The 461,373-nt window shown below is 66.4% G+C and carries 382 protein-coding genes, 5 tRNA genes and 4 pseudogenes (1 of these 391 cut by a window edge); 229 read left to right on the top strand and 162 right to left on the bottom strand.

Translation table 11 applies throughout. From position 1 onward, the window contains the following. Positions 1-102, top strand: partial view of a monofunctional biosynthetic peptidoglycan transglycosylase gene (mtgA, locus tag Q8T13_15915; protein ID MDP3719248.1) — the 3' portion only. It extends 732 nt beyond the left edge of the window; the window shows 102 of its 834 coding nt (coding positions 733-834); its start codon lies beyond the left edge, outside the window; the stop codon is at positions 100-102. Here the strand turns inward: mtgA and Q8T13_15910 are convergent. Continuing rightward, on the bottom strand, positions 95-691 hold the full coding sequence (locus Q8T13_15910; protein ID MDP3719247.1) for a C40 family peptidase: 597 nt from the start codon (positions 689-691) through the stop codon (positions 95-97). The two genes, mtgA and Q8T13_15910, sit on opposite strands and share 8 nt — an antisense overlap. Positions 692-757: 66 nt before the next feature. Between Q8T13_15910 and Q8T13_15905 the strand changes: the two genes are divergently transcribed. The 5 genes from Q8T13_15905 to Q8T13_15885 are packed head-to-tail and all read left to right on the top strand — an operon-like array spanning position 758 to position 3,336. Continuing rightward, entirely contained in the window at positions 758-1,291 is a 534-nt protein-coding gene (locus Q8T13_15905; GenBank protein ID MDP3719246.1) for an HNH endonuclease, read from the top strand. Continuing rightward, positions 1,292-2,344, top strand: coding sequence for a gluconolaconase (locus tag Q8T13_15900; GenBank protein ID MDP3719245.1), 1,053 nt, complete (start codon positions 1,292-1,294; stop codon positions 2,342-2,344). Then, positions 2,341-2,715, top strand: coding sequence for a hypothetical protein (locus tag Q8T13_15895; GenBank protein MDP3719244.1), 375 nt, complete (start codon positions 2,341-2,343; stop codon positions 2,713-2,715). Before Q8T13_15900 ends, Q8T13_15895 begins: the two co-directional genes overlap by 4 nt. A gap of 19 nt (positions 2,716-2,734) precedes the next feature. Continuing rightward, positions 2,735-2,974: a CopG family transcriptional regulator gene (locus tag Q8T13_15890; protein ID MDP3719243.1), complete on the top strand. Its 240-nt coding sequence runs from the start codon at positions 2,735-2,737 to the stop codon at positions 2,972-2,974. Further along, entirely contained in the window at positions 2,971-3,336 is a 366-nt protein-coding gene (locus Q8T13_15885) for a type II toxin-antitoxin system VapC family toxin (GenBank protein ID MDP3719242.1), read from the top strand. The genes Q8T13_15890 and Q8T13_15885 overlap by 4 nt, the downstream gene beginning before the upstream one ends. 1 nt (position 3,337) lies before the next feature. Here Q8T13_15885 and Q8T13_15880 read toward each other — a convergent pair whose 3' ends face one another. Together Q8T13_15880 and nhaC are read right to left on the bottom strand one after the other, a co-directional pair. Then, complete coding sequence (locus Q8T13_15880) at positions 3,338-4,963, bottom strand: M28 family peptidase (GenBank protein ID MDP3719241.1); 1,626 nt, start codon at positions 4,961-4,963, stop codon at positions 3,338-3,340. Between the two features lie 8 nt (positions 4,964-4,971). After that, complete coding sequence (nhaC, locus tag Q8T13_15875; GenBank protein MDP3719240.1) at positions 4,972-6,429, bottom strand: Na+/H+ antiporter NhaC; 1,458 nt, start codon at positions 6,427-6,429, stop codon at positions 4,972-4,974. A 76-nt stretch (positions 6,430-6,505) separates the two neighbouring features. Between nhaC and uvrA the strand changes: the two genes are divergently transcribed. From uvrA to Q8T13_15855, 4 genes are all read left to right on the top strand, one after another. Beyond that, positions 6,506-9,364, top strand: coding sequence for an excinuclease ABC subunit UvrA (gene uvrA / locus Q8T13_15870; protein ID MDP3719239.1), 2,859 nt, complete (start codon positions 6,506-6,508; stop codon positions 9,362-9,364). Positions 9,365-9,589: 225 nt separating this feature from the next. Next, a complete protein-coding gene (gene lpxC / locus Q8T13_15865; protein MDP3719238.1) occupies positions 9,590-10,495 on the top strand; it encodes a UDP-3-O-acyl-N-acetylglucosamine deacetylase in 906 nt (301 codons plus the stop codon). A gap of 125 nt (positions 10,496-10,620) precedes the next feature. Next, a complete protein-coding gene (locus Q8T13_15860; protein ID MDP3719237.1) occupies positions 10,621-12,210 on the top strand; it encodes a D-aminoacylase in 1,590 nt (529 codons plus the stop codon). Further along, on the top strand, positions 12,207-13,694 hold the full coding sequence (locus Q8T13_15855) for a D-aminoacylase (protein MDP3719236.1): 1,488 nt from the start codon (positions 12,207-12,209) through the stop codon (positions 13,692-13,694). The genes Q8T13_15860 and Q8T13_15855 overlap by 4 nt, the downstream gene beginning before the upstream one ends. A gap of 116 nt (positions 13,695-13,810) precedes the next feature. Here Q8T13_15855 and Q8T13_15850 read toward each other — a convergent pair whose 3' ends face one another. Then, on the bottom strand, positions 13,811-17,617 hold the full coding sequence (locus tag Q8T13_15850) for a TonB-dependent receptor (protein MDP3719235.1): 3,807 nt from the start codon (positions 17,615-17,617) through the stop codon (positions 13,811-13,813). Positions 17,618-17,754: 137 nt separating this feature from the next. Here Q8T13_15850 and Q8T13_15845 point away from each other — a divergent pair, with 137 nt between their 5' ends. Continuing rightward, positions 17,755-19,680: a VWA domain-containing protein gene (locus Q8T13_15845; GenBank protein MDP3719234.1), complete on the top strand. Its 1,926-nt coding sequence runs from the start codon at positions 17,755-17,757 to the stop codon at positions 19,678-19,680. 59 nt (positions 19,681-19,739) lie between these two features. On the opposite strand, the gene Q8T13_15840 is transcribed toward Q8T13_15845, so the two are convergent. After that, positions 19,740-21,113 (bottom strand): S8 family peptidase, encoded by a 1,374-nt coding sequence (locus Q8T13_15840; GenBank protein ID MDP3719233.1) that lies wholly within the window; start codon positions 21,111-21,113, stop codon positions 19,740-19,742. Between the two features lie 141 nt (positions 21,114-21,254). Between Q8T13_15840 and Q8T13_15835 the strand changes: the two genes are divergently transcribed. The 4 genes from Q8T13_15835 to Q8T13_15820 all read left to right on the top strand — a co-directional run bounded on the left by Q8T13_15835 (position 21,255) and on the right by Q8T13_15820 (position 23,587). After that, the gene (locus Q8T13_15835; GenBank protein MDP3719232.1) at positions 21,255-22,247 is read left to right on the top strand and encodes an aminotransferase class IV; all 993 of its coding nucleotides are present in this window, start codon (positions 21,255-21,257) and stop codon (positions 22,245-22,247) included. A gap of 8 nt (positions 22,248-22,255) precedes the next feature. After that, positions 22,256-22,729, top strand: a complete 474-nt coding sequence (locus tag Q8T13_15830) for an AraC family transcriptional regulator (protein MDP3719231.1) — start codon at positions 22,256-22,258, stop codon at positions 22,727-22,729. A 26-nt stretch (positions 22,730-22,755) separates the two neighbouring features. Beyond that, a complete protein-coding gene (locus Q8T13_15825; GenBank protein ID MDP3719230.1) occupies positions 22,756-23,142 on the top strand; it encodes a VOC family protein in 387 nt (128 codons plus the stop codon). Between the two features lie 109 nt (positions 23,143-23,251). Beyond that, a complete protein-coding gene (locus tag Q8T13_15820) occupies positions 23,252-23,587 on the top strand; it encodes an STAS domain-containing protein (GenBank protein ID MDP3719229.1) in 336 nt (111 codons plus the stop codon). Here the strand turns inward: Q8T13_15820 and Q8T13_15815 are convergent. The 3 genes from Q8T13_15815 to Q8T13_15805 form a co-directional block, all read right to left on the bottom strand. Next, complete coding sequence (locus tag Q8T13_15815) at positions 23,584-25,047, bottom strand: DUF4139 domain-containing protein (GenBank protein ID MDP3719228.1); 1,464 nt, start codon at positions 25,045-25,047, stop codon at positions 23,584-23,586. The two genes, Q8T13_15820 and Q8T13_15815, sit on opposite strands and share 4 nt — an antisense overlap. Before the next feature lie 316 nt (positions 25,048-25,363). Continuing rightward, positions 25,364-26,191 (bottom strand): hypothetical protein, encoded by an 828-nt coding sequence (locus Q8T13_15810; GenBank protein ID MDP3719227.1) that lies wholly within the window; start codon positions 26,189-26,191, stop codon positions 25,364-25,366. Then, positions 26,188-27,078 (bottom strand): sigma-70 family RNA polymerase sigma factor, encoded by an 891-nt coding sequence (locus tag Q8T13_15805; GenBank protein MDP3719226.1) that lies wholly within the window; start codon positions 27,076-27,078, stop codon positions 26,188-26,190. The genes Q8T13_15810 and Q8T13_15805 overlap by 4 nt, the downstream gene beginning before the upstream one ends. Positions 27,079-27,139: 61 nt before the next feature. Here Q8T13_15805 and Q8T13_15800 point away from each other — a divergent pair, with 61 nt between their 5' ends. Genes Q8T13_15800 through Q8T13_15775 form a run of 6 tightly spaced genes read left to right on the top strand, consistent with a single transcriptional unit; the run spans position 27,140 to position 33,568 of the window. Next, a complete protein-coding gene (locus Q8T13_15800; GenBank protein ID MDP3719225.1) occupies positions 27,140-28,456 on the top strand; it encodes a dipeptidase in 1,317 nt (438 codons plus the stop codon). Continuing rightward, complete coding sequence (locus tag Q8T13_15795; protein MDP3719224.1) at positions 28,457-29,497, top strand: MoxR family ATPase; 1,041 nt, start codon at positions 28,457-28,459, stop codon at positions 29,495-29,497. Next, positions 29,494-30,699: a hypothetical protein gene (locus Q8T13_15790; GenBank protein ID MDP3719223.1), complete on the top strand. Its 1,206-nt coding sequence runs from the start codon at positions 29,494-29,496 to the stop codon at positions 30,697-30,699. Before Q8T13_15795 ends, Q8T13_15790 begins: the two co-directional genes overlap by 4 nt. Beyond that, positions 30,684-31,781: a vWA domain-containing protein gene (locus Q8T13_15785; protein ID MDP3719222.1), complete on the top strand. Its 1,098-nt coding sequence runs from the start codon at positions 30,684-30,686 to the stop codon at positions 31,779-31,781. Before Q8T13_15790 ends, Q8T13_15785 begins: the two co-directional genes overlap by 16 nt. Further along, on the top strand, positions 31,778-32,482 hold the full coding sequence (locus tag Q8T13_15780) for a hypothetical protein (protein ID MDP3719221.1): 705 nt from the start codon (positions 31,778-31,780) through the stop codon (positions 32,480-32,482). The genes Q8T13_15785 and Q8T13_15780 overlap by 4 nt, the downstream gene beginning before the upstream one ends. Further along, the gene (locus Q8T13_15775) at positions 32,483-33,568 is read left to right on the top strand and encodes a VWA domain-containing protein (protein MDP3719220.1); all 1,086 of its coding nucleotides are present in this window, start codon (positions 32,483-32,485) and stop codon (positions 33,566-33,568) included. It abuts the gene before it with no gap. A 40-nt stretch (positions 33,569-33,608) separates the two neighbouring features. Here the strand turns inward: Q8T13_15775 and Q8T13_15770 are convergent, their stop codons facing one another. Further along, positions 33,609-33,959, bottom strand: coding sequence for a gamma-glutamylcyclotransferase family protein (locus Q8T13_15770; protein ID MDP3719219.1), 351 nt, complete (start codon positions 33,957-33,959; stop codon positions 33,609-33,611). Between the two features lie 80 nt (positions 33,960-34,039). Between Q8T13_15770 and Q8T13_15765 the strand changes: the two genes are divergently transcribed. From Q8T13_15765 to Q8T13_15715, 11 genes and pseudogenes are all read left to right on the top strand, one after another. Further along, complete coding sequence (locus Q8T13_15765; GenBank protein ID MDP3719218.1) at positions 34,040-34,483, top strand: CHRD domain-containing protein; 444 nt, start codon at positions 34,040-34,042, stop codon at positions 34,481-34,483. After that, entirely contained in the window at positions 34,480-36,618 is a 2,139-nt protein-coding gene (locus tag Q8T13_15760) for a PQQ-binding-like beta-propeller repeat protein (protein MDP3719217.1), read from the top strand. The genes Q8T13_15765 and Q8T13_15760 overlap by 4 nt, the downstream gene beginning before the upstream one ends. A 146-nt stretch (positions 36,619-36,764) precedes the next feature. After that, a pseudogene (locus Q8T13_15755) lies at positions 36,765-37,070 on the top strand (type I restriction endonuclease subunit M). After that, on the top strand, positions 37,061-38,302 hold the full coding sequence (locus tag Q8T13_15750) for a restriction endonuclease subunit S (protein MDP3719216.1): 1,242 nt from the start codon (positions 37,061-37,063) through the stop codon (positions 38,300-38,302). Before Q8T13_15755 ends, Q8T13_15750 begins: the two are co-directional and overlap by 10 nt. Then, entirely contained in the window at positions 38,302-38,736 is a 435-nt protein-coding gene (locus Q8T13_15745) for a GxxExxY protein (GenBank protein MDP3719215.1), read from the top strand. Before Q8T13_15750 ends, Q8T13_15745 begins: the two co-directional genes overlap by 1 nt. After that, a complete protein-coding gene (locus tag Q8T13_15740) occupies positions 38,729-39,775 on the top strand; it encodes a virulence RhuM family protein (GenBank protein ID MDP3719214.1) in 1,047 nt (348 codons plus the stop codon). Before Q8T13_15745 ends, Q8T13_15740 begins: the two co-directional genes overlap by 8 nt. Further along, a pseudogene (locus Q8T13_15735) lies at positions 39,772-40,279 on the top strand (type I restriction endonuclease). The gene Q8T13_15740 and the pseudogene Q8T13_15735 overlap by 4 nt, the downstream one beginning before the upstream one ends. After that, a pseudogene (locus tag Q8T13_15730) lies at positions 40,269-40,763 on the top strand (SprT-like domain-containing protein). The pseudogenes Q8T13_15735 and Q8T13_15730 overlap by 11 nt, the downstream one beginning before the upstream one ends. A gap of 3 nt (positions 40,764-40,766) precedes the next feature. Beyond that, complete coding sequence (locus tag Q8T13_15725; protein ID MDP3719213.1) at positions 40,767-41,189, top strand: DUF1801 domain-containing protein; 423 nt, start codon at positions 40,767-40,769, stop codon at positions 41,187-41,189. Continuing rightward, a complete protein-coding gene (locus Q8T13_15720) occupies positions 41,186-42,130 on the top strand; it encodes a cytochrome C (protein MDP3719212.1) in 945 nt (314 codons plus the stop codon). The genes Q8T13_15725 and Q8T13_15720 overlap by 4 nt, the downstream gene beginning before the upstream one ends. Next, complete coding sequence (locus Q8T13_15715; GenBank protein MDP3719211.1) at positions 42,130-42,756, top strand: hypothetical protein; 627 nt, start codon at positions 42,130-42,132, stop codon at positions 42,754-42,756. Before Q8T13_15720 ends, Q8T13_15715 begins: the two co-directional genes overlap by 1 nt. Positions 42,757-42,809: 53 nt before the next feature. Here Q8T13_15715 and Q8T13_15710 read toward each other — a convergent pair whose 3' ends face one another. Genes Q8T13_15710 through Q8T13_15690 form a run of 5 tightly spaced genes read right to left on the bottom strand, consistent with a single transcriptional unit; the run spans position 42,810 to position 46,567 of the window. Next, a complete protein-coding gene (locus Q8T13_15710; protein MDP3719210.1) occupies positions 42,810-43,931 on the bottom strand; it encodes a DUF1028 domain-containing protein in 1,122 nt (373 codons plus the stop codon). A gap of 29 nt (positions 43,932-43,960) precedes the next feature. Then, positions 43,961-45,322, bottom strand: coding sequence for a radical SAM protein (locus tag Q8T13_15705; GenBank protein ID MDP3719209.1), 1,362 nt, complete (start codon positions 45,320-45,322; stop codon positions 43,961-43,963). Between the two features lie 38 nt (positions 45,323-45,360). Continuing rightward, positions 45,361-45,627, bottom strand: a complete 267-nt coding sequence (locus Q8T13_15700; GenBank protein ID MDP3719208.1) for a hypothetical protein — start codon at positions 45,625-45,627, stop codon at positions 45,361-45,363. Between the two features lie 2 nt (positions 45,628-45,629). After that, positions 45,630-45,971 carry an STAS domain-containing protein gene (locus tag Q8T13_15695; protein MDP3719207.1) on the bottom strand — a complete coding sequence of 114 codons (342 nt, stop codon included), beginning with the start codon at positions 45,969-45,971 and terminating at the stop codon, positions 45,630-45,632. Next, complete coding sequence (locus tag Q8T13_15690) at positions 45,968-46,567, bottom strand: RNA polymerase sigma factor (protein ID MDP3719206.1); 600 nt, start codon at positions 46,565-46,567, stop codon at positions 45,968-45,970. The genes Q8T13_15695 and Q8T13_15690 overlap by 4 nt, the downstream gene beginning before the upstream one ends. Before the next feature lie 93 nt (positions 46,568-46,660). Between Q8T13_15690 and lysA the strand changes: the two genes are divergently transcribed. After that, entirely contained in the window at positions 46,661-47,902 is a 1,242-nt protein-coding gene (gene lysA, locus Q8T13_15685) for a diaminopimelate decarboxylase (protein ID MDP3719205.1), read from the top strand. Positions 47,903-47,946: 44 nt separating this feature from the next. Next, positions 47,947-48,531: a dTMP kinase gene (gene tmk, locus Q8T13_15680; protein ID MDP3719204.1), complete on the top strand. Its 585-nt coding sequence runs from the start codon at positions 47,947-47,949 to the stop codon at positions 48,529-48,531. Here tmk and Q8T13_15675 read toward each other — a convergent pair. The 8 genes from Q8T13_15675 to Q8T13_15640 all read right to left on the bottom strand — a co-directional run bounded on the left by Q8T13_15675 (position 48,497) and on the right by Q8T13_15640 (position 53,416). Then, positions 48,497-49,168 (bottom strand): ComF family protein, encoded by a 672-nt coding sequence (locus Q8T13_15675; protein MDP3719203.1) that lies wholly within the window; start codon positions 49,166-49,168, stop codon positions 48,497-48,499. The genes tmk and Q8T13_15675 overlap by 35 nt on opposite strands. A 54-nt stretch (positions 49,169-49,222) precedes the next feature. Beyond that, positions 49,223-49,684: a ribosome silencing factor gene (gene rsfS / locus Q8T13_15670; protein MDP3719202.1), complete on the bottom strand. Its 462-nt coding sequence runs from the start codon at positions 49,682-49,684 to the stop codon at positions 49,223-49,225. After that, complete coding sequence (gene nadD, locus Q8T13_15665) at positions 49,677-50,336, bottom strand: nicotinate-nucleotide adenylyltransferase (protein ID MDP3719201.1); 660 nt, start codon at positions 50,334-50,336, stop codon at positions 49,677-49,679. Before nadD ends, rsfS begins: the two co-directional genes overlap by 8 nt. After that, a complete protein-coding gene (gene obgE, locus Q8T13_15660) occupies positions 50,333-51,463 on the bottom strand; it encodes a GTPase ObgE (GenBank protein MDP3719200.1) in 1,131 nt (376 codons plus the stop codon). Before obgE ends, nadD begins: the two co-directional genes overlap by 4 nt. An 8-nt stretch (positions 51,464-51,471) precedes the next feature. Continuing rightward, a complete protein-coding gene (gene rpmA, locus Q8T13_15655; GenBank protein MDP3719199.1) occupies positions 51,472-51,729 on the bottom strand; it encodes a 50S ribosomal protein L27 in 258 nt (85 codons plus the stop codon). Between the two features lie 15 nt (positions 51,730-51,744). Further along, on the bottom strand, positions 51,745-52,062 hold the full coding sequence (gene rplU / locus Q8T13_15650; GenBank protein ID MDP3719198.1) for a 50S ribosomal protein L21: 318 nt from the start codon (positions 52,060-52,062) through the stop codon (positions 51,745-51,747). Between the two features lie 150 nt (positions 52,063-52,212). Then, positions 52,213-52,986, bottom strand: a complete 774-nt coding sequence (locus tag Q8T13_15645; protein MDP3719197.1) for a hypothetical protein — start codon at positions 52,984-52,986, stop codon at positions 52,213-52,215. Between the two features lie 67 nt (positions 52,987-53,053). Further along, positions 53,054-53,416 carry a tetratricopeptide repeat protein gene (locus Q8T13_15640; GenBank protein MDP3719196.1) on the bottom strand — a complete coding sequence of 121 codons (363 nt, stop codon included), beginning with the start codon at positions 53,414-53,416 and terminating at the stop codon, positions 53,054-53,056. Between the two features lie 157 nt (positions 53,417-53,573). Between Q8T13_15640 and dprA the strand changes: the two genes are divergently transcribed. Together dprA and topA are read left to right on the top strand one after the other, a co-directional pair. Beyond that, entirely contained in the window at positions 53,574-54,395 is an 822-nt protein-coding gene (gene dprA / locus Q8T13_15635; GenBank protein ID MDP3719195.1) for a DNA-processing protein DprA, read from the top strand. Positions 54,396-54,404: 9 nt separating this feature from the next. Continuing rightward, positions 54,405-57,116 carry a type I DNA topoisomerase gene (gene topA, locus Q8T13_15630; GenBank protein MDP3719194.1) on the top strand — a complete coding sequence of 904 codons (2,712 nt, stop codon included), beginning with the start codon at positions 54,405-54,407 and terminating at the stop codon, positions 57,114-57,116. A 34-nt stretch (positions 57,117-57,150) separates the two neighbouring features. Here the strand turns inward: topA and Q8T13_15625 are convergent, their stop codons facing one another. From Q8T13_15625 to Q8T13_15590, 8 genes are all read right to left on the bottom strand, one after another. Next, positions 57,151-57,747, bottom strand: coding sequence for a Uma2 family endonuclease (locus Q8T13_15625; GenBank protein ID MDP3719193.1), 597 nt, complete (start codon positions 57,745-57,747; stop codon positions 57,151-57,153). A 188-nt stretch (positions 57,748-57,935) separates the two neighbouring features. Next, a complete protein-coding gene (locus Q8T13_15620) occupies positions 57,936-63,680 on the bottom strand; it encodes a PAS domain-containing protein (protein ID MDP3719192.1) in 5,745 nt (1,914 codons plus the stop codon). 4 nt (positions 63,681-63,684) lie between these two features. Beyond that, positions 63,685-65,193 (bottom strand): circadian clock protein KaiC, encoded by a 1,509-nt coding sequence (gene kaiC / locus Q8T13_15615; protein ID MDP3719191.1) that lies wholly within the window; start codon positions 65,191-65,193, stop codon positions 63,685-63,687. Positions 65,194-65,220: 27 nt separating this feature from the next. Then, the gene (locus Q8T13_15610; protein ID MDP3719190.1) at positions 65,221-65,502 is read right to left on the bottom strand and encodes a circadian clock KaiB family protein; all 282 of its coding nucleotides are present in this window, start codon (positions 65,500-65,502) and stop codon (positions 65,221-65,223) included. 235 nt (positions 65,503-65,737) lie between these two features. Further along, positions 65,738-66,361, bottom strand: a complete 624-nt coding sequence (locus Q8T13_15605) for a response regulator transcription factor (GenBank protein MDP3719189.1) — start codon at positions 66,359-66,361, stop codon at positions 65,738-65,740. Positions 66,362-66,468: 107 nt separating this feature from the next. Next, the gene (locus Q8T13_15600; GenBank protein MDP3719188.1) at positions 66,469-67,686 is read right to left on the bottom strand and encodes a HAMP domain-containing sensor histidine kinase; all 1,218 of its coding nucleotides are present in this window, start codon (positions 67,684-67,686) and stop codon (positions 66,469-66,471) included. Next, positions 67,683-68,750 carry a cobalamin-dependent protein gene (locus Q8T13_15595; protein ID MDP3719187.1) on the bottom strand — a complete coding sequence of 356 codons (1,068 nt, stop codon included), beginning with the start codon at positions 68,748-68,750 and terminating at the stop codon, positions 67,683-67,685. Before Q8T13_15595 ends, Q8T13_15600 begins: the two co-directional genes overlap by 4 nt. Before the next feature lie 11 nt (positions 68,751-68,761). Then, complete coding sequence (locus Q8T13_15590; protein ID MDP3719186.1) at positions 68,762-69,100, bottom strand: antibiotic biosynthesis monooxygenase; 339 nt, start codon at positions 69,098-69,100, stop codon at positions 68,762-68,764. A 155-nt stretch (positions 69,101-69,255) separates the two neighbouring features. Between Q8T13_15590 and Q8T13_15585 the strand changes: the two genes are divergently transcribed. The 12 genes from Q8T13_15585 (at position 69,256) to Q8T13_15530 (ending at position 87,336) form a co-directional block, all read left to right on the top strand. Then, positions 69,256-70,602 carry a sodium:alanine symporter family protein gene (locus tag Q8T13_15585; protein ID MDP3719185.1) on the top strand — a complete coding sequence of 449 codons (1,347 nt, stop codon included), beginning with the start codon at positions 69,256-69,258 and terminating at the stop codon, positions 70,600-70,602. 68 nt (positions 70,603-70,670) lie between these two features. Beyond that, positions 70,671-72,056 (top strand): MATE family efflux transporter, encoded by a 1,386-nt coding sequence (locus Q8T13_15580; GenBank protein ID MDP3719184.1) that lies wholly within the window; start codon positions 70,671-70,673, stop codon positions 72,054-72,056. 160 nt (positions 72,057-72,216) lie between these two features. Continuing rightward, entirely contained in the window at positions 72,217-73,578 is a 1,362-nt protein-coding gene (gene trmFO / locus Q8T13_15575; GenBank protein MDP3719183.1) for a methylenetetrahydrofolate--tRNA-(uracil(54)-C(5))-methyltransferase (FADH(2)-oxidizing) TrmFO, read from the top strand. 99 nt (positions 73,579-73,677) lie between these two features. Next, on the top strand, positions 73,678-74,703 hold the full coding sequence (locus Q8T13_15570; GenBank protein MDP3719182.1) for a tyrosine recombinase XerC: 1,026 nt from the start codon (positions 73,678-73,680) through the stop codon (positions 74,701-74,703). Positions 74,704-74,714: 11 nt separating this feature from the next. Next, complete coding sequence (locus Q8T13_15565; protein MDP3719181.1) at positions 74,715-76,112, top strand: hypothetical protein; 1,398 nt, start codon at positions 74,715-74,717, stop codon at positions 76,110-76,112. 114 nt (positions 76,113-76,226) lie between these two features. After that, the gene (locus tag Q8T13_15560; GenBank protein ID MDP3719180.1) at positions 76,227-77,699 is read left to right on the top strand and encodes a hypothetical protein; all 1,473 of its coding nucleotides are present in this window, start codon (positions 76,227-76,229) and stop codon (positions 77,697-77,699) included. After that, on the top strand, positions 77,696-80,569 hold the full coding sequence (locus tag Q8T13_15555; protein ID MDP3719179.1) for a hypothetical protein: 2,874 nt from the start codon (positions 77,696-77,698) through the stop codon (positions 80,567-80,569). Before Q8T13_15560 ends, Q8T13_15555 begins: the two co-directional genes overlap by 4 nt. Positions 80,570-80,585: 16 nt before the next feature. Continuing rightward, on the top strand, positions 80,586-81,281 hold the full coding sequence (locus Q8T13_15550) for an SGNH/GDSL hydrolase family protein (GenBank protein ID MDP3719178.1): 696 nt from the start codon (positions 80,586-80,588) through the stop codon (positions 81,279-81,281). 84 nt (positions 81,282-81,365) lie between these two features. Next, complete coding sequence (locus Q8T13_15545; protein MDP3719177.1) at positions 81,366-83,513, top strand: response regulator; 2,148 nt, start codon at positions 81,366-81,368, stop codon at positions 83,511-83,513. A 27-nt stretch (positions 83,514-83,540) separates the two neighbouring features. After that, positions 83,541-84,188 (top strand): peptidylprolyl isomerase, encoded by a 648-nt coding sequence (locus Q8T13_15540; protein MDP3719176.1) that lies wholly within the window; start codon positions 83,541-83,543, stop codon positions 84,186-84,188. Position 84,189: 1 nt separating this feature from the next. Next, a complete protein-coding gene (locus Q8T13_15535; GenBank protein ID MDP3719175.1) occupies positions 84,190-86,055 on the top strand; it encodes a gamma-glutamyltransferase family protein in 1,866 nt (621 codons plus the stop codon). Positions 86,056-86,058: 3 nt separating this feature from the next. Continuing rightward, complete coding sequence (locus Q8T13_15530; GenBank protein MDP3719174.1) at positions 86,059-87,336, top strand: glycosyltransferase family 39 protein; 1,278 nt, start codon at positions 86,059-86,061, stop codon at positions 87,334-87,336. Between the two features lie 57 nt (positions 87,337-87,393). On the opposite strand, the gene Q8T13_15525 is transcribed toward Q8T13_15530, so the two are convergent. From Q8T13_15525 to Q8T13_15510, 4 genes are all read right to left on the bottom strand, one after another. Continuing rightward, a complete protein-coding gene (locus Q8T13_15525) occupies positions 87,394-88,788 on the bottom strand; it encodes a sigma-54 dependent transcriptional regulator (GenBank protein MDP3719173.1) in 1,395 nt (464 codons plus the stop codon). A 23-nt stretch (positions 88,789-88,811) separates the two neighbouring features. Beyond that, a complete protein-coding gene (locus Q8T13_15520; protein ID MDP3719172.1) occupies positions 88,812-89,942 on the bottom strand; it encodes an ATP-binding protein in 1,131 nt (376 codons plus the stop codon). A gap of 136 nt (positions 89,943-90,078) precedes the next feature. Further along, on the bottom strand, positions 90,079-92,202 hold the full coding sequence (locus Q8T13_15515; GenBank protein MDP3719171.1) for an ABC-F family ATP-binding cassette domain-containing protein: 2,124 nt from the start codon (positions 92,200-92,202) through the stop codon (positions 90,079-90,081). 60 nt (positions 92,203-92,262) lie between these two features. Beyond that, positions 92,263-92,859, bottom strand: a complete 597-nt coding sequence (locus Q8T13_15510) for a response regulator (GenBank protein ID MDP3719170.1) — start codon at positions 92,857-92,859, stop codon at positions 92,263-92,265. 114 nt (positions 92,860-92,973) lie between these two features. On the opposite strand from Q8T13_15510, the gene Q8T13_15505 reads away from it, so the two are divergent. The 14 genes from Q8T13_15505 to Q8T13_15440 all read left to right on the top strand — a co-directional run bounded on the left by Q8T13_15505 (position 92,974) and on the right by Q8T13_15440 (position 111,381). Continuing rightward, positions 92,974-93,564 carry a sigma-70 family RNA polymerase sigma factor gene (locus tag Q8T13_15505; GenBank protein MDP3719169.1) on the top strand — a complete coding sequence of 197 codons (591 nt, stop codon included), beginning with the start codon at positions 92,974-92,976 and terminating at the stop codon, positions 93,562-93,564. Continuing rightward, positions 93,561-94,346, top strand: coding sequence for a zf-HC2 domain-containing protein (locus tag Q8T13_15500; protein ID MDP3719168.1), 786 nt, complete (start codon positions 93,561-93,563; stop codon positions 94,344-94,346). Before Q8T13_15505 ends, Q8T13_15500 begins: the two co-directional genes overlap by 4 nt. 52 nt (positions 94,347-94,398) lie before the next feature. Then, positions 94,399-95,262 carry a hypothetical protein gene (locus tag Q8T13_15495; protein ID MDP3719167.1) on the top strand — a complete coding sequence of 288 codons (864 nt, stop codon included), beginning with the start codon at positions 94,399-94,401 and terminating at the stop codon, positions 95,260-95,262. A gap of 76 nt (positions 95,263-95,338) precedes the next feature. After that, positions 95,339-95,875, top strand: a complete 537-nt coding sequence (locus Q8T13_15490; protein MDP3719166.1) for a hypothetical protein — start codon at positions 95,339-95,341, stop codon at positions 95,873-95,875. 29 nt (positions 95,876-95,904) lie between these two features. Continuing rightward, positions 95,905-97,293 (top strand): amino acid permease, encoded by a 1,389-nt coding sequence (locus tag Q8T13_15485; GenBank protein MDP3719165.1) that lies wholly within the window; start codon positions 95,905-95,907, stop codon positions 97,291-97,293. A 267-nt stretch (positions 97,294-97,560) separates the two neighbouring features. Continuing rightward, positions 97,561-98,097, top strand: a complete 537-nt coding sequence (hslV, locus tag Q8T13_15480; protein MDP3719164.1) for an ATP-dependent protease subunit HslV — start codon at positions 97,561-97,563, stop codon at positions 98,095-98,097. Next, positions 98,098-99,474, top strand: coding sequence for an ATP-dependent protease ATPase subunit HslU (gene hslU, locus Q8T13_15475; protein ID MDP3719163.1), 1,377 nt, complete (start codon positions 98,098-98,100; stop codon positions 99,472-99,474). It begins immediately after the preceding gene. Positions 99,475-99,563: 89 nt separating this feature from the next. After that, positions 99,564-100,844: a hypothetical protein gene (locus Q8T13_15470; GenBank protein ID MDP3719162.1), complete on the top strand. Its 1,281-nt coding sequence runs from the start codon at positions 99,564-99,566 to the stop codon at positions 100,842-100,844. A gap of 38 nt (positions 100,845-100,882) precedes the next feature. Beyond that, on the top strand, positions 100,883-101,650 hold the full coding sequence (locus tag Q8T13_15465) for a fumarylacetoacetate hydrolase family protein (GenBank protein MDP3719161.1): 768 nt from the start codon (positions 100,883-100,885) through the stop codon (positions 101,648-101,650). 14 nt (positions 101,651-101,664) lie between these two features. Continuing rightward, the gene (locus Q8T13_15460) at positions 101,665-103,206 is read left to right on the top strand and encodes an acyl-CoA carboxylase subunit beta (protein MDP3719160.1); all 1,542 of its coding nucleotides are present in this window, start codon (positions 101,665-101,667) and stop codon (positions 103,204-103,206) included. Between the two features lie 337 nt (positions 103,207-103,543). After that, positions 103,544-108,262: an Ig-like domain-containing protein gene (locus tag Q8T13_15455; protein ID MDP3719159.1), complete on the top strand. Its 4,719-nt coding sequence runs from the start codon at positions 103,544-103,546 to the stop codon at positions 108,260-108,262. Between the two features lie 87 nt (positions 108,263-108,349). Beyond that, positions 108,350-109,318: a glycosyltransferase gene (locus tag Q8T13_15450; GenBank protein ID MDP3719158.1), complete on the top strand. Its 969-nt coding sequence runs from the start codon at positions 108,350-108,352 to the stop codon at positions 109,316-109,318. 3 nt (positions 109,319-109,321) lie between these two features. Further along, positions 109,322-110,290: an NAD-dependent epimerase/dehydratase family protein gene (locus Q8T13_15445; protein ID MDP3719157.1), complete on the top strand. Its 969-nt coding sequence runs from the start codon at positions 109,322-109,324 to the stop codon at positions 110,288-110,290. Continuing rightward, positions 110,287-111,381: a DegT/DnrJ/EryC1/StrS family aminotransferase gene (locus Q8T13_15440; GenBank protein ID MDP3719156.1), complete on the top strand. Its 1,095-nt coding sequence runs from the start codon at positions 110,287-110,289 to the stop codon at positions 111,379-111,381. The genes Q8T13_15445 and Q8T13_15440 overlap by 4 nt, the downstream gene beginning before the upstream one ends. 1 nt (position 111,382) lies before the next feature. Here the strand turns inward: Q8T13_15440 and Q8T13_15435 are convergent, their stop codons facing one another. The 3 genes from Q8T13_15435 to Q8T13_15425 are packed head-to-tail and all read right to left on the bottom strand — an operon-like array spanning position 111,383 to position 114,257. Further along, positions 111,383-112,480 (bottom strand): hypothetical protein, encoded by a 1,098-nt coding sequence (locus Q8T13_15435; GenBank protein ID MDP3719155.1) that lies wholly within the window; start codon positions 112,478-112,480, stop codon positions 111,383-111,385. Then, the gene (locus tag Q8T13_15430) at positions 112,477-113,397 is read right to left on the bottom strand and encodes a nodulation protein NodZ (protein MDP3719154.1); all 921 of its coding nucleotides are present in this window, start codon (positions 113,395-113,397) and stop codon (positions 112,477-112,479) included. The genes Q8T13_15435 and Q8T13_15430 overlap by 4 nt, the downstream gene beginning before the upstream one ends. Then, positions 113,394-114,257: a nodulation protein NodZ gene (locus Q8T13_15425; GenBank protein ID MDP3719153.1), complete on the bottom strand. Its 864-nt coding sequence runs from the start codon at positions 114,255-114,257 to the stop codon at positions 113,394-113,396. Before Q8T13_15425 ends, Q8T13_15430 begins: the two co-directional genes overlap by 4 nt. A gap of 116 nt (positions 114,258-114,373) precedes the next feature. Here Q8T13_15425 and Q8T13_15420 point away from each other — a divergent pair, with 116 nt between their 5' ends. Next, entirely contained in the window at positions 114,374-115,366 is a 993-nt protein-coding gene (locus Q8T13_15420; GenBank protein MDP3719152.1) for a glycosyltransferase, read from the top strand. Then, entirely contained in the window at positions 115,339-116,265 is a 927-nt protein-coding gene (locus tag Q8T13_15415) for a hypothetical protein (protein ID MDP3719151.1), read from the top strand. Before Q8T13_15420 ends, Q8T13_15415 begins: the two co-directional genes overlap by 28 nt. Positions 116,266-116,310: 45 nt before the next feature. Here Q8T13_15415 and Q8T13_15410 read toward each other — a convergent pair whose 3' ends face one another. After that, complete coding sequence (locus tag Q8T13_15410; protein ID MDP3719150.1) at positions 116,311-117,327, bottom strand: inosamine-phosphate amidinotransferase 1; 1,017 nt, start codon at positions 117,325-117,327, stop codon at positions 116,311-116,313. An 18-nt stretch (positions 117,328-117,345) separates the two neighbouring features. Between Q8T13_15410 and Q8T13_15405 the strand changes: the two genes are divergently transcribed. From Q8T13_15405 to Q8T13_15385, 5 genes are all read left to right on the top strand, one after another. Further along, positions 117,346-118,014 carry an HAD family phosphatase gene (locus tag Q8T13_15405; protein MDP3719149.1) on the top strand — a complete coding sequence of 223 codons (669 nt, stop codon included), beginning with the start codon at positions 117,346-117,348 and terminating at the stop codon, positions 118,012-118,014. Between the two features lie 131 nt (positions 118,015-118,145). Beyond that, a complete protein-coding gene (locus Q8T13_15400) occupies positions 118,146-118,628 on the top strand; it encodes a hypothetical protein (GenBank protein ID MDP3719148.1) in 483 nt (160 codons plus the stop codon). Between the two features lie 218 nt (positions 118,629-118,846). Next, a complete protein-coding gene (locus Q8T13_15395) occupies positions 118,847-119,575 on the top strand; it encodes a hypothetical protein (protein ID MDP3719147.1) in 729 nt (242 codons plus the stop codon). A 54-nt stretch (positions 119,576-119,629) separates the two neighbouring features. Further along, positions 119,630-120,574 carry a VWA domain-containing protein gene (locus tag Q8T13_15390; GenBank protein MDP3719146.1) on the top strand — a complete coding sequence of 315 codons (945 nt, stop codon included), beginning with the start codon at positions 119,630-119,632 and terminating at the stop codon, positions 120,572-120,574. Then, positions 120,571-121,158, top strand: a complete 588-nt coding sequence (locus Q8T13_15385; GenBank protein MDP3719145.1) for a class D sortase — start codon at positions 120,571-120,573, stop codon at positions 121,156-121,158. The genes Q8T13_15390 and Q8T13_15385 overlap by 4 nt, the downstream gene beginning before the upstream one ends. Here the strand turns inward: Q8T13_15385 and Q8T13_15380 are convergent. Together Q8T13_15380 and Q8T13_15375 are read right to left on the bottom strand one after the other, a co-directional pair. Beyond that, positions 121,155-121,937 carry an ABC transporter ATP-binding protein gene (locus Q8T13_15380; GenBank protein ID MDP3719144.1) on the bottom strand — a complete coding sequence of 261 codons (783 nt, stop codon included), beginning with the start codon at positions 121,935-121,937 and terminating at the stop codon, positions 121,155-121,157. The genes Q8T13_15385 and Q8T13_15380 overlap by 4 nt on opposite strands. Further along, positions 121,934-123,448, bottom strand: coding sequence for a hypothetical protein (locus Q8T13_15375; protein MDP3719143.1), 1,515 nt, complete (start codon positions 123,446-123,448; stop codon positions 121,934-121,936). Before Q8T13_15375 ends, Q8T13_15380 begins: the two co-directional genes overlap by 4 nt. Positions 123,449-123,503: 55 nt before the next feature. Here Q8T13_15375 and Q8T13_15370 point away from each other — a divergent pair, with 55 nt between their 5' ends. The 5 genes from Q8T13_15370 to Q8T13_15350 all read left to right on the top strand — a co-directional run bounded on the left by Q8T13_15370 (position 123,504) and on the right by Q8T13_15350 (position 133,311). Then, entirely contained in the window at positions 123,504-125,012 is a 1,509-nt protein-coding gene (locus Q8T13_15370) for an acetyl-CoA carboxylase biotin carboxylase subunit (protein MDP3719142.1), read from the top strand. Further along, positions 125,009-125,536: a biotin/lipoyl-containing protein gene (locus Q8T13_15365; protein MDP3719141.1), complete on the top strand. Its 528-nt coding sequence runs from the start codon at positions 125,009-125,011 to the stop codon at positions 125,534-125,536. Before Q8T13_15370 ends, Q8T13_15365 begins: the two co-directional genes overlap by 4 nt. 18 nt (positions 125,537-125,554) lie before the next feature. Next, positions 125,555-129,652 carry a translocation/assembly module TamB domain-containing protein gene (locus Q8T13_15360; GenBank protein ID MDP3719140.1) on the top strand — a complete coding sequence of 1,366 codons (4,098 nt, stop codon included), beginning with the start codon at positions 125,555-125,557 and terminating at the stop codon, positions 129,650-129,652. Next, positions 129,652-132,588, top strand: a complete 2,937-nt coding sequence (locus Q8T13_15355) for a POTRA domain-containing protein (GenBank protein MDP3719139.1) — start codon at positions 129,652-129,654, stop codon at positions 132,586-132,588. The genes Q8T13_15360 and Q8T13_15355 overlap by 1 nt, the downstream gene beginning before the upstream one ends. Before the next feature lie 105 nt (positions 132,589-132,693). Beyond that, on the top strand, positions 132,694-133,311 hold the full coding sequence (locus tag Q8T13_15350) for a hypothetical protein (GenBank protein ID MDP3719138.1): 618 nt from the start codon (positions 132,694-132,696) through the stop codon (positions 133,309-133,311). Between the two features lie 229 nt (positions 133,312-133,540). Here the strand turns inward: Q8T13_15350 and Q8T13_15345 are convergent, their stop codons facing one another. Next, a complete protein-coding gene (locus Q8T13_15345; protein ID MDP3719137.1) occupies positions 133,541-134,284 on the bottom strand; it encodes a CPBP family intramembrane metalloprotease in 744 nt (247 codons plus the stop codon). A 38-nt stretch (positions 134,285-134,322) separates the two neighbouring features. On the opposite strand from Q8T13_15345, the gene Q8T13_15340 reads away from it, so the two are divergent. From Q8T13_15340 to Q8T13_15300, 9 genes are all read left to right on the top strand, one after another. Beyond that, on the top strand, positions 134,323-135,714 hold the full coding sequence (locus tag Q8T13_15340) for a sigma-54 dependent transcriptional regulator (GenBank protein MDP3719136.1): 1,392 nt from the start codon (positions 134,323-134,325) through the stop codon (positions 135,712-135,714). A 33-nt stretch (positions 135,715-135,747) separates the two neighbouring features. Next, positions 135,748-137,238 carry an ATP-binding protein gene (locus Q8T13_15335; GenBank protein ID MDP3719135.1) on the top strand — a complete coding sequence of 497 codons (1,491 nt, stop codon included), beginning with the start codon at positions 135,748-135,750 and terminating at the stop codon, positions 137,236-137,238. Between the two features lie 7 nt (positions 137,239-137,245). Beyond that, positions 137,246-137,788, top strand: a complete 543-nt coding sequence (locus Q8T13_15330; GenBank protein MDP3719134.1) for a hypothetical protein — start codon at positions 137,246-137,248, stop codon at positions 137,786-137,788. A gap of 410 nt (positions 137,789-138,198) precedes the next feature. After that, complete coding sequence (locus tag Q8T13_15325) at positions 138,199-141,093, top strand: vitamin B12-dependent ribonucleotide reductase (GenBank protein MDP3719133.1); 2,895 nt, start codon at positions 138,199-138,201, stop codon at positions 141,091-141,093. 169 nt (positions 141,094-141,262) lie between these two features. Then, positions 141,263-143,068: a DNA helicase RecQ gene (gene recQ / locus Q8T13_15320; GenBank protein MDP3719132.1), complete on the top strand. Its 1,806-nt coding sequence runs from the start codon at positions 141,263-141,265 to the stop codon at positions 143,066-143,068. A gap of 42 nt (positions 143,069-143,110) precedes the next feature. Beyond that, entirely contained in the window at positions 143,111-143,806 is a 696-nt protein-coding gene (locus tag Q8T13_15315) for an RraA family protein (GenBank protein ID MDP3719131.1), read from the top strand. Between the two features lie 90 nt (positions 143,807-143,896). Further along, complete coding sequence (locus Q8T13_15310; GenBank protein ID MDP3719130.1) at positions 143,897-144,712, top strand: alpha/beta fold hydrolase; 816 nt, start codon at positions 143,897-143,899, stop codon at positions 144,710-144,712. Positions 144,713-144,726: 14 nt separating this feature from the next. Then, positions 144,727-145,551, top strand: coding sequence for a DUF547 domain-containing protein (locus Q8T13_15305; GenBank protein MDP3719129.1), 825 nt, complete (start codon positions 144,727-144,729; stop codon positions 145,549-145,551). A 50-nt stretch (positions 145,552-145,601) separates the two neighbouring features. After that, on the top strand, positions 145,602-146,375 hold the full coding sequence (locus Q8T13_15300) for an SDR family oxidoreductase (GenBank protein ID MDP3719128.1): 774 nt from the start codon (positions 145,602-145,604) through the stop codon (positions 146,373-146,375). A gap of 115 nt (positions 146,376-146,490) precedes the next feature. Here Q8T13_15300 and Q8T13_15295 read toward each other — a convergent pair whose 3' ends face one another. Beyond that, positions 146,491-147,819: an amino acid permease gene (locus Q8T13_15295; GenBank protein ID MDP3719127.1), complete on the bottom strand. Its 1,329-nt coding sequence runs from the start codon at positions 147,817-147,819 to the stop codon at positions 146,491-146,493. A gap of 23 nt (positions 147,820-147,842) precedes the next feature. Between Q8T13_15295 and Q8T13_15290 the strand changes: the two genes are divergently transcribed. From Q8T13_15290 to Q8T13_15280, 3 genes are all read left to right on the top strand, one after another. Beyond that, complete coding sequence (locus Q8T13_15290; GenBank protein ID MDP3719126.1) at positions 147,843-148,682, top strand: OmpA family protein; 840 nt, start codon at positions 147,843-147,845, stop codon at positions 148,680-148,682. Between the two features lie 83 nt (positions 148,683-148,765). Beyond that, positions 148,766-151,294, top strand: coding sequence for a DEAD/DEAH box helicase (locus Q8T13_15285; GenBank protein MDP3719125.1), 2,529 nt, complete (start codon positions 148,766-148,768; stop codon positions 151,292-151,294). A 2-nt stretch (positions 151,295-151,296) separates the two neighbouring features. After that, positions 151,297-152,730: a ribonuclease H-like domain-containing protein gene (locus tag Q8T13_15280; protein MDP3719124.1), complete on the top strand. Its 1,434-nt coding sequence runs from the start codon at positions 151,297-151,299 to the stop codon at positions 152,728-152,730. Between the two features lie 34 nt (positions 152,731-152,764). Here the strand turns inward: Q8T13_15280 and rpmE are convergent, their stop codons facing one another. The 11 genes from rpmE to Q8T13_15225 form a co-directional block, all read right to left on the bottom strand. Next, complete coding sequence (gene rpmE, locus Q8T13_15275; GenBank protein ID MDP3719123.1) at positions 152,765-153,040, bottom strand: 50S ribosomal protein L31; 276 nt, start codon at positions 153,038-153,040, stop codon at positions 152,765-152,767. Between the two features lie 133 nt (positions 153,041-153,173). Then, positions 153,174-154,286 (bottom strand): agmatine deiminase family protein, encoded by a 1,113-nt coding sequence (locus Q8T13_15270; protein MDP3719122.1) that lies wholly within the window; start codon positions 154,284-154,286, stop codon positions 153,174-153,176. Positions 154,287-154,291: 5 nt separating this feature from the next. Then, positions 154,292-155,200: a carbon-nitrogen hydrolase gene (locus Q8T13_15265; GenBank protein ID MDP3719121.1), complete on the bottom strand. Its 909-nt coding sequence runs from the start codon at positions 155,198-155,200 to the stop codon at positions 154,292-154,294. A 71-nt stretch (positions 155,201-155,271) separates the two neighbouring features. Next, positions 155,272-156,519 carry a transcription termination factor Rho gene (rho, locus tag Q8T13_15260; protein ID MDP3719120.1) on the bottom strand — a complete coding sequence of 416 codons (1,248 nt, stop codon included), beginning with the start codon at positions 156,517-156,519 and terminating at the stop codon, positions 155,272-155,274. A 41-nt stretch (positions 156,520-156,560) separates the two neighbouring features. Next, a complete protein-coding gene (yihA, locus tag Q8T13_15255) occupies positions 156,561-157,184 on the bottom strand; it encodes a ribosome biogenesis GTP-binding protein YihA/YsxC (protein ID MDP3719119.1) in 624 nt (207 codons plus the stop codon). Positions 157,185-157,187: 3 nt separating this feature from the next. After that, positions 157,188-159,569 (bottom strand): endopeptidase La, encoded by a 2,382-nt coding sequence (lon, locus tag Q8T13_15250; GenBank protein MDP3719118.1) that lies wholly within the window; start codon positions 159,567-159,569, stop codon positions 157,188-157,190. Positions 159,570-159,678: 109 nt separating this feature from the next. Continuing rightward, entirely contained in the window at positions 159,679-160,929 is a 1,251-nt protein-coding gene (gene clpX / locus Q8T13_15245) for an ATP-dependent Clp protease ATP-binding subunit ClpX (protein MDP3719117.1), read from the bottom strand. 15 nt (positions 160,930-160,944) lie between these two features. Further along, positions 160,945-161,547 carry an ATP-dependent Clp endopeptidase proteolytic subunit ClpP gene (gene clpP, locus Q8T13_15240; GenBank protein ID MDP3719116.1) on the bottom strand — a complete coding sequence of 201 codons (603 nt, stop codon included), beginning with the start codon at positions 161,545-161,547 and terminating at the stop codon, positions 160,945-160,947. A 61-nt stretch (positions 161,548-161,608) separates the two neighbouring features. Further along, a complete protein-coding gene (gene tig, locus Q8T13_15235) occupies positions 161,609-162,898 on the bottom strand; it encodes a trigger factor (GenBank protein MDP3719115.1) in 1,290 nt (429 codons plus the stop codon). Positions 162,899-163,004: 106 nt separating this feature from the next. Next, positions 163,005-163,091 (bottom strand) — tRNA-Leu (locus Q8T13_15230). Positions 163,092-163,112: 21 nt separating this feature from the next. Continuing rightward, complete coding sequence (locus Q8T13_15225; protein ID MDP3719114.1) at positions 163,113-164,039, bottom strand: Dam family site-specific DNA-(adenine-N6)-methyltransferase; 927 nt, start codon at positions 164,037-164,039, stop codon at positions 163,113-163,115. A 289-nt stretch (positions 164,040-164,328) separates the two neighbouring features. Here Q8T13_15225 and Q8T13_15220 point away from each other — a divergent pair, with 289 nt between their 5' ends. From Q8T13_15220 to Q8T13_15045, 36 genes are all read left to right on the top strand, one after another. After that, on the top strand, positions 164,329-164,991 hold the full coding sequence (locus Q8T13_15220; GenBank protein ID MDP3719113.1) for a hypothetical protein: 663 nt from the start codon (positions 164,329-164,331) through the stop codon (positions 164,989-164,991). A gap of 47 nt (positions 164,992-165,038) precedes the next feature. Further along, entirely contained in the window at positions 165,039-166,232 is a 1,194-nt protein-coding gene (locus Q8T13_15215; protein ID MDP3719112.1) for an outer membrane beta-barrel protein, read from the top strand. Positions 166,233-166,234: 2 nt separating this feature from the next. Continuing rightward, the gene (locus Q8T13_15210) at positions 166,235-167,095 is read left to right on the top strand and encodes a polysaccharide biosynthesis/export family protein (protein MDP3719111.1); all 861 of its coding nucleotides are present in this window, start codon (positions 166,235-166,237) and stop codon (positions 167,093-167,095) included. Positions 167,096-167,135: 40 nt separating this feature from the next. Continuing rightward, positions 167,136-167,948, top strand: coding sequence for an ABC transporter permease (locus Q8T13_15205; protein ID MDP3719110.1), 813 nt, complete (start codon positions 167,136-167,138; stop codon positions 167,946-167,948). A 10-nt stretch (positions 167,949-167,958) separates the two neighbouring features. Next, the gene (locus Q8T13_15200; protein MDP3719109.1) at positions 167,959-169,239 is read left to right on the top strand and encodes an ABC transporter ATP-binding protein; all 1,281 of its coding nucleotides are present in this window, start codon (positions 167,959-167,961) and stop codon (positions 169,237-169,239) included. A 158-nt stretch (positions 169,240-169,397) separates the two neighbouring features. Further along, positions 169,398-170,198: a class I SAM-dependent methyltransferase gene (locus Q8T13_15195; protein ID MDP3719108.1), complete on the top strand. Its 801-nt coding sequence runs from the start codon at positions 169,398-169,400 to the stop codon at positions 170,196-170,198. Further along, positions 170,195-171,259, top strand: a complete 1,065-nt coding sequence (locus tag Q8T13_15190; protein ID MDP3719107.1) for an NAD-dependent epimerase/dehydratase family protein — start codon at positions 170,195-170,197, stop codon at positions 171,257-171,259. Before Q8T13_15195 ends, Q8T13_15190 begins: the two co-directional genes overlap by 4 nt. Next, positions 171,256-172,029 carry a glucose-1-phosphate cytidylyltransferase gene (rfbF, locus tag Q8T13_15185; GenBank protein ID MDP3719106.1) on the top strand — a complete coding sequence of 258 codons (774 nt, stop codon included), beginning with the start codon at positions 171,256-171,258 and terminating at the stop codon, positions 172,027-172,029. The genes Q8T13_15190 and rfbF overlap by 4 nt, the downstream gene beginning before the upstream one ends. Beyond that, the gene (locus Q8T13_15180) at positions 172,023-173,255 is read left to right on the top strand and encodes a class I SAM-dependent methyltransferase (protein ID MDP3719105.1); all 1,233 of its coding nucleotides are present in this window, start codon (positions 172,023-172,025) and stop codon (positions 173,253-173,255) included. Before rfbF ends, Q8T13_15180 begins: the two co-directional genes overlap by 7 nt. A 5-nt stretch (positions 173,256-173,260) precedes the next feature. Then, positions 173,261-173,803, top strand: coding sequence for a dTDP-4-dehydrorhamnose 3,5-epimerase (rfbC, locus tag Q8T13_15175; GenBank protein MDP3719104.1), 543 nt, complete (start codon positions 173,261-173,263; stop codon positions 173,801-173,803). Then, on the top strand, positions 173,800-174,489 hold the full coding sequence (locus Q8T13_15170; GenBank protein ID MDP3719103.1) for a transferase: 690 nt from the start codon (positions 173,800-173,802) through the stop codon (positions 174,487-174,489). Before rfbC ends, Q8T13_15170 begins: the two co-directional genes overlap by 4 nt. Beyond that, positions 174,489-175,244 carry a cephalosporin hydroxylase family protein gene (locus tag Q8T13_15165; GenBank protein MDP3719102.1) on the top strand — a complete coding sequence of 252 codons (756 nt, stop codon included), beginning with the start codon at positions 174,489-174,491 and terminating at the stop codon, positions 175,242-175,244. Before Q8T13_15170 ends, Q8T13_15165 begins: the two co-directional genes overlap by 1 nt. 40 nt (positions 175,245-175,284) lie before the next feature. After that, on the top strand, positions 175,285-176,337 hold the full coding sequence (locus tag Q8T13_15160; GenBank protein ID MDP3719101.1) for an SDR family oxidoreductase: 1,053 nt from the start codon (positions 175,285-175,287) through the stop codon (positions 176,335-176,337). 1 nt (position 176,338) lies between these two features. Then, on the top strand, positions 176,339-177,469 hold the full coding sequence (locus Q8T13_15155; protein MDP3719100.1) for a DegT/DnrJ/EryC1/StrS family aminotransferase: 1,131 nt from the start codon (positions 176,339-176,341) through the stop codon (positions 177,467-177,469). 16 nt (positions 177,470-177,485) lie between these two features. Further along, positions 177,486-178,625, top strand: a complete 1,140-nt coding sequence (locus Q8T13_15150) for a glycosyltransferase (protein MDP3719099.1) — start codon at positions 177,486-177,488, stop codon at positions 178,623-178,625. A gap of 56 nt (positions 178,626-178,681) precedes the next feature. Continuing rightward, positions 178,682-179,851, top strand: a complete 1,170-nt coding sequence (locus Q8T13_15145; protein MDP3719098.1) for a hypothetical protein — start codon at positions 178,682-178,684, stop codon at positions 179,849-179,851. A 12-nt stretch (positions 179,852-179,863) separates the two neighbouring features. Further along, positions 179,864-180,643 (top strand): FkbM family methyltransferase, encoded by a 780-nt coding sequence (locus tag Q8T13_15140; GenBank protein MDP3719097.1) that lies wholly within the window; start codon positions 179,864-179,866, stop codon positions 180,641-180,643. Between the two features lie 15 nt (positions 180,644-180,658). Next, a complete protein-coding gene (locus tag Q8T13_15135) occupies positions 180,659-181,459 on the top strand; it encodes an FkbM family methyltransferase (protein MDP3719096.1) in 801 nt (266 codons plus the stop codon). A 3-nt stretch (positions 181,460-181,462) separates the two neighbouring features. Further along, positions 181,463-182,674 carry a glycosyltransferase gene (locus Q8T13_15130; GenBank protein ID MDP3719095.1) on the top strand — a complete coding sequence of 404 codons (1,212 nt, stop codon included), beginning with the start codon at positions 181,463-181,465 and terminating at the stop codon, positions 182,672-182,674. Positions 182,675-182,678: 4 nt separating this feature from the next. After that, complete coding sequence (locus Q8T13_15125; GenBank protein ID MDP3719094.1) at positions 182,679-183,611, top strand: glycosyltransferase family 2 protein; 933 nt, start codon at positions 182,679-182,681, stop codon at positions 183,609-183,611. Next, positions 183,608-185,449 carry a carbamoyltransferase gene (locus Q8T13_15120; GenBank protein ID MDP3719093.1) on the top strand — a complete coding sequence of 614 codons (1,842 nt, stop codon included), beginning with the start codon at positions 183,608-183,610 and terminating at the stop codon, positions 185,447-185,449. The genes Q8T13_15125 and Q8T13_15120 overlap by 4 nt, the downstream gene beginning before the upstream one ends. Positions 185,450-185,458: 9 nt before the next feature. Beyond that, positions 185,459-185,794, top strand: coding sequence for a hypothetical protein (locus Q8T13_15115; protein MDP3719092.1), 336 nt, complete (start codon positions 185,459-185,461; stop codon positions 185,792-185,794). Between the two features lie 4 nt (positions 185,795-185,798). Continuing rightward, positions 185,799-186,833 (top strand): hypothetical protein, encoded by a 1,035-nt coding sequence (locus tag Q8T13_15110; protein MDP3719091.1) that lies wholly within the window; start codon positions 185,799-185,801, stop codon positions 186,831-186,833. Next, positions 186,830-187,729 carry a glycosyltransferase family A protein gene (locus Q8T13_15105; protein ID MDP3719090.1) on the top strand — a complete coding sequence of 300 codons (900 nt, stop codon included), beginning with the start codon at positions 186,830-186,832 and terminating at the stop codon, positions 187,727-187,729. The genes Q8T13_15110 and Q8T13_15105 overlap by 4 nt, the downstream gene beginning before the upstream one ends. Further along, complete coding sequence (locus Q8T13_15100) at positions 187,726-188,958, top strand: glycosyltransferase family 4 protein (protein MDP3719089.1); 1,233 nt, start codon at positions 187,726-187,728, stop codon at positions 188,956-188,958. Before Q8T13_15105 ends, Q8T13_15100 begins: the two co-directional genes overlap by 4 nt. Then, on the top strand, positions 188,955-190,016 hold the full coding sequence (locus Q8T13_15095; protein ID MDP3719088.1) for a methyltransferase domain-containing protein: 1,062 nt from the start codon (positions 188,955-188,957) through the stop codon (positions 190,014-190,016). Before Q8T13_15100 ends, Q8T13_15095 begins: the two co-directional genes overlap by 4 nt. Beyond that, positions 190,013-191,164, top strand: coding sequence for a sugar-transfer associated ATP-grasp domain-containing protein (locus Q8T13_15090; GenBank protein MDP3719087.1), 1,152 nt, complete (start codon positions 190,013-190,015; stop codon positions 191,162-191,164). The genes Q8T13_15095 and Q8T13_15090 overlap by 4 nt, the downstream gene beginning before the upstream one ends. A 58-nt stretch (positions 191,165-191,222) precedes the next feature. Further along, on the top strand, positions 191,223-192,542 hold the full coding sequence (locus tag Q8T13_15085) for a DUF362 domain-containing protein (GenBank protein ID MDP3719086.1): 1,320 nt from the start codon (positions 191,223-191,225) through the stop codon (positions 192,540-192,542). Continuing rightward, positions 192,539-193,627 (top strand): glycosyltransferase family 4 protein, encoded by a 1,089-nt coding sequence (locus tag Q8T13_15080; protein MDP3719085.1) that lies wholly within the window; start codon positions 192,539-192,541, stop codon positions 193,625-193,627. The genes Q8T13_15085 and Q8T13_15080 overlap by 4 nt, the downstream gene beginning before the upstream one ends. Continuing rightward, positions 193,620-194,972, top strand: coding sequence for a DUF362 domain-containing protein (locus Q8T13_15075; GenBank protein MDP3719084.1), 1,353 nt, complete (start codon positions 193,620-193,622; stop codon positions 194,970-194,972). Before Q8T13_15080 ends, Q8T13_15075 begins: the two co-directional genes overlap by 8 nt. 14 nt (positions 194,973-194,986) lie before the next feature. Further along, a complete protein-coding gene (locus Q8T13_15070; protein MDP3719083.1) occupies positions 194,987-196,336 on the top strand; it encodes a hypothetical protein in 1,350 nt (449 codons plus the stop codon). Continuing rightward, a complete protein-coding gene (asnB, locus tag Q8T13_15065; GenBank protein ID MDP3719082.1) occupies positions 196,312-198,162 on the top strand; it encodes an asparagine synthase (glutamine-hydrolyzing) in 1,851 nt (616 codons plus the stop codon). The genes Q8T13_15070 and asnB (Q8T13_15065) overlap by 25 nt, the downstream gene beginning before the upstream one ends. After that, on the top strand, positions 198,155-199,522 hold the full coding sequence (locus Q8T13_15060; protein ID MDP3719081.1) for an oligosaccharide repeat unit polymerase: 1,368 nt from the start codon (positions 198,155-198,157) through the stop codon (positions 199,520-199,522). Before asnB (Q8T13_15065) ends, Q8T13_15060 begins: the two co-directional genes overlap by 8 nt. Further along, positions 199,519-200,676, top strand: a complete 1,158-nt coding sequence (locus tag Q8T13_15055; protein ID MDP3719080.1) for a glycosyltransferase — start codon at positions 199,519-199,521, stop codon at positions 200,674-200,676. Before Q8T13_15060 ends, Q8T13_15055 begins: the two co-directional genes overlap by 4 nt. Further along, entirely contained in the window at positions 200,673-201,341 is a 669-nt protein-coding gene (locus tag Q8T13_15050) for a class I SAM-dependent methyltransferase (GenBank protein MDP3719079.1), read from the top strand. The genes Q8T13_15055 and Q8T13_15050 overlap by 4 nt, the downstream gene beginning before the upstream one ends. Further along, entirely contained in the window at positions 201,342-202,136 is a 795-nt protein-coding gene (locus tag Q8T13_15045; GenBank protein MDP3719078.1) for a glycosyltransferase family 2 protein, read from the top strand. Here the strand turns inward: Q8T13_15045 and Q8T13_15040 are convergent. From Q8T13_15040 to Q8T13_15010, 7 genes are read right to left on the bottom strand one after another with little or no spacing between them, the layout of a single operon-like run. Continuing rightward, positions 202,133-203,299: an NAD(P)/FAD-dependent oxidoreductase gene (locus Q8T13_15040; GenBank protein ID MDP3719077.1), complete on the bottom strand. Its 1,167-nt coding sequence runs from the start codon at positions 203,297-203,299 to the stop codon at positions 202,133-202,135. The genes Q8T13_15045 and Q8T13_15040 overlap by 4 nt on opposite strands. A 40-nt stretch (positions 203,300-203,339) precedes the next feature. Then, complete coding sequence (locus Q8T13_15035) at positions 203,340-203,945, bottom strand: sugar transferase (protein ID MDP3719076.1); 606 nt, start codon at positions 203,943-203,945, stop codon at positions 203,340-203,342. Then, positions 203,942-205,180, bottom strand: coding sequence for a glycosyltransferase family 4 protein (locus Q8T13_15030; protein ID MDP3719075.1), 1,239 nt, complete (start codon positions 205,178-205,180; stop codon positions 203,942-203,944). Before Q8T13_15030 ends, Q8T13_15035 begins: the two co-directional genes overlap by 4 nt. Beyond that, positions 205,180-206,931, bottom strand: coding sequence for a carbamoyltransferase C-terminal domain-containing protein (locus Q8T13_15025; GenBank protein ID MDP3719074.1), 1,752 nt, complete (start codon positions 206,929-206,931; stop codon positions 205,180-205,182). The genes Q8T13_15030 and Q8T13_15025 overlap by 1 nt, the downstream gene beginning before the upstream one ends. Next, positions 206,928-208,352 carry an O-antigen ligase family protein gene (locus tag Q8T13_15020; GenBank protein MDP3719073.1) on the bottom strand — a complete coding sequence of 475 codons (1,425 nt, stop codon included), beginning with the start codon at positions 208,350-208,352 and terminating at the stop codon, positions 206,928-206,930. Before Q8T13_15020 ends, Q8T13_15025 begins: the two co-directional genes overlap by 4 nt. A 3-nt stretch (positions 208,353-208,355) precedes the next feature. Continuing rightward, a complete protein-coding gene (locus Q8T13_15015; GenBank protein ID MDP3719072.1) occupies positions 208,356-210,593 on the bottom strand; it encodes a polysaccharide biosynthesis tyrosine autokinase in 2,238 nt (745 codons plus the stop codon). A gap of 14 nt (positions 210,594-210,607) precedes the next feature. Beyond that, positions 210,608-211,174 carry a carboxypeptidase-like regulatory domain-containing protein gene (locus tag Q8T13_15010; GenBank protein MDP3719071.1) on the bottom strand — a complete coding sequence of 189 codons (567 nt, stop codon included), beginning with the start codon at positions 211,172-211,174 and terminating at the stop codon, positions 210,608-210,610. 275 nt (positions 211,175-211,449) lie between these two features. Here Q8T13_15010 and Q8T13_15005 point away from each other — a divergent pair, with 275 nt between their 5' ends. From Q8T13_15005 to Q8T13_14995, 3 genes are read left to right on the top strand one after another with little or no spacing between them, the layout of a single operon-like run. Continuing rightward, positions 211,450-213,693 (top strand): PQQ-binding-like beta-propeller repeat protein, encoded by a 2,244-nt coding sequence (locus tag Q8T13_15005; protein MDP3719070.1) that lies wholly within the window; start codon positions 211,450-211,452, stop codon positions 213,691-213,693. Continuing rightward, the gene (locus tag Q8T13_15000) at positions 213,690-215,114 is read left to right on the top strand and encodes a PQQ-binding-like beta-propeller repeat protein (GenBank protein MDP3719069.1); all 1,425 of its coding nucleotides are present in this window, start codon (positions 213,690-213,692) and stop codon (positions 215,112-215,114) included. Before Q8T13_15005 ends, Q8T13_15000 begins: the two co-directional genes overlap by 4 nt. A 24-nt stretch (positions 215,115-215,138) precedes the next feature. Next, positions 215,139-216,269, top strand: coding sequence for a PQQ-binding-like beta-propeller repeat protein (locus Q8T13_14995; protein ID MDP3719068.1), 1,131 nt, complete (start codon positions 215,139-215,141; stop codon positions 216,267-216,269). Positions 216,270-216,317: 48 nt separating this feature from the next. On the opposite strand, the gene Q8T13_14990 is transcribed toward Q8T13_14995, so the two are convergent. Next, a complete protein-coding gene (locus Q8T13_14990) occupies positions 216,318-217,124 on the bottom strand; it encodes a hypothetical protein (protein MDP3719067.1) in 807 nt (268 codons plus the stop codon). A gap of 137 nt (positions 217,125-217,261) precedes the next feature. On the opposite strand from Q8T13_14990, the gene Q8T13_14985 reads away from it, so the two are divergent. From Q8T13_14985 to Q8T13_14930, 12 genes are all read left to right on the top strand, one after another. Next, positions 217,262-218,068 carry an SDR family oxidoreductase gene (locus tag Q8T13_14985; protein ID MDP3719066.1) on the top strand — a complete coding sequence of 269 codons (807 nt, stop codon included), beginning with the start codon at positions 217,262-217,264 and terminating at the stop codon, positions 218,066-218,068. Positions 218,069-218,144: 76 nt separating this feature from the next. Further along, positions 218,145-220,631: an ABC transporter permease gene (locus Q8T13_14980; GenBank protein ID MDP3719065.1), complete on the top strand. Its 2,487-nt coding sequence runs from the start codon at positions 218,145-218,147 to the stop codon at positions 220,629-220,631. A gap of 90 nt (positions 220,632-220,721) precedes the next feature. Then, positions 220,722-222,323: an amidohydrolase family protein gene (locus Q8T13_14975; protein MDP3719064.1), complete on the top strand. Its 1,602-nt coding sequence runs from the start codon at positions 220,722-220,724 to the stop codon at positions 222,321-222,323. Positions 222,324-222,421: 98 nt separating this feature from the next. Next, positions 222,422-223,384 (top strand): c-type cytochrome, encoded by a 963-nt coding sequence (locus tag Q8T13_14970; GenBank protein MDP3719063.1) that lies wholly within the window; start codon positions 222,422-222,424, stop codon positions 223,382-223,384. Between the two features lie 11 nt (positions 223,385-223,395). Then, a complete protein-coding gene (locus tag Q8T13_14965) occupies positions 223,396-224,301 on the top strand; it encodes a dihydrodipicolinate synthase family protein (GenBank protein MDP3719062.1) in 906 nt (301 codons plus the stop codon). A gap of 74 nt (positions 224,302-224,375) precedes the next feature. Beyond that, positions 224,376-225,164 (top strand): SDR family oxidoreductase, encoded by a 789-nt coding sequence (locus Q8T13_14960; GenBank protein ID MDP3719061.1) that lies wholly within the window; start codon positions 224,376-224,378, stop codon positions 225,162-225,164. A gap of 55 nt (positions 225,165-225,219) precedes the next feature. Then, positions 225,220-226,221, top strand: coding sequence for a lytic murein transglycosylase (locus Q8T13_14955; protein ID MDP3719060.1), 1,002 nt, complete (start codon positions 225,220-225,222; stop codon positions 226,219-226,221). 28 nt (positions 226,222-226,249) lie between these two features. Beyond that, positions 226,250-226,426 (top strand): hypothetical protein, encoded by a 177-nt coding sequence (locus Q8T13_14950; protein ID MDP3719059.1) that lies wholly within the window; start codon positions 226,250-226,252, stop codon positions 226,424-226,426. Positions 226,427-226,431: 5 nt separating this feature from the next. After that, complete coding sequence (locus tag Q8T13_14945; protein ID MDP3719058.1) at positions 226,432-226,845, top strand: hypothetical protein; 414 nt, start codon at positions 226,432-226,434, stop codon at positions 226,843-226,845. Positions 226,846-226,914: 69 nt separating this feature from the next. Beyond that, on the top strand, positions 226,915-227,436 hold the full coding sequence (locus tag Q8T13_14940) for a ferritin (protein ID MDP3719057.1): 522 nt from the start codon (positions 226,915-226,917) through the stop codon (positions 227,434-227,436). A 2-nt stretch (positions 227,437-227,438) separates the two neighbouring features. Then, complete coding sequence (locus Q8T13_14935; GenBank protein MDP3719056.1) at positions 227,439-227,744, top strand: cupin domain-containing protein; 306 nt, start codon at positions 227,439-227,441, stop codon at positions 227,742-227,744. Continuing rightward, positions 227,741-228,718 (top strand): 2-dehydropantoate 2-reductase, encoded by a 978-nt coding sequence (locus Q8T13_14930; GenBank protein ID MDP3719055.1) that lies wholly within the window; start codon positions 227,741-227,743, stop codon positions 228,716-228,718. Before Q8T13_14935 ends, Q8T13_14930 begins: the two co-directional genes overlap by 4 nt. Here the strand turns inward: Q8T13_14930 and Q8T13_14925 are convergent. Together Q8T13_14925 and Q8T13_14920 are read right to left on the bottom strand one after the other, a co-directional pair. Beyond that, positions 228,660-229,760 carry a HupE/UreJ family protein gene (locus Q8T13_14925; protein MDP3719054.1) on the bottom strand — a complete coding sequence of 367 codons (1,101 nt, stop codon included), beginning with the start codon at positions 229,758-229,760 and terminating at the stop codon, positions 228,660-228,662. The two genes, Q8T13_14930 and Q8T13_14925, sit on opposite strands and share 59 nt — an antisense overlap. Next, positions 229,757-230,365: a phosphatase PAP2 family protein gene (locus Q8T13_14920; GenBank protein MDP3719053.1), complete on the bottom strand. Its 609-nt coding sequence runs from the start codon at positions 230,363-230,365 to the stop codon at positions 229,757-229,759. Before Q8T13_14920 ends, Q8T13_14925 begins: the two co-directional genes overlap by 4 nt. A gap of 41 nt (positions 230,366-230,406) precedes the next feature. Here Q8T13_14920 and Q8T13_14915 point away from each other — a divergent pair, with 41 nt between their 5' ends. The 3 genes from Q8T13_14915 to Q8T13_14905 all read left to right on the top strand — a co-directional run bounded on the left by Q8T13_14915 (position 230,407) and on the right by Q8T13_14905 (position 234,768). Continuing rightward, positions 230,407-230,952 (top strand): hypothetical protein, encoded by a 546-nt coding sequence (locus Q8T13_14915; protein ID MDP3719052.1) that lies wholly within the window; start codon positions 230,407-230,409, stop codon positions 230,950-230,952. Between the two features lie 114 nt (positions 230,953-231,066). Continuing rightward, on the top strand, positions 231,067-232,299 hold the full coding sequence (locus tag Q8T13_14910) for an MFS transporter (GenBank protein ID MDP3719051.1): 1,233 nt from the start codon (positions 231,067-231,069) through the stop codon (positions 232,297-232,299). A gap of 45 nt (positions 232,300-232,344) precedes the next feature. After that, entirely contained in the window at positions 232,345-234,768 is a 2,424-nt protein-coding gene (locus Q8T13_14905) for an ABC transporter permease (GenBank protein ID MDP3719050.1), read from the top strand. Positions 234,769-234,815: 47 nt separating this feature from the next. On the opposite strand, the gene Q8T13_14900 is transcribed toward Q8T13_14905, so the two are convergent. Then, the gene (locus Q8T13_14900; GenBank protein ID MDP3719049.1) at positions 234,816-236,189 is read right to left on the bottom strand and encodes a pyridoxal-phosphate dependent enzyme; all 1,374 of its coding nucleotides are present in this window, start codon (positions 236,187-236,189) and stop codon (positions 234,816-234,818) included. A 146-nt stretch (positions 236,190-236,335) separates the two neighbouring features. On the opposite strand from Q8T13_14900, the gene Q8T13_14895 reads away from it, so the two are divergent. From Q8T13_14895 to Q8T13_14860, 8 genes are read left to right on the top strand one after another with little or no spacing between them, the layout of a single operon-like run. Further along, positions 236,336-236,473, top strand: coding sequence for a hypothetical protein (locus Q8T13_14895; protein MDP3719048.1), 138 nt, complete (start codon positions 236,336-236,338; stop codon positions 236,471-236,473). A gap of 9 nt (positions 236,474-236,482) precedes the next feature. After that, entirely contained in the window at positions 236,483-236,959 is a 477-nt protein-coding gene (locus Q8T13_14890; GenBank protein MDP3719047.1) for a cupredoxin domain-containing protein, read from the top strand. Next, entirely contained in the window at positions 236,956-238,575 is a 1,620-nt protein-coding gene (locus Q8T13_14885; protein ID MDP3719046.1) for a cbb3-type cytochrome c oxidase subunit I, read from the top strand. The genes Q8T13_14890 and Q8T13_14885 overlap by 4 nt, the downstream gene beginning before the upstream one ends. Before the next feature lie 8 nt (positions 238,576-238,583). Beyond that, the gene (locus tag Q8T13_14880; protein ID MDP3719045.1) at positions 238,584-239,207 is read left to right on the top strand and encodes a Rieske 2Fe-2S domain-containing protein; all 624 of its coding nucleotides are present in this window, start codon (positions 238,584-238,586) and stop codon (positions 239,205-239,207) included. Further along, positions 239,204-240,253 (top strand): cytochrome bc complex cytochrome b subunit, encoded by a 1,050-nt coding sequence (locus Q8T13_14875; protein MDP3719044.1) that lies wholly within the window; start codon positions 239,204-239,206, stop codon positions 240,251-240,253. The genes Q8T13_14880 and Q8T13_14875 overlap by 4 nt, the downstream gene beginning before the upstream one ends. 9 nt (positions 240,254-240,262) lie before the next feature. Further along, entirely contained in the window at positions 240,263-241,912 is a 1,650-nt protein-coding gene (locus Q8T13_14870; GenBank protein MDP3719043.1) for a multiheme c-type cytochrome, read from the top strand. A 31-nt stretch (positions 241,913-241,943) separates the two neighbouring features. Further along, entirely contained in the window at positions 241,944-244,301 is a 2,358-nt protein-coding gene (locus Q8T13_14865; protein MDP3719042.1) for a molybdopterin-dependent oxidoreductase, read from the top strand. Continuing rightward, on the top strand, positions 244,274-244,792 hold the full coding sequence (locus tag Q8T13_14860) for a hypothetical protein (protein ID MDP3719041.1): 519 nt from the start codon (positions 244,274-244,276) through the stop codon (positions 244,790-244,792). The genes Q8T13_14865 and Q8T13_14860 overlap by 28 nt, the downstream gene beginning before the upstream one ends. Before the next feature lie 358 nt (positions 244,793-245,150). Here Q8T13_14860 and Q8T13_14855 read toward each other — a convergent pair whose 3' ends face one another. Together Q8T13_14855 and Q8T13_14850 are read right to left on the bottom strand one after the other, a co-directional pair. Beyond that, entirely contained in the window at positions 245,151-248,381 is a 3,231-nt protein-coding gene (locus tag Q8T13_14855) for a hypothetical protein (protein MDP3719040.1), read from the bottom strand. A gap of 306 nt (positions 248,382-248,687) precedes the next feature. After that, on the bottom strand, positions 248,688-249,266 hold the full coding sequence (locus Q8T13_14850) for a UbiX family flavin prenyltransferase (protein MDP3719039.1): 579 nt from the start codon (positions 249,264-249,266) through the stop codon (positions 248,688-248,690). A 73-nt stretch (positions 249,267-249,339) separates the two neighbouring features. Between Q8T13_14850 and Q8T13_14845 the strand changes: the two genes are divergently transcribed. Then, a complete protein-coding gene (locus Q8T13_14845; protein ID MDP3719038.1) occupies positions 249,340-250,458 on the top strand; it encodes a hypothetical protein in 1,119 nt (372 codons plus the stop codon). On the opposite strand, the gene Q8T13_14840 is transcribed toward Q8T13_14845, so the two are convergent. Beyond that, complete coding sequence (locus tag Q8T13_14840) at positions 250,455-251,699, bottom strand: cytosine permease (protein ID MDP3719037.1); 1,245 nt, start codon at positions 251,697-251,699, stop codon at positions 250,455-250,457. The genes Q8T13_14845 and Q8T13_14840 overlap by 4 nt on opposite strands. A 97-nt stretch (positions 251,700-251,796) precedes the next feature. Next, the gene (locus tag Q8T13_14835; protein ID MDP3719036.1) at positions 251,797-253,509 is read right to left on the bottom strand and encodes a M14 family zinc carboxypeptidase; all 1,713 of its coding nucleotides are present in this window, start codon (positions 253,507-253,509) and stop codon (positions 251,797-251,799) included. Positions 253,510-253,605: 96 nt separating this feature from the next. Between Q8T13_14835 and Q8T13_14830 the strand changes: the two genes are divergently transcribed. The 3 genes from Q8T13_14830 to Q8T13_14820 are packed head-to-tail and all read left to right on the top strand — an operon-like array spanning position 253,606 to position 256,624. After that, on the top strand, positions 253,606-254,511 hold the full coding sequence (locus tag Q8T13_14830; protein ID MDP3719035.1) for a DUF1028 domain-containing protein: 906 nt from the start codon (positions 253,606-253,608) through the stop codon (positions 254,509-254,511). Positions 254,512-254,513: 2 nt separating this feature from the next. Then, entirely contained in the window at positions 254,514-255,782 is a 1,269-nt protein-coding gene (locus Q8T13_14825) for an amidohydrolase family protein (protein MDP3719034.1), read from the top strand. After that, positions 255,779-256,624: a cyanophycinase gene (locus tag Q8T13_14820; GenBank protein ID MDP3719033.1), complete on the top strand. Its 846-nt coding sequence runs from the start codon at positions 255,779-255,781 to the stop codon at positions 256,622-256,624. The genes Q8T13_14825 and Q8T13_14820 overlap by 4 nt, the downstream gene beginning before the upstream one ends. A 9-nt stretch (positions 256,625-256,633) precedes the next feature. Here the strand turns inward: Q8T13_14820 and Q8T13_14815 are convergent, their stop codons facing one another. The 7 genes from Q8T13_14815 to Q8T13_14785 all read right to left on the bottom strand — a co-directional run bounded on the left by Q8T13_14815 (position 256,634) and on the right by Q8T13_14785 (position 265,038). Continuing rightward, entirely contained in the window at positions 256,634-256,885 is a 252-nt protein-coding gene (locus Q8T13_14815) for a hypothetical protein (protein ID MDP3719032.1), read from the bottom strand. Between the two features lie 161 nt (positions 256,886-257,046). Beyond that, complete coding sequence (locus tag Q8T13_14810) at positions 257,047-258,228, bottom strand: FAD-binding oxidoreductase (protein ID MDP3719031.1); 1,182 nt, start codon at positions 258,226-258,228, stop codon at positions 257,047-257,049. Positions 258,229-258,273: 45 nt separating this feature from the next. Continuing rightward, positions 258,274-260,445, bottom strand: a complete 2,172-nt coding sequence (katG, locus tag Q8T13_14805) for a catalase/peroxidase HPI (protein ID MDP3719030.1) — start codon at positions 260,443-260,445, stop codon at positions 258,274-258,276. A 272-nt stretch (positions 260,446-260,717) separates the two neighbouring features. After that, positions 260,718-260,987: a hypothetical protein gene (locus Q8T13_14800; protein MDP3719029.1), complete on the bottom strand. Its 270-nt coding sequence runs from the start codon at positions 260,985-260,987 to the stop codon at positions 260,718-260,720. A 127-nt stretch (positions 260,988-261,114) separates the two neighbouring features. Continuing rightward, positions 261,115-262,323 (bottom strand): amidohydrolase family protein, encoded by a 1,209-nt coding sequence (locus Q8T13_14795; GenBank protein MDP3719028.1) that lies wholly within the window; start codon positions 262,321-262,323, stop codon positions 261,115-261,117. Between the two features lie 27 nt (positions 262,324-262,350). Beyond that, the gene (locus Q8T13_14790; protein MDP3719027.1) at positions 262,351-263,544 is read right to left on the bottom strand and encodes an amidohydrolase family protein; all 1,194 of its coding nucleotides are present in this window, start codon (positions 263,542-263,544) and stop codon (positions 262,351-262,353) included. Positions 263,545-263,622: 78 nt separating this feature from the next. Next, positions 263,623-265,038 (bottom strand): amidohydrolase family protein, encoded by a 1,416-nt coding sequence (locus tag Q8T13_14785; GenBank protein ID MDP3719026.1) that lies wholly within the window; start codon positions 265,036-265,038, stop codon positions 263,623-263,625. Positions 265,039-265,256: 218 nt separating this feature from the next. Between Q8T13_14785 and Q8T13_14780 the strand changes: the two genes are divergently transcribed. Then, positions 265,257-266,783 (top strand): amidase, encoded by a 1,527-nt coding sequence (locus tag Q8T13_14780; GenBank protein ID MDP3719025.1) that lies wholly within the window; start codon positions 265,257-265,259, stop codon positions 266,781-266,783. Between the two features lie 37 nt (positions 266,784-266,820). Here the strand turns inward: Q8T13_14780 and Q8T13_14775 are convergent, their stop codons facing one another. After that, complete coding sequence (locus tag Q8T13_14775) at positions 266,821-269,388, bottom strand: M1 family aminopeptidase (GenBank protein MDP3719024.1); 2,568 nt, start codon at positions 269,386-269,388, stop codon at positions 266,821-266,823. A 133-nt stretch (positions 269,389-269,521) separates the two neighbouring features. Between Q8T13_14775 and Q8T13_14770 the strand changes: the two genes are divergently transcribed. The 3 genes from Q8T13_14770 to Q8T13_14760 are packed head-to-tail and all read left to right on the top strand — an operon-like array spanning position 269,522 to position 271,257. Then, positions 269,522-269,956: a hypothetical protein gene (locus tag Q8T13_14770; GenBank protein ID MDP3719023.1), complete on the top strand. Its 435-nt coding sequence runs from the start codon at positions 269,522-269,524 to the stop codon at positions 269,954-269,956. 15 nt (positions 269,957-269,971) lie between these two features. Further along, positions 269,972-270,892, top strand: coding sequence for a PEP-CTERM sorting domain-containing protein (locus Q8T13_14765; GenBank protein ID MDP3719022.1), 921 nt, complete (start codon positions 269,972-269,974; stop codon positions 270,890-270,892). Then, a complete protein-coding gene (locus tag Q8T13_14760) occupies positions 270,892-271,257 on the top strand; it encodes a 2Fe-2S iron-sulfur cluster-binding protein (GenBank protein ID MDP3719021.1) in 366 nt (121 codons plus the stop codon). Before Q8T13_14765 ends, Q8T13_14760 begins: the two co-directional genes overlap by 1 nt. Before the next feature lie 13 nt (positions 271,258-271,270). Here Q8T13_14760 and Q8T13_14755 read toward each other — a convergent pair whose 3' ends face one another. Next, positions 271,271-272,542: a pyridoxal phosphate-dependent aminotransferase gene (locus Q8T13_14755; GenBank protein ID MDP3719020.1), complete on the bottom strand. Its 1,272-nt coding sequence runs from the start codon at positions 272,540-272,542 to the stop codon at positions 271,271-271,273. A gap of 279 nt (positions 272,543-272,821) precedes the next feature. Here Q8T13_14755 and Q8T13_14750 point away from each other — a divergent pair, with 279 nt between their 5' ends. From Q8T13_14750 to Q8T13_14735, 4 genes are all read left to right on the top strand, one after another. After that, on the top strand, positions 272,822-273,436 hold the full coding sequence (locus tag Q8T13_14750; GenBank protein MDP3719019.1) for a hypothetical protein: 615 nt from the start codon (positions 272,822-272,824) through the stop codon (positions 273,434-273,436). A gap of 196 nt (positions 273,437-273,632) precedes the next feature. Next, positions 273,633-276,074: an ABC transporter permease gene (locus tag Q8T13_14745; protein MDP3719018.1), complete on the top strand. Its 2,442-nt coding sequence runs from the start codon at positions 273,633-273,635 to the stop codon at positions 276,072-276,074. Continuing rightward, positions 276,071-276,547 carry a Cys-tRNA(Pro) deacylase gene (ybaK, locus tag Q8T13_14740; protein ID MDP3719017.1) on the top strand — a complete coding sequence of 159 codons (477 nt, stop codon included), beginning with the start codon at positions 276,071-276,073 and terminating at the stop codon, positions 276,545-276,547. The genes Q8T13_14745 and ybaK overlap by 4 nt, the downstream gene beginning before the upstream one ends. Before the next feature lie 411 nt (positions 276,548-276,958). Beyond that, positions 276,959-277,291 (top strand): hypothetical protein, encoded by a 333-nt coding sequence (locus Q8T13_14735; GenBank protein MDP3719016.1) that lies wholly within the window; start codon positions 276,959-276,961, stop codon positions 277,289-277,291. Here the strand turns inward: Q8T13_14735 and Q8T13_14730 are convergent. The 5 genes from Q8T13_14730 to Q8T13_14710 form a co-directional block, all read right to left on the bottom strand. Beyond that, complete coding sequence (locus tag Q8T13_14730) at positions 277,288-278,994, bottom strand: glutamine--tRNA ligase/YqeY domain fusion protein (GenBank protein MDP3719015.1); 1,707 nt, start codon at positions 278,992-278,994, stop codon at positions 277,288-277,290. The two genes, Q8T13_14735 and Q8T13_14730, sit on opposite strands and share 4 nt — an antisense overlap. A 184-nt stretch (positions 278,995-279,178) precedes the next feature. Further along, entirely contained in the window at positions 279,179-279,970 is a 792-nt protein-coding gene (locus Q8T13_14725; GenBank protein ID MDP3719014.1) for a carboxypeptidase regulatory-like domain-containing protein, read from the bottom strand. A gap of 57 nt (positions 279,971-280,027) precedes the next feature. Beyond that, a complete protein-coding gene (locus tag Q8T13_14720; protein ID MDP3719013.1) occupies positions 280,028-280,519 on the bottom strand; it encodes a hypothetical protein in 492 nt (163 codons plus the stop codon). Between the two features lie 97 nt (positions 280,520-280,616). Then, on the bottom strand, positions 280,617-281,084 hold the full coding sequence (locus Q8T13_14715; protein ID MDP3719012.1) for a cupin domain-containing protein: 468 nt from the start codon (positions 281,082-281,084) through the stop codon (positions 280,617-280,619). After that, positions 281,077-281,640 carry a sigma-70 family RNA polymerase sigma factor gene (locus Q8T13_14710; protein MDP3719011.1) on the bottom strand — a complete coding sequence of 188 codons (564 nt, stop codon included), beginning with the start codon at positions 281,638-281,640 and terminating at the stop codon, positions 281,077-281,079. The genes Q8T13_14715 and Q8T13_14710 overlap by 8 nt, the downstream gene beginning before the upstream one ends. Positions 281,641-281,829: 189 nt before the next feature. Between Q8T13_14710 and Q8T13_14705 the strand changes: the two genes are divergently transcribed. The 4 genes from Q8T13_14705 (at position 281,830) to Q8T13_14690 (ending at position 285,498) form a co-directional block, all read left to right on the top strand. Then, complete coding sequence (locus Q8T13_14705; protein MDP3719010.1) at positions 281,830-283,182, top strand: DUF4331 domain-containing protein; 1,353 nt, start codon at positions 281,830-281,832, stop codon at positions 283,180-283,182. 8 nt (positions 283,183-283,190) lie between these two features. Next, on the top strand, positions 283,191-284,498 hold the full coding sequence (locus Q8T13_14700; GenBank protein MDP3719009.1) for a tetratricopeptide repeat protein: 1,308 nt from the start codon (positions 283,191-283,193) through the stop codon (positions 284,496-284,498). 162 nt (positions 284,499-284,660) lie between these two features. Continuing rightward, positions 284,661-285,185: a pyridoxamine 5'-phosphate oxidase family protein gene (locus tag Q8T13_14695; protein MDP3719008.1), complete on the top strand. Its 525-nt coding sequence runs from the start codon at positions 284,661-284,663 to the stop codon at positions 285,183-285,185. Between the two features lie 4 nt (positions 285,186-285,189). Then, on the top strand, positions 285,190-285,498 hold the full coding sequence (locus Q8T13_14690; protein MDP3719007.1) for a hypothetical protein: 309 nt from the start codon (positions 285,190-285,192) through the stop codon (positions 285,496-285,498). Positions 285,499-285,660: 162 nt separating this feature from the next. Here Q8T13_14690 and Q8T13_14685 read toward each other — a convergent pair whose 3' ends face one another. The 3 genes from Q8T13_14685 to Q8T13_14675 form a co-directional block, all read right to left on the bottom strand. Then, positions 285,661-285,951: a hypothetical protein gene (locus Q8T13_14685; GenBank protein MDP3719006.1), complete on the bottom strand. Its 291-nt coding sequence runs from the start codon at positions 285,949-285,951 to the stop codon at positions 285,661-285,663. A 300-nt stretch (positions 285,952-286,251) separates the two neighbouring features. Beyond that, on the bottom strand, positions 286,252-287,148 hold the full coding sequence (locus Q8T13_14680; protein MDP3719005.1) for a prenyltransferase/squalene oxidase repeat-containing protein: 897 nt from the start codon (positions 287,146-287,148) through the stop codon (positions 286,252-286,254). Continuing rightward, on the bottom strand, positions 287,145-288,569 hold the full coding sequence (locus Q8T13_14675; protein ID MDP3719004.1) for an amidohydrolase family protein: 1,425 nt from the start codon (positions 288,567-288,569) through the stop codon (positions 287,145-287,147). Before Q8T13_14675 ends, Q8T13_14680 begins: the two co-directional genes overlap by 4 nt. 121 nt (positions 288,570-288,690) lie before the next feature. On the opposite strand from Q8T13_14675, the gene Q8T13_14670 reads away from it, so the two are divergent. Beyond that, on the top strand, positions 288,691-289,821 hold the full coding sequence (locus Q8T13_14670; GenBank protein ID MDP3719003.1) for a hypothetical protein: 1,131 nt from the start codon (positions 288,691-288,693) through the stop codon (positions 289,819-289,821). A gap of 38 nt (positions 289,822-289,859) precedes the next feature. On the opposite strand, the gene Q8T13_14665 is transcribed toward Q8T13_14670, so the two are convergent. From Q8T13_14665 to Q8T13_14645, 5 genes are all read right to left on the bottom strand, one after another. Further along, entirely contained in the window at positions 289,860-292,130 is a 2,271-nt protein-coding gene (locus tag Q8T13_14665) for a DUF5916 domain-containing protein (GenBank protein MDP3719002.1), read from the bottom strand. A 47-nt stretch (positions 292,131-292,177) separates the two neighbouring features. Then, the gene (locus tag Q8T13_14660; GenBank protein MDP3719001.1) at positions 292,178-293,650 is read right to left on the bottom strand and encodes a serine hydrolase domain-containing protein; all 1,473 of its coding nucleotides are present in this window, start codon (positions 293,648-293,650) and stop codon (positions 292,178-292,180) included. 86 nt (positions 293,651-293,736) lie between these two features. Next, positions 293,737-295,428 (bottom strand): amidase, encoded by a 1,692-nt coding sequence (locus Q8T13_14655; GenBank protein MDP3719000.1) that lies wholly within the window; start codon positions 295,426-295,428, stop codon positions 293,737-293,739. A 75-nt stretch (positions 295,429-295,503) separates the two neighbouring features. After that, positions 295,504-296,829, bottom strand: a complete 1,326-nt coding sequence (locus Q8T13_14650; GenBank protein ID MDP3718999.1) for a PQQ-binding-like beta-propeller repeat protein — start codon at positions 296,827-296,829, stop codon at positions 295,504-295,506. A 10-nt stretch (positions 296,830-296,839) separates the two neighbouring features. Next, positions 296,840-298,171 (bottom strand): MFS transporter, encoded by a 1,332-nt coding sequence (locus Q8T13_14645; protein ID MDP3718998.1) that lies wholly within the window; start codon positions 298,169-298,171, stop codon positions 296,840-296,842. Between the two features lie 196 nt (positions 298,172-298,367). Between Q8T13_14645 and Q8T13_14640 the strand changes: the two genes are divergently transcribed. The 3 genes from Q8T13_14640 (at position 298,368) to Q8T13_14630 (ending at position 303,627) form a co-directional block, all read left to right on the top strand. Continuing rightward, positions 298,368-301,463 carry a TonB-dependent receptor gene (locus tag Q8T13_14640; protein ID MDP3718997.1) on the top strand — a complete coding sequence of 1,032 codons (3,096 nt, stop codon included), beginning with the start codon at positions 298,368-298,370 and terminating at the stop codon, positions 301,461-301,463. A gap of 106 nt (positions 301,464-301,569) precedes the next feature. Beyond that, on the top strand, positions 301,570-302,016 hold the full coding sequence (locus Q8T13_14635; GenBank protein MDP3718996.1) for a hypothetical protein: 447 nt from the start codon (positions 301,570-301,572) through the stop codon (positions 302,014-302,016). Between the two features lie 201 nt (positions 302,017-302,217). Further along, positions 302,218-303,627 (top strand): PQQ-binding-like beta-propeller repeat protein, encoded by a 1,410-nt coding sequence (locus Q8T13_14630; protein ID MDP3718995.1) that lies wholly within the window; start codon positions 302,218-302,220, stop codon positions 303,625-303,627. Between the two features lie 30 nt (positions 303,628-303,657). Here Q8T13_14630 and Q8T13_14625 read toward each other — a convergent pair whose 3' ends face one another. The 7 genes from Q8T13_14625 to Q8T13_14595 all read right to left on the bottom strand — a co-directional run bounded on the left by Q8T13_14625 (position 303,658) and on the right by Q8T13_14595 (position 313,517). Continuing rightward, positions 303,658-304,845, bottom strand: coding sequence for a PQQ-like beta-propeller repeat protein (locus Q8T13_14625; GenBank protein ID MDP3718994.1), 1,188 nt, complete (start codon positions 304,843-304,845; stop codon positions 303,658-303,660). A gap of 97 nt (positions 304,846-304,942) precedes the next feature. Further along, positions 304,943-308,347 (bottom strand): ABC transporter permease, encoded by a 3,405-nt coding sequence (locus Q8T13_14620; protein MDP3718993.1) that lies wholly within the window; start codon positions 308,345-308,347, stop codon positions 304,943-304,945. Between the two features lie 2 nt (positions 308,348-308,349). After that, a complete protein-coding gene (locus tag Q8T13_14615) occupies positions 308,350-309,012 on the bottom strand; it encodes an ABC transporter ATP-binding protein (GenBank protein MDP3718992.1) in 663 nt (220 codons plus the stop codon). Between the two features lie 38 nt (positions 309,013-309,050). Further along, positions 309,051-310,358: a glycosyltransferase family 4 protein gene (locus tag Q8T13_14610; protein ID MDP3718991.1), complete on the bottom strand. Its 1,308-nt coding sequence runs from the start codon at positions 310,356-310,358 to the stop codon at positions 309,051-309,053. Positions 310,359-310,398: 40 nt separating this feature from the next. Beyond that, positions 310,399-311,814: an aldehyde dehydrogenase family protein gene (locus Q8T13_14605; GenBank protein MDP3718990.1), complete on the bottom strand. Its 1,416-nt coding sequence runs from the start codon at positions 311,812-311,814 to the stop codon at positions 310,399-310,401. Between the two features lie 60 nt (positions 311,815-311,874). After that, positions 311,875-312,951: a hypothetical protein gene (locus Q8T13_14600; protein ID MDP3718989.1), complete on the bottom strand. Its 1,077-nt coding sequence runs from the start codon at positions 312,949-312,951 to the stop codon at positions 311,875-311,877. 131 nt (positions 312,952-313,082) lie between these two features. Then, a complete protein-coding gene (locus tag Q8T13_14595) occupies positions 313,083-313,517 on the bottom strand; it encodes a fasciclin domain-containing protein (protein MDP3718988.1) in 435 nt (144 codons plus the stop codon). A 220-nt stretch (positions 313,518-313,737) separates the two neighbouring features. On the opposite strand from Q8T13_14595, the gene Q8T13_14590 reads away from it, so the two are divergent. Continuing rightward, positions 313,738-314,322 carry an XRE family transcriptional regulator gene (locus Q8T13_14590; protein MDP3718987.1) on the top strand — a complete coding sequence of 195 codons (585 nt, stop codon included), beginning with the start codon at positions 313,738-313,740 and terminating at the stop codon, positions 314,320-314,322. Between the two features lie 210 nt (positions 314,323-314,532). Continuing rightward, positions 314,533-315,927, top strand: a complete 1,395-nt coding sequence (locus Q8T13_14585) for an FAD-dependent oxidoreductase (GenBank protein MDP3718986.1) — start codon at positions 314,533-314,535, stop codon at positions 315,925-315,927. Positions 315,928-316,439: 512 nt separating this feature from the next. Here Q8T13_14585 and Q8T13_14580 read toward each other — a convergent pair. The 7 genes from Q8T13_14580 to Q8T13_14550 all read right to left on the bottom strand — a co-directional run bounded on the left by Q8T13_14580 (position 316,440) and on the right by Q8T13_14550 (position 325,165). Then, on the bottom strand, positions 316,440-318,764 hold the full coding sequence (locus tag Q8T13_14580; GenBank protein MDP3718985.1) for a fused MFS/spermidine synthase: 2,325 nt from the start codon (positions 318,762-318,764) through the stop codon (positions 316,440-316,442). Positions 318,765-318,812: 48 nt separating this feature from the next. Then, positions 318,813-319,574 carry a DUF1295 domain-containing protein gene (locus tag Q8T13_14575; protein MDP3718984.1) on the bottom strand — a complete coding sequence of 254 codons (762 nt, stop codon included), beginning with the start codon at positions 319,572-319,574 and terminating at the stop codon, positions 318,813-318,815. A gap of 7 nt (positions 319,575-319,581) precedes the next feature. Beyond that, a complete protein-coding gene (locus Q8T13_14570) occupies positions 319,582-320,043 on the bottom strand; it encodes a hypothetical protein (GenBank protein ID MDP3718983.1) in 462 nt (153 codons plus the stop codon). Next, positions 320,040-321,200 carry a sulfite oxidase gene (locus tag Q8T13_14565; protein MDP3718982.1) on the bottom strand — a complete coding sequence of 387 codons (1,161 nt, stop codon included), beginning with the start codon at positions 321,198-321,200 and terminating at the stop codon, positions 320,040-320,042. The genes Q8T13_14570 and Q8T13_14565 overlap by 4 nt, the downstream gene beginning before the upstream one ends. A 103-nt stretch (positions 321,201-321,303) precedes the next feature. Then, positions 321,304-322,041 carry a response regulator gene (locus tag Q8T13_14560; protein MDP3718981.1) on the bottom strand — a complete coding sequence of 246 codons (738 nt, stop codon included), beginning with the start codon at positions 322,039-322,041 and terminating at the stop codon, positions 321,304-321,306. Further along, positions 322,038-323,237 (bottom strand): SpoIIE family protein phosphatase, encoded by a 1,200-nt coding sequence (locus Q8T13_14555; protein ID MDP3718980.1) that lies wholly within the window; start codon positions 323,235-323,237, stop codon positions 322,038-322,040. Before Q8T13_14555 ends, Q8T13_14560 begins: the two co-directional genes overlap by 4 nt. After that, positions 323,234-325,165, bottom strand: a complete 1,932-nt coding sequence (locus tag Q8T13_14550) for a histidine kinase (GenBank protein MDP3718979.1) — start codon at positions 325,163-325,165, stop codon at positions 323,234-323,236. The genes Q8T13_14555 and Q8T13_14550 overlap by 4 nt, the downstream gene beginning before the upstream one ends. Before the next feature lie 106 nt (positions 325,166-325,271). Between Q8T13_14550 and Q8T13_14545 the strand changes: the two genes are divergently transcribed. Next, positions 325,272-326,078, top strand: a complete 807-nt coding sequence (locus Q8T13_14545) for a glutamate--tRNA ligase family protein (GenBank protein MDP3718978.1) — start codon at positions 325,272-325,274, stop codon at positions 326,076-326,078. After that, positions 326,075-326,395 carry a hypothetical protein gene (locus Q8T13_14540; GenBank protein MDP3718977.1) on the top strand — a complete coding sequence of 107 codons (321 nt, stop codon included), beginning with the start codon at positions 326,075-326,077 and terminating at the stop codon, positions 326,393-326,395. Before Q8T13_14545 ends, Q8T13_14540 begins: the two co-directional genes overlap by 4 nt. A gap of 22 nt (positions 326,396-326,417) precedes the next feature. On the opposite strand, the gene Q8T13_14535 is transcribed toward Q8T13_14540, so the two are convergent. The 7 genes from Q8T13_14535 to Q8T13_14505 form a co-directional block, all read right to left on the bottom strand. After that, positions 326,418-328,487 carry a CHASE3 domain-containing protein gene (locus tag Q8T13_14535; protein ID MDP3718976.1) on the bottom strand — a complete coding sequence of 690 codons (2,070 nt, stop codon included), beginning with the start codon at positions 328,485-328,487 and terminating at the stop codon, positions 326,418-326,420. Between the two features lie 228 nt (positions 328,488-328,715). Beyond that, complete coding sequence (locus Q8T13_14530) at positions 328,716-329,147, bottom strand: PIN domain-containing protein (GenBank protein ID MDP3718975.1); 432 nt, start codon at positions 329,145-329,147, stop codon at positions 328,716-328,718. Further along, positions 329,144-329,389, bottom strand: coding sequence for a DUF2191 domain-containing protein (locus tag Q8T13_14525; protein ID MDP3718974.1), 246 nt, complete (start codon positions 329,387-329,389; stop codon positions 329,144-329,146). Before Q8T13_14525 ends, Q8T13_14530 begins: the two co-directional genes overlap by 4 nt. Before the next feature lie 112 nt (positions 329,390-329,501). Next, positions 329,502-331,073 carry a D-aminoacylase gene (locus Q8T13_14520; protein MDP3718973.1) on the bottom strand — a complete coding sequence of 524 codons (1,572 nt, stop codon included), beginning with the start codon at positions 331,071-331,073 and terminating at the stop codon, positions 329,502-329,504. 265 nt (positions 331,074-331,338) lie between these two features. Next, the gene (locus Q8T13_14515; protein ID MDP3718972.1) at positions 331,339-332,463 is read right to left on the bottom strand and encodes an MBL fold metallo-hydrolase; all 1,125 of its coding nucleotides are present in this window, start codon (positions 332,461-332,463) and stop codon (positions 331,339-331,341) included. Between the two features lie 47 nt (positions 332,464-332,510). Further along, entirely contained in the window at positions 332,511-333,641 is a 1,131-nt protein-coding gene (locus Q8T13_14510) for a hypothetical protein (GenBank protein ID MDP3718971.1), read from the bottom strand. A 163-nt stretch (positions 333,642-333,804) separates the two neighbouring features. Then, on the bottom strand, positions 333,805-334,146 hold the full coding sequence (locus Q8T13_14505; protein ID MDP3718970.1) for a DUF6370 family protein: 342 nt from the start codon (positions 334,144-334,146) through the stop codon (positions 333,805-333,807). A gap of 52 nt (positions 334,147-334,198) precedes the next feature. Between Q8T13_14505 and Q8T13_14500 the strand changes: the two genes are divergently transcribed. Both Q8T13_14500 and Q8T13_14495 read left to right on the top strand, forming a co-directional pair. Beyond that, positions 334,199-334,750, top strand: coding sequence for an FMN-binding protein (locus Q8T13_14500; protein MDP3718969.1), 552 nt, complete (start codon positions 334,199-334,201; stop codon positions 334,748-334,750). Then, complete coding sequence (locus Q8T13_14495) at positions 334,750-335,634, top strand: 4Fe-4S binding protein (GenBank protein MDP3718968.1); 885 nt, start codon at positions 334,750-334,752, stop codon at positions 335,632-335,634. The genes Q8T13_14500 and Q8T13_14495 overlap by 1 nt, the downstream gene beginning before the upstream one ends. A 79-nt stretch (positions 335,635-335,713) precedes the next feature. On the opposite strand, the gene Q8T13_14490 is transcribed toward Q8T13_14495, so the two are convergent. Together Q8T13_14490 and Q8T13_14485 are read right to left on the bottom strand one after the other, a co-directional pair. Then, positions 335,714-337,030, bottom strand: coding sequence for a dicarboxylate/amino acid:cation symporter (locus Q8T13_14490; protein MDP3718967.1), 1,317 nt, complete (start codon positions 337,028-337,030; stop codon positions 335,714-335,716). Positions 337,031-337,105: 75 nt separating this feature from the next. After that, entirely contained in the window at positions 337,106-338,125 is a 1,020-nt protein-coding gene (locus Q8T13_14485; protein MDP3718966.1) for an FAD:protein FMN transferase, read from the bottom strand. A 24-nt stretch (positions 338,126-338,149) separates the two neighbouring features. On the opposite strand from Q8T13_14485, the gene Q8T13_14480 reads away from it, so the two are divergent. From Q8T13_14480 to Q8T13_14470, 3 genes are all read left to right on the top strand, one after another. Beyond that, on the top strand, positions 338,150-338,470 hold the full coding sequence (locus Q8T13_14480; protein MDP3718965.1) for a hypothetical protein: 321 nt from the start codon (positions 338,150-338,152) through the stop codon (positions 338,468-338,470). Between the two features lie 96 nt (positions 338,471-338,566). Next, complete coding sequence (locus tag Q8T13_14475; GenBank protein ID MDP3718964.1) at positions 338,567-339,946, top strand: cytochrome c; 1,380 nt, start codon at positions 338,567-338,569, stop codon at positions 339,944-339,946. A gap of 6 nt (positions 339,947-339,952) precedes the next feature. Further along, a complete protein-coding gene (locus Q8T13_14470) occupies positions 339,953-340,966 on the top strand; it encodes a hypothetical protein (protein MDP3718963.1) in 1,014 nt (337 codons plus the stop codon). A 90-nt stretch (positions 340,967-341,056) separates the two neighbouring features. On the opposite strand, the gene Q8T13_14465 is transcribed toward Q8T13_14470, so the two are convergent. Genes Q8T13_14465 through Q8T13_14450 form a run of 4 tightly spaced genes read right to left on the bottom strand, consistent with a single transcriptional unit; the run spans position 341,057 to position 345,477 of the window. Then, the gene (locus Q8T13_14465) at positions 341,057-342,241 is read right to left on the bottom strand and encodes an ABC transporter permease (protein ID MDP3718962.1); all 1,185 of its coding nucleotides are present in this window, start codon (positions 342,239-342,241) and stop codon (positions 341,057-341,059) included. Further along, positions 342,238-343,011 carry an ATP-binding cassette domain-containing protein gene (locus Q8T13_14460; GenBank protein MDP3718961.1) on the bottom strand — a complete coding sequence of 258 codons (774 nt, stop codon included), beginning with the start codon at positions 343,009-343,011 and terminating at the stop codon, positions 342,238-342,240. The genes Q8T13_14465 and Q8T13_14460 overlap by 4 nt, the downstream gene beginning before the upstream one ends. Then, positions 343,008-344,513, bottom strand: a complete 1,506-nt coding sequence (locus Q8T13_14455; GenBank protein MDP3718960.1) for an alpha/beta fold hydrolase — start codon at positions 344,511-344,513, stop codon at positions 343,008-343,010. The genes Q8T13_14460 and Q8T13_14455 overlap by 4 nt, the downstream gene beginning before the upstream one ends. A 16-nt stretch (positions 344,514-344,529) precedes the next feature. After that, positions 344,530-345,477, bottom strand: a complete 948-nt coding sequence (locus Q8T13_14450) for a DPP IV N-terminal domain-containing protein (GenBank protein MDP3718959.1) — start codon at positions 345,475-345,477, stop codon at positions 344,530-344,532. Between the two features lie 216 nt (positions 345,478-345,693). Between Q8T13_14450 and Q8T13_14445 the strand changes: the two genes are divergently transcribed. Next, the gene (locus Q8T13_14445) at positions 345,694-346,905 is read left to right on the top strand and encodes an NADP-dependent isocitrate dehydrogenase (GenBank protein ID MDP3718958.1); all 1,212 of its coding nucleotides are present in this window, start codon (positions 345,694-345,696) and stop codon (positions 346,903-346,905) included. Positions 346,906-346,970: 65 nt separating this feature from the next. On the opposite strand, the gene Q8T13_14440 is transcribed toward Q8T13_14445, so the two are convergent. Continuing rightward, entirely contained in the window at positions 346,971-347,492 is a 522-nt protein-coding gene (locus Q8T13_14440; protein MDP3718957.1) for an ORF6N domain-containing protein, read from the bottom strand. A 230-nt stretch (positions 347,493-347,722) separates the two neighbouring features. Here Q8T13_14440 and Q8T13_14435 point away from each other — a divergent pair, with 230 nt between their 5' ends. Next, positions 347,723-349,984: a DPP IV N-terminal domain-containing protein gene (locus Q8T13_14435; protein MDP3718956.1), complete on the top strand. Its 2,262-nt coding sequence runs from the start codon at positions 347,723-347,725 to the stop codon at positions 349,982-349,984. A 125-nt stretch (positions 349,985-350,109) separates the two neighbouring features. On the opposite strand, the gene Q8T13_14430 is transcribed toward Q8T13_14435, so the two are convergent. Further along, positions 350,110-351,627 (bottom strand): alkaline phosphatase family protein, encoded by a 1,518-nt coding sequence (locus tag Q8T13_14430; GenBank protein ID MDP3718955.1) that lies wholly within the window; start codon positions 351,625-351,627, stop codon positions 350,110-350,112. Positions 351,628-351,723: 96 nt separating this feature from the next. Here Q8T13_14430 and Q8T13_14425 point away from each other — a divergent pair, with 96 nt between their 5' ends. From Q8T13_14425 to Q8T13_14410, 4 genes and pseudogenes are all read left to right on the top strand, one after another. Further along, positions 351,724-353,445, top strand: coding sequence for a creatininase family protein (locus Q8T13_14425; protein MDP3718954.1), 1,722 nt, complete (start codon positions 351,724-351,726; stop codon positions 353,443-353,445). 339 nt (positions 353,446-353,784) lie between these two features. Further along, a complete protein-coding gene (locus tag Q8T13_14420) occupies positions 353,785-355,695 on the top strand; it encodes a TonB-dependent receptor (GenBank protein ID MDP3718953.1) in 1,911 nt (636 codons plus the stop codon). A 20-nt stretch (positions 355,696-355,715) separates the two neighbouring features. After that, positions 355,716-356,258: a YfiR family protein gene (locus tag Q8T13_14415; GenBank protein ID MDP3718952.1), complete on the top strand. Its 543-nt coding sequence runs from the start codon at positions 355,716-355,718 to the stop codon at positions 356,256-356,258. A 72-nt stretch (positions 356,259-356,330) separates the two neighbouring features. Continuing rightward, positions 356,331-356,561, top strand: a pseudogene (locus Q8T13_14410) (response regulator). Positions 356,562-356,662: 101 nt separating this feature from the next. On the opposite strand, the gene Q8T13_14405 reads toward Q8T13_14410, so the two are convergent. Further along, complete coding sequence (locus Q8T13_14405) at positions 356,663-358,609, bottom strand: ATP-binding protein (GenBank protein MDP3718951.1); 1,947 nt, start codon at positions 358,607-358,609, stop codon at positions 356,663-356,665. 135 nt (positions 358,610-358,744) lie between these two features. Between Q8T13_14405 and Q8T13_14400 the strand changes: the two genes are divergently transcribed. Next, positions 358,745-360,703 (top strand): thiamine pyrophosphate-binding protein, encoded by a 1,959-nt coding sequence (locus Q8T13_14400; GenBank protein ID MDP3718950.1) that lies wholly within the window; start codon positions 358,745-358,747, stop codon positions 360,701-360,703. Positions 360,704-360,713: 10 nt separating this feature from the next. Then, positions 360,714-361,172 (top strand): hypothetical protein, encoded by a 459-nt coding sequence (locus tag Q8T13_14395; GenBank protein ID MDP3718949.1) that lies wholly within the window; start codon positions 360,714-360,716, stop codon positions 361,170-361,172. Positions 361,173-361,212: 40 nt separating this feature from the next. Here the strand turns inward: Q8T13_14395 and Q8T13_14390 are convergent, their stop codons facing one another. Continuing rightward, positions 361,213-361,524: a BON domain-containing protein gene (locus tag Q8T13_14390; protein ID MDP3718948.1), complete on the bottom strand. Its 312-nt coding sequence runs from the start codon at positions 361,522-361,524 to the stop codon at positions 361,213-361,215. 130 nt (positions 361,525-361,654) lie between these two features. Between Q8T13_14390 and Q8T13_14385 the strand changes: the two genes are divergently transcribed. Continuing rightward, positions 361,655-361,837, top strand: coding sequence for a hypothetical protein (locus Q8T13_14385; GenBank protein ID MDP3718947.1), 183 nt, complete (start codon positions 361,655-361,657; stop codon positions 361,835-361,837). 208 nt (positions 361,838-362,045) lie between these two features. Here the strand turns inward: Q8T13_14385 and Q8T13_14380 are convergent, their stop codons facing one another. From Q8T13_14380 to Q8T13_14365, 4 genes are all read right to left on the bottom strand, one after another. Beyond that, complete coding sequence (locus Q8T13_14380; GenBank protein MDP3718946.1) at positions 362,046-362,339, bottom strand: type II toxin-antitoxin system RelE/ParE family toxin; 294 nt, start codon at positions 362,337-362,339, stop codon at positions 362,046-362,048. Further along, positions 362,324-362,593, bottom strand: a complete 270-nt coding sequence (locus Q8T13_14375) for a hypothetical protein (GenBank protein MDP3718945.1) — start codon at positions 362,591-362,593, stop codon at positions 362,324-362,326. Before Q8T13_14375 ends, Q8T13_14380 begins: the two co-directional genes overlap by 16 nt. 123 nt (positions 362,594-362,716) lie before the next feature. Then, positions 362,717-362,792 (bottom strand) — tRNA-Lys (locus Q8T13_14370). A 99-nt stretch (positions 362,793-362,891) separates the two neighbouring features. Further along, entirely contained in the window at positions 362,892-363,152 is a 261-nt protein-coding gene (locus tag Q8T13_14365) for a hypothetical protein (GenBank protein MDP3718944.1), read from the bottom strand. A gap of 195 nt (positions 363,153-363,347) precedes the next feature. Here Q8T13_14365 and Q8T13_14360 point away from each other — a divergent pair, with 195 nt between their 5' ends. After that, positions 363,348-364,523 (top strand): S8 family serine peptidase, encoded by a 1,176-nt coding sequence (locus Q8T13_14360; protein ID MDP3718943.1) that lies wholly within the window; start codon positions 363,348-363,350, stop codon positions 364,521-364,523. Between the two features lie 64 nt (positions 364,524-364,587). On the opposite strand, the gene Q8T13_14355 is transcribed toward Q8T13_14360, so the two are convergent. Further along, on the bottom strand, positions 364,588-365,190 hold the full coding sequence (locus Q8T13_14355) for an outer membrane beta-barrel protein (GenBank protein MDP3718942.1): 603 nt from the start codon (positions 365,188-365,190) through the stop codon (positions 364,588-364,590). 126 nt (positions 365,191-365,316) lie between these two features. On the opposite strand from Q8T13_14355, the gene Q8T13_14350 reads away from it, so the two are divergent. Further along, entirely contained in the window at positions 365,317-366,216 is a 900-nt protein-coding gene (locus Q8T13_14350) for a S1/P1 nuclease (GenBank protein ID MDP3718941.1), read from the top strand. A gap of 107 nt (positions 366,217-366,323) precedes the next feature. On the opposite strand, the gene Q8T13_14345 is transcribed toward Q8T13_14350, so the two are convergent. The 5 genes from Q8T13_14345 to Q8T13_14325 all read right to left on the bottom strand — a co-directional run bounded on the left by Q8T13_14345 (position 366,324) and on the right by Q8T13_14325 (position 372,835). Continuing rightward, the gene (locus Q8T13_14345) at positions 366,324-367,613 is read right to left on the bottom strand and encodes a DUF4143 domain-containing protein (protein ID MDP3718940.1); all 1,290 of its coding nucleotides are present in this window, start codon (positions 367,611-367,613) and stop codon (positions 366,324-366,326) included. A 116-nt stretch (positions 367,614-367,729) separates the two neighbouring features. Next, on the bottom strand, positions 367,730-369,673 hold the full coding sequence (locus Q8T13_14340; GenBank protein MDP3718939.1) for a hypothetical protein: 1,944 nt from the start codon (positions 369,671-369,673) through the stop codon (positions 367,730-367,732). A 108-nt stretch (positions 369,674-369,781) separates the two neighbouring features. Further along, positions 369,782-371,731: a hypothetical protein gene (locus tag Q8T13_14335; protein MDP3718938.1), complete on the bottom strand. Its 1,950-nt coding sequence runs from the start codon at positions 371,729-371,731 to the stop codon at positions 369,782-369,784. Beyond that, a complete protein-coding gene (locus Q8T13_14330) occupies positions 371,728-372,354 on the bottom strand; it encodes a DUF305 domain-containing protein (protein ID MDP3718937.1) in 627 nt (208 codons plus the stop codon). Before Q8T13_14330 ends, Q8T13_14335 begins: the two co-directional genes overlap by 4 nt. Positions 372,355-372,436: 82 nt before the next feature. After that, entirely contained in the window at positions 372,437-372,835 is a 399-nt protein-coding gene (locus Q8T13_14325; GenBank protein ID MDP3718936.1) for a hypothetical protein, read from the bottom strand. A 249-nt stretch (positions 372,836-373,084) separates the two neighbouring features. On the opposite strand from Q8T13_14325, the gene Q8T13_14320 reads away from it, so the two are divergent. Further along, on the top strand, positions 373,085-373,276 hold the full coding sequence (locus Q8T13_14320; GenBank protein MDP3718935.1) for a hypothetical protein: 192 nt from the start codon (positions 373,085-373,087) through the stop codon (positions 373,274-373,276). Positions 373,277-373,373: 97 nt separating this feature from the next. Here the strand turns inward: Q8T13_14320 and Q8T13_14315 are convergent, their stop codons facing one another. Continuing rightward, the gene (locus Q8T13_14315) at positions 373,374-375,671 is read right to left on the bottom strand and encodes a DPP IV N-terminal domain-containing protein (protein ID MDP3718934.1); all 2,298 of its coding nucleotides are present in this window, start codon (positions 375,669-375,671) and stop codon (positions 373,374-373,376) included. A gap of 54 nt (positions 375,672-375,725) precedes the next feature. Here Q8T13_14315 and Q8T13_14310 point away from each other — a divergent pair, with 54 nt between their 5' ends. Next, positions 375,726-376,760 carry a serine hydrolase gene (locus Q8T13_14310; protein ID MDP3718933.1) on the top strand — a complete coding sequence of 345 codons (1,035 nt, stop codon included), beginning with the start codon at positions 375,726-375,728 and terminating at the stop codon, positions 376,758-376,760. Between the two features lie 67 nt (positions 376,761-376,827). After that, positions 376,828-377,496, top strand: a complete 669-nt coding sequence (locus tag Q8T13_14305; GenBank protein MDP3718932.1) for a Crp/Fnr family transcriptional regulator — start codon at positions 376,828-376,830, stop codon at positions 377,494-377,496. Between the two features lie 65 nt (positions 377,497-377,561). Here Q8T13_14305 and Q8T13_14300 read toward each other — a convergent pair. Continuing rightward, positions 377,562-377,638: transfer RNA gene (locus Q8T13_14300), tRNA-Arg, on the bottom strand. A gap of 16 nt (positions 377,639-377,654) precedes the next feature. Continuing rightward, positions 377,655-378,740, bottom strand: a complete 1,086-nt coding sequence (locus Q8T13_14295; protein MDP3718931.1) for an ATP-binding protein — start codon at positions 378,738-378,740, stop codon at positions 377,655-377,657. 283 nt (positions 378,741-379,023) lie between these two features. On the opposite strand from Q8T13_14295, the gene Q8T13_14290 reads away from it, so the two are divergent. From Q8T13_14290 to Q8T13_14225, 14 genes are all read left to right on the top strand, one after another. Continuing rightward, positions 379,024-379,371 (top strand): PilZ domain-containing protein, encoded by a 348-nt coding sequence (locus Q8T13_14290; GenBank protein MDP3718930.1) that lies wholly within the window; start codon positions 379,024-379,026, stop codon positions 379,369-379,371. A 172-nt stretch (positions 379,372-379,543) separates the two neighbouring features. Continuing rightward, positions 379,544-379,873, top strand: coding sequence for a PilZ domain-containing protein (locus Q8T13_14285; GenBank protein ID MDP3718929.1), 330 nt, complete (start codon positions 379,544-379,546; stop codon positions 379,871-379,873). A gap of 8 nt (positions 379,874-379,881) precedes the next feature. Then, positions 379,882-381,000, top strand: coding sequence for a sigma 54-interacting transcriptional regulator (locus tag Q8T13_14280; protein MDP3718928.1), 1,119 nt, complete (start codon positions 379,882-379,884; stop codon positions 380,998-381,000). Between the two features lie 55 nt (positions 381,001-381,055). Continuing rightward, a complete protein-coding gene (locus Q8T13_14275; GenBank protein ID MDP3718927.1) occupies positions 381,056-381,664 on the top strand; it encodes a polysaccharide biosynthesis/export family protein in 609 nt (202 codons plus the stop codon). Continuing rightward, on the top strand, positions 381,664-382,965 hold the full coding sequence (locus Q8T13_14270; protein ID MDP3718926.1) for a hypothetical protein: 1,302 nt from the start codon (positions 381,664-381,666) through the stop codon (positions 382,963-382,965). The genes Q8T13_14275 and Q8T13_14270 overlap by 1 nt, the downstream gene beginning before the upstream one ends. Then, positions 382,952-384,505 (top strand): hypothetical protein, encoded by a 1,554-nt coding sequence (locus Q8T13_14265; protein ID MDP3718925.1) that lies wholly within the window; start codon positions 382,952-382,954, stop codon positions 384,503-384,505. Before Q8T13_14270 ends, Q8T13_14265 begins: the two co-directional genes overlap by 14 nt. 2 nt (positions 384,506-384,507) lie before the next feature. Next, on the top strand, positions 384,508-385,443 hold the full coding sequence (locus Q8T13_14260; protein ID MDP3718924.1) for an AAA family ATPase: 936 nt from the start codon (positions 384,508-384,510) through the stop codon (positions 385,441-385,443). An 11-nt stretch (positions 385,444-385,454) separates the two neighbouring features. Continuing rightward, positions 385,455-386,429 carry a CpsD/CapB family tyrosine-protein kinase gene (locus Q8T13_14255; protein ID MDP3718923.1) on the top strand — a complete coding sequence of 325 codons (975 nt, stop codon included), beginning with the start codon at positions 385,455-385,457 and terminating at the stop codon, positions 386,427-386,429. Continuing rightward, positions 386,419-387,807 carry a TIGR03013 family PEP-CTERM/XrtA system glycosyltransferase gene (locus Q8T13_14250; protein ID MDP3718922.1) on the top strand — a complete coding sequence of 463 codons (1,389 nt, stop codon included), beginning with the start codon at positions 386,419-386,421 and terminating at the stop codon, positions 387,805-387,807. The genes Q8T13_14255 and Q8T13_14250 overlap by 11 nt, the downstream gene beginning before the upstream one ends. A gap of 71 nt (positions 387,808-387,878) precedes the next feature. Continuing rightward, complete coding sequence (locus tag Q8T13_14245) at positions 387,879-388,742, top strand: DUF3473 domain-containing protein (protein MDP3718921.1); 864 nt, start codon at positions 387,879-387,881, stop codon at positions 388,740-388,742. Next, positions 388,732-389,763 carry a FemAB family PEP-CTERM system-associated protein gene (locus tag Q8T13_14240; GenBank protein ID MDP3718920.1) on the top strand — a complete coding sequence of 344 codons (1,032 nt, stop codon included), beginning with the start codon at positions 388,732-388,734 and terminating at the stop codon, positions 389,761-389,763. The genes Q8T13_14245 and Q8T13_14240 overlap by 11 nt, the downstream gene beginning before the upstream one ends. 3 nt (positions 389,764-389,766) lie before the next feature. Next, on the top strand, positions 389,767-392,358 hold the full coding sequence (locus Q8T13_14235) for a hypothetical protein (GenBank protein ID MDP3718919.1): 2,592 nt from the start codon (positions 389,767-389,769) through the stop codon (positions 392,356-392,358). Further along, complete coding sequence (locus Q8T13_14230; protein ID MDP3718918.1) at positions 392,355-393,329, top strand: glycosyltransferase family 2 protein; 975 nt, start codon at positions 392,355-392,357, stop codon at positions 393,327-393,329. Before Q8T13_14235 ends, Q8T13_14230 begins: the two co-directional genes overlap by 4 nt. Beyond that, positions 393,277-394,995: a hypothetical protein gene (locus Q8T13_14225; protein ID MDP3718917.1), complete on the top strand. Its 1,719-nt coding sequence runs from the start codon at positions 393,277-393,279 to the stop codon at positions 394,993-394,995. The genes Q8T13_14230 and Q8T13_14225 overlap by 53 nt, the downstream gene beginning before the upstream one ends. Here the strand turns inward: Q8T13_14225 and Q8T13_14220 are convergent. Beyond that, entirely contained in the window at positions 394,896-397,436 is a 2,541-nt protein-coding gene (locus Q8T13_14220; GenBank protein MDP3718916.1) for a hypothetical protein, read from the bottom strand. The genes Q8T13_14225 and Q8T13_14220 overlap by 100 nt on opposite strands. A gap of 343 nt (positions 397,437-397,779) precedes the next feature. Beyond that, positions 397,780-400,221, bottom strand: a complete 2,442-nt coding sequence (locus Q8T13_14215) for a hypothetical protein (protein MDP3718915.1) — start codon at positions 400,219-400,221, stop codon at positions 397,780-397,782. 86 nt (positions 400,222-400,307) lie between these two features. Between Q8T13_14215 and Q8T13_14210 the strand changes: the two genes are divergently transcribed. Next, positions 400,308-400,640, top strand: coding sequence for a hypothetical protein (locus Q8T13_14210; protein MDP3718914.1), 333 nt, complete (start codon positions 400,308-400,310; stop codon positions 400,638-400,640). On the opposite strand, the gene Q8T13_14205 is transcribed toward Q8T13_14210, so the two are convergent. The 4 genes from Q8T13_14205 to Q8T13_14190 are packed head-to-tail and all read right to left on the bottom strand — an operon-like array spanning position 400,593 to position 404,589. Then, complete coding sequence (locus tag Q8T13_14205) at positions 400,593-401,864, bottom strand: TIGR03087 family PEP-CTERM/XrtA system glycosyltransferase (protein ID MDP3718913.1); 1,272 nt, start codon at positions 401,862-401,864, stop codon at positions 400,593-400,595. The two genes, Q8T13_14210 and Q8T13_14205, sit on opposite strands and share 48 nt — an antisense overlap. 1 nt (position 401,865) lies before the next feature. Next, positions 401,866-402,471, bottom strand: a complete 606-nt coding sequence (locus Q8T13_14200; protein MDP3718912.1) for an acyltransferase — start codon at positions 402,469-402,471, stop codon at positions 401,866-401,868. Continuing rightward, a complete protein-coding gene (locus Q8T13_14195) occupies positions 402,464-403,606 on the bottom strand; it encodes a glycosyltransferase (protein ID MDP3718911.1) in 1,143 nt (380 codons plus the stop codon). Before Q8T13_14195 ends, Q8T13_14200 begins: the two co-directional genes overlap by 8 nt. Before the next feature lie 2 nt (positions 403,607-403,608). Next, on the bottom strand, positions 403,609-404,589 hold the full coding sequence (locus tag Q8T13_14190; GenBank protein ID MDP3718910.1) for a glycosyltransferase: 981 nt from the start codon (positions 404,587-404,589) through the stop codon (positions 403,609-403,611). Between the two features lie 261 nt (positions 404,590-404,850). Between Q8T13_14190 and Q8T13_14185 the strand changes: the two genes are divergently transcribed. Together Q8T13_14185 and Q8T13_14180 are read left to right on the top strand one after the other, a co-directional pair. Next, the gene (locus tag Q8T13_14185; protein ID MDP3718909.1) at positions 404,851-406,071 is read left to right on the top strand and encodes a hypothetical protein; all 1,221 of its coding nucleotides are present in this window, start codon (positions 404,851-404,853) and stop codon (positions 406,069-406,071) included. Further along, entirely contained in the window at positions 406,068-407,303 is a 1,236-nt protein-coding gene (locus Q8T13_14180; protein MDP3718908.1) for an ABC transporter ATP-binding protein, read from the top strand. The genes Q8T13_14185 and Q8T13_14180 overlap by 4 nt, the downstream gene beginning before the upstream one ends. Here Q8T13_14180 and Q8T13_14175 read toward each other — a convergent pair. Genes Q8T13_14175 through asnB (Q8T13_14155) form a run of 5 tightly spaced genes read right to left on the bottom strand, consistent with a single transcriptional unit; the run spans position 407,243 to position 413,842 of the window. Then, complete coding sequence (locus tag Q8T13_14175; protein MDP3718907.1) at positions 407,243-408,580, bottom strand: glycosyltransferase; 1,338 nt, start codon at positions 408,578-408,580, stop codon at positions 407,243-407,245. The two genes, Q8T13_14180 and Q8T13_14175, sit on opposite strands and share 61 nt — an antisense overlap. Continuing rightward, a complete protein-coding gene (locus tag Q8T13_14170) occupies positions 408,577-409,737 on the bottom strand; it encodes a glycosyltransferase family 1 protein (protein ID MDP3718906.1) in 1,161 nt (386 codons plus the stop codon). The genes Q8T13_14175 and Q8T13_14170 overlap by 4 nt, the downstream gene beginning before the upstream one ends. Continuing rightward, positions 409,730-410,596 (bottom strand): glycosyltransferase family A protein, encoded by an 867-nt coding sequence (locus Q8T13_14165; GenBank protein ID MDP3718905.1) that lies wholly within the window; start codon positions 410,594-410,596, stop codon positions 409,730-409,732. The genes Q8T13_14170 and Q8T13_14165 overlap by 8 nt, the downstream gene beginning before the upstream one ends. Before the next feature lie 7 nt (positions 410,597-410,603). Continuing rightward, positions 410,604-411,977 (bottom strand): putative O-glycosylation ligase, exosortase A system-associated, encoded by a 1,374-nt coding sequence (locus tag Q8T13_14160; GenBank protein ID MDP3718904.1) that lies wholly within the window; start codon positions 411,975-411,977, stop codon positions 410,604-410,606. Further along, positions 411,938-413,842 carry an asparagine synthase (glutamine-hydrolyzing) gene (gene asnB / locus Q8T13_14155; protein MDP3718903.1) on the bottom strand — a complete coding sequence of 635 codons (1,905 nt, stop codon included), beginning with the start codon at positions 413,840-413,842 and terminating at the stop codon, positions 411,938-411,940. Before asnB (Q8T13_14155) ends, Q8T13_14160 begins: the two co-directional genes overlap by 40 nt. 182 nt (positions 413,843-414,024) lie before the next feature. Here asnB (Q8T13_14155) and Q8T13_14150 point away from each other — a divergent pair, with 182 nt between their 5' ends. Next, the gene (locus Q8T13_14150; protein ID MDP3718902.1) at positions 414,025-415,218 is read left to right on the top strand and encodes a glycosyltransferase; all 1,194 of its coding nucleotides are present in this window, start codon (positions 414,025-414,027) and stop codon (positions 415,216-415,218) included. 23 nt (positions 415,219-415,241) lie between these two features. Here the strand turns inward: Q8T13_14150 and Q8T13_14145 are convergent, their stop codons facing one another. The 5 genes from Q8T13_14145 to Q8T13_14125 form a co-directional block, all read right to left on the bottom strand. Then, the gene (locus Q8T13_14145) at positions 415,242-416,060 is read right to left on the bottom strand and encodes an ABC transporter permease (protein MDP3718901.1); all 819 of its coding nucleotides are present in this window, start codon (positions 416,058-416,060) and stop codon (positions 415,242-415,244) included. Next, positions 416,060-418,330: a tetratricopeptide repeat protein gene (locus Q8T13_14140; GenBank protein ID MDP3718900.1), complete on the bottom strand. Its 2,271-nt coding sequence runs from the start codon at positions 418,328-418,330 to the stop codon at positions 416,060-416,062. The genes Q8T13_14145 and Q8T13_14140 overlap by 1 nt, the downstream gene beginning before the upstream one ends. A 234-nt stretch (positions 418,331-418,564) precedes the next feature. Further along, the gene (locus Q8T13_14135) at positions 418,565-419,257 is read right to left on the bottom strand and encodes a PEP-CTERM sorting domain-containing protein (protein MDP3718899.1); all 693 of its coding nucleotides are present in this window, start codon (positions 419,255-419,257) and stop codon (positions 418,565-418,567) included. A 293-nt stretch (positions 419,258-419,550) separates the two neighbouring features. Further along, complete coding sequence (locus tag Q8T13_14130; protein ID MDP3718898.1) at positions 419,551-420,204, bottom strand: EpsI family protein; 654 nt, start codon at positions 420,202-420,204, stop codon at positions 419,551-419,553. Further along, positions 420,201-421,079 carry an exosortase/archaeosortase family protein gene (locus Q8T13_14125; GenBank protein MDP3718897.1) on the bottom strand — a complete coding sequence of 293 codons (879 nt, stop codon included), beginning with the start codon at positions 421,077-421,079 and terminating at the stop codon, positions 420,201-420,203. Before Q8T13_14125 ends, Q8T13_14130 begins: the two co-directional genes overlap by 4 nt. A 202-nt stretch (positions 421,080-421,281) precedes the next feature. On the opposite strand from Q8T13_14125, the gene Q8T13_14120 reads away from it, so the two are divergent. Next, positions 421,282-423,426 carry an EAL domain-containing protein gene (locus tag Q8T13_14120; protein ID MDP3718896.1) on the top strand — a complete coding sequence of 715 codons (2,145 nt, stop codon included), beginning with the start codon at positions 421,282-421,284 and terminating at the stop codon, positions 423,424-423,426. Here Q8T13_14120 and pgi read toward each other — a convergent pair. Further along, positions 423,423-425,204 (bottom strand): glucose-6-phosphate isomerase, encoded by a 1,782-nt coding sequence (pgi, locus tag Q8T13_14115; protein MDP3718895.1) that lies wholly within the window; start codon positions 425,202-425,204, stop codon positions 423,423-423,425. The genes Q8T13_14120 and pgi overlap by 4 nt on opposite strands. Before the next feature lie 577 nt (positions 425,205-425,781). Here pgi and tal point away from each other — a divergent pair. From tal to Q8T13_14095, 4 genes are all read left to right on the top strand, one after another. Then, positions 425,782-426,738 (top strand): transaldolase, encoded by a 957-nt coding sequence (tal, locus tag Q8T13_14110; protein MDP3718894.1) that lies wholly within the window; start codon positions 425,782-425,784, stop codon positions 426,736-426,738. Further along, positions 426,731-427,246, top strand: coding sequence for a peroxiredoxin-like family protein (locus Q8T13_14105; protein ID MDP3718893.1), 516 nt, complete (start codon positions 426,731-426,733; stop codon positions 427,244-427,246). Before tal ends, Q8T13_14105 begins: the two co-directional genes overlap by 8 nt. A gap of 17 nt (positions 427,247-427,263) precedes the next feature. Then, positions 427,264-430,281, top strand: coding sequence for a TonB-dependent receptor (locus Q8T13_14100; GenBank protein MDP3718892.1), 3,018 nt, complete (start codon positions 427,264-427,266; stop codon positions 430,279-430,281). A gap of 170 nt (positions 430,282-430,451) precedes the next feature. Further along, positions 430,452-432,596 carry a TonB-dependent receptor gene (locus Q8T13_14095; protein ID MDP3718891.1) on the top strand — a complete coding sequence of 715 codons (2,145 nt, stop codon included), beginning with the start codon at positions 430,452-430,454 and terminating at the stop codon, positions 432,594-432,596. Here the strand turns inward: Q8T13_14095 and Q8T13_14090 are convergent. From Q8T13_14090 to Q8T13_14080, 3 genes are read right to left on the bottom strand one after another with little or no spacing between them, the layout of a single operon-like run. Beyond that, on the bottom strand, positions 432,593-433,192 hold the full coding sequence (locus Q8T13_14090) for a molybdenum cofactor guanylyltransferase (GenBank protein ID MDP3718890.1): 600 nt from the start codon (positions 433,190-433,192) through the stop codon (positions 432,593-432,595). The two genes, Q8T13_14095 and Q8T13_14090, sit on opposite strands and share 4 nt — an antisense overlap. Then, complete coding sequence (ligD, locus tag Q8T13_14085) at positions 433,189-435,264, bottom strand: DNA ligase D (protein ID MDP3718889.1); 2,076 nt, start codon at positions 435,262-435,264, stop codon at positions 433,189-433,191. The genes Q8T13_14090 and ligD overlap by 4 nt, the downstream gene beginning before the upstream one ends. Continuing rightward, positions 435,248-435,913: a molybdopterin-dependent oxidoreductase gene (locus Q8T13_14080; protein ID MDP3718888.1), complete on the bottom strand. Its 666-nt coding sequence runs from the start codon at positions 435,911-435,913 to the stop codon at positions 435,248-435,250. Before Q8T13_14080 ends, ligD begins: the two co-directional genes overlap by 17 nt. Before the next feature lie 75 nt (positions 435,914-435,988). On the opposite strand from Q8T13_14080, the gene Q8T13_14075 reads away from it, so the two are divergent. Continuing rightward, on the top strand, positions 435,989-437,560 hold the full coding sequence (locus Q8T13_14075; protein MDP3718887.1) for an HD domain-containing protein: 1,572 nt from the start codon (positions 435,989-435,991) through the stop codon (positions 437,558-437,560). Here the strand turns inward: Q8T13_14075 and Q8T13_14070 are convergent, their stop codons facing one another. Together Q8T13_14070 and Q8T13_14065 are read right to left on the bottom strand one after the other, a co-directional pair. Next, the gene (locus tag Q8T13_14070) at positions 437,561-438,310 is read right to left on the bottom strand and encodes a class I SAM-dependent methyltransferase (protein ID MDP3718886.1); all 750 of its coding nucleotides are present in this window, start codon (positions 438,308-438,310) and stop codon (positions 437,561-437,563) included. It lies immediately after the preceding gene. A gap of 141 nt (positions 438,311-438,451) precedes the next feature. Continuing rightward, positions 438,452-438,526, bottom strand: a tRNA-His gene (locus Q8T13_14065). 70 nt (positions 438,527-438,596) lie between these two features. On the opposite strand from Q8T13_14065, the gene aat reads away from it, so the two are divergent. The 10 genes from aat to Q8T13_14015 all read left to right on the top strand — a co-directional run bounded on the left by aat (position 438,597) and on the right by Q8T13_14015 (position 450,878). After that, positions 438,597-439,295, top strand: coding sequence for a leucyl/phenylalanyl-tRNA--protein transferase (gene aat / locus Q8T13_14060; protein MDP3718885.1), 699 nt, complete (start codon positions 438,597-438,599; stop codon positions 439,293-439,295). A 9-nt stretch (positions 439,296-439,304) separates the two neighbouring features. Then, entirely contained in the window at positions 439,305-439,457 is a 153-nt protein-coding gene (locus Q8T13_14055; protein MDP3718884.1) for a hypothetical protein, read from the top strand. Positions 439,458-439,460: 3 nt separating this feature from the next. Then, positions 439,461-439,820, top strand: coding sequence for a type II toxin-antitoxin system VapC family toxin (locus Q8T13_14050; protein MDP3718883.1), 360 nt, complete (start codon positions 439,461-439,463; stop codon positions 439,818-439,820). Positions 439,821-439,854: 34 nt separating this feature from the next. Then, positions 439,855-440,187, top strand: a complete 333-nt coding sequence (locus Q8T13_14045; protein ID MDP3718882.1) for an ATP-dependent Clp protease adaptor ClpS — start codon at positions 439,855-439,857, stop codon at positions 440,185-440,187. Further along, entirely contained in the window at positions 440,184-442,445 is a 2,262-nt protein-coding gene (clpA, locus tag Q8T13_14040; GenBank protein MDP3718881.1) for an ATP-dependent Clp protease ATP-binding subunit ClpA, read from the top strand. The genes Q8T13_14045 and clpA overlap by 4 nt, the downstream gene beginning before the upstream one ends. A gap of 7 nt (positions 442,446-442,452) precedes the next feature. Beyond that, on the top strand, positions 442,453-442,662 hold the full coding sequence (locus tag Q8T13_14035) for a hypothetical protein (protein ID MDP3718880.1): 210 nt from the start codon (positions 442,453-442,455) through the stop codon (positions 442,660-442,662). A gap of 115 nt (positions 442,663-442,777) precedes the next feature. Continuing rightward, positions 442,778-445,966 (top strand): glycosyl hydrolase, encoded by a 3,189-nt coding sequence (locus tag Q8T13_14030; GenBank protein MDP3718879.1) that lies wholly within the window; start codon positions 442,778-442,780, stop codon positions 445,964-445,966. Between the two features lie 66 nt (positions 445,967-446,032). Next, a complete protein-coding gene (locus Q8T13_14025; protein ID MDP3718878.1) occupies positions 446,033-448,489 on the top strand; it encodes a PAS domain S-box protein in 2,457 nt (818 codons plus the stop codon). Positions 448,490-448,582: 93 nt separating this feature from the next. Next, positions 448,583-449,677 (top strand): NADH:flavin oxidoreductase/NADH oxidase, encoded by a 1,095-nt coding sequence (locus tag Q8T13_14020; protein ID MDP3718877.1) that lies wholly within the window; start codon positions 448,583-448,585, stop codon positions 449,675-449,677. Positions 449,678-449,720: 43 nt separating this feature from the next. Continuing rightward, complete coding sequence (locus Q8T13_14015; GenBank protein ID MDP3718876.1) at positions 449,721-450,878, top strand: histidinol-phosphate transaminase; 1,158 nt, start codon at positions 449,721-449,723, stop codon at positions 450,876-450,878. Positions 450,879-450,977: 99 nt separating this feature from the next. On the opposite strand, the gene Q8T13_14010 is transcribed toward Q8T13_14015, so the two are convergent. Further along, complete coding sequence (locus Q8T13_14010; protein ID MDP3718875.1) at positions 450,978-451,709, bottom strand: hypothetical protein; 732 nt, start codon at positions 451,707-451,709, stop codon at positions 450,978-450,980. A 65-nt stretch (positions 451,710-451,774) separates the two neighbouring features. Further along, the gene (locus tag Q8T13_14005; GenBank protein MDP3718874.1) at positions 451,775-452,146 is read right to left on the bottom strand and encodes a DUF2784 family protein; all 372 of its coding nucleotides are present in this window, start codon (positions 452,144-452,146) and stop codon (positions 451,775-451,777) included. Positions 452,147-452,190: 44 nt separating this feature from the next. Here Q8T13_14005 and Q8T13_14000 point away from each other — a divergent pair, with 44 nt between their 5' ends. Together Q8T13_14000 and Q8T13_13995 are read left to right on the top strand one after the other, a co-directional pair. Beyond that, positions 452,191-453,000 carry an alpha/beta hydrolase gene (locus Q8T13_14000; protein MDP3718873.1) on the top strand — a complete coding sequence of 270 codons (810 nt, stop codon included), beginning with the start codon at positions 452,191-452,193 and terminating at the stop codon, positions 452,998-453,000. A 105-nt stretch (positions 453,001-453,105) separates the two neighbouring features. Further along, positions 453,106-453,588, top strand: coding sequence for a cupin domain-containing protein (locus Q8T13_13995; protein ID MDP3718872.1), 483 nt, complete (start codon positions 453,106-453,108; stop codon positions 453,586-453,588). Between the two features lie 76 nt (positions 453,589-453,664). On the opposite strand, the gene Q8T13_13990 is transcribed toward Q8T13_13995, so the two are convergent. The 3 genes from Q8T13_13990 to Q8T13_13980 all read right to left on the bottom strand — a co-directional run bounded on the left by Q8T13_13990 (position 453,665) and on the right by Q8T13_13980 (position 460,013). Further along, positions 453,665-456,670, bottom strand: a complete 3,006-nt coding sequence (locus Q8T13_13990) for a TonB-dependent receptor (GenBank protein ID MDP3718871.1) — start codon at positions 456,668-456,670, stop codon at positions 453,665-453,667. 144 nt (positions 456,671-456,814) lie between these two features. After that, complete coding sequence (locus tag Q8T13_13985) at positions 456,815-458,959, bottom strand: tetratricopeptide repeat protein (protein MDP3718870.1); 2,145 nt, start codon at positions 458,957-458,959, stop codon at positions 456,815-456,817. Positions 458,960-458,990: 31 nt separating this feature from the next. Further along, on the bottom strand, positions 458,991-460,013 hold the full coding sequence (locus tag Q8T13_13980; GenBank protein MDP3718869.1) for an NADP-dependent oxidoreductase: 1,023 nt from the start codon (positions 460,011-460,013) through the stop codon (positions 458,991-458,993). A gap of 44 nt (positions 460,014-460,057) precedes the next feature. Between Q8T13_13980 and Q8T13_13975 the strand changes: the two genes are divergently transcribed. Then, positions 460,058-460,134: transfer RNA gene (locus Q8T13_13975), tRNA-Arg, on the top strand. Positions 460,135-460,347: 213 nt separating this feature from the next. After that, entirely contained in the window at positions 460,348-460,620 is a 273-nt protein-coding gene (locus Q8T13_13970) for a helix-turn-helix domain-containing protein (protein ID MDP3718868.1), read from the top strand. 245 nt (positions 460,621-460,865) lie between these two features. Here Q8T13_13970 and Q8T13_13965 read toward each other — a convergent pair whose 3' ends face one another. Further along, the gene (locus tag Q8T13_13965; protein ID MDP3718867.1) at positions 460,866-461,372 is read right to left on the bottom strand and encodes a hypothetical protein; all 507 of its coding nucleotides are present in this window, start codon (positions 461,370-461,372) and stop codon (positions 460,866-460,868) included. Position 461,373 lies beyond the last annotated feature (1 nt).

Below are 461,373 nucleotides of genomic sequence, written 5' to 3'. Positions count from 1 at the left end.
CCGCCGCCGGCCGAGATGCCGTTGCCGATTGATCAGACGCCGCCGGAACCACCACCCCCGCCGGTTCCGCAACCGTTCCCCAAGCCACCCGGGTTTAACTAACGCGCTTGGCGCCGACGAACCGGCTCGCCCAGTACTGCGCGCCCAGGCTTTCCACGCGCACGACGCCACGCTCGCTCGGCGCGTGAATGAACTGGTTGCCGCCAATCATGATGCCGACGTGCGAGGCCCCCGGGGCCACCGTGCTGAAGAACACCAGGTCGCCGGCCTCCAGGCGGTCGCGGCTGATTGGCTTACCCACCTGATATTGCTCGCGAACCGACCGCGGCATGGGCACGCTGTGCTGCTGGTAAACGTAGCGCACGAAGCCGCTGCAGTCGAAGCCGTTGGCCGGGTCGCCGCCGCCGTTGCGATAGGGGGCGCCGCGCAGCGAGAGGGCGGTGCTCGACAAGGCGTAGCCGTCGGTATTGGCCCCGGCCGGCAGCCCGCTGACCGGGGCGGTACCCGGCCGCCCAGGAGCCGCCGGCGGCGGGACCACGCCCGGCCGGGCGCCGGCCTCAACCGGCGCGGGCGTCGCCCCGGTGCCGCCAGGCATCGGGAACGGTTGTGGCTTGTAGACCATGCCGCCGGAGCTGGCGCAGGCGGTCACGAATACCGTCATGACGGTGGCAACAAGAACCCGGGCCATCATTCCCAGCTTATCGGCCGCTGTGCCGAATTGTGTAGTCCCGCTAGATTCATGGCACAATGCGCGTAAATGGAGCAAACGCTCCTCCTTAACGCGACCTACGAGCCGCTGAAAGTCGTCAACTGGCAGAAGGCGGTGACGTTATGGTGCCAGGGCAAGGTCGAGATCATCGCGCATCACGACCGTGAAGTCCGCGCGGTGTCGTTCGCCCTCAAACTTCCCTCCGTCATCCGGCTGTTACGGTACGTCCGCATCAAGAAGCGATTCGACTACGTGCCGTTCTCGCGGGCCAACATCTATGCCCGCGACGAGTTCACCTGCCAGTACTGCGCGGAAGTGTTCCCGACCCAGGAGCTCACGTTCGACCACGTCGTGCCGGTGTCGCAGGGCGGCCGCAAGGACTGGGAAAACATCGTCACGTGCTGTGTCACGTGCAATCGGCGCAAGGGTGGCCGCACGCCAGCAGAGGCGCGGATGCGGCTCAAGAAGCCGCCACGGCGGCCCATGTCGGCGCCCGCGATCCGCATCACGATTGGCCTGCGCAGCGCCCCTGAAAGCTGGCGCGACTACCTGTACTGGAACCTCGAGTTGGACGACACCTAAGTGCCGGTTTTGACAAGCCTCGAGCCGGTTCGCATTGTCGAAGGCGGACGGCTCTGGCTGCGCGGCGAGGGCTTCCCCCAGCCCGAATCGACTGCTGAACTCGTGACCATTGGCGGCTTGCCAGCCCGCCTCGCCTTTGCCGCGCCCGACCGGCTCGCGGTGATCGTTCCCGCCGGTGTTGAGGGTGGCGAGGCCCCCGTCAAGCTGGCGTGGGTGCCGGGTGCCACGTTGTACGCGAAGGCGGGCGCGTTGCTCGCGACGGGACTGCACCAGGTCGACAACCCGGTCCTCGGCGCCGACGGCGCCCTCTATGTCACCTATAGCGGTTCGCGCGGGCAGGAAGCGTCCGTGTCGATCTTCCGGATCCCCGCCGGCGGCGGCGCGCGCGAGCCGTTCGTGCACGGGCTGGTCAACCCGACGTCGATGGTCGTCGGTCCCGATGGCCGGCTTTACGTCTCGAGCCGTTTCGAGGGGCGTGTCTACCGGGTGTTTGACGATGGTAGTTACGAGGTAATGGCGTCGGACCTGGGTGTCGCCTGCGGCCTGGCGTTCGATGCGGACGGGTCGCTGTACGTGGGTGACCGTGGCGGCACCATCTTTCGGATTCATCCGAGCGGCCGGACCGAGACCTTCGCGACCGTGCCGTCGAGCGTCGCGGCTTTCCACCTCGCTATGTCGCCCGATGGATACCTCTACGTGTCGGCGCCGACCCTTGCGACCTACGACTCGGTACGACGGATTAGCCCGAACGGTGCGGTGGAGATTCTGCCGGTGCCGTTTGGCCGGCCCCAGGGACTGGCCTTCGACGCAGCCGGCACCCTGCACGTCGTCGAGGCGCTGGCCGGCGCGAGTGGTGTCTACGCGGTCCGCCCTGACTCCCCGCCGGAGCTGATTGTGGCGGGCGCCGGGCTGGTGGGCCTGGCTTTCGGTCCTGGTGGACAGATGGCCGTTGCTTCGAACGAATCGGCCTATCTGTTTCCCGCCGATGCGGCGTCCGGCTTCTTGACCGCTGAAGCCTCGGCGAAGGTGGTCAGCCGGACCACTCCGGCATGACCGTCCTGCTCGTGCTGCTGGTCATGCTGGCCGGCCTGTCGCTTGGCCTTCGCACGACCTCCGTGCTCCTGCCGCCGCAGACGCATCCACTGGATCGCATGGCGCTGTCGATTGTTGCCGGCGCCCTGTGGGCCGCGGTCGTGTTCGAAGCCTCCAGCAGCTATCGCGTGTTCGACCTCGGCCTGGGCCTGATGCTGTCGCTGTCGCCGGTCGGGGTGTTCGACCTCGCCAAGTGGTGGTTCCGTTCGCGGGGGCGACGATCCGGGTGGTTAAGGGTCGCGGGAACGCCGGTCTGGCTGCTGGCGAGCCGTTGGGTCTTCCTGGCTGCTGTGGCTGGTGGCGGAGTAGTACTGGTCGCCAAGGTCATCTGATGATGTGGTATGATGACGCATGCGAACGATCATCGAGCTTCCCGCCGATCAGGTCGAATCCCTGGATGAATGGTGCCGTCGCGAAGGTGTTTCGCGAGCCGAGGCGGTCCGCCGAGCTGTAGCCGATCACCTGCAAAAGCACCACACCGTTGGCGCCAAGCGTGCCTTCGGGATTTGGCGTGACCTGGCTGAAGACGGGCTGGCCTATCAGGAGCGCCTGCGCAGCGAGTGGGATGACCGGGAGCGTGGCTGGTCTTGAAGGCGCTCTTCGACACCAACGTCCTGATCGATTACTTGAAGGGCATTGAGGCTGCTCAAGCGGAACTCGGTCGATACCGTCACCGCTTGATCAGCATCGTGACCTGGGTCGAGGTCCAGGCCGGTGTCCGCAACCCCGAGGAGGGCGACGTCGTCGAGATGTTCCTCCGCGACTTTCGCGTCGTCGACCTCACGCGCGCCATTGCCCGGGATGCGGCGGGGATTCGTCAGGCTTCGCGGATTCGCGTACCTGACGCCCTGATCTGGGCCACGGCACGACATGAATCGGCGTTGCTCGTCACCCGCAACACCAAGGACTTTCCGGCGGACGAGCCGGGCATTCGCATTCCGTACCGCGTGTGAATTACTTCGGCCGGCCGTCCTGGTTGGCAAGCACCCAGCTCGTCTGATGGACCAGTCGAGCGACGCGCTCCAGCTTCTCGTAGTTGATCTTCTCGGGCCGGTCGTACTGCGTGTGGTAATCCGGATGGAGGCCCGTGTGAAACCACACCGCTGGCACGCCCATCTGCAGGAACGGCCATTGATCGCTCCGGCGCAACAGGTTCGAGCTGTTGTTGTCGTAGCGCATCTTCAATTCGAGCCCGATCCCGACGGATGACCGATTGGCGCGTTCGACGGTCGCGCTCAACTCGGGGTGACGGCTGTAGCCCAGGATGTTGACCGCATTGCGGTTCGACTCCGCCGTCTGCACCTCGAGGCCGTTGAAGCGAGGGCCGCCGCCGACTTGCACTTCTTCGTTGCGGCCAATCATGTCCATGTTGAGCACGGCCACGGTTCGCTCGAGCGGGAACGTCGGATTCTCGGTATACGCCCATGCGCCGAGCAGCGGACCGCGCTCTTCCGATCCCCACGCGGCAAACAGCACCGAACGGCGAGGCCGCTGGCCGGCCGCCGCCGCCAGCGCGTACGCGTCGGCGATCTCGATCAAGGCCACCGTGCCCGACCCGTCATCGTCTGCACCGCTGTAGATCACGCTGCCGTCCGCGCCTTCGTGGTCGTAGTGCGCCGAGACGATCACGACCTCGTCCTTCAGCTTGGGATCGGCGCCTTCAACGAACGCGAGCACGTTGCGGTCGGGGACGATGTGGCGGTTGACCGCCGTGGTCAGCGTGACCTCGACCCCCTCCAGGGGCACCCCGCTGAACCCGCGCGCGGTTTCGGCGGCTCTCGACAGGTCGAGCAGTGAGCGGCCGGTGCCGCGCACCAGTGTTTCCGCCAGCGCGGGTGAGATCTGTCCCACCGGAATCCGCACGCGATCGGCCCAGCTCGCCAGCGTGAAGCGATCGACGCGCGGCGCCTGTGCCGGCCAGAAGTTGCGGGCGGCCGCCTCGAAGTTAACGGGCGCCGAGTGGTTGTGCACGTCGGTGACGAACAGCACGCCGACCGCGCCCTGTTCCTGTGCGGCCATGGCCTTCTTGATGGCCACCGCGACCTCGGCCGTGACCACGCCATCGAACGGGCTCTTCGGATCGCGCTCGCCGGGTTCATGCTCGAGGACGAGCGCGATGCGGCCTTTAACGCGATCGCCGTAGTCGTCGTAATCAAGTTTGGGCGCGTGAATGCCGAAGCCGGCGTAGACCACCGGCGCCGTCACCGATCCGCTGGCGCTGAACCGTTGCGGATAGAAGTCCTGTTCGGGTTTCAGGTGGAGTTTCGCGCCGCCGGGCAGTGACGCCGTCAGCGCGTTGCCCGTGCCGAGGGTGGCGACCATCAAGTGGGTCGTCTGGATAAACGACCCGTTCGGCGCGCCCGGCTTGAGGCCCGCCCGCTCGAACCGTGACCGCACCCAGTCCGCGGCGAGCGCGTTCTCGGGTGTGCCGACGAGCCGGCCCTTGAAGCCGTCGCCAGCCAGGAAGAACAAGTCGGCCTTGAGCTCCGCAAGGCGGATGGAGTCGTTGTACGGCGCCGCATCTTGCGCCGTCACTGCGCCCGCGCCGAGCAGGATGAAGAGCAGGGTCAGTCGTTGCATGCCGTGCCTCAGACCGCTTCCGATGGCGGGATCTTTTCGATCGTGAATCCCGTGAAACCGTAAATTGCCGACACGACCGGACTGATTAAGTTGAAGAACGCATAGGGCGCATAGGCGAAGGTGGCGACGCCGAGGGTGGTCGCCATGAAGGCGCCACAGGTGTTCCAGGGCACGAGCGGCGAGGTCATCGTCCCGGCGTCTTCGAGGGCGCGCGACAGGTTCTTCGGATGCAGGCCGCGACGGGCATATTCGGCACGGAACATCCGGCCCGGCAGTACGATGGCCATGTATTGGTCGGAGGCGATGATGTTCATGCCGAACGTGGTGACGAGGGTTGCGGTGACGAGCGAGCCGGTGCCGCGGACCATGCTGAGAATGCCGGCCGCGATCTGCTGCAGCATGCCGGTGGCCTCCATGACCGCGCCAAAGGTCATCGCCATCAGGATCAGCCACACCGTGTTCAGCATGTTGGCCATGCCGCCGCGCGACAGCAGGTCGTTCAGCGCGGCGTTCGGCGACTCGAGCTTGAAGCCGTCGAACAACGACATCCAGGCGCCTTTCACCAGGGCCGCCCATGCCGGCAAGTCCGGCGAGGCGGCGTAGCTCGTGACCACCTGCGGTTGAAACACCACCGCGAACAGGCAGCCGACCAGTGATCCGATCAGCAGCGCCGGGAAGGCCGGCATGCGCCCGACCACCAGCGCGAGCACGATCGCGACCGGAATCAACAGGTGCGGCCCGACGACGAACGTGCCGGCCAGCGCGTCCATGATGGCGTTGACCTGGGCGGTGTCCTGCGGCGGCGTGATCGTCAGGCCCATCACCACATACAGAATCACCGCGAGCACCAGGCTCGGCATCGTGGTCCAGAGCATGTGGCGGATGTGCGTGAACAGGTCGGTGCCCGCGACCGCCGGGGCGAGGTTGGTGGTGTCGGAGAGCGGCGACATCTTGTCGCCGAAGTAGGCGCCGGAAATCACTGCGCCGGCGGCCAGCCCGGGGTTGATCCCCTGCGCCATGGCGATGCCGATTAAAGCGACGCCGACCGTCCCGGCCGTGGTCCACGAACTGCCGGTGGCGAGCGAGACGAAACAGCACAGCAGGCACGCGCTTGGCAGGAAGATCGTCGGCGAGAGCAGCATCAGCCCGTAGTAGATCATCGTCGGCACGGTGCCCGACAGGATCCACGATCCGATTAGCGCTCCGACCGTGAGCAGGATGAGGACGGCGCCGAGGGCCAGCGAGATCCCGTGGACGATCCCCTTCTCGATGTCCTTCCACGCGTGGCCGTGCGCGGTGCCGATCAGGATGCCGACCCCGGCCGACAGGACGAGCGCGATCGGATTGGCGCCGCTCGACGCGCCATCACCAAACAGCGCCACGGCTGACGACAACAGGCCGATCAGCACCAGGACGGGAACCAGCGACCAGAGCAACGTGGGCGTACGGGGCGGCAGTGTGGACATGAGGTGGTCGGGATGATACCCCGGCGGGGGTATACTTGGGGATTGGGTTCCGCTCCGCGGACCCTGCAGTAGACCCATGCCGCACGATTGGATATCCGTCCGGGGCGCGCGCGTCCATAACCTCAAGGACATCGACGTCGACCTGCCGCGCAATAAGCTCGTGGTGATCACGGGCCTGTCGGGATCGGGGAAGTCGTCGCTGGCCTTCGATACCCTCTACGCCGAGGGGCAGCGGCGCTATGTCGAGTCGCTGTCGGCGTACGCCCGGCAGTTCCTCGAGCAGATGGAGAAGCCGGATGTGGACCTGATCGAGGGCCTGTCGCCGGCCATTTCGATCGAGCAGAAGACCACCGGTTCCAACCCGCGCTCGACCGTCGGCACGGTCACCGAGATCTACGACTACCTGCGCCTGCTGTTCGCCAACATCGGCGTGCCGCACTGCCCGAACTGCAACCGCGAGATCGCCTCGCAGTCGCTGGAGCGGATCGTCGACCTGGTGATGACGTATCCGCAGGACACGCGCATCAACGTGATGGCGCCGATCGTCCGCGGCCGCAAGGGCGAGTTCAAGAAGGAACTGCTGGCCCTGCGCACGCGCGGCTTCACCAAGGCGCGGGTCGATGGCCAGATGCGGTCGCTCGAAGAGGACATCGCGCTCGATCGCCGCCGCAACCACGACATCGACATCGTCATCGATCGCCTGATCGTCCGCAGCGGCATCGAGAAGCGTCTCGCCGAATCGGTCGAAGTGGCGCTGACCATGGCCGACGATGTGGTGGTGATCAATTCGCTCGATGCCGGCGACCGCCTGTTCTCCCGCAAGCTGGCGTGCGTGGTGTGCGGCATCAGCGTGCCCGAGATGTCGCCGCGCGCGTTCTCGTTCAACTCGCCGCACGGCGCCTGCCAGTCGTGCCAGGGCCTGGGGGCGACCTGGGATTTCGATCCGGCCCGCATCGTCCCAGACGAGTCATTGTCGCTGGCGGCGGGCGCGATCGCGCCGTGGGGCCGCGGCGACGGCAAGCTGGTCGCCGATGCCGTGACGGCCATCTCCTCGTACTACGGCATCGATCCGCAGGTGCCGTTCGGCAAGTTGCCGAAGAAGCACCGCGACCTGATTCTCCTGGGTCCGACAGCCGCGCAGCTTGCCGCGCCGAAGCGCGATAGCGCGGAGGCGGGTGCCGCCAAGACGCCCAAGAAGAAGCTGGTCACGCCAGAGCCTTTCGGCCGCGATTTCGAGGGCGTGATCCCCAACCTGCGGCGTCGCTTCGAGGAAGGCTCGTGGGCGGTGCAGGAAGAGCTCGACCCGTACCGGGCCCTGCGCGAGTGCGCGGTCTGCGACGGCAACCGCCTGCGCCGCGAAAGCCAGGTCGTCACGCTGAAGGGCAAGACGATCAGCGACTACGTGAACCTGCCGATCTCGGCCGCGCTCGAGGTGTTCGAGGGCATCGAACTGCAAGAGCGCGAAGCGATCATCGCCACCCGCATCCTGAAGGAGATCCGCGAGCGGCTGCGCTTCCTGAACGAGGTCGGCGTCGGCTACCTCACGCTGGCGCGCTCGGCCGCGACGCTGTCGGGCGGCGAGGGCCAGCGAATTCGCCTGGCGACGCAGATCGGTTCGAGCCTCACGGGCGTGCTATACGTCCTCGACGAACCGTCGATAGGCCTCCATCAACGCGACAACCGCAAGCTGCTGACGACGCTCGGGCGGCTGCGCGACCTGGGCAACACCGTCGTGGTGGTGGAGCACGACGAGGAAACCATCCGCACCGCCGACTACGTGGTGGACCTCGGTCCCGGGGCCGGCGACCTGGGGGGCGAAGTGATCTTCCAGGGCACGCCCGCGGACTTGATTGGCAATGGAAACGGTTCCCTCACCGGCGCCTACCTTGCCGGTCACAACGGCATCGTCACGCCGGCCGCGCGCCGCAAGGAAGCCAAGGGCGAGATCGTCATTCGCGGCGCCCGCGCCAACAACCTCAAGTCGGTGGACGTGAAAATCCCGCTCGGCCGGCTGGTGGCGGTGACCGGCGTCAGCGGTTCGGGCAAGAGCACGCTCGTCAACGACATTCTCTACAAGTCGCTCGCGCGCGAGTTCTATCGCGCCGCCGACGAGCCCGGCGCCCACGACAAGATCGAGGGCATTCAGCTGATCGACAAGGTGATCGAGATCGACCAGTCGCCGATTGGGCGCACGCCGCGCTCGAATCCGGCCACCTATACCAGCCTGTTCACGTTCATCCGCGAGCTGTTCGCGATGGTGCCCGAGGCGCGCGCGCGCGGCTTCAAGCCGGGCCGCTTCTCGTTCAACGTCAAGGGCGGCCGCTGCGAGGCGTGCCAGGGCGACGGCGTGATCGCCATCGAGATGCACTTCCTGCCGAACGTCTACGTGACCTGCGAGCAGTGCAAGGGCCGCCGCTACAACCGCGAGACGCTGGAGATCAAGTACCGCGGCAAGTCGATTGCCGACGTGCTGGACATGACGGTGGATCAGGCCCTGCCGCTGCTGGAGAATTTTCCACCGCTGGCGGTCAAGTTGCGGACGCTGCAAAGCGTCGGCCTCGGCTACATCACGCTGGGCCAGTCGGCGACGACGCTCAGCGGTGGCGAGGCGCAACGGGTGAAGCTGTCGCGGGAGTTGTCGAAGCGAGGCACCGGGCGCACCCTGTATATTCTCGACGAGCCGACGACCGGCCTGCACTTCGAGGACGTTCGCAAGCTGCTCGACGTCTTGATGCGGCTGGTCGACCAGGGCAACACCATCGTGGTGATCGAGCACAACCTGGATGTCATCAAGTCGGCCGACTGGTTGATCGATCTGGGACCCGAGGGCGGCGACGGTGGCGGGAAGGTCGTTGCGCAGGGAACCCCCGAGCAGGTGGCCAAAGCCAAGAACTCGGCAACCGGCCAGTTTCTGGCCGAAATGCTTAAGGTCTGAGCCTTGAAGGTGTGGCGTCCGGCTTCAGCCGGACCGGGGCCTCAGTGGCAGATTAGCCACACTTCGGGCGATTGCCGCTGTGGCTCCGGAAACACAGCCGTAGCGACTGCTCGAATGTGCATAACTGTGTAAATGTTGTAGATAATAGGGTTAGTCCATTTGGCCCGGCGCGCTATTGGTAGGCATCGACTTTGCTTCTCTGGGGACCGGAACCCGCAGACCTGAATGGACGCCCAACGGACACTCAAACGGCAGATTTCGTGCGCTGGCATCGGACTTCACTCCGGCCAGAAGGTCACGCTGACCCTCAAACCCGCGGCCGCGGACACCGGCATCCGGTTCCGCCGGACGGATTTGGGCGTCGAAATCCCCGCCTCGGTTTCTGAAGTTTCAAGCGTCCAGCATGCCACGGTGCTCGGCAAGGCCGGCGCCACGGTCGAAACGGTGGAGCACCTGCTCGCCGCCCTCGTCTCGGCCGGCATCGACAACGTCGTTGTCGAACTGAACCACAAAGAAGTGCCGATCATGGACGGCAGCAGTGCGCCGTTCTTGTATCTGCTGCAGGAAGCGGGCGTCAAGACGCTCGGTCCCTCGCGCAAGTACCTCAAGATTCTCAAGCCGGTGCAGATTGCGAGCGGCGACAAGCGCATTGCCATCTACCCGTCGGATCACTTCAAGGTCAGCTACACCATCAGCTTCGACCACCCGTTGCTGCGCCACCAGGCCCGCACCGAGCGCATTACCGAAGCCACCTTTGCCGACAACATTGCCGCCGCGCGCACCTTCGGCTTCCTGAAGGAAGTGGAATGGTTGCGCCAGAACGGCCTGGCGCTCGGCGGTTCGCTCGAGAATGCCATCGTCATCGGCGACACCGGCGTGCTGAACGCGCTGCGTTTCGAGGACGAGTTCGTCCGTCACAAGATTCTCGACGTCGTCGGCGACCTGGCTCTGGTGGGCCGGCCGATTGTCGGCCACGTCGTGGCGCATCGCGCGGGCCATGCCCTGCACACGCAGCTGGCGGCCGAGATTCTAAACGATCAAGAGGCGTGGTGCCTGGTCGAGGCGCCGTCCGCCGTGCCCGAAGGGGCGTTCGATCCCGTGGGCGTGCCCGGAGTGGTGCGCGCGCACTAGTTCTCGCTCAACCTCCAACGTGAACGCATTAGGCCGCGGGGCGCCCCGCGGCCTTCTTTTTTTGAGCCCAGCGTCGCCTGCGCCGCGCCGTTTCGCCACAGGCGCGGGTGCGCTATAGTCGCGCCATGCGCCGACTTCTGCCGCTCCTGCTGCTCATTCCCGTCCTCACGTCCGGCCAGGCGCCGGCCTACGACCTGGTGTTGCAGAACGGCCGCATCATCGATGGCACCGCCAGCCCGTGGTACAAGGCCGACCTCGCCATCAAGGGCGACACGATTGTCCGCATTGCGCCCGCCATCACCGAACCGGCCGGCCGCGTCATCGACCTCAAGGGCCTGGTGGTGGCCCCGGGTTTCATCGACATCCATACGCACGCGCGCCGCGGGATCTTCGAGGTGCCTACCGCCGACAACTACGTGCGCCAGGGGGTGACGACGCTGATTGAGGGGCCGGATGGCAGTTCGCCGCTGCCGATCGCGGCGTTCCTGGCCAAGGTCCAGGCCACGCGCATCACACCCAACTTCGCGATGTTCATCGGCCAGGGAACGGTGCGCAGCGAGGTGATGGGCGAGGTCGATCGGCCGGCGACGCGCGCCGAGCTCGACCAGATGCGCGCGATCGTGACCCAGGGCATGGAGGACGGCGCGCTCGGCCTCAGTTCCGGGCTGTTCTACGTGCCCGGCAACTTCACCCCGACCGAAGAGGTGATCGAACTGGCCCGGGTAGCCGGGCGCATGGGCGGCATCTACATTTCGCACATGCGCGACGAGGCGCGGGGCCTGACCGACAGCGTTCGCGAAACCATCGCCATCGGCGAGAAGGGTGGCCTGCCCACGCAGATTACCCATCACAAGGTGGTGGGCAAGAAATACTGGGGCGGCTCGGTCGAAACACTGCGCATGGTGGACGAAGCCCGCGCCCGTGGCGTGGACGCGACCATCGACCAGTATCCCTATACCGCGTCGGCCACCAGCATCGGCGCCGCCTTGCTGCCGGCGTGGGCCCAGGAGGGCGGCCGCGAATCGACGCTCAAGCGCCTGAAAGATCCGGCGACGCGGGCCAAGATCAAGGCCGAGAGCACGGCCATCATTCGCGACGAACGCGGCGGCGGCGACCCGAAGAACGTGTCGGTGTCGGCCTGCCAGTTCGACCCGAAGCTCGCCGGCCAGAACCTGGCGCAGATCACCCAGGGCCGCGGCCTGGCGGTGACGCTCGAGAACGCGGCCGAGACCGCGATGTGGATTGTGGAGCAGGGCGGCTGCGGCGGCATCTTTCACGCCATCGGTGAGGAAGACCTGCAGCGCATTCTGGTTCACCCGGCCACCATGGTCGGCTCCGATGGCGAGGTGCCGGTGTTTGGCCGCAATGTGCCGCACCCGCGCAGCTACGGCACGTTCGCCCGTGTCCTCGGCTTGTACGTGCGCGACAAGAAGCTGCTGCCGCTCGAGACTGCGATCCAGAAAATGTCGGCGTTTCCGGCGCAGCGGCTCGGGTTGAGCGATCGCGGCGTGCTGCGGCAGGGACTGAAAGCCGACATTGCCGTGTTCGACCCGGCCACCGTGCGCGACACCGCCACGTTTGAGAAGCCGCATAGCTATGCGGAAGGCTTCAGCCTCGTCATCGTCAACGGCGAGGTTGCTTTCGAGGGCGGGAAGATGACGACCGCGCGGCCCGGACGCGTGCTTTACGGGCCGTCGATGCGGGCGCGCCAGTGAAGTACGCCGTCCTGACCGGCGCGCTGATCCTGGCGCTCCAGGTGCCGGCCGCACCGGCGGCCCAAGGCGAGGCCCTGACGATCACCGGGGCCCAGGTCGCCGATGGCAGTGGCGGCCCGCTGCGGCGGGTGAACGTGCGCGCGGTGGGCGGCGTGATCACCGAGGTGGGGGACCTTCGGCCGCGCGACGGCGATCGCGTCATCGACGGCACCGGCCTGGTGCTCGCGCCCGGCTTCATCGATGCCCACAACCATTCCACCGAGGGCCTCGACACGGAGCCCGACGCCGTCACCCAGGTGTCGCAGGGCATCACCACGGCCCTCGTCGGCCAGGACGGCAGTTCGCCGTTTCCGATTCGCGAGTACCTGGAGAAGCGCCGGACCAACCCGGCGGCGATCAACGTCGCCGTGCTGGCCGGCCACGCCACGATTCGCCGGCGGGTGATGGGCGACGACTTCCGGCGGACCGCCACCCTGGCCGAGGTCGCGCAGATGGAAGCGCTGCTCGACCAGGAGATGCGCGACGGCGCCATGGGACTGTCATCCGGCCTCGAGTACGAAGTTGGGAGCTACGCTTCGACCGAGGAGGTCGTGTCGCTGGCGCGGGTGGCCGCTCGGCATGGCGGTTTCTACATCTCACACATCCGCGACGAGGCTGACCGCTCGCTCGAGGCCATTCGCGAAGCCATTGCGATTGGCGAAAAGGCGAAGCTGCCGGTGCAGCTCACGCACCTCAAGTTGGGCACCGTTGACGTTTGGAACAAGGCGCCGGAAGTGGTGGCGCTCGTCGAGGCGGCACGCAAGCGGGGCGTTGACGTGACCGCCGACGTCTATCCCTACCTGGCCTGGAGCTCCAACATCAAGGTGCTCGTGCCGAACCGGCAGTGGACCGACCCGGCGAGCGTGAAAGAAGCGCTCGACGACATCGGCGGCGGCCGCAACGTGCAGATCACGCGCCTGCCGATGTTTCCGCAATACGTCGGCCGGCGGCTCGACGAAATTGCCCGCGCCGAAGAGGTGAGCGAGGTGGATCTCTACATCCGCATCGTCACGGACGAAGGCGCCGGGATGATCGGCCACACGATGATCGCCGCCGACATGCAGACGTTCCTGAAGCAGCCGTGGGCGATGGTCGCGAGCGACGGCGGCGTGGCCAACAACCACCCGCGGGGCGCCGGCACGTTTCCGCGCGTGCTCGGACGTTTTGTCCGCGACGAGCAGTGGCTGACGCTGCCCGACGCCGTCCGCAAGATGACGGCGATGCCGGCGGCGCGGCTGGGCCTGAAGGATCGCGGTGCGATTGCGGTGGGAATGAAGGCCGACCTGGTGTTGTTCGATCCGGCCACGGTGCTGGACCAGTCGACCTTCGAAAGCCCGCGCCTGCTCGCGCGCGGGATTCATACGGTGTGGGTGAACGGCGTGCCGGTGTGGAGTGCGGAGCGCGCCACCGGCATGCGGCCAGGGCACGTCCTGATTCGCAAATAGGACGGGGACCAGGGTTGCCCCTGATCCCCTGATCCCCGATCCCCGATCCCCGATCCCTGATCCCTGATCCCTGATCCCTGATCCCCGATCCCTGATCCCTGATCCCTGATCCCTGACTAGAATTCGTAGCGAAGCGCGAACTGCATGCAGCGCCCCGCCTGCGCGTCGCAGGTGGCGAGCGTGCCGTTGTAGCGGCCAAAGCCCGAGATGTCGGGCGTGTTGGTCAGGTTGCCAACATCGAACTTCGGCGTGTTGGTGGCGTTGAACACGTCCCACCGGAAGCGCAGGCGATGGTCGGCGATGCCGACCGAGAACGCCTTGCTGAGGCTCAGGTCGACGTTGAAGTAGCCGTCGCCACGGAACAAGTTGCGCAGGCCGACTTCACCAGGCAGCGCACGGCGGAACATGGCGATGGCGCCCTGTGGATCGACAAACGGGCTGGGGCGGTTGTCGACCTTGTTCTTGGTCGTCCCGGTCTCGGGCAGCTTGGAGGGATCGACCAGCATGGCGTTGCCCTGCAGGTTCCAGTTGGTGGCCCAGCACGAGCGGCAGTTGGCGACGTTAAACGGGAAGCCGCTGGTCCAGCGCACGAGGCCGGCGATCGACCAGTCGCCGATGAACTGGTTGACGACGTTGCTGACCCCGCCGCCGAAGCGCTTGCCCTGGCCGAACGGCAGCTCGGCGAGCCAGTTGGCGTTGACCTGGTGGCGCACGTCGAAGTCGGAGGTCCCGTAGTTCAGCTCCGGATCGAACGAGTTGACCAGGAACCCCGAGTTGCCGCCGTTGCTGAAGTTGCCGAACGCGCTGCCGCGCTCGACCTGCGAACCCATGTCTTCGGACTTCGACAGCGTGTAATTGATGTCGAACTGCACACCGTCGGCGTAGCGGCGCCGCAGCGTCAGGTTGAGGCCGTTGTAGTTGGACCGGCCGATGGAGCTAATCGCCGCCAGCGAGTCGTACTGCTCGGCAAAGTACGCGTACGGCCCGAACTTGCTGCAGGCCGGGCTGCACGACGTGTCCATGTCGTACAGCGCGGTAATCCAGTCGGGACCGTTTTGCATGAAGGCCCGGGTGATAGCCTGCGTGGCGGTGAGGCCGCCGCCGGCGGCCGCCGGGAAGATGTTCTGCCAGTAGGCGACCGCGGGCAGGCCCGCGTATGCCGCGGCCGGCGAACTCCCGGTGATGCCGGCCGACTGCGCCGCCCGAATAATCTGCTGCGCCGCGGTGAAGTAGTCGCTGCCCGACGCCGGGTCCACCAGATTGAGCGGCATGGCCAGGTCGCGGCGCACCAGCAGGTCGCGGCCGAAGCGGCCGACATAGCCCGCCTCGACCGTGTAGTTGCGGCCGAGGTCGAAGCCGATGGTCGCGCTGCCCATGTGGGCCGACGGGGTTACCAGCGTGTCGTCGATGCTGGTCGTGATCACACCGGCGCGAATCGGCGGCGTTTGCGGGAAGCCGCCGGCCGGAGCGGCCGGCATGGTCGACGGCATCTGGTCGATGCCGCGGAAGCGCGCCGCCGGGTTGGTCTCGTAGGCGAGGCCGAAGGGGCTGCTGATCGTGGTGGACATGCCGTAGGCGAAGCCTTCATCGAAGTTGGTCGCCAGGCCGACGCCGACGCGGTCGAACACCTTGGAGTAGCCGCCACGGATGACGAGGCGCTCGCTGGGGGTCCAGGCCAGGGCCACCCGCGGCGCGATGTTGTTCTTGTCCCAGTCGTAGAAGCCCTTCTTGCCGTTCTTGGGCCCGGCCAGGTCAAAGGTCACCAGCTGGCTCGCGTTCGAGGGAATGCCCTTGAGCGCGTTGGCGGCACGGATGTCGAACCACTCGCCCATGCTGATCGACGGAGCGACCTGCAGGCCGTTGGTCTCGTAGGGCGGGGAGTAGACGCTGTAGCGCAAGCCCGCCGTCAGCGTCAGATTCGATCGGATCTGCCAGGCATCCTGGACGTAGAACTCGAATTCATCCGAGGCGATCTCCCTGGCCACCGGGCTGCCCGGCGCCTGCGGCGTGCCGTCTTTGTTGTAGTTGGCGCGTTGGGTCGACTGTGAGAGCACGCCCAGGATGTTGAGCCACGCGTCGGCGTAGCCGCCCTGGAAGTTGGTGGCGACTGCGGGAATGCTGCACCCCGGCAGTGTGCAGAACGAACTCCCCGGCATGTTGCGGCGGCCGACACCGGCCACCCACGACGGGTTGACCGTGGCGCTCAGGTACGACGACTGAAAGCGTTCCTTCGGCACGCGCGTGAACCGGATGTTGGTGCCCACTTTCATGGTGTGGCGGCCCTTGAACCAGGACAGGTCGTTGACCAGGTTCTGTGTCGGCGTCTGCCGCGTGTCCGTAAAGCCGTCGCCGAAGCCCTCGTAGGGTGAGATGAACCGGAACCGCACCCAGTTGTTCTTGGTGACGCCAGCGTTGTTCTCGTCGATCTTCGTAAAGCCGTAGCGGAAGCTGTTGGTCAGCGTCGGCGACAGCACCGAGTCGTAGCCAACGGCGCCGCCGTAGTTGTTGAACAGCCGCTGGCGCAAGGGCGCGCCGCCGTCAAACTGCGGCGCCGTGTTGATGGTGTCGTCCTGCTTGCCGAAACGGCCAAAGAAACTGTGGTTGTCTGCGGCCTTGTAGTCCACGCGGCTGATCAGGTTGAGGAACTCGTTCTCGATCGGCGCGGCAAAGCGGTAGTCCATCAGGTTGCGGCCGTCGCGACCGGGGTCGTTGGGCGCCGGGTACTTGCGGAAATATTCCAGGGCCGCGGCACTTGGGCCGATGCCGAGCGGATCGATCGCCGCGATCTCGGCCGGGGTCATGCCATAAAAGCCGGCTTCCACGGTGTGGTTGCCGGTCATGCCGCGCACGGTGCCGCCCGGGCACAGCGCCGCGACCGCGCAGCGATACATGAGCACGCCGTCGCGCATGGAATTGGACGGCACGTTACGGAGTACGGGCGCTTCACTCTGCTCCCGCAGCGCCTCGACGTTGCCGAAGAAGAAGATGCGGTTGCGGCGAATGGGACCGCCGAAAGATCCTCCGAAGATGTCCTTGTCCAGCTTGGGGGCCTGGCTCTCTTTCCCCGATGCCAGCTGCGACAGCTTCAGGAAATACTCGTTGCTCGACGTGGCCGTGCGGCGCCCGGTCCAGTAGGCGGAGCCGTCGTACTGGTTGGTGCCGCTGCGCGTGACGAGCGACACCTGTGGGCCGCTCGACCGGCCCATGTCGGCGTTGTAGTTCGAGGTGCTGACGCGGAATTCCTGGAGCGCTTCCTGGGTCATGCGGATCGCCGAGGTATACGCGGTGGCGAGCTGCGGGTCGTTGACGTCGATGCCGTCGAGGGTCACGCTTTGCTGGTCGGCGCGCGCGCCGCCCACCGAGCCGTAGCGCGGATCCACCGTGGCCGGATTCGCGGTCGGAATGAAGACCGCGCCCGGCTGCAGGCTGAGCAGGTGCACGACGTTCTGCGCCTCGACCGGCAGGCTGCGGATCTGCTCGCGCGACATCACGTTGCCGACACTGGCGTCGGTAATGTTCAGGCGGGTGGCCTCCGATACCACGCTCACGGTCTCGGTGATGCCGCCCAGTTCGAGCGTGATGCTCTGCCGCGACAGCGTGTCGACCTGCAGCGCCACACGTTCCACGATGGCGGTCTTGAATCCGCCCAGTTCCACCTTCAACGTATAGGTACCAGGCTGGACACTGCCAAACCTGAACCCGCCCCGTTCGTCGGTGACGGTGACCTGCGCCGCGCCGGTTCCAATGTTAGTGACGGTGACCGTGGCTCCGGGCAACACCTGCTTCTGGGCATCGAGCACGTCGCCGGTGAGGGCCGCGGTCCCGGTCTGTGCCCAGGCAGCCTGGCTTACGACAAGTTGAAACAGCACGGCGAGAGCCGCGACAGTCAATCCACCGCGCAACGACGGGCGGGGCAATTTCACGACCACCTCCAAAAACAAACACTCAACAACACACGCTCGTCCCCAGGTGCAGCGTGATCGCATCCGGGATTCGGCCGTTGGTACCAATCTGAACTCGCATAAAATGGCGCGGCGAGGCACGTATGTCAAGGGTTGTAATGGCGTTGGTCACCGCTGGCGTATTGCTGGTCTCGCTGGCCAGCACATTGGCCCAGCAGCCCTTCTACTCCGCTCAGGGCAGGCCGACTTTCCGATCGGGCGTGGATCTCGTCACGGTGGACGCCACCGTGCTGGGGCGGGACGGCTCCCCTCTCGAATCGCTCGGCCCGGACGATTTCAGGCTCGAGGTCGATGGCCGCTCCAGGCGGGTGGTTTCTGCACAGTTTGTGTCGCAGGCCGCTCGCGATTCGCGCTCCAGCCTGCTGCCCGCGGCCCATTTCAGCTCCAACCAGGACGGGGATCCCGGACGCCTCGTGGTGGTCGCCGTCGACGAGGCCCACATCCGCCGGCTCGAGGGCCGGCCCGCGCGCGAAGCCGCCTCGCGTTTCATCGACTCGCTGGACCCCGGCGATCGGATTGGCGTCACCGGACTGGCCCGCCTGGGCTCGATCGACTTCACCCGCGACCGCCTGGCCATTCGCAGCCGGCTCGCCACCCTGGTGGGCGAGGCCGACCCGGTGTTCATGCAGTTCAACCTCGGACTGAGCGAGGCGGTGGAGATTGCCGAGGGCAGCCGCACCCGGCTCGCCGACGCGGTGCTCCGCGAATGCGGCCGCGCGCTCACCGAATACGTCAACCTGGCGCGGGCCGCCGACGATGCGGCCGGCGCGCGCGACGCGTGTCCCGAGCAGGTGGAGCAGGAATCGCGTGCGTTGGCCCAGCAGGCCCACATCCAGGCGCGGATTTCGCTCAGCGCCCTCGAGGCGCTGGTGGTCAGCCTGAAGGACGTTCCGGGCCCCAAGACCATCGTCTTGTTGTCGGAAGGGATGGTGGCCGACCCCCGGCGCGTGGACCTGGGCCGGCTGGCCGCCGAGGCCCACCTCGCGCGCGTCACCATCTATGCCTTGCACCTCGAGGTGCCGGTGTTTGAAGCCGCGCAGGACCGGGTGTCGCCGACCAGCGTGCGCGACCTGCAGGTGCGCAACGACGGGCTCGCGCGGGTGGCCGGCGCGGCCCGGGGCGCGGTGTTCCGCCTGGTCGGTGACGATCCGCGCCCGTTTGCGCGCATCGCGCGCGAGTTGTCCGGCTACTACCTGCTGGCGTTCGAGCCGCTCGCGGCCGAACGCGACGGCCGTTCCCACCGCATCCGCGTGAGGCTCGCCCGCGGCGGCGGCGAACTACGGGCGCGGCCGGCCTTCGTCCTGCCGGCGGCGCCACCGTCTCGTGACACCGCGCTCGTGCAGTTGCTGAGGGCCGCTTCGCCGGCCACCGAGTTGCCATTGCGCGTCGCGACCTACACGTATGCCGAACCGGCGTCGCAAGATCTGCGGGTGGTGGTGAGCGCCGAGGCCATCACCGCCACCCAGGTCGGCCTGGGCTTCGTCCTGATCGACTCCGGCGGCGTGATCGCCGCCACCGCGGTTCACGACGCCGGCAACGGCGCCTACGCCTTCAGCGCGGTGGTGCCGCCGGGCAACTACACGCTGCGCGTGGCCGCCATCGACCCATTGGGTCGGCAAGGCTCGGTCGGCCGTCCGTTTGTCGCGCAGCTGGCCGCAACCGGCGGCGTCAGGGTCAGCGACTTGATGCTGGCGCGGGTGCCGGCGCGGCCGCAGGACCCGCTCGACCCGCTGATCGATGCCGTCAGCGGTGGTGCCGTCGTGGCGTACCTCGAGTTGCATGCCGACCACGGCGTGACGCTCCCCGACGCGGTGCGCATCGTAGTGACGGGCGCCACCAACGAGCGGGAGCTGATTACCGTGCCGGCAACGCTCACAAGAGCGGACGGCGTCTGGGCCGTCGCCCGCGCAACGGTGCCCCTAGCCTCGCTGCAAGCGGGGCCGCACGTGGCGCGCGCGGAGGTGCTGTCGGTGGGCGCCATCGTGGCGCGAGTGGGGCGTCCGTTTACCGTGGCGCGCCGTTAGGCCGAGCGGAGCGGCCTTCGCCGCTCCGCCGTTTCGGGGTTGTCGAGTCCGCGAGCGAATCAGAATCCGCCGACGTTGAGGCGGCCGCCGGTGACCGTCCGGTTGGCCAGCGATGTCGTCGGAATTGCGCTGCCGAGGATCGCACTCCGAATTTGGGCCGCCGTCGCCCCCGGATTCCGGGCCGCGAACAGCGCGGCGGCGCCGGTCACGTGGGGTGTGGCCATCGACGTGCCGCTGTAGGAGCCGTAAGTTGAGCTGTTGCCCTTGCCGGGCAGCGTCGAATAGATGCCCGAACCGGGGGCGCCGATGTCGACGGTTGCCGCCCCGTAGTTCGAGAAGCCGGACTTCGCGCCCGCGCTGGTGATGGCGGCGACCGCGATGACGCAGTCATACGTGCCGTTGGCAGTGCACTGGTAGTTGGAGGGATAGCTGGCGGTCGTGTCGTTGTTGTCGCCGACCCCGTCACTGCCGCCGTTGCCGGCCGCCGCAACGAACAGGATGTTGGCGTTGCCGCCCCGGTTGATGGCATCGAGCAGGCCCTGTGAGAAGCCGCCGCCGCCCCACGAGTTGTTGGTCGCGACAATGTTGAAGCCGTGGCGCGTCTTCAGATCGGTGAAGTAATCGACCGCCTTGATCGCGTTGGCCGTCGTGCCGCCGCGCCGGCCCAGGAACTTGGCCGGGATCATGGTGACCTGCCAGTTCATGCCGGCGACGCCGATGGCGTTGCCGCCGACCGCGCCGATCGTGCCGGCGACGTGCGTGCCGTGGTCGTCCTGGGTGCCGTCGTAGGTCGAGTTGTTGTTGCCGTCGAAATCCCAGCCGTGGATGTCGTCGACGTAGCCATTGCCGTCGTTGTCGATGCCGTCAACCGGGTCGAACGGGTTGATGAAGACGTTCACGGTCAGATCCTGGTGCGTGCGCATGACGCCTTCGTCGATGATGCCGACGTAAACCGCGCCCTGGCCGGTATTGCCCGCCGCCCACGCCTCTGCTGCCTGGCTGCCAAACTGGTTGGCGGGCGACGAGGCATCGCCGTACATACCCCAGAGCGAACCGTTGGTGAAGTAAGGGTCGGTGGCCGTGGCGCCGTGCTGGTAAATCCAATTGGGCTCCGCGAATTCCACCGCGGCATCGCCGGTGAGGCCGCGAATGGCCGCCGCGACCGCCAGTCCGGGCGGCAACCGGAGCAGTTCGAGGTCACCCTTGCCGTCGTCGCGGCGGCCCGCCGCCACCACGACCTCTTCTCGGGCCGCCCGAATGCGCCCGCGCGCGGCCGCGCGCTCGGCCGAAGTGGAATCCGCGGAAAACTGGACCAGCACCTGGTTGCCCACAGCAGCTGGCGTATCGGGTTGTTGGCCGGCCACCGACACGAACAACCCTGAGGCCAGGAGAACGGACCAGGACAGGAGCGGGAACGAGCGGGTCAAAGACATGGTCACCTTCCAGTGAAGACCGAGGGTCACGGGGAGCGGGCCGAGTATACGGGAAGTCGCCACGCAAAAGGCCACCCTGCCTCCTTTCTTTGCGCAATGCGCGCCGGGTCGGGCTCCGCAGTCGCATGTTAGAGTCGGCTAATGTCCGCTACCGCCAGCCCGCCACTCCTCCTGGGCGCCGAAGCAATTCTCACCGGGCTCCGCGCCCTGCGTGAGCGGCAACCGGTCAGTTACACGGCGTTTTATTCGAGCCAGCTTGGCGGCGTGGTGACCGACCCGGCGCTGATGGTGATTCCGTTCGACGATCACATGGTTCACCGCGGCCACGGCATCTTCGATACCGCCGGCATCGTCAATGGCCGGATCTACGATTTGGAGGCCCACCTCGATCGCTTCGTGCGTTCCGCCGGGCACTCGAACCTGCCGCTGTACGGCAGCCGCGAGCAGATGCGCGACATCATCATCAAGACGACCGCGCTCAGCGGAAGGCGCGACGGCTCGATCCGCTATTGGTTGTCGTCGGGGCCAGGCAGCCTCGAGTTGAGTCCGGCGGCCGGCGCGGAGCCGGGGTTCTTTGTCATGATTTTTGGCGGTCTCGCCTATCCCGAGCGCTGGACGACCGAAGGGCTGAAGGTGATGACCACGACCCTGCCGATCAAGCCGCCGCTCTATGCCATCACCAAGAGCACCAACTACCTGCCCAACGTCCTGATGCAGATGGAAGCGAAGAAGGCGGGACTCGATAACGGCGTCTTCCTGGATGGCTCTGGCAACGTCGGCGAGAGTTCGAACATGAACGTGGCGTTCGTCACCGCCGACGGCGTGTTCCGCCACCCGAAGTTCGATCACATCCTGTCGGGCTGCACCTCGCTGCGTCTCCTCGAACTGGCGCCCGCCCTGGTCGCGCAGGGGCTGCTCGGCGGCGTCGAAGTGTGCGACATCCCGGTGGCGGAAGCGCGCGCCGCGCGCGAGATGATGCTGATCGGCAGCTCGATCAAGGTCGCGTCGATCGTGGAATGGGACGGCGCCAGGATTGGCGACGGCCGGCCCGGCCCGATCGCCAAGGCCCTGCTGGCGCTGCTCGAGAACGACATGCACCATGGCCACGATCGCCTGATCGACGTCCCATACTAGGAGGACGCGTGCTGTTGAGACATGAGTCGTTCCGGCGGTTGTGCCACGCTCGCGACCGCCTGGTCGAGGTGCACGACGACCCGCTCACCGTCGAGCGGGTGGCCCGCGAAGCCGGCATCTCGCCGTTCCATTTCATCCGCCAGTTCGAGGCCGTGTTCGGCGCGACCCCGCACCAGTTTCGGATCCAGTCGCGCCTCGATCGCGCGCGGCTGTTGCTGGCCGCCGGCCAGCACTCGGTGACCGACGTGTGCATGGCGGTCGGGTTCTCGAGCCTGGGGAGTTTCAGCTCCTTGTTTTCGCAGCGGCTTGGCGAGTCGCCGTCCGCGTATCAGAAGCGGATTCGGGTGTCGGTCGCTGGCTCTGGCACCACACCCGGCGCCCTGCCGCCGGTCCTCGTGCCCGGTTGCCTCAGCCTGATGGCGCACCTGCCGGCATCGGCCTTTCGCAGTTTTCGAGAAGCCTCGCTTACCGCCGTTGACTAGGCTGATGGCGAGGTAAGGAGGACATCATGCGAATCAAGCTGACCAGCATCATGGTCGACAATCAGGACAAGGCCGTCGCGTTCTATACCAGCGTGCTCGGCTTTCAGAAGAAGCACGACATCCCCGCCGGCGAGTACCGCTGGATCACGGTGACGTCGCCCGAGGGGCCCGACGACCTCGAGTTGTCGCTCGAGCCCAACGCCAATCCTGCCGGCAAGGCGTTCCAGGAGGCGATGTTCGCCCAGGGCATCCCGCTGACGGCTTTTGAAGTCGCGAATCTCGACGCTGAGTACGCCCGGCTCAGGAGCCGCGGCGTCGCGTTCACGCGAGAGCCGGCGAACCTGGGCCCGGTTGCCGTCGCGGTGTTCGCCGACACGTGCGGCAACCTCATCCAGTTGTATCAACCGCTGTGAGGCGCGCCGCTCCGGGATGAGGTAAACTCCCCGTGCGAGACGCCGCCCCCCAGCCAGCGGAATCGTCTCACCATCTCCCGGGTGCGTCCGGGCCGTTAAGGGATTCCGCATGCAAATCAACGAGCGCACGATTGGCGACGTCACAATTCTCGACCTCCAGGGCAAGCTGACCATCGACGACGGGGCCGCGCTGCTGCGCGACAAGGTGGCCAGTGTCGTGTTCCAGGGCCAGACCAAGGTGCTTCTCAACCTGGCCGGCGTCAACTACATGGATAGCGGCGGCCTGGGCGAGCTGGTCCGCTGCTCGATGGCCGCCCGCAAGGCCAACGGGGCGGTGAAGCTGGCCAACCTGACCAGCCGCATCACCGACCTGTTGACCATCACCAAGCTGCTGACCGTCTTCGACACCTACGACTCGGAAGAACAGGCGCTCGCCAGCTTCTAGTACGTGACGCGCACGCGGTACTTCAGTACCGCCGTGCCGTCGGCCGCCACCGGCACCGTGAACTGCGCCGTCCAGGCGGCGGTCTTGGTCCACTGGTGCGACGACCGAATCATTCGCCACGAGCCGCCCAGCGGCTCGTTGACTGCCACTGCGATCGCGCCAGCCTTGTGATTGCGGAGGGTCACCTCGTACTCGAACTCGTAGGTGTTGCCGGCGACCTTCTGGAAGTCGACCTGGTTGCGCTCGCACACCACGTCGAACGCGTTGCCGATCTTCACGTTCAAGGTCTCGTCCTTCGGCGTGTGCGTGATGCGGTCTTCGCCGACGAACTGCGTGCCGCCCTTTGAATCCTGCTGGTAAACGCGCAACACGCCGGCCGGCATGGGAATGCCGAGCCCGCCCTTCTGCTCGTTCTTGAACTGGTAGTACACCTGCACCAGGTCCTTGATCGGCGACCCCGGGTGCTGCTGGTTGTGGTAGTAATAATTTTGCCCCTCGACGACGTAGCGCTTGACGACCGGGACGCCGGTGCCTTCGAGCAGGCTGACCTGCTTGGTCTGGTGGTTGTTGATCGTCGTCTTTCGCTGCATCGTGTAGAGGTGGTAGTCCGAGAAGGGCTCCTGCGCCATGTTCGCGGCCGGAGCCTCGGCGACGTGCCGATCCGACATCTGCATCGCCATCTTGCCCAGTTGCTGGCGCACGCGATTCAGGTCGCCTGCCACGAGTTGCAGCTTCGCGTTGCGGAACGCCGTGCCGCTACCGTTGGTCAGCGTCACCCAGCCGTTGAGGTCGGCGGCCGTGTCGTCGCGCGCGACGGTCAGCACGTAGTCGGCGCTCCAGGCCAGCTTGCTCGCGAGGTACGACGCCTCCACGCGATGGCGCGCCTCGCCGTCGTTGGCGACGGTCCAGATCAGCGTCGGGCGCGAGTAGAGCGTAGTGGGCAGCTCGGGGAACCGAATGTGGTCGGCGCCAATGCCGGTGACGATCTCGGTGCCGATCTTCCAGACCGGCGCCGCGTTGTAGCTGAGCAGCGTCGCCTTCACTTCTTCCTGCCGCGTGGACCCGCCCTCCTGCCGGTTACGCATGAGGATGACCTCGCGGCCCACGTACTTCCGCAACAGCTTGTCGGGCTCGAGCAGGTCGTACTCGTAGTTCTGCTCCAGCACCCGCACGCGGGCCGGGTCGGTCAGCGACCGGAAGTGCACGGTGGCCGGGTTCACGGTCGCCGCGATGTCCATGAAGCGCAGGTTGCCGGTGCCGCGCGCCAGTTGCAGGTTGCGCACGTCCCGGACCAGGGCGATGTCGGAGTTGTAGACCGTGAGGGCGAGTTCGTGCTGGTCATCGAGCGTGGTCGTGAGATCAGGTTGTTCGCCGGCCAGTAGTGTGGGTTCGGCGTCGGGCCGCATCAACAGGACGCCAGCGACGAGTGTGAGAGCCGCGAGAGAGGTGCGTGCAGACATTGGATCCGCTCCTTGAGAAGCGGGGCCGTGATGGCCCCTTTCCCTTAGAACGGGCCGGCTGGGGTTTCTTGCAGCCGGTGGGGCTCGCGCCTTCGGCGCTTGTCGGGCTCGGGCGCTTCCGCCTCCGCCGCAAGGCTTCGGCGGGACAAGTCGCGCCCATCGTAGGGCGGGCTCGCCTCGCTCGCTCGTGGGGGAGATGCCTTCCCTACGAACGAAGTGAGCCCCAGGATGCGAGCGTAAGCGAGCGACCCCGACGAGCGCCGGCCTGTCCGCCGTAGCCTTGGCGAAGGTGGAAGGCGCGAGCCCCACGGCCGCCCTACGGCCGGGTCCAGGTGCGGCCGCCGTCGGCCGTTCGAAACACGCGGCCGTCGGCGGTCGTCACGTCGGCACGGCTTTCGTCCGCCGCCGTCACGGCCGTCAGGTCCACGGTTTCCGGGAACGGCACGCGCAGGAAGGTGCGGCCATCGGTTGCCAGCAAGACCATCCCGCGAGGTCCCACGGACCAGATGACGTCGGGTGAAGGGGACGATCGCGCCGTGACCCGCGCATCCGGCGCGGCAATCTGTGAGCGCAGGGCGGCCTGCGGTGCGGCTGGAGGGGCGGCCTCTGCGACCCGTCCTTCAGCCACCGCATCGGCGACCTTGGCCGCCTCGGCCGGGCGTTCGCGGGCTTCAAAGACCTGGGCCTCGCGCTTGGGGGCCACGGCTTCGGCCCGTGCCGCGGGGGCCTCGGCTATTTCCCTGCTGGTGCTGGCCTCGGTTTTCGCCTCTGGTGCGGTGGATTCGGCGGCCGTTGGGGCGGCTGGTGCGGTCAACCGACCCTGCGGCACGACCATCCACACCGTCACGGCCGCCGCGGTGGCGGCGAGGGGCGCGAACCACCAGCGCCACAGGCGCGCCGTGCGGGGTTCGGGGACCGCCGCCGCCGGGACGGTTTGTGCCAAGGTCCCGAGCAGCGCCTGGCAGCGGGTGCAGTTCGAGGCATGTGCCTCGGCCATGGCAAGAGACGCGGGGTCCAGTCCGCCATCCGCCCACGCCGCGAGGGTCTCGGCGTCGAGGCAGGCATCGGCCGCGGTCGGTGTGCCCGTCGTCCGCAGCTCGTGCTTGAGCGCGTCCTCCAGCAAGCGATCGCGATCGGGGCTCACGAGGGGTCCTCTTGACTGGAACGAACGACGCGGGGTTTCTTGCGCGCCGCCTCCGGATCGAGCCATTCGTGCAGATCGAGCGGGCCGGCGTCGGCTGAGAGGCTGGCGAAACACTCGGTGATCTCGGCTTCGCCAAACCCGTGGGCCGCGCGCAAGCCTTGCTCGATCGCCACACGTAACGCGCGGCGCATGCGCGCGAGGTGGCGCGACACGGTGGCTTCGTGTTCGCCCGTGAGCCGGCCAATCTGGGCGAGCGTCATCTCTTGCGCATAGTAGCAGCCGAGCAGCAGGCGGTCGCGCGGTGCCAGCGCGGCGATGGCCAGGCCCAGCGTGTTCCGCATGGCCGTCGCGAAACGCCGCCGGTCCGGATCGAGCGGCGCGGGCCGGGACGGGAGGGCGGTCGGAGACGAAGCGTCTGGCAGCGGATCGAGCCGGTGCGTTTCGCGAATGCGGTCCACGTAGCGTTGAGCGACCAGCGATCGTAGCCAGGTGCTGAGACTGCTGCGGCCGTGGAAGTAGCGAAAGAGCGAACGCCGTTCGCCGTCGCGTTCCTTGAGGCCATAGAGGTCGGCGTACAGCGCATCGGCGACTTCCCGGGCGCCGCCGCCGGGGGCAACCGCGTCGGCGGCGCGGTACAGGGCGGGCCTGAACTCGCTGACGAAGTGGTCCCACGCCTCGTCGTGGCCGAGCGCGCAGGCGGTTGCCAGGGCGAGGTCGGTCAGGTGCAGCGTGGCCAGGTATCGCTCGAGGTCGCCAGACGCCGGTGTCCGGGCGCCGAACGCCTTGGCTGCGCTGCGGGCCAGCGCCTCGGCGAACGCCGCCGGCGGCAAGCTCCAGCGCCCGGCGTCGGCCTCCCGGTACAGGAGCGCGGCGCGTGCCTCATCCATCTGCCGCTGATCCTCTCTCAGTTTGGCCCGGGATGGTAGGATCTCCGCCTCAGGAGATTCCATGACCCGCCTGGTTTCGTTTTCCGCCGCCCTTTTTCTGTTCGTGAGCCTGGCTGACCCGCGGCCCCTGGCCCAGGCTGGCGCCGATGCCGCGCTGGTGGCGAAGGCCAGGGCCATCCACGAGCGCGTGATCACGCTTGACACGCACGCCGACATCAATCCGACCAACTTCACGCGACAGGTGAACTACACGCAGCGGCTCCCGACGCAGGTCAACCTGCCGAAGATGATCGAAGGCGGTCTCGATGTCGCTTTCTTCATTGTCTATGTCGGCCAGGGGCCGCTGACGCCCGAGGGCTACGACGGCGCCTACCGGCAGGCGGTGGCGAAGTTCGACGCCGTGCATCACCTGACCAAAGAGATCGCGCCCGGGCAGATCGAGCTGGCGCTCACGGCGGCCGACGTGACCCGCATTGCCAAAACCGGCAAGAAGGTGGCGTTGATCGGCATCGAGAACGGCTACTCGATCGGCACCGACATCTCCCGCGTGAAGGAGTTCTACGATCGTGGCGGCCGCTACATGTCGCTGGCGCACAACGGCCACAGCCAATTGGCCGATTCGAACACCGGTGAACGCGACGGCAAGTGGCTGCACAACGGACTGAGCGAACTGGGCAAGCAGGCCATTGCCGAGATGAACAAGTGGGGCATCATGGTCGACCTGTCGCACCCGTCGAAGGCCGCCAACCTGCAGGCCATGGCGCTGTCAAAGGCGCCGGTGATGGCCTCGCACTCCTCCGCGCGCGCCCTCGCCGACCACAGCCGCAACCTGGACGACGAAGAGTTGCAGGCACTGAAGAAGAACGGTGGTGTCGTGCAGACGGTCGCGTTCGCCAGTTACGTGAAGATCAACAAGCCGGATTCAGCCGAGCGGGCGGCGGCGATCGCCGCGCTGCGCAAGGAATTCAACCTGCCGGCGCAGGGCCAGGGCGGCGGCCCGGGCACGGGCGGCGGCGGTGGTGGCGGCGCCATGAACCGCCTGACTCCTGAGCAGCGCACGCAGTACCTCGCGCGCATGGCCGAGATCGACCAGAAGACGCCGGGCGATCCCCGGGCGACGGTCGCCGACTTCGTCAACCACATCGACTACCTGGTGAAGAAGATCGGCCTCGATCACGTCGGCATCTCGTCGGACTTCGATGGTGGCGGCGGTGTCACCGGCTGGAACGGCGCCGAAGAAACGTTCAACGTCACGCTGGAACTGGTGCGGCGCGGCTACACCGAAGAGCAGATCGGCAAGATCTGGAGCGGCAACCTGCTGCGCGTGATGGCCGACGTCGAGAAAGTTGCCAGGCAGATTCAGGGCGGGCACAACTAGGTGCACGCAGAGCTTCAGGAGGCGATCGACTTTCACGTCGCGGTCATTGCCGAAGGCAGCAAGGCGCTGGTGGGCTACGACACCGCCAAGGCGGTGGCCAATGTCGTCTTGCTCTCGGAGATCCCGACCACGTACGACAAGCGCAGCGAGCGGCAGGTCAACGCCGGCAACCTGTTGCTGCGCGGCGTGCCCGGCGTCGGCAAGACGTTCTTCGGCGTGATCCTGTCGGCGATCAGCGACGCCAGGTTCGCCCGCATCCAGGGCCGCGCCGACCTGCAGCCGACCGAGGTGGTCGGGTTCCAGATGATCAACCCGTCCACCGGCGAGCTGGTGACCGAGTTCGGCCCGATGGCGTCGGCCGAGGTGATCCTGCTCGACGAGATCAACCGCATCCCGCTCAAGTCGCAAAGCGCGTTTCTCGAAGCCTTGCAGGACCGCACGATTACAGTCGGCAAGTCCACCTACGAGCTGCCGGCATTCAGCTTCGCGATTGCCACCATGAACCCGGTGGAACTGGGGCAGGGCACGTTCCCGCTCTCGGAAGCGGCCACCGACCGGTTCGCGGCCATGGTGAACATTGGCTACCTGCCGTCTGAGGAAGAGGAAAAGCTGGTCAACTTCGACTTCAAGCAGGTCCGGCTCAACCCGTTGCTGGCCAAGGACCGAATCGTCCAGCTGCGTAGCGTGATCAGCGAGGGCGTGTTCCTGCACGACCGGCTGGGCAAGTACATCCAGCGGCTGGTCGCCGCGACCCGGCCGTACAACGAGGACACCGACTGGCGGCACCACTCGGTGTCGGAACTGGTGGAGCGCGGCGTGGACCTGGGCGCATCGCCACGCGCCATCATCTGCTGGAGCCGCCTCGCGAAAGTGTGGGCGCTCTTGCAGCACCGCCGCGCCGAGGTCTATCCCGAAGACATCCAGGAACTCGCGCCGTTCGTGCTCAGCCATCGCATCTGGCTCGGGCCGCATGCCGCGGCCCACGGCCTGACGGCCGAAGCCGTGATTCGCGACGTCATCGACCAGGTGCCGGTGCCATGAGAACCGTGTTGCTGTTCGTGGCGGCGTTGACCCTGAGCGGTGAGGTCCGCCTGAAGGCGGACGCTACAACGGCGCAGAGCCAGGAGCCGGCCGGGGTCGATCCGATCCGCTGCTGGTGGCAATCGAGCGCCGGGGCGATCACGATCGGTGAAGCTTTCAGCGTGGTGCTGACCTGCGCCGTGATCGAGACCCCGTCGATGCAGGTCGTGGCCGACGAATCGCGGCTCGGCGTGGCGTCGATCCAGATGGCGCCGTTCGAGATCCTCGGCGGCTCGCATCCCGCTGACGTCCACCGCCAGCAGCGGCGGTTCTTCCAGTACCACTACCAGCTGCGGTTGATCAGCCCCGACGCGATTGGCCACGACGTCAACGTTCCGGCACTGTCGATTCCGTACCGTGTGCACAGCCGCGTCGGTGCGGCGGCGGCGCTCGAGGGCCGCGACCTCACGTACCTGATGCCGGCGCTGCCGATCAAGGTGCTGTCGCTGGTGCCGGCCGAGGCCGCCGATATTCGTGACGGTTCGGACGCCAGCCTCGGCGCGGTGGAGGCCCTCCGCTTCCGCGGCAGCATGTTCGAGCTGCTCGCCGTCGCGCTGGCGGCGGTTGGCGTCGTGGTCGCGGTGCTGGCGCTGGTGCCGCTGGCGCGCGGGGCCCGCGCCGCCGGTCCGGCCGCTGCCAACCGCCTGCCCGCACGCGCCGTGGCCTCGCGTGCGGCCCGGGAGTTGACCGACGTCCAGTCGGCCGCCGGCGCCGGGGGCTGGACCGATGCCCTCGTCGCCCGTGCGCTGGCGGCCGTTCGCGTCGTGGCGTCGCTGGCGATTCGCCACCCAGTGAGCGAGAAAGAGCTGACCGCGGGTGCCGCTGCGCCGGAAGGGCGCTTGGCCGTGACGCACGGACGGATCAAGGCCATGCGGGCCGCGGTCTCGAGCGCCGTGACCGCTACCGACGTCGCCCTGGCGGGATCGCAACTGGCCGACGAAGTGTCGATGTCGCATCGGCATCAGCTGGAAGGCCTGCAGTCGGCGCTGGCGGTCCTGACCGCCGCGTCGTACTGCCAGGCGCCGGTTCGTGACGCGGCCGTCCTGAACGAGGCGGCGCGGCATGCGACCGAAGTCGCCGGCCAATTGCAGAGCGAGCGCAACCTGTGGAGCCGCCTTCGCCGAGGCTTCGGCGCCCAAGGAACGTGGTGGTCGCAGCGCTGACCGCCGTCGCCCAGGCGGTCGCCGCCGAGTGGGCGGTGTTCGACTTCGCCGGCCTGCAGTTCTGGCGTCGCGATACCGGCCGCCTGGCGTTGCTGGCGGTAGTCGGCGTCGCGGTGTTGCTGTTGTTGATACGGGCCGCCAGGGGCCGGCAGCCGGGCCGCGGCCAGGTGGTCTTGCCGGCACTGCTAAAAGCATGGCCGGGGTCTCGACTTGCCTGGACGAGGCACCTCCCGGTGGTCCTGGGTGTCGCCGCGCTGCCGTTTGCGCTGCTCGCGCTGGCCGATCCGTATTCGGCGCTCGTGGTGGAGAACGTAACCTACCCGGGTCGCCGCATCGCCCTGATGATCGACGCGTCCGACAGCATGCAGACCTCGTTCACGGCCGCGACGCTGAACACGCGCAGCGACGTCCAGCCGGCCTTCTTCACCACCATCGCCGCCGCCGAACGTTTCGTCCAGTTGCGGCGCCAGGGCCGCCGCCGCGATCTGATGGCGCTCGTCGAGTTTGGCAGCCGCGCCTACGTCATCACCCCGTTTACGAGCGACTACGACAACCTGCTGCTGAGCATGGCGCTGATTGGCGACCCGGTCGAGTTCTCGCAGTTTCCGGAATCGGGCACCGTGATCGCCAGCGCGCTCGAAGAAAGCATCGAGATCTTCAAGGCCTTCAACTTTCTCGAGGCCTCGGGCAACCTGATGGTGATCTTCACTGACGGCGAGGACACCACCTCGATCGTGCAAGGCCGCAGCCTCGACGACATCCTGAAGAGTGCCAGCGACAACAAGATCCCGCTGTTCTTCGTGCGCACGAACTACAACAAGGAGTTCGGCGAGGGCATTCCCGACGCGAAGTGGCAGGCCGCGGTCGAGCGGACCGGCGGCCGCTACTATGTGGCGAAGAACGAGGCGACCCTGATCGCCGCTGTGGAAGACATCGACCGGGAGGCGGCCGGTACGATCGAAACCCGCCAGTACTCGAGCCAGCAGGCGCGCTATAGCCTGTTCGCCCTGGCCGCCGCCGCGCTGTGGACCGCCGCCGCCGGACTCAAGCTCACGACCCCGTGGTTTGGAAAATTGCCATGATCAATAGAACCGTCCTCGTCCGCATGCTGATCGCCGGCCTCCTGTTCACCGCCGCCTGGCTGTCGTGGTCCGAGGCGCGTCTTGCAGCGCGGGTGGCCGATGCCCGGCAGCAAATGGCCACGCTGCAGTTTCAGATCGACGACTCCCTGACGCCGTCGGCATCAATCTCCGATTATCTGCCCGGTGAGGCCGGCAGCCTGTCGGACGACATTCGCCGCATTCGCGCCAGGGTCGCCTACTGGATCGGCAGCTACGACGATGTGATCGACGAGCGCACCGAGGAAGTGGACGCAGAAGTGCTGTGGACGAAGGCGAACGCCGCGTTCAGGGCCAGCCGGCGCGGACCCGCCGCGCCCCAGCAGGAGCAGGTGCAGCGTCTCGACGGCGTGCTCCAGGCGTATGCCGATGTGTTGAAGGCGTCGCCGCGGCACGTGGAGGCGGCCTACAACTACGAGTTCGTATCGCGGGTTCGCGACCAGATTGCTTCGCGAGTGCCTGGCAAGACCGTGGCGGCGCCGGTGGCGGCGACCCGGCCTCGTCCCGGGGACCTGCCCGAGGGCAACACGATTCACGGCCTTCCCGGTGGGCCGCCGCCCGATGCCAAGACCGAAGAGTTCCAGGTGATTGCGCCCATGGAATACGGCGATCGCGAAGCACAGCCCGAGGCCACGCCGGGCGGCAAGATCCAGAGAAAGGGATAAGTGCCCGAAGGCCTCCAGTTCGGCGCGCCACCCTTCCTGTGGCTGCTGGCGGCGCCGGCCCTGCTGCTGGTCGCGTGGGTCTGGCGCGTCGTCCGCCGGTGGTCGGATCTGCGCCGGCTGCGCGAGCATCGCTCGGTCCCGGTTCGCGAGCGGTTCGGCCTCGCGGGCGACCTGCCGTTCTGGCTCTGCCTGATTCTCGCCACGGCGGCCGTGATCGTGGCCACCGCCCGTCCGCAGGGCGTGACGACGGTCGTCGGCCGTGCCGGTGTCGATATCGTGGTGCTGCAGGACGGTTCGGCGTCGATGCACGTGAAGGATGTTGCGGGTAATCGTTGGCAACGGGCGATGAGTTTCTTGCGGCTGCTGGGCGACTCCCTCAGCTGGAACGATGATCGCGTGGCGCTGACGGTGTTTGCGCACATCGCCACACCGCAGATCCGCCTGACGCGCGATCCCAACACCGTGTTCTTCTTCCTCGATCACCTGAGCGGCCGTCCGCCGTTTCGCCTGGAAGAGGACACGACGTGGGACACCAACCTCGAGCAGGGCATTGCCTGGGGCCTGCGCCTGCTGACCAAGGACCGCGAGCTCCATGGCCCCTCGCCCAACGCAAAGCTGTTCGTGCTGCTCTCGGACGGCGAATCATGGAGCGGTGAGGTGGCTCGCTCAATCGAACTGGCCAGCCAGGCGGGTGTGCCGCTCCACGTGATCGGGGTCGGCACGCTCGCGGGCGGGATGCTGCCGGAAAGCCAGGACGCGGACGGCGTTACCGTGCCATCGCCCGGCCGGTCGCGGCTCGACCGGCCATCGTTGCAGCGCATTGCCGCCGCCGGTGGCGGGCAGTACTTCGAGCTGGATCGCGACCCCGAACGCGACATCGCCAACGCGATCATCGACGCTGGGCGGCGCCAGGCTCCGACCACGACCGAGGAAGGGCAGGTCCAGGAACTCTACTGGCGCTTTCTCGCGGCTGCCGTCGGGTTAGCCGCTGCCGGCACGATCTTCCTTCGCGAGCGCGCCGAACTGGGCCTGCAACTGGCCGCTGCGGTCGCGACCGCGGTCGTGCTTTCGTCCGTGCTCTGGTAGTGCAGTTCGCCCGAGCGACGTAGAACCCTAGCCGTGGACGTCAGGCTCGTGGGCGGACAACGTGCACGTACACCCATGCCTGCCGCCCGGATGCCAGGCTGGCCGTGACCCGCTCGTAGCGGAACTCGGCTTCGTACTCGTCGGTATTTGCCAGTTCCGCGTCGCTGATCTCGAACACCATCCCGAACACGCGGCTGGCGGGGTCTTCGCTGGGCGTCACGTTGTGGTGGTGAGTCTTGCCGAGCCTGGCCACCAGGTCCGAATCCTCGATTTTCACGACCGCTGGCAGGAAGCCAACCAGTGCGTCCCGGTGTCCGTCGAGCCGCCGGCCATAGGTGGCCAGCTGAATGTCGTCTTGCTGCAGGGTGCCGTACGAGAAGAGCAGTGGCATGACCCCAGCACTTTAGCACTCCAGCACCTGAGCACCTGAGCACCTGAGCACTTGAGCACTTGCTGGTATCATTCCGGCCCATGACCAGACGGTTTGTTCTCCTGGCCGCAAGTCTCGTGGCCCTGTCGGCGGCCACGGCCGGCGCCCAGAAGGCGCAGTACCGGGCCCGGCTGTCGCCGGTGCCGCTCGACGTGGCCATGCAGGCCACCATCGCCGGCTCAGGCTCGGTGACTGCCACTCTCAATGGCACGACGCTCACGCTGACCGGCAACTACGCCGGTCTCAAGACGGCTTCGACGGTGGCACGCGTGCATCGCAGTCCCCGGACGGCGATGCGCGGCCCCGCGATCGGCGACTTGACGATCGCGCCCGGCACGAGCGGCAGCATTGCCGGTACCCTTGAATTAACGAAAGAGCAGGTCGAGGATTTGGCCAACGGACGGCTGTACATCCAGCTGCATAGCGAGAAAGCGCCCGAAGGGAACCTCTGGGGCTGGCTCTTCATTCAAGAGGGCAGGAAATGAAGACCTGGATCAGCTGTGCCGTGCTGGTGTTGTGTGCCGGCGCCCACCTTACGCTCACGGCCGTTCAAACACCTTTGCCCGCCGCCTACACTGACGCGCAGGCCACCGCGGGCCAGGCGTCGTATCAGGCCAATTGCGCCAGTTGTCATCTGGCGACGCTGGTCGGCCAGAACGAGGCGCCGGCGCTGGCCGGGGCCAACTTCATGACCACGTGGCGCGGCCGGACGACGAAGGATCTGATCGAGTACATGGCGGCGACGATGCCGCCCGGACGCCCCAGCCTGGGCGAGGCTGAGTACCTCAACATCACTGCTTACATCTTGCAGTTCAATGGCGCGGTCGCCGGCGTCCAGCCGCTGGCGCTGGCAATGACCACGCCAATCGGCAGCATCGCCACCGGCCAGCGCGCCGCGGCTCCGTCTGCGCCGGCCGGACCCGCTCCGGCCGGACGTGGCGCGGCGGGGCCGCCACCGCCGCGTGGCCACTCGGTCCGCGGCGAAGTGAAGAACTACGTGCCGGTCACCGACGCCATGCTGAAGAACCCCGACCCGGGCGACTGGCTGATGGCGCGCCGCAACTACCAGGCCTGGAGCTATAGCCCGCTCAGCGAGATCACGACGAGGAACGTGAAGGACCTGAAGCTGGCCTGGAGCTGGGCGATGAACGAGGGCGGCTCCAACCAGCCGATGCCGCTCGTGCACAACGGCATCATGTACCTCACCCACACGCTGAACATGGTGCAGGCGCTCGATGCCGCGACCGGCGACCTGATTTGGGAGAACCAGGTCGGGCCCAACGCCGCCGTCGGCTCGTTCGCCTCGATGCGCAACATCGCGATCTACGAGGACAAGATTTTCCTGTCGACCACCGATGCCAAGCTCTACGCGCTCGACGCCAAAACCGGGGCCGTGGTGTGGAACGTGACGGTGGCCGACAACGCCAAGGGGTACTACCAGACCAGCGGTCCGCTGGTGGCGCGTGGCAGGGTGATCCAGGGCTTGCAGGGCTGCGACCGATTCCGTGCCGCCGACCGCTGCTTCATCAGTGCCTACGACGCGAAGACCGGCAAGCTGATGTGGAAATTTCACACCGTGGCGCGTACCGGCGAGCCTGGGGGCGACACCTGGGGCGCGTTGCCCGACAGCATGCGCGCCGGCGGCGATACCTGGATCGTCGGCAGCTACGATCCCGAGCTCGATCTCGTCTATTACGGCGTGGCCCAGCCGAAACCGTGGATGCCCGCGAGCCGCGGCACCAAGGTCAGCGATGCGGCGCTCTACACCGGTTCGACAGTGGCGATCAGGGTCGAGGACGGCACCCTCGCTTGGCACTACCAGCACATCCCCGGCGAGACGCTGGACCAGGACGAGGTGTTCGAGCGCGTGCTCGTTGACAACGGCCCCGAGAAGGCGCTCTTCACCATCGGCAAGGCCGGCATCCTGTGGAAGCTGGAGCGCAAGACCGGCAAGTTCCTGGGTTACAAGCAGACCGTGTTCCAGAACATGTTCGACAAGATCGATCCCGAGAAGGGCACGCCGACCTACCGGCAGGACATCATCGAGCAGAAACTGGACGAGTGGTTGACGGTGTGCCCGAGCACCGAGGGCGGCCACAACTGGCAGGCCATGACGTATCACCCGCCGACACGGCAGTTGATCATCCCGCTCAGCCAGTCGTGCATGGAAATCGTCGCGCGCAAGATCGAGTTTGCCGAGGGGTCCGGCGGCGTCGGCGCCGCTCGCCGGTTTTTCGAGATGCCGGGCAGCGACGGCAACGTCGGCAAGCTGCTCGCCATCGACGTGACGACCATGAAGGAGACGTGGAGCAGCCAGCAGCGGGCCGCCTACCTGACCGCTGCGTTGAGCACGGCGGGCGGCGTGATGTTCATTGGCGACCTCGACCGCCAGTTCCGCGCTCACGACGTGAAAACCGGCGAGGTGTTGTGGTCGGCGCGCCTGGGTACGGCGGTGCAGGGCTTCCCGGTGTCGTTCTCGGCCAACGGCAAGCAATACGTGGCCGTCACGACCGGCGTCGGCGGCGGCAGTCCGCGTGTCGTGCCGCGGACCATCACTCCAGAGATTAACCCGCCTTCGAACGGGCACACGCTGTACGTGTTCGAGCTACCCAAGAGATAAACGCACGTAGCGGCGGGTCTTCAGCTCGCCCAGTGTGAATGTAGGGGCGGGCTTTAGCCCGCCCGAACACAATGGCCATAAAGAAATCCGACCTGTACTCATCCCTCTGGGCCTCCTGTGACGAGCTGCGCGGCGGCATGGACGCCAGTCAGACCACGCTGAAGCGCGCGGTCAAGGAGCAGGAAGCGGCGCTCGACAAGCTCGCCTACGAGAAGTACCCCACGCTAACCGACGCGGAGATCAAGACGCTGGTGGTGGACGACAAATGGATGGCGCGCCTGTCGGTCGCTGTGCAGGGCGAACTGGAGCGCGTCTCGCAGACCCTGACCGGCCGCATCCGCGAGTTGGCCGAGCGCTATAACCGGCCATTGCCGCAGCTCACCGACGAAGTTGCGACTCTCGCCGCGCGGGTGGAACAGCACCTGGCGAAGATGGGGGCGTCGTGGACGTGAAGCCCGGATACAAGCAGACAGGGTTGGGCGTGCTCCCCACTGACTGGGACGTCGCACCGCTGGGCCGGCTCGCGACCTTTCGCACGGGCCCTTTTGGAAGCGCACTCCACAAGTCCGACTACACCGATGACGGCGTTCCGGTCGTTAACCCAATGCACATTGTTGGCGGAAAGATTGAGCCGACCCGGACAATGACTATCACGGAACAGGCAGCGAGGCGCCTTTCCGACTTTCGCATGAGCCCCGGCCAAATTGTAATTGGCCGGCGAGGCGACATGGGGAGATGCGCCGTCATTCAGCAGCACCACGCGGGATGGTTGTGCGGAACCGGCTCGATGATTGTTAGACCCCTGAACGCCGATCCAGATTTTCTGCAGCGAGTGCTTTCGAGTCCACGGGCCATTTCGGCCATCGAAGATTCTTCAGTTGGCACGACCATGGTGAACCTGAATCAGGGCACTCTCGCAGGTTTAATGGTCCAACTCCCCCCGCTCTCAGAACAGCGCCTCATCTCGGCAGCCCTGTGTGATGTGGATGATTTTCTGGACGGGCTGGACCGGCTCATCGCCAAGAAGCGAGACCTCAAGCAGGCCGCCATGCAGCAACTGCTCACCGGCCAGACGCGCCTCCCTGGCTTCAGCGGGGATTGGGAGGTGAGGCGGTTGGGTGAGGCCGCGCAGATTGTCATGGGCCAGTCACCAAGCTCATCGAACTACAACACCAAGGGCATGGGACTTCCACTAATCCAAGGCAATGCTGACATCGTGAACCGTCTCACGATCAAGCGCACGTTCACGACCCTGATTACGAAGCACGGAAGAACCGGCGACATTCTGATGTCAGTCCGCGCGCCGGTCGGCGAGATCTCGCGTGCCGCCTTCGACGTCTGCCTCGGTCGGGGCGTCTGCGCCATTAGATTCCCGAATGGCTTCCTCTATCACTGTCTCATCTACCTGGAGCCGAGTTGGGCGAAACACTCTAAGGGTTCGACGTTTGATTCGGTCAACTCGGCAGACGTCAGCGCGGCTGAGATTCGGATTCCAAGCGACCTCGCTGAACAGACCGCGATCGCCGCTGTTCTTTCAGACATGGACGCCGAGCTCTCAGCCCTCGAAGCCCGCCGCGACAAGACCCGCGCGCTCAAGCAGGGGATGATGCAGGAGCTACTCACCGGTAGAATCCGACTGATCTCACGCGAAGACGCGAAGGACGCGAGACAACGAGTGGATTGATGAACGCCGAAGAGACGTCTGCCATCGTCGTTGACGTTGCGTTCCATCTCCATAAGGATCTGGGACCGGGACTCCTGGAATCGGTATACGAAGCAGTGCTGGCACGAATGCTGGAACAACGTGGCTTGCAGGTGGAACGTCAAAAAGCCGTGGCTTTCGATTTTCACGGCATGCACTTCAGCGAGGGCTTGCGGGTGGATCTGCTCGTCAATGGTTGCCTGGTCATTGAACTGAAGTCCGTCGAGACGTTGGCGCCAGTGCATTCGAAGCAACTGCTGACCTACCTGCGGCTGCTCAGTCTCCCGCTCGGCCTGCTGATCAATTTCGGGGCAGCCACGTTCAAGGATGGCATCAAGCGGGTCGTCAATAACCACCAGGATTTCGCGTCTTCGCGTCTTCGCGTGAACCGCCCGCCGGGGGACGCCGATGCCTGATTCGCTCCCGCAATCTGAGATCATCCTCTACCGGACCGAGGATGGGCGCACGCGCATCCAGTGCCGGCTTGAGGACGAGACCATCTGGCTGACGCAGGCGCAGATCGCGGAGCTGTTCCAGACCACGCCGCAGAACGTGACCATCCACCTGAAGGCCGTGTTCGCGGAAGGTGAGCTGGTCGAGGCGGCAACCTGTAAGGATTACTTACAAGTTCGCGCCGAGGGCGGTCGGGAGGTGACCCGACGCCTGCGGCACTACCGCCTCGAAGCCATTCTCGCCGTCGGCTACCGCGTCCGCAGCCACCGCGGCACCCAGTTCCGGCAGTGGGCCACGGCGCGCTTGAGCGAGTACCTGGTGAAGGGCTTCACCATGGACGACGAGCGGCTGAAGAACCCGCCGGGCCAGGGTCAGAAGGACTACTTCGACGAGCAACTGGCGCGCATTCGCGACATCCGCTCCTCGGAGCGGCGTTTCTACCAGAAGGTCCTCGATATCTACGCCACAAGCGTGGACTACACGCCGAACACCGAGCTGTCGCAGCAGTTTTTTGCCACCGTGCAGAACAAGATGCACTCGGCGGCCCACGGGCAAACGGCGGCAGAGGTCATTCATGCGCGGGTGGACGCGACGAAGCCGTTCATGGGGTTGCAGACCACCCGGCCCGGCGGCATCGTCCGCAAGGAAGACGTCGCCGTCGCCAAGAACTACCTGGACCCGGCAGAACTCGACACCCTGAACCGGATCGTCAACGCCTACATCGAGTTTGCCGAGTTGCGGGCCCTGCAGCGCCAGGTGATGACCATGCGCGATTGGGTCGTCAAGCTGGACGAGTTCCTGAAGCTCTCTGCCCACGAATTGCTGGACCATTCGGGTAAGATCACCGCCGAGCAGGCCAGGATGAAGGCCGAGCTCGAATACGACCGCTACCGCGTGCTGCTTGATTCGCAGCCGCGGGCGGTTGACGCGGACTTCGAGAAGGCCGTGGCTGACCTGAAAAGACTGCCGAAGCCAAAGCCACCGAGGCGACCGAAGCGATGAGCCCAGACGGACAGCCCCGCTCCGAGCGCCACACCCAGAACCGCGTGGTGGCCTTGTTCACCGACCCCGCGCGACCCGACGGTTTGCGTTATCGCCACCTGGGCGACTGGAGCACGCGCGAGAACAATCGCCACATCGAGACGGCGTTCTTGCGGGCCAATCTCCTGGCACGCGGCTACTCTCCCGCCCATGTCGCCGCCGCCTTGCAGAAGCTCGAAACCGCCGCCGACGCCACCGGCGTCACCCTCTACCAGGCCAACCTGCGCACGTATCAGTTGCTGCGCTACGGCGTCCAGGTGCAGGTGGCGGCAGGGCAGGCGCACGAAACCGTGTATCTGATCGACTGGGGAGGACCCCGAAAAGAATGATTTCGCGCTGGCCGAGGAGGTCACGCTCAAGGGCGGCTACGAACGCCGGCCAGACATCGTCCTCTACCTGAACGGCATCGCCGTCGCCGTGATCGAGCTCAAGCGCAGCTCGGTGGAAGTCGCCGAGCCACTACGTGTGGGGCAAGCGTTACCTGCTGACGGTGGTCGAACGCGACCAGAAGCCCTCGGTGACGATGGACCATCGGCGGATCACGCTCAGTGTGCGGCCCGGCAGCGACCGGGCGAAGCGTGAGGCGGTGATGCACCAGTGGCACAGGGGCTTGCTGCATGCGGCCGTCCCGCGGCTGATTCACAAGTGGGAGCCGCGGCTCAAGCGCAAGGTAGCCGCGTACTTTCTGCAGCGCATGAAGACCCGGTGGGGCAGTTGCAATCACAGGGCACGAAACATCCGGCTGAATACGGAACTGGTGAAGAAGCCGAAGGACCTGCTCGAGTATGTGGTGGTTCATGAGATGCTTCATCTGGTCGCGCCGACGCACAGCGAACGGTTCGTGGCGCTGCTGAACGAGCACTATCCCGCGTGGCGTGAAGCCAGGGCAGAGCTGAACGACCTGCCGCTGGCCGCCGAGTCGTGGAGGGAATGGCCAAAAGGGGCATGAAACATGGCTGAACTCAAAACCAGGAAAACCACGGCGTCGGTCAGCGGCTTTCTGAACGCGATCAAGGACGACCAGGTGCGCAAGGACTGCAGGGCGATCAGCGCCTTGATGCAGAGGGCGACCAAGGCCAAGCCCGCCATGTGGGGCCCGGGCATCATCGGGTTCGGTTCGGTCCACCTGAAATACCCGACCGGCCGCGAACTGGACTGGATGGCCACGGGATTTGCGCCGCGCAAAGGCAACATCACTCTCTACGTGCTTGGCGGCTACCCGCAACGGGACGAGCTGCTGGCGAAGCTGGGCCCTCACAAGTCCAGCGGCTCGTGCCTGCACATCAAGCGCCTATCGGACGTGCACATGCCCACGCTGACGAAGCTGATTGCGGCAGGCGTGAGGTACATGAAGAAGCAGGACGTGCGCGCATGATTCAGCGATTGGGACTGGTGGTTGTTGGCGTCATCCTCGGCGCGGTCGTCGCAACCGCACAAGCGCCATTGCCGCCGCCGTGGGCGTACACGGTGAATCCGCCGCCGGTGCCGGGCGCCAAGCCCGCGCCGCCTGAGCCGGCACCGCAACGGGTTAATGGCAGCAGCTTGTCGTTCACGATCGCCCAGACTCGCGACGCCTTCAATCCGCCTGACTGGCACCCATCCGAGCATCCGCCGATGCCCGTTGTCGTGGCGCACGGCCGGCGTCCGGAGTTGCGCGCATGCGGCTTCTGTCACCTGGTCAACGGCCAGGGCCGGCCCGAGAACGCCTCGCTCGCCGGCCTGCCGGCCGCCTACATCGTTCAGCAGATGATCGACTTCAAGACTGGCGATCGGAAGAGCGCCGAGCCGAGGATGGGCCCGCCCAACGCGATGATCCAGGATGCGAAGGCGGCCAACGACGAAGAGGTCCGGACGGCGGCGGCCTACTTCGCATCGTTCCCATTCAAGAAGTGGATCCGGGTCGTCGAAGCGGATGACGTGCCGAAGACCCGGATTACGGGGGCGATGCACGTACCCGCCGGCGAAGGGACCGAACCACTCGGTCAACGCATCATCGAAATGCCCGAGGACCTGCGGCGAACAGAGTTGCGTGACGCATCGTCTGGTTTCGTCGCCTACGTGCCGAAGGGCAGCATCGCGAGGGGCGAGTCACTCGCGAGGACCTGCGGGACCTGCCACGGTTCCGACCTCAAGGGACTGGGCCCGGTGCCGCCGTTGGCCGGCCGCTCGCCGAGCTACACCGTCAGGCAGTTGTTCGACATGCAACAGGGCATGCGAAAGGGGCCGTGGTCGGCGCTGATGAACGCCGCGGTTGAGCAGCTCACCGTCGACGACATGATCGCGATCGCGGCCTACACCGCATCAAGGGAACCGTAATGGCCGCAAAGAAAATGCACCCGCTCGTCAAGGTGGCGATCGGCTTCGTGGTGATCGCCGTGGGCGGCTGGCTGTTTGTGCGTTCGGCGCAGAGCGTCAGAGCCGAGCCGTATCAGATGTCGGCCCGGCATCTGCAGGGCTGGACGCTCGGCGTCGATACCGCCGCCGATTCGCAGGGGTCGGTGGCCTCGCTGCGCCCGCCACCCGAACTGCCCATGAACATGTTCCGGCAGTTGTTCAGCCGGCAGATGGAGTCGATGGGTACGCCCAGCCAGCCTGGCATACCGCTCGCGCTGCGCCAGGAACTGCCCGCGGGCGTGACTCCGGAACGGGTACTGGCCCTGGCGCAGGCCGCCGGACTCGACCGCGCGGCGATTTCACCAGCCTGCGTGGGGTATCGGCGCGTGTCGGCCATGGGCGCCACGCGTCAGTTGTATTACCTGGTGTTTTCGGTTGCGGGCTTCGAGGCGTTTCGTGCCGACCTCGCGAAAGAGGCGGGCCCCGACTTCAAGCCGGACGCGCTGTCGCCGGTGTTGATGATGGCGGCCCAGCCCGACTTCACCGGCTGGATGCCGATTGGCGCCGACGCCAGTCGCGACTGCATCGCGCCGGTCGAGGTTGAGTAATCAGTCCGGCTAACCGCCTTCGCCAAGGCTTCGGCGGGTCAAGAAGCCGGACGCTACTTTTTCGTCTTGGCGAAGTACGCAGTCCTGAGCGCGTCGACCAGTCGCTGATCGACCAACCCTGGTGGGTTGCCCTGGTAGTTCAGGCTCTGGTCGGCGCGGAACTTGTCGACCGCCGCGATGGCCTCGTCGTCAAACGTCGCGTACTCGCGCGTGAACGCCGCCGACGCCTGGCGCGCCTCGGCGACGGCCGTGTCGTAAGCCGCGGGGTTGGTCTTTCGCAGCTCCTGCATCGTGGGCGTGTTGGTGCCGGCAGGCGTGCTCGGGAAGGCCGCCAGTGTCGGCCGCCAGTAACCGAGCGCGTGCAGCATGCGCTTCAACTCAATCACATCCGCGCCTTCCACCTTCGAGAACGTCCGATAGCCGAGCCGGCGAGCGGTCGTGTAGTAGATGCGCTTCATCTCGCCGACCGGTTCGGCATGCTCGCCCACTTCGATCGCGAGGGCGATGTGATCGCCGCCGCGCCCCGAATCGTTCGGGTCCGCGATCTTGATCGCCGCCGATTGCAGGTTGCCCCAGCGGCGGTCGCCGCCCTTGGCCTGGCCGGCTTCCATGGCCAGGATCATCCGCTCGGCGAGTGGCATGCCGGTGCCGGCGGTGGCCTCGAACGTCGCCGCGATCGCCTCGACCACCTCGGGGCCGACCATGATGTTGGCCTGCACGGTGTAGTTCAGGCCCTGCCGGCTGCCGGCCCAGTTGCCGTTCTGCTTGCCGGTGTGGGCGGCGGCGCGGCCCTGCATGTCGATCAAGGCCAGCTGGCGCGACTCGCGCTGCTGGTCGTCGGCGAGCAGTTGCGCCAGGGCGGCCGACGGTTCCACGCCCTTGGCCAGCAGATCCAGCCCGCGCGGTCCGTACTCGACCACGGTGGAGGCCTGGGTGCAGACGGCGCCGATCCCGGCGCGCACGTGCGGCACGGCGCGGCCCACAAACGGCACCCGCGTCGTCACGCCGGCGCCCGACTGGCCCGTCGCCGGGTCGATCGCGCACAGCGAGAACGTCGCGTACTGTGGCAGTCCCTCGTCATTGATGGTGACGCCGTCAGCGGCGCGCTGCTGCGCGAAACCATCGACGCTTAGAACGAGAAGAATCGCAATGCTGAAGGCTGCTGCTCTAGTCATGAGTAATCTCCCTGCCGGCCCCACCCGCCCTACCTGACCCACAATCCCTTCGTCGTCGTGGGCGAGCCGCAGGCCTCGAACCAATCGACCCCTTCGCTGACCAGGTCGAACTTCAGCGCGTAGCGTCCCGGCGTCTCCGGAATGGGCACCTCGATCGGCACCGCCATCTCGGCGCCAGGCGCGAGGTCGGCGGGCAGGAAGGCGCGCGCGTAATCGCGTTCGATCAGCGTGCCGTCTTCGCGCATCAGTTGCGCACCGAGGCGCACGAGCCGCCGGCCGGAGCTGGTGGTCTTGCGGAACGGCTGTCCCGAAAGGTTGCGAACCTTCGGGGTCAGGGGCAACGTGGTCGCGGCCCGCACCAGGTACGGCAGGTCGGGCAGCGGCGAATGCAGGCGGATCTCGGCGCGCGGCGTCATGCCGGGAATGGCATTGCCGAGACCGCTGTTGTCCCAGATTTCGTGCTGGATGCGCGCGTTGCCCTCGGAGCCGGGCTGGTAGCGCTGCGAGAACGAATCCTCGGGGTGATCGGTGATCTCCCAGCACAGGCGATCGACGCCGATCTCGGCGGCCATCTCGCGCGCGCGCGCCATCTCGTCGTCGTGGTCGTTCCAGTTGAAGAGGATGTACCGCCAGTTCACGAACGGCAGGTCGCGCCCGGCCTTGCGGCGCTCGTCGACGAGCGCCCGCAGGTTGGCGATGGCCTTGTCGAAGTTGCCGCGCTGGCGGTAGCGGACGTAGGTCTCCTGCGACGCGCCGTCGATCGAGAACGTCACCTCGTCTATGCCGGAGCGCGCCAGTTGCCGGACCTTCTCTTCGGTGAACGCCAGGCCGTTGGTGCTGGTGTAGAGGTAGATGTGCGGGAAGCGCGTCTTGATGTACTCGCACATCTCGACCGCGCGCTTGTGCAGGAAGGCTTCGCCGTAGTTGAAGAAGTCGATCCGGCCGAGTGACGGCCCGGCTTCGTCCACGACTTTCGTGAACACGTCCCAGTCGAGCATGCCGGCCTGGCGGGTCTTGGTGATGCCGGTCTCCGGCGCGCAGCACGCCTGGAAGCACGAGATGTTACAGGCGGCGGTCGTCTCGATATAGAGGCGGCCGGGCAGCGGGGCCACGTCGAGGTCGCGCTGCGGTGGTTGCTGGCCGGGGGCGAGCGGCAGCTTGAGCGGGCAGTCGCCGCAGAACTCCGCCCCGCCGGCGTTCATGTCGATGCGCAGCTGGCTGGCGGTGGCGCCGCGCCACACCTCCGACACCGTCGAGGTGCGGGTGTCGCCGAGCACGCGCTTGGCATACGGATCGGCGCAGCCGCACACCATGCGGCCGTCGCAGAGCAACACCCCGATGGACCACGGCCACGAGCAGGTGTAGCGGCTGGCGAGATAGTGGAGCGACATGGCAGGTCTCTTGAATCCTAACTACCAACTACCAACTTCTACCTTTTCCCGATCTTCTTCAGGTACGCCTCGAGCTTGTCGTTCTCGTACTTCACCTGGTTCAGAAACAGGCTTTCGGCCAGATACGCGCGCCGCTCATCGTCGGTGAGCTGGTCGATCAGGTAGTTGATCTCGCGGTTCAGGTCCTCGAAGGACCGCTCCAGTTCCTTCTTGGCGGTCACTTCGTGGAATAGCGCCTCGAGGACCGCGAGCAGGTCGCCGTCGAGCGCGATCTCGGTGCCCGATGTGGTCTTGATGCTCCGCATGATTAGCTCCCGAAGCTCTGAAGCGCGCCCGCCTCGTCCGGGAACATCTTGAGGAAGTTGTGGGCGCCGGTCATGGTCAGCATGGTCTCGACCCGCTTGTTGACGCCGGCCAGCCGCAGTTCCCCGCCGGCCGCCGAGGTCTGGCGGTAGAGGTCCATCAGGCAGCCGATGGTGGCCGAGTCGACGTAGGTGACCTTCGACAGGTCGATCATCACCTTCTTGTCGCCGGCGGTCAGCAGAGACATCACCGCGCCCGAGAAATCGGCCAACAGCGGATACATCAGTCGCGTTTCGCCAACGCGGACGATGGCGACGCCTTGAGCGCGATCGGTCGTGAGATTCATCCCGTTACCCCTTCGTCTTCTTCCCGAATGCGTTGCACCTGGCGGGCCAGTTCCGTGCGGCCGCGGTTGATGCGCGATTTCACGGTGCCTTCAGGCAAGTTCAGTTGATCGGCGATTTCCTGGTACGACAGCTCCTGGAGGTCGCGCTTGACGACCGCCTCGCGCAGCGACGGCGGCAATTCGGCCATCGCCTTGCGCAGCAGCTCGACGCGGTCGGCCTGTTCGAGCGCCTGGAAGGCGTTTTGGCCGGGCGCCGCGGGCGTCAACTCGCCGGCATCGACGTCGCGGTCGATCGTCTCGCGCTCCTTGCGGACGCTGCGGTAGTGATCGATGCACAGGTTGCGGCTGACGCTGACCAGCCACGTCTGGAAGTTCGCGCGGCGGTCGAAGGTGTGCAGCGACTTGAAGATCTTCAGGAAGATGTCCTGCGTCAGGTCTTCGGCTTCGTCGTGCCGGCCGGTGAACTTGTAGGCGATGTTGAAGACCTTGCGCCGGTGCTGGCGCACGATCTCCTCCCACGCGGTCTGATCGCCGCCGAGACAGCTCGCGATGAGCGTGTCGATGGCTTCAAGGGGCGCTGGCGAGGGATCAGGCATGTGGCAGTGGGCAGAGGACGAGCCGTCCCCGACCCCGAATCATACCATTCCACCCCACCCCAATCGCCCAGCCGGCGCGATAGAATCAGGAAAGTGGCTGTCACCGCACCCGCGACTTCTCCAGGCCTGTCTACCGCCCGGCTCCAGGACATCGCCGCCGGCGTCGGCACGCCCTGTTACGTCTACGATGCCGACCTGATTCGCGCCGCTTACGCGACGCTGGATGAGGCGTTTGACGGCTATCCGCACGCCATCCACTACGCACTCAAGGCCAATTCGGCGCTCGCGGTGGTGCGGCTGCTGCACTCGCTTGGCAGCCACGGCGACGCCAACTCGCTGGGCGAAGTCGATGTCGCGCTGCGCTGCGGCTTTCGTCCGGACCAGATCGTGTTCACCGGGGTGGGCAAGAGCGCGTCCGAAATCGATCGCGCGGTGGCGCTGGGGCTGCTGGCCATCAACGTCGAATCGCCCGGCGAACTCGATCGCATCGATCAACGTGCGGTCGCGCAAGGCACGGTGGCCCGGGTCGCGTTGCGGGTCAACCCCGACATCGACGCGAAGAGCCATCCTCATATCTCCACGGGCCTGCGGTCCAACAAATTTGGCGTGCCGATCGACGAAGCGCCGGCCCTGTTTCGCGAGATGGCCGGCCGCCAGGGCCTGGCGCCGGTCGGCGCGCACGTCCACATCGGTTCCCAGATCACGACCCTCGACCCGTTGAGCCGCGCCGCGGAGGCCGTGGTCGCGCTCGCGCACGCGCTTGCGGACGAAGGCATTCACCTGCAGCACCTCGACATGGGCGGCGGACTGGGCATTTCGTACGATGGCGCGCCGGTGGTAAACCCGGCCGACTACGTTCGCGCCCTGGTGACAGCCACCCGGGGCAGCGGCCTCAAGATCGCGATCGAGCCCGGGCGCGTGCTGGTGGGTCCGGCCGGCCGGTTGTTGACGACCGTCGTTGACGTCAAGCAGTTTCCCGGCGCGAAGCGCTTTGTCGTAGTCGACGCCGGCATGACCGAGTTGATGAGGCCGGCACTCTACAACGCCTTCCACCACATTGAACCTGTGGTACCGCGGGCCGGCGAACCCGGTCCGGTCGACATCGTCGGCCCGATTTGCGAAAGCACCGACTCGTATGCGCGCGACCGGCAACTGGCGCCGGTCGCGGTCGGCGACCTCCTGGCCGTCCACGACGTGGGCGCGTATGGCGCCGTCATGGCGCACACCTACTTGCGACGGCCGCTGTCGCCCGAGGTGATGGTCGAGAACGGCGAGTGGCGGGTGATTCGCCGCCGGCAAACGCTCGACGAACTGCTGTCGCTCGAAACCGAATGAACCCCAAGCCCCCGAGCCCCCAAGCCCCTAAGCCCTCAGGCCACTTGATTGCCTTTGAAGGACTGGACCAAAGCGGCAAGCAGACCCAGGCCGAGCGGCTGCTGGCGGCGTTTCGGACCGCTGGACTGGGCGCCGAGTTCCTGACCTTTCCCGAGTACACCACCGCCATCGGCACCGAGATTGGCCACGCGCTGCAGGGCGAGCGCCACTACGATCCCGACACCCTGCAGTTGCTGTACATCGCCAACCGGTTCGAGTTCCGGCCGCAGATTCTGCAGTGGCTCGAGGCCGGTCGCATGGTGGTGTGCGACCGCTACCTGGCGTCGAGCATCGCGTACGGCGAGGCGCAGCGGCTGGACGCGGCGTGGTTGACCGAGATCCAGAGCCGCCTGCCACAGCCCTCGCTGACGCTGCTGCTGGACATTCCTCCCGACGCCTCGCTCACTCGCAAGCAAGTGGCGCGCGACAAGTTCGAGCGCGACCTGCCGCTGCTCGGCCGCGTTCGCGAGAGCTATCTCCGCCAGGCCGGCCACGACGCCGGGTGGGTGCATCTCGACGGCGCCCGCGACAAGGATGCGGTGTCGGCCGACGTGCTCAGCGCCGTCCGGTCACGACTCGGGCTGCTGTAAGCGCCCGCACCTCCCTGACCCCGCCACGTTTCAACACCCGGGCGCACGCCTCGAGCGTCGCCCCCGTCGTCGACACGTCATCGACGAGAACGACCACCGTTGCCATGTGGCGTCCGGCTTTAGCCGGACCATCAGCGATGGCAAACGCGTCACGAACGTTCTGGTGCCGCGCGTCGGCCGGCAGCTCGATTTGCGAGGTGGTGTCGCGCACCCGGCGTAGCAGGGCAGCCACCGGCAACCCCAGTTGCCGCGCCAGATCGTCAGCCTGGTTGAAGCCGCGACCGCGTTCGCGCCGGGGATGTAGCGGAACCGGGACCACCAGGTCGGCACCGAGCAGCAGCGCCTGGCCGCGTTCGCGCATCAGGCGGCCCAACGGCTTCGCGATCGAGCGCCGCCGCTCGTACTTCAGCGCGTGGATGATGTCGCGCAAGCGGCCCTCGTAGTGATCCACCGCGCACGCCCACTCGACGGCATGACCGCGCGGGTGCTCAGTGAGGGGCGCGCCGGTCCTGATTGCTGCCCAGCACTGCTCGCACACCGCGCCGTCGAGCGGGTTTGGCAGCGGCCGCGCGCAGGCCGCGCACGGTGGTTCGAAGAGAGAGGCCAGGAGGCTGTTGGCGAGGGCGCGCAGGGTCATAGGGCAGACCCGGTCGCCGTGCCCGGGACTAAAGTCCCGGGCCTCCTGGCACTATTAGTCTTGGTCGGGGAGTTCGTGGCGCACGGCGCTGCCCCAGAGGCGGTCGAGGGCGTAGAACTCGCGCGCGTGCTTCGAGAAGACGTGGACCACGAAGTCGAAATAGTCGAGCAGCACCCATTCGGCCCGCGCGTAGCCTTCCACGAGCGAGGGCCGTTGCTTCTGCCCCTTGAGCGCTGTCTCGATCGAATCGGCAATGGCCTGCACCTGCCGCGGATTGGCGCCCGAACAAATCACGAAGTAATCCGTGAACGCGCCCGCCTTCTTCAGGTCGAGCACCACCACGCCGGTGGCCTTCTTGTCCTGCGCCGCGTCAATGACCGCCTGGATCGACTTGGGCAGCTTGGCCGGGCGCGGCGCCGCCGGTTTGTCGCTTGCCTCGCCGGAGCCCGACGAAGCCTTGGCGGCGTCGGGGCGAAGGCGGGGCCTGGGTTTCCGCGGACTCGTCGTTTTAGCCATGCAAGGTGCTTTCCAGATACAGACGATGGGTCGAGATGTATGACGCGACCGAATCGGGAACCAGGCCGCCGATGCCGTGGCCGGCGCGGACGCGGCGGCGGATCTCAGTGGACGACACATCAGGTGTCGCGGTTTCGAGCAGGATGACGCGGGTTTTGTCGCCAGGCTTGGCGCTTGAGGCTTTGGGCTTGAACAAGTCCGGTGTCGTCATGCGGTCGGCAAGGTCAGGGACACGCGCTTTGAGTGAGTGTAGCGTGATTCCGGGCCGCGCGACGACGATGAAGTGAGCGAGGTCGAGGACGGCAGGGTAGCGTGACCAGGTGGCAATTTCTGCAAACGCATCGGCGCCAATGATGAAGAAAAACTGCGTCGTAGACCGGTCACGGAGCGACGTCAGCGTATCGAACGTGTACGACGGTCCGTCACGCTTCAGCTCGATGTCCGAGGCCGTCCAGCCCGGCTGCTCCCGTGCGGCCAGTTCGGCCATGGCCAGTCGCGCCTCTGGAGAGGCGCCAACCGACCGGTGGGGCGGAATGTGCGACGGGACGAGCATCACGCGGTCGAGCTGCAGGGCTGCCTGGGCCTGGAGGCCAGCCGCGAGGTGACCGTTGTGAATGGGGTCGAACGTGCCGCCGAGGACGCCGAGCGTCATCGTTTCTTTGGCGTGCCGCTGCGCAAGGGCGGCATCAGCGCCGGATTGTAGTCCGCGGGCACTTCCCGGTCGTCGTCTTCTTCCGGGTCGATCTCGATCGCCTTGGCCTCGAGCTCGCGCGCCTTGGCAATGATCGGCCACGCGGCCTCGATCAGTTCCTTCACGCCGGTGCCGGCCACGGCGGAAATCTGGAAGAACTTGAGCTTCAGTTTCTTGGCGCGCTTCTCGAGCGCGGTGATGCGCTTCGGATCGTCAATCGCGTCGATCTTGTTGGCGGCGACCAGGTGCGGCTTCTTGAGCAGCTCGGGGTTGTAGAGCTCGAGTTCCTTGCGGATGGTGTCGAAGTCTTCAACCGCATCGCGGCCCGAGGCGCTGGAGATATCCACGAGGTGAATGATCACCTTGGTCCGCTCGATGTGGCGCAGGAACTGGTGACCGAGCCCGTGGCCCTCGTGCGCGCCTTCAATCAGCCCCGGCACATCGGCGACGACGAAGTCGCGATCGCCGCTCAGTGCGACCACGCCGAGATTGGGCGTGAGGGTGGTGAACGGATAGGCGGCAATCTTCGGCTTGGCTGCCGAGATCACGGAGATCAGCGTCGACTTGCCGGCGTTGGGATAACCAACCAGGCCGACATCCGCCAGCAGCTTCAGCTTGAGGTGGAGGTCGAATTCCTGCCCCGGCTCGCCCGGCTGCACCTTGCGCGGCGCGCGATTGGTGGACGTGGCGAAGTGCGCGTTGCCAAGCCCGCCGCGCCCGCCCTGCGCGAGCAGCACCCGCTGGCCCACCACCGTGAGGTCAGCAGCCTGCACCTTGTCGCCGGTCTCCGGATCGACCGTGAATACCAGCGTGCCCACCGGCACGGGGATCTCGAGGTCGCGTCCGCCGCGGCCGGTACGCAGGGCGCCGGCACCGTTGCCGCCGCGCTGGGCCTTGTAGTCGGGATTGAAGCGGAAGTGGACGAGCGTATTGCGGTGGGGGTCGGCGACGACGTAGACCGAACCACCGGCGCCGCCGTTGCCGCCGTCAGGTCCGCCCTTCGGGACGAACTTCTCGCGACGGAAGCTGAGGGATCCCCTGCCTCCGTCGCCAGCCTTGATGTGGATGTCGACTTCGTCGACGAACACTTACGTAGTTACTCGACCGGGTGGACCGAGATAAAGCGTCCGCGCTGACCGTGGTCTTCGAACTTCACCTTGCCGGTGACCTTCGCGAAGAGCGTGTCGTCCTTGCCGAGGCCGACGTTCAGCCCGGGCTGGTACTTACGGCCACGCTGGCGCACGAGAATCGAGCCGCCGGTGACGAGGTTGCCCTCGAAGCGCTTGACGCCGAGCCGCTGCGAGTTGCTGTCGCGGCCGTTACGAGACGATCCCTGACCTTTTTTAGTAGCCATTACAGCGCTCTATCTCTAAACCTGGATGTCGGTGATGCGGACGCGCGTCAGGAGGCTGCGATGGCCCTTCGTCCGACGGTACTGCTTGCGCCGCTTCTTCTTGAACACGCGGATTTTCTTGGTCTTGTCGAGCTCGCCGATGACGCCGAGCACCTTGGCGCCCGTCACGAAGGGCGTGCCGGCGGTCACGTCGCCTGCGTCATTGCTGACGAGGAGGACCTGGTCGAACGAGACTTCGCCGCCGGCTTCGCCGGCGTTGTGTCCGTCGATGGCGATGATGGCGCCCGTCTCGACACGGAACTGGCGGCCCGAGGCCTGGATGATTGCAAACACGGTCAACTCTCCGAATCAGGCGGCGGAAGTGAATTTCCGCGCCACAGGAACTACAAAGGATAGCACGAGGGCAGGTGGGGCTGGTAGGGCGGGTTGGGCTGGTAGGGTGACTTTGACCCGCCCCACCCGCCCTACCAGCCCCACCCGCCCCTATTTCAGAAGGGTCCTGGTTCCCTTTATCTTCTGTGCGCTCAACGTGTTAAGGAAGGCCGGGAGCAGCCGGTCCATGAGCTCGAAATAGGACGACAGGGCCGGGGTCTGCTGGTTGGCGTTGTAGAGGATCTCTTCCCGGAACGTCTCGCTATGCAGGGTTTCGCCGGTGCGCCCGTCGATGAAGATAAACGTGGGACGGAGCACGAAGCCCTTGCGCTCCATGTAGGTGCGAACCGGCACGACCTGCCGGCGGCCGAACGAGTCGTACACTTCCTGTTCGCGCTGGACGAATCCGGCGCGCTGTTGCGGCGCGAACAGCACGGCGCCGGTCACGATCAATGGCTGCTGGAACTCTTCGCCAATCCGCTTCCAATACGCCACGTTCGCGAAGATGTGGTTATAGGGCTCGAGGTCCCTCTCGTCGTTGAAGACGGGCGGCTTGTTGGGGTCCTGTTCGGGAGCCGGCGTGGCGGCCTGCTGGTCGGGCACGGGTGGCGGGCTGGCCTCGCCGCCTTGCCTGGCGACCTCGAGCAGGGGCAGCGTGTCGGCGTCGATCACCCGCATGATGCCCTTGTTGCGCAACTGGCTGCGCAGCAGGCGCACGGTCTCCAGGTTGGCGTCGACATCGTCGTTGGCGCCGGCAATGAAGCCCGCGATGAAGATGCGCTGAAACGGCGTGACATCCAGCTTGGGCTGGATCGGCGTTTCAATCGGGATCTCGGTATAGCTTTGACCGCACGCCGCGAGCGCGGTCACCAGCACCAGGCACATCGATGCCTTTGCCAGGACCCCAGCCGTGCGCCACAGTGTTAGCTTTGCCCGGCCTCCGGCCGTGCGCCTAGTACTGCCGGCCGTCTTTCTGAGCCGCGCGGTCATTGATTTCCTTGAACAGGTCGTAGTTCTGCCGAACGAGCACATTGTTGGGTTCGAGCGCGAGCGCCTTCTCGTAGGCCTCTCGTGCCTTTGCCAACTGACCCTCGTGCTCGTAGGCCACTGCGAGGTTGTTGAACGCTGCGGCGTAAGTGGGATCCAGCTGGGTGGCGCGCTCCCAGCGGTAGATCGCCTCTTTCCACAGACCGCGCTGCGCCACCTGGATGCCGAACTCGACCTGTTCCTTGGCCTGACCCCGCTGCTCGGCCCACGCGTGTGGAGCCGACGCCACGACCACGAACAACGCCAAAACCAGAGGACGGACAGACATGGTTCCTACTCCGCACTATATCGGCCTGCCCCGGGGGCGGCAAGTGAACATTCCTTGCACCGACGGACCTTGCCCCGCCGAAGCAAGAGGTGGACAACTTGCGAAGGCGGGGGTATTGTCGGGGGCAGGTCAGGCGGCCGTCAGCTGAGGTTTCCCCATGGATACCGTCCGGCTCGGCTCGTCGTGTTTTCCACAACTCCTGACCGAAATCCCCAATCCGCCTGCGATTCTCTGGTTCCGTGGCGATCTCTCGATTTGTGACAAGATCGTGGTCGCCATCGTCGGCGCACGTGCCGCATCCCGAGCTGGGACGGCGGCGGCCGAGGCGCTGGCCGGCGACCTGGCCCGGGCCGGGATTGTTGTCGCCAGTGGATTGGCGCGTGGCATTGATGCGGCGGCGCATGCCGGCGCCCTTGATGCCGGGGGCACCACCATCGCCGTGCTGGGGACGGGCATCGATTGCGTGTATCCCGAAGAGAACGCGCCCCTGTTTGATCGCATTGCCGCCGCGGGGCTGCTGTTGACCGAGTTTCCGCCAGGCGTGCTTCCGTTCCCCGGCAATTTCCCAAAGCGCAACCGCATCATCAGCGGCCTGTCTCGTGCCGTGGTGGTGGTCGAGGCGGCCGAGAAGAGCGGGTCTCTGATCACGGCGCGGCTCGCTGCCGAACAGGGGCGGGATGTCATGGCCATGCCCGGATTGACTGCGGGTGGCCGCAACCGTGGCGCCCATGCCTTGCTGAGGGACGGGGCAAAGCTGGTTGAGTCTGCGGTCGATATCCTGCAGGAGATGGGCATCGGCCACCCGCGGGGGTTGATGCGCGAAACCTCGGAAACCGTTGAATTTACGGTAGATGACATCGCGGTCGAGCTGAAGATTTCGGCCGGCGATGCGCTAGCCCGGCTGCTCGAATGGGAGCTGACCGGAGAAATTCGTCGAATTGGATCGGGCCGCTTCGTTCGATCCCGGAGTAAGGTGTAAAGACTTTCGATGCCAATACCGCTAGTTATTGTCGAATCGCCCGCCAAAGCCCGAACCTTGTCTCGTTTCCTCGGAAAGAAATACCGGGTGGAGGCCAGCTACGGCCACATCAGGGATCTCCCGGAGTCGGCCGCTGAAGTCCCCGCCGAGATCAAGGGCAAGTCGTGGGGCCGCCTGGGGATCGATACCGACGGCGAGTTCACGCCGTACTACGTGGTGCCCGGCGACAAGAAGAAGAACGTGACGGCCCTCAAGGCCGCCATGAAGGACGCGTCGGAATTGATTCTCGCGACCGACCCTGATCGCGAAGGCGAAGCCATTAGCTGGCACTTGAAAGAGCTGCTCAAGCCCAAGGTCAAGGTTCGCCGCATCGTCTTTCACGAGATCACCGAGGAAGCCGTCAAGGCGGCGCTGGCCGAACAGCACGACATCGACGAGAACCTCGTCCGCGCGCAAGAGAGCCGTCGCATTCTCGATCGCCTCTACGGCTACACGTTGTCGCCGGTGCTGTGGAAGAAGGTGCAGACGGGCCTCAGCGCGGGGCGCGTGCAGAGCGTCGCCGTGCGCGTCATCGTCGAGCGCGAAGAAGAACGCCTGGCGTTCCGGACCGCGAGCTACTGGGACCTCGAGGCGAAGCTGCGCGGCGGTGCGATCGAGTTCGGCGCGACCCTGGCCAAGATCGGCGGCCAGCGCGTCGCCACCGGCAAGGACTTCGATAGCAAGGGCGTGCTCGAGTCAAACACCGTCCGGCTGCTCGACGAGACGACCGCCACCGAGCTGCGCGAAACGCTGATGCGCAAGCTGCCGTGGTCTGTGACAAGCGTCGAAGAGAAGCCCTTCACGCAGCGGCCCTCGCCGCCGTTCACCACTTCGACGCTGCAGCAGGAAGCCAACCGCAAGCTTGGTTTCTCGTCCGAGCGCACCATGCAGATCGCCCAGCGGCTGTTCCAGGGCATGGACCTTGGCGGCGGTGACCTCGAGGGTTTGATCTCGTACCACCGAACCGACTCGACGACGCTCAGCAGCAAGGCGCTGGTCGAAGCCCAGCATGCCGTGGTCGAGTTGTACGGCGCCGACTTCCACAAGGGGCCGCGGCAGTACCAGACCAAGGTCCGCAACGCGCAGGAAGCCCACGAGGCGATTCGTCCCACCGACTTCCGCCGCACGCCGGCGTCGCTCGAGCGCATTCTCGAAAGCGACGAGATGCGCGTTTATGACCTGATCTGGAAGCGCGCCGTGGCGTCGCAGATGGCCGACGCCAGGCTGCTGCGCACCTCGATCGAGATCGCCGGCGAGACCAGCAACGGCGTCGCCGCGACCTTCAATGCCAGCGGCAAGGCCATTGAGTTTGCCGGCTATCTGCGCGCCTATGTCGAAGGCTCGGACGACCCGTCGGCTGAATTGCTCGAACAGGACTCCGTGTTGCCCAAGTTGTCGGTCGGCGACCAGGTCTGGTCCCCAGACAAGATGGACCAGGAGCTGATCCTCCTCGGCCTCGATGCCAAGGGCCACCAGACCTCGCCGCCCGCCCGCTACACCGAAGCGTCGCTCGTGAAGAAGCTCGAAGAAGAGGGCATTGGCCGGCCGTCGACCTATGCGCCGACGGTCGCCACGATTCAGCGCCGCGGCTACATTTCACGGCAGGGCAAGGCCCTGGTGCCGAGTTTCACCGCGTTCGCCGTGACCCGCTTGCTGCGCAATCACTTCGGCGATTACGTGGACCTCGCGTTCACCGCCGAGATGGAAGAGATCCTCGACAAGATCTCGAACGGCGAGAAGGACTGGCTGGTGTTCCTGGCCGAGTTCTATCGCGGCGACGGCAAGCATCCCGGTCTCGAGCATCTCGTCGAGGACAAGGGGCAGGCGATCGAATACCCGATCATCGAGCTCGGCATCGATCCCGAAAGCAACTTACCCATTCGCGTGCGCATTGGCCGCTACGGTCCGTTCCTGCAGATGGGATCGCAGGCCGATGGCGGTCCGCGCGCGTCGCTGCCGGAAGATCTCGCGCCGGCCGATCTCACGCTCGACAAGGCCATCGCGCTGCTCAAGGCCAAGGCGCAGGGGCCCAAGTCGCTCGGCGTTGACGAGCCGAGCGGGCAGCATGTCTACATCATGCACGGCCGCTTCGGCGCCTACGTGCAGTTGGGCGAGACCCCGGAAGACCGCGACATCAAGCCGCGTCGCGCGTCGCTTGGCCGGGATCACACGGAAGACACTATCACCCTCGAGGTTGCCCAAAAGCTGCTGTCGTTGCCGCGCGAACTCGGCACCGGCCAGGACGGCGAGGGCATTTTCGCGAACGTCGGCCGCTTTGGGCCGTACGTCAAACACGGTACGGAGTTCCGCTCGCTCGAAGAGTCGGACGACGTGTATGCCATCACGCTGGCGCGCGCGGAGGAGCTGCTCGCACAGCCGAAGAAGTCGGGCCGGCGCCAGCGCGCCGAACCGAAGGAACTAAAGGCCCTCGGCAAGCATCCCGACAGCGGCGAGAACGTCCGTATTCTCGACGGCCGCTACGGTCCGTACGTGACCGACGGCACCACCAACGCCTCGGTGCCGAAGGGCACGCAGGTCGAGGCAGTGACAATGTCGGCGGCGGTGGAGCTGCTGGCGGCTCGCGCCGGCATGTCGAAGTCAAAGAAGCCGGCCCGCGGCCGCAAGGCGGCGAAGGCGCCGGCGAAGCAGAAGGCTGCTAAGAAGGCGAAGAAGTCCGCGTAGACGATCGGAGGGCGACGGCTTTAGCCGTCGCCGTCTACGGCCGAAACAGGGGCTCGAGCGCCAGTTCCCAACCCGGAAGCAGCGCCGTCGTCAGTGAGTCGCCCTTGCCGGATTCGAGCGTGACCGCCAGCGGAAACGATCCGTCTGCGGCGCGCCGGTAGACCGCAACGTTGTCGCCTTCGGGATCAACAATCCAATACTCGCGCACACCCTCGCGATCGAAGAGTTGCCGCTTGAGCGTGAGGTCTCGCTTGCGTGTGCCTTTGGACAGGATCTCGACCACGATGCCAGGAGCGCCGCGGATGTGCTTATCGGTAAGGACATCGAGTTGGTCGCCGAGGACCACGAGCACATCTGGTGCGACGACGTCGTAGGGAGTCATCACGACGTCGAGGGGCGAGCTAAACACTTCGCCCTGGCCAGCGTGTGCCGCCAGATGGTTGGCAAGGGCCGTCGTCAGCCGGACGACCAGCCGCTGGTGCCGGACGAAGGGCGAGGGCGTCACGAACAGCTCCCCGTCGATGAGCTCCCGCTGCACCCCATCATCGTCCGGGAACATGGCAACCAGATCGTCGTACGTGAGCCTGGCCGTGGAACGAACCGCGTCCGCCATCGCGTCCCTCCCTTCCATCCGGAAATCCTACCATCGTCCCTGGACATGCCGAGACGTGAAGCGAACGGCGTGCCGTCGAAGTTTCGGCGTGATCTCGCGAATGTGGCTCTTGAGGTCCGCAGAATCTGCGACGTCAATTGCATCGGCACGACGAGAAAACTGACAAGCCAACGCGAGTGCCGGGTTGGGTTGTTGCCAGGCTCCCCTCACCTCGGTCGGAGCAGACCCTTCAAGGCCTCCGCCAGTTGCCTTTCGGTGAATGGCTTGTCCAGCCGGGCCGTCACGCCCAGGGTCTTGAACTCCGCAGTCACGTCGTCTTCCATCCGACCGCTGGCCACCAGGACCGGGATGTCCGGCAGCATGCGCCGGAGCGCGCGGACAAAGGCCAGGCCGTCCATGTGGGGCATGTGCAGGTCCGTGATGATGGCGTGAATCTCAGCGCGATGCTTCGCCGCGTGAATCAGGCCATCGGCACCGTCGGTGGCGGTCAGCGGCGTGAAGTTCATCCGCTGCAGGACCGCGTGCGCCGTCTGCCGGAGGGCGGGTTCGTCATCCACGAACAGGATGGTTTCCCCTTGCCCACGGAACCTCTCTGCCGGTTCGGTCACAAGCTCCGCATCAACGCCACCAGCTTCGGCGGGCAGATACACGGCGAAAGTCGAGCCCTGTCCAGGTTGCGAATAGACCTGCAGAAATCCGTCGTGTCCCTTCACGATGCCCATCACGGTGGACAGGCCCAGGCCCGTGCCTTTGTCCGGGCCTTTGGTCGTGAAGAACGGGTCGAAAACACGGTCGAGAAGTTCCGGCGGAATGCCCGTGCCGGTGTCGCGCACCCGCAGCACCAGGTACTGGCCGGGCCTGGCGCCGGGCACGGAACTGGCGTAGACGGCGTCCACTTCCTGGCTCTCCGCTGACACAGCGAGCGTACCGCCGCTGGGCATGGCGTCACGGGCGTTGACGCACAGATTCAGCAGCACCTGGTGCAACTGTGTGGCGTCGCCAAGCACGGTCGGAAGGTGGGCGTCGCATTTGATCACCAGCCGGATGTTCTTGGGGAAGCTGCCCATCATCAGCTTCTCCAACTCCATGACCAAACGGCTGGTCTGGACGGAGACGCGTTCACCCGCCGCGCCCTTGGCGAACGCCAACAATTGCCGCACCATGTCCGCCGCACGCTTGCTCCCGTTGTCGATCATGTCCAGCAGTTCTGATTCACCGGGATACGCATCCCTTAGCAATTCACCGCTCATCGTGATGGGAGCGAGCGCATTGTTCAGGTCATGGGCAATCCCTCCCGCCAGCGTGCCGATGGACTCCAGACGCTGCGAGCGTTGGGCCAGGCGTTCGTGCTGCCGGCGATCGGTGACGTCCGTGTGGATGGCAAGAACGGTCTTGGGCTGGCCGGCGGCATCCCGCACGAGCGTCCACCGCCCTTCGATGTCGAGGATGCGGCCATCCTTGCATTTGTGCCGGCACTCACCAGTCCATTCGCCATCGGCGAGCAACGCCTCCATGGCCTGGTCGTATGTGCCCGGGTCGGAGGAGAGCAATTCCGCCATTGACCGACCGAGCACTTCCTGCGCGGTCCACCCGTAGAGCCGCTCGGCGCTCCTGTTCCAGTAGGTGAGGCGGTGGTCCAGGTCTCGCACCAGAATGGCGTCCTGTGCTGCGTCCAGCAGTGCCGCCTGCTCGCGCAGTCTCGTGTCGGTCTCCTGCCGCTCCAATTCCGCCGCCGCGCGGGCCGAGAAAATCTGGAGCGTGGAGACCACAAAATCAGGGTCCTTGAGCGGCTCGCGGAAGATCACAACCATCTGGCCGATGAATGTTCCCGCTGCATTGTCCAGCCGCCGCCCCACGAAGCCCTCGGCCCCCAACGCCGCCAGCGTCGGGGACAGAGGAAACTGTCGGGCCACCTGCTCGTGAATAACGCAGGTGTCCGATGTGTAAAAATTCTCGCAGGGCGTGCCCTGGATGACGTAATCGAAATTGGCCGTGACCTGATCGTCCACCACGACAGCGATGGTGCGTGAGGAGACCGGCTCGTCGGGGAGCACCTTCGCCACAAACCCGGCTTTCGCCCCCAGAGCCGCCACCATGTTGCGGGTCAGTTGTTCGAAAAAATCGGTGCTCGCGGCGGCCGAGACCGAGGCGGCGACCTGTTCCACCGCCGTGTGCATCCGTTGCCGGTCGGCGCGCGCCCGGAGGTTGACGATGCCGAAAGCCATGTCATCCGCCAGTTCCTGCAGCAGGCGTAGTTCATCCGGCAACGGCTGGCGGACTTCGGCCTGATACAGCACGAACACGCCAAACGTGCGGCTCCCGTTGGCCAGCGGCAGGGCGATCGTGCCCCGGAATCCGTGCGCCCGCGCCGCCTGCAGCCAGGGGCGGAACCCTTCATCGGATTCGAAATCAGGAATCACCACCGGCTCGCCGTGACGGATTACTCTGCCAGCTGGACCTTGCCCCGCCGGATCGTTTTCGCCCCAGGTGATCCGGACATTGGCGAGATAGCCACCCCCCAAACCGGCGTGGCTCTGGCACGCGATGGTCTTCTCCGCATCGTCAAGCGCGTAGCCGACCCAGGCCAGCCGGAAACCGCCGATGTCCACAGCGATCTGGCAGACGGCCGCCAGCAGGCCGCTCTCGCTCTCCGAGCGGATTAGCGCCTCGTTGCAGCGACTCAACATCGTGAGCGCACGATTGCTTCTGGTGATCTCCTCTTCGGCGATTTTCAGGTCATGGATGTCCGTGCAGGTGCCGAACCACTTCTGCACCGTGCCGGCCGCGTCCTGTTGGGGTTTTCCGCGGATCAGCCACCAGCGATACTGTCCATCCGCGCGGCGCAAGCGGCATTCGAGCGAATAAGCGCCAACGGTCGACGTGGCCCGCTGCCAGGCTTCCCAAGCCCGCTGCTGATCGTCGGGATGAAAGGGTTTATTCCAGCCATGGCCGAGGCTTTCCTCCAGCGTCAGCCCGGTATAGTCCATCCAGTGCTGGTTGAAGTAGGTGGTCCAGCCGTCCGCGCGTGTGACCCAGACGATTTGAGGCATGGCCTCTGCCAGACGCCGGAATTCCTCCATACTTCCGCGGAGGGCATCGGCCGCGCGATGGCGCTGAATGACGACACCGAGCGTCTCCGCCAGAATCTGAAGGTTGTGAATATCGCGCTTACCGAAAGCGCCGGGTTTGTCGGAGAGGACCTTGAGAACGCCCACGATCTCCCCGGACACATGCACCGGGGCGACGATCATGGCACGTACGCCCAGTGCGCGACAGAACGCCAGGTCCACGCGGGAGTCGGTCTCCGTATCGTCGCAACACAGGACCCTGCCGGTGGCGACCGCCACGCCGGATAAGCCGCCTTCAAGCTTTGGCGGACCGACATCGTCCACAACCATGCCGGCAGTCGCGGCATATACCATGTCCGATCCGTCCACCATCTCCACCGCGCCGCCCGCCGCCCCTGTTAAAACCATGGCGTGCTCGGCAATCCTCCGCAGCACATCGGAGGACGTCAGGTCCACGTTGGCGATTTCCTGCTGAACCTCGACAATCCCGGCGAGCGTCTCCGCCGCGCGCAGCGCCTCCGCCTGCGCTTTCTTCTGCTCGCTGATGTCCTGAAACGCGCCGTGCACCCGCCGAATCGCACCGGTCTGATCCCGCTCGGCTTGTCCGATCGACCGCACCCACTTGCCCTGCTTTTTCGCGCTCAGCAGCTCAATCTCCACGTCGAATGGCGTCCCTTCGCTGGCGCAGAGGGAAAAGGCCGACTCGATGACCGGGCGCGATTCCGGGGTGTAGAAGGCCAGGGCCTGGTCCAAGGCCGGTACCGTGCCGGCGGGCATGTCGTGGATCGCACAGACTTCATCCGACCACGTGATGCGGACATCCGGGAAGTCCACGCTCCATGCGCCCATGTGCGCAATATGACCGGCGATCCGCAGCAACTGCTCGCTTTCGCGCAGGTCCGCCTCGGCGCGCTTGCGCTCGGTGACGTCCATGACCACGCCCTGCCGGCGGACGGCCTTTCCGGCGGCGTCAAACGCGACCCTGCCGCGCTCAAACATCCACCGCACCTCGCCATCGGGGCGCCGGATCCGATATTCAGCCTCCAGTAACGGTGCTTCGGGTGTGATCTCGGCATGAACCGCGCCGAAGGCGGTCAGGTCCTCGGGAAGAATGAGCCCGGTGAAGGTCTCGAAGGTGCCGCCAAATTCCTCCGGCCGGATGCCAAACAGGCGGCACGTTTCCTCCGACCAGACCAGCTTCCCACTGGTGAGGTCCATCTCCCAACTGCCCATGTTCGCGATCTGCTGGGCCTCGGTGAGCAAGGTATTCATCCGCTCTGCACGGTTCTGCGCCGCTCTCAGGTCGGTGGTGTCCAGGACCGTTCCAGAGAGGGCCACGGGCTGTCCGCTGTCGTCGTGGATCAGTTCACCGCGCTCCAGGACGTGACGAATGCTGCCGTCGGGCCGGATGATTCGGTGCTCGATTTCCAGCGCCCCCCCGCCCGACAGCGCGGCCTGCTGGGCGGTTTGCATCGCGTCGCGGTCGTCCGGATGCACGAACGCGAAGAATCCTTCGTAGGTGGCGGCGAACGCTGACGGTTCGACGCCGAACATCCGGAACACCTCCTCGGACCAGCTCAGCTTCTTGGTCGGGATGTCCAGTTCCCAGCTGCCGAGGTGGGCGATGCGCTGGGCTTCCCGCATGCGCTGGGTGCTGGCAGATTGCTCGCGCGCGGCGGCCAGACGCTCGATCACCACGGAAAGCAGGGTGGCGACGGACTGGAGGAAGTGGCTGTCCTGCTCGGAGAACTGGCGCGGGCGGCGGGAATGAACGCCGAGCACGCCCCACGGTGTGCCCCGCAGGTAGATGATCGTGCTCATGCCCGAGCGAACCTGGTGCTCTACCAGCAGGGGCGACGCGCGGAAGCGGGTTTCGTTGGCCAAGTCATCCGACACCACGGGGATGCCCTGCATCAGGGCGAACCCGGCTTGGGATTCCCGTTCGCTGCTGACGGTCGCGGTGCCGATTACGCCCGGATCCCAGCCGACGCCGGCCACGAGCCGCAGCCGGCTCCGGTCAGGCGAGAGCTGGAGCACCTTACTCAGCTCCATGTCCAGCGCCTCGGCGGCCCTGGACGTTGCCAGGCGGAAAATGTCGTCGAGGGAGATGGTCCGGGAGGCCTCGATCCCCAGCCGCGCAATCACTTCCTGCTGGCGAGCCCGGAGAGCCAGCAGGTTCACCGAGCGCTTGCGCTCGGTGATGTCACGCAGCGAGATCAGGTGGGCCGGCTGAAGGTCCCACTGGGTCGCGGAGGCGAAAAACTCCAGGATGCGGCCAGAGCTGCCAGCCTCAAGCCCGTCAATTTCCACGGGGGTGCCGGAACTGATCGGAAAACCGAAGGGAAGCCCCACCAGGTCCTCTATCCGGCGTCCGAAAATTCGTGCGGCCGCCGGGTTGGCGAACTGGATGCGACCGGCGGCGTCAACCACGAGCAAGCCATCGGTCTGCTGCGTGATCAGCTCGCGGAAGCGCGCCTCGCTTTCGCGCAACTGGCGACTGAGTTCTTGACTCCGGAGCATGGCCCGGACGCGGGCGACGAGCTCCACGTTGCTGATCGGGCGGGCGATGTAGCCGTCCGCGCCGGCGTCGAGTCCCTCGGCCTGGTCTGCAGCCTGCGTCAATTGCGAGCTGAGGATCACGACGGGCAAGTGGGCCATTCGCGGGTCGGCCCGCAGCCGCCGCAGCACCTCGATGCCGCCGATGTCCGGCATCATGGCATCAAGCAAGACGAGGTCGGGGCTAAGTTCGGGGATGCATCTCAGCGCGGATGTGCCGTCGACCGCATCCGCCACGCGAAAGCCGGCCTTCTCCAGCACCAGCACGGTAGCCCGGCGAGTCGCATCGGTGTCATCGACAACCAGGATCAGTGGGCTGAGCGCCATCCGGCTACTCTTGGGGATAGAAACCGTGGATGCGTTCGAGCTCCATGCCGACCGCCTGACGCGGCCGCCCGGAAAGGATGCCGGAGATTTCCCGGAAGGGCCGGCCGATCCGCATGCCGGTGGCGTCGATGAGGAACTCGCGGATGTCCTTGTCGTGACTGGAACCGCGCATCTTCAGGATCATGACCCCGCGCCGCATTTCGCCGTGCATTTCCACATAGCGGAGCAGGATGATCGAGTCGGTGATGGTCGAGATGTGCTCATCGGTCACCGAAGTGCCGCCGAACAGATTCGGGGTAGTGGCGGTAAAGAGGCCGGCGATCTGCTGTTGCTTGATGTAGGAGGTCAGCCAGATGACGAATTCGCGGAAGCTCTGGACCGAGGACACCCGCTCGAGGGCGGAAAGGCTGTCCACCGCCACGCGCCTCGGGCGGTATTCCTCAATGATCTTTTTCATCCGGATCAAATGATCCTCCATGCCGGCGGCCTCCGGATACTCGCAGCAAATGCGCAGTAACCCCTCGCTCTCCATGCGGGGGAGGTCGACGCCCCAGCCGCTGGCGTTGCGGAATAGTTGCTGGCGGCTCTCCTCGAACGCGAAGAGCAGAGACCGCTCTTGGTGGCGGGCCCCGCCGGCGATGAACTCGGTGGCCATCAACGTCTTGCCGGTGCCGGTCGCCCCGGAGATGAGCACAATGGAATCGCGGAAGAATCCTCCCCCGCACATGGTGTCGAGATCCGCGCTCCCGGAGGTCATGCGCTCGCTTGACGATTGCTGGTTGAGTTCGATCGCGGACAGTGGAATGATCACGATGCCATGGTCCGGCACCACGGTAAACGGGTATTCCCCCTTGTGGTGGAACGAGCCGCGGAATTTCAGGATTTCCAAGGTGCGCCGCCGCTTCTGCGCCGCGAGGGTATTGCGGAGGACGACGACGTTGTCCGCCACGAACTCTTCGACTCCGAACTGGGATAGTTCACCATATTCCACGGTGCGCTCGGCCGTCATCACCGCGGTCACGCCCATGCGTTTGACGGCTTCCGCGACCCGCAAGAGCTCACGCCGGACCGTGGGGCTGTCGGCAAAATGGGAAAACACCGCGCCCAGCGTGTCCATGGAGAGCCGGCGCGCTCCGGTCTGCTTTACTGCGTGCTCGATGCGGGCGATCAAGGCGTTGAAATCGAACTCCCCGATCACGCTCGTCGGCGCATCGAACTCCGGGGCGGCGTCGACAAAGGCCCACTTGCCGGCGCGCTCCCAGGCCGCGATGTCCCAGCCGAAGCCGGTCATGTTCCGCCGGAGATCGTTCACTGATTCTTCGAACGTGACGAAGACCCCGGCTTCGCCCGCGTGCAGGATGCCCGCGGCCAGGAATTGGGCCGCGAAGACGGACTTGCAGCTGCCAGCCGACCCGGCGACGAGCGTTGTCCGCCCAAACGGCAAGCCCCCGCCGGCGATATGGTCGAAGCCGTCGATATATGACGGGAGTTTCTCGAAACTGATGCTATTCATGGGAGGTGAATGTAGGCAGGTTAGCGGCTAGTCAGGGAGGTCGAGGGCCTCGCCCAGGCGAGACGGGTCCGATAAATCACCGACCACGCGCCGGATAGGGGCGGGGGCCAGCTTGATCAACGTGGGGGTCGCAAGCACCCTGTCCTCGTCGGCACGGCCGGGTTCGGCCAGCACATCGATCACTTCCAACTCACTGCGTCCGGCCAGCTTCTCTTCGCACAGCTTCTGCAGCACTGCGATCGCCCGCTGGCTCCGGCCGGTGTGCCCGCAGACGTAGAGTCGGAAATGGAACTCGTGTTTGTCCTTCATCAGACTCACGGAAGTGACTTCGTCTGCCCACCGCGCGAAAGCGGAATGCCGCGCGACCCAAGAGGGCGGGCCGCTGCCTTGCATCAGGGGCCTTGCGAAGTATGCGTGAATGGACGAGGTGTGTCGAGGTTCGGGGCATACCCAATATTTGGTATGCCTCGCGATGAGGGGCCGAACTGCCATGCGCCTGTTTTGTTCGGATCGTTCATCCCCAGCACATTGAGCACTCCCCGCGCTACTGCAGACCGAGGGTGTTCGGCGTGATGCCGCGCTCAATCGCATATCGCACAAGAAGGGAGGAGGAGCGAAGCCCCAGTCGCCGCAGGATTGCTGCGCGGTGAGTCTCAGCCGTGCGCACGGTAATTCCAAGCTTCACTGCGATTTCCTTGGTCGCGAGCCCTTCGGCAATCCACGCCACGACTTCCAGTTGGCGAGGGGACAAGTCGGGCGTGTGCTCACTCTGCGGACGCTGGTTCGTACCGAGGGCCGCGGAAACGCGCGCCTTGAGCTCGCGCGCCGAGATGGGCCAGGCGACATAACCGACGGCGCCAGCCTCAAGGCCCTCCGCCTGCTCGATCGAGCCGATGGCGCACCCCGACATCAGGAGAACAGGAGTCGATCTCTTCCGCGCTCGCTCGCCAATCTGCCGGCAGGCTTCGATCCCGGAGATCCCGGGCAGCACGACGTCCATCAAGACAAGGTCTGGCGTGGGCTCGCGGCTTACCAGATCCAGCGCTCGTTCTCCCGTGTGTGCGGCGTGCACAACGTAACCGGACCCGGCAAGCACCCGTGTGATGAGGCCGCATCTCGGCAAGTCGTCGTCGACCAGCAGGATGCGCTTGGCATTTGCTGATTGCATCGGCACATTCTAAGAAAATGCATCGGCACATTCGAAGAAAAAAAGCGGATGCCCCGGCTAAAAATCGACTCCACCCCGGCACTGGCACGATGCTAGCGCGTCGCGAATCACCGACTTAACGCCGAGGTAAATCGTGGCAGGATTACCCGGAATTCAGAACCACGACCGACCTGGCTCTCCACGGCGATCTCGCCGCCATGCCCCTCGACGATGCGCCGAGCGATCGCGAGTCCCAGGCCGGTGCTCTGCTCCCCGGCGGTCCCCCTGACGCGGGTGCGGCCGAAGGGCCGGAAGAGCTTCGGCAATTCCTCTGCCGGGATGCCCTGCCCCTGATCGCGGACGCTGACCGTGACGGACTCGGGCGAGGCTTCAAGCGTGACGATCACGCGGGTGTCTGCATGCGAGTAATTCACGGCGTTGGTCAGGAGGTTGTTTAGCACCTGCTGGATTTTGTTCGCGTCGAGCTCCGCCTGCACCGGACCGACGGGCGACGGCACGAAATCCACCGCAATACGTTTCCGGGCCGCGAGGGTCCGGTTCAGGGTCACATTGCGCTCCACCAGCGCGGCGACATCGATCATCGCCCGTTGCAGCTCGAGGCGGCCCGATTCGATCGTGCTGACATCCAGCAGGTCAGTCACCAGGTTGAGCATGAACTCGCTGGTCCGGTGGATGGTGGCGACAAACTCGCGCTGCTCCTCGCTGAGAACGGGCGTGGCCTCCGCCTCGAGGAATTGCGCGTAGGCCATGATGACGCCAAGCGGACTGCGCAGATCGTGGGCGGCCATACCCAGGAAACGGTTCTTGGTTTCGTTCAGCTTCTGCAGCTCCGCGTTCTTTTGCGCCAGCTCCCGCTGGAGATTGGCCAGCTCGTTGTTGACGCGCGTGAGCTGTTCGTAGGCCGCGTCGTCAAGCGCGCGATTGCCCCGGGCGTGGAGGGCGAGATCCTTGGCCACCATCCGCAGGGCATTCGCCTGCTCGTTGTTGATCCGCATCAACTCCTCGTTGATCCGGTGGAGGTCATCCCGGGTGCTCGCGACGACGACAAGGAAGCCATCATCCACGCGGGCTCCGCTGAAATGGAGCGGCATGAGGTGGGCATCAAGGGGCACGGTGATTTCCCAGTCGTGCGCCGCGTGCTTCAGTTGCATCTCTGCTACAAATGCCTGGGCCTTTTCCCTTGCCTCATGGTCCACCAAGTGGGTGAAAGATGTGCCGGGCGGAATCCGCGCGCCCAGCCCGAGGTCGTCGCGCAAAATGCGGTCCACGAAACCGGCCGCGTTACACACAAGGACCAGACCGCGCTCCTTGATCGCGTCATTCATTGTTGTTCTTCTCCCGTCGACTCATCCGCAAGCCGCAGGGCGAACTGGGCGTCGACGGCCGTGCCATCAGCTCCGAGCTTCGACCACAGTTCCGGATCGCGGTTGAACGGGCCTCCGCCGACCAGGATTTTCACATGACTCAGGTCAGGCTGGCGGCGGACCGCTGCGATCAGCTCACGGACGTTCTCGACGTGATACGGCATGGTGGCAGAGATCGCGAGCACGTCGCCGTTGCGGTCCTGCACGGCCGCGATGACCGCGGCATGCGGGGTGTTGGTCCCGAGATAATAGGTGTGCCAGCCCCCCATCTCGAAAAAATCAGCCACCATGCGGATCCCGAGCTCGTGGAGGTCGCCCGCGACGCCCGTCGCCACGAGCGTCCGCCCGTGCTTTTCAGCCGCGAAGATGAGCGGATAGAGCTGCGACATGATGAGTTGGGTCGCCGCGGTGCAATAGTGCTCTTGCGCGACCGAGATGCGGTTGGTCTGCCAGAGGCGACCGATCTCATACTGCACTGGCTGAAATACCTGCAGATAGATATCTTGGACTGTCGTGCCGTTCTCCACCGCAGACAGCACGATCCGGCTGGCGACCTGACGTTCTCCCCGGCGCAACGCCTCCAGATACTGGTGGGCCAGCGGCGAGAGGGGCGCTCCCTCATGCAGGAAGGTTGGCAGGTCATCCGGCATTCCGGGCATCGCCTGCACCGCCCGCTCCACGTAAGCAGCGGCACTCTCGCCTGCCTCACCGGGCAGCTGCTCCCGCAGAACGTCAGCCAGGCAGCTGAGGTGGAATGCCAAGTCCTCGGACCGCACCCGACGCTGGGCGAGCACGATCCGCGCCCAGGCGACATAATCTGTGAACAGCGGAGGATTGCCGACCGCGAGAGCCTGAGCCAGGTGCGCCAGATGGAAGCCGACATCCTGGAGCGACTTCTCCCGCGCCGTCGCGCCGTAACGCTGCTCAAGTTCCGGGTGACGGGCAAACTCGCGATCCACGAGGATCTGCGAGAGCTCGAGCCGCCGGCGCGTGAGGAGATCAGCGGTGTTGGAAGTGCCGGTCATTGCGTTCTCTTTCAGGAGGCCACGTGCTCGAAATGCCTGATCTCGGTTTCGCCGGGGACCAGCTTGAGGCCCTTGGGGATCCCCTTGTGCGAGTCCCGGTACATATGGCTGCGGTGCCAGGTGCGGAAGCTTTGCTCATCAGTCCAAAAAGTAATCAGCCAGATCTCCTCGGGATGATCAACTGGGCTGATCACTTCCATGCGGCAAAACCCGGAGGCGCTGTCAACGAGGTGCGGGCGGGCACGAAAAGCTGCTTTGACCTGAGCGGTCATCCCATTTGCGATGGTAAAGCGGCTGATGGCCACGAAGCCCTGCGGGGCGGGCGAAATTGCTGAAATAGATTGATCCATTGAAATGAGAGTGGATGCAATCCTAACGGCAATACGCACTGGCTCGCCACCTCTTTCGTAACTACATCTGCACCAAGCCCGGCTGCGAGGCCGCTCCCCCTGAAACCCGTCGAAGTTCGCTGTCTAGTCGTCACCACGCATAAGATATTGCCAACATGGTCGAAACAATTACCGCTGCGAACGGCTGGTTAAACGGGTACGTCTGGGGCTGGCCGATGATCGTGCTGCTGGTGGGCACGGGCCTGCTGTTGACGATCCTCACCGGCGGCGTCCAGTTCCGCTATCTCGGCGTCGCGCTGCGCGAGGTGCTGGGCAAGCTGACGCAGAAGGCGGCTGGCCCCGGCGAGGTGTCGCCCTTCCAGGCCGTGGCTACCGCGTTGGCGTCGACGGTTGGCGTCGGCAACATCGCTGGTGTCGCCACCGCGATCTCGATCGGCGGACCCGGGGCGTTGTTCTGGCTGTGGGTGTCCGGCATTCTCGGCATGTGCACCAAGTTCGCCGAGATCGTCATCGCGCTCCACTACCGCGAGAAGGACAGCGCCGGGCAGATGCGCGGCGGAGCGATGTACGTGTTGAGGAAAGGGCTCGGCCTGCCGTGGCTCGGCACGATCTTCGCGGGTTTCGTGGCGCTGGCCGCCTTCGGTATCGGCAACATGGTGCAGTCGAACTCGGTCGCGGCCAGCCTGCAGGCCTCGTTCGGGTTGAGTCCGTCGATCACCGGCGTGATGCTGGCCCTGCTCACGGGCGCGGTGATCCTCGGCGGTATCAAGCGCATCGGCCACTTAACCGAGTACCTCGTGCCGTTCATGGCGCTCGTCTACCTCGGTGGCGGCCTGTTCATTCTGGCGCGCTTCGCCGGCGAGATTCCGGCGGCGCTGTCGCTGGTGTTCACGAGCGCGTTCTCGGGCGCGGCCGCGACCGGCGGCTTCGCCGGCGCCACGATCATGCTGGCCATGCGCTACGGCATTGCGCGCGGCCTGTTCTCGAACGAGGCGGGCCTGGGCAGCGCACCGATTGTGCACGCCGCGGCGAAAACCGATCACCCCGTGCGACAAGGCCTCTACGGCATCTTCGAGGTCTTTATCGATACGATCCTGGTGTGCACGACGACGGGCCTGGCGATCCTGGTGACCGGCGTATGGTCAGGAGGCGCCACGGGCGCCGCCCTGGCGGGTGAAGCGTTCTCGGTCGGCCTGCCCGGCACGTGGGGCAACATCGTGGTGACGACCAGTCTGGTGCTGTTTGCGTTTTCCACGGTGGTTGGCTGGAGTTACTACGGCGAAACCGGCATCGTCTATCTCTTCGGCGCCCGCGCCGCCATGCCTTACAAGATGGCGTGGCTGGTGTTCATTTACCTCGGCGCCGTCGGGTCGCTCCACCTGGTGTGGGATGTGGCGGATACGCTTAATGGGCTGATGGCCATTCCCAACCTGGTCGCCGTGCTCGGTTCGATTGCGCTGCTGCGCAAGCTCACGCGAGAGTTCTTCGCGACCGCGCGGTAGTCAGGCAACCCTTCCGCCTTCGCGTCGAGCGCTTCGGCGGGACAAGAAAAGGTTGCCTTCACCAGTCCATGAAACGTTGGTGGCCCCTCTTTCTTGAAGCGATTCGCGGTTCTGACCGCGACTACACGGTGGGCCCGGTCGGCTCCGCCCTCGTCCTGCTGTCGGTGCCCATGGTCCTCGAAATGGCCATGGAGTCGCTGTTCGCGGTGGTCGATGTGTTCTTCGTGGCGCGGGTCGGCGCCGAGGCGGTGGCGACGGTCGGCGTCACCGAATCAATGCTCACGATTGTCTACACCGTAGCGATGGGCCTGGGCATTGGCGCCACCGCGGTGGTGGCCCGCCGCATGGGCGAGAGGGACGACGACGGCGCCGCGCAGGCGGCCGCGCAAGCGATCGCGCTCGGCCTGCTGATCTCGATCGCGGTTGGCATATTCGGCTACCTCAATGCCGAGCGGCTGCTGCGGGTGATGGGCGCCACGCCCTCGATGATCGAGTCGTCGCTCGGCTACGCCCAGGTGATGTTCGCCGGCAACGCCACCGTGACCCTGTTGTTCCTGAACAACGCGATTTTCCGTGGCGCGGGCGATCCGGCCATCGCCATGCGGGTGCTCTGGATCGGCAATGGCATCAACATCGTGATGGATCCGGTCCTGATTTTCGGGCTCGGGCCGTTCCCGGAACTGGGCGTCACCGGCGCGGCGGTGGCCACCAACACCGGCCGCGGCATTGCCGTGCTAATCCAGTTCTGGACGCTCTGGTCGGGGAAGAGCCGCATTCACATCACGCGCCGCCACCTGGAGCTAGTGCCAGCCGTGATGTGGAACGTGTGCCGCCTGAGCGGCGTGGGCTTCCTGCAGATCCTGATCGACACGTCCAGCTACATCGGCCTGGTCCGGGTGATTGCGACCTTCGGCAGCGATGCGCTGGCCGGCTACACCATCGGCATCCGGGTCATCATTTTTGCGATGATGCCGGCGTGGGGGCTCGGCAACGCGGCGGCGACCATGGTGGGGCAGGCGCTTGGCGCCGGTAAGCCCGAGCGTGCTAACGAGGCGGTGTGGACGGCGGCCAAGTACAACGCCTTGGTGCTGGGTGTGGTGGGCGCGCTGTTCGTGGCGTTCGCGCCCGAGATCGTGGCGATCTTCACGGCCGATGCCGCCGTGGCGCCGAATGCCATCGCCTGCCTTCGCATCGTCAGCGGTGGCTTCGTGTTCTTCGCCTACGGCCTCGTGCTGACGCAGTCGTTCAACGGCGCTGGCGACACGTGGACGCCGACCTGGATCAACCTGGGCTCCTTCTGGTGCTTGCAGATTCCGCTGGCGTGGCTGCTGGCCATCCAGTTCGGCATGGGCCCGAACGGCGTCTACATTGCGATGACCGTGGCGTTCTCGACGCTGGCGATCGCCAGCGGGCTGATCTTTCGCAGGGGAAAGTGGAAGAACAAGAGAGTTTGAAGTTGACGAGTTGATAGTTGGTAGTTGAAGTTGAAGAGTTTCAGTTTCAGTGGCAGTTTCAGTTCAGGAGAGGGGTTGAAGGCGTTACACTGACAACTGAAACTGGCACTGAAACTTCCAACTGTAACTACCAACTGCCAACTTTCAACTTTCAACTGACATGATTCATGTAATTGGCGGCGGACTCGCGGGTTGCGAGGCGGCGTGGCAGGCTGCGGAGTCCGGCGCCGACGTCACGATTCACGAGATGCGGCCGGTGCGGCCGACGGCGGTCCACCAGACCGACGGCCTGGCCGAACTGGTCTGCAGCAACTCGTTTCGCGCCGACAAGCTCGATAACGCGGTCGGCCTGATCAAGGAGGAGATGCGCCGGCTTGGATCGCTCGTCATGGCGGCGGCCGACGCGACGCGGGTGCCGGCCGGCGCGGCCCTGGCTGTCGATCGCCACGCTTTTTCGAAAGCGGTCACCGCCCGGGTGCAGGCCCATTCGCGCATTCGCGTCGAGCGTGGGGAAGTGGACCGGGTGCCGGGCGCCGAGTGGTCGCCGGTGATTATCGCGACCGGGCCCTTGACCTCGGATGCCCTGTCCAGGGACATCCAGGCTATGGTGGGCGAGGAGCACCTGTCGTTTTACGACGCGATCAGCCCGATCGTGCTCGCTGAGTCGATCGACATGTCGAAAGTGTTCCGCGCATCGCGTTGGGGCCGTAACGTGTGGAGCGCCAATCCCGGCGAGGCCCTTGAGGCGACCGAGGAAGGTGACTACCTGAACTGTCCGATGACCAGGGCCGAGTACGACGCGTTTTATGCAGCGTTGATCACGGCCGAATCGGCGACGGTTCACGATTTCGACAACACCAAATTCTTCGAGGGCTGCCTGCCGATCGAGGTCATGGCGCACCGTGGCGAGGGCACGCTGCGCTTCGGCCCGATGAAACCGGTTGGCCTCAAGGATCCGCGCACCGGCCGCCTGCCCTACGCCGTCGTGCAATTGCGCCAGGACACGCTGGCCGGCGACCACTACAGCCTCGTGGGCTTCCAGACCCAGATCAAGTGGGGCGACCAGTCGCGCCTGCTCAAGATGATTCCGGGCCTCGAGAACGCCGAGTTCGTGCGTTTCGGCATGGTCCACCGCAACACCTACATCTGCGGCCCCAAGGTCCTGCTGCCGACGTGGCAGACCCGGCAGCGGCCCGACCTGTTCTTTGCCGGGCAGGTCTCGGGCGTCGAAGGCTATGTGGAATCAGCGGCCTCCGGCCTGGTGGCGGGCCGCAATGCCGCCGCCCTGGCGCGCGGCGAGGCGCCGCAGGCGCCACCACGAACCACCGCCATCGGCTCGCTGGCCCATTACGTCTCGCACGCCGATCCCAAGAACTATCAGCCGACCAACATCACGCACGGCATCATGCCGCCTTTGGACGACCCGCCGCGCGACAAGATGAAGAAGAAGCTGATGATCGCCGAGCGCGCGCTTGCTGATCTTGATGCCTGGCGCGGAGTGGCTTTGGGGCTTGAGGCTTGAGGCGTGGGCTTGCGGCGTGCGGCGTGCGGCGTGGGCTTGCGGCTTGAGAATGTCGGTGTCTAATCTGCGTCTAATCTGTGGCTGTATGGTCGGTGGCCCGTGCGCGAGCATTTAAAGGAATTCCTGGCCTATCTCAGCCTGAATCGGCACGTGTCGCCGCACACCGTGCGCGCCTACGAGAGCGACATCACCCAGTACCTGGCCTGGGTGGCCGCCGACAAGGACCGCAAGATGTCGGCCCTGACCCCGGACGACCTTGGCCTGAGCTCGGTGCGCTCGCACCTGGCGGAGCTGAACAAGGCCGGCAAGGCGCGATCGTCGGTGGCGCGCAAGCTGTCGGCGCTGCGCACGTTCGTGAAATACCTGCGGCGGGAAGAGCTGATCGAGCACGACCCCACCGCCAGGGCCGTGGCGCCCAAGCGCGACCAGACCATTCCCACCCACTTGTCCGAACCGGAGATGGCCAGGCTGATTGAGATGCCGAGTACCGCCGACCCGCTGGGCCGCCGCGACCGCGCCATTCTCGAGTTGTTCTACGCCTCGGGTCTGCGGTTGAGCGAACTGGTCGGGATCAACCTCGAGGATCTGAATTTGTCGAGCCGGATGGTTCGCGTCATGGGCAAAGGCGGCAAGCAGCGCCTGCTGCCGTTCAACCAGAACGCGGCGGCCACGCTGCGCGCCTGGATGGCCGACCGGGCCGCGATTCTGGCCGCGCGGCAGGCGCGGGCTGGCCGTCGCGCCGCCATCGCGCCCCGCCGGAAAGCGTCCGCCGCGGTCCGTCACCGGGCGGCCGTCGATCCGCTGTTCCTGAACGCGCGCGGCGGGCGGCTGACCGGCCGCAGCGTCGATCGCCTGCTGCGCCGCTACGTGGCCTTATGCAGCACGCGCCTCGGCATCAGCCCCCACGCGCTGCGCCACTCGTTCGCCACGCACCTGCTGCAGCGTGGCGCCGACCTCAGGGCGATCCAGGAGTTGCTGGGGCACTCGCGCTTGAGCACGACCCAGCGCTACACGCACGTCAACACCGCACAGCTGATCGACGTCTACCGCAAATCGCACCCGCGCGCCTCCGCCGTCGCGGCCGAAGGCCGCTTTGGCGAGACTAAGTCGTCCAAGAGCGAGTAGAATCCTCTCTGGTGCCTGCTTCGAACCGCGTCCGACTCCGATCGCTGTGTACCGCGATCGCACTCGTTACCCTGCTGACCGCTGCTCCCGCCTTCGCCCAACAGACTGCGCCGGCCCCGGAACCGGCCGCTGACGCCGTGGACTTTTTTGGCTTCAAGTTCGCGCAGAGCGAACGCTTCAAGTTCGGCGGCGAGCTGGTGATGGGCTGGTCGCACGACGGCGCGCAGGCGGCCCTCGGCTTCGAGAAACAGGGCCGCGTCGGCATGGCGATTCTGAGCGTCGCCGGCAAGGTCAGCGACCACGTCCGCTACTTCGTCTCGGTGAACCCGGTCAGCGAAACCAACGCGCGGCCGTCCTGCGGCGAGAAGGACTTCTTCTTCCCCAACGATCCGAACCTCTACGCCGGCCTCGGGCCGATCGTGAAGTGCGACGTCGAAGACGGCCTCAAGCGGGTCGACACCTACAACAGCTCCTCGCTCGACTACATCACGCAGCAGGGCATCCTGCGCGAGGGCTACATCGACTGGGGCATCGCCGGCGGCGTCTCATTACGCGGCGGCCGGTTCATCCTGCCGGTCGGCTTCGCCCCTCGCGAGGTCGGCGCGGCGACCGCCAAGGACATGACCCGCATCACCCGGCTCAACGCCGAGGCCAATTTCGGCGCGATGCTGGCCTTCTCGGCGCGGCGCGGCGACCGTTCGGTGTTTGACGCCGGCGTCATGGCGGTCCTCGGCGAAGGTAATCGCGAGAAGGACTACGACTGGTTCTATCACGTCAACACCTCGTTCGACACCAACAGCGCCATCACCGTCGTCGCCTCCGCGCGGCTGGCGCCGATCAAAGCCCTCGACATCCGCGCCGCCTACAAGAAGGGCTACACCGGTTCGAAAGTGGAGCGCCTGCCCAACTACTGGGCCTCCAAGCGCAACGACGATGCGCTGGTGGTGAGCGTGAAGGTGTCGCCAACCTCCTGGGCCTCGGTGTTCGGTGAGTACGCCAAGTACCAGTGGGGGCCGACGCTGACCTCCGGCGAGCTGGTGGGCATTCCCGACCTTGCCGCCATCGACAAGCCCGGCTACTTCATGGGCGCGCTGTTTGACGTGCCGGTGGCCGGCAAGGTCCGCGCCGGAGGCAGCGTGGTGCGCGAAGAGCTCTCGCGCGACGACAGCCTGATTCAGTACCTGGAGCTCAACAACCTCTACGGCGTGTCGATGGGCAAGAAGGACCGCGCCCTGGCCGTTCGCGCATTCGTGGACGTCAACCGCCTGGTCAACGTCAGCTTCTTCTGGATGGACGTGTCGAACCCGTTTCCGTGGGCCAGCGCGAGCTGGCCGGTCACCGGGCCGGTGGCCTTCACGGGCCGCGAGCCCGATCGGATTGGGGTCACCGTCACCGTGCGAACCCCGTAGGCACACCGTTTGCTATAGCCACGCCGAGGCCGTCGTTACGCGGGCCCCGGCGCCTGTCCGCCGATTATTTCCTCGATAGAAGGCGTCGACCGCGGCATTGGCCTGGGGGCCGTCATGCCTACACCGCGAGTTATTCCCCACGCCGTCCTCCTGATCGTCCTGGCCGGCACCGCCAGCCTGCAGGCACAGGCCCCGCCGTCACTCGGCGTGGGCAGCCGCATCCGGGTAACCCGCGCCGACGGCGGCACGTATACGGGGGTAGTCGCGCCCAAGCCGGCCGGTCCGTTGTGGGCTTTTGTCACGGCCGACGGGAAGCCCGTCAACTTCCTCATCAGCGAGTTGTTGTCGGTGCGCCTGCTCGGTCGCGACGTCACGCTCAAGCCGGGTTGGTCGTACTCGTCGCAGACCTTTGCGTGGGCGGCGGTGCAGACCACCGATGGCCAGGCGCTGGAGCTTGGCATCCACAGATGGCCCGGCTTCAACATCATTCGTGACGACACCGGGCTCGTCGAGGTGAACAACCTGTGGGCGAACCGGCTCTCGGCGGTGGCAGCGGTCACTCGACCGGCCACCAAGCCGGGGCTGGCAACTGGCGCTCGCGCCCTGGTGACGAGATCGGACGGATCGTACGAGGGCACCGTCTTTCTGGATCCCAAACAGAAGAGCGCGTTCGCGTTCGTGCGCCTCGACACCAAGGAGCAGTGGAAGCTGCGGCTGCAGGACATTCACCGGTTGACCGCGACCGGGCGCAGGGAGGGCGGGCTCGACGTTGTGGAGGTCGAGATGACTGACGCCCAGGTATACACGGTCGCGGTGTATTCGCGGTCGGCCTTCGATCTCGAGCGTGCTGATACCGGCCGGCGCGAGGTGAACACACAGAGCTATGCGGCCTTCAAGAGCGTGCAGGCCATCGACGGCAGCGCGACCGCCGTCGCGCCCGAACCGTTGCCGCCGGCGACTGACGCCGCCGTCGCCGACACGCTTCGCGCAGCCGCGGTGGCACGGTATGAGGAATACCTGAAGACGAGCCGGCCAGAGGCGCTCGGGGACGCCGCAGCGCTGGCCGAGCGATTGGTTGATGCGCTGCCCAATGACGGCCGGGCGTGGCTGTTACTCGGCCAGCTGTACCGGGAGTTGCCACCGGAGCCGATGGTGCTGGCCCTGGCGGAGGACGCATTCGCCCACGCGGTGGCTGTGGAGCCCGCCCTGGCCGAGGCCCGCCTCGCGCTTGGTCTGTCGCTGTTCGATCAGGGCCTGTATGACGCCGCCCTGGAGCACTTCGAAACCGTCCTTCAGGCAGACGTCTCGCGGGGATTGCCGTGGGTGGTGGCGCGCATGACCGAGGCATACCTGCGTGACGAACAGCTCACGCGCGGTGCGGCCTTCTGGCGTGGCTGGCTCGCCCGCTGGCCAGAGGCCGACACGGTGCGGCTGGCCTTCGCGATCATCCTCGACGCCCAGGGACTGGGCGCCCAGGCGCGATCTGAATTGCGTCAGGTATCGGAACGGGCCGGGGCTTCGCCTGCCAACCGCGCCTTCGCTCGCACGCTCGGCGACGCGATGGCGCACCAGGGAGGCCGGCCATGACCACGCGAAACCGGATTCTGCGATGGTGGGTTGGCCCGGCCGTGCTGAGCCTGGCGATGTCGGGCCTGGCTGTTTCGCAGACGGCGAGTGGCGTGTATGAGGTTCACACCGAGCGCCAGCAACTGCAGTCGCGGGCGGAGGCCGAGCACCGCGCGCTGCACGGCACGCCCAACGACACGCGGTCGGCGCACGTCGAGATCGACCGGCGCATGCACGGCGACGCGATCGGGCTCGAATCGAAGCGGCAGGATGCCTTCAAGCAGCTCGTCGAACGCGCCGGCATTAACATGCCGGAGTCCACTGGAACGCTGCCAACCGCCGAAGGTTCCCGCGGGCTGCAGGGCGATATCGACACCAGGAGCCTCTCGGGCCAGGACTTCCACAAGTTCCGAAAGGCCGCCACCGAGATGGGCTATCACGTCGACGGCCAGGGCGACTCCATCACCATTCGCGAGCTCGACGTCACGACCCATCGCCGCGCGCCGCGGGAGTTTGGACCCGTCGGCAGTTCGGCCAGCGAGACGGCCGCCATCGGCCGGGCCAGCAATCGCGAAACCGGACTCGCCTTTGAGTCGGGCGACCACTATGTCAGCGTGCTGGACAACACCCGCAAGGGTGGAGCGATCCTCAAGAAGGATCCCCTGTCGTACAGCTATGAGGAGCGGGCCAAGCTCGGCAAGATGGTGGGGCGTAACATCGCGGCTGTCGGTGGTGCCGATCCCGGGCTGCTTGACTCGCTTGAACGCCTGAAGCGCGGCGCTTCGTGGGAATCGGCCGGCGTCGTTCCCGAACACGCCACGCCCGAACAGCGGGCGAAGGCGATCCGCGATTTCCACCAGCGGGCGGAGCGCGCCAACGCCGAGGCGTACACGAAAGCGAAGCAACTGGGCCAGGCGCGCGATGCGGACCTCGTCGAGCAGGTCAGGCGCGCCCCCGATGCCCGATCGCGGGCCGCGGCACAACGCGAACTGCTGCAATACCGCGGCGAGGTGCTCGGTGCGCAGACCAATATTCAGCGCGAGCACGGTGGGCCGCTGTTGACCGAGCTCGAGGGCTCGGCTCCGAGCCGGCGGGTCTTGGATGACGGCACCATCATCAACGTCGACCCCGGCACGGGGAAGCCGTTGACGCGAAGCCAGATGCTGGAGCGCACGACGCGTGGCGCGAAGACCAGCGCCGTGGCTGGCGCCCGCCTCCCCGCGGCCACGACCAGATCGAAAGGCGTCCGGAACGCGGGAACGTTTCTCCTGGTTGCCGGCGCAGTCTTTGGCGGCCTCGAAGGTGCTGAGCGGGCCAAGGCCGAGCGTGCGCCGGGCGATGGATTCCTGAAAACCGCCGGCAAGGGGATTGTCTACGGTGTCTGGTACACGTCGGGCATCCCTGGGACGGCGGGCTTGATCGACCAGACCAGCCAGGAAGGCCTCGACGAGTATTACCAGTGGGTGGCGAAGGGTGGCGACCCCCAGATCGCGCTCGCCCGGGCCAGCTTCAAGAGTGGCGGAATGCTGGCCCTTCGACTCGCTTTCGAATCCACTGGGCTGCTGGTGGGGACCACCGTCGAACTCGGCATCGACGCGTACGGCGAGCGAACGGCCCGTCTCGCACAGGAACTTGCGCAGCAGGATCAAGCCGACGCTGCCCTCGGTATTGCCCGGCGGTATGCGGCTGAACTCGATTCACTTGCGGCGGCGATTGCGGTTCGCGCCAACTGGTTGAGGTCCAACGCCGATGTGGCCGATGCGCTTCGCGGCGATGCCGAAGCAGGCCGCGCCCGAATCCGGACCGCGAAGGCCGAACTGCTCAAGGCCTGCGCGGCGGCCGACGCGCTGCCGGCGGCGCCGGCAGAACACGGCGCGGGAGCCGAGGCGACGCTGGCGCCGCGCGCCGCGCAAGCCGGGACGCTGGCCGACGGCGCCTGCGACGCGGCCGCCCGCATTGTCGCGGACGTGCGAGCGAAGGGACTTGCGGCTGAGGCGCTGGCGGTTCGCATCGACAGCACGGTGCAGCGCCCGCTGACCGCGGCCGCGGCGCTGTTGGCCCAGACCAGGGCGCAATTGCGTGCTCAGACGGCGGCATCGGCCGGCACCGAGGCCCTCATGGCGCGAGCCGCCAGGGCCCGCCTGGCCATGCAGACCGAGTTGGCGGAGGCGGCGGTCCTGGAGACGTCGGCAAGGGCGACCGCCGAGGTCTTCGATCGGGAACTGGCCAGTCTCGACGCGGCTGCCAGCCGCTTCGATCAGGTGCGGTCGGCCTTCCTGGCCGGCGTCCGCCGCTTCTACAACATCGACTCGACCAGCGAGCAGCGCGACGCGGACTTCCGCACGCTCATCACGCGCGTGTCGGCCATCACCATCGATCGGGCAGCGCTGCTCCGGCTGCGTGAGTCGGCAAGATCGATTCACGCGATCGGACTGCTGCGTATCGACGAAATGGAAGCGCGCGCCTTTCCTGACTGCCCGCGGCTGGAAACCCTGTGGCAACAGGCGGAACTGGCGGCGCTCAGGCGCCAGGCGCTGGCGGAGTTGCTGGATGATGCCGACCGCCGTGTGCAACTCGGGATGGCCTGCCGCGACCGGCTCCAGGCGTTGGCAGGGCGGGCTCCGGTCCCCACTGCGCCGGTGCCAGAGTCGCCGCGCCAGCCGACCCCGACACCGCCGTCACAGACGAGCGCGGCCAGGGCGTGCGGCAACTACACGTTGGCGACCCTGCGAAAGCTGTGGGCTGAACATGCGGAGGTGAAGAAGACCGGGAAGAAGACGGTGTCGCTCGACTACATGTTTGCCGGTGACTGCCTGGCGGCGTGCCCGGCACTGTCCAGCCCGACGCTGCCGACAGATGCTGCTCTGCAGGCCTGCATTACCCAGAAGTGAGTAAGATCGGCACCGCGTGTTGACGTCCTGGTTCGGCCGGCTGCTCGTCCTGTCGCTGCTTGGCACGATGCAGCCGGCTCCCGATCCGTTGCGCATCCTGTTCGTCGGCAACAGCCTCACGTATCAGAACGACCTGCCGGGCATGGTGTGCACGCTCGCGCGCGCGGCCGGCCGACCGGTCGTCTGCGAGAGCGTTGCGAAGCCCGACGCCAGCCTCGAAGACCACTGGCATTCGGGCGAGGCCCGCAAGGCGATTGCCGCCGGCCGCTGGGACATCGTCGTGTTGCAGCAGGGGCCGTCGGCGCTGCCCGAGTCACGTCGACTGCTGATCGAGTACACGAAGCGATTCGACGCCGAGATCAAGCAGGCGGGTGCCCGTACGGCGCTCTACATGGTGTGGCCGTCGCAGTCACGCCGGGGCGACGCCGAGGGCGTGAGCCAGTCGTACCGGGCGGCGGCCAAAGCCGTGGCGGGCACCCTGCTGCCGGTCGGTGATGCGTGGCGCGAGGCCTGGGCGATCGATCGCAACCTCCCGCTGTATGCGGCCGACAAGTTCCATCCGTCTGGATCGGGCACGTATCTCGCGGCGCTGGTCGCGTATCGCCACCTCCTGGGCGCGCCCGCGCCCGCGACGCCTGTCCTCGGTGGCGCGTTGGCCCACGCCGAGGTCCTGCAACGTGTCGCCAGCCAGTCGCGCAGCGCCGTGCAGTGAGTTGGCGGCGCGCCCGCGCGGACCGGGTATAGTGTGGACGCCTCGATGCCGCCTCCCGCGCCCCCCGAGCCCTCGACGAAGGCGGTGACTCGTGCCATTTACCTGGGCACGTTGGCGGCATTGCTCGTCGTCGCCACCCTGAGCATTCTCATTTACCGAGCCACCGTGAACGGGGTCATCGAGCAGCACTCGCTGCAGCAGTTGGCGATGGTTCGGACCGGCGCGGCCGCGGTCCAGGGAGAGCTGCGCGGACTGTCGGCGCAATTGCGGCAGTTCAACAGCATTCCGAGCGTGCAGAACCTGGACGTGCCGTTCCTCGCGCAGCGCATTGGCGCGGCCTTCGGCGAGAATCCCAACGGCATCGTCCGGTACATTGCGCGCATGGATGCCGACGGGCGGCTCTACTACTGGTCGCCATCGGGAGAGTTGCAGCGCGGCAGTGGCCCCGTGGAACCCTTCCCGCCCGAATGGTCCTGGTTCGCCGACCCGGCGAACAAGAGCCGGACCCGCATTGTCGGCTCGTGGGGAAGGCCCACGGCCACCCCGCACTATCGTTCGCTGGCCATGCCGGTGTGGCGCACGGCGCCGAGCGGCGAGAACCCGAACCCGCGCAATGACTTCAATGGCGTGGTGGCGCTGGTGGTCGATCTCAATCGCCTGGCCGACGTCTACCTGGGACCGGCACTGTCCGAGTTGGCGACTGAGCGGTTGGTGGTCGGCGTGGCCACCCCGGACTTTGGCGTTCTTCTGGGGCCTGGCCGGACGGGTGCTGCGCCGAGCGCGGGTGACTCGCACAACCACCAAGCAGCCCAGGGCACCTCGATTCTCGATGATGTCAATGGCCGCCGGCTTCACGCCTGGTCGAAGTTCGAAGTTGCCAACGAGTCGTGGCTCGTCGCCTCGTCGTTGCCGTACAGCTATGTGGCGGCTCTCGTCCAGCGCACCGCGAGCGGGCAGTTGGCGCTGATGGTCGCGCTACTGGTGGCGGTCCCTCTCGGCGGGTGGCTGCTGGCCCGCCGTGAGCGCCGCTTGCAGGAGGCGCAGCGGCAGCTCGAACGGCAACTGGCCGAATCGCAAAAGATGGAGGCCATCGGCAAGCTCGCCGGCGGCGTGGCGCACGACTTCAACAACATGCTGACGGCGATTCTCGGCTACGCCTGCATGATCGAAGAGGACGCTCCGGACAACTCGCCCGTCCGCGATCAGGCGATCCAGATTCGCCGGGCCGCCGACAGCGCCGCTGCGCTCACGCAGAAGCTGCTGGCGTTCAGCCGCCGGCAGGTGCTGCAAACCAATCAGTTCGACTTCACGATGTTGCTCGAGAACCTGATGCAATTGATCCGGCGCGTCATCGGCGCCAACATCACCGTGACCGCGCAGGCCGAGCCGGGGTTGTGGCCGGTGCTGGCCGACCCGGCGCAGGTGGAGCAGTCGATCGTCAACCTCGCGATCAACGCGCGCGACGCCATGCCCGACGGCGGCACGCTGCAGATTGTGGCCCGCAACGCGCCTCGCCCCGCCGGCGAGCGGCGTCTCGATGGCCAGGTCCGGCCCGGCAACTACGTGCAGATCGTGGTCACCGACAGCGGCACGGGCATGGACGATGCGACTCGGGCACGGATGTTCGAGCCGTTCTTCACGACCAAGCCGCCCGGCCAGGGCACCGGCCTGGGGTTGTCGACGGTCTACGGTTTCGTGCGCCAGTGCGGCGGCCACATTGGCGTGACTACGGCGCCCGGCCAGGGCACTTCGATTGAGTTGCTGCTGCCGCGCGCGCCCGACCTGCCCCCCATCACGCCGGTGCCAACCACGCCGCCGATCGACGCCCGGCCCGGCGGATCCCGCGAAACGGTGCTGCTCGCCGAGGATGAAGAGGGCGTGCGCCGACTGGCCGTGGAAACGCTGGAGCGGGGCGGCTACCGGGTCATCTCGGCGGCCAGCGGCGCCGAGGCCCTGCAGGCGGCGATTGCGTTCGACGGCACGATCGACGTGTTGCTGTCCGACGTGGTCATGCCGGGCATGAAGGGGCCGGAACTGGCCGCGCGTGTCCGCGCCCTGCGACCGTCGGTGCGGGTGCTGCTGATGTCTGGCTACGCCGCCGACGTGGTGACCAGCCAGGACCTCGAGCATGCGACCTTGTTATCGAAGCCGTTCTCGCCCGCCCAGCTGGTTCGGGCGCTGCGCGGCGTTCTTGACAGCCCCCTTTCGCCAAACCCGCTTCCAAAGGGATAATCGCCCTGTTCTCTGGAGGAGATCTGAATGATTCGTACCACGACCGTTTTGTTTGCCCTTGCCATCCTGACGATGTTTGCCGGCGGCGCCGCCGCCCAGGCGCCGTCGCTCAAGGACCCCGCCTCGCTCAAGGAGCAGGCGCCGGCCAGTTACAAAGTGAAGTTCGACACGAGCGCTGGAGTGTTTGTCGTCCAGGTGAACCGCGAGTGGGCGCCGCTTGGTGCCGACCGGTTTTACAACCTGGTGAAGAGCGGCTTCTACGACGACGCCCGTTTCTTCCGCGCGATTTCAGGCTTCATGGTGCAGTTCGGCATCAACGGTGATCCGGCGGTGTCGGCGGCGTGGCGCAATGCCCGCATCGGTGTGGATCCCGTGAAGCAGAGCAACAAGTCGATGTACATCACGTACGCGATGGGCGGCAGCCCCGACACCCGCACGACGCAGGTGTTCATCAACTACGGGAACAACGCCAACCTCGATTCGATGGGGTTCGCGCCGTTCGGCGAGGTGATTGAGGGCAAGGACGTCGTCAACAAGATCCACACCGGCTACGGTGAAGGTGCGCCGCGCGGCAGGGGGCCTGAACAGGGCCGCGTCCAGATGGAAGGCAATGCCTACCTGATGAAGAACTTCCCGAAGCTCGACTACATCAAGAAGGCGACGATCGAGAAGTAGGATGCGCTACCTGCTCCTCGCGACGGCGCTCGGTCTGGGTTTTTCGAGCGGGGTGGGTATCGGCCAGGTGCCGATGCAGGATCGGCAGCCTGCCGGTTCGGCATTGAGGCCCGCGGTGATGGGACCGGCCGGTGGCGTGTCCACCGGTCATCCCCTCACGACGTCGGCCGCGCTCGCCATCCTGCTCAAAGGCGGCAACGCGTTCGACGCGGGGGTGGCGTCGCTGCTGGCGGGCGGCGTGCTCGAGCAGGACCTGTACAGCCTCGGTGGCGAAGCGCTCGTCCTCGTCTATCCCAAGAAGGACAACAAGGTCACCTCGATCGTCGGGCAGGGCTGGGCCCCGAAGGCGGTCGACGTCGATTGGTATCTCTCGCGCCAGAAGACCCTGGAGGGCGAAGGGCTCGACCCGGCGGTGGTGCCCGGCGCGCTGCATGCGTCGCTGACCGTGCTCGAGAAGTGGGGCACGATGAGCTTCGAACAGGTCGCGGCCTCGGCGATCGGTTACGCCGAGCACGGCTTTCCGATGCGTCCGAGCACCTACCGCGCCATCCGGAACCAGCTCGAGTTCTTCGAGACCTGGCCGGGCAACAAGGCCTATTGGCTCAAGCCCGACGGATCGCTTTACACGCCGGGAGAGACGATCAAGCTGCCGGCGCTCGCGCGCACGCTCAAGCGGATGGTCGAGGCGGAACGTGCCGCAAAGAAGAGAGGGCGTGTCGCCGGCATCGTCGCTGCGCGCGATCGCTTCTATAAGGGCGACATCGCGAAGGAAATGGTGGCGTTCCTGCAGAAGCACGGCGCGCCGTTCGAGGTGTCGGACTTCGCGGAGTACTACGCCCGCATCGAAGAGCCCGCGAAGACGACCTATCGCGGCTACACTGTTTACAAGCACGGCTTCGGCAGCCAGGGGCCGGTCATGCTGCAGGCGCTCAACATCCTGGAGAACTTCGACCTTCGCGCGATGCAGTATGGCAGCGCCGATTATCTCCACACGGTAACCGAGGCGATCAAGCTGGCGTACGCGGATCGCGACACCTACTACGCCGATCCCGCGTTCGTGCAGGTGCCCGCTGAAGGGCTGCTGTCGAAAGCGTATGCCAGGGAGCGGGCGGCGCTGATCGATCCGCGCCGGGCCTCGACCTCGTTCATTGCCGGGGATCCGCTCAAGCACGACTCGACGGTCAAGCAGTGGACCTTCTGGAAAGCGAACGTCGAGAGCGCCGTTACCCCGCGGACCGCCGGCGTTGGTGACGACTCCTCCGGCATCGTCAAAGACACGACCCACATGGCGGTAATCGACAAGGACGGCAACATCTTCGACGTGACGCCAAGCGGCGGGTGGGTGCCCGGCGCCGTGATTCTCGGCGACACCGGCATTGGCATGAGCGTGCGGGGCGAGCAGTTCTGGCTCGACAAGACGCACGCCAACCAGATTCGCCCGCGCGCCCGGCCGCGATACACGCTGACGCCGAGCCTGGTGTTCAAGGGTGATATCCCGATGATGGGCCTGGGCACGCCCGGCGGCGATAACCAGGACCAGACCATCCTGCAGGCCTTCCTGAGCATTGTTGAGTTCTGGGACGACTGGTACCCGAACCTGCATGCTGCCCTCGAACGCCCGCGCGCGCAAACCATGCACTTCTACGGGTCGTTCTGGCCGCACTCGGCGGGTTTCAACCAATTGAACGTCGAGGCGACCATTCCCGACGTGGTCTACAACGACCTCAAGGCGCGAGGCCACGACGTAGGCCGCTTGCGCCCATTCGGCATGTCGGGCTGCGCCACGGCGGTGATGATCGATCCCGCTACCGGCAATCGATTTGCCGCGGCCGATCCACGGCGGGATTGCTATGCAATTGCGTACTAGGGCATGACTGGCCGCCTGCGCCGCGCAGTTGCGCGCCTTCGCTGGGACTTGCTGGCCATCGTGATCGTCGCCTTTGCCGTCCGCCTCGGTTACCGGCTGGCGCAGGGTGAAGCGGCGTTCCTTACCGATGGCTACACCTTTTACCGGCACCTCGCCGAGTCCTTCCTTCGGGGCGACGGCTTCTGCTTCGGCGTCGGCGTGGACTGCGCGGTTCGGGTGCCGGTTTACCCCCTGGTCGTCTCGGCCCTCCTCCCCTGGGACTGGCTGTACCCCGGATTGCCGATCTTCCAAGCGGCCCTCAGCGCCGGCCGCAGTCTCATCGTCTATGGCATCGCGTGCACCCTGTTCGATCGCCGCGTCGGCCTGATAGCCGCCTGCCTGACGGCCTTCAATCCCTACTCGATCGCGCACAGCACGGCCTTGCAAGACACGGCGCTGTTCAACCTGCTGATGGGGTTGGCCATTTACCTGTTGTTGCGGTCGCGCGAGGCACCGCGGGGCGTTCCGTTCCAGTTGGCGGCGGGCGTCGTTCTTGGCCTGGCCACGCTGACCACGGTGCGTCTCGCGTTGTTCCTGCCGTTCGCGCTTCTCTGGGTGGCGTGGCCGTCGGGCCGTGGCGGGCCGTGGCGCTTTCGCCAGGCGGCGATGGTTTCGATTCCGGTGGTCCTGCTGGTTGGCGGGTGGATGGTGCGGAACTGGTCGGTGGTCGGCGCCCCGGTACTCACCACCGAGTCAGGCCTCAGCCTGTGGACAGCCAACAACCCGGTCACGACCGAGTTCCTTCCGGAGCGAAGTGTCGATGAAATCTACGACGCCGCGCACGCGCGCCTGCCTGAAGAACGCAAGCGGGTGCTGGCATCCCAGGGCAGCGAGCTCGCGGCGGATCGGCTGTTGTGGCAGTGGGCGATCGAATACATCCAGGCGAATCCGGGACAGACCCTGATCGACATGATTCGCAAGGTGGCGTGGTCGTTCTCGGGGCAACTGAGCCCCGCGCGGGAATCGATTATCCAATGGGGCTACGCCGCGTACTCGGTCCCCCTGCACGTCCTGGCCCTGATCGGCTGGTGGCTGTCGCGCGGCAACGCCAAGCCGGTCCCCCATCTCCTCATTTGCTTCCTGTTCGCGGCGTTTGCGATCACGACCGCCGTGTTCTGGGCGCACACCAGCCACAAGAGCACCCTACACATGTTCCTGGGCGTGTATGCCGCCTTCGCGATCACGCGGTGGCCCGCCGTCCCCACGCCGAGCGCGAGCGAGGCGCCCCACGAGGCGCGGTAGCGCCGAGCCCGACGAGCGCCGGAGGCGCGAGCCCTACGCCGAACGGAGCGAGGCGCCCTAAGAGGCCGAGGCCAGCACTCTCCGCCGAGGCATCTCGATCGCCAGCGTCTTGATCTTGTAGTTCATCACGCGCGGGCTGATCTGCAATAGCTCGGCGGCGTCCTTCTGTACCCAGTTGGCCATCTTCAGCGCTTCGGTGATGGCCTGCCGTTCGATGTCTTCCAGGGCAATGCCGGTGGGCGGGATCTTGACCACGCTTTGCGAGTCGCGGCCGCTGCCGCCAGGGGCGAAGTCGCCGAGGCGCAGGTCCGACGAGGTGATGATGGCGCTCTCGGCCAGCAGCGCGGCACGCTCAATCGCGTTCTCCAGCTCGCGGATGTTGCCGGGCCAGTTGTACCGTACCAGCAGCTTCTGCGCGTCGTTGTCGAGGCCATCCAGCCGCTTCTTCAGCTCGCTGCCGAAACGGCGGATGAAGTGCATCGCCAGCGGCAGGATGTCGTCTTTGCGCTCGCGCAGCGGCGGCGTTTCGATCGAGACCACGTTCAGCCGGTAGTAGAGGTCCTCGCGGAAGTGACCCGACGCGACCATCGCCGACAGGTCGCGGTTGGTCGCGGCGATCAACCGCACGTCCACCCGGATGGTGCGAGTGCCGCCCAGCCGCTCGAACTCGTGCTCCTGCAACACGCGCAGGATCTTGGCCTGCGTGCTGGCGCTCATGTCACCGATTTCGTCGAGGAACAGCGTGCCGCCATCGGCCTGTTCGAAGCGGCCGATGCGCTGCCGATCGGCGCCGGTGAAGGCGCCCTTCTCGTGGCCGAACAGCTCCGACTCCAGCAGGTTCTCCTGCAGCGCGGCGCAGTTCACCTTGACGAAGTTGCGCGAGGCCCGCAGCGAGTTGTGGTGGGTCGCCCCCGCAATCAGTTCCTTGCCGGTGCCGGTCTCGCCCCGGATCAGCACCGTCGAATTGCTCTTGGCGACCTTCTTGACCACCCCCAGCACCCGCTGCAGCGATTCGCTGCCGCCAACGATGCGGTCGAAGTCGTAATTCTCCTGGCGCTCGTTGCGCAGGTAGTCGAGCTCGTTGCGCAGGCGTTTCAGCTCCAGTGCCTTTTCGACCTTCACTTCCATCTCTTCGAGCTCGAACGGCTTCTGCACGTAGTCGAACGCGCCGTGCTTCATCGCCTCGACCGCCGTCGTCACCGACCCGAACGCCGTCATCAGGATGACCGAGGTCGTGGGATGCAGCTGGCGGGTCGTGCGCAGCACGTCGAGCCCGTCCGAGCCGCCCATCTTGAGGTCGCTGACGACCACATCGAAATAGCCCTCGTGCAGCCGCTCGAGCGCGGCGTTGCCGTTGGCGGCCTCTTCCACTTCGTGGCCGGCGGTGGTCAGGGACAGCGCCAACCCCCGGCGCAGGGCGTCGTGATCGTCGGCAACGAGAATGCGGGCCATGTGCAGTGTGCTCCGTCTGTCGGTTAGTGGTGCGATCCGTGCTTGTGCGGCTCCACCGGCAAGGTCACGCGGAAGCGTGTGCCCCGCCCGTCGGTGGTGGTCATGTCGATCCGGCCTTCGTGCGCGTCAATAATCTTCCGGACAATCGCCAGGCCGAGCCCGGAGCCCTGCGCCTTGGTGGTGAAGAACGGGTTGAAGATCTTCTCGGCCACCGCGGCGGTCATCCCCGGGCCGTCGTCGGCCACGTCCACCACCACGGTGTCGACCGGCTGCTGGCCGTCTGGCAGCAGCGCGCCGTCGGCGGCCGTGCGGGCGAGCGACGCCGAAATGACAATGCGGCCGCGGCCGTCGAGCGCTTCGTACGCGTTGATCAGCAGGTTGGCGAAGACCTGTGTCAGCTGGTGCCGGTCGGCGCCGAGCAACGGCAGTCGATCGGGCAGCGCGGTCTCGACGAGGATGCTGCCGCGCGTCGCCTTGCCGTCGGCCAGGAGGACGGCACTGGCCAGGGACTCGGCGAGCGACGTGCGGTCCACCTGCAGGCGTACCGGGCGCACGAAAGCCAGCACTTCCTGGACGATGGCATTGGCCATCTTCGCTTCGCTGATGATGTCCTTCACCAGTGTCTGCACATCGGCGTTGTCGGGTGCTTTCCGCCGGAGCAGGCCGGCGACGACCTCGATGGCCGCCAGCGGGTTCTTGATTTCGTGCGCCATGACGGCCGCCATCTCGCCCACGGCCGCCAGCCGGTCGCGCAGGCGCTCGCGCTCTTCCATCTGTTCGACGTGGGTGAGGTCCTTGAAGAACAGCGCGGCGCCGACCGTGGTGCCCGCTTCATCGCGCACCAGCGACAGCGTGTAGCCGATCACGATGTCGGTGGACTTGAGACGCAACTCCGCGCGGTTGGGCAGCGCGGCCATGTCGAAGGCGCCGCCCAGCACGCGAACGATATCGGGATGGGCGTGGAGCACGTCGCCAAACGGTTGGCCGACCAGCGTCCCACCCGGCGGAAGGGCGAACAGGCGGCACGCCTCGTCGTTGACCAGCACGATGGCGCCGTCGCGCGCGATGGCTAAGACGCCATTGCGCATGTTGCCGACCATATGCCTGAAGAAGACATCGGTCAGTCGCGAGGGCTTGGGTGTGCGTTTCGCCATGTGCATGGAGCCAGACACAAGCGGGAGCAAAGCTTGTGCCTCGAACCGGGTGAACGAGGTAACGCTCTAAGTCGTTGCGATTACAGAATTTGGATTATGACCTAGGCAGGACAGATCATACAGAATTGTAATTAGATTACGAATTCTGTAGATCCGCGTATTGCTCAGCTTCGCCCTGAAGCATCTCCCATTGGCTCAGGAGCTCTCCTACTTCCCACATCAACGCCTGGTGCTGGGCGAGCACCGGCTTCGAGGCCTCGTGGTTGCCGTAGAAGTCGGGAGCCGACATGGTGACCTCGACCTCCTTGATCGCCCGTTCGCGCTCCGCGATGCGCGCCTCGAGCTCGGCGACCCGATCCTTGAGCGCCTTGAACGCGCGCTCCCGCTTCTTCTTCTCGACGTTGTCTCTCTTCCGCGCTTCGTAGCTTGGCGCGGAAGGGGCTGGTCGGGCTGGTAGGGCTGGTGAGGTGGGTGAGGAAGAGCTTCGTTTTGCCCCCTGACCCGCCCGACCAGCCTCACCCGCCCTACCCGCCTCCTGACTCTGCGCCTTGCTCCAGAGATATGCCTCGTAGGTTCCGGGGTAGAGCAAGGCGCTTCCGTTGCCGACCTCGACGATCTTCGTGGCGAGCTTTTCGACGAAGTAGCGATCGTGCGACACGAAGATCAGCGTGCCGCCGTAGTCAGCGAGTGCGTCGAGCAGCACTTCCTTGGAATCGATGTCGAGGTGGTTGGTCGGCTCGTCGAGCAGCAGCGTGTTCGATGGCCGCAGCAGCATGCGGGCTACCGCCAGGCGCGTGCGTTCGCCGCCCGACAGCACGCCCGCCTTCTTGTAGACGTCGTCGCCGCTGAACAGGAAGCCGCCGAGGATGTTGCGGATGGCGGGGACCATGTGGTTCGGTGAGCCGTCCGAGAGGGTTTCGTAGACGGTCAGGCCGGGCTCGAGGCGCGTGGCTTCATCTTGCGCGAAGTACTGCATCACGACCTGGTGGCCTTCGTGGCGCTCGCCAGAGTCGGGGGCCTCCTCACCCGACAGCAGGCGCATCAGCGTCGACTTGCCGGCGCCGTTGTGGCCGACCAGGGCGATCCGATCGCCGCGCTCGATGTGCAGGTCCACCTGATCCAGCACGACCTTGTGGCCGTAGGCCTTGCGCACGCCCTTCAACTCCTGCACCATGCGGCCGCTCTTGGCCGAGGCCGGGAACTGGAAGTGGATGCGCTTGCGCTCGGGCGGGACCTCGAGGCGCACGACCTTCTCGAGCATCTTGATGCGGCTCTGCACCTGGGCGGCCTTCGTGGCCTGGTAGCGGAAGCGGTTGATGAACTCCTCGACCCGCTGCACTTCCTCGTCCTGCCGCCGCTTCGCGTCGCGCAGGCGCTCGAGCCGCGCGTCCCGCTCCTCGAGATACTTCGAGTAGTTGCAGTGGTAGTCAGTGATGGTGCGTAGCGACAGGTCGGCGATATGCGTGACCACCGCGTCGAGGAAGTAGCGATCGTGCGAGACCAGGATCACCGACCGCGGGTAGGCGACCAGGTATTCCTCGAGCCAGTTGCGGGCGTCGAGGTCAAGGTGGTTGGTCGGCTCGTCGAGCAGCAGCAGGTCGGGCGCGCTCAATAGCAGCTTGGCCAGCGCCAGCCGCATTTGCCAGCCGCCCGACAGGTGATCGGTCAGCTGCTCCTGCGCCTCGGGTTCAAAGCCCAGTCCGCGCAGCACGGTCGCGACCTTCAACTCGATCTGGTAGCCATCGCCCAGGCGGAACTGATCCTGCACGTCGCTGTAGCGGTGCAACACCGCGTCGTGGTCTTGCGCGCTGAGCGCCGGGTCGCCCAGCCGCGCCTCGAGGGCGTGCATCTCGGCCTTGAGATCGAGCAGCGGCTTCAGGGCGAGGCTGGCTTCGGCGGTAACGGTCCGGCCGCTGTGCGCGAGGCCGTCCTGTGGCAGGTAGCCAATGGTCAGGGCGTTCGGCTTCTGGATGAAACCCAAGTCGGGCTCGTCGAAACCGGCCAGCATCTTGAGGAGCGTCGTCTTGCCGGCCCCGTTCGGGCCGCACAGGCCAACCCGGTCCCGATCGCCGACCTGCCAAGTCACCTGTTCGAGCAGGGTCTTCTCGCCGAACGACTTGGTTACTTCTTGGAGCTGGATCATCTGCGGGTCGCGGCCTTTGGCCGCTCCTGGGGCTCGCGGCTGCGCCGCGTCGTAGGGGTCGGCCTGGGGCCCCACGAACGAAGTGAGCCCGACAAGGCGCGCAGCGCCGAGCCCCACGAGCGCCGGCCTGTCCCGCCGTAGCCTTGGCGAAGGCGGAAGGCGCGAGCCCTCTTATTCTTATTCGCCGAGTGCGCGCGCCGCGGCCGCGAGGACCTGCGGCACCCGGAAGGGCTTGGTCAGGTAGCCGGCCACTCCGAGATTGACCGCCTCGATGGCGCTCGACTCGGTGGAGAAGCCGGTGATGATGATGACTGGGATGTCGGCCTTCAGGCGCTTGGCTTCGCGGATCAGCGTGAGGCCGTCCATGCCGGGCATTTTCAGGTCGGCAATCAGCAGGTCGTAGTTGCCGAGCCGCAGGCGTTCGAGCGCCGCCCGGCCATCGGGCGCGGTATCGACGTCGTATTCGGCCAGCGCCAGCGTCTTGGCGAGCAGTTCCCGGATGCTCGACTCGTCGTCCACGACGAGGACGCGTGATCGGCCGTCCCGGGTCTGGGGCTTGTCCGACATGGCCATCTGGGGCATCCGCTCGCCCCGCGGGCGCTGGGTGTCCAACCAGGCGTCGATGTCACGTTTGCGGAAGCGCCATTGCCGGCCCACCCGTACCGCCGGGATTTTTCCGGCCTTAATCAGCCGGTAAACCGTACGGAGGTTGACCTGGAGGTACTCCAGGACTTCTTCGGTGGTAAGAAAAATCTCGTCGTTTGGAAAGTTCACGCCCACTAAGTGTCTCTGAAATCGTATCTTACCCCATCGGCATCGCTTTGCCGACTTTCGGAGCATCCCCGCCGTCTTAGAGAATAGCAAGAGAAGATTGGCCAAGTCCTTTTGATGGTTGCGACAGACGAGGAGCTCGTTGCCCGGTCCATGGCCGGCGACGCCGATAGCTTCAACCAGCTGGTTTTGCGCTGGGAACGGCCGATCTACGCCCTGGCGTACCGCGTCATCGGCCGGGATGAGGACGCCCGGGACGTCGCCCAGGAAACCTTCCTGCGGGCCTTCCGGGCACTCCCCGGGTTCAAGGGCCAGGCGAAATTCTCGTCCTGGCTGTACAGAATTGCGCTGAACCTGTGCCGGGACTGGATTCGCCGGAAGAAGCGAACGCCCATCGTCGACATGCCCGAGGATGTCGACTTCATCGAGATGGCGGCCGACCAGGGCCCGGTCGAGTCAATTGAGGACCTGGTCGCCCGCAACGAGATGAGCCGGATCGTCGCCGAGGGCATGAAGCTGCTGCCCGATGAGCAGCGCACGGCGATTGTGTTGAAGGAGTATCACGGCCTGACGTTCCAGGAGATTGCCGACTTGCAGGGGTGCCCGTTGAGCACCGTCAAGACGCGGCTCTACCAGGGGCTCAGCGTGTTGCGCAAGCACCTGGAAAGCCGGGGCATGACCAGTTTTGCGAGTGGAAGATCATCATGAGCCTCATGTTTTCGTGTGACGACAAAGCCACGCTCGTGGCCTACCTCTATGACGAGATCGACGCGGACGATCGGCAACGCGTCGACGAACACCTGAAGCAGTGCGCCGCGTGCGCGGCTGAAGTCGGCGCGCTTGCCGGCGTGCGCACCGGATTGACCCAGTGGGCGCCGCCCAATGTCGAACTGGGCTTCACCATTGTCAGAGCCGGAGCTGAACCGGCCGCCGCGCCGCAACCGGCCGCGGCGGTGCCCGGTCCGCCGCCGTGGTGGAACACCGTTCCCGTGTGGGCGCAAGCCGTGGCGGCCATCTTCGTGCTGGCGGTCAGCGCCGCCGTGGCCAACGTGCAGGTGAAATCGGGCCCCGACGGGTTGGCGATCTCGACGGGCTGGATGACGCCGGCCGCCTCGACCATGGCGCCGCCGGAGGCCCCCCTGGCGGCCACCGACGAGCAGTGGAAGCCCGCGCTCACGGCCCTCGAGCAGCAGTTGCGTGAAGAAATTCGCGCCACCCGCGAGACCGGAACGGTGCGCGCGGCGTCGAGATCATCAGACGGCGACGAGCCGACCTTACGGCGCGTGCGCGAGTTGCTCGCGGCGAGCGAGTCCAGGCAGAACCGCGAGTTGGCCTTGCGGGTCACGCAGCTGACGCGCGACATGAACATCCAGCGGCGCGCCGACCTGCTGCGGGTCGAACAGGCCATTGGCCACACCAGCGTCGAAATGGCGAAGCAGCGACAGACCGTGAACTACCTGATCCGGGCGTCGACGACGCCCCAACAGTAAGTTGAAAGTTGAAGAGTTGATAGTTGGTAGTTTTCTTAGAGCATTGAGAGCCATGAAGAAGCAGATGAGAGCGTGGGTGGTGCTGTCGGCGTTGGTCGTGGCGGTGCCCGCCGCGGCGCAAGAGGCCACGACCACGAAGCCCGTGAACATGAGCGACATGCGCCATCACATCTACGTGATGGAAGGCGCGCTGGCCCGGGCCGTCGACTACGGGGCCAAGAACCTGAACCGCGAGATCCTGGCGGTGATGCCGGGAGTCTTCATCCTCGCGGGCGAGGCCCAGGCCCGGGGCGTGTACCTCGACGGGTATGGGGTCTACTTCGACGTGCAGGTGCCGATGATGCGGCAAAGCATGATGTGGAGCCTGCGCACCATGATCGACCAGGACAACGCCGCGGCCGAGCGGGCGATTAACGACATGCGCAAGGTTGGCCCGTCGATTACCGATCCCGCGGCCCGCGCGGTGTTCGAGCGATCGCTGAAGCAGCTTGAAAGCCAGGCGGCGCCGCCGAGTGCCTACGCCCGCTCGGGTAACCAGGCCACTAGTCCCGCCGTCGCGGCCAACGTGGTTCTTCCCGACGGTCCCGGCGGGATCGGCGCCGGGGCGGCGGCGGGGGGCGCGCCTCCCGCCAAGGCGTGGGCGCAGGATCCGAACCGCGCTTACACCGAAGCCGTGACCAAGGCCCTGGTCGACGCGATCATCGACTACAGCACGCCCATGACGCTTGGCCCCGATCAGTGGCTGACGGTGGCCGCGCGCGACAACGAAGGCCGCGATACCCTCGCGCCACAGGATCCGCTCGAAGAAGTGGTGACGATGATTTATCGCATCAGGGGCGCCGACCTGATGGACTACCGGGCCGGCCGAATTAGCCGCGACGAGGCCCGCAAGCGGGTGCAGGTGAGCCAGTTCTGATTCAGAACGCCGGAACAAAACCGGGCCGGTGGTGTCTTAGAATGAATAAGGCGGCGTAGTCAGCCGCGACATTCTTATGGAAACCACCACCCCGCGCGTTCCACTCGTCACCCTCGTCGGCGGCCTGCTCATCTTCGCCGTCCTCATGGCGGGGGGCATCACCCTGTCGTCCTACAGCTGCCGGGCCTCGGTCGATGCCGTCGCTGCGCTCGAACCGGTCGACGTGGTCACCGGCTGGTTCGACGATGGCATTCTCGAGGACGGCAAGAACAAGCTGGTGCCGAGCGTCTCGCTGAAGTTCCGCAACAAGTCGGACAAAGAGCTCAAGTCGATCCAGGTCAACGCGATCTTCCGCCGCGTCGGGGAGCAGGAGATGTGGGGCGAGTACTTCGGGTGGGCGGTTCCGCGCGACCCGGTGCTGGCCGCCGGCGCCGAAACCGCGCCGCTGGTGATGCGCTCGGCGCTTGGCTACACCGGCGATCAGCCGCGCATGCAGATGCTGCAGAACAAGGAGTTCATCGACGCCAAGGTCGAGATCTTCCTGAAGCAGGGCTCGCAGGTCTGGGCCAAGCTCGCCGAGTATCCGATCCAACGCCAACTACTCACGCGCTAGGCAAATATCCTCGCCTATAATCGGCGGCGATGGCGAGCACCGCAGCGACTTCCACTCTTGAACGCCGGCTGGGTCCGTACGACGCAGCGGCGATCATCGTTTCCAACGTCATTGGCGGCGGCATTCTCTTCACCCCACCGTTGATCGCCGCGGGTGTTCCGAACCCCTGGCTGTTCCTCGGCATCTGGGTGGCCGGCGGCGTGCTCGCGTTTTGCGGCGCGTCGGCGTATGCCGAGTTGGCGGCGCTCAGGCCCAGGGCCGGCGGGGAGTATGTCTACTTACGCGCGGCCTACGGTAAGCTGGCCGGCTTCCTGACCGGCTGGGTTTCGTTCGTCGCGGGCTTCGCCGGGGCGATTGCGGCGACCTCTGTCGTGCTGGTCTTTTACCTCGATCGGTTCTTTCCGGGCGCTGCCGATCACACGCCGTTCTTCGTCATCCCCATTCCGTATTTCCCGCTGACGGTGTCCCGTCGCACCCTGGTCGCGATCTCGGCGGTGGTGGCGCTGTCGTACGTGCACTACCGCGGCGTCGGCCCGGGCCGGCTGCTGATGAACTTCCTGGCGGTGCTGAAAGTCGCGGCCTTGCTCATCTTCATTGCCGCCGGCTTCTCGATGGGCGCGGGCTCTGGCGCGAATATGCAGGCGGTGGCCGGACCCGTCACCGGGTCGTCCTGGTTGCTGGCGTTGCTGGCCGTGATGTTCACCTACTCGGGGTGGAATGCCGCGTCGTACATGGCTGAAGAGATTCGCGACCCCGGACGCAACGTGCCGAAGGCGCTGGCGCTCGGCACCGGCGCGGTGATTGTGATCTACCTGGGGCTGAACGCCCTGTACCTGTATGTGATGCCGGTCGGTGAGCTGGCGAAGGTGCAGGGCAGCGTGCTGGACGTGGTCGCCGACAAGATGCTGGGCTCCGCGGCCGGCAACATCATGGGAGCGGTCTCGATCATCAGCCTGCTGGCGAGCGTGAGCGCCAACATCTTTGCGGGCCCGCGCGTGTACTACGCGATGGCGCGCGACGGGGTATTCCTGCCGGCCGCCGCGAAGATTCACCCCACCTTCCGCACCCCATCGACCGCGATTGTCGCGCAGGCGATCTGGGCCAGCATCCTGATCATGTCGGGCTCGGCCGACACGCTGACGACCTATACCGGCTTCGCGGTCACGCTGTTTGCCACCATCGCGGTCGCGGCCGTCTTCGTCCTGCGCTCGCGTGAGCCGAACGCGGAGCGTCCATTCAGTGCGTGGGGCTACCCATTCACGCCGGCGCTGTTCGTGATTGTCGGCACCGCGACCGTGATCAACGGCTTCTATTCCGCCCCGATGACGACACTGGCCGGAGTCGCCGTGATGGCGGCGGGCATCCCACTGTACTTCTACTTCGTGGCGACGAGCCGGAAGCCCGGAGAGATGAAATGAAGACGATTCGCGTGATGGCCATGGCAGCGGCAGTGGTTGCAGTGGCAGCCTCTTCGGTGCGGGCGTAAGCGCCGGCGGTACCGCGGCCACCGCAGACCTTTGCGGCCTTCCTGCAAGGGCAGTACGCGACACAGGGCGGCCCCAGTCAACACGAGAAGTTCGAGAGGTGAGGAGCCGCAACCTGGGGTTCTCCTGATCTCGTGACCTCTTGTGACCGCGTTGGCCCCGGCTACCGTCCGCCGACATCGGGTGTGAGACACTACAGGGATGGATTCGACGTTCCACGCCACGACCATCCTGGCGGTGCGCCGCGAGGGTCGGGCGGTGCTGGCCGGGGACGGGCAGGTCACGCTCGGCAACACCGTCGTAAAGCAGAACGCCCGCAAGATCCGCCGCCTTTACAACGACAGCATCCTGGCCGGTTTCGCCGGTTCGGCCGCCGATTCGTTCGCGCTGTTCGCACGGTTCGAAGCCAAGCTCGAGCAGTACCGCGGCAACCTCGACCGCTCGGCGGTGGAGCTGGCCAAGGACTGGCGCACCGATCGCGCGTTGCGGCGGCTCGAAGCCATGTTGATCGTGCTCGACCGCAAGTCGATGTTCCTGCTGTCGGGCACCGGCGACCTGATCGAGCCCGATGACGGCGTGATCGGCATCGGCTCGGGCGGCGCGTTTGCGCAGGCGGCCGCCCAGGCGCTGGTGCAGAACACCACGCTGACACCCCGCGAGATTGCCGAGCGGGCGATGACCATCGCCTCGCAAATCTGCATCTACACGAACAGTAACCTCACGATCGAAGAACTCTAGATGTCGATACCCTTGCCCGAGCGGTCGTCCACGTTCATCGACTCGCTCACGCCGCGCCAGATCGTCGCCGAACTCGACAAGTACGTGGTCGGGCAGGCCAGGGCCAAGCGGGCGGTCGCGATCGCCTTGCGCAACCGGCTGCGCCGCCAGAAGCTGCCGGCCGAGCTGGCCGAAGACGTGGCGCCGAAGAACATCCTGATGATCGGGCCGACCGGCGTCGGCAAGACCGAGATCGCGCGGCGGCTGGCGCGGCTGGCGCAGTCGCCGTTCATCAAGGTCGAGGCCTCGAAGTTCACCGAGGTCGGCTACGTCGGCCGCGATGTCGAGTCGATGGTTCGCGACCTGGTCGAACTCGCCGTCAACATGGTGCGCGAGGAGCGAATCGAGGAAGTGCGGGTCAAGGCGGAGCTGAACACCGAGGAGCGGCTGCTCGACCTGCTGTTGCCGCCGCGCCCGGCCGCGCCCGATGAAGATCCCGGCCGTATTCGCGACGAGATGCACGGTACCCGGCAGCGCATGCGCGAACAACTGCGCGAGGGCAAGCTCGACGAACGCATGGTCGAGATCGATGTCCAGGAGAAGTCGTTCCCGTCGATCGAGCTAATCAGCGGCTCGTCGATGGAAGAGGTCGGCGTCAACCTGCGCGACATGATGCCGGGATTGTTCCAGGGCCGCTCGAAGCGCCGCCGGGTGACCGTTGCCGAAGCGCGCGAGCGGCTGAGCGGCGAGGAACAGCAGAAGCTGATCGACATGGAGGCCGTGTCGGCCGCCGCCGTCGAGCGGGTCGAGCAGGCCGGCATCATCTTCGTCGACGAAATCGACAAGATCGCCGGCCGCGAGGGCAGTCACGGCCCCGAGGTCAGCCGCGAGGGCGTGCAGCGCGACATCCTGCCGATTGTCGAGGGCACGACCGTCAACACCAAGCACGGCATGGTTCGCACCGACCACATCCTGTTCATCGCCGCCGGCGCGTTCCACGTTTCGAAGCCGTCGGACCTGATTCCCGAACTGCAGGGCCGATTCCCTATTCGAGTGGAGCTCGAGGCGCTCGGCCAGGCCGAGTTCGTGCGCATTCTGACCGAGCCGAAGAGCGCCCTGATCAAGCAGTACATCGCGCTGATGGCGACCGAAGGCGTCGAGCTCACGTTCACCGACGACGGGGTGGCTACCATCGCGGAGTTTGCCACCATCGTCAACGAGCGCACCGAAAACATTGGCGCCCGGCGCCTGCACACCGTGATGGAGCGGCTGCTCGACGAAGTGTCGTTCGACGCGCCGACGCTCGAGGACAAGTCGGTTACCATTGATGCGGCCTACGTGCGACGCATGCTGGCCGACATTGTCAAGAACGAAGACCTGTCCCGCTATATTTTGTGACCCCTTCGACTCGCGTCGGCGCGGTGCCACCGCGCCGACTCTCGCTCAGGGCAAGCCATCCAACTCGCGCGGCAGTATTCGTGCTGGTCGTGGCGGTCGCTGCCTGCGGCAAGAAGGGGCCGCCGCTGGCGCCGTTCGTGCGCGTGCCGGCGACGGTCGACACCGTGACCGCGCAGCGGATTGGCGACGACGTGTACGTGTCGTTCCCGGTGCCGAAGGCCAACGTCGATGGCCAGCAGCCGGCCGATATCGGGTCGCTCGAGGTCTACGCCATTACGGCGGCCAGTCCTCCGGAGACCGACGAACAGCGCGAACTGGCCACGCTGGTCGCGACGGTGCCGGTGCAACCCATCCTCCCCGAATTGCCGCCGCCGGCGGCTGGCGTCGAGGTGCCACCGGTTCCCGTGCTGCCAGGCGTTGACCGGGCAGTGCCGGCCGTGGTCAGGGAAACCCTGACGGCCGAACAACGTATCGCGATTGAACTGCCGCCAAACCCCGCCACCCTGGCGCGGGTCGCGTCTCCCGATCAGGAGCCGTTGCCCGGGCCGCTGGTCGCGCCTTCGCCGACGGAGTTGCCGCGCCGGTACTACTTCGTGATTGGCGTCAGCGCCCGTGGCCGCAAGGCGCCGGCCTCGGTGCCCGTCGCCGTTCCGCTTGAGCCAGCCAGTTCCGCGCCCGGGGCCCCGCAAATCGCCGTGACCGAATCGGCCATGACCATCACGTGGGCGCCCTCCCCAGATGCGCGCTCGGCCGCGTTCGGGGAGCCGCCGCCGCCCGCCAATGTGACGCCGCCGGTGCCGGTCGTGCCGCCGCTGCCCGCCAAGTCGCTGGGGTTCCAGTCCGAAGCGACGACCTACCACCTCTTCGAGGTGCCCTCCACTGCGGCCGCCGAGAATCCGTTCGCGATTCCTTTGCCCACGCCGTTGACGCCGCAGCCGCTGGCGGTGACTGAGCACGCGATCCAGGGCGTGACCTTCGGCGTCGAACGCTGCTTCGTCGTGCGGCCGGTGGACCGCATTGCGGGCGCGGTGGTGACAGGCCCGGCCTCGCCGCGAACGTGCGTGACACCGGCCGACACGTTCCCGCCGGCCGCGCCGCGGTCGCTCGCCGCGATTGCCGGCGAAGGTGTGATCAGCCTGATCTGGGAAGCGAACACCGAAGCCGACCTCGCCGGCTACCTGGTCTTGCGTGGCGACGCGCCCGGTGACACACTTCGGGCCATTACCCCGGAGCCGGTGACCGCGACGACCTATCGCGACACCACGGCCCGCACCGGCGCGCGCTATGTCTACGTCGTGGTCGCGGTCGATCGCGCCACTCCGCAAAACGTCAGCCCGCAGTCGAACCGGGTCGAAGAGACCGCGCGATAGGGAATCAGGGATCAGGGATCAGGGATCAGGGATCAGGGATGGATCGCATTTATCGAGTGAAGCAGGGGATGGGCGGGCGCTACGCCGTTGAACGCGGTGGCAACTTGTTCTGGTTGCGGGGCGACGTGTTCGGCACCTACGAGCCCGGGGAAGAAATTGCGCCGGGGACCGCCTTGAAGTTCATGGCGCCGGTGCAGCCATCGATCGTCGTGTGCATCGGCCTGAACTACAAGGACCACGCCGCGGAAATGAACAAGAAGTTGCCCGAGGAGCCGCTGGTGTTCCTGAAACCCGCGTCCACGGTGATTGGCCCGGACGAGCCCATCCGGCTGCCGATGTGGGCCGGCCGCATCGAGCACGAGGCCGAAATGGCGGTGGTGATCGGCAAGCGCGCCTCGCAGGTCAAGGCCGCCGACGCCATGGACTACATTCTCGGCGTCACCTGCCTGTGCGACGTGACCGCGCGCGAACTCCAGGTCAAGGACGTGCAGTACTCGCGCGCCAAGGGATTTGACACCTTCGCGCCGATCGGGCCGTGCATCGCGGTCGGCCTCGACCCCTCGGCGCTCGACATCGAGGGCTGGGTGAACGGCGAGAAACGCCATCATTCGAACACGCGTGAGTTGATCTTCCCGGTGCCGTACCTGGTCGAGCACGTGTCGCGCTTCATGACGCTGCAGCCGGGTGATGTGATCACCACCGGTACGCCGTCCGGCGTCGGGCCGCTCGTGCCCGGCGACCGCATGATGGTCAAGCTCGCAGGCGTGGGCTCGCTCAGCAACCCATGCGTGGAGGCAACCCTTTAGGGGTGCCTGTGTCGATGAACCCCATCGAGCGTCTTCGAGAACGCGAGCGGCTTGCGGAACTGGGCGGCGGCGAGGCGCGGCTGCAGAAACACCACGAGCAAGGCAAGCTCACTGCACGCGAGCGCATGACGCGGCTGTTCGACCCCGGCACCTTCGAGGAGGTCGACAAGCTGGTCACGCACCGCTGCCAGGATTTCGGCATGGCCGAGCAGATCGTGCCGGGTGATGGCGTGGTCACCGGTCACGGCCGCATCCACGGCCGCGTCGCCTACGCCTTCGCGCAGGACTTCACCGTGTTCGGCGGGTCGCTGTCGGAAACCAACGCCGCCAAGATTTGCAAGGTGATGGACATGGCGGTGCGCAATGGCGCCCCGGTCATCGGGCTCAACGATTCAGGCGGCGCTCGTATCCAGGAGGGCGTCGTTTCGCTCGGCGGCTACTCGGACATTTTCCTGCGCAACACCCTGGCGTCGGGCGTGGTGCCGCAGATCTCGGCGATCATGGGTCCCTGCGCCGGCGGCGCGGTCTACTCGCCGGCCATCACCGACTTCATCGTGATGGTCAAGCAGACCAGCTACATGTTCGTCACCGGCCCCGACGTGATCAAGACGGTCACGCACGAGGACGTCACCAAGGAAGACCTTGGCGGCGCGATGACGCACAACGAAAAGAGCGGCGTCGCCCACTTCGCCGTCGAAGACGACGCCGAGTGCCTGGCGGTGATCCGCGAGCTGCTGTCGTTCATGCCCGGCAACAACCTCGACGACCCGCCGCGCCGGCAGAGCGACGATCCCGGCGATCGCGAGGACGCCGCCCTCGACACGCTGGTGCCGGCGTCACCAAACCAGCCGTACGACATGCTCGACCTCATCCACACGATTGCGGATGACGGGTACTTCCTCGAGGTGCACCAGCACTACGCGCGTAACCTGCTCGTGGGCTTTGCCCGGCTCGGCGGCCGGCCCGTGGGCATCGTCGCCAACCAGCCGGCCTACCTCGCCGGCACGCTCGATATCAACGCGTCGGTGAAGGGCGCGCGCTTCGTCCGCTTCTGCGACGCCTTCAACATCCCACTGGTTACCTTCGAGGACGTGCCCGGGTTCCTGCCTGGCACGGTGCAGGAGTACGGCGGCATTATTCGCCACGGCGCCAAGCTGCTCTATGCGTTTGCCGAGGCGACGGTGCCGAAGATCACGGTGATCACGCGGAAGGCCTACGGCGGCGCCTACTGTGTGATGTCGAGCAAGCACATCCGCACCGACTTCAACTACGCGTGGCCGAGCGCCGAAATTGCCGTGATGGGTGCCGAAGGCGCGGTCAACATTCTCTACAAGCGCGAGATTGACAAGGCGGCCGACCCGGCCGCCATGCGGGCGCAGAAGATCGCCGAGTTCCGCGAGCGCTTTGCCAGCCCCTACGTCGCCGCCGAACGCGGTTATATCGACGAAGTGATCCTGCCGAGGATGACGCGGGCCAAACTGGTACAGGCGCTGGCGACGCTCGACCACAAGCGCGACAAGAATCCGCCAAAGAAGCACGGCAACATTCCGCTTTAGTGATATTCAAGAACCAACCACTGTATGGTTCGCATACAGGGTGTAAGTGTTTGTATTTCTGTAGTTTAGCTCTCAGTCTTAGCGCATACGCGCCACGGTTGTCTAATTTTGTGACACATGTGCCTCCCCGCTATCGGTTCAAATCTCCTTTTCCCTTGACGATTTAGCGAGAGTTCAGCAATACTTTGCATGACTCTATATGACAATTTGGCCTAGAAGAACACATGGGCTACGCGATGGCCTCCTCAGAGCTGTTTCTCTGGGTCAGGCGATGAGTCATGAAAGTACGCCGATGAAAACCCCATCACGGTATCTATCGAGCCGATTCGGGAGGAGCTTGGCAGGCGCCTCCGTGGTCGCGATGCTGGTCGCCGTTATCGTGGCCGCTCAAGCCGGCACCTTCCAGGAGAAGTACGAAGGCGAACTGTACGGTGTGCGTCGCGAGTCCCAATTGCCTGGGTTCCTGGGCGGCGTCGCGTATGCCAATGGGACCCTCTATGCCGCCCAGGCCGACTTGGGCAACTTGATCGCGTACGCCGATGACTCGTCGCCCGGCTGCACCGTGACGCTGCTCAACTCCGAAGGACTGGTGCCAAATCAGCTGGCTGTCGTTGACCTCGAGGTGGTCGACGTTGATGAAGTCACGGGCACCACGACGGTGACGAAGCAAGCACTCCTGGTGTCGGATTCGAGTGTCAACCGGGTGATGGCGTTCGACATTCCCGCCTGTGACACGCTGGGCACCCCTGTCGATGCGGGCCATCTCTTCACGATGCTCCTCGACTGGCCCGAAAATCCCACACCGCCCGAGCTCACGGAAGGTCAGATCGCGGTCATCAACGGGATGTCCATGGCGCCCGGTTCGAAATTCCGTCTGACGACCGACGATACCGCCGACCCAACCCTGAGCGTCGTGGGAACGTTTGCCGCCGCTTGGGCGGTTGGGTTTGGCCAGCAGTATCCGGGCGCCCTCCTCGCGTACCGGAATCAGGATTTCGAGTTCGATTCGAGCACGGGGTACTTCACCGAATCGGCGCCGTTCCGCCAGTTGACGAACAATGGTCGGACGAGGGAAGCCTTTGGCGTCGCATTCGATGCCGGGACGCCCGTGTCCGGGTCGCGCCTGTTCCTGGTTGACACCTTTGAGTTCAACATCACCGCGTACGGACCGGATTTGGAGCCGACTTCGCTGTTCACGTTTGGCGACTCGGCCGGCGGCGAGACCGAAAGATTCACGGAGCCGTTCGGCATCGCATTCCAACCTGACGGCGGCGATCCGGCTGGCGGCCGGCTGTTCGTGGCCGACGCGCTGAACAACCGCGTGGTGGCCTATCGCCTGCGTGCGGACGAGAGCACCCTTGATCCGTTGTTTTCGATTGCGCTACCGGAATCAGAATCTGGTGGGCTGAAAGGCCAGCCGTACGGCGTCGCGGTCGAGCCGTCATCCGGGAAACTTGCCGTTTCGGATGACGCCTCGAACGAAGATGGTACGGTCACCCTCTACCGCGCCTGGGTCCTGCAGACGCGCAACCTGGTTGCTTACAATCTCGAGGTGCTGGACGCCAGCGGCGTGGTGGTGCCGGGCGTTTGCGCTGGCGATCCTTACCAGCTTCGGTTCAGCTTGACGGTGCCGGCGACCCGCCCGCCTGTCGAGGGTGCGACACCGTCATTGACGGTCGGCGGTCAGGTGATTACGGGTCCCAACACGGGGCCGGTCGATCTCGAGGAACTCGAGACCTATGCTTATACCTACTCGCTGACAGCACCGACGACCCCGGGCAATGTGTCCGTCCTGGCCACCGCCACGGCGCCGCAGACGACCGACGTACAGCCGATTCAGACAGTAGTCGAGATCGCGGACTGTTCGGCTCCGCCGCCGGTCATCACGGCAACGCCGAGTGACGAGCCACAGGTATCGGGCGTGACGACGATGCTGCAGGTGGGCCCGAACGACTACCAGTTCGACGTCTACCTGGATGCGGCCGTATCAGAGGGTGATGCCGGCGGAATCCAGCAGATTGAGTACGAGATTGTCGGTACCAATGAGACCGGCAATGACCTTCTGGCGGTGCTCAACACGGGCGACCCGTTGCCCCCGACGCAACGCGCGGTCGTGACCTTACGCCAACCGGGCGTCACGACGATCTACTACCGGACCCAGAGCGAGGCCGGGGTCTGGTCTGCCCGCGACGAGGCCCTGCCCAAACGGTGGACCGGGCGCATCACGATCGAATTGGTGGGCTTCGCGAACCGTCAAAACACCGAGGGCGACGTCCTGGTCCCGTTCTTCCTCCCAGGTCAGCCCGGCTTCACCTACACCGTGACGGATCTGCCTGACGGCGCCATGGTCGATCCGACCGACCCCACGGGCCGGAAGATTATCGGGACGCTGTCGTTTGAGTCCGAGGGAAGCCATCAGGTCCGCGTTACTGAATCGGATTCTACGAGCTCCAGTTCGTGGACGTTCACCTGGCGCGTTAACAACTTCAACCGGCCGCCGACGGCGATGCCTGATGCGTTTACGATCAGCGAGGACACCAAACTCACGGTCGCAGCCCTCGGCGGCGTCCTGGCCAACGACGCGGACGCGGACGGGGACACGCTGACGGCGACCATGGATTGGGCGCCTTCGCACGGCACGCTCCTGCTCAACGCGGACGGCTCGTTTGACTACACGCCTCACGCCGATTTTAACGGCACCGACACCTTCACTTACTGGGCGAATGACGGTTCGGTGTCCGGCCTCCAGGCCACCGTGACGATTACCGTGACCGCGGTGAACGATCCCCCGAGCTTCACCCTCGGCGCGCCTCCGACCGTGATCGAGGACGCCCCGTTGCAAACCCTGGCGGGTTGGGCCACGGGCATCAGCCCCGGTCCTGCCGACGAGTCGGGGCAGACGGTGACCTTCCTCGTCTCGAACGACAACCCCGCCTTGTTCGCCGTGGCGCCGGCCATTACGGCCAACGGCACGCTGACGTATCAGCCGGCCGCCAACACCTCCGGTACGGCGCTGGTGACGGTACGGGCCCAAGACGATGGCGGCGGCACCACCAACACCAGTACCGCCAAGACGTTCACCATTACGGTGGACGGCGTGAACGATGCCCCGAGCTTTACCAAGGGGCCGGATCAGACGGTGGCCGAAGATGCCGCCGCGCAGAACGTCGCCAATTGGGCGACGGCGATCAGCGCAGGAGCGGGCGAGACGCAGACGGTGTCGTTCGTCGTGTCGAACGATAACAGCACCTTGTTCACGGCCGGAGGCCAACCCCAGGTATCCGCGACCGGCACGTTGAGCTACACCCCGTCACCCAACGCGAACGGCTCAGCAACCGTGACCGTCAGTGCTCAGGACAACGGTGGTACGGCCAATGGCGGCGTCGACACGAGCACGCCCCAGACGTTCACCATCACCGTCACGCCGGTCAACGACCCGCCCAGCTTCACGCGCGGGAACGCACCCACCGTGCTCGAGGATTCCGGGGCGCAGACCTTTGTCGGGTGGGCCACGGCGATCACGGCCGGCCCGGTGGATGAGTCGGCGCAGGTCGTCGCCTTCACGGTGACGAACACGAACACCGCGTTGTTTGTCGCGCAGCCGGCGTTGGCCGCTGACGGCACCTTGACCTTCCAACCTGCCCCCGACGCCTTCGGCACCGCCTCCGTCACGGTTCTGCTCGCAGACGACGGCGGCACGCTCAACGGTGGCAGCAATACCAGTGCGCCACAGACCTTCACGATCACGGTGACCGGCGTGAACGACGTCCCGAGCTTCACCGGTGGCGCGGCCCAGACGGTTGATGAAGATTCCGGAGCCCAGAGCATGAGCTGGGCGACCGCGATCAGTCCGGGACCTGGCGAGTCGTCGCAGACTGTTACGTTCCAGCTGGTCAACCCGAACCCCTCGCTGTTCTCGGTTCAGCCGGCGATCTCCGCCAGCGGCACGTTGACCTATACGCCGGCCGCCAACGCCTTCGGCACCGCGACCATTACCGTGCTGCTGAAGGACAACGGCGGGGTTGCCGATGGCGGCGTGGACACCAGCGAGCCACAAACCTTGACCATCACCGTCACCGCCGTGAACGACGCGCCGGTGGCGGTCAACGACGCCTTCAGCATCGGTCAGGACGGGACGCTGACGGTGGCCGCGCCCGGCGTGCTGGCCGGCGACAGCGATGTCGACCACGCGACATTGACGGCCAGCCTTCTGACCGGACCGAACCACGGCACGCTGTTGCTCAATCCGGACGGCTCGTTCGTCTACACGCCGGACCCTGGCTACTACGGCAGCGACTCGTTCACTTACCGGGCGCACGATACCCTCATCTCGAGTAACTCGGCGACAGTGACGATCACGGTGGTCCCGAGCAACTTGCCCCCGGTGTGTTCAGCGACGGTTTCGCCTGCCCTGTTGCAGTGGCCGCCGAACCACCGGAAGGTCTACGTGACGCTGTCGGGCATTACCGATCCCGACGGCCAACCGCTGACCATTCGCTTTACCTCGATTTGGCAGGACGAGCCAACGGATGGCCTCGGCCAGGGCAACACCATGCAGGATGGCGGCATCGAGTCTAATGGCGCCACGGCATGGGTCCGCGCGGAACGCAGTGGCCTCGGCGATGGTCGCGTCTACTTGATTGACTACACCGCGAGCGACGGAGCACTGTCGTGCTCGGGGCAGGTTAGCGTCGGCGTGCCTCACGATCAACGCGGCACGCCGCCGGTCCTCAGCCCCGGCCGCTGGAACTCGCTGGACGGTCAGCCGGTGTTACCACCGCCCGCCCCGGTCGCCGCTAACGATGCGGCGACTGTGGCCACGCGCCAGAGCGTGACCATCGCGGTGCTGTCGAACGATGTCGCCAACGGCTCGCCGCTCACGGTGACACTCGTCAGCAAGCCCGCCAAGGGCACCGGCACCGCGACGGTGAACGCCGACGGCACGATTACCTACAAGGCGTCGAAGTCGACCGGCACCATGAGCTTCACCTACCGCATCACTGATATTTACGGCGGCACGGCGACGGCCACGGTCACGATTACGGTCACGGGTTAGCCGCCGACTGGCGCGCATGCTCTGGGACCCCGCCCGCCTTGCGCGGGTGGGGTCGATTCGGTACACTCGCTCGACTACCGACCCATCATGGTTCCCGACACCACGGTTGTAGTCTGCACGCGCGATCGTCCGGCCCAACTCGAGGCGTGCCTCGCTGCGCTCGCGGCCCAAGCCTACCCCCGTTTTGAGATCCTGGTCGTCGATAACGGCGCCACCGGCCGCGTCGCCGACATCTGCCGGCAGCGGGGCGTCGCCTGCATTCGCGAACCTCTTCCCGGCCTCACCCGCGCGCGGAATCTCGGCGCGCGAGCCGCGCGCACCGAACTGGTGGCTTACATCGATGACGATGCCGTCGCCGAACCGCGGTGGCTCGAATCACTCGCACGGGAATTCGCCGATGCGCGCGTCGCCGCCGTAGTAGGCCGGACCCGCTACATGAAGGCATGGGGAGACCAGCCGATGAGCGAAGACGAGGCGCCGGGCGAACCGGGGCCGCGGCCGCGCCAGGCCTTCGACCGGGGCGCCGCCGGCTGGTTTGCGCTCGCGTGCTTCGGCCAGATCGGTGACGGCAACACCATGGCCTTCCGGCGTCACCGGTTGATCGATGCGGTTCGGTTCGACGAGCGCCTGGGACGCGGGCGCCTGATCGAGAGCGGCGACGAACACGTCGCCTTCATGTCGTTGATTTCAGACGGCTACCGGGTGATTCACGCGCCCGACGCTGTTGTGCGTCATCCCATGCCGGCCGAGCCCGAACGGCGCCATGCCAAACGCGCCCGGGACCTCCGGGCTTCGGTGGCGTACATGCTGTTTCTCTGGCTCCAGTTCCCAGGACATCGTGGCGACATCATTCGTTTTCTCGGGGAGGCAATGCGGAAACGGGTTCTAAGGACCCGGGTACCGGCGCCGGCGGCGACCGGGCTGACCACTGCTCAGGCCATCGTGGCGGCATGGGATGGCCTTCGCGTCTATCTCGAGGCCCGCCAGGAGTGGACGCGGCCCGGCGCCACGCCGAGGGCCGTCACGGCCACGCCCCGCGTTGTGACGCTCCGTTAGGCCATGGCGACCCCGCGCATGAACGCCAGTGTGCCGGCACCGACATTCTGGACCGGCAAGCGCGTGCTGGTGACCGGCGGCGGCGGATTCATCGGCCATGCCGTGGTGGCCGCTTTGCGCGGCGAGGGCGTCACGGGGGGGGACCTCGTCGTGCCGCGATCCTCGACCCACGACCTGCGCGATCCCGACCGGTGCCGTGCCGCCGTGGCCGGCTGCGATGTGGTCATCCACCTGGCCGCGCCGACCGGCAGCATCGCGTTCAGCCGGTCGCATCCGGCGTCGCAGTATCACGACTGCATGCTGATCAACCTGAACCTGCTGGCGGCCGCCCGCGCGGCCGGCGTCGAGCGGGTGATTGCGCTCGGCAACCTGTTGGCCTATCCGGCCGATGCGGACGTGCCATACCGCGAAGAGAAGGTGCATGTCGGACCGGTTCCGCCCGCGTATCTGGGCATCGGCCAGTCGAAGCGGGACTTGATCAACCTGGCGGAGATGTACCGTGCCGAGTACGGATTTCACGTGGTCAACGTGCTGGGGGCCAACGCGTACGGCCCGCACGACCATTTCGACGGGGTGCAGGCGCACGTGATTCCGGCCACGATTGTGAAGTGTTTTCGCGACGAAGACCTCGTAGTGTGGGGTGATGGCTCGCCGACCCGGGACTTTCTCTTCGTCGACGATCTGGCCCGTGGCCTTCTGCAGGCAGGAGCGGAGCTGGAGCCGGCGGGGCTTGTGAACATCGCCTCCGGCACGGAAGTGTCCATTCGCGAGCTGGTCACGCTGATCGCCACGCTGAGCGGATTTCGCAGGCGGGTGGTGTTCGACGCCTCCCGCCCAGGCGGCGACCAGCGCCGCGTCGCCTCGACCACGCGCGCCGATGCGCTGCTCGGCTTCTCGCCGCTGGTGTCGCTGGACGAAGGTCTGCGCCGCACGATTGACTGGTACCAGAACACTCGCACGGTGATCGCGTGACGGCCTTCATTCCGCAAATGGAGCCGGTGGTGACTGCTGCGGACGCCCAGGCGGTGGACCGCTATCTTCGCTCGGGCGGCTGGCTCACCGAATTCCGAGAGACCCGCACGTTCGAGCGCATGATCTGTGATTACACCGGGGCGCGCTACTGCCTTGCGGCCCCAAGCGGGACGCTGGCCCTGTTCCTGGCGCTCAAAGGGATGGGGATTGGCCCCGGCGATGAGGTTATCGTTCCCGATCTGACGATGGCGGCAAGTGCCACGGCCGTGATCCTGGCCGGGGCCACGGTGGTCTTTGCCGACGTCGACAGCCAGACGCTGTGCCTGGACCTCGCCGACGCCGAGCGGCGCATCTCGTCCCGCACCAAGGCCCTGATGTTCGTGAGCCTGAATGGAAGGGCGCCCGGCGCCCTCCCCGGTTTCGTCGATCGGTGCCGCGACCGTGGCATTGCCGTCATTGAAGACGCCGCCCAGTCGCTCGGGTCTTGGATCGGCGGCCGGCACCTTGGCACCCTCGGTGCGTGCGGGTGCCTGTCGTTCAGCTCGCAGAAGCTGGTGACGACCGGCCAGGGCGGCGCCGTCATCACTAGCGACGAGGCGGTCTACCAGCGGATGAATCAACTCCGGGACTTCGGCCGGCTCGAAGGGGGCAGCGACCACTACCTGAGCGTCGGCTGGAACCTGAAGTTCACCGACCTGCAGGCCGTCGTCGGCGTGGCTCAGATGGGGCGGCTGCCCGCGCTCATCGCACGCAAGAAGGAGATCTTCGCGCAATATCGCGAGCGGCTGGCGGGCCTGGATGGCCTCGAGGTGCCGCACACCGACCTTTCCAGTGTGACGCCGTGGTTTGTCGATGTGCTGGTCGACGGGGACCTGAAGCCGGCGCTAATGGCTCACTTGCACGCCAATGGTGTGGGCAGCCGGCTGGTGTATCCGCCGCTTCATGCCGAGCCGGCGTTTGCGAGCGCGGGCTCGTATCCAGTGGCGACCGACCTGTCACGACGCGGTTTGTGGCTGCCGTCATCGCTGCGGCTCGAAGACGGCCAGATCGCCTCGATCTGCGGGTTGATCCGCGGCTTCCTGGGGCGCTGACTCAGGGCGCCAGTGCCGCGGTGCCCGTTAGATTCAGCCGTTTCGCGATGGTCTCCGCGATCACCCGGCTGGCGGCCGCGCTGTAGTGCACTTCGTCGATGAAGGCATGACGATCGTAATGGTCCAGGGCATCGGTCACGAAGGTGGCCCCTGCTGCGCGCCAGCCGGGCTCGAGGTGGAAGAAGAGCTCGCGCAGGTCCTTCCCGTCACCGTCCAAGAAGGCCTTCTCGAAGCCGTCGCGCCGGCCGTGCGTTCCCGCAAAGGGCTGGACGACCGTCCGGCAATCGATCTCGTAGAGACGGCATAGCGTCACCCGCTCGGCCAGTGTCCTCCGGTGGATCGTGGAGAGCGCATTCTGCTGCCCATCCCGGATGCACGTCAGGCTCTGGCGATCGGAATCGTCGGAGGCCAGCCCGCGAAGTGTCCGGATTTTCCTGCCGAGCCGGCGGAAGGCGTAGGTGACGGGACCGCCGACGTCCCAGACGTAGGTATGCTGCGCCCTGCCGACCAGGACGTTCATTTCTTCCAGGTACAAGTCCGGTTCGCAGGTCTCGTTGATCCCATCAAGGAAAATTGCGAGGGCTGGTCGGTAGCCAATTCTCAGGTAGTGATTGAGCAGCAGGTTCTCCTCGGTGCTGGCGTAATTGCGCACCCCCAGGTTGATAACTGGCCGCCCCAGCGCTTGCTCGAGCCGCGCGGGGATGGTCTCGTGATCTGCGATCCCATCGCCAAATGCCGTGCTGCCGCCGAAGAACCAAATCGCATCCCGCAGGGCGGAGATCTCCCGAGGCGTCGAGCTGTTGGCCCGGATGCCGTGGACATCAATGTTCACAAACCGCGAGGTCGTGGCTTCGTTCATGAAGCCGACAACCGGTTCGTAGCGGAAGCGCAGGCCCCTTGTCGTCTGGAGCAGGTCATCGAGGTCGTTGGGCGCCATGTGGGCGTAGTTGGCTTTGACGGCCTCCGACAAGTTGGGATTCAAGAGGGCCGGCACGATGCGGTCGTAGGCTCGCAGGCCGATACACGCACCGAACTGGAGCATCCACATCAGGAGGGCGGTGTTCGCGGCGATGAAGTAGATCGAACGGAGCTGCGTCATAAGGGAGTACCCAGGAGCCTCACCGGCAGGTCCGGATTGAAGAACGTGGCAAACAGGCCGAGGTCGGAGTCGGTGCGAACCAGTTGCGCGCATCGCGCCAGCAAGAGGCAATCGATGACCGCGTCTTCACCCTTCCGGAACCCATCGCCCGGCGCTTTGTGAATCGGGTGACCGTCCACGGACCGCGGCATCTGTCGATAGACGACCTGGCCCGGGTACGCGGTCAGCATGTAGTCCAGGAACGCCTGCTCGTCGGTGGCCACAAATATCTTGCAGTGGGCGTCGCCCACCGCCACCGATGCCTCCCGCACCGCGGCGGCCACGGCTTCGTATGGAACGGGTGGCGCCCCCTCCCACTTGTCGGTGCCGCGGTAGTGGATGCCGATCATGCCGGCGCCATCGGCATGCGCGACCCAATAACGATCAACCTGGTTGCGCATGGATTCCCTGATTCGGACATGGCGTTTGACGATGCCGGCGGCGACATCGCGCGGCATATCGAGCTCCACGTACTCGGCGAAATCGTCATGCTGCCATGGCGGCACGATGCGATCGATTGCCTTCCGAGACGAAGCAATCGTGACCGGTTCGAAGTAATACTCCCACCAATTGGCGCCGGCTGCCGGGTCGTAGTACAGGCCGTGCTCCTGAAAGTCGACCCGCAGCCCGGCGTACAGCTCGGGCCGCGCCTCGTAATGCGCCAGGCAGCCGACGACCGCCGCGACTTCCGAGAACAGCCCGGAGGCCTCGGCGCCGCTCGCGCAATCGAGCACCAGCCGCTCCGGTTGAAGGCGTGCGCCCGCCGAGGTCAGGGCATCGCGCAGCCTAAGTCTGGCCCGCCCTCCCGTCCGGCGCGCATACCAGGCCACCCGTGAGCTGAGCCGCTCGACCAACGCGATCGCGGTACGCCGTCTCATCGTTCGGGGTTCAGTAACATGTCCGGCACCCGTGGGTTGAACAGCGTGGCGCACAGGCTCAGGTTGGAGGCGGTCCGGATCAACGTGTGCGATCGCGACAGCAACAGGCAATCGACGACGGCGTCGAGGCCTTTGCGGTGGTTGCCATCGCTGTTGACCACATCGATCGGGCGGCCGTCGATCGAGCGGAACATCTCGCGGTAACACAGCTGTGCTGAAAAACGCGTGCGCATGAAATCCACGAACGCCTGCTCGTCGGTGGCCAGGAACACGCGGCAGCGCTCCGTCCCGGCGCGCCGCATGGCCTCGTGCACCACCGACGCAACCTCTTCGTACGGTACGCGCCGGGCGTCGTCTGACTTGTCGGTGCCTCGGTAGTGCACCCCGATCACGTGGTGACCGGTCCAATGCTGGCCGATGAAGTTGTCCACGATGTCGTTGACGTCCTGCCTGACCGTCACGTGTTGCTGAACCAGGGCGGCGCCACGGACTCGAGCCATCGTCCGCTCGACCCGGTTGGCGCACAGGTCGTGATAGTGCGGATCGATCGCACGCGCGCGGGCTTCGGCGCGGTCCCGGATGTCAATGGGTGCGAAGTAGTACTCCCACCAATTCGGCCCCACGGCGGCGTCGAAGTACAGGCCGTGCCCGAACTGGACTCGCACGCCGGCGTAGAGGTGCCGCCATCGCTCGTAATGATCGAGCAGCCCGATCACCGCCGCGAATTCTGAAAACAAGCCCGACTCATCCGCGCCACTGCGGCATTCGAGCACCGCGACCTCCGGCGTCCGGATGCGTGCCGCGACGGCACCGAGATGCAGGCCGCGGCCAAGGCGCGCGGCGGCCACTTGCCCTCGCACTTGGCTGTCACGCCACCGGGCCCTGGCGCGGCTGAGCAACCGTCTGATTGGGCTTGGCGCGCTGGGCATCAACACTGGGATGGCATGGAAGCGAGGGTCGAACGGTATGATACGCAATGCGTTGCCCGTCTCTCAAGGCACTGCCGGCGCCGCCCGATGGTCGCAGCGGCTGGCCTTGGACCATCGAGACGCCGCCGCTTCCAGAGGCGCTTCCCGACGGCAGCCACTGGCCCCGCATCAGCGTGGTCGTGGCGTCGTTCAACCATGGCAGCTACGTTGAGGAAATGCTCCGCTCCGTGCTTTTGCAAGGGTATCCGGATCTTGAGCTGATCGTGATCGACGGCGGCAGCCACCAGACGACGCTGGACGTGATCGCGAAGTACCGGGAATGGTTCAGCTACTGGGTGTCCGAGCCCGACGCCGGCCAGTCCGACGCGCTCAACAAAGGCATGGCGCGGGTGACCGGCTCGCTGTTCAACCACCTCGACACCGACGACTACCTGCTGCCGGGCGCCCTGGGGCTGGTCGCGGGGGTGCACGCACGGGACCCCGGGCAGATCATCGCCGGCGACGTCATTCGCACGCGGGAAGGCAGCCACGCGAGCGAGGTGCACTATCCCCAGCCGCATGACCTGCACGCGTACGTCCAGTGGTGGGACACCGAACACCATGGCGGTCCCGGCATGTTCTTCCCGAGCCGGCACCTTGCCGCGGTCGGCGCCGTCGATACGTCGCTGCATTTCCTGATGGACTACGATTTCACGCTGCGGTTCCTGGCGGTGACCGGCATGACGACGCCGCGGTTCCCGGTGGCGGTGATTCGCCATCACGCCGGTTGCAAGTCGGTCAAGGACGGTGACGAGTTCGTCTGGGAATGTGTGCAAATCGTCCGCCCCTATCAGCGGCAGTTTCCGGATCTCGACGCCCGGGCCAACCGCGAGGGCGCCGGGGTGCTGTTTGGCTTCGGGTTTCGCCGCTGGCTCTTCGCGCAGGGCGGTGGCTGGCGGTTCATGAGAGAGGGCCTGCGCATCCACCCGCTCTGGGCGGTGTATTGGCTGATTCCCGGCTGGTTCCTGAGAAAATGGGCACGTCTCCGATCTCGTTCCTGACCCCGTACTGGTCAGGCGCCGACATGATGCGGCTTCATCTCGCATCGATTCGCCGTTTCTATCCAGAGGCGCCGATCCTCGTCTCCAAACGCGACGGGGGCGCGAGCGAGTTGGCGGCCTATCGGCTCGAATTCCGCATTGACGGCTGGATCGAGGAATGCGGCTACACCAACGCCTACCTGCGGCTGTTGGCGCGCTGCGACACGCGCTACGCTTGCATCGCCGACCACGACACGGTGCTGCTCGCCAGCCTCGATCCGCTGATGGCCACGCTGGCCGAGGGACAGTGCGATCTCGTCGGCATCGAAGAGCGCATTCGCCTGCCGGGAAGTTCCGCCGGCGGGTGGCCCGGTGCCGATGGCTGGCTTCGGTTCGCCCCAGGGTGTACCGCCGCCAATTTCCTGCTGATCGACTGGCAGGCATTCAAGGCACGCTTTGGGCTGGGTGGCGTGTTCGGCACGCCCGTGGCTGGCGCCCGGCACTTCGACTTCGACTACGGCATCGGCCAGCGGCTGGCCCGGCATCATTACCTGCGGCCGTACCACTCGCCCAAGTACGGGTTGGGCAACCTGCTGAAGGACGGCGAGGTGCCAGTGGTGTGGCATCAGTGGTACGGGTCGTATCGAACCAGGCTGCGCGAGTCGCCCGACGTCTACGCGATCGCGGCATCCGGCGAGCGCGCGTTCATCGCCGACTACCCGAACCTCGACCTGGCCAATCTCCGCCCGGCGTGGGGACCGGAGCGAGACGTGGCCGCCGAGCAGCGCGAGAGGGCTACGGCTGGCGGCGGTGATGCGGCCCTACGGCGGCTGCGGCGCTGGGGTAGTCGTCAGGTTCGGGTCCTCGCGGCGCGGCTGGCAGTGTGCCGCGACCGCCCGCGCATCAACCGGTCCCGCTAGGAGACTGTCCGAGTTATCGGCGTGTAATTGGTGCGAATCTGTGGCCTAGTGGCGATGCAGATCCAGCGTCACGCAGTGAACGGCGCCACCCATCGTCCGCGCGTGGCGGATCGGCACCGGAATGACCTCAATGCCTTCGGCCTCGAGCATCCGAATCAGCGGCAACTGGCTTCGTTCGACGACCGCCGTCTGCGGGTCCAGCATCAGGAGGTTCATCCCGACCCACTGGCTGGCATGCTCGTACGGGGCATGAAAGCCGATGTCGACGGGGTCGGGACACCACAACAGCCGCCAGCCGGCGAAGAAGGGCGGCAGGTTGCCGGCGTTGAGGCGGGCCGGATTGAGCAACGCCAGGCCCGGCCGCAGCAGGCTGATCGTGCTGTCAAGATGCATATAGCTGTAGATCCCCGACAACAGGTGCACCCGGTACTCTGTCCCGAGGGCGCGTTGCAGCCACAGTGCGCCCAGGGAGTTGCCGCTGTTGCTTTCGAGAAACAGCAGGTCCCGGTCGGCGCGCAGCACGTTGGCCGCGTCGAACACCGGCTCGAGGTTGCGCAGGCTCTTGTGATCCCGGTCTGCGGTTTCGTCGTAGCCTTCGTCCGGAAGCTGCGGGCGAGGGGCCGCGAGCCAGCGTGCGCCGTCCCGCATCGCTTCCTGCAGGATGCGCCGGTAGGGGAAGGCATCGGTATACCGCGCGCGCAAGACCATGGGTGATTCAATAACGGTGTCGCCGACGACCAGCAGGCCGTCGCGCGGACAGAACGCATAATAACCGTCGCTGCGCCAGTGGCCGACGCCGTGCTCGAGGACGGTGTCGGGCACCTCGGGGCGATAGACGGTGACGCCGGCGTTAACGAAAACGCCGCAGAGGTACTCAAGATCCTCGTTGGCTTCGTCGATAACGGCCTGCGGGTAAGGCCCGTGCGGAACCGCGCGCCGGCGATTACCAGCGTAATTGATCGCGCGCAGGCTGACGTCGTCAACCGGCACCCGCGCATGGTCGGCTCGCCCGACGACTACCGTTTGCAACTTACCCCATTCATTGTGGCTGTTCAGGATCACCGTGCCTGATAATACGGTATGCCCTCGCCGTTTGAGCCCGGGGCCGTCATCTTCGACATCGACGGCACCCTCGTTGACAACATGGCCCTGCACGCCGAGGCCTTCGCCGTGTTTGCCGCACGGCATGAGTTGCCGGCGCTGACGCCGGAGGACCGCGCCCGCCTCGACGGCCGCCGGAACAGCGAGATCTTTCCGATTCTGTTCGGCCGTGACGTCGCGCGCGACGAGTGGCAGGCCTACGAGGAAGAGAAGGAAGGTCTCTATCGCGAGTTGTCGCGGGGCCGGCTGGTGCCCATGAAGGGCCTGTTGCGACTGCTGGCCCACTACCGAGCCGCGGCGGTGCCCATGGCGCTGGCCACGTCGGCGCCGGAGCCAAACGTCGTGCACACCCTTACCGAGATCGGCCTGGTCATGGATTTTCAGATCATCGTCCGTGGCGACCAGGTGGCACGGGGCAAGCCCGCGCCCGACGTGTTCACCGCGGCGGGCGCCCGGCTTGGCGTCGAGGCCGGCGACTGCCTGGTGTTCGAGGACGCGCCAATGGGCATTGTCGCGGCTCAATCCGCCGGCATGTCCGTGGTGGCGCTGACCACCAGCTTCAGCGCCGGGCACTTCGCGGCATTACAGCCGCCGCCGTCGGCCACCTGCGCCGATTTCGACGAGTTCCTCGACCGACAGCGTTCCTGACCGTCCGTTGCCCCGAACTCCCCGGCCGTTCAACCGGTTGCTTCGACCGGTCGAGGCATCGGCCTGAACAGCGAACGCGCGTGCGCCGTCTGTGAAGGTGTCCGCACGATTGTCGGACAGGGAGATTAACCATGATGAAGAGCATTCCCACCTTCGCCAGGGCCATGGCGGGCAAGGCCGCCCTGGCCGTCGTGGCCATGATGGCCGCAGGTGTGTTCGGTGACACGGTCCGGATTCACGCCGCGGCCCCGGACGGCGCGGCCGCAGGCGCAGTGGCGGTGACGGTCAACTACAAGGGAAGCGGCACCGTCGATGGCAGCCATCGAGTCTGGGTGTGGCTGTTTGATTCGCCCGACATTGGCGCCGACTCGATGCCGATTGCCGAGATGTCAGTTGACAAGAACGGCGCGACGGCGACGTTCGAGGTGGGTGTGGAGCGGGTGTGGATTGCGGTGGCATACGACGAGAAGGGCGGGATGAGCGGGAACGCGCCGCCGGCCCCGGGTTCGCCGATTGGCATCTATGCGTCGAGCACGGGCGCGCCGGAGGCGGTGATCCCGGGCGCCAAGGGCGCGGTCGTGGTGACGTTCGACGATTCGCAACGAATGCCCTAGCTCGGCTGCTGCGCACGGTTTGGTCCGACGTGCGCAGCCTTCCACTGCCCTGGTGTCATTCGCTCCTCACTGTCATCGCGCGATCACCAAGATCACGCACGCGCTCGCCTAGATTGGTCACCGCAGTACCACCGAAAGCTGGCCGCATCCTTGCTTTCTCTATGAGAAAGAACTCGGCATTTCTTCTTAAACCATTCGTACGCCGAGGAGGAGGATAGATGACATCGATTCGTAAAGTGGCGCTCGCGTGCACCTTCGTCGCGGCGACCATGTTCCCGCTTACCGCATCCGCGCAAGGCGGTCTGCCCAACCAGGACACTTTCTTCACGTTCAGCCAGGCGGTTGAGCTGCCGGGCACGACCTTGCCTGCCGGCACTTACCTGTTCGCGTTGGCCGACGGTGCGACCAATCGGCATGTTGTCAGAGTGATGAGCCAGGACCGCAAGACGTTACACGCGACCCTGTTGGCGATTCCCAATTACACGCTCGACAAGGCGTCGGACGAGCCGCAGGTGCGCTTCATGGAAGGCCCGGAAACCGGGCCGCAGGCCGTCAAGGTGTGGTTCTATCCCGGCCGCACGACCGGGCATGAGTTCCTCTATCCGCGATCGCAGGCCATGAAGCTGGCGGCACGGACCGGCGAGTCGGTTTTGACGACCAAGACCGAAGCCCCCGTCGCGGACACCGTCGCCGAACAGGACATGACGCGCGTCGACCGTACCGGTGCCGATGCCCCCGCCGCCATCACCGCCGAGGCCGCGCCGGTCGTGGCCGAGCGCGCCTCCGAACCCGTGGTGACGGAGCGCGCCCAGACGGCGCCGACCGCGGCCGCCCGTGTCGAACGCACGGAGCTTCCCGCAACCGCCAGCCTGCTGCCCCTGCTGGCGCTGGTCGGCATTGGCTCGCTGCTCGGCAGCCGCCTGCTGCGCGCGCGTCGGGTCCGCTAGTTCATACTGCGAGGGGGGCCGGCACCTGCCGGCTCCTCGCGCACTGGTTGCACTGTGACCAACGCACCTCCCGCGATCTTCGTGCTGCTGGCGCTCTGCGCCGGAATGCCGGCGGCGCAGGTCGTGGTGCCGGCTCCCGTTGAACAACCGGTGTTCAAGTCCGAGTCGCGGCTCGTCGTCCTGCACGTCTCTGTCCGCGACGGCGGCCGCTACGTCTCAGGGCTGTCACGGGATGCGTTCACCGTGATCGACGATGGCCAGCCGCAGGACGTGACGTTGTTTTCGGGGGTCGACGTGCCCGCCAGCATCGGGTTGGTGATCGACAACAGCAACAGCATGGCCCCCAGCCGCGAACGCGTGGTTGCCGCGGCGGTCGCGCTGGCCCGCAACAGCCACCCACAAGATGAAGTTTTCGCGTTGGCAGTCAACGAGCACGTGCGCGAGGCGTGGGCGCCGGCCGTGATCGCCACGACGCGGCTCGATGAGTTCGCGGCCGCCATGGCCAGCGCCATCACCGCCCGCGGCATGACCGCACTCTATGACGGCGTCGCCGAGGCGTTGCGCCGCCTCCGCCGCGGCGTGCACACCCGGCAGGTGCTGATCCTGGTGAGCGACGGTGGCGACAATGCCAGCACTACCAGCCAGGAACAGATCGTGCGGGATGCGCGCGCGGCTGACGCCGTGATCTACACCGTCGCACTGATCGACCCGCTGGTCCGAGACGGCAACCCCGGCCTGCTCCGGCGCCTGGCGCGCGAAACCGGCGGCGAGTCGTTTCAACCCCGCAACCTGAACGAGGTGCCGCCGACGCTGGAACGGATTGCCCGTGATATCCGCAGTGCCTACACGCTGGCTTACACACCGACGGCCGGGGCGGGCCACGCCTCCGGGCCGCGCCGCCGCACCGTCCGCGTCTACGTTCGCGCACCGGATGGCCAGGTGCTGCGGGTACGGACTCGCGATGGTTACCTCTCCGAACCAGGTGGGGGCCAGCCGTGACCGGCTCACGCGGTTGGCTCGCGACGGCGTTCGAGTTCGGCCTGCTCGGCGTCGGCCTGGGATGCTTGGGCACGTATGGCTACGTCACGATCGAGGGCAACCGTCTGCGGCGCGAAAACGTCGCCCAATTCGAGCGCGCTGCCGCGGCGAACGTGCCGCAGGCCGTCGCTGCCGGCAGCCTGGTTGGCATGCTGGAAGTGCCGCGTCTGCGACTGTCGACGCCGGTCGTCGAGGGTGATGACGAAACGGCGTTGCAGGCGTCGGTGGGACACCTGCCCGATACGCCGCTGCCCTGGCAACCGGGCAACAGCGCACTGGCGGGCCACCGCGACGGCCTCTTCAGGCCGCTCAAGCGCGTGACCGTTGGCGACGCGATCACGTTCCGGACGACGCGCGAGGAGTTTCACTACCAGGTGACCGGCACGGCGATCGTGCAGCCGGATGACCTGCGCGTGCTGGCTCCGCGAACGCGTGACACCCTGACCCTGATCACCTGTTATCCCTTTTCGTATGTCGGACCCGCGCCGCAGCGCTTCGTCGTCCATGCCGAGCGGGTGAACCGACCCGGTGGTGCCGGCGGCTAAGATGGCCCGTTGGCCACCGTTGTCAGCCGCCGGGCGACCCGATCGCGCGCCACGCGGTCGAGAAACACGGTCTCGAGCGGCCGGCCCGACGATTCGTGCCTCAGCTTGGCGGCCTCGAGCGCCAGTTGTGGCCGGTCGCCTGCAAAGACAACCCGGCCGGCGTTGAGGACGGCGAACTCGGTGCAGACGTCCTCGACCAGGCCGAGGATGTGCGAACTGAGCAGCACCGCGGCGCCGTGTTCGACGAACTGCCGGATGATGGCCTTCATCGCATCGACCGCGACCACATCCACCCCTTCAAACGGTTCATCCAGCATCAGCAGCCGCGGGTCGTGGAGCAGCGCGCCGGCGAAGGCTAGCTTCTGGCGCATGCCCTTCGAGTAGCCGGCAATGCGGCGTGGCAGCGCATCGGTCAGTTCCAGCGCCGCCGCCAGTTCTTCGATTCTGGCCCGCAGCACCGAATCGGGAATGTCGTAGACCCGGCCCACCCACATCAGGTGTTCGCCACCCGTGAGCAGATCGAACAAAGGGGGCTGCTCCGGGACACATCCGAGTCGCCGCCGCGCCGGCCGTGGATGGTGCGCCGGATCGTGCCCATCGAGCTGCGCCGAGCCGGCGTCGGGACGACTCACGCCGCACAGGATGCGCAGCAACGACGACTTTCCCGCGCCGTTCGGCCCGACCAGCCCCAGGGCCTGGTGGGCGCCGATCGCGATCGACACGCCCGACAGGGCGGCTACGTCGGCGTACCTCTTGTGAATGTCGCGGGCCTCGATCATGCGCGGGTTCCGGTCGCCAAGGCCTGCAGCATGACTTCTTGCCGTGTGGCGATCAAGCGGGGCACCAGGCGCGACCCCGCGGCCAGTGCTGCCGCGGCAGCGCCGACCAGCGCCAGCGCGGCGAACGCGCATGCGACCGAAGTCCACCGTCCGGTCTGGAGCGCGTATGCCAGGTAGAGGCTTGGCCCCAGGTACAGGCTGCTGGCGACCGCGACCACGAGAACCGCCGGTGTGCCGATCAGGGCACCGCCCACCGTGTGGGGATCCGACGGCGACGGAAAGAGCACGCTGGTTAGCAGGCCGACGGCTGCCGCCCACATGAACAGGCCAGCCGCCAGGATCACGCCGGCCGTCACGAGCGGCCATGGCACCGCGTGCGCCACCAAGTATGCGGATCCCGCGGCCTGCGCGACCAGGGTGAAGAGCAGGACGGCGACGATCTTGGAACGTACCACCGCGCGCATCCCGAGGGGCGCCATCAGGAAGGCGTGGAACCCCGCCCGGTCCGTGGCGAACAGGTTCGCAAGCACGCTGGTGCCGACGTGGACCGGCACGAGTGAGAAGACCAGCGGGAGTATCAAATCCGGGCTTTCGTCCAGGCGCGCCCCCACAAGCGCGAGCAACACCCCGCCCATGAGCCACGAGAGCTGGTATCGGCGCCAACGGCTAAGCCGCACCAACTCGCCATGGAGCAGCGTTGCATGGCAGCCGGAAAGGCGCGCGAGCCACACTGGGAAAGCTGATATCGGCGGAAGGGGACGTGCGGTTGCGACCGGTGCCGCTCGTGGCGCGGCCTTGATTCGTACCGACCAAAATTCGATCGCCGCGAGCGCGAATGTCCACACCACCAGGCCGGTCCATGCGCCGAGGGCGGCTTCATTCATCACGATGCGCACGACCAGCCCGGGCGGTGACCACGCCGTCAACCGGTCCGGCGCAGCCACCCACAACGCGGTTACCACCGCGCAAGTCGCTCCGACCATCACGGCTACGCTGGCCAGCGAAGCGCTGAGCACTCGCGAACCGATCAGCAGCAGCGAGACCGGCAGGCGCAGGAGTACCAACGTGGCGGCGACTGCTGCAAGCAGCGCGGTGCCGTGCAGCCAGCTGCCAAGGAGCACGAGCCAGGGCAAGCCGGCCGAGAGCACAGCCAGCGAATGTGGACCGCCCGTGGTGACGGCCTGCACGGCCAGAAACGCCTGCCAGTGCGACAACGGGCGCGTCGCGAAATCCGCGAGCAGGGCGCGAATGAACGACAACTCGCCGGCCGCGACCGCGTAGACAAACGCCCCCATGAAGGTCGCCCAGAGCCACAGCCCGAGGACGAGCGGAGCCTGGCTGCGTGGGATCTCGTTCAGCGCCAGCGCTTCGCCCATCCGCGCGGACGACTGGCCCATGGTCGACGCCGCCAGCAGCGCCACGGCGACGAACAACCAGACGCCGCCAGACGACTCCTGAAGCGAGCGAGAGAACACGCGCCAACTGAGTGTCACGGCCTTGTGCCCGACCACGAGGCGATACTACATCAGTGCCTGTAACTGATAGAATCGTAAGCGGTTCGGTCTAATGAAGAAGATCCTGATCGCCAATCGCGGCGAGATTGCCGTGCGCGTGATTCGTGCCTGTCGCGACATGGGTATTGGCGCCGTGGCCGTGTACTCGGAATGTGATCGTGCGGCGTTGCATGTCCGGCTGGCCGACGAAGCCTGGCCGGTGGGTCCGAGCGCGCCTCGCGACAGCTACCTGCGAATCGACGCGATCATCGACGCGGCGAAGCAGTCCGGCGCCGACGCGGTGCACCCTGGGTATGGCTTTCTCGCCGAGAACGAGGATTTCGCGGCGGCGTGCCGCGATGCCGGCCTCGTGTTCATCGGCCCAACGCCGGAAGCGATCGCGCTGATGGGGAGCAAGACCGCGGCGCGGCAGGCCGCGATCAAGGCCGGCGTACCGGTCGTGCCCGGCACGGAAGAGCCGCTCAGCGAGCAGACCTCTGACGCCGAGGTGTTGACGGTGGCCGAGCGCATTGGCTACCCGCTCATGCTCAAGGCGGTGGCGGGTGGTGGCGGCAAGGGCATGCGCATGGTGTCGTCGCCAGCGGAATTGCCGGCGGCGCTCCGCGCCGCGCGCTCTGAAGCGCAATCGGCCTTCGGCGATGGCGCCGTCTACCTCGAGCGGCGCATTCTCGCCTCGCGGCACATCGAAGTGCAGTTGCTCGGCGATCACCACGGCACCGTGCTGCCGTTCGTCGAGCGCGAATGCTCGATCCAGCGGCGGCACCAGAAAGTTGTCGAGGAGAGCCCGTCGCTTGCGGTCTCACCGGCGCTGCGACGGCAGATGACGTCGGCCGCGGCCGCCGTCGCCCGGACGGTCGGCTATACCAACGCCGGCACCATCGAGTTCCTGCTCGACAGCGACGGTTCGTTCTATTTCCTCGAGATGAACACCCGCCTGCAGGTCGAACATCCCATCACCGAGATGGTCACGGGAGTGGACCTGGTCCAGTGGCAGATTCGTATTGCCAGGGGCGAGCGGCTCGATCTCGATCCGGAAGCGTTGCTGAGCCCTCGCGCCCACGCGATCGAGTGCCGCATTTACGCCGAGGATCCGGAGAACGGCTTCCTGCCATCACCCGGCCGCATCCAGGGCTTGCGCGTGCCGCACGGCCCGGGCGTGCGTGACGACAGCGGCGCCTACGAAGGCGGCGAAGTGCCGATCTTCTACGACCCGATGATTTCGAAGCTCATTACGTGGGGCGAGAACCGCGAGCACGCCATTGCCCGCATGAAGCGGGCGCTCTCCGAGTACGAAGTGCGCGGCATCCGCACCACCATCCCGTTCTTCCAGTGGATCCTGGACGATGACGACTTCATCGCCGGGCGGTTCGACACCACCTTTATCGACCGCAAGATGGGCGCGCCCGGCAGCGGGACGCTGCAGGTGATTGACGCCAGTCACGAGGAACTCGCGATGGTGGCCGCCGCCGTGCACCTGTTCACCCGTGCAGCCACGGCCGCACCGGCCGCCGAACCGATCAGCGTCTGGAAGCAGGCCGGCCGGGCGGAGGCGCTGCGATGACCTACGAGATTGCCGTCGGCCAGGGCGCGCACCTGGTCTCGGTGACGCGCAAGGGCCCGCTGCTGCACGTGGCCATTGGCAGCCGCACCCTGGTGGTCGATGCGCGGCGCGTCGGCGACATGACGCTGTCGCTGCTGGTGGGGCCGGTCGACGGCTCGGCGCCGGTGACGAGCGTGGACGCCTCGCTTGCGACCCGGCGCGCGGCGGGTGAGTTTGACGTGCACGTGGCCGGCCGGGTCATCCCGGTGCAGGTCCGGCAGGCCGGCGCGTTCGGGCGCCAGAAGAAGGCCGGCGCCGCCGTCGGCGCGGGCCCGCAGCGCATTCTCGCGCCCATGCCCGGCAAGATCGTGCGGTTGCTGGTGAAGGCCGGCGACGAAGTGACGGCGCGGCAGGGCCTGGTGGTGGTCGAGGCCATGAAGATGGAGAACGAGCTGCGCGCGGTCCGCGATGGCCGCGTGCGCGAGGTGTCGGTGGCCGAAGGGCAGTCGGTGGACGCGGGCGCGACCCTGTTGGTCGTGGAGTAACGGCGGCCGATGAGCAGGATGACGCAGATCGGTAACCAGCTGCGTTCCGCATTCGCGATCGGGTATCGCCTGGCACGCCGCTTTGCCCTGGTCATCGGCATCGTCGTGGCCGTCGTGGTCGTCTCGACGCTGACCATCGACCTGGGGCCGGCGTTGCGGGCGCGCGCCGAGACCGCGGGCGGCAACTGGCTCGAGCGCAAGCTGACCATTGGCCGACTCGGGGTGCACCTGGCGCGCGGCCGGTTCGTGATCGAAGACCTGCGCATCGACGGCATGTTGCCCGGCGAGCCGCCCTGGCTCACCGCCAAGCGCATCGAGGTGTCCCTCACCTGGGGCGCGCTGTTCGGCCGCGAGGTCCTGCTCGACGAGATCGAGATGACTGACTGGCGCATGGTGATCGAGTCGTTCCCTGATGGCCGCCAGACCTTTCCGCGCGTTACCGGGCCGCCCCGGGCGCCGCGCACCGGCCCGGGTTTGGTGGTCACGACCCTGCAGTACGTGCGCGCCCATCGCGGCGAGCTGGTCGTCAACGACTACGGCTCCGACTGGTTCATGGTCGCCCCGAATCTCGATGTCACGGTGGCCAAGGTCGGCACGTACCGCGGCACGATGAAGTTCAATGACGGCGATCTCAAGATCCAGAAGTACGTGCCGATGAAGGCCGAACTCGCGGCCGCATTCAAGCTGACCGACGGCAAGATCGTGTTCGATCGCATCGACCTGATTACCGATGGCGCGGTCTCGCAGATCTCGGGCGTGATCGAGCCGGCGAAGTGGCCCGAGCAGTTGTACCAGGTGAAGTCCCGCATGCAGTTCCCGCGCATGCGAGAGATCTTCTTCGCTAATGACACGTTCAGCCTGTCGGGCGAGGGTTTCTTCAACGGCACCTTCCACATGTTCACGGGTGGCCGTGAACTGAAAGGTGACTTCTCGAGCGTGGAAGCCGGCGTCAACGATTTCCGTTTTCCCAACCTGGCCGGGTCGGTGGTCTGGGTCCGCGATCGCATGGAGGTCACGCACGCGACTTCGGGGTTTTACGGTGGCACGACCCAGTTTCGCTACCTCATGGCGCCGCTCGGCAATCCGACGACGCCGGCGCGCGCCGAGTTCGATGCGCAGTACGCGGATGTCGACCTGGCGGCATTGTCGGATGTGTTCCAGATGCGCGGCTTGCGGGTGGCAGGTCGCGCCAGCGGCCACAACACCATGGCGTGGACGCTCGGTCGGTTTGCCGATCGTGCCGGCGAGGGCGCCGTGACCTTGGCCGCGCCGGCGGGCGTGGCGTTACAGGGACCGCAACTGCCGGCGGGCGCCGCGGCGGCCGCGCGCGCCCGCTATCTCGTCCAGGGCCCATTCAGCAACCACACGCCGATGGCGCCGCTGCCGGTGGCCGGGAACCTCACCTACGCGTTTGATCCCGAGGCCCTGCGCTTCGAACCGAGCCAGGTCTTCACCGAAGACACCTACGTGGCGTTTGAGGGCGCCACCGCCTACGGCGAACGCTCGAAGATCCCGTTCCGTGTCACGACCCGCGACTGGCAGGAAAGCGACCGCCTGCTGGCCGGCATCATGACGGCCTTTGGCGCGACCACCCAGGCCATCCCGATCGATGGGGTGGGCCGCTTCGAGGGCGTGCTGCTCGGCGCGTTCAGGCGGCCGCGCATCGAAGGCCGGCTGGTCGGCCAGGAGATGCGCGCGTGGGACGTGAACTGGGGCGAGATCGACGGCGACTTCGTGGTCGAGAACTCGTATGCGAACGTCAGCCGTGCCGTGATCCGCTCGGGCTTGTCGCGCATGGACGTGACCGGCCAGTTCTCGCTCGGCTACCCGCGCGCCGACGGCGGCGAGGAAATTGACGCCCGCATTCGCATCACGGACAGGGAGCTGGCTGACTTGCGCGAGGCCTTCGACCTGCAGGACTACGAGGTTGACGGCCCCCTGTCTGGCGACTTTCATGTCTTTGGCCGCTACGAGGGGCCGCACGGTTTCGGCCGCATGACGGTTGCCCGCGGCATTGCCTACGACGAGCCATTTGCATCCTTCGAAACCGGGTTGCGCTTCGAGGGCGCCGGGGTCCGGCTCGACGCGCTGCAAATGTCGAAAGGCGGCGGACAGATTACCGGCGCGGCCTACGTCGGCTGGAGCGGCACCTACTCGTTCGACGCCGACGGCCGGAATATCGCCGTCGAAACCCTGGCGCTCACGACCTATCCCGGCTACCCGACCATTTTCGGGTCGCTGGACTTCAGCGCCACCGGCACCGGCACCTTCGAGGCGCCTCGCTACGATGTGCGCTTCAGCGCCAGCGACCTGTTCTTCGGCGACGAGGGCGTTGGGCAGATGTCGGGGCGGTTGTCGATGCGCGGCCTGTTGATGACCTACGAGATGGAAGTTGCCTCGGCGCGACTGGCCGTGTCGAGCACCGGCCGCATCGAACTGAACGACGAGATGGATGCGGAGATGTCCTTCCGCATCAGCGATTCGTCGCTCGACCCGTTCGTCCGCGCGCTCCAGCCGGGGTTCTCGCCGTTTACCTCCGCCATTGCCAGCGGCACCATTCGCGTCGTCGGTGAGCTGTACAACCCCGATGCCCTGCGCGTCGACACGACGGTCGAATCCGTGGATCTGCGGCTGGTCGACTACCAGCTGCGCAACGCCGCGCCGATGCGCTTGAGCATCGAGGGGCAGTCGCTGGTGGTGGATTCGCTGCGCATGGTCGGCGACGGCACCGAGCTGGATCTGTCGGGCACGGTCGACCTGCGCGATCAGTCACTGGCGCTGCAGGCCAACGGCGCCGCCAACCTGGCGGTGTTGCAGGGGTTTGTCGCAGACGTCCGCAGCTCGGGCCGCGCCGAGGTGACGGCGCGCATTACCGGCACGGCGCGCGAACCGGTGGTGGCCGGCAACGCGCTCCTGACCGGCGGCCGGATCCGCCAGCTGTCGTTCCCGAACGCCCTTGAAGAGGTGAACGGGATCGTCACGTTCGACGCAAGCGGCGTGCGCCTGGACGGGCTCGGCGCGCGGCTCGGCGGCGGGGCGGTGCAGTTTGGCGGGCGGGTCGGGTTGGCCGCGTATCAGCTGAGCGAGTTCGACGTGACGGCAATCGGGCAGGACATGCGCCTGCGCTATCCCGAAGGGATGCGTTCGCTGGTGGACGTCACACTGGCGCTGCAGGGACCCGCGGCGTCGCCGGTGGTCACCGGCACGGTCAACGTCAAAAGCGCGAGCTGGACCCGCGGCATCGATACCTCCGGCGGCCTGTTCAGCGGCCTCGGCGGCGGCGACCCGGCGCCGCCAACCGTGGAGGGCCAGGTGGCGGCCCCGTCGGCGCTGCGGTTTGACGTCCGGCTGTTGGCGCCGTCGACGCTCCGCATCGACAACGACCAGGCTCGCATCGTTGCCAGCGCGGACCTGACCCTGCGCGGAACGCTGGACCGGCCGCTGGTCTTTGGCAGCGCCGAGATCGTCCGCGGCGATGTCGAATTCGAGGGACGCCGCTACCAGGTGACGCGCGGCAGCCTCGACTTCGCGAACTCCGAACGAATTCAGCCGTTCTTCGACATCGAAGCCGAGACGCGCGTCCGGGTGCCGGGGCAAACCTACCGCATCACCATGCGCATGGCGGGCACGACCGACCGATTGCAGCCGCAGTTCCAGTCCGATCCGCCACTGCAGACGCTTGACATCCTGACCCTGCTGTTCAGCGATCAGGCGATCAGTGGCGACATGGAGCTGGCGCGGTTGCAGCGGCCGAACGAACAGGAGCAGCGCCTGGTCGAGGCGCGGGCCACGCGCGCCCTGACCGGCGCCCTCTCGGCGGAAGTTGGCCGCGTGGTGGAGCAGACTTTCGGCGTCGACACCTTCCAGATCACGCCGCTCCTCAATGATCCGTACCAGCAGTCGGCTCGGGTCAACCTCAATCCCACGGCGCGCGTCACCATCGGCAAGCGCATTTCGAGCCGGGTCTTCCTGACCTACGCGCGCAGCCTGTCGTCGGCCGAGTACGACCAGATCATCCTGCTCGAGTTCGACGAAAGCGACACCCTGTCGTGGGTCCTCTCGCAGAACGAGGACCGGACCTACGCGCTCGAAGTCCGCAAGAGGCACGCCTTCTGATGCGCGCAGGCGTGGTCCTGGTCGTACTGCTGCTGCTCGCCGACGCGGCCGTGGCCCGCCAGTACGTCGGCCAGACCATTGCCGACGTGCGGGTCGAGGTCGCCGGCGTGCCGCTTACCGAGCCGGCGGTGATCGAGTTAATCGAGACCCGCATTGGCGAACCGCTCACCATGACCCAGGTCCGGGCGACGATCGATCACCTGGTGGGCCTCGGTCGTTTCGAGGATGTGCGAGTGGTCGCAGCGCCGTCGGCTGAGGGCGTGATCGTCCGGTGGCTGTTGATCCCGGTGCGCCGCATTGGCGCCATCAAGATCGACGGCCATGCCCAGGTGCCCGGCGCGGCCATCCGCGCCGAACTGGCGGACCGGTTTGGCGCGCTCCCGTCGGTAAACCGGGTGCCCGAGATGGTGACCGTTCTCGGGGCCTTCTATGCCGATCGCGGCTTCCGTCAGGCGGCCATCCTGCCGCGCCTCGACGAGAATCAGTCCCAGCCCGAGCGAGTGACACTGGTGCTGTCGATCAAGCCCGGTTCGCGCGCCGCCATCCGCGCCATCACGGTGACGACGTCGCGGATCGCACCGGAGGCCGAGGTCATCGAGCGCCTTGGCCTGCAGGCCGGGCGCCCGTTCGATCGCACCGCGCTCGAGGCGCGCATTGCCGACTACGAGGAAGACTTGCGCGGCCGCGGCTACTACGAGGCGCGGGTGCGCCAGGCTCACGACTTCTCGGCTGACGGCGCGAGCGTGGATGTCCAAGTGGCCGTCGAACCCGGGCCGCATGTGCGGGTCGTGTTCGAGGGCGACCCTCTCGAGGGCAATCGCGAGGCTCTGGTGCCGGTGCGCGAAGAGCGGACCGTGGACCAGGACCTGCTCGAAGACGCCAGTCTCCGCATCGAGGACGCGCTGCGGCGCGCCGGCTATCGCTCGGCGCAGGCCCCGTTCGCCCGCCGCCAGGAGGGCGACGAGGTGATTGTCACGTTCACGGTGACGCGCGGCCCGCAGCACCGCATCAGCCTGGTCGAAATCTCGGGGCTGGACGGGCTCGACGAAACCGAGATTGCGCCGCTGCTGCAGCTGAAGGCGGGTGAGCCGTACGTCGAGTCGCGCGTCGGCATGGTCGCCTCCGCGATCACCGAGCTGTACCACGTGCGGGGTTATTCGCGAGCGACGGTGACGCCGGCCATCCAGGTCCTGCCCGCCGAGACGCGCGGCGGCGCGTCGTTCCGGCCGGTCGAGGTGCGGTTCGAGGTCCAGGAGGGGCAACCCACTGAGGTCACCGGCGCCACGGTGGAAGGGGTCACCGCCCTCGAGCCGTCGCAGCTGGCCTCGCAGCTGGCGTTGTCGGCCGGACGGCCATTCTACCGCCCGCAACTGGCGGCCGACCGCGACACGCTGCTGCGGACGTATCGCGGCCTAGGCTACCAGAACGTGTCGGTGATCTCACAGCTTGCGTTCGCCGACGATCAGCGCCGCGTGGCCATCACCTGGACGGTGACGGAAGGGCCGCAGATTGTCGTCGACCGCGTGCTGATCAAGGGCAACCTGCGGACCGGCATCGACCTCATCCGGCGGGAACTCACCATCCGCTCCGGCAGTCCGCTGAGCGACGGCGCGTTAATCGAGAGCCAGCGCCAGCTGGCGGCGACCGGCCTGTTCCGCCGCGTGCGGGTGAGTGAGCTGCCGCGCACCGGGTCCAACAGCCGCGACGTGCTGGTCGACCTCGAAGAGGCGCCGGCCACGACCATCAGCTACGGCGGCGGCATCGAAGTCGGCGGCATCACCGGCACAGACGACGATGGCCAGGCCAACGAGGAACTCGACGTCGCGCCGCGCGGCTTCTTCGACATCAGCCGGCGCAACCTGTGGGGGAAGAACCGTTCGGTCACGTTGTTCGCCCGCGTGACGCTGCGCAAGGGCAACGGCGACGAGGGGATCGAGGGCGGCAACGCCGCCGGCTACGGCCTCAACGACTATCGCGGGTTGTTCACGTTTCGGGAGCCCCGGGCGTTTGGCACCACCGGCGACGCCCAGTTCAGCGCGTTCATCGAGCAGGGCTTGCGCTCGAGCTTCGATTTCAATCGCAAGGGCGTCACCGCCGACTACGCCAAGCGGTTCACCGGCTTCACCGTCACCGGCCGCTACACCTTCGACTACACGAAGCTCTACAACGAACGCATCGCGCCAGACGACCAACTCCTGATCGATCGGCTGTTTCCCCAGGTGCGGTTGTCCAAGGTCTTCAGCTCCGTGTTGCGCGACTCGCGTGACGATGTGCTCGATCCGCAGCAAGGGTCGGTGCTCGGCCTCGACGGATCGATCGCCGCGAGGGTGCTCGGTTCGGAAGTGGGGTTCGTGAAGAGCTTCGCCCAGGCGTTCATTTACCGGCGGTTGCCGGGCCGCGGCATCGTGCTGGCGGCCGGCGCGCGCGTGGGCGTCGCGGTCGGCTCCGCACAGGTGGTGCCGGCGGTCATCGAAATCGCCGCGCCGGCCGACGCCGACGTGGCGCGCGATCGGTCGCGGGCGGCGACTTTTCCCACTACCATTCGCGACCTGCCTGCGAGCGAACGGTTTTTTGCCGGCGGCGACACCACCGTGCGCGGCTTCGCGCTCGACCGGCTGGGCACGCCCGAGACGCTCGATCCGCAGGGGTTCCCGCAAGGCGGCAACGGCCTCGCCGTCTTCAATTTCGAGGCCCGCGCGCCCTATTGGAAGAACCTGCAGTTCGTGTGGTTTACCGACGCCGGCAACGTCTTCAAGCTGGCGTCCGACATCCGCCTGGACGAACTGCGGCTCACCAGCGGGATCGGCTTTCGCTATCGGTCGCCGATTGGCCCGCTGCGGGTGGATTGGGGCTTCAAGCTCAGCACGAAGCTGCTGGCAACCGGTGGGCGGGAGCGATCGAACGTGCTGCACATCTCGCTGGGGCAGGCCTTCTAGCGGAGTGTCCGTTCGAGCGAATGCGGATCGTTCCTTCGGAACGACCCCAGTGGCCTCAATGGGCCGATTGATGGGACGTTCGTAATCACTGATACGCTCCACTAGATGAGACCCCTACTATGCGGCGTGCTCGTGGCGTGGCTGGCACCGGCGGCGGCGGCCCAGCCCGCCGAGCTGCTGGATCGGACGCTCGCGATCGTCGGCACGCAGGTAATCACGCTCGGCGATGCGCAGGCGGCGGTTCGCCTCGGGCTGGTGGCCGCCGCGCCAGGGGCCGATCCGGCTTCGATTACGCAGGTGCTGGTGGATCGGGAATTGGTCCTGCGCGAAGTCCAGCGCTATGCGCCGCCCGCGCCGTCGGACGGCACGGTCGAGGCGCGGATCGATGAACTCCGGAAGCAGCTGCCGGCGCCGGGCGAGTGGGCGCGGATTCTCGCGGCCACCGGCTTCACCGAGGCGCGCCTGCGCGCCTGGGTGCGGGACGACCTGCGGACCGTCGCGTACCTGGCGCAGCGGTTTGCCTCGGCCAGTACGCCGACCGACGCCGAGGTCGCCGTGCTCTTTACGCAGGAGCGGGTCGCCTTCGAGCGCGCCGGCATCACCTTCGAACAGGCGGCACCGGCGCTGCGCGAGCGCCTGGTCGAGGCCCGCCGCCGCGAGCTGATCACCGACTGGGTATCCGACCTTCGCCGCCGCACCACGGTCGTGCTGCTGCCGCAGTAGTGTGGGCTCGCGCCTCCCACCTTCGCGCTGACGCGCTACGGTGGACAGGCCGGCGCTCGTAAGGCTCGGCGCTTCGCGCCTTCGTGGGGCTTGGGGCTTGCGCCCCTCGTGGGGGTCGGGCCTCACGGCCCTCCTGCGGGATTCCCCACGCCGAGCGGAGCGAGGCGCCGCACGACGGCGCGAAGCGCCGAGCCCGACAATGGCGCGAAGCGCCGAGCCCCACGAGCACTCAGCGCAGGAACGCGCGCAGCAGCTCGCCGCAATTGAACAGGCTGTGACTGACGATCGAGGCGATCGCACTGCCACGGGTCAGGTAGATCGCGCCCCACGTCGCGCCCAATGCGCCGGTCAGGATCGCGGCGTCCCAGCCTTGTAGGGTGTGCCCCAGGCCGAACGCCAGGCTCGTGACGACCAGTCCGAGTCCGGCGCTGCCCAGGTTGTGCCGGAACCGATGCAGCAGGAACGCCCGCTGCAACTCCTCGCGCAGTCCCCCGGCGACGATCACGACAAACAGGAACGCCAGCAGGCCGGTCTGAGTCCCGAGCAGTCCCTCCAATGGGTTGACCGGGACGTTGCGAAGAAACGGCACGAACGCCCGGATCGCGAGCGACAGCACCACGATCAGCGCCACCACGAACGGCACTGACAGCACCCCCACGACGGCTTCGCCGCCCACGGGACACCGGCCGAGGAAGACGTCGCGCGGCCGCTCGCCGCCCTGAATCAGCAACCACCAGATCAGCGACAGCAGCACCACCGTATCGCCGAGCGCCAACGCGAAGACGAACGTCGCCGACAGCGTGCCATCGACCGTGAGGGGCGCAATGCCCGCGGCTTGCAGGCCCGCCCCGAGCAGCAACTGCGTCGGATATCCGGAGCACAGGAGGATCTCGGCCCACGCCCGCCACCGTCGGCGCGCGGGCGCTGCCTCGACCGCGGCCGGTTCAGGATCGATCGGGGTGTCTGGCAGCACGCGTCACTCTCGCTCTAGCCGATGGTACACTCGAACCAGTGGCCGAGCCGACCTCCCATGCTGCCGAACGCGTCCTGATCGTGGACGATGATCCCGCGACGCGGACGGGACTGACCGAGCTGGTGCGCGCGTGGGGCTTCACCGCGGAATCGGCGGGCGACGGCGCCGAGGCCCTCGAGCGGGTCACCGACTTCCGGCCGTCGATCATCGTCTCCGACATGGTCATGCCGCGCATGAGCGGCCTCGACCTGCTCAAGGCCCTGGCCGGCGAGGTCGAGCAGATCAAGGTCATCCTGCTGACCGCGCAGGGCACGGTCGACACGGCCGTCGAGGCGGTCAAGGCCGGCGCCGAAGACTACCTGACCAAGCCGCTCGATCCGCACAAGCTGCAGCGGCTGCTGGTGCGGCTGGCTGAGATCAACCAGCAGAAGCGCGAGAACCAGGCGTTGCGCCGCCAGTTGACCGGCAGCGGCCGATTCGGCCGCATCATCGGCCACAGTCCCGCCATGCGGGCCCTTTATCAAGTGCTCGAACAGGCGGCGCCCACGCCGGCGTCGATGCTGCTGCTCGGCGAGTCGGGTACCGGCAAGGAACTGGTGGCCCAGACCATTCACCAGCTGAGCCCACGCGCGAACGCGCCGTTTGTCGCGCTCAACTGCGCGGCGATTCCCGACACCCTGCTCGAAAGCGAGATCTTCGGTCATGAAAAGGGCGCCTTCACCGGCGCCACCGACCGGCGGCTGGGCTGTTTCGAGCTGGCGGACCGCGGCACCTTGTTCCTCGACGAGATCGCCGAGATGACCCCGGCGACCCAGGTGAAACTGCTGCGGGTGCTGCAGGAGCGGAAGTTCCGCCGGTTGGGCGGCCGCACCGAACAGGCGGTCGACGTGCGCGTGATCGCCGCCACCAACATCGATCCCGCAACGGCGATTCGTGAGGGCCGCCTGCGTGAAGACCTCTACTATCGGCTGAACGTGTTCAGCATCAAGTTGCCGCCGTTGCGCGAACGCAAGGACGATCTGCCGCTGTTGATCCAGGCCTTCGTCGACGAGTTCAACACCCGCGACCACCGCTCGGTGAAGACGGTGGCGCCGGCGGCGATGCGCCTGCTGGAACAATACGACTGGCCCGGCAACGTCCGCGAACTGCGCAACGTGATCGAGCGCGCCACGATCCTTGCCCGCGGTGAGGTGATTGAACTGCCGCACCTGCCGGCGCTTGGCGCCGCGCCGGCCGCCGTGGCCCCGGCCAACGGCGTGACCATCGCCCCGGGGATGACCGTGGACGAGGCCGAGGAGAAGTTGATCTTCGCCACGCTCGAGGCCGCCGCCGGCAACAAGACCCGCGCCGCCGAGATGCTCGGAATCAGCCTCAAGACCCTCCACAACAAGCTGAATCGATTCAAGGATGAGGGTGCCAAGGGTGCCTAAGGTGCCTAACGTGCGCGGGTAGGTCGGGCCGGCATGCGGTTGTCGATCAAGCAAAAACAGGTGCTGGGCGTTACCGCGATGGTGGCGCTGATCGTCATTGCGCTCAGCCTACTGCACCTGGGCAACACGGTGGTCATCCTGCTCGCCGGGAGCCGGGATCGTTTGAATCTGTTTGGCAGCTCGGTGTATTCGCAGGCGGCCATTGCGATCGTGTCGCCGGAAACGGCGTACCAGGACGTCCGCAACAGCCGCGCTGTGCAGTCCGCGTTGCAGGCGGCGCTGTATTCCGACGATATCATCGAGGCGTCGATCGTCGATCCGGACGGTGTCGTGATTGCGTCGAGCAATCCAGAGCAAGTCGGCAGGACCGTCACGCGATTGCCGCAGCTGAACGACTTGTTCGCGCTCAACGACGTGGCGAAGCTGCGAGCGATTTATCTCAATGACAACAATGTCGAGTGGACCCAGCCGATGGCGCTCGGCGATCAGCCGTTCGGCGAGATACGCGTCAGCCTGATGCCCGGCTTGCTGCGCAGTTACCTCAATCCGTCGATCACGTCAGCGGCCCTGGTCGCGGGGGGCGCGTTGGTGGTGGCGATCGTCGTCGCCATGCTGCTGGCCCAGCTGGTGCTGCGGCCCATGCACGTCATTCGCAGCAGCCTGACCCGGCTGGGCCGCGGTGACCTGGGCGCCACCCTGGACCTGCGCGACGATGAGGAACTGCGTGACCTGGGCGATGTGTTCGACCAGGTGAGCGCGCAACTGCGGGCGGCGTCGCCGGGCGGGCTCTCGCCGGCGCAGCTGGGCGAGATGTCGCGGCGCATCACGCGCGTCGGCCGGTTGTTCACCGGGGTGGCGCACGAGATGAAGAACCCGCTCAACGCCATGACGATCCACATCGAGCTCCTGCGCGCGAAGCTCGATGCGGCGAGTCCGGCTTTCCCGCACCTTGACGTGATCGCCGGCGAGATCCGCAAGCTCGACGAGCGCATCCAGGGGTTCCTGAAGTTCGTGCGGCCCGAAGAGGTGTCGTTCGGCCCGGTGCCGCTGGCGCCGCTGATTCGCAACGTGCTGGCCGCCGTCGGGCCCGAAGCCGACCGCGCCGGGGTCACCATCCAGGCGGGGTGCGGCGATTCGACGCTGGTGGCCGAGGGCGACCCGGCCCAATTGCGCGACGTGTTCCTGAACCTGGCCCAGAACGCCATCCAGGCCATGCCGAAGGGCGGGCGACTGTCGATGACCTGCAGCGTCTTGCCAGACCACCGCGTCAGCGTGCGCGTCGAAGATACCGGGGTGGGGATCGCGCCGGAGAATCTGGAGCGCATCTTCGAGCTGTACTTCACGACGAAGGATCGCGGATCGGGGATGGGGCTGGCGCTGGTGTTCCGGGCGGTGCAGATCCACAACGGCACCATTGACGTGGAATCCACCGTCGGGGTGGGGACTGCGTTCATCGTGGTCCTGCCTGACGGGCGACCTGTCACGCCGCAGCTCGACACCTCGAATGGGAGCGGAGGCGGATAGAATCGGGATGATGAGACGGGCCCGGCTGGCGACGATTGTGCTGCTGACGACGATGCTTGGCGCGTGCGCGGCGAAGGCACAGGTGCGCACCGAAGTCGAACTGCCGTTGCTCGATCCGCCGCCGCCGCCGCCGCGCGTGGTGACGATTTACCAGGACGAGCCGGCCCTGGTGCCGGTGGCGCCGGTGGTCGAGGCGGTGCCCGCGCGACCGCCGTCGCGGCCCCAGCGGGCCGACGTCAGGCCGGAGTCGGCGCCTGCCACGGAGCCGGTCGCCGACGCCGTCAAGCCGCCAGCGCCAGCGCTGACCCTCACCCTGTCACCGGGGACCGAGGCGCAGACCGCCGGCGCGATTCGCGAGTTGATGGCCAGGGCATCGCGGGACCTGGCACGGCTCAACCCGGCCGCGTTGAACGCCGATGGCCGCGGCCAGGCGGACGCAGCCCGCCGCTTCCTGCAGCAGGCTGAAGACGCTCTCAAGGCGCGCAACATCATCTACGCCGGCAAGCTGGCCGACAAGGCGGCAACGATCGCCGCTGTGCTCGTCCGCTGACTTCTGACATCTAATCTCTAGTAGTCGCGGTTGCACGCGGCTGCACCCCAACCGTTGTTTACCTTGCCGAAAAACTTTCGTTAAGCGAAAATATAGCGAATGGAAGTTTTTTGGCCGGTTTCCGCGATATATTGCGGACGACCTAAAAGAAAAACGCAACATGTAGTGGCTAAGTGCTTGACAACAAATAGTTACAGGCGCATATTTGGCTCCGCGCTCGAAGATGACTTTCAATCGTCAGACACCTCCCGGCGTCCAACGATTGAGGCTGAATCGGAGCCGAACTCGAGAACCAAAAGAGCCGATTTAGAAACGTCAGACCGCGCGTACCAACCAATTTTAGAAACACGTTTGATTAGCTAGGGCGTCCGCCCCATAGGGGAGGGGTGTCGCCATTCGGAGGAAGAAGCATGCAGGAAGGCGCTTCCCAGAAGGGTCTGTCAGCATCACCCGCGGGACAGACCGCAAGCTCGTCGTCGGGCAACGTTGAACCGACAGAGTCAGCACGAAGCAGAAAGTCTCAGGCCTCCCCCGGTCTGGAGTTTCCGCGCTATTTCACGGCCGCCGGCAGCGATCCGTTCGACCTGGTCGAATGGGAGCTGCGCGACGCCATCATCGGCAACGAGAAGGGCACCGTTGTTTTCGAACAGCGGGACGTCGAGATCCCGAAGTCGTGGTCGCAACAGGCCACCAACATCGTTGTCTCAAAATACTTCCGGGGGCATATCGGCTCGCCCGAGCGCGAGCAATCGGTCAAGCAGCTCATTGGCCGGGTTGTCGACACCATTACCGCCTGGGCGCGCAAGCAGAAGTACTTCGCCTCGGACGCGGCGCTGCAGGCGTTCAGTGACGACTTGAAGTTCCTGCTGGTGCACCAGAAGGCGGCTTTCAACAGCCCCGTGTGGTTCAACTGCGGCTTTGAGAAGGCGCCGCAGTGCTCGGCGTGCTTCATCAACGCGGTCGACGACACCATGGACTCGATTCTTGGCCTGGCCAAGACCGAGGGCATGCTGTTCAAGTTCGGCTCCGGTACGGGCAGCAATCTCTCGGCGATCCGTTCGTCGAAGGAACTGCTGGCCGGCGGCGGCACGGCGTCGGGGCCGGTATCGTTCATGAAGGGGTTCGACGCGTTCGCGGGCGTGATCAAGTCGGGCGGCAAGACGCGCCGCGCCGCCAAGATGGTCATCTTGAACGCCGAGCATCCCGACATCGTCGACTTCATCAGCTGCAAGGTCGAGGAAGAGAAGAAGGCGTGGGCGCTGATCGACGCCGGCTACGACGGCTCGTTCACGGGGACCGCCTACGGCTCGGTGTTCTTCCAGAACTCGAACAATTCGGTTCGCGTGACCGACGAGTTCATGCGCGCGGTGCTGGACGATGGCCTGTGGCAGACCAGGGCCGTGACCACCGGCGAGGTGATGGACACCTACAAGGCGCGTGACTTGATGCGCCTGATCGCCGAAGGCACCTGGGTCTGTGGCGATCCCGGCATGCAGTTCGACACCACCGTCAACGAATGGCACACCAGCCCGAACACGGCCCGCATCAACGCGAGCAACCCGTGCTCGGAGTACATGTTCCTGGACGACTCGGCCTGCAACCTGTCGTCGCTGAACCTGATGACCTTCGTCAAGGACGATGGCGAGTTCGACGTCGAGGCGTATCGCGCGGCGTGCCGCACCATGATCACCGCGCAGGAGATCCTGGTCGACAACTCCAGCTATCCGACTCCGGCGATTGCCAAGAACAGCCACGCCTTCCGTCCGCTCGGCCTCGGCTACGCCAACCTGGGCGCGCTGCTGATGTCGCGCGGCCTGCCCTACGACAGCGATGCCGGCCGCGACTACGCCGGCGCCCTGACGGCGGTGATGACCGGCGAGGCCTACGCCCAGTCGGCGCGGATCGCCCGTGACCACGGCGGTCCGTTCGCCGGCTACGACATCAACCGCGAGCCGTTCCTGCGCGTCATGCGCAAGCACCGCGACGCGATCAAGGACATCGACCAGAAGCACGTGCCGGACGACCTCTACAACGGCGCCAGGCAGGCGTGGGACGAGGCGGTCGAGCTTGGCGAAGACTTCGGCTACCGCAACGCGCAGGCCACCGTGCTGGCGCCCACCGGCACCATCGGCTTCATGATGGATTGCGACACGACCGGCGTCGAACCCGACATCGCGCTCGTGAAGTACAAGAAGCTGGTCGGCGGCGGCATGATGAAGATCGTCAACCAGACGGTGCCGCCCGCGCTCAAGAAGCTGGGCTACACGGCCTCGCAGATCGCCGACATCATCAAGCACATCGACGAGCAGGAGACCATCGAAGGCGCGCCGCACCTCCTGGAGCGCGACCTGCCGGTGTTCGACTGTGCCTTCAAGGCCTCGAAGGGCGAGCGGTCGATCCACTACATGGGCCACATCAAGATGATGGGCGCGACCCAGCCGTTCATTTCGGGCGCCATCAGCAAGACCGTCAACGTGCCGAAGGACGCCAGCGTCGAAGACATCGAGCAGGCGTACCTGGAGTCGTGGCGGCTCGGCGCCAAGGCCGTCTCGATTTACCGCGATGGCTCCAAGCGCACGCAGCCGCTGAACACCTCGAAAGCGGCGATCGACGCCAAGGGCGTGGTGATCAGCCAGCAGACGACCGACGCCGTGAAGGCGGCCGTGGCGGCCGCGCTCGCGCAGAAGGCGCCGGCTCGCCGCAAGCTGCCGGACGAACGGCAGGCCATCACGCACAAGTTCGACATCGCCGGCCACGAGGGCTACATCACGGTGGGCCTGTTCGAGGACGGCATGCCGGGCGAGATCTTCCTGGTCATGGCGAAGGAAGGCTCGACCATCTCGGGCTTTGCCGACGCGTTTGCCCAGGCCATCAGCTACGCGCTGCAGTACGGCGTGCCGCTGCAGGCGCTGGTAGACAAGTTCAGCCACGTGCGGTTCGAGCCGTCGGGCATGACCAAGAACGCCGACGTGCGGTTCGCCAAGTCGATCGTCGATTACATCTTCCGCTGGATGGCGTCGAAGTTCCTCTCGGCCGAGGCCCAGTTCAACGCCGGCGTGAACAATCGCGACGATGCCGCGGGCAGTTACGCGGCTGAACCTGCCGCCGTTCCGGCACCCAAGGTGACCGCGTCACCGACCGCGACGGTGAGCACCACCGGCGTGATCGTGCCGCAGACCCACCAGTTCGCCGCCATGCAGAACCAGGAGGACGCGCCGCCGTGCACGACCTGCGGGTCGATCATGGTGCGCAGCGGCGCCTGCTATAAGTGCAGCAACTGCGGAACAACGTCTGGCTGTGCCTGACGTTGTTCCAGTCCTGAGCGGAGTCGAAGGGCGGCACGACTTCAGGCTGTGCGTAACCGACGCAACCACGAAGGACGCGACGGTCACGACGTTTAGTTTTGTAAGAGGCTGACTAGGGGCGGGGCCGGGAGCAATCCCGGCCCTTTCTCGTTGGTTGCGGAAAGTCCAGTTGTTAACCGGGATACTTGAGAAATATTGGGGCTACAGCTCCTTCCGGCCACTTCAACTCGAAGCCATGGAGGCGGTGATGGCCAACCGCGACTCGTTGCTGGTGTTGCCGACCGGCGGCGGCAAGTCGCTCTGTTTCCAGGCGCCCGCGATCGCCCGCGACGGGCTGGCCATTGTCGTCTCTCCGCTGATTTCGCTGATGAAGGACCAGGTGGACACGCTGGTTGGCAACGGCGTCTCGGCGGCGTACTACAACAGCTCGATGCCGTCGGAGGCGAGGGCCGAGGTCACGCGCGGCATTCGCGACGGCCGCTACCGCATGCTCTACGTCGCGCCGGAGCGGCTGGTCGGCGACGGTGGCGACGGCTTCCTGAAGCTGCTCGAATCGAAGCCGGTCAGCTTCATCGCCGTGGACGAGGCGCACTGCATCAGCCAGTGGGGGCACGACTTCCGCACCGAGTATCGCCAGCTGGCACGCCTGCGCGAGCGGTGGCCGTCTGTGAGCATGCACGCCTACACCGCCACCGCGACCGGTCGCGTCCGCAAGGACATCATCACGCAGCTGGGCCTGCGCGACGCCGCCGAGCTGGTCGGCTCGTTCGACCGGCCGAACCTGGTCTATCGGGTGCTGGCGCGGGCCACGCTCAAAGCCCAGATCCTGGACGTGCTCGAGCGCCATCGCGGCCAGGCCGGCATTATCTACTGCACCTCGCGCAAGGAGGTCGACAGCCTCTCGCAGTGGCTCAACGACACCGGCTGTCGGTCGCGGCCGTACCACGCGGGGCTGCCCGACGAAGAACGCAGCCGCAACCAGGACGCGTTCCTGAACGAAGAAGTGGACCTGGTGGTGGCCACCGTCGCCTTCGGCATGGGCATTGACCGTTCGGACGTGCGGTTCGTGATCCACTCGGGCGCGCCGCAGTCGCTCGAGCACTACCAGCAGGAATCGGGCCGTGCCGGCCGTGACGGTCTCGAAGCCGAATGCGTGCTGATCGCCTCTGGCGCCGACTTCCTGAAGTGGCGCGTCATGCTCGAGAAGAACGGCGAGATGTCCGACGCGCGCCGCACGCTGCTGCGCGACATGGAGCGCTACGCCGCCAGCGTCGGCTGCCGGCACAAGCGCCTGGTCGGCTACTTCGGCGAGACCTTCACCAAGGACGACTGCGGGGCCTGCGACTACTGCCTCGGCGAGCTGGAGACGGTGGCCGACCCCGTAACCATTGCGCGCAAGGTGCTGTCGTGCGTCGCGCGCGTCGGGCAGCGCTTTGGCGCCGCGCACGTCAGCAACGTGCTGCGCGGCAGCGACAGCGAGCAGGTGCGGTCGCGCGGCCACCACGAGCTGTCGGTGTTCGGCCTGATGAAAGACGCGACCATCGACGAGCTGCGCGGCTACGTCGATCAACTGCTGGCGCACGGCCTGCTGCAGCAGGGCGGTGACGAGTACCCGATCCTGCAGCTGACGTCGGAGGGGCTGGCGCTGTTGAAGGACGCCGGCGCGCAGCCGGACCTGTCGCTGGCACGCCAGAAGCGGCCCGAAAAGGGCCGGCTCCCCAAGCGTGCCCGCGTCGAAACAGAAGGCTGGGAAGGCGTCGATCGCGACTTGTTCGAGCGGCTGCGCGCCATGCGCATGCAGGTGGCACGCAAGCGCGGCGTGCCGCCGTACGTCATCTTCCACGACACGACCTTGCGCGAGATCGCGCGGACAAAGCCGGCGACCATCGAGGGCCTGCGTCACGTCAAGGGCGTGGGCGACCGCAAGGCCTCGGATTTGGGCGACCTGATCCTGTCGATCATTGCCGGCCCTTGACCTGGGGCACCTTAGGCACCCTAGGCACCTTAGAATGTCCCCATGTCCATTCCTGCCGGATTCGATTGGAGCACGCCGTTCGTTGCCGACGCGTGCGTGCAACTGTCATTGCCTGTTCGCGTCGGACCTCCGGGACTGCGCTGCACCATCCCGGGCTCCCGGATCGCTGGTCCGGTCTGTCCGGCCCGGCACGCCGGCAGCACCGATGTCTTCCTCGAGGCGATCGCCTCGGCCAATCCTGGCGACATCCTGGTGATCGATAACGGCGGCCGCCTCGACGAGGGTTGCATCGGCGACCTCGTGGTGGGAGAAGCGCACATGAGCCGGCTGGCCGCCACGCTCTGCTGGGGCGCCCACCGCGATACCGCCGCCATTCGCGCCATTGGCGCCAAGGTGTGGAGCCTCGGCACCTGTCCAAACGGGCCGCTCGAACTGCGGTCGCGCGCAGACGATGCGCTCATCCGCGCCCGGTTCGGCGCGGCCACCGTGTCGTCCGGCGACGTCGTCTTTGCCGATGACGATGGCATCGTGTTCGTCGGACTGACCCACCTGGCCGAGGTGATCGAGACGGCACGTGAGATCGCCGTTCGCGAGGGTGCGCAAGCCACCCGCCTGCTGAAGGGCGAGTTGTTGCGGTCGCAGCTCGATTTGCACGGCTACCTCGCCAAGCGCGCGTCGAATCCCGCCTATACGTTCCGCGATCATCTGAAGACATTTGGCGGCGCGATCGAGATTTAGTGCTTCTCCACCGCGCTCGGGTCAGACCCCTCGGCACGACCTGCTCGGGGTCAGACCCGGTTGGCGATATACAATGCCGGCTACCCCTCAATGACGCGCCAGTACTGTCACATCGGCTCCAGCACCATTGCCTATCTCGACTCGGCCCCGGGCGACAGCGCGCTGCGGACGTACGTGCTGCTGCATGCCTTTCCGCTCGGCGCGAATCAGTGGGAGCCGCAAATGCGCGCCATTCCCGCTGGATGGCGTCTGATCACGCCGGACCTGCGTGGCTTTGGCGGCTCCACCGAGCTTGATTCGTTGAGCGCGCTGGCCATGTCGGATTACGCCGGCGATGTGGTTGACCTGCTGGGCGAGCTGTCGCTTTCGCGGGTTGTGATCGGCGGCCTGTCGATGGGAGGCTACGCGGCGCTCGCCTTGCTGCAGAGCGCGCCGCAGGTCATCGAGGCGCTGATCCTGGCCGACACCCGCGCCACTGCGGACACGCCGGAAGGCCGCGCCAACCGGCGCAACATGCTGGCGCTGGTCGACCGCGAAGGCCCCTCCGGCGTGGCGCGGGAGATGATGCCCAAGCTGCTCGGCAAGACGACCCTGGAGCTGAATCCGGCCATCGAGGCGCAGGTGCGACGGTTGATCAAGCAGCAGTCGCCGGTCGCGATTCGCGGCGCCATTCACCGCATGATGCATCGCCCCGACTCAACGGCCCTGCTGGCGCAAGTCACCGTGCCCACGCTGGTGATCGTCGGCGAGGAAGACGAACTGACGCCGCCAGAGGATTCGCGGCGCATTGCGGATGCGGTGCCCGGCGCGACCCTCGTCACCATCCCGGCCGCCGGACACCTGTCGAATCTCGAGCAGCCCGACGCATTCAACGCCGCGTTGACCGCGTTCTTGGCTAAGCTCTAAAGACGATGCGATTGATGGTAACGGCTCTGCTGGTGCTCCTGATCGCCGCTCCGCCGGCGGCGCAGGAACCAGTCACGGCGACGGTCGATCCCCTGCACAAGCCGTTCGACGAGATTCTCGATCTCTACGTCCGCGACGGCCTCGTCTATTACTACGCGCTCAGGCAGGAGCGCGCCAAGTTCGATCGCTACGTCCAGGCCATCAGCGAGGTGGGCGCCGACACGGTGGCCCGGTGGTCGCAGCCGCGGCAACTCGCATATTGGATCAACGCCTACAACGCCTTTGTGCTGCGTTCGGTAATCGACAGCTATCCCATTCGTGGCAAAGCCCCTGACTATCCGGCGAACAGCATCCGGCAGATTCCCGGTGCGTTCGAACGCCGCACGTTCCGCGCCGGCGGGCGCCAGTTGACGCTCGACGCCCTCGAACGAGACGTGATCGGCGGCTTCGATGACCCGCGCGCGCTGCTGGCGCTTGGTCGCGGCGCCATGGGCGGCAGCCGCCTCAAGAGCGAAGCCTTTACCGCCGACCGGCTCGACCAGCAGTTGACGACGATGACCAGCGAGTTGGTGACACGGCGAGTCCTGGTGCAAGTGGATGCCGGTAACAACCGGCTGTCGGTGAACCCGATGTTTTCATGGCGCGAGGCGTTGTTCACTCGGACGCTGGCGAATCGCGCGCCGGCGATGTACGCGACCCGCAGCCCACTGGAACGCTCGGTACTGGCGTTGATCGAGCCGCTGATTGTGCCGAACGAAGCCGAGTTCCTTCGCCGGAACGAGTTCGTCATGGTGTTTCACGAGTTCGACTGGCGGCTGAACGACTTGACGGGCAGATAGGGTGCCAAGGTGCCAAGGTGCCAGGGTGCCAGGGTGCGGGTTGGGGAGATATGGATTTAGGACTGACGGGAAAAGTGGCGGTGGTGACCGGTGGCAGCCGCGGGTTGGGGTTGGCGGCGGCGGAAGCGCTGATTGGCGAAGGCGCGCATGTGGTGGTGTGCGCGCGGGGCGCTGAGCAGCTGCAGGTCGCCGTCGAGCAGTTGCGCGCGGCCGCGGCGAACGGGGCCCGCGCCGAGGCGGTGACCGCCGATGTTTCGACCCAGCATGGGGTGGCCTCGGTCATCGAGACGGCCATCAAGACGTTTGGGCGGCTCGACGTGCTCGTCAACAACGTCGGCGTGGCGAAGGGCGGCGATCTCGAAGCGACCAGCGACGCCGAATGGCACGAAGCGTTCGATCACACCCTGTTTCCAGCCATCCGCGCCTCGCGCCTGGCGGTGCCGCACCTGCGCAAGCAGGGCGGGGTCATAGTCATTGTGTCGTCGATCTTCGGGCGCGAGTCGGGCGGCCGCATGACCTACAACGCCGTGAAGGCGGCGGAGATCAGCCTGACCAAGTCGCTGGCCCAACAACTGGCAAAAGATCAGGTGCGAGTGGTCTCGGTGGCCCCGGGCTCGATCCTGTTCGAGGGCGGGTCGTGGTGGAAGCGCCAGCAGGCGGATCCCCAGGGGATCGCCGAGTTCATCAGCCGCGAGTTGCCGTTCGGCCGGTTCGGCCGGCCTGAAGAAATCGGCGCCGCGATCGCGTTTCTGGCGTCGCCCAAAGCCAGCTGGGTCAGCGGCACTACTGTGGTTGTTGACGGGTGTCAGTCGCGCATGTTCTGAAAGAGGTTCAATCACGAGGGTTCAATCACGAAGGTTCAATCACGAAGGTTCAATCACGAAGGTTCAATCACGAGGGTTCAGGAGAACCCCCGTGTTCGAACCCTCGTGATTGAACCTAAGTGCTTGAACCCTTCTGTTTGAACCAGATGTAGTACACCGGCAGCCCCAGCAGCACCACGCCGAACGTGATCGAGGTCCACACCGGATCGTTGATCAGCGCATTCACGACCAGGTAGAGTGCGGCGGCGATGAACACCGCAGGCACGAACGGATAGCCCACCACCTTGTAGGGCCGATGCAGGTTCGGCTGCGACTTCCGCAGCGTGTAAATGGCGGCCACGCTCAACGCATAGAACGGCCACATCGCGAGCACGAACGTGTCGGTCAGCTGCTCGAAGGTCTGCGTCATCACCATGGCCACGCCCAGCACCGAGGCCAGCGCAATGGCGACATACGGCGTGTGCCACGTCGGGTGGACCCGGGCGATGGGGGCAAACAGCAGCTTGTCGTCGGCCATCGCGAAGAAGATGCGCGGTGACGCGAGCATGCTGCCCATCAACGATCCAAACGTGGAGATCATCACGACGACCGCGATGAACGAGACGCCGATCTGGCCGAACAGCGCGCCCATGGTGTCGGCGGCAATCAGCGGCGAGCTGGCCACCTTCTCGATCGGGCTGACATACAGGTAGGCCGCGTTGGCGAGGAGGTAGATGGCGATGATCATCACCGTGCCGATGATGATCGCCCGCGGCAGATTGCGCTGCGGGTCTTTGACCTCGCCGCTGGCAAACGTCAGGTCGGCGAACCCGTCGTACGCCCACATCACCGAGATCAGCGCCAGGCCAAACACGCCGGCATCCACCGCGGCGCCGTTGGAGGCAAGGTGGCCGAACGAGGCGCCGGCATCGCCGCCCAGCAGGAACGACGCCGCGACCAGCAGCGCCAGCGCCCCGAACTTCGTGATGGTCGAGATGCCCGCGAACAATGCGCCCAGCTGGACCCCGACGATGTTGGTGGCCCCGGCGAAGATGATGGCCCCGGCCGCTAGATAGTCGGCCCACGCCGGGTGGGCAATGGGATCGAGGCCGAAGACCCGCATGAAGTACTCGCCGAACACCGACGAGATGCCGCCAAGCGCCGCGGCGCGAATGAGCACCAGCTGCGCCCAGCCGTAGAGAAACCCGAAGGGACGTCCCCAGCCCTCGCGCAGGTACACATACATGCCGCCCGTCTCGGGCATGGCCGCCGACAGTTCCGCGAAGGCGAGCGCGCCACAGAGCACGATGATGCCGCCGATGATCCAGACGGCCATCATCAGCATGGGATCGGGCACCCGCGTGGCAATGCCGGCCGGCGTGCGGAAAATGCCGCCACCGATGGTGATGCCGATGACGATGCCAATGGAACTCAACAGGCCGAGGCGGCGGACGAGGGTAGGCATTGGGGGGAACTATAATGGCAAACATGACGCGGCTGACTTCGATTCTGTTGCTCGCCCTGGCCCTTGGCAGGCCGGCCTGGGCCCAGGAGCCCGGCGAGCCGGACGTCGAAGGCTGCAAGCCGTCCCCCTTGGTGTCGCGAATGACCGGATGCCAGATCTATGAATGCAGCGCGAAGGACTTCGACGCTTGGGAAGTCGTGATCAATAAAGCGGGCGAGACGAAAACGCTCGAGGGCGCCGGCGACCACAACAAATTCGCATGCCCGGCGACGATTTCGCACCTGCAGCTGCAACGCAATCTCGAGGCCGCCCTGCAGAAGGCGGGGTACCAGATGGTGTTCAACGGCCGGTACGAGGGCCACGAACGTGCCGCGATCACGGTGCGGAAGGGCGCGCAGTGGGTGTTCGTGCAGCTCACTGACTTCAACGAGCTCCCGGTCTACGAGCAGACGACGGTCCTCGTGAAGGAGATGGCGCAGGAAATGTCGGCCACTGCGCAGGCCATGTCGGATGCCATCGCCAAGAGCGGGAAGCTCGACGTGTACGGCGTCACCTTCGCGACCGGTCAGGCGATCATCACGCCCGGGTCGGACGCCGTGTTGACCGACGTGCTCGCCGTGCTGACGGCCAACCCGGATTGGCAGCTGCGGATCGAAGGCCACACCGACAACGTCGGTGACCAGGCGGCGAACTTGAAGCTCTCGAACGCGCGCGCGGTAGCCGTGGCGGCCTGGTTGTCGGCAAAGGGGATCAACGCGGCGCGCCTGACGACCGTAGGCCTGGGCGATACCCAACCCGTGGGCGAGAACGCCACCGAAGAGGGCCGCGCCCGCAACCGCCGGGTTGTGCTCGTCAAGACGTAGCGTCCGGCTTTAGCCGGACCCTCCCTTTTGTTCTTTGTTCGCCCTTTCGTCCAATGATCGTGTAGCATTGCACACGATTACCTATGGCGTCAGACACTGCGACCCTTCGAGAGCCTCAGGGTCGTCCCGAGCAGGGTCGAGGGACGACCCTGCCCGCACGGCGCTCGCTCGAACATAAACAGGTAGCCCTCCAAAGCGCGCTGCAGGTCCTGGCCTCCGGCTCGGCCCTCGACCGCCCCGATACCCCGGACGAGGTCGTGACGGCCGTGCGGCGGCTGCCTGCGGTCGAGGCTGCCTTCGCACCGTTTCCGCCGGGCATTGACCCGCGGTTGCGGGCGGCCTTCGAGGCGCGCGGCGTCCAGCAGCTCTACACGCACCAGGCCGAAGCCTTCGCGCTCGTTTCCGAGGGGCGGCAGGTCGTGGTCACCACGCCCACGGCGTCGGGCAAGACCCTGTGCTACAACCTGCCGGTCCTTGATCGCATTCTCAAGAACCCGGCGACACGGGCGTTGTACCTGTTTCCGACCAAAGCCCTGGCGCAAGACCAGATGGCCGAGTTGCACGAGTTGGTGGGCGCCATCAGCAAGGTCAGCGGCGAAGAGGGCGGTCACGAGGAGATCGGCGTCCACACCTACGATGGCGACACGCCGCAGGACGCGCGTCGCACCATTCGCACCAAGGCGCACATCGTGCTCAGCAATCCCGACATGGTGCACTCCGGCATCCTGCCGCACCATCCGCGATGGGCGAAGCTCTTCGAGAACCTGCAGTTCATCGTGATCGACGAACTGCACGCCTATCGTGGCGTGTTCGGCAGCCATCTCGCCAACGTCCTGCGGCGGCTGCAGCGCATTTGCCGGCACTACGGCTCGAATCCGCAGTTCATCTGCTCGTCGGCGACCATCGCCAATCCGGCCGAGTTGGCGGAGCGGCTGGCGGAGCGGCCGTTTTCTCTGGTCAGCCGGAGCGGCGCGCCGCGGGGCGAGAAGTTCTTCGTGTTCGTGAACCCGCCGGTCGTCAATCGCGAACTGGGCATTCGCAAGTCGTACGTGGCGGAATCCCGGCGCGTGGCGGGCGAGTTCCTGCGGCGCAACCTGCAGGTGATCGTGTTTGCGCAGAGCCGGACGACCACCGAGATCCTGACGACCTACCTGAAGGAAGACTTCGAGGACGTGCCGGGCATGCCCGAGCGCATTCGCGGCTACCGTGGCGGCTACCTGCCGCTGCGCCGCCGCGAGATCGAGAAGGGGCTGCGCGCGGGCCAGGTGCGCGGCGTCGTCTCAACCAACGCGCTCGAACTTGGCATCGACATCGGCGCGCTCGATGTCTGCGTGATGGCCGGGTACCCGGGGACGATTGCCTCGACCTGGCAGCGCGCCGGGCGCGCCGGCCGGCGCACGGGGCAGTCGGCCGCGGTCATGGTGTCGTCGAGTGCGCCGATCGATCAGTTCGTGGTGCGGCATCCCTCGTACTTCTTCGACGCCTCGCCCGAGCATGCGCTGGTCAATCCCGACAACCTGCACATCCTGGTCGATCACGTGAAGTGCGCGGCGTTCGAGTTGCCGTTCACCACCGAGGAATCGTACGGCCAGGTCCACCCCAACGCGCAGAGTCCGCGCGTTGGGGGCCCCGGGGTGAACGTGCAGGAAGTGCTCGGCGTGCTCCAGGAGTCAGGCCTCGTGCACCGCTCGGGCCACGACGAGGAGGCGGGGCAGTGGCACTGGACGAGCGAGTCGTACCCGGCCAACGCGGTGAGCCTGCGGTCGATTTCGTCGGACAACTTCGTGATCACCGATCACACCAGCGGCGCGAAAGTGATCGGTGAAACCGATTTCACCAGCGCGCTGTCGACGCTGCATCCCAAGGCCATCTACATGGTCGAGGGCAGGATCTTCCAGGTGGAGGAGCTCGACTTCGTCGGCCGCAAGGCGCACGTCAAGGAAGTGGACTGCGACTACTACACGACCGCGATCACCTATACCAGGGTGACCATTCTCGATCGCTTCGCGAGCGACGCGCCCAGTGTCGCGTTGCACGGCGAGGTGCACGTGGTGTCGCGGGTCGTCGGGTTCAAGAAGATCAAGTTTCACACCAACGAGAACGTCGGTTCCGGTGAGCTCGACCTGCCCGAACAACAGATGCACACCACGTCGTACTGGCTCGAGATCCCGCTGGCGGTGATGAAGACGCTGCCGTACGCCACCGACGATCGCCGGGACGGCGTCGTGGGACTGGCGTTTGCGATGAAGCAGGTCGCGCAGTTGCTGCTGATGTGCGACGCGCGCGATGTCGGATTATCAGTGAATGCCGGCGAGACGGATGGTGATGATACGCCGCGCATCTTCATTTACGACGCCTATCCTGGCGGCATCGGGTTCAGCGCGCCGCTGTGGGGCATGCAGCAGGAGTTGCTCTCGAAAACCAGCGCGCTGATTGCCGGCTGCGACTGCGAAACCGGCTGCCCGATGTGCGTCGGCCCGGTCGGCGAAACCGGGCCGCTGGCCAAGACGGTGGCGCTGCGATTGCTCGAACATCTGGTTGGAGCCGGACGTTTGGAGGGCGATGGCTTTAGCCATCGCCAAGTCGGAGCGGCAGACGAGGTACCCTTCTAGCCATGTCGACACTCGATCGGCTGCGCGGCATCGTCCTGGGCGCCAGGCCTGCCGCCGTGCCCGTGGTCTCGCCGGAGCTCGAGCGTTCGGAGAGCGATGGCTTTAGCCATCGCTTGCCCGGCCCGGCGATGGCTGAAGCCGTCGCCCTCCGAACGTCACGGGCAGCATCCCTCCTTGGCGGCATCGTGGTCGAAACCGCCGAGGGCGCCGTCATCGTGGTCGATCGGGAATATCGCGCCAACGACCGGCATGGTCACCGCCGGATTGGCGATGTCATCGATACCATCAACGAAGAGCAGGACGCGTTGGCCACCCTGGCGCGAGCCTGGTCCACCGTCGCGCCGGGAGCGAGTGCCGCGAGCGCTATGGTGGACAGGCCCCGGGTCGTCCTTCCTTCACCATTGCTGTTCCTCGACCTCGAGACCACCGGGCTGTTCACCGGCGCCGGGACGCAGGCGTTTCTGGTGGGCTGTGCGGCGATCGACGGCGACTCGATTCGCGTTCGCCAGTTCCTGATGCCCGGCTTCGAGCACGAACGCGCCGTGCTCGCGGAACTGACGGCGTGGGCCGCCGAACATGGCGCGCTCGTGACCTACAACGGCAAGACCTTCGACGTGCCGTTGATTGAAACGCGGTTCCTGTTTCATCGCCTGCCGTTCCCGCTCGCGGAGACACCGCACCTCGACATGCTGCACGCCGCGCGGCGGCTGTGGCGCAGCCGCCCCATCACCGCCGGCCCGGATCCGGATGAGAGCAGTTGTTCGCTGTCGGTGCTCGAGAAACACCTGGCGGGCTTGCATCGCGTGGGCGACGTTCCAGGATTCGAGATCCCGTCACGATATTTCCAGTTCGTTCGCGACGGCGATGCCCGGCCGCTCGAAGCCGTGCTCGAGCACAACCGGCTCGACCTGATCTCGCTGGCAACCGTGATGGCGCGGGCGTTGACGCTGGTCAGCCGCGGTCCTCTCGAGTCGGCCAATCCGCACGAGTGCTTTGGCCTGGCCCGGCTCTATGAGCGGGCCGCGGCACTCGAGCACGCCGAAGGCGCATTGCTCAGGAGCATCGACCTGGCGAAGCGAATTGGCACCGAGCCGGAAGTGCACGGCGACGCCCTTCGGCGGCTGGCGTGGATCCGTCGGCGCAGCGGCCGGGTGCACGAGGCGGCCGACACGTGGCGGGAACTGGCCTCGCTGCCGCGCTGCGCGGCGGCGCTGCGGCGGGAAGCCAAGGAGGCCCTGGCGATCTATCACGAGCACCGCTCGCGCGACCTCGGCACGGCGCGGTCCCTGGTGCTGGATGTGCTCAACGACGACCCGATGGGCCGCCGCAAGACCGAGGCGGAACACCGCCTGCAGCGACTCGAGCGAAAGATCGCCGTACGCGACCAGGGCGGCCTGGTGGCCGCCCTGGACGAAACTCTGCAGACGGGCCCGTAAGCCCGTCTGTGTCCAATCTGTGAAATCGGTGGCCTTAGCTCGGCTTCTTCTTGGCCGTCTTGGCCTTGGTTTCCTTGACCGCCTTGGCGGCAGTCTTTGCCTTCTCGACCGTCTGCGCACCGAACTTCTTGGTGAAGCGCGTGATGCGGCCTTCGGTATCGAGCAGCTTCTGGCGGCCCGTGAAGAACGGGTGGCAGCTCGAGCAGACGTCCAGGTGGAGGTCCTTGCTCGTTGACTTGGTCATCCACTTCGCGCCACACGCGCAATGGGCTTCGACCACTTGGTAATCGGGGTGAATATCGGGCTTCATCGTCAGCGTCCTTCTGCTGGATCCGGAGCGGTAGGCTCACTTTCCAGCGCGCTAGGGAAACGTCGATTCTACCATGTGGCGTCCGCCGTTAGGCGGACCGTGCCCGGAGGTCCGGCTAACGCCGGACGCCACATCAGTATTTCGGTATTTGCTGCGTAAAACAGTGAATCGCGCCCAAGCCCCAGATTAGGGCCCGGCAATCCACGCCGATTACCTTGCGGTTGGGCAGGTGCTTCTGGAGCACGGCAATGGCCTTCCGGTCCCGCGCCGGTTGCCCAAAGGTCGGCACCAGCAACGCGGCCGTGGTCCGGCCGCCCGCGAAATAGAAGTTCACATAGGTGGCGGGCACCCGTTGTCCCTCGTAGGCCAGGGGCTTCGGCATGGGCAGTTCGAGGATGGTGAAGGGCCGGCCGTCCTGGTCGCGCGCCTTGTCGAGGGCGCGCCGGGCCTTCTGCAGGATCGCGTAGTTGGGATCGCGTTGGTCCGTCTCAATGCCAATTGCGATCGTGCGTTCGTCCACGAAGCGGGCAAGGTCGTCGATGTGGCCGTCGGTGTCGTCGCCCGCGATGCCCTCACCCAGCCACACGACGTGCCGCTGCCCGTAGTAGTCGCGCAAATACTTCTCGATGCGGGTCTTCGCACGAGCCTGCCCGCCGTAGCCTTGGCGAAGGTGGGGGTTTCGATTCTTGTTCAGCAGGCACGACGTCGTCGTCAGCACGGTGCCCGCGCCGTTGAAGTCGACCGCGCCGCCCTCCATGACAATGCCCGGATAAAACACCGGCAGCTTCAGCGCTTCGGCAATCCGCGTCGGCACCGCATCGTCGGCATCCCACGGCGGATACTTGCCGCCCCACGCATTGAAGCCCCAGTCGACAACTGCGGCCTCGGTCTTGCCGCGGCGGGTGCGCAACACGAATGCGGGACCGTGATCGCGCGCCCAGGCTTCGTTGGTCGGGATGTGGTGAAAGACCACGCGCCGCAGCGGAATGCGCCGGGCCGTGAGCAACGCCCGGACGATCCGCTCGTAGTTGGCGTTGGGGACGTTGAGATGGACTTCTTCGAGGGTCACGAGGACCTTGATCAGTCCCGCGATGTCCTCGATCGCTTCGTGGTACTTCCCGGGGAAGGAAATACCTTCAGGGCGAGGCCACGAAATCAGGGTGCCGCGATGCGGGAACCACTCGGCCGGGAACGAAAAGCCGTGGTCGGCCGGCGTCCCCTTCGGGGCGGGTGCCTTAGGTGCCAAGGGTGCTAATCGCTGAAGCGCTTGGTGAGGTCGCCGTAGGCGTCGATGCGGCGATCGCGGAGGAACGGCCAGTGGGTGCGGCTGAACTCGACGTTCGCCAGGTCACACGGCACGACCATCACGGTTTCCTGGTTGCTCGATGCGCGTTCGACCACCTGCCCGTTGGGCGAGGCGACGAACGACTGGCCCCAGAACACGAGCCCGTCCTTGTCGACCTTGGCACCGTTACGGTCGGTGATGAACTCGTGGCCAATGCGGTTGGGCACGCAGACGTAGCAGCCGTTGGCGACCGCGTGGCTGCGTTGAATCAATTCCCACGAGTCATGCTGCGCCACGCCGTACTGCTTCTTCTCGGACGGGTGCCAGCCGATGGCCGTGGGGTAGAACAGGATCTCGGCGCCCTGCATCGCGGTGAGCCGGGCGCCCTCGGGGAACCACTGGTCCCAGCAGATCAGCACGCCAATCGTCGCGACCTTCGTCTTCCAGGCGCGGAAGCCGGTGTCGCCGGGCGTGAAATAGAACTTCTCGTAAAACAGCGGGTCGTCGGGGATGTGCATCTTGCGATACACCCCCATCAGCGAGCCGTCGGCGTCGATGATGGCCGCGGTGTTGTGATAGACGCCGGCCGCGCGCCGCTCGAACAGCGACGCGACAATGACGGCGCGGTACTTCTTGGCCAGCTTGCTGAAGGCGTCGGTCGACGGTCCCGGAATGCTTTCCGCCAGCGCGAAGAACCGGTGATCCTCGACTTGGCAGAAATACGGCGAGCGAAACAGTTCCTGCGTGCAGACAATCTTGGCGCCCTTCTTCAGGGCGCGCTCGAGCAGGACCAGCTGCTTGGCGAGGTTCTTCTTGGGGTCGTCGCCGCACGCCATCTGCGTGAGGCCCACTTTTACCGTCGTCGACGCGGGCATCTCGCTATTCTAAACAGGAGATCAGGAGATCAACAGATCAAAAGGGCTACTTCTGACCTCTTGAACTCCTGTTACTTGCCCTGTTGCATGGCCGACAGGAACTCGGAATTGGTTTTAGTCTTGCTCATCTTCGAGAGCAGCAATTCCATGGCTTCGACGGCCGACAGCGGCGTCAGCACGCGGCGCAGCACGTAGACGCGGGCGAGGTCCTCTTTCGACAACAGGAGCTCTTCCTTGCGGGTGCCGCTCTTCTGGATGTCGATGGTCGGGAACACGCGGCGGTCGGCGAGCTTGCGGTCGAGGTGCACTTCCATGTTGCCGGTGCCCTTGAACTCCTCGAAGATCACTTCGTCCATCCGCGAGCCGGTATCGACCAGCGCGGTGGCGACGATGGTCAGCGAGCCGCCCTGCTCGATGTTGCGGGCGGCGCCGAAGAAGCGCTTCGGCCGTTGCAGGGCGTTGCTGTCGACACCGCCCGACAGCACCTTGCCCGAGGTCGGGACGATGGTGTTGTAGGCGCGAGCCAGGCGGGTGATCGAATCGAGCAGGATGACGACGTCCTTCTTGTGCTCGACCAGGCGCTTGGCCTTCTCGATCACCATCTCGGCGACCTGGACGTGGCGCTGGGCGGGCTCGTCGAACGTCGACGACACCACTTCACCCTTCACCGAACGCTGCATGTCGGTGACTTCTTCGGGCCGCTCGTCGATCAGCAACACGATCAGGTAGATCTCGGGGTGGTTGGTGGTGATGGCGTTGGCGATCGACTGCAGCAGCATGGTCTTGCCGGTGCGCGGCGGCGCGACGATCAGGCCGCGCTGGCCCTTCCCGAGCGGCGTCATCAGGTCCATCACGCGGGTCGACAGGTTCTCGGGGTCGGCTTCGAGGTGGATGTGTTCCTGCGGGTAGAGCGGCGTCAGGTTCTCGAAGAACACGCGCTCTTTGCCGCGGGCCGGCGGCTCGAAGTTGATCGCTTCGACCTTGATCAGCGCGAAGTAGCGTTCGCCTTCCTTCGGCGAGCGAATCTGGCCGGAGATGGTGTCGCCGGTGTGCAGGTCGAACTTGCGGATCTGGGAGGGGGAGACGTAGATGTCGTCGGGGCCGGCGAGGTAGTTGTAGTCGGGGGCCCGCAGGAAGCCGAAGCCGTCGGGGAGCACCTCGAGGACGCCTTCCGAGAAGATCAGCCCGGCCTTTTCGGCCCGCGCCCGGAGGATCTCGAAGATCAGCTCCTGCTTGCGCATGCCGGTCGCGCCTGGAATTTCCAGGTCCCTGGCGATCTTGGTCAGCGCCGTGACGCTGAGATCCTTCAGGGTGGACAGGTCGAGCGTCGTCGGTTCGTTGGCGGGGGTCGTCGGCGTTGCTACGGCCGCTTCAGCAGCCTGGCGATCAGCGTCCACAGTGCATCCAATCCTTCACCGGTCTCCGCCGACACGGGCGTGACCGGGCTTGAGTAAAGCCGTTCCAGTTCCGAGAGATGACGGTGCCGCTCGGCACGCGTCAGTTTGTCCAACTTCGTCGCGACGACATGACGTTCGATGCCCATGCGGCTCAGCCAGGTCCAGGCGATCCGATCCGCGTCGAGCCCGGGATGCCGGCTGTCGACCAGCGCGAGGACGCCGCAGAAGGTCGGCGCCTTGCCCTGGCCGGCCTCTTCGACGGCCTCGGCGTGGCGGCTGCTGAAGTACTCAGCCGCCAGCGCATCGAATTCCTGGCGGCTCTTCTCGCCGCCACGGGCGTAGCCGTAGCCGGGGAGGTCCACCAGGTAAAACGGGGGCCTGCTCTCCACTGCGACCCGGTAGAAGTTCGCCAGGCGCGTCTTGCCGGGAGCGGCGCTGGTCCGGGCCAGTTTCTGCCGGACCAGGGCGTTGATCAGGGTCGACTTGCCGACGTTCGAGCGGCCGACCATGGCCAGCTCCGGGACGCCGTCGTGCGGGAACCCCGCGGTTCCCGCGGCACTGGTGACGAACGCAGAAACGACCTTCAAGACTTAGTGCGTAATGGCGTCGGCCGACCCGTCGATGTCGGCATCGGGCGTCGGCGTCAGCGGCGTTAACGGTCCGGCCAGCGCGATCTTCAGCACTTCATCCATGTGGCTGACCATGTGGATGTCGAGCAAGTCGAGCACGTTCTTCGGGATGTCGGCCAGGTCCTTCTCGTTGTCTTTCGGCACGAGAATCGTCTTCACGCCGGCCCGGTGCGCGGCCAGCAACTTCTCCTTGATGCCGCCGATCGGCAGCACCTTGCCGCGCAGGGTGATTTCGCCGGTCATGGCGACGTCGCGGCGCGTCGGAATGCGCGCGAGCGCCGAGATTAGGGCGGTGGCGAGCGTGATGCCGGCCGAGGGGCCGTCCTTCGGGATGGCGCCTTCGGGAATGTGCACATGGACGTCGACCTTGCGGTTGAAGTCCTTCTGGATGCCGAAATCCTCCGCGCGCGAGCGCACGTAGCTCATCGCCGCCTGCGCCGATTCCTGCATCACGTCGCCGAGCTTGCCGGTGAGGATGAGGCGGCCGCGGCCGGGCATCAGCGTGCACTCGGTCACCAGGATCTCGCCGCCGACTTCGGTCCAGGCCAGGCCGGTGGCGACGCCAATCTCGTTCTGCTCCTCGGCGACGCTGGGGCGGTAGCGCGGCACGCCCAGGTACTCGGTCACCTTCTCGGCGGTGATCGTCTCCGAGGTGTGCGGGCCATCGACGACGACCTTGCGGGCGACCTTGCGGCAAATCGAGTTGATCTCGCGCTCGAGGTTGCGGACGCCGGCCTCGCGCGTGTAGCGCTGGATCACGTTGGTCAGCGCGTCGTCGGTAAAGGTGATGTTCTTCTCGGTGAGGCCCGACCCTTCGACCGCCTTGCTGACCAGGAAGCGCTTGGCGATTTCGGTCTTTTCCTGCTCGGTGTAGCCGGCTAGTTGCAGCACTTCCATGCGGTCGCGCAGCGCCTGCGGAATGGTGTGCAGGACGTTGGCGGTGCAGATGAACATCACGTGCGACAGGTCGTACTCGACGTCGAGATAGTGATCGGCGAAGGTGTTGTTCTGCTCGGGGTCGAGCACTTCGAGCAGCGCCGCCGACGGGTCGCCGCGGAAGTCCATCGACATCTTGTCGATTTCGTCGAGCAGGAACACCGGGTTCATGGTCGTGGCCTTCTTCATCATCTGGATGATCTGCCCGGGGAAGGCGCCGATGTAGGTGCGGCGGTGGCCGCGAATCTCCGCCTCGTCGCGCACGCCGCCCAGGGACAGGCGCACGAACTTGCGGTTCATGGCGCGGGCAATCGACTTGGCCAGCGAGGTCTTGCCGACGCCCGGCGGGCCGACGAAGGTCAGGATGGTCGCCTTCGGCTTCTTGACGAGGGCGCGCACCGCCAGGAACTCGAGAATCCGGTCCTTGATCTTCTCGAGGCCGTAGTGGTCCTCGTTCAGGACCAGCTCGGCGTTCTTGAGGTCGCGGTTCTCCTTGGTCTTCTTGTGCCACGGCACCGCGATCAGCCAGTCGAGGTAGTTGCGCGAGACGGTGGCTTCGGCCGACATCGGCGGCATCGCCTCCAGGCGCTTGAGTTCCTGGACGGCCTTTTCCTCGACGTCCTTCGGCATCCGCGCCTGTTCGATCTTCTTCTTCAGGTCGTCGGCCTCGTTGCCCTTGTCGTCCTTGCGGCCCAGTTCCTTCTGGATCGCCTTCATCTTCTCGTTGAGGTAGTACTCCTTCTGCGCCTTCTCCATCTGCTTCTTCACGCGCGACTGGATGCGGCGGTCGACCTGCAGCTTGTCGACTTCGGCTTCGAGAATGCCGGCGATGCGATTGAGGCGTTCGAGCGGGGAGACGATCTCGAGGAGGTTCTGCTTCTCGTCGATGCCGACCAGCAGGTGCGCCGAGATGGTGTCGGCCAGCTTGCCCGGGTCGTCGACCCGCACCGCCGCGATCATCGCGTCGTAATGCAGGTTGTTCGACAGCTTGACGTACTGTTCGAACAAGGTAACCACCTTGCTCATGGTCTGTTCGACGTCGCCGGCGGCGTCCTTCTGCCGCTGCAGCACCTTGACCACCACGCGGTAGAAGCCCTTGTCTTCCTTCCACTCGATCACCCGGGCGCGATCGACGCCCTCGACCAGCACCTTGATGTTGCTGTCGGGCAGCTTCAGGCTCTGCACCACGTTGGCGACGCAGCCCATGGTGAAGATGTCTTCCGCCTTGGGATCGTCGGTCGACGCGTCGTGCTGCGCCGCCAGGAAGATCCGCTTGTCCTTGCCGAGCGCGTGCTCGAGCGCGCGAATCGACGAGGGCCGCCCGATCACGAACGGCATCATCATGTGCGGAAAGACGACCACGTCGCGAAGGGGGACGATCGGGAGGGTCTCGTAAACTTCGACCATAATTGTTGGGTTCTATCGGGAGTCGGGAGTCGGCAGTCGGGAAATCGCGACGCTGGCGCTTGGTAATTCGGTTCCCGGTTCCCGTCTCCCGGTTCCCGGCATGTGTTTCCTAGCCGGCCTTCTCGACGACTTCGAGGCCGGTATTCTTGCTGACAACCATCTCGCGGGTAATGACGACTTCACGGGCCTTCTTCTGGCCGGGCATCTGGTACATCAAGTCGAGCATCAGGTCCTCGATGATCATGCGCAGGCCGCGGGCGCCGATCTTCCGGGCCAGCGCCATCTCGGCGATCGCATCGAGCGAGTCATCGGTGAAGCGCAACTTGACGTTCTCGTACTCGAACAACTTCTGGTACTGGCGCGTGATCGCGTTACGCGGCTGCGTCAGGATCTGGACGAGCGCCGGACGGTCGAGCTCGTGCAACGTGCCCATGACCGGCAGGCGGCCGACGAATTCAGGAATCAGCCCGAACTTGATCAGGTCCTGGGGCTCGGCCTGTTCGAGAATCGCGCCGACGTCGATGTTCTTGTTCGACTTGATCTCGGCCTTGAACCCGAGGGTCTTCTTGCCGATGCGGCGCTCCACGACCTTGTCGAGGCCGACGAACGCGCCACCGCAAATGAACAGGATGTTGGTGGTGTCGATCTGGAAGAACTCCTGGTGCGGATGCTTGCGCCCGCCCTGCGGCGGCACGTTGGCCACCGTGCCTTCCAGGATCTTCAGCAGCGCCTGCTGCACGCCTTCGCCCGACACGTCGCGGGTGATCGACGGGTTTTCGTCCTTGCGGCCGATCTTGTCGATCTCGTCGATGTAGACAATGCCCTGCTGGCACTTCTCGATGTCGCCGCCGGCGGCCTGCAACAGCTTGAGGATGATGTTCTCGACGTCTTCGCCGACGTAACCCGCTTCGGTGAGGGTGGTCGCGTCGACGATGGTGAACGGCACCGACAGCAGCTTGGCGAGCGTCTGCGCCAGGAGCGTCTTGCCCGAGCCAGTGGGGCCGACCAGCAGGATGTTGCTCTTGGTCAGCTCGACGTCGTGGCGGCTGCGCGGCTGCTTCTGGATCTCGAGACGCTTGTAGTGGTTGTAGACCGCCACCGCGAGCTTCTTCTTGGTCAGTTCCTGGCCGATCACGTACTCGTCGAGGAATTTCTTGATCTCGGGGGGCGCCGGCAGGGACGTGCGCGTCCCGCGGTTGTCGAACCGGTTGTCGTCGGCAATGATGTCGTTGCAGACCTCGACGCATTCATCGCAGATGAATACCGTCGGGCCGGCAATCAATTTCCGGACATCGTTCTGGTCTTTATTGCAGAACGAGCAGCGCAAAATCTCGCCGCTGTCGCCGCTTTTTTTTACCATGCCGATTCCACTAGGTTACACCCGTTTCCGAATGACATCGTCAATAATTCCGTACTCTTTGCCCTGGTCGGCCGACATGATGTAGTCGCGTTCCGTGTCGTCCTGGATGCGCTTCATGTCCTGGCCCGTGTGCTGGACCAGGATCTCGTTGATTCGCGCACGCATGCGAATGATTTCCTTCGCCGCTAGGTCGATGTCGGTGGCCTGGCCGCCGAGCCCCGACATCCACGGCTGGTGAATCAGGATGCGCGAGTTGGGCAGTGAAAACCGCTTGCCCTTGGTCCCGGCCGCGAGCAGCACCGCCGCAATCGACGCGGCCTGGCCGATGCAGATGGTCTGCACGTCGGGCCGGATGAACTGCATGGTGTCGTAAATCGCAAACCCGGCCGTAATCGACCCGCCCGGGCTGTTGAGATACAGCTGGATGTCCTTGTCCGGGTCCTCGGCCTCGAGAAACAGCATCTGGGCAATGGCCAGGTTGGCGACCCCGTCATCGATCGGCGTGCCGATGAAGATGATGTTGTCCTTGAGCAGGCGCGAAAAGATGTCGTAGGCGCGCTCGCCGCGGTTGGTCTGCTCGACCACCATCGGCACGAGCTGGTTCTGATAGACGCTCATAAGTGGGCTTCTCTACTGTTATCGGCTGAGACGCGGGGAAGTGCAATAGCCAACCACCCCATCATGATTTGGTGATTTTGGCCTTCGTAATGACGAGAGAAACAGCCTTTTCGCGGCGCAATCCGGCCGCTAACCGGCCCAGTTCGCCGTCCTTTTGCAGGCGCGCCTTGATGCTCGGCACGGTGTGGCCGGTCTGCTCGGCATAGCGCTGCAACTCGGCGTCGAGGTCTTCGTCGGTCACCGTCACGTTCTCGCGCTTCGCAATCTCGTCCAGCGCAATGGCCGAGCCGACCGCTTCGGCCGCCGGCGCGCGTTGGCCTTCGCGGAACGCGTTCCAGTCGATGTTCGCCTGGCGCGGGTCGATCCGCTGGTCCATCAGCCGCCGCGCGAAGTCTTCGAGGCGGCGGTCGATTTCGCGATCGACCAGCGTCGCCGGCACGGCAAACGGCACGCGCGCCGCCAGTTGCTTCAGCAGGTCCTGGCGCAACTGCCGCTCCGCGGCGTGCATCGCCTCGTGCTCGAGGTCGGCGCGCACGCGCGTGCGCAGCGCGTCGAGCGACTCGAACTCGCCCAGGTCCTTGGCCAGCTCGTCGTCCAGGGGCGGCACGACCCGCTGCTTGATCTCTTTGAGCGTCACCGTGTAGTCCACCGAGCCGCCGGCCAGCTCCGCAATCGTGTAGTCGGCGGGATAGGTGATGGTGAAGCTCTTGGTCGTGCCCGGCGCCAGGCCGATCAGCTCGGCGTCGAAGCCGGGCGGGTTCGACGGCGCGCCGAGTTCGATCGACACCTGCTCGTGCTTCTCGTGCTCGCCCTTCTTGCCGTCCTTGTCGGTGCCCTGGCGTTCCAGGCTGATGACAACGGTGTGGCCGGCCTCGACGGCGCCGCTCTCCACCGCCTCGAAACGCGCGGCGCGCTCGCGCAAGCGTTCGAGCGACTGGTCCACCACCTCGTCGGCAATCGTCGCCGCGGGCTGCGTGGCCTCGATCGTCGCCAGGTCGCCGGGATCGAACGACGGCACGACGTCAAACGAGGCCTTGAACGTAAGGGCCTTGCCTTCCTCGAGCACCAGGTCCTTGATCTCAGGCGTGTCGATCGGCTCGACGCTCTGCTCGACCAGGGCCTCGCCGACGGCGCGGCTGATCAGCGTCTCGGCGACGTCCTGCATGATCTCGCCCTTGAAGCGCTGGCGGACCACGGTGGCCGGCACCTTGCCGGGACGGAAGCCGGGGATTTTCGCGGCGCGCCCGATCTTGGCGGCGGCGCGGCCGATGGCTTCGTCAACCACCGTGCTGGGGACTTCCACCGTGAGGTCACGGCGCGTTTCGTTCACGTCGACAATTTCTGATTTCATGATCTCGTGTGATGAGGGAGCCCTTCGACTCGCTCCGCTCGCTCAGGGCACCATTCGCTTCGCCCTGCTGGCTTGCCATGAGCGAGGCCCGAAGGGCCGAGTCGAATGGTGCGAAAGAAGGGACTCGAACCCTTACAGCCTTTCGGCCACCGGCTCCTAAGGCCGGCGCGTCTGCCAATTCCGCCACTTTCGCGCGCGGAGGATCCTACCGAGGTTAACACGGGTCGGGCTGGATGTTCGACACGACCAGTTCGGCGACCGTCCCCCGTCGCTGGGCATTGGAATTGACCGCCCGACGGGCCGGAAACTGCCAGGTACACAGGCCCGCGCGGCGGGCCTCGGCGTTGCCGTCGTACAGCCGCGCGACCGATGGGGCAGTCGAGTTGCTGAGCAGCACGTGCACGCCGCGGCGCGACAGTTCGAGCACTACTTGCTGCAGGTGCGCCTGGTCGGTGTCGGTGAAGCCGCGCCCGGTGTAGCCGCGAAAATTGGCGGTCTTGCTCAGTGGCGCATAGGGCGGATCGAAATACGCAAAGTCGCCGGCGCGGGCGTCGTTCAACACGCCGTCGAACGGGGCGCGCTGCACCCGCACGTTCGGACGCGTCAGCACGGTGGACACGTCCTCCAGGAGCGGGCGGTCAACGATGCGCGGGCGCTCGTAGCGGCCGGGCGGCACGTTGTATTCACCCGTGGAGTTGACGCGGAAGAGCCCGTTGTAGCCGGTGCGATTCAAGTAGATCAGCATCGCCGCCAGGCCGGCACCGTAGCCGGCGAGGTGGCTGCCGCCGGCGCGCCATGCCGCCCGCTGCGGGTTGAACAACGTGTCGCGCACGTGCAGGTAGTGCGCGCGGCCGTCGCGCGCGTGACCTTCGGCGAGGTGCTCGAGTGCGGCAATGACCGCCGGCAACGCGTCGGCGACCCGCGCGTAACAGCCAATCAGGTCGGCGTTGTCGTCGCTGAGGGTGATGGGCCGCCCGTCGAGGCGCCCGTGCGCGAGCAGGTCGAAGAACACGGCCCCGCTGCCGACGAACGGCTCGAAGTACGCGCCGGGGGCCGGCGGGTAATAGCGGCGCAGGACCGGCAACAGTTGCCGCTTGCCGCCGACCCATTTCAAGAACGGGCGCAGGCCCCGGCGTTCCACCTCGACATATTACGTTGAGAGCACGATTCGCCGTCCAAGCGACGCCACACGGCAACCGCGCGGATCGACGAACAGGTGAGCCTTCCTGTATTTGCACGATTAAGCAGAGAACCCAATCAGACCGATAAGACGCTGGTAGGCTAGGAGTTCGGCAGTTTTCGGCCTCTCCTTTTCTACCCGCGAGCTTGTTAATACGCCGGAACTGGGGCAATATGGCCTATAGAGTCATATTGAGTCCTTCAACATCGGGCTCGATTACGTTTTTGTTATGTAATCGACAGGGCGAAGCTTGGGCTATTCACAGTTACTAACTCTTGGCCTGATCGCGGCCCTTGCCGCCGTGTCCGCGGCTTGTGTGCCGGCGCCCACCACGAAGCGGGCCCAGCCGAGCCACGACGATTTCACCGGCCGGCTCGTCCAACTGAGTGCCGACCAAAATGGTGATGGCCGCGCCGATCAGTGGACCTATCTCGACGGCAACCGGCCGCTACGAGGCGAGGCCGACGCGAACGCCGACGGCCGCATCGACCGGTGGGAGTACTTCAATGCCGAGGCGGCGCTCGTCGTCGTCGGCACGTCAAGCCTGGACGATGGCATCGAGGACACCTGGCTGGAGGTGGCGCCAAATGCCAGTGGCGAAGTGCAACTCGCGCGCTCGCGCCGCCGCGACCGCCAGCGTGATCGGTACGAGTACTATCGCGGCACGGCGCTGGTCCGGGTCGAAGAAGACACCAACGCCGACGGATTCATCGACCGCTGGGATCGCTACGAAGGCCCGGTCCTGAGGGAGGCGGCGTTCGACACGACGTTCTCCGGACGCAATCCCGATCGACGGGTCAGGTATGACGAACAAGGCCGCTTCCTGCAGGTGGAGGCGGATCCGGATGGCGACGGCCGGTTTGATCGCGTGAACGCCGAGGCGCCTGTGCGCAACCCGGGAGAGTTTGAATGAATGTTGTTCTACCCGTCCGAATCCCCGTCCTGATCGTCTGTCTGATCATGAGCTTGACTGCGGCCGAAGCCGGCGCGCAAGCCAACGTCGGATCAGGACCCTTGACCGGCACGCTGGCCGAGACGGAGCCGACCGCCGGCGTGTTGTCGCTCGGCCCGGTCAAGCTGGCTCCAGGTCTGACCATCCGTGAAATCGGGTGGGACTCGAACGTGTTCAACGAACCGGAGTCGCCGAAAGAGGATTACCTCATCGCGATGCAGCCCGACCTTTCGGTGTTCAGCCGCCTGCGCTTCGTCAAAGCGTCGGCCTACGCCGGTGCCGAGCTCAGCTACTTCCAGACCTACACCAGTGAAGACTCGGTCGGGCATCAGTTGCGGGGCCGGGTTGACCTGCTGCTTGGTCGGCTTCGGCCGTTCGTGGCGGGCGGTGAAACCAAGACCCGCGAGCGGGCCAACGCGGAAATCGACGTCCGCGCCAACCGCGTGAGCGATGAGCTCTCCGGTGGCATCGCCTTCGAGTTGTCGGCGCACTCGCTCGTCTATGCCGCCACCGCGCGCACCAGCAACGCCTTCGAGGATGCGTTCGAGGACGGCGTCAACGTCGCTGAAACCATGACGCGCGACGGCTACGATTACTCAGCCGGCCTGCGCACCGACATCACGCCGCTGCTGTCGTTGACGGTGTTTGGCGGCTATCACGAAGACCGGTTCACCTCCGTGCCCGAGCGCAACTCGGAAAGCTACTACACGACAGCCCAGCTGGGGTTTTCACCCGATGGGGTCATTAACGGCTCAGCGTCGCTCACCTATCGAGCGATGACGCCGGTCGATCCGGCGGTGCGCGCGTACAAGGGCATATTGGGTACGGCGGCCTTGGGCTATTCCTTCCTGGAAGTCGGCCGGTTCGCTCTCGGGCTGAGCCGCAACCTCGAGTATTCGTTCGACACGGCTGAGGCGTACTTCATCGAGAACTCGGTCAGCCTTGCCTACACCCACCGGATTGTTGGCATGGTGGACGTCCAGGCCAGAGCCGCCCGATCCCTTTTTAACTACGACGCCAGCGAAACCGTTCCGCCGCATGAAGACACGGTCGACACGGTCTCGGGAGGCCTCGGTTATAATCTCAGGAACCGGACTCGCGTCGCTCTGAATTACGAGTATTCGCGCCGCCGTTCACCCGTTAGCGCCGATCGGAATTACGAGCGCCGTCGCGTCTACCTCTCGTGGCTGGTTGCATTCTGATCATGCTTCACACCCTGTCGCTCGCCATCCTGATCGTGCTTCAGACTGCGGCTCCGCCGCAGCGCCCTGATGTGCCCGGCTCGCAGTCGCCACCGCAGGCCAGCGCCACCTACCTGATTGGCGCCACGGACGTCCTGAAAATCCGGGTGTTTCGCGAAGAGCAGTATGACGGCGATTACAATGTCGATGGCGATGGCACCATTACCTTCCCGTTGCTCGGCCGAGTCGCCGTCGAAGGAAAGACCACCAGGCAGATTGAAGAGGACCTGACCAAGGCCCTTGCCGACGGTTGGCTCAACAAGCCGCAGGTGTCGGTCGAGATTGGCGCCTATCGCAGCCGCTCGATCTTCGTGATTGGCGAGGTCAGGCAGCCCGGCCGTTACACGATCGAAGGGCCGATGACGCTGCTCGAGGTGATTGGCCAGGCCGGTTCGCTCACCCCCACCGCCAGCGACACGATCATCGTGCAGCGGTTCAAGGACGGCATTGCCGCCTCGCTTGCCGCGCCACCGGTGGCGGGCGATCCGCGGGTAACGGAGGTCATGCGGGTCAGCCACCGCGAACTGCAGGAAGGCCGTCTCACCGCGAACATCCTGCTGCAGGACAGCGACGTGATCCTGGTGCCGCCCGCCGACAAGTTCTACGTGACTGGCTTCGTCCGGACCCCTGGGGCATTTCCGCTGCCGCCGGGCATGACCGTGCGCCAGGCCCTGGCGGTGGCCGGCGGCATCAACGAACGTGGTTCCACTCGCGGCATCAAGATCATCCGCATTATCAATGGCAAGGAAGTCGAGATTTCCGCGTCGATGTCCGACGTCGTCCGCGCGAACGACACCATTCGTGTGCGTCAGCGGCTGATCTAGCCGCCGCCGGTCTGCGGGCTTCCGCAGATCTGACCTCCCCATGAAAATTGTCATCGAGCCCGGCCGCGCGGCCGCGCACTACTGGCGCGATCTGTGGCGCTATCGCGAACTGATGTACTTCCTCGCGTGGCGAGACATCCTCGTTCGCTACAAGCAGACGGCCATCGGCGTGGCCTGGGCGATTATTCGTCCGGCGATCACCATGCTGGTGTTCGTCGCCTTTCGGCGACTGGTGGACGTGCCGGCGACGGGCGTTCCCGAACCGGTCCTCGTGTTCGCGGCGGTGCTGCCCTGGCAGTTCTTCTCGACGGCGCTCACCGAGTCGTCCGCGAGCCTGGTCGGCAACGCCAGCCTCATTTCCAAAGTGTATTTTCCACGGATCCTCGTGCCGGCCGCGGCCGTGGCGACGGCGTTCGCAGATTTCCTGGTCACGTTCGCGTTGCTGGCGGTGTTGATGCTCTGGTACGGCGTGGCGCCGGGCTGGCCGATGCTCGCACTGCCGTTCTTCATCTTGCTGGCGTCGAGCCTGGCCCTGGGCCTCGGGCTGTTCATGGCGGCGCTCAACGTCGAATATCGGGACTTCCGCTATGTAGTTCCGTTCATCGTCCAGGTCGGGCTGTTTGTCTCGCCGATTGCCTTCACGACCGCGAACATGCCCGAGGGATGGCGAGCGCTCTACGTGCTGAACCCGCTGGTTGGGATCATCGATGGTTTCCGGTGGTCCATTCTGGGGCCGCAATCGCCGCTCGACCCCCGTGGCGTGGGGATGTCGGTGGTCGTGACGGCAGCGGTGCTGGTCCTCGGTGTGTGGTATTTCCGCCGCATGGAGCGCGGCTTCGCCGACGTGATCTGATGCTGACGTCATGAGCGAATCCGTCATCAGGGTCGAGAATCTCGGCAAGCGATACCGCATTCGCCACCAGCAGCAGGGCCAGCGCTACGTGGCCTTGCGTGATGTACTGGCCTCCACACTGACCTCGCCGCTGCGGTGGTTCAGGCGTGGCGGGCCGGCGCGACCGGGCACTGAGGACTTCTGGGCCCTCAAAGACGTGTCTTTCGACGTGGCCCAGGGGGCGGTCGTCGGCATCATCGGCCGCAATGGCGCCGGCAAGAGCACGTTGCTCAAGATCCTGAGCCGCATCACCGAGCCGACCGAAGGGCGCGTGACCCTCTGCGGCCGCGTGGCGAGCCTGCTCGAAGTGGGTACGGGCTTTCATCCGGAATTGACGGGTCGCGAGAACATCTTCCTGAATGGCGCCATTCTCGGAATGTCCCGCGCCGAGATCAACCGCAAGTTCGACGAGATCGTGGCGTTTGCCGAGGTCGAGACGTTTCTCGATACGCCGGTGAAGCGCTATTCGTCTGGCATGTACATGCGGCTGGCGTTCGCAGTCGCGGCGCACCTCGAGCCCGAGGTCCTGGTGGTCGATGAGGTGTTGGCGGTTGGCGATGCCGAGTTCCAGAAGAAGTGCCTGGGGAAGATGCGCGACGTCAGCCAGGGCGGCCGCACGGTGTTGTTCGTGAGCCATAACATGGCCGCGGTCGGCAGCCTCACTTCGCGCGCGATCGTGTTGAATCGAGGACGAGTCGTGTTTGAAGGCCCGTCGGTCGAGGCGGTCGCGTTCTACAGCGGCATGGGTCGAGCGCATAGTCCGAGCAGGACGTTCCTTGGCCGCGGTCCGCACACGGCGATTTGTCGCGCGCGCCTGCTGAACGAGTTGGGGGAGGGCATTGAGCATTACGTTCCCGGCACGCCGCTTCGCGTCGAGGTTGTGCTGGAAACCGATGGCAGTTCGTCCCTGTCGCTGGAGGCGTTCCTCGTCGGCCCGGCACGCCAGAAACTGGGAATGGCCTCACTCCACCACTTTCACGGCCTCACGCTGCCCGATCGGGCCGGACAGTACACCACCGTTCTCGCGCTCGCTCCAGTGTGGCTCGCGTCCGGGACTTACACGATTGACATCGCAACCTCGATCATCAATTCCCATTTTGACCACTATGTCGAGGACGCCGTGGAGTTCGACGTGGTCTCGTCGAATCCAGGCGGGCGCGCGTGGGATTTCCGGCACAACCTTGGGTACGGAGCGCTAGCCTTGCCCTGCTTGCAGCAACCAGAATTCGTGTCTGTCACGGCCGGAAACTAGCGCTGGCCATGCTGTCACCTGGCACGGAAGCCCTCAAGCCTTGTCCCGCCTGCAGCGGCCTGGGTGCGGTGGAGGTTGGCGGCCCGGCGCTCGCTTTTACGGAGTCGGGCGCCGGGGGTCGGTTCGTGCAGCCAGACTATTCTGTTCGACGCTGCAGCGTGTGCGACCTTTATTTCAAGTCGCGGACACTCCCGCCTTCGGAGCTTGGTGCGTATTATGCGCAGCTTTCCTGCGAGATCTATGAAGCAGGGGAGGCGTTTCCGACGGAGCGGTACCTTCGTCATTGGCTGGACCAGTTGCCGGATGGTAGCCGCGTGCTCGATTTCGGCTGCAGCACCGGTCGCACGCTCGCCGGAGTAAGCAGCCGGCTTGCGTGTGTGGGAGTCGAGGTCAACGAGGTGGCGGCGAAGGTCGCACGCGCGCGCGGCATTCGCATCGTGCGAGAGGCGGAATTGAGCGCGGAGGGGAATCCGGAGTTTGCCGCAATCGTGCTCAGTGACGTGTACGAACATCTGCCGCGCCCGGCGGAGCTGGTGGGCACGCTAGCCAGCTGGCTCGCTCCTGAGGGGTGGCTGGCAATTGTCACCGGCAACGCCGACGCTGTCCGTCCGCGGGCCCGATTCGCGGAGTTCTGGTACTTCCGCTCAGTCGGGCACCTCCACATGGCGAGCGAAGCGCATATCCATTGGCTCGCCAGCAGGGTTGGCCTTCGCGTGGCCGCCGTCCACTTCTGCAGCCACTACCAGACGCCTTTGGCGAGTCGCGCGAGGCAGTGGGCCCAGGGTCTGGCCTACAACCAGTTTCGCGACGAACCCTCCGGACTCGCCACCTCGGCGCTTCGGCTGGTGCCTGGCCTGAACCGGGCAGAACGATGGCCAACTGCGCCGGCACTCACCTATTCGAAGGACCATCTCGTGGCCATTTTCCGGCGTCCATCGATCACCGAGGGTTCGAAATGAGGACCATGCTTGTGACTGGGTCCTCCGGGCTGATCGGTTCGCAAGTGGTTGCCTACTTCAGCCGCGAGTTGACCCATGCCGTCCACGGCGTGGACAACAACCAACGGGCGGTCTTCTTCGGTCCGCAGGGCGACACCCGATGGAACCAGCGGCGCATGCAGCAAGAGTTGCCGGCCTTCGTGCATCACGAGCTCGACATCCGCGATCGCGCTGGTGTGTTGGCTCTCGTCAAGGCCTTGCGGCCGGACGTCATCGTTCACGCCGCCGCGCAGCCGAGTCACGACCGGGCGGCGGCGATTCCATTCGATGATTTCGATACCAACGCGGTCGGTACGTTGAACCTGTTGGAAGCGGCGCGCCAGGCGTGCCCGGAGTCGCCGTTTATTCACATGTCCACGAACAAAGTCTACGGCGACGCGCCGAACAACATCCCACTCAGGGAGCTTGACACCCGATGGGACTACGCCGACCCGGCTTACGAGCACGGCATTTCAGAGACCTTTCCCATTGATCAGTCCAAGCATTCGCTGTTCGGCGCTTCCAAGGTGGCGGCAGATGTCATGGTGCAGGAGTATGGGCGCTACTTCGGAATGCCGACATGCTGCCTGCGGGGCGGTTGCCTGACGGGGCCGAATCACGCGGGCGTGGAATTGCACGGCTTCTTGTCGTACCTGGTGAAATGCAATCTCGAAGGCCGCCAGTACACGGTGTTCGGGTACAAGGGCAAACAAGTGCGGGACAACATCCACTCGCTCGACGTCGCCCGGTTCATGGCCGAGTTCGTCGCGGCGCCCCGCGCGGGTGAGGTTTACAACCTCGGTGGCGGCAAGGACAACGCCTGCTCGATTCTCGAGGCGTTCGCGATCACCGAGGGCTTCACCGGCAAAGCGCAAGTCTACGCCTACCTGGAGCAACCTCGCGTCGGCGACCACGTTTGCTATTACTCGGACTTGCGCAAGATGCGGGCGCACTATCCCAAGTGGGACCTGACCAAGTCGCTTCCCGTCACGATCCGGGAGATCGTTGGGGCGTGGGACAGCAGGAGGCTGGCACAGCCATGAAAGTCGTGATTCTCTGCGGCGGTCTGGGGACGCGGTTGCGGGAGGAGACCGAATTCCGCCCCAAGCCGATGGTGCCCATCGGGGGACGCCCGATTCTCTGGCACATCATGAAGCTGTATGCCCACCACGGGCACACGGATTTCATCCTGTGCTTAGGTTACAAGGGCGAAGTCATCAAGGAGTATTTCCGGAACTACCTCTGGAGCATGAGCGACGTTACGCTCAGGCTGGGGCGCCAACCGGAGATCAGGTATCACAACCCGCCCGAAGAAGAGAACTGGACGGTCACTCTACTCGATACGGGACAGGACACCCAGACCGGCGGCCGTCTGCGCCGAGCCCTCCCCTACGTCGACGAGGATACGTTTCTCTTCACCTACGGCGACGGTGTGACCGACAGCGACATCAACGCCTCGATCCGGGCCCACGAGTCGCAGGGCAAGATTGCCACGGTGACGGTTGTGCACCCCACCGGGCGCTTCGGCGAACTGGCGATGGATGGCCAGACGATTGTGGGTTTCCACGAAAAGCCTGAGACGGAGGCGGCGTTCATCAGCGGCGGCTTCTTCGTGATGGACAAGCGCATCGGCGGCTATCTGACCGGCGACGACTGCGTGCTGGAGCGCGAGCCGTTGCAGACCCTGGCGAAGTGCGGCCAGTTGAACGCCTACAACCACGCCGGATTCTGGCAGTGCATGGACACCTTTCGCGAGCAGCAATTGCTCGACCGGATGTACGTCAACGGTCAGGCCCCGTGGCGGCGCTGGTGACTGCAGCCCACACCTGCCTGGCCTGCGGGAGAGCCGATGGCCAACTCGTCCTCGACCTTGGCGTCCAGCCCTTGGCCAACAACCTATTGACGGCCGAGGACATCGCCAGCTCCGAGCCCAGGTTTCCGCTGCGCGTGTTTGTCTGCCCTGGTTGCTGGCTCCTGCAGATTGCTGACTTGGTGCCGCCGGTGAAGTTGTTCTCCGAATACTTGTACTTTTCCTCCTTCTCGGACGAGCTGATGCGGCACGCGAAGGAGGCCGCCGATCGCTACTGCGAGGACTACCGCTTGGGGCCGGGCAGTTTCGTGGTCGAAATCGCCAGCAACGATGGCTACCTCCTGCAACACATCGTCCAGGCGAACGTACCGTGTGTGGGCATCGAGCCGGCAGCCAACGTTGCCCGCGCGGCGCGGGACAAGGGCATCGAGACCTGGACGGAGTTCTTCGGGCCGGACGTGGCCCGGCGGTTGGTGCAGGCGCGCGGCCCGGCCGATCTCGTCCTCGCCAACAACGTCCTCGCCCACGTTCCCGAGGTCCATGACTTCATCGACGGGTTACGGGTGTTGCTCGCCCCCGGCGGGCGAGCGGTGATCGAGTGTCCCTACGCGACAGAGCTGATTGCCAAGACCGAGTTCGATACCATCTACCATGAGCATGTGTTCTATTTCACGCTCACGCCACTCATCGAATTGTTCAGCCGGCACGGTCTCGCGGTTTGGAATGTCGAGCGGATCGCGATTCATGGTGGCTCGCTGCGGGTCTTCGTTGGACATCACGGCGCGCACCCGGTTGCCCCGGCGGTTGGCGCCTTGCTCGCGGAAGAGCAGGTCGCCGGCGTGGCCACCATGTCCTACTACGCCGGCTTTGCCCGTGCGGTGGAGGAGCTCAGGTACTCCCTGACGTCGATGCTGGCGGACCTGAAACGTCAGGGTCGGCGCATTGCCGCGTACGGCGCCTCGGCCAAGGGCAGCACGCTGCTGAACTACTGCGCCTTGGGCGCCGAGACACTCGAGTTTGTGGTCGATCGCAGCCCGCACAAGCAGGGCCGCTTCACGCCCGGTTCACACCTGCCGATCGTGGCGCCGGCGGAACTGCTGGAGCGGATGCCGGACGTCACCTTGCTGCTGACCTGGAACTTCGCCGACGAGATCCTCGCGCAGCAGCGCGCCTACCGCGAACGGGGCGGTCGGTTTCTCATTCCGATACCGAGTCCGGCGATCCGGTGATCGAGATGCGGTTTACTCCCACGCCGTTACTCGGTGCCTGGCTGATCGAGCTGGACCCCCAGGCCGACGCCCGAGGCGAATTGGTCCGGACCTATTGTGAGCGGACCTTCGCGGCGCAGGGACTCAACACCCGCTGGCCGCAGTGCAATCACACGCGGACCCGGTCGCGCGGCATGATTCGCGGGCTGCATTTTCAAGCGGCTCCCGTATCGGAAGTCAAACTCGTGCGATGTACAGCGGGCGCGATCTGGGACGTGATCGTCGATCTTCGAACCGACTCGGCGACCTATGGCCACCACGCCAGCTTCGAATTGAGCGCCGAAAGCCGGCGCCAGCTGTACGTGCCCGCCGGCTTTGCGCACGGGTTCCAGTGCTTGACGGACGGGTGCGAAGTGTCCTACATGATGTCCGAGTCCTTCGTGCCAGAGCTGGCGCGGGGCGTGCGGTGGGATGATCCTGCGTTGAACATCGCTTGGCCCATCGCCAGTCCACAGCTGTCCGAGCGTGACCGCAACCTACCGCTGCTGCCCACGAGAACGACCCAATGACCATCTACCTTCTCGGCGCCTCGAATCCAGAGACCGTCAGGGTGGTCCGCGCGGTCGAGCGCGTGACAGCGAATGTCGTGTTCGCAGGTTTCCTGGACAACGATCGACACAAGCATGGCACGAGGTTCTGGGGATTTCCGGTGCTGGGCGGGATTGAGCGGGTGCCCGAGTTGGCCGGCGCCGATACTGGCTTCGTCAATCTCATCACTGGCAGCACGGCGGTCAGGCACGAGACCACGCTGGCGATTAAGAGGGCGGGCGGCCGGATGGTCAACCTGATTCACCCCAACGTCGATCTGACGATGGTCCACCTTGGCGAGGGGCTTTATGTGCAGGAAGCCGTGATCCTGCAAGCCGCGGTTTCCCTTGGCGATAACACCAGCATTCACATGGGAGCCTTGATCGGGCACGAAACCGTCGTCGGCGAGTCGGTGTTCATCGCGCATGGCGTCAGCGTGTCCGGCTGCTGCCGCATCGGTGATGGCACGTTCGTCGGGACGAATGCGTCGATCCTGCCGCGACGGTCCATTGGCCGATGGGCAACCATCGGGGCCGGAGCGGTGGTGACGAAAGACGTGCCGGACCACGCGGTCGTGGTGGGCAATCCCGGCAAGATCATCAAGTACTCGGCGCCCAGCGCCCCGAACGAGACCGGGGCCTCGCGGCACCCGCGGAGCAGCGACTGATGAACCCGCAAGAAGAGCAGTTCAAGAACGACGTGGCCGGCAATATTCGCGGCCTCGGCGCCGATCACCGCGTCAAGGAGGCTTCACTCGCGTGGATTCGCGAGACCGCGAGGCACAAGTACACCTACAATTTCCGATGGCTGGGGCGGCCCATCATCCAACTGCCTCAGGACATAGTGGCGATGCAGGAGGTGGTCTGGTCACTTCAGCCGGACCTGATCATCGAGACCGGCATTGCCCACGGGGGATCGCTCATCCTCTATTCGAGTCTCCTCGAGCTGAACAGCCTTTGCGGCGGCCCGGCCGACGCCGAAGTGATCGGCATCGACATCGACATCCGCGCCCACAATCGAGCGGCCATCGAGGCGCACCCGATGGCGAAGCGGATCTCGATGATTCAAGGCTCGAGCATCTCGCCCGAGGTGATCGCACAGGTGAGCCGGCGAGCGTCAACGAAGAAGTCCGTTCTGGTTTGCCTGGACAGCAGTCATACGCGCGCACACGTCCTGGCTGAACTCGAGGCATACGCTCCAATGGCCTCGCCTGGTAGTTACTGCGTCGTCTTCGATACCATCGTTGACGACATGCCGGGTGCAATGTTTGCCGACCGGCCCTGGGGACCCGGCGACAACCCGAAGACAGCGGTGAGGGAGTTCCTCGCCGGTCACCCCGAGTTTGAGATTGACGCGGCGATTGACGCGAAGCTGGCCGTCAGTGTCGCTCCCAGCGGTTACCTGCGACGGCGCCAGCCGTGACACCGGCTCGTGGTGGGAGCCGATTGGAGCCCGCTGAACCATGAAGATATTGATCACCGGGAACATGGGTTATGTCGGCCCATGTGTCGTGCAGCAGCTTCGGAACGCCTATCCGCGCGCGCAGCTCGTCGGTCTTGACACCGGATTGTTTGCCCATTGCCTGACAGCGGCGGACGTCCTGCCGGAGACCCGCCTGGATGGGCAAATGTTCATGGACGTGCGCGACGTGACTCACGACACCCTCCGCGGCGTCGACGCCGTGGTGAGCCTCGCCGCAATCTCCAACGACGTCATGGGGACGTTGGACGAGGAGCTCACCCTGGACATCAACTGGCGAGCGAGCGTGCGCCTGGCCGCGCTGGCCAGGGAATGCGGCGCGCGGAGTTTCGTCTTTGCGTCCAGCTGCAGCGTCTATGGTCATGCCGAAGAGGGCGCCAAGACCGAACGTTCGAGTGTCAGCCCGCTCACTGCCTATGCGCGATCGAAGGTAATGGCGGAGGAGCAGCTCCGACCACTTGCGCATCAGGACTTTCAGATTACGTGCCTTCGGTTCGCCACTGCATGCGGAATGAGCGAGCGGCTCCGGTTGGACCTGGTCCTGAATGACTTCGTCGCGGCGGCCCTGGTCTCGAACAGAATCGAGATCTTGAGTGACGGCTCGCCCTGGCGCCCGCTCATCCACGTCAGGGACATGGCTCGGGCGATCGAGTGGGCGGTCGGGCGGTCCGCCGCGGCAGGTGGAGATTGGGTCATCGTCAATACCGGGATGGACGAATGGAACCATCAGGTGAAGGAACTCGCCGAGGCCGTTGCCCGTGAGATACCTGGTGTGGTTACCGTGGTGAACCCGGACGCCGTGCCCGATAAGCGTTCCTACCGCGTGAGCTTCGAGCTGTTCCGGCAGTTAGCACCGGCTCACCAACCAAGGGTGAATTTGCCGCAGGCGATCCAGGAACTCAAATCAGGGCTCGCCCGGATGCGGTTTGGCGATCCCGGCTTCCGGAACTCCGATTTCATGAGGGTCAAGGCCCTGTCGAGCTTGCGGGAAACGGGCCGGCTTGGTCCGGACCTGCGGTGGGTTGCAGGGCGCTAGCATGGAGCGCATTCCCGTTTCTGGCCCCTGGATCACGCGCAAGGAAATCGACTATGTCACCGACGCGGTGACCAATGCGTGGTACGGCAATGCCAACGGCTGGCACGATCGCTTCGAAAAGGCCTTTGCCGATTATGTCGGCGTGCGCCATGCCATCAGCCTTCCTCACTGCACTTCCGCGATCCACTTGGCGCTGTTGGCGCTGGACGTTGGCCCCGGCGACGAGGTCATCGTTCCTGAGATCACCTGGATTGCGTCCGCGGCGCCGATCAGCTACGTCGGCGCCACGGCCGTGTTCGCCGATGTCGACTCCCGGACTTGGTGTCTCGACGCGGCGGCGTTCGATCGATGCGTCACGCCGCGCACCAGAGCGGTCATTCCCGTCGACTTGTACGGAAACATGCCCGATATGGACGCCCTCGGTGCCGTGGCCAAACGGCACCAGGTGGCGATGATCGAGGACGCCGCTGAGGCGATCGGCTCGGAGTTCGGCGGCCGCAAAGCCGGCAGCTTTGGAGAGACGGGCGTGTTCAGCTTCCACGGCTCCAAGACGCTCACCACCGGCGAAGGCGGCATGCTGGTGACGAATCGGGATGATATTCGGGATCGTGTTCTCCGTCTTCGTGATCACGGCCGGGCTCCCGGTGACCGCCTGTTCTGCAACACCGAGGTGGCCTACAAATACAAGATGAGCTCGATGCAGGCGGCATTGGGCGCCGCCCAGCTTGAACGCATCAGCGAACTCGTCGGCCGCAAGCGGGAGATCTTCTCCTGGTATGCCGACGAGCTCTCCCGTGTCGATGGCATCAGCCTCAACTATCAGGCGGTGGGCACGCTCAATAGCTATTGGATGGTGACGATGGTGTTCGACCAGCGGTACCGGATTGACAAGACCGAACTGCTCGATGTGATGGCGGCGAAGGGCATCGACTGCCGTCCCTTCTTTCACCCGTTGAGCAGTCTGCCCGCGTACGCGGGCTCACCGGAGGCGGCGCTTGCGAGGGAGCGTAACACGGTGAGCTACGGTCTTAGCCCTCGCGCGATCAACCTGCCGTCCGCGCTCAGCCTGACACGGGAACAGGTGGCGCGCGTCTGCACCGCGGCGCGCGAGGCGTTGGGGTGCGGGCGATGAGTGTCGAGGGTCTCCAGTGACAGCCGTGCCCGCATCGCCCACGACACTGATTCTGTCGCAGCGGCGAGTCAGTGCGAAGGTGTATCAGTGCTGTCTGTACGAGTTCGAGGACGTCATCGCCTCTCTGACCGACGCCGACATGATCATGCCGGTAACGGAGGGAGAGGGATCGCCGTGGCAGACGCTGGCCCGGACAGCCCGCAACCGCGTGGCAAGGGCCACCGGACGGACCCATGCGATTCGGACCACGGTGTCGACGGAGTCGGTTCGTCGGGACTACGACGTCTTCTTTGCCGCCTTCATGTTCCCAAGCCAGGCGTTGGTTCTGAACCACCTGCAGGGGTGGGTTGAGCGGGCGAAGACGAAGATCTGCTTCCTGGGCGAGATCTGGCTCAGGCAGTTCGAAGACCCCCGAGAACGGCAGTTTCTTGAGATCCTGAAGGCCTTTGACCACATCTTCGTGCATACGGCATCCAGCGTGCAGGCGCTCGCCGCGTTTACTGGACGTCCCTGCCATGTGCTGCCGGGCGCCGTGGATGCGGTGCGCTTCTGTCCCGGGCGCCCCGCGCCTCCTCGCTGCGTCGATGTCTACAGCATGGGACGTCGATCGGAGGTCACCCACCGCGCGCTTCTGGCGCAGGCAGAGGGCGGAGGTTCTTTCTACCTGTACGACACTGCGAGCGGCTTCGACGTGATCGATCCCCGTGAGCACCGGCGGCTGCTCGCCAACCTGATCAAACGCAGCCGCTATTTCATCGCCTACCGTCACAACGCCAACATCTCGGGCATCACCGGGGGCCAGGAGGAACTGGGTGCCCGCTTGTTCGAAGGGACCGCAGGCGGCGCGGTCTTGCTGGGCCAGCCTCCGGACTGCGACGCCTTCCGGGAGCACTTCGACTGGGACGATGCAGTCGTGCCGATAGCGCTTGACGCTTACGACATTGCCCAGAGCCTGGCCGAGCTTGACGCGCAGCCGGAGCGGATTGCCAAGATCCGTCAACTGAACGTTGTTAATTCGCTGCTCCGCCACGACTGGGCGCATCGCTGGCAGCGCATTCTCGAGGTCGCGGACTTGCCGCCAGGGCCCAAACTACCCAAGCGTGTCGACGAACTGCGGTTTCTGGCCGCTCACGTCCGTGCGGACCGTGCACCGTGAGAGTCAGTGCGTCGAGGGGTGAACCTCAACTTCCTCGGCTCGTGTACATTGGCGATGTGCCGGTCGAGTCAACGTTGCACGGCTCGGCGTTGCTCTACCGTCTGCTCGAGTCCTACCCCCCGGATCGGCTGATGGTGATCGAGGACGGGAGCGCCCCATCCCAGCCCGGGCGTCGTGTGCGGGGCGTCCCGTACCGGACTCTCGCGTCTGGCGGATCGCGTCTCAGAACCACTCGGCTCCATGCTTGGTGGTCGCTCTGGCAGTCTCTGCGGTCAGCGTCATGGGCCGGAGAGGTTCCCGGGCTGCTGGGCGGTTTCTCGCCCGAAGCCGTGCTGACGGTCGCCCACGGACACCGGTGGGTGACGGCGGCGGAGTTCGCCAGGCGGCGGCGGCTGCCGCTCCACCTGATCGTGCATGATGACTGGCCAAGGGTGGCCACCCTGCCGCCACCGTTCGCCAACCGAGTGAATCTCCAGTTCGGCTCAATTTATCGCGCGGCGGCGTCGCGCCTGTGCGTCTCGCCCTGGATGGAGGCCGACTATCGCCAGCGGTACGGACCTCACGGACAGGTGCTCTACCCTTCACGATCCCGCGAGGTGCCGGTTTATGCCGCCCCGCCCGATCGTCTGCGGCGCAGCGACTCTGGGCTGACGATCGCCTTCGCTGGGTCCCTTAACGTGCCCGACTACTTCCGAATCCTGGGCGCTGTGGCCCAGGTACTGCAGACCCTCGGTGGCCGGGTCCTGGTGTTCGGCTCGACCGATGCGAAGCAGGCCGCACTGGGTGGGCTCAGCATGGCCAACGTCCAGTTCCGCGGGCGGTTGAGCTCTCGCGAGCTCATGGAGCGGTTGCGGGAGGAAGTCGATGTGCTGCTCGTGCCCATGTCATTTGCGCCGGGCGACGCGGGACCCGTGCAGCTTAGTTTCCCAAGCAAGCTAACCGACTACACCGCCGTTGGGTTGCCGCTCTTGATCACCGGCCCCGCACATTCCTCGGCTGTTCGTTGGGCCCGGGAGCATCCCGGCGTCGCCGAAGTCGTTGATGTCGCAGACTTCGACAGCTTGGCGGCGGCCGTCGGCCGGCTCGCTGGTGACACCGATTACCGCGTCCGCCTCGCCGCCCGTGCCCTTGAAGTCGGGGCACGGATGTTCTCCCACGAGACCGCCTGGAACCTTCTTACCGAGGTTTTGACGGGGCCGTCGTCGAGGCCCGAGATGCGGCACTAAGCTAGACTACTCGTGCGCCGACTGCTGCTATACGACCCACGGCTCCTGTGCGAGCGGCTCGCCGAGATTTCGCTCGCCCGCCGGCGGCTGGCGACGCTGCGCGGCACGGTGGCCGCGCGGCTCTCCGAAGACCATATCGACTCCATGGAGTTGCTTCAGCTGATCCGGCCACTCGCCCCGAAGGTCATCTACGATGTGGGCGCAAACGTGGGCACGTGGACCCTGCTGGCGAAGGCCCTGTATCCCCCCGCGGAGGTGCATGCGTTCGAACCACTCGCGGTGCATCACGAAGGGTTCGAGCGGAATACCCGGAGCGTGGAGGGGGTGCAGCTGCATCGGCTGGCCCTCGGTGAGTCGGCGGGCACCTTGCCGATTCGAGTGACGAGCTTCTCGGACGCTTCGAGCCTCCTGCCGCTTTCGCGGGCCGGTGAGGAGCAGTGGCACATTCATGAGGTCGCGCAAGAACAGGTGCCTGTCGAGCGGCTCGATGCGTGGCAGCAGCAGGGGCCGCGCCCCCTGCCGTCGATCATCAAACTCGACGTACAGGGCTTCGAGCTGGGCGTCCTCCGTGGCGCCGCGCGATGCCTCGAGCACACCAGCGCCGTGCTGGCAGAGGTGAGCTTCAGGGAATTCTATGAAGGGCAGTGCTTGTTTCATGACGTCGTGGCGTTCCTCGCCGAGCGCGGGTTTACGCTGCACGCGCTGGCGCGCGGAACCGCACTCGGCCGGCCCCTCGTCACCGCAGACGCCCTGTTCGTGGCGAATTGCCATCGGGCTCTGCTGCCGCGATGAGATCGTTGGCCCCGCATGACCCCCTTCTCCCTGCTCCGCCGGTTCCGACGCGTGGCTGCCTTCGTTGGAGTCAGCCGTTCGCCACTGCAATGGCTGCCACTGGCACTCCTCGGCTGGGCCAGGGACAATCCTTCAAGTACGGTCGGCCGTTGGTTACCCACCATCCGGGTGCGGCCGGCGCAGCTGCGCGGCCAGGCAGTGACGGTCAGCGCCACGGACCTGGGCCAGCTGATGTCGTTCGAGGAAGTCTTCGTCGAGTCGGTGTACGACCTGGGCCGCGTGCCGTTCACGCCAGCGGTCGTCTTCGATTGCGGCGGGCACGTCGGGTTCTTCTCGGTGCTGGCCCGGTCCACCTATCCGCGGGTGCCCCTGATCGTATTCGAGCCGAATCCGGAGAACCTTGGCCCTTTGCGCCGGAACCTCTCGACCGGTAGCCAGGTTGCGATACACGCCGCCGCGGTCTCCACGCGGAATGGCACGTGCCGTTTTTCAGCCACCGCGAGCAACGCCGGCCGGACCGGGGAATCCGACGTCGCCGGCATAGAGGTGGCCATGCTGGACTTCGCGGCGTTTGTATCGGGAGACCCCGGGGCGGCCTTGTTGATCAAGATCGATATCGAGGGCGAGGAGGGGCGGCTGGTGCCGCACCTGTTGCCGGTATTGCCCCGGCAATGCGCGTTGTTCGTAGAGACCCATCACGGGATGGCATCGCGTGAGGCGCTGGTCGACCAACTGGCCAGTTACGGCTTCGAGGTAAGCTGGCTGAGGGTGCGCGAACCATACGCAGACCTGTTCGCCGTCAGAGGTCTGGCCTAGTCGATGCGCATCTTTGCGGCCGTTCGCCACTCGGTAGACCCGCGCCGGTTCTACGGCGGGCTCTGGAGCGCGAACTTCTATCCGGCCCTCCGCCAGCTGGGGCACGAGATTGTGGAATCGCAGACCGACCTCTCGCCTACCAGCAAGTTCATGGAAATCGCCGACGGCTTCACTGCCGAGGAACTCGCAGCTCGGGCAGAGACCACCGAACGGGTCTTGGATGAAGTGCGGGCAGCGCAGCTCAGCGGTCCGGTCCACCTGTTTCTGAGCTATTTCTACAACGCGCATTTCGACCCCGCGGGGTTCGACGAATTGCGCCGGCTCGGCATCCCGTCGGTCAACTTCTACTGCAACAGCATCTACCAGTTCGATCTCGTGGCGGCGATTGCGGCGAAGGTGGATGTGTCGTGGCATGCCGAGCGCGACGCCCGAGCGTCGTACCTGGCCGTGGGCGCCCGGCCCGTGTGGGTGCAGATGGGGGCCGACCCGGCGGTGTGCCATCCGGTGCCCAGTATCCCCCGGCAGCCCCGTGCCTGTTTTGTTGGCCAGCGCTATGCGGACCGAGATCGATTGGCGGCTTCGCTAGTGCGGTCCAGTCTGCCACTGGATCTCTACGGGGCCGGCTGGGGAGTGGCCACTGCCGCGCCCGAGGCTGAGGAGGAGCCGGCCGTCTACCTGGGGCGCGAGCGATTGCGCGCGGGCTCGGCACGGGCGTACTGGCGCGTCGCCGCCGCTCAAATGCGATCCGGAGGAGTCGCGCGTGGGCTGGAGAGGATGGCCCTACAGTGGCGCTACCGCTCCGAGACGACAGCCCTTTCGCCGCTACTGAGTGGGGCGGCGCGGGGCCGGTCGGCGGCCTTATGTGACACCTTCGCGAACTACGAAATCGTGCTGAACTTCAGCAACGTCTGGGCGGACGGGCGGCCAGGGTCGTCCCTCGTTCCCCATGTCCGGCTTCGCGATTTCGAGGGACCCATGTCTCGGACCTGCTACCTGACCGGACACTCCGACGAAATCACCGCCTTCTATGACGTCGGTCGGGAGATCGACACCTATCGCGCGGCGGAGGAACTCACCGACAAGGTTCGTTACTACCTGGCCCACCCGCCTGCCGCGGAGGCACTTCGCGAAGCGGGATACCGCAGGGCCCTGTGCGACCACACGTGGCGGCGCCGCTTCGAGGAGTTGTTCTCCAAGATTGGCGTGGCGGCCTGACCGCATGTCGTATTTTTCCGTCGTCATTCCCACCCACAACCGGGCCCGGTTGCTCGACGCTTGTCTCACGTCCGTCTTCGCTCAGCGTTTCGTCGACTACGACGTGGTGGTCGTGGACGACGGGTCGACGGACGACACCCCGGCGGTGCTCGCCCGCTACGGCGACCGCGTTCGGGTGTGCCGGCAGCAGAACCGGGGACCTGGTGCGGCACGCAACGTCGGAATCCGGCACGCGCAGGGCCGCTACGTGGCATTCCTGGACAGCGATGACGTCTGGTTCCCCTGGACGCTCGAGGTGTACGCGCGGGCGATCGGCGAGGCGCACGAGCCGGCGTTCGTGGCCGGCAAACCCGCCCTGTTCCGCTCGCTCGAGGAGCTTCGCCAGGTCGCCGAATTGGAGCCGGCTGTCCTGACGTTCGATGACTACTACGCCTCCGGTGAGGAGTGGCGGTGGTGGGGCGTGTCGTCCTTCGTCGTTCGCGCCGATGCCCTCGCCGACGCCGGTGGCTTCACCGATGAGTGGATCAACGGCGAGGACGCGGACCTCGCTATGCGCCTGGGGCTGGCGAGCGGATTCGTTCAAGTGTGCGCGCCCTGTACGTTCGGTTATCGCGAGCACGCCGGCAGCGCGATTGCCAGCCTCGAGCGCACGCACGCGGGCGCTCGGTACGCGGTCACGATGGAACAGGCCGGGCGCTATCCCGGCGGTCGCGCGCGCGCCCGCGAGCGCCGTCGGATCCTGACCCGTCATGTTCGCCCAGTGATCCTCGAGTGCCTGCGCGAGAGTCGGCACCGCGACGCATGGCGGATGTACCGGGCGACCTTTGTCTGGCACCTGCAGTTGCGGCGCTGGCGATTCCTCTTGGGGTTCCCGGCGCTGACCCTGTCCGCACTCTGGCGCAACGGCATCGCGGGAACATCGGTAGCCAACTCATGACCACCATTCTCGGGATTTCGGCCTTCTATCATGACTCGGCAGCCGCACTGGTGGTGGATGGACGCATCGTGGCTGCCGCCCAGGAGGAACGTTTCACGCGCCGCAAGCATGACCATCATTTCCCCTCGAATGCCCTGGCGTATTGCTTGCGCGAGGGGGGGATCGCGGCAGCCGACCTGGACTTTGTTGGCTTTTACGACAAGCCGCTGGCGAAGTTCGACCGGCTGACTGAGACCTACGCTGCGGTCGGGCCGCGGGGGTTCAGGTCCTACCTGAAGGCGATGCCGCTCTGGCTAAAGTCCAAGCTGCACCTGCCGCGCGAGATCGACAACGCGCTGGGGCAGGCCTTTCGCGGGCGCTACGTGTTCGCCGACCATCACGAATCTCACGCGGCGAGCGCGTTCTTTCCGTCGCCATTCGACGACGCGGCGATCCTGACGCTGGACGGCGTTGGCGAGTGGTCGACGACGACACTCGGCCACGGGCGTGGCAACCGGCTCCGGTTGACCCACGAGATCCGGTTCCCACATTCGCTGGGGCTCCTCTATAGCGCGTTCACGTACTACACGGGCTTCCGCGTGAACTCCGGCGAATACAAGGTGATGGGGCTGGCGCCCTATGGGGAGCCGCGGTTCAAGGAGCTGATCCTCGAACATCTGATCCACGTACGGCCCGACGGGTCGTTCTGGATGGATCAGCGCTACTTCAACTACTGCTCTGGCATGACGATGACGAGCCCGAAGTTCCACCAGCTGTTTGGTGGTCCGCCGCGTCATCCCGAGTCGCCGCTGACCCAACGGGAGATGGACCTAGCGGCGTCGGTGCAGGCCGTGTGCGAAGAGGTGATGCTGCGCTGCGCCCGACAGGTGCACGCGGTGACCGGGTCGAAGAACCTGGTGATGGCGGGCGGCGTGGCGCTCAACTGTGTCGGCAACGGCAGAATTCTGCGCGAAGGACCCTTCGAGCGGATCTGGATCCAGCCGGCGGCCGGCGATGCGGGCGGCGCCCTCGGTGTTGCGCAACTCATCTGGCATCACGTCCTCGCCGAGCCGCGAGTCGTCGGTTGCGAGGACGTGCTCCATGGATCGCTGCTCGGCCCACGGTTCCCGAACGCCGAGGTGCGCGCCGCTCTCGATGCGGCGGGTGCGAGGTACCACGTAATTGAAAGAGAAGACGATTTGCTCGATCGCGTGACGGACCTGCTGCTGGACGAAAAGGTCGTGGGCTGGGTGCAGGACCGGATGGAGTTTGGTCCCCGGGCACTCGGGGCGCGTTCGATCCTGGGCGACCCCCGCTCGACCAAGATGCAGTCGGTGATGAACCTGAAGATCAAGTTCCGCGAGAGCTTCCGCCCGTTTGCGCCCTCGGTCCTGCGCGATCACGCGGCGGAGTATTTCGAAATGCCCGCGGATGCCGATAGCCCGTACATGCTCCTCGTGCTGCCGGTGCAGGCCCAACAGCGAACGGCCGGGAGTGACGAGCGCATGCGCGGGTTCACCGGCATCGAGAAACTGAACGTCCCGCGCTCAACGGTGCCTGCGGTCACGCACGTGGATTACTCAGCCCGGGTGCAGACGGTGACGCCCGCAGCCAACGGCCGGTACTACCGGCTGATCAAGCGGTTTCACGAGCGCGCTGGCTGCCCGATGCTCGTCAACACCAGCTTCAACATTCGTGGCGAGCCGATTGTCGGCACGCCCCAGGACGCGTTCCGCTGCTTCATGGGCACCGATATGGACGCCCTCGTGCTCGAGGACGCGCTGCTGCTCAAGAGCGAGCAGGCGCGCCTGGAGCTTTCCGATCGCAAGGCCTACCAGGCGGCCTTCGCGCTCGACTAGCCCGACACCATGTTCACCCGCCTCCTTCTCGTCGTCGCCTATCCCTTCTTCCTTCTGGCGTGGGGACTCAACTGGCTGCGCGGCCGCGATCCCCTGCGCCTTCACGAACCGGACGCCGACACGTTGTGGATCCAGCGCGGAGCCCAGCCGGGCGCGTCCGACTACTTCTCCGAAGCGTCGGTGGCCGAAGGGCTTGGGCATGGCGGGAGCGGCAGCGGCGGTGGTGTGCTCGTGCGCACGCTGTCGAAGTTGACGGAGCCGCGGCGCGCGCAGCCCGGGGGGAAGTTCTCGCCCGCGGCGGACCGTGAGCGGGGCATCCCGGACGAGGTGTACACGCTGTGGTAGCCGCATGACGGCCACGCTGGACACCAAGCCCTACGTGGAGCCCGATCCGCTGATCGGCTACCGCTACATCGCGGGTACCCGCATGTCGCTGCCGCGGCCTGGCGGGGGCCACTACGACCTGGCGGTAAACAGCGCCGGGATCCGCAGCGATCGAGACTACGCATTCGAGCGCCCCCCGGGGGTGCGCCGCCTCATCGTGTGCGGCGACTCGATGGCCGCCGGCCAGTTTCTGAGCAACGCCCAACGCTTCAGTGAACTGCTCGAGCGGCGCATTCCCAACCTGGAGGTCATCAACCTCGCGCTCGAAGGGTCGGGTACCGATCAGCAAGTGCTGCTCTACGAGCATGTCGGGCTGCGGTATGAGCACGACCTCGTGCTGCTGCTCCCGTTTCTCCAGAACATCCGCCGCAACATGGTCGAGTGGCGCGAGGCAGTCGACCCGCGTACCGGCCAGGCCGTACGACGCGCCAAGCCCCGCTTCGAGTTTGTGGATGGCCAGTTGGTGCTCCGGCCGGTCACGCCCGGTCAACCGGCTGCCGCACCTGGCCCCGATGGCGGAGCAGGGACCGACAGTCCCGCCACCGCCAGCACGCGGCTCAAGGGCATCCTCTCCCGGCTGCCAGGGGCCACGCCATTCAAGGCCGCCTTGTATGCGATGGTGCCATGGGAGCCGTTTCCCGAGTACCGAGACCCGGGCAGTCCCGAATGGCGGCTCATGGCCGCCCTCGTTCATCGGCTTCACCAACTGGCCGGGAGTCGGCCTGTCGTGCTGGCGCCGACCTTCTATGCGAGCTACGTGCAATTCCGCATGGCGCGAAACTACTGGGATCGGTTCTTGTCGCTGGCCGACCCTCCCCGGATTGATGCGATCGACCTGCTGCCGTATTTCACACGTGTGGGCGCGGATGGCGTTCGCTGCTTTCAGGATCCGTTCGACATGCATTTCTCCGCGTACGGCCATCTCGTGTTGGCCGATGCGCTGGAGGCTGAGCTGACGCGGCTGCGGCTGCTGCCGGCCGTGCCGGAGACGCGCCCGTGAGCGACACGCTGACGGCCAGCGTGGTCATCACCACGAAGAACCGCCGCGACGAGTTGCGAGCGGCATTGCGCTCGGCCGTCGAGCAGACCGCCACCCCAGAGGTGCTCGTCATCGACGACGGGTCGTCCGACGGCACGCCCGAGATGGTCACGGCCGAATTCCCTGGTGTCCGTCTCGTTCGCCACGACGACTCCCTCGGCTACATCGTCCGGCGCAATGAAGGCGCCCGCCTCGCCACGGGCGCCATCGTGTGTTCGATCGACGACGATGCGGCGTTCTCGACGCCCGACGTTGTCCGGCAGGCGCTGGGCGATTTTGCTTCCGAGCGTATCGCCGCCGTGGCCATTCCCTACATCGACATTCACACGGACCCGCGCGTCTGCCAAGCGGCGCCGGATGCGCAGACGGTCTACGTGACTGACCGGTACAAGGGCACGGCGTACGCCGTCCGCCGCGACGTGTTTGTTCGGCTGGGTGGCTACCGCGAGCACCTGTTTCATCAGGGCGAAGAGGGCGACTTCTGCATCCGCCTGCTCGCCGCTGGCTATGTGGTGCGGCTCGGTAACGCCGCGCCCATTCATCACGCCGAGTCGCCGAAGCGGGACTTTCAGCGGATGGATTTCTACGGGGTACGCAACGCCGTCCTGTTCGCCTGGCAGAACGTTCCGGCGCCGCTCGTGCTGATCCACCTGCCGGTGGTGGTGCTGCGGTGCCTCGCGCACACGTGGAACCCCGGTCGGCTGAGGACGCGCATCGCCGGCGTGCTCACCGGCATTCGGCTGTTCGCCTCGGTGCCCCGCGAGCCGGTGCCTGCGTGGACCTACCGGTTGTGGCGCGCCCTGGCGAAGGGGCCGCAGCCGCTGTCGCGCCTCCGCCGGTGGCCGGCTGACGCGTGACGACATTTCAAGAAGGAGGTGCCCGGTGGCTGTGCTGCCATCTCGGCGCGCGTGAGCACTACGCGGTGCCGCGGGCGCTGCATCGACGGGGCCGGCTCGGCCTTCTCGTCACCGACGCCTGGGTCAGGCCGGGCAGCCTCTGGTCACGGATGCCGGGAGACCTGCCGCGGCGCCTGTCAGAGCGATTTCATCCCGACCTGACGGACACCGACGTTCGCGATTTCACCCTGTCGGCGGTGGCGCGCGAGGCCTTCTTGCGGGCCGGACGCGGCACAGGCTGGAAAAGCCCGATGGATCGAAACCGGTGGTTCGGGCGCCGCGCGGCACGCGTGCTCAACGATGTGGCCGGCGGCGAGATGACCACGGTGTTTGCCCACAGCTATTCCGCGCGCGAAGTGTTCGCGCACGCAAAGACGCGCGGCTGGACGACAGTGCTGGGGCAGATCGACCCGGGCGAAGAGCACTTTCGCGTCGCTCGTCTGGCGTCGGATGAATGGACGGAGTACGGCGCCGCCCCCGAGGCGCCGCCCGCGGCGTACTTCGACTCGTGGCGCGAGGAGTGCGCGCTGGCCGATCGGATCATCGTGAACTCCCCCTGGTCGCGCGAGGCGCTGACGCGCGCGGGCATTCCTGCGGAGAAGCTGCGGGTGCTCCGGCTCGTCTACGAACCGGAGGAGACCGGGCCGGTGGCCGCCCACCAGTACCCCGACGCCTTCACGCCGGCCAGACCGCTGCGGGTGCTCTTCGTGGGCCACGCGGCCGTCGCGAAGGGTGTGCCCGCGCTGCTCGAAGCCGTCGAGCAGATGACTGATGTGCCCGTCGAATTGCACCTGGTCGGGGCCATCTCAATGGTCGTGCCATGGCGGTTTGCCAAGCACCCGGCTATTCGCTGGGTCGGTGCCGTGTCTCGCAGCGAGGTGATGCGTCACTACCGCGAGTCCGATGTGCTCGTGTTTCCATCGCTATCTGACGGCTTCGGCATGGCGCAGGTCGAGGCGCAGGCGTGGCGGCTGCCGATCATCGCGTCTCGGCACTGTGGCCGCGTGGTCGAGGACGGCGTGAATGGCCTGCTGCTGCCCGAGGTGTCGGCTGGCGCGATCGCGGCCACCTTGCGGCGCGTGGCCGGGACGCCGGCGCTCCTCGCGGAATTCTCGCGCCACTCCGGGGTCGCGACGCAGTCAGGCATCGAGGCGCTGTCAGCCGGTCTCCTGTCGCTGGAGTCAGCATGACGGGTGCGGCCGAGCCGATCGATCCCTGGTTTCTCGAGCATCTAGTGTGCCCGGCGGACCGCGGTGCCCTGCAACTGGCGACCGGCGCGTTCGAATGCCCAACCGGGCACCGGTTCCCGATTGTCGACGGTGTGCCGGTCATGCTGCTGGAGTCAGTGCCGGCGACGATGGCTGGGACGGAGAGTTCGCTGCGCCGCGCTCGCGGCGAAGGCGTGGACGCGCGGGCCCCGGAGTTGCACCTGGAGTCGCTCGGCGTCAGCGACGCAGAGAAAGAGGGCATCGTCGCCCTGGCTCGCCGCGGCGGCCCGGTCGACCCCGTGGTGGCATACCTCGTGGCGGCGACCAATGGACTGATGTACCGGCACCTGATCGGCGCGCTCGACCGCTACCCGATTCCAGACATCCCCCTGCCCTCTGGCGACGGCCGCTCGCTGCTGGACGTGGGGTGCAGTTGGGGGCGCTGGTCTCTCGCCGCTCACGCGAAGGGGTATGCCGTCGTGGGCCTCGACCCTTCGCTTGGCGCGGTAATGGCAGCGCGCAGGGTCGCGCGTCAGGTGGGCGCGTCGAACCGCTACGTCGTCGGGGATGCGCGCCATCTGCCGTTTGCGCCGCGGCTGTTCGACGTCACCTACTCGTACAGCGTGATTCAGCACTTGTCGAGAGCGGATGCTGGGAAGGCCGTGCGCGAGCTCGGTCGAGTGCTGAAACCGGGCGGCACCGCCAAGGTCCAGATGCCGACCCGGTTCGGCGTTCGCTGCCTCTACCATCAGGCGCGGCGTCGGTTTCGCGAGGGGTCAGGTTTCGAGGTGCGCTACTGGACGCTGCCAGAGTTGCGGCAGCTGTTCGGGTCCCACGTGGGCGTCACCCGATTTGACGCCGACTGCTATTTCGCGATCGGTTTGCAGCTGGCCGACGTGTCGCTGATGCCACCAGGCCTGCGCTTGGTCATTCAAGCCTCCCAGCGTATGAAGTCCGCGAGCCGGCGCTGGCCGATACTGGTTCATGTCGCTGACAGCGTATTCGTTGAGTCGGTCGCGCGTCACGGCACCCGGCCATGAAGCCTTCTGAACTCCCAAGTCCGTTTCAACCCACGCTGGTTCGCCGGGGCCTTGGCAGGGCCGAGCGCTGGCGCTACCGGTGGGAATATCAGGGCCGGCTGCGTGGCTTGCTGCGGCACGTCGACCCGGATAACGCCGGGCGACTCACGCTGAATGAACGGCAGCGAATTCGCGAGTATTGGTCGGCTTACGGCATCGACTATGCCAGCGCATCGTGGTTCCGGCTGTTCAAGGCGCTCACCGGACGGGTGGATCCCCGCTACATTCCCGAAGAAGTGTTCCGGCTGCACCTGGAGCCGATGTTATGCCGCCGCGATGTCGCGCCGGCCTACCACGACAAGAACCAGTTAGATCGGCTGTTTCCGGACGTCCAGCGGCCGGCCACGGTGCTGCGGAATATCTACGGTCACTACTTTGACAGCGACTACCGGCCCGTGGCGCGCGAGGCGGCAACCGAACTTTTCGGTACTGGTCCTCAGCGGTACATCATCAAGCCGTCGATTTCCGGCACGGGCAGCGGGCACAACGTGGCGCAGTTCGATGGTTCGCGCGACGGGTTCAGGATTGGCGCCACGTTGCTCTCGCTGGCCGATGTAGAACGGATCTACGTCCAGGATTTCCTGGTCCAGCGAGTCGTTCATCAGTCTCCGTTCATGGCCGCGTTTCACCCGCCGTCGTTGAATACCATCCGGATGATCACGTTGCGGTTGCGGGGCGCCGTGTCCCCGATCGCGGCGACCTTCCGCATGGGCAACGGCAGTCACGTCGATAATGGTCATGCCGGCGGGCTGTTGTGCGGCGTCGACCTGGGGGATGCGCGGTTGACGCCCTTTGCCTGCGACGTGCTGTTCCGGCGCTACGACCGCCATCCGATTACCGGCGAGTCGTTTGCCGACCAGATGCTCCCGGAGTTCGACGCCATTTGCGACCTGGCCGTCCGCGTCCATTCGCGCCTGACCTACTTCGACGTGGTGTCCTGCGATATTGCCCTGCTGGACAACGGCTTGCCGTGCCTGGTCGAGGCGAACACGTTTGGCCAGGGCGTCGAACCGCATCAGTTCCTGAAGGGCAGTTCCCTGTTCGGCGACAAGACCGACGAGGTCCTGGCCCTCGTGGCTGAGCGCCGGCGGCTCGGCTGGAACCAATGAGGCGCGAAACCCGTTGACGGTGACCTGCTTCAGTCACGCGAGCGATCGGATCGAGGCTTTGATCCGCGACGAGATGCGGCGCCAGGTCGGCCACCTGAGGCCGCGCCACATCGTCATCAAACCCAATTGGGTGCTTCATTCCTCTGCCGCCAGTCATCCAATTTCGGCGTTGGTCACCGACGCGCGGGTCATTGCCGCGACCGTGCGGGCCGCAGCGGAATTGTTTCCCGAATCGACCCTGATCACGGTGGGCGATTGCCCGCTGCAACGGGCCGACTGGCCCCTGTTGCTGCGCCAATCAGGTCTCGAGCCGGTGGTGGCTGAGCTCCAGGTCCGCTACCCCGGCCGCGTCGAGTTTCGCGACCTGCGGCGTGACGTGTATACCTATGCGGATGGCCGTCTGGTGCCGCAGTCGGGTGCGCCGCATGGCGATCCGCTTGGCTACCGCGAAGTCCGGCTGGGGGCGGTCAGTCACTTCGAAGAGATCGCGGGGGAGTCGGCGCGGTTCTCGATCCACGACCACGACCGGGAAGCGACCCAGGCCAACCACCGCCCCGGGGACCACCGCTATTTCGTGAGCCAGTCGTTTCTCGACGCCGACTTGATCATCAACCTGCCGAAGTGGAAGACACATTCCAAGTCCGGGCTGACCGGTGCCTTGAAGAACCTGGTGGGCATCAACGGCGACAAAGCGTACCTGCCTCACTTCCGCAAGGGCGCCCCCCGCTGGGGCGGCGATGAGTATTGGGACAGCAGCCGCTGGCTGTACTGGACGCAGAGCGCCCTCCGTGACTTCACGCGCGCGTACTGCTGGTGGGCCTATAAGCTCCTGCGACCGATCTGGCTCGCGATCAAAACGCTGCGGTCTGTAGTACTGCGACGAGAGAGCGATCCCGCCGGCGATTTCTACGTCGGCGGCGGGGCGTGGTACGGGAACCAAACGATCTGGCGCATGATCTACGACCTCAACATGATCATCCAGTTGGTCGATGCGGACGGCGTGCTCCGGGACCGTCCGCAGCGTCACTATTTCTGCGTGGTCGATGGCCTGATCTGCGGGGAAGGTGACGGTCCGCTGTCGCCGACGCCGCGACCGCTCGATTGGCTGGCATTCGGCCGTGATCCGTTTGCGATCGATGCGGCGCTGGCCTGGTTCATGGGGTACGACCCCGGACGATTATCGATTGTCGCCGAGCGTCGCCGGTACCTTGGTCCTGAGTGGGGCCGCTTCGACTTGGACACCTTGCCGGTAACTCTGGACGGCCGAACCGCGTCGTTGACGGCCTTTGACGTCAATCACGGATTCGTGCCGCCGCCGGGTTGGGTTGGTCATATTGAGCGCCCCGTGGTAGGCGACCGAAGTCTGGCGCGGGCATGAAGGTCGTGTTCTGCTGGTCGGGCATGCAGGGGTACATGGCGTCCTGCTTGCACGCCCTTCAGCGTCGGGACGCAGTGGAGCTCTACGTCATCCACCTGGATTACAACGACCTGCCGTATCAGGAGAACCTGCTCAACGGCATTCCGAACGACAAGCTGCAGGCCAGCCAGCCGAACGACGCGATCGGGCAGATGGTCGCGGACCGAAAGCCCGATATCGTCGTCTTGTGTGGTTGGTTTTACGCGCCTTACCGGAAACTCCTGCTTCGCAAGGACCTTCAGGCCGCGAAGTTCCTGCTCGGCATGGACACGCCGTGGAGCGGGTCGTGGCGCCAACGCCTTAACCAGGTTCGGCTCAGGGGGCTTGTCGAGAGAATGGAGAGAGTCGTGGTGGCCGGCCCGCGGACCCGGGAATTCGCCCGCCGGCTCGGCGCGCGCCCCGACCAGATTCTGCCGGGCCTGTACGGGTTTGACTTCAAGCGCTTCGGCGCGCTTGGATCAAGCCGCCTGGACGGGGCTCCCGAGTGGCCCAAGCGGTTCTTGTTTGCCGGTCGCTACGTGAGGGAGAAGGGCCTCGGCGTTCTCATGGACGCGTACCGCCAATACCGGTCAGCTGTCGCCGATCCTTGGCCGCTCGATTGTTGTGGTACTGGTCCCGACGCGGCCCGGTTGCGTGGGCATGAGGGTGTGCAAGACCTTGGTTACGTGCTGCCCAGCGCATTGCCGACGGTGTTTTCAGAACGTGGCGTGTTCGTGATGCCGAGCCTGGAAGAGCCCTGGGGCGTGGCAATTGCCGAGGCCGCAGCCACGGGGCTGCCTTTGATCTGTTCTGATCGCTGTGGCGCGGCGGATGATCTATTGCACCTGTACCACAACGGGCTCCTGGTGCCGGCCGGGAACGTCACCGCGCTCGCGGACGCAATGAAGTGGATGCACGAGCACCACTATGCCTTCCGAACGATGGGTGCACGCAGCCGCAGTTTGGCGGCGGCCTTTTCGGCGGACGCCTGGGCCGACCGGATGCATAACTGCTTCAACGAAATCCTGACCACGGGCGCGCGTCACGAGCCGAGCCGGCATGGTTAGCTGGTATGGCCAGGCCGCGTCACGGCTGCCCGAGATCGTCGGTGATGAACTGCGGCGACTCGCCGCCCGCGTCGAGCCACGGCGCATCGTCATCAAGCCCAACTGGGTGATGCACGAAACCGAGCCGGCGTATCCGATTGCGGCGCTGGTGACGGACGCCCGGGTCATCGACGCCACGGTGCGGGCGTGCGTGGCGCTGTTCCCGGCGGCTGAGCGGATTACCGTTGGCGACTGCCTCGAGCAGAGGGCCGACTGGCCACTGATGTGCCGGCAGTCGGGTCTCTCAGCCGTGATGGAGACGCTCGTGGCGGCCTTCCCGGGGCAAGTCGAGTTTCGGGACCTGCGCAAGGATGTCTACCGGACTGTGGACGACGTGCTGGTGCTGGACCTGGACGCGCCCCACGGTGACCCGGTGGGGTACCGGGAGGTCGAACTGCAGGGCGAAAGTCACCTCGAGCCCATTGCCGACCAGGCCGATCGATTCTCGATTCATGACCACGACCCGGCGACGACCCGCAATTGCCACCGGCCTGGCGATCACCGCTACCTCGTGAGCCAGACCGTGCTTGACGCCGACCTGGTCATCAACCTGCCGAAGTGGAAGGCCCACTCGAAATCCGGCGTGACTGGTGCGCTCAAGAACCTCGTCGGCATCAACGGCGACAAGTCCTACTTGCCGCATTTCCGGCGTGGCTCGCCGCGCTGGGGGGGCGATGAGTACAGCGACGAGGGCCGGTGGTTGTACTGGGTGCAGAACAACGTTCACGAGATGGTGCGCGGCACGCTTGCCCACCGCTGGCTGCGGCCGGGATGGCAGGCGGTCAAGGCCATCAACAACGCTTTGCGGAGACGGGACCGCAGCCGGACATCGCCGGCGGATTTCTACGTCGTCGGCGGGAGCTGGTACGGCAACCAGACACTGTGGCGAATGATCTACGACTTGAACCTGGTCATCCAGCGGGTCGGCCGTGACGGCCGCCTCCACCCGACGCCGCAGCGCGAGTACTTCTGCATTGTCGACGGGCTCATCAGCGGCGAGGGTGATGGCCCCTTGAAGGCGGTGGCTCGCGACACCGATGTCCTGGTTTGTGGCGACGACCCGTTCGCGATTGACACCGTCCTCAGCTGGGCAATGGGCTTCGATCCTGACAAGATCCCAGTGCTGGCCGAGCGCCGCCAGTACCGCGGCGTCGAGTGGGGACGGTTCACGTTGAACGACCTGGTGGTCACGATCGACGGGCGGCCGTGCCCGCTATTCGAGATGGGCGTCAATTTCCAGTTCGCCCCGCCACCTGGCTGGATTGGACAGATCGAACGGCCCGGTCGCACGGCGACGTCGACCTGAACGCGACCGCCCACATGTTGGCAACGCTCCTGCCCGGCCGTACCGTACGGCGCCATCTCGCCGCCGCCGCGGCCCGCCGCCAGGAACTGGCCGCGGCCGACGCCACGGCCTGGTCGCACCGGCAGCTCGAGGCGTTCCAGCGAGTGTGGATCGATGCGGTGAACGACGTGCCGTACTATGCGTCGCTGGTACGATCGGGCCGCGTGCCGGCGGAGATTCATTCCTGGGCCGATGTGCAGGGCCTTCCTGTGCTGACGCGACAGCTGCTGCAGGACCGGCCTGCTGAGTTTCTTCGCCGCTCCGGGCCGCCCGATTCCTTCATCAAGACCGCCGGATCCACCGGCACGCCGTTGCGGATGGGTCTCAATCAGTCCGAGCGCGACCTCATGCGCATAGTCAAGCTCGCCGAATGGCAGGGCTTTGGATACGAGCCAGGCTCGCGGCTGTTCCTCATCTGGGGGCATGCCCATCTGCTTGGTACCGGCTGGGCCGGAAAGGTCAATCACTGGCAGCGCCGCCTGGCGGATGCCTTCCTCGGCTATCGGCGCGTGGACGCGTATCGACTGAACCGGGCGTCGTGCGAAGCCTACGCCGACGCCCTGCTGCGCTTCCGCCCGCTGGGCTTGATCGGGTATGCGTCGGCGTTGGATCTGTTCGCCCGCTACACGACGGCTTTTCGCGATCGTTTCCGGGCCATCGGCGTTCGCTTCGTGCTGGCGACCGCGGAAGCGCCCCCCCGGCCCGACACCGTGGCGCTGCTCGAGGACCTGTTCGGCTGTCCGGTCGTGCAGGAGTACGGCGGCGCGGAGTTCGGACAGGTGGCCTTCAAGAACGGGGCCGAGGCCTTTGACGTGTACTCAGATCTCAACTATCTCGAGTGCGAGCCACCGGGCGATGGTGCCGCCGAGGAACATCCCGTCCTGCTGACGTCGCTCTACCAGCGATACGTCCCATTGATTCGTTATCGGCTGGGCGACACCGTGATTGGACCAGTGCGCCAGGCTAACGGACATGTCACGCGCTTCGAAGCCGTCGGCGGCCGCCTCAACGACGTGATCCACCTCGACGACGACGATGCAATCCACAGCGTCGCCATCTTCCACTGCATCCACCAGGAGGCCGGCGTCTACAACATCCAGATGGTGCTGCGAGACGAGGGCATTGAGATCTGCCTTGTCGCATCGCTCGCCGACCGGGCCGCCATGGAAGCACGGATCCTTGCGCGTCTGGCCCAGGTCCACCCGGCGCTGGCACGGGCTCGCTTCACGTATCCCGAAGACCTGCAGACCAACCGCGCCGGCAAGCGCCGGTGGTTTGTCGACCATCGCTCCTCACCTCCATGTGCGGCATCGCAGGAATCCTGACAGCCGAGGCCGGCCGGTCCGATATGCGGCCCGCGCTTGATGCCATGCAAAGCGCGCTGCGGCACCGGGGGCCCGACGATCGCGGACAGTGGCGCTCCCCATCCGGCCTGGCCGCGTTCGCGCACACACGGCTCGCCATCCTTGACCTGAGCCCCGCCGGGCACCAGCCCATGTCCACGGCCGATGGCCGTTACACGGTCGTCTTCAATGGAGAAATCTACAATTTCCTTGAACTGCGCCGCACGCTCGCGCAGAAAGGCGCCGCGTTCTCGACCCGTTCCGACACCGAAGTGATCCTGCGGGCGTATCAGGCCTACGGCGACAGGTGCGTCGAGTTGTTCCGGGGCATGTTCGCCTTCGCGGTGTGGGACGAGCGAGAGCAGACGTGTCTGTTGGCGCGCGATCGCTTTGGCCTCAAGCCGCTTTATTATCACGTGGGCAGGGGCGGGCTGGTGTTCGGATCGGAGGTGCGCGCCCTGCTGGCGTCTGGACTGGTGGCGCGTGAACTGGATCCGCGAGCGGTCTATCAGTACTTTCGCACCGGCTCAATCCCCGAGCCGCGAACGCTGTTGCGTAGCGTCCAATGCCTCGAGGCCGGCCACCACGCGCGGTGGCATGCAGGTCGCCTCGAGCGCGGGCGATACTGGGCGCTTCGATTCCCGACCGAGACGATGCCGGCTCTTGATGCCGTGGCGGCCACCCGCGCGGCGCTGCTCGACTCGGTCGAGCAGCATTTCGTGAGCGACGTGCCGGTCGGCGTCTTTCTGAGCGGTGGCATCGACTCCACGGCCCTGGTCGCGTTGGCGAGCGCCAACGGCCACAAGGGCCTGCAGACTTTTTCCTTGTCGCTGCCCGGCGTGCCCTCGGACGAGGGGGCGGCGGCCCGCCGGGTGGCCGTGCACTTCGCGACGCAACATCAGGACTATCCGGTCGATGCGGCCACCGGCAGGGCGATCTTCAGTAAGTTTCTTGGCGCCTTCGATCAGCCCAGCATCGACGGCCTCAACACCTTCGCGCTGGCGGGTTTCGCGCGGGAACGAGGCGTGACAGTGGCGCTGTCGGGGTTGGGCGCCGACGAGATCTTCGGCGGCTACCCTTCGTTTACGGAGGTGCCGCGACTGGCGCGGTGGGACTTGCGGCTAAGCCGCTTCCCGTTGGCGAGGCGTGCCGTGGGGCACGCCCTCGAAGGCGTGGCGCCTGGGCACCGGGGTCGCCGCCTCGGTGACATGCTGGGCCAGCCGGCGGGCCTCCTGACGGCCTACGCCACGTTTCGCGGTATTTACACGAGGGCCGAAGCACGCCAGCTGGTAGAGCATTACGGCGGAGCGACTGAGGGCGAACCGGAAGATGATATGCAGGATGTTCCCACGCCCGATCCCACAACCGGCGACGCGGTGAGCCGTCTGGAGTTGACCCGGTACGTGCGAAATCAGTTGCTGCGTGAAAGCGACGTAATGAGCATGGCCTGGGGTCTCGAACTGCGCACGCCGTTTCTGGATGCCGCGGTGATCGACGCCGTGGGTCGCGTGCCGGCAGTTACGCGTCTTCGCGCGGGCAAGCGGCTGCTGCTCGATGCCGTGCCCGAAGTGCCAGGGTGGGTCGCCCATCAGCCCAAACGCTGTTTCCAGCTCCCGTTCGAACAGTGGCTGGACGGCGAGTGGCGCCAGCTGTTTGCCGAGGTCAGCCGCACGTGCCCGGTCCCGACCGAGACGTGGTACCGCAAGTGGAGCGTGTTCATGCTCGAGCGATGGGTGGAGCGGATGACGACGTCGGCAAGCATTCACGAACCCGTGGTTCCAGGGGTCGGCAGGCGTGTTCATGGATAAGACGTCGCGCGAACATTACGGCCCTCTGCTGGGGCTCGCCACGTCGGCGCTCGGGACCCTTGGCGCCCTGCTGCTGTTTCCCGACAACCCGGCGCCGCGCGGCGCGCTGGTCGTGCCGGGAGCGATTCTCGCCGTGTCCATCATCTTCGTTCCGGCGATGCGGGTGATCACGAACTCGCGGACGATGATGAACGCCGACAACTTTGTCGCCGCCGGCTATGTCGGCTGGCTGTTGTTGGACCTGGTCCAGGGCGCGTACGACCTGGGCGATGCGTCCAACGAGGCATTGCGGCTCGCACTGGTTGCGGTCGGCGTGTCGGCGTCGGCGATGTGGGCCGGCGCAATTGGTCGGCCGTGGGCGTTGCCCAAATTCCTGGAAGGCGTCGCCAGAAATCCGCTGAACACCAAGGCCGTGGCGCGACTGGTCCCCGTATGTTTCTTTCTCGGCATGCTCAACTACATGTACTCCGTCGATTTCGACATCATCGCGATGTTCTCCTACTTGGGGAACAACCGGTGGGACGTGCCGTGGGGCCGGGGACAACTCGGTGGGTGGGGTTCCTTCATCGACCAGATGCCGTACTTCGGGTACGTGCTGCCGAGCCTCACGGCTCTGCTGTTCGCGCGCCGCGGGCTGCGGTTTGAAACGCTGCTGTCCGCCGCGGCATCCCTGGTCATGCTGCTGTTTCTGGCCCAGAGCGGCGGCCGGCGTATCATCCTCGTGACCGTGGGCGCGGCTTTGATCGTCTGGGTGCAGGCGCAGTCCGGAATGAAGATCCGGAAGCTCCTCGCTGTTGGTGCAGTCAGCCTTGCCATGGTCTGGACCATGCAGTTCATGCTCAACATCCGGACCCGTGGCTACGACGAGTTTCTCAACAGCGAAAGCCAGTATGACTACCTGCACGTAGATGACAACTTTCTCCGCCTGGCGCAGGTCATCGAGTTGGTGCCCAGCCGGCGCGACTATGTGTATTCGCAGCAGCTGGTTTTCACGCTGGTGCGGCCGGTGCCACGAGTGTTCTGGCCCGGGAAGCCCATTAACGCCGGCTTCGACTTGCCGACAGAAATCGGTATGAAGGGCTTGAGCCTGTCAACTTCGATCATCGGCGAGTGGTATCTTTCGTGGGGATGGCCGGCGCTGATCTTCGGCGCCTGGTTTCATGGCCGCCTGGCCAGCACCGCGAGCACCCTCCGCGACGTCGGCATCACGGCCAAGAACCCCATCGTCTACGCCCTTGCCGTGATGGTGCTGGTGGCGGGCCTGCGCTCCATGCAGGATCTGATCATCATGAGCTACGCCCTGGTGGCGTGGTGGGGTGTCAATCGCCTCGTCACCCCGAAGTCCTCCGGGGCGGTGTGAGGATCCTGCACGTCGCGGCGTCGTACCTGCCGGCGGTCCGCTATGGCGGCACCATCGTGTCGGTGCACGGGCTCTGCCGGGCGCTGGCCGCGCGCGGGCACGACGTGCACGTCTTCACGACCAGCGTCGATGGCGCCGTCGATTCCGACGTGCCGCTGCTAAGGCCGGTCGAGCTCGACGGCGTGCAGGTCTGGTATTTCCCTTCGAAAGTCCTGCGTCGGCTGTACTGGTCGCCGCGGATGGCGGGCGCCCTCGCCGGCCAAATCGGAACGTTTGACATCGCCCACTTGCACGCCTTGTTCGTGTGGCCGGTGTGGGCTGCGGCGAAGGCTGCGCGACGCGCCGGTGTGCCATATGTGGTGGCTCCGAGGGGCATGCTGGAGAAAGCGCTGATCAAGAAAAAGAGCCGTGTGACGAAGACGCTTCTGATCGCCGCCGTCGGACGGCGGACTCTGGAGCAGGCGGCCGCCATTCATGTGACAAGCGCCCGCGAGCGGGCCGAAGCGGCGGCCTTCGGATTTGCTCTTCCGCCCCTCTACGAGGTGCCGAATGGCGTGGATCTGGTCCCCACGCCGGTGGCATCAGTGGGCCTCTCACCCGCGGTCGCGGCCCTCTGCGAGGGCCCGCCTTTTCTCCTGTTCATTGGGCGGATCAGCTGGAAGAAAGGCTTGGACCGCCTGATTGCGGCTCTCCCGCACGTGCCGGGGGTTCGGCTCGTGATTGCGGGCCCCGATGAGGAAGGCTACCGGACCACGCTGGAGGCGCGGGCTGCCGCAGCCGGTGTGGGCGGCCGTCTCGTGTTTTGCGGACCGGTGCCCGGCGCAGGCAAGGCCGCGCTGCTTAACTGCGCGCAGGCGCTGGTCCTTCCGTCCTACTCCGAGAATTTCGGCAACGTCGTGCTCGAGGCGATGGCGGCCGCTTGCCCGGTCGTCGTCACGCCCGAAGTAGGAATTGCCGACCTCGTCCGCGACTCCGGAGCCGGGTGGGTGATCGACGGCGCGCCGAAGACACTTGGCGCGGGCCTTTCGGCGCTGGTCGCCGATTCGCAGCTGCGACGGACGATGGGGGAGCGAGGCCGTGCGACGGCCCAACACTACGGGTGGGCCGCAGTCGCCGAGCGCATGGAGCGGGTCTATCAGGAGATTGTGGCTTGAGCAACGGCACCGTCGAATCGCGGAGTGTCAACCCGGATGACTGGGGCGAGGCGCAGCCGGGGCCCCTCAATGGCCGCATCGGGTTAGAGCTGGCCGAATTACTAGTGACCCTCGTTCGCCAGCAGCCTGACGTGCGGTCGATCTGCGACCTGGGGTGTGGCAACGGATACCTGGCCGGCAGGCTTGGGGCACTCGGACATCGCGTAGTGGGGCTGGATGCGTCGGTTCCTTACCTGGAGGCGGCACGACAGTACTATGCGAGCGATAACGTCACGTTCCGACGAGCGGTCTTCGGCGCTGACGCCGACCTCGCGCACGAGGACGAGGCAGCGTTTGACCTGGTGATCTCCAGCGACGTGATCGAGCACTTGTACCGGCCTGCCGACCTCATTGAAACCGCGGCCCGCTTGCTCCGTCCAGGGGGACGGCTGATCGTTGGGACTCCGTATCATGGCTACTGGAAGAACCTGGCCATCAGCGTGCTCGGTAAATGGGACGAGCATCACGGCGTCCACTGGCAAGGCGGGCACATAAAGTTCTTCAGCGTCGAGACATTGTCCCAACTTGTCGGCAACGCGGGCTTCTCGGATATCCGATTTCACTTCTACGGGCGTGCGCCATGGTTCTGGAAGAACATGATCTGTGTTGCCCGCAAGGTTGAGTGAGTGCAGGCCCGCATCACCCCGCTCCTGCTTACGTTCAACGAGGCGCCCAACCTTGCCCGCACGCTGGCGCGGCTGTCGTGGGCCACCGAGATCGTCGTCGTCGATAGCGGCAGCACCGACGCGACCCGGGAGATCCTGGCGCAGTATCCCGGCGTGCGCGTGTTCGAGCGGCGGTTCACGACACATGCCGAGCAGTGGAACTTCGGGCTCGAGTCCACGGGCATCTCTACCGAGTGGGTGCTGGCCCTCGACGCCGACTTTGTCTTGTCGCAGGATCTGGTCGCGGAAATCGCCTCGCTCTTGCCCGGGGCCGACACGGCAGGCTATCTGGCGTCGTTCACTTATTGCATCCACGGCACGCCACTGCGAGGTGCGGCCTATCCTCCTGTCGTGGTCCTGTTCCGGCGGGCGGGCGCGCGCTACGCGCAGGACGGCCACACGCAACGGATTCAGGTCCAGGGGCGGATCACCTCGCTACGAGCGTCGATCGCCCATGACGACCGCAAGCCACTGGTCGACTGGCTGGCCGCACAAGCCCGCTATATGCGACTGGAAGCGGAGAAGCTTGGCGCGGCACCGGTCGCGTCGCTCGGTTGGCTGGACCGACTGCGCCGCCTGATCGTGATCGCCCCGCCGGCGATGTTTGTCTATTGCTACCTCGTGCGGGGTGGTCTGCTCGATGGTTGGCCCGGGCTGTCGTACGCCCTGCAACGCGCCACGGCCGAAGCCATCCTGTCGCTGTACCTGCTCGACCGAATGCTGGCAGGTGGTCACGCCACCAGTCGGGACAGCTAGGCCGAACTGGCGAGCCGGCCGAACAGCGCGCGGCGGGCTGGCTGGTGCCGCAGCAGCGCGAGAATGAAGTCGCGGTGCTGGTTGAACCGAGCCGTCTTTCGCACCAGCGGCAGGATCCCGTCGGTCTTGGCCAGGTCGAAAAGCGCGTCGATATCGGTGTCGCGCATGCGCTGCGCGACAAAACGTAGGGCCAGCTGCGCCTTGAACTCCGACTGGAAGCGCGCGCGCCAGCGCCGTTCGTAATCGCGCAACGCCGCCGCCGACAAGTCGTTGCCCGCCAGGGCGACGTGCAGCACCTCGGCGGCAATCTCGCCGCTGATGACACTGTAGTAAATCCCGCCACCCGTCGTCGGCTTCACCAGTCCCGCCGCGTCGCCCACCGCCAACACCCGATCGCCATAGCTGCGCCGCACGCCGCCGAGCGGCAGCATGCGCCGGCGCGGGCTGAGCGTGTCGGGCACCGCCACCGACCAGCGCTCGCGCACCCGCGCGAGCATCCGCGAGAAATATTCACTGGCGTCGCCGTCGGCCATCACGCCGATGCGGGCGAACGTGCCGTAGGACCGCTTGACCGGCACCGCCCACGCAAATCCCTTGGGTGCGATCTCCGATCCGAAGTGCATCTCGACGTCGCCCGGGCGATCGGCCGGCAGCTCGAGCTGGGCCGATTGAAGGAAGGTGGAAGGCATGCCGAAGCCCAGCCGGCGCTGGAACGTGTAGTTGGCGCCGCAGGCCAGGACCGCGGTGCGGGCGGTCACGGTCTCGCCGTCAGCCAGGGTGATCCGCACGGCGTCGGCCGCCGGATCGATGGCCGTCACGCGGCGTCCGCGCAAGACGATGGCCCCGGCCAACTCGGCCCGGCCGGCCATGGCGGCGTCAAACATCGCGCGATCGATGACGACGGCTTCGGTGGTGGCGGTCGTGTATTCAAACGAGTGCCCCGACGGCGCGACGAACTTGACGGTGGCGAGGGGATTAAGCACCGACTCGGCCGGCAAGCCTAGCGCGTCGATCGCGTCGGCCGCCAGCACGCCCGTGCAGTGCACCGGCGTGCCGATGGTGTCGTGCTCTTCGAGGACGGTGACCGACCGTCCGAGGGCGGCGAGGCAGCGGGCAACCGACAGGCCACCAGGACCGCCGCCAATGATCACGACATCGAGCATTTAACGTCAGATTATACAGGGCCGGTTGCTGCGGCCGTCGTCAAACCTTCGGTGCGCGATCTTCCCACCGGCCGCGCAGCGTGATCCAGAACGAGAGCAGGATCAAGCGCAGATCGAGGCAGAAGGTCGCGCGCCGCTGGTACAGCAGATCGTAGCGGAACTTGCCCGGGCGCGGCAGGTCGCGGGCGGCGTAGACCTGTGCCAGTCCGGTGAGCCCGGGCCGCACCCGGTGCCGCGCTTCGTAGCCGCGGATGGCGCTGAGCGGCACATGGCGCCCGTCGGCGGTCGTGTCGGCCTCGCCCGGCCGCAACGGCCGCGGCCCCACCACGCTCATGTCGCCCTTGAAGATGTTCAGCAACTGCGGCAGTTCGTCGAACGCCGTGGCCCGCAGCACCCGGCCGACCCGGGTGACCCGCGGATCGTTCTCGGTGGCCTGGACGGCACCGGTGTGTTTCTCGGCATCGACGATCATCGAGCGGAACTTGTACGCCAGAAACACGCGGCCATGGCGGCCGACCCGTTCCTGGGTGAACAGCACGGGTCCCCGGTCTTCGAGCTTGATCGCAATCGTAATCAGCAGCGCGATCGGTGAGAAGACGACCAGCCCGGCCCCGGACACGAGCAGGTCAAACCCACGCTTGATCATCGGCCGGCGACCTCGCGCAGCACCTGGGCATGGGCCGACACCTGGCGGTCCCGCGCGAACAGAGCCGCCGCGTCCCTGGCGCGCGCGCCCATGGCCAGCCGGCGCTCTGGATCGTCGGCCAGCGCGACGATGGCCGCCGCCAGGGCCGCTGAATCGCCCGGCGCGGTGACGACCCCGCTGCCATGGGTCGCTGTCAGCGCCGCCACTTCGCTCGACGCCTCGACGGCCGCCACGTACGGCCGGCCCGCGGCCAGAATCGGGTAGAGCTTGCTCGGCACGATGTAACCGGCCAGGCCGGGCTTCAACGACACCAGGCAGACGTCACTCGTCGCATAGGTCCAGCGCAGGTGCTCGCGTGGCTGGAAGGGCAGAAAGCGCACGTTGTCCAAGCCGCGCGCCCGAACCGCCTCCTGCAGCGCCGGCTTTCGGTTGCCGTCGCCGATGAACAGCATCAGGATCTCGGGACGCGCCGCCAGGCGTGCCGCGGCGTCGATCACGGCGTCGAGGTTTTGCGAATGGCCGATGTTGCCGGCATGCAGCACCACGAAGCGGCCGGCCAGATCGTGGGCGGCGGCAAACGGATTCTGCTTTCCGTCCGGCACGATCGCCGTCGTATCTGCCCAGTTGTGAATCACGGTGATCTTCGAGGGCGCCGCGCCCTTGCCGTCGACCAGGCGCCGCGCCATGGTGTCGCCCAGCGCGACGATGCGCCGGGCGCGGTCGACCAGGAAGCGGTTCAGACGATCGAGCAGCCCGTTCACCAGCGGGCTATGGAAGTCTTCGAGGAGGCCGGCGACTTCGGGAAAGATGTCCTGGCAGAAGAACACCATGCCGTGGCGCGGCCGGGCGGCGAGCGCGGCCAGCCCAATGATGGGCGGGTCGGTCAGCGCCACGGTCACGTCCTGGCGGGGCAGTCGCACGGCCGCCCACAACGCCGAGATGAAGTAGGTGAGGTAGTTGGCCGCGCGGCCGGCGAAGCGGCGCTGCGCGAACGTGGTGCCCGCGGCGCGCACGATGTGAACGCCATTGCGGGTCTCCGTGCGGGCGATGGTCCGGCTGAAGCCGGACGCCACATCATTGAGTGGATATCCCGTAATGACGGTGACCTCGATGCCATGTTGCGAGGCGAGGTCTTCCGCCAGTTCCGTGAGCAACTGGCCGGTGGCGCCGGTGTCGGGCCAATACGACCGATTGAAGTAACAGACGCGCACGGGCGCGCCCTCCGGCGCCGGCATCAGCTTGGCTTCCGGAGCATGTGCGAGCCCATGACGAGCACGTCCATGTCGGTGCGCAGGAAGCAGTCCAGCGCCTGTTCGGGCCGTTCCACGATCGGCTCGTTTTCGTTGAACGACGTATTGAGCAGCACCGGCACCCCGGTCTGCGCGTGGAAGGCCCGGATCAGCGCCCAATACCGTGGGTTGCTGACCTGGCTCACCGACTGCAGCCGCCCGGAGCCGTCGACGTGCGTCACCGCCGGTATCACGTCCCGTTTCTCGGGCCTGACCGGATACACCTGGATCATGAACGGGTCGTGCACCGCATCAACGAAGTACTCGTCGATCGCCTCGGCGAGAATCGACGGTGCGAAGGGCCGGAAGCGCTCGCGGAACTTGATCTTCTGGTTGATGATGTCGCGCATGTCGCGGCGGCGTGGATCCGCCAGGATGCTGCGATTGCCAAGCGCGCGCGCCCCCCACTCCATTCGCCCCTGGTACCACCCGACGACGTCGCCGGCGGCCAGGCGCGCGGCCGTCGCGTCGCAGAGCGCCGCCTCAGTGGCGATGGTGGTCAGCTGGCAGCGGCCCTGCGCCACGACCCCGCTCTCGGCAATCACCGTGGCAATCTCGGCGTCGGTGTAGGACGTGCCCCAGTACGAATGTTCCATACGCGGTCCGAGTGCCCGTACGCCGCTTTGATGCCACGCCTCGAGCGCCGCGCCAAGGGCGGTGCCGTTATCGCCGGCCGCGGGCTGGATGAACACGTGGCGAAACGGCGTGTTCTGGCGAATCTTGCCGTTGGCCACGCTGTTCATGGCACAACCGCCGGCGAGGCAGAGGTGATCGACCGGGATCCTCTGGTGCACGCCGCGCAGCACGTGGAAGGCGGCGTCTTCGAACACCCGTTGCACCGATGCCGCGAGGTCTTCATGGGCGCTCGTCACCGGCTCGTCGGGTCTGCGGCTGGGACCCAGCAGGTCGATCAGTCGGTCGGTGAAGACATCCGGGACGTTGGGCTCACCGGCGTTCCAGGTCATGGTGGCTTCGCCGGTCCAGTGCCGGAAATACTCGAGGTTCAGGCGAAAGCCGCCGCCGGGCCCGAGTCGCAGCAGTTGGTGAATCGCCTCGGCGTGGCGCGGCGTCCCGTACGGCGCCAGGCCCATCACCTTGTATTCATCGCCGTACTTCTTGAAGCCGAGGTACTGGGTGATGGCGAGATAGACCAGGCCCAGCGAGTGCGGAAAGTACACGCGGTCGAGCACGTCGAGGCGGCCGCCGCGGCCATGCGCCGTCGAGACGCTCACGAAGTCGCCGAACCCATCGATGGCGCAGCACGCAGCTTCGTCCAGGCCGCTCGTGCGGTACGCGCTGGCGAGGTGGGCCGGGTGATGCTCGATGTATCGCGTGCGGGCGTTGACCGCCGCCCGATCCAAACCGAACGTGTCGGCGATGACGTCGGCAATCGCCGTGTTCTTGCCGGCGGTGTTGCGGTACTGTTCGAGCAGCGCCTTGCCGGGGCGATGGGTCAGGGCGAACCACGCCTTTCGCGCCAGGTGCACCCGCCGGCCGCGGGCGACCGCCCACACATCGACTTCGTCCGGCCGCGCACCGGCCATGGCCAGGCCCCGCGCAATCGCGCGGGACGGAAAGCCGGCGACGTGCTTGATCCGGCAGAAACGCTCTTCCTCGAGCGCGGCTACCAGTTCGCCGTCGCGCAGCACGGCCACGGCGACATCGCCGTGATAGGCGTTCAGCCCGACGATAATCATGAGGCGGACAACCTTGCCGGCCTCGGGCCGTCGGCCGTGCCGGCGGGCTGCGAACTGTCGCGCCGGAATACCAGCAGCCCGGCCACCACTCCGCACAGCACGGCATTGGCCGGCATGGTCAGCGGCACCTCCCACACGCCCTGCACGGCCAGCCCGACCAGCCCAGCGGCAGCGCCCAGGCGCATCCAGAACATCTCTCCCTTATCGGATCGAACCGCGCGGTAGCCCAGCATCGCGAACAGCCCCAGCGCCGTCAGCGCAGGGACGGCCAAGAGCAGCCCACCCTCGCTTGCGACCTGGATGTAGGTGGAGTGAGCGTTGTTGAAGTGCGCCCAGCGTCCCATCGAGCCCACCCACATCTGGGTCTGCTGGTACTGAGACATGGCGTCGGAGAAGGTTCCGGCCCCGGTGCCGGTCAGCCAGAAGTCGCGCACCATCGGCAGGCTCTCGCGCCAGATGGTCACGCGGCTGAACGCCAGCGGCTCGCGACTCCACGTCTGTTGCAGGCGCACGGCCCAACCATCGATGTCCACGAAGGCCATCGTCGCCACCAGCACGACGCCAACCCCGGCGAGTATCGTCGGCAGGCTGGTCCGTTCCATGCCCATCCGGGGCCGTCCGAGCCACCAGCCGCAGAGCGCGGCCGCACCGAGGCCGGCCACCGCCGATCGCGAGAGTGTCGCCAACATCACCAACACGGTAGTCAACACGGAGACCGCGGTCAGCACGATGCCGGAACCGAGGAATCGCCTGAGTGCCTCCCGCCAGTGGCGGGCCCGATAGGTCGGGTGGGTTCGCAGGCGGGCGATCAGGTAACCGAAGACCGGCGCCGTGACCAGGAGCAGCCAGGCCGCGAAGTGATTGCGATTGGTGAAGGCGCCGAACGGGCTTGCGCTGCGCGCTTCCGGCGTCATCACGAACAACAGCAAACGCGGCGCGATCGCCTTCTGCACGACGGCGGCGATCGCGACCACCGCGCCGAGCACGGCCAGCATGCGGCAGAACGAACGAGTGTTGCCGCCGGCCCCGAACAGCGCGCGCGCGACCCAGAAGGTGAGGATGCCCAGTGTCACCGTGGCGGCACTGTGGCGCGTGGCTCCTGGATCGATCGACAACGCCGCCCACCCGGTGGTCTCCAAGGTCGCAAACGTCAGCGCCGCGCGCACGCGGCCGGCTTCGGGCGACAGGGTGGTGACGAGCGCCGGCGGCAGCGGCACGGTCTGCAGCAGGATGGCCGCGACGATGGCGACCAGCGCGAGGTCAAGCGCCCGCCATTCGGGCGGGAAGTTCAGGGTGCGGCGCGGAGCGACCGCCGCCGCCAGCACCGCCAGGCCGAGCAGCGGCGCCGTCGTCCACGACGGCGCGCCGGCAAACAGCAGGTAGGAGGCGGCGACCAGCAGGACGAGCAGCGCGCGCTGCACGGATCAGGCCGCCGGCGATTCTGCGTAATAGTTCTTGTACTGGTGGCCGTAGTAGCGCGAGTAGTAGTACTTGTTGCGTCCGAAGTTGACCTTGTTCAGCACCGCGAGCACCTGGCGCGGATTGCTGCCGAGCAGGGTCTCGACCGCGCGTTCGGCCAGTCGCCAGCGCGTCATTTCCGCGCCGATCACGAAGACCATGGCGCCGACGAGCGGGGCAAGGATGACGGCATCGGTGACCGCCAGTACCGGCGGCGTATCGATGACGATCCAGTCGAATGGGCCGGTTTCGAGACCGGTGAGCAAGGCGCGCATGCGGTCCGACGCCAGTAGTTCCGACGGGTTGGCGGGCGTGCGCCCGGCGGTGATGGTCAGCAGGTTCGGGTCGTGGGTGCGCTGGACGACTTCGCGCATGCGGGCCTGTCCGGCCAGCAACTGCGACAGACCGCGATCGTTGGTCATGCGCAGCGCCTTGTGGACGCTGGGCCGTCGCATGTCGGCATCGATCAGCAGCACGCGGGCGCCGCCGACCGCCAGCGCCATGGCGATGTTCACCGCGGTCGTCGTCTTGCCCTCGAGCGGCTGCGAACTGGCGACCGCGACCACGCGCGGACCGTCGTGCGTGAACTGCGCCGTCAGTGACGTGCGAATGGCGCGGTAGGCTTCGCCGAAGTCGTGCGGCACCGGGCCCGAGATTAGCGGGTGACGCTCGCCCGCGACGATCGGCACCAGGCCGAGGAACTTGAGCCGCAGGCGACGGGTGATGTCGTCGGGCGTCTTGACGGTGTCGTCCAGGTAGTCGATGCCGAAAGCAATGCCCAGCCCTAAGGCGAGGCCGAGCGCGATCGCGTAGAGCCAGTCGCGGCGGTGGTTCGGCGCGAACGGCACGGCCGGAATCTCGGCGCGGTCAACCACGCGCACGTTGTTGGTCCGGCTGTTGGCGACGACCCGCAATTCCTTTTCGCGCGTCAGCAGCTGGTTGTAGACCGTGCGGTTCGACTCCGCCTCACGCGACAGCACCGCGTAGTTGACGCCCTTGCGGCCGAGCTCGGTCGCCGCGACCTTCGACTCGTTCAGCTGCCGCTGCAGTTCGCGCTCCTGCGTCACCGCCGCGTCGAACTCGTTCTTGGCGTTCTGGACCGCCTTGCGAATTTCGCCGTCCAGCGTCCGTTCGGCGTTGGCCAGGGCAGTGACCGCCTTCTGGTAGTCCGGATGCTTCTCGCCGTAGCGTTCGGCCGCGCGCGAGCGATCCTGTTGCAGCGTGTTGACCGAGGCGCGCAGGCTCTGAATGTAGGTGTTGTTCAGCACCGACGAAATCGAGTCGACATCGGTCCCGGCATCCTGGAGTTGCCGCCACAGGCCCTCCTTCTGGATGCGCTCGAGCCGCGCCCTGGTCACCGCCTCGTTCGACTGCGTCAGCCGGGCCAGGATGATGTTCTGGTTGCTGTCGAGCGACCCGGCGTCTTCGGTTTCCTTGTACTGCGCGAGGGCCATCTCGCTCTGCTTCACCAACTCGGCCTGCTTCCTGACTTCGCCGGTCAGCCAGTCCGCGCTCTTCTCGAGCGTCGAGACCTTGTACTCAAGATTGCTGGTGACAAACTCGTCGGCAAAGGCGTTGGCGGCGCTCGCCGCGAAGGCCGGGTCGGCGGCGTCGAACATGATGTCCACCAACTGGCTGCCGCGGACCGGCGCCACACTCTGTCGGCTGAGCAACGCGTCGGGGTAGCTCGACGCATCGGCGTTCAGGTCACCCAGTGGCGCCGGTGGCCCGATTGAGCTGGACGTGATGAGGCGGTACGGCCAGGCGGCGTAATGCTTGACGAGCGCAATGCCCACCGCCAACTGCGTCGGTTTGGGGCCCTGGCCGTTGAACTCCGGCACGCGCTGCATGTCGAGCTTGACTGCCACACGGCTTGCCAAGTCCCGGCCGCGCATGATACGCAGCTGCGTCTGCACGTAGATCTCAGGGTCGGCAAGGGAAATATTGCGACTGATTTCCGAGGGCGTCGTGATGTCGGTGTTGGGATCCTCGATCAGCACCCGCGCCAGCGCCCGGTAGACGGGGATGCGCGTGTAACTGTCGACCATGACCCAGCCGACGACCAGTGCGAACACGGTAAGGCTGGCCCACCGGTACTTGTAAAGCACCGACAGGCGATCGAAGAGGTGCGAATCCGGGCCCGCCGACGAGTTGTCGCCCAACTCGGGCGGCGTCGGTCGAGGTGTGGTTGTTTCGTCAGACATGATGCAACGACGGCTTACGGCGAAACCGGTTCTCTGGAAGCCACGGTCGACACGCCTTCCTGGAGGGCGAGCGACAGGGTGCCGTTGGTCATGCTGGTCGCGGCGCTCATGCCGAGAAATCCGCCGAAGCCCTGCTGCATCGTCATGTTGTTACGCCCCGCATCCCACCGCCCCGGCAATTGAATGACCGTCTGCAGCGTCTCGAAGCGCGCCACCGAGCCGGCGTTGCTGAGCGAGAGAATATAGCCGTCGACGAGCACCATTTCGACGACGTAGGCGCCGGAGCTGTCAATTTCGAACGCGTACTCGCCGTTTGCGTTCGACTCCACAGTGTCGTCGATGGCGCCGGTGGCGAGGTTGCGCAAGCGCAGCCTGGCCCCGGCGACGGGCGTTTGCTGGATGTCAATCACGGTGCCAATGACGCGCGTGGCCCCGCTGGCGCCGTTCGGCCGCCAGGGCTCGGCAAACTTCAAGGCCTGCCCGCGTGGCACAAGCGTCGCGACACCAGATTGCTGCGCGCTGGCCGCGACGGCACTGATGGCAACGGCGCCGCAAATGACCGCGAATATGTGCTTTTTCATTCGGTGTTACTCCCGCCGCTGACCGACACCGGTCACCACTGCAACTATAGTGACTTACTCTCTGTATCGGATGCGCGATTGACTCCGGTAGCCTGTATGACAATATACGACACTAAGGTATTATTTGTCCATCCTACACCCAGCTTAAGGGTTTTTTCGGCCCACCCCAGTTTTACACGCTCTGAAAGGCAGGTCGCGCCGGGATGTGAACCGGATAGCATTCGAAGGTGAGGCCGTTTCGTAAACGGCCTGTGAAAGGATTGCGTAAGCCAATCATGTATCCCGCATTCATGCCATCCAACCTGCGCCGGGCCGGCCTGGTGGCCGCGTTCGTGGCCGGGACCATTGCCGTCACCGGCGCCGCCAACTGGCCGGAATGGCGCGGGCCTGGGCGCGATGGCCGCTCCACCGAGACCAACCTGCCGTCGCAGTGGTCGCCGTCGGGCGACAACCTGGCGTGGCGCATTCCGATCGGCAGCCGCTCGGCGCCGGTGGTGTTCGGGGACCGGATCTATCTCAATACGCCGACCGGCGATCCCGCGAGTACCCAGGAACGGCTGGTGGCGCTCGACGCCGAGACCGGCAAGATCGTGTGGGAACGGCGCTTCAGCCAGTACTTGAGCGACGTGCCGCAACACCGCTCGTCGTGGGCGTCGCCGGCGGTGGACCCGGAAACCGGCAACATCTACCTGTTCACGGTGTCGGCCCAGCTCGTCTGCCTCGCGCCCGACGGCAAGATCCTGTGGGATCGCTCACTGCCGGACGAGTACGGCGCCGTCACGACGCACGGCGGCCGGACGGTGTCGCCGATCGTCGAAGGCGACAAGGTGATCCTGAACGCGCTGGTAATGGCCTGGGGCGACCTCAGTCGCACCGGCAACCGGTTCTTTGCGTTCGACAAGAAGACCGGACAAACGGTGTGGATTGCCTCGCCGCAGCAGCGCCACTACGACACCAACTACTCGACGCCGATTGTCCACACCATTGACGGCACGCGCGCGCTGATCGTCGGCGGCACCGACGGCGGCTACCACGCGCTCAAGCTGAACACCGGCGAGCGGATCTGGTCGCTCGATGTCAGCAAGCGGGCGATCCTGAATAGCCCGTTGTTCCGCGACAACGTCGTCTACCTCACCCATGGTGAAGAAAACCTCGACACCACCGAGATGGGGATGATTGCCGCGATCGACGCGACCAAGACCGGCGTGCTGACGCCAGACGTGTACAAGTGGCGGACGCGCGGCTTCCTCCCAAGCTTTGCCTCCCCGGTGTTCGATGCCGAGCGTCTCTACACGGTCGACAACAGCGCCATCGTCGGCGCGTTCGACCTCAAGACCGGCGCGAAGCTGTGGGAGAAGTCGCTCGGCACGCTGCAGAAGGGGTCGCCGCTGCTGGCCGACGGCAAGTTGTATGTCGGCACCGAGAACGGCAAGTTCTACATCCTGCGGCCGAGCGCCACCGGCGTCGAGGTGCTGGACGAGGACGCGCTGGGGACGGCGACCACACCGGAGCCGATCGTTGCCTCGCCGATTGCCGCCGACGGCCGCATCTACGTGACGACGATGGATGCCATGTACGCCATCGGCAAGCGAGTGCCTCGTCCGGCGGCCCCGCCTTCGCGGCCGGAGGCCGCTACGGCGGGGTCTCGCCGTAGCTCGCCAGAGCCTGCGCGAGGGGAGGCGGACGCCCCCGCGGTGGTGCAGGTGTTCCCGTACGAGACGCTGTTGTCGCCGGGGCAGACGGCCACGCTCACGGCGCGGCTGTTCGACGCCAAGGGCAACTTCATTCGCGAGGAGCCGGCGGCCGAGTGGAGCGTCGAGCAGCTGACGGGGGCGGTCGACGCGAAGGGCACTTATACGGCGGCCAAGACCGGTTCGACGGCCGGTGTGGTCAAGGCCACGGTCGGCGGCATCAGCGGCACGGCGCGCGTGCGCGTGATCGAACCGATGCCGTGGAGCTGGGACTTCGAGGACGCGACCGCCGAAGCGCCGCCCGCGTGGTGGGTGGGTGCGCCCGGCAAGGTGTTCCAGCGCACGGTTGAGGGCGTCGGCAAGGTGCTGATGCGTCCGCGCGACGAGACCGTCGGCCGCCGCGCCAAGGTCTATTTTGGCCAGCCGAACCTGGCCGGCTACACCGTCGAGGCCGACGTGCAGACGCGCGAACAGCGCCGCCAGCGCGGCGACCTCGGGCTGTTCAACGAGCACTACGGACTGGTGCTGTTCGGCAACGGCCAGAAGCTGGAACTCCACCCATGGCAGGCGGCCGACGAAATGACCGTGCGGGTACCGTTCGCGTGGGACGCCGACAAGTGGTACCGCATGAAGCTGCGCGTCGATCACCTCCCCGACGGCACGGCCCGCGTGCGCGGCAAGGTGTGGCCGGCAGCCGACGCCGAGCCGGCGGCGTGGACGATTGAGAAGATCGACCAGATTCCGCATCGGGCCGGAAGCCCCGGCATTTACGCCGACGGCATCTCGGATGTCTATTTCGACAACGTGAAGGTTTACAAGAGCCAATGATGAAACGTACGTCAGCCATCGTCGTCTTTCTTGCGGCCACCACCGTCGGCGTGTCGGCCACCGATTGGCCGATGTGGGGCGGCACGCCCAGCCGCAACATGATGTCGCCCATGACCGGCCTGCCCACGACCTGGGACGTCAAGACCGGCAAGAACGTGAAGTGGGTGGCCGAACTCGGCTCGCAGTCGTACGGCAACCCTACCGTGGGCGGCGGCGTCGTGCTGGTTGGCACCAACAATGAAGCGCTGCGCGATCCCAAGCAGGGCGGCGACCGCGGCGTCCTGATGGCGTTTCGCGAAACCACCGGCGAGTTCATGTGGCAGGCGACTTTCGAGAAGCTGGCGGCCGGCCGTGCCAACGACTGGCCGTTCCAGGGGATTGCCAGCTCGCCGCTGATCATCGACGGCGTGGCGTATTTCACGTCGAACCGTGGCCAGATTGTCGCCGCTGATCTGCAGGGCTTCCACGACAACGAGAACGACGGCCCCTACAAGGAAGAGAAGCTCACCGGCAAGCACGACCCCGACATCCTGTGGATATTCGACATGATGGAGGAGGTCGGCGCGTTTCCTCACAACCTGGCGAACTGCTCTCCGGTCCACGACCACAACCTGCTGTACTGCAGCACCGGCAACGGCCAGGACGAAAGCCACGTCAACGTGCCCTCGCCCAAGGCGCCGTCGATCATCGCGCTTGACCGCACGACCGGCAAGCTGGTGTGGGAAGACAACTCGGTCGGCGAGAACGTGCTGCATGGCCAGTGGTCGACGCCCGCGGTCGGCGACATCGGCGGCGTGCGCCAGGTCGTGCATGCGCAGGGCGACGGCTGGGTGCGCGGTTACGAGGCGCAGAGCGGCAAGAAGTTATGGGAGTTCGACACCAATCCGAAGGACTCGGTGTGGCCGAAGACCCGCAACGAAGTCATCAGCACCCCGGTCATCTTCGACAACGTGGTCTACATCTCGAACGGACAGGACCCGGAGCACGGCGAAGGCATCGGCCATGCCTATGCCATTGACGGCACCAAGCGCGGCGACATCACCACCGCCGGCGTGATTTGGCACTTCGACAAGATTCGCCGGTCGATTTCGACCGCCGCGATCAAGGACGGCCTGATCTACCTGGCCGACTTCAGCGGCTTCCTGCACTGCCTCGATCTGAAGACCGGCAAGCCGTACTGGACCCACGACATGTTCGCGGCCATCTGGGGCTCGCCGATGATCATCGGCGACAAGGTCTACCTGGGTGACGAGGACGGCGACGTCGCGGTCATGGAGCACAGCAAGACGTTCAAGCTGGTGTCGGAGATGAACATGGGCAGTTCCGTCTATGCGACCGCGGTGCCGGCCAACGGCGCCCTGTTCATCATGAACCGCAACCAGCTCTACGCGCTGTCTGAAGGCGCGCAGCTGAAGAAATAGGGTGCCTAACGTGCCTACGGTGCGATGAGACGTCGAGAGTTCCTGCTGTCGTGCGCGGCGCTGGCAACGGCGCCGCGATTATTGGCGCAGGCGATGCAGGCGCCCGCCAGTGCCCCTGCGGATCGCTGGGTCCAGTTTCGCGGCTCCCCAACGCTGACCGGTATCTCGGCCACCACCATCGCGCCGGCGCCGAAGCTGGCGTGGGCGTGGGAGGGCGGCGAGGCGTTTGATTCGTCGGCGGCGATTGTCGACGGCGTGGTCTACGTCGGCACCGCGACCGGCGAGCTCATCGCGGTGGGGCTGGCTGACGGCAAGCTGCGCTGGCGGTACAAGGCCGGCGAAGCCATTGGCGAATCGTCGCCGACGGTCGCCAACGGCCGCGTCTACATCGGCGACCTGATCGGCGTGGTGCACGCCGTGAACATCGCCGACGGCAAGCCGGCGTGGACCTTCAAGACGCAGTCCGAGATCAAGTCATCGCCGGTCGTGGTGGGCGATCTGCTGTTGATGGGATCGTACGACGGCAAGCTCTACGGCCTGAACGCCGCGACCGGCAAGCAGGTGTGGGTGTACGGCACCGAGAACTACGTCCACGGCACGCCGTGCATCGTCAACGGCGTCGCGCACTTTGCCGGCTGCGACGAGATTTTCCACGCGGTGGACGTGAAGACCGGCAAGGAGCGGCTGAATACCTCGGCCACGGCGTATACCGGCGCGTCAGTCGCCATGGTCAACGGCGTTGCGTATTTCGGGACGTTCGACAACCAGGTGCTCGCGCTCGACCTGGCCTCGCGCAAGGTGCTGTGGCGCTACGAGCATCCCGACCGCAAGTTCCCGTTCTACTCGTCGGCCGCGGTGGTGGATGGCACGGTCGTCATCGGCGGCCGCGACCGCATGGTCCACGCCCTCGACGCGAAGACCGGCCAGGCGCGCTGGACGCACATGACCCGTGCCCGCATTGACTCGTCGCCGGCGATTGCCGGTGGCCGCGTCTACGTGGGCTCGAACGACGGCCGCCTGTATGCGTTCGATCTCGCCAGCGGCAAGGTGGTGTGGCAACACGATGAAGGCGCCGCCCTCAGCGCGTCCCCGGCGCTCGCCTCGGGCCGCCTGGTCATCGGCTCGACCGCGGGCCGCTTGCTGTGCTTTGCGTAGCCGAATTCCCGTTCGCTTAGGCCCTAGGCACCTTAGGCACCCTATCTCTTACCTGAACATCACGTTGATCGTCGGGCCGTCGATCTTGATGCCCTTGATGTCCTTCAGGAACGGCTTGATCGCCGAGAGCGACGGCTCGGATCCGATCTGACCTTGCAGGGCCTTGAGCTTCGCCTCGTCTGCGAGCAGCGAGTCCATGTCCATTTCAAGCAGCGTCAGGCGCGAGCCGGTGACGTACTCGGCGTTGGTCTTGACGATCGCGCCGGCCACCTCGAGATCGATGTTGAGCTTGAAACCGCCGAACATGCTCTTGAGCATGCCCATCATCATCGGGTTCGTGAGATCCATGTCGCCCATGGGGTTGGCGCTGCTGTCGGGTTTGTCGCCCGCCGGCTTGTCGACGAACGCGATGGTCAGCGTTGACGTGCCGCCGGCGCGGGTCAGCGTAAACCGCACGGGATCCTGGCTGGTGGGTTCCGAGCCCATGCGGTCGCTGGTCCCCCCGCTCATGCTGGGCCCGGTGCTCACCTGCACCTGGTTGATGTCGTCGAACCCGAAGATCGCCTTCGAGCCCTCCCAGCCGTTGGCGCCCTTGGCCGGGTCGGCCGACACCAGCCGCACGCCCTTGCCCATGCGCGCCGCCGTGCGTTCGAGGTCGGCCTTGTTGACCACGGCGCCGCCCATTTGCTTCTCGGCGCCGGGCATCATGCTCTTGATCGCCGCCATGTTCATCAGCGTGGTTTGCTCCACGGTGCCACTCCCGTCGGCATTGACCTTGATCAACGTCGTGCTGTTGATGCAACCAGTAAGGGCGACGGCGGCGACGATGGCGAGCAGGACACGTGATGAACGCATAAGGGTTCCTCCGGCAGGGACGCCCCATCATACTCTTCATGATGTGGCGTCCGCCTTTAGGCGGACCATGCCCGCTCTTCTCTGATATCCGGCTAAAGCCGGATGCGACACCGCGCCAGCGGAGGCTACACTGTGTCATGCGAGAAGGCGAGGGCAAGACCGCCCTGGTGACGGGCGCCTCGTCAGGTATTGGCAAGGCGTTCGCCGAGTTGCTGGCGGCGCGCGGCTACAGCCTGGTCGTGACGGCCCGCCGGCGGGATCGACTGGATGAACTGGCTGAACAACTGCACGCCGCTCACGGCGTTGCCACCCATGTCATCGTGGCCGACCTGGCCGACCCCGGCGCGCCGGCGCGCATTGCCGGGGTGGTGCGCGCCCAGGGGTTGCGCATCGATGTGCTCGTCAACAACGCCGGCTACGGCGTGCCCGGCAGCTACGTCAGCGTGGCCTGGCCCGAACATCAACGGTTCATCCAGATCATGATGACCGCGATGTGCGACCTCACCTATCTGCTGCTGCCCGGCATGCTGGAGCGGGGCTGGGGCCGCGTGATCAACATCGCGTCGGTGGCCGGCATGGTGCCGGCGCCGGCCGGCCACACCCTGTACGGCGCGTCGAAGGCGTTCGTGATCCGGTTCTCGGAGGCGCTCGCCGCCGAAAATGCCCACAAGGGTGTGCACGTCACCGCCGTCTGCCCGGGCTTTACCTACAGTGAGTTTCACGACGTCACCGGCACGCGCCAGCAGATGAATAGCGTGCCGGCCATGCTGTGGTTGAACGCCGCCGACGTGGCCCGCGAAGGCTACGAGGCGGTCATGCGCGGCGACGCGGTGGTCGTCAACGGGCGGGCTTACAGGCTCCTGCTCTGGCTGATGGGGGTGGTCCCGAAAGGCATCGTCAAGGCGGTTTCGCGGGCCGCCGGCCGCCGGTATCGAAAGACCTGAACGGGCCTGGCCGGGACTAAAGTCCCGGCCTTCTGGCACTCCTGAACTTCGCTTCGCCAGCCTCGTCTAAGGGGACGTGGACACCCTGCTCAAAGACATTCGCTACGCCCTGCGTTGGATGGCCCGCAGCCCCGGGTTCTCTGCCGTCGCCATCCTGTCGCTCGGCCTGGGCGTCGGCGTCAACACGGCGATGTTTTCCCTGGTGGACTCACTGCTGTTCCGACCCTTGCCCGTCACCGCACCCAGCACGCTCGTGGACGTGTTCACGGCCGGCGGCGACGGTGATGAATACGCGACCTCGTCTTATGCCGACTTCCAGGACCTGAAGGCCCAGAACACGGTGTTCAGCGACGTCCTGGGCTACAGCCCGATGATGGCGCCGCTCAGCCTGGGGGATCGGTCGCGCATTGCGCTGGGGCAGCTGGTCACCTCGAACCACTTCTCGATGCTCGGCGTGCAGCCGCTCCTGGGACGAATGCTCGTGCCGACGGATGATGAGCCGTCTGCCGCCAGGGTCGTGGTGATCTCGCATCGCATGTGGCAGCGCGAGTTCGGCGCCGACCCGGCGATCGACGGCAAGTCGCTCACGCTGCGCGGCCAGCCGTACACCATTGCCGGGGTCGCGCCGGCCTCGTTCACTGGGGTCGTGCCGCTGCTGACACCCGAACTGTGGCTGCCGATTACCCAGGTGGAAGAGGTTGAGCCGGCCGGGATCACCGACTCGGTGCCGTCGCCCGTGGGCAAGACCACCCTGGAACGCCGCGGCATGCGGTGGATGTTCATCAAGGGCCGCCTGAAGCCCGGCACCTCGGCCGCGCAGGCGCACGCCAACGTCGCGCTGATCGGTTCGCAACTCGAAGCCGACAACCCGGTGACCAACAAGGATCGCAAGATGGCGGCGGTGCCGACCGAGCAGGTCCGCCTGCTGGTGCCCCAGGCCGGCGGCGTGCTGTCGCTCGGCGCGGCCGGACTCATGGGCATTGTCGGTCTCGTCTTGTTGATCGCCTGTGCCAACGTGGCCGGCATGCTGCTCGCGCGAGCCTCGGCGCGCCGCCGCGAGATCAGCGTGCGGCTGGCCATTGGCGCCAGCCGGGCGCGCTTGATCCAGCAGCTCCTGGTCGAAGGCCTGACGCTCGGCGTGCTTGGCGCGGTCGCCGCGTCCGGGTTGGCGTGGGCGCTCGTGCAGGGCATGCAAACCATGCCGCTGCCGCTGCCGGTCGACATTGTCTTCGACCTTCGCATTGATGGGCGCGTGCTGTCGTTCTCGCTGCTGATTGCCATTGGCACGGGGCTGCTCGCCGGCCTGTTGCCCGCGCTCAAGGCTTCGGCACCCAGCTTGGTGAGCGACCTGCGCGGCGACGCGCCGGCCACCAAGGTGGGCGGCCGCCGCTGGGCGTTGCGCGATGCGCTGGTGGTGTCGCAGGTGGCGCTTACCGTCGTACTGCTCGTGGTCGCCGGCCTGCTGCTGCGCAGCCTGGGCGCATCACAGCGGGCGGAGGTCGGCTTCGAGACGCGCGGGCTGGCGGCGATTGCGCTCGACACCGACATGGTTCGCTACGAGCCGGCGCGCGGGCTCGAGTTCTGGCGGCAGGCGCTGGCGCGGGTCCGCGCCATGCCCTCGGTGACCTCGGCCGGCCTGGTGTCGCCGACCCTGCCGTTTACGTTCAACTTCAACCAGCAGGAACTGCGGATCGACAACCGCACCTACCACGAAGGGCAGCGCGGCGAGATTATTGAGAACGTCGCGATTTCGCCCGGCTATCTGGCCACGCTCGGCGTGCCGGTGACCGACGGCCGCGACCTCGACGCCACCGACATCGCCGGCGGGCAGGACGTGGCCGTGATCAACGAAACGATGGCGCGGAAGTTCTGGCCGAACGAATCGGCGGTGGGGCACACTTTTCAGAGCCCGGTCAACAAACGGACCTACCGCATCGTCGGCGTCAGCCGCGACCACAAGCGCCACGGCGTGCTCGAGCAGGCCTCGCCGTTCGTCTACTTCGCTGAAGCGCAGCGGGCGAGCCGCTACAATTTCCTGCTCGCCCGGACCAGCGGCGACGCCACCGCGCTCGTCAATGACATCCGGCGCGAGCTGCTGGCGATGGAGCCGGGCCTGGTGTTCATGTCGGCCAACACCATGGAACAGAACCTGGGCCTCAGCCTGATGCCGGCGCGGGTCGGCGCGATGCTGGCGACGGCCTTCGGCGGGCTGGGCACGCTGCTGGCGGCGATCGGCCTCTACGGCGTGATCGCCTTCTCGGTCGCGCGCCGCACACGCGAGATCGGCGTCCGCATGGCGCTTGGCGCGCGCCCCGAGCGGGTCATGGGCATGATCATGCGCCAGGGCTTCTCGATTGTCGCGATCGGCCTGGTGGTGGGCGGCCTGTTGGCCGCCGTCGTGGCCTTCGCGCTGCAGGGCCTGCTCTACGGCGTGCAGCCGCTCGATCCGCTGGCGTGGACGCTGGCGTTTACCGCCATGGCCCTGGCGGCCGGGCTGGCGAACTTCGTGCCGGCACGCCGCGCCATGCGCATCGACCCGATGACCGCCCTGCGCACCGACTGATTTCACCGGAGGTCGGGAGATCTAAATTGCTCCTGATCTCCTTGTCTCCTGTTAGATCCTGCTAGAATTCCCTCTTTCCGGAGGGATTTCATGTCACGAATTTTGCGCTCCACGCTCACCGGCGTCGTCCTCGTTGTGGCGGCCGTGTCTTTGTCGGCCCAGCAGATGCCGCCGACCCCGGCCCGCGGGGCGGGCGACGGCGAAGGCCCATTCGACCGCATGGTGATTCGCGGGGTCACGGTGATCGACGGCACCGGCGCGCCGCCGCGCGGGCCGATGGATGTGGTCGTGCAGAACAACCGCATCACCGAGGTTGCCAGCGTCGGCTTTCCTGGGGTTGCGATCAACGAACGCAGCCGGCCCGCCAAAGGCACGAAAGAAGTCGACGGGACCGGTCTGTACCTGATGCCCGGGTTTGTCGACGCCCACGTGCACTGCGGCGGCGGGCAGGCGCGCGACCCGGAGTATGTCTACAAGCTGTGGCTGAGCCACGGTGTCACGACAGTGCGCGGCGTGCCGTGCGGGTCCATGGATTGGGACCTCAACCAGCGCGAGCTGTCGGCCAAGAACCAGATCGTAGCGCCGAGGATCTTTGCGTACCACCGCCCGTTCAGTGGCGAGGGATGGGATCGCAACCGGCCGCAAACGCCCGACAGTGCGCGCGAGTGGGTGCGCTTTGCCGCCAAGAAGGGCGTCGATGGCATGAAGCTCGGCGCGTACGATCCCGAGATCATGGCCGCCTTGCTGGACGAGGCCAAGAAGTTCAACCTGGGCTCGACCGCCCACCTCGACCAGATGGGCGTCGGCCGCATGAACGCGCGCGACGCCTCGCGCCTGGGCCTGGGCTCGTTGACGCATTACTACGGCCTGTTCGAGGCGTTGCTCAAGGACTACTCGGTGCAGCCCTTCCCGCTGAACCAGAACTACAACGACGAGCAGCACCGCTTCGGCCAGGTGGCCCGGCTCCACGACAAGATTCACCCCCGTGGCAGCGAGCCGTGGAACGCCTTGATCAAGGAATGGGTCGACGCCAGGTTCACGATTGACCCGACCATGAACATCTACTCGGCGGGCCGCGACGTCATGCGCATGCGCGAAGCCGAGTGGCACGACAAGTACACGCTGCCGTCCCTGTGGGATTTCTACCAGCCCAACCGCAACGCGCACGGCGCGTACTGGTTCTACTGGACGACCGAAGACGAAATCCAGTGGAAGCGCTTCTACCAGGTGTGGATGTCGTTCCTCAACGACTTCAAGAACGCCGGCGGCCGCGTCACCACCGGCTCTGACTCCGGGTTCATCTACCAGACCTACGGTTTTGGCTACATCCTCGAGCTCGAGATGCTGCAGGAGGCCGGTTTTCACCCGCTCGAGGTCATCCGCTCGGCGACCCTCAACGGCGCAGCCACGCTCGCGGAACCGAAGGGCACGCCGGCCGACTTCGGGATCATTCGCGCGGGCCTGCTGGCCGACATGGTGCTGGTCGACCAGAATCCTCTCGAGAACTTCAAGGTGCTCTATGCCACTGGCGCCGTGAAGCTCAACGATCAGACCGGCCAGGTCGATCGTGTCGGCGGCGTGAAGTACACGATTAAGGACGGCATTGTCTACGATGCGAAGAAGCTCGCTGCTGATGTTGCGGCAATCGTGCAGAAAGCCAGGAGCAAGCCGGCCACGACCGCCAGGCAGTAGATCAGGGATCCAGGGATCAGGGATCAGGGATCAGGGATCAGGGATCAGGGATCAGGGATCAGGGATCAGGGGAGCCGCACGAGACGATGAAAACACTATTGAAAATTGTTGGGGTGTTGGTGGCGCTCGTGGTGGTGGCCGCGGTCGCCGGTCTTGGCTACTTGATGTTAGCGTTTCCGAAGGTGCCGCCACCGGCCGTCGTGACGTTGGAGCCGACGGCTGAGCGATTGGCGCGCGGCAAGTATCTGAGCGATCACGTCGTCGGCTGCACCGACTGCCACAGCGAGCGCGACTGGACGAAGTTTTCGGGCCCGGTCAAGCCTGACCGCATCGGCGTTGGCGGGCAGGAGTTTGCCTTGGGCGGCGCCGGCGTCGTGTACGGCAAGAACATCACGCCGGCCGCCATCGGCAGCTGGACTGACGGAGAGCTGCAGCGCGCGGTCACGGCGGGCGTTTCGAAGGACGGCACGCCGCTCTTTCCGCTCATGCCGTACCCGCACTTTGGCGCCATGGCCGCCGACGACATGCACGCGGTCCTGGTATACGTTCGCTCCTGGCAGGCGATCGAGAGCCAGGTGCCCCCGCGCACCCTGAACTTTCCGATGAACTTGATCGTCCGCACCATTCCGGCGGCCGCGACACCCCAGCCCAGACCTTCGCCTACCGACAAGGTGGCGTACGGGAAGTACATGACTCGCTCGGCCCTGTGCGGCGATTGCCACACGCCGATCGATGACCGCGGCCAACCGCTGCCGGGCAGGGAGTTTGCCGGCGGCATGGAGTTCCTGGAGACCGGCTACCGCGTGCGCGCCGCCAACATCACGCCCGACGCCGACACCGGCATCGGCTCGTGGACCGAGCAGCAGTTCATCGACAAGTTCAAGGCCTTCGAGACGCCGTCGGACGCGGTGCTGAGCGACACGGAGCGCCGGCAGAACACGCCGATGCCGTTGACCGCTTACGCCGGCATGACGCGCGAGGACCTGGCGGCCATCTACGCCTATCTGCGGACGCTGCCGCCGGTCGTCAACCGCGTCACCAGGTTTCCTGACGCAAAGTAGAATAGGAAGCAATGTTTGAGTACCTGACCGGCATCTACAACATCACGCCGACGCCATTTCTGCCCGACGGCGCCCTCGATGAGCCGAGCCTGCGCCGGCTGACCGCGTTCACGCGCGGCACCGGCGTCAACGGCATGACCATTCTCGGCGTGCTCGGCGAGGCCGACAAGTTGACGGAGGGGGAACGCGATCGCGTGACGGCGCTCGTTATCGAGACCGCCGGTCCCGAATTCCCGATTTGTGTGGGCACGACCCACGCCGGCACCGACGGCTGCATCGCCTATAGCCGCCGCGCCCAGGAACTGGGGGCGAAGGCGGTGATGGTGGCGCCGCCGAAGCTGGCGCGCACCAACGACGCGGCACTCGAACGCCACTACCTGGCGGTCGCCGAGGCCGTCGACATACCGGTCGTCGTCCAGGACTTTCCACCGGCCGTGGGCGGCATCACCATGAGCGTCGAGCTGATCGCGAAGCTCGGCGCCGCCACGCCGCGGCTGTCGTTCCTGAAGCTCGAGGACGAACCGGCGCCCATGAAGGTCACGCAGATCCGCGCCGCCTCGCGGGACGTGAAGATCTTCGGCGGCCTGGGCGGCATGATGTTCCTGGAGGAGCTGCGGCATGGGGCGATTGGCACCATGACCGGTTTTGCCTTTCCCGAGATCCTGGTCGACATCTTCAAGCGCTTCACGGCCGGCGATCTCGACGGCGCGACCGAGGTGTTCTACCAGTTCCTGCCGATCATCCGCTTCGAGAACCAGCCGCGCATCAACCTTGCGCTGCGCAAGCACATCTACCAGTTGCGCGGGGTCATCCAGCACTCGCGCGTGCGTGCGCCGTTCACGCCGGTGGACGCCGACACGCTGGCGGACCTCGATGACATTCTTGCCCGCCTCGATCTACTCGCAGCGAGAAACTGAAACTGAAACTGAAACTCTCAACTGTAACTACCAACTCTCAACTCTTCAACTTTCAACTGACAAGAAGCTGACCTATGGACTTTGGATTGAAGGGCAAGCGCGCGATCGTGATGGCCGCCAGCCGCGGCCTCGGCTACGCCTCGGCCCTCGGCCTGGCGCGTGAAGGGTGCGATCTTGTGGTGTGCAGCCGCGATCAGGCGCGCATTGAGGCGGCGGCCGACACCATTCGCCGCGAGACCGGCTCGCGGGTCAAGGCGCTGGTGGCCGACGTGAGCAGCGCCAGCGAGGCGCAACGGCTGGTCGACACCGCGGTGGCCGAGTACGGTGGCCTCGAAATCGTCGTGCACAATGCCGGCGGTCCGCCGGCTGGCGAGACGCTTGCCATGTCCGACGAGCAGTGGCAGAAAGCGTTCGAGCAAAACCTGCTGAGCTTCACTCGCATCGTGCGGGCGGCGGCGCCGGAAATGACCAAGGCGGGGTACGGCCGCGTCCTCACCATTGCTTCGTCTTCGATCAAGCAGCCCATTCCGAACCTCGCGCTGTCCAATGCGCTGCGGGCGGGGGTGTGGGGTATTGCCAAGACCCTGTCACGGGAGTTGGCGTCGCAGGGCATTCTGGTCAATGTGATCGCGCCGGGCCGCATCGACACCGAACGCATTGCCGAGCTGGACCAGGCCAACGCGCAGAAGAGCGGCAAGGCGCTCGATGACGTGCGCAAGGCGTCGGTCGCCAGCATCCCGCTCGGCCGCCTGGGCCGTCCCGAAGAGCTGGCCAACCTCGTGGTGTTTCTCGCCTCGCAGGCCGGCAGCTACATCAGCGGTCAGGCCATCATGGTCGACGGTGCGGGCGGCAACGCCCTCTAACCAGGAGGGCGGCACTTTAGTGCTGCCCTCGTGCCGCCGCAAGGTAAGTTAGAGCGTGACACTAAAACTGCTGCTGGCGGTTGTCCTCGCCTTGCAGGTCGCCGTGCCGCCGCCCGCCGAATCGCGGCCGGAGTTTGCCGCGTTTCTCTTGCAGATGAAAGAGCAGGCGCTGGCCAAGGGCGTGAGCGCCGCCACGGTCGAGGCGGCCCTGGCCGGCCTCGAGCCGCTCCCGGTGGTGATCGAGCGGGATCGCACCCAGGCCGAGACGGTCCTGACCATCGATCAATACGTGCAGCGACGACTGACGCCCCGCTTCGTGCGAACCGCGCGCGAGCAGGCCAAGACCCACCGCCGGCTGCTGAACCAGGTCAGCACCCAATACGGCCCGCCGGCATCGCTGATGGTTGCGATCTGGGGCATGGAGTCGAACTTCGGCCGCTTTACCGGCACCCGGCCCACCGTGCAGGCGCTGGCCACGTTGGCGTGGGAAGGGCGTCGCGGCGCGTTCTTCACCTCCGAGTTGCTCGACGCGCTGCAGATTCTCGACAAGGGCTACATCAGCCTGGGCGAAATGAAAGGGTCATGGGCCGGCGCGATGGGCCAACCGCAGTTCATGCCGTCGAGCTACCTGGCCCACGCCCAGGACTTCGACGGCGACGGCCGGCGGGACATCTGGAAGGGCCTGCCCGACGTGTTCGCGTCGATCGCCAACTACATGAAGGCGTACGGCTGGACTCCGGGCCACGCCTGGGGCCGCGAAGTCAGGCTGCCGGCCGGCGGCGCCGATCGCCTGGTCCAGAAGGTCGGCCTTCGCCAGAGCGGCTGCCGCGCGTCGCGCGAACTGTCCATCGCGGTGCCCCTGCAGCAGTGGCAGCAGATGGGTGTCAGGACGGTGGCCGGCACGGCCCTGCCCAAGGTCGATCGGGTGGCCTCCCTGTTGCGAGCCGGGACGAAGCACTACTTGGTGTACTCGAATTACGACGTGCTGTTGGGCTACAACTGCGCCCACGCCTATGCGTTGGCCGTGGGCCTGCTCTCGGACCGCATTGGCAGCTGACGGCGTCAATTAGATAGAATCAGAGTGTATGGGTACCAAGCCGTCCGCCGCCCTTGTCGGGGCAGTGTTTTCGACTGCCGTCCTGTCGATGGTCGCGGCCGTGTATTTCGGAGGCAACGGTCAGCTCCCGCTGGCCATGACCGGAACAGGTCTTTTCGTCATCCTTGGAGGCGTGGGCTTCGAACTCGCGCGTCGTCGATCATGATCCGTGTGCTTACTTGCGTCGCTCCCGTTGCCCTGGTTGTCTTCACCGTCGCCTGTGGAGGTGGTGCACCCGCGAGTGCCCCGGCCGCCGCGCCCGCCCCTGCGGCGGCCCCTGCCGCCGAGGCGCCCAAGCCGGTCGGCACGCTGTCGTTGCTCGAACCGATTGAGGGCGCGATGGGCGGTCACATCGACATGTTCCGCTGGTCGGCCGTCGACGGCGCCGACGGCTACATCGTGAAGATTCAATCCGTGACCGACGGCCGGGTCATTTGGGAGAGCCCCGCGCTCACCACGACCGAGATCAAGCTGCCGCCCACGGTGGCGCTCGAACCCGAAGTGCACACCTGGCAGGTCACCGCGCGCAAGGCCGGCCAGCCGCTCGTGGCCTCCGCGTCGCAGCGATTTACCATCACGCCCTAGGCCACCGATCAGACAGCCACCGATTAAACACAGATTAGACATATCGAAATCCAAGGACAGCGACGCGACATGACGAAAGACTTACTCAAGGGCCTCAACGAGCATCTCAAGCTCGAATTCCGCGCGTCGCACGAATACCTGGCCATGTCGATCTGGCTGTCCGAGCACGATCTGCCCGGGTTCGCGACCTGGATGCGCAAGCAGTCGTCCGACGAACTGCTGCACGCGCAGCGGATCATCGACCACCTGGTCGAGCGCGACCAGAAGGTCGTGTTGCCCGCGATCGCGGCTCCGCCCATGACGTGGAAGTCGGCCGAGGCCCTCTGCGAGCACGTGCTGAAGAACGAGCAGGCGGTCACCGCGTCGATCAACGACCTGTATGCCATGGCCGAGAAGGCGAAAGATCGCCCGGGCGTCGTCATGCTGCAGTGGTTCGTGACCGAGCAGATGGAAGAAGAGGCCGCGGCCCGGGCCGTGCTCGGCCGCATTCGCCTCGCCGGTAACACCGGCGTCGGCCTGCTGATGATCGACCAGGAACTGGCGGGCGGCACGGTGCCCGGCATGCCCGCTGAACCCGCCGCCGGCGCCTAGGCGTGACCCCGCAGCGCTGGAATGCCTCGGACGGCCCGGTCACCGAGGCCGCACTGCGCGCCAAGCTCGAGTCACTTGGTTACACGGTGGCCAGGTACGTCTATGAACCCGGCACCGTCTTTCCCGATCACCGCCACGACCTCGACAAGATCGACGCCGTCGTCTCGGGCCGCTTTCGCCTGGTCGTGCGCGGCCACATGAAGGTGCTGACCGCTGGCGACTGGATTGAGATTCCCAGGGGCACGGTGCACAACGCGGCCGTGGTCGGCGACGAACCGGTCGTCAGTCTGGATGCGGTGAAGCTGTGAAGATTGCCATCTTCGGTTCGGGTGGGGTCGGCGGCTATTTCGGCGGCCGGCTGGCCGCAGCCGGCGACGATGTCACGTTCATTGCCCGCGGCGCGCACCTGGCGGCGCTGCAGCAGGGCGGACTACACATCGAAAGTCCCAGCGGTGCGCTGCACCTGCCCACGGTGCAGGCAACTGACGACCCGGCCCAGGTCGGCCCGGTCGATGTGGTGCTGTTCGCCGTGAAGCTGTACGACGTGGATGCCGCGGCCGCCACGCTGAAGCCGATGATTGGCCCGAACACAGTTGTGATCACGCTCCAGAACGGTGTCGAGGCGGTCGAGATGGTCGCGAAGCATGTCGGCGCCGATCATGTCGCCGGTGGCGTGGCCTACATCGTCGTCGTGGTTGATCAGCCCGGCCGCCTTCGTCACACGGTGGCCCAACAATTGGTATTTGGGGAACGAGATGGCTCTCGGTCACCACGCTTGGTGGCGTTCGAGCAAGCCGGCGTTCGCGCCGGGTTCCAGGCGAAAGCCAGCACCAGGGTCGAGTCTGATCTGTGGATCAAGTTCGTGCGTCTCGCCACGTGGAGCGGCATGACGACGGTGACCCGATCGCCGATGGGTGTGGTCCGCGACAACCCTGAGTTGTTCACGATGATGATGGCCGGGATCGACGAGACCATTGCCGTCGGGCGGGCCCGCGGCATCGTCTTTCCACCGACGCTCGTCGACGACACGGTCGGCCTGATCCGTAACTTCCCGGCGAGTTCCAAGTCGTCGATGCTCGAGGACCTCGAGCGCGGCCGCCGGCTCGAGTTGCCCTGGCTGAGCGGCGCGGTCGTGCGCCTCGGCAAAGAGGCCGGCGTGCCGACGCCGACGCACCAGTTCATCACCGCGGTCCTGCAGCCGTTCGTCAACGGCACGGCGGGCCTTACGCGCCTCTCGTCAGGAATACCCGCTCCACAAACCAATACAGACCCGCCAGAATAACCGCGATCGACCCCGCCAAGGCCACCCAGTGCGCCGCGGCCGCACTTTGACGGCGCACCAGCAGGAGCAGGGACGCCACGACGCCGACAATCAGCAATTGCCCCACCTCGACGCCGACGTTGAAGGCGAACAGCGACCATCCGAGCGCCGCCTGCGGCAGGCCAAACTCCTTCAGCACGTAGGCGAACCCGAAGCCGTGGATCAAGCCGAAGCCGGCCGCCAGCCAGGCGCGGATATCGGTGGCCTTGCCCTCGACCGCTGCCTTGCCCCTCAAGACGAGCACGTTGTCGGCGCCCACCACCACGATCGTCAAGGCGATCAGCGGTTCCACGAACTGCGCGGGCGGCGACACCAGGTCGAGCGCCGCGAGCGACAGCGTGATGCTGTGGCCGACGGTGAACGCCGTGACGATCACGGCGAGCCGTTTCAGCGTGCCGCCGAGCAACAGCAGCCCGATCAGGAACAGGATGTGGTCGGGGCCAATCAGGATGTGCTCGATGCCGGAGGCCACGAATGTTCGGACCACCGACAGGCGGCCCTGCACCGTCCCGGCGTAGTAGTCGACGGTCTGCCGCGTGGCATCGAGAATCGCCTGGTGCTTGAGCGCGGACTCTTCGTAGATGTTGATGAACGTCTGGTGAATGGGGTCGTGCGGAAACAGGTAGGCGCGCACGGTCACCGCGCCCGGCCGCCCGCCGCTGACCGTGAACGCCAGGCGCAGGCTCTGGCGGTCCGGCACGACCTCAATCGCACCCCACGTCACCATGACCGGCTGGCCATCAAACACCAGCGCCAGGCGCGGCGCCAGCAGCGCGACGAGGGCCTCGCGGTGCTTCTCGGCCACCGCCGGGTCGAGCAGCGAATCAGCCGACGGGATGGCGAGGGCGTGGGCGGCATCCAGGTCGTGGACGACGAGCGTGCCTCGGACGCCGGCCGCGTCCAGGTGCAGGTCCAGGTAGCTGAACGGTGCCGGGTGAGCCAGGGCGTCGCGCGCCACCACCAGGCACAGCGCCAGCACCGCCGATCGCATCAACGTCGTCATCCGCGTCTTATGACGATGCGGGAGGCCGCCCAGATCCAGGCGAGGCAAATGATCACCGTCAGCGCGACATCGCTCGGCCAATGGGCGCCGAGGGCGACGCGGGCCAGGCAGCCGAGCACCACCATCACCGACCCGGCGACCAGTACCCCGATGGCAAGCGGCGTCTTGCGTATTCGCGACGCCACCACCGCCAGCAAGCCGAACGTAACCGAGAAGAACGTGATGGTGGTGGAGGGAAAGGTGAACCCTGACGGCGAACCGACCACCGCGATCAATTCGCGCGAGGGACGCGGCCGGCTGAACCATGCCTTGGTGTGCTCAGCGCCGTACTGCTCGAGCGCGATAAAGGCCACTGCCAGCAGCAGCCCGCGAAACCCGGCAAGGGCAAATGCCAGGATCGCCGTGAGGCCCATGACGTAGTACTTTGCCGGGGCCGGCGCCAGACGGCTCACCGGCGTGGCCCACCAGCCCGGATCGGGCGCGGCCGATTGCACCGCCCGCGCCGCGGCCACATCGCCGGCGAAGTAGGGTGTCATGGTCACGCCGGCGGCCACCAGCAGGGTCACGGTAGCGGCCAGAAGGAAAGGAACAAGAGGCGCCCGCATCGGGTGTTTACTCTAGCTCAATCGCAGTACAGTGGCTGCATATGAAGCGGTGGTCGTTCGCCCCTCTCTACTCGATCTCGCCTTGGTGGTGGCTGCCGGTGGCGGCTGCCTTGGTCACGGTGGACTACGCCACAGGGCCGTACTTCCAGTTTCCATCGGTGTATATCCTGGTCGTCGTCGCGGCCGCCTGGTTCTCGGGGCTGACCACCGGCCTGGCATTGTCGGTCATCATGCCGATCAGCCGCGTGGCACTGATGCTGACGCTGTGGAATCAGCCGTGGGATGCGGCCACGTTCTTCGCCACGGCGGCGACGCGCCTGGTCGTGTTCTCCGTGATGGCCGTCCTGGTCTCGCGCCTGGCGGACCACGAGCGGGCCCTGGCGCGCGAGGTCCAGGTGCTGAAGTCACTGTTGCCGGTCTGCACCTATTGCCGGAAGGTCCGGCGGACCGACGACCGTTGGACCACGCTCGAAGCCTATGCGCAGGAAGCCGCGCCTGAGTTCGCGACCGGGCTGTGCCCGGATTGCGCCAACTCGCGCCTTCCCGAGTACGCGCCGGTCGGCGACCGGTCGTGCCCGCCAGCGTAAGCCTCTGGTATGAAGAAGAAGCATGACCTGACCCCGGCGAGAACCTGGTCCAAGCAAACTCCTTACCAACAATAGCAACCGCTCCCGGCCAGATGTGACACTACAATTCTCGCCATGTCGCAACCGTGGTACCGGGACGTATCCCGCCAGCAGTGGAAGACCTTTCTCACCACCTTTTCCGCGTGGACGCTCGATGCCTTCGACTTCACCATCATCACCTTTGTCCTGACCGACATCCGGCGCAGCTTCGAGGTCAACCTTGCGCTGGCGGGCGCGCTGGCGACCGTGACGCTGCTGTTCCGCATGGTCGGCGGCATCGGTGCCGGCATGTGGGCCGACCGATATGGCCGGAAGGGGCCGATCCTGTTTTCGATCGCGTGGTTTACCGCCTTCGCCTTCCTGAGCGGGCTGTCGACGAGCTACCTGATGCTGTTTGCCTGCCGGGGATTGTTCGGCATTGGCATGGGCGGGATGTGGGCCGCCGGCATGCCGCTGGCGCTCGAGCAGTGGCCGGCAAAGCATCGCGGCATCGCATCGGGCATCCTGCAAGGCGGTTACTCGGCCGGGTTCCTGTTGTCGTCGCTCGTCTATCAGCTCGGCTATCCGCTGGTCAGCGACAATCCGGATTGGGCCTGGCGCTTCATGCTGTGGGCCGGCGTGCTGCCCGCGATCGCCATCTTCTACCTGATGACACGCGTCAGCGAGAGTCCCTTGTGGCTGGAGCAGCAACGCCTGCGCGCCGGCCAGCCGCAGCGCCTGTCGCTCGCGCGCCTGTTTGATCCCGACTTGCGCTGGGTGACGTTCCACACCTCGCTCTTGATGGGGGCCTTCGTGTGGATGTACCAGTCCACGACGATCTGGTACCCGACGCTGCTCGCCAACCTGCAGCAGGCGCCGCTCGCGTTCCTCCTGCTGCTCAATGCCGGCGGCGTCATCGGCTCAATCGCCTTCGGCACACTGTCCGAGAAATGGGGCGGACGCCGCGGCGCCGCGACGCTGGGCATGGTGGCCGGCCTGCTGTCGGCACCGGTCTACCTGTTTTCGGAAACGAGCAGCGGACTGCTGCTCGGAGCGTGGCTGATCGGCTTCTGCGCTTCAGGCGCCTGGGGGATTGTGCCGGGGTACCTGTCGGAACGGTTTCCGACCGAGGCGCGCGGCGTGGGTACCGGGTTCTCGTATCACGTCGGTGTCGGCGTCGGCGCGTTCGCGCCCTACCTGATCGGTGTGCTGACCGACGGCGGCACCGCGCTCCAAACCGCGATGTTCTGGTGCGTCATTGGCGGCGGCATCGGCGTGATCACGCTGCTCTGGCTGGGGCCTGAAACCCGGGGCCGCGAGCTCGAGTAGGCCGCCACGGGACCGTCCCAGCGCCCGCTTCCGCGGTACGATCGCATGATGCAGGACATCCGGCTCGCCCTCAGGCACCTCCTGGCGCGTCCCTCGTTCTCGGTGGTCGCCATCCTGACGCTGGCGTTGGGCATTGGCGCGAACACGGCGGTGTTCACCGTGTTCAATGCGGTCCTGCTGGCGCCCTTGCCCTACGCGCAGCCCCACCGCGTCGTCATTCTCACCGAGAGCTCGCCGCAGCTGCCCAATGCGTCGGTGACGCGGTTCAACTACGACGACTGGCGCGCGCGCGCCAAGTCGTTCTCGGACATGGGCGCCTTTCGCGCCACCGCCATGACCATCACGGGCAGCGGCGATCCCGAACGCGTGCCGGCCAAGATGATCACGGCCAACCTGCTGCCGCTGCTGGGCGTGGCGGTGGAGCAGGGCCGCGCCTTTGCGGAGTCCGACGACCGCGCCGGTGCCGAGGGCGTGGCCATGGTCAGCGAGGCGCTGGCCCGCCGGCGGTTCCCGTCGGGAGCGGTGGGGCAGTCGCTGCTGCTCGACAACCGGCCGTACATCGTGGTCGGCGTGATGCCGGCGCGCTTCGAGTTGTTTCAGCCGGCCGACATCTACGTGCCGTTCGGCCCGTGGGCGGCGACGTTGCCTGATGATCGCGGCTGGCACCCGGGGATCTTTCCCATGGCGCGGCTGGCCGAAGGCGTCACCTTCGATCAGGCGCGCGTCGAGCTCGATGCCATCTCGAAACAGCTCGAAGCCGAGTTCGCGGGCTCCAATACCGATGTCCGGGCCGTGATTACCCGGGCGCAGGATCAACTGGTGCAGAACATCCGCCCGGCACTGTGGATGCTGTTTGGCGCCGTGGCCCTGGTCCTGCTGATCGCGTGCGCCAACGTCGCCAACCTGCTGCTGGCGCGCGCCGTTGGCCGGCAGAAAGAGATCGCCGTCCGCGTGGCGATTGGCGCCGGCCGCGGCCGCCTCATCCGGCAGTTGGTGGTCGAGAGCGTGGTGCTCGCGTGCGTGGGCGGCGCCGCCGGCCTGTTGCTGGCCACGTGGGGGGTATCGCTGCTGACCGGGCCGGCAGTCGCCGGCATGCCACGAGCGCAGGCGCTTGCCGTTGATTGGCCGGTGGCGCTGTTCGCGCTGGCCCTGTCGCTGGTGACCGGCGTCGTCTTCGGCCTGGTCCCGGCGCTGCAGGCGGTGCGATTCGACCTCCGCGAATCGTTGAACGAAGAGAGCCGTGGCGGCTCCAGCAGCGCCCGGAACACGCGGTTGCGGTCCACGCTGGTGGTGATGGAAGTCGCCCTTGCCCTGATCCTGCTCGTGGGGGCGGGCCTCTTGCTCAAGAGCTTCACCTCGCTGACCGGTGTCTCGCCGGGGTTCAATCCCGAGCGCCTGCTCGTGATCAACCTGCCGCTATCGCCGCGCGTCTACGGCGACAGCGGCACCCGATCGGCCGGCGTCGAGAGAATTGTCGAACGCGTGTCGGCCGTGCCGGGTGTCGAGCAGGCATCGATCACCACGATGGTGCCGATGGGTGGCGCCGGCGCGACCATCCACTTCAACCGGGCGGCGTTTCCTCCGACGGGCCCCGAGGACTTCGTGATGGCCGGCTACCGGGCGGTGACCCCTGGATATTTGGCCACGCTTGGCGTTCCTCTTAAACGAGGGCGCCTGCTCGAACCGCGCGACGGCGAGGGGGCGCCGCCGGTGGTGGTCATTAACGAGTCGATGGCCCGGCAGTACTTTCAGGGGCTTGACCCCCTGGGGCAGCGAATGCAGATCGGGACCGAGCCGGATCCTGATTTCCACATCATGACGGTGGTGGGAGTCGTCGGCGACGTGAAACAGTCGTTTGAGGCTGGCCCGGTGGCCGAGTTCTTCGTGCCGTACGCGCAGTTTCCGGATCCCGTCCTCACCGGCCTGTATCTCAACATCGCGCTGGTGGTCCGCACGCAGGGGGATCCCGCGGCGGTCACGCCCTCCATCCGCGCCGCCCTGCGCGAGGTGGATGCCAGCCAACCGCTGGTCAACGTCCGCACGATGGAGACGGCCATGGCCGGCAGCGTGGCGCAGCCCCGGTTGCAGATGGTGCTGCTGCTCATCTTCGCGGGTCTCGCGGTCGCCTTGGCGGTGATTGGCGTCTACGGTGTCATGGCCTATACCGTATCGCAGCGCGTAGCGGAGATCGGTGTGCGCATGGCGATGGGGGCGTCGCCGTCACGCGTGATCGGCATGGTGGTGTGGCAGGGCGCGCGCCTGGCCCTGGCCGGCATCGCGCTTGGCCTGGTCGGGGCCGTCCTTGCCGCTCGGGCGGTACAGAGCCTGCTGTTTGTGGGCGCACGCGGCTTCGACCCGCTGCCGTTTATCGCGGCGTCGGCCGTGCTCGCGGTGGCGGCCCTGCTGGCCAGCTACATTCCCGCCCGACGCGCAGCCCGCATTCCGCCCATCATCGCTCTCGGCCGTTAGACGTTCAGCACCCCGAGGCACCCTAGGCACCTTAGGCACCCTGTCTGTTACGCAAGTGCCTTGATGATGTCCCAGCGCGTGATGATGTAGGTCGCGTCGAGTTTGAAGTCGCGCACCAGCACCGCAGGGCTCTCCGGCGTCAGCATCGCGGCCAGGGCATCCACGCTGGTCGAGATGTCAGCAAACGGTATGGCCGGCTGCATGATGGTGGTGACCGGGCCGTGCAACACGTCTGGGTTCTTGACGATCTCCGAATAGAGATAGCCCTCGTTCACCGATCCCACCAGGCGGCCGTCGGCCGTCACCGGGATCTGCGAGTACGCGTTCTCGGTCAGGATGTGCGCGGCCTTCTCCACGGTGGCGTTGCGGTCGATGGTCACAAGCGGCGCCTTCTGGCGGTTGGCGACCAGGTCGCGGGCGGTCAGGCCCTTGCGGTCGATGAACCCCTTCTCGCGCATCCAGTCGGGGTTGTACATCTTCCCGAGATAGCGGGTGCCGTGGTCGTGGAAAATCACGACCACGGTTTCGCCCTTCTTGAAGCGATCGGCAAGCTGGAGCAGTCCGGCCATCGCCGAGCCCGCCGAGTTGCCGGCGAAAATGCCTTCCTCGCGCGCAATGCGGCCGGTCATGATGGCGGCGTCGCGGTCGGTCACCTTCTCAAACGCCTCGATCAGGCTGAAGTCCACGTTCTTGGGCAAGAAGTCTTCGCCAATGCCCTCGGTGATGTACGGATAGATCTCGTTCTTGTCGAAGATCCCCGTCTCTTTGTATTTCTTGAACACCGACCCGTAGGTGTCGATGCCCCATGCCTTGACCGACGGCTTCTTCTCCTTGAGGTACTTCGCCACACCGCAAATGGTGCCGCCCGTGCCGACGCCCACCACGAGGTGATCGACTGCGCCGTCGGTCTGTTCCCAAATCTCCGGTCCCGTCTGCTCGTAGTGCGCCTGCGCATTCGACGGGTTGTCGTACTGGTTGGCCTTCCACGAATTGGGCGTGTCGCGCTCGAGCCGCGACGACACTGAGTAGTACGACCGCGGATCCTCGGGGTCCACGTCGGTGGGGCAGACAATTACTTCGGCGCCGAACGCCCGCAGCGCATCCACCTTCTCTTTCGACTGCTTGTCGGTGGTGGTGAACACGCACTTGTAGCCCTTGATGACCGCGGCAATCGCCAGGCCCATGCCGGTGTTGCCAGACGTGCCCTCGATGATCGTGCCGCCGGGCTTGAGCTTGCCCGCCTTCTCGGCGTCTTCGATCATCTTCAGGGCCATGCGGTCCTTGATCGAGTTACCGGGATTGACCGTCTCGATCTTGGCGTAGACGTCGGCGGCGACAATCCCCTTCGGGATGCGGTTGAGGCGGACCATGGGCGTGTTGCCGATGGTCTCGAGGATGTTGTCGTACAGCTTCTTGGGCATGCGGGTCGCTCACATCATACCCGCACGCCGTCCGCAGGTTGTTGTGCCGTGTCACCCGCAGCGGAGCTGTGGGGAAAAACCCTCGCGGGTGGGGACTATCCCTGATTGAAAACGGCAGGGACGTGTGGCAAAACATGGGTGACAAAATGGCCACTCGCGACGAACCACCCGACGCGGACAGTCCCAGCGGCACGGTCGTGATCGTATCGGTGTTTGGCGCCCTCGTCGTCCTGGGCTGGCTCCTCATGTTCTTCGGTTTGTTCGTGCCGCGCGGTACCCATTGAGGAGCGCCGATGCACGTTGACCGCTTCGAGCGCTACTGGATGTGGGCGGCCACGGGCATGCTCGCGTTGTTCCTCGGCGCGATCGTCGTGACCGCCATTGCCGGGTCGGCGCATCCTGCCAGCCACGTCGAGACGGTCGATCCCGAGACGTTGCACGTGACCGGCGAGTTCGCCACGCCAGGGGTCACCGTTCGGCCCGACGGCGGCGTCATCGTGGTGATGCGCGCTGAGTTCTACGTCTTCCGCCCCGAGGTAATCCGCGTGCCGGCGGGCCGGCCCGTCACCTTTCGCATTACCAGCCCCGACGTCCTGCATGGCTTCCAGATTGTCGGCACCAACGTCAACCTGACGGTGGCGCCCGGCTACATCAGCGAGGTGACCACGACCTTCGCTCGGCCCGGTGAGTATCTCGTCGTCTGCAACGAGTACTGCGGCCTGGCTCACCACCTGATGCAGGGCAAGGTCGTCGTGGAGGACGCGCCATGACCGCGGTCTCCCGGCTGGTCCTGGCCAACCTGTGGGTGGCGATCGCCGCGTTTGGTCTCGGCGCGATGATGGCGGTCATGCAGGCCGTCTCGCGGGCCGGCGTCCAGGTGCCGTTCGGCTCGGCGCGCATGTACTACCTGTCGGTCACGGCGCACGGCGTGCTCGAGGCGCTGGTCTTCACCACCTTCTTCATCATGGCCATTGGCTACATCGTGGCCGAGACGACGCTCGGCCGCGTGGCCGGCCAGGCCTGGGCGTGGGCCGGATTCTGGGTGGCGCTGGTCGGTACGCTCATCACCACGCTGGCGATTCTCTCGGGCACCAGCACGGTGCTCTACACGTTCTATCCGCCGCTGCTGGCGCACCCGGCGTTCTACGTCGGCGCCACGTTGCTGGTGGTCGGCTCGTGGATCTGGTGTGGCGTGATGATCGCCAGCTATCGCGCCTGGCGCACGGCGCACGCCACCGAACGGGTGCCGCTGGCGATGCACGGCATGATGACCACGGTCATTATCTGGATCCTGGCGACCGCCGGCCTGGCCGTCGAGGTCCTGGTCTTGATTCTGCCGTGGGCGTTCGGACTGGTGCCGCGCATCGATCCGATCATCGCGCGAACCTACTTCTGGTGGTTCGGCCACCCGCTCACGTACTTCTGGCTGCTGCCGGCCTACGTGCTGTGGTACACCGTGATTCCCCGCGTCGCCGGGGGCAAGCTGTTCAGCGACGGCCTCACGCGCGTGGTGTTCGTGCAGTTCATCCTGTTCTCGACCCCGGTCGGGCTGCATCACCAGTTCACCGACCCGGGCATCTCGAGCAACTGGAAGCTGGTGCACACCTTCACCACCTACGCGATCATGTTCCCGAGCCTGGTCACCGCGTTCACCGTGATCGCCTCGCTCGAGAATGCGGGTCGGACGCGCGGCGGCACCGGCCGGTTCGGGTGGATCCGCATGCTGCCGTGGCGCGACCCGTTCTTTGCCAGCGTCGCCTTGTCGATGGTGACGTTCGCCCTGGGCGGCTTCGGCGGCGCCATCAACGCCGCCTACGCCATGAACGCGATGGTCCACAACACGGCGTGGATCCAGGGACACTTCCATCTCACGGTGGGCACGGCGGTCGCGCTGACCTTCACGGGCTTCACCTACTACATCCTGCCGCGCCTGACCGGCCGCGCCATTGCGTGGCCGCGCGTGGCGATGGTCCAGCCGTACCTGTGGTTCATCGGGATGCAGTTCTTCAGCATTCCCAATCACATCGTGGGCCTGATGGGCATGCCGCGCCGCGTCTACACCGGCCAGTACCAGGACGTGGCTGCCGCCCAGTCGTGGATCCCGCTGGTCAACCTGTCGGCGATCGGCGGCGTGATCCTGTTCGTGTCGGCCATGTGCTACGTCGCCACGATCGTCGTCACCATGCTGGTGTCGCCGCGCGGGGCGATGGCCGCGATGGAGTACGCCGAGCCGATGACGCCGCCCGAGCCCGGACCGTCGCTCTGGGATCGGCTCGGGCTGTGGATGGCGGTCGCGGCCGTGTTGATCCTGATTGTCTACGGGCCGCCGCTCTATCGCCTCCACACCATGGCGCGCTTCCCGTCGCTGGGGTTCTCTCCCTTCTAGGGCACACGATGGCCGACCATACTTCTCCTCACGACGTCGCCGTCGACCCGCCCGAGACGCCGGGACGCCGGACCTTTGCCTCGACCGTGACGATGCTCGCGGGTCTGGTCGGCGGCTATGGGTTGTTTGCGTGGATTGGTGCCCGCTTCATGCTGCCGGCGCGTACCGGCCAGATGACGCAATTGTTCGTCACCGGGATCAACGACCTGGCCGTGGGCGGCACGCTGCTGTTCCGGACCCCCGATGGTCGCACCGTCAACATCACGCGGCGCGAGGCCACCGGTCGCGTTGACGATTTCGTCGCGCTCTCGAGCACCTGCCCGCACCTTGGCTGCCAGGTGCACTGGGAGGGGCAGAACAATCGCTACTACTGCCCGTGCCACGGCGGCACCTTCGATCCGTCCGGCAAGGGCACCGGCGGTCCCCCGGGCGACGCCGGCCAGTCGTTGCCGCGCTACGCGCTGGCCGTGCAGAAGGGCCTGTTGTACATCGACGTGCCGACCGAGCAGTTGTCGATGCCGCAGGAGGCCGGCGTCGTCCACCTGGCCACTCCTCAGGGCCCAGGCCACGACCCGTGCCTGGCGTGCCTGAAGAAGGGCCGCGCGGCGAGCGGCCCGGGATCCCCGGCATGAGCGCCCCCCGCGCGTGGATTGAAGAACGGGTCCCGGTCTCGCTCGATGCCGTGGCGACGATGTCGAACGAGCCGGTGCCGTATCACCTGAAGCGATGGTGGTTCGCGCTGGGCGGTACGCCGGCGTACCTCTTCACCATCCAGATCATCACCGGCATCCTGCTGGCGTTCTACTACCAGCCGTCACCGGCGACGGCGTACGAGTCGATTCGCTACATCACCGAAGACGCGTCGTACGGCTGGTACCTGCGCGGCCTGCACAAGTGGGGCGCCACGCTGATGATCGCCGCGGTCGTCCTGCACCAGATGCGGGTGTTCTTTACCGGCGCCTACCGCCGGCCGCGCGAGCTGAACTGGATGGTGGGCATGGCGCTGCTGGTGTGCACGCTGATGCTCGGCTTCACCGGCTACAGCCTGGTCTTCGAGCAATTGAGCTACTGGGGCGCCACCGTCGCCGCCAACATCAGCGACACGGTGCCGGTGGTCGGCCCGTTGATGAAGCAGGCGCTGCTCGGCGGCGAGGTCTACAACGACCGCACGCTGTCGCGCTTCTTCATCCTGCACGGCGCGGTGCTACCGGTGCTGCTGATCCTGGTGCTGGTCATCCACATCAGCCTGGTGCGGCTGCTCGGCGTGACCCAGCTCAAGTTCGAGGGCGAGGAACAGCAGCCGGTGCGCCACTTCAACTTTTTCCCCAGCCACTTCTACACCGAGCTGATCATCGGCCTCACGTTGATGATCCTGCTGAGCGCGCTGGCGACGCTGCTGCCGGTGGGAATGGGGCCGCGCGCGAACCCGCTCGTCACCCCCGACGTGATCAAGCCCGAGTGGTTTTTCTACGTCGCGTTCCGGTGGTTGAAGCTCTTCACCGGCATGACCGCCTTGCTGACCCAGGGACTGATCATCTTCATCATGTTCTTCTGGCCGTTCATCGACGACTGGCTGGTGCGCAAGTTCAAGTACGCGGATATCAGCGTGTGGATCGGAATTGTCGGCGCCTTGACGATCATGGGCTTCACGATGTGGGAAGCGCTCGCCGCGCACTAAGGACTGGACATGACACTCGATCAAAAACGCTGGGTGATTGGCGGACTGGGATTCCTGTTCCTGCTCTCGTTGGTCGCCGTGCAATGGCTGGAAGTGTCGCGCCGCCGGCACGAGGAGTCGGGCGGCCGGGCCGGCGCGTCGGCCATCAGCGTGCCCGATGCCTCGCGTCAGTGCGTGGACTGCCACGCCCAGGTCTCCACCGGCATCGTCGATCACTGGAAGGGCTCGACGCACGCCGAGAAGGGCGTGGCGTGCCTCGATTGCCACAAGGCAGGCGAGAAGGACGCCGACATGTTCAATCACTACGGCCGCCAAATCGCCACCATCGTGACGCCGCGCGACTGCGCCGCTTGCCATCCCACCGAGTCGGCGCAGTTCGCCGTCAGCCACCACGCCAAGGCCGGCAGCATCCTCGCCACGCTCGACAACTTCCTGGCCGAAACCGTGTCGGGCTCCCGCCAGGTGTTCAGCCCGCACTCGCCCACCCCCGGCCGGGCCGTGAACGTTGTCAATGGCATGGCGCCGGCCAATTCTGGCTGCCAGCAGTGCCACGGCTCGCTCGTGGCGTTTCAGGCCAACGATGGCGGGCTGGTGACCATGCACGACCTGAAACCCGACGACAAGGGCCAGCCGACCAACCCGGACGCCGTCGGCCGGATCGTGCGCAACGAGAGCGGCAAGCCGCTGTTCAGCAGCACCAGCTGGCCCAACACCGGCATTGGCCGCATGAACCTGGATGGTTCGCTCGGGTCGTGCGCGGCCTGCCACAGCCGTCACGACTTCTCGGCCCGCCGCGCCCGCCAGCCCGAGAACTGCGCCAAGTGCCACCTCGGCCCCGCTCACCCGCAGAAGGAGATCTACGATGAGTCCAAGCACGGCGTGGCGTTCCGCGACCTGATCGGGCAGATGAACCTCGATGCCAAGCCGTGGGTGGTGGGCCGGGACTACAGCGCCGCGCCCACCTGCGCCACTTGCCACATGAGTGCGAACATCCGTAACGGCATGAAGATCACCCACGATCCGGGCGAACGCATTTCGTGGACCAACCGCCCGCCGGTCAGCCTGGTGATGGATACCGACGCGAACCACGAAGTGGTGACCGAGACCGACCCGGAGAAACGGCGCGCCGCCATTGCCGACACCGCCGACGCCAAGCGCAACCGCATGAAGCAGGTGTGCTCGACCTGCCACACGCCCGACTACATCAACCTGTTCTATCGCCAATATGACGATGTGGTGATCAACTACAACGAGAAGTTCGCCAAGCCGGGCCAGGCCATCATGGCGGCGCTCACCGACAACGGCCTGCTCACCAAGACCCAGTATGACGAGCCGATCGAGTGGACCTGGTACTACCTATGGCACCACGAGGGCCGCCGCGCGCGCATGGGCGCCTCGATGATGGCGCCCGACTACACCCAGTGGCGCGGCATGTTCGAGGTGGCCCAGAACTTCTACATGAAGCTGATTCCCGAGGCGCGCGCCGTCACGGCCGCGGCGGCCCGGACCGGCAAGGCCGCGGCGGCACGAGCCGCCGATGCCACCATCGACGAGATTCTCCGGCGTCCCGAACACCAGTGGCTGCTGAACGGCGCCGAGGCGCAGGCCGACGCGATTCAGCAGGAGATGCAGCGGAAGTACGGTCAAGGCCGCAGATGACACAGATAACGCAGATCAACGGGTGTGCGCCATGGGCGAAATAGAGAGACGCACGTTTCTAAAGATGGCCGCCGTGGCGGTGCCGGCGGTCGCCGCGTACTCGTGCGCCGACAAGGATGAGGCGGCGCGCCTCACCGCGAGCGGCGAGCCGATCGACCGCGCCTCGGTCACGTGGGACAAGGCGCCGTGCCGCTTCTGTGGCACCGGCTGTGGCGTGATGGTCGGGGTCGAGAAGGGCCGCGTCGTGGCGGTGCGCGGTGACGAGGCCAGTCCGGTCAATCGCGGCCTGCTGTGCGTGAAGGGCTACCACCTGCCGGGCCTGCTCTACGGCGAAGATCGGCTGCTGTATCCGCAGAAGCGCAACGACGACGGCACCTTCTCGCGCATCGCCTGGGACGATGCGCTCGACCTGATTGCGGCCAAGTTCACGGAGGCCCTGGCGCAGCACGGCCCCGAGTCGGTGGCCATGTACGGGTCGGGACAGTGGGCCGTGTTTGACGGGTACGCCGCGCTCAAGTGGGTCAAGGCAGGCATGCGCAGCAACAACCTCGAGCCCAACGCGCGGTTGTGCATGGCCAGTGCGGTCTCGGGGTTCATGACCCAGTTCCAGAGCGACGAGCCCATGGGTTGCTATCAGGACCTCGATCGCGGCGACGATTTTGTGCTGTGGGGCAACAACATGGCCGAAATGCACCCGGTGCTGTTCAGCCGCATTCTCGAGACCAAGCGCCTCAAGCCGGCGACCCGGATCATCGATATTGCCACCCGGCGCACGCCGACCACCGACTACGCCGACATGCACGTGCTGTTCAAGCCAGGCACCGACCTGGCGCTGGCCAACGGTATCCTGCACTTGCTGGTGGCGCAGGGCCGTATCAACCAGGCGTTCATCGACGAGAACGTCGTGTTCCGCCGCGGCATCGAGGACCTGAAGGCCATTGGCTACGGGTGCTTCGACGATCAGAAGGAGCGTTACACCTTCGAGGACGTGGCGAAGCCCAGTTCGCTCGACGAATTGTCGGCCTTCCTGCAGGACTACACGCCGGAGAAGGTCAGCGCGATCACCGGCGTTCCGGTGCCGCAGCTTCATGGCCTGGCGGGGATTTACGGCGACCTGCCGCGCGGCACGGTCAGCCTGTGGTGCATGGGCGTGAACCAGCACACCCGCGGCACGTGGATGAACAACCTGATCACGGACTTGCACCTGATCACCGGCAAGATCTGCCGCCCGGGAGCCAATCCGCTGAGCCTGACCGGCCAGCCGAGCGCCTGCGGCACCGCGCGCGAGGTCGGCACCAGCTTCAACCGCCTGCCCGCCGACAGGGTGGTGACCAACCCCGAGCACCGTGCCGAGGCCGAGCACATCTGGAACGTCCCGGCAGGCACCATCTCCGCGAAGCCCGGCCACCATGCGGTGGATATGTTCCGCGCCCTCAAGCGCGGCGAGATCAAGGCGATGTGGATCCAGACCACCAATCCCTGGGTCACGCTGCCAAACCGGTCGCGTTTTGACCGCACCCCCAACGACGGCAAGTTCATCGTCGTCAGCGACATCTACCCGACGCCGACGACCGCGATGGCCGACCTGATCCTGCCGGCGGCTGGGTGGGTCGAACGCGAAGGCGTGTTTGGCAACACCGAGCGGCGCACCCAGCAGTGGAACAAGATGGTCGACCCGCCGGGCGAGGCGCGCGAAGACGCGTGGGCGATCATCCAGGTGGCGAAGCGCATGGGGATGGGCCACCTGTTCCCGTGGCCCGACGATAACTGGCACGAGCCGATGTTCGAGGAGTACCGCCGGTTCGGCGTCGGCCACGGCAAGGACCTCGCCGCCTACGCACAGTTGAAGCAGACGCGTGGCATGGTGTGGCCGGTCGTCAACGGCAAGGAAACCTTCTATCGCTACACCGCGGGGTACGACCCTTATGTGAAGAAGGCGCAGGGCGCGCATTTCTACAAAGCGGTCGGCTACGGCGAGAAGGCGGCGTTCTGGCTGCGGCCGTATCATCCGCCCGCGGAATCGCCGGACAAGGATTATCCGTTCTGGTTGACCACTGGGCGCGTGCTCGAGCACTGGCATTCGGGCTCGATGACCCGCCGCATCAAGCAATTGCACCAGGCCGTGCCGGCGGCGTATCTCGAGATGAACCGTGCCGATGCCGAGGAGATGAGCCTCAAGAAGGGCGACACGGTGAAGATTGTCAGCCGGCGTGGCAGCCTCGAGCTGGTGGTCGAGGTCGATGGCCGTGGCCGGCCGCCGCGCGGCACGGTGTTCGTGCCGTTCTTCGATGAAGAGAAGCTGATCAACCTGGTCACGTTGGATGCGATGGATAACATCAGCAAGCAGCCGGACTACAAGAAATGCGCGATCCGTATCGAACGCGTCTAAGCCTCGTGTTGCTGGCGGCGACGCTGCTGGCCGGTTGCCAGGACGCGGCGCCGGTGGCCGTGGCGCGCACGCTCGACGTGCGCGCGGCCGGCCGTGCCTACGACGGCGCGCCGCCGGTGATTCCACACGCGCTGATGGGCGCCTGCACCAGCTGCCACGATGACGATGGCAGCGAGATCGCCGGCATCGGCATGGCGCCGGCCTCTCCTCATGGCAGCACCGGCGCGGCCGGGCTGTTTCAGCGCTGCCGGCAGTGTCACGTCGCGGCCCAGACCGGCGAGGTGATGGTCGCATCGGTCTTCACGGGGCTGCCGCAAGGCGCGTCGAAGGGCGGCCGCGCGACCCCCGGCGCGCCGCCGACCATTCCGCACACGCTGCAATTAAGGGAGAACTGCCTTTCGTGCCACGCGGGACCGGCGTCACGAGTGGAGATCCGGACATCGCATCCAGAGCGTCCGCGCTGCCGGCAGTGCCATGCGGCTCAATTCTGATTTGGGGATCTCGTGATGTGGTGATTTGGTGATGGTGGCATTCTGATTTTGTGATCTTGCGATTTGCGACTGGCCGAGCCAACGTTCTCGAATCTCCAAACCTGCAAATCCCCGAATCCCAATGCCGAAATCACCAAGTCACCAACTCGCAAGATCACGAAATCGGCGCGTCACGCACGCAGTGTCGTTGGCCACCAGGTGGATCGACACCGATGGTTCCTTCGGGATGGGGCGGCGCGGCCGCCGGAACCCGCTGCCAAAGAAAAGGCCGGGACTGAAGTCCCGGCCCTACGAGAGTGGGACAAACCTGAAGGTTTGTCCCCACGGGTGTCTATCCGGCTAAAGCCGGATGCTACATCTAGGAGCCGAGCTTCTTGAGTTGCGCCTCGACCGCCGCCAACTCCTTGATCAGGTCGCTGTAGCGATCGTAGGCATCCTTGCCGATCTTCTGGTCGGCCTGCGTCACCATGCGCTGAATGTTGTTCAACTGGCTGATCAACATGGGCTGCGTGTAGATGCCGGGGGTGTCGGCCACCCTGGCCAGCAAGGCCTGCAACTCGTTGTCATACTTGGTGCTGCTTGGCGACTGTCCCGGCATGCCAGGCGCCAGCACGGGCTTCTGGCCGGTCTTCTGGATCGCCTCCTCGATGCGTTGCTGCACCTTGCGCGCGTCGCTGATGGCGTCGCGCACCTGCAGCTGGAACTTCACCTGCTCGGCAATGTCGCCGTCGCTGACGCCGTCGCCGGCCACGCGCGGATCCGACCGCAGCTCGAAGGTGCGCGTGATGGTCTGGCCGCCGGCGGCGGTCAAACGAACGCTGTACTTGCCCGGCGGAACCATGGGCCCGCCAGGGCCACCGGCCGGGTTGGCTGCGGTCCACGGACCCGGATAGCGCAGGTCCCACGTAATCCGCTGCATGCCGGCCTCGGCGCGAATGCCGGCCGAGCCGCCACCGCCGCCGCGGAACGGTCCGCGCATCTCCTGGGCGGGCGCGCCGGCGCTGCGCGGCGGCAGCACGTTGAACGTCTTGAGCGCGCCGCCACGAGCGTCGAGCACCTCGAGCTTCGTCTCGGCGCCGGGTGCGGCGGCGAAGTACACGTCGAACTGCGCGCCGGTCATCGGGTACTCCGGCTCGTCGGGCGAGGCCGCGGCCGTGCCGTTGCGGAAGCGGATGACTTCGCGCGGCTGGAACAGGGCCACGGCGGGGAGGGTGGCTTGCTCGGCCTCAAAGGTCCGGCTAAAGCCGGACGCTACATCGGCAAGACCGAAGCCGGACGCGACATCGCCGCCGCCGTCGTGGCCGCCGGTCGCGGCCGGCGCCGCGTTGGCGAGCGCCGCCAGCTGCTGCAGCGGCGTGACGTTATCCATGATGTAGGCCGATCGCCCCATCGTCGAGACGACCAGGTCGTTGCGGTGCACCTTGATGTCGGTGATCGGCGTGGCCGGCAGGTTCTGCTGCAGCGACTGCCAGTTCTTGCCGCCGTTGAACGAGACGAAGAAGCCGAACTCGGTGCCGGCATAGAGCAGGCCCGACTGCCGCGGATCCTCGCGGACCACGCGCGTGGGGTGGTCGATGGGCAGGCCGTTCGTGCCGTCGGTCAAGAGCGTCCACGACTCGCCGTAGTTGTCGGTGCGGTAGATGTACGGCTTGAGGTCGTGCTCGCGCATGAAGCGGTAGCCGGCAATGTAGGCGCGGCCCTTCATGTGCGGCGAGTCTTCCACGGTCTGGATGCGCGCGCCGATCAGATCCTTCGGTGTCACGTTCTTCCAGGTCTTGCCGTTGTCGCGCGACACGTGCACCGGGCCGTCGTTGGCGCCGGTCCACAGCACGCCGCGTTCCAGGCGCGACTCGATCATCGCGTAGATGGTCGAGTAGACCTCTTCACCGGTCACGTCGCGCGTGATCGGGTTGCCCGACACGATCTGGTACTGCGGCTCCTTGGCTGTGAGGTCGGGGCTGATGATGTCCCACGAAATGCCCTCGTCCGTCGAGCGATGCAGCACGTGCGACGCCTGGTAGATCACGCGCTCGTCGTGCGGTGACACGTAGACGACCGTCTGGCGCGGGAAGCGGTACTTGATCTCGTCCGGGTCGTGGCCGTAGCGGTTCTGGGGATAGACCCAGTAGTGCTTCTCCTGGCCGGTCTCGACGTTGTAGCGGCCGACCTCGCCCTTGCAGGCGCCCCACACCACCTTGCCATTTTTCTTGGGCCAGATCTGGCCGGTCTCGCAGCCCGACGCCTGCGACCACGCCTGGGCCGGGTGCTCGAAGCCCCACGACATGGGCGGAATGCTCGGGATGATGATCGTGCTGTTGTCCTGCTGCGGCATATAGAGGCGATAGGGGTACTGTTCGTCCACCGCCACCATGTAGTACTCAGCCGTCGGTTGATTGAGAATCGACGACCAGCTCTTCGCGCCGTTCAGGCTGACGTTGGCGCCGCCGTCGTTGACCTGCAGGATGATGTTCGGATTGTCGGGATTGAACCACATGCCGTGGTTGTCGCCGTGGGGCGTCGGCACCGTCGTGAAGGTCTTGCCGCCGTCGGTGGACTTGTGCAGGCCAAGCTCGTTGACCCACACTTCGTTCTCGTTCTTCGGGTTGACGTGGACGTAGTGGAAGTAGAACGGCCGCGCGCGCAGGCGCTGGCTGTTGTTGATGTTGGTCCACGTTTCGCCGGCATCGTTCGAGCGGAACAGTCCGCCCTCGGCGCCGGGCGCCTCGACCATGGCGTAGAGCACGCGCGGGTTGCTGCGGGCGATCTCGATGTCGATCTTGCCGATCAGCTTCGCGGGCAGGCCCGCGGAAATCTTCTTCCAGGTCTCGCCGCCGTCAACCGACTTGAAGATGCCGCCTTCGCTGGCCGGGCCGCCGCTGATGATGTCCCAGCCCTTGCGGAAGCCCTTGTACATCGCTGCGTAGAGAATGTCCGGGTTCTCCCAGTCGACCTCGATGTCGCGGCCGCCGGTCTCGTTGTTCACGAACAACGTCTTCTTCCAGGTCTTGCCGCCGTCGGTGGTCTTGAAGATGCCGCGCTCGTCGTTGGGACCGAACGGCGAGCCGAGGGCCGCCAGCCACACCGTGTTGGTGTTGTAGGGGTGCACCTTGATGCCGCCGATCTGCCCCGAGTCCTTCAGGCCCATCAGCTCCCACTTCTGGCCCGCGTCGGTCGACTTGTAGACGCCGCGGCCGATGATCACGTTCGAGCGGATCGCGGCGCTGCCGGTGCCGACCCAGATGTGGTTGGGATTCGACGGCGCCACGTCGATCGAACCGATCGAGCCGGTGCCGATCTGGCCGTCGCTAATCGGCGCCCACGAAATGCCGGCATCGTCCGACTTCCAGACGCCGCCGCCGACACCGCCGAAGTAGAAGGTGTGGGGCTGCTGGCGCACGCCGGAATAGGCGGTGACGCGCCCGCCGCGCGTGGCGCCCACGCTGCGCCACTTCAGGTCCGTGTAGGCGTTCAGGGGGACTACCTGGTTCGCATCACCCTGAGCGGCGACCCTGGGGGCCGAGCCGGACGAAAAGACAAGGGCGATCAACGCGAGCGCGCTGATCGCGCGAACAAGTTTCACGTGTTTCATGGAGTCAACCTCTGCAAATACGGAGTTCTGAGAGGAGAGTATATCTGGTGGGGCGGCGTATTGCCCCCGCCGTGGGGCTCGGCCGCTTCGCGGCCTTGTCGGGCTCGGGGCTGCGCCCCTTCGTGGGGCGCGTCGCTCTCGCTCGGCGTGGGGACGTACCTCCAGGAGGCGCGTGAGCGCCGACCCCCACGAGGCCGCGACGCGGCCGAGCCCGACGAAGGCGCGCAGCGCCGAGCCCCAGGAGCGAGCGCCCTTCGACAGGCTCAGGGCGACCCGAGCGAAGTCGAGGGTCGCAGCGAGCGACCCTCAGCCGAGGCCGGCCCAGCGCGTTGTATCCACATGTATCCCCAACTGGTCGAGCAGCCGGACGCAGGTGTAATTGACGATGTCGTCGATGCTGGTGGGCCGGGCGTAGAACGCCGGCATCGGCGGCGCAATCACCACGCCCATGCGCGACAGCTTCAACATGTTGTCCAGATGGATCTCGTTGAGCGGCGCTTCACGTACCGCGAGCACCAGCTTGCGACGCTCCTTGAGCACGACGTCGGCGGCACGGTGGACCAGATTGTCGCCAAGGCCGTGGGCGATGGCGGCCAGGGTGCGCACGCTGCACGGCGCGATCACCATGCCCATGGTCACGAACGAGCCGCTTGAAATGGACGCACCCTGGTCGGTGAGCGGGTGCACGACCGACGCCAGCGCGTTGACTTGTTCGGGGGTGTAGCTGGTTTCGTGCACCAGCGTGCGCGCGCCCCAGCGGCTCATGACGAGATGGGTTTCGATCCCGCTGCCCTGGAGCATCTCCAGCAGCCGGACGCCGAATATCGAGCCGCTGGCCCCTGTGATCGCAACGATCAACCGCCGAGGAGTCTCACTGGTCCGCATTATTCACGTCGCTGTCTCAAATGTAACATTCGTGTAACCCATGGCTGAGCTTCTTAAGGCACTATATCGTCTAGTGATTCGCCCAACGTTGATCGTCGTCTTCCTGCTGGCTTGCCTCGATGCGACGGCCGCCCTGGCCCAAGCGAATGGTCCGGCTGAAGCCGGACGCTACATGGCACAACCCGCGCCACCGGCCCCACCAGCCCAACCCGCCCCACCAGCCCCTGCAATTAGACGCTGGCTCGATGTGCAGTCGGTGCACGCGGCCTCGCGGTTCCGGTGGTACAAGAACAGCGCCGGCCGCCTCAATTCCAGCTCACTGCAGTGGCAGTCGCAATTGCGCGGACGCTTTCTGTTCGACCAGGCCGGCCGCTACAGCATCGGGACACTGGCCTCCACCGGATCGACGCTGCCTTCCAGTTGGAACAACACCGGCGGCGGCCTCGGCCAGTACTCGGGTGCCTTCAACGTGAAGCAGCTGTTTCTGTCGGCGGAGCCAGTGAAGGGCTTGGAGTTGCAGGCCGGCGGCCTGTTCATGAACCGCGGCGAGATGGCCGAGCACCTGACCTACGACTCCGACGCCTACATCGTCGGCGAACGCGTGACGGTGAGGCCGTCGAAGGGCCGCGTCACGCAGATCGCCGTGACCGCCGGGCACTTCGGCGACTTCCGCGAGGTCAACGTCTTCAAGCGTCTCGACCGCATGACCGACCTCAACTACGGACAGGCGCTGGTTGGCTTCCGCCTGGGACCGCGTGCCGCCGCCTCGGTGGATTACACGCACGAAGACGGGCGCGACATCATCCGGCAAGGCATCAACTTGCGCATGCCCGCCACCGTCAAACTGCTCACTGCCCTTAAGTTCGAAGCCTACCAACGGGTGTCGGATGATGATGGCCAGGGTTTCCACGCGGCCGCTGACGCGCGCTGGAAGCGCCTGAGCGTCACGGGCGGCGTAATGTCCGTTGATCGCAACTACACGGTTGGCACCATTCCCTTCAACGGCGATCGCTACGAAACCGGCCATCGCTGGTATTCGATCGGCGGCGTGACGCTGACGCGAGACCTGTCCGTGGGCTGGTTCCAGAGCGAGGCGTTCAACGTCGACTTCCCGATCCCGCTGAAGCACCGCTTCGACTTGTTCATCACCTTCAACCCGACGGCCAGCCTCAAGCGCGCTGGAATTTTCTAGTAGCGCCCGCGGGGCCCCGCCCCGCGTTGGCCAAGCAACAAATACACGATCATCGACGTGGCCAGCGCCGGGAGCGTGGCGCCAATCGGCGCTGCCAGCTTGTAGACGGCAAATCCCAGCAGCCACGCCGCCACGCCGGCGGCGGTGAAGGCGGGCATTCGGGCCGTCTGGTAGATGCCGTCAACATCGACTTTCGCGCGCAGCACGACGAAGTGCGCCAGGAAGATGCCGCCGACGGGCACCAGCACCGAGCCGAGCAGCACCATCAAGTCGGCGAACTGCGTCAGCCACGCCGACGAGATGAGTCCCAGCGCCGTGCCGATTAGTCCGATCACCCAGACCGAGCCCACCCCCGTGGACCGCGGGACCAGGGTCCGCCACGCCAGCGACGACAGGTAGATGTTCACGAAGTTGGTGGTCACCGTCGCCAGCACGACCAGCAGCGCCGCCCACCAGCCGACGCCCGCCGCCGCGAGCATCGTGCCGGGATCGGCGCTGCCGGCAATGCGGGCCAGGTTCCAGCCCACCGGCATCAGCCAGAGGGCGGGCAAAGCGAGGCCGGCAAACACCGCCGTGGCGCTGGCGCGGGGCGAGCGCGTGTAGCGCGAGTAGTCGGCAAACATCAGCAGCCACGACACCTGGTAGCCAATCACGACGTCGATCCCCCAGAGCAGCGGCGGGGCGGGTTCGCTGCTGACCGCCGCCGTCATGGGCGGCAGGGTGAAGGCCGCCCACGTCAACATCGAGCCGGCAATCACCATCAGCGGCACCGCGACGCGGTCGGCGTGACCGACCGCTCGCGGACCGCGCGCCACGATCGCCGTGGCCAGCACGCCGAGCACGGCCGCCCAGATCCGGGCGTTCGACTCGCCACCGAGCAACTGCGCGCAGACCGATGCCGCGATGGTGTTGTTCACCGCGATCCATGCGAAGTTGGTGAGGTAGAGCAGGCCCGACACCAGCTGCGCGCCTCGGAAACCAAGCGGCGCCCGGGCCGCAATCATCGATGGCACGCCGAAACGCGAGCCGACCGGCGCCAGCAGCGCGACGAGCAGCGCGCCAAAGACCGCGCCCGACACCACCAGCACGACCGCGTCGGTGCTGCCGTAGCGCGAGCCGAGCACCGCGCCGGTCTGGAGCGTCGTGGCGACGACGTTGGCGGCGGCGAAGATCAGGAAGAGGTCGAACGGCGACTGGGAGCGCTGCGACTCGGGAATCGGCGAGAGGTCAGCGGCGTCCATGTCGTCGAAGGCAGTATAGAACCGGATCGGTGCCCTGGCTTCGCGCTCGAAGCGCGCCAGGCGCCACTTGGTCTGCCGCGGCAGGCCGCAGTTCGGTTTACGAGCCGGGCATTCGTCGCGCCTTGAAGACGGGATAAACCACCGGGCGATCGGCGGCGCCCAGGGTGTTGAGCGCCTCGTCCATCAACCCCCAGCCGACGAAGCCGTCGCGCGACTGCGGCTCGAGATAGTAGAACGCGGCGTTCGCCATGGGCTGCGCCATGTCAACCACGAACGAACCGGCCGGAAACTCCTGGGTCAGCACGGGCGAGAACGACCCGTCGAGGGTCGTCATGTCGTAGCCGGCGCGCCGCACCGCGTACATCCGATCGACCGTGAACTGCTCGCCCAACACCTTCGTGGCGGCGGAGAGGGTCGTCACGCGGATGTGCTGCAGCCTCAGCTTCTCTGCCACCACGCCCATCGTCGGCGGCAGCACATAGGCGCGCGGCACGGTGGCGCGGCGCGTGCCCACCGGCTTGGTGAGGTCGTCGACGCCCCGCGCCAGCTCGGGCGGTCCCGACGCGGTACCGGGTTTGGTGCCGAGCACGCTCGTGCCGGGCCGGTACATCGGTTCATTCGCGCGATAGGCCAGCAGGTCGATGGTGCCGGCCGATTGGTACTCGCCGTCCAGGAAGTTGGTGAGCGTGCCCTGCTCGGCGCCCGCCAGCACCGCCGCCACCGTGTCGTCGTCTGCCTTCTTCGCGACCGCCTGCATTTCGGTGCCGCGGGCACCGACGTAGTCGACGAGCGCCGCCAGGTAGGCGTACTGCGCGTAGATGCGGCGTTCGAAGGTGGGCTGGCCCGGCGTTTCGGTGATGATCGCGAAGCGGTTGCGCAGGCCGTAGGCATTGACCAGCATCTTGGCTTCCACCGTCCAGGCCGCGCGGTCGTGGCTCCACGCCTTCGGCGGCCACGTGTCGGGCACAGCCAGTGCGTGCGTGAACACCTCGAGGCCGAAGTTGGCGCGCACCGCGTCGCGCACGGCCGGGAAGAGCGTGTGGGTCATGTAGTCGCGCGGGCCCGGCGCGGCGGCGGGGATGGTGGCGGTGCCGTAGGTGTTGGCGTAGCCATGGTTCACCCGGCTCATCAGATGGCCGTCGAGAAAGAGCAGCGGGTCCCAGGCGTTCAGCGTGCGGATGAGGCCTTGTGATTCGATCGAGGTGAGTTTCGCGCCCTCGCGGTTGAGGTCGAGGCCCTGTGAATTCTCGCGGACGCCCTGGATGTACGGAGTCTCGCTGCCGTAGCCGCCGTTCTGCGTGACGAACGTGTCGGTGCCGTCCACATTGTAGACCGGCGCGATCATTACGATCATCTTCTCGAGCAGAGCCGCGCGCGAGCCCGACGCGAGATCGCGCGCCAGCACGACCATCGCTTCGGCCGCTTCGGGCTCGGGCGGATGAATGTTGCCCAGCAAAAAGACGACCGGCTTGCCAGACGCCTTCGCCTGCTCGGGCGAAGTGACGCGCGGGTTGGCGAAGATCATCACCGGTGCCGCCTTGCCGAGCGGACTGCGGAACATCGTCTCGACGTGGAGGAACTCGGTCTTGAGCTTGACCGCCGCAATCCACTCGTGCAGTTGCAGCGTCGACATGGTGCGGGTCCAGTTGGTGCGCTCGGGCACGGTCAGCAGGTCGGCCGGCCACCGGCCGGACCAGCCGGCGGGCACCTCGTCGCCCCAGAAAATCCTGCGAGTCTGCGCAGAGGAATCAGATGTCATGGTGACGACCGTGAGCAGGAGCACGGCGGCGGCGCGGTGGACGCGAGACATGATGGCTCCATTGTGCTTCACCAAGACCCTGGCCGGGCAGTCCTTCGGGGCGGCAGTATACAGCCCCCGCATAGACAAGGCAGAATGGCACCCACCATGAAACGCATCCTTCTCGCTCTCGTCTTCACGCTGGCGGCGCATGCCCCGGCATTCGCCACGTGGTCGGTGATCGCCGTCGACGCGCGGACCGGCCAGGTCATCATCGCCTCGGCCACCTGCGTGCGCCAGCAGGGCTTCCCGCAGCGCCAGCCGAACCCCTCGCGCGACCTAATGGACGTGCAGGCGGTGATCGTGCCCGGCATTGGCGTGGCCGCCTGCCAGGCCGGAGTCGACAACACGCGTGAGAACCAGATGCTGGTGTACGCGGAGATGAAGAAGGGCACGCCGCCGGCCCGGATTCTCGAGCTGCTGCAGCAGCACGAGGCGGCGCGGAAGCCCGAAAGCCAGCTCGAACGCCGCCAGTTCGGTATTGTCGCCATTCCCAACGGCAAGGAGATCACGCCCCAGAACAATCGCGTCGGCTTCAACGGCGCCAACAACTCGGTGTCGTCGCTCTACTTCGGCGGCCGCGTCGGCGACATCCACTACCAGGTGCAGGGCAACACGCTGCTCGGTGATGCCGTCGTCCACCAGGCGGCACTGGCTTTCACCCGCGCCACCGGCACCATGGCCGACCGCGTGATGGCCGCCATGGAGGCCGCCGACGTCAATGGCGGCGACCATCGCTGCAACTGCGGCACCAGCGTGATCGACTTCGTGCCGTGCGACAACAAGACCTCGTATGTGGCCTACATCGCCATTGCCGAAAAAGACGATGCGATGGGCGAGACGCACAACGATGGACAGTACTCGGTCTATCTCAGCGTGACCGATCTCAATACCGTGAAGGGCGAGAGCGGCAATCCCGTGAAGACCCTGCGGATGCGGTACGACGCGTGGAAGAAGGCGGGATCGCCCAAGACCGGGCCGATGCCGCCTTCGCCATTCAAAGGCGTGAAGTAACCGTGCGCGCGCTGCTGATTGCCGTTGCACTCGCCGCCACGGGCGTGGCCCTGCCGGCGCAGGTGCCGCCGCCGGCATTTGTGCTGCAGCCCGATCGCGTTTTCGATGGCGAGACCATGCACCCCGGATGGGTGGTGGTCGTGCGCGGCGACCGGATCATCGCCGCCGGTCCGCCGGCCACCACGAATGCGCCTGGTGGCGCACGCACCATCGCGTTGCCGGGTACGACGCTGCTGCCAGGCCTCATCGAAGGCCACTCGCACCTGTTGCTGCATCCGTACAACGAGACCTCGTGGAACGACCAGGTGCTGCGGGAGCCCCTGGCGGTGCGGGTCGCGCGTGGCGTCAATCACGCGCGCGACACCTTGATGGCAGGGGTGACCACGGTGCGCGACCTCGGCAGCGAAGGCGCCAGCTACGCCGACATCGGCCTGCGGCAGGCAATCAACGAGGGCATCATTCCCGGCCCCCGCATGCTGGTGGCCGGCCCGGCGATGGTCGTGACCGGTAGTTACGCTCCGAAAGGGTTTGCGCCCGAGTTCACGGTACCGCAAGGCGCGAACGAGGCGGATGGACCGGAGGGCGTGGTTCGCGAGGCGCGCTCGCAGATTGCGCGCGGCGTGGACTTCATCAAGATATACGCCGACTACCGCTGGGGACCGAACGGCGAAACCCAACCAGGTTTCACGCTCGAAGAGATACAGAAAATCGTCGAGGCGACCAACAGCAGTGGCCGGCCGGTGGTCGCGCATGCCTCGTCTCCGGAGGGCATGCGGCGCGCCATCATGGGCGGCGCCGAAACCATCGAGCACGGCGACGAAGGCACGCCAGAGATCTGGAAGCTGATGGTCGAGAAGAACGTGGCGTTTTGTCCGACCATTGCCGCCGGTGATGCCATCTCGCAGTACGGCGGGTGGAAGAAGGGCGTCGATCCCGAGCCGGCGCGCATCGCGCGCAAGCGCGAGACCTTCAGGGCGGCGCTCGCCGCGGGTGTGAAGATGTGCTTTGGCGGCGACGTCGGGGTCTACGCACACGGCGACAACGTGCGCGAGCTGGAACTCATGGTGGAGTTTGGCATGGCGCCCACCGCGGCCCTGGTGGCGGCCACCTCCGGCAACGCGACCTACTTCCGCCAGGCCGAACGCATCGGTCGCGTGAAGCCCGGCCTGCTGGCCGACCTGATCGCGGTGACCGGCGACCCAACCGCGACGGTCCAGGCCCTCCGCCGCGTCACGTTCGTCATGAAAGGTGGCGAGGTATTCAAACAATGAAATTCATCCTGATCGTCCTGCTGCTCGCCGTCAGCTCACTGTCGGCGCAGACCGTCGGACCCGAGAAGGGTTCTCTGGTTATCGTCGGCGGCGCCATGCAGGACCCCACCATTGTCCAGCGATTCATCGACCTGGCGGGCGGACCCGACGCGCCGATCGTGATCATCCCCACCGCCGGCGATGCAGACGACTACGACCAGTACTGGTCGGGCCTGAAGCTGTGGCGCCAAAACGGGGCGACCAACCTCACCGTGGTCCACACGCGTGACCGGAAGGTGGCGGAGACCGAAGCGTTCGTGAAGCCGATTCGCGCGGCGCGCGGGGTGTTCCTGGCCGGCGGGCGGCAGTGGCGGCTGGCCGATGCGTACCTGGACACGCTGACCCACAAGGCGCTGGCCGACGTGCTGACGCGTGGCGGCGTGCTCGGCGGTTCGTCTGCCGGCGCGTCGATGCTGGCGTCGTTCATGGTCCGCGGCGACACCAAGAGCAACGAGCAGATGATTGGCGACCACACGGTGGGCTTCGGCTTCCTCAAGAACGCCGCGGTCGATCAGCACCTGTTGAGGCGCAACCGCCAGTTCGACATGCTCGAGGTGATCGACAAGCACCCGGAACTGCTCGGCATCGGCCTCGATGAAGACACCGCGATCGTCGTCGACGGCGACCGGTTCGACGTGATCGGCCAGAGCTACGCCGTGATCTACAGCAATACCCCGGTGGCCGGCGCGACGGGCCGCTTCTTCTTCATGGGCGCGGGCGATCGGTTTGACATGAAGACCCGTGCAGCCACCAGGCAAGGCACCGAGTGGCGGCCGCTGCAGGGCGTGCGGCCGCCCAAATAGGTCCGCCCGCTAGCGCAGCAGTGCAACGACACCCGCGATGGCGGCTGTCTGCGTAACGCCGAACACCAGGCCCCACTTGAGCAGTTCAGCGTTCCGGTCGCTCATCTCGGCGCGGAGCGAGCCAAACCCGGTGGCCATTTCGGCCCGAACCTTGCCGAACTCGGTGGCCATCTCAACCCGGAGCTTCCCGTTCTCTTCGGCGAGCCGTCGCTCGAACCGCTCCGTGACGATGACGACGACGTCGCTATCATTGCTGCTCATATCGACCACCGCCGCGCTGTGGCGCCTCGCATTCATGATCTCCCATCCAAATTCTCTGACCGCACCGACGACGGTCTCATCGTCGACAGGGTGTGGTCAAGCAGGAAGCCACGAACGTGACCAGATTTAACAGATCGCAGATTTTGCAATCTGGCAGCGCGTTAGACGACGTTGGCCTCTCCGGCGGCGAGGCGCCGGCTGAAGCGATCGAGCGTGAAGGGCGAGAGATCGAACTGGGGATCCCGGCCGGTCATCAGGTCGGCCAAAATGCGGCCGGCCGCTGGCGCGTGCTGGAAGCCGTGGCCGCTGAAGCCGGCGATGGTGTAGAAGCCTTCGACGTCGCTCGATGGCCCGATGATCGGATTGTGGTCGGGCGTCATCTCGTACAGCCCGGCCCAGGCGTGTGACACGGCGGCGTCGGCCAGCGCCGGCAGCCGCTGCATAGCCACCTCGATCACTTTGGGCAGGAAGTCCCAGCGCACGGTGATGTCGAACCCGGGTTGCTCGTCCGGATCGCCCATGCCGAACAGCAGCCCGCCGCCTTCGCGGTGGAAATAGAAGGTGCTGTCGAAGTCGATCACGAGCAGCTTGTTCTTTGGCACCCGGCCCGCGTTCCCGGCATCGTCCCACGAGCCGCCGGCGGGGGGCGAGGCGATGAAGATGTGGCGGCGTTCAGGCTCGACGGGGACGTCGACGCCGCACATGCGGCCAATCGACTTGGCCCACGGACCGGCCGCGTTCACGACCAGCGGCGTGGCGATCTGGCCGCGCGAGGTTTGCACCTCGGCGACCCGATTCTGGTCGAGGCGAATCCCGGTGACCTCGGTGTCGCGGACAATCTCCACGCCCCTGGCCTGTGCGCCCCTGGCAAAGCCCACGGTGACGCCGTTGGGGTCGGCCACGCCATCGGCCGCGCAGAACGTGGCGCCCTTCACGCCGGTCACGTCGAGCCCGGGCGCCAGCGCCTGCGCCTCTGAAGGGGAGAGCCACTGGACGTCAACCCCGCGCGACTTCTGCAGCTGGATGTTCTTGAGGAAGGTGGCCACGTGCGCGGCCTTCGACAGCAGGAAGAGATAGCCGTCCTGGTGGAAATCGATCGGCGTACCAACCACCTCTTCGAATCGCGCCATCATTGCAATCGACTCGATCGACAGGTCGATGTTGGCCGGATGGGAGAACTGGTGGCGAACGCCGCCGGCGTTCTTGCCGGTGGATCCGGCGGCGAGTTGCGCCTCGCGCTCGACCAGGACGACGTCGGTCATGCCCTGTTGGGCGAGGTGCCAGGCGACGCTGGCGCCCATGCACCCGCCACCGACGATGACTGCGTCTGCCGTGTGTTTCATGAGGGCGATCTGAATCTATCAGACCGCCCTCACGGCAGCTAGTTGTTACGCGAGATCGAAACGATCGAGGTTCATCACCTTGTTCCAGGCCGCCACGAACTCGCGGACGAACTTCTCCTGCGCGTCCGCGCTGCCATACACCTCGGCCAGTGCCCGGAGCTGTGCGTGGGAACCGAAGATGAGATCGACGCGCGTGCCGGTCCACTTGACCGAACCGGTCGCGCGATCGCGGCCTTCGAACACGTCCGACGCGGCCTTCCACTCCGTGCCCATGTCGAGCAGGTTGACGAAGAAGTCGTTCGTCAGCGTTTCGGGCCGCTTGGTGAAGACGCCGTGCGCCGACTGGCCCTCGTTGGCGCCGAGCACGCGCAGGCCGCCGACGAGCACCGTCATCTCGGGCGCGGTCAACGTCAGGCGCTGCGCCCGGTCCACCAGCATCTCTTCCGCGGTCAGCCGTGATGTCCCGCCGAAGTAGTTGCGGAAGCCATCAGCGATGGGCTCGAGGGGCTTGAACGACTCCACGTCAGTCTGCGCCTGCGACGCGTCGGTGCGGCCCGGCGCGAACGGCACCGCCACGTCCTGCCCGCCCTTCTTGGCGGCCTGTTCGATCGCGGCGCAGCCGCCCAGGACGATCAGGTCGGCGAGTGACACCTTCTTGCCGCCGCCGGCCGACGCGTTAAACGCCTGCTGGATGCCCTCGAGGGTGCTGAGCACCTTCGCGAGTTGGGCCGGCTGGTTGACCGCCCAGTCTTTCTGCGGCGCCAGGCGAATGCGGGCGCCGTTGGCCCCGCCGCGCTTGTCGCCGACGCGGAAGGTGGATGCCGATGCCCACGCGGTCGCCACCAGCTGGGACACGGCCAGGCCCGACCCGAGGATCTTGCTCTTGAGGTCGGCAATGTCCTTCGCATCGATCAGCTTGTGATCGACCGCGGGGACCGGGTCCTGCCAGATCAGTTCCTCGGCCGGGACTTCCGGTCCGAGATAGCGGGCGCGGGGGCCCATGTCGCGGTGTGTCAGCTTGAACCAGGCGCGCGCAAACGCGTCGGCGAACTGATCCGGATTCGCGAGGAAGCGCCGCGAGATCTTCTCGTAGGCCGGATCGACGCGGAGCGACAGGTCCGTGGTCAGCATGGTCGGCGCGTGCCGCTTGGCCGGATCGTGGGCATCGGGAACGGTACCTGCGCCGGCACCGTTCTTGGCGATCCACTGGTGCGCGCCGGCGGGGCTCTTCGTCAGCTCCCATTCGAAGCCGAACAGGGTCTCGAAGAAGTTGTTGCCCCACTTGGTCGGCGTGTTGGTCCAGGTGACTTCGAGGCCGCTGCTGATGGTGTCGCCGCCTTTGCCGGTGCCGAAGCTGCTCGTCCAGCCAAAGCCCTGTTCCTCGATCGCGGCGGCTTCAGGCTCGGGGCCGACGTGCTTGGCATCGCCGGCGCCATGGGTCTTGCCGAAAGTGTGGCCGCCGGCAATCAGCGCCACGGTCTCTTCGTCGTTCATCGCCATGCGCGCGAAGGTCTCGCGGATGTCCCGGGCGGCGGCGAGCGGATCAGGATTGCCGTTGGGGCCTTCCGGATTCACGTAGATCAGGCCCATCTGCACGGCCGCCAGCGGATTGGACAGGTCACGGTCGCCGCTGTAGCGTTCGTCCGCCAGCCACTTGCCCTCGGGGCCCCAGTAGATGTCCTCTTCGGGTTCCCACACATCGGCGCGCCCTCCGGCGAAGCCGAACGTCTTGAAGCCCATCGACTCGAGGGCGACGTTGCCGGTCAGGATCATCAGGTCGGCCCAGGAGAGCTTGCGGCCGTACTTCTGCTTGATCGGCCAGATCAGCCGGCGCGCCTTGTCGAGGTTGACGTTGTCGGGCCAGCTGTTGAGCGGCGCGAACCGCTGCTGGCCGGCGCCGGCGCCGCCGCGGCCATCGCCGATGCGATAGGTGCCGGCGCTGTGCCAGGCCATGCGAATGAACAACGGACCGTAATGGCCGAAGTCGGCCGGCCACCAGCTCTGCGAGTTGGTCATCACCGCGAGCAGGTCCTTCTTCACGGCCGCCAGGTCGAGACTCTTGAATTCCTCGGCGTAGTTGAAGCCTTCGCCCATCGGGTCCGACAGGGGCGACTGCTGGTGCAACACCTTCAGGTTCAACTGGTTGGGCCACCAATCGCGGTTCGACCTGCTGCCGCCGCCGGCGTGGTTGATCGGGCATTTCGATTCGGTTGACATGTATCTCTCTACCTCTGGGTCGGACGCTCTGTGACAGCGGGAATATCCCGCACCACCTTGAATTTTAGATGGTGACGCTCATGCGTGTCTAAGACATCGTGTGTCTCAGAGTTATAACCTTGGACTATGGCAATCAGTACGAATGGGGGAACGGGCCGGGGGCCGGCCGCGGGCCGCTGGCCGCTGGCCCGGCACAAGGGTAACGGGTTGGGGCCACCGTCGCCGAAGTGGCCCTTCGTGGTTCGCAAAGGTGGCAGGTGCCGGCCAGGCTGCTACTGGGCCGCAGGGCCCTGCTCGGCACGCCACGCCAGATAGGCGTTGCACCGATCGGCCTTTTCAGGCTCGCAGACGCAACTCTTCTCGTGGCGGACCGCTCCGCACCCGGTGCAGACTTCCTGCTTGTCGCAGCGGATGTAATCGCGGAATACCGGCTTGCCCCACATGTCGGCTTCCTCGGCTGCCAGAATCTCGGCGTCAACGACGCGCGGACGCCATTGATGGTGTTCCCACTCCAAGTTCAAGAAATGCTTGGTGCAACTCATGGGCGACTCCTCTCGTGCACCGAGCTGCAAGAGGCGCACCAGACGGGCGGCTCAGAAACTCACCGTGATTCGAGGCATTTGTTGCCGGGCGCTCGTCGAAAACCCCGTGATCGTGGGGAAATCCCCGCTAGTGCGCCACCAGGCCGCCGCGGAGGTAGACCGCCGAGATCTTTCGGGTATGGGTGATGTCAACCAGGGGGTCGGCGTCGAGGACGATGAAGTCGGCGCTGGCGCCGGCGGTGATAATACCGGTGTTCGCCAGCCGGACGAACGCCGCGCCGTTCCTGGTGGCCGCGACAATTACCTGTGACGGCGTCATGCCCGACGCCACCATGTCGGCCATCTCGACGTGCGGCGCCCACGGCGTATTGCCGTCGGTGCCGAGCGCGATGGTCACGCCCGCGGCCGACAGCTTCGCCAGGTTGCGGGCCTGGATGGCGAACGACTGCTGGGCCTGCGGCCGATCGGTCGAGGCGCCCTGGATCTTCTGGAGCTGCCCGTCCGGAATGCGGCCGCGCAGCCAGCTGTAATCGACCGCGACGCCGCGATCCGGCAGGTTGGGGATCAGCACGACATTCGGCCGCGCCTTGAACAGCGCGACCGTTTCGTCATCGATGTCGCGATCGCGAATGCCGTGCGCAAACGCGTCGACCCCGGCCCGCAGCAGGCCCTTGGCATCCTCGAGCGAGAAGATGTGCGCCGCCACCCGCAGTTGGTGCTTGTGCGCCTCGTCGATCACCGCCCCGTACAGGGCCGGCGTCAGCTTCGGGAACTTGCCGTCGCGATCGTCCACCCAGATCTTGATCAGGTCGACCTGCTTCGCGGCCTGCTCCTGCACGGCCTTGCGGGCCTCGGCCTCGGTCGTGATCCAGTAGGGCACCTCGGAACGCCCCTTCTCGGGTGCGGTAATGCCGCGGCCGGCGAGGAACAGGCGGGCCAGTCCCGGCGTGGCCTGCGCGCGCTGCGCGAACGGCGCGTCGGTGCCATCAAGGCCCATGCTGAGCGCCGCGCCCACGCCAAACCGCGCCCGCTGCTGCAGATCGGTCACCAGTTCCGGCGCGGTCGTGCTGGTGTGGACATGCGTATCGACAATGGCCGGCATCACCGTCTTGCCGGCGAGGCTGACGCGCGTGGCGCCGGCTGGTGCCGTGACGGTGGCTGCGGCGCCGACCTGCGTCAGGCGATCGCCCTGCACCACGAAGGTGGCGTGGTCGATGGTCCGGCCATCGCCAACAATCACGCGCGCGTCCTCGAAGACGGTGACAGCCGGCGCCTGCGCCAGCGAGAGGGTGACGGCGGTAGCCGCGATGACCGCCGCCATGATTGTGTGCTTCATATTCGACTCCCGACTCCCGACTCCCGACTACTTCTTGTAGATCTTTCCGTCTTTCATGACGAAGCGCACGCGCTGCAGGGCGGTGATATCAGTCAGTGGGTCACCATCGACGGCGACGAGGTCGGCGGCCAGTCCGGTGGTGACCGAGCCGGTAATGCCCTCGAGGCCCATCGACTCGGCCGCGAGCGAGGTCATGCTGATCACCGTTGCCATGGCCCGCTGGCCCGACTTCACCCGCTCGATGGCCTCGCGCGCGTTCTGGCCGTGGGCGCCGGCCACCGCATCGGTGCCCATCACCATCTTCAATCCCGGGGTCTTGAGCGCCGCGCTGAACATCGCGTCCTTCGACTCGAGCGCCTTGGCCATGGCGGCAAACCCTTCCTCGGTGTAGTTGCCCACGCCGAGAAAGCGGGACTTGTTCTCGAGATAGTTCTGGGTCACCAGGCCGATGTTGGGGTCGAAGTAGACGCCGGCATCGGCCAGCGCCCGTAAGGCCTCCGCGCTCGCCAGGCCGCCGTGCTCGACCACCGAGCAGCGCGCCTTGGCCGCGCGCATCATCGATTCCGGGCTGTGCGCATGCACCATGCTGCGCAGGCCCTGCGCCCGCGCTTCGCCGCAGGCGGCGTCCAGCTGCTCCTGCGACAGCGTGGCCACCCCGCCGTCGCGGATGCTGGCGGATGCGAAGATCTTGATCAGGTCGGCGCCGTCGGCCTTCTTCTTCCTGATGTCGGCGCGGATGTCGTCCGGTGTCATCTTGGGATTCGAGACCTGGCCGAGCGACGACAGGATGCGCGGCCCCGGCAGGACGCCGCGGGCGATCGCATCGCGCACCGGCCTATCCGACAGCGAGCCGACACTCTGGACGGTCGTGAAGCCGGCCATCAGGGTGACAAACGCGTTCTCGGCGCCGTAGAGCGCGGCTTGCGCCGGCGGCTCGGGCCCGCTGTGGTACCGGCCCTTGGCGTCAAAGTGCCAGCCGATGTGGACGTGCGTGTCGATGAAGCCGGGCATCAGCGTCAGCGTGCCCAGGTCGTGCGTCACCGGCCCGGCCGCGCTGCCGACGCGAACGATCTTGCCGTCGCGCACGGTGACGACGGTGTTGCGGAGAGTCTGCCCTTTGCCGTCGATGACCGTCCGCGCCCGCAAGGTGATCTCCTGCCCCTGCTGCGCGACCACCGAGACGCCGGCGGCGACCAAAATGACAGCGATGATGGTTCGCATGCCGCCGATTATGTGCCAGTTTGTCCGCGCGGGGTTGAGGGCGGACCCGGGTGGCCGCCCGGGTCCCGGCCAGGCGTTTCAGTTGATGGCCGCGCGAATGGCACGCCCCGGCGGCGCGACGTTGGCCAGACGCCCGTTCGAGACCACCGGTGTGCCGGCGACCAGGACCCAGCCGATGCCGTCCGGCGCCAGCGAAGGCCGCTGATAGGTGGAGCGATCGATCACCCGCGCGGGGTCGAACACGACGATGTCGGCGTCGGCGCCAACCGTGAGGCGGCCCTTGTTGCGCATCGCCGGGACGCGCGCTTCCAGCCGGCGGGCCGGCGCGATCGTCATCTTGCGCAGGGCGTCCATCAACGACAGCGTCTTCGCGTCGCGCACGTAGCGGCCCAGCACCTGCGAGAAGGTGCCGGTGGCCCGCGGGTGCCCGCGACCTTCGCGCAACTGGCTGCCGTCACTGGCAATCATCGTCAACGGGCTGGTGATCGCGATCTGCACGTTTTCCATCCGGCCCGGTCGCTGAATCACCGACCCGCCCTGCTGGCGGTAACGTGCGAACGTCTCGCGCGTGAGCTGCTCGCCCGTATTGACCCAGGTAATCTCCGCGATCTCGGCATCGCTCATGCGCTCCCAGTTGTCGTAGAGCGCGGATTCGATGCGCGTGGAGCCGCGATTGTAGGGGTAGGCCTCGGTCGTGATGTCGATCCCGCGCGACTGCGCGTCGCCGATGAGCGCCAGCATGCGGCCCACGTCGTTGCCGGCGGTGCTGTTGACGTGCACGATGTGCAGGGGAGTGCCGGTCGCCACCGCGTTGGCCAGCGCCTCCTGCACGCCTTCCACGCCGCGCCGCACGTGGATGTAGGCCGGCGCGCGGTGACGGCCGGCGACGCGGAACATCTCGAGCACCTCCCACGGCGACGCCGCCGGTGTGTAGGCGGTGCCGAAGCCAACCCCGACGGCGCCGCGACGCAGCCCGTCGTCGATGCGCCGCGCCATCTCCGCCACGTGCGCCTCGGTGGCCACGGCGCTGGCGCCCGGACCACTCGGCAGAAAGTCGCCGGCGTCGCCCATCACGGCCATGCGCACACCGATGTGGCCGATGGCCACACCGTAGTTGACCAGCCGGCCCGGCTCGCGCTCGCGATACCACGCATCGACATCGGCGGTGCCGACCTCGAGCTCGAAGACGCTGGTCACGCCGTCCATCGCGGCGTAGCGGTAGTTCTCGTCGTTCTGGCCGTGGCGGTGGAGATCGACGAACCCCGGCGCCACCACGTGGCCGCCGGCATCGATCACGGTCCTGCCGCGCAGCGGTCCCACCTCAATGGCCGCGATCGAACCGCCGCGCACGCTGACGCTGCGCACCCCGTCCAGGCCCGATGCGGGGTCCATGACCCGGCCATTGACGATCACGAGGTCGAAATCCTGGGCGGCTTCGAACGGCACCGTCACGACGCCGGCGAGGAGGATGACGAAAGTCAGGGCTGTACGCATGGCGGGATTATCCGCCAATTGGTCCGGGCGTGAGCGAGGCATCGGGTAGAATCTGGCCGATTGGCGATCCCCACTCGCATCGGCCGGTTCGAGATTCGCGAGCCACTGGGGGGCCGGCGGCATTGGCGTGGGCGATCGGGCCCTCGATCCGGCGACCGGCCACATGCGAAAGGTCGCCGAGTTGGCGGCGCACAGTAGCGAGCACGAGGGAGGGACTCATGGATCAGATTAGCCGTCGCACCTTTGGCTTGGCTCTTGGGGCGGCCGCCGTGGGCGGACCGTTGCACGCGCTCTCGTCGGGCGAGCGCAGGCAGGCCCGGCCCGGGGTCTCGAAACCAGACGAGTTGTGCGACCTGAGCGCCGTGGACCTGGCGACGCGGCTCCGGCGCAAGGACGTGTCGGCACGGGACGTGATGGCCGCACACTTGGCGCGCATCGAGCGCGTCAACCCGAAGGTCAACGCCATCGTGACGCTGGTCGCCGACCGCGCCATGGCCGAAGCGGCCAAGGCCGACGAGTTGGCCGCCCGGGGCGGACCGCTCGGCGTGCTGCATGGATTACCGGTGGCGCACAAGGACCTGGTCGACACCGCCGGCATTCGCACCACCCGCGGGTCGCTGTTCTACAAGGATAATGTCCCGACGCGCGACGCGCTGATCGTGACCCGCATCAAGGCCGCTGGCGCCATCACCTGCGGCAAGACCAACACTCCCGAGCTCGGCGCAGGCTCACAGACGTTCAACCAGGTATTTGGTGCCACGCGCAATCCGTTTGATGTGACCAAGACCTGTGGCGGAAGCAGCGGCGGCGCCGCGGTGGCGCTGGCGTGCGGGATGGTGCCGATTGCCGACGGCAGCGACACCGGCGGCTCGCTCCGCAACCCCGCGGCGTTCTGCAATGTCGTCGGGCTGCGGCCGTCGCCGGGCCGCGTCCCCACTGACAGCACGTCGTGGAGTCCGCTCTCGGTGTCGGGGCCGATCGCACGATCGGTCGCCGACGTGGCGCTGTTCCTCAGCGCGATCGCGATCGCCGATGGGCGCAGCCCGCTCTCGCTGTCGGACGATCCGGCAACCTTCAGGCGGCCGCTGGACCGCAGCTTCAAGGGGGTTCGCATCGCCTGGTGGCAGGGGCTGGGGGGCATTCCGTTCGAACCGGAGATCCGCACGGTCGTGGACGCCAACCGCCGCGTGTTTGCCGACCTGGGCTGCCAGATCGAAGATGCCGAACCCGACTTCACCGGCGTGGACCAGGCATTCCCGACGCTGCGCTATGCCGCCAACCATCCGCGGAACTCGCAGTTGCTCCGCGAACGGCCGGAGTGGGTGAAAGACACGATCAAGTACGAGGCTGCCCAGGCCGAACGCATGACCGGCGCCGACCTGGGGCGTGCCATGGCCAGGCACTCGCTGATGTTTGACCAGAGCCGGCAGTTCTTTGAACGCTACGACTACTTCGTGCTGCCCGTCACCCAGGTCGCGCCGTTTGACGTCACCACGCCGTATCCCACGCAGGTGGCGGGCACGACGATGGCCACGTATCTCGACTGGATGCGCTCCTGCTGGTACGTGACGTTCATGGCGAACCCGGCCATTTCGGTCCCGGCCGGCTTCACGACCGGCGGCCTGCCGGTCGGTATTCAGATTGTGGGCCGTCACCGCGACGATTGGAGCGTGCTGCAGCTGGCCCACGCGTTCGAGGGCGCCACGAACCATCGCCGGCGCCAGCCGGCGGTGCTGGGTCTGTAGGCCGGCCGCTCTGAGTAAACCGGCGCGAATCTGTGGCCTAGCGCCTCGTGATCTCCGCCGCCCGATACAATTCGTCCGCCGACTGCAACGTGATGTTGCGCAGGCGCTCGGGATAGTGCGCCGGCAGGTTCTTCAGGAAGTCGCGCACCGTGTTGGCGACCGCCGGTGACTGGTGCCCGCCGAGCGTGGCGTCGAGCCAGCGCTTGGGGAAGAAAATGTCGCCGGTCTTCTGGATGTCCCACAGCAGGTCGAGGCTCGGCCGCACGTACTTCTCGGAACTGGCGGCGCGCAGCGGGTGGTGCAGGTAGCCCAATCCCTCGAGCACCCACGGCTCGCGGCGCCGGTTCGCCACGTCCTTGAGCGACACGAACCACTTCTCGCGGACAGCGGGATCGGCAGAAAGCGCGGGCATCACGAACGCGAAGCGGCCCTTGCGATCCGGGTTCTCAATCCGCGTGAGCTGGGTCTGGAGGATTTGCTGCCAGTCCGGCACCTGCCGCACCGCGAGCTCGAGCGCCAGCGTCGTGAAGTCGGCCTCGGCGAGCGGCAATCCGGTGACCGCTTCTTCCTTCGCCCACACCTTGCGCAGCCACTCGACGGTACCGGGCGTCTGCGCGACATTACGCAACGTGCCGAACCATGATGCCTTCTGGCTGGGTGTCTGCGCCTGTGCCAGTCCTTCGCGCAGCAGCGATTCAAGCCGCGTCGCGCGGGCCGCCAGTTCAGCGGGCTTCAGGAACCGCCACCACGCCGCTGCGGTGTAGCCCAGGATCCGGGACGTCATCTGCTCGTCGGTTTCACGTGGCAGCGACTGCATCGCCAGATCGACGAACGCCGCCGGCCGGACCTGGCCGTCGAGCAGCGCGTCCCACAGCGTGACCCAGGCGCTGCCGCGCGTCAGCGGATCGTCGATCTCCGGCAAAGACGAGGCCAGGTAGTCGAGCGTGGTGCGGTCGAGCACGAACGAGCCGTAGGCCCAGCCGGCGGCGCTCGGCAGCACGTACGCCGGCGCCGGCTGGCCGACCGCCTGGGGCACGTCCACGCTGGCGCCGTTCAGGTCCACGATCATCATCTCGCGCCCCGAAGGCAGGCCAAGGGCCACCCGTAGTTGCTGCGGCCAGATCAAGTTCCGGTTGCGTGGATCGCGCTGGCGGAACGCCAGGCGCGCGATCTTGCCGTCCTTGAGCTGCAGCTCGGTCTGGATGGCCGGCCGGCCTGGCTGGTCCACCCAGGCACGACTCCACTGCTGCAGGTTCACCGGGGTGCGCGCGTCGAGCACCGTGATCAAGTCCGACCACGTCGCGTTGGCGAAGGCGTGGCGCTTCAGGTAGTCGCGCAGCCCATCCCGGAAGTTGTCGGCGCCGAGCAGCGTCTCGAGGTGCCGCATCACCACCGGCGCCTTCTGGTAGATGATTGCGCCGTACATGCTGCCGGCCTCGTTCAGGTTGTCGAGCACCTGGCGAATGGGATTGGCGCCCGGCGTGCGATCCACCTCGTAGGCGGCCGGGTAGTGCGACAGCAGGAAGCGCAGGTCGTGATTCACTGTCGGGAACGACGGGTTCACGATCTTTGCCGCCATGAAGTTGGCGAACACTTCCTTCATCCAGACGTCGTTGAACCAGCGCATGGTCACCAGATCCCCGAACCACATGTGCGCTGTTTCGTGGGCGATTACCGACGCGCGTCCCAGCAACTGGTTCTGCGTCGCCGACTCGTCGAGCATCAGGCCCGAGGCGTTGTAGAGGATCTTGCCGGCGTGCTCCATGCCGCCGAACTGGAACGCGGGGATCGCCACGAAGTCGAACTTGCCGAACGCGTAGGGGATCGCGGTGTAGTCCTCGAGAAACGCCAGGGCCCGCGCGTGCAGGTCGAAGATGGCCTCGCGGTTGCGCGCGACCTTGCCGGCGTCGGTCTCTCGGTGGAACATCCGGAACGTGCGGCCGTTGCGCTCGGCGGTTTCGATCTTGAAGTCGCCGGCGATGAAGGCCACCAGGTAGGTGGACAGTGGCTGCGTCTCGGCGAACGTGGCGGTTGCGCGCGTGCCGTTGACCGTGCGCGTCAGCTCCGCGCCGTTGGCTGCCGACTGCCACGCCGCCGGATGCTCCAGCGTCATCGTCCACCTGCCCTTGAGGTCGGGTTGGTCGAAGACCGGGAGCGCCAGCCGCGCGCGGGCCGGCACGAACAGGGTGTAGAGGAAATCCTTGCTGCGATTGAGCGAGGCGTCGCCGGCGTTGAAGGTGACGCGCACCGTGTTGGCGCCGGCGACCAGCGAGGCCGCGGGTACGATCAGGTGGCCGTTGACGTAGGCGAAGGGCGACGGCCGGCCGTTGGCCTCGACGGCCTTCAGGTGCTCCCGGCTGGTCTCGAAGTCGATGACCAGCGGTGTCGAGGCGTCTTTCAGGGAGAAGCGGAGGGTGTTGGTGCCGGTCAGCGGCGCCGCAAGGTCCTCGGGGATGGACAGCACCAGCTCATAGCGCAGGTCGCTGATGTTCGCTGCGCGCGCGGTGGCGATTTCGAGAGGTACGCCGGACCCCGGGCTGGCGGTTTGCGCAGCGGCCAGGAGCGGGAAGGACAGGATCAGTGCAAGGCACCCGAAAAATCGCATGACGCCGTTATTCTATGGCGGCCGGAGCCGTTTGCCGCGCGTCTGACTGACAGTCGTAGGGGCGCACCTTAGCGTGCCCAGTCTGGTGGACTCGTAGGGGCGCACTTCAGTGCGCCCAGTCTGAGGAGGCAGCATGATCAGCCGTCGAGAAGTCGTTACTGCCGGGGTATTGGGAACTTTGGCCACTGGAGCCGCCCCGTCGCCGGCGGAAGCCGTGCAGGATGGCCCGGTCATTCGGGCCGGGTTGACGGAGATCAGGCGGGAGATCGAGGAGCTGAGCGGCCATGTGCAGCGTGGCCTGCTTGGTAGCTCGCTCGACCACGGCCGGGTTGGCCAGGTGAAGGGCCGCCTTGAGACCTTCCTGAAGTCGAGCGGTAAGTTCCCCGAGTTCTGCGACATCGGCACCTCGGTGTTTTATGACGTCTACGAGTGGCATGTGAAACACCAGCAGCAGATCAATGTCACCCGGATGGCGGATCAGCGGCTGATGATCCAGTTCATGTTCACGCAGCTGATTTTGCGGTGGGAGAATGACAGCAACTACATCGGCATGCCGTTTGATAGATAGGGCAGAATAGGCGCCATGAAGTCGATCGTCACCCTGATCGCCGGCCTGATCATCGCCTTCGGCAGCACCGGCGCCGCGGCCAGCATCAGCGTGCTCTTCATCGGCAACAGTTTCCTGTTTGGCGCGGGCTCGCCGGTGCGCTTCTATCGCGCCGACACAGTGACGGACCTGAACCACGAAGGCATTGGCGGCGTGCCGGCGCTGTTCAAGTCGTTCACGCAGCAGGCGGGGCTCGACTACGACGTCTCGCTCGAAACCCGCGGCGGCAGCGGGCTCGACTTCCATCTGGCGAACAAGCTCTCCGTAATCGGCTCGCGCGCCTGGGACACCGTCGTCATGCACGGTTTCAGCCTGCTTGATCGCGAGAAGCATCGCGATCCCGCCAAGCTGATTGCCACGACGAAGGCGATGGCCGAGTTTCTGCGCGGCAAGAATCCCAAGGTGGCCATTTACACCATGGCGACCTGGGCGCGCGCCGATCACGTGTACCCGGCGAAGGGCGCCTGGACCGGGCAATCCATTGAAGCGATGGCGCGGGACATTCGCGCCGCGTACGACCAGGCGGCCAGGCCCGCCGGCGTCAAGGCGGTGATCCCGGTGGGCGAGGCCTGGAATCGCGCCATGCAGACGGGCGTCGCCGATCCGAATCCCTACGACGGCATCGACGCCGGCAAGCTCAACCTGTGGACCTACGATGCGTATCACGCCAGCACCCACGGCTATTACCTCGAGGCGCTCGTGATTTTCGGCACGTTGACCGGAAAAGATCCGCGCTCGCTCGGCGACGCCGAGTGTTCAGGATTCGAGTTGGGGATGTCGCGCGCCGAAGTGCGCGCCCTGCAGCAAGTCGCATTTGATCAGCTGGGTAGCGCGGTCACGGCCGCGCCGCTCGTAACGGCCAAGCCGGCGCCCGCGGAGCGCTGTACAATCTCCTGATGCCCAAGCTGACGGTAGAAGGATATGGAACGGTTGACGTGGCGGCCGGCAAGCGCCTGGTCCTCGCGATCGAACAGGATGCCAAGGTAGACATCCTGCACGCCTGCGGCGGCAACGCCCGGTGCACCACCTGCAGAATCGAATTTATCGAGGGAGAGCCGGCCAGGCACACCGTTGCCGAGCAGGAGAAGCTGACCGCGAAAGGGTTGAGCGGCGTCCGGTTGTCGTGCCAGATCCTGTGCGATCACGACATGACGGTGCGCGCGATCAGCCGGTTGGAGGGATCAGGGCGGGCCGACCCCGGTGGTGCGCCAATGGCTGAGATCACGCCACCCGCGCAGTGGATCGAGGGACCGATCGTCTAGGCACGCCGCGTGCCTATTGGGCACGCATCCAGCGGCCGAGCCGTTCCAGGCCCGCTTCGATCGTCGCCGTGTCTCGCACCAGCGGGCCAAACGAGATCCGCACGCCGTTGGTCAGCGACGCGCCAAACCCGCCGCCTGGAACCACCAGGACGCCCGTCGCCTGCAGCGCCTTGGGCACAAAGGCTTCCGCATTGGTGCCGATGTCCACGCAGGTGTAAAGGCCGCCAAACGGCGTAAGCCGCGGTCGCTGCAGGTGCGCGTCAATCGCCTTGAGCGTGACGTCGGCGGCATGCTTGTACATGACGTTGGCGTGGTCGATGTACTTGCGCAGCGATCCATCCGGAATCGCCTGCTTGAGATACCGCGCCATGGCCATCTGCGCGAGGGTGTCGGGGCACAGGATGCTGCACTGCTGCACCCGTTCAATGGCCTCGACCACCGCCGACTGCGCCTCGATCCAGCCAAGCCGCCGCCCGAGGCCGCGTGCCCACTTCGAGTTGGAGTGAATGCCGATCACGTTGGGATGGTCGGCCGGTGACCACGCGTAGTACGCCGGTGGCGCCTGGAAGTACTGGCACTTGTAGGCGAAGTCGATGGCCAGCCACGAACCGGCTTCAGCCGTTTTCGCCAGCATCACGTCGGCCAGCGCCTGCGGCACGACCTGGCTGGTCGGGTTGTCGGGCGCTCCAAACAGCACCAGTTTGGGACGATGGTGATCGAAGAGCCGGGTGAACTCGCGTGCGACGCCGGCGGGATCGGTCTCGGGCAGGTACGACCACGTCTCGGGATCGAGCACGCGCAACCGCACGATCTTGATGCCGGTGGCGGCGAAGGCCAGCTGGCCCTCGTAGTTGGCGTAGGTTGGGTCGAGCAGCATCACCGTGTCGCCCGGATCGAGCAGCGTGCGGAACAGGTCGTGCGTGAGCTGCGTGCTGCCCATGCCGATGGCGATGTGCTGGGCGGCGAGGCGCGGCACGCCGAAGACGTGCTCCTCGAAGCGCGCAATCTGCTCGCGGCACTCCAGGTCGCCGAGCGTGGCCGTGTAGCCGCCACTCTTGTGAAACAGATCCGTATCCGAGACGACCGCCTGGTACGCCTGGCGGAACTCCTCCGGCGCCTCGTGATTGACCCATCCTCCGCCGAACGAGATGACATTGGCGGGATCCAGGCCCATGGCGAGGATGTTCTGCCGCTCGGCCATCTTCATGATTTGGCGGATGGGGGAGGGTGTTGCGAGTTGCTCCCTGACGAGACTCGAGAGACCGGGGCCGGTAGCAGTGTTCATGGTCGCCCGATCATAACCTGACGGGAGGGCACTGCTTGTCGGAAGGGAACCACTGGTCGGGAGGGCACTCCTTGTCGGGGCCGGTGCCGGTGCGACGGCAACTGCCGTTGCGTCAGCGGAACTGCGGTTGCTGACGGCGTTTTGCGAAACGACAACCGGGGTTGTCCGATCTGATCGCTTCGGTGGCCGTCGTCCCTCTGGGCTGCAGCGGCACAGATCCTGCTGTCGATCGAGCATGGCGATCACGACTCACCGCGAGCATACAATCGCGACCGCATCATGAGAATGGACGACAAGTTCGTCCTCGACCGCTACAACTACGAGTTGCAGCGGAAGGAGCACTTGAACGGCTCCCTCACTCTGCCCGTGGCATTGCTCACCGCAATCGGCGGCGCGTGTCTCGCAATGATCCGGTCCTTCACTTTTCAGGAAGACCCGATCACCACCGTCTTCTTCCTGCTGATTATCGCCGCTGGATGGGCGCTCGTGTACTGCGTCGGATTGCTCTTCTGGACGTATCACCGGCAGGACTACGCTTACCTTCCGCTCTTGAAAGACCTGGACAGGTGGGCGGAGGAAGATCACGACTGGCGAAGATATGCCGAGGACAACGGAGCAGATGTGGCCCACGAGCCCGACTTCGCCACCCGGCTTCGGACGGGTATGATTGATGCCGCGGACGCGAACACTCAGAAGAATGATGAGCGGTCCGGATGGCTCCATAAAGCCAGGCAATCGCTCATCAGGGCATTCGTAGCAACGGCACTCGCGGCGATTCCTTACGCGCTAGACCAAGTGAGGGCACAACATGTCGAACAGCTCAACAAAGCCGCAGGCGCCGCCCAAACCGCCCGTCCAGCCTCCGCAGCGCCCCGGCGCGTTCCCGGCCAATAGGATCATTCGTGAGGGCACTTCCGGGAACGTGCGGAAGACTAAGTAGACGTTCAGTTCGAAATCGCTTGCGGACACAGTGGTTTCCTGACCGCGAAGAACCTGTCAGGCACGTAGTTTCCTACCGCCAACCCTTCAGCCCGCGGCTCCGTCCAAGCGACGGGAGAACTCGGGATGTAGGGACGGAGAAGGCTCACCCATGCTGATTGACGATTGGAAGTTCGGGTGGCGGCAACTGATCAAGTCGCCCGGGTTCTCGCTCACGGCCATTCTGACGCTGGGCCTGGCGATTGGCGCCAACACCGCGGTGTTCTCTCTGGTGGATGCAGTAATGCTGCGGCCGCTGCCGTATCCGCAGCCGGACCGGCTCGCCGAGCTGACACTCGTCATCCATCGCAATGGCGCGCGGCTGGGTGAGAACTCGTCGCACACTGGCGCGGTGTGGGAGGCGGTGCGCGATCAGGCGAAGAGCATTGACGCCGCAGTGTTTTCTGGGCTCTCCGCCCGCATCAACCTGGTGGCTGCCAATCAGGCCCTGCCGGTGTTTCCGCAACGCGTGAGCGCCGGGTATTTTGGCGTACTCGGTGTGCCGCCATTGATTGGCCGCGAGTTCTCCCTCGATGAGGACCGCGCCGGCGGACCGGCGGTCACGATATTGAGCGACCGGCTGTGGCGTTCCGCCTTTCGCGGCGACGCCGGCATTGTCGGCCAAACGGTGTTGCTGAAGGGCGAGCCGCACACCGTGGTCGGGGTCATGCCGCCCTCGTTCCGGACCAATTCCGAAGCCGATCTCTGGACGCCGATCCGCCCGTCGCGTTCGGGCGAAGGCAGCGGCCAGAACTACGGCATTATCGCGAGAGTGCGCGACGGCGTGAGCTGGACGCAGGCGGCTGGAGAGGTCGCTGCCGTCGCCGATCCTGCGCTGCAAAGCCGAACCTCGTCGGACGGTGTGACGGCGTCGCATAGTCTGCGGTCCCTGCAAGAGAGCCTGACGGCCGACGTGCGGACGCCACTGTTGTTACTCGGCGCCGCTGTCGGCCTGGTGCTGCTCGTGGCCTGCGTCAACCTGGCGGGCCTGCTGCTGGCCCGCGCCGGCCGACGGACGCGGGAAATTGCCACGCGGCTGGCGGTGGGCGGCGATCGACGCACGGTGGTCCGTCAATTGCTGATCGAAAGCCTGGTACTCGCAGTGTGCGGGGGCGTTGTGGGCTTGGCGCTCGGCGCCGCCGCGATAGCGGCGTTGAAAGCCTCGGCCAGTGACCTGCTGCTCACCCCGTGGGGCGACGTCGGCCTGGATGGCCGCGTGCTGTTCGTGACGATGGCGCTGACGCTGCTGACCACGATCGTCTTCGGGCTGGTTCCAGCGATGCATGCCACGCGCGTCGACGTGCAAGCGGCGCTCGCCGAGGGCGGGACGCGATCGGTCGCGGGCGGCGCGCGCGGGTGGCCCCGCCGTCTGCTGGTGATGGCCGAGGTCGCGCTGGGCGTCGTACTGCTCGTCGGCGCAGGCTTGCTGATTCGAACCTTCATCCACTTGCAAACGCTTCAGCCCGGGTTCGACTCCCGGAACGTCATGGCCGCTTCGGCGTCGCTCGAAGATGCCCGCTACGAGCAGCACGAGAGAGTTCAGCGGTTGTTCGACGACAGCCTGGCGCGCTTGCGCGCGGTCCCCGGCGTGGAATCCGCGGCGGTGTCCCTCGGCCTGCCGTACGAGCGCATTCTGAACATGAGCGCGCAGATCGTTGGTGCCGATGGCCCCGGGGCGTTCCGGGGCGCTTCCCTGACGTATGTGACGCCCGGGTACTTCGAGACGCTGAAGTTGCCGCTGCGCGCAGGACGGTCCTTCTCGGATCGAGACACCGCCACATCGGTGCCGGCCATCGTGATCAACGAAGCCTTTGCGCAGCGCCACTTCGACAACCGCAACCCTATTGGCGAGCGCGTGCTGGTGGCCAACGTCGTGCGTGAAGTCGTGGGTGTCGCGGCCAACGTGCAGCAACGGGGCGGCTTTGGGGACTTCGCGCCGATTGATGTCCTGCCGAGCCTGTACGTCCCGTTCTCCCAGTTTCAGGTGAGCAGCCTGAGGACCTTTCACGGCTGGTTCATGCCGGCGTGGATCATCCGGGCCTCGTCGCCTGGCGCCGTGACCGAACAGGCGGTTCGCCGGGTCATGGCGGAAGTCGATCCGCAACTGCCGTTCGCGGCGGTGCGCGCAGTGGACGAGGTGCGCAGGGCAGCGCTGGCGCGGCAACGGCTGCTGGGAACGCTGGTGGGCCTGCTTGGAGCTGCCGCGCTGTTCCTGGCCGCCATTGGCATTCACGGGCTGATTGCCAGCGGAGTGGCGGAACGCACGCGCGAATTGGGCATCCGCATGGCGCTTGGCGCCACCGTCGGCCAGACCGTCCGCGACGCCGCCTTGCCGGGCGTGCTGATGGCCGTAGCCGGCCTGGTGGTCGGATGCGGCGTGGCGCTGGGTGTGTCGGGCCTCCTGCGCAGCTTGCTGTGGGGAGTGCAGGCTAACGACCCGCTCACCTTTGCCGCCGTCGTCATCACACTGCTGATTGTGGCGCTGGCCGCGAGCGTGCTGCCGGCATTGCGAGTCAGGCGGCTCGACCCGGTGTCACTGCTCAGAACAGAATAGGAGTCGTGTCCGCGACCCCTGCCATTCGCTTCCTGCGAGCCAACCAGGTCTCGTTCACGGAACATCCGTACCGCTACGAGGAGCGTGGCGGCACCGCCGTTTCCTCGCGCGAGCTGGGCGTCGACGAGCACCGCGTGATCAAGACGTTGGTGATGGAAGACGAGAGCAAGCAGCCGTTGATCGTGCTGATGCATGGCGACCGCGACGTCTCGACCAGGAACCTGGCGCGGCAGATTGGCAAGAAGACAGTGACGCCGTGCGCGCCCGATGTCGCGCAGAAGCATTCGGGCTACCTGGTGGGCGGGACATCACCCTTCGGGACGCGCAAGGCCATGCCGGTCGTCATGGAACGGACGATTGCCGACCTGGAACGCATCTACATCAACGGTGGCCGCCGCGGCTTCCTGATCGCGCTCGCGCCCGCCGACCTCGTCCGCGTGCTGTCGCCGACACTCATCGACGCGGCGTTGTAACGGGGCCTGGCACGGTTACGCGCCATTCTGGTGCAGTTTTTGCGCATGTGGCACATACTGAATCGTTTTCGTGTGTAACCGTGCCAGGCCCCGGTACACTGCGTACTCATGACCTTCGCCCGTCAATATCGCGCTGGCCAGTCGGTGGAAGACCACTGCCGGTCGTGCCATGAGGACCGCACCCACACGGTAGTGGTGGTTGACGAAAACGCGCAGCCATTGCGCGTGGCGTGTGATTTCTGTCGCAGTGAGCACAATTACCGAGGTGGCCCCCGGATGGGCGCCGCCGCGCCAGCTCACCTAGTCCGGACCGGCCCAAGCCCCAGCCGCACCCCCAGCGCACCCCTTCCCCTTGTCAGCGAACGTGACAGAACCGCCCCTCCCATGACACACAGCTCAGACTCCCAAGACTTGGAACTGCTGATTCGCCGCATCATCCGCGAAGAAACCGGCCTGACGCCAGTGACGCCGGCCGAGAAGTGGCGGGGCGGTGAGCTGGTGCTGAAGCCGGGGAAGCCTGGCGTGCAGGAGAAGAGCTGGCCGATCGATTCTTTCTTCCACAAGGTGGTGATGCTGCGCAACCGCCTGCGGACGCTCGAGCAGCAAGTGAACGCGTCGGACCTGCCTGACGATCAGAAGGTCAAGATCCAGGGGTACATCACCGGCTGCTACGGTTCGCTGACCAGCTTCAACGTGCTGTTCGCCGACGAAGACGATCGTTTCGTCGGCGCGTCGCAGGATTAGGGCCTGAAGCTGTCCTTGAGCGACACCGTGCGGTTGAACACCGGCGCGCCCTCGCGAGTGTCGGGATCGGTGGCGAAGTAGCCGAGCCGCTCGAACTGGTAGCGGGCGCCCTCGGCGGGACTGGCCAACATGGGCTCGACCTTGCAACCCTTCAATACTTCGAGCGAGGCCGGATTGAGCTCGGTCGTCAGTTCGGCGTTGGCCTTCTCGGCGGCGTCTTCGGGATTCTCGGCCGTGAACAGCCGGTCGTAGAGCCGCACTTCGGCATCGATCGCGTGTGAGGCGGCGACCCAGTGCAGGGTGGCTTTCACCTTGCGGCCGTCGGGGGCGTCCCCGCCGCGCGTGGCCGGGTCGTAGGTGCCGCGCAGTTCCACGATTGCGCCGGTGGCGTCCTTGACCGCGTGGGTGCACGTCACCAGGTAGGCGTTACGCAGCCGCACCTCGCGGCCGGGTGCCAGCCGGAAGTATTTCTTCGGCGGATCCTCCATGAAGTCGTCGCGCTCGATGTAGATCTCGCGCGAGAACGGGACGCGCCTGGTCCCGGCCTCGGCGCGGTCGGGGTGATTCACCATGTCCAGCTCTTCGGACTGGCCCTCGGGGTAGTTGGTCAGCACCAGCTTGAGCGGGCGCAGCACCGCCATCGCCCGGGGCGCACGGCGGTTCAGGTCTTCGCGCACGCAGTGTTCCAGCAGGCCGACGTCGATCACGTTCTCTTTCTTCGCGATGCCGACACGCGCGCAGAAATCGCGGATCGCTTCGGCAGTGAAACCGCGCCGGCGCAGGCCGGAAATGGTCGGCATGCGCGGATCGTCCCAGCCGCTGACGTGCTTCTGCTCGACCAGTTGCAGCAGCTTGCGCTTGCTCATGATCGTGTAGTTCAGGTTCAGGCGGGCGAACTCGTACTGGCGCGGCGTGGCCGGCGTGTCGCAATGCTCGATGACCCAGTCGTAGAGCGGCCGGTGATCGACGTACTCGAGCGTGCAGAACGAGTGGGTGATGCCCTCGAGCGCGTCCGACAGCGGGTGCGCGAAGTCGTACATCGGGTAGATGCACCACGTGCGGCCGGTGCGGTGATGGTCGGCATGCCGAATGCGATACAGCACCGGGTCGCGCATGGTGATGTTGGGCGCGCGCATGTCGATCTTTGCGCGCAACACGTGCGCGCCATCGGGAAACTCGGCCGCCCGCATCCGCCTGAAGAGATCGAGGTTCTCGTCGATGCTGCGGGTGCGATGCGGCGAGTCCTTGCCAGGTGCGGTCAGCGTGCCGCGGTACTCGCGCATCTCGTCGGCGCTAAGCGAGTCGACGTAGGCCAAGCCCTTCTGGATGAGGAGCACGGCAAACCCGTACAACTGCTCGTAGTAGTCCGACGCGTAGTACTCGCGGCCCTGCCAATGAAACCCCAGCCACTCGACATCGTCCTTGATCGAGTCCACGTACTCGACGTCTTCCTTGACGGGGTTGGTGTCGTCGAAGCGCAGGTTGCAGTGGCCGCTGAACTCGCTGGCGACACCGAAGTCCAGGCAGATCGCCTTGGCGTGGCCAATGTGCAGGTAGCCGTTCGGTTCGGGCGGAAAGCGGGTGACCACCTTGCCGCCGTTCTTGCCGGCCGCCACGTCGGCGGCGACAATCTCGCGGATGAAGTCCCTGGATTCGGAGGCGGCGCGCACCTCGGCGGGCGCACCGGTATTCACATCTGGCATAGCTTTCAAACGATCCGATTATCCCACCTTTGCTCTTCAGAGCTACGGTGGGCAGGCTGCAATCCGGAAGAAATGCCGTACTCGGAAGCACGGAAACACTGAAACACGGAAATTGTTCCTCTTTGTTAATTTCCAGAAGAGAGAATTCCGAGTTTCTGTGTTTCCGCGTTTACGTGCGTTGCATTTAGTCCACGGCGCAGGGCGCGCCGGCCAGCATGGCCAGGACCACCAGGGGGTTGCGGCCGCTGCGTGACAGGCTGTAGGTCGTGCCCCTCGGCACGACCGCCACCGCACCGGCCGAAACCGTGAACTCACGGTCGCCGAGTTTCAACCGGCCTTCGCCGCCCACCACATACAACATGCCATCGGCGGATTCGTGTTGCCGGCTGTTCCAGGGATCGCGCACCTGCCAGAGCAGTGCCTGGCCGACGCCGCTGCAGCCGACCAAATTCTCCTTTTGTGGTTCGCGCGCGCTGATGAAATTCTTCTCGATGAACTCCGGCAACGAGACCGTCTTGGGCGCGCCGGGCGGCGGCAGCTTGGGCGCGGCCGATGGCGGCGGCGCCGTCGCCGCGGCAGTGGTCGGTGGCGGTGGTGGTGCCGGTAGCGGCGGAGCCGGGTTCAGCGTGATCGACAACTCCGGCGTCGCAGTGCCGGCGCGCCAGCTGAACTCCTTCTCGAACGTGATGAACCGCTCGTGCGTGAATCGCACGCGATAGGTGCCGGCGCGCAGGCCCTGCACCCGCGTGAAGCCGCCGCCTGGACTCTTGGCCTCGCGGTCGACCGGTCCGGTGATCGTGACGGTGACCCCTTCGATCGAAGTCCCGCCCGGATCGGTGATGAACAACAAGGCGTTGGTGGTTGCGCCGCCCGCGGGCCTCGGTCTCGGCTTCGCGGTTTGCGTGGCCGGCGCCGGCGTGGCTGGAGCGGGCGCCGACGGCGCCTGGAGCAAGGTCAACAACAGGAGGGCGACCATATAACCGATGGTACTACGCCTCCAGCCCCGGCTAAGCGCCGCCGCGAGCCAGCAGCCTCAGCCCTGCGCCAGGCGGTCCCGCAGGTGCCTGGCGACGTCGCTGATGAGGCGATGGACCGAGGCCTCGGCGACCCGGTGGCCGGCGAGCGCGTCCATCGCCCCGCCAACGACGCCAAGGGGCGGGTCATAGCGCCCCAGAAAATCCAGCTGCGTCTCGGTGGCGGTCAACGGATACACCGTGAGCTCCGCGCTCATGAGCGGAAACAATTGCGGATGCTTCGCGGCTTCCCACGACACCGGAATGCGCGTCAGCGGTCCGCCCAGGGGCCCGGCTTCGTCCGTGATCGTGCCGATGCTGACGATGACCTCGGCGGCCACGTCCACGCCGGCGATGGTCACCCGCAACTCGGCCGCCACGGAGCGGGCGCGAACCGCTGCGGTTCTGGTGGCGGCGCGAAAGATCTCGCCTGGGTCGGCGGCCAGCGCCTCTCGCACCTTCGCGTAGGGATGATTGACGTAGTCGTAGCTTCGGATCTCTTGACGTGGCATCGGCCGCCCTCGCAGTGGTGTGAGCGGGGGCATCATAGCAGAGGCGGGGGCGAGCGCCTGTACCGTGTCGTAGGCGAACGGCAACGGTATCCACTCCCTAGCCGGGCATGTAATCTTCGGGCTCGGTCACCAACAGGACGCAACAGCCGGTGTCGGTGCGCAATTCGCCATGATCGCTGCCGCCGTCAGCATGGTGAAAATCACCGGAACCGATGGTGCGTCCGCACGCAATCAGGGTGCCGGAGATCACGTAACACTCCTCGTCCGTACCGTGGTGATGGGCCGGGAACACCGTGCCGGGCGCGACGTCCAGCAGCAAGGTGGCGATCCCGCGCCGGCGATCCATGGCCAGCACCTTCATGCGAATGCCAGGCACCGGGTGTGGCAGCCAGTCGTCCTCAGAGGCCAGGCGAAACGAGAACCCCGGGGGCACATCGTGCTGGCGGACACGCGACATCAGCCGCGCTCGGACTTCCGGAGCCGGTTCACCGCCGTCGGCCTCCCGCGCCAGCGCCAGGGTCAGCCGATCGTCGAAATCGACGTCATCGTCCGAATGTTCACTCATGCTTCGCCAGGTGCTCCCGTAGTGCGATCATTCCGGATCGGATTCGCGTCTTTACCGTCCCGAGCGGCAGGCCGAATCGGGTTGCCAGTTCCGATTGTGTCCAGCCCCAGTAGTAAGCCTGTTCGATCAGCACACGCTGCTCGTCTGGCAATCGTCCAAGGGCACCCACGACGCCCGCTTGCTGCTGCCCTCGCACGGCCGCCTGCTCCGGCGAGTCGGGGGCCATGGGCGTAGCGGCGGCCTCATGGGTCCGCTCACGAACGTGGTTGGTCCGGACGCGATCGATCGCACGATTGCGGGCCAGCCGCACGAGCCAGGCCGCTGGAACCCCGAGCGCCGGATTATACGAATGAGCCTTGGACCAGACCGAATAGAAGACCTCCTGTAGGATTTCTTCCGCTTCGGCGCGGTCTCTCACGATTCTCAGCACCAGGCCGAACAGCAGGCGGCCATGCCGGTCGTACAAGGCCGCCACGGCATCCTCTTGGCCTGCGGCGACCTGTTCGAGAAGCTCCCTGTCCTTTGCCTCAGAAGATTGCCGTTCCGTCACGTGCACGGTGACCGAAAGTCTAACAGATCGGCGAGATCGGTCCGCCAACAGCGCTGCCAGCTTTTGGCCTTACAAGGACTAACGGCTGAGCGGCTCGTTTGGATTGGCTCAGCTGGCCGGGCCGCTCCAATCCATCCTGGCTCGGTGCCCGTTATACCCATATCCGCTCGACTGCGGACCTGGGAGGAGCCCTACATGCGTTCACGCGTTCTTGGAATTGCTGCAGTTTTTGGTGTCGCCCTGGCTGTCATGCCGGGCCGGGCCTCGAGCCACCGCGAGGCGCCGCTCACGGCGCAGGACCCGATGGCCGACAACACCGACGTCTACGCCTGGGTGGCGTCTGACGAACCGGACAAGGTCACCCTCATCGCCAACTTCATCCCGTTCCAGAACCCGGACGGTGGGCCCAACTTCTACTCGTTCGACCCGAACGTGGTCTACGAGATCCACATCGACAACAACGGCGACGCGGTCGAAGACATCACCTTCCAGTGGCGCTTCACGACCGAAATCCGCAATCCGGCGACCTTCTTGTATAACACCGGCGCCGTGACCAGCCTAGACGATCCCGATCTCAACGTTCGACAGTTCTACCGGCTGGTTCGCATCGACGGACCGCGCCGCACCGGCACCGTGACCGAACTGTCGGGGCGCCTCCCGGTTCCCCCGCCCAACATCGGACCCCGCTCGACGCCGAACTACGGCGGCATTGGCGGCGGCATTCAGCAACTGGCCAACAACACGCGCGTGTTTGCGGGTCAGCGCGATGAGGGCTTCTACGTCGACCTCGGAATCTTCGACCTGCTCGGCGTCGGTTCGGGCGTGGTCCAGGACAGCACCGCCGGGCTTAACGTCAGTTCGCTGGCGCTTCAGGTGCCGAAGTCCGCTCTGGCGCGCAGCGGCCAGATGCCGTCCGGCGCCACCGATCCCAACGCCATCATCGGCGTGTGGTCCACGGCCAGCCGCTTCGCGACCCGCACCCTGACCCCGGGCGGCCAGACCCACAGCGGCGCGCTGGTCCAGGTCTCGCGCCTGGGCAATCCGCTGGTGAACGAGGCCGTGATCGACCTCGCTCGCAAGGACGCCTTCAACGCCATCGAGCCGACCAGCGACGCGGTCGCCCTTGATCGGGTGACCGACCCGGAAGTGCCGAAACTGCTGAAGCTGATCTTCAATGTCGATTCGCCACCGGCTCCGCGCAACGATTTGGTGACGATCTTCCTGACGGGCATCGCCGGCCTTAACCAGCCCGCCAACGTGCGGCCCGCCGAGATGCTGCGCCTGAACATGATGATTCCGCCCGCCACCGCATCGTCTTTCAGCCGGCTCGGTGTGCTCGGTGGCGACGTGGCCGGCTTCCCGAACGGCCGTCGTCCCGGCGACGACGTGCTCGACATCGTGCTCCAGGCGGCCGCGGGTGCGACCCCGCTGACGCCGGCTTTCAGCCGCTCGCCGAATAACGCGCTTGGCGACGGCGTCAACAGCAACGACGTGCCGTTCCTGTCGTCGTTCCCGTACCTCGGCATTCCTCACGCCGGCAACCGGTAAGTAGAATCGTGAATCGCTGGCTGGTTCCCTCCGCCGCCATCGTGGCCATCACCTTCGTGGTGGTGGCCACGGTGCGTGACGCGCGTCAGACCTCGGCCGCTCCCGTCGCCGTGGCGGCGGCCACGCTGCCCAGCGTCGGGACGTCGCGCGCCCAGTTGGCCGAGACGGTCTCCGCCATGACCGCGCGGCTGCAGGCTCATCCGGACGATGGCGCAGCGGTGATTCGGCTCGCGGACGCGCTGCTCCGGCTTCAGCGCGTGAATAACGACGCCCGCGCGGTCGACGAAGCTGAGACCCGCTTACGAACGTTCCTTGCCGCGCAGCCCGACCACTACGAGGGGCAGCGGATGCTGGCGGCGGTGCTGCTCTCGCAGCATCGCTATGGCGCCGCAATCGCGCAGGCGAACAAGGTGCAGGCGATGGATCCCCGCGACGCGTGGAACTACGGTGCCCAAGGTGACGGCTATCTCGAACTTGGCGACTACCCGCGGGCGTTTGCGGCCTTTGACACCATGGGCCGGTTGCAGCCCGGTCCGCCGGCCTACGCGCGCGTGGCCTATGCGCTCGAACTGCAGGGGGACTTGGATGGCGCGCTGGAATACATGCAGCGCGCCGCCGACGGCACCTCCCCGAACGACAGCGAGGCCCAGACCTGGCACTACGCGCAGGTGGGCGAGCTGTGGCTGCTCAAAGGTCGCCTGGGCGACGCGAAGCGCGAATTCGAACGCGCCGCGGCGACCTTTCCGAAGCACCCCCTCGCGCACGCTGGTCTCGCCAAGATCAAGATCGTCGAGGGTGACTTAAAGGGCGCGCGGCTGGTGTTCCAGGCGCAGCTCGCGCAGGGGCCTACCGCCGACACCGCCGCGATTATCGGTGACCTGTCGGCTGAACTCGGGGACCAGGCGACGGCGGCTCAGTACTATGCGATGGCCGAGCAACTCGAGCGTTCGGGCTGGACCGAGGGGGCCCGCCAACCGGAGCGCCTGGCGCGGTTCCTGGCCGAGCGCGGCCGCAACTTGCCCGAAGCGGTGGCCCTGGCCGAAGAAGCGGCGGCGACCCGGCGCGACGTGATGACGCTCGATACCCTGGCGTGGGCGTATTTCGGAGCCGGCCGAATAGCGGAAGCCCGTCGAGCTTCAGACGAAGCGCTGCGCCTCGGCACCCGTGATCCACGGCTGCTGTATCACGCAGCGGCAATCGTGACGGCGTCCGGTGATCACGCCGAGGCGACCGCCCTGATCGAGCGCGTCGTTGCTCCCGATGCCGTTGCCGATGTGCTCGTGGCGCGGGGTATCAAGGCTCTGCGGAAACACTAGCGTCGCCGGCCATCCCTCACCTGGGGTGAGCCAATAGCCGAAGCCAGCACACCCCCGGCATGGCGGGCATCTTGCAGCCTCGTTCCTCGCGTCCAATCGAGAGTGGCTGCGCTGCCCAGAAAGGGGAGCGCAGACCCGCTTCGGACGCTAGGAGCAGCTGTGATGACCACCGAACTCGACCGTTTCTACGAACTCGCCGATGACATCGGGATCGCGATGCTGACGACGCGTCGGGCAGATGGCCACCTGCGCTCACGGGCCATGGCCAACCAGAAGCGTGCCGCTGGTGCGGATCTCTGGTTCGTTACCACCGAGGGCGCCGACAAGTTGCGCGAGATTGACGACGATGCACATGTCAACCTGGCGTACTTTCGCGACGGCAGCATGGAGTGGATCTCGGTGTCGGGAATTGCCGTGATCTCCCGGGATCGCGCCAAGATTCGAGAGCTCTATGCCGAAGATTGGAAAATGTGGTTCGGTGATGACGGCGACTCGCGTCACGGCACTCCGGACGACCCACGAATGGTCCTGATCGGCGTCACCGCTCATGCCGTGGAATTTCTGGAAGTGAACAAGCCCAAGCCGTTCGTGCTGTACGAGTTGGCCAAGGGCTGGCTCACCAACACGCCGCCTGAGCTGGGAACCATGCACGAGCTGACCGAGCCACGGCGCCCCACCGAGACTTAGTGTCATGTCCGCCAGCGACACCAGCCCTTCGACAGAAGGGGCAGTCTCCTCCGTCCCCGCTCCGGCCGGCCGCCTGGAGCAGGGGCCGATCCGGCTCGCCGCGACTGTGTTCGTGCAGTACGGCTTGATCGCCCTTGCGATCCGTTACGTCACCGATCGGAATTTCGCGGGCGTGGTCATCGTGAACGTGCTCATCGCGTTCACCAGCTGGCACATCACGCGGGGGATCGCCCAGGCGCATACCCGTATCGAACAGCTCGCCTACGTGATCGGGGGCACGACGGGCGCCGTCGCGGCCGTCTATTTCTCGTGACCACGGTGCGTCACCCGCGCCCGGACGTTAGGCGCCTGGCTTCACCTTCGGGAAGACCTTCGGCTTCTTGCCCTTGTAGTCGCCAAGGCCGCAGAACGCCATGACGTTGTATCCCTTGGATTCGAGTAAGGCGGCCGCACGGGCCGCCCGGCCACCGCCGTTTCAAGCGGTGATGATGGCCTTGTCTTTGGGCACCTCAGCGAGCCGCTTCTCGAGCTGGCCGAGCGGGATGTTGACGTAACCCTCGAACGTGCCGAACTCCTCCAGCTCTTTCGGCTCACGCACATCGAGGAAAAACACCTGTCCCTTCTCCACGAGGGTCATGACATCGTCCGCGGCCATTCGTTGGGCCTTGGGTTGAGCTGACGAGGTGGCGGGCGGCGCCGCCGCTTGCCGAGCCGTGGTCACTAACGGGATCACGAGGAAGGTAGCGAGCACAAGTAGCCGTCGCATTCGGGCCTCCGTATCGAAAGATATTATCCCGTCTTCGACGGCAACGCAGCATCCGCGCCCGCTGAGCCACGGACTGAACACAGCCACAGATTGATCACAGATTAGACACCGACCGGCCGGACCCGCGAGCGGCCTCCGGCCGCGGGAGGATCCAGCAACCCGAGGATCGAAAGAGTTGTGTCGTTCGTCCTCTTTCGATCTCGGGTTGCTGGATCCTCGCTTGACGCCGGGCGTGCCCGGCGTCGCGGGTCCTTAACTGATCAGAATCGGTGATTAATCGGTGTCTAATCGGTGGCTGTGTTATTTGGCCAGCAGCGCGAGCAGTGCCCAGCCGGTAGTTGAGATGCGCTGGGCGTAGCTGATCTGGCCTGCGGGCCGGGTGGTCTCGGGCCAGCTGCCGTCGTCCTGCTGTTGCGACTCGATGAACGCCTTGCCCTTGGCGATCGCCTCCAGCAACTCCTCTGGCCGGTACGTCGACCGCGCGATTCGCGGCTCCACGTTGAGCGCACTGAGGGCCAGCACTGCCAGGGCGGTGTCGAACACCTGAGGCGGCGCGGTGGCGTCGGGCCCCCAGCCGCCGTTCGCCGCCTGGCCGGTGCGCACGAGGCTGAGCGCCGAGCGGCGCAGGCCATCGGCCATGACGTCGCCGGTGAGATCGAGCGCGAGCAGCAAGGACGATGCTTCGAATACGGTCTCGACCGTCATCCCCCGCAGCCAGCGGTCGGCCTGGACGATCGTGAAGTGGTCAGGCAGCATGCCGGACGCAATCAGCGACGTGCGCGCCGACCAGGTCGCGAGAATCGTGCCGTAGGTCGCGGGGGAGCCGAGGCCCTGGGATTGGTCGAGCTCCCAGGATCCGTTGGCGGCCTGCTCGGCGACCAGCAGCTTCGCGGCGGCTTCCAGGTCGGTGCTGGCGGCCTTGCCGTGCCGCTCGGCGACCGCCAGGGCGCTGGCCAACTGCACCCGCGCGAGGCGCTGGTCGGCGAAGCCGCTTGGCGTCTTGTCCTGATCCCACGTCGCCGGCTTCTTCAGGAAGTTGAGCGTCTCGTCCAACGAATCGCCCACGTCGTAGCCACGCGCGCCGGCTTCGAGCAGCGCACGGATGGCATCGCCACTTCGCCAGTTCGACAGAGACGCACGCAGGAAAACGACCCCCTTGGCAATGACGGGAGACGAGACGGCGGGTTGCCGCCTCACCACAGGCCCGCCTTGCCAGTCACCGAGGCGATCAGCTTCGCCGGGTCGTAGCCAATGCCTTGCTTGAAGACCGTCTCGACCTTGCGGATGTCGGCGATCGTTGCGGCAGGGTTGCCGTCAATCACGACGAGGTCGGCCTGCTTGCCGACTGCCAGGCTGCCCACGCGGGCGTCGCGCCCCAGGTAGCGTGCGCCGTTCAGGGTCGAGATCGAGATCGCCTCGAGTGGCGTGAAGCCGGCGTCCACGAACAACTCGACCTGGCGCTGATTGGCAAAGCCGGGGATCACGCCGCCGCCACCGGTGGGATCGGTGCCGGCAATCAGCAGGCCGCCCGCCCTGGCGAAGGCGCGTTCGAGCGCCATGCCCTTGGGAAACAGCGTCGTGTAGATCGATTCCCTGTTCTGGGCGGTGCGCGCGTAGTTCTGTTCGAACTGCTCGCGCAGTTGCGGCGTCAGCACCTCGAGGCCGGGCGGCTTGGGCCGGCCCGGCGTAAACGTCTCGAAGACCGTCAGCGTCGAGGTCACCGCGACGTTGTGGTCGATCAGGGTCTTGACCAGCGCCTTGAACGGCGCGCCGTTCTCATCAAGGGCAGCGATGGACTTCTGCCCGACGCCCTGACCGGGGCAGGTGTCCGGTTTCTTGTCCGTGACGAAATCTGTGGCCGCGAAGAACCCGTGCTCGAGGTTGTCGATGCCGAGTGCCGCGGCTTCGGCATAGGTCACCGAGCACAGGTGGCCGGTGACCTTGATGCCGCGGCGGTGGGCCTCGTTAACCGCGGCGGCCAGCTCGCCGCGCGTGATCTGCATGTAGAGCTTGAGCGACGTGGCGCCCTCGTCTGACCAGTACTGGACCTGCCGGCGCGCGTCTTCCGGTCCCTTGAGCGTGCGCATCTGGATAAACGAGTTGGGCCCGTTCAGGTACGGCGCGGTTGCGTCGATGGCCGGCCCTGGCTTCTGGCCGCTCTCGATCAGCTTCGCCATGTTCAGGTCCATGAAGCCGTTGACGTTGCCGCCGGTGCGCATGGTGGTCACGCCGCCAGACAAATAGAGCCGCGAGAAGCTCTCGCCCAACTGGCCGTACACGCCAGGACCGTTCGGGTAGTAGAGGTGCTCGTGCACCATCACCAGCCCCGGAATCACGCTCTTACCGGTGAGGTCGATGGTGGTCGCGCCGTCAGGTATCGCCACGCGACCGAAGTCGCCCATCGCGGCGATGTTGCCATCGCGAAGGACCACGGTCTGGTCCTCGCGCGGCGCCGCGCCGGTGCCGTCGATCACGCGGGCGTGCGTCAGCACAATGACCGGGGCGTCGGTCGTGATGTACGCCCTGACGGCCGGCGCGAGTTCCGGCCGCTGCGCGGTGATGTCGTAGGTCGTGGCCGCCGTCGCCATCAGCGCCAGCGCCACGGGTGCGAATCTCATGGTTCCAGATGTTACCCTCGACGCTTCGCGGAGTCAGGCCAGAGGTGGACGTGTGTGTATAATGTCCGTTCCTGTCGCTTAGATAGCCAATCTGCGCAAATTTCGGCAACGGACCAGGGACATGACCACCATCCGCCAACTGCGCACGTCGTTCCTCGTCGCCGCCCTCGCGTTGCTCACCGGGACGGCTTCGTCCGACGGGCTGGCGGGTGCCGAGCGCCTTGGGATTCAGCGCACGCCCAACGGCTACCGCGTGCCGGTCTACGGCATGTCGTTCACGCGTAATGCTGAGGGCACCCTGGGCACCGAGTGCGCGCGGCTGACGGCGCCGCAGCTCGAGGCCGCCCGGTTCAGGCCCGCAGTCAGCCGGGCCCTGATGGTCAGCTACCCGCACGCCACGATCCAGGCCGCCTCGGGCGCGACCTTCACCATCATCTACACCGACGCCGAGGGCACCGGCTTCAACGACCCGGCCCGGGGCGCCGCACGGAAGGCCGCGATGCAGGCGTCTGTGGCGGCGTGGTCGGCGGTGCTGCAGGGCACGGTGCCAATCGTCGTCGACGCGAAGATGGAGACCCCGGAAGACCCGGAGAGCACCTTGCTGGCCTCGGCCGGCCCGATTGACTTCTTCGACCTCGATGGCGTGGCCGTGCCGAGTGCCCTGGCCGCGCAGGTCCGTAACCGCAGTCTCAACAACGGCGGGGCAGACATCCAGGTCCTGGTCAACGAGACGGTCGACTGGGATTACGCCATCAACGGCGCCGCGGCTCCAGGCAAGGCCAGCTTCGTCTACACGATGATTCACGAGGTCGGCCACGGACTCGGCTTTCTCGACAGCTTTGATGTGTCAACCGGCCAGCTGATGAATTCGATTCCGTTTCCTTACGACGTGTTCGTGAATCGCGGGTCCGCGGGAGCCGATGTCGTCGCCAACCACGGCCCCGAGCAGGTGCTGGCGGACCTGACGAGCAACGACCTCTTTTTTAGTGGCCCCAAGGCGGTCGAGGCCAGCGCCAGGTCGATCCGGCCGCTGCCGATGGTGAAGTTGTACGCGCCCGATCCGTATGAGCCGGGCTCCAGCATCGCGCACCTGGACCAGGACACCTACGCTGACTTCAAGACCGGGCTGATGACGCCGCGAGACTTCGGCTCTGGCACCAACAAGATCGACATCCTTACCCTGGGCATCATGGCCGACATCGGCTACCAGCTCGTTCCCGGTGCGGCAACCGCACGCACGCCCCGTCGATAGCGCGGCAGCGTCTCGACCGCGTACGGGCGTCAACTGCGCTACCTCTGCAGCAGATAGGTCATCTTCACCACGAGCTGGCGATCCTGCTTGCCGAAAATGTCGGCCGGCAGGCCGGTCTGGGATAGGTCGTTGTAGACGACGTAGAGGTCGCTGCCGGGACGATAGATGAAGTTGAAGCGGACGTTGTTGGTAATCTCGTGGGTCGAGGTGTTGTACTGGGTCAGGCTGCGGATGGTCATCCGCGGCGAGAACGTGTAGTCAACCCGCAGCGTTGACAGGTTGACCAGGAAGTTGCCCCACGGCATCTGCACGTCGTTGCGGTTGTACTGCAGCTCGGTTGAAAACCGGCTCGACGCGCGAATGCCGGCCGCCGCGGTGATGGTCAGGCGGGTGCCGTCGTAGAACTGGCTGGGCGACACCGTGACGCGCTCGTAGACCCGCTTGCCGGGGCTGGTGTTGAAGGTGAACATCCACTCGTTCATCTGGTAGCTCCCGGATGGGATCACCACCGCGGGCCGGATTCGGAACGGCTGGTCGAGCACGTCCAGCGTCTGCTGGAAGACCACGTTGATGAAGGAATCGTCGCGCAGCGTCGTGCCCAGCATGTAGTGGTGCTGCCGGCCGATCATTCGGTTGGCCTGGTCGGTGGTGTAGGTCAGCACATACATCGGCTCGAACAGCTTGACGCTGCCTCTCGTCGGCCGCGGGGTCGGCCCGAAGTAGGCCTTGGTGGTGCGGATGCCGGTGCGCTGCACGAAGCCGGCCTCGGCGTTGAAGTTCTCCTGCACGTCGAGGTAGTTCAGCCACAGGTTCCACTTCGGGTCGCGGTAGGCGACGCGCCCGTAGTAGGCCAGGTCGTTGCCGTCCTTGCCCGGGGTCTGGGTCTTGGCGAGGTACGAATTGATCTGCAGGTTGGCGCTCGGCGCCAGGACGGCGTCGACGCCGAAGGTGCGGTTGAAATGGGTGCTGCCCTCGAGCGTGTCCTTGTTGATGAACAGCGCCCCGACCCGCGAGCGCCGGAACACATCGCGGCTGTAGCGGCTTACGAAGAAGTTGTCGCCGGGCCGGCCGAACTGCGAGTCGGTCTGGATGTCGAGCACGCCGATGTTGTTCTTGCCCGACTTGCCGGCCAGGCGCACGCCGCCGAGGATGGGGATAGGCGTGCCCGCGTCCGAGAGGCCGATGCGCCGGCTGAAGAAAAGGTCGGTCTGCACCGGCGCCGAGGTGAAGGCCGACCCCGTGCCCATGGTGAAGAAGTTGGAGTTCTCCAGGAAGAAGTCGCGCTTCTCCGGATAGAACAGGCCGAAGCGGGTCAGGTTGACCTGCTGCTCGTCCACCTCAACCTGCGCGAAGTCGGTGTTGAGCGTGATGTCCATGTTCAGGCCGGCCGTGACGCCGTAGCGCGCATCAAGGCCCACGTCGTGGATGGCATCGAAGGACGACACCGTGGGCGACGTTCTCAGGTTGCGGCCGCCGCCCACGAAGAACGGCTTCAGCCGCAGGTCGAGCCCGCGGCTGATGCCCGACAGGCCCTGCAACTCGCCGGCCAGGCTGACCTTGGTCAGCGTGTAGGCCTTGGGAATCGCCGCCCACATCACGGTCTCGTTCTTGCGGCGGATGTGGCGCTGGAAGTTGATGCCCCACACCTGGGCATCCTTCGGCACGAAGCGCACCGTGCTGAACGGGATCGCGATCTCCGCCGTCCAGCCGTCAGGCAGGATCCTGGCCGCCGCATCCCAGATGCCGTCCCAGTTGCGATTGATGTTGGCGGTGGTGCCGCGCCCGCCGCCTTCGCCCTCGTCGAAGATCTGCTGCTCGAGCTTGGCGCCGAGCGGGGTGGTCAGGAACATGTAGCCGTTGCGAGAGTCGTGGAAGGTATCAACGATGATTTGGAAGTTGTCCTCGTCGAACAGGCGGTCGGCATCGCGGCGCATCTCGGTGGCGCTGACCGGCAACGACGCGTAGGCGCGCACGCCGATGAACAGGCGGCCCTTGTCGTAGAGCACCCGCACCTCGGTGCGATCGGACGCCGGCAGGCCCTCGCGCGGCTCCTGTTGGACGAACTGGTCAACGACATTCGCGGATGCCCACACCGCCTCGTCCAGCACACCGTCGATCGTGGGGACCGCGGTGGCCAACACCGCCCTGACCGATGGCCGTTCGCCACTGAGCGGTGCCGCGGCCGGTTGCTTGGCCGATAGGTCGGCCGGCGCCGCGGGAGGATGAACGTGCTCCTGGGCAGCGGACACTGATGGCAGGCTCGCCAAGGCGATGGCGAGAAGACAACACGAGACAAACTGGGGCGTCATGGACACGCCCATTTTATCCGCGCCCCCGTTCCGCTTACAGCGCGGGACTACCGAACGCGCTCGACGTAGCCGTCGCCGGTGAACATTCGGATCACCTTGCCGCCCTCTTCCACGAACCGGACAATCTCGCCGACTGGTCCGCCGCCCACGGGCGCCACGTAGCGGAACTGGCCGTTGCCAATCGGCTCCAGCCGGATCGGACTATCGAGGTTCGCCGCATTCGGGTTGATGATCACCAGCCGCTGGTTGAGTTCGATCACCTGCGACTCGCCGCCGCGGCCGCGATAGAGCCCGGCGAACCGCGACCACGATGGGTCCCACGTCATGGTCATGGCTGGCGCGGGAGTGGCCGCCTTCGCCACCGCCTCGCCCACCGTGTTCATCAACTGTGTCGCGATCGCGCCCGGGTTGGCATCGTCCGCATTGGTCAGCACGATCACGCCGACCTTGCCTTCGAGCTGCATCACCGTGTTGGTCTGATAGCCGGGATAGCTGCCGCCGTGCGACACGTACACCTTGTCGCGGTCGCGGCGTACCGCGAAGCCAATGGCGTTACCCTGCGTCCAGTTGTTCTCGAGCATACGGACACGGTGCATCTCGCGCAGTGAGCCGGTGCTCAGGATCTGGCGGCCGCCCATGCGTCCTTTCCGGAACTGCGCCGACACGAACTTGGCCATGTCGTCCACGGTTGAGGTGATCCCGGTCGCCGCCGCCATGCCGCGGGCGTCGATGAACGGATTGACGGCGCGCGTGCCGTCCGGCATCAGCCGGCCGTAACCGACCGCGAGACCACTGACGTTCTGGTCGACGCTGGACGAGGACATCCCGAGCGGCGCGTAGATGTGCTGCTGCACGTAGTCGGCCCATTGCTGGCCGCTCACGGTTTCGATCACCATTCCGGCGATCGCAAACGCGAGGTTGGAATACTTCCAGCGCACGTCTGGAGAGAACGGCGCCTGCCGCTCAGCCATCAGTTCGCGCAGTTGTTCGGTGGAGGGGAAGTCAAAGGTCGTCCAGTGCGAGCCCGCTTCGCGCGGCAAGCCCGAGCTGTGGGTCAGTAACTCTTCGATCGTGATCGGCGGATCATCGGACTCGGCGGGCTTGACCTGGAACCATGGCAGGTACTTCGACACCGGGTCGTCCAACCGCAGCTTGCCCTGCTCGCGCAGCTGCATGATGGCAGTGGCCGTGAACAGCTTGCTGTGCGACGCCATGCGGAACCGGGTCTGCGGCGTCATCGCCACCTTCTGGCCGGTGTCGGCAAAGCCGAAGCCGGCTGCCCAGACCAACTCCTGATCGGCGACCACGCCGACCGCGATGCCCGGCAGGTGTCGCGACACGATCTGGCCTTCGAGCCAGGCGCTGAACAACCGCTGCGCGCCCAACACGTCGGCGTCGCGAGCGATGGTCGCGGCGGCCGCCGGCGCCTGCGCCCGCAAATGCGAATGAGGCGCGCCAACCAGCAGCACGCACAACACGCCGGCGGTCATCACCAACCGGCCAAGAGTTGAGAGCGACATCGCTAACCTCCAGCAGCAGACGGGTTTCGTGAGCGGCAGTCTACCCCGGCGATGAGATGGAAAGAAGCTGCGGTGCCGGGCCGGGCTCAGCCGGTGACGGCGAACAGCGGCGGGTGCTGCACTCGGTTTGCTGACTGGTCCTGCCACGCCTTGGCCAGCGCGACCAGGTCGCCCTCGCGATACAGGTGGCCTGAGAACATCACGCCAGCCGGCGATCCATTCGACTTGAGACCGTTGGGCACCGCGATCGAGGGATGTCCCGTCAGGCTCATTACCGGGTTGAGGCTGGTGCGCGAGTCGAGCGTCAGGGTGGTGAACATCACCGCGTCGACCGCGCTCATGGCCCGCGCCACCTCCTGCATGATCACCGCGCGCCGACGGTTGGCCTGCAGGTAATCGACCGCCGTCACCAGTTGGCACGCGCGCAGGTAGCGGCTGGTGCGCGGCCGCAGGCCCTGGTGCTGGCCCGACACCGTGAAGCTGTCGAACGCCGCCGCCCGCTCCACGTACTCGATGAAGTAGCTGAGGTCGCCGCTCGGAAACGTCAGCGCGTGCATCGTGCAGCCCAGTCGCTTCAGCCCGGCGAGCGCGCGGCTGTTGTTGGCACGCTGGTCGGCGTCGGTGTCCGCCTCGAGCATCGCCGGCACGTAGCCGATGCGCTTCGGATAGCGACCCGGCGTCGCGTCCCACGCGACCGGCGCCTCTCGCACCGCGAGGTCTCGGTGGTCCGCTCCCGCGATGGCGCGCAGCACGATCGCACAGTCCTCGGCATGCCGGCACATCGGGCCAATCTTGTCGAGCGTGGTGCCGGCGGCCATCACGCCGTAACGGCTGACGCGACCGAACGTCGGCCGCAGGCCGACAATGCCGCAGCGGACGGCGGGGGAGAGAATCGAGCCACCGGTGTCGGTGCCGATGGCGAACCCGACCAGCCCGGCGGCGGTCGCCGCACCCGATCCGGCTGATGAGCCGCTGGAGCCCTCCGACAGATTCCACGGGTTGTTGGTGCGCCCGCCGGCCCACTGATCGCCAAACGCCATCTCACCGGTGGTCAGCTTGGCGACGAGCACCGCACCGGCCTGGTGCAGCCGCTCGACGACGGCGGCGTCTTCGTCGAAGGCCTGCCGTTCGAGTGGCGGCGCCCCCCAGCGGGTGGGGTATCCCTTGGCGGACATGATGTCTTTGACGCCGTACGGCACTCCGTGCAGCACACCGCGATATTTGCCGGCGGCGAGCTGCTTGTCGGCCGCTGCGGCCTCTGCCAGCGCGCGCTCTTCGGTCAACTGCGCGACGCAGTTCAACTGGCCGTTGTAGCGCTTCACTCGCGCCACGTACATCGTCGTCAATTCGACGGAGGTGACTTGTCGGGACTGCAGCAGGTGGGCCAAGTGCGTCACCGGCCAGAAGGCGACGGCTTCGAGATTCAGCGGACGACGCACGCGAGGCGTGGGTGCGGGGCGAAACGTGGCCGTCGGCATCGGCCGTGGCGCCACCCCTGGTGGGTTGGGGTCGAAGTGAATCGGCAGCGGCGAGGCGTTGGTCAGCGCCGGCTTGTCGATGCCTTCAGCGCCCCGCGCGAGGCTCGACAAGGAATCCACCAGGTCCTGGCACTCCTCATCGGTCCAGTCGAGCCCGGCCAGCCGCGCCGACTCGCGGACCATCTCGAGCGTGACCTTCTTGGTGCCCGGCTGCATCTGCGCCCACAGCACGCCGGGCAGCAGGGTGTGGCCGAATCCGGTGGTGGCGAAGAAGGCGAGCAGGGCGCGGCGATCCAGCATGGGGCAGATTCTAGCGCCAATGTCACGGGCCGGATCAGTGTGGTGTCCGCCTTTGGGCGGACCGGCAGGAGCTGGTTACGGCTTGCCGATGCGATAGAGCGAGGTCGCCGTGCGGATGAAGAGGCTGTCGCGGTCGATCGCCGGCGAGGCCATCGTGAACTCGTCGAGCACGTTCCGGCCGATCACCTTGAATTCGGGCCCCGCCTGGATCACGTAGGTGGTGCCGTCCTCGCTCATCGCAAACAGTTTGCCGTTGTAGGCCCAGGGCGATGCGGTGAAGCCGCTGGCCGTCGGATCGAGCCGGACCTTGGTGTAGATCTCCTGGCCGGTTTTCGCGTCGTGAGCGGTGAAGAATCCGCGATCGAACAGCGTGTAGTAAAAGTCGCCGTAGATGATCGGCGAGGGGTTGTACGGTCCGCCTTGTGGCAGCGACCAGGCGATCGAGCCGCTACTGGTCTCGCCTTTGGCCAGCGAGATGTCACCCGACGCTCCGGGCTTGACGGCGTAGACCGGGCGCGTGGCATCGCCGACATAGCCGGAGGTCACATAGAGCAGTCCGAACTTCGAGAACGGCGTGGGAATGGCGATGCTCGACATGGGGCCGAGCTGCCACAGCAGCTTGCCCTCGAGGTCGTACGAGCGGATCTTGCCCGTGGCCGCCGTTACGATCTCTGTGCGCCCGGCGTGTTCCCAAATGTACGGCGTCGCCCAGTTGCTGCCTTCCTTGCGGTCAACACGCCACACTGTCTTGCCGGTCCTGGCGTCGAGCGCCGTCAGGTAGGACTGCTGGTCGTTGTCGTTGACCAGATACAGCCGGCCGTTGTGCAGCACCGGCGACGCGGCAGTGCCCCAGCCGTTGCGGGTGGGGCGGGGCTCGATCGGCGCCGACCACGCGAGCTCGCCGCCGAGGGTGTAGGCGTAGAGGCCCACGTTGCCGAACAAGACGTAGACCCGCTGGCCGTCGGTCACCGGCGTTTCAGAAGCGTAGGAGTTCTTGACGTGGCGCGACATCGGCAAGCCGCGGCGGGCCTCGCGTTCCCAGACGATCTTGCCGGTGCCGCGGTCGAGCGCGTAGACCATCCAGCGATGTTCCACCGTCGGTGCCGGGCGTTCGCCGCCGAAGTAGAGGCCCCGCCGCGGTGCTTCAGTGTCTCCGGCCGGCACCACCGACGTCAGGAAAATGCGATCGCCCCACACCACCGGCGACGACCACCCGTGGCCGGGAATGGCGGTCTTCCACCGTACGTTGCTGGTGGCGCTCCAGCTCTCGGGCAAGCTCGCCGAGTCGGCTGCCACCCCCGTCGCCCCGGGTCCACGCAACTGCGGCCACTGCTCGCCGTAGGCGACAGTCCCAAGCGCCAGCACGACTGTCGCGAGCAGCACCCGAGGCACGTTAGGCACGTTAGGCACCCTACTCCGGCAGATCTTCGCCCTTTGGTTCAGGCAAGAAGAAGCTGGTGACGAGCCCCGCCGCGTAGACGAACGTCACGGTGATGGTCGCGGCGTACGCCAGTCGTGTTGAGGGCAGGTCGCCCGGCATGTAGTTCACGAGCTGCGTCGTGATGAACGCAAAGCTCGTCCCGATCATGCGGCCGCCGATGTTCGCGGCGAACCCTTCACCGGTGCCCCGCAGGTGAGTGGGATAGACGCGAGGTAAGTAGTTACCCCAGAAACTCAATTGGCCCACGGTAAAGACGCCGGCCAGGAACATGCCCCACTTGGTCATCTCGAGGCTGTTGGTGGCGGCGTACCAAAAGACGAACGGGATGATGATCAAGCCCGGGATCTGGAACGTGCGGATCAGCTTGCGCCGCGACAGGATCCGCAACGCCAGGAACGCGAGCAGGAAGCGGCCGGCGAGCCCGCCGAACTCCTGGTAGGCCTGCACCAGGCTGGCCGTCTGTTGCTGCTGCGGCACCGCCAGCACGCGCACCTCGTCCAGGCCCGGCACGATCCGGGGCATCTGTTGGATGGCGCCGAACGCCGCGCCGTACGCGAACGCAAACATCAGCGTGGTGACGATGGTGGTGCGCCGCAACTCAGGCGTGAACAGTTGTGCGAGCGATGGCCGCCGCAGCGTGCCCGCGGCCTTCTTGGCCTGCCAGGCCGGCGACTCGGGCAGGAACGGCCGGATGATGATCAGCGGCAGCGCGGGAATGACGCCCGAGATCAGCGTGTAGCGCCAGGGCGAATGACCGCCGGCGATCTCCGGGAACGAGTTCGCATAGGTGACGGCGATGGCGTACGCGCCGGTGACCATGAGGCCGCCGACCGACGAGAACGCCTGCGTGTAGCCGAGCGCCGCCTCGCGCTGCTTGGCGTCGGGGAAGATCTCGGCGATCCAGGCGACCGCGGCGACGAACTCGACGAAGACGCCAATGTATGTGGTCGAGCGGAAGAACAGCAGCCACTCGATGCTGGTCGCGAACCCGGCCGCAAAGGCCGAGAAGGCGTAGAGCAGGATGCTGTACACCAGCACGCTGCGCCGGCCGAACCGGTCGGTCAGGTAGCCGCCCAGCAGGCCGAAGGCGCCGCCCACGAGCGCCGGGACCCAGAAGAACATCCCGACCCAGAAGTTGAAGTCTGGGGTGCCCGGACGGGCGCCGGTCAGCTCGGCAATCGCCGGCCCCACCACCAGCGGCGCCATCAGGATTTCGTAAATGTCGAACGCAAAGCCCAGGGCGGCAACGCCGCAAATGAGCCATTGCAGGGGAGTCAGTGTGGGACGGGGAATGTTGGGCATGCGTCTAAGGGGGCGTATCAACGAAAATGACGGCCTTCACCATGCTCGCTCTCCGAAGCCATAGGGGCCGTTCCGTAGGAACGGCCCGCTCGAGATGTCGAACATTCTCTCCACAGAAGTGGGGACAAGTCGCGACACGTCTTGCGTCGGCCGCGCGTAGTATACGAGACGGGAGCTGATTATCGTGCGTTTCGTGATGACCCTACTTACGCTTCTCGTGGTCCCGGCGTTGACCGCCGCGGCCCAGACCTCGGGTACCCTGTCGGGCCGCGTCGAGGACCCGACCGGGGCGGTCGTGCCCGGCGTGTCCATTTCGGTGCGCCACCTGGAACGGGGCGTCGAGCGCGACACCGTGACCGGCAGCGACGGCCGGTTCGTCCTGGCCGCCCTACCCGTCGGCGCCTACGATGTGCGGGCCGAACTGTCCGGGTTCAAGCCGGTCGTCCGCCAGGGCGTGGCCCTGACCGTCGGCGAGGCGGTCGCGATCGAGTTCACGCTCGAGGTTGGCGGCCTGGCCGAGGCGGTCAATGTGGTGGGCGCCGCGCCGGCCGTGAATACCCGCACCGGCGAGCTCAGTTACCTGGTCGAGGCGCGCACGATCGAGCAGCTCCCCCTGAATGGGCGTAACTACACCGACCTGGCGTTCCTGCAGCCGGGGGTCACGCCGTACCCGTATCGCGACGGCGGCTCGGTCGTGGCGCACGGTCTCGGCATGTCGGTGAATGGCCAGGACCCGCGCGCGAACGTCTACCTGCTCGATGGCACCCTCCTCAACGACATGACCAACGGTCCCGCCGGCAGCGCCGCCGGGACGTCGCTTGGCACCGAGACCGTGCAGGAGTTTCGCGTCGAGACCAACGCCTACGGCGCCGAGTTCGGCCGCATGAGCGGCGGCCAGGTGAACGTGATCACCAAGGCCGGTTCCAACACCCTGGGCGGCACGGCCTACGAGTACCACCGCAACGACGCGCTCGATGCGCGCAACTACTTCGACGTCGGCACCAAGCCGGCCTTCACGCGCAACCAGTTCGGCGTCACGGCCGGCGGCCCGGTGCGCGAGAACAAGCTGTTCTACTTCCTGGGCTACGAAGGCCTGCGGGAAAACCTGGGCCGCACCATCACTTCGGCGGTGCCCGACGCCAACGCGCGTCGCGGCCTGCTGCCCGACCCCGCGAACCCGGGGCAGTTCATCAACGTCGGCGTCAACGCCGCGGTTGCGCCGTATCTCAACGAGTACCCGGTCCCGAACGGCGCGAGCCTTGGCGACGGCACCGCGCTCCACAGCTTCCAGTTCGATCAGACCATTGACCAGAACTTCCTGCAGGGCCGGGTGGACTACAACCTGTCGCCGGGCAGCCAGTTTTTTGCGCGTTATACGCTCGATGACGTGGACCAGCGGTTGCCGCTCGACTACCCGCAGTTTCCGCGTGCGTTCGTGTCGCGCAACCAGTTCTTCACGGCCGAACTGAAGCAGGCGTTCTCGTCGAACCTGCTCGCCAGCTACCGCGGCGGCTACAGCCGCACCCGCGTGGGGCAGGACGTCGAGGCCAACACCACGCTGCCGCCCTTCGTGCCAGGCCGCGAGTTCATGGGCAACATCGACGTCGGCGGCCTGCAACGCTTCGGCACACAGGCCTCGGTGGACGTGCGCTTTCTGCAGCAGGTCACCAGCCTGTCGGCCGACTTCGTGTGGACCCGCGGCCGCCACCTGATCCGCACCGGCGCGCTGGCCGAGCACTATCAGCAGGACATGGTCAACCCGACCTTCAGCCTGGGCACCTACTCGTTTGCCAACCTGCGCGCGTTCATGGAGAACCGCGCGACCAGTTTCATCGGTCTCACACCCGTGGCGCAGTTCGGCCGGCAGTGGCCGTTCTGGCTGGCGGGCGGCTACGTGCAGGACGAGTTTCACGCGCACGAGCGGCTCACGGTCACCGCCGGCCTGCGTTACGAATTCATGACCATGCCCATCGACACCGGTGGTCACGATTCGGCGCTGGTCAACTTCACCGATCGCACGGCGACTGTCGGGCGGCTCTACGAGAGCGCCGACTACAACAACTTCTCGCCTCGATTTGGTGTGTCGTGGGATGTCGCCGGCGATGGCCGCACGGCGGTGCGCGGCGGCTATGGCCTGTACTACGCGACCAACAGCTCGCAAAACCTGATCGTCACCGTCACGAACCCTCCCGACACCCCGCGTGTGGTCTACCAGGCGCCGACGTTCCCGAACCCGCCGTTCGAGCGTGCCTTTGGCCTGTCGATCCGCCCGGTGCAGTGGGACGGGGTGACGCCGTCGATTCACGTCTGGAACGCCAACGTCCAGCGCGAGCTGCCCGGGCAAATGGCGCTGACGCTCGGCTACGCCGGCTCGCGCGGTTACGACCTGCTGCGCAGTAGCGACCTCAATACCGCCGTGCCGACGACCGGCGCCGATGGCCGTCCGTTCTTCCCCGCGGGCGGGCCGCGGCAGAACACCGCCTGGACCACCATCGAAGCCAAAACCTCCGACGGCGACTCCTGGTACAAGGCTTTGATCGTCGACCTGCGGCGGCGCTTTGCCGACGGCTGGTCGTTCCAGGCGTCGTACACGTGGTCCGACTCCGAAGACACCACGCAGGCGTCGACGTTCTTCTCCGACGCCACCAACGGCACGACCTCGGCGTTTCCCGAGTACCTCGACGGCTACAACCGCGGGCCGTCCGACTTCGACGTTCGGCACAACTTCGTCGCGAACGCGACCTGGGACATCCCGTGGGGCCGCGACCTGACCGGCGCCGCCGGCGCCGTCCTGGGCGGGTGGCGCCTCTCGGCCATCGGCACCTATCGCAGCGGCTATCCGCTCACGGTGTTCGTGCAGAACAACCGCTCGCGATCGCTGTGGCAGCCGTCGCTCGGCCCCGGCATTGGCCGCGACCGCCCCAACTACGCGCCGGGTTTCAGTGCCGGGAATGCCGTGACCGGCAATCCCGCACAGTGGTTCAACCCGCTCGCGTTTGCGCTGCAGCCGGCGGGCACGTTCGGCAACACCGGACGCGGCGATTTGCGCGGGCCGGACCTGCGCGTGGTGGATCTGGCCATGAGCAAGGACTCGACACTCGGCGGCTCGCGCCGCCTCGAGTTGCGGGTCGAGGTGTTCAACCTCTTCAATCGCGCCAACTTCGGCGTGCCCAACCTGACCGCTTTCGCCGGCGCTGCCGACGGCGAGGCCGCGCTTGGCAGCTTCGGTCGCATCCGCAACACCGTGACCTCGGCCCGCCAGGTGCAACTGGGCGTGCGCCTGCGCTTCTGATTGCCGCCCGCGAAACAGGAGTTCACGAGATCAGGAGTAACTCCTATTCTCCTGATCTCCTGTTTACGTGGCAGAATCGGGCGCGAGTTTCAAAAGGAGAGCCAGTATGTGGATAGCGTTGGCCGCGAGCGCGGCGTTGTCGTGGGGGTTGTACGGAGCGTCGCTCCATAGGGGGCAGACCGAGTTGGGCAACCCGATGCGCGCGATGTTGTGCGTAGGCGTGGCCTACTTCCTCATTGCCGTGCTGGTGCCGGCCGCGGCCCTCACGCAGCAGGGCGAGTGGCGCAACTTCACGGTCACCGGCACCGCCACGGCGACCATCGCCGGGATGCTCGGCGCCCTGGGCGCGGTGTGCATCACCTATGCCTTCCGCAACGGCGGTACCCCCACCATCGTCATGCCGCTGGTCTTCGGCGGCGCGCCGCTCATCAACGTGATCGCGACCATGATCATGCACCCGCCCAAGACAGCCCCGAGCCCGATGTTCTTTGTCGGGGTGGTGATGGCTGCCGCCGGCGCCGGCATGGTGCTCTACTACCGCCCCGCGCCGTAGGGCCGCCGATTCAAGGGCAGCCACCGATTAGGCGCAGATTAGTCACAGATTTATCTATGTGTTTGGCCCATTGATCTGTGTTTAATCTGTGTGAATCTGCGGCTGTGATCGGTGGCCCGTAAACGAGACGGCGGGTCGGTGGGTATTGTTATCCGAGGTTCTATGCGAAACGTGCTTGGTCTGACGACGGTCTTGCTGGTTGTGGCTAGTACTGCCGGGCTGGCTCAAAACTGGCCCCACTGGCGTGGCCCCTCGCACGACGGGGTCAGCAAGGAAACCGGGCTGCCCGTCTCCTGGAGCGCCACCTGCGCCGACGCGCCGGTCTCCGGCGGCGACGGCGGCAGCGGCAGCGGCGGCCCGTTCTCGGCCGACGAGGCCGAGCCCGCGCAGTTTCCCGGCGGTGGCGGCAAGCAGGGCCGACCCATCGTCCCTACGGTCTGCAACAACATCGAGACCAAGAACATCGCGTGGCGGCTGCCGCTGCCGGCCTACAGCGGCTCGACGCCGATCATCTGGGGCGACACCATCTTCCTGAACGTCGCGACGGCCAGCAATTCCGGCGTGCTCGAGCTGTGGTCGATCGATCGCAACAAGCAGGCCGTCAACTGGAAGCGCCCGCTCACCAACTCCAATCACATGGAGCGCAAGCAGAACATGTCGTCGCCCTCGCCGGTGACCGACGGCAAGTACGTGTGGGTGATGACCGGCCTCGGCGTGCTCAAGGCGTTCGACTTCGGCGGCAAGGAAGTCTGGGCGCGCAACATCCAGGCCGACTACGGCAAGTTCGGCTTGAACTGGGGCTACGCGTCTTCGCCGCTGCTGAAGGGAGACGCCCTCTACGTGCCCGTGCTGCACGGCATGAAGACGGACGACCCGTCGTACATCCTCAAGATCGACAAGCTGACCGGCAAGACCGTGTGGCGGGTCGAGCGTCCGAACCCGGCCGTGCACGAGTCGCCTGACTCGTACATCACGCCGGCCTGGATTGAAGCGAACGGCCGCGCGGAGCTCATTATCACTGGCGGCGACGTGGTGTCGGGTCACGACCCGGCCACCGGCAAAGAGTACTGGCGCGCCGACGTGCTGAATCCCGAGCGCAACGGCGCGTACCGCATTGTCGCGTCGCCGACCATCGTCAACGACTTGATCATCGCGCCGACGCGCGTGAATCCGTTGACCGCCATGCGGCCCGGCGGCAGCGGGGACGTGGCGAAGACCCACGTGGCGTGGCAGTTCGCGCAGGGGCCCGACGTGCCAACACCCGTGAGCGATGGCAAGTTGCTCTACATCGTGCGCGACACGGGCGTGGCCTTCGCGCTGGATGTCAAGACGGGTGCAACCGTCTATGGCCCCGTCAGGTTGCCGTCTGGCACCTACAGCGCGTCGCCGATTCTGGCCGATGGCAAGATCTACGTCACGACCGAAGAAGACGGGCTGACGACGGTCTACACCGCCGGTCCGAAGTTCGAGATCCTGTCGTCGAACCGCCTGCTGAACGACTGCGCGCCCTACTGCCTGAGCACGGTGGCCGTGTCGGAAGGGCAGCTGTTCATGCGCACATCGTCCTATCTCTGGGCGATCGGCGACCGTTCGACTCGCCCACGGCCGTAGGCCGTCGGCTCGCTCACGGCAAGCCGCGCGTCAGAACGTCCAGGCGATCAGCTTGTCCACGTCCTTGACGATGATGGTCCGTCCCGCGAAGGCGGGATGGGCCCACATCGCCGAGTCGGCGACCGTGTAGCGCCTCACCTCTTCAAACCGCGCCGGGTTCGCGCGGACCACCACCAGCTCGCTGTTGGTCGTGCCCATCAGCAAGTACTCGCCGGCGCGCACGATCGATGCGTTCTCGGCCTGGCGGCCGGGCGTGGTCCACAGCGTCTTGCCGGTGGCGGCATCGATCGCGAAGAAGTGACCGCGGTTCCTCGTCGACAGTCCGTAGACCGCCGTTCCCGACACCGCCGGAGTACTCATGTACATCGGCACGTCCTCGTTGCGCCACGCCGGCGCCGTCGTCCACCTGGTGCCGGTCCTCGTGACGCGGAGCGCAGTGGTGGGGTTTTCGAGGCCTGCGTAAAGCACGAGATCGCCCAGGACCATGGGCGTGACCGAGTTCTGTTCGTACGGTGTCTTGATGGCGACTTCCCACAACCACTGGCCGTTGGCCGCATCGACCGCCACGAGCTTGTTCTGCGACTGCGTGATGACCTGGCGCGTGCCGCCGAGCGTCGCCAGGATGGGCGAGGCATAGGCTGGGCCGTCGCCGGTCCAGCGCCACTTCACCGTGCCGGTGGCCACCTCCATGGCGGTGAGGGCGCCCGCTCCAGGCCCCCCCAGGTAAGCGATGACCGTGGGACCGTCAATAACCGGCGACGAGGCGGTACCGAACTCCGGCGGCGTGGGTGGCGCGTTCTTGCGCCACAGCAGCTTGCCGGTGGCCAGGTCGTGCGCAGAGAAGATGCCGCTGATGCCCAGCGTGAACACGCGGCCATCGGCAATCGCCGGTGTTGATTTCGGTCCCGGCCCATGCCCGAGGGCGGCGGCGTTCATCGTGTACGGAGCCTCGACGCCGTCCTGCCAGAGCTGCTTGCCCGATTGCAGGTCGTACGCCGCAATCACCTCTCGGTTCGCGAGTCGCGAATGGACGACGACGTGGTTGCCGGAGACAACCGGCGAGGCATGCCCAAGCCCCACCGTGGCCTGCCAGCGCCTGGTCAGCTGTGCGGGCCACGTTGCGGGCACGGTGAAAGACGAGGCGACGCCGTCGCGCGAAGGCCCGCGCCACTGCGACCATCCTGGCGCCTGCGCGGAGCCGGACCAAATGATGGCCACGGAAACACCGAAACACAGAAACACGGACCATCGTTTCGAAATGCCCTTAAAGACCAGGCTCGGTGTTGCCGTGTTTCCGTGTTTCCGTGACATGCATCTACTCCGACTTAATCGCTCTAACGATCGGCGTTGCCGTGGCGAGCCGCACGGCAAACAACGACGAGACCACACCGGTCAGCACGACGGCGGACAGCAGCGAGAGCAGGTTGCCGACCGGCACGGCCTGGGCGCGGTCCTGGATCGCCGGCCACACCGCCACGATCGCGCAGGCCGCGCCGAGCAGCGTGCCGCCCACGACCAGCGCGAGCCCTTCCGACAACACCATGCTGCGCACGTTGCCTGGCGTGAACCCGACGGCGCTCAGCAATCCGAGATCGCGCCGGCGCTCGAGCACGTTTCTGGCCAGGACCGCGCCCAGGCCGATGGTGCCCAGCAACAGGCCGAGCGAGCCCAGGGCCTGGAACGTTGCCAGGTAGGTGTTCTCCACCTGGTGGTACGACGCCCAGCGATCCAGCGTGTTGGTCACGTCGAGCCCGTAGTCCGACAGCCGGTCTTCGAGGTGAGACGTCACCTCGGCCTGGTTGGCCGGCGCTGCCTCGATCATCCACACCCGGTAGCCTTCGTGCTTAGGGAACAGGCGGACGAAGTTGCCCTCGCCGATGATGATCTCCGATTGCAGCACGCTGTCGGCGAGGGCGCCGACCATGCGCAAGCGCACGGGTGGCTGGCCTTCGGGTGTGAACTCGAAGTCGTCGCCAATGCCGAGGTGCAGCACGTACATCAACGTGGTTTGATCGGCCACCGCCGCGATCGCGCCATCGTCGAACGTCCGCTCGAGCAGCGTCCACGGATTAGCCTGCTCGTCGGCGGTGGCGGCCATCGACGCCGCAAATGAAAAGCGGGCCTCGTCAACGAAGCCAGGGCCGGGCGCCATGATGCGCGGGTTGGTGGGTTTGTAAAGCGTGAGGCAGCTGGTTTCGTCCCCCGGCCTGAGCCGGAACCGGGTGATTCGCGCGCTGGCGAAGATTGGGTCGTTGGTTTCGAGGCCCAGGCCGTCGCGGCCGTCCGGCAGGTTGGGGTCATGCATCAGCGGCGCGACCGACTCGGCCATCAGCGTGAATCCGCCGGTGCCGGAGGCCTTGTCGCCGCCGCTCACGGGCGCCTTGCGGAAGGCGCCGACGCTGACCAGCACGAAGCAGGCGAACGCAATCAACGCCAGGCTGAGGACCGATCGGCCGGGATTGACCGCGGTGTGGCGGAAGCCGAGCTGCGCCATGCCGGTGAGGCCGCGCGTCAGCGGGCGCGACGTCCGTCGCCGGCGCAACCACACCGACGCGCCGCACAGGCCGGCCACGAGCCAGGCGCCGCCGGCGCCAAAGAAGCCGGCCGTGGGGTTGAGTGCATCGGACGCGGAAGCGATGATGAGTACGAGACCGAGCAGCGCGAACGCGATCGCCACCCAACCCGCCCGACCCGCCCGACCCGCCCGACCCGCCCCAGTCTCCCCTTTAAGCAACGATCGCGCCGACCGGCGGCTCATCTGGCGGACGCCGATCCAGATGGCCAGCACGCCGGCCGCGAGTGCGCCGGCGGCGCCGGCGGCGAGCCACACCGGCGCGACGTGCAGCGCCAGCTTCGTCGTGCCGACCGCGCCCACCCACCAGGTGCGCAGGCCGTACATGATGAGGGCGGCATAGCCGAGCGCCGCGGCGATCCCGATCACCGCCCCAATGCCGGCCAGCACCGCGCCTTCACGGACGAAGGCGTGGCGAATCGCCGCCGGCGTGAAGCCCACCGTCGCCAGCAGTCCCACCTCGCGTGTCCGTTGGTCCAATCCCACCGCGAAGAACAGGTACGCCAGCAGCAGCGCCGAGACGACCAGGAAGAAGCTGAAGTAGAGGAAGTACTCGCCGAAATCGGTGGTGCCCTGCGCGGCGGCCAGCGCCTCGCCGCGCACCGCGCGGGCGGTGAACCCGGCCGAGGCGGGCGGAATGTCGTGTGCGGCCACCGGCGTCGTGCCTGACAGGCGCATCGACGACACGCGTCCGTAGCGCGAGCCCCACAGGCGTTGCCCCTCGGCGAGCGAGATGATCGCCTTGGGCGCCGCCCGGTAACGATCCCAATAGTCTTCGTCCTGCTGGCGGACGCGCTTCAGCTCGACCGGAAAAGGCGGATCCCACGACGTCATGTCGGCGGCATCGCTGATGCCGGGATAGTCGGGTGTCAGCGTGCGGTCGCCGCCGATCCCGGTCATGGGCGTGATCCCCACCAGCGTGAACTTCGCGCTCGACGAGCCCAGGCCATCCGCGTCGGACCACAGGAAGTACTCGAGCGTGACCTCGTCGCCGATGCGGGCCTGCAGGTCGTCGGCCGCCCATTGATTCAGCCAGATCGGCGCGTGGCCAGAGAACGCGGCCGAGGCGGAAGGCCTGCCCACCGTAACGGCGGGAGAAGGCTGTGGCGCGGAGGTAGGGCCGACTGCGCCGATCAGGCGGTTATAGCCATCGAGATCAATCGCAGACACCGTCGAATACGGGATCTCGCGGTCGCCGATCCGGATCGTGTTGGCGACGTAGGTCAGCGCCGGGACGACCAGGCGCCGGTCGCGAGCGGCGAGGTCGGCGATGGTCTCGACTACGTCGTCGGTGAGTAGTCCCGCGCGGGTCTCCACCAGGGTCGTTCCTGCGGTGGTCGTGCGCACGCGAAGGCCAAGATCGTCGAGCGCCGCTGCCGGCGCGATCAGCTCCCGCACCAGTTGCGGGGGATCCACTTCGGCGTCGTCGGTCAACGACAACAGGATGGTGTTGGCGCGATCGCCGAGCCCCAGGTCGCGTTGCAGGCGTCCCATCGGGACGTAGATCGCAAAAACCGCGCCCTGGGTAGGCGCCAGCGAGAACTCGCCAAGCGCCGCGTCGTCGAGCACCCGCGTCACCGTCACGCGGATGCGTTCGCCCGTCGTTTCGCGTCGGCCCTGCAGGCTCGAGAGCGGGATGTCGCTGGGCTTGGCGACCCGCAGCGTAATGGTGTCGCCGGCTTTCGCGCCGACTTCCTGTGCCAGGGCGGCGCTGATGAGCGCGTCACGGCCCGCCACCTCGAAGCCGTCCTGGCCGTGAAACCGGCCGAAGCGCTCGTCGATGCCGTAGACCATCACCTGGCCGGCGGTGCGCTTCGACTCGTCATGAACGACGGCGCCTCCGACGACGACCACCGGTGCCGCGGCGCGCAACACGCGGTAGGCATCGACGCGCGTCCCCATGGGCGTTTGCTGCGGCTGGGCGGCGCGCGTCAGCAGGGTGTCGGCCAGCGCGGTCCGAAAGAACGTCGGCGAGGAGACGATGACGTCGGTGGCGCCGAGGCGGCCGAGCGCGATCTGCTTGAGGCTTTCGCGGACCGATGCGCCGACCAGCAAGGCGCCGGCGAGCACCGCCACGGCGACGGCCACGCCGAGCACCACCATCACGTGGGTGGCGGCGTAAAAGCGCAGACTGGCACGCGTCAGCATGGCTACACCGTCAGAACGCCGCGGTTCATCGACCAGCGTTTGTCGAACCTGGCGCCGAGCGCCTCGCTGTGGGTCACGACCAGCAGCATGGTGTGCTGCTGGGTATGCAGCCGCAGGATCAGGTCGGACACCACGTGGGCGGTTTCGGCATCGAGGTTACCGGTTGGCTCGTCGCACAGCACGAGCCGTGGTTCGCGCACCAGGGCGCGGGCGATGGCGGCCCGTTGCTTCTCGCCGCCTGACAGCGCCGAGGGCAGGTGATCGAGGCGATCGCCGAGACCGACTTGCGACAGCAGCGTCCGGGCGCGTGCGGGGGCATCCTGGTCCGGCGCGCCCACCAACGTTGGCACCAGCACGTTCTCGAGCACGGTGCACTGCGGCAAGAGGCAGTGGTCCTGCAGCACGAAGCCGACCTCGCGGTTGCGAAAGGCCGCGAGTCCCTCGGCATTCAACGTGTACGGGTTGGTGGCGTCGAACTTCACCGTGCCGCTGGTAGGGGGCTCGAGGCCGCCGAGGATGTAGAGCAGCGTGCTCTTGCCGGATCCTGACGGTCCCATCACGCACGCGGCGTCGCCGGGCGCCAGTGTCAGCGAGACGTCCCGCAAGACGACGAGGTCGCCGGCGGGCGACGGGTACGACTTCGAGAGGTTGGTGGCTTCGAGCATTGAATTAACAGGAGGCGACGAGATCAAGAGAAGACCTCCTATTCTCCTGTTCTCTTGTTAAGAATGGCCGCTTCGTAGGCAGACAGCACCCCTCGTGCCATGTGATCCGTCGTGTAGTGCGCGCGCACCCCGGCGGCGCCGTTCTTGCCAAGCTCAGCCGCGCGGGCCGGGTCGCGCCACAGATCGTACAGCGCCTCGGCGACGTGTGCGCCCGATTCAGAGGCGGCGAGCACGCCACCGCCGGTGCGGTTGATCATCTCCGGAAAGGCGCCGTGGTTGGGCTGCACCACCGGGACACCGCAGGCCATGGCTTCGAGCAGGTACAGGCCCTTGGGCTCGTGATAGCCGCCTGGCACCGACAACACGTCGATGTCGTGGAAGAACCCCACCTTGTGGGCGCGATCCACCGTGCCGCGATAGACGAACTCGTCACCCAGTCCGGCGGCGGCGAGCCGCGCGCCGATGCCTTCCAGGTAGGGGCGATGCTCGGGCGGCAGGTAACCGGCCGCAACCAGGCGCGACGGCGGCAGCCCTTTCTCGGTTCGCAGGATGCGGTACGCCTCGGCCAGGTTGTGCAGTCCCTTCTCGGGCGCGATGCGCGCGAAGAAGCCGATGGTGAACGGATCGGTCCGGGTCCGGGTCGTCACCGTGAGGTCGTCCGGATTCACCCCGAGCGGGGCTACCGTTATCTTGTGCGCCGGAATGGCCAGGTAGTCCTGCATGTAGCGCGCGTAGTACTCGCTCACCGCAATAAAGAGGTCCACGTCGGCGACTTGTGCCCGCACCAGCGCCAGGGCTTCGGCGCGATACGGCTCCGGCAGCGCGTCCAGGAACAGGTCCTCGCCCTGCAGCGTGATCACGATCGGGCAGCCGAGCGCGCGCTTCAGCGGCGCGGCCAGGCTGATCAACAACGTGTACGGGATGTTGGCAATCTCGGGCCTGGGCTCGTCGCGCAGAAATTCCAGCAGCTTGTCGATCTCCTGCTTCTGGTGACCGTCGAGCCCTCGCAACGTCGAGACCGTGAGCGCGCCCAGTTCCCTGGGGTCCACGGAAATCGATCCGCTGGTGAACGCCTTGATTACGCCAGGGGCGTCGAGCAGCCGGCCGAGGAAGCGCGGCGCCCGGCGGAACAGCGACGAGTGCTGCTCGAGAAACACGCTGATGCCGCCGAAGAATACCTGCTGCGGCCGGCTGACGTTTTCCTCGTCGGTGAGCGTCGGCGTGTAGAACGGCAACAGCGTGACGTCATGCCCGAGCTTGATCAGCCGCGCCGCCAGCGCGTTGTCGCGCAGGCAGCTGCCGCAATACATCGACGCGGCGCCAGCGGTGAGGGAAAGGATTCGCATGGGACCAGTTTGCGATTCGCCGTCGGTCGTGCGGGGCCCCTCAGGCGAGCCGCTGGATGGCCCGGCGCGCGTAGAGGTGCTCGAACAGGTTGCCCTCGTGCGGCTGGTCCCAGCCGATCTGGGTCGTCGAGATCGGCCCGAAGTTGAGGCGATCGACCTGCGGCGAGGCGACAAACCGCGCGCGGAACGCCGGATCGTTCGAGATGCAGGTGACCACCAGCGACGGTCCCAGGCAGTCCGGCAGGTCGGCTGCAGGCACTTCGACGACGCTGGCATACGGAAACAGGAACTCACGGTTGGCCAGCGGATGGTCGGCGTTGCAGCGAATCACCGTGGGCAGCAGGTAGTTGCCGCCGTGCGCCGACGCCACCCGATCCGCGTCGCGCACGCCCGCCGAGGCATCGCGCGCGGCGCCGCCTTCTCCGGTCATGTCCGCGTCGATCAGGTTCGAGATGCGCCGGGCGGTATCGGGATCGGCAAACGGCGCCAGCACCGCCTCGGCATCATCCGAGGCGCGCGGGATCACCTGCGACAGCCGCCTGGCCAGCGCTTCGGCAATCGCATCGCCGTGCTTCGTCACCCACACGCCCGACGCGTTCACGCACGAGCGGCCGCCGTTGTTCGCGATCGATTCGGCGATGATGTCGATGTACTGCGCCCACTGATCCGCGACGTCGGGGCCAATCACGACTTTGCTGAAGCCGGGACCGTGCACTTCGACGCGGCCCTCCGCCTTCCACCGCTTGGTGGAGCCGACATCGCCAAACACCATGCCGCGCCCGGTCGAGCGCAGGATCTCGTTGCCGCCGGCGTGATCGGTGGGGTAGTAGGCGAACACCGCCGACGGGGCGCCGGCCTTGACCCACGCGTAGATCATGCGCAGCGGCGTCCACGGTTCGGCGCTGCCGGGCTTCAGCACCAGCGGCATCTTCAAAACCGTGGCCGGCGCCCACAACGAGTGCACGCCGGGGGAGTTGCTGGGCAGCACCACGCCCATCGCATCACCGCGGGCGAAGAAGCTCAGCATCTGGCCGTTGACGCGCCCGTAGCCCTGGTCGAGCACGCTCAGGTCGAGCCCGCGGGTGAGGCCGGCCAGAACTTCGGTGACCTTGCTCAACACGCCGTGCACCTTCAGCATGTTGCGCTTCACGTTGCTGTACGGGGCACCCGTGGTGGCCGAGACCTGCTCGATGTAGTCCTGCGGCGACTGCATGGTGCCGCTCTCGGGATCGAGCGGCAGCGTGTCGTTCAGGAAATGGTCGGCGGCCCGTCCCGCCATGGCGACGAGGCCGGCGTACGGAAAGGCCTGCAGCGTCGCGCGCGCCTCGCCCTGGCGCAGCAGGTCGCGCCGAATCATCCCGACGTTGGCCTGGCTCATCGACACGAACGGCGCGCGGGTGCGGAAGTGCGGCGTGACCACCTGGTTCACGCTGCGGTAGGGAACGCCCCATCTCAAGATTGGTAAATGCAACATGTGTCTCGACTCCCGGTTCCCGACTCCCGACTCCCGGGGGTGTCAGTACACCCCTTCGACCACGCTCTTTTGGAACCGGGAGAAGGGCCTGACATTCCTGACGCCGTCCCACGGGTACGCCTCGCACGGTGCTTCGCGCTCGCACTCGTCGCGCTCGAGGAAGCGCGGCATGAAGAATTCCTTGGTCAGCGTCGTCAACCTGACACGGCCGGTCTTGCCGTAGTCCACCAGCTTGGTCGGGTTGTCGAAGTCCACGACCTCGATCATCGCGCGCGGGGCGGGCGGGTAGTAGATGATCGCCCAGTTGTCGTCCGTGGTCGGCGGCTTGCTGGGGCCGAGGCCCATCAGCGTGTTGCCGTAGGTCGGCGCGAAGTGCGCGCCTTCCATCAGTTCTTCAACGGCGAAGCGATGGAACTGCGGGGTCATCTCGGTGCCGCCACAGAACACGCCGGTGATGCCGGCCTTCTTGAGTGAAATGCGTTCGCACAGCGCCTCGAGCAGCTTCGGCGTCGTGAACAGGCACTTGATGCCGTCGTGGGCCTTGAGCAGGGTGAGCGCCTGGTCGATGACGTGGCGCTTGTAGAGCTCCATCATCTCCATCTCGCCCATCTTGATCAGCTTGATCACCCAGCGCGGGTCGAGGTCGACCATGAAGCAGATGCCGCCGCGGTGCTGGGCGAGGTGCTCGATGGCCAGGCGCAGCCGGCGCGGGCCGCTCGGGCCGACGTGCAGCCAGTCGGCGCCTTTGGGGAACTTGTCGTCCGGCAGCGTCTTACTGAACCACTCGTAGTCGATCCGGAAGTCGTTGATGTTGATGCGTGACTTCGGCACGCCGGTGCTGCCGCCGGTTTCAAAGGTGTAGATCGGCTTGTCCTGGTAGGCCTTGGGCACCCATCGGCGAACCGGGCCGCCGCGCAGCCACTCGTCCTGGAACTCCCCGAACTTGTCGAGGTCGTTATAGGCGGTGACTTCCTTGCGGGGGTCCCAGCCGGCCTTGGCGGCCCAGTCGAGCCAGAAGGTGCAGCCGGTTTCGGGGGAGAAGTGCCATTGCATCAGCTCGCGCACCCACGCATCGAGCGTGGTGCGGGCCTGGTCGAGAGCGGGAGCGGCGACGGGCATATCAGGGAATTGTAGTTCAGGGCGGAGGCCTCCGGCCCTCGTGGGGCTCGCGGCTTCGCGCTCGTAGGGCTCGGCCTGCGGCCCTCGTAGGGGGCGGGGCGCTCCACAGGAACGCCCCGCTGCAGACTTGCTTACTTGGGCATCAACACGGTGTCGATGACGTGAATGACGCCGTTCGACGCCGCGATGTCGGTCGTCACCACGTTGGCGGCGTCAATCGTCACCTTGCCGCCGGTCACCTTCACCGCCACGGCACCGCCCTGGACAGTCTTGGCGCTCGTCACCTTGACGACGTCGGCCGCCATCACCTTGCCGGCGACGACGTGGTAGGTCAGGATGGCCGTCAGCTTGGCCTTGTTCTCGGGCTTCAGCAGCATCTCGACCGTGCCGGCCGGCAGCTTGGCGAACGCCGCATCGGTCGGCGCGAACACCGTGAACGGACCCTTGCCCTTGAGGGTCTCCACCAGACCGGCCGCACCGAGCGCCGCCGCCAGCGTCTTGAACTGGCCCGCGCCGACCGCGGTGTCAACAATGTCCTTGCCCTGCGCCCGAACCGTGCTGCCCATCGAGAGCACCAGGGCCGCCACGGCGGCGCCAACCATCAGCTTCTTTGCAAACGCGTTCATCATTACTCTCCTTGAGTTCCGTTTCTAAACTGTCGCCGCGGCAACCACACCACCGCGTTATGCCCGGTAGGACGCCCGGTGGCCTGCGGCCGGTGCAGCCCGGTCAAAGGTGGTTTTCCTGGTTGTGCCTGTGGAGACCATATGTTTAACTAGCAGGAAAATGTTGTCCGCGACTCTCAGTAGTGGCCTGCGCGAGTACGCCGTCGGTTCCAAGCTGCGCGCGCTGCGGCTGAAGAAGAAGATGGGCCTGGTCGAGCTGGGCCGCCACACCGGCCTGTCGGCGGCCATGATCTCGAAGGTCGAGCGCGGCGTCCTGTTTCCCACGCTGCCGACGCTGTTGCGGATTGCGCTGGTGTTCGGCGTCGGGCTGGATCATTTCTTCACCGCCTCAACCCCCCGCAAGGCGTCCGGCACTGTCCGGAGCGGCGAACGAACGCGGTTCAGCGAGCGGCTGGGCGGGCGCGAGGTGGCGTGGGAGTTCGAGTGCCTGGACTTCACTGCGACCGAGCGCAAGCTGAATAGCTACTGGGTGAAGTTCGCCGCGCCGGCGCGCCCGCGGGCCCACGAGCACGCGGGTGCCGAGTTCATCCATGTGCTGAAGGGGCGGCTGGCGTTGACGCTGGGCACGGAGGCGCACGAACTGGACGAGGGCGACTCGATGTACTTCGACTCCGCGCAGCCGCATTCGTACTCGCGCCTGGGGGCGCGCCCGTGCGAGGCGATTGTGGTCACGACGGGCGGGTAGGGGCGCCGCCGGCGGCGGCGCTGGGGCTCGCGCCGCCGGCGCTCGTAGGGCTCGGCGCTCACGCGCCTCGTAGGGGTTCACCGCGCAGAGCCTCTGCCAAACGTTGGTGCTATCATCCGCTCCGTGCTGGACCGATGGCTCGCAGTCGCGATGCCGTCAGACGGCACTCATGATGTGTCTCGGCAACACCTGAGTCTGATTGAGACGCCGATGAAGTTCACTCGCCGCACCTTCATGAGCAACGCTCTTCTTGGGGCCGTTGCACCAAGCATCTGGCAATCGCGTGGACCACGCCGCACGGTGCTGGTCTTCGGCGCTGGCTTGGCGGGGCTCACTGCTGCCTACGAACTGACGAAGGCCCGCCACACGGTGACGGTCCTTGAAGCGCGAGACCGCCCTGGCGGCCGCGTCCTTACGCTTCGCCAGTTTCCGAACGGCCTGTACGCCGAGGCGGGAGGGATGATCATCCACGGCTCGCAGCGCCATCTCCTTCGCTACGTGCAGGAGTTCGGCCTGCCCACCGTGTCCACCGCACGCCGCCAATCGCGAAACTTCCTTCGGGGGCGTTGGGTATCCGGCCTCGACACCTCCGGTGTGGAGTTGGCAGACGGAGAACGCGGACTGGACGTGGCCGCCATCCGCCGCCGTTATTCGGGACAACAGCTCGACGCGCTGGCAAGCGTGGAGGATCCTCAATTGACCCCTCCGGCGCTCCGCTGGCTGGATCAGGTGACTATGGCCGAGTTCCTGCGGCGGCAGGGTGCCTCCACGGCGGCCGTGGAGCTGCTAAGCTTTTCCCACCGAGGCCGCAACGGCATTGACATGTCGCAGACGTCGGCTCTGCAGAGCTTGTGGGGGGAGGCCCGGCGAGCCAGCAACGACGCATACCAGATTGTCGGAGGCAACGACCAGCTGCCCGACGCGTTCGCGCGCCGGCTGGGAAGCGACATCCACTACGGCTGTGCCCTGACTGCGATCGAGCATGATCGGGGCACGGTCCATGCGCACACTGCCGACGGGCGGTCGTTTGAAGGCGACTACGCAGTCTGCTCTCTTCCGTTCTCCGTGCTACGCCACATCAAGACCGGGCCGCGCTGGTCGGCTCGCAGGCAGGATCTGATCGAGACGCTGCCATACAACTCCCACTCCCGCGTGTACCTCGAGATGCGCGAGCGGTTCTGGCAGCCTCCCACCGTCGCCCAGGCCCAGACAGAACGGGCGACGATCGAAGATCACACGTGGAATCAGCCTGGCCCCGGCGCCGTTCTCGAGGCGCACCTGTATCAAGACGAAGCTACAGCGATTGCGGCCCTGAGCGAAGACGAGCGGGTTAATCGGGCACTGACTTTGGTCGCCTCGGCGTACCCCGCAGCCAACGCGTACTTCGCACGTGGGTCATCGTACTGCTGGGGCACAGACGAATGGTCGCGCGGAGGGCACAGCTATTTCGCGCCGGGGCAATTCCTGCGGGCGTTCCCGCTCATCCAGCGGCCAGAAGGTCGGGTGCATTTTGCCGGTGAGCATACGTCAGCGTGGTTTGGGATGCTAAACGGCGCCGTGGAATCCGGCGTCCGTGCAGCGCGTGAGATCCTGGCGCGCGGGTAACGGGCCGAGAAAGCGACGCCGCCGCGGCGCAAGGAGAGGCACTGGTAGGTGAGCCACCTCACCCGCTTGCCGAGGCTGAACCGTTGCCTGCCTGGGGTGGCACTTGCCCCACGAGGCGCGTGAGCGCTGACCCCCAGCGTGGCATCAGCATTGCTGCCCACGCCCCTCATGCTCAAACACCACACCCTGATCGCCTGGAAACACTTCCTCAGCATCGCGTCGGCGTCGCTGGCCGAGGTCGGGTATGGCCTACACGCAGCAAGGCGACTCGGGTATCTCGCACCCGCGCAGTACGACGCGCTTGAACTGCAAGTGAGACAAGGGGCCGCGCCCCTGAACGGCCTGTTGGACAGGTATAGGAGTGGCGACCCCGTGGAAGGTGTTTCGAGTAAGTGATCCCTAGGAGGGGCGAAGCCGCGACCCCTACGAAGGCGCGTGAGCGCCGAGCCCCACGAGGCGCGACTGGTCCGCCTAAAGGCGGACGCCACATCGATGCCGAGCCCTCAGCGGCCCTAGGGCGTCAGTATCTTTTCAAACACCCCTCGCGGGCCGGTGTACCCGCCCGGGGCGTCGTCCTTCGGCAGCGACAGGAAATACTCAATCACCGGCCGGTCGTCGGTCAGGATCGGACCGTCGCCGACAAACGCCCGGATGTCCTCCGTGCCCGCGATATAAATGCGCTTCAGCGTCGGCAAATCCCAGTCGAACAGCTCGAACCCTGCGCGGCGCGCCTCGTAGGCGCTTTGGCTGAGCGTGAACGGCTTCATGCTGCCCAGCATCAGGCTGCCGTCGCCCCACAGCGTGGTGTAGGGGAACACCGAGATGAAGGTCCGCATCAGCAGCTTGTATTCCGTCGCCGAGTCGCCGCCGTTCCACTGCATGACCAGGCCGCCCTCGGCCAGCGAGTCGCGCACCAGTTCGTAGTACTCCTTCGAGTAGAGCGCGCCGGCGCCGGCATGGCGGGGCAGGATGATGTCGGCGGTGATCACGTCGTACTTCTTGCGCGCCATCATCAGGAAGTTGCGGCCATCGTCCACGTGCAGCTTGACGTTGGGCCGCGAACGCAGGTCGAAGTTGATGTCCTTGAAGAAGTCGGAGCCGGCCACGACCGCGGCCGACAGCTCGACGACGTCGACCGCCACGTTGTGACGGGCGACGGCGCCCGGCGTGGCGCCGCCGCCGAGGCCGACCACCAGGGCGGTGGTGGGGGCCTGGTGCAACATCACCGGCAGCGCGCCAATGCGATGATGCACGAAGGCGGTGGCCTGGGAGTTGTTGGCCTGGTGGTTGCCGTCGAGATACATGATGCGCATGGGCCGGCTGCCCGTGCGATCGTGGACCGAGACTGTCGTTTGCGCCCCTTCCTCGCGCCACACCAACGTTTCGCCTCGATGCAGCCGCTCAAGGGCGACGTCGAAGGGATCCAGCGAATAGGCCGCGCCGAGACCGAAGGCCAGGGGCGCCAGCCCGGCGACGGCGTACGCGAATGCCGGTCGGGTGCGTCGCTGCGACCACGCCAGGACGACCGCGGAGGTCGTGGCCAAAGCCGAAACCAGGATCAGGCTGGTGTGGGTGCCAAGGGTCGGCAGCAGCACGAACCCGGCGAGCAGGGACCCCAGGATGGCGCCAAACACGTTCAGCGAATAGAACGCGCCGACGCGCCGGCTGGTGTCGTCACTGGTGTCATCGCCGGCCCACAGCGAGAGTCCGATCGGGAACGCCAGGCCGAGCAGCAGCATGGTGGGCAGCATGGCCACGAGGCTCGACGCGACCAGCGGCGCCAGGTAGGTGTGCAACCCGAGCGAGTCGAACCACGGCGTCGCGACGTCAATGGCGTCCTGGCTGCGGGTGAGCGCGTTCAGCGACAGCACCGCCGTGACGCCGATCACGGACTGGAGCACCGCCAGCGCGGGCAGCCAGTGGCCGCGGATCCGCAGAATCGGTGCCGCGAGCGCGCTGCCGAGCGCGATCCCGGCCAGCACGCACGCCAGCATGATGGTGAAGGCGTAGGCCGTGGGCCGCAGGAATATCACCAGCATCCGGAACCAGATAATCTCCAGCGCCAGCGACATCATCCCCGAGACGAAGAAGGTCCACAGGACGATCCGCCGCTGGCCGGAGGTGATGGTGTTGGGCTGGAGGGGCTGGAGGGGCTGGTGGGGCTGGGCGGGTCGTCTGGTTTCTTGGGGCGGCATCGCGTACGCCGCCACCAGCGAGACGATGCCAATGACGATGTTGCCGATCGCCGCCCAGCGGAACGACAATTCGACGCCCACTTCCGAGATCAGGTAGAACCCCGCGACCAGCGCCCCCAGGATGGCGCCGGTGGTGTTGATGGCGTAGAGCAGGCCGATGCGGCCACCGATGCGTGCTTCGCGGGCCACCGCCGACTTGATCACCAGCGGCAACGTGGCGCCCATCAGCGAGGTGGGCACGATCAGGACCATGAAGGCGACGATGAAGCGGATGACCGTGATCGCGGCCACCGAGTCTGGCAACGACGGGTGAATCGTGACCCAGACGCGGGTCAAGCCATCGAGCACGACCGGCGAGATGAAGGCGGTGATGCCGACCAACACTTCGGCAATGCCAAACGCCGCCAGCGGGCGAGTGATGCGGCTCGCCAGCCGGCCGGCGACGAAGCTGCCCAGGCCCAGACCGGCCATGAAGCCAGCCAGCACCGTGCTCGCGGCATAGACCGTCACGCCAAACACCAGCGCCAGCAGCCGCAGCCACATGACTTGGTAGACGAGGGCACAGACGCCCGAGCCAAAGAACAGGAGCAGGAGAAGGGGGAGGAGCCAGCTTGGGGATCGCGGCGCGGCCGGGTCTGTCAACGCCTGCCAGTGTATCAAAGGCCCTGAGGAGGGGCGAAGCCCCAAGCCCTACTTCGGCATTCGTGGGAAGAACGCCGGCGTGCGGGCGATGTAGTCCGCATAGCCTGGCTTTGTCGTCTTCAGTGTCTTTTCGAGCATCGCCACACCAGACACCCTGAGCAGCAGGAAGGTGATGATCGCCGGCCCGACGAGGCCGATCCATCCGAGCGGCGTGGCCGCGCCAATCAGGCCCAGCCCCCACCACAGCACCGCTTCGCCGAAGTAGTTGGGATGCCGCGTGTAGCGCCACAGGCCGGTGTTCATGACGCGATCCTGGTTGGCCGGGTCGGCCTTGAAGCGCCGCAACTGCTCGTCACCGATCGCTTCGAACAGGAAGCCGAACGCGAACAGCAGGAGGCCTGCCCAGTCGAGCAGGGTCAGCGCCGCCGGGGTCTCGGACGTAGCGGCGTAGAACAGCGGCAGCGCGACGACCCAGGCGATCACGCCCTGCAACAGGAACACCTTGAAGTAGCTGCGAATCCACCACGTGTCGGGATGCTCCGCGCGCCACGCCGCGTAGCGGAAGTCTTCGCCGTGGCCCAGGTTGCGCATGCCGATGTGCAGGGCCAGGCGGATCGCCCAGAGCCCGGTCAGCGCGACGACCAGATGCGCCCGTGGGCCCGGTTCGGCGATGCCCAGGTAGTAGGTCAGGCCAACGATGAAAAGCAGCGGTCCCCACGCGATGTCGACGATGCTCGAATCGCGAACGGCGAGCGAGATCAGCCATAGGAAGATGCCGAGTGCGATGACGACCAGCAGACCGGTCAGCACGGGGGACCTACCGTGGGCCGAAGCGCGACGCGAGGTAGTCGACCAGCGGTTCCTTCTCGTCGGCGCTCACGGTCGCGCCCCAGCGCATCATCTTCTCGACCGAGCGGGTCCAGCCGATGCGCGACAGCTTCTGCTGCTCGATGATGTCGGCGTCGTGGCAGGTCAGGCATGCTCGCCTGTAGGACGCAGCCCCCGCCTCGCTGGTTGCATGCGCCACCGCCGGCTTCGGGCCGAAATTCGCCGCCAGGTAGGGCTGCAGCACGTCCCGTTCGGCCGGCGTGATGACCGCGCCCCACCGCACCATCTTGTCCACCGACCGCGTCCAGCCGGTCAGCGACAGCTTCTGCGACGTGATGATGTCGCTTTCGTGGCAACTCACGCAGCGCTGCTTCATCACGTCGGCGCCTGGTGATTGCGCGGTGACCGAAGCCGCCGCGAGGAGGAGCAGGGCGAGGGTGGCGCGGATCATTTGACTTCGACCCGGACCGAATCGTACTGGTTCCAGAGGTAGCCGGATGGATTCCATTGCGACACCGCCGGCTGCACGACCCCCGCCGCGTCGGTGGCCTTCGACAAGATCAGCACCGACTGGGGCGAGCTCACCGTGAACGTGTGCTCGAACCGCCGCCAGGTGTACTTCGCCTGTTCGCCGGTCAGCCGTGCCGGCGTCCACGTGGCGCCGTTGTCAATCGAGATGTCCACCTTGGTGATGTCGGTCTCGCCGGCCCACGCGAAGCCGCCGATGGCGATCTTGCCCGGCGCGAACGACGCTCCGGCGGCGGGCGTCGTGATCAGCGACTTCACCACCAGGCCGGTCAGCGGCTCCATGTCCTTGGCATCGACCGCCGCGCCGGGCGCGATGCGGCGGTTCGGATAGCGGTAGCCGGTGGCCACCCAGAAACTGGACGAGTCGCCCGGGAGCACGTTCAGCGCGTTCAACCACTTCAGCGAATACGCGCCCTCCCAGCCCGGCACGATCGAGCGCAGTGGGAAGCCGTGGACGGCCGGGATGTCCTCGCCGTTCATGGCGTACGCCACGAGGGTGTCGGGGTGCATGGCTTTGGCCATCGGCACCTGTCGCACGAACGCCGGCATGGTGCCGAGCGGGCGGTCGGCGGCGTGCATCTCGACGTTCTTGCCGGTGGTCTTGACCCCGGCGCGCTTCAGCACGTCGGACAGCCGCGCCCCGGTGAACCGGGCGGTGCTGACCGCGCCCTTCTCCCACTGGATGCCGGCCACCGCCGGCTCGAAGAAGGCCCGGCCATTCCCCGCGCACTCGAGCGTCACCGTCACGGTGACCGCCGGCAGCTTCTTGATCTCGTCGATCGACAGCGACAGCGGCGAGTTGACCTCGCCCCCCACCTTCAGCGCCCACGTCGCGGCATCAAGCTGCGCCGGCACCGGCAGGTGCGAACGGACATAGAAGAGCTCGTTGGGCGTGATGAACGAGTCGAGCAGCGACACCGGCGTCTCGAAGTCGGGCGGCCGCATGGAGCGGACGATCAGCTTCTCCTTGCCGAAGCGTTGCGCCGCCGACGGCGCCTGCGCGAACAGGGATTCGGGAGCCATGCGGGCCACGACACCGGCCATGGCGAGATGCGAGAACAGGTCGCGGCGCGAAATCATGCGTGGATTATATGGGATATGGCAGGTGGGGCGGGTAGGGCGGGTAGGGCGGGTAGGGCGGGTCGCTCCCAAGCCCCAAGCCCCAAGCCCCAAGCCTCAAGCCTCAAGCCTCAAGCCGCTCTATCAGCGCCCGCCAGCGCCGCCGCGACACCAGCATGGTGGTCCCGCTCGCCAGCGTGATCTCGCCGGTGCCATCGGCAAACGGCTTGGCTTCACGCACCGCGTCGAGCCGGATGATGGCCGTGCGCGACACCTGGAAGAACGAACCGGCGTCCAGCCGCCGCGCCAGCGCCGCCAGCGTCGGCTGCATCGTCAGCTGCTCGGTCAGGGTGATGACGTGGGTGACGCCCTCGACGAACGTAAACGCGACCACGTCGTGGACCGGGACGACGCGGAAGCGGGCGCCGCGGCGGGCCAGGAAGCGGGTCGGCGACAGGCCTGCGGCGTGCGACAGTCCCTCGAGGGCGCGATCTCGGCCGCGGGGCTGGGTCGCCGCCCGCGCGCGATCCAGCGACGCCGCCAGGCGCGCGCGGTTCACCGGCTTCAGCAGGTAGTCGATGGCCGACAGCTCGAAGGCGTCAACCGCGTATTGATCGAACGCGGTACAGAAAATGACCGCCGGCCGCGGCTGGCCGAGCGAGGCGGCCACGTCGAGACCGCTCGCGCCCGGCATCTGGATATCGAGCAGCACCAGGTCCGGCGTCAGCGCGGCAATCTTCTCGGCGGCGTCGATGCCGTCTTCGGCCTCGCCCACCACCTCGACGTCGGGGTGCGCGGCGAGCAACTGCCGCAACCGCTCGCGCGCGGGCTGCTCGTCGTCTACCAGCAGCGTGCGGATCATTGAACTGGCCCTGAGCCATGGCGAAGGGCCCTCACCACCAGCGCGGTGACGTCGTCCTGGTCTTGTCGGCGGCCGCGATGCTGTCGCACGGTGTCGAGGATACAGGAACAGAGCTCGGCGGCCGGCAAATGGCCGTTGGCCGAGAGCAACGCGGCGAGGCGGTCCTCGCCGAACTCTTCGCCGGCTTCGTCGTGCGCTTCGTTGACGCCGTCGGTGTAGGCGACGAGCAGCGTGCCGGGCGCGAGCGTGAGGTCGTGGGCCGTGAAGTGCCCGGCCTCGGTCAATCCCAGTGCCGGGCCCGAAGCGCCGAGGCGGGTCAGCGCCGAGCCATGGGCGACGAGCACCGACGGATGCCCCGCGTTGACCAGCGTCAACCGCCGCGTAGCCGCGTCCAGGGTGGCGTAGATCGCGGTGGCGTAACGCGCGCCGTCCGTGGTCGCGTAGACATCGCGGTCAACGGCGGCCATTAACGCGGCCGGGGCCAGGTTCGCCAGTCGCGCCGCGGTGTGGACGCGCGCCTGCACGGCCGAGGCGACCAGGCCTGCGGCCACGCCCTTGCCAGATGCGTCGCCCAGCAAGAGGGCCCATCTTGCTAGGGTGTCTAGGGTGCCTAAGGTGCCTAAGGTGCCTAGGGTGCCTAAGGTGCCTAGGGTGCCTAGGGTGCCTAAGGTGTTGTTGTCGCTCAGCGCAAACATGTCGTAGAAGTCGCCACCCACACCACGGGCCGGCAGCGATGCCGCGGCGCAGTCGAATCCGGGTACGACCGGCAGCGCGCCCGGCCACATGTGCGACTGCACCGCCGATCCCGCGCGGACGTCGCGTTCGAGGTCCGACTGCTTCGACAGCCGCGCGCGCACGCGCTCGAGCGTCGTGGCCAGCTTGGCGCGCGACACCGGCTTCAGCAGGTAGTCGGTCGCATCGACGGCGATGGCGTCGAGGCCGTAGCTGTCGAAGGCGGTGGCAAAGACGATATACGGCCGCGGTTCGGGGAGCGACGCGGCCAGGGCGGTGCCGCGCACTTCCGGCATCTCGACGTCGAGAAACAGCACGTCGGGCCGGGTGTCGCGAATCACCTCGCGGGCCTCGACGGCGCTGCCGGCCTCGCCGACCACCACGACTCCCCCCGCCGCCTCGAGCAATTGCCGCATGCGCACGCGCGCCGGCGGCTCATCGTCCACGAGCACGGCGCGGATCATGCCGCCACCTTCACGTGCGGCATGGTGATGCGGGCGATGGTGAGGCCGGCGGCTTCGTCGCGGGTCAGCGCGAAGGTGGCGGCGTCGCCAAAGTGCCCTTTCAAGCGCTCGCGCACGCTGCGCAGGCCAAACCCTTCACCCTCGCGGGCCTGTCCTGAGCGAGGGGCGGCGACGAGCAGGTCGTCGCCCCGAGTCGAAGGACCGGTATTGCGGACCTCGAGCTTGACCTCGCTGCTGGTGGTGCGGACGATCACCTCAATGCGGCCGGGCTCGCGCGACTGCGACACGCCGTGCTTCACGGCGTTCTCGAGCAGCGTTTGCAGCAACATCGACGGCACGCTCGGTGCCGGCGCCACGTGATCGGAATCGATCGTGCACGAGAGCCGCTGGCCGAAGCGGGCCTGTTCCACGTCGAGGTAGGCGCGCGCGAAGGTCAGCTCCTGGTCGAGCGGCGCCCACTCCGAATCGGATCGCCGCAGCGTGTAGCGGAACACTTCGGCCAGCTGCTCGACGGCCTCGTCGGCGCGCGCCGGGTCGGTGTGGATCAGCGAGGCAATGGCGTTCAGGGCATTGAACAGGAAGTGCGGGTTGATCTGCGCGCGCAGCGCCTTCAGTTCCGACTTGCTCGACTGCAGCCGCAGGTCCTGGGCGATCAGGTCCTGTTCCTGGCGCTTGCGCTGCAGCCGGAGGTTCTCGAGCATGAAGCCGAGCACGCCGGCCAGCGAGCGCAGCAGCGCCAGGTCCTCGCTCAGGATCCGGCGCATCTCGGGCATCCGCAGCACGGCGATGCGCACCGGCTGGTCCGAGATCGGCGTGGGCATCTGGACCTCGGATTCGATCGTCAGGCCGGGCGGCGGCGACTGCGCGCCGATCAAGACGGCGATGCGGGCGCCGAAGATCTCGCTCAGCTTGGCCTCGGCCGTGGTCAGCAGCATCTGTTCGTCGGTGGCCGGCTGCATCGCGGCCAGCACGTACTTGACGGCGTCCACGGGCGTAAATTCGCGGCCGAGCCAGATGCGGTCGAGCCAGCGTTCCATACGGGCGTGCAGCCACGGCATGATCATCGCCACCGGCGTCAGCGCCACGGCGAACAGCCACGGCCGCGCGGCGCTGATGGGCAGTCGATCGAGCCAAGGCATGGCCAGCGCCAGCACCACGCCCAGGGTGCCGATGCTCATCAGCAGTAACAAGGCGCGTTTCACCACCAGGTCGTAGAACGCGAACCGGTTCTCGAAGTAGACCGACGCGATCAGGAAGTAGAGTGGCGACGAGCGCGCGACGCGCTCGAGAATGCCCATCGCGACCCGCTGTTCCTGCAGGAACATCATCGCGATGAACACGATGCCCAGCACGGCATAGAGCGCCACCATGACGGTGCGCAGCTGCCGCTGGCCGGAGGTCGGCGTGGTGCGCTTGCGCCGCATCATGATCGCGGTGGAGTAGGCGCTGGCCATGACGAACAGCGAGCCAATCGACGTGCCGATCAGCGGGCCGATGTCAAAGGGGAGGGTGATCACGCGGAAGATCGCGGCGATCGTGACGGCGCCGACGAGCGGCGACAGCACAAACATGCCCAGCAGCATCTGCCGGTAGATTCGGGGTGGCGGGTCGTCGCTGTGGCTGGTCTCCTGGTAGACCGCCTGCATGATCACCGGCGGAAACGCGTAGACCATGAACGTGCCCACGTCGAGCCAGTCGCGGCCGACATTTCCCGTGAGGTTGCGGAACTCGATCAGCGTGTGCAGGATGAACCAGATCGTACTGATGACGATGATCGCCATCGGGGCGTTGTCCAGGTGCGATTGGCCGACCCGATCCCGGCGCGACCAGAACGGCAGCGCCTCGCGCAACCCCAGCACGGTCGCAGCGCCATAGGCGTAGGCGCCGAACAAGTAGACGAACAGCGAGACCAGGCTGACGTAGACCATGACCGTTGTCTGGTTATACGCCATTCCCGCGCCCGCCGGTCGTTGCCAGCGGACCGAACGGCCTGAATGCGACGTCGAGCGGCGCCGGGTTATCCTCCAATGGCTTGTGATTACACGGTTTGCTCCAGCCCCCACTGGCTTCCTGCACCTGGGCCACGTCGTCAACGCCCTGCACGTGTGGCAGGCGGCGCACGACCGCGACGGCCGCGTCCTGCTGCGCATCGAGGATCACGACCGCCAGCGCTCGCGCCCGGAGTACGAGGCCGCGATCCTCGAGGACCTGGCGTGGCTGGGCTTTCGGCACGACGGTCCGATCGTGCGGCAAAGCGAGCGCGAGGCGATCTACGGCAAGGCCATCCAGCCGCTGATCGATCGGGAGCTGGTCTACGGGTGCTCGTGCACACGGGCTGAACTCGCGGCGGGAGTCGGGAGTCGGGAGTCGGGAGTCGAAGTTCCCTACCGGAACACCTGCCGCGATCGCGACATCCCGCTTACGGACGACGTGGGGTGGCGGCTGCGCATCGACCCGGGAACCGAATCGTTCTTCGACGAGATCAACGGGCCGCAGGTGCAGGAGCCGTCGGCCCAGTGTGGCGACCTCCTGCTGCGCGATCGGCTGGGCAACTGGACGTACCAGTTCGCGGTGACCGTGGACGACCACGTGCAACAGGTCACCGACGTCATCCGCGGCATCGACCTGCTGGCGTCCACTGGCCGGCAGATCCGATTGGCGCGCCTGCTGGGCCGCGTCACCATGCCGCGATTTGCCCACCACGGATTAGTGATGAAATCGGCCACTGAGAAGCTCAGCAAGTCGGACGGAGACACCGGCGTTGGCGACCTGCGGGCGGCCGGCTGGACGGCCGAGGCGGTGCTCGACCTGGCCCGCAAATCTGTTACCCTACCGCTATGAAGAACCTCCTTGTGGCCGCCCTCGTTCTCGCCGTGCTGGCTCCCGCAGCGACCTTCGCGCACCCGGGTCACGAGCACAAGATCATGGGCACCATCACCGCCATCGACGGCAACAAGGTGACCATGAAGACCACCGAGGGCAAGGACGCCGTCTTCACGGTGACCCCGCTCACCGCGTTCAAGCGCGGCAAGGGCAAGGGCGCGCAGTCGGATCTGAAGGTCGGCCTGCGCATCGTGGTGAACGCCGGTGACGGCGCCGAGCCGCTGAAGGCGAAGGAAGTTCAGTACACGGTTCCGGCGACGACCGCGAAGCAGTGAACCCGTTGCGGCTTCCCCGAACCTAGCGGTTCATGGCCTCTCGGAGCTTCTGCCCGAGCGCATCTGACGTAAACGGCTTGTGCAGAAACGCGACGCCTGATTTCAGCACGCCGTGATGCACGATCGCATCGTCGGTGTAGCCTGACATGTAGATCACCCTCAGGCCCGGTGCCGAGGTGGTCAGTTGTTGCGCGAGTTTCGGCCCGCTGCCGCCAGGCATGACGACGTCGGTCAGCAACACGTCAATCGTCTTCTCGCTGCTGAACAGGGCGACGGCCGCCTCGGCGTCGGCAGCGACCAGCACCCGATATCCCTGGCGCTCCAGCAGTCGGCGCGTCAGGTCGCGCAGGCCGCTCGAGTCGTCGACCACCAGCACCGTCTCGGTCCCCCAATGTTGGCGAGTCGGCGCCGGCGGCTCGGTGGCGCCGGCAGTCACGTCCTCCATTCTCGGGAAGTACACGCTGACCGATGTGCCCTGGCCGACGCTCGACTTCACCATGACGCTTCCACCACATTGCTTGACAATGGAGTGAATCGTGGCCAGACCCAGTCCCGTACCGGTGCCCGCGGCCTTGGTCGTGTAGAACGCTTCAAACAAACGCGACTGCGTCTCTGCCGACATGCCCGTGCCGGTGTCCGTGACCGTCAGTGAGACATAGGGGCCCGGCACGACTGAAAAATGACTAGTCGAATGGTGCTGGTCCAGGTTGACGTTGGCCGTGGCGATCGTCAGGCGACCGCCCTTCGGCATGGCATCGCCGGCGTTGACGACCAGATTCATGAGAACCTGCTCCACCTGTCCGTGGTCGGCGTTCACCGAGGCCAACCCCGGCGCGATGTCGACGACGATGGTGACGTCCCCCTTGATCAGGCGTCCGAGCATGGCCCTCATGCCGCCGACGACGAGATTCAGGTCGAGGCGTGCCGGTTGAATGACTTGCTTTCGGCTGAACGCCAGCAACTGGCGCGTCAGGCCCTGGGCGCGCCGGCCTGCCGTCTGGATTTCGAGCACGTCGGGGCGGTTGGGATCGTCTGGCCCGCCCGCGTCGAGCACGAGTTCGCTGAAGCCCAGGATGACGGTGAGCAGGTTGTTGAAGTCGTGCGCGATGCCGCCAGCCAGCTGGCCGACCGCATCCATCTTCTGCGCCTGTTGAAACTGGACCTCGAGCGCGCGGCGTTCGGTGATGTCGAGCACAATGCCGACGGCTCGGATTGGGTCGCCCTTGCCGATGTCAAAGCGACCTACGCTGCTGTGCCAGCGCACGGTGCCATCCAGCCAGATGGCTCGATACAGCAGGGTGAACGGGGCGCCAGACTTGCTCGCCTGATTTACCGTGCCGACGAGGTCGGCGCGATCTTCGGGATGCACCCGCTCCATGAACGCCTCGAAGGTGCCCGCGAACGTGCCAGGCAGCAAGCCATATTGCGCCTCAAGGGTCTCCGACCACAGCAACGACCCCGTGGTGTAGTTCAAGTCCCAGATGCCCACTCCGGCGGCTTTGAGCGCAAACGTCGTGCGCGCCTCGGCCGTCCGCAAGGCCTGTTCACTCGTCCAGCGTGCCAGGGTATCGCGGCCGACCAGCCAGCCGGCGATCACCAGGGTTAGCAGCGCGGCGACGATGCCCAGCGTGAGCAGCGTCGTGAGCTGCGTGAAATCGCGATCGGTAACGGTCTGGCGGTCGGCGAGGAGGCGGCGTTCGAAGTCCCGAATGTCGTGGATCAGATTGCGAATGGTCTCGTTCGACCGGATGGTGTCGCGACTGGCCAGATGAGCCGACGCGGCCTCGGCGCCGGCCTTCTGGCGCAGTGCCACGACCTCGGCGCCGAACTGGACTTTCTGGGCAATGAGGGTTCGCAACGCCTCGACCGACGCCTGTTGCTCCGGGTGGACGGTGGTGCTCGCCGTGACCGCTGACAGGTTTTCGCGCGCGGCCAAGAGGCCGGCTTGGTACGGCCCCAGCAGCAGGGGGTCGCCGACCAGCCCGAAGCCGCGATAACCCGCCTCGATGTCTTGCGTGGCCGACAACAGGTCCGAAAGCTTCTGGATGACGTCGTGAGTGTGCCGCACTGACTCACGACCGATGGCGGACATTTCCACGCTCCTGTAGGCCAGGAAGCTGAGCGCGATCAACATGAGGATTGGGAGCCCGAACCCTACCTGCAGCCTCCGCGCGACGTTGACGTCTGCCAATTGAAGCGCAACAGTAGCAGGTATTGCTCTTGAAAGGCTGAATGCTTCTATTTCGTCTTCACCAACGTCTCGCAGCCGCCGTCGGAAATCGACAAGCTTGTTGGCGGACGAGCTCGCCCGCGGTCATCATCAGACAAGCGGATTGCGCGTGGTGAGAGCGGGGAAGCGCGAGAAGTCGCGATCGGCCGACCACAACTCCGACACCCGATGGTGGATGCAGAGCGCGGCGACGCGCGCATCGTGCACCTGGGGGCCGGTCACCTTCGACGACTTGAGCGTGGTCGTTAGCGTGTCCCAATAACCAGGTCCCTCCGCCAGCAACACATGGGTCGGCGAGGCCAGCCACGCCTGGACCTGGGCGATTGCCGCCGCTTGCGGCGTGGGGGGCGCATAGATTCGCGGGTGGGTCACGATCGCGAGAAACTTGTGCAGGCAGGGCCAGGGGATGGCCCACGGCGCGGTGCCTTCGGCCAGCGAGCGGATCAGCGGCGCGGCCGCGTCATGCCACTGCGAATCGGTGCGGTGCGCGTAAACCAGCAGGTTGGTGTCGACGGCAATCATGCACCGCGGCCCACGTAGATCGCATCGCGGAGCTCTTCCCACCGGCCTTCTTCGACGCCGTCCTGCACGCCCCGCCCCTTGAAGCTGGCGTCCTTCAGCCGGAACCGCTTGCGCGAGTGACGGGCCGCGAGCACCGTGCGCAGGCCTTCCTCCACCAGCAGTCGCAAGGTGACACCCTCGCGCCGCGCCAGCTCCTTGGCGTCCTGGAGGATCGGTGCGGCGATCTCGATCGTGGTCTTCATATGGGTGCCCATATTATGGCGGAAGGCTGCCCGTCAGGCAAGTCCCGCGGCGGTGGAGAATTACCTTTCGGGCCCGTTGGCAGGTGCCCCACGAGCCGCGCAGTCGCGACCCTTACGGCCGGTGCCGCAACACCTGCCCAGGTCGCGCCTCGGTCTGCTGACCGTCACTCACCACCGCGACGCCGTTGACGATCACGTGCGCGATGCCTGATGGATAGGCGTGCGGGGCAGCGTAGGTGGCGACGTCGCCAACCGTCGCCGCGTCGAAGATCACCAGATCGGCGGCCTTGCCCACGGCAATGCGCCCGCGGTCGGTGAAGCTGAACTGATCGGCCGGCAGGGACGTCATCTTGCGAATCGCTTCCTCCAGGCTGATCACCTTCTTCTCGCGCACGTAGAGCCCGAGCGCCCGCACCGCGTTGCCGTAGCCGCGCGGATGCGGCACGCCCTCGCCGAAGGTGTTGAGGCCGCTGTCGGAGGCAATCGACACCATGGGATGCCGCAGGATGCGCGCCAGGTCCTCGTCGCCCATGAAGTGATAGACCATGGAGGCGCCGCCGGCCATCAACATCCGCCGCATCATTTCCTGCTGCGTCGCCAGGTCCGCCTGGCCGAGCACCTTCTGCGTGGCCTGCGGAACAGTCAGGCCGTTGAGGGATCGGTCGGTGCGGTACTCGGCGATGCGGGCAAAGCTGTAGTCCTCGAGCCCGCGCTCGCGAATCAGCTCGCGCATCTCGGCGCGGATCTTCTGCCACGTCGGCTCGTCCGTCAGCCGTTCGTTGATCTTCTCCTGCCCGCCCTCGAGCACCCACGAGGGAAAGCGAATGCCCAGGTTCGAACTGGCGGCGTCGTAGACGTACTGGTCGGCGTTTACGCGCACGCCGCGCGCCCGCGCCGCGTCCATCAGCTCCAGCGCCTTCGCGCTCGCGCCCCAGCGGCTCGGCGCATCCACCTTCAGGTGCGAAATCTCCAGCGGCAACTTCGCCGACTCGGCGATGTGGATCGATTCGGCCACCGCCTGCTCGAGTTCAGTACCCTCGTTGCGCATGTGGGTGGCATACAAGCCACGGCCTGCGGCCGCGACCTTGGCCAGCGCGACGATCTCTTCGGTGTTGGCATACGTGCCCGGCACGTACTGCAGGCCGGTGGAAAAGCCCACGGCGCCGTCCTTCATGGCCTTGGCCACGAGCGCCTCCATGCGCTTCAGTTCGCCGGGGGTCGCCTGCCGGTTGACCGTGCCCATGGCCTCGCGCCGCACGGTGTTGTGGCCAATCAGCGTCGCGTAGTTGATGGCCGGCTTCGCGGCCTCAATCGTCGTGAACGCCGTGGCCACGTCCGCCGCGGACGAGCCGCAGTTGCCGGCCACGACCGTGGTCACGCCCATGCGGACGAAGTGGGGAATGGCCGGCTGCGTCGCGATCTCGTCCACGTGGGTGTGGACATCGATGAAGCCGGGCGCCACGACCAGGCCCTTCGCCTCGATGGTCGCCGTCGCCGCCTCGGTGATGCGGCCGACCGAGACGATGCGGCCGCCGCGGATACCGATGTCGGCTGCGCGCGCCGGCGCGCCGGTGCCGTCAATCACGCGGCCGTTACGGATGACCAGATCGAGCGGAGCGGTCTGCGAACCCAGATCAGAGGCCGCCGAGAACAGGAAGATGAGAGCAATCGCGACGTGGCGCATACGCAGATATTAGTCCAGTGCCACCGATGGCGCAGAAAAGACCGCCACAGATTGAACACCGATTAGACGCAGATTCAGGTTAGCGCGACGGAGAGACCAGCCGGCGCGGCGAAGCCGCGCAAGGCCGGCCCGAACGTTCCACTCGCGAGCCTTCCAGATTCAGCGGGCTCGTGAGTGGGACGTTCGGGCTGGCCTCGAGCCGGCCGCGAACGCGGCCGGCGGCTGGCCTTCAATCGGTGACTAATCTGGGCCTAATCTGTGGCTGTTATTTCGGTGGGATAGGCGCGATGGCGTCGGTCAGTGGCCCGGCCAGTTCGTCGTAGACGCGGTGCAGGAACCAGTCCACCAGCTGGATCTCGAACGCGCGGTTCGCGGCGGGGACATCGCCCGTAATCTGCAGCATCAGTGGCCGCAGGCTGGGCAGGATCTCGGCACGGGCCGCATCGGGGTCGAGGCCACGCGCGCGGGCGGCGGCGCCCTGCGCGATCAACTCCCGGAACACGCCCATGGTCGCGCGCAGCAGCGCCTTGTCCGTCAGGGGCTCGCCGTGCCCGGGCACAATCAGCGTCGCGTCGAGGCCGTCGATGTGCTGGAGCGTGCGCAGCCAGCCGGTGGGATAGGAGCTGAGCGCGAACGAGATCGGGTTCACCAGCAAGTCGCCGGTGATCACGATTCGCTCTTTCGGCAAATACAAGAAGGCATCACCCGGCGTGACCGCGCGGTCGTGATGACGCACCTGGACCTCGCGGTCGCCGAGGTGGAGCGTCAGCTGCCGCGAAAACGTCAGCGTCGGCAGCGTGTGCCGGACCGCCGTCTTCTGCTCGAGAAAGAAGCGGCCGTCCTCGAGCGCCTTCTTGAGGCGGGGCAGTTCCGGCGGCGCCGGTGTGACCGCTTCGGCCTTCGTGATGCGCTGCTCGAGGCTCGCCAGGTATGCGGGGAGCTGCGACTCGAGGCCCGGACGGTTGAACTCGATGGCCGGCCCCGCCATCATCGCCCGCGTCTTCTCGTGCGCGACGACGGTCACATCCGGGAAGGCCTGGGTGTAGACCTCGGTGCCGTACCAGTGGTCCCAATGCCAATGGGAGTTGACGACATAGCGGACCGGCTGAGAGGTGAGCTTGCGAATGTCTGCCAGCACCGCGGCCGCCGCCGCCGGCGTGCCGTTGGTGTCGAACACCAGCACGCCGTTACTGCCAATGATGGCGACCGCGTTGCCGTCGAGCCCGATGTCGCCGTACGGCGCCGTGCGAAACAGATGGATGCCGGCGGCGATCTCAGTTCGCGTGGGTGACCGCCGCTCGGCGCCCGCCGGGAGGACATTGCTGGTCGGGAGGGCATTGCTTGTCGGGACGGCACTGTGGGTCGGGACCGTCCCGACAAGGATCAACATCCCGGCAAGGAGTGCCCTCCCGACATGAATTACCCTCCCGGCAAGTGTCACCTGGAGAAGTTAATCACCCAATCCGAGCGCCCGCTCATGAAAAAGCGCGCCGAGGCGCCGGCCAGCTTGTCTGTCCCGGTGCCAGGGGTTGAACCGACCACCTGCGGGTACCACTTGCCGCCGTTCAGCAGCCTTTGCGGCGCCGACCACATCGCGGGGTTGTCGAGTGTCGGCGAGAACGAGACATAGATGCCCTCCATCCCGTAGTTTTCGTCTTTCGCCCGGTTGAGCAGCATCACGTACTGCTCGAGCGCCGTGTTCCAGTGGACCGAGGGCCCCCAGAAGGCATTGGCCCTGCCGTCGCCGTCATGCCACCCCTCGGTGGCGGCGACGAGCGGTGTCGCCGCGGGATAGGTCCATTCCAGACGCCGCCGCATGGCGCCGGGCAGCCCGGGGAGCAACTCGCGGCTGCCGGTATTGGGCTCCCAAAGGCTGCTGCGCCACAACTCGACCCTGCCCGCCGGCCGATCGCGGTCGGCCCACAGGATGCGCGCCACCGCCACACCCTGTGACTCGCGCTGCTGCTGGTATTGGCTGTAGAAGATGTAGAGGAACTGCTTGTCGGCGTCGAGCATCACGCTGAGGTCGCCGACGCCGCCAATCAGGTAGCCGTTGGTCGAGCCGCAGGCCGTGGAGCTCTGCGTCGCCTGAATCACGAAGCCCAGGTTCTGCCACGACCGGCCGCGGTCGGTGGACTTGGCCGCGCCGATGCGCGGCACGAACCGGTCGTCGCGTCCGCAGCGGCTGGCGGGCCACTCGTTGTGATAGAAGCCGTACCACGTCTCGACCTCGTCCGTGACCACCGCCTCCATCCACACACCGTGGCCGGGATGGGGCAGCAACGAAATTCCGGTGGGCGCGCCCAGCCGCTCGAGGGCCGTGCCCGACGCAATGCTCGGAATGCCCGAGTGCGAGGTCATGACGAACAGCCGCCGCCGGCCGTCTTCGAGATCCCAGACGAGGGGACTGTTCGAGTCGACGTTGCCGGGCAGGAAGAGCGGCGGCGCCGCAGTCAGCGCGGCCCGCGGCCTGACCGCCACCTGTGCTTCGGGAAACGCCGTGGGGAGGAGGGTCGACAACAACCAGGCCGCGCCCAGTGCCTGGGCGGCGGCAAGACGGACGTTCATAGGTGCATCACTTCTGCGCCCGCTCAGGCAGGTGGACGCATTAGTGTCTACGGCGGACCCGCGGCTTTCGTTTCACGATCCGCAGCTCAGCCACACAAAAGGTGCGCAAGGTCAGGCCCGAGCGCGAGTAGCCAGGCAACCCTGAAGGGTTGCCGCCACCCTTCTACTTAACGATCTTGGTGGCGGTGATCCACTTGCGGCCGTCTTGCTCGGACACCGTGCCGGTGATGGTCGCCGGGATCTTCGTGGTACAGGCCTCGCCCGATTCCTTGGCGACGTCGTTCTTGGTCACGTAGTACTCGGTCGGCTCGCCGGTCGCGTTCGGGACCAGCAGAATGTCCTGGCATTCCTTGGCGTCGGGCTTCTTGAGGAAGCACCTGGCGCACACCATGTCGCCCTTGAGGGTTTCATCGGCGGAGCGCATTGCACTGGTTCGGGCCGGCATGGCTACGGCCAGCGCGCCCAAGGTCATCATCACTTCACGTCGGGTCAGCGTTGTCTTCATAGCGCTTCCACGATACCAGTTTCCTTGTATGCTTGGCCAAGGTCACGGAGGGGTGTTTTTGAAGCGATTCGGCGTCCTCATTCTGATGCTCAGCACGGCTGGACTGGTCACCCTCGCGGCGCAAACCAAACGGATTTTCACGAATCCCCGGCCGGAACCGCATTTCAAGACGCTCTTCCCGAACGCCGGCGGCTTTTCGACCCTGGGCGGCACGCCGCTGCACTACAAGGTGTTCGGCGCCGATCCGAAGACCAACCCCGGGGCGCCGCCGATTGGCTTCATCTTCTGGACCACCGACCTCGTGCCCAACGAGCGCGCGTATCACGGCCCCATTCACTTTTTGGTCGGCATGGACACCAAGGGCGTGATCCAGAACGTGGTGCTCGACTACAACTCCGAGCCGTACGGCTACTTCTCGATCGACCTGCCGAACTTCGTCCCGCAATTCAAGAACAAGAGCATTCGCGATCCGTTTCGCGTCGGCGGCGACATCGCGGCCATCTCGCGCGCGTCCATCACCGTGAACGGCGCCGCGCGCGCCATTCGTGAATCGTCGCGGATCATGGCGAAGACCTTCCTGACGCCTGATCAAGTCAAGCCGTAATGGTCCAGCCCGACGACCCCTGGGGCTTCGAGGATGAGGCCGTCGAGACCTGGGCCGACATTCTCGCGCCGCAGTACCTCGACATCGCCCTGCTGGCGGCCTTCCTGGTGCTGGCCGTGGTCAGCTTCACGCGCAAGAGCGTGCCGCTCAAGCTGGTGACGTTCGCGTTCGCCATCGGCTACCTGGGCTTCGCCAAGAGCTACCTGATTTCCATCACCAACATCTTCAGCATCGTGGACTGGAACTGGCCGGTGCCGAAGTACAACGTGGCGTGGTACCTGTTTTTCGGGTTCACGGTGGTGTCAACCATCCTGTGGGGCCGGCTCTATTGCGGCCGGGTCTGCGCCTACGGCGCGCTCACGCAAACCCTCGACGTGATCCTGCCGAACGCGTGGCGGTTCGACGTGCCGCGGCCGATCGAGAAGCGCGCCAACCTGATCAAGTACGGTGTGCTGGTTACCGTGCTGGCCTACTACGTGGCCACGCACAACCTGTTGATCTACCAGTACGTCGAGCCGTTCTGGATGTTCGGGTTGTTTGGGACCACCGCCATGTGGACGGGCCTGGGGTTGTTGCTGGTGGCCACGCTGTTCGTGCGCAACCTCTACTGCCGTTTCCTGTGCCCGGTCGGTGCCACCCTGGGGTTGATGTCATACCTGACGGTGTTTCGCATCAAGCGCTGGGCCGAGTGCAACACCTGCAAGATGTGCCAGAAGACCTGCCAGTGGGGGGCGATCGAAGGACCGAAGATCCTCGTCGCCGAGTGCGTGCGCTGTGACGACTGCGAGCGCCTGTATGCGGACACCGTGAAGTGTCCGCACTGGCGCATCATCGATTATCAGTCGAGGAAGATCCGGATGCTCCCGTTGCAGCCGGTTCGATAGTTTCACAGGAGTTCAGGAGGGGAGGAGAACCTAAAGTACTTACTTCTGAGCTCCTGACCTCCTGTAACTCTTCTTACGGTTACGCCGTCTTGGGCACGTCCGAGGGCTTCCACAGCCCCTCGTTGCGCGCCACCCAGGTCGCCGCCGTCATGTCGCTGTAGACGTTCACCGTCGTCCGCGACATGTCGAGGATGCGGTCCACTCCGAGGACGATGGCAATGGCTTCGCCGGGGACGCCGAACATCACCAGGATGCCGACCAGCAGCGGAATGGACCCGCCGGGCACGCCGGCGGCGCCGATCGCGGTAATCACCGACATGACCATCACGATCACCATCTGCGTCAGCGTCAGGTCGACGTTGAAGATCTCGGCCAGGAAAATGACCGTGATGCCCTCGAAGATGGCGGTGCCATTCATGCACATGGTGCTGCCGATCGGCAGCACGAACCCGGCAATGGTGCGCGGGACGCCGAGCTGGGTGTTGACCACTTCGAGGGCGGTCGGCAGCGTCGCGCTGCTCGAACTGGTCGAAAACGCGGTCACGAGCGCCGCCTTGACGCGGGTGAAGAAGACCCAGGGCGACAGGCCGATCAGGAAGAAGATGACGAGCGACAGGGTGATGCCGGAGTGGGCGAGCAGGGCCACCAGCACCGTCGCCACATAGGCGGCAATCGCGGCCAGCAGGTCGAAGCCGAACCGGGACAAGACCGTGAAGATCAGGCCCGCCACCCCGAACGGCGCGATGATCATGGCGAAGTGGATGATCTGCGTCACCACGGCGTTCAAGGCCTCGAGCCAGGAGATCATCGGCCGCGCCTTGGCCTCCGGGATCAGCGTCAGCGCGGCGCCGAACACCAGCCCGAAGAAGATCACGGCGAGCATGTCGGTGTTGACCGCGGCCTGCAGCGGATTGCGAGGCACGATGTTGATCAGCGTCTGCATGCCGAAGGTGCTGGTGGCGGCCACCTCGACCCGGCCCGACGCGTCCTCCGAGAACCGTTCCATCAGCTCGGCGCGCGTTTCCGGCGTCACCCGCTCCCATGGCCGCGCCAGGTTGACGATTACCAGCCCCAACGTAGCCGCCAGCACCGTCGTGACCAGGAAGTACCCCACCGCCTTGCCGCCGATGCGGCCGACCTTGCGGATGTCGCCCTGGCCGCAGACGCCGAGGGCGATGGAGGCGAACACCAGCGGCATCACCACCATGAACAGCATGCGGAGGAAGATCTGCCCGATTGGCACGGCCACGTAGTCGTTCACGGCGACGACGACGGGATGGGCGGCGCCCACGGTCATGTTGACGATGATTCCGGCGGTCGCGCCGAAGGCGAGGCCGAGAAGAATCTTCGTGTGGAGCTTCATGCCGGGGCCGGAGGAACTTAGCGATTCGCTCATTGGGCCAAGAGTGTACCGCAACCAGTGGCTGGTCGGGCAAGCCGATCGCAACCGAGGGCGCATCGGCTCCCACGCCTACGGCGCGCTGGTGGGTGGCGCGGTCAGGGTCACGCGGCCCTCGAGGCCGCTCGATACCAGCACCTGGTTGCCGGCGGTCACGATGACGGCTTCGACGTGGGGCAGCCGTTCGACCAGTGCCATGCCCTCGGCCGGGCCGAGAATGAACACGCCCGTCGAGAGGACGTCGGCGAGCATGGCGCTGGCGGTGACAATGGTCACGCTGCGCGCGCCGGTGGCCGGGGTGCCGCGATCGGGATCGATCAGGTGGTGATAGCGGACGCCGTCCTTGATGAAGAACCGTTCGTAATCCCCCGAGGTGCTGAGGGTGCCGTCGCCGAGGTCAACCGTGGCAAACGTCCGGCCGGCCGGTCCCCGCGGATCGGCGATCCCCAACGTCCACGCGGTAGGGCCGTTGCGGCCGGCCACGTAAAGGTCGCCGCCACTCTGGATCAGAAAGTCGGCGAAGCCGCGCTCGCGCAGGATGGCCGCGGCCCGGTCCACGGCATAGCCCTTGCCGATGCCGCCCAGGTGAATGCGGGTACCCGTCTTCGTGATCCGGGCCGTGCCGGCCGCCCGGTCCACCTGCACGAGCCGATAGTCAACGAAAGGGAGCCGCGCCGCGATGGCCTGTGGGTCCGGCACGCGGTTGTCCTGGTCGTGATCGAACTTCCAGATGTCGGCGAGCGCGCCGAAGGTGATGTCGAACTTGCCGCCCGTCCAGTCGCTGGCCTGGGCCGCCGCCTCCAGCACCGCGATGGTGTCGCGGCTGACCGCCACCGGCTCGCCGCCGGCCGCGTCGTTGATGCGGACGACGTCGCTGCCGGGATTCCACCCGCTCAGGAGCGATTCGAGCCGGTCGAACTCGCGAAACACCTGGTCGATGGCCGCGGCGGCAGTCGCGTCGCTCGTGCTCCACACCTGCACGCGCAACTGCGAGCCCATGGCCAGCCGCGACCGTTCAACGGGATGGCGCCCGGGCAGCGGCTCCGCGCACGCCGCGCACGCGAGGGCGAGAACCAAGAGCAGCAGCGGCATCGGCGGTATGCTGGAAACAGTACCATGCCGACCGCCGCGCCCGTGCAACTGGAGATTACCCGCAATCATCCCGAAGACATCCAGGATCGCCCCGTCTACCTGTGGGTCGACGGCGAGAAATGGGACGGCGTGCTGCGCTACGGCAAGACCTTCACCCGCGAACTGGCGCCGGGCCGCCATTGCGTGAAAGCGCACAACACGCTGTTCGGGCACACGGTGGAGTTCGACGCCGCCGACGGCGAGACCGTTCGCTTCCGCTGCGAGAACGGCCTGACCGGTGGCGGCATGCTGATGGTGTTGATGATGGGCGTGGCGTACCTGCGCGTACGCCTAATCCGACTCTAGTTCCCCAGCAGCGGTTTCTGCTATATTGCCGGCGTTCGGCCCCCGGAGGGCCAGCGGGCCAGCCGGCCCATCGGTGGAACCACAAGGAGCGCCTGAATGAGCGGTCTGTTGAAGCCCTTCGGAGTCCTCGCGGCGGTGGCCGCCCTCGGTCTGGCCACGCCGGTCCCTGCCGCTGCCCAGGCGGCCGCCGGGCCAACCTTCACCAAAGACATCGCCCCGATCTTCCAGAACAAGTGTGAAGCGTGTCATCGGCCCGATTCGATCGCGCCGATGTCGCTCGTCACCTACGAGGAATCGCGGCCGTGGGCACGCTCGATCAAGAACCGCGTGCAGGTGCGGCAGATGCCGCCGTGGCACATCGACAAGACCACCGGCATCCAGGAATTCCAGAACGACCGCTCGCTCTCCGACAAGGAGATTGAGACCATCGCGAAGTGGGTGGACGCCGGCGCGCCAAAGGGCGACCCGAAGGACCTGCCGCCGCCGGTCAAGTGGCCGAGCGAACAGGGCTGGAACTACGCCAGCCACTTCGGCCAGGCCGAGCCCGACCTGATTATCAAGTCGCTGCCGTGGACCCAGAAGGCCGGCGCCAATGATGCCTGGTGGAAGCCGGTGGTCGAAACCGGCCTGACCGAGCCGCGCTGGGTGCGCGCCATCGAACTGCGCCCGGGCTCGGTCAAGGGCCGCAAGATTACGCACCATGCGATCGCGCGCCTGCAGCAGGTGGAGACCGACGAGCTCGCCGCCAACCCCCTCGACGCCAACGGCAACCCGCTGCCCGGCACCTTCATGGAGTGGGCCGTCGGCAAGCAGGGCGAGATGATGCGCCCCGGCGCCGGCAAGCTGATGCTGCCCGGCTCGCGGATCGTCTGGGACGTGCACTACTCGAACGGCGGTGAGGACATCACCGATCACGTCGAACTGGGCATCTACTTCTACCCGAAGGGCCAGGAGCCGAAGTATCGCCAGGTGCTGCACCTGATGGGCGGCACCAACGCCGGCGGCAGCGCCGGGCTGGGCTCGGCCGTCGACATTCCGCCCAACAGCGTCAAGGCCACCGTCGGCTACTTCCTGATGCGCGAGAACGGCCGCGTCGAGAGCTTCCAGCCGCACATGCACTTGCGCGGCAAGGCCATGTCGATGGAAGCGATCCTGCCCAACGGACAGATCCAGGTGCTCAGTCACGTCGCCGACTTCAACTTCAACTGGCACAACACCTATGTCTATGCCGAGACCGCCGCGCCGCTGCTGCCCAAGGGCACGCTGATCAAGGTGACCGGCTGGCACGACAACACCGCGGCCAACAAGGCCAACCCCGATCCGAATGTCTGGGTGGGCTACGGCGACCGCACCGTGGACGAGATGGCGCATGCCTGGGTCAACGTCACCTATCTGTCGGACACCGACTACCGCGCCGAAATCGCCACTCGCAGCCAGCAGCTCGGCCTGACCACAGCCGCGCGGCAGCAGCAGTAGGTGCCGATGCGCGCACACACGTTCGCGACCGCGGCCGCCGCGGCCGCTCTCGTCATCAGCGGGACCGGCGCCGGCACCTCGGCGCAGGTCGCGCCACCCCGGACGCAGTCGCAGGGGGTGCTGGTGGAGCCGCTCGGCGCCTCAGACGAAGCGATCTACCCGGCCTTCGAAGGCTTTGGTCCCCTCAAGGACGGCTCGCAGGTCCTGCTGCTCGGCTACTTCAATCGCAACCGCGCGCAGTCGCTCGACATTCCGGTTGGTCCGAACAACCGGATTGAGCCCGGCGGCCCGGACTTCGGCCAGCCCACGCACTTTCACCCCGGGCGTCAGCACGGCGTGTTTGCCATTACGATCCCGAAAGACTTCGGCACCAAGCGCCTCACGTGGACGCTGGTCGCCAACGGTCACACCACGACGGTGTCGTTCTGGGCCAACCCGCCGTACTGGATCGATTTCTACAAGAACACCGCCAACGGCAACGAACCACCGCGGATCAAGTTCGCGGAGGCGGGACCCGAATACACCGGTCCGCCGCGCGAGCGCTTCGTCCAGACCCTGTCGGGCACGGTCGGCCAGCCGGTGACGCTCACGGCGTGGGCCGCCGATCAACCGCCGACCATCGTGTTCGAGTCGGCGCCGCCGGCGGCCGCCGCGACCCGAAAGCCGGTGCGTCCGCCCACCGCCACCGAACCCATGCCCGCGATCGTCGGCGGCCGGATCATCGGCGGCGGCGCGGCGGCTCCCGCGGCGGCTGCCGCCACGGCGGTGCAACGCCGCGGCGACTTCCGCGTGTTGTGGAAGAAGTACCGTGGCCCTGGTGAGGTGACGATCGCCGACGAGGTGCTGGCCCTCGAGAACGGCGGCGATGCGAAGAAGTGGGTCGAGGCGAAGACCACGGCCACGTTCAGCACGCCGGGCACCTACTGGCTGCGCGCGCAGGTCAACGACAGTTCCGGCGATGGCGGCGGCGGCGACCAATGCTGCTGGACCACCGCTCACGTCGTCGTCAATGTGAAGTAGCCAGTAGCCAGTAGCCAGTAGCCAGTAGCCAGAAGCCAGAAAGACAAGCACTCTTCTGGCATCTGGTTACTGGCATCTGGCTACCGAATCTTACCGTCCAAAAATAATCTTCTCCCTCATCAGCAACCCCGAGGTCAGGCGGACCATGACGATCGCCAGCGCGATGTTGGTGATCGCCACCACCACGAACACGGCCGGGTGAATCGGCTTGTTGCCAAGCACGTCGGTCATCAGCGACTGCTGCCCGAGCCAGGGGATGTAGTACATCCACGCCTTGGTGGTCATGGTGTTCATGGTCGCCATCATGCCCGGGACCATCTGCGCCATCATCAGGAAGCTCAGGTAGCTCTGCGCCTCCTTGAACGACTTGGCGAAGGTCGCCACGTACATCTGGAGCGCGACGATCAGCGGCACGAGCGGCAGCACCGCCGCCAGCGTGCCGGCGAGTTGGGGGACGCCCAGCTGGAAGCGCAGCCCCAGGTCCTGCAGCGGAATGTACTGAAACAGCGCGAACAGCAGCCCGCCGGTGAAGAGCACGGCCAGCAGGGCGGTGGCGGTGCCGGCGATCCACTTGCCGGCCGCAATCGCGCCGCGTGGCGCCGGGTTGACCAGCAGCGCCTCGATCGAGCCGCGCTCGCGCTCGCCGGCCGTCGAGTCGGTGGCGATCTGCATGGCGCCGGTGAAGGCGGTGATCATCACGAACAGCGGGATGAACCCGAGAATCATCGCGGCGCGCTGTTGCGCGCTCGACACCTCGACGTCTTCCACCTGCACCGGCGCGGCCACCACCGGGCTGACGCCGCGCGCGATCAGGCGCAGGCTGCCAATCTCGCTGCTGTAACGCTGGAACAGCGCGCGCACCCGCTGCACCTTCGGCCGGGCATTCTGGCTCGAGCTGTCGGCCACCAGCCGTACCTGCGCCGGCTTGGAGGCCGCAAACTGCTTCGCGAAATTCTCGGGGATCACCACGATCACATCTTCGCGCCGGGTGCGGACGGCTTCTTCGGCGTCGGCGGGGCCGTCGACGATCGTGATGCCGGGCTGCTGGCGCAGCCACTCGACCAGCGCCGGCGCGTGCGCCGCGCCGACCACCGGCACGGTGACGTCCTCGACCTGCCGCTGCCGGCTGGCCAGGCTGTTGAACATAAAACCAATCATCACCGGCGCGAGCAGCGAGCTCACGAGCAGCGTGATGATCGACCGGCGGTCGCGCGACCAGTCGACCAGCTCTTTGCGGCACACCACCATCGCCTGTGTCAGCGAGCTGGACTTCATGACCGCGCCCCCGTTGCGCCCGTCGCGCTGCGCTCGTCGGGCGCTGCGTCGGCGTCAAGGCCGCTCAGTGCGACAAAGGCGTCCTCGAGATTCTGGTGCCCGGTCTGCTGTCGCAGGTCGTCCGGTGACCCGGCCGCCACGATCTTGCCGCGCGCGATTACCACGATGGTGTCGCAGAGCGCCGAGACCTCCTGCATCACGTGGCTCGAGAACAACACGGTATGCCCTTCGCCCTTCAGCCGCCGGATGATTTCGCGGACGGCACGCGTGCTCATCACGTCGAGGCCGTTGGTCGGCTCGTCGAGCAGCACGTTCTTCGGGTTGTGGACGATCGCGCGTGCCAGCGCGGTCTTGGTCCGCTCGCCGTGCGAGAAGCCGGCGACCCGGCGGTCGGCCACCGCCTTCATGTCGAGCAGCGCCAGCAGGTGCTCGGTGCGACTAGCGAGGTCGGCCCCGGTAATGCCCTGCAGCTCGCCGAAGTAGCGGATGTGCTCGCGGGCGGTCAGGCGCGGATAGAGGCCCGACTGGTCCGGCAGCACCCCCAGGCGCAGACGGGCGCCCTGCGGATCGGTGACCGGATCGATACCGTCCACCAGGATTCGGCCCTCGTCCGGCCGCATCAACGTGTACAGCATGCGCAACGTCGTCGTCTTGCCGGCGCCATTCGGTCCCAGGAGGCCCGTGACGGCGCCGTCGGCGGCCGTGAAGGAGACTCCATCAACGGCGCGGACGTCGCCGAAATGCTTGTGGAGGTTCTCGACTTGAATCATCCGCCTTCGCCCTGCATTTCTGCCGGGCTTCGGCGGGACAAGCTTGCGCCGGTACCGGGGTTGGGACCGGCCGGGGTCACGAAGAACGGCGGCCGCTTCACGTTGGCCATGCAGCTCGTGTCGAGCCCCACGGTATCGCCCTTGGTGAGGAAGGCGCGGATGATGCGCAGGCCGCAGCCGGTGCCACCGGCGGTGTGACCGGTGCCGGGCATCACGATGTGCTTCGAGTTGGACAGGTGCTTCGCAATCTCGTCGCCCCACACCGGCGGCGTCACGGGATCGAGTGCCCCGGACATTACCAGCGTCGGCACCGCCGAGGTCACCGGCTCGTAGAACGCGTCGGCGACCTCGCCCCTCGGCCAGAAGTCGCACGCGTCCTGCTGCAAGCGCATCACGTACGGGCCGAACAACGAGCCCGCCGATTCCTTCGCGACGTCAGCCGGCGTGATGCGCGGCGCATCCTCCGCGCAGATCACCGACAGCTGCATGCCGACGCTCATGTTGGCGGGACCGCCGCTGTCGCCGATCGAGGCCAGGGCCAGCAGGCCCTGGAAGTCGTTCTGCTCGGCTCGCTCGATGAGCGCCGGAATCAGCGACGAGGCCATGGGGATGTAGAGGGTCCCGGCGAGGACGTTGGCCAGCAAGCGGGCGGTCATGGTGAGGTCGCCGCGCTCGCCGGTGCGCGGATGCACGACCGCGACGGTGGGCGGCGCCTGTTCGAGCCGCGCCATCAGGGCGCCGAGGCGCGCCTGCAGGTTGGGATGGCTGGTGTTGCACGCGGCGTTGGCGGCGCAGTCGGCCAGCAGCAGGTCGAGCGCGCGCTGGACGTCGCGCGGAAAGAACAGCGGCAACCGCATGTTGGTGGGCGCGACTCCGTCGAGGATAGCGGTCCGCACGCGGTCCCCGTGCTGGCGCAGGTAGACCAGGCCCGCGCGCGTGCCGTAGGAGCCGCCGTAGATGTTGATCTTCTCGTAACCGAGAAACGCCCGGACGTCGTCCAGGTCGTCCATCGCGATCGAGGTGGTGTAAAGGCGCACGTCGGCGTCGTAGCCGGCCAGGCACTGCTTCAGCATGGCGATCGCGTCGGCCTCGGTCCGCCCCATGGCCTTCAGCGAATCATCCTCATCCGCGCACTCCAGGGGATGCGACTTGCCGGTGCCGCGCTGGTCCACCAGCACGAGGTCGCGATCGGTCAGCACCTGGCGGAACATCTCGCGCAGGCTCTTGGCCATCTTGGCCGCGCCCTGGCCGGGCCCGCCGGCCAGGAAGAACAGCGGGTCGGCAGCCGCGTCGGCGCGCAGCGCCGGCAGCAGCACGATGTTCAGGTCAATCTGGCGCCCCTGTTTGGTCGCGCGGTTCTCGTAGACCGTGAGCGTGCCGCAATACGCGTCTACCGGCGTGTCGTTGCCGGTGCACGGCTTCAGCCGATCGGTGGCGGAGAGCTGGGTTGGTTGAGAGCAGCCGCCGAGCACAAGGACGGCGAGGAGGAGGCAACGTCGCACGCTTGCGATTCTGACGCTATGGCTTCCAGTCTGGCAAGCGATCGTTGCCGGGACCGGTGGTGAGGCGCTGCGGCGGGCGCGAGCCGTCGGCGGGTGCGATCGCGAGGTCCCAGTCTTCGCCCTTGTGGTGGGCGGGACTGACCGACATGGCCAGCCACCGGCCATCGCGCGACCAATCGGGGTAGTAGTGCCACATGCCCGGTGCGACCGGCAGGGTTCGCGGCGTGGCGCCGTCGGCACCGCGGACCTGGATCGTGGACGGTTCGGTGGCGAGCAGGACGTTGGCCAGCGTGCGTCCGTCGGGTGACCAGGAGGGCCAGCAGGCGCCGCCGCTGTTGTCGAGCGCGCGGGTGCGGCCGGTGGCGAGATCGAGAATGTGGACTTGGAACTCCCAGAACTGCAGGCGCTGGAGCGTCTGCGCGGCGAAGGCCACGAGCTTTCCGTCAGGCGAGACACTGGGCATGATCGCGCGGCCGACGAAGTGGTGGGTCAGCCGATCGACCCGGCGGTCGTTCAGCCACACCCGATACAGGTCGCTGCGGCTGTCGCGCTCGGAGCTGAAGATCAGGCTCTGGCCGTCTGGCATCCAGATCGGATCGAAGTCGTTGGCGGGGTGATCGGTCACGCGGGTAACGTTGGTGCCGTCGGCATTCATGACGTACAGATCGAAGTTGCCGCCTCGCGAAGACACGAACGAGATGCGCCGGCCGTCAGGCGACCACTTGGGATGCTGATCGTGGTGATTTCGTCCCGAGGTGAGTTGCGCCACCATGCCGGTCGCGAGGTCGATTGAAAAAAGGTGATTGCGGCCGTCGGGATTGTCCGCGGCGCGCAGGTCGGACTGGAAGACCAGCGTACCGGTAAGGCCCTTGGGAAACGGGGTTGCTACCTGAGGCGTTGCCGGCGCCTGGGCCGCGAGCCGGCCACAGCTCAACAGGAGAATCACAACAATCACGCGAGCCATGATCGAGAGTAGCCCAGAATTGAAACCTAACAGGAGATCAAGAGTTCAAGAGACTGTTCTTCAAAACCGTTCCCCTGAGCTGAAGACGCTCTGAATATCCTTCTCTTGAACTCCTGATCTCCTGTGGGTTTTTTGGTGGGATATCATGTGATGTTCGGGTTGCGTGCCGGGAGTCTCCGGGGCCGCCCCCTCATCAACACCTGATAGGAGCGTTTCGTGGCGAAGATCAAGGTCAAGAACCCCGTCGTCGAGATGGACGGCGACGAGATGACGCGCATCATCTGGCAGAAGATTCGTGAAACCCTCATCCTGCCGTATCTCGACATCGACCTGAAGTACTTCGACCTCGGGGTCGAGGCGCGCGACCAGACCGGCGATCAGATCACGATCGATTCGGCCAACGCGACCCGCCAGTACGGCGTGGCCGTGAAGTGCGCGACGATCACGCCCGACGAAGCGCGCGTGAAGGAGTTCGGCCTCAAGCAGATGTGGAAGTCGCCCAACGGCACCATCCGCAACATCCTCGACGGCACCATCTTCCGCGAGCCGATCATCTGCAAGAACGTGCCGCGCCTGGTGCCACACTGGGACAAGCCGGTGGTGGTGGCCCGTCACGGGTTCGGCGATCAGTATCGCGCGCAGGACTTCACGTTCCCCGGCGCCGGCACGCTCACGCTCAGCTGGACGCCCGAGGGCGGCGGCGAGCCGATTTCGCGCGAGATCATCAAGGCCAAGGGCAGCGGCATCGCCCTGGGCATGTTCAACCTCGACGCCTCGATCGAAGGTTTCGCGCGCGCGTGCTTCACCTACGCGCTGGGCCGCAACTACCCAGTCTACCTGTCGACGAAGAACACCATCCTCAAGGTCTACGACGGCACCTTCAAGAACACCTTCGAGCGTGTCTACAACGCCGAGTTCAAGACCCAGTTCGAGGCCAAGGGCCTGACCTATGAGCACCGGCTGATCGACGACATGGTGGCGTCGAACCTGAAGTGGAACGGTGGCTACCTGTGGGCCTGCAAGAACTACGACGGCGACGTGCAGTCGGATACGGTGGCGCAGGGCTACGGCTCACTTGGCCTGATGACGTCGGTGCTGATGTCGCCCGATGGCAAGGCAGTCGAGGCCGAGGCCGCGCACGGCACGGTGACGCGCCACTACCGCATGCACCAGCAGGGCAAGCCGACCTCGACCAACCCGATCGCCTCGATCTATGCGTGGACGCGCGGCCTGCAGTATCGCGGCCGCTTTGACGGCACCGCCGACGTGGTGGCGTTTGCCGAGACCCTCGAGAAAGTCTGTGTGGACGTGGTCGAGTCGGGCCGCATGACCAAGGACCTCGCCATCCTGATCCGGCCAGACCACCCCTATCTCACGACCGAAGAGTTCCTCTCGGCGATCGATTCAGAACTCAAGTCGCGGATGTAAGACAGACGGTGCACGCGGGTCGGCACCTGCCTCTACTCGTAGCGAGCGCCTGAATTGGCCCCGGGTCACGGCTTGGCCGGTCGTCGCACCGCACCGGTGCGGGCGGCCGGCAGCGCCGGCGGCGACGAGAAACCAATCGCGCGGCGCGGACCGGCTGGCGGGGCGACCAGCCGACGCAGGGTCGCGAGGATGCTGTCGAGGTCCTCGTCATGGCCGGCCACGCGCTCTTCCAGTGCGTCGAGCTTCGCGGCCAGCGCGCGGTGCGGGGCCGCCCACTCGCGCAACCGCACGAACGCGCGCACCACGAAGACGCTCATGTCAATCGCGCGGCCGGTATTCAGCAGCGATGCCGCCATGATGGCGCCGTGTTCGGTGAACGCCCAGGGCCGCGTGCGACGGCCACCGTGACCACCACTTGAAATCACAGATTGTGATTTCAAGATCCGGCACTCGCCGACGGTGAGCTGGAACGCGAAGTCCTTGGGGAACCGGCGGCGATTGCGCTTCAGCGCTTGATTGAGTTGGCGGGTCGTGACGCCGTACAGCCGTGCCAGATCTTCATCCACGACGACCGTCAACGATCGCAAGGACAGAATCCTGGGCGATTCGGCAGCGACAGGGCGGAGTCGGGTCGTGGGCATGCCACCAATCGTGCGAACGGCATGCCACCACCGAAGTGGTGGGTTCCCCATGAGACTGGCCCGGTCGCCGCGACCACCGCGCAGAATCTGCTATGTCCCCGGTCGGCGAGGCGGGCAAGTCCTGCCATGGCCCATGCTCGCTTGCGGACCCGGTTACGGTCGATAATGCCGGAACGATGACCATGAACCCGACTCGCCTCGTGGCGGCCGCCCTGGCGGCCGCGCTGTTGACGGCCCCGCTCTCAGCGCAGCAAGAGGAGCGCGCCCGCGCCCTCGACCAGCAGATCGAGCGCATCTACAAGACCAACGAGTTCGCGCTTCCCCGGTTCGGCCCGGCGCGCTGGCTGGATGACGGCACGGCCTACACCACAGTCGAGCGCACTGCCGATGGCCCATCCGACATCGTTCGCTACGACGCCGCCACCGGGGCGCGATCGGTCCTTGTCCCCGGCTCGCGGCTCGCGCCGGCCGGTGCCAGCAAGCCGGTCGAGATTAGCGACTACGTGTGGTCGGACGACGGGTCGCGGCTGCTGATCTTCACCAACACGCAGAAGGTCTGGCGGCAGAACACCCGTGGCGACTACTGGGTGCTGCACCTGGCCAGTGGCGCGCTCAAGCAGCTGGGCGGCGGCGCGCCGGCGTCGACGCTGATGTTTGCCAAGTTCTCGCCCGACGCCACCCGCGTCGGCTACGTGCGCGCCAATAACATCTACGTCGAGCGCCTCGACGACGGCCGCATCACGCAACTGACCACGGACGGCTCCGAGACCATCATCAATGGCACCTCGGACTGGGTTTACGAGGAAGAGTTCGGCGTTCGCGACGGCTTCCGCTTCAGCCCCGACGGCCGCTCGGTCGTCTACTGGCAGTTCGACAGTTCCGAGGTCGGCATCTTCTCGCTGATCAACAACACCGACTCGCTGTACCCGACCATCACGAGGATCCCCTACCCGAAGGCCGGCACCACCAACTCCGCGGCACGGGTGGGCGTGGTCGGCGCCGAGGGCGGACCGACCCAGTGGATCAAGACCGAGGGCGATCCGCGCAACACCTATCTCGCGCGCATCGGCTGGATCGACTCGAGCACGGTGTCGATTCAGCAGCTGAACCGGCAGCAGAATCGCAACGACTTCCTCACCGCCGACATCAAGACCGGCGCGGTCAAGCGGATCTTCCGCGACGAATCCAAGAGCTGGGTGGACATCGTCGAGGAAGTGCCGTGGATCGACGGCGGTCGCACGTTCCTGTGGATGAGCGAGCGCAGTGGCTGGCAGCACGTCTACCGCGTGCCGCGCGAGGGCGGCGACGGCCAGCTGATCACGAAGTTCGAGGCCGACGTGACCGACATCGCCGGCTTCGACGAGAAGGGTGGCTGGATGTACTTCCGCGCCTCGCCTGACAACGCCGGCCAGCGCTATCTCTATCGTTCGAAGCTGGATGGCAGCGGCACTCCCGAACGCGTGACCCCGGCCAGCGAGCCCGGCACCCACCGCTACGACGTGGCGCCGGGCGGCCGGCTGGCGTTCCACACCTATTCGCGCTTCGACCGCCCGCCGGTGACGCAGGTGATCGAGCTGCCGTCACACAAGCCGCTGCGCGCCCTGACCGATCCGTCGGCGGTGATCGCCAAGTTGCAGCCGGTGCTGCAGCCGCCGGTGGAGTTCTTCCGCATCGACATCGGCGAAGGCGTGATGCTTGACGGCTACATGCTGAAGCCGTCGCATTTCGACGCCAGCAAGACCTACCCCGTGATCTCGCACGTCTACGGCGAGCCGGCGGGGCAGACGGTCAACGATTCGTGGGGCGGCTCGGGCATGTTGTTTCATCGCGCGCTCGCCGAGGCCGGCTACATCGTGCTGAGCGTTGACAATCGCGGCACGCCCGCGCCCCGCGGCGCGGACTGGCGCAAGGTGGTGTACGGCACGGTCGGCGACCTGTCGTCGAAGGACCAGGCGGCGGCGATTCGCGCGCTGACGGCGAAGTATCCCTTCCTCGATCGCACGCGCATCGGCGTGTGGGGGTGGAGCGGCGGCGGCACCAACACCTTGAACGCCTTGTTCCGCTTTCCCGACGTCTACCAGGTGGGCGTCTCGGTCGCGCCGGTACCCGACCAGCAGCTCTACGACACCATTTACCAGGAACGCTACATGGGCGTGCCGCAGGAGAATCCCGAGGGCTACAAGCTGGGCTCGGCGATCAACTTCGCTGAAGGCCTGCAGGGGAAGCTGCTGTTGATCCACGGGTCGGGTGACGACAACGTGCACGTCCAGGGGACCGAACGGTTGATCAACCGGCTAATCGAACTGGGCAAGCCGTTTGATTCGATGATCTATCCCAACCGCAGTCACAGCATCAACGAAGGGACCGGCACCTCGATGCATGTCTACAAGCTGATCGCGCGCTACTTCCTGCAGAACCTGCCGCCGGGCGCGAGATAGTCCGCCCGAGGTGGCGTCCGCCTTTAGGCGGACCAAGGGCGGACGCCACATGCCGCGGCCGCTCTGTGCCTACCCGAGGGTGGCGCGCTACCAAGGCACCGGCAGCATCGACGAAGCGGCGAACTTCACCTGCGTAGCGCCGCCTGCGCCTGCCGCACCTCGTCCTCGGTGAACGCCGCGGCGAGGTAGTCAATGCCCTGGAGCATCGCCGCGACGTCCTTCAGCGTAAACCCCAGGGACTGCAGCCGGGCGGTGTCGATGAACATCTGGTTGTTCGCGGCATCGTTGTAGTACTGAATGATCCTGCCTTCGGGATCGAACTGCTTGTTCACCCGCGCGATGATCTCGTCGGTGTAGTGCCGGCGCCACGGCCCGGGACCGCCCGGGGTGCCGTGGTCGGCGGTGATCACGGTCACGCTGCGGCCGGGACCGGCCTTCTTGTCCAGCAACGCCAGGTACGCCGCCATTTGCCGATCGAGCTCGGCGAGCGTGGCCTTGATCTCGGGCGAGTCAGGACCGTGCATGTGTCCGGCATAGTCGGGGCCCTTCATGTTGACGTAGACCAGGTCGGTGATGTCGTCAGCGCCGGCCGCCGAGGCCTCGACGACGGCCATCAGCGCTTCGGCTTCGAACTTCTGGTACAGGCTCGACGCGCGGAACTTCGAGGCACTCGAGATGTCGTGGCCCATGTGGGTGCCGCCGGCCGCTTCCCACACCTTGCGCCCGACGAACGCGTTTAGCGCCTCTGGCATCGTGTAGCAGTCCGGATTGGTCTCCCAGCCGCCGTCGCTGCCACCGTAGCTGGCGGCCACCACCTTCTTGGCGCCCACCAGGCACGACCCGCGGCCCACCAGCCCCGCGGTCGCGCGAATCGCGCCACCCTGGCCGATGATCACCGCCGCGCCGTTGGTCGCCAGGTTCCAGCTGTCCCCCAGGGTGAGCGCCATCAACTCCTGCGGATCGAGGTTCGCGTAGGCCGGCTGCGCCTTGCCGGTGGCGCGATTGAACAGGTTGTTGACGGTGATGCCGTGGAATCGCGGATCGGAGCCGGTGCCGATCGTGGCGTGGCCGACGCCGGTGACCGTGGGGAGCACGTTGACGCGCGCCTCCGAGAACCACGCCCCCTCGCGGCGCAGGCGCGTCAGCGTCGGCAGGTCGGCGGCGTAGCGATCGAAAAACTCTGCCCGCATCCCATCGAGCACGATCACCGACACCACGCGCGGCCGTCCCACGGTGGTGGTGATCGCGCTCGCCAGCACCCGGCCGGTGTAGGTGGCCGGCGCCGGCGCGCCAATCAACGCCCCGATCGTTGGCGCGATGTCCTGCTGGGCCGCGGCCTCCGGCCAGTCGCCGGCCGTCACGAACGGCGCGCCGTGAAACAGGATCGGGATGCGGGTGTCGTAGTCCCACGGCGAGCCGTGCATGAAGACGTACAGCGGATCCCGTTCAGTAATGAAGTCGCCCTCCCTCGGCACGATGAAGAGCTGGCCGCTGCGGCCGGGGAAGTAGGCGCGCGCGAACATGTCGAGCCACTGTTGGCGCAGGGGCGACGCGGCCGCGGCCTGCGGCGCCGGCACGGGCTGCGTGCGGGCCGGAGGCGGGTTGCCGCCCGCGCAACCGGCCAACAGGAGGACAACGACCACGGAGGAAATCAAACGCATAGCAGGCAACCTCTGGCACCTCTGGCACCTCTGGCACCCTTGGCACCCATGGCACCTTGTTTTTGGTAGTCTACCGCCATGTCGAAACGCGCTCTTTTGACGGTCGTTGCGTCTCTATTTGTCTTCGTCCTGTCGGTTTCGGCCCAACGCCCGGCCGACGCCCCGGACACCATGCCGGCGGCGCCGCCACCCGACACGGTGTTCATCGAAGAGCTGACCTGGGCCGAGGTGCGTGACCTCGTGGCCGGCGGGACGACCTCGGTGATCATCGCCACCGCCGGGACCGAGCAGAAAGGCCCGCACATGGCCGACGGCGAGCACAAGTTCGTGATGCACTACGCCGCCGACCAGATCGCGCGCAGCCTCGGCAAGACGCTGGTGGCCCCGGTCCTGGCGTACGTGCCCGAGGGCAGCTGGGATCCCCCCACCGGCCACATGAGCAAGCCCGGCACCATCACGCTGCCCGAGGATCGCTTCATCGAACTGCTGGTGCTGGCGGGCCGCAGCCTCAAGTCGAGCGGCTTCAAGACCATCCTGTTCATGGGCGATTCGGGCGGCAACCGCAACGGCATGCGCGCCGCGGCGGTGCAGTTGAACGAGTTGTTCAAGGGCGAAGCCACCGCGTACTGGGTGGACGACTACTACACCAAGGCCCACGCCGATCAGCGCACCTGGATTACCGCCAATCTCAAGATCCCCGCCGACCGCATTGGCGGCCACGCCAACGTGCAGGACACGTCGGAGCTGTTGTTCGTGGCGCCGCAGCACGTGCGGCGCGATCGCCTGAGCGGCAACGACTACCCCAATAACGGCGTGAGCGGCGACCCGTCGATCGCCTCGCCCGAGTTGGGACGCCGGTTCCTGCAGATCAAGATCGACAACGCCGTGGCGCAGGTCAAGCGCATGACCAGCGGCGCTGAGCCGCCGGTGGCCGCGGCCGACGCCCCGCGCGGCGGCGGGGGAGGCAACCGCCCGCCGAACGCCGAGGCGCGGCCGACCGGGCCGACCATGGACACCGCGCCGGCCAGCAAGACGCCGACCCGTGCGCCCGACACCGTGTTCGTGGACGAACTGACGTGGGAAGAGAACCGCGACTTGATGAAGGCCGGCAAGACCGTGTTCATCGTGCCGACCGGCGGCACCGAGAAGAACGGGTACCACATGGTGCTCGGCAAGCACAACTTCACGGTCAGCCACGCCGCGAACGTGATGGCGCGCAAGCTCGGCAACGCGCTGGTGACGCCGGTCATCCAGTACGTGCCCGAAGGCAATCCCGATCGCCAGAACTCCGGCGGCATCTCGCTGCCGTCGCCGGCCTTTGACGGGTTGCTCGATGCGGTGGCCCGCAGCCTCAAGGCGCACGGCGCCACCGACATCCTGCTCCTCGGCGACAGTGGCGGCAACCAGGGCGGCTTGACCAGCACGGCTGCCAAGCTGAACGAAGAGTGGAAGACCGCCGGCACCAGGGTCTACGCCTTGACCGCGTACTACGAAGAAGGCCGCGAGCACTACCGCGCCTGGATGCACGCCGCCTACGGCTACGACGACAGCATCATCGGCAGCCACGCCGGCATCAGCGACACCGCGCAGATGCTGCACGTCTACCCGGCGGGCATCCGCAAGAACATGCTGATGCCGTGGGGCGGCCCCAAGGATGCCGGGGTGTCGGGCGATCCGATGCGGGCGACCGCCGAGATTGGCCGCATGGGCATCGAGTTCAAGGTCAATGCCGCCATTGCGCAGTACCGCCTGCTGAAGAACCCGCCCCCGCCGCGCGGCGCCGGCCGCGGCGGCCAATAACAGGAGATCAGGAGGTCAGAAGAAACTCTTCTCCTGACCTCCTCTCCTGAACTCTTGTTCCCCTTGATCTCTTTCCTACCAGGTCCAACGGAAATAGACCGCGTAGCGCGAACGTCCTGCGCACATGTGCGAAGGGTGTGCGCGCACACTCCGGCGTTCCGCAGCCTGGGTTCGCAGTCGCTAAAGTCCTCGAAATTCCCCCCGCTCGTCAAGCAATCTGCTTGGCACCATTGCTGCAGCTCTGGTGCCGGAGTCTACAGAATGGAACGCCCCCCTCTTCCCACAGCGGCCCGCAGCGCGTCGGCCTGGCTGCTCGTCTGCCTCTTTCCTGTCGTTTGCATGGCCCAGGCCGTGCCCAAGCCCGATGTCGCCGGTATGTCGATCGAGGACTTGCTGGCGGTCGAGGTGATCTCGACTGCCTCGAAATTCCCCCAGTCCGTGAAGGAAGCGCCAGCCTCGATCACGGTGATCTCCGCGGAAGAGATTCGACGGTTTGGCTATCGCACCATCGCCGACGCGCTGCGGGCCGTCCGCGGTTTCTACAGCAGCTACGACCGCAACTACACCTACGTCGGCATGCGCGGATTTTCCCGGCCCGGTGACTACAACACGCGGTTGCTGCTGCTGGTCGATGGCCATCGCATCAACGACGGCGTCTACGACATGGCTCCGCTCGGCACCGACTTCCTGTTCGACATGTCGTTGATCGAGCGGATCGAGATCATTCGCGGGCCCGGCTCGTCGCTATATGGCAGCAACGCGCTGTTCGCCGTGATCAACGTGATTACCAAGAGCGGCGCCAGCCGCTCGGGCGTGCAGGCCGACCTGATGGGTGGCTCGCTCGGCACCCGCCGTGCCGCCGGCAGTTACGGCCGGGTGTTCGGTGATGGCCGCGAAGTGCTGATCGGCGGGTCGGGGTACTTCTCCGACGGTCAGCGCAACCTGTACTACCCGGAGTTCGACACGGACGGCGTGCCGGCGATCGCGCGCGACCTTGACCGCGACGAGGCGACGAGCGTGTTCGGGTCGCTCTCGGCCGGCCGCTTCTCCGTGCGCGCCGGCGCCGTTCACCGCGCCAAGCAGGTGCCGACCGCGTCGTACGGCACGGTGTTTGGCGACGACCGCGAGCGCACCGACGACGATCGCGGGTTTGTGACCGGCGTGTACGACGGCCCCGTCGGCAAGGGCTGGCTGGCGACCGCGCGGCTGGGCTACGACTATTACGGTTACCAGGGTGCCTACCCCTACGCCGAGGGCGACGACACCGTGATGTTCACGGACGACTCGACCGCGCATGCGGTGACCGGCGAGCTGACGGCGCGGCGGCAGGCTGGGCGCATGCACATGGTGTCGGCGGGCGTCGAGGTCCGCCGCGATTTGCAGAACCGGCAGACAGCCCACGATGGGTCGAGCCAGTATCTCGATGTTGATGTCCCGGCCACCAAGCTTGGTCTCTACGTCCAGGACGAGATGCGTCCGGCCTCGTGGCTGCTGCTGAACGCCGGGCTGCGCGTCGATCGGTTCTCGGACTTTGGCACCCACGTGACACCGCGCGCGGGCCTGGTGTTGTTGCCGCGTCCCCAGACGGCGGTGAAGGTGTTGTACGGCCGCGCCTTTCGCGCGCCCAATCCGTACGAGCGCTACTACTACACGGCCCAAGCCGCTCGGGGATTGCTGCTGCGGCCGGAACAGATCCGGTCGACGGAGCTGGTGTGGGAGGAGTCGCTCTCGGCCAAGGTCCGCTTGACGATGACGGCGTTCGACTACGACATGCAGCGCATCATCGAGCAGCGGGCCACCGACGTCGAGGACATCTTCTTCGAGAACGCCGGCCGCATTCGCGGCCGCGGCATTGAGGCCGAGATTGAGGCGCGCTTCGACAACGGCATCGTCGCGCGGGCCAGCCACACGTTTGCCCGGGTCCGGGATCACGAGCGGGACGAGGCGACCTCGAACTCACCGCAACACATGTCGACGGTCAGCCTCCAGGTGCCGCTGTCGCGCGTGGTCGTGGCGGTCGAGGGGCAGCGGGTCGGCGAGCGCCTTGACCTGAGCGGTGTCCCGGTCAGCGGTTTCTTTGCCCCCAATCTCACCGTCACCACACCCGCCAGCCAACGCATCGGGTTCAGCCTGAGTGTGTACAATGCGCTCAACCGCTCTTACAACGACCCCGGTGCCGAAGAGCACCTCCAGGCGTCCATCAGGCAGGACGGTCGCACCATGCAGTTGCGACTGCACGTGCGCTTCTAGTTCTTCAACTGACAGAGACGATGGCTTCCATCGGCGCCCGCCTGTCGCGCGCTCTTCGTCCCGCTCTCTGGGCCGGTGTGACAGCGGTCGCCCTGGCCGGCGGGGCGTCGAGCGCAGCCAGCCAGCCGGTCAGCGAACTGCAGGTCAAGGCGGCGTTCCTGTTCAACTTCACCAAGTTCGTCACCTGGCCCGTGGTGTCCCGGCCCATGGCCATTTGCGTGGCCGGCAACGCCCCGCTCGCCGCCGCGGCCACGGCGGCGGTGCGCGGCAAACTGGTCGCCGGCCGGACGGTCGAAGTGCGCGACTTCGCCTTGGCCGGCACGGCCGACGGGTGCGACCTTCTCTATCTGGCCGACCTGCCGCCAGACGGAGCGGCGGCGGTGTTGCGCCGGACCCGCGGTCCGGTACTCACCGTCGGCGAGACCGCCCGCTTCCTGCGCGACGGTGGCATGGTTCGCGTCTATCTCGAAGACAACCGGATGCGCTTCCAGGTCAACCGTCGACAAACCGATGCGGCGGGATTGAAGATCAGTTCCCAGCTGCTCAGCCTGGCGTCGCAATGAGGGTGTGCCGGCGATTGGCTTCAGGCGGCTCTCGATCAGGCGCAAGCTGACCGCGCTGATGATGCTCACCGCCTCGCGCGGCGGTTCCTGGAGCGCGCCGGCCACACCGTGGTGGTCGCCGACAACGGCCAGACCGCCGTGGCGGCGTACCTGCGCGAACCCTTCGACCTGGTCCTCATGGATTTGCCGATGCCGGAAATGGACGGGGTCCAGGCGAGTGCCGAGATCCGGCGGATCGCGGCCGGGCGCGGCGGTCATACCCCGATTGTCGCGTTGACCGCGAGCGATGCGAGGCGGCGTTGATGGACGGCTATGCCTCCAAGCCGATCCCGCGCGAACTCCTGTTTGCCGAGATCGCGCGCGTCACCACCCGGCCAGCCGGCCGGACTGCGCTTCGCGCCTGATCACGAGGCCGCGCTTGCGGTGACCCCGGCAAGGATGCGCAGCAGCTCGTCGAGGTCGGCGGGCTTGACCAGGTGGTGGTTGAATCCGGCGTCGCGGGCCATCTGGCGATCCCGCTCCTGTCCGTATCCCGTCATCGCGACCAGCACCATGCTGTCGGTGCCAGGGCGCCGGCGCACGCGGCGGGCCACTTCATAACCATCGATGCCGGGCAGGCCGATGTCCATCACCACGGCATCTGGCGGCGCCTGCGCGATCGCGGCCAGCGCCGAGGGGCCGTCGTGGGCCGTCCGGACCCGGTGTCCGGAAACCGAGAGCAACAACGCCAGGCTGTCCGCCGTGTCGACGCTGTCGTCGACCACCAGCACCTGGCAGCACGCCGCGGTCGCCTTGGGCAGCGACTGCAGTGACCGCACGGGCGGGGGCGCCGTGAGGGGCAGGCGCACCACGAACTCGCTGCCCTGTCCCAACTCGCTGGTCGCGGCCACCGTGCCGCCGTGCGCCTCGACCAGGCGGCGGACGAGCGACAGGCCAATGCCCAGGCCGCCCTGCGCCCGATCGAGCGAGCGTGACTCCTGCGTGAACAGATCGAAGACGTGCGGCATCAGGTCGGCGCTGATGCCAATGCCGTTGTCGCGCACCCGCAGCACCGCCGTGTCGTTCTCGAGGTCCACGCTCAGCCAGATGCGGCCACCTTCGTCGGTGTACTTGGCGGCATTGGTCAGCAGGTTGACCACGACCTGCTCGAGCCGCGCGGCGTCACCGGTGAGGCCAATCGGCTCCGCCGGCAGGGCCACCGTGAGCTGGTGATGGCGCCATTCGATGAGCGGGGTCACTGCCTCCACGGCCAGTCCGATGATCGTGTTCAGCACCGCCGGTTCGGATCGCAGGTGCACCTTGCCGTGGGTGATGCGCGACACTTCCAGCAGGTCGTCAACCAGGTACTTGAGCTGCCCGACCTGGCGCTCGATGATCATGCAGGCCTGCCGTTCGACCAGCCCTTCGTTCTCCCGCAGGCGCAGGAGCTGCGCCGCGCTGACGATTGGCGCCAGCGGCGCGCGCAGCTCGTGGCTGAGCATGGCGAGAAACTCGTCCTTGCGCCGATCGATCGCGGCCAGCGCCTCGGCATGGGCGTGCATGGTGCGTTCGAGCGCGCAGCGTTCGGAGATATCCCGGATGTTGCACTGGATCACCTTGTGCCGGTGCTCGCGGTAGGCGTTGCCGACGACATCGACCTCGACCGTGCGGCCGCGGTTGGACTGGAGCGGCAGGTTCTCGAAGCGGATGTAGCCCTGCTCCCGCAGCTGCTGCACCGCCGCTTCGCTGCCGGCCTTGTCGGCGAACAGGCCAATCTGCCACAGCTCCTTGCCGGCGAGCTCGCCGGCGGAGTAGCCGATTAACTCGGTCATGTACGGATTGGCGTCGATGATCACGCCGGTCGCGAAGTCGAGGATCAGGATGCCGTCCTTGGCCGACTCGAACAGCCGCCGGTAGCGTTCTTCGCTGTCGCGCAACAACCCGTCGGCGTGCTTGCGGGCGGTGACGTCCTTGAACAGGACGCCCACGCCGCGCCGCGGCTGATCGTTCACGCGGAAGGCGTAGAGCTCGAGCCAGAGGCCCATGCCGACGAACTCCTGCTCGAACCGCATCGGCTTGCCGGTGTTCAGCACGGCGTCCCAGATCGGGAACCAGCTGTCGCATTCAGCGCCCATTACTTCGCGCATGGTGCGGCCGAGCACGTTGGCAACGCCCGTGTGGGTAACGAACGCCGAGTTGACCTCAGTGTAGCGATAGTCCGGGGGCTCACCGTTGGGTACCGCGACCTTCTCGAGCACGCAGAAGCCATCGCCGATCGAGTCGAGCAGGGTCGTGTAGCGGTCCCGGATGTCGCTCCCGACGGCCGGGTTCGGAGCAGGTGTCGTCGCCGCGCCGACTGTGAATCCGAGCATTGGGTACCTGAGCAAACATGGCAGGGCTGGCGGGCCGTGTCTGTGCTGTATTGGACAGTCGCAAGGCTTGACCGGCCCGGCGCGCCACCATATTCTCTGCGCACTCTCTGCAGCCGCGAGCCCAACAGGAGCCCCATGCCCAAGCGTGTCACCCGCAAGCCCGACCAGAGCCGGCGGAATTTCCTCCAAAAAGCGGTCGCCGGAGCCGGCGCCACCGCGGCGGCGGCCCTGACCGGTCGCGGCACCGAGGCCTCTGCGCAAACCGCGGCTCAGCTGGCGGCGGGCGCGGTCGCCCCCATTCGGGTGCCGGCGGAGTTTGCGGCGGCCACGGCGGCGAAGCCGGTGAGCTTCGAATTCCCCATGACCGGCGCGCAGGTGTTTGCGCGCGCGTGCAAGGAAGAGGGGGTCGCGGCGCTCTTTGCCTGCCCCGGCAACTACGGCATCGTCCACGCGCTGGCCGCCAGCGGCATCCCGGCCTACGGCGGGCGTCACGAGGGGTCGATGGCGCATGCGGCGGATGCGTTTATCCGCGTCACCGGCGAGATTGCCGTGGCCTCGGGCACCGAAGGTCCCGGGTTCACCGACATGATTTGCGCCATTGCCTGCGCCAATGCGGCCCGCACGCCGCTGCTGATCGTCGCCAGCAACATGTCGATCGCGATGGAAGACACCGAGGCGGCCATTCAGCTCGCCTACCAGCAGCCGACCACCGAGGGCATGAAGAAGTACGGCAAGCGGTTGATCGTGCCGCGCCGCGTGCACGAGTACACCGCCACGGCGTTCCGGCAATTAAAGAGCGGCGTGCCGAAGCCGGTGCACCTCGATTTTCCCGCCGAAGTCGCGTCGGCGCGGTTCAAGGACGCGAGCGAGCTCGAGTTCTTCCACGACAAGGCCCGCTACCGCACCGACTCGCGGCCGCACCCGTCGGCGAAGGACATCGGCACCGCGGTGGACCTGATCCGCAAGGCCGAACGGCCGATGATCGTCTCGAGCAACGGCGTCTTTTATGCCAAGGCGTGGGATGCGCTGAAGCGGCTGGCCGAGAAGGCGCAGATCCCGGTGGTGGAGTCGGGCGCCATGAAAGGGCAGTTCTCGGACGCCAGCCCGCTCTCGGCCAATGCCGCGCCGGCGGCGCTCCCGAGCGCCGACCTGGTGATCCTGGTCGGGCAGCACTGCATGCCGACCGTGGGCGAGTTCGCCTTTGGTCCCGATGCCAAGTACATCCGCATCGACCAGGCGCACGAGGACCTGGGCCGCAACCTGCCGATCGACCTGGGCATGGTCAGTTGTGAGCGGGCGGCGCTCGAGGCGCTCGCCGACGCGGTGCCGGCCATGAAGCACGACGCGTGGCTCGCCGAGGTGGCCGCGGCGCGGAAGCGCTTCGAGGATCAGAACGCCGAGTACTACAAGACCGGACTCGGCTACACCGACGCGGTGCATCCGGCGGTGATTGCCAAGCAGCTCGGCGACTTCCTCTATCGCGGCAACCTGCCGCGCGAGCAGACTACGGTGGCCTCGGGTGGTTACGGCATTGCCCGGTTCGTTCGGCGCGAGCTGCGCGCGTTTCGTCCCGGGCAGATCATGAACGGCGCCTATCAGTACGGCGCCATCGGACCGGACCTGGGCTATGCCGTCGGCGTCGCGGCCGCCGTGCAGCTGGGCGTGGGGCCGCAGGCCGCTTACAAGGGCCATCCGATCATCTGCATCACTGGGGATGCGGGGTTCGGCTACACCGCCATGGAGATCGACACCATGGCCAAGTACAAGCTGCCGGTCGTGGCGATCGTCTACAACAACAACGCGTGGGGCACGTGGACCGGCGCGCAGAACGAGCCGAAGGCGCTGCCGATCCACTTGTTCCAGGAGAACCTGCGCTACGACAAGCTGGCCGAGTCGCTCGGCGGGCACGGGGAGTACGTGACGAAGGCGGCCGACTTCACGCCGGCGCTGGCGCGGGCTTACCAGGTGGCGGCGCGGGAGGGCAAGCCGGCGGTGATTAATTGCCAGGGGCGGAAGGAATTCTGGGATCGCGCGAAGTACCCGCCCGGCATGATCGGCAAGGTCGAACCCGGCCTGATGTCGTACTACCACTAGGCGCCGCGGCGTGACCGATCCGGTGTCGAAGGCGTTGCAGCGGTATGCGGACCGCGGCGTGTTCCGCGGCTTTCGCGCCACGTCTGGTGCGCGCGGTCGCGTCGAGTACCAGTTCCTGTGGTTGCTACGACGGCCCATGCGCGCGCACTACGATGCGCGCCGCGGCGTGCTGGCCTTTCCGGCGTTATTCCCCGGCGTCGAGACGCCGGGGATGTCGGCCGAACTGAAAGGGCTGGTCGCCGGCCGATCGACGCGCGATCAGCCGGCGCATAAGCGCATGGATGCCCGCCGCGCCCGTCTCGCGAGCGCGGTCCGCAAGGGCGATTGGTCCCTTACCGTGACCATTCGCGGCACCAACCATGACTACGCCGTCCGCGGCGCGCTCAACCTGATCAACGAACTGTTCCTCGCGCTGCATCAAAGTTATCCGGAATATCTGGTGCAGCACTTCGGGTTGTCAACGGAGTGAAAAAGGGACCTGCTCCCCTTTTATGAGAACCGTAAGCGTGCTACTTGGGCACGACCGTCAGCTGGTTGTTGATCGTGTAGCCCTTGGCCTGTTCGCGGGCAATGGCCTCGGCGATGGTGCGCATCTCGGCGGTCGGGACTGAACCCTTGAGAACCACGGTCTTGGTGCTGGCGCTGGTGTCGACGTTGATGTCGGCGGTGTCAACGCGGCCGTCGGCGATCAGGGACGACTTGACGTCCATGGTTTGAAGCGCGCCACCGGTGTTTTCGACGGCCTTTTCAGTATCGGCCTTCGCGCCGCGCCAGGTGGCCCCGCAACCCGCGGTGAGCGTCGAGACGAGAACGGCGGCCAATACGGCCTGCAAAGTGTTTCCGGTTGTCATTTCAATGTCCTGTTCTGCCAAATATGTTCCACGCGCCGTCCCCACGACGGCGCTGCCGTCTACACTGCAAGGCCTGTTCCGGTTTCTGGAGTTGAACCTGATGGATGAGCTTAAGGATCCGCTCGCGCCGAAGGCGCCGGCTCATGTGCACGAGTGGCGGCACGACGATGTGGAACCCGACTATCCGCCGGTCTCGGTCAGTACCTGCGAGTGTGGCGCCATCCGCCGATTGTGGCAGGACGATGACGGGGAGTTTCGGGAGGAGATTACTTACATGACATAGACGGGAGGGCACTTCTTGTCGGGAGGGCACTTCTTGTCGGGAGGAAACACTTGTCGGGGTTGGCCATGAGCGAACCTCCGGCTAGCCGCAGGCAAGGTTGTCTTGGAGTCGAATGGTGAGCCAGAATTTCACCACTTGGAACCAAGTTGCCAAGTGGCTCCGTCGCCTGGATGGGCTTCGTCGGACCGCCTGACGTGGCGTGCGGCGGTTACCGCAGCTCGCGGCCGTGGAAGACGCGCAGCATCAGGACGGAACTCCCGTCGTAACGGTACTGAAGGGCGTACATTCCACCGAGCACCGTCAGCACAATTTCCCGGTACTCGTGGCGATCCCCGATTGGGCGTCCCAACTGTGGATGCCGACGGAGCACGTCGGTGCGGGTGATCAGCTCACCGGCGACGCGCGCTGCGAGTTCCGGGAACTTCTCGTGCAGGAACACGGCGAATCGATCGAGATCGGCGAGCGCGTCGAGCGACCACTCGATCTCTACTGGTCCGGCCACGGTCGGAACCCGGGCGTGCCCCACGTCCGGAGCCACTGCACGACGCGCTCCTGGGGAACCCGCGAGTCTGGCGTAGCCGTGGCAGCGCGGCGATCGAGTTCGGCGATCTCGTCGGCCTCGGCGTCACGCGGCGTGCTGTCGAGTGCCGCCAGTTCAGCGATCAGCTGGGGAACCGTCATGCCGAGTTCCGCGGCCCGCACCTCGAGCACGTCGGCGGTGTGCTGGTCGATGTCGATACTGACGTGCGGACCCATGGCGACAGAATAACCGATTCCGAGAAGGGGCGAGGAGTGACTTCGGTGCTCGCGCCGGTTCGATTCTGGCGTGCGATCAGGCGATCCGCGCTCGCAAGTGACTGAAACGATTGGAGGAAGAGCTGGTGAGCCCGCTCGGAGTCGAACCGAGAACCAACAGATTAAGAGTCTGCTGCTCTGCCAATTGAGCTACGGGCCCACTTGAGGGTGGGTCGCACAGTCACGTCCGATGACGGTGCGGGAAACCATGACTATACCATCCGGCCCGTTCATTGGGCAACGTCCAGGGCGACGCGCGCTAGTTCATCTTGGACCGGTCGGTCGCGTCTTTCCAGCCGGCCGTCAAAATTTGCGGTGAGCCGTTGATGTTCCAGTGATCGGACTTGAGGGCCGCCTCAACGCTTTCGAGCCGTGCCCGGAAGGTGGCCTCGGTGGTAAACCGCTCGGCCTCGCTGCTGCCATCGGGTCGGTGCCAAATCAGTTCAAACTCGCTAGAAGCCTGGTCGAATCGTGTCTCGATGCGGAGGACTTCCGGACCGCGTTCATATAACCAAATCATCGATACCGCCGCAAAATAACAAATGGTTAAGTAGGAGTAGTTCCTCGCAAGTTACCACGGACGTGCGACTTCGGCTTCATAGTGCCGCGAATCAGACATTTCGGCAACCTCGCCCACCCCTCCCGAGATGACAGAATTGTCAAAGGAAAGTGCCGGCCGCGGGGAAACGGGGGAACCGGGCCGTCTATCAGTTGGATGAACCGCTATGTCCTGCTGCGTGTCCCCCCGCCGGCCCGGAGCAAGTCGGCCGGTCCTCACTCCCATGCTGAAACTCTTGGTGCCGCGCCCGAGCCGCCGGCCATCAGGCTGGCCGTCGCCGACCTGAACACGGACGAGGCCTCCGAACTGCGTCGCGATCCAGAAGTGCAGGCCATGGCCCTGGTCATGCCGACCCGGCTGATCGATCCGGTGGGCCTGGCCGAGGCCCTCCCGGCGGCGACCCCGGCATGGGGACTGTCGGCCGTGCGGGCCGACGAGTCGACCTTTGACGGCAGCGGCGTGACGGTCGCCGTGCTCGATACCGGCATCGATGCCAGCCACGCGGCGTTCGCGGGGGTCACCCTCGAGCAGCGGGACTTCTCGGGCGATGGCAATGGCGACATCAACGGCCACGGCACCCACTGTGCCGGCACGATCTTCGGCCGTGATGTGGCGGGCTCTCGAATTGGCGTCGCCCGCGGCGTCACTAGCGCCTTGATCGGCAAGGTGCTGGGCAACAACGGCACGGGCTCGTCCCAGGGGCTGTTCGACGCCATGCTGTGGGCGAGCCAGAATCAGGCCAACGTGATCTCGATGTCGCTGGGTTTTGATTTTCCCGGGCTCGTGCAGGAACTGGCGAAGCGGATGCCGGTCAACATGGCGACCTCGCAAGCGCTCGAAGCGTACCGCGCCAACCTGCGGATGTTCGACGCGCTCATGGGCATCATCAGGCACGGCGAACCGTTCGGGCGCGATGCCGTGGTGGTGGCCGCCTCGGGCAACGAGAGCCGGCACGACCTGACGCCGCCCATTCCCATTGGCGTGTCGGTGCCGGCCGCAGCCGATGGCGTGGTGTCGGTGGGGGCCATTGAGCCGTCGGCCGCGGGCTTCGCGATCGCGCGGTTCTCGAATCGCTTTCCGCGCTTGTGCGCGCCGGGCGTGAGCATTCCATCCGCCAAACCCGGCGGGGGACTGCAGTCGATGAATGGCACCAGCATGGCGACCCCGCACGTCGCCGGCATCGCCGCGTTGTGGCGCCAGAAGCTGGTCGCCGAAGGCGTGGCCACGGCCGCAGCCGTGACCGGTAACTTGTTGGCCTCGGCCACGCGCGTCGGCTTCGCCCCCAACACCTTGCCGGCCGATCGCGGCATGGGCCTGGTGCAGGCACCGTGAGCGCGTAGGGGCGCACTAAAGTGCGCCCCTACAAGAACGGGCGCACTAAAGTGCGCCCCTACGGTTAGCTGCCGAAGCGGAACGTCACGCCGAGCGTGGCACGCCAGAAGTCGAAATCTTCGAAGTCCAGGTCCCGCCCGCCGTCGTCGCCCTTCTCCAGCGCGCGGAAGTAGCGCGCGTCGCCGCGCAGGCCAATGTTGTCGCTGAAGAACACGTGCACGCCGCCGCCGACGTTGACGCCCAGTTCGTTCTGGCTCAAGTTGTCGAACAGGTCGTCAGCGCCGCTCAGGGTGGCGCGCATCAGGCCAATGCCGGCCACCGCATAGGGCCGCACGCCGGGACCCGACGTGCCGCCGATGGGAGCGCCAAGGACGAAGTTGGCCATCAACGTCTGGACGCTCGAGTCCAGGTCGAACAGCGCGATGTTCTCAGTGCCTCCCGTGATCTGGTAGAAGTTCGGAGCAAGGTGGTAGTCCACTTCCAGCCCAACCATGCCGTTGCCCATCCAGGTGAGGCCGCCACCAAAGCTGAACCGCTGCTCGAACTCATCCGACAAATCGTTGACGTTGAAGTTGTTGGCGGAACCGCCAAACACGACGCCGACATACGGCGTGAACAACCAATCGGCCGACGCCGGCTTGGCCGCACTACCCAGAATCAGCAGCACTAGCGCTGCACGCACCATGAATTTCACAAAGCCCCCTTGAATTAGAACGTTCATAGCGGAAGGCTTTGCAAGATTGGAACCAGACAGACGGGACCGCCGGCTCAGGCGACCGTATACTCAGGAGCGATGATGCGAACCAGAATTGCAGCGATTGGTGTGGTCGTGGCGGTCGTGTGCTCGTGGCCGTCGCTGCAGGCCTGGGGCGGGCAGGGCCACCGCCTGGTCGGCCTGGTCGCGGCCAAGCACCTGTCGCGGACGGCTGCGCAAAACGTGAACTGGCTGCTCGACGGCCAGAGCCTTGCCGACGTCTCGAACTGGGCCGATGCGCAGATCACCGATCTACAGCAGACGGCGACCTGGCATTACCTCAACATCCCGCCGACGGCCGCCGGCTACGATCGTGACCGCGACTGTCAACGCCAGCCCGGCGTCGCCGCCGGCTCCCGCGGTGACACCTGGCGCGACTGCATCGTCGATCGCATCACCTACTTCGAACAGCGCACGGCGGACACGAAGCTCGATCGCGCCGATCGCGCGACGGCGCTCAAGTATCTGGTCCACTCCATTGGCGACCTGCACCAGCCGTTTCATGCGCTCGGCGTGGGCCGCGGTGGCAACGACGTGATCGTCCGCGTGTTCGGCAACTCGAATTGCGGTCCCTCGACTCCGCTCGGGACCGGCCCGAGCTGGTCGAGGGCCGGCAACGATCCGAAACGACCGCCGCTGCCGTGCAACCTGCACTCGGTGTGGGACAGCCGGCTGATCGCGCGCCGCGACCTGAGTGGTCGAGCGTATGCGGCCGCGCTCGAATCGCTGATCAAGCAGAAGGGCTGGTTCCAGCAACCGGTGGGCACGCCGAAGGATTGGGCGGAGCAGTCGTGGGCGCTTGGCAAGACGGCGCTGGTGCCGACCGACACCAACATCGATGAGGCGTACTACCAGAAGCACATCGGCGTGATCGATGAACGGCTGGCGCTGGCCGGCGTGCGCCTGGCGGCCGTGCTGAATCGCGTCTTCATAAAGTAACGGGGCCTGGCACGTTACAACCGTTTCTGTTGCAATTCCTGCACACATGGCAGGATCTGCAACAGAAACCGATGTAACCGTGCCAGGCCCCGTTTCCCCCGTTTCCGCTAGGGCCCCAGCAGTGCCGCCGGAACGACGGCAATGCCATCGGGCCTCCGATAAGCGGTTCGCCCCGTCGTGATGACCACGGCATCGAGCAGGTCATCACCGATCTGCTCCGCGAGCCATCGCAGGTGCCTGACGTCGCCGTCATCGACGCGTTGCCCCAGCTTCACCTCGATGGCCACGATGCGGTGGTCGCCGCGCTCGACAATCAGGTCCACTTCGTGTTGCGCAATGCGGGTTCGCAGGTGTTTGACGGACGCTTCAGCCGCCTGTGCGAACACGCGCACATCGAGAGTCACGAGCGACTCGAACAGGTGGCCGAGAAGGGCGCCGTCCCTGGGCATGGGCGGGCCGACGGGGCGGGCGTCGAGGAGGGCATCGACATCCGCACCGAGCAGGCGGGCGGCCAACGCAGGATCCGCCAGTTGGTGCTTGGGTGCCGCGGTCAACCGTGCGATCGGGTTTCGGACAGGCAGCCAGGCGGGCACGGCGTCGATGATCCAGAGGCGCTCCAGCGTGTCGCGATAGGGTTGGGTGGTGGTCTTGGCGGGCTTGTCCGCTTCGCCGCCTGTCGCGGCGTCGCGAATTGTCTCGTAGGTTGCCGTCGTCGAGCTCGCGGCGGCGTAGGCCGTCATCCACCGCCGAAGGGCGGCCGGATTTCTGATGCGATGACCGAGCTCCTCGAAATCCCGCTCGACGATGCGCGTGATGTAGCCGTCGAGCTGTGCGCGTTGCGCCCGGCCGGTCAAGCCCCTGAGACCTGGAAACCCTGAGGCGACCAGTTCGCTCGCGTAAGTTTCAAGGGACACATCGGATTCGCCATCGACCGGGCCTCGTTGGCCCGACAACAGTGCGGCCAGGCTGACACTCGGCGTGGCGACCCCGCGCTCCATGAGCGTCATGGGACGCATTCGTACGCTCACGATTCGGCCGGCGCCGGAATGGGTGGGCTGTGAGGGCGTGGCTGAGCCCGTGAGGAGGTATTGGCCAGCCGTTTGGTCCTGGTCCACCGCACGGCGAATGACATCCCAGGACTCGGGTAATCGCTGCCACTCGTCAATGAGAATGGGCCGACGGCCGTGGGTCAACCTGCCCGGGTCGGCGCTGGCGACGGATCGTTGTGCGCCATCGTCGAGTCGATAGATTGTCGCCGAGCGGCGAATCGCGGTCTGCGTCTTCCCGACCGCCTTGGCTCCCTCGAGGGACAGTGCCGGCAGGTCGGTGAGTAAGGCATCCACCTCGTGGTCAACTACGCGGCTGCGGTATGCGGCCTTTAGGCTACCATCGGTCACGTGTTTAGACTACCATTAATCACCATCTGAGGCTACCGATAGTCAAGGGAGCGAACGCCGTACAAGAAAAGGGGCCGCCCTTTTGAGGCGGCCCCTTGCCTCCACTTGTGCGGTATCTAGCGGAGCGCCGCGGCGCGGCCCTTGAGCGTTTCGGCCAATGCCGCCAGGCGCCTGGCGTCCTGGCCGGTGGCCGACTTGGCGTCGCCCTCGACCTGTGCCGCCACCGCGTCGAGCGCGCTCAGCGCTTCGGCGGCGTTGCGTTCCTTGCCGGTGCGCAGCGAATCGACCTTCGACAGGTTGCTCAGCACGGCGCTGGCGCGCGCGGCCGAGATGCCCTTGGTGCGGTTCAGCTGATCCAGGTAAGCCTTGGCGACAGACGAAGACGCCGGCCACACCACCTTGGGCTGGTTCTGCGAGTTGAACTCCTGCAGGCGGAACTGCATGGCCGCATCGATCTCGTTCTGCGACAGGTGCTCGCTTGGTTTCAGGCGGAACACGTCGATGCCGCGCGCCATTTCCGCGCCGTAGATGCTGCCGTTGTACCAGTAGGTCGACCAGTAACCGCCCGACAGCATCGCCTCGCCGTTGATCGGACCGCGATCGAAGTACGCGATCTCTTTCGCATTCGCGGAATCGGTGAAGTCGAACACCGACAGGCCGCCCTGGTACCACGCCTGTACCATGATGTCGCGGCCGGGGACCGGCACGAGCGAGCCGTTGTGGGCGACGCAGTTCTCCTGCTCGGTCTGGGCCGCCGGCATCTTGAAGTAGCCCTTGTGCACCATCTTGTTGTCGACGATGTCATAAATGGCGTTGGCGCCCCAGGTCAGCGGATCGACCGCGCGGCAGCGCGGACGGCCGCCGCCGCCCCACTCGTCGGTGAACAGCACCTTGGTGCCGTCGTTGTTGAAGGTGGCCGAGTGCCAGTAGGCGAACCCGGGGTCGGTCACGAAATCGAGGCGCTTCGGGTTCTGCGGATCGCGAATGTCCATCAGGATGCCGTTGCCCGAGCAGGCGCCCGCGGCCAGCCCCATTTCGGAGTAGACCGTGATGTCGTGGCACTGGTTGGTCAGCCGCGACCGCTGCGTGTTCGGGCCGTGGTCGCCGCCCTGCCACAGGCCGGCGATGTTGCCGGTGTCGCTCATGAAGATGCGCGGCTGGTTGACGACGCGCGACTTCTCAGGCGTGGCGAGCGGCACCTCGATCACGTCGATGCTGAACAGCGAGGTGTTGGGATCCTCTTTGGCGTCCTTGCCCGAGCAGCCGGCGAGCTCTTCGCCGGAGCGCACGCCGCCGGTGCCCGACGCATACAGGAAGATGCGCGACTTGTCCTTCGGATCGGGCACCAGCGTATGGGTATGCGAGCCACGGCACGTCTGCACGGCCGCCACCTGCTTCGGATTCTTCAAGTCGGAAATATCGAAGATCCGCACGCCGCGGAACCGTTCGTTGCTGACCGGCGGCACCACGCCCTGCAGGCCGCAGTCGAGACGGCCGCGCGTCTGTTCCACCGACATGAACAGCAAGTGGCCCCACGTCGAGACGTCGCCCTGGCCGCCGGGGCAGACCACCGACGCGATCAACTGCGGCCGGTTGGCGCGCTCGATGTTGTAGGTGTTGAAGCCGTGGTAGTTGCCCACGATCACGTGATTGCCGCTGAACGCCAGGTCCGAGTTGGTGTACGCGAGCTGGTTCGGGTTGGGCGGCGTGGGCGGCGTCCCTTCGGCCACCGGTGGCGGCTCAGGCGGACGCGTGCCGAGCGGCATGGCCGGGTCGAAGAAGCCATCCGGCTTCGGCAGGTTCGACACCAACTCGATGTTCCAGGCGGCCTCGGCCGCCTTCTGTCCCGGGCCGCCTGGCTTGAGGTTGGCGCGCGGGTCGGTGGTCGACGGCCGCGGCAGGTTGTCGGGCGGTACGGGATCCGGCTCCTGCTGGGGCGGCGTGGCCGCGGCAGGTGTTGCGGGCGGCTGCGCCGGCGTGGCCGGCTGTTGTGCCTGTCCGGTTACGTGCAGCGACAGGGCGACAACGGCGACTGCGGCCAGGGTCTTCGCAATTCTCATGAGTAACTCCTCGAACACAAAAACATCACACCGAAACACCGAAGCACGGAAACACGGTCAGACCATAGGTATGGGGTTTCCGTGTTTCAGTGCTTCCGTGCGAAGCATTTATCGCAACCGCGCCGTGCGGCCCTTCAACGTGTCGGACAACGCTTGCAAACGCATGGCGTCGCGGCCCGTGGCGCTCTTGGCATCCGCAGCGACCTGCGCGGCCACGGCGTCGAGCCCGGCGAGCGCGGTGGCGGCGTTGCGCTCCTTACCGGTGCGCAGTTCATCAACCTTCGCGAGGCCGTCGGCCACCGCCCGGGCGCGCTCGGCCGAAATGCCCTTGGTCCGGTTCAGCTGATCGAGGTACGCCCGCGCCACGACCGACGTCGGGTCGAACTTCACCAGCGGCTGGTTCTGCGCGTTGAACTCGTTGGTGCGCCACTGGATGGCGGCATCGATCTCGTTCTGCGACAGGTGCGCGGTCGGCACCAGCTTGAAAATGTCCATGCCGCGCGAGATCTCCGAACCGTAGATGTTGCCGTTGTACCAGTAGGTTGACCAGTAGCCGCCGACGATCAGGTTGACGGCATCGAGCGGGCCGCGGTCGAAGTAGGCAATCTCGACCGGGTTCGCCGAATCGGTGAAGTCGAACACCGAGACGCCGCCCTGGTACCAGCCCTGCACCATGATGTCGCGGCCGGGCACCGGGATGAGCGAGCCGTTGTGCGCGACGCAGTTCTCGGTGTCGGTCTGCGCCGCCGGCATCTTGTAGTAGCCGCCGAACGTCATCTTCTTGCCACCCACCGGCGCCGAGTCCGCGCCGGCGGGGCCCGGCTTGTCGACGATGTCGAAGATGGCGTTGGCGCCCCAGTTGGGCAGGTCGGTGGCGCGGCAGCGGGGCCGCGTGCCGCCGCCCCACTCGTCGGTGAAGATCACCTTGGTGCCGTCGTTGTTGAATGTGGCCGAGTGCCAGTAGGCGAAGTTCTTGTCGCTGACGTGGTCGAGGCGCTTCGGGTTGGCCGGGTCCGAGATGTCGAGCAGGATGCCGTTACCCGAGCAGGCGCCGGCCGCCAGGCCCACTTCGGGGAACACCGTGATGTCGTGGCACTGGTTGGTGGTGCTGGTGCGCTGCGTGCCGGGGCCGTGGTCGCCGCCCGGGAACAGGCCGGCAATCTCGCCACTCTTGTCGTCGGCGAAAATGCGCGGGCGGTTGACGACGCGGGCCTTCTCGGGGGCGCCGAGCGGCACTTCGATCACGTCAATGCTGAAGAGCGCGGTGTTGGGGTTGGCCACGGGGTCGCCGCCCGAGCAGTCGACCAGTTCTTCACCCGAGCGCACGCCGCCGGTGCCCGAGCCGTAGACGTAGAGCGTCTCCTTGTCTTTCGGCACCAGGGTGTGGGTGTGCGAGCCGCGGCAGGTCTGCACCGCCGCAATCTGCTTCGGACTAGTGATGTCGGTGATGTCGAAGATGCGGACGCCGCGGAAGCGTTCCTTGCTGATCGGCTCTTCCACGCCCTGCACGCCGCAGTCGATGCGGCCGCGCGTCTGCTCGACCGACATGAACAGCAGGTTGCCGTAGATCGAGACGTCGCCCTGGCCGCCGGGGCAGACGACCGAGGCCAGCAGCCGCGGGCTTCTCGCGTTTTCGATGGAGTAGGCGTTGAAGCCGTGGAAGTTGCCGATCACCATGCGCTGGCCGCTGAAGGCGATGTCGGAGTTGGCGAAGTCGAGCGCGCCCGGACCGGCCGGCGGCCTTGCGGCTGCGCCTGGGGCTGGTGGGGCGGGTGGGGCCGGTGGGGCGGGTGGGGCTGGTGGGGCGGGTGCGCCGGCTGGGCGTTCGGCCGGCATGGCTTCACCGGCCGGGTTCTTCGGATCGTAGAAGCCTTCGGCGCGGGGCCGCGTCGAGACGAGCTCCATGCCCATGGCGGCCACGCCGGCGTCGCGCACGCCGGCTTTCAGGCCCGTGCGCGGATCCTTCGGATCCATGGGCTTCTGCTGGGCCTGTCCGGCGGCCACGATCGAGAGGACGAAGACGGAGAGCGCGAGGACTTTCGTGGCAACCGATCTCATTTCTGAAGCTCCTTGAGCATTGCACCCATGCGGTCAATCTCCATGCGCTGATCGGAATCGACATCCGACGCGAACGCGAAAATCTCGCCGTCCTGGCCGGCGCCCGGCGTCTTGAACAGCTCATCCACCATCGTGATCGCGCCCATGTGGTGCTTGATCATGCCGAGCAGGAACAGGCGGTCGAACTCCACGCCCTTGGCGGCGGCGAGCGCGGTCATTTCTTCGCTGGTCAGCATGCCGGGCATCATGCCGCCGGGCTCGTGATGCGCATGGGGGCCGGGAATCTCCTGGCCGCGCGCCTTCAGCCAGCCGCGCATCATGTTGATCTCGTCTTCCTGCGAGACGTCGATGCGCTGGCCGAGCATCTTCATGTACTGGTTCTCGGTGCGCGACGGGATCAGCGCGACCATCTCGACGGCCTGCGCATGGTGGCCGATCATGCCCTGCATGAACTTCACGTCAGCGGCCGTGAACTGGACCTTCGACAGGTCGGTGGCCGCGGCCACGCCAATCGCCTTGGTCTCCTGCCCAGGCGCGCCGGGTTGCAGGATTTGTGTCGTGGGTTGGGCGCCGCCCGAGCCGGTGCGGCACGCCGCCACCGCCGCCAGGGCAAACAGGATCAAGACAAGACGGGAAAAAGGACTGTGTGGCACCCGTAAAGGATACTCAAAATTACCGCTCGGCGGGCACTGGTGGAGCAACCCTTCAGGGTTGCCTGGCATAGCTGCCGGTCGTCTCATCGACCCGGAACTTCCAGTCCAGATTGGCCGATTCCACGAGGAAATCGTAGGTCCGGTGGCCTTCGTCAAAGTCAACGGTCCCAGCGCCCACCCCTTTGTGATCGGCGACCAGTTGCAGGGGCCGGCCGCTGATGGCGCTACGCATGGTCAGCTTGAAGGTGCCGGCACCGGCGGGCGACTCGTTGCTCGTTTCCCAGTGGATGCGGAAGCGCCCGGTTTCGCTGGGGATGTCGCCAATGCTGGCAGAGCCGCGGCCTTGCCAGTTCCCGACCTCGCGCGTTTCGGCCACCACGTCGCGGGGCCGGGACGGAGTGGGGGAGCAGGAGGAAAGGGCGAAGGCCAGGACGAAGACGAAACAACGCACGGGACGACATTATGGTGCCTAAGGTGCCTAGGGTGCCTAAGGTGCCTAAGGTGCCTAAGGTGCCTAAGGTGCCTAGGGGTGCCTAGGGTGCCAGGGTGCCAGGATGCCAATGTGCCAATGTGGCGTCCGGCTTTAGCCGGACTATGCGCGGCGCGTCTCGCTGAACGGATGAGCTAACTAATTAGAAATCAATGGGTTAGGAACTTTGTACGGTTGCAAACATATTCAATTCTCGGCGAGGATAAGGCAATGTCTGCCGAGGAAACGCCCGAGCTGTGTGAACTCGTTCCCGATTGCCCGGTCTGCGGCAGCGAACTCACCGTCGCCCACGCCCACGCCAAGCTGAAAATTTGTGTGTGCAAGGAATGCGGAACGAGCCTCTCGATCCCCGACGAGGCCTGGACCCGCGCGCGGACCCTCCGCACCCGCAGGTCCGGCTAAAGCCGGACGCCACATTGGCACCCTGGCACATTGGCACCCTGGCACATTGGCACCCTGGCACCCTGGCACCCTGGGCACCTTAGGCACCCTAGGCACCCTATCTGAGCGTGCCCCACTCCGGCGGGTTCTCGCCCATCAGGTGGCGGACGAAGAAGTCGAAGCGCTTGCGCTCGCCGTAATCCGCATACTCACCGCCGCGCCCCGCGTTATGTTCGGCGCCGGGGATCATCAGGTAGTCGAAGTTCCTGTTCGCCTTCAGCAACGCGTTAACCACCTGCAGCGTCGATGAGGGGTCGACGTTGGTGTCAAGCTCGCCGACGATCAGCAGAAGCTTCCCCTGCAGCTTCGCCGCGTGCTCGACGTTGGACGAGGCGGCGTACTGGGGGCCGATGGGCCAGCCCATCCACTGCTCGTTCCACCAAATCTTGTCCATGCGGTTGTCGTGGCAGCCGGCATACGACACCGCCGCCTTGTAGAAGTCTGGATGGAACAGCAGCGCGCCCATCGAGTTCTGGCCGCCGGCCGAGCCGCCGTAGATGCCGACGCGCGAGATGTCGTACCAGGGATGCTTCGCCGCCAACGCCTGGTGCCACAGGATGCGATCGGGGAACCCCGCGTCCTTGAGGTTCTGCCACGCCACGTCGTGAAACGCCTTCGAGCGGTTCGACGTGCCCATGCCGTCCATCTGCACCACGATGAAACCGAGCTCGGCTTGGGCCTGCATGCCGCTCGTGACCGAGAACGACTTGGGCGTGTGCGTGCCGTGCGGGCCGGCGTAGATGTACTCGATCACCGGATATTTCCGCGCCGGATCGAACGCCGTCGGCTTCCACACGAGGCCCCAGATGTCGGTGGCCGCGTCGCGGCCCTTGGCGACAAACACTTCGGGCGCGCGCCAGTCCGCCCTGGTCAGCGCGCTGATGTCACCACGTTCTATTTCCGCGATCAGCGTCCCGTCCGCGCGCTTCAGTTCCGCCACGCTCGCCATGTCCACTCGTGAATAGTGGTCCACGAACATCGTCATGTCGGACGAGAACTCCACTGTATGGTTGGCGTCAACCGACGTGAGCGGCGTCAGTCCGCTGCCATCGAGGTTGATGCGGTAGTAGTGCTGGAAGTAGGGATCCTTACCGGCGGTCATGCCGCCGGCGCTGAACCAGAGCTGGCGCTTCTCTTCGTCCACCTTCAGCACGTGCCGCACCGGCCACGCGCCCTTGGTGATCTGCGTCTTCACGGCGCCGGTGGCGGCGTCGATGAGGTACAGGTGGTTCCAGCCGTCGCGCTCCGACATCCACACCACTTCCTTGCCGTCGGCCAGGTCGTAGCGATAGCGCTTGCCGGCCTGCAGGGTGGCGGCCGAGCGGTTGTAGTAGAAGAAGGTCTTCGGCTCCTCGCTGATCACCGCGCGGGCCACGCCGGTCTGGGCATCCACTTCGATCACCCGGTAAACCTGGTGGCCGCGCTGGTTGTACTCGAAGGTGAAGCCGCGGCTGTCTTTCCGCCAGACGAGATCCGACAGATCGAAGGGATTGGGGAACAGGTGCGCGTCCACGGTGATCTGCTTTTGGCTGCGGACGTCGAACAACACCGGCTGCTCGAGGTCCAGCTGATCGCCAGGCTTGGCGTACTGGATCGCAAAGTGCTCAGGCTGCAACTGATCCTCGGGCGACGAGGCGACGTAGTGGACCAGGCGGCGATAGCCGGGCCGCACGCGAACCGCGGCGAGCTTGCTGGAATCGGGCGCCCACACGATTGAGGCCGCGTCGTAGTAGTTGCCCTCGGAGCCGTCGGTGCTGAGGGCGGTGCGCTTTTCTCCGCCGAAGGGGCGGATGGCGACGTTGTAGTTGTCGATGAAGGCCATCCACTTGCCGTCGGGCGACAGGCGCGGCCGCGCGGTGGCACGAGAAAGGTCGCCGCGCACCGGCCCGGTAATGCCGCGGCGGATCTCGCCGGGCGGCGGCAACTCGGGCGTGCGGCACGAGTAGTCGGCGAGCACACACGTCCAACGCGCGCCGTCGATCGTCATCTCGATCGCGCTCAGCGCTTCATTGAAAGTGAACGCCTGGAACGGCAGGCGCCAGGCGGTGTAGCTGCGGCCTGCGGCCTTCGACAGCGACTCGGCCAGCCGTGCATGATCGAACGAGGGCTGCTTCTGGCGCGTGTCGGCGTCAACGGTGATGAACTCGAACCCCTCCGCGCGCGAGCGGCGATAGTAGAAACGATGCGTGGTGCCGATCCAGGTGGGGGTGTCGGGGACCGTGATGGCGAGGGCTTCGTGCCGTTCTCGCAGTCCTTGCGCGCGTTCGTAATCGGCGGGCGTTATCTGGGCACCGGCCAGCGAGGGCAAGAACGCCAGCACGCTGGCGAGGAGTGCTGAGAATCGTGGTGAAATCATCGTGACGTCCTGTTGCGGGACATCTTAATGGAAATGCGATACTCGGCCTTGCCCATGACACGAGTGATGCTCTTCGCGGCGATTCTCATGTGCGGTCCAGCTTCAGCCGGATGGTCCCAGGGTGTTGGTCCGGCTAAAGCCGGACACTACATTGGTTTGGAATCGGCGGCCAAGGCCGGCGCCGGGCTGCCCCGGCTGCGCAGCCTGCTGGTCAGCCACCGCGGCGAGCTGGTGCTCGAGCGTTACTACGGCGGGGCGCGTGCCACGCAGACCGCCAACATCAAGTCGGCGTCCAAGAGCGTGATCGCGGCGCTCGTCGGCATTGCCGTGGCGCGAGGGCAGATCAAGGGCCTCGACCAGCCGATTGCCGACTTCTTTCCAGAGCTCGCGAAGGATCCCGAGAATCGAAAGCGCCAGATCACGATCGAGGATCTGCTGACTATGCGGTCGGGGCTGGAATCGACCAGCGGCCGCGGCTACGGCGCGTGGGTGCAGAGCCCGAACTGGGTGCGCTACGCACTCAATCGACCGTTGATCGACAAGCCCGGTACGCGCGTCGAGTACAGCACCGGAACCTCGCACTTGTTGTCGGCCATCCTCACCAAGGCCACAAAAACCAGCACGTGGCAGTTCGCGCAGGAATCGCTCGCCAAGCCACTGGGTTTCACGCTGTCGCGCTGGACCCAGGATCCACAGGGCATTTACTTCGGCGGCAACGAGATGTCGATGACGCCGCGGCAGATGGTGCGGTTTGGCGAGCTATACCTGAACGACGGCCGCGCCGGCGCCACCCAGGTCTTGCCGAAGAGCTGGATTGACAAGACTCGCGTGCCGCGCGGCAAGTCGCGGTGGGGGAGCGATCGCGAATACGGCTACGGCTTCTGGATTCGCGACCTGGCCGGCTACGACAGTTACTACGCCTGGGGCTACGGCGGTCAGTTCGTCTTTATCGTCCCCGATCTGCAGCTGGTGGTGGTCACGACCTCGCGGTCGGATGTGAGCCGCGAGCGCCGCGACCACCTCGGCGCCATCTACGATCTGGTCGAACAGGCCGTAATTCCCGCCGTTGTGCCGAAGCCGGCCGGCTGAGCTGTCGGCAAAATGCGGTGCACTTTGTTTGGTACGGTAGCGGACATTTATGGGAACATAGTTACGAATGGCCAAGAAACGTCCGGTCGCTTCCGTCCTGACGGAGTTCGACGTTCAGGCGTTCCTGATATCGGCCAAGGTGCCACAGCGCGTGGTGCGCTACGCGCGCGGCGCGTCGGTGTTTGCGCAGGGCGGCGTTGCCAACAACGTCTTTTACATCCAGGACGGCGGCGTGAAATTGTCGGTGCTGTCCACGACCGGCAAGGAAGCCGTGGTGGCCATGCTCGGGCCCGGCGACTTCTTCGGCGAGGGCTGTCTCGCCGGCCAGTCGGTGCGCATGGGCTCAGCCACCGCCATGGTCGCCAGTTCCGTGCTGCGTATTCCGAAGACCGAGATGATGCGCATGCTGCACGACCAGTCCTCGTTCTCGGACCTGTTCATCGCGCACATGCTCGGGCGTAACATCCGCATCGAAGAGGACCTGGTCGATCAGCTGTTCAACTCGAGCGAGAAGCGGCTGGCGCGCGCGCTCTTGCTGCTGGCCCGCTACGGCAAGGACGACCTGCCGCTGCGCACGCTGCCCAGGCTGTCGCAGGAAACCCTCGCGGAAATGGTGGGGACGACGCGGTCGCGCGTGAACTTCTTCATGAACAAGTTCCGCAAGATGGGCTTCATCGAATACAACGGCAAGCTGAAAATCGACAGCTCGCTGCTCAGCATCGTCCTGCACGACTAGTTTGAAGGGGGGCTTGCCATGAGCGAGCCGGTTGATTCGCGCAGCGAATCGCCCGGCGAGTCGAATGGTGCGCCCAGTAAGACTTGAACTTACAACCTTCGGCTTCGGAGACCGACGCTCTATCCAATTGAGCTATGGGCGCGTAGCTCAGCATCATATCAGACTGACTCGTGCGACGCCTCCAGCGGCACGCAGATGGCGAAGATACAGCCCTGGCCGGGCAGGTTGCGAATCTCGATCTCGCCGCCGTGCGCGCGCACGGCCTTGCGCGCGATCGACAGTCCCATCCCGAGGCCGGTACGGTCGCGGCCGCGGCGGTCGCCAAAGGTCTTGAACAGGTCGCCCTTCTCCGCCGGGATGCCGCCGCACTGGTCTTCGATTTCGACGCAGAATTGCTCTTCTTCGGCAAATGCCCTGAGCGTGACGCGACCACCGCTCGGGGTGTTCTTGAACGCGTTGTGCAGGATGTTCATGACCGCCGAGCTCAGCAACTGCGGGTCGGCGTCGACCATCAACGCAACTTCGATTGGCGCAACCGTGAACCCGACCTGCCGGTACTCGGCGTGTAACAGTCCGGTAGCGGCGATCTCGTCGATAAAGGTCGCGACCGGCATGCGCACCGTGCGGCGGACGTTGGCCACCAACCGCACTTCAGACAGGGTGCGGTCGATCAGGTCGCGCATGGCCATGAGACTGCGTCCCAGCATGGCGCCGGTGCTGCCGTTGATGGCGACGTCGCCGCGCTTGAGGGCATGAAAGGCCAGGAACGCCGTGCTCAACATGTCGCGCGCCTCGTGGGCGGTGTGGCCGAGCCGCTCGACTTCCTCAGCCTGCCGCGCCTCGCCGGTGATGCGGGCGTGTTCGGCCACGGCCCCGGCAATCGCGATGTCGAGGCAATGGTTCAGCGTCTGGAATTCCTCGTTGGTGATCGGCATGCGTGATTCCATCGCCAGTTCGGTCACCACCTGGCAGATGTCGCCGTAATCCTGGACCACCTGCGAAATGCTGTAGCCATGGCCGGTCATTTCGGCGCCGTGATGCGTGGCGGTGTTGCAAATGTCCCCGGGCAAGAACGGTTCCCCGGTCGATTCGAGGCGAAGGGTCTCGGTCAGCTGGGTCAGGAACAACGGCACACCGAACTCGAGCTCCTGGCTCGACACCGACGGCCAGGTGCGCTTCTGCACCCGCGCCCGTGCCCGTTCGATGATGGTCTGGCGCTGGGCGATTATGAAGTCATGCAGCATGGCTAAGCTCCCACGGGCGGCACCCGTCCAATGTGGGGGGGGGGCGTGTCCACAGGCTTCACGGTAGGTTGTCGCCTCCACGCGCGCTGTTCTCTTTTGAACAGCGGTCGGCCGGCCTGCGCCCAATCGGGAAACCGTGGGTTCCTCAGACGAATGTCGGCCCAGTGTGGACCTTCGGCCCCCACGACGAATGTGACGAAGGCGTGTCTCTCTATGACAACGCGAAACTCCGCCGTGGCGGACGCCTTGCACTGAGCAGGCACGAGATGGATGGCTTGCTAACGTGAAGCGTGGTGCCGGTGACCGTCGTGACCGTGTCCGCTTCGAAGTCTTCGGGTTCTTCTGGGGCACCTTCGACGTGCGCGAGGCCGCGCGGGTGCGCAACCTCACCAGTAGTGGCGCGTTGATCGAGGCGGCCGAACCCCTCGCGGTCGAGTCGATTCAGTCGATCTGCCTCACCATCGACGGGCAGCCCACCATGGCCGACGCGCGCGTGCGCCACCTGCGGCCCGAGGGCGCGCCGCCGACTCACTATCTAGTAGGCGTCGAATTCCTGTCGGTCTCATCAGCTTTCCAGGAAGCCGTTGATCGCCTGATCGCGTATCGCTCGCTGCCTACCGAACTTGCGTAACGAGCGGGCCAGCTTGGCACCGTAATCAAACCCATTCCCGGCGCGATCGCGCTTGCTGTCAAGAATCAATGCACTCTTCGGCCTCCCATTGGTGTCGGCCGCGCCAGTTGTCAGCAATTCCGCAGACTTGTGGCTCCGAAAAGTTGGCGACTTCCTTGCAGTGGAGAGGGACATGAGCGAGACCACCCCCGATCGCCGACGCGCCACACGCGCTGTCATCGCCGACACCGAATTGAGCGTGTTGGCGTTCCCGGCTCCGGTGCGCCTGATCGATATCAGCTTGTCGGGCGTGTTGCTCGAGTCCACGCACCCGGTGGGCCTCGGCACCCGGGGCACCCTGCGCTTCAACTTCGGCGGCGTGCCGTTCTCGGCCGACGTCCAGGTGGAGCGATTGACGCCGCTGGCGGCGCCGGCGGGCACCTCGCGTTTCTCGATAGGCGCGGCTTTCGTCGCGCTTCGCCGGCAGGACCAACGCGTCATCGAGCGGTTTGCGGATCAGTGAGGAATATTTTGGAAGCTACCAGTCGCGACTACGTCAGCCAGTTCAACGGCCCCATCGCCATCCGGTCAAAGGTGCACGTGCGCCTGATCGGCCGCAGCCCTCAGATCACCGCCCTGCAGGCCGAGATCGATCGCGTCGCCCGCAGCGACGCCAAGGTCTTGATCACCGGAGAGAGCGGGGTGGGCAAGGAGATCGTGTCGCGCAGCATTCACGCCGGCGGCCCGCGCTCGAACATGGTGTTCGCGCCGGTCAATTGCGCCGGCCTGCCCGAGACGCTGCTCGAGTCCGAACTGTTCGGCCACGTCAAGGGCAGCTTCACCGGCGCCTATCGCGACAAGCCAGGCAAGCTCGAGTCGGCCCACATGGGCACCGTGTTCCTCGATGAAATCGGCGAGATGACCCTGCGCATGCAGGGACTGCTGCTGCGCTTTCTCGAGACCGGCGAGATCCAGCGCGTCGGCGCCGACGGCGGCGCCCGTCACGTCAACGTCCGGATCATCGGTGCCACGCACCGCAACCTGCGCGAGATGATCGCCCAGGGCACGTTCCGCGAAGACCTCTACTACCGGCTCAACGTGATCCAGATCGCCGTGCCGCCGCTGCGCGAACGCTGCGAAGACGTGCCCGAACTGGTCCATTACTTCCTGGGCAAGTTCGTCACCGCCAACCAGTCACCGATTTCCGGGGTGGCCCCCGACGCCATGAAGGCGCTGATGGCCTACTCGTGGCCCGGCAACGTCCGCGAACTCGAAAACCTGATCGAACGCATGGTGGTGGCGGTCCAGCACGAGACCATCGAGCTGGCCGACCTGCCCTCGGAGGTGCGCGCGCAGGACAACGTGGCCTTCCGCCCGCGCCGCGAGCGCCGCCGCACCGTGGCCGACGATCTCTACACGCGGCTGACCGAACAGCGCGAGTCGTTCTGGGCGACCGTCTACCCGATGTACATGGCCCGCGAAATTACCCGCGCCCATGTGCGCGACGTGGTGCGCCGCGGCCTCGAAGAAGCCCGCGGTAACTACAAGATCGTCGCCCGCCTGTTCAACATGGAAGCGCGCGAATACAAGCGCTTCCTGAACTTCCTGAGGAAACATGACTGCCAACTGCCGTTTAAAGAATATCGATAGAAAACTAGGGTGCCTAAGGTGCTTAGGGTGCCTAAGGTGCCTGGGGTGCTTCCTGGTGCTGGTGATCGGGGCCGCGGTTAGCGCGCAGGCGCAGACGCAGCCTGCCGTTCCGCCTGCTGTCGCCGTGCCCCCTGCTGCTGCCGAGGCGGCCGCGCCGCGGCCGACCGATCCGGTGATTCCGCCTGGCTACGTGATCGGCACCGACGATGTGCTGTCGATCGTGTACTGGAAGGACAAGGACATGTCGGCCGACGCGCAGGTGCGGCCCGACGGCCGGATCGCGCTGCCGCTCATCAACGAGGTGGTCGCCGCCGGGCTGACGCCCGAACAGCTGCGCGAGAAGCTGACCGAAGAGTCCCGCAAGTACATGGAGGACGCCAACATCACGGTGGTGGTGCGGCAGATCAACAGCCGCAAGGCCTTCATCACCGGCGAGATCAACAAGCCCGGCCCCTACCCGCTCACGGCGCCGACGACGGTGATGCAGCTGATTGCCATGGCGGGCGGCCTGCGCGAGTACGCCAACAGCAAGAAGATCATCATCATGCGGACCGAGAACGGCCGGGCGATCAGCCTCTCGTTCAACTACCGCGACGTGACCTCAGGCAAGAAACTGGAACAGAACGTCGAGCTCAAGCCCGGCGACACCGTGGTCGTGCCCTGATGCGCCGGCTTGCCCTGCTCCTGGTGGTCGTCGTGCTCGCGCCGGTGTCGGCCGGCGCGCAAGGTCTGGCTGGTCCCTTCGGGGGCCTGTTCGGCCGCACGCCCGAGCGCACCAACACGGAGTTCACCGCCATTCAGTTCCGCTCGTCGGTCGGCAGCCAATACGACGACGTGCTGGTCGATGACGGCATTCCCGCGGCTCTGGCGCCACAAGACGGCGCCAGCGGCGGCATCAACGCCGGCCTGAACTTCGATCGCCGCAGCGACCGGCTGCGCCTCAACGCCTACGGGACTGGCACCTATCAGCAGTATTTCCGCGCGCCCGCGTTTGGCGCCACCTCCTACGATCTGGGCGGCCTGGTCGTCACCAAGGTAGCCACCCGGCTGTCGCTCGAGGGCTCGGGCACGTATCGGCGCTCGCCGTTCTATCACCTGCTGCCGGCGGCCTCGGGCGCACTGCCGCTGCCCGACGTGCTGGTGCCCTCCAATGCCAGTGCCAATGGCGCGCGCCGCCTCGACAACGACACCGTCGAGGGTATTGCCGGGTTCAGCAGTCCCTATACCAGGCGGTCCACGCTGAGCGCGTCGGTCTCGCGGCGCGCCACCCGCTTCTTCAACCAGCCGCTGAACAACTTCGAGTTGTGGGGTGCGAAGGGCACCTGGACGCGCAAGATGACGCGCGACGTCGCCGCCCGCATCGGCTACGGCCGTGAAGAGATCCAGCAATCGGTGGCCGGCGGCCGCTTCATCCACGAAGTGTTCGACGTCGGCATCGACCTCGCGCGCGAGATCTCGCTGGCACGGCGCACCGCGTTCAGCTTCACGACGCAGACCTCGATGGTTCGCGAAACCGGTGGCGAGCGCCGCTATCGCCTGAACGGCGGCATCAACCTGACCCGCGCCTTCCAGCGCACCTGGGCCGCGTCGGTGGCGGCCACGCGCAACACCGAGTTTCTGCCCGGGTTGCTTCAGCCGATGTTCTCAGACGGCGTCAGCGGCACCATTTCGGGCATGCTGGGCGACCGGGTCGAGTGGTCGGCCGCAGTCGGGGCGAGCCGCGGTCAAATCGGTTACGAGGCGGTTGACGATATCGTCACCTATACCGGCAACAGCCGGCTGTCGGCGGGCCTGACGCGCCACCTCGGCATCTTCGCCCAATACCACTACTACCGCTACAACCTGCCGCCCGGCAGCAGCAGTGTCGTGCTGTTGCCGCAACTGTCGCGGCAGGGCGTGTCGGTCGGCCTGTCGGCCTTCGTGCCGATTTTCACCAGAGAGAGGCAGCCTCGTGATCCCCGGTAAGCAGTACTCATTCGACACGCTCGTGCAGATTGCGCGGCGGCGCAAGTGGCTGATCGTCCTGCCGGCCCTGCTGATTGCCGGCGCCGGCGCGGCGATCGTGCACCAGTGGCCCAACAGCTATCGCTCCGAGACGCTGATCCTCGTGGTGCCGCAGCGCGTGCCCGAGAGCTACGTGCGGTCGACCGTGACGGCGCGCATCGAGGACCGGCTGCAGACCATCAGCCAGCAGATCATGAGCCGGACGCGGCTCGAGCAGATCGTCCAGGACTTCAATCTCTACCAGAAGGAACGGGCGGAAAAGCAGTTGATGGAGGACATCGTCGAGCGCATGCGCACCAAGGACATCGGCATCGACATCGTCAAGGGCGATGCCTTCCGCGTGAGCTACAACGCCGACGACCCGCGCACGGCGATGCGGGTGACCGAGCGGCTGGCGTCGCTGTTCATCGACGAGAGCCTGCGCGACCGCGAGGTGCTGGCCGAGGGCACCAACCAGTTCCTGGCGACCCAGCTGGACGAGGCGCGCCGGCAACTGGTGCTGAACGAGAAGAAGCTCGAGGAGTACCAGGCCCTGCACAACGGCGAGCTGCCGTCGCAGATGGCGGCCAACCTGCAGGGGCTGCACAACGCCGAGATGGCGCTGCAGACGATTGGCGAATCGCTCAATCGCGATCGCGAACGGCGCCTGCTGCTCGAACGCTCGGTCGCCGATATCGTCGAGGCGCCCGACACGCCGGCCGCCGGTGCCGCGGTGCCGAGCGAGATGGCCAAGACGCTGGCCGACGAACTACGCACGTCGGAGCAGGCCCTGCTGGCGGTGGAGCTGAAGCTCAAGCCCGAGCATCCCGACGTCAAGCGGCTGCGGCGCAACGTTGACGAGTTGCGCAAGCGCGTCGAAGCACAGGCCCTGGAAGGCACGCTGACGAGCAAGCCGCGGCCAGCGGTAGCCATGGACTTCGAGCGCCGCAAGCGGCTGACCAATGCCAAGGCGGAGCTCGACAACCTCGATCGCCAGCTCGACGCGAAGATCGCCGAAGAAAGCCGGCTGCGCGGCGCGCTCGCCAGTTACCAGGCCCGCATCGAAGCGGCGCCGGCGCGCGAGGCCGAGCTGGCCGGCATCACCCGCGATTACGAGACGTTGCAGCAGTCGTATCGCACCCTGCTGCAGAAGAAGGAGGAGTCGCAGATCTCCGCCAACCTCGAGCGGCGGCAGATTGGCGAGCAGTTCAAGATTCTCGACCCGGCGCGCATGCCCGAGCGCCCGGCCAGCCCCGACCGGCCGCGCCTGTACCTGATCGTGTTGTTCGCGGCGCTCGGCATGGGCGTCGCCGCCGCTGCCACCGCCGAATACTTCGACCGCGCGCTGCGGTCGGAAGCCGACGTCAAGGCGGCGCTGAACCTGATGGTGCTGGCGACCGTGCCGTATATGCGCGATGCGGTGGCCGGTGGCCGTCGCTTGCGCCGGCAGCTGGCCATGGGCCTGGGCGCCGTCACCGTGCTCACCGTGTGCGCCGCCGTGGCGTGGAGGCTGTTGCGATAGTCATGTATGAACGGTATTACGGGCTGCACGAGCGGCCCTTCGACCTGTCGCCCAATCCCCGGTTCTTGTGCTTTACGCCCCAGCACAAGGAAGCGCTGGTACATTTGCAGTACGGCCTCAGCGGCCGTCCCGGCATCACCATGCTGGTGGGCGAGGCCGGCACCGGCAAGACCACGCTGGTGCGGGCAGCGCTGCAAGCCGCGGCCGGCACCGCCACGATCGTGCACCTGTCCAATCCCACGCTGACGCGGGATGAGTTCTTCGAGTACCTCGCCGACGGCTTCGGCTTCAGCGCCGAAGCCGGGCGTTCGAAAGTGCAGTTTCTGCGCGAACTCGAACTGGCGCTGACCAGCAAGGCCGCCGATCGGCACGTGCTGGCGCTGGTCGTGGACGAAGCCCAGAGTGTGCCCTACGAGCTGCTGGAAGAGATCCGGCTGCTGACCAATGCCGAGGCCGCTTCGGGTCGATCGCTGGCGGTGGCGCTGGTCGGGCAGCCCGAACTGGCCGGCCGGCTCGACGAGCCGCAGCTGCGGCAGTTGAAACAGCGCGTCGTGCTGCGCTGCGAGCTGACGCCGCTCAGCCTCAAGGACACGGCGGCTTATGTCGCCGGCCGCATCAAGACCGCAGGGGGCGAGGCCCCCCGGTTGTTCTCGCGCGATGCCGTGGTGGCCATTCACGAGCGGTCGAAGGGCATCCCTCGGATCATCAGCGTGATCTGCGACAACGCCCTTGTGAACGGGTTTGCCGCGGACCAGAAGCCCGTCGGCGCCGGGACGATCTTCGAGGTGTGCCGCTCGCTGTCGTTCGGCGCACCCGACACGCCGGCGGTCCCGGCCGACGAGTTCATGCGCGAACCCGTGCCCATGCCCATGCCCGCGCCCGCGCGGGCCCCGATGTTTGCGGGCGTTACGCGCCCCCGCCGTTTCTCGTTTTTCTAAGGCTGCCGACCATGACACGACTCAGTGAAGCCCTCAAGCGCGCCGCCGACACGTCGGCCGACAGCGTGATGTTTCGAGACGATGCACCGGCGCCCGCGTGGCAGTTCCCGCTCGACGAGCGGGTGGCCGACGTGCCGGCGGCGATCCCTTTCATCGCTCCGGTGATCGCCCCCCTCGTGGCACCGGTTATTGACACGCCGATCGCGGCGGCACCCTCGCCGGCCACGCTGGCCTCGCGATTTGATCCCGCTGAGCGCAGCCGGCTGGTCATTGGCGATGCCGAGTCGGCGCTGGTGGAGCAGTATCGCCACCTGGCGGCGGTGCTGCATCACGCCCAAAGCGCGTCGGGTTACCGCAGCGTGATGGTGACGAGCGCCTTGCCCTCCGAAGGCAAGACGCTGACCGCCACCAACCTGGCCCTCACCCTCAGCGAGTCGTACCAGCGGCGGGTGCTGTTGGTGGACGCCGACCTGCGGCGCCCGCGGATCAAGGATCTGTTCGGCCTGCCCGATGGCCCGGGACTGACCGACAGCCTGAACAGCCCGGGCGGTGGCCAGCTGCCGGTGCATCAGATCACGCCCACCCTGTGGGTGCTGACGGCGGGCCGCGCGACCGCCGACCCCATGAGCACGCTGGTGTCGGGGGCGATGAAGCAACTGCTGGACGAGGCGCGCGATGCGTTCGACTGGGTGGTGGTCGATACGCCGCCGATCGCGATCCTGCCCGACGCCAACCTGCTGGCGTCGATGATCGATACGGCGCTGCTCGTGGTCAGCGCGCAGTCCACGCCGTACCCCATGGTGCAGCGCGCAGCGCAGGCGATTGGGCCGTCGCGCATTCTGGGCGTGGTCCTGAACCGCGCCGAGCAGTCGGGCATGCCCTCGGGGTACGGCTACTACGCGCGCAGCGGGGCCGTGGCACAGGAACAGCGGCCGCGCTGGTCGCGGTGGTTTGGCAAGGGTCGGGGCGTGCCCCATGTTCAGTAGAGCCTGGCGATCGGTGGTCCTGGTCAGCGGCGAAGCCCTGCTGCTGATTGCTGCGGTGATTATCAGCAGCTTCGTGGTGGCGGGCCCGTACGCCTGGCAGTTGCTCACCGACAACACGGCGGTGTTACGGGTGATGCTGGTGGTGCTGGTGTGCCAGGTGTCGCTGCACTACGTCGATCTCTACGACCTGCGCACCATCACGAGCGTCCGCGATCTGGCGGTGCGCATCGTGCGGGCCATTGGCGCGACCTCGCTAATCCTGGGCATCACTTACTGGCTGTTCCCGCTGCTGGTGGTCGAACAGGGCATGTTTCTGCTGTTCGCCGCGCTCGCCCTGCTGCTGGTCATTGCCTGGCGATCGGCCTTCGAGTGGGTGACCAGCCACCTGGCCCCGCGCGAGCGGCTGTTGCTTGTGGGCACCAGCCCGGCCGCGGTCACGCTGGCGCGCGAGTTGTTCGAGCGACGCCACGAATTCGGCGTTGATATCGTCGGCTTTGTCGATCCCGATCCGGCCCGGGTGGGCGCACCGGTGATCAATCCCGGCGTGGTGGGAACGATCGACGACATTCCCGCTCTCACCGCCAGCTTGCGGGTGGACCGGGTGGTCGTCAGCCTGTCGGACGAACGCGGCAAGCTGCCCATGGGCCAGCTGCTCGACGTGCGCCTGCGCAGCGGCGTGGCGTTCGATCACCTCGCCTCGGTTTACGAGGAGTACACCGGCAAGATTGCCCTCGAGAACCTGCGCCCGAGCTGGCTGATCTTCTCGGCCGGGTTCCGCAAGACGCGCACGCTGCTGGCGGCCAAGCGCGCCTTCGACATCGTCGCCGCGGTGTCCGGCCTGATCCTGGCGTCGCCGTTGATGCTGATTGCGGCGATTGTCGTGAAGCTCGAATCGAAGAACGACCCGATCCTGTACCACCAGGAGCGGGTCGGCCTCAACGGCCAGGGGTTCACCATCCACAAGTTCCGCACCATGCGGACCGATGCCGAAGCCCGGACCGGGCCGATCTGGAGCGGTGCCAACGACCCCCGCGTCACGTCGGTCGGCCGGTTCATGCGCAAGACGCGGCTCGATGAGATCCCGCAGTTGTGGAATGTGCTGTGCGGCGAGATGAGCCTGATCGGTCCGCGACCCGAGCGGCCGTCGTTCGTGGCGCAGCTCACCGAGCAGATTCCGTTCTACGGCCAGCGCCACGTCGTCAAGCCGGGACTGACCGGCTGGGCGCAGGTGCGCTACAGCTACGGCGCCAGCGTCGAAGACGCGATCGAGAAGATGCAGTACGACCTCTACTACGTCAAGAACCTGTCGATGCGGTTCGACCTCGTGATTGCGCTGGAAACGGTCAAGACCGTCCTGCTGCGGCGGGGTGCGCGGTGAGCCCCGGCGGTGACCGGCGGGGCCCCGGCCGATGGCCGGGCCTGGACCGGCGGCAGCCCAAAGTGAATGCGATGAGTGTGGACGTCGAGGACTACTTCCAGGTCTCGGCGTTCGAACGGGTGGTGACCCGGGCGCAGTGGAGCGGTTTCGAAAGCCGGGTGGTTGCCAACACCCGCAACCTGCTCGCCGTGTTCCAGGAGCATGGCGTCAGCTCGACGTTCTTCGTGCTGGGTTGGGTGGCGCAACGATTTCCCTCCCTGGTGAGAGAGATTGCCGAACTCGGTCACGAGGTGGCGTCGCACGGCTATCACCACGAGTTGGTCTACGCGTTGACGCCGGCGCAGTTTCGCGAGGATGTGCGGCGCGCCAAGCAGACGATCGAGGACGTATCCGGCCGCGCGGTGCGGGGCTACCGCGCGCCCAGCTTCACGGTGACCAAGGCCAGCCTGTGGGCGCTCGACGTGCTGATCGAAGAAGGGCACGACTACGACGCCAGCATCTTCCCGATTCATCACGACCGCTACGGCATCGCCGACGCGCCGCGCCATGCCCACGTGATCGAGCGGCCCGCCGGGCGCATTGTCGAAGTGCCGGGATCCACGGCCCGCGTCGCCGGCACCAACCTGCCCATCGCCGGCGGCGGCTACTTCAGGCTGTTGCCGTACGCCTGGACGCGATGGGGCATCGGTCATGTCAACAAGACCGAGCGTCAGCCGGTCACCTTTTATCTGCATCCGTGGGAGATCGACCCGGATCAGCCCAGGTTCCAGGTGTCTCGCATGACGGCGATGCGCCACTACACCGGCCTCGGCGCCACCCGCCACCGGCTCGATCGCCTCTTGACCGAGTTTCGTTTCGACTCGATCGCATCCGTGCTGGCGCTGCGGGCCACCACCATCGGCAGTCATGCCCCCGGATTGGCTTATGCGCGCTGAACTGACCGTAACCGCGGCAACACCCGCGGATCGCGACGACTGGCAGCAGTACGTATCATCGGCCCACGATGAAGCCGGATACCACGACTGGGGATGGCGCGACGTTTTCAAGCGCGCCTTCGACCACGACTCGATCTACCTGATCGCGCGTCGCGACCGCGTCGTGACCGGAGTGCTGCCGCTCGTCGAAATCAAGAGCTTGCTCTTTGGTCACACCCTCACCTCGCTGCCGTTCCTGAACTACGGTGGGGTGCTGGCCGACGATGTGGCGAGCGGGCAGGCGCTGGTGGCGGCGTCACGTCGCGAAGCCGAAGCCAGGCATTGCCGTCACGTGGAACTCCGTCACGTGACGGCGCAGTTTCCCGACCTGCCCTGCAAGCAGCACAAGGTCTCGATGCGGCTGCCGCTGGCGCCGGGCATGTGGGAGGGGCTCGACCGCAAGGTGCGCAACCAGGTACGGAAGGCCGAGAAGTCCGGGTTGACGGTGGACCGCGGTGGCGCCGAACTGGTTGACGACTTCTACGCCGTGTTCGCGCGCAACATGCGCGATTTGGGTACGCCGGTGTATTCACGGCGCCTGTTCGAGGAAGTGTGCGGCGTGTTTCCCGACCGCGCGACGATCCACGTGGTGCGGCTCGACGGGCGTCCGGTCGCGGCCGGCCTGACCTATCGCACCGCGCGCATGACGCAGTTGCCGTGGGCATCGTCCATCCGCGACTACAACGCGCTGTCGCCGAACACGTTGCTCTACTGGGACGCCATCCAGTTCGCGGGCGAGGCCGGCTGCGCGGTGTTCGACATGGGCCGCTCAACCCCGAACGAAGGCACCTTCAAATTCAAGCAACAGTGGGGCGCCGAACCGTTGCCGCTCCACTGGGAGTACCAGCTGAAGTCGGCGCAGGCCCTGCCGAACGTGAGCCCGGCGAACCCGAAGTTCCAGCTGGCCATTGCGCTCTGGCAACGCTTGCCGCTGGCGCTGACCCTCCGCGTCGGCCCGATGATCGTCCGGGCGATTCCTTAGGCCATGAGCAGCCGGCCGATCCCCATTCGTGTCGCCCTGGACCCAGCGGCGCCGCCGTTCGAGCGGCACGGCGAGCCCGTGTCGATTGGCGTCGCGTGTCCGCGCGGGCAGGTGCACCGCGGGCAGTTGTGGTCGCTGTTTGCACCGACCGGTGGCCCGGTCCCACTGCAGACCACGACGCTCGACCGGTGGGGCGATGGCTCGGTGCGTTGGCTGCTGGTCGAGTTCCAGGCCGACCTGATTCCGGGAGAAGCCTCGAGCTACATGCTGGTGCCTCACGCCGACGGCCTGGTCACCCCCGCATCACCGCTGTCGATCGATCACGCCGGTGCGTGCATCAGCGTGGTCACGGGGGCCGCCCGTTTCGACATCGCGCGCAGCGGACCGTCGTTGTTCACCGATGCGCAGGTGGACGGGATGTCGCTACTGGCAGCCACCACGCTCGAAGCCGAAGACGGTGACGGCCGGCACTACGAGTTGGCGATTCGCCGCGCCACGGTTGAGCGCGCCGGTCCGCTGACCGCCATGGTGCGCCTGGACGGTGTGCTCGCGGCCGGCGATGGCGCCGACTGGCTCGATGCGACCGTGCGCCTGCAGTTCCACGCCGGGCTCGGCGCCGTCCGCGTCGAGGTGTCGGTGACCAATCCGCAAGCGGCAAAGCACGCCGGTGGGATTTGGGATCTCGGCGATCCCGGCTCGGCGCTGATCCGCGATCTGTCGGTCCGGATGGTGCGCCAGCCGGGTCTGCCCGCCGACGTGTGGGCCTCGCTCGATCGCACCGAGCCGATGTCGCCGGCCGGTGAGCTGTGTGCCGTCTACCAGGATTCGAGTGGCGGCGAGCACTGGGATCACGCCACGCACGTGAACAGCCAGGGCGCCGTGCCGCTGGCCTTCCGCGGCTTCCGCGCGTTGCGGCAGGGCGGCGAACAGGCGGGATGGCGGGCGACACCGGTCGTGTCGATCGGCAGCGGCGCCTCGCGGATGACCGTGGCCATGCCGCGCTACTGGGAACTGTTTCCGAAGATGTTGACGGCCGGCGGCGAGGACTGTCGCATTGGCCTCCTGCCACGCGAAAGCGCCGGTCTCCACGAGTTGCAGGGCGGCGAGCGCACGACCTTGACCTTCGTCGTGTGCTGCGGCCGCGACACCGTGTCGGCCGAGCCGCTCGCGTGGGCGCGTTCACCACTGCAAGTCGCCGCCGATGCGGAAGCCTACCGGCACGCCGGCTGCTGGTCGCCACTCGGCGCCGGGACCGCGGCGTCGCGAGAGGGCTACGAGGCGCTGGTCAATCACGCGATCCAGGGCGAGCAGTCGTTCCGCCAGCGCCGCGAGCAGGTGGATGAGTATGGCTGGCGCAACTACGGCGAGATCTATGCGGATCATGAGGCGGGTGGGGCTGGTGGGGCGGGTGGGGCGGGTGGGGCGATGGTGTCGCATTACAACAACCAGTACGACGCCATCGCCGGTTTTGCCACGCGCTTCCTGCAGACGGGCGATGCGCGGTGGTTCGCGGCCATGGACGAACTGGCCGGCCACGTCACCGACATCGACCTGTACCACACCACTCGTGACCGGGCCGCCTACAACGGCGGCTACTTCTGGCACACCCAGCATTACGCGCCGGCCGGCACGGCCACGCACCGCGCCTATTCGCGCCTGTCGGGAGCGGCCGGCGGCGGACCGTCGGCCGAGCACAACTACACGAGCGGCCTGCTGCTGCACTACTGCCTGACCGGGTCAGAACGCTCGCGCGCCGCCGTGGTGCAGCTCGCCGACTGGGTCATGGACATGGATGACGGTCGCAAGTCGCGCTTCCGCTGGATCGACCATCGCGACACGGGCCTTGCCAGTGGCACGCGTTCGCCCGACTTTCATGGTCCCGGCCGCGGCGCCGGCAACTCGATCAACGCCCTGCTCGACGCCCACCGGCTGACCAGCGACCCGCGCTACCTGGCCAAGGCCGACGCGTTGATCGCGCGGTGCGTGCATCCAGACGATGACCCCGAGTCGTTCAACCTGCGCGATGCCGAGAACCGGTGGTCGTACACGGTGTTCCTGCAAACGCTGGGCAAGTACCTCGAGCACCGGGCCGACCATGGCCTGCTCGATGCCCCGTACGCGTATGCCCGTGAGGTGCTGCTCAACTACGCCGAGTGGATGTCCACCTACGAGCGGCCGTACCTCGACACGCCCGAGCGTCTCGAGCACCCCACTGAAACGTGGGCGGCCCAGGACATCCGCAAGGCCGCGGTGTTCGAGTTCGCGGCCCGTCATGCCGAGGACGATGTCGCCCGGCGGCGCTTTCTCGAGCGGGCCGACCAGTTCTTCGAGTACTCGATAGCGACGCTCCAAGCGTCGCCGACCGGCCGCCTGGTGCGCCCGCTGGTGTTGCTGCTGGCGTATGGCTTTCAGCGTCCCATGCGGCCGCTGCCGCTCGCGACCACGCAGGCGTTGCCGGTGCCGATGGTGTCACGGGCCCCGTTTGTTCCCCTGCGGCGTCGCGTCGTCCAGCGGCTGATGCTTGCCGGCGCGGGGGTCTCGGCCGCCGCGCTCCTCCTCCTTGTCCTGCTCCTCACCCGAATGGTGTCGTCATGAAAGTGGTCGTGTATCTTCCGGCGTTGAACGAAGCGGCAACCATCGGTGCCGTACTCGACGGCATTCCCTCGCGCCTGCCCGGCATCGACTTCATCCGCACCATCGTCGTGGACGATGGCTCGACGGATGGGACGTCGCAGATTGCGCAGCGCCACGGCGCCGCCGTGGTGCGCCACAGCCGTAACCTGGGCACCGGCCGGACCTTCGTCTCGGGCGTCTCGGCCGCTTTGCGGGCCGGCGCCGACATCATCGTCAGCATGGACGCCGACGGCCAGTTCCGAGGCGAAGACATCGTCCGGCTGATTGCGCCCATCCGTGAGGGCCGCGCCGACATCGCGCTGTGCTCGCGGTTTGCCGACGGCAACCTGGTCGGCGACATGAGCTGGCCCAAGAAGGCCGGCAACCAGTTGCTGACCGGCGCGGTCAGCTGGATTGCCGGCAAGCGCTTCACGGACGTGTCGTGCGGCTTTCGCGCGATGTCGCGCGAGGCGGCGTTGCGCGTCGATATCCACAGCGACTACGAATACATTCACGAGTCGCTGCTCAACTGGAGCCGCGTCGGCCTGACCATCGAGGAAGTGGCGCTGCCGGTGCTGGCCGAGCGTCCGGTGGGCGAGTCGCGCATGATGCGCAGCGTGCTGCGTTACGGCATGCGGTCGGGACCCGTCCTGATCCGCGCCGCCCGTGACTACAGCCCGATGAAGTTCTTCGGCATGCTGTCGTTGGCGGCGCTGGTGCCGGCCGTGCTGGCCGGCCTGTTCGTCACCATGCACTGGCTGCGCACCGGCGAGACGTTCCCGTACACCTCGCTCATTACCATCAGCGTGGGCGGGGTGCTGCTCGGCTTGCTCCTGGGGGTGGTCGCACTGCTGGCAGACCTGATCGCCAGGTTGCGCTTCCAGTTGGAGGAGATGTTGTATGAATCGCGCCGCAGCCGGCTCGACACGCCCACCATTCGCCGGGTGGGCTGACGCCGGGCGCCCGGCCGTGGTCGCGGCGCTGGCCGTGGGCGTGGCCGCGATCGCCCTTCGCGTGTCGCTGGCGCCGCAGTTCGACGGGTTGGATGACCTCGGTTACCTCGAGGCCGCGCAACGCGTGAGCCAGGGCCGTTCACTCGACGGCCTGTTCCCGCTATTTCAGACGCGCGTTGGCATGACCTATCCCATGGGCTGGCTGATGCAGTCCGGCTGGCTGGTGCCGTCGCAGTTCTGGGTGCTCACCGCCGTCGCCGAATGCATCACGCTCATGTCGCTCTTTGCCGGCGGGTGGCTGCTGGCGGGCACTGCGAGCGCCGGCCTCGCGGCCGCTGGGCTGTATGCGATCTACCCGCTGGCTGTTCAGCAATCGATGATGTTCTATCCCACCGCGTTTCAGGTCGCCTCGATTGCGGGCGCGCTCGCACTCATGGCCGGCGCGGAACGGGTGACGGGCCTACGCGTACGGCTGGCGCTGGCCTCGCTGGCGGGCCTGGCGCTCGGGCTCGGGTACCTGGTCAAGGAGGATGTCGCGATTGTCGTGCCGGCCGTCGCGCTGGCGTCACTGCTCACCGGGTTCCCGCGGCGATCGACGATGGTGGCGGTGATGGGAGGCGCGGCCGCGGTGTTCCTGGCCGAAAGCGCCGGCTACTGGATGAGCACGGGGCAGCCACTGTTCCGCCTCGCGGCGACGTCGGGCATGGGCGCGGCACCCACGGATCAACTGCAGATCTCGGAGATCTGGCAGTGGGACGCCTTCCTGCGATCGCTGTTCCTGATTCCGGCGCAGGTGGGCCTGTATTGGTGGCTGGCGGTTCCGGCGCTGTGGGCGGCGCGCCGGCACGGCGGCCGCCGGCTGGCGTTCGCGGCGATCGCGTTCCTGGTCCTGATGCTGTACTTGCAGTTCGGCAGCGGATCGTTGTCGTCGTACGAGCCCTTGCCGAAGACGCCGCGCTATACGGCGCTGGCGACGCCGCTGCTGATGCTGGTGTGCGGCGCGTGGCTCGCCCACCTGCTGAACAGCCGCCGACGCGCACTTGCCGTGGCCGCCGTGATCGTCGTCGCGGCCACGGCAGTGCCGTCGATCATCTACCTGCACGCCACCGCGAGCGAGCGGACCCGCAACACCCTCGCGGTGCTGCCGGCGCTGCGGGCCGTTGACCCCGATCAGTTGTTCACCGACTACTACGGCGCGCGCGTGCTGCGCGTCCTGGAGCCGGAGCTGCCGAAGGTCAGCGTGTGGTACCACGCGCGCTTCGACACCAACCAGATCGTCGTGCTGGGCAATCCTGCGGCCGCGAACCACGCGTACGTGCTGCTGGATCGTCAGGTGGCGAAGATCTACACCTCGTCCTACGAGATCGCGCTGCCGCCGGCGATCGCGGCGCCGCCGGCGGACTGGCAACTGGTGTGGAGTGGCCGGGCGTACCAGGAGGGCTCGTGGACGCGCGCGGGGCTGGAGTGGCTGCGGGCCGCGGCCAGCCGGCTGCCCAGCGGAAACCCGCTGAGCAGCCGTGTCGAGCGCAGAATGGGTGACCTGCTCGACGCAGACGAGGCGTTCCTCTACCGCGTGCCCGAGATCGTGAAGTCCATCGCGGTCGAGGCCTCAGCCTCATCGACCGGGTTGGCGGCGCTGCGCACCCAGACCGTGATGCGCCCGTAGGGATACGCCGTCGTCGGCGTCCAGGCAAGGGTGGACGACGTGGTCCAGCCGCCCACGACCTTCCAGCCGTTGTCGTAGATCCACCACTTGTACTGCAGTGGCCCGGTGCCGCCGGACGGGAACGCGACGAACGTGACCGTGGTCCCCAGCGGCTGCGGCGAGACATGGGTCGCGCCGATCTTCACCGAGTAGACTCGCGGCGACGTTGACGGGGCCGGCGCTGGTGCCGGTGCCGGCGCGGCGACTGCGGTGCCGGTGATCACCAAGTCCATGGCCGCCGAGGCTTCCGCTTCGTCCGCGGAATTGGCCGCGCTGCGGACCCAGACCGTGACTCGCCCGGCGGGGTAGGCAACCGTCGGCGTCCACGCGAAGGTACTCGAAGTGGTCCAGCTGCCGACCGGCTTCCACGAGCCGTCGTAGATCCACCACTTGTATTGATGCGGCGCGCCGCCACCAGTGGGCGTCGCCGAGAACGTGACCGTGGTGCCCGGCGCCTGGGGCGAGGCTTTGTTCGCAGCAATGGCGACCGTGGTGACGCGCGAGGTCGGGGCGGGCGCCGGGGCTGGCGCCGGAGCGGGCGCAGCGATGGCCGTGCCGGAGATCACGAAGTCCATGGCGGTCGATGCTTCCGCTTCGTCTGCCGTATTGGTGGCACTCTTCGCCCACACGGTGACGCGCCCGGCCGGGTAGGTCGTCGCCGGTGTCCACGCGAAAGTGCTCGACGTGGTCCAGCCGCCGACCGGCTTCCACGAGCCGTCGTAAATCCACCATTTGTATTGGAGCGGCGCGCCGCCGCCGGTTGGCGCGGCGCTGAAGGTCACCGTGGTGCCGGGTGGCTGTGGAGCGATTTTGTTGGCCGAAATGGCGACCGCGCTGACCCGTGTCGAGCCCGTTGATGGCGGCGGGGCCACCGCGGTTCCGGAGATCACGAAGTCCATCGCAACCGAGGCCTCGGCCTCGTCGGCCGTGTTGCCGGCGCTTTTCGCCCAAACCGTAATCCGGCCGGCGGGATACGTCGTGGACGGTGTCCAGGCGAACGTGTTCGACGAGGTCCATCCCCCGACGGGCTTCCACGAGCCGTCATAGGTCCACCACTTGTATTGCAGTGGCGTGGTGCCACCGCTGGGCGTGGCGGTGAAGGTCACGGTCGTGCCCGGCGGCTGCGGCGCGACCTTGTTGGCCGAGATCGCGACGGTTGAGACACGCCCGCCTGGTGCCGGCGCCGGTGCCGGTGCCGGTGCCGGTGCCGGCATGGGCGACCCGGTGGCGCCGCCGACCTTCAACGCGTGAATGAGCGGACGGTAGCCGTAGCCATCCTGGTCGGCCAGCAGTTGCGAGACGTAGATGGTCTTGCTGGCCGAGTCGTAGCCGACACCCCCAATGCGGACCATGGGTTCGGGTGTTGGCAGCGCGAACGGCCACACGCCGTACGGCACCACGTCCCACGGCTGCTTGGTGCCGGCCTTGACGGCGGCGAGGTCATTCAGGTCGTAGGCCCAGATTTGGTACTGGTACGGATAGGCATGCTGGCCCTTGGCAGGCGAGGTGGGGTCGTAGCAGTAGATCTCGTTGTCGGGCCCCTTCGTGCCGACCAGGCTTTGATCGGCGGTGCCGTTGCCGTAGCAGAACGGTCCGGTGCCGTTACGTCCGAAGTACAGCACGGTGCGGGTACCAGCAATGATCGCGACGCCGTTGATTTGCGTCGTGCCGCCATACGCGGGGCCGGTCGCGTCCCAGTGGCCGAGCGTGTGGTGATCGTGCGGATAGTAGAGGAGCGGGGTCGCCGGCACCAGGTCCCGCGAGGTGAGCCGCGTGGGCTCCCAGGCAAACGCGCTGGGGCCCCACGACGTACGCCAGGCAATGGGCAGGCAACACTGGCCGGTGATGGCCGTGGCCCCCAACTTCGCCTGCCACTCGGCGGGGACGTTGGCCATGTAGCCGGAGACGAAGCCGCTCATGTCGGCCCGCCACACCGGGGCCATCCCCACGAAACTTGCCGCCGACAAGCTGGTCGACCGCGAGTAGTGCGAGACGCGCTGAATGTTATTGGCGTCGTAGTAGATCGAGGCCGAGCCGTACAGGCGATTGCCATGCACGAGGATGCCGTCGATCGATACGTCGTCGCTCGCGACCTGCCACAGGTTGCCCTCGGTGGGATCGGCGAAGCCCTGAACGAACGACGCGAAGGGCAAGGCGTTGATGTTGGCGCTGTTGACCGGCGTGGGGATGGTGATCTCAGCAAGGCGGCCGCTGCGGCTGCCGACGAACAGGGAGTTGCGCGCGGGGTTGAACGCCACCGGCCGGCCGCCAATCGAGAAACTGTCGCCGTTGACGAAGTGGCCGGGCAACCGGAACGATCCGGCGTAAATCAAGTCAGCAAACTGGACCAGTGGGAGTGTTGACGGATCGTTGCCGCCGGCAGAACTGGCAGTGGTGCTCAACAGGAGTGCGCCGAGTGCGCACGCGATCGCACAGCAGTGTTTCCACATGTATTGGTGTCCCTCGTGAATTGTTTGGAGCAGCAAAACGACGGGCGCGAACACCAGCCGTTCAGTCTGCAAGCCGCGCTATCGCAAGGGATGGGCCAGAAACTGTATGGAGACCAAACAAAAATCACAAAAACGGAGTTTTCAGAGCGAAAACTGTGATGAGAATTTGCAGAAAGGCCGCACTCCCGTAGGCAAGACGGGAGTGCGGCCCTTGATTCAACCGTAATTTGTTACACCACGATGCGCCGTTCTTACGCGATCGTGATCACCAGCTCCACATTGTTCAGCCAGCTCATTACTTGATCACGAAGTCCATGGCCGCGGCGGCTTGCGGCTCGTCAGCCGTGGCGCCGGCGCTGCGCACCCAGACCGTCACGCGACCGCCGAGGTTGATCGCCGCGGGCGTCCAGTTGAACGTGCGCGACGTCGTCCAGCCGGTGATGGGCACCCATTGCTCGCCGTGGTAGATCCACCACTTGTATTGATAGGGCCCGGCGCCGCCTGTGGGCGACGCGGTGAACGTGACCGTGGTGCCCGGCGCCTGCGGGGCGACCAGATTGGCGCTAATGGTGGTGCTCGTGACGGGTGCCGAGGGCGCCGGCGTCGCGCCACCGACGATCACCATGTCCATGGCCGCGGCCGATTCGGCCTCGTCTTGCGTACTGCCGGCGCTTCGCACCCACACCGTGACGCGGCCACCGGCGTTGCCGGCCGACGAGGTCCAGGCAAAGGTGTTGGAGCTGGTCCAACCGCCCATCGGCTTCCAGCCCTCTTCGTAGATCCACCACTTGTACTGGTGCGGCGCGGCGCCGCCCGTGGGCGAAGCGTTGAAGGTGACGGTGGTGCCGGCGGGCTGCGGGGCGATCTTGTTGGCGCCGATGGTCACGGCGGTCACGCGCGCGGACGGTGCCGGCGTCACCGGTACCACCGGCGGCGCGGTCATTGCCGGAGGAGCGGCGATGACGAAGTCCATGGCCGCTTGCGCCTCGGACTGGTCGTTGAGGTTACCGGCGCTACGCACCCACACCGTGATGCGCCCCCCCGCGTTGGGCGCGGTCGGGGTCCACGCAAACGTGCTCGACGGCGTCCAGCCGCCCACGGGCTTCCAGCCGTCCTCGTAGATCCACCACTTGTACTGGTAGGGTGCGGCGCCGCCGGTGGGCGCCGCGCTGAAGGTGACCGTGGTGCCCGGCAACTGAGGCGCGGTCAGGTTCGCGGCAATGGTGACGTGGTGGACCGGACTGGCAGCCACCGCCGGTTCAACGATTGCGAACGGCACCGACGCCTCAGCCTCTTGCGCGTTCGCGGCGTTGCCGGCGCTGCGGACCCACACGCCGACCCGGTAGTCGGGATTGGCGGTGGCCGGCGTCCATGTGATCTGGCCGGACGAGGTCCAGTCGGTTGACGGCGTCCATGAACGGCCGTCGTGCGTGAACCACTTGTACTGGTAGGGGGCCACGCCATCGACGACGGTGGCCGAGAAAGTGGTGGTGACGTTGGTCTGTTGCGGCGCGGCCTTGTCGGAGGCGATCGTCACCTCGCTGGCCGTCGCGACCGACGCCACCGCGGGAATGTCGATCTGAAGCGCGTGAATGACCGGGCGGTAGGAATAGCCGTCCTTGTCGGCGCCCATCTGCGAGAGGTAGAGAATCTGGCGCGCCGCATCATAGCCCACCCCGCCCAGCCGCACGCTTGGCTCGGGCGTCGGCAGGTCGAACGGCCACACGCCGTAGGGCACGACTTCCCATGGCTGCTTGCGGCCGGCCTTCACGGCCGCGAGTTCGTTCAGGTCGTAGGCCCAGATCTGGTAGCGATAGGGGTACGCGTGCGAGCCCTTGTCGCCGCTGGTGGGGTCGTAACACCACATGGCGCCGTCGACGCCGTAGGTGCCGTGGAGGCTTTGGTTGCCGGTGCCGTTGCCATAACAGTTCGGGCCCGTGCCGTTGCGGCCGATGTAGAGCGCGGTGCGCGTGCCGGCGATGATGGCCATGCCACCCATCTGGATGGTCGCGCCATACGTGGGATTGGAGCCGTCCCACGCGCCAAGCGTCGGATGTTCGCCGGTGTAGTAGAGGAGCGGTGTCGCCGCGACCGCGGCCTGGCCGATGCTGGCCGGGTTGAACGCGAACGCCGCCGGCCCCCACGAGGTGCGGCTGACAATGGGAATGCAGCACTGGCCGGTGACCGTGGGCCCGCCGAGGAGTGCCTGCCACGCGTCGGGCACGAGCGCCATGAAGCCGGAGACGAACCCGGCCTTGCCGGTCTCCCACACCTGCGACCAGCCCGAGAAACTCGGCTGGTTCAGTTGCAGCGAGCGCGAGTAGTGCGACTGGCGCTGGGTGTTGTTGGCGTCGTAATAGACCGAGGCCGTGCCGTACAGGCGGTTGCCATGGACCATCAAGCCGTCAATCGCGACGCCGTCGCTGGCAATCTGCGAGAGGTGGCCTTCGGTGGGATCGGCAAACGGCTGCAGAAAGCCGGCGAAGGGCAGCGCGTTGACGTCGGTGCTGTTGACCAGGTGAGGGATGCTCACCTCGGCGACGCGGCCGGCGCGCGTGCTCACGAACAGTGAGTTCGACACCGGGTTGAACGTCATCGCCCGTCCGCCAATGGAGAAACTGTCGCCGTTGACCGATTCAGCCGGCAGGCGGAAGCCGCCCAGGTAATCAAGGTCGCCGGCCGTCAGCAACGGCAACTGCGACGGCTCGGTCGTTTGCGCCGTCGTGGTGGAAGCCATCGCGCCAATCATCGCCACTGCGGCGATCAGGCACACCAACGTCATCGCGCGTACAGATCTCTTCCCCATTGCCGGTCGGTCCTTTTGTGAAATTGTTGGGAACGGAACTACGCGTCGCCGACTACGCCGTCGATGCGCGGCTCACGCGGGACCGCTATCGCAAGTCGCAGACCAACCAGCCGGTGTGTGCGGTGTTTGAGTTGATGATGCGAAAGCAGGCGGGAAAATCGAAAAGCAGAATCCATGGACGCGTGTCACATGTGCGCGCACACATGCCTGTCGATGACGAACTTCACCGCGCGATCACAAAACTGATCGCGGTTGACGCGGTCGCGATCGCGAGCCAGCGTTTCTCGACGGGAATTCTGACGCTATTGTGGTTGAGAGACAGTTCCGTAGCCGATACGGACACTGTGTAGCGAAGCCATGCGCGGATCGCGCGCGTCACCGGAGCCGCGCGGACTGGCCGCGTGTTCCAGCAACGGCCACAACGGTTCGAGCGTTTGCGGCCACGTCAGGTGGCTCAAGTCCGAGCGACTGGCGCGTTCGCGCCGCTCTGTGGGCGACAACGCGAGCAGCGCCAGCACGTGGTGCGCGAACTGCTCCGGCGTGTTCGCGACCGACGATGCGTAGGCGGCGGCATCGGGCAGTCCGCCTGCGACGGCTTCGGTGATTACGATGGGCAGCCCCGCCGCGATCGCCTCGAGAGCCTTGTTCTGGACGCCGCGTGCGACGTGCAGCGGGGCAATCCCCACCGCGGAGCCCCATAGCCACTCGCGCACATCAGGCACGCGGCCGGTGACCTCGATCGTCCGGTCGCCGGCACACAGCCGCTTGAGCGCAGTGGTGGGATCGGACCCGACAATGGCGAGCGTGGCATCGGGCCTGGCGGCGCGCACCGACGGCCACACGTGGCGCACGAACCACTGCATGCCGTCGTCGTTCGGGGCATAGTTCATCACGCCGCAGAAGACGACCCGCGCCGAGGCGGACGGCCCGCCCGGCGGCTGGAGGCGGCCGAGCTCAATCCCGTTGTTCAGCACGCGCACGTTGGCCTCGGGCGCGAGCTGCCGCGCGATGGCCGCCTCACGGGCGTTGACCACCAGCGCCGCGACCGCATGGCGGGCCGCCTTGGCTTCGAATGCGCCCAGCGTGGCCGCCTCGCGGCGGTAGATCCAGGACAGCGGCCCGCTCGTCGCCGTGGCCATCTCGCGCCATTTCTGCGAGTCCACGTCAACGAAGTCCAGGACCAGCGGAATGGCCGCGAGGGGCGGCTGCAGCGCAAACCGCGCCATGCCCGAGCAGTAGGCAAACACCACGTCGGGGCGTTGCCGCCGGCACACTTGCTCGAGCACGCCGGTCATGCCGGGCGCATCGAGCAGGCCGTGGGTCAGCGGCGTGTCGCCCAGCATGGTCATGGCCGAGCGGGCGTAGTTGCGAAGCTTCGGGACGCGAACCGTCTCGACCCGTGTCACGAACTGCCGCACCTCCTCCACATGCGACGCCTCCTCATCGTCATGGACCAGGGACACCAGCTCGACTTCAGCGCGCTGCTTCAGTCCCTGGAGCATGTGGTACGCACGGAGGCGATCGCCGCGATTAGGCGCGTAGGGCAGACGATGGGTGAGCACGAGTATGCGCATGTCAGGCCGACCGTTCGTTGATGTGGCGGTCCCGGGTGCTCAGCACGCGGGCTGGTACGCCGCCGGCGACCGCGCGTTCCGGAATGGGCCGCGTCACGACCGCGCCCGCGCCAATCACGGCATCACGGCCCACGTCGGCCAGCACGACCGCAGCGCTGCCGACCCAGGCGCCGGCGCCAATACGCACGGCTGACTTGAGCGTCGGTTGATCGCGAATGGGCACGGCAGGATCGTCGGTGCCGTGGGTCCGCGCGCCACTTGGGACATGCACGCCAGCCGCAAGCAGGACGTCGGCCTCGATGATGGCCCAGCCCAGGTGGCAGCGGGGGCCGACGTAGGCGCGCCGGCCAATGGAGGCTTTCACTGATGAGAACAGCGTGCCGAATTCAATGGTCGCATCCGCTGCGCACGACTGCAGCGTTCGCGACAGGAAGGCCCGCCGGAGGTATTGACCAGTGAGTCCCGGCACGATCGCCCAGGCCTGGGTCGAGGCTTCAAGGGCCCGATCGGGCCCGACCGCGAGCGACCGCAGCTGCCACGACAGCACGGACGGCGTGACCGCGAGCCAGGCCAGTGCGCGGGTGGCCGCCTTCACGGCTTCACGCATGGCCCATCATCTCGGCGTAGATGCTTTCGACCTTGCGCACGCGGGCCTCGAACGACAACTCGCCCTCGACGCGCAGGCGCGCCCGGTCGGCCATCTTGCGCGCAACGGGTGTGTTGGCCAGGGCTTCCTGCATGCCGTGGATCAGCCGATCGACCCGGCCGACCGGCACAATGCGGCCGTGCACGCCGTCGTGCACCAGTTCGGCGGTGCCGCCCGCCGCGGTGGCGACAATCGGCGTCTCGAGGGCCATGGCCTCGAGCACGGTGTTGGGCGTGCCTTCGTAGTCGGACGATTGCACGAACAGATCGAACGCGTGATATGAGGGCCGCACGTCGTTGGTATGCCCAACCAACGTGCAGCTCTCTGTTAACCCCAACGCGCCTATCTGCGCGTCAAGGGGGTCTCGCTGGCTGCCATCGCCGACGATGAATAGCCGGGTGTTGGGCCGCCGGGCGTGCACGACGGCGAATGCTTCAAGCAGCAGGTCAAATCGCTTTTGCGGTTCGAGCCGGCCGACCGACCCAATGGCCACCTCGTCTGGTCCGAGCTTCAGCGCCGCGCGCGCCGATTGCACCAGCGATTCGTCGCGGCGGAACTGGCGCGGGTCAATGCCGTTCAACACCGTGGTGACGCGGGTGGGGTCGGCGCCGTAGCGCGTCAGCTCGCGGCCGATCTCGCTCGAGACGGCGATCAGGCGCGAGAATCGCGACAGCACTTTCTTGTCGGCCGGGTAGTAGCACAGCCGCTCGCGCGTGGAATGGCCGGTCCAGCCATGCACCGTTGACAGCGCCGCGACGCCCGTGGCCTTGGCCAGCAGCAGGGCCAGGATGTCGGTCTTGTAGTCGTGGGCATGCACCAGATCGATCCGCCGGTCGGCGACCAGGCGGCGCAGTTGCGGCCAGACCGAGGGGTCGAACGAATGGCGCTCGGAAATCTCGATGTAGTCCACGCCGGCCTGCTCCGCGCGCTGGTCGATGCCGAAGACCGTGTCGCGCTGGTCGCGCAGGTAGCACACCGTGACGTGCGCCCGCTTCGGGTCGGCCATGGCGGCGCCCATGAGGATGGTCTTCTCAGGGCCGCCGCCAGTGCCCCTGACGCTGCGCAGTTCGAGGACGCGAACCGGTTGGGCGGACATGATCAGGCCACCCGCCGCGCGCGATGGCTGCCGCGCGCCACCAGCGCGACGGCCCGGGCGGCATCGAAGACCACCGACACGGCGAGCGCCTGCGCGGCCGAGCGGCTGGCGGAGCCGAAGCTCTGATCGCCGGCGCCTCGTCGGCGGCGCGACATCATCACGGCCCTGGCCAGGGCCGGCACCAGCGCCACGGTGAGGCAGGCGACGGCGATGAACGGATGTCCGGTCAGGGCACTGACGATGCCGGTGCCCACGATGAGGAGATCGGCCACCGGCAGCAACGCGCTGCGCAGATGCTGGAACGTGCGCGGTCCGCTGAAGGTCACCTTCAGATTGTCGCGGCCGCGCCAGAGCTCGCCGAAGAACAATGCCTTGAGCGTCCGCGGATCACCGAAGTGCACGCTGCGCAGCGCCGGGTCGGCGACAATGCGATGGCCGGCCTGGCGCAGGCGGTTGCAGAGGTCCACGTCCTCGCACGCGGTCAGCGTGGTGTTGAAGCCGCCAACCCGCTCAAACGCGCTGCGCTTCACGGCGAAGTTGCCGCTGCCAATCCACGCCACCTCCTGCCGCTGCTCCGGGCGAACGCGAAGTCCGTCGTACTGCTGCTGCACCCAGTTGGCCTGGGGCTCAGTCAAGTAGGCGCACCCGGTTGCCGCGATTTCGGGGGTCGACAGGATGGCCACCGCCGCGGTGATCCACTGCTGGTCGATCTCGTGGTCGGCGTCCACAAACGCGATGATGCTGCCAAGCGCCGCGCGGGCGCCGCGGTTGCGCAGCTCGGCGACGCACGTACCGGGCGAGCGCAAGACGATGGCGCCGTATTCGCGGGCGGCGCGGCCCGACCCATCCTCGGACTCGTTGTCGATGACCACGATCTCGATCAGCGCGCGAGGATAGTCGTTGGAGACGATGCTGGTCAGGCAGCGACGCAGGCGTTCTGCGTCGTTCCTGACCGGGATGACAAACGAAACCAAAGGTCGCACACCCTGCCAATAGCAAAGACCTCGCCAGCGTTCGGCGTGGTTTCGGCGCAACTTACCGCATAGAAGTAGAGGCGGGACTTCCGTCCCGCCTGTCCGAAGTCCCCGCGGTGCCGACAAAAGGTCCTGCCGCTGCCGACAATTGGCCAGCCGGCAGCCGAATTCCCCCGCTAATGGCGGCACGGAATTCGCTATATACCGGGTGTGTCCGCGATCCACCCCATCAGCCGAACGCTTGCGCTTGTGGTCTTTGCCGTCCTTGCCGTGTTCGCAGTCCTGGGCGCGGTCGTCACTATTCCCGTGCTGACGCAAGCGGCGGGCCCATCCGGCCAGGTTCGGCCGATCACCGATCCCACCAGCCTGCGGCGGCTGGAGTTCGCCGACCTCAACTATGCCGGTGCGTTCCGCCTGCCGTCGGCCGAGAGTAACGGCGACAGCTTCTCTGCAGCCGGCGGGCCGCTGGCCTTTAATCCCGACCGGCAATCGCTGTTCGCCGGCACACGCAGTGGCCGCGTGGCCGAAGTAACAATCCCGGCGGCAGGAAAGAACGACTCAATCGCCGAACTGCCGATGGCGGAGTACCTGCAGCCCTTCGCCGATCCGACGGAGGGCCGCATCAGCGAAGTCGCCGAGGAGGGTGCCGCCCTGGCCGGCTTGCTGGTTCACAACGGCCGGCTCTATGGCACCGGCGTGATCTACTACGACGCCTCCAACACGCAGACGGTGTCCCATTTCTCGCGCCCGATCACACTGGCCGAACGCGGCGCCAGCGCCATGCGGCGCCTGGGTGAACGCGGTCGCACGGGGTTCGTCGCCGGTTACCTGGCGCTGGTGCCGCCCGAGTGGCAAACCCGGTTGGGTGGCCCCGCGGTGACCGGCCAATGCTGCCTGCCGATCGTGGGGCGCACGTCCTGGGGGCCGGCGGCCTTTTCGTGGGACCCCGCTGCGCTCGAGCGGCCGGGCGACATCGACGCGGCTGCGCTCGTGTACTACACCGGCGAACACCCCACGCTCGGCCCGTGGGATGGCTCGAACCCGACCTACGGCGGCACCATCCAGATGGGCGGCCTCGCCTTGATCGCCGGCACGCGCACGGCACTGTTCGTCGGCCGCAACGGCCTCGGCCCGTTCTGTTACGGCAATGGCACCGGCGACCAGGCGCTGGCCAAGACCGGCCGCGACGGTGAGCACTACTGTTACGACCCGACCAATTCCGACAAGGGCCAGCACGCGTACCCCTACCGTTACCAGATGTGGGCCTATGACCTCGACGAGTGGGCCGCGGTTCGCGCCGGCCGTCGCGATCCCTGGAGCGTCAAGCCCTACGGCGTGTGGCCGTTCGAACTGCCGTTTCCTGAGCCGGGTGTGCGCATTGGCGGGGTCGCGTACGACGCCGCCGGCCAGCGCCTGTTCGTGTCGCAGATGCACGCCGATCGCGATGGCTTTGCCTATCGTCCCCTGATTCACGTCTTTCACATCCCATGAGCCAACCTGCTGTCGTATTCGATCAAGTCTGGAAGAAGTTTCGCCGGGGCGAGCGGCACGACAGCCTGCGCGATGCGGTCACGTCGCTGATCAAGAAGCCGTTCACGGCCAGGCCCGACCAGGATGCGCTCGACCAGCAGGAGTTCTGGGCGCTCAAGGACGTGTCGTTCGAGGTGCAGCCCGGCGAAGCCATCGGCATCATTGGTCCCAACGGCGCCGGCAAGTCCACCACGCTGAAGCTGCTGACGAAGATCCTCCGGCCGACCAAGGGCGCGTGCCGCGTGCGGGGCCGCGTCGGCGCGCTGATCGAGATCGCCGCCGGCTTCCACCCCGACCTCACCGGCCGCGAGAACCTGTACTTGCAGGGCGCCATTCTCGGCATGAACCGCGCCGAGGTCGGTGGCAAGCTCGACGCGATCATCGAGTTCGCGGGCATCCGCGACTTCATCGACACGCCGGTCAAGCGCTACTCGTCGGGCATGAACGCGCGGCTGGGCTTCGCGGTGGCGGCCCACGTCGAACCCGACGTGCTGCTGATCGACGAGGTGCTGGCGGTCGGCGACTTCAGCTTCCAGCAGAAATGCTACGCGCGGCTGCAGGAGTTCCGCCGCTCGGGCGCGGCGATCGTGTTCGTGTCCCACAACATGCAGGCGATTGTCAGCCTGTGTGACAAGGCGGTGCTGCTGCGGCCCGGGCGCACGGCGCTATTGGCACCGGTCGGGGAAGTGGCGGCGCTCTACGCATCGCCTGATGGGCAGGTGGTCGATTCGCGCATCACGATGGGCGACGTGCGCCTGGCCGAAATGGCGCGCCGGGCCCCGATCACGAAAGCGGTCGAGCCGGGCACGGCGCTCACGCTCGACGCCCGCATCCACATCAACACCCTGCTGCCGCGCTGCCGGGTGAACTTCGAAGTGATCCGGCACGACGGCCTGATCATGTTCAGCGGCAGCCCGATGGTGGACGGCGACCCGGCGATCGATCTCGAGCCCGGGTCGGTGCTCGAAGCGCGCGTGCAGTTCCGCGCCAATGTCCTGCGCGGCACCTACCGCATCGTGTTGCACCTGGTGGACATGGACAAGCTGTGGACGCCGATCGAGATCTCGGGCCTGGCCTCGTTCGTGGTCCACGAGACGACCCGCGTCGCCGGCTGCGCCGAGCTGGCGCCCTCCTACGAGCTTTCGGTCAGCGCGCCGGGCGCCAGCGTCGAACTGGCCGCTCGCGCGGTCTGAACCGGGGCCGCGTGGTGGCGGCTCGAAACCTCGTCCAGCAGCGAAGCCAGCCGCTTGGCCAGGTTCGGGCGCTCGAACATCGAGAGCGCCTCGCGATTGAGCGGCGGCACCGCGAGTGCGCGGTTCTGGCACGCGTTCTTGATCGATTCCAGTAACTGGCCGGGATCGTCCTGCGCCACCGCCACGCCGCCGCCGACCTGCTGGATGATGCGGCCGGCATCACCATCCGGATGCGTCAAGGCGAGCACCGGCCGGCCGGTCGCCAGATACTCGTACATCTTGCCGGGCAATCCCAGTTGCTGACGGGCGCCGTCGCCGTTGGTCAGGAACAGGATGTCGGCCGAGTGCATCAGCGCCACGGCATCCTGGTGCGACAGCACGCCGGGTTCCTTGATGTGTTCCCCAAGACCACGACGAGCCGCCTCGCCTGGCTCGAACCCGGCGGCAATCACCTCGACCTTCGCCAGCACCTCGGGACTCGATCGTTTCAGCCAGTCGATCACGTCGTAGAGGGGCGAGGGGTTGTAGCCCTCTTTCCACACGCCGGCATACGCAATCCGGAAGGTCGCCTGGGGCGACCGCACCGGGGCGTCCAGGTCAGCGGGATCGAAGCCGTTGAAGATCGTGGAGAACTTCGCGGCATCCAGCTCTGGATACGCGGCGATCATCCGTTTGGTCATGGTCGGCGCCACCGTCGTGACGGCCGAGGCGTGCTCGACCACCACCCGTTCGAGCGACCGCTCTTCGTTGGCCGGCGGGCGCTCCGACCGGAACAGATCTTCGCCCACCCACGGATCGCGGAAGTCCGCCACCAGCGGGACGCCGGTGGCCTTCGACAGGTCCACGCCCGCCAGCAACGTCGACCACGGGAAGCCCGTGGCGTAGATCGCGTCAAACTGTTCTTCACGCATCAGCCGCAGCGCCGCGCGGCGGGCCGTGGGGCGCCACAGGGCGTAGAGGTCGGGCTTGCGGAAGCGTTCACGCAGCCGCCAGCTGACCGCGTCGGCGAGCCGCTCGCCGGCCCGGATGCCGCCGGTCCACTTCTTGATGGCATCGCTGATCTGTTCGTTCACCATCGGCACGCGGACCACGCGCACCCCGGCCGGAATGTCGGCCAGCAGCCCCTCGTCCACGCGATGACCGTCGGCGTGCGACGCGGTGACGACAGTCGGCTGCCAGCCGAACTGCGACAGGTACTTGACGAACTTCAACGGGCGCTGGGTCCCCGAGTTGGCGATCGGGGGGAACAGGTACGCCAGCAACAGCACGCGTTTCATGAGGTCACTCCCTGCTGCACGCCGCGGCCTTGCTGTTCGGGCCGCTTGAGCCCGACCTCGTCGTACACCGCCAGCGTGCGCTCGGTGTAGGCGTCCCACGAGTACTGCTGCGCCCAGGCACGGGCAATGCGATCGGGCCCCTGGGTCCCGCGCGTCTTCAAGATCTCGCGCAGCGTCCGAACCCACGCCGGCAGGTCGTCCACCGGCAGGACCACCGCGCCCGGGCCCTTGAGCTCGGTCAAGCTGCCGACGTCGCTGAACAGCACCGGGGTGCCGACCGCTTGCGCCTCGATCACCGGCAGGCCGAACCCTTCGTACAGGCTGGGATAGAGCACCGCGGCCGCCCGCATGTAGAGCCGCGGCATGTCGTCTTCGCTGACAAACGGCGCCATGATCAGCCGGTCCTGCAGGTTACGCGGCACCATGCGGCGAAGGTTGTCGTGTTCGCCCTTGGCGACGCCGCACACCACGAGCGTCGCGCCGGTGTCGGCCGCGCCCCACCACGCCTGCAGCGCCCACATCAGGCGCTTGCGCGGATCGCTGCCACCCAGGTACAGCAGGTAGGGCTCGGCCACGGTGCGCCCGTCGAGTTCGATCGGCCGCCGGTCCACTGGCGCGTCGAGATAGCGTTCATCGACTCCAGGAGAGATGACGTGCAGCTTCGGCTGCAGATGCGGCCACCGCGACAGGATGTCGCGGCGAGAGCAGTCGCTGACTGTCGTGATGGCGGCGGCGCGACGGTACGCCGCCGGCAGCAGGCGGTCGCGATAGAAGCCGGGCGGCCAGGCCGGATCCTGTTGCTGCCACGGAATGGTGTCGTGAATGGTCACGACCGTCGGTACCGGTTGCCACCACGGCATCGACGTGCCGGGCGCGTGCAACACATCCACGCCGAGCTGCTGCGCGCGGCGCGGCAGCGACCATTGCTCCCAGGCGTGCAGGCGGTCGCCGCGGGTCTCGAACACCGACACCGCGCACGCGTCTTCATTTGGCACCTGCATCGGCTGGTCGGGCCGGTCGGCGAGCAGGTGCCAGTCGACCGCGCCGCTGGCGGCGGTCCGCTTGACGAACTCGAACACCGACTTGCCAATGCCGCGCAGGTGCCCGGTGTTGAGGCTGCGCGCGTCAATCGCGACGCGAAAGGGACGCTCACGCATGGATGCACACCCGCAGCGCTTCCTTGAACGGTTGCAGTGTCAGCGGCCAGGCTGCCGCGGCGGCCGCGTAGTTGCGCAGGGCGTCGATGCGGGCGCCGGCCTGGCTGGCATCCCAGCCATTGGTGCGGCACGTCTCGGCCCAGATCTGTCGGCGCACATACCAACTGAGCTGGCGGCCTCGCTCCGACTTGAGGGCGCGCGATACCGCCCGCCGCCGCGCCGGCGCCATGGCCCGGTAGTTGCGGCTCATGCTGTTGGGCGTGAAGCGGTAGCCCACGAGGGGTTCCGGGCAGACCGAGAACTCGTACCGCTCGGCGGCCCGCAGCCACAGGTCCCAGTCTTCGCAGCCGCCCGGCTGATGCGCGAACCCGCCCAGTTCGGCGAACAACCCGCGCGTCATCATCACGCTCGACACGGTGATGAAGTTGCCGCGCAGCATCAGCGGCACGAACACATCACCCGACAGCAGCGGCGTGATCTCGCTCTGCACTTCAGGAAGATGCCCGCGTTCGCCGAAGTTGAAGCGATTGGTATAGGAGATCGGGGTCTCGGAGATCGCCAGCTGCGACTCCAGTTTCGTCGGCCGCCACACATCGTCGGCATCGAGAAAAGCGAGCATGGCGCCGGTGGCCAGGCGCGCGCCGGTGTTGCGCGCGCCCGAGACGCCGGTGTTCGCCTGCCGATGCACGATGATGCGATGGCCGTAGGTCGTGAGGATGGCCGGCGTATCGTCGGTCGAGGCGTCGTCAACGACGATGACCTCGCGGTCCCCGTGGGTTTGCGCCAGGGCGGAATCCACCGCCTCGCGGATGTAGTCCGCGGCGTTGTAGGCGGGAATGATGATCGAGACTTTGGGCATGGCGTGGTTATCCCCAGGCAAATTCGGGTTCGGGCATGGCCGCCGGACGTACGGCGGCGACCGGCCGCGGCGTGGCGAGTGCGGCGAGGCGCGCGCGTTCAGTGGCGGCCTCTTTGACCGCCACCGCTTCAAGCGCCATCGTCAGGGCGAAGAAGTGCCACAGCATTTCGTTGTATTGGAACGACACGAAACTGCCGCCGACGATGAAGGCGATCAGGGCGGATTCAAGGCCGATCGCGTAGGGGCCAAGCGGCCCGGGAATCTCGCCGCGCTGCGCCGACTTGCGCACGCGACGGCACGCGCGCAGCGACGTGAAGACGATGGCGCCGAACAGCAGCAAGCCGGGATAGCCAAGCTCGCCCAGGACCCCGAACCAGGCGCTGTGCACCGCGCGGTTGGTCAGATACTGTCCGTCGGTCCAGTCGTACGCGTTGTACGCACGCGGATAGCCGGCGTGGCCGACGCCGAGCAGCGGCCGATCGTTGGCCATGGCCACCGCCACCTGCCAGAAGTGCAGGCGGCTCTGCTGCGAATCGTCTCGTTCTTCGGCTGGGGCCGTGATGGTGGCCATGCGGTCCCAGTACGCCTGCGGCAGCACCGGCAGGACCAGCGCCACGGCGATGGCAAACGCAGCCAGCGTCCGTAGCTTGTGCTGCGAACGCCAGAAGTACATGCCACCGACCGCGCCGATGGCCAACAGGCCACCGCGCGAGTAGGTGCTGACGGCGCGATACAGGACGCCGATGCTCAGAAACTGGTACGCGCGCTTCTGCCAGCCGGTGCTGGTGATGCCGAGCGCGCCGACCATGGGCAGCAGCATGGCCATGCCGACCGCGACCAGGTTGTTGTCGCCGAGAAACGGCACGCTGTTGGTGTTGGGCGCGCCCGGGCTGAGCACGAGCGTCGCCCACCCCTGCTTGCCGGCCTCGAACCCGAGCGAGAGCACGATCACCGTGAGGATCAACCGCAGGTCCTTCGCGTCGGTGATCAGCACGGTCAGCAGGTAGCTGACGACGATGGTCTTGGCGAACTCCTGCCAGTAGCTCATCGAGTACGCCTGGTTGGGCCCGAGCAGCGACGACACCAGGCCCAGTGCCAGGAACAGGAACATCATCAGGTTCCGGTAATCGACCCTGAACTTGACGGGCGAGAACGCCGTTCGAATCAGCAGGAACGCGCCGGCGAAGTACGACAGGTTCAGGGTGGCGAAGACATCGCTCCACGCCCACGACTCGGGCCGGAAGTACGCGATCCACAGGTAGAACGCCGCGGCGAAGAGCGGGCTCTGGATGGCGAAGCTCCACCCGATTACCAGCGCGATGATGACGACGATGGTGCGAATCACGCGGCCCCGGCCGGCGCTGGTTCGTTCCGGGCCCAACGTTCGAGCATCCAGACGGCCCACAGCGCGAAGGAGTGATCGGCCTGCCCGGAGCGATGCTCCTCGAACAGGCGGCCGACTCGAGCGGTATCAACCATGCCGTGGCTGCGCGCGCCCGGCGAAAGCACATCGTCTCGGAACTGTTCGGCGTACGGTCCCCTTAGCCACGAGGCGACCGGCGCCGTGAACCCGCGCTTGGGTTGATGCACGACGGCGCGCGGCAACCGCCGTTCGGCGAGTCCGCGCAGCAGCGACTTGGGCTGGCCGTGCGGCATCTTGCTGTGGGTGGGGATCCGGAACGCCAGTTCCACCAACCGGTGATCGAGCAGCGGGCAGCGAATCTCGAGGCTGTGCGCCATGCTCATGCGATCGACCTTCACCAGCGGATCGTTCGGGAGATACACCTTGAGGTCCGCGTACTGGGCCTTCTGCACGGCGCTCGTCGAGCGGCACTCGCGATAGGGCCGCGTGACCTGCTCGTAGACCGGGCTCTCGGCCGGTTCGCGGGTAGGCGCCTTGCCGAGCAGCGCGCGCGTGTCGGCCGGCTTCAGGAAGCACAGGTCGGCGTAATACGCCGCGGCTGGATCGCGGCCGAGGTTCTCGAGCACGTTGCCCAGGCGGAAGGGACGCGGGAACGCGCGCGAGCGCGGCCAGCGCGCCCCGAGCCAGGCGGCGGCCTTGCGCCCCGGCTTGCCCGGGATCAGCCGGCGCGCCTGCGATTCCATGGCATGCGGGGTGTAGCGCCAGTCGTAGCCGCCGAACGCCTCGTCTGCGCCGTCGCCCGACAGCGCCACCGTCACATGCTGGCGAGCCATCTGGCTGACGTAGTAGGTCGGGATGGCCGAGGGATCGGCAAAGGGCTCGTCGAACGCCGATACGATCGGATCCAGCACGTCCTCGAGTCGCGGATCCACGGTGGCGGTGTGGTGCTCGGTCGAGTAGCGGGCGGCCGTCATGCCCGCCGTCGCCAGTTCGTTGTGCGCCGCGTCGGCGAAGCCCACCGAGGCGGTGACCGGCGGCGCGCCCATGGTTTCGGCCATGTACGAGACGACCAGCCCCGAGTCGATGCCGCCCGACAGGAACGCGCCGATCGGCACTTCGCTTTCGAGCCGGCGCGACACCGCGGCCGACAGCCGCGCGTGCACCTCGTCCACCAGCGCGCCGCGCTCTCGCGGATCGGTGTCGAATGCGGCGATGTCCCAGTACTGGCGGATCGAGGCGTGCGCCCCATCGAGGCCCAGCACGTGACCCGGTTCGAGCTTGCGGACGTGGCGATAAGCGGTTGCCGGGGCGATGAAGTACCCAAGCGAGAGATAGCCTTCGACCGAGTCGAGGTCGGGAGCGCCGTCCCACAGCGGGCTGGCCTTGATCGCCTTGATCTCGCTCGCGAAGTGCAGCACGCCGCCGAGCGTGGCGTGAAACATCGGCTTCTTGCCCAGGCGGTCGCGGGCCAGGAGCACGCGGCGCGTGTTCTGGTCGGCAATCGCAAACGCAAACATGCCGTCGAGGAGATCGACGCACGCATCGCCGTACTCTTCGTAGGCGTGGACGATGGCCTCGGTGTCGGAGTGGGTGCGGAAGCGGTGGCCGCGCGCCTGCAGGTCGCGGCGCAACTCGGCGTGGTTGTAGATTTCGCCGTTGAAGACAATCCAGACCGAGCGGTCTTCGTTGGCCATGGGTTGCTCGCCGCCGGCCCGATCGATGATCGCCAGGCGCCGGTGCCCGAAGGCAAACCACGGGGTCGTGTGCGCGCCGCCTCCGTCGGGGCCCCGGTGGCGCAACCGATCGGTCATGGTGGTGATCGCGCCCGCCACGTTCGGCGGCAGATCGCCCTCAAGACTGACAACGCCACAAATGCCGCACATGACCTTCACTAAAGCAAACGGCTCGCCATGATCGGCTACCGGTAAACCCGCCCAATGGCGAATCAAAGTCCCACATTGGCCGATGAAAGGCCCTGAGTGAGCAGACTTCGTCCCGAGCGCCCTAGCCCTCCCAGCCCTCCCAGCCCCCGAAACCTTGGCACGTTCTTGGCTTGGGGACAGACGTGCCCAAGCCCCGCGTCATGCAGCTCGTCCTCAGCCTTTCACCCGGAGGAACCGAGCGGTTGGTGATCGAGATCTGCCGTCACCTCGCGGATCGCATCGACTCGTCGGTGTGCTGCCTTGACGAACCGGGCGCGTGGGCGGCGGAGCTGGCGCCGCTCGACATCCCGGTGGTGTCGTTGTCGCGCCAACCCGGTTTTCATCCGGGGCTCGCGCTCGAGCTGGCGCGCGTGATCAAGGACAGGCACATCGACGTCGTGCACTGCCATCACTATTCGCCCTACGTGTATGGGCTGCTCGCTACCGTCCTGCATCCCCGCGTGCGCCTGATCTTCACCGAGCATGGTCGCCTGTCGGGCGCCGGCCCCTCGCGCAAGCGCCAGATCGTCAACCCGATGCTGGCGTGGTGGCCGGCGCGGCTGTGTGCGGTGTCGGCCGATCTCAGGCGGCACATGATCAACGAGGGCTTTCCCGGGCGCCGTCTCGAGGTGGTCTACAACGGCATTGCGGCCGGCGAGCGGCCGCGTCCGGCACAACGGCAGGCCGCCCGCAAGGCGCTCGGCCTCGCGCCTGGAGCCCTGGTCGTCGGCAGCGTGGGCCGGCTCGATCCGGTGAAGAACCTGCCGGCCTTGCTGCGGGCCCACGCGAGGTTGCTCGCCGAACATCCCGAAGCTCGTCTGGTGATCGTTGGTGATGGACCTGACCGCGACGCCCTGCACGCCGAAGCCCGCGCCCTGAACATCGCCGACGCGGTCGTGTTCACCGGCTACCGCGCCGATGTCCGTGCGGTGCTGGCGGCCTTCGATGTCTACGCCAACAGCTCCCGCTACGAGGGCGTGTCGCTGACTATCCTCGAAGCGATGGCGGCGGGTCTGCCGGTGGTGGCGACCGATGTTGGCGGCAATCCCGAGGTGGTGATCGATCACGAGACCGGCCGCCTGGTGGCCGGCCACGCCAGCGCCCTGGTCGGCGCGCTGGTGGAGCTGGCGAACCACCCGAAGCGACGCCATGCCATGGGCGATGCCGGACGGTGGCGGGTCAAGCGACATTTCTCGCTGGACCGCATGGCCGAGCAGTACGCGGCCGCTTACTTTGGTCCGCGGCACCAGGCGAACATCGCCGCGCCGGTGATGGCGCCGGTGGTCGGTACCCAGAGCCCAGCCAGCCCAATCGGCTCCGACCCCATCGCCAACTGAGCAGAGCGGCTCGTCATCTCGTTTTAGACGTTCTCTGCGAACTCGTACTCCGCGCGGTGGAACACGAGCCACGCGATCACCAGGAACACCGCGGTCGCGGCGGTCGTGATGAGGAAGGTCGAGGGATCGGGGACCTGTCCGCGCAGCAGCACGTCCCGATAGCCGTCGATGATCGGCGTCATCGGGTTGAGCATCATGACCTGCCCGGCCAGTCCGCCCACCTGGCTCACCGGGTAGAGCACGGCGGTCAGGAACATCCACACCATGATCACCAGCTCGAACAGGTACTTCACGTCCCGGTAGAACAGGTTGGCCATGGCCAGCAGCAGGCTGATGGCCAGCGTGAACATGACATGCACCAGCAGTACCCACGGCAGCGCCGCGATGGCGGCGGTCGGCAGCACCTGGTAGTAGGCCATCATCACCACCAGCACGATCGCGCCGATGGCGAAGTCCACGAGCGACACCAGCACCGCGGAGATCGGGAAGATCTCGCGCGGGAAGTACACCTTGGTGACCAGGTTGGCGTTGGCGGTCAGCGAGGTCACGGCAAAGCGGAAAGACGAGGCGGAGAAATTCCAGGCCAGCAGTCCGCAGTAGGCGAACAGCGGATAGGGCATGTCGATCTCGAGCGGCGCCACGCGCGTGAAGATGATCGTGAACACGACCGTATTCATGAGCGGCATGAAGATCGCCCAGCCGAAGCCCATCAGGGCCTGCTTGTAGCGAAGCAGCAGGTCCCGACGGGTCATCTGGTAGAGCAGCTCGCGGAATTCGTACTGCTCGCGCGCCATCTCTTTCAGGTCGGCGGCGAGCCCGGGAGCGGCGGCGGAGAGGTTCATTACTGAATCGACTCCAGGAGCTTCCGGGCGGCGTCGGCGTTGGCGAACTTGGCGTTCGACTTGAGCGCCTTCTCCAGCAGCTTGCGGGCTTCGGCCTTGTCGCCGTTCTGGTGATGCGCCAGGGCGAGGTGATAGGCGTAGCTTGGGTTGTCGGGCTGCCGCGTGGCGCTGGCGCTCAGCGACTCGATGGCGAGCGACGACAGGCCCTTCTTGTAGTAGATGAAGCCCAGCGTGTCGTCGACCTCGTGGCGATTGGGCAACTGCGCCTTGGCGGTCTGGGCCAGCTGCAGGGCCACGTCGAGGTTGCCGTTGCTGTTGGCGTTGATCCAGGCGAGGTTGTTCGCCGCTACGGCGGCGCGCGGATCGATCTGCAGCGCCCGGTTATAGCTGGTCTTGGCGTCGTCGGTCTTGCCCTGCAGCTCCTGGATGGTGCCAAGCATGGTGTTGGCGGGCACCGACTTCGGGGCGCGGGTCACGAAGGTCTCGAGCTCGCGGCGGGCGAGATCGAGCCGGCCCTGCTGGTAATACATCCGGCCGAGCATGGCGTAGGCCTGCAGGCTCTGCGGGTCCACTTCCACCGTCTTCTTGAGCGCCTGCTCGCTTTCGAACGCATCGCCCATGGCGCTGTAGGTCTGCGCGGCCATCAACAGCACGTTCGGGTCGTTGGGCATCGCCGCCAGCTGCTTCTCGATCAGCGCCTTGGCCGAGCCGAACTTCTTGCCCTGCATCTCGGACGTCAGCAGGCCGGCCAGCGCTTGGTACGACCGGGGATCCGCCGCCAGCGCGCTGGCAAACGCCCGCCGGGCGCCTTCCGAATCCTTCCTGGCGGTGGCCAGCATGCCGGCCGCGTTCAGCACCGTCGCCGAGTTCGGCGCCAGTTGCAGCGCCAGGTTGAGGTGAGTCGTCGCCTGCGGCATGTCGCCGACGGCGATCAGGCCGTGCAGCAGCAACAGGCGCGCCTCGAGATTGCGCGGCTGTTCGTTGACGACGGCGAGCAGCAGCGGGACGGCATCGCCGGCCAGGTTGTTGTTGATGTGGAGGCGCGCCAGGCCGATGCGCGCAGCGGCATTCTTGCCATCGAGGGTGAGGGCGTCGTTGTAGGTCGCCGTCGCCTCCTTGGTGGCGCCGCGCAGGGCGTAAGTGTGGCCCAGCGCGAGCTGCGCCTCGACCGATCGCGGGTTGGCGCGGACCGCGTCCTGCAGCGTCGTCAACGCGTTGATGGTGTTGTTCTCGCTCAGGTGCAGCTTGCCGAGGGTCACCAGCGCATCGGCGTTGTTGGGCTCGCGCGCGAGCACAGCCTCGAGCGTGCGGTGCGCCTCGGCATTGCGATTGGCCACCACCTCGACGCGGGCGAGGCGGATCGAGGCGCCGACAAACGATTCCGGGGCGGCCACGAGCGGCGTCAGGATCGCGCGCGCCTCGTCGACCTTGCCAAGGCGCATGTAGTACTCGGCCAGAAAGTATTTGGCGTCGATGTTCGGCGATACCCTGGCAACGACCTTGAGGTGCGGCTCGGCTGCTGCCGGCGTGTTGGTCAGCATGTAGTACATCGCCATCGCGCGGTTGCCGACGAGGTTGTCGGGTTCAATCTGCAGGGCCCGCCGCATGCCCTTTTCGGATTCGGGCATGTTCCCTGTGGCCCAGAAGAAATTGGCCAGCGCCAGGTGCGCGTTGGCGGACTCCGGGTCGAGCTCGATGGCCTTGCGGAACGCCGCTTCCGCGGCATCCTTGTTGCCGCCCCCCAACTGCACCGAACCGAGCTCCGAATAGGTGGCGGCCCGATTCGGCTCCAGGGCCACGGCTTTCTCGAACGCCGCTACCGCGCCGTCGATGTCCCGCAGCCCCGCCAGCGAGTTGGCCAGCAGGATCTGTGCGTCGACGTTGCTGGGGTTGTGCTGCAACATGCGATTGGCCAAACCCTGCGCGTCGTCGAAGCGGCTGGCGAGCAGCATGAAGTTGCCGGCCTTCACCTGTGCGGTGGTGTCGTCGGGCAGCAGCTCGGCGGCGCGCGCGAATTCCCTCAGGGCGTTCGGGCCGTCCCCCGTCGTGGCATAGGCCTGAGCGAGCTGCAGCCGCGCGTCGCCCAGCCGCGGGTCGGCCTGCACGGCGCGGCGATACTCGATGATCGCCTCGGGATACTTCTGCTTTTCAAACTGCTGGTTGCCACGGTCGAGGTGATTCCGGGCTTCGACCAAGGGATCCGACTTGCATGCGGCCAGGGTGGCCGCGACCATCACAACACTGAGAAGTCCGGTAAGTGCGCGCATCATGATCCCTATAACTACAAGAATTGCGCCAGTCGCCGTTCCGTGGGTTTTCCGGTGATTCCCGGGTAAGGAGCGGGGGGGAGGAAGCGGAAGTCGCGCTGGCAGAGGAGAAAGGTCGCGTTCAACAGAAGGCTTTCTGAGGAACGCGGACCCTAGAGTTGGTAAGCGACGCGGCGCAGGGAAGGCACCCCGGTGGAGTGCCTTACCCGAGCCTTATCGCCGGAAGGACACGCCAGTTCACAGCAGCTGCTGTTGCTGCTTGCGACGAGCCCTGAAGGCGGCCAGCAGGCCGGTGCCGAGCAACATCATCGTGGCCGGTTCCGGAATGGGCGCCATTTCGGAGTTGCGGATGTCGGTGCTGATCGACTTCTGGGGCGTCTGGCCCAGGGGACCGGTCAGCAGGGCGAAGCCGAACAGCTCGAACGGGGTGTTCGGCGCCAGGCCGATGGCCGAGAGGAGGTCGGCGTGCTTGGTGTCGGGGCCGACCATCCAGATGGCGCCCTTCTCGTTGCCGGGTGTGCCCTGGTTGGAAGCGTTGAAGCTGTCGATGGAGCCCGAGAGAAGCGCCACGGGAGCGGTGCAGGTGCCATCCGCGAGGAAAGTGCCGACCCCGAGGCCGGGGATGCAACCCATGATGGTGATGAAGTCGCTCCCGCTCGTGGTGTTGAAGTCCAGGTCGCCGACCATACCCGACGAGTTCGTCAGCATCCCGGTAACTGCGAATACGCCATTATTGGTTGGCGCACCGAAGACTTCGACCAGACCAATCGGCAGATCGTTGCCGATGGCGTTGGTCCCGTCGAATGTAATTGCCCCGCCCGCCGCGGCGGCTCCGTTCCTGAAATCGATGATCGTCGCGGCCATCGCCGACGTCGCCATCACTGTCATCGCCAAAGCGGCGATGACTGCCACCTTCAACTTGTTTACCATCCGTGCCCTCCGAATCAGTGTCTTACTGCTATCTCCCCCGGCGCGGAATTGCGCTTGGCTCGACACTCCCTTCTAGAGCAATCCTTCTGCCATGCGTGCGCTTGCCAATCTGTTGACGCGACGCGTAAACCGCACACCCGTAAGTAATTGCGGGAACGCCACATCGCGGGTAGTCCGTTGCGGGTCAGACAAAAGACCACCACGGGACGCACCCCGAATGACATTCGTAGCGGCGACTAATCTCAAAGGGATTGACGTGGAATGGGAGTGCGCGATGCACTCCCGTGAGAAGACTAGGAAGGGAGGTATCCAGCGAGGAGAGGGAAGAGCGAGAGCACGAACTCGGTGGCGAGACGTTCCGCGTCAGCGCCGTCGCTGCCAAGCGGAATTGGTGTGATCACGCGAATCATCGAGCCGTCGGTGCGGTTGAAACGAATGGCGTCACCGATCAGCAACGCGCGGCTCTTGTACTCGCTGGCGACGACCCGGCCGCGCGCCTGGTACCAATAGAGCACCAACTGCCGATCGAGACCCTTCTGCACGACGTAGCGATTGACTTCGATGTCCACGCCGGGGCCACCCGCGTCGGCGATCACCTTGCGTCCCTCGGACAGCGGCTCCCAGCCGGCGCCGGGCAGACAGTTGAGCGGCGAGTGGATGGTATCGCCCTGGCGCTGGCTGCCGTAGAACCCCATGTAGAGGCCGACCCCGGCGCCGTCGGGCCGGTAGTAGGCGCGCGACAGGTAGTCGTCCACGCCGAGCACTGCGAGGATCTCTTTCTCCATGGGCGGGTCGTTGACCGCCTCCCAGCCAGCAATCGTCATGGGGAACGACGCGAACGTCGTTCGGACAATCGGCGCCTCGGACCCTCGGGCGTTGGCCATGAACACCGCCGCCGACACCAGGCAGGCGAACACCGCGATCGCGCGGACCAGGGAACCGTTCATGCGTGACTCTCGCGCGGCCCGAGCTGGGGCGACGTCTGCGTCGCCCGGGGCGGCGCGAAATGAAGAAGGATTCGTTGAATGCCCAGCATCATCAGGAACGCGACGATGAAGACCACCCAGCCCGAGGCATCGTGGAAGACACCCTCGACACCCTCGGTGCCGTAATTGTGCGCGGCCACGCCGGCGCTGGCGACCCGCAGGCCATTGGCGATGATGGCGACCGGAATCGCCGACAAGGCGATTACCGACCGCACCCAGACGCGGCGGTCGGCGAAGTAGCCGAACACGATGCCCAGGGTGAACAGCGAGACCAGCGAGCGGATGCCGCTGCAGGCCTCGGCGACTTCCAGCGTGGCGTTGGCCAGGATCAGGACGTTGCCCTCGCGCAGGATCGGAATCTCCATGGCGCTAATCGAGTACTCGCCGAGGTTCGACGCCAGGAGCTGCAGGGGAAAGGCGATCTTGTTGAAGATCAGTGCCGGCAGCGGCACCATCAACAGCAGGAAGGCCAGCGGAAAGGCCAGCACGCGCAGGCGGGCCCACCCGCCGAGGAACAGCACGCTGCCCGCGACGGTGCCAATCAGGGCCACGCGCGACAGGAAGTATTCGGCGCCGAGCATGCCGGCCACCAGCAGCACCATGCTGAGCGCGACGACCGCGAGACCCACCAGTGACGGGCGTACCTCGGCGCGCTCGAAGTGCGCGCGCCGCTCCCACGCGAAGTAAGCGGCGAGCGGCACAATGAAGAAGCCGTGTGAGTAGTTGTCGTCGGTGGACCAGGCGTCGATCAGGCCGGTGATGACGGGCCAGAACGCCAGCAGCACGCCGCTCGCGACGAGCACAATGGGGATCAGGTTATCGTTCGTGCGCGTCATGTTCCACCCTGCTTAGAGCAAATGGGTTGCCAACATTGAGGAGGCCGGGCCTCACTGGCGGATCGGCGTAATACTGACCACGCTGTGTCACAGAGTCCGTTCATGCCCTGACTTTTGTCCGCGAACCATGCACCTCCCGGGCCCTCGTGACTGACGCTGGTATGTGAGTAGACACGGCAACGAATTTGCTCTGTAGGTTGCCATGCAATCCCCGTACGGTCGCGCCGTACCACTTCTGCTCCTCATCGAAGGAGAAGCTCATGGAGCGCAGTCGGTCGAGCACCTGCTGCGGGCCGCTCCAGCCGTGCTGGCGGTCGAATCTGTTCGGACCGTCGATGCCGGCGTGCGCTGGCTTGAACGCCATGCGGTCAGCGCCGTGCTGCTCGACCTGTCGTTGCCGGCGGCGCGCGAAGATCTGGGCGCCATCGCACGTATTCGCAAGGTGGCCCCGGGCGTGGCGATCATGCTGCTGGCCCAGGCCGGCGACCAGGCGCTCGCCCGGCGGGCGGTCGAATCCGGCGCCACCGATTACGTGGTCACCAACCATCTCGACACCCGCAGCCTGTGCCAGCTGATTGCCATGATGTTCGAGCGGCGCGGGCTCGACGAGCAGAAGTTCGTCGAGCGCGAGCGCGCCGAGATCACGCTCAACTCGATCGGCGACGCCGTGCTGACCACCGATACCCTCGGCAACATCACCTATCTCAACGGCGAAGCCGAGGCGTTGACCGGGTGGACCCGGTCCGAGGCCTTCGCGCGGCCGCTGGCCGAAGTGTTCGACGTCACCGACGGCCTGACCGGCCAGCCCGCCGAGGACCCGTCCCGCGTGGCCATCGGGCATAACCGCAAGGTGCGCATGAAGGGCAACTACGTGCTGGTCAGCCGGGCCGGCGCCGAGACCTCGATCGAGCACTCGGCGGCGCCGATTCACGACCGCCACGGCGAGATCCTCGGCGCCGTGATCATCTTCCGCGACGTGATCGTGTCGCGTGAGCGCCGGCTGCAAATGCTGCACCTGGCCGAGCACGACGCCCTTACCTCACTGCCGAACCGCACGCTGCTGAGCGATCGGCTGGCGCGCTCGATCGCGCTGTCGCGCCGCTACGGCCGGCGACTCGCGGTGCTGTTCATCGACTGCGACAAGTTCAAGCACATCAACGACACCCTGGGCCACACGATCGGCGACCAGGTGCTGAAGTCGATTGCCAGGCGGCTGACCGCCTGCGTGCGCGAGTCCGATACCGTCAGCCGCCACGGCGGCGACGAGTTCCTGGTGCTGCTGTCGGAGGTGGACCATGCCGGCGATGCCGGCGTGATCGCCGACAAGATCGTCCAGTCGGTCAGTGAGCCGCACTTGATCGACGGCCACGAGCTGTCGCTGACGGTCAGTGTCGGCGTCAGCCTGTATCCCGAGGACGGGCAGGACGCCCACTCGCTGATTACGCGAGCCGACGCGGCGATGTACCAGGCCAAGAGTGCGGGCCGCAACCAGGTGGGGTTCTACCGTGCCGACCTCGAGGGCCGGTCCGTGCCGATCCGGTCGCTCGAGTCGGAGCTGCGCCAGGCGGTCGAGGCCGAGCAGTTCGTGTTGCACTACCAGCCGACCATCAACCTGGCGACTGGCGCCATCAGCGGCGCCGAGGCGCTGATCCGCTGGCGCCACCCGTCGCGCGGCCTGGTCGCGCCCGATCAGTTCATTCCTGCCGCCGAAGCGTCGGCGCTGATCATCCCGATGGGACGCTGGGCGCTCCAGGAAGCGTGCCGGCAGGCCAGGGCCTGGCAGGACCTCGGGCTTCCGCCCGTGCCCGTCGCGGTGAATGTCTCGGCGCGGCAGTTCCGGACCCCGGGCTTCCTGGACGACATCATGCGCTTCTTGAAAGAGACGCCGCTCGAGGCGCAGTATCTCGAGCTCGAATTGACGGAAAGCGCGCTGATGCTCGATTCGTCCACGACCATGCCGCTGCTCGAGATGTTGAAGAAGTGCGGCGTGATCCTCAAGGTCGATGACTTCGGGACCGGACCGTCGAGCTTGAGCTACCTGCAACACTGCCCGGTCGATGTGCTCAAGATCGATCAGTCGTTCGTGCGCGACATTCTGCCGACCACCACCGGCGCGCCGCTGGTGAGTGCGGTGATTGCGCTCGGTAAGGGACTGGGCTGCCGGGTGGTGGCCGAAGGCGTGGAGACCCGCCACCAGTTGAAGTTCTTGCGCGACGAGATGTGTGACGAGGGGCAGGGCTACCACTTCAGCCCGGCGGTGGACGCCGATGCCTTCGGCCGGCTGCTGTCGATGGCGCCGTTCGCGGTGCCGCCTACCCGGCTGAGTACCCGGGTGACTACCCGCTAGCCGAGGTGCAGCTTGGTGGCGTTGATCAGCCGGTTGGTCGAGCTGTCGTGGCTGCGGGTGGGGCTGGGCGAGGCGAGGTCGGCGGCCACCGCCGTCGCCAGCTGCTTGCCGAGTTCGACGCCCCACTGATCGAATGAGTTGATGTTCCAGATCGCGCCCATCGTGAACACCTTGTGTTCGTATAGCGCCAGCAGCATGCCGATGGTGCGGGGGCCCAGCTTCCGGTAGAGGATGGTGGTGGACGGCCGGTTGCCGGGAAACACCTTGTGCGGCAGCAGTTGTTCGAGGGCGTCGCCCGTCAGGCCTTGCGCCGTCAGCTCGGCGCGCACCTCGTCTTCGTTCTTGCCGCGCATCAGCGCCTCGGTCTGGGCGAAGCAGTTGGCCAGCAGCAGGCGATGGTGGTCGCCGGCCGCGTGGTGCGACTCGATCCCGGCCAGGAAGTCGCAGGGCACCAGCCGCGTGCCCTGGTGCAGCAGCTGGTAGAACGCGTGCTGGCCGTTGGTGCCGGGCTCGCCCCAGACGATCGGCGCGGTCAGCGCCTCCACCGGCTTGCCCTCGCGGTCGACCCGCTTGCCGTTGCTTTCCATGTCGAGCTGTTGCAGGTACGCGGGCAGGCGTTGCAGGTACTGCTCGTACGGCAGCACGGCCTGCGTCTCGGCGCCGAGCACGCTCGAGTACCACACCCCCAGCAGGGCCAGCACCATCGGCGCGTTCTGTTCAATGGGCGCGGTCCGGAAGTGTTCGTCCATCTCGTGCGCGCCGGCGAGGAGCTGCTCGAAGTGGCCGTAGCCGGCCGCCAGCGCAATCGGCAGACCAATTGACGACCATAGCGAGTACCGGCCGCCGACCCAGTTCCAGAACACGAACATGTTCTCGGGCGCGATGCCAAAGGCGCGCACCGCGGCCTCGTTGGTCGAGATGGCGACGAAGTGCTTGGCGATTGCTTGATCGTCCTTGGCCCGCGCCATGAACCACTCGCGCGCCGACTGCGCGTTGACCATGGTTTCCTGCGTCGTGAACGTCTTCGACGCGATGGTGAAGAGCGTGGTCGCCGGATGCAGGGGGCGGAGCGTCTCGGCGAGATGGGTGCCGTCGACGTTCGAGACGAAATGCACGCGCGGACCTTCGCGCGTGTACGGCGCCAGCGCCAGGGTCACCATCGCCGGGCCGAGGTCGGAGCCGCCGATGCCGAGGTTGACCACGTCGGTGATGCGCAGGCCGGTGTAACCCAGCCACGATCCGCCCCGCACCGCATCGGCGAACCGCCGGATGTGGTCGAGGGCGGCGCGGACGTCGGGCATCACATCACGGCCGTCGAGCAGCACCGGCCGCGCCGAGCGGTTGCGCAGGGCGATGTGCAGCACCGCGCGGTGCTCGGTGGTGTTGATGGCCGCGCCGGCGAACATCTGGTCGCGCAGCGCCTCGACGCCGGTCTTGCGCGCCAGCTCCACCAGCGCCTTCATCGCCTCGTCCGTGATCAGGTTCTTCGAGTAGTCGATCTGCAGGTGGTCGCCAAGCGCGAGCGAGAACCGTTCGGCCCGCCCCGGGTCGGCGGCGAACAACTCGCGCAGCGGCTGGCGCGGCGCCCAGGTGGAGAGCGATCGCAGGCCCGCGGCCGGCCTGGTGGCTGCCGGCTCAGGCTGGTCCCACGCGCGGAAGCCGCCCTCGAACGCCCGGTCGTTGTGACCGCGCCGAATGGTGGGCGGCAGTTCATCGAACAGCCGCGCGTTGCCGCCGCCCAGCACGATGTACTCGGCGGCCACCGCCGCGCGCAGCATCTCGCAGCCCTCGAGGACGATCGGCCGCCAGGCGTCGGTGCCGAGCGCCGTCAGCCCGCGCTGGCCCAGCAGATCTTCAAACGTCTGATCCTTGAACGGCAGGTGGGCCAGCTCGAGGGCCACCACCGTGCCTTCGTCCACGAGCGCAGTGCCGAGTCCGGAGCCCAGGCCGAGAAACAGCATGCGCCCGCCTTCGTCGCTGCCGAGGGCCTGCATGGCGGCGTCGTTCATGATCCGCACCGGCACGCCGAACGCGGCCTCCCAGTCGAAGCCCACCCAGCCCGTGCCCAGGTTCCAGGGCTCCTGGACGACTCGGCCGCGGATGACCGGGCTGGGAATCCCGATGGTGATGTGGTCGTAGGTCCAATCGGCGGTCAGGGCCTCGATTCCCTCCACCACCTGCCGGGGCGTGAACCCGTCGCCCGAGTCGAACTTGCGCGCCTCGGAGCTTCCGGTGTGCATCAGCTTGACGTGGGTCCCGCCCACGTCGATAACCAGAACCCGCATTGGCTTCAAGCATACCCGCACCCTTGGCACCTTTGGCACCCCTGGCACCTTTGGCACTATCCTTATCTGCATGTCCCTGCTCGACTCGCTCAAGCGCGTGACCACCGTCGTGGCCGATACCGGCGACATCGAGTCCATGCGGCAGTTCCGCCCGCAGGATGCGACGACCAACCCGTCGCTGTTGCTGAAGGCGGCGCAGCAGCCGCAGTATCGGCCGCTCGTGGAGGCGGCGCGGGCCGACGCCGACCGGCTGGGCCTGGCCGAGGCGGGGCGCACCGAGGCGTTCATGGACCGCCTGTCGGTGAACTTCGGCCGCGAGATTCTGAAGATCGTGCCGGGCCGCGTCTCGACCGAGGTGGACGCGCGCCTCAGTTTCGATACTGCCGGCACCATCGCCAAGGCGCGCGAGCTGATTGGCCTGTACGAAGCCGCCGGCGTCGAGCGGGCGCGCATCCTGATTAAGGTGGGCAGCACGTGGGAGGGCATTCGCGCCGCCGCCGATCTCGAGCGCGAGGGCATTCACTGCAACCTGACGCTGCTGTTCAGCTTCGCGCAGGCGGTGGCGTGCGCCGAAGCCGGCGTGACCCTGATCTCGCCGTTCGTCGGCCGCATCTACGACTACTACCGCAAGGAGGGCGGGGCGGAGATCCCGGCCGACCAGGACCCCGGCGTGCAGTCGGTCACGCGCATTTATCACTACTACAAGAAGTTCGGCTATGAAACCCAGGTGATGGGCGCCAGTTTCCGCAAGGTCGAACAGATCACCGGGTTGGCCGGTTGCGACCTGCTGACGATCAGCCCCGACCTGCTCGACTCGCTCCAGAAGACCGACGGTGAGATCGCGCCGCGCCTGACCGTCGAGGGCGCGCGCGCCTCAGCCGAAGAGAAGATTACGCTCGATGAGAAGAGCTATCGCTTCCTGCACAACCAGGACGCCATGGCGGTGGAGAAGTTGTCGGACGGCATTCGCCGCTTCTACGAGGACGGCCGCAAGCTCGAACAGTGGGCCGCTAGCCAACGTGCCTGACACCCTGGACCTTCCCGCGGACTCGCCGCTGCGAAACCTGGCGGACGACCCAGTGCTCGTGGTGCTGCTGCGGTCGTTTGGCTGCACCTTCTGCCGCGAAGCGGTGGCCGACGTCGCGAAGGTCAAGCCGCAGCTCGACGCGGCCGGGGTGCGCGTGGCGTTCGTGCACGGCGGGTCGCCGGAAGAGGCGGAACCGTTCTTCGCCAAATACCGTCTCCCCGATGTGGTCCGCATCAGCGATCCCACCCTTGCTCACTATCGGGCCTTTGGCCTGGGACGCACCGGTCCCCAGGCGCTCGTCGACCCGGTGGTGTGGGCGCGCGGCGCGGTGTGCGCGCTCTCGCACGGGTTCGGGCCGCAGCCTGCGGGGTTGATGCGCCAGCTGCCCGGCGTCTTTGTCGTGCAACACGGTGGCGTGCTGTCGGAGTACCGCCATCACTCACCGGCCGATCGTCCCGACTACCTGGCCCTCGTCCAGGGCGCTCTGCGGGGCGCTACAATGGCATGAACTCCAAGGAGGCTCCGATGGTGAATCGATTACGCCCTGTCCTGCTGGCCCTGGTCACGGTCGCCCTGATGTCCGCGGCGGCCGCCGCTCAAACGCGATCGACCAGCGCGGATCTCAGTGGAGTGGTCTACGACCAATCCCAGGCGGTGCTGCCGGGCGTCACGGTGACCGTGACCAATGCCGACACCGGGCTCGTCCGCACCGCGGTCACCTCCGGCGACGGCCGCTTCGCGGTGCTGGCGCTGCCGCCCGGGACCTACCGCCTCAACGTCGAGCTCCAGGGGTTTGCGCCGCAGACGCGCGAGGGCGTCCAGCTGGCGCTCGGCTCCGCCGTGGAGGTCGGCTTCACGCTGGCTCTCGCCGGCGCGCAGGAGCAGGTCAGCGTCGTGGCCGAGGCGCCGCTGGTCGATACCCAGAAGACCGCCATCGCCACCGTCGTGTCGCAACAGCAGATCGAGAGCCTGCCGATTAACGGCCGCAACTTCATCTCCTTCTCGGTCATCACGCCGGGGGTGACGACCGATCGCACGCCGCAGCAGGGCGCGTCGGCGACCTCCGGGCTGTCCTTTGCGGGCCAGCGCGCGCGCTCGAACAACATCACGGTGGACGGCGTCGACAACAACGATGCGGCGGTCGGCGCCGTGCGCGCGACGTTCAGCCAGGAAGCGGTCCGCGAATTCCAGGTCCTGACCAATTCGTACTCGGCCGAGTTCGGCAAAGCGTCGGGCGGCGTCGTCAACATCGTGACCAAGAGCGGCACCAACCGGCTGTCGGGTAACCTGTTCGGGTACTTCCGCGACGAGGCGCTCAACGCGAAGGAGCACTTCGAGAAGTTCGATTCCGCCGGCACCGCGATCGATCGCGACAAGGCGCCGTACCGGCAGCAGCAATTTGGCTTCACGCTCGGCGGACCGATCCGGCGGGACCGGAGCTTCTACTTCCTGTCGTTCGAACGGCTCGACGTGGACACCAACAACTTCGTCACCATCGACGATCGCAACGTGGTGATGCTGGGCCCGACCGCGCTCGGCACGCCGAAGCAGATTCTCGAGCGCGCCGGTTTCGTCGTCGAAACCGGCAACGTCCCGTACACGGTCAACGGCAATCAGTTCCTGGCGAAGGTCGATCAGCAACTCACGCCGAGCCAGAACCTGGCGGTGCGCTTCAACTACGCCGACGCGTTCAACGAGAACATCGAGCCGTGGGGCGGTCAGACCGCGCGCAGCCGTGGCGCCTCGCTCGACAGCACCGACTACATGGCGGCGGCGTCGCACACCAAAGTGGGTGGCATGCGGTTCGTCAACGAGTTGCGTGTGCAGTACGCCAAGCGCGATCAGGACGTCCTCTCGCTCGACCCGCGCTGCCTGGGCCCCTGCACCGCCAACGATCAAGGCGGCCCGACGCTCGAGGTCACCGGTTTTGCCAGCGTCGGCCGTCAGCGCTTCACGCCGCAGCCGCGGCACAGCCGGCGCACCCAGATCGTCGATACCGCCAGCTACTACGCGGGCGACCATCAGTTCAAGGCCGGCTTTGACTTCAGCGCGATCGACAACCGGGACGAAGCCCTGCCGCTGCACTTTGGCGGCCGCTACATCTTCGCCGCGGCGCTGCCCGGCGCGTTGTTCGGCCTGCCGTTTCCCGTCATCAACGCGATTCAGGCCGTCGCGCTCGGGCTGCCGGCGGCCTACGTGCAGGGCTATGGCAATGCCGCCGACAGCTACAAGGTGAGCGATCTCTCGCTGTTCGCCCAGGACGACTGGCGCCTGACGTCGAACTTCACGCTGAAGCTCGGGCTCCGCTATCAGCGGCAGTTCTGGCCCGACTTCACCTACACGGTTCGTGGCCTCGATCCGTATGCGTTCCCATCCGATAACAACAACGTGGCGCCGCGCCTGTCGTTCGCGTGGGACCCGACCGGCGACAAGAAGACGTCGGTGCACGGCGCCTACGGGATCTTCTTCGACAATCACATGACGGCGCTCGCCGGGATCACCAACCTGGTCAACGGCGATACCAACGTGCGCACGCTGGTCGCGCAACTGCCCAACCCGCTGCCGATTGCGGCCTGGAACGCTCCCGGCCGGCGACTCCCGGAAGCGGCCGTGGGCACGTACCCCAGCCTCGAAATCTCCATCGATCCGGCACTGAAGACACCATACGCGCATCACGGCTCGGTCGGCATCGATCGCGAGCTGCCGGGTCAGCTCGCCCTCTCGGCGAACGTCGTCTACGCGCGCGGCATCGATCAGGTCGGGACGATCGACTACAACCCCATCGTCCCCGCGCTCGGCGCCGGCCGTCGTCCTGAGGACGTCAACGGCGTCGCGGGCACTTCCGCCTCGATCCTGCAGTACACGTCGTTTGGCGAGACGTGGTACCGCGCGCTGACGGTGTCGGCCAGCAAGCGGTTCAGCCGCCGCCATCAGTTCCTGGCCAGCTACACGCTGTCGAAGGCCGAGGACAACTCGACCGACTACCAGAGCGCGTTCGTGCCTGAGAACAACGGCCGGGGCCGCAACCGCGGGGATTTGCTCGGCGTGCCGGTCGGATTCGACGCCGGGTTGGAGCGCGGGCCCTCGACGCAGGATCAACGTCACCGTTTCGTCCTCAGCGGTCTCTATGTCGCGCCCGGCGAACTGCAGCTGTCGTCGATCGTGACCGTGGCGTCGGGACGGCCGTACAACATCCTGGCCGGCGCCGACCTCAACGGCGACGGCAACGGCGGCGCGTTCCCGCCCGATCGCGCCCGGACGGCACCCGCGGACGCCTCGTCCAGCGTTGGTCGGAACCGCGGGACCATGCCGAATCAAGCCACCGTGGACCTGCGTGTGAGCCGGCGCTTCCGCCTGGCGGGCAGGACGAGCGTGGATGGGATCTTCGAGGTGTTCAATCTGCTCAACCGGACGAACTACACCGAGATCAACAACATCTTCGGCACCGGGGCGTATCCAGGCTCGCCGCTGCCGACGTTCGGCCAGTTCACCCAGGCGGCGTCGCCGTTGCAGGTGCAGCTCGCACTCAAGGTGAGTTTCTAGCCGCGAGGTGGCGCGGCCGCATGGCGTGGGCGCTTCGCACGGTCCGGGCAGGCGGCCCGGCCGGGCGAGGCGGTATCCTGGCAACACTTGCTTTGTCGAAACGATCGACCGGGGGGACGTATCGTCCCCCTTGATTAGGGAGGTTCCATTTGAATGCTCGTTGTGTAGCGGTGTTGCTTGCGCTGGCCGCGGCCAGCTCGACCGCTGTGTTCGCCCAGGCTCCCACGCCCCCCCCGCAGGCGCCAGCTCAGCCGCCGGCCAAACCAGCAGAGGCGCCCATTTACGAAGAGCAGGTGGTCGTCACCGCTTCGAAGCTGGAGCAGCAGCTGGTCAACGCGCCGGCCACCATGACGGTGGTGACGACGGATGTGATTGCGTCGACGCCGGCGACCAATTACGCCGAGTTGTTCCGGTCGGTTCCCGGTGTCAATCTCAGCCAGACCTCGGCGCGCGACTTCAACCTGACCATGCGCAGTGCGACCTCGACGCTCGCCACCTCGACCCTGGCGCTGCTCGACGGACGAAGCCTGTACCTGGATTTCTTCGGCTTCGTGGCCTGGGACCTGCTGCCCGTCAACCCGAGCGAGCTGAAGCAGATCGAAGTGATTCGCGGCCCGGCCTCGGCGGTCTGGGGCGCCAACGCCATGAACGGCGTTGTCAACTTCATCTCGAAGACGCCGCGCGAGCTCGACGGCAATAGCGCCACCATCACGTTCGGCGCCTTCAACGGCGATGCCGAGAACGGCGAAAAGCTGGGCTCCAGCTCGATGTTCGGCATCAACGGCACGCACGCCCGCGCCGTGAACGACCGCTGGGCCTACAAGATCTCGGCCGGCGGCTACACCTCCGACCCGTTCCCGCGCCCGACCGGCGCGATTCCCAACGGCACCGGCACGCAGTACCCCGCGTTTGCCAACCAGGGGACGAACCAGCCGAAGTTCGACACCCGCGTGGACTACGACGCGCCTGATGGCAAGTACAAGCTGGCCATGGCCGGCGGCTACTCCGGCACCGACGGCATCATCCACACCGGCATTGGCCCCTTCGACATGACCGGCGTCGGCGTGACCTATGGCACCATGCGCTACTCGCGCAACGCCTTCAAGTTCAATTTCTTCACCAACATGTTGAATGGCGACGCCAGCGGGCTGCTGGCGATCGGCCTCGACGGCAAGCCGATCCTGTTCAACTTCGACACCAAGACCTACGACCTTGAAGTGGGCAACATCAACACCTTCGGCGGCCGTCACGTGCTGAGCTACGGCGGCAACGTCCGCTTCAACCAGTTCGACCTGTCGATTGCCCCGCGCGGCGACAACCGCACGGAGCTTGGCGCCTACGTGCAGGACGAGATTTTCCTGAACAACCTCGTGCGCATCAGCCTGGGTGCGCGCTTCGACAAGTACGACAACATCGAAGACCCGGTGTTCTCGCCGCGCGTCGCGCTGATCCTGAAGCCGGCTGACGACCACGCGGTGCGGCTGTCGTTCAACAAGGCGTTCCGCTCGCCCTCGCTGATCAACAACTACCTCGAGACCGCGATCGTCAACCAGTTGAACCTGGGCGCGATCAACCCGGCGCTGGCCGGCCGGGTCTACAACTTCCCGGTGCTGGCGAACGGCAACGAGTCGCTGGTCGAGGAATCGACCGAGTCGTTCGAGGTGGCCTATACCGGCGTCATCAAGAGCCGCGCCACGGTGTCGGCGGCGGTCTACTTCACCACCAACCGCGACGAAATCTTCTTCACGCAGGTGGGCCGCTATCGCGCGACGGCGCCGCCCCCAGGCTGGCCGCTGCCGCCGGTGGTGCTCGAAGTGCTGCCGCCGGCGTGCGCGCCCGGCCAGACCTGCACGACCGGCGGGCTGCCCTCGGAGTTCAGCTACCGTAACCTGGGCACGGTCAAGAACAAGGGCTTCGAGCTCGGCATCGATGGCGCGGTCAGCCGCGCCCTCAACCTGTTTGCGAACTATTCGTACCAGGCGACGCCCGATCCCGACTTCGCCCTGTCGGAAGTGAACCTGCCGCCGAAGAACCGCTTCAACGCCGGCCTCAACTTCAATGAGGGGCGCTTCCTCGGGAACCTCTCGGTCGCCTACGTGGACGATGCGTACTGGCAGGACGTGCTCGACGCGCGCTTTGCCGGTCCGACCGAGGCCTACACGCAGTTCAACGGCGCCTTCGGCATGCGGTTCGCCCAGGACAAGATCACCGCCACCATCAAGGGGATCAACCTGACCAACCAGGAAGTGCAGTCGCACGTGTTTGGCGACATCATCAAGCGCCAGATCATCGGCGAGCTGCGCTTCCAGTTTTAGGAAGGTGTAGCGTCCGCCTTCAGGCGGACCAATGCCGCCGCATACGCCTCGGGCGTATTGCAGCTGACGAAGCTGTCCAGATCCGGGTCGAGGTCGCGAAACATCGCCGCCTCGACCCGTTTCGTTTGTACCCGGTCGAGCAGCGCCATGACGCGCCGTTCGCCACGCGCCAGCAGTGCCTGCGCCACGCCGGCCACCGACGAGCGGTAGACCGCGCAGAGCGGGCTGGCGTGCCCGTCCACGACCGCGACGCAGATGTCGGCGTCCTCGCGAAGCGCGATCAATCGCCGCAAGACTTCAGGCCTGACGAGCGGCATGTCGCAGGCGACCACGACGTTCACGTCGCTGTGAGAGGCCGACAGCCCCGCGGCAATGCCCGCCAGGGGCCCAAGATTCGCGATCGGGTCATGGACAACGCGAATGCCTGGCGGCGTCGCGTGATCCGGCCTCGCCACCACGATCACGTCGCCGGCCACTTCGCCGACGATGCGGATTGCGCGCTCGAGCAGGGTTTCGGTGCCGAAGGGGAGCGAGACCTTGTCGCGGCCCATGCGGGTGGACAGGCCGCCGGCCAGCACGATGCCGGTGACCGTCATTTGCTGAGTTTCTCGATCGCGGCCAGGAGGTTGGCGCCCTTGTGCCGGCGTAGGCTCTCCCATAGGTCGCCGACCTTCTCGAGCCGCGCCGCGATGGTGTCGATGGTGAAGTCCTGGGGCTTCGGGCTGTCGTGTACTTCTTTCCAGGTGAGCGGCGTCGAGACGCCGGCAAAGGGGCTGACGCGGGCGCTGTAGGCGCACGCCAGCGTCTTGCCCTGGATGTTCTGCAGGTAGTCCACGTAGATCGTCTTCTCCTTGCGCTTGCGCACCGACCGCTCGACCGTCGCGACCTTCGGGTGCTTTGTGGCGACCATGGTCGCGATGATCTGGCAGAACAGCATGCCGGCCTGGTACGGCGTGCCTTTCGGCAGCGGGATGAAGATGTGCAGGCCTTCCGAGCCGGAGGTTTTCGGGAACCCGGGGACGTTGACGCGGTCGAGTTCGTCCTGCACCGAGCGCGCGACGTCGAGAATGTTCGCGAAGGTGGCTCCGGGTTGCGGGTCGAGGTCGATGGCCACCTGGTCGGCGGCGTCGAGATCGTCCAGGGTCGAGAAGAACGGGTCCATCGAGATCGACGCCAGCTGCGCCATGTAGAGCAGCGTCTTCAGCGATCCGCCAATCAGCCGCGACGGCACGTCATCGTCTGGAAGGCTTTCGCTGCGGACACCGGGCGGCGGAACATCAGGCGCGCGGTGCTGATAGAAGAACGGCGCATCGACGCCGTTGGGCGATCGTTTCATCACGAGCGGCCGGTTATGAATCACCGGCAGGATGTACGGCGCCACCCGCGCGTAGTGCCGAATCAGGTCGCCCTTGGTGTGCTTGCCTTGCGGCCAGAAGATCTTGTGAAGGTTGGTGACCTCCAGCGTGTCGCCGTCGGGCAACTTCAACGCGCCGTTCTTGCGCGCCTTCTCAAGAGCGTTCAGCTGATCGATCAGCGACTCGACGTCGTTCGCTGAGATGCTTTCCACGAGCACCTTAGGCACTCTAGGCCCCCTAGGCACCTTAGGCACCGTAGGCACCTTAACCGCTTTGGCAGCCTTGTCATCCCGAAGGCCCAGGTAAGAAGGATGGCGTAACCGTCCTTCGTCTGTCATCTCCGTGTAACGCACCTGCGCCACCAGGATTGGCTTCACCCAGTGCGCGGTCGCCTTGACCTTGGGCCTGGTGGCGAACGGGCACGTCGGCGTTTCAATGCGCTTCAGCAGGTCCATCAGCCGATCGAGCTCGGCGCCGGTAAAGCCGGTGCCGACGTCGCCGACGTGCTCGAGCGCGCCGGATTTGCCCTTGGTGCCGAGAATCAGCGCGCCGAAGTGGACGCGCGTGCCCTGGGGCGCGGTCCAGCCGCCAATGACGAACTCGTCTTGCTTGACGAGCTTCACCTTCATCCATTCGGGACTGCGCTTGCCGGGGCGATAGGGCGAGCGGGCGAGCTTGACGATCAGCCCTTCCCACTCCTCCTGGCGCGCGCGGGCCATCAGGCTTTCGCCCGAGCCCACCGCTTGCTCGGTCAGCCAGAGTGCCTTTGAGGCGGGCTGGTGTTTCTTGAACAGCTGCTCCAGCCTCGCGCGGCGCTCGGTGAGCGGCCGCGCCCGCAGGTCGTCGCCATCGTCGCGCAGCAGGTCGAACACGATCAGGGCGGCGGGTTGTTCATCCGCCGACAACTGCGTCTTGTTCGATCGATACCCAGGCACGCTGACGTGAATGCGGTGCTGCAGGCGCTGAAAGCCGGTGGGCTTGCCATGGGCGTCGAGCGCGGTCACTTCGCCGTCGAGCACGACTGGACCGGGCAGCTTGCGCCCCCATTTGCCCACGGCGTCCACGATCTCCGGAAACTGCGCGGTCTTCTCGTTGCCGTTACGCGACCACAGCCGCACAGTGGCTTGGGTCTTTCCCGGCACCACCTCGACGATGGCACGAATGCCGTCGTACTTGGGCTCGTACACGAACCCGGCCACCGTCAGCGCAGGGGGCTGCGGCGGCAGCGTCGCCAGCATCGGCCGCAAATCTTTAGCGACGAACATCGTGCCCTGATCCCTGATCCCTGATCCCTGATCAAGAGTATCGGTCATCGAACCACGGTTCGGCACTATCCGAGTAGCCGCGCTCTTCCCAGAAGCCCGGCTTGTTACCGGCCAGGAACTCGATCTTCCGGATCCATTTGGTGCCCTTCCAGGCGTACAGCTTCGGCGTGATCATCCGGCACGGGCCGCCGTGTTCCTGCGGCAGTGGCTGGCCCTCCCACGTGTGCACGAGCAGCACGTCGTCTTCCACCGCGCGCTCGAGTGGCAGGTTGGTGGTGTACGGAATGCGCGTGCCCGGCATATGGTCGTAACCGGTGCACAGCACGTGGGTCACGTCGGTCGAGGGCACCGCGAGCTCGGCGATCGTCCGGAACCGCACCCCCTTCCAATGGTTGTCCATGCGGCTCCACGTCGTCACACAGTGGAAGTCGCTTTCGTCTTCGGCTTGCGGCAGGGCCAGGAACTGATCCCAGTTGACGGTGAATGGGTTGTCGCAGCGTCCGCCGACCTCGAGTTGCCAGTCGGCAAGCGCGATGGTGGGCGAATCGCCCAGGTCGAGCACCGGCCAGTTCGGCACGGGGCGCTGGCCGGTGGGCAGCTTGGGCATGCCGTGGCGGTTGACCGGACCGGTGCCTTCGGGCGCGCGGTCCGCGAACGACCCGGGCACGGCGGCACGCAGGGCGCGTTGTCTCTCTATGTACCGCAGGCGCTTGGCGACCAGGCTGTTGTCGGATTCTGGCACAGATGACTCCTTCTTCATTATCATCTGCCCATGCGCTTCGAGTTCATCGTCCGGTCCGGCAAGGAGGTCGGGCGGATCGTGTCGGTCCCCAACGGGCAGACCATCGCCCTGGGTCGCCTGAAGGGCTGCGACGTGATCGTGGACGACGAGGCGGCGTCGCGGCGCCACTGCACCATCACGGCGCGCGAAAACCTGTGCGTGGTGGCCGATCTGCAGTCGGCCAACGGGACCTTCGTCAACGAGCGCCGGATCGCCACCACCGAACTCGCGCAGGGCGACAAGCTTCGCATTGGCTCGACGGTCCTCGAACTGATCGACACCGACGCCCCGGGCGCGAACTCCCGCACCCACAGCACCACCTCGTTGAGCATCGTCGAGAGCCGCAGCCAGACGCTGGTGCAACGGGCCGTGGACCCGACCAAGCTCGAGTTCCTGTCGCAGGTCTCCCACCGAAAAGATGATGCCGGCCTGCTGGTGTCGGCGCAGAAATACCTGACGACGCTGCACAAGGTGTCGGACATCCTGTCGCGCGCGGTCGGCGTGGAAGCGTTGTTCGATTCCATCCTGTCGGCGATTCTCGAAGTGGGCGGCGGCGATCGCGCGGCGATCCTGATGCGGCCGGCCGACGGCAGCGGTGCCACCACCCAGGTTGACATGGTGGCGGTGCGGACCCGCGACGGCAGCGCCACCGGCGCGGTGACCCTGTCGCGCACCGTCGTCAACGACGTGCTCGAGAGGGGGATTTCGGCGTACACCGATGACGCCCTGGTCGACGAGCGGTACGGCGGCGGCGAGAGCATCGTGCGGCAGCGCATTCGCTCGGTGATGTGCGCGCCCATGCGCACGACCGACGCCATTCTCGGCGTGTTGTACGTGGACAGCCAGACCGCGCGCGAGTTCAGCGATGCCGAACTCGAACTGCTGGCCGCGGTGGGGAACCAGGCCGGCATCGCCCTGCACCGCGCCCGGCTGATGGCCGAAGTCGAGCGGTTGTTCCTGGACGTCATGAAGGCGATTGCCTCGATCATCGACGCCAAGGACGGCTACACGCACAAGCACTCGGAACGCGTCGCCGCTTTTGGCGTGCGCCTCGCGCACCAGCTGGGCTTCGATGCCGACAGCCGGGCGGTGGTTGAACTGTCAGGGTTGCTGCACGACGTGGGCAAGATCGGCGTGCCCGACGCGATCCTGAACAAGCCGGGCAAGCTCACGGATTCCGAGTTCACGGAGATGCGCCTGCACCCGCTGCACGGCGCGCGCATCCTGTCGAATATCCAGAGCCAGAAGGTGGTCAGCCTGCTGCCCGGGGTGAAGTATCACCACGAGCGCTGGGACGGGAAGGGGTACCCGGAAGGACTGGCAGGCGAGGAGATCCCGCTGCTTGGCCGGCTGCTTGGCGTGGCCGACTTCCTGGACGCGCTGACCTCGGACCGTTCCTATCGCAAGGGCCTCCCGCTCGAAGAGGCGCTGCAGATGGTGAAAGACCTGGAAGGGAAGGCGTTCGATCCGGTCGTGGTCAAGGCCGCGGTCGCACTGCACGAGAGGGGCGAGTTGGCGTTGCCCAGCACGCCCAATCCCGACGTGACGAAGGTCGAGGCCTGATTAGCCGGTCTTCCCAGCAAATAGACTGCGGGCCGTCAGCGCATCGGGACGCAAGCTCGACGACTTCGCCAGTCGCTTGACGATCGGCGGCAGGTCGGTGCGGATCTTCCACTCGTCGGCGCGTCCGCCCATCAGCAGGAAGGCGGCGGCCCATTCCTCCCACCACGGCGAGATGCGCAGCGAGATCGGTTCGACGATCAGCACCGACGTGCCGCGCGCGACGGCGGCTTTCAGTTCCAGTAACAGCTCTTCGCGTTCGGGTTGCTTCAGCTCGTTGACCACGAACGCGCCCACCACGAAGCTGGCGTTGGCCGGGATGCGCGTGCGGCCGGCAGAGCCGCGCCGCACCTCGGCGCTGAGGCCCAGCGCGCGATAAGTGAAGCGCGCCTCTTCGAGCGTCCACGGATGCGTGTCGATACCGAGGACGCGCGACTGCGGCGTGGTCATCGTCGCAATCGCCGCACCCGCTACGCCCGTGCCGCACCCGAGATCGATGACCAGGCCTGCGGCCTTGGGTTGTTCCAGCCGCTCGCAAATGGCGCGGATCAGTTCGAAGTGAATGGGACCGTAGTAGAGGGCGAAGGCGGCGCGCTTGCCGGCGCCATCGAGCGCGCGGTGATCGGCCAGCGCGCTTTCGCGGCGTTCGACGTACGCCGACGACAACGCCCGCAGCGCCCGGGTTACCTCGCTGAACGTCAGGTTCGCGAAATGGCGTTGTTCGAGGTCGGCGTAGAAGGTGTCGGGCGACACTAGAGTTGAAAGTTGACGAGTTGAAAGTTGGTAGTTGAAGTGGAAAGTTTCAGTTTCAGTTTCAGTTTCAGTGGCATCGAAACTGGCCACTGAAACTACCAACTTTCAACTTCTCAACTTCCAACTGACCAGTGGCAAGTTTGGGGTGAGTGACGGGATTCGAACCCGCGACGGCCGGATCCACAATCCGGGGCTCTACCCCTGAGCTACACTCACCATGGGGTCAGAAGTTACTGATTGTAGCACTGGTCCGCCGTAGCTTGAGCGAAGGTGGAAATTTCCCGCGATGATTCCGTTTCTCGGCCCCGCTGACCCGTTTCCGCCCGTAGAGCAGGCCCTCGACGAGCCCGATGGCTTGCTGGCCGCCGGCGCCGACCTCACCCCTGGCCGGCTGATCGACGCCTATCGCCACGGCATCTTCCCGTGGTTCAACGAAGGCGATCCCATCCTCTGGTGGTCTCCCAACCCGCGCATCGTCCTCGCGCCGCGCGACTTTCACGTGTCGCATTCGCTGAAGAAGCGGCTCAAGCAGCGCCGGTTCACGGTCACGATCGACACCGCCTTCGCAGCGGTCGTTGCCGAGTGCGCCGCGCCGCGGCCTGACGATGGAGGCACCTGGCTGACAGCGCCCATGAAGGCGGCGTACCTCGCGCTGCATGAGGAGGGCGCGGCCCATTCGCTCGAGGTGTGGATGGACGGTGCGCTCGCTGGCGGCATCTACGGCGTCGGTCTCGGCCGGATGTTTTTCGGCGAGTCGATGTTCTCGCGCCGCACCGACGCCTCGAAGATTGCCTTGTTCTACCTGGCCGCCCAGCTCGCGCGTTGGGACTTTCCGTGGATCGATTGCCAGCTCGAGACCGACCACCTCCTTACTCTTGGCGCCACGGCGGTGCCGCGTCGCCTGTTTGTCGCGAAGGTCGCCCGGCTCGTCCGCGAACCCGCGCCTAACTGGACGCTCGACGGGGATTTGGCCGGTGGCATCTGATGACGAGCTATGATGACTCATGCGCACCATTGTGGACCCCTGCGTAAACACCACTGGGCCGGCGCGGAGCAGGCGTTCGGCCTGTGGCGCGCGATCCCGGACGATGGCGTGACCTACCAGGAGCGGCTGCGCCGTGAATGGGAGGAGCGGAATCCCGGGTAGGCCGTGAAGGCCCTCTTCGACACCAACCTCCTGATCGATTACCTGAAGGGCGTCGAAGCCGCGCAAGTTGAGTTCGCGCGCTACCGCCAGCCGCTGATCAGCATCGTCACCTGGATGGAGATACTGGCCGGCGTCCGCAACGAAGAAGAGGGCGACGTCGTCGAGATGTTCCTGCGCGATTTCCGCATCGTCGAGGTGACCCGCGCCATTGCGAGGGAAGCGACCGACATTCGCAAAAACTCGCGCTTGCGCCTGCCCGACGCCCTGATCTGGGCCTCGGCCCGGCGCGAATCGGCCCTGCTGGTCACGCGCAATACGAAGGACTTCCCCAAAGACGAGCCGGGCATTCGCATTCCGTACTGATCGCAGCCGGGGCAGTCCCCGGTATGATCAGCTGGTGGCAGCCCCGAAGACCGCAGACGGCGTCCAGACCGAGTCGCGCGCCGACGAGAAGGTCGAGAACCCGCGTCTCTGGCGGGTCTTGCTGCACAACGACGACTTCACGACCCAGGAATTCGTGGTGTGGGTCCTCGAGACGGTTTTCAACATGCCATCCGCCGAGGCCTTCGCCGTCATGATGCATGTGCACCAGGCGGGGGTCGGCGTGGCCGGCCTGTTCACCCGCGACGTCGCTGAAACCAAGGTCAAGGCCACGCAACAACTGGCCGAGCAGCACGAGTTTCCGCTGCTGGTCACGCTCGAACCCGACCCCGAGGGAGGTCGCGCATGAGCCGCACACCCGTTCCGTTTGCCCCCGATACCCTCGAAAGCATTCGCCGCGCGTTTCGCGTCGCCGCCGAGCGTCGTCACGACCTGGTCAGCCTCGAGCACATGCTCCACGCGCTCGTGGAGGATCCGCAGGCGCGCGGCATCCTGACCGCGTGTCGCGTCGATCTGGACGCGCTGCGTAAGGACCTCGATGAAGTGCTTGAGCGCGCCTTCACGCCAGTCCCCGGCCGCAAGGCCGTGAAGCCCGAATCCACCCTCGGCTTCGACCGCGTCGTCGAACGCGCGGTGGTGCACGCGGCTTCGTCGAGCGCGCAACAGGTGGAGAGCGGTGCGTTGCTGGTGTTCCTGCTGCAGGAAGAAGACAGCCACGCGGCGTATTTCCTGCGCAAGCAGGGCCTCGATCGCCTCACGTTGCTGCGCGCGATCTCGCACGGCGGTGACAAGGAAGGCGGCAAAGACGGCGCTGTGGCGCCCGATGGCGGGGAAGCCAACGTCAAGGATCCGCTCGCGACGTTCGCGACCGATCTCGTGGCCAAGGCCGCCAAAGGCGCCATCGATCCGCTGATCGGCCGGGAACTCGAGCTCGAGCGGATGATCCAGGTGTTGTGCCGCCGCCGCAAGAACAACCCGCTGCTGGTAGGCGAGCCGGGCGTGGGCAAGACGGCGCTGGCCGAAGGCCTGGCGCTGCGCGTTCACCAGGACGACGTGCCCGAGCCGCTGAAGGGCGTGCGCGTGTTCTCGCTCGACATGGGATCGCTCGTCGCCGGCACGCGTTACCGCGGCGACTTCGAAGAGCGGGTCAAGCAGGTGCTCGATGCGCTCGCCAAGCACGAACACGCGATCCTGTTCATCGATGAGATCCACACCATGGTCGGCGCCGGTTCGGCGTCGGGCGGGACGATGGACGCCGGCAACCTGTTGAAGCCGGCGCTGGCGTCTGGCGCGCTGCGGTGCATTGGCTCGTCCACGTTCGCGGACGTGAAGCAATCGTTCGATAAGGACCGCGCGCTGTCGCGCCGGTTCCAGAAGATCGAAGTGCTGGAGCCGTCGGAGGCCGAGACCATCGCGATTCTGCAGGGCCTCAAGGATTCGTACGAGAAGCATCACGGCGTGACGTACTCGGACGCGGCGATTGAAGCGGCCGTCGCTCTGTCAGTGCGGCACCTGAAAGACCTCCACCTCCCGGACAAGGCAATTGATGTGCTCGATGAAGCGGGAGCCGCGCTGAAGCTTTCGCCCGCCGACTCCCGACTCCCGACTCCCGACTCCCGGCAGGTCACTGTTGCCGACATCGAGAAGGTCATTGCCAAGATGGCACGCGTGCCGGTGCAGGCCGTGTCGAGCGACGACAAGGTGGCGCTCAAGAACATCGAGAGCGAGCTGCGGGCGGTGATCTTCGGGCAGGACGCGGCGATCGACGAGGTCGCCTCGGCGATCAAGCTGTCGCGGTCGGGATTGCGCGCGGCCGACAAGCCGATGGGCAATTTCCTGTTTGCGGGTCCCACTGGCGTCGGCAAGACGGAACTGGCGCGGCAGCTGGCGCGCGTGCTCAAGGTGGAGTTCCTGCGCTTCGACATGTCGGAGTACATGGAGAAGCATGCGGTGTCGCGCCTGATCGGCGCGCCGCCGGGGTATGTCGGTTACGAGGAGGGCGGCCTGCTGATCGACGCCGTTCGCAAGGCGCCGCATGCGGTGCTGCTGCTCGACGAGATCGAGAAGGCGCACCCGGATCTGTTCGCCATCCTCCTTCAGGTGATGGATCACGCGACGCTCACCGACACGCACGGCCGTCACGCCGACTTCCGGCACGTCATCCTGATCATGACCACCAACGCCGGCGCGCGCGACCTGTCGGGGCGCCGCATGGGCTTCCGCGAAATGGGCGAGGGCTCGAAGGCGACCGGCGTGCTCGAGCGGGTGTTCGCCCCCGAGTTCCGCAACCGGCTCGATGCCACGGTGCACTTCCTGCCGCTCGGCACGCGTGAAATCGAGCTGGTCGTGGACAAGCACATCGACGAACTGCGGGCGCTCGTGGCGGGCCGCAAGATCGCGATCGAGCTGGAGCCGGCGGCGCGGGCGTGGCTGGCCGAGAAGGGCTTCGATCGCGCGTTCGGCGCCCGGCCGATGGCGCGGCTGGTCGAGAAGTCGATCAAGAAGCCGCTGTCGGAGTTGCTGCTCTTCGGCGACGTCAAGGATGGCGGCCGAATTACCGTGCGGCTCGGCCCCGACGGCCTTCTCGTTTCTGCACCGCCCGTATAATTCCAGGATGGAGATCGCTCGAGAGCGCTTCCTGGACGACACGCGCACCTATCACCTCACGGTCGGTATCCGCAGCCGCACCACGGCCGCTCACAGCCTGCTGTCGGCACTGACCGACGACGAACGCGCGCAGGTCAGCGCGGCGATCGTCCGCGCGCTGGATGAAGTGGAGCGGGTCGTCCGCCGCCATCTCCCCGCGGCACCCGTGGCACCCTAGGCCCGCCGTAGCGGCCTTCAGCCGCGAAGGCGGACACCCCAGGCACCCTAGGCACCTTAGGCACCCTAGGCACCCTAGGCACCTTAGGCACCCTATTTTTCTGGAGAACCCCCGGATGTTTCGAAAATCTTGCCTGCTTGTCTTGCTTGCCACCCTGATTGCGCTTGGCGGCGCGCCCAGCCTGCGCGCCGAACAGGCGGCCGGCGCCGCCGCGCGGCCCGCGGCCGCCGCGGCGCCCACCGATCCATTCGCCGGCCTGGTCTTCCGCAACATCGGTCCGGCCACCATGGGCGGGCGCGTCGATGACCTCGCCGTGCTCGAGTCGAACCCGGCGGTGTTCTATGTCGGCACCGCGACCGGCGGCTTGTGGAAGACCGTGAACAACGGCACCACCTGGGAGGTGTTGTTTGACGACCTTGATGATGCGGTGTCGATTGGCGACATTGCCATCAACCCGAACGATGCCAACACGGTGTGGGTCGGCACCGGCGAGAACAACAACCGGCAGAGTGGCTCGTGGGGCAACGGCGTCTACAAGTCAACCGACGGCGGCCGCACCTGGAAAAACGTCGGCCTGCCGAACTCGAAGCACATTGCCCGCATCATCGTGGACCCGGTCGATCACGACATTGTCTACGTCGCGGCGCTCGGCAGCCTGTGGGGCCCGGGCGGCGAGCGCGGTGTCTACAAGACCACCGACGGCGGCCTGACCTGGGCGCGCATTCTCCACGTCGATGACGATACCGGCGCCACCGAACTGGTGATGGACCCCTCGAACAACAAGGTGATCTACGCGGCCACCTACCAGCGGCGTCGCGCCACCTGGGGCTTCAACGGCGGCGGGCCCGGCAGCGCCATGTGGAAGTCGAGCGACGCGGGCCGCACCTGGACCAGGTTGACCGAGGGCGTGCCGGCCGGCCACCTGGGCCGCATCGGCATGGACGTGTATCGCTCCAACCCGAACATTCTCTACGCCATGATCCAGCACGAGACCGAGAGCGGCACCTATCGCTCGGACGATGCCGGCCTGTCGTGGCGCAAGATGTCGAACACCAATCCGCGCCCGATGTACTTCAGCCAGGTGCGGATCGATCCCAATAACGACCTGCGCGTCTACGTGCTCGGCGTGCAAATTCACATTTCGGACGATGGCGGCAAGACCTTCATCGAGAACGGCGCGCTGCACTCGGATCACCACGCGATGTGGATCAACCCGAAGAACTCGAACCACATCATCGACGGCACTGACGGCGGCATCGGCATCAGCTGGGACAAGGGCGCGACCTGGGAAGCGGTCTACAACATGGACCTGGGCCAGTTCTACCACGTCACCTACGACATGGAGACGCCCTACAACGTGTGCGGCGGCCTGCAGGACAACTACACCTGGTGCGGCCCGACCGCGGTGCGCAGCCGCACCGGCATTGCCAACGACCAGTGGTTCCAGATCCACGGCGGCGACGGCTTCGAGGCGCAGATCGATCCCACCAATTCGCGGATCATCTATGCCGAGTCGCAGGACGGCAACATCTCGCGCATCGACAAGATCAGCAACGAGCGCAAGTCGATCCGGCCGCTGCCGGCCCGCGGCGAGGCGCCGCTGCGCTGGAACTGGAACACGCCGATCCTGATGTCGCCGCACGATCCGGCGACGATCTACGTCGGCGCCAACCAGGTGTTCAAGTCCACCGACCGCGGCCAGAGCTGGACGGCGATCAGCCCCGACCTGACCGAGGCGACCGATCGCGAGGGCCTGACGCTGATGGGCGTCACCGCGAAAGACTTCACCATTGCCAAGCACGACGGCGTCCAGACCTACGGCAACATCGTGCAGCTGGTCGAGTCGCCCAGGCAGGCGGGCGTCCTCTATGCCGGTACGGACGATGGCCAGGTTCACATGACCAAGGACGGCAAGACCTGGACCAACATCACCGGCAGGTTCCCGGGAGTGCCGAAGAACTCGTACGTCTCGCGCCTCACGGCCTCGGCGCACGAAGTGAATGTCGTCTACGCCACGTTCGACAACCACCGGGCCAACGACATGGGCACTTACGTCTACGCCAGCGTTGACGGCGGCAACAACTTCCGGTCGATTGGCGAGGGCATTTCGAAGGGCCATGCGGTCACCGCGATGGCCGAGGATCCGAAGAATCCCAACGTGCTCTACACCGGCACCGAGTTCGGCATCTTCGTCAGCCCCGATCGGGGCGGCCGGTGGACGCGGCTCAAGTCGAACCTGCCGACCGTGCCGATCCACGAGATCATCTTTCACCCGCGCGACAACGACATGATTGTCGCCACGCACGGCCGCAGCATCTGGATCCTGGACGATGCCACGCCGCTGCAGCAGTACGCCGACGCGATCAAGAGCGACGCGTTCCTGTTCGACATGCGCGGCGCGATGCAGTTCAACCCCGCCAATGACCGCGGGTTCGTCAGCGACAAGCCGTTCTTCGGCAAGAACCCGGCCTACGGCGCGGCGATCAGCTACTACCTGTCGCAGCCGCAAACGAGCGTCGCGCTGCGGATTCGCGATGCCGCCGGAAACCAGGTCCGCGAGATCAGCGGCGATGACTTGCGCACCGCGCGAGCCGCCGGGATCAACCGCATCCAGTGGGACCTGCGGCACCAGCCGTTGGTTGGGGCGGGTGGGGCGGGTGGGGCTGGTGGGGCGGGTGGGGCGGGTGGGGGCGGCGGCAACAACGGCCCCAACGTGATGCCCGGCGAGTACCGGGTCACCCTGGTGGTCGATGGCAAGGACGTGGCGACCAAGCCGGTGCGGGTGAGCGGCGACAAGGACATGCCGATGACCGACGCCGAGCGCAAGACCTGGCACGACACGGCGCTCGGGCTGCACGACCTCCAGCGCGTTGCCAACGCCGCGGCCGAAGCGGTGACCACCCTGGGCGCGCAGGTGGCGGCGGCGGAAACGCTCGTCAAGACCGCCGCCAATGTGCCGGCCGCCGGCAAGGCGGCGCTGGCTGACGTCAACACCAAGCTGGCGGATTTGCGCCGGCGCCTCGGCGTGGGGCAGGCCCAGGGCGGCGGTGGCGGCGGCTTCGGCGGTCAGCAGGCCAATACGCGTGGCCAATTGGGTCAGACCAAGGGCCAGATCATGAACTCGACCTCGGTGCCGACTGTGCAACAGCTCCGCATTGCCGGCGAGTTGCGCGAGGACATGGTCAAGCTGGTCGATGACACCAACGCCCTGATGACGGCGGTTCCCGCGTTATACGACGCACTCGGGGCGAGTGGCGCGAAGCCGGCGGCGCTCAAGCCGGTCGGCCCGTTGCCTGCGAAGTAACGTCATGTTCTGAAGGCGGGCCGTGCGCGGCCCGCTTCGTTTCGACGCATACTTACTGTCACCTCCTTGGCATTCTTCAACCGACTCCGCGCCCGCAGTCCCGACGGCACCCTGGCGATTGCCGTGGTGGCCGCGCTGCTTGTCGCCGGCATCTGGTTCTTCACCCTCGAGCGCGGCCGCAGCGAGCAACGGGAGGCGGCCGCGGCTGAGTTCAGCAAGAACGCCAACCTCGCGCTCGCCCTCGACGTCCACACCAACCAGCTGCTGTCGGGCATCGACGAATTCCTGCTGCTGATGCAGGACCAGTATCAGGGGCCGGCCTCGCACGCGCCGATTCCGCTGGCACGGCTGGTGGCGCCCGCGCTTGCCGGCAAGCCGTCGGTGGCGTTCGTCGGCGTCACCAACGAACGCGGCGACATCGTCGATTCGCTGCAACCGTTCCAGCCGACCAACGTCGCCGATCGTGATTTCTTTCAGCGTCAACAGCGGGGCGAGGTCCCTGGGATGCTGATCTCCGAGCCGGCGCTGGGCCGGGTCAGCGGCGTCTGGGCGATCAGCCTGACCCGACGAATCGTCAAGACTGACGGCTCGTTTGGCGGCATTGTCGGCATCTCGATCGAGCCGCAATATCTCACCGAGTTGTTCGAGACCACCAACCTGGGCCCGAATGACATGATGTCGCTGGTGTTGACCAATGGTGTCACGCTGGCCAGGCGCCGGGGCACGCTGCTGGAGTTCGGCGAGAACATCGCGGGGTCGCGGCTGATGGCCGAGTACACGCAGCAGCCGATCGGCGGCTTCACCGGTCCCGGCGGCGTCGACGGCCAGGTCCGGATGTTCAGCTACCGCGGCATGACGGACTATCCCGTGGTCGCGACCGTCGGCACACTCGAAGCCGACGTCCTGGCCCCGGTGCGGCGGCGCGCGCAGCGCAGCGCGCTCGCCGCCGGCGCAGCGACGCTGTTTGTCGTGTTCGTGAGCGTGGCCAGCTTCGTGATGCTGGATCGCCAGCAGCGGGCCAACCGGCGCCTCCACGAGCAGGCATCGTTGCTCGACAAGGCCCAGGACGCGATCATCGTCACCGATCTCGACCGCCGGATCACGTACTGGAACAAGAGCGCCGAGCGTCTCTACGGCTGGACCGCGGCCGAGGCGGTGGGCCGCGTCGTGACGGAGTTGTTCCACGACGGCGCCGGTGCTGATGAGGCCGGTCGGGCCTACAACACGGTGCTCAGGCGCGGCGAATGGACCGGGGAACTGCGGCCGGTCAACAAGCTGGGCCGGCCGGTGATCGTCGAAAGCCGCTTCACGCTGGTGCGCGACGCCCAGGGCGATCCGCAGAGCATCCTGTCGATCAACACCGACGTCTCGGAGCGCCGCCAGTTGGAGCAGCAGTTCTACCGGGCGCAGCGGCTCGAGAGCATCGGCACCCTGGCCGGGGGCATCGCGCACGATCTCAACAACGTGCTGGCGCCGATCATGATGGCGATCGAGTTGCTGAAGGAAAGCGTGACCGCTCCCGCCGACCGCGAGGTGCTGGCCATGATGGACGCCAGCACCAGCCGCGGCGCCGAGATGGTGCGGCAGGTGTTGGCCTACGCGCGCGGCGTCGAGGGCCGCCGGGTGGAGATCGACCCAGGCACACTGGTCGCCGACGTGGCGCGGATCGCGCGCGACACCCTGCCCAAGACCATCGACCTCCAGACGCGCGTCGAGTCCGGCCTGCCCCCGCTCGTCGGCGACCCGACGCAGTGCCACCAGGTGCTGGTCAACCTGTGCGTGAACGCGCGTGACGCCATGCCCGCGGGCGGGCAGCTGACCATGAGCGCCGCGTTGGTGCGCCTTGACGACTCGAGCGGCGTCAACCTGCCGCCCGGCACCTACGTGAAGCTCGAGGTGCGGGACACCGGTACCGGCATTGCCGCCGACATCGCCGACAAGATTTTCGATCCGTTCTTTACGACCAAGGAGCCCGGCCAAGGGACCGGGCTGGGCCTGTCGACCTCGCTGGCCATCGTGAAGAGCCATGGCGGCGACATCCAGGTCGCCAGCCACGGCGGTCGCGGGGCCGTGTTTGAGGTCTACCTGCCGGCCGGGGCCGGCGCCGGGGCGAATCCCGGGCCAGTGGCCGTCGACGTCACGACCGGGCCGGAGGGCGGTGGCCAGACCGTGCTGGTGGTCGACGACGAGGCGGGCATTCGCATGATCGCCCAGCGCACGCTCGAGCGCGGCGGGTATCGCGTGCTGCTGGCGGCCGACGGGGCCGAGGCGGTGGCCGTCTTCGGCGTCCACCACCAGACGCTGGCCGCGGTACTGCTGGACATGACCATGCCCGTGCTGGCCGGCGTCCCGGCCATCCAGGCGATGGCGCGGATCAATCCGCGCGTGCCGATCGTGGCCATGAGCGGCATCATCGCCAACGAAGAGGCGGCGCGCGCGGCCAGCGAACAGGTCAAGGTGTTCCTGCCCAAGCCGTTTACCACCAAGACCTTGCTCGCCGCCCTGAATCACGTCCTTGCGTAGGCGCATGGGTGGGACGGGCGCCCGTTGCAGTGAGGTGGCGTCCGGCTTTAGCCGGACCCCCTGCGGCATGGGTACGCTACCGTGGAGCCACCCATGCCGCACCTCTTTGAACCCCTCACCATCCGCAGCCAGACCTTCACCAACCGCGTGTTCGTGTCGCCGATGTGTGAGTACTCGAGCGACGATGGCTTCGCGAACGACTGGCACCTGGTGCATCTGGGCAGCCGCGCCGTCGGCGGCGCCGGCCTCGTGCTGACCGAGGCCACGGCGGTCACGCCCGAGGGCCGGATCAGCCCGCAGGACCTGGGCATCTGGAAGGACGATCACGTCGACTTCCTGTCGCGCATCGTGCGCTTCATTCATGGGCAGGGCAGCGTCGCCGGGATGCAGCTGGCGCATGCCGGCCGCAAGGCCAGCACCTATCGGCCCTGGAGCGGAACCGGGGCGATCGCGGTGGCCGACGGTGGCTGGTCCGAGGTGCTCGCGCCAAGCGCGGTGCCGTTTGCCGACAACTATGTGGTGCCGCAGGCGTTGACCGTGGAGGGCATTGCGCGCGTAACGACGGCGTTCGTCGACGCCGCGCGGCGCGCGCTGGCCGCGGGCGTGCGCGTCATCGAGATCCACGCCGCGCATGGCTACCTGCTGCACGAGTTCCTGTCGCCGCTCAGCAACCAGCGCGACGACCGCTACGGCGGGTCGTTCGACAACCGCACGCGGTTCGTGCGCGAAGTGGTCACCGCCGTACGCGGCGTGTGGCCCGAGAACCTGCCGCTGTTCGTTCGCATCTCGGCGACCGATTGGCTCGAGGGCGGCTGGGACCTCGAGCAGTCGGTGGCACTGGCGCGCCAGTTGAAGGCGCTCGGCGTGGACTTCATCGATTGCTCGTCAGGCGGCAACGCCGCGCGGGCGCAAATTCCGGTGGGACCCGGCTACCAGGCGCCGTTCGCCGAGCGCATTCGCCGCGATGCCGGGATTCCGACCGGCGCGGTGGGGCTCATCACCGAGCCGTCGCAAGCGGAGCAGATCGTGTCGAGCGGCCAGGCCGACGCCGTGTTACTGGCCCGCGAGTTGTTGCGTGACCCGTACTTCCCGCTGCGCGCGGCACAAGCGTTGGGGCAGGAGATCGCGTGGCCGGCCCAGTACCTGCGCGCCGGGCCCCAGGGTGCGATCGCGCGTTCGTCACTATAAGCGCGCGTCTGGTGCTACCATGCGTCTCGCGGAGGACAGGTCAATGGCGCTTTCACGACGTGAGTTCGTTCGGCGGTTCGGTGCGGGTGGGGCGGCAGTCGCCTCGGCGGGGCACATCATCGGCTACGGCCGAGAAGAGTTGCTGGCCTTTGTCGGCGAGGCCCAGGGGCGCCAGCCGATGCCGGCCGGCATGATCAAGCTCAGTAGCAACGAAAACCTGAGGGGCCCGAGCCCGAAGGTGATCGAGGCGCTGCGGCAGCATCCGTCGAAGGATCTCGGGCTCGGCTATCCGCCGCCCACCCTCCAGGCCTTCGTCGAGACGGTCGCCACCTTCTCGGGCGCGAAGCCCGAGAACGTCATCATCTCCACCGGGTCCGGTGAGATCCTGACCGCGGCGGTCATGGCCTACTGCACGAAGGACCGCGCGTTCGTTACCGCGGACCCGTCGTACTCCCAGCCCGCCGGCACGGCCCGCCAGATCAACGCGCCGGTGAAGTTGACCCCGGTTGACGCGCGCCTCCGTCTCGATCTCGAGGCGCTGATCCGCGGCGCCGTCGGCTCCGGCCTCGTGTTCCTGTGCAATCCCAACAACCCGACGTCGAGCGTGCATACGATGGCCGACATCGAGCAGGCCGTCCGCATCATCAAGCAGCGTTCGCCCGAGACGGCGGTCCTGATCGACGAGGCCTACCTCGAGTACGCCACGTTGCCCGGTTCTGGCTCGATGGTGAAACTGGCGCTCGAACTGCCGGGCGTGTTCATCTCGCGCACGTTCTCGAAGGCGTACGGCATGGCCGGGCTGCGCCTGGGCTACGCGGTGGGCCAGGCCGAGACGATGGAGAAGGTCGGACGTGCCTGGGGCCTGGGCAGTATCAACGAACTGCAGGCGGTCGCCGGCATCGCCGCCTTGAACGACACCGCCCACATGGCGTGGGAGAAGGGCGAGAACACGCGCGTGCGCGACTGGACCCAGGCGCAGTTCAAGGCCATGGGCTTCGACTCGCCCGATTCGCAGACCAACTTTATCTTCGTCAACATCCGCAAGCCCGCGGTGCAGTTCCGCGATGCCTGCCGCGCCCAGGGCGTGGCGGTCGGCCGCGACTTCCCGCCGATGGAGAAGACCTACGCCCGCATCTCGCTCGGCACCATGGACGACATGGAGCGCGCGATGGTGGTGTTCAAGAAGGTGCTCGGCGCCTGAGTCACGGCAGGATGCCAGTCGATCACCGGAGTCCTGCTGACGACCTCGACCTCGGCGCGTCGGAGAGGCGGTCCGCGACCGCCCCTCCCGCCGCGTTCTCTATTTGAAACTCAAGTTCGGCACGTACCGATAGACTCGCCGTTCCTGCCGCTGGAGCATTCCGGCGGTCTTCGCTGCCATCTTGTTTGCTGCCTCCGCGCCGATCGCCTGCGTCGGCAGATTCGGGCCGTCGAGATCGGCCATCTTGTCCAGATATCTAGCGGTGACAAACTCGTTGGCATCGCCGCCGTGAAGCGTACGGCTCATGACGAATCCGGTCGGCTTGGCCTTCCGAATCACCGGGATCAGGTCGTTTCTCAGATACGCGTCGTAGTCCGCGGCGCGCCCCGGCACCGAGTATGCGAAGTTGAGGACCATGAACTTCGGCTCGTACGTCGGAGGCGGAACGATGCTCTCCGGCATGATGGTGATCGCCAGTGTCTGCACGCTGGCGATCATCTTGCGGACCTTCTCGTTGTAGATGCGAGCCCCTTCTTCCCCAAGCGCTCGAATCATTGGCCCCTGCGGATTGTCGTACTGGGCAAACTTGTCGAGCGGTTGCGAGAAGAAGTATTGAAAGCCTTCTCCAAAAGTGGCCGTCGTCCACGCTTCGCGCGCCGGCGCCTTGATCTTCTTCAGCGCCGGGATGGTCTCCTTCTGTTGGAGGGCCAGCCAGTCGGTGAGCGCTTCAGGTTTGACGTTGACGATCTGGACGGAGAGCCGTGCAGGTGCGGCCGGGGACTGCGCCGAGGTGAACGAAGATGCGATGGTGAACGCCGACGCGACGAACACGACGAGCGTGCCGAATGAGTGTCGAGCCATCGGGTTATCTCCAGTTGTGGACGGAAAGGCGGATGCTACTCCAGAGCTGGCTCAGAGGCAAGTGAGCCGGCCAGCGGACAGGATCCGCGGCTGACGGGAGACGCCGCCAGGATCTGGGCTTCGCGCTTGAAGCGCGCCGTGCGCTCGGGATCGCTGACGACTCTTTCGGTTGACGTCGTGCTCGACGGCGGATCGGCGTAGCCCAGCCGCGATCGCACCTGCCAGTGCCAGTCGGTGAAGGGGCAGTATCCCCAGCCATACCAGATCCCCAACCCGAACCAGGAGAGCGCGGTGAGCGTCAAGGTCAGGAGCTGCCAACGCCGCGTCCGCCGCCAGGCCCAGCCGAGGCAATTGAAGGCGATCCACGAGGTGTGGAGCACGAACAGGCCGAGATTCAGTATCTTCAAGAGGTGGATGTCCGCCCCCCGGGGACCTGGTAATGAACCGCCCGATGATCGTTGCGCTCGGGTCGGTGGCCGTGATCGCTGGTGTCCTCGCGCTCATGTGGACGATGCAGCGCCGCTTGATGTATTTCCCAACGCGCTCGGTGCCGGCGCCCGGTGCAGTCGGCCTCGCCAACGTTGAGCCGGTGACGTTCGAGACGACCGACGGGCTCAGGCTCCGGGGCTGGTTCCTCGCGGCCTCCGGACCCCCACCGCGCGTCACCGTCCTGGTCTTCCCCGGTAACGGCGGCAACCGGGCTCACCGGGCGCCCCTGGCGGCGGCACTTCATCGGCACGGCGTGCATGTCCTGCTGGTCGATTATCGGGGCTACGGCGGCAACCCCGGCGCGCCGACCGAGAACGGGCTGGCCGCAGACAGCCGCGCCGCCCGCGCGTACCTGGCCGGGCGCACCGACGTCGATCGGTCGCGGATCGTGTACTTCGGCGAGTCGCTGGGGACGGCGGTGGCCATCGACCTCGCCGTCGAGCACCCACCTGCAGCGCTGATCCTGCGATCGCCGTTCACATCCATGGTCGACGTGGGACAGCATCACTATCCGATTCTGCCGGTACGTGTCCTGCTCCGGGACCGATTCGCGGCCATCGATCGCATCCCGCGGATCCATGTCCCCCTGCTGGTCATCGCCGGTGGACTGGATGGGATCGTGCCGATCGAGAACAGCCGGCGCCTCTACGATGCCGCGGCGGGTCCCAAGGCGCTGCTCGTGATCCCCGACGCCGATCATAATGACTACGAGTTGCTCGCGGGCGACGAAATGGTCCGGGCCATCGTCCAGTTTCTCCGGTTTCTGATGTAAGGCCCGCACCTGTTAAAATTGGCACGCCGCGCCGACCGGGCTCGGGCTTTAAGCCGCTCCTTCGCTCCTGTTCGGGCGAAGGCTGGTCAAGAGATGAGGTCAAACGTGAGAACTGTCGCTGTCGTCTTCTTTGTCACCGTGATATCGGGCTCGCTGGCCGCACAGGCACCCACGCCACCACCGACGGATCGCAGCAAGGCGACCCACTTCACGGCGGCCGACCTGCAAGCGGCGATCGCCAAGCTGCCGGCCGAGCGGCCGGCGTCGTCCGTGCGGGTGTTTTCGCTGGCGCCGTACAACGTGGCCGTGGAGCGGCGCCTGCCGCAGCTGCAGGGCGCGTCGTTGCACGAGGCGCAGGCGGAACTGTTCTACGTGATCGAAGGCTCGGCGACGATGCTCACCGGCGGGACGCTGATTGCGCCGACCCGCAACGGCAGCAACCTGCAGGGCACGGGCATCGAGGGCGGGACGCGCAACGTCTTCAACAAGGGCGACTTCATCATGGTGCCCTCCGGTGTGCCGCACCAGTTCGTGGACATCACGTCGCCGGTGCAAGTGATGTCGATGTACCTGCCTAATCCTCACTAACCGGCCGCACAAAGAAAAGCGGCCGGGGTCACGAGACCCCGGCCGCGAATTGTCTGTGCGAGCTGACCGGTGGAACTTAGAACCGGCCGACGATCGTCAACTGGAATGCCCGCGCCGGCTGCTGATTGGCCATCAGCAGGAAGTTCGAGCTCCAGCTCTGGTACGCACTGTTGTAGTTGTACTGGGTGTAGTTGCCACCGTTGAACAGGTTGTAGATGTTCGCCGCGACCTCGACCTGGTAACGATCGTACTTCACGACCTTGCCGAGCTTCAAGCCGGCGGTCGTGATCGTCGGTGACTGCACCTGGCCCTCACCGCGGTTGCTGAAGACGTAGCGGTTGCGGGTCCGCAGCGGGTTTGGCGCCGTGGATCCGTTGGCGAGCGTGAAGGTCGCCGGTCCGTACTTGACGACGTCGGGATCGGTCGCCGACAGCTGATACAACGGCGATCCCGACCACGGGCCCGCCTGCACCGTGACGTTGCCGGCCACGTTGATGCCCCAGGGCGCCTGCCAGACCCCGCCGAAGTTGACGCGGTACTTCATCCACGTCGGGCCGTAGCTCAGGGCGTTGCCCGTATCGGGCAGCGAGTTGCCGTCGTTGTTGCCGCGCGGCATGTAGAGGTTGGCGTTGTTGGCGAAGTGGTCCGGCTGCACGAACCGGGCCGGGTCGGTCGGGTTCCAGGTGCCGTCCATTTTGTGCCACTGCCGGTTGAGGCCGGCAATGAACTGGAACCCGTGCGACATGTTCTTGGTCATGGTCACTTCAAGTGCCTGGTACTTGAGCTGGCTCCACGTGTTGTTCGTCTGCTGCAAGACGATCCCCTGGTTCGGATCGACCAGGCCGAAACCCTGAAAGGGCTGGCCCGGCGCACTGGGATACTTGCCGTTGATGTCGGTGGTCGCCCACATGTGCTTGTAGGCGCGGTTGATGTAGCCGACATCCAGGCCAACCTGCCAGCCGAACTGCCGCCGGAAGCCGACGATGAACTCGTCGAGGTACGGCTGATGCAGGCCGGGCGCGATCTGCTGTGCGGCCAGGGCCCTCGTCGACGCCGGCGCGAGCACGGTGGTCTCGAACACGCCGTCGAGGTTGTTGTCGTACTCCCGGCGGAACGACACCGTGTCGTCGGCGCCGAAAGTCGTGACGCCGTCGCGACCCATCACCTGCTCGCCCAGGCGGGCGTAACTGGCGCGCAGGACGTTCTTGGCATCGTCGGTCAGGAGGTAGGTGGCGCCCAGTCGAGGCTGCACGGTCCAGGATTTCTGCCGCGTGATGCCCTTCACCTCGTCCACGCGCTTGACGAAATCGAACCGTACCCCGAGGTTCGCCGTCAGCCGGGCGGTGGGCTTCCAACTGTCTTGCGCGTAGAACGCGTAGTTGCTGTCGCGGGCCTGCCGGGTCTGCAGGCTGATGGGGTCGGCGTAGTCACGGCGGAACGGCAGGGTGCCCTTCGACGGATCGTTCATGTCCACCACCGTCCGGTACTCTCGGAAGAACCCGCCGTTGGTGTACTCGGTCCGCTGATCGTAGATGTTCTGCGGTTCGATGAAGAACCCGGTCGCGAACTCGTGGGAGCCTGCCCAGCCATCCTGGTAATAGGTCACGTCGCCGCGAAACAGGTACAACGAGGCTGGCACGAAAGTCCGGGTCTGGTTGTTGCCGCCCTCGAGGATGAGCGCGTTGCCCGTGATCAGGCCGCTCGAGAGCCGTGTCCCGTCGTAGATGGCGATGTTCGGTCCCTGGGCGTCGAACCCGAACGCCTTGTAGGTGTCGTTGTCGTTGCCGCTCTTGTTGTTGTAGCCGGCTGAAAACGTCGTCGTCAGTCGCTGGCCCCACGTCGACGTGAGCTTTCCGCTGTAGACGTTGCCGCCGTTCGAATACACGTTGATCGGGTCGAAGAAGTACGCCCAGTTGCTCTGGCCGTGGGTGCGGTCGCGCTGGAAGAACCCCGACAGCTCGTGGCTGGCGCCGACGCGCGTGGTGATCTTGACGTAAGGCTGGTAGCCCTTGATCTGCTGCGGGAACAACGTGGCGTTGGGATAGAACTTCTTGATGTCGTCCACGTTCTTCGAGTTCCGGCTGATCTGGGTCTCGACGGCCGACTTACGGAATGAGCCGAAGAACCAGGCCCGGTCCTTGACGATCGGTCCGCCGAACGAACCATCGAATTGCCCGATGTCGGCCTGCACCGGCGTGCCGCCCGTCGACACGCACTTCTTGTCGGGGCAGGTCGAGTGGGTGGCGAGCGGCCCGGTCAGGGCGAATTCCGTCCGGTGAGAGGTGTTGTCGCCGCTCCAGTTGAGCGGCTGGTAGGCGTAGCCGGCGGTGCCTTTGAAGGTGTTGCCGCCGCTCTTGGTGATCACGTTGATCGCCAGCCCCGTGCCCATCGGCGTGCCGGCGTCGGCCCCGCCCGTCTTGACCTGGGTGTCTTGAATCATGTCCGACCCCATCTGCACGTAGGTGAGCTGGAAGTCGTTGTAGTTGCCCGCCTGCATGCCCTCGAGCTGCACGACGTGGGCGAAGTGTTCGGTGGCGTGGCCGAAGTAGACCGATCGCCCACTGCCGTCGTCGAAGGGCCGGGAGTGGACGCCGGGCGTCTGTTCCAGGAAGTCGGTCCAGTTACGACGGGCGGCCAGCGGCATGGCCTTCTGGAACTCGCCGTCGATGTTCAGGACGTTGCCCGGCTTGCTGACCTCCAGCATGGGCGAGTCGCCCGAGACGGTGATGGTCTCGGACAGCGTGCCGAGTGCCATCGTGATGTCGACCTGGAAGTTCACGGCCGCGCGCAGCAGAATGCCCTCGCGCATGTAGGTCGAGAAGCCGGCCAGTTCTGCGGCGATCTTGTACGGGCCCGGTGGCAGGTTAATGAGGCGGTAGTAGCCGGTGCCGTCGGTGACGGCGGTGGCCGGCTGGATCATGTCCGGGCTGGTCGCAGTCACCGTGACACCCGGCAGGGCCCCGCCCTGGTCGTCCTTGACGAAGCCGCGCAGGCTGCCGCCAGTGGTCTGCGCCGTCGCCGTCAGGACGCTTGCGAGCGTCACGACGAGCGACAGCATCCCGAATCGTGCAAGTCTCTTCATGGCGTGTTCCTCCGTGGGGTACGCAAGCGCCGAGACCTTGTGGGGGCCGCGGCGCAATCCAACGCCGACGATTCCGACCGACTTCCGAGAATTCTCGCTGAGTGGTGTTGCTGAGGCGGATTCTACTCCATTCCGAACGCGCGATTACTTCGGAAGGGCCTTGAGCAGGTCCGCGGCGCGGGGCTCGGCCGGATCGAGGCGAAGCGCTTCCGCCGCCTGCTTTCGGGCGTCGGCAAACCTGCCGAGTTCGGCATACAGCACGGCCAGGTTGAGGTGGGCGCTGGCCTGCGCCGGGTCGAGACGGAGGGCGCGTTCGAGATGCGGGAGGGCCGTGCGCGGATCCCCCTGCAGGAAGATCGCCAGGCCCAGTTTCTCGTGTGCCTCGGCCCGATCGGGCGCCCGCTCGACCGCGAGACGCAGCCACGGGGTCGCCTCGGCAATCGCGCCGCGCTCGAGGGCCAGCGTCCCGAAATCAAGCGAGACCTCCGCGGCATTTCCCACCACCGAGTCCGGCATGTCCGAAAACCGGCGGACGGCGTCATCTGGCCGGCCGGCCAGACCCAGGGCGCGCACGAGCAATGGCCCGGCGACACCGCTGTCGTAGCCGCTGTCGTAGGTGGCCTCCAGATGGGCAATGGCCGCCGCCGCCCGGCCGGCACCCACCAGGGCTTCCCCCAGGGCGAGCCGGATCGCCGGCCGCGGGCCATCGATCGCCATCGCTTGAGCCAGGAGGTCGGCCGCCTCGTCGTGACGGCGCGCGTCGAGCAGTGCTTGCCCGACGCGGAATCGCAGCACGCCCGGGTGACTGTGCTGGTTCGCGACCTGTTCGACGTAGCGGCGGGCCTCGTCGAACGATCCCTGCTCGACGAGCCAGACGGCCTTGCGCGTCTGCTCGCCGCCGAGGCCAGAGTCGAGACCGAGATTGGCGAACGTGACCAGCGCGACCACCGCCACCGCAGCCGCCGGCATCCGGAGCGCGACGAACTGGCGGGCGCGCGCCAGGTCGAAGAACCGGACCAGTGCGGCGCCCGCCGTGGCACACAGGGGCACGAGCAGGGGCATCCGGTAGCGGTCCGAGACGAAGAACAGCACCACCGCGGCCCCGTACACCGGGACGAACATGGCCCACACCCAGTAGCCGCGGCGGTTCGCGCCGAGCGCCGGCCAGCAGAGCCCGATCAGGCCGAACGGCAGAATCAGCCACGGACCGACGGCCAGCACGCGCAGAAACGAGGCTGGCTCACGCGCGTAAAACGCATAGCTGTAGTTCAGGGGAACGTCCACGCGGTTCAGCAGGATCCCGATCTTGCGGATCCACAGCCGGAGTGCGTCGGCGGGATGGGCCGTCACCCAGTCAACGGCTCGCCTGGTGAAGTAGTTCGACACCTCGGCGGGCGTGAGTGTCCGACCCGCGGCCGACTCGGCCACGCGGGTGGCGTCGCTGGCCTGTCCAAAGATCGATGGCGTGATGTCCGGCACGGGGGTGTAGGTGCCGTCGGCGCGATCGTGGTTGCCGATGTAGAGATTGAGCCCGCCATGCGACGCAATCACGACCGCCTGCCCCGACACGGCATAGTTGCGCACCGCGTTGGCGGCGAGGACGGCCAGCAGGGAAGCCAACAGGATCGCCGCGCGGGCGACCCGCGTCCCGCGACTTGCGTGATCGGCGGCGGTCTGCCGCCACTGGACCACGAAGACCGCGGCGGCCGCGGCGCCCGCGAAGACCAACGCATTGGGCCGGTTCAGTGCGAGCAATCCCAAAGAGGCGCCGGCGGCCCCGAACGCCCATGGGCCGCCGCCCGCCATCGTCCGCGTCAGCGAGTACAGCGCGCACGAGACAAGGAAAGGGTCCAGGGCAGACTGCAGGATCAGCACTTCGCTGAATGTGAAGAAGCCGGTCAGGATCGCCAGCGCCGCGGCCGCCAGCGCCGCCCGCCGGCCAAACCAGTGGCACGCGGTGGCGAACAACACGCCGACGGCCAGGGCTCCCAGGCCGACCTGGACCAGCTGCGCCGCCAACAAGGTGCCTCCGGCCGCGTACACGACCGCGAGGAAGTACACGTAGAGTGGTGACACGATGAACGCCCCGGTGGACGCCAACACGCCTTCGGTCGCGATGCGCTCGCTGAGGGCCACGTAGTAGGCGGTGTCGAGTTCTCCGTGCGGCGCCAACAGCGGGTGATCCCACAGCTGGAAGAGCACCACCAGCTTGACCACCAAGGCCGCCGTCACGATCAGCCCGGCCCGGCGCCAGGGCACGGCCGTCGTCGCGCGAGCCGTATCGCTCATATCAGGTCAGACCAATTGCACGAGTTGCTTGTCACAACTTGACGAGCTGCTTGCCGAAGTTCCTGCCCTTCAGCAGCCCGAGGAAGGCCTCGGGCGCTGATTCAATGCCGTGCGCGATCGACTCGCGGTACTTCAGCGTACCGGCCGCGACCATGCCGCCCAGTTCGGTGAGGGCCTCCGGCCAGCTCTCCATGTGCTCGCTGACAATGAAGCCTTCGATCCGCAGGCGCGATCGCAGAATCAGCGCCGGATGGGTCATCGGAATCGGCTCGCCGTTGTAGCCGCTGATCATCCCGCACACCGCGATGCGGCCAAAGTCGTTCATGCGCGCGAGCACGGCATCAAGAATAGGACCGCCGACGTTCTCGAAATGCCCAGCCACGCCATCGGGCGTGGCCTCGGCCAGGGCCTTGTAGAGCGACTTCGGATCGCCATGTGCCTTGTAGTCGATGCAGGCGTCGAAGCCGAGGTCGTCGATCACGTAACGGCACTTGTCGGTGCCGCCGGCGAAGCCGACCGCGCGACAGCCACGCGCCTTGGCCAACTGGCCCACGACGCTTCCCACCGCGCCGCTGGCCGCGCTCACGGTGATCGTGTCGCCCGCCTTCGGCTGGCAAATCTTCGTCAGCCCGTGCCACGCCGTCACGCCGGGCATGCCGACGGCGCCGAGGTATGCCGACAGCGGAACGTGGCTGGCGTCCACTTTACGCAGGGCCCCGCGCGCCGAGCCGGAGACGATGCTGAACTGCTGCCAGCCGCCCATGCCCACCACCAGGTCGCCCGCGGCGAAGCCTGGATGCTGCGACTCGACGACTTCGCCGGCGGTGCCACCAATCATCACGGTGTCCAGCGCCTGCGGCGGCGCGTAGCTGCGGGCATCGTCCATGCGGCCGCGCATGTACGGGTCGAGCGACAGGAAGTGGTGGCGGACCAGCACCTGGCCGTCGCCGAGCGGCGGCAGCGGCGCCTCGACGAGGCGGAAATTGGCGGCCGTGGCTTCGCCCTTGGGTCGCGAGACCAGGTGGATCTGCTTATTCAGGGTGGTGGTGGTCACAGAAGCGGATTCTAGCCGCTGTCACCTGCTAAAATTGCCACGACGCGCCCGTAGCTCAGTTGGATAGAGCACCGACCTTCTAAGTCGGGGGTCCCAGGTTCGATCCCTGGCGGGCGCGCCATTCGACTCGCGACCGAGTCGCTTTCAGCGAATCGGTCGCTCGCTCATGGCGAGCCATTCGCTGATGGCAGCCGGCAGACCAATCCTCCGCTTCGCTCGGAGCGAGCAGGTCGGGGCCCTTCCCTGTCCGTCTTTGACGTGTATCCGTCTGTGACGTATATTCCCGACGGGTGCTGAGGTGGACGTGTCTTGAAGCGGATCACGGAGGAGACCTATGGCGGCGCCTAAGCGGAAGATAGGCCGGGAGATCCTGGAAGGGCTCCGCGAATTGAAGCGGGGCGCGCGCGGACGTGTGACCACCGTGCCGTCCGTGGCGATCATCAGAGAAGGAACCGGGCTTTCGCAGCCAAGGTTCGCCGAATTGTTGGGCGTCTCGGTCCGCACGCTTCAGGAATGGGAACAGGGCCGCCGGGCGCCGTCGGGCGCCGCCCGGACGCTGCTGCTTATTGCCGCGAAGGACCCGCGCGCGCTAATCGACGTCGCGTGAGACGCCCGCGCTGCCGCCGCCCTCTGCTTCAAGTGCTACCGCAGTGAGGTCAACCGCGCGCGAGCGCGCCGTTGAGGCGGCCGGGACACGCAGAGGCGCTCGCAGACGCGGGCGAGGGTCTCGATGGGACCGGGTATCGAGCTGGAACGGGTCGTCATCAGTTCAGCCCAAACTTCGGTGTGGCACTTCCCGGGTCACATCCGGCGCGGCATGGTAGCAGCGGGCAAGGAGCAGGCGCCGACTGCTCACGCCACGCAGGTAAACGTGCCTTCGACTGCCTCGGCCCCGGGATTGGCCTTCCACCGTGAACCGCCGGACGGCCAGGACGCCGTTTCACGGAAACCATCCGCGGCGTGGGGCAGGGCCCCGAGCGCCGCAACGAGGGCGTCGGCTTGGTCAAAAAGCGGATCGCGCGGCCGCTTAATACCTTTCACCCCGTGCTGCAGGTAACTCAGGACGGCTTGCACCGCTGGCATGTCAGCCTTTGGGCTGAGCACGCGGGCCACATCCGCGTCCCGATTGTTCGCGCGAAGGACCGAGATGGTCGCGGTCGGAAAGCACTCGCGCAGCACTATCCCGCTCGAATCAAAGCGAGTAGACGTCCCGTCCTTGAGAGCTGCTAGCCAATCGTCCCGGCCGAACTGGCCACGATGTATGCAGGCGGCGAACCCGATCATGCCGTAGACGAGCCAGCCCCAGTCGCCGCCGTGTTCAATGCCGCAAGCCACCGAAGGGGTGGATTGGAAGGACACG

Source organism: Acidobacteriota bacterium, assembly GCA_030697165.1.
Taxonomy (GTDB): domain Bacteria; phylum Acidobacteriota; class Vicinamibacteria; order Vicinamibacterales; family UBA2999; genus 12-FULL-67-14b.
This window is presented reverse-complemented; position numbering and strand designations above follow the sequence as displayed.

Excerpts from the sequence above, each read along its gene's own strand:
- aat (MDP3718885.1), top strand. The coding sequence starts at position 438,597 with ATGATTCCGTTTCTCGGCCCCGCTGACCCGTTTCCGCCCGTAGAGCAG.
- Q8T13_14230 (MDP3718918.1), top strand. The coding sequence starts at position 392,355 with ATGAAAGTGGTCGTGTATCTTCCGGCGTTGAACGAAGCGGCAACCATC.
- Q8T13_15465 (MDP3719161.1), top strand. The coding sequence starts at position 100,883 with ATGGATCGCATTTATCGAGTGAAGCAGGGGATGGGCGGGCGCTACGCC.
- Q8T13_14915 (MDP3719052.1), top strand. The coding sequence starts at position 230,407 with ATGAAGCGGTGGTCGTTCGCCCCTCTCTACTCGATCTCGCCTTGGTGG.
- Q8T13_14535 (MDP3718976.1), bottom strand. The coding sequence starts at position 328,487 with ATGTCCGCCATCGGTCGTGAGTCAGTGCGGCACACTCACGACGTCATC.
- Q8T13_15210 (MDP3719111.1), top strand. The coding sequence starts at position 166,235 with ATGCTTCACACCCTGTCGCTCGCCATCCTGATCGTGCTTCAGACTGCG.
- Q8T13_14205 (MDP3718913.1), bottom strand. The coding sequence starts at position 401,864 with ATGCGCATACTCGTGCTCACCCATCGTCTGCCCTACGCGCCTAATCGC.
- Q8T13_14985 (MDP3719066.1), top strand. The coding sequence starts at position 217,262 with ATGCGAGAAGGCGAGGGCAAGACCGCCCTGGTGACGGGCGCCTCGTCA.
- Q8T13_15845 (MDP3719234.1), top strand. The coding sequence starts at position 17,755 with ATGGCGTTGGTCACCGCTGGCGTATTGCTGGTCTCGCTGGCCAGCACA.
- Q8T13_14520 (MDP3718973.1), bottom strand. The coding sequence starts at position 331,073 with ATGCGCCACGTCGCGATTGCTCTCATCTTCCTGTTCTCGGCGGCCTCT.
- Q8T13_14875 (MDP3719044.1), top strand. The coding sequence starts at position 239,204 with ATGAGCGCCCCCCGCGCGTGGATTGAAGAACGGGTCCCGGTCTCGCTC.
- Q8T13_14490 (MDP3718967.1), bottom strand. The coding sequence starts at position 337,030 with ATGAGCGAATCGCTAAGTTCCTCCGGCCCCGGCATGAAGCTCCACACG.
- Q8T13_15895 (MDP3719244.1), top strand. The coding sequence starts at position 2,341 with ATGACCGTCCTGCTCGTGCTGCTGGTCATGCTGGCCGGCCTGTCGCTT.
- Q8T13_14305 (MDP3718932.1), top strand. The coding sequence starts at position 376,828 with ATGGCCAAGAAACGTCCGGTCGCTTCCGTCCTGACGGAGTTCGACGTT.
- Q8T13_14385 (MDP3718947.1), top strand. The coding sequence starts at position 361,655 with ATGGATGAGCTTAAGGATCCGCTCGCGCCGAAGGCGCCGGCTCATGTG.
- nadD (MDP3719201.1), bottom strand. The coding sequence starts at position 50,336 with ATGACGCTCGGCGTCCTCGGCGGCACGTTCGACCCCATTCACAACGGT.
- Q8T13_14910 (MDP3719051.1), top strand. The coding sequence starts at position 231,067 with ATGTCGCAACCGTGGTACCGGGACGTATCCCGCCAGCAGTGGAAGACC.
- Q8T13_15590 (MDP3719186.1), bottom strand. The coding sequence starts at position 69,100 with ATGGATCAATCTATTTCAGCAATTTCGCCCGCCCCGCAGGGCTTCGTG.
- Q8T13_14615 (MDP3718992.1), bottom strand. The coding sequence starts at position 309,012 with ATGCTCGAAGCCACCAACCTCTCGAAGTCGTACCCGTCGCCCGCCGGC.
- Q8T13_14200 (MDP3718912.1), bottom strand. The coding sequence starts at position 402,471 with ATGCGTGAAGCCGTGAAGGCGGCCACCCGCGCACTGGCCTGGCTCGCG.
- Q8T13_15095 (MDP3719088.1), top strand. The coding sequence starts at position 188,955 with ATGACGGGTGCGGCCGAGCCGATCGATCCCTGGTTTCTCGAGCATCTA.
- clpA (MDP3718881.1), top strand. The coding sequence starts at position 440,184 with ATGAGCCGCACACCCGTTCCGTTTGCCCCCGATACCCTCGAAAGCATT.
- Q8T13_15200 (MDP3719109.1), top strand. The coding sequence starts at position 167,959 with ATGAGCGAATCCGTCATCAGGGTCGAGAATCTCGGCAAGCGATACCGC.
- Q8T13_14780 (MDP3719025.1), top strand. The coding sequence starts at position 265,257 with ATGGATCAGATTAGCCGTCGCACCTTTGGCTTGGCTCTTGGGGCGGCC.
- Q8T13_14415 (MDP3718952.1), top strand. The coding sequence starts at position 355,716 with ATGGCTTCCATCGGCGCCCGCCTGTCGCGCGCTCTTCGTCCCGCTCTC.
- Q8T13_15405 (MDP3719149.1), top strand. The coding sequence starts at position 117,346 with ATGCCCTCGCCGTTTGAGCCCGGGGCCGTCATCTTCGACATCGACGGC.
- Q8T13_14880 (MDP3719045.1), top strand. The coding sequence starts at position 238,584 with ATGGCCGACCATACTTCTCCTCACGACGTCGCCGTCGACCCGCCCGAG.
- Q8T13_15040 (MDP3719077.1), bottom strand. The coding sequence starts at position 203,299 with ATGCTCGATGTCGTGATCATTGGCGGCGGTCCTGGTGGCCTGTCGGTT.
- Q8T13_15820 (MDP3719229.1), top strand. The coding sequence starts at position 23,252 with ATGCAAATCAACGAGCGCACGATTGGCGACGTCACAATTCTCGACCTC.
- dprA (MDP3719195.1), top strand. The coding sequence starts at position 53,574 with ATGGATACCGTCCGGCTCGGCTCGTCGTGTTTTCCACAACTCCTGACC.
- nhaC (MDP3719240.1), bottom strand. The coding sequence starts at position 6,429 with ATGTCCACACTGCCGCCCCGTACGCCCACGTTGCTCTGGTCGCTGGTT.
- Q8T13_15305 (MDP3719129.1), top strand. The coding sequence starts at position 144,727 with ATGGTAACGGCTCTGCTGGTGCTCCTGATCGCCGCTCCGCCGGCGGCG.
- Q8T13_15015 (MDP3719072.1), bottom strand. The coding sequence starts at position 210,593 with ATGTCTGACGAAACAACCACACCTCGACCGACGCCGCCCGAGTTGGGC.
- hslV (MDP3719164.1), top strand. The coding sequence starts at position 97,561 with ATGGATTCGACGTTCCACGCCACGACCATCCTGGCGGTGCGCCGCGAG.
- Q8T13_15490 (MDP3719166.1), top strand. The coding sequence starts at position 95,339 with ATGGAAACCACCACCCCGCGCGTTCCACTCGTCACCCTCGTCGGCGGC.
- Q8T13_15355 (MDP3719139.1), top strand. The coding sequence starts at position 129,652 with ATGCGCGCAGGCGTGGTCCTGGTCGTACTGCTGCTGCTCGCCGACGCG.
- Q8T13_14865 (MDP3719042.1), top strand. The coding sequence starts at position 241,944 with ATGGGCGAAATAGAGAGACGCACGTTTCTAAAGATGGCCGCCGTGGCG.
- Q8T13_15645 (MDP3719197.1), bottom strand. The coding sequence starts at position 52,986 with ATGTGCCTGGTGCTGGTGACCGCGCTCGCGGCGTGCGGTCAAAGCTAT.
- Q8T13_14665 (MDP3719002.1), bottom strand. The coding sequence starts at position 292,130 with ATGACGCCCCAGTTTGTCTCGTGTTGTCTTCTCGCCATCGCCTTGGCG.
- Q8T13_14550 (MDP3718979.1), bottom strand. The coding sequence starts at position 325,165 with ATGGTCTACGTCAGCCTGGTCTCGCTGTTCGTCTACTTGTTCGGCGCC.
- Q8T13_14775 (MDP3719024.1), bottom strand. The coding sequence starts at position 269,388 with ATGCGATTTTTCGGGTGCCTTGCACTGATCCTGTCCTTCCCGCTCCTG.
- tig (MDP3719115.1), bottom strand. The coding sequence starts at position 162,898 with ATGAAATCAGAAATTGTCGACGTGAACGAAACGCGCCGTGACCTCACG.
- Q8T13_14725 (MDP3719014.1), bottom strand. The coding sequence starts at position 279,970 with ATGGTCGCCCTCCTGTTGTTGACCTTGCTCCAGGCGCCGTCGGCGCCC.
- Q8T13_14000 (MDP3718873.1), top strand. The coding sequence starts at position 452,191 with ATGATCGTTGCGCTCGGGTCGGTGGCCGTGATCGCTGGTGTCCTCGCG.
- Q8T13_15000 (MDP3719069.1), top strand. The coding sequence starts at position 213,690 with ATGATGAAACGTACGTCAGCCATCGTCGTCTTTCTTGCGGCCACCACC.
- Q8T13_14510 (MDP3718971.1), bottom strand. The coding sequence starts at position 333,641 with ATGAACGTCCGTCTTGCCGCCGCCCAGGCACTGGGCGCGGCCTGGTTG.
- Q8T13_14750 (MDP3719019.1), top strand. The coding sequence starts at position 272,822 with ATGAGAATGGACGACAAGTTCGTCCTCGACCGCTACAACTACGAGTTG.
- Q8T13_15430 (MDP3719154.1), bottom strand. The coding sequence starts at position 113,397 with ATGAGACGGCGTACCGCGATCGCGTTGGTCGAGCGGCTCAGCTCACGG.
- Q8T13_14655 (MDP3719000.1), bottom strand. The coding sequence starts at position 295,428 with ATGCTGGATCGCCGCGCCCTGCTCGCCTTCTTCGCCACCACCGGATTC.
- Q8T13_14505 (MDP3718970.1), bottom strand. The coding sequence starts at position 334,146 with ATGAAGACAACGCTGACCCGACGTGAAGTGATGATGACCTTGGGCGCG.
- Q8T13_14790 (MDP3719027.1), bottom strand. The coding sequence starts at position 263,544 with ATGCGAACCATCATCGCTGTCATTTTGGTCGCCGCCGGCGTCTCGGTG.
- Q8T13_15790 (MDP3719223.1), top strand. The coding sequence starts at position 29,494 with ATGAGAACCGTGTTGCTGTTCGTGGCGGCGTTGACCCTGAGCGGTGAG.
- kaiC (MDP3719191.1), bottom strand. The coding sequence starts at position 65,193 with ATGAATAGCATCAGTTTCGAGAAACTCCCGTCATATATCGACGGCTTC.
- Q8T13_15415 (MDP3719151.1), top strand. The coding sequence starts at position 115,339 with ATGGGCACGTCTCCGATCTCGTTCCTGACCCCGTACTGGTCAGGCGCC.
- Q8T13_14925 (MDP3719054.1), bottom strand. The coding sequence starts at position 229,760 with ATGACGACGTTGATGCGATCGGCGGTGCTGGCGCTGTGCCTGGTGGTG.
- Q8T13_14840 (MDP3719037.1), bottom strand. The coding sequence starts at position 251,699 with ATGGACGCCGCTGACCTCTCGCCGATTCCCGAGTCGCAGCGCTCCCAG.
- Q8T13_15715 (MDP3719211.1), top strand. The coding sequence starts at position 42,130 with ATGGCCGCAAAGAAAATGCACCCGCTCGTCAAGGTGGCGATCGGCTTC.
- Q8T13_14890 (MDP3719047.1), top strand. The coding sequence starts at position 236,483 with ATGCACGTTGACCGCTTCGAGCGCTACTGGATGTGGGCGGCCACGGGC.
- Q8T13_14975 (MDP3719064.1), top strand. The coding sequence starts at position 220,722 with ATGTCACGAATTTTGCGCTCCACGCTCACCGGCGTCGTCCTCGTTGTG.
- Q8T13_14745 (MDP3719018.1), top strand. The coding sequence starts at position 273,633 with ATGCTGATTGACGATTGGAAGTTCGGGTGGCGGCAACTGATCAAGTCG.
- Q8T13_14020 (MDP3718877.1), top strand. The coding sequence starts at position 448,583 with ATGCCGCACCTCTTTGAACCCCTCACCATCCGCAGCCAGACCTTCACC.
- Q8T13_14435 (MDP3718956.1), top strand. The coding sequence starts at position 347,723 with ATGACCATGAACCCGACTCGCCTCGTGGCGGCCGCCCTGGCGGCCGCG.
- Q8T13_15805 (MDP3719226.1), bottom strand. The coding sequence starts at position 27,078 with ATGGATGAGGCACGCGCCGCGCTCCTGTACCGGGAGGCCGACGCCGGG.
- Q8T13_14320 (MDP3718935.1), top strand. The coding sequence starts at position 373,085 with ATGTCTGCCGAGGAAACGCCCGAGCTGTGTGAACTCGTTCCCGATTGC.
- Q8T13_14425 (MDP3718954.1), top strand. The coding sequence starts at position 351,724 with ATGTCGAAACGCGCTCTTTTGACGGTCGTTGCGTCTCTATTTGTCTTC.
- Q8T13_14620 (MDP3718993.1), bottom strand. The coding sequence starts at position 308,347 with ATGCTGACGCGTGCCAGTCTGCGCTTTTACGCCGCCACCCACGTGATG.
- Q8T13_14835 (MDP3719036.1), bottom strand. The coding sequence starts at position 253,509 with ATGTCTCGCGTCCACCGCGCCGCCGCCGTGCTCCTGCTCACGGTCGTC.
- Q8T13_14590 (MDP3718987.1), top strand. The coding sequence starts at position 313,738 with ATGTTGTCCGCGACTCTCAGTAGTGGCCTGCGCGAGTACGCCGTCGGT.
- Q8T13_15330 (MDP3719134.1), top strand. The coding sequence starts at position 137,246 with ATGATGAGACGGGCCCGGCTGGCGACGATTGTGCTGCTGACGACGATG.
- Q8T13_15090 (MDP3719087.1), top strand. The coding sequence starts at position 190,013 with ATGAAGCCTTCTGAACTCCCAAGTCCGTTTCAACCCACGCTGGTTCGC.
- Q8T13_15580 (MDP3719184.1), top strand. The coding sequence starts at position 70,671 with ATGAAACGTTGGTGGCCCCTCTTTCTTGAAGCGATTCGCGGTTCTGAC.
- Q8T13_15135 (MDP3719096.1), top strand. The coding sequence starts at position 180,659 with ATGACCCCCTTCTCCCTGCTCCGCCGGTTCCGACGCGTGGCTGCCTTC.
- Q8T13_15010 (MDP3719071.1), bottom strand. The coding sequence starts at position 211,174 with ATGAAAAAGCACATATTCGCGGTCATTTGCGGCGCCGTTGCCATCAGT.
- Q8T13_14235 (MDP3718919.1), top strand. The coding sequence starts at position 389,767 with ATGAGCAGCCGGCCGATCCCCATTCGTGTCGCCCTGGACCCAGCGGCG.
- Q8T13_14180 (MDP3718908.1), top strand. The coding sequence starts at position 406,068 with ATGAGCCAACCTGCTGTCGTATTCGATCAAGTCTGGAAGAAGTTTCGC.
- Q8T13_15435 (MDP3719155.1), bottom strand. The coding sequence starts at position 112,480 with ATGACGCAGCTCCGTTCGATCTACTTCATCGCCGCGAACACCGCCCTC.
- Q8T13_15300 (MDP3719128.1), top strand. The coding sequence starts at position 145,602 with ATGGATTTAGGACTGACGGGAAAAGTGGCGGTGGTGACCGGTGGCAGC.
- Q8T13_14405 (MDP3718951.1), bottom strand. The coding sequence starts at position 358,609 with ATGCTCGGATTCACAGTCGGCGCGGCGACGACACCTGCTCCGAACCCG.
- Q8T13_14310 (MDP3718933.1), top strand. The coding sequence starts at position 375,726 with ATGACACGAGTGATGCTCTTCGCGGCGATTCTCATGTGCGGTCCAGCT.
- Q8T13_14540 (MDP3718977.1), top strand. The coding sequence starts at position 326,075 with ATGAAGAACCTCCTTGTGGCCGCCCTCGTTCTCGCCGTGCTGGCTCCC.
- Q8T13_15560 (MDP3719180.1), top strand. The coding sequence starts at position 76,227 with ATGCCTACACCGCGAGTTATTCCCCACGCCGTCCTCCTGATCGTCCTG.
- Q8T13_14125 (MDP3718897.1), bottom strand. The coding sequence starts at position 421,079 with ATGACGCGCACGAACGATAACCTGATCCCCATTGTGCTCGTCGCGAGC.
- Q8T13_14365 (MDP3718944.1), bottom strand. The coding sequence starts at position 363,152 with ATGATTTGGTTATATGAACGCGGTCCGGAAGTCCTCCGCATCGAGACA.
- Q8T13_15130 (MDP3719095.1), top strand. The coding sequence starts at position 181,463 with ATGCGCATCTTTGCGGCCGTTCGCCACTCGGTAGACCCGCGCCGGTTC.
- Q8T13_14730 (MDP3719015.1), bottom strand. The coding sequence starts at position 278,994 with ATGCCAGATGTGAATACCGGTGCGCCCGCCGAGGTGCGCGCCGCCTCC.
- Q8T13_14870 (MDP3719043.1), top strand. The coding sequence starts at position 240,263 with ATGACACTCGATCAAAAACGCTGGGTGATTGGCGGACTGGGATTCCTG.
- Q8T13_15360 (MDP3719140.1), top strand. The coding sequence starts at position 125,555 with ATGACGCAGATCGGTAACCAGCTGCGTTCCGCATTCGCGATCGGGTAT.
- Q8T13_14860 (MDP3719041.1), top strand. The coding sequence starts at position 244,274 with ATGCGCGATCCGTATCGAACGCGTCTAAGCCTCGTGTTGCTGGCGGCG.
- Q8T13_15030 (MDP3719075.1), bottom strand. The coding sequence starts at position 205,180 with ATGCCGGCGCCGGAGGGCGCGCCCGTGCGCGTCTGTTACTTCAATCGG.
- ligD (MDP3718889.1), bottom strand. The coding sequence starts at position 435,264 with ATGACCGATACTCTTGATCAGGGATCAGGGATCAGGGATCAGGGCACG.
- Q8T13_14755 (MDP3719020.1), bottom strand. The coding sequence starts at position 272,542 with ATGAACACTGCTACCGGCCCCGGTCTCTCGAGTCTCGTCAGGGAGCAA.
- Q8T13_14565 (MDP3718982.1), bottom strand. The coding sequence starts at position 321,200 with ATGATTTCGCGCCGCGACCTGTTCTCGCATCTCGCCATGGCCGGTGTC.
- Q8T13_15005 (MDP3719070.1), top strand. The coding sequence starts at position 211,450 with ATGTATCCCGCATTCATGCCATCCAACCTGCGCCGGGCCGGCCTGGTG.
- Q8T13_14245 (MDP3718921.1), top strand. The coding sequence starts at position 387,879 with ATGAGTGTGGACGTCGAGGACTACTTCCAGGTCTCGGCGTTCGAACGG.
- Q8T13_15205 (MDP3719110.1), top strand. The coding sequence starts at position 167,136 with ATGAAAATTGTCATCGAGCCCGGCCGCGCGGCCGCGCACTACTGGCGC.
- Q8T13_14360 (MDP3718943.1), top strand. The coding sequence starts at position 363,348 with ATGAACCGCTATGTCCTGCTGCGTGTCCCCCCGCCGGCCCGGAGCAAG.
- clpX (MDP3719117.1), bottom strand. The coding sequence starts at position 160,929 with ATGGTAAAAAAAAGCGGCGACAGCGGCGAGATTTTGCGCTGCTCGTTC.
- Q8T13_14015 (MDP3718876.1), top strand. The coding sequence starts at position 449,721 with ATGGCGCTTTCACGACGTGAGTTCGTTCGGCGGTTCGGTGCGGGTGGG.
- Q8T13_15720 (MDP3719212.1), top strand. The coding sequence starts at position 41,186 with ATGATTCAGCGATTGGGACTGGTGGTTGTTGGCGTCATCCTCGGCGCG.
- Q8T13_15170 (MDP3719103.1), top strand. The coding sequence starts at position 173,800 with ATGACCATCTACCTTCTCGGCGCCTCGAATCCAGAGACCGTCAGGGTG.
- Q8T13_14480 (MDP3718965.1), top strand. The coding sequence starts at position 338,150 with ATGCCGACCGCCGCGCCCGTGCAACTGGAGATTACCCGCAATCATCCC.
- Q8T13_14400 (MDP3718950.1), top strand. The coding sequence starts at position 358,745 with ATGCCCAAGCGTGTCACCCGCAAGCCCGACCAGAGCCGGCGGAATTTC.
- Q8T13_15700 (MDP3719208.1), bottom strand. The coding sequence starts at position 45,627 with ATGCGGAGCATCAAGACCACATCGGGCACCGAGATCGCGCTCGACGGC.
- Q8T13_14640 (MDP3718997.1), top strand. The coding sequence starts at position 298,368 with ATGACCCTACTTACGCTTCTCGTGGTCCCGGCGTTGACCGCCGCGGCC.
- Q8T13_14760 (MDP3719021.1), top strand. The coding sequence starts at position 270,892 with ATGCCCAAGCTGACGGTAGAAGGATATGGAACGGTTGACGTGGCGGCC.
- Q8T13_15745 (MDP3719215.1), top strand. The coding sequence starts at position 38,302 with ATGAACGCCGAAGAGACGTCTGCCATCGTCGTTGACGTTGCGTTCCAT.
- Q8T13_14135 (MDP3718899.1), bottom strand. The coding sequence starts at position 419,257 with ATGGTAAACAAGTTGAAGGTGGCAGTCATCGCCGCTTTGGCGATGACA.
- Q8T13_15215 (MDP3719112.1), top strand. The coding sequence starts at position 165,039 with ATGAGCTTGACTGCGGCCGAAGCCGGCGCGCAAGCCAACGTCGGATCA.
- Q8T13_15610 (MDP3719190.1), bottom strand. The coding sequence starts at position 65,502 with ATGAAGGACAAACACGAGTTCCATTTCCGACTCTACGTCTGCGGGCAC.
- rfbF (MDP3719106.1), top strand. The coding sequence starts at position 171,256 with ATGAAAGTCGTGATTCTCTGCGGCGGTCTGGGGACGCGGTTGCGGGAG.
- Q8T13_15165 (MDP3719102.1), top strand. The coding sequence starts at position 174,489 with ATGAACCCGCAAGAAGAGCAGTTCAAGAACGACGTGGCCGGCAATATT.
- Q8T13_14715 (MDP3719012.1), bottom strand. The coding sequence starts at position 281,084 with ATGAGTGAACATTCGGACGATGACGTCGATTTCGACGATCGGCTGACC.
- Q8T13_14215 (MDP3718915.1), bottom strand. The coding sequence starts at position 400,221 with ATGGCTTCCACCACGACGGCGCAAACGACCGAGCCGTCGCAGTTGCCG.
- Q8T13_14315 (MDP3718934.1), bottom strand. The coding sequence starts at position 375,671 with ATGATTTCACCACGATTCTCAGCACTCCTCGCCAGCGTGCTGGCGTTC.
- Q8T13_15770 (MDP3719219.1), bottom strand. The coding sequence starts at position 33,959 with ATGCCACTGCTCTTCTCGTACGGCACCCTGCAGCAAGACGACATTCAG.
- Q8T13_15710 (MDP3719210.1), bottom strand. The coding sequence starts at position 43,931 with ATGACTAGAGCAGCAGCCTTCAGCATTGCGATTCTTCTCGTTCTAAGC.
- Q8T13_14990 (MDP3719067.1), bottom strand. The coding sequence starts at position 217,124 with ATGCGTTCATCACGTGTCCTGCTCGCCATCGTCGCCGCCGTCGCCCTT.
- Q8T13_15450 (MDP3719158.1), top strand. The coding sequence starts at position 108,350 with ATGGTTCCCGACACCACGGTTGTAGTCTGCACGCGCGATCGTCCGGCC.
- Q8T13_15060 (MDP3719081.1), top strand. The coding sequence starts at position 198,155 with ATGGATAAGACGTCGCGCGAACATTACGGCCCTCTGCTGGGGCTCGCC.
- Q8T13_14705 (MDP3719010.1), top strand. The coding sequence starts at position 281,830 with ATGCGTTCACGCGTTCTTGGAATTGCTGCAGTTTTTGGTGTCGCCCTG.
- Q8T13_15555 (MDP3719179.1), top strand. The coding sequence starts at position 77,696 with ATGACCACGCGAAACCGGATTCTGCGATGGTGGGTTGGCCCGGCCGTG.
- Q8T13_15910 (MDP3719247.1), bottom strand. The coding sequence starts at position 691 with ATGATGGCCCGGGTTCTTGTTGCCACCGTCATGACGGTATTCGTGACC.
- Q8T13_14585 (MDP3718986.1), top strand. The coding sequence starts at position 314,533 with ATGAAGTTCACTCGCCGCACCTTCATGAGCAACGCTCTTCTTGGGGCC.
- Q8T13_15295 (MDP3719127.1), bottom strand. The coding sequence starts at position 147,819 with ATGCCTACCCTCGTCCGCCGCCTCGGCCTGTTGAGTTCCATTGGCATC.
- Q8T13_15530 (MDP3719174.1), top strand. The coding sequence starts at position 86,059 with ATGACTGGCCGCCTGCGCCGCGCAGTTGCGCGCCTTCGCTGGGACTTG.
- Q8T13_14560 (MDP3718981.1), bottom strand. The coding sequence starts at position 322,041 with ATGATCCGCACGCTGCTGGTAGACGACGAGCAGCCCGCGCGCGAGCGG.
- Q8T13_15120 (MDP3719093.1), top strand. The coding sequence starts at position 183,608 with ATGACCACCATTCTCGGGATTTCGGCCTTCTATCATGACTCGGCAGCC.
- Q8T13_15500 (MDP3719168.1), top strand. The coding sequence starts at position 93,561 with ATGAGCCTCATGTTTTCGTGTGACGACAAAGCCACGCTCGTGGCCTAC.
- Q8T13_15280 (MDP3719124.1), top strand. The coding sequence starts at position 151,297 with ATGTCGACACTCGATCGGCTGCGCGGCATCGTCCTGGGCGCCAGGCCT.
- Q8T13_15315 (MDP3719131.1), top strand. The coding sequence starts at position 143,111 with ATGTCCATTCCTGCCGGATTCGATTGGAGCACGCCGTTCGTTGCCGAC.
- Q8T13_14810 (MDP3719031.1), bottom strand. The coding sequence starts at position 258,228 with ATGAAACACACGGCAGACGCAGTCATCGTCGGTGGCGGGTGCATGGGC.
- Q8T13_14475 (MDP3718964.1), top strand. The coding sequence starts at position 338,567 with ATGAGCGGTCTGTTGAAGCCCTTCGGAGTCCTCGCGGCGGTGGCCGCC.
- Q8T13_15445 (MDP3719157.1), top strand. The coding sequence starts at position 109,322 with ATGGCGACCCCGCGCATGAACGCCAGTGTGCCGGCACCGACATTCTGG.
- pgi (MDP3718895.1), bottom strand. The coding sequence starts at position 425,204 with ATGCTGCGCGCGGCGGTGGCCGCCGAGTACATCGTGCTGGGCGGCGGC.
- lon (MDP3719118.1), bottom strand. The coding sequence starts at position 159,569 with ATGGTCGAAGTTTACGAGACCCTCCCGATCGTCCCCCTTCGCGACGTG.
- Q8T13_14100 (MDP3718892.1), top strand. The coding sequence starts at position 427,264 with ATGGTGAATCGATTACGCCCTGTCCTGCTGGCCCTGGTCACGGTCGCC.
- Q8T13_15620 (MDP3719192.1), bottom strand. The coding sequence starts at position 63,680 with ATGGCGCTCAGCCCACTGATCCTGGTTGTCGATGACACCGATGCGACT.
- Q8T13_15890 (MDP3719243.1), top strand. The coding sequence starts at position 2,735 with ATGCGAACGATCATCGAGCTTCCCGCCGATCAGGTCGAATCCCTGGAT.
- Q8T13_15310 (MDP3719130.1), top strand. The coding sequence starts at position 143,897 with ATGACGCGCCAGTACTGTCACATCGGCTCCAGCACCATTGCCTATCTC.
- Q8T13_15600 (MDP3719188.1), bottom strand. The coding sequence starts at position 67,686 with ATGAATGACGCGATCAAGGAGCGCGGTCTGGTCCTTGTGTGTAACGCG.
- Q8T13_14555 (MDP3718980.1), bottom strand. The coding sequence starts at position 323,237 with ATGATCCGCGCCGTGCTCGTGGACGATGAGCCGCCGGCGCGCGTGCGC.
- Q8T13_15075 (MDP3719084.1), top strand. The coding sequence starts at position 193,620 with ATGGTTAGCTGGTATGGCCAGGCCGCGTCACGGCTGCCCGAGATCGTC.
- Q8T13_14830 (MDP3719035.1), top strand. The coding sequence starts at position 253,606 with ATGAAACGCATCCTTCTCGCTCTCGTCTTCACGCTGGCGGCGCATGCC.
- Q8T13_14570 (MDP3718983.1), bottom strand. The coding sequence starts at position 320,043 with ATGATCCGCGCCACCCTCGCCCTGCTCCTCCTCGCGGCGGCTTCGGTC.
- Q8T13_14815 (MDP3719032.1), bottom strand. The coding sequence starts at position 256,885 with ATGAGCAGCAATGATAGCGACGTCGTCGTCATCGTCACGGAGCGGTTC.
- Q8T13_14120 (MDP3718896.1), top strand. The coding sequence starts at position 421,282 with ATGCAATCCCCGTACGGTCGCGCCGTACCACTTCTGCTCCTCATCGAA.
- Q8T13_14165 (MDP3718905.1), bottom strand. The coding sequence starts at position 410,596 with ATGCCCAAAGTCTCGATCATCATTCCCGCCTACAACGCCGCGGACTAC.
- Q8T13_14030 (MDP3718879.1), top strand. The coding sequence starts at position 442,778 with ATGTTTCGAAAATCTTGCCTGCTTGTCTTGCTTGCCACCCTGATTGCG.
- trmFO (MDP3719183.1), top strand. The coding sequence starts at position 72,217 with ATGATTCATGTAATTGGCGGCGGACTCGCGGGTTGCGAGGCGGCGTGG.
- Q8T13_15520 (MDP3719172.1), bottom strand. The coding sequence starts at position 89,942 with ATGGCGAAACGCACACCCAAGCCCTCGCGACTGACCGATGTCTTCTTC.
- Q8T13_14595 (MDP3718988.1), bottom strand. The coding sequence starts at position 313,517 with ATGGGCAGCACGGTTCGGGCGCAGGGCAAGGACATTGTTGACACCGCG.
- Q8T13_13985 (MDP3718870.1), bottom strand. The coding sequence starts at position 458,959 with ATGAGCGATACGGCTCGCGCGACGACGGCCGTGCCCTGGCGCCGGGCC.
- tal (MDP3718894.1), top strand. The coding sequence starts at position 425,782 with ATGTCCCTGCTCGACTCGCTCAAGCGCGTGACCACCGTCGTGGCCGAT.
- Q8T13_14055 (MDP3718884.1), top strand. The coding sequence starts at position 439,305 with ATGATGACTCATGCGCACCATTGTGGACCCCTGCGTAAACACCACTGG.
- Q8T13_15675 (MDP3719203.1), bottom strand. The coding sequence starts at position 49,168 with ATGACCCTGCGCGCCCTCGCCAACAGCCTCCTGGCCTCTCTCTTCGAA.
- rfbC (MDP3719104.1), top strand. The coding sequence starts at position 173,261 with ATGCGGTTTACTCCCACGCCGTTACTCGGTGCCTGGCTGATCGAGCTG.
- rpmA (MDP3719199.1), bottom strand. The coding sequence starts at position 51,729 with ATGGCTACTAAAAAAGGTCAGGGATCGTCTCGTAACGGCCGCGACAGC.
- Q8T13_14995 (MDP3719068.1), top strand. The coding sequence starts at position 215,139 with ATGAGACGTCGAGAGTTCCTGCTGTCGTGCGCGGCGCTGGCAACGGCG.
- clpP (MDP3719116.1), bottom strand. The coding sequence starts at position 161,547 with ATGAGCGTCTATCAGAACCAGCTCGTGCCGATGGTGGTCGAGCAGACC.
- Q8T13_15285 (MDP3719125.1), top strand. The coding sequence starts at position 148,766 with ATGGCGTCAGACACTGCGACCCTTCGAGAGCCTCAGGGTCGTCCCGAG.
- asnB (MDP3719082.1), top strand. The coding sequence starts at position 196,312 with ATGTGCGGCATCGCAGGAATCCTGACAGCCGAGGCCGGCCGGTCCGAT.
- Q8T13_15525 (MDP3719173.1), bottom strand. The coding sequence starts at position 88,788 with ATGGCCCGCATTCTCGTTGCCGACGATCACGACGCCCTGCGCCGGGGG.
- Q8T13_14695 (MDP3719008.1), top strand. The coding sequence starts at position 284,661 with ATGACCACCGAACTCGACCGTTTCTACGAACTCGCCGATGACATCGGG.
- Q8T13_14960 (MDP3719061.1), top strand. The coding sequence starts at position 224,376 with ATGGACTTTGGATTGAAGGGCAAGCGCGCGATCGTGATGGCCGCCAGC.
- topA (MDP3719194.1), top strand. The coding sequence starts at position 54,405 with ATGCCAATACCGCTAGTTATTGTCGAATCGCCCGCCAAAGCCCGAACC.
- Q8T13_14855 (MDP3719040.1), bottom strand. The coding sequence starts at position 248,381 with ATGAAACACGTGAAACTTGTTCGCGCGATCAGCGCGCTCGCGTTGATC.
- Q8T13_14600 (MDP3718989.1), bottom strand. The coding sequence starts at position 312,951 with ATGCCCGTCGCCGCTCCCGCTCTCGACCAGGCCCGCACCACGCTCGAT.
- Q8T13_14635 (MDP3718996.1), top strand. The coding sequence starts at position 301,570 with ATGTGGATAGCGTTGGCCGCGAGCGCGGCGTTGTCGTGGGGGTTGTAC.
- Q8T13_14950 (MDP3719059.1), top strand. The coding sequence starts at position 226,250 with ATGGGTACCAAGCCGTCCGCCGCCCTTGTCGGGGCAGTGTTTTCGACT.
- Q8T13_15190 (MDP3719107.1), top strand. The coding sequence starts at position 170,195 with ATGAGGACCATGCTTGTGACTGGGTCCTCCGGGCTGATCGGTTCGCAA.
- Q8T13_14145 (MDP3718901.1), bottom strand. The coding sequence starts at position 416,060 with ATGAACCTCTCCGCCGCCGCTCCCGGGCTCGCCGCCGACCTGAAAGAG.
- Q8T13_15595 (MDP3719187.1), bottom strand. The coding sequence starts at position 68,750 with ATGACCGGCACTTCCAACACCGCTGATCTCCTCACGCGCCGGCGGCTC.
- rpmE (MDP3719123.1), bottom strand. The coding sequence starts at position 153,040 with ATGAAGCCCGATATTCACCCCGATTACCAAGTGGTCGAAGCCCATTGC.
- Q8T13_14515 (MDP3718972.1), bottom strand. The coding sequence starts at position 332,463 with ATGTTGATCCTTGTCGGGACGGTCCCGACCCACAGTGCCGTCCCGACA.
- Q8T13_15640 (MDP3719196.1), bottom strand. The coding sequence starts at position 53,416 with ATGTCTGTCCGTCCTCTGGTTTTGGCGTTGTTCGTGGTCGTGGCGTCG.
- asnB (MDP3718903.1), bottom strand. The coding sequence starts at position 413,842 with ATGTGCGGCATTTGTGGCGTTGTCAGTCTTGAGGGCGATCTGCCGCCG.
- Q8T13_14820 (MDP3719033.1), top strand. The coding sequence starts at position 255,779 with ATGAAATTCATCCTGATCGTCCTGCTGCTCGCCGTCAGCTCACTGTCG.
- Q8T13_14175 (MDP3718907.1), bottom strand. The coding sequence starts at position 408,580 with ATGAAACGCGTGCTGTTGCTGGCGTACCTGTTCCCCCCGATCGCCAAC.
- Q8T13_15335 (MDP3719135.1), top strand. The coding sequence starts at position 135,748 with ATGCGGTTGTCGATCAAGCAAAAACAGGTGCTGGGCGTTACCGCGATG.
- Q8T13_15780 (MDP3719221.1), top strand. The coding sequence starts at position 31,778 with ATGATCAATAGAACCGTCCTCGTCCGCATGCTGATCGCCGGCCTCCTG.
- uvrA (MDP3719239.1), top strand. The coding sequence starts at position 6,506 with ATGCCGCACGATTGGATATCCGTCCGGGGCGCGCGCGTCCATAACCTC.
- Q8T13_15905 (MDP3719246.1), top strand. The coding sequence starts at position 758 with ATGGAGCAAACGCTCCTCCTTAACGCGACCTACGAGCCGCTGAAAGTC.
- Q8T13_15585 (MDP3719185.1), top strand. The coding sequence starts at position 69,256 with ATGGTCGAAACAATTACCGCTGCGAACGGCTGGTTAAACGGGTACGTC.
- Q8T13_14765 (MDP3719022.1), top strand. The coding sequence starts at position 269,972 with ATGAAGTCGATCGTCACCCTGATCGCCGGCCTGATCATCGCCTTCGGC.
- Q8T13_15070 (MDP3719083.1), top strand. The coding sequence starts at position 194,987 with ATGTTGGCAACGCTCCTGCCCGGCCGTACCGTACGGCGCCATCTCGCC.
- Q8T13_14940 (MDP3719057.1), top strand. The coding sequence starts at position 226,915 with ATGACGAAAGACTTACTCAAGGGCCTCAACGAGCATCTCAAGCTCGAA.
- Q8T13_15380 (MDP3719144.1), bottom strand. The coding sequence starts at position 121,937 with ATGATCGAGGCCCGCGACATTCACAAGAGGTACGCCGACGTAGCCGCC.
- Q8T13_14850 (MDP3719039.1), bottom strand. The coding sequence starts at position 249,266 with ATGCGGACCAGTGAGACTCCTCGGCGGTTGATCGTTGCGATCACAGGG.
- Q8T13_14450 (MDP3718959.1), bottom strand. The coding sequence starts at position 345,477 with ATGGCTCGCGTGATTGTTGTGATTCTCCTGTTGAGCTGTGGCCGGCTC.
- Q8T13_15460 (MDP3719160.1), top strand. The coding sequence starts at position 101,665 with ATGAACCCCATCGAGCGTCTTCGAGAACGCGAGCGGCTTGCGGAACTG.
- Q8T13_15880 (MDP3719241.1), bottom strand. The coding sequence starts at position 4,963 with ATGCAACGACTGACCCTGCTCTTCATCCTGCTCGGCGCGGGCGCAGTG.
- Q8T13_14470 (MDP3718963.1), top strand. The coding sequence starts at position 339,953 with ATGCGCGCACACACGTTCGCGACCGCGGCCGCCGCGGCCGCTCTCGTC.
- Q8T13_14250 (MDP3718922.1), top strand. The coding sequence starts at position 386,419 with ATGTTCAGTAGAGCCTGGCGATCGGTGGTCCTGGTCAGCGGCGAAGCC.
- Q8T13_14075 (MDP3718887.1), top strand. The coding sequence starts at position 435,989 with ATGCGCTTCGAGTTCATCGTCCGGTCCGGCAAGGAGGTCGGGCGGATC.
- Q8T13_14800 (MDP3719029.1), bottom strand. The coding sequence starts at position 260,987 with ATGAGTTGCACCAAGCATTTCTTGAACTTGGAGTGGGAACACCATCAA.
- Q8T13_14525 (MDP3718974.1), bottom strand. The coding sequence starts at position 329,389 with ATGAAGACCACGATCGAGATCGCCGCACCGATCCTCCAGGACGCCAAG.
- Q8T13_13990 (MDP3718871.1), bottom strand. The coding sequence starts at position 456,670 with ATGAAGAGACTTGCACGATTCGGGATGCTGTCGCTCGTCGTGACGCTC.
- Q8T13_15835 (MDP3719232.1), top strand. The coding sequence starts at position 21,255 with ATGTCCGCTACCGCCAGCCCGCCACTCCTCCTGGGCGCCGAAGCAATT.
- Q8T13_14285 (MDP3718929.1), top strand. The coding sequence starts at position 379,544 with ATGAGCGAGACCACCCCCGATCGCCGACGCGCCACACGCGCTGTCATC.
- lpxC (MDP3719238.1), top strand. The coding sequence starts at position 9,590 with ATGGACGCCCAACGGACACTCAAACGGCAGATTTCGTGCGCTGGCATC.
- Q8T13_14130 (MDP3718898.1), bottom strand. The coding sequence starts at position 420,204 with ATGAACGGTTCCCTGGTCCGCGCGATCGCGGTGTTCGCCTGCCTGGTG.
- Q8T13_15860 (MDP3719237.1), top strand. The coding sequence starts at position 10,621 with ATGCGCCGACTTCTGCCGCTCCTGCTGCTCATTCCCGTCCTCACGTCC.
- Q8T13_14690 (MDP3719007.1), top strand. The coding sequence starts at position 285,190 with ATGTCCGCCAGCGACACCAGCCCTTCGACAGAAGGGGCAGTCTCCTCC.
- Q8T13_15625 (MDP3719193.1), bottom strand. The coding sequence starts at position 57,747 with ATGGAAGGGAGGGACGCGATGGCGGACGCGGTTCGTTCCACGGCCAGG.
- Q8T13_15840 (MDP3719233.1), bottom strand. The coding sequence starts at position 21,113 with ATGTCTTTGACCCGCTCGTTCCCGCTCCTGTCCTGGTCCGTTCTCCTG.
- Q8T13_14350 (MDP3718941.1), top strand. The coding sequence starts at position 365,317 with ATGATGCGAACCAGAATTGCAGCGATTGGTGTGGTCGTGGCGGTCGTG.
- Q8T13_14375 (MDP3718945.1), bottom strand. The coding sequence starts at position 362,593 with ATGGGTCCGCACGTCAGTATCGACATCGACCAGCACACCGCCGACGTG.
- Q8T13_14335 (MDP3718938.1), bottom strand. The coding sequence starts at position 371,731 with ATGAGATCGGTTGCCACGAAAGTCCTCGCGCTCTCCGTCTTCGTCCTC.
- Q8T13_15160 (MDP3719101.1), top strand. The coding sequence starts at position 175,285 with ATGAAGATATTGATCACCGGGAACATGGGTTATGTCGGCCCATGTGTC.
- Q8T13_15800 (MDP3719225.1), top strand. The coding sequence starts at position 27,140 with ATGACCCGCCTGGTTTCGTTTTCCGCCGCCCTTTTTCTGTTCGTGAGC.
- Q8T13_14225 (MDP3718917.1), top strand. The coding sequence starts at position 393,277 with ATGAATCGCGCCGCAGCCGGCTCGACACGCCCACCATTCGCCGGGTGG.
- Q8T13_14260 (MDP3718924.1), top strand. The coding sequence starts at position 384,508 with ATGTATGAACGGTATTACGGGCTGCACGAGCGGCCCTTCGACCTGTCG.
- Q8T13_15155 (MDP3719100.1), top strand. The coding sequence starts at position 176,339 with ATGGAGCGCATTCCCGTTTCTGGCCCCTGGATCACGCGCAAGGAAATC.
- Q8T13_15690 (MDP3719206.1), bottom strand. The coding sequence starts at position 46,567 with ATGCCTGATCCCTCGCCAGCGCCCCTTGAAGCCATCGACACGCTCATC.
- Q8T13_15705 (MDP3719209.1), bottom strand. The coding sequence starts at position 45,322 with ATGTCGCTCCACTATCTCGCCAGCCGCTACACCTGCTCGTGGCCGTGG.
- Q8T13_15370 (MDP3719142.1), top strand. The coding sequence starts at position 123,504 with ATGAAGAAGATCCTGATCGCCAATCGCGGCGAGATTGCCGTGCGCGTG.
- Q8T13_14770 (MDP3719023.1), top strand. The coding sequence starts at position 269,522 with ATGATCAGCCGTCGAGAAGTCGTTACTGCCGGGGTATTGGGAACTTTG.
- Q8T13_14685 (MDP3719006.1), bottom strand. The coding sequence starts at position 285,951 with ATGCGACGGCTACTTGTGCTCGCTACCTTCCTCGTGATCCCGTTAGTG.
- Q8T13_14270 (MDP3718926.1), top strand. The coding sequence starts at position 381,664 with ATGCGCCGGCTTGCCCTGCTCCTGGTGGTCGTCGTGCTCGCGCCGGTG.
- Q8T13_13970 (MDP3718868.1), top strand. The coding sequence starts at position 460,348 with ATGGCGGCGCCTAAGCGGAAGATAGGCCGGGAGATCCTGGAAGGGCTC.
- Q8T13_14610 (MDP3718991.1), bottom strand. The coding sequence starts at position 310,358 with ATGCGAATCCTTTCCCTCACCGCTGGCGCCGCGTCGATGTATTGCGGC.
- Q8T13_14420 (MDP3718953.1), top strand. The coding sequence starts at position 353,785 with ATGGCCCAGGCCGTGCCCAAGCCCGATGTCGCCGGTATGTCGATCGAG.
- Q8T13_14035 (MDP3718880.1), top strand. The coding sequence starts at position 442,453 with ATGGAGATCGCTCGAGAGCGCTTCCTGGACGACACGCGCACCTATCAC.
- Q8T13_15535 (MDP3719175.1), top strand. The coding sequence starts at position 84,190 with ATGCGCTACCTGCTCCTCGCGACGGCGCTCGGTCTGGGTTTTTCGAGC.
- Q8T13_15485 (MDP3719165.1), top strand. The coding sequence starts at position 95,905 with ATGGCGAGCACCGCAGCGACTTCCACTCTTGAACGCCGGCTGGGTCCG.
- Q8T13_15825 (MDP3719230.1), top strand. The coding sequence starts at position 22,756 with ATGCGAATCAAGCTGACCAGCATCATGGTCGACAATCAGGACAAGGCC.
- Q8T13_15035 (MDP3719076.1), bottom strand. The coding sequence starts at position 203,945 with ATGATCAAGCGTGGGTTTGACCTGCTCGTGTCCGGGGCCGGGCTGGTC.
- Q8T13_14670 (MDP3719003.1), top strand. The coding sequence starts at position 288,691 with ATGACCACCATCCGCCAACTGCGCACGTCGTTCCTCGTCGCCGCCCTC.
- Q8T13_14140 (MDP3718900.1), bottom strand. The coding sequence starts at position 418,330 with ATGATGCGCGCACTTACCGGACTTCTCAGTGTTGTGATGGTCGCGGCC.
- Q8T13_14465 (MDP3718962.1), bottom strand. The coding sequence starts at position 342,241 with ATGAAGTCCAGCTCGCTGACACAGGCGATGGTGGTGTGCCGCAAAGAG.
- Q8T13_15080 (MDP3719085.1), top strand. The coding sequence starts at position 192,539 with ATGAAGGTCGTGTTCTGCTGGTCGGGCATGCAGGGGTACATGGCGTCC.
- Q8T13_14795 (MDP3719028.1), bottom strand. The coding sequence starts at position 262,323 with ATGAAGCACACAATCATGGCGGCGGTCATCGCGGCTACCGCCGTCACC.
- Q8T13_14675 (MDP3719004.1), bottom strand. The coding sequence starts at position 288,569 with ATGAGATTCGCACCCGTGGCGCTGGCGCTGATGGCGACGGCGGCCACG.
- Q8T13_14495 (MDP3718968.1), top strand. The coding sequence starts at position 334,750 with ATGGTCCAGCCCGACGACCCCTGGGGCTTCGAGGATGAGGCCGTCGAG.
- katG (MDP3719030.1), bottom strand. The coding sequence starts at position 260,445 with ATGTCAACCGAATCGAAATGCCCGATCAACCACGCCGGCGGCGGCAGC.
- Q8T13_15725 (MDP3719213.1), top strand. The coding sequence starts at position 40,767 with ATGGCTGAACTCAAAACCAGGAAAACCACGGCGTCGGTCAGCGGCTTT.
- Q8T13_14195 (MDP3718911.1), bottom strand. The coding sequence starts at position 403,606 with ATGTCCGCCCAACCGGTTCGCGTCCTCGAACTGCGCAGCGTCAGGGGC.
- Q8T13_15325 (MDP3719133.1), top strand. The coding sequence starts at position 138,199 with ATGCAGGAAGGCGCTTCCCAGAAGGGTCTGTCAGCATCACCCGCGGGA.
- Q8T13_15540 (MDP3719176.1), top strand. The coding sequence starts at position 83,541 with ATGATTCGTACCACGACCGTTTTGTTTGCCCTTGCCATCCTGACGATG.
- Q8T13_14885 (MDP3719046.1), top strand. The coding sequence starts at position 236,956 with ATGACCGCGGTCTCCCGGCTGGTCCTGGCCAACCTGTGGGTGGCGATC.
- rsfS (MDP3719202.1), bottom strand. The coding sequence starts at position 49,684 with ATGGCTAAAACGACGAGTCCGCGGAAACCCAGGCCCCGCCTTCGCCCC.
- Q8T13_15505 (MDP3719169.1), top strand. The coding sequence starts at position 92,974 with ATGGTTGCGACAGACGAGGAGCTCGTTGCCCGGTCCATGGCCGGCGAC.
- Q8T13_15420 (MDP3719152.1), top strand. The coding sequence starts at position 114,374 with ATGCGTTGCCCGTCTCTCAAGGCACTGCCGGCGCCGCCCGATGGTCGC.
- Q8T13_15290 (MDP3719126.1), top strand. The coding sequence starts at position 147,843 with ATGACGCGGCTGACTTCGATTCTGTTGCTCGCCCTGGCCCTTGGCAGG.
- Q8T13_15365 (MDP3719141.1), top strand. The coding sequence starts at position 125,009 with ATGACCTACGAGATTGCCGTCGGCCAGGGCGCGCACCTGGTCTCGGTG.
- Q8T13_14340 (MDP3718939.1), bottom strand. The coding sequence starts at position 369,673 with ATGAGAATTGCGAAGACCCTGGCCGCAGTCGCCGTTGTCGCCCTGTCG.
- hslU (MDP3719163.1), top strand. The coding sequence starts at position 98,098 with ATGTCGATACCCTTGCCCGAGCGGTCGTCCACGTTCATCGACTCGCTC.
- Q8T13_14090 (MDP3718890.1), bottom strand. The coding sequence starts at position 433,192 with ATGACGGTCACCGGCATCGTGCTGGCCGGCGGCCTGTCCACCCGCATG.
- Q8T13_15265 (MDP3719121.1), bottom strand. The coding sequence starts at position 155,200 with ATGCCCGCGTCGACGACGGTAAAAGTGGGCCTCACGCAGATGGCGTGC.
- Q8T13_14660 (MDP3719001.1), bottom strand. The coding sequence starts at position 293,650 with ATGTCGCTCTCAACTCTTGGCCGGTTGGTGATGACCGCCGGCGTGTTG.
- Q8T13_15495 (MDP3719167.1), top strand. The coding sequence starts at position 94,399 with ATGAAGAAGCAGATGAGAGCGTGGGTGGTGCTGTCGGCGTTGGTCGTG.
- Q8T13_14460 (MDP3718961.1), bottom strand. The coding sequence starts at position 343,011 with ATGATTCAAGTCGAGAACCTCCACAAGCATTTCGGCGACGTCCGCGCC.
- Q8T13_15125 (MDP3719094.1), top strand. The coding sequence starts at position 182,679 with ATGTCGTATTTTTCCGTCGTCATTCCCACCCACAACCGGGCCCGGTTG.
- Q8T13_14920 (MDP3719053.1), bottom strand. The coding sequence starts at position 230,365 with ATGCGGGCGCCTCTTGTTCCTTTCCTTCTGGCCGCTACCGTGACCCTG.
- Q8T13_15760 (MDP3719217.1), top strand. The coding sequence starts at position 34,480 with ATGAAGACCTGGATCAGCTGTGCCGTGCTGGTGTTGTGTGCCGGCGCC.
- Q8T13_15400 (MDP3719148.1), top strand. The coding sequence starts at position 118,146 with ATGATGAAGAGCATTCCCACCTTCGCCAGGGCCATGGCGGGCAAGGCC.
- Q8T13_14170 (MDP3718906.1), bottom strand. The coding sequence starts at position 409,737 with ATGCGTGAGCGTCCCTTTCGCGTCGCGATTGACGCGCGCAGCCTCAAC.
- Q8T13_14900 (MDP3719049.1), bottom strand. The coding sequence starts at position 236,189 with ATGCCCAAGAAGCTGTACGACAACATCCTCGAGACCATCGGCAACACG.
- Q8T13_14785 (MDP3719026.1), bottom strand. The coding sequence starts at position 265,038 with ATGCGTACAGCCCTGACTTTCGTCATCCTCCTCGCCGGCGTCGTGACG.
- Q8T13_15350 (MDP3719138.1), top strand. The coding sequence starts at position 132,694 with ATGAGACCCCTACTATGCGGCGTGCTCGTGGCGTGGCTGGCACCGGCG.
- Q8T13_14530 (MDP3718975.1), bottom strand. The coding sequence starts at position 329,147 with ATGATTGCCGTCGACACCAACCTGCTGGTTTACGCGCACCGCACCGAT.
- Q8T13_14295 (MDP3718931.1), bottom strand. The coding sequence starts at position 378,740 with ATGCTGCATGACTTCATAATCGCCCAGCGCCAGACCATCATCGAACGG.
- Q8T13_15025 (MDP3719074.1), bottom strand. The coding sequence starts at position 206,931 with ATGATTATCGTCGGGCTGAACGCCTATCACGGCGATGTCGCCGTGGCC.
- Q8T13_15695 (MDP3719207.1), bottom strand. The coding sequence starts at position 45,971 with ATGAATCTCACGACCGATCGCGCTCAAGGCGTCGCCATCGTCCGCGTT.
- Q8T13_14645 (MDP3718998.1), bottom strand. The coding sequence starts at position 298,171 with ATGCCCAACATTCCCCGTCCCACACTGACTCCCCTGCAATGGCTCATT.
- Q8T13_15815 (MDP3719228.1), bottom strand. The coding sequence starts at position 25,047 with ATGTCTGCACGCACCTCTCTCGCGGCTCTCACACTCGTCGCTGGCGTC.
- Q8T13_15605 (MDP3719189.1), bottom strand. The coding sequence starts at position 66,361 with ATGCAATCAGCAAATGCCAAGCGCATCCTGCTGGTCGACGACGACTTG.
- Q8T13_14255 (MDP3718923.1), top strand. The coding sequence starts at position 385,455 with ATGACACGACTCAGTGAAGCCCTCAAGCGCGCCGCCGACACGTCGGCC.
- Q8T13_15740 (MDP3719214.1), top strand. The coding sequence starts at position 38,729 with ATGCCTGATTCGCTCCCGCAATCTGAGATCATCCTCTACCGGACCGAG.
- Q8T13_14485 (MDP3718966.1), bottom strand. The coding sequence starts at position 338,125 with ATGCCGCTGCTGCTCTTGGTTCTCGCCCTCGCGTGCGCGGCGTGCGCG.
- Q8T13_14965 (MDP3719062.1), top strand. The coding sequence starts at position 223,396 with ATGTTTGAGTACCTGACCGGCATCTACAACATCACGCCGACGCCATTT.
- Q8T13_15765 (MDP3719218.1), top strand. The coding sequence starts at position 34,040 with ATGACCAGACGGTTTGTTCTCCTGGCCGCAAGTCTCGTGGCCCTGTCG.
- Q8T13_14720 (MDP3719013.1), bottom strand. The coding sequence starts at position 280,519 with ATGCCACGTCAAGAGATCCGAAGCTACGACTACGTCAATCATCCCTAC.
- Q8T13_15395 (MDP3719147.1), top strand. The coding sequence starts at position 118,847 with ATGACATCGATTCGTAAAGTGGCGCTCGCGTGCACCTTCGTCGCGGCG.
- Q8T13_14905 (MDP3719050.1), top strand. The coding sequence starts at position 232,345 with ATGATGCAGGACATCCGGCTCGCCCTCAGGCACCTCCTGGCGCGTCCC.
- Q8T13_14240 (MDP3718920.1), top strand. The coding sequence starts at position 388,732 with ATGCGCGCTGAACTGACCGTAACCGCGGCAACACCCGCGGATCGCGAC.
- Q8T13_14895 (MDP3719048.1), top strand. The coding sequence starts at position 236,336 with ATGGCCACTCGCGACGAACCACCCGACGCGGACAGTCCCAGCGGCACG.
- Q8T13_15115 (MDP3719092.1), top strand. The coding sequence starts at position 185,459 with ATGTTCACCCGCCTCCTTCTCGTCGTCGCCTATCCCTTCTTCCTTCTG.
- Q8T13_15110 (MDP3719091.1), top strand. The coding sequence starts at position 185,799 with ATGACGGCCACGCTGGACACCAAGCCCTACGTGGAGCCCGATCCGCTG.